General features: G+C 58.8%; 401 protein-coding genes, 15 tRNA genes, 6 rRNA genes, 2 pseudogenes and 1 riboswitch (2 of these 425 only partly in view). Of the genes and pseudogenes, 270 read left to right on the top strand and 154 right to left on the bottom strand.

Annotated elements, in window-relative coordinates:
- Positions 1-6,391: the 5' portion of a dermonecrotic toxin domain-containing protein gene (locus U6037_RS21800; protein ID WP_322844486.1), read on the bottom strand. It extends 1,415 nt beyond the left edge of the window; only the first 6,391 of its 7,806 coding nucleotides appear in the window; the start codon lies at positions 6,389-6,391; its stop codon lies off the left edge, out of view.
- 304 nt (positions 6,392-6,695) lie between these two features.
- On the opposite strand from U6037_RS21800, the gene U6037_RS21795 reads away from it, so the two are divergent.
- From U6037_RS21795 to astE, 7 genes are all read left to right on the top strand, one after another.
- Positions 6,696-7,916, top strand: a complete 1,221-nt coding sequence (locus tag U6037_RS21795) for an aspartate aminotransferase family protein (protein ID WP_008077923.1) — start codon at positions 6,696-6,698, stop codon at positions 7,914-7,916.
- A gap of 215 nt (positions 7,917-8,131) precedes the next feature.
- On the top strand, positions 8,132-9,151 hold the full coding sequence (gene aruF / locus U6037_RS21790) for an arginine/ornithine succinyltransferase subunit alpha (RefSeq protein ID WP_129395121.1): 1,020 nt from the start codon (positions 8,132-8,134) through the stop codon (positions 9,149-9,151).
- 51 nt (positions 9,152-9,202) lie between these two features.
- The gene (gene astA, locus U6037_RS21785) at positions 9,203-10,228 is read left to right on the top strand and encodes an arginine N-succinyltransferase (protein WP_322844485.1); all 1,026 of its coding nucleotides are present in this window, start codon (positions 9,203-9,205) and stop codon (positions 10,226-10,228) included.
- A complete protein-coding gene (gene astD, locus U6037_RS21780; protein ID WP_322847353.1) occupies positions 10,225-11,694 on the top strand; it encodes a succinylglutamate-semialdehyde dehydrogenase in 1,470 nt (489 codons plus the stop codon). The genes astA and astD overlap by 4 nt, the downstream gene beginning before the upstream one ends.
- 139 nt (positions 11,695-11,833) lie before the next feature.
- Positions 11,834-13,180 carry an N-succinylarginine dihydrolase gene (gene astB / locus U6037_RS21775; RefSeq protein ID WP_158833105.1) on the top strand — a complete coding sequence of 449 codons (1,347 nt, stop codon included), beginning with the start codon at positions 11,834-11,836 and terminating at the stop codon, positions 13,178-13,180.
- A 57-nt stretch (positions 13,181-13,237) separates the two neighbouring features.
- A complete protein-coding gene (locus tag U6037_RS21770) occupies positions 13,238-13,528 on the top strand; it encodes a hypothetical protein (protein WP_007919345.1) in 291 nt (96 codons plus the stop codon).
- Positions 13,529-13,540: 12 nt separating this feature from the next.
- Positions 13,541-14,551, top strand: a complete 1,011-nt coding sequence (astE, locus tag U6037_RS21765) for a succinylglutamate desuccinylase (RefSeq protein ID WP_322844484.1) — start codon at positions 13,541-13,543, stop codon at positions 14,549-14,551.
- A gap of 119 nt (positions 14,552-14,670) precedes the next feature.
- On the opposite strand, the gene U6037_RS21760 is transcribed toward astE, so the two are convergent.
- Positions 14,671-15,180 (bottom strand): 6,7-dimethyl-8-ribityllumazine synthase, encoded by a 510-nt coding sequence (locus tag U6037_RS21760; protein ID WP_322844483.1) that lies wholly within the window; start codon positions 15,178-15,180, stop codon positions 14,671-14,673.
- 101 nt (positions 15,181-15,281) lie between these two features.
- Positions 15,282-15,454, bottom strand: a riboswitch (FMN riboswitch).
- A gap of 198 nt (positions 15,455-15,652) precedes the next feature.
- Here U6037_RS21760 and ltaE point away from each other — a divergent pair.
- From ltaE to U6037_RS21720, 8 genes are all read left to right on the top strand, one after another.
- Complete coding sequence (gene ltaE, locus U6037_RS21755) at positions 15,653-16,657, top strand: low-specificity L-threonine aldolase (RefSeq protein WP_322844482.1); 1,005 nt, start codon at positions 15,653-15,655, stop codon at positions 16,655-16,657.
- A gap of 146 nt (positions 16,658-16,803) precedes the next feature.
- Positions 16,804-19,422 carry an alanine--tRNA ligase gene (alaS, locus tag U6037_RS21750; protein ID WP_150750296.1) on the top strand — a complete coding sequence of 873 codons (2,619 nt, stop codon included), beginning with the start codon at positions 16,804-16,806 and terminating at the stop codon, positions 19,420-19,422.
- A 90-nt stretch (positions 19,423-19,512) separates the two neighbouring features.
- Positions 19,513-20,754 carry an aspartate kinase gene (locus U6037_RS21745; protein ID WP_008086083.1) on the top strand — a complete coding sequence of 414 codons (1,242 nt, stop codon included), beginning with the start codon at positions 19,513-19,515 and terminating at the stop codon, positions 20,752-20,754.
- 187 nt (positions 20,755-20,941) lie between these two features.
- Positions 20,942-21,130 (top strand): carbon storage regulator CsrA, encoded by a 189-nt coding sequence (gene csrA / locus U6037_RS21740; RefSeq protein WP_002554426.1) that lies wholly within the window; start codon positions 20,942-20,944, stop codon positions 21,128-21,130.
- Between the two features lie 62 nt (positions 21,131-21,192).
- Positions 21,193-21,283: transfer RNA gene (locus tag U6037_RS21735), tRNA-Ser, on the top strand.
- A gap of 107 nt (positions 21,284-21,390) precedes the next feature.
- Positions 21,391-21,467: transfer RNA gene (locus U6037_RS21730), tRNA-Arg, on the top strand.
- A gap of 71 nt (positions 21,468-21,538) precedes the next feature.
- Positions 21,539-21,615 (top strand) — tRNA-Arg (locus U6037_RS21725).
- A 72-nt stretch (positions 21,616-21,687) separates the two neighbouring features.
- Positions 21,688-21,764 (top strand) — tRNA-Arg (locus tag U6037_RS21720).
- Positions 21,765-21,783: 19 nt separating this feature from the next.
- On the opposite strand, the gene U6037_RS21715 is transcribed toward U6037_RS21720, so the two are convergent.
- A complete protein-coding gene (locus U6037_RS21715; protein WP_322844481.1) occupies positions 21,784-22,302 on the bottom strand; it encodes a cell envelope protein SmpA in 519 nt (172 codons plus the stop codon).
- 321 nt (positions 22,303-22,623) lie between these two features.
- On the opposite strand from U6037_RS21715, the gene mgtE reads away from it, so the two are divergent.
- On the top strand, positions 22,624-24,066 hold the full coding sequence (gene mgtE, locus U6037_RS21710) for a magnesium transporter (RefSeq protein WP_034153320.1): 1,443 nt from the start codon (positions 22,624-22,626) through the stop codon (positions 24,064-24,066).
- A gap of 114 nt (positions 24,067-24,180) precedes the next feature.
- On the opposite strand, the gene U6037_RS21705 is transcribed toward mgtE, so the two are convergent.
- Positions 24,181-24,507, bottom strand: a complete 327-nt coding sequence (locus tag U6037_RS21705; RefSeq protein ID WP_003178899.1) for an Arc family DNA-binding protein — start codon at positions 24,505-24,507, stop codon at positions 24,181-24,183.
- Between the two features lie 390 nt (positions 24,508-24,897).
- Between U6037_RS21705 and phnN the strand changes: the two genes are divergently transcribed.
- Entirely contained in the window at positions 24,898-25,467 is a 570-nt protein-coding gene (phnN, locus tag U6037_RS21700) for a phosphonate metabolism protein/1,5-bisphosphokinase (PRPP-forming) PhnN (protein ID WP_322844480.1), read from the top strand.
- On the opposite strand, the gene U6037_RS21695 is transcribed toward phnN, so the two are convergent.
- Both U6037_RS21695 and U6037_RS21690 read right to left on the bottom strand, forming a co-directional pair.
- The gene (locus U6037_RS21695; protein ID WP_322844479.1) at positions 25,442-25,621 is read right to left on the bottom strand and encodes a PA3371 family protein; all 180 of its coding nucleotides are present in this window, start codon (positions 25,619-25,621) and stop codon (positions 25,442-25,444) included. The genes phnN and U6037_RS21695 overlap by 26 nt on opposite strands.
- 20 nt (positions 25,622-25,641) lie before the next feature.
- Positions 25,642-25,878 carry a hypothetical protein gene (locus U6037_RS21690; protein WP_322844478.1) on the bottom strand — a complete coding sequence of 79 codons (237 nt, stop codon included), beginning with the start codon at positions 25,876-25,878 and terminating at the stop codon, positions 25,642-25,644.
- 294 nt (positions 25,879-26,172) lie between these two features.
- Here U6037_RS21690 and U6037_RS21685 point away from each other — a divergent pair.
- From U6037_RS21685 to rrf (U6037_RS21660), 6 genes are all read left to right on the top strand, one after another.
- Positions 26,173-26,249, top strand: a tRNA-Arg gene (locus U6037_RS21685).
- A 699-nt stretch (positions 26,250-26,948) separates the two neighbouring features.
- Positions 26,949-28,485, top strand: a 16S ribosomal RNA gene (locus U6037_RS21680).
- Between the two features lie 81 nt (positions 28,486-28,566).
- Positions 28,567-28,643 (top strand) — tRNA-Ile (locus U6037_RS21675).
- Positions 28,644-28,673: 30 nt separating this feature from the next.
- A tRNA-Ala gene (locus U6037_RS21670) sits at positions 28,674-28,749 on the top strand.
- Positions 28,750-28,996: 247 nt separating this feature from the next.
- Positions 28,997-31,890, top strand: a 23S ribosomal RNA gene (locus U6037_RS21665).
- A gap of 184 nt (positions 31,891-32,074) precedes the next feature.
- Positions 32,075-32,190: ribosomal RNA gene (rrf, locus tag U6037_RS21660) — 5S ribosomal RNA — on the top strand.
- Together the 16S, 23S and 5S rRNA genes with 2 tRNA genes alongside form the textbook arrangement of a ribosomal RNA operon.
- Before the next feature lie 165 nt (positions 32,191-32,355).
- On the opposite strand, the gene U6037_RS21655 is transcribed toward rrf (U6037_RS21660), so the two are convergent.
- Positions 32,356-33,666 carry a lysozyme inhibitor LprI family protein gene (locus U6037_RS21655; protein ID WP_322844477.1) on the bottom strand — a complete coding sequence of 437 codons (1,311 nt, stop codon included), beginning with the start codon at positions 33,664-33,666 and terminating at the stop codon, positions 32,356-32,358.
- Between the two features lie 249 nt (positions 33,667-33,915).
- Here U6037_RS21655 and U6037_RS21650 point away from each other — a divergent pair, with 249 nt between their 5' ends.
- The 4 genes from U6037_RS21650 to U6037_RS21635 all read left to right on the top strand — a co-directional run bounded on the left by U6037_RS21650 (position 33,916) and on the right by U6037_RS21635 (position 39,106).
- Positions 33,916-35,520: a response regulator gene (locus tag U6037_RS21650; RefSeq protein ID WP_322844476.1), complete on the top strand. Its 1,605-nt coding sequence runs from the start codon at positions 33,916-33,918 to the stop codon at positions 35,518-35,520.
- Positions 35,517-36,209: a HAMP domain-containing sensor histidine kinase gene (locus U6037_RS21645; protein WP_322844475.1), complete on the top strand. Its 693-nt coding sequence runs from the start codon at positions 35,517-35,519 to the stop codon at positions 36,207-36,209. Before U6037_RS21650 ends, U6037_RS21645 begins: the two co-directional genes overlap by 4 nt.
- A 200-nt stretch (positions 36,210-36,409) precedes the next feature.
- Positions 36,410-37,648, top strand: coding sequence for a glutamine synthetase family protein (locus U6037_RS21640; RefSeq protein WP_322847352.1), 1,239 nt, complete (start codon positions 36,410-36,412; stop codon positions 37,646-37,648).
- Between the two features lie 69 nt (positions 37,649-37,717).
- Positions 37,718-39,106: an MFS transporter gene (locus U6037_RS21635; RefSeq protein ID WP_322844474.1), complete on the top strand. Its 1,389-nt coding sequence runs from the start codon at positions 37,718-37,720 to the stop codon at positions 39,104-39,106.
- Positions 39,107-39,179: 73 nt separating this feature from the next.
- Here the strand turns inward: U6037_RS21635 and U6037_RS21630 are convergent, their stop codons facing one another.
- From U6037_RS21630 to flgA, 4 genes are all read right to left on the bottom strand, one after another.
- Positions 39,180-39,926 (bottom strand): flagellar brake protein, encoded by a 747-nt coding sequence (locus U6037_RS21630; protein WP_077574153.1) that lies wholly within the window; start codon positions 39,924-39,926, stop codon positions 39,180-39,182.
- Positions 39,927-40,014: 88 nt separating this feature from the next.
- On the bottom strand, positions 40,015-40,482 hold the full coding sequence (locus tag U6037_RS21625) for a flagellar protein FlgN (protein WP_322844473.1): 468 nt from the start codon (positions 40,480-40,482) through the stop codon (positions 40,015-40,017).
- A 48-nt stretch (positions 40,483-40,530) separates the two neighbouring features.
- Positions 40,531-40,857, bottom strand: coding sequence for a flagellar biosynthesis anti-sigma factor FlgM (gene flgM, locus U6037_RS21620; RefSeq protein WP_077574151.1), 327 nt, complete (start codon positions 40,855-40,857; stop codon positions 40,531-40,533).
- A gap of 148 nt (positions 40,858-41,005) precedes the next feature.
- Complete coding sequence (gene flgA, locus U6037_RS21615) at positions 41,006-41,767, bottom strand: flagellar basal body P-ring formation chaperone FlgA (protein WP_322847351.1); 762 nt, start codon at positions 41,765-41,767, stop codon at positions 41,006-41,008.
- Between the two features lie 82 nt (positions 41,768-41,849).
- Between flgA and U6037_RS21610 the strand changes: the two genes are divergently transcribed.
- The 7 genes and pseudogenes from U6037_RS21610 to U6037_RS21580 form a co-directional block, all read left to right on the top strand.
- Positions 41,850-42,782, top strand: a complete 933-nt coding sequence (locus tag U6037_RS21610; RefSeq protein WP_322844472.1) for a chemotaxis protein CheV — start codon at positions 41,850-41,852, stop codon at positions 42,780-42,782.
- A 46-nt stretch (positions 42,783-42,828) separates the two neighbouring features.
- Positions 42,829-43,656, top strand: coding sequence for a protein-glutamate O-methyltransferase CheR (cheR, locus tag U6037_RS21605; protein ID WP_322844471.1), 828 nt, complete (start codon positions 42,829-42,831; stop codon positions 43,654-43,656).
- Between the two features lie 368 nt (positions 43,657-44,024).
- A complete protein-coding gene (gene flgB / locus U6037_RS21600) occupies positions 44,025-44,432 on the top strand; it encodes a flagellar basal body rod protein FlgB (protein WP_007917581.1) in 408 nt (135 codons plus the stop codon).
- A 3-nt stretch (positions 44,433-44,435) separates the two neighbouring features.
- Positions 44,436-44,879, top strand: a complete 444-nt coding sequence (flgC, locus tag U6037_RS21595) for a flagellar basal body rod protein FlgC (protein ID WP_003227217.1) — start codon at positions 44,436-44,438, stop codon at positions 44,877-44,879.
- 15 nt (positions 44,880-44,894) lie between these two features.
- The gene (flgD, locus tag U6037_RS21590; RefSeq protein WP_322844470.1) at positions 44,895-45,620 is read left to right on the top strand and encodes a flagellar hook assembly protein FlgD; all 726 of its coding nucleotides are present in this window, start codon (positions 44,895-44,897) and stop codon (positions 45,618-45,620) included.
- Between the two features lie 30 nt (positions 45,621-45,650).
- Positions 45,651-46,997, top strand: coding sequence for a flagellar hook protein FlgE (gene flgE, locus U6037_RS21585; protein ID WP_322844469.1), 1,347 nt, complete (start codon positions 45,651-45,653; stop codon positions 46,995-46,997).
- Positions 46,998-47,288: 291 nt separating this feature from the next.
- A pseudogene (locus U6037_RS21580) lies at positions 47,289-52,766 on the top strand (hypothetical protein); the annotation flags it as partial.
- Between the two features lie 173 nt (positions 52,767-52,939).
- Here the strand turns inward: U6037_RS21580 and U6037_RS21575 are convergent.
- Complete coding sequence (locus U6037_RS21575; RefSeq protein ID WP_322844467.1) at positions 52,940-55,834, bottom strand: ribonucleoside-diphosphate reductase subunit alpha; 2,895 nt, start codon at positions 55,832-55,834, stop codon at positions 52,940-52,942.
- 841 nt (positions 55,835-56,675) lie between these two features.
- Here U6037_RS21575 and U6037_RS21570 point away from each other — a divergent pair.
- A complete protein-coding gene (locus tag U6037_RS21570) occupies positions 56,676-57,398 on the top strand; it encodes a response regulator (RefSeq protein WP_007917532.1) in 723 nt (240 codons plus the stop codon).
- Positions 57,395-59,005 carry an ATP-binding protein gene (locus U6037_RS21565; protein WP_322844466.1) on the top strand — a complete coding sequence of 537 codons (1,611 nt, stop codon included), beginning with the start codon at positions 57,395-57,397 and terminating at the stop codon, positions 59,003-59,005. Before U6037_RS21570 ends, U6037_RS21565 begins: the two co-directional genes overlap by 4 nt.
- Positions 59,006-59,121: 116 nt before the next feature.
- Here the strand turns inward: U6037_RS21565 and U6037_RS21560 are convergent, their stop codons facing one another.
- Positions 59,122-59,847, bottom strand: coding sequence for a 4'-phosphopantetheinyl transferase family protein (locus U6037_RS21560; RefSeq protein WP_322844465.1), 726 nt, complete (start codon positions 59,845-59,847; stop codon positions 59,122-59,124).
- 139 nt (positions 59,848-59,986) lie between these two features.
- The gene (locus tag U6037_RS21555) at positions 59,987-60,778 is read right to left on the bottom strand and encodes a dienelactone hydrolase family protein (protein WP_322844464.1); all 792 of its coding nucleotides are present in this window, start codon (positions 60,776-60,778) and stop codon (positions 59,987-59,989) included.
- 143 nt (positions 60,779-60,921) lie between these two features.
- On the opposite strand from U6037_RS21555, the gene U6037_RS21550 reads away from it, so the two are divergent.
- The 3 genes from U6037_RS21550 to U6037_RS21540 all read left to right on the top strand — a co-directional run bounded on the left by U6037_RS21550 (position 60,922) and on the right by U6037_RS21540 (position 63,695).
- On the top strand, positions 60,922-61,524 hold the full coding sequence (locus U6037_RS21550) for a hypothetical protein (protein WP_322844463.1): 603 nt from the start codon (positions 60,922-60,924) through the stop codon (positions 61,522-61,524).
- A gap of 150 nt (positions 61,525-61,674) precedes the next feature.
- The gene (locus tag U6037_RS21545) at positions 61,675-62,352 is read left to right on the top strand and encodes a response regulator transcription factor (protein WP_016987432.1); all 678 of its coding nucleotides are present in this window, start codon (positions 61,675-61,677) and stop codon (positions 62,350-62,352) included.
- Complete coding sequence (locus U6037_RS21540) at positions 62,349-63,695, top strand: ATP-binding protein (RefSeq protein ID WP_016987433.1); 1,347 nt, start codon at positions 62,349-62,351, stop codon at positions 63,693-63,695. The genes U6037_RS21545 and U6037_RS21540 overlap by 4 nt, the downstream gene beginning before the upstream one ends.
- A 203-nt stretch (positions 63,696-63,898) precedes the next feature.
- Here the strand turns inward: U6037_RS21540 and U6037_RS21535 are convergent, their stop codons facing one another.
- Positions 63,899-64,897 (bottom strand): AraC family transcriptional regulator, encoded by a 999-nt coding sequence (locus U6037_RS21535; RefSeq protein ID WP_322844462.1) that lies wholly within the window; start codon positions 64,895-64,897, stop codon positions 63,899-63,901.
- A gap of 351 nt (positions 64,898-65,248) precedes the next feature.
- Between U6037_RS21535 and U6037_RS21530 the strand changes: the two genes are divergently transcribed.
- Both U6037_RS21530 and U6037_RS21525 read left to right on the top strand, forming a co-directional pair.
- A complete protein-coding gene (locus U6037_RS21530) occupies positions 65,249-66,583 on the top strand; it encodes a dicarboxylate/amino acid:cation symporter (protein ID WP_175553469.1) in 1,335 nt (444 codons plus the stop codon).
- 143 nt (positions 66,584-66,726) lie between these two features.
- Positions 66,727-67,908 (top strand): CaiB/BaiF CoA-transferase family protein, encoded by a 1,182-nt coding sequence (locus U6037_RS21525; RefSeq protein WP_322844461.1) that lies wholly within the window; start codon positions 66,727-66,729, stop codon positions 67,906-67,908.
- A gap of 112 nt (positions 67,909-68,020) precedes the next feature.
- Here the strand turns inward: U6037_RS21525 and U6037_RS21520 are convergent, their stop codons facing one another.
- Positions 68,021-68,515, bottom strand: a complete 495-nt coding sequence (locus U6037_RS21520; RefSeq protein ID WP_322844460.1) for a SprT family zinc-dependent metalloprotease — start codon at positions 68,513-68,515, stop codon at positions 68,021-68,023.
- 127 nt (positions 68,516-68,642) lie between these two features.
- A complete protein-coding gene (locus U6037_RS21515; protein ID WP_322844459.1) occupies positions 68,643-69,245 on the bottom strand; it encodes a Yip1 family protein in 603 nt (200 codons plus the stop codon).
- Between the two features lie 288 nt (positions 69,246-69,533).
- Here U6037_RS21515 and ttcA point away from each other — a divergent pair, with 288 nt between their 5' ends.
- Both ttcA and U6037_RS21505 read left to right on the top strand, forming a co-directional pair.
- Positions 69,534-70,358, top strand: coding sequence for a tRNA 2-thiocytidine(32) synthetase TtcA (gene ttcA, locus U6037_RS21510; RefSeq protein WP_322844458.1), 825 nt, complete (start codon positions 69,534-69,536; stop codon positions 70,356-70,358).
- 134 nt (positions 70,359-70,492) lie between these two features.
- Positions 70,493-71,167 carry a DNA-3-methyladenine glycosylase I gene (locus tag U6037_RS21505; RefSeq protein WP_322844457.1) on the top strand — a complete coding sequence of 225 codons (675 nt, stop codon included), beginning with the start codon at positions 70,493-70,495 and terminating at the stop codon, positions 71,165-71,167.
- 114 nt (positions 71,168-71,281) lie between these two features.
- Here U6037_RS21505 and U6037_RS21500 read toward each other — a convergent pair whose 3' ends face one another.
- Genes U6037_RS21500 through arsC form a run of 3 tightly spaced genes read right to left on the bottom strand, consistent with a single transcriptional unit; the run spans position 71,282 to position 72,656 of the window.
- Positions 71,282-71,707, bottom strand: coding sequence for a DUF2069 domain-containing protein (locus U6037_RS21500; RefSeq protein ID WP_322844456.1), 426 nt, complete (start codon positions 71,705-71,707; stop codon positions 71,282-71,284).
- A 2-nt stretch (positions 71,708-71,709) separates the two neighbouring features.
- The gene (wrbA, locus tag U6037_RS21495; protein ID WP_242205958.1) at positions 71,710-72,306 is read right to left on the bottom strand and encodes an NAD(P)H:quinone oxidoreductase; all 597 of its coding nucleotides are present in this window, start codon (positions 72,304-72,306) and stop codon (positions 71,710-71,712) included.
- Positions 72,303-72,656 carry an arsenate reductase (glutaredoxin) gene (gene arsC / locus U6037_RS21490; protein WP_322844455.1) on the bottom strand — a complete coding sequence of 118 codons (354 nt, stop codon included), beginning with the start codon at positions 72,654-72,656 and terminating at the stop codon, positions 72,303-72,305. The genes wrbA and arsC overlap by 4 nt, the downstream gene beginning before the upstream one ends.
- A 113-nt stretch (positions 72,657-72,769) precedes the next feature.
- Between arsC and U6037_RS21485 the strand changes: the two genes are divergently transcribed.
- Positions 72,770-73,237 (top strand): TlpA disulfide reductase family protein, encoded by a 468-nt coding sequence (locus tag U6037_RS21485; RefSeq protein WP_322844454.1) that lies wholly within the window; start codon positions 72,770-72,772, stop codon positions 73,235-73,237.
- 266 nt (positions 73,238-73,503) lie between these two features.
- Here the strand turns inward: U6037_RS21485 and U6037_RS21480 are convergent, their stop codons facing one another.
- Both U6037_RS21480 and U6037_RS21475 read right to left on the bottom strand, forming a co-directional pair.
- The gene (locus U6037_RS21480) at positions 73,504-73,908 is read right to left on the bottom strand and encodes an META domain-containing protein (protein ID WP_242205952.1); all 405 of its coding nucleotides are present in this window, start codon (positions 73,906-73,908) and stop codon (positions 73,504-73,506) included.
- Positions 73,908-74,342 carry a hypothetical protein gene (locus U6037_RS21475; protein WP_322844453.1) on the bottom strand — a complete coding sequence of 145 codons (435 nt, stop codon included), beginning with the start codon at positions 74,340-74,342 and terminating at the stop codon, positions 73,908-73,910. The genes U6037_RS21480 and U6037_RS21475 overlap by 1 nt, the downstream gene beginning before the upstream one ends.
- Positions 74,343-74,475: 133 nt before the next feature.
- Between U6037_RS21475 and U6037_RS21470 the strand changes: the two genes are divergently transcribed.
- Positions 74,476-74,928 carry a hypothetical protein gene (locus U6037_RS21470; protein ID WP_322844452.1) on the top strand — a complete coding sequence of 151 codons (453 nt, stop codon included), beginning with the start codon at positions 74,476-74,478 and terminating at the stop codon, positions 74,926-74,928.
- Positions 74,929-74,940: 12 nt separating this feature from the next.
- Here the strand turns inward: U6037_RS21470 and U6037_RS21465 are convergent, their stop codons facing one another.
- Both U6037_RS21465 and U6037_RS21460 read right to left on the bottom strand, forming a co-directional pair.
- The gene (locus tag U6037_RS21465; RefSeq protein WP_322844451.1) at positions 74,941-75,930 is read right to left on the bottom strand and encodes a 2-hydroxyacid dehydrogenase; all 990 of its coding nucleotides are present in this window, start codon (positions 75,928-75,930) and stop codon (positions 74,941-74,943) included.
- 82 nt (positions 75,931-76,012) lie between these two features.
- Entirely contained in the window at positions 76,013-78,766 is a 2,754-nt protein-coding gene (locus U6037_RS21460) for a response regulator (protein WP_322847350.1), read from the bottom strand.
- A 219-nt stretch (positions 78,767-78,985) separates the two neighbouring features.
- On the opposite strand from U6037_RS21460, the gene U6037_RS21455 reads away from it, so the two are divergent.
- The 8 genes from U6037_RS21455 to U6037_RS21420 all read left to right on the top strand — a co-directional run bounded on the left by U6037_RS21455 (position 78,986) and on the right by U6037_RS21420 (position 88,585).
- Positions 78,986-79,705, top strand: a complete 720-nt coding sequence (locus U6037_RS21455) for a response regulator transcription factor (protein WP_322844450.1) — start codon at positions 78,986-78,988, stop codon at positions 79,703-79,705.
- On the top strand, positions 79,692-81,116 hold the full coding sequence (locus U6037_RS21450) for a sensor histidine kinase (protein ID WP_322844449.1): 1,425 nt from the start codon (positions 79,692-79,694) through the stop codon (positions 81,114-81,116). The genes U6037_RS21455 and U6037_RS21450 overlap by 14 nt, the downstream gene beginning before the upstream one ends.
- A 184-nt stretch (positions 81,117-81,300) precedes the next feature.
- Positions 81,301-82,326, top strand: a complete 1,026-nt coding sequence (locus tag U6037_RS21445) for a PDDEXK nuclease domain-containing protein (RefSeq protein ID WP_322844448.1) — start codon at positions 81,301-81,303, stop codon at positions 82,324-82,326.
- A gap of 107 nt (positions 82,327-82,433) precedes the next feature.
- Positions 82,434-83,336: a cysteine synthase CysM gene (cysM, locus tag U6037_RS21440; protein WP_026000780.1), complete on the top strand. Its 903-nt coding sequence runs from the start codon at positions 82,434-82,436 to the stop codon at positions 83,334-83,336.
- On the top strand, positions 83,336-84,712 hold the full coding sequence (gene rlmD / locus U6037_RS21435; protein WP_322844447.1) for a 23S rRNA (uracil(1939)-C(5))-methyltransferase RlmD: 1,377 nt from the start codon (positions 83,336-83,338) through the stop codon (positions 84,710-84,712). The genes cysM and rlmD overlap by 1 nt, the downstream gene beginning before the upstream one ends.
- 102 nt (positions 84,713-84,814) lie before the next feature.
- Positions 84,815-87,058, top strand: a complete 2,244-nt coding sequence (gene relA / locus U6037_RS21430; RefSeq protein WP_007917476.1) for a GTP diphosphokinase — start codon at positions 84,815-84,817, stop codon at positions 87,056-87,058.
- A gap of 125 nt (positions 87,059-87,183) precedes the next feature.
- Positions 87,184-88,017: a nucleoside triphosphate pyrophosphohydrolase gene (mazG, locus tag U6037_RS21425; protein WP_322847349.1), complete on the top strand. Its 834-nt coding sequence runs from the start codon at positions 87,184-87,186 to the stop codon at positions 88,015-88,017.
- Positions 88,018-88,042: 25 nt separating this feature from the next.
- Positions 88,043-88,585: a DUF2058 domain-containing protein gene (locus tag U6037_RS21420; protein WP_016987455.1), complete on the top strand. Its 543-nt coding sequence runs from the start codon at positions 88,043-88,045 to the stop codon at positions 88,583-88,585.
- A 69-nt stretch (positions 88,586-88,654) separates the two neighbouring features.
- Here U6037_RS21420 and U6037_RS21415 read toward each other — a convergent pair whose 3' ends face one another.
- From U6037_RS21415 to U6037_RS21390, 6 genes are all read right to left on the bottom strand, one after another.
- Positions 88,655-88,843: a hypothetical protein gene (locus U6037_RS21415; protein WP_007917473.1), complete on the bottom strand. Its 189-nt coding sequence runs from the start codon at positions 88,841-88,843 to the stop codon at positions 88,655-88,657.
- Positions 88,844-89,233: 390 nt separating this feature from the next.
- On the bottom strand, positions 89,234-90,454 hold the full coding sequence (fabB, locus tag U6037_RS21410; RefSeq protein ID WP_008087472.1) for a beta-ketoacyl-ACP synthase I: 1,221 nt from the start codon (positions 90,452-90,454) through the stop codon (positions 89,234-89,236).
- 11 nt (positions 90,455-90,465) lie between these two features.
- Entirely contained in the window at positions 90,466-90,981 is a 516-nt protein-coding gene (fabA, locus tag U6037_RS21405; RefSeq protein WP_003227150.1) for a 3-hydroxyacyl-[acyl-carrier-protein] dehydratase FabA, read from the bottom strand.
- Between the two features lie 247 nt (positions 90,982-91,228).
- The gene (locus tag U6037_RS21400) at positions 91,229-93,133 is read right to left on the bottom strand and encodes an ATP-binding protein (protein ID WP_322844446.1); all 1,905 of its coding nucleotides are present in this window, start codon (positions 93,131-93,133) and stop codon (positions 91,229-91,231) included.
- A complete protein-coding gene (locus tag U6037_RS21395; protein ID WP_322844445.1) occupies positions 93,130-94,062 on the bottom strand; it encodes an ABC transporter substrate-binding protein in 933 nt (310 codons plus the stop codon). The genes U6037_RS21400 and U6037_RS21395 overlap by 4 nt, the downstream gene beginning before the upstream one ends.
- A gap of 1 nt (position 94,063) precedes the next feature.
- Entirely contained in the window at positions 94,064-96,187 is a 2,124-nt protein-coding gene (locus U6037_RS21390) for a TonB-dependent receptor plug domain-containing protein (protein WP_322844444.1), read from the bottom strand.
- 196 nt (positions 96,188-96,383) lie between these two features.
- Between U6037_RS21390 and U6037_RS21385 the strand changes: the two genes are divergently transcribed.
- The 9 genes from U6037_RS21385 (at position 96,384) to U6037_RS21345 (ending at position 104,546) form a co-directional block, all read left to right on the top strand.
- The gene (locus tag U6037_RS21385; protein ID WP_077574109.1) at positions 96,384-97,409 is read left to right on the top strand and encodes an NAD(P)H-dependent glycerol-3-phosphate dehydrogenase; all 1,026 of its coding nucleotides are present in this window, start codon (positions 96,384-96,386) and stop codon (positions 97,407-97,409) included.
- Between the two features lie 21 nt (positions 97,410-97,430).
- Positions 97,431-97,778: a DUF4389 domain-containing protein gene (locus U6037_RS21380; protein ID WP_180699726.1), complete on the top strand. Its 348-nt coding sequence runs from the start codon at positions 97,431-97,433 to the stop codon at positions 97,776-97,778.
- Entirely contained in the window at positions 97,775-98,227 is a 453-nt protein-coding gene (gene sixA, locus U6037_RS21375) for a phosphohistidine phosphatase SixA (RefSeq protein ID WP_095188633.1), read from the top strand. The genes U6037_RS21380 and sixA overlap by 4 nt, the downstream gene beginning before the upstream one ends.
- Before the next feature lie 210 nt (positions 98,228-98,437).
- Positions 98,438-100,093, top strand: a complete 1,656-nt coding sequence (locus U6037_RS21370) for an AMP-binding protein (protein ID WP_322844443.1) — start codon at positions 98,438-98,440, stop codon at positions 100,091-100,093.
- Positions 100,094-100,124: 31 nt separating this feature from the next.
- Positions 100,125-100,568, top strand: a complete 444-nt coding sequence (locus U6037_RS21365) for a hotdog fold thioesterase (RefSeq protein ID WP_322844442.1) — start codon at positions 100,125-100,127, stop codon at positions 100,566-100,568.
- Positions 100,569-100,844: 276 nt separating this feature from the next.
- Positions 100,845-101,651, top strand: coding sequence for an alpha/beta hydrolase (locus U6037_RS21360; protein WP_322844441.1), 807 nt, complete (start codon positions 100,845-100,847; stop codon positions 101,649-101,651).
- Positions 101,648-102,502, top strand: coding sequence for an alpha/beta hydrolase (locus tag U6037_RS21355; RefSeq protein WP_322844440.1), 855 nt, complete (start codon positions 101,648-101,650; stop codon positions 102,500-102,502). Before U6037_RS21360 ends, U6037_RS21355 begins: the two co-directional genes overlap by 4 nt.
- Positions 102,503-102,617: 115 nt before the next feature.
- Entirely contained in the window at positions 102,618-103,424 is an 807-nt protein-coding gene (locus U6037_RS21350; RefSeq protein WP_322844439.1) for a DUF4892 domain-containing protein, read from the top strand.
- Between the two features lie 69 nt (positions 103,425-103,493).
- On the top strand, positions 103,494-104,546 hold the full coding sequence (locus tag U6037_RS21345) for an AI-2E family transporter (protein ID WP_242205917.1): 1,053 nt from the start codon (positions 103,494-103,496) through the stop codon (positions 104,544-104,546).
- A gap of 560 nt (positions 104,547-105,106) precedes the next feature.
- Here U6037_RS21345 and xopAW read toward each other — a convergent pair.
- The 3 genes from xopAW to U6037_RS21330 form a co-directional block, all read right to left on the bottom strand.
- Positions 105,107-105,952 carry a XopAW family type III secretion system calcium-binding effector gene (xopAW, locus tag U6037_RS21340; RefSeq protein WP_322844438.1) on the bottom strand — a complete coding sequence of 282 codons (846 nt, stop codon included), beginning with the start codon at positions 105,950-105,952 and terminating at the stop codon, positions 105,107-105,109.
- 232 nt (positions 105,953-106,184) lie between these two features.
- The gene (locus tag U6037_RS21335) at positions 106,185-107,234 is read right to left on the bottom strand and encodes a sensor histidine kinase (protein ID WP_322844437.1); all 1,050 of its coding nucleotides are present in this window, start codon (positions 107,232-107,234) and stop codon (positions 106,185-106,187) included.
- Positions 107,234-107,995 carry a response regulator gene (locus U6037_RS21330; protein WP_095048649.1) on the bottom strand — a complete coding sequence of 254 codons (762 nt, stop codon included), beginning with the start codon at positions 107,993-107,995 and terminating at the stop codon, positions 107,234-107,236. Before U6037_RS21330 ends, U6037_RS21335 begins: the two co-directional genes overlap by 1 nt.
- Before the next feature lie 284 nt (positions 107,996-108,279).
- Here U6037_RS21330 and pyrF point away from each other — a divergent pair, with 284 nt between their 5' ends.
- Complete coding sequence (gene pyrF / locus U6037_RS21325; RefSeq protein ID WP_162483045.1) at positions 108,280-108,978, top strand: orotidine-5'-phosphate decarboxylase; 699 nt, start codon at positions 108,280-108,282, stop codon at positions 108,976-108,978.
- A gap of 125 nt (positions 108,979-109,103) precedes the next feature.
- Here pyrF and U6037_RS21320 read toward each other — a convergent pair whose 3' ends face one another.
- Entirely contained in the window at positions 109,104-110,108 is a 1,005-nt protein-coding gene (locus U6037_RS21320) for an NADP-dependent oxidoreductase (RefSeq protein ID WP_322844436.1), read from the bottom strand.
- Complete coding sequence (locus tag U6037_RS21315; RefSeq protein WP_322844435.1) at positions 110,105-110,260, bottom strand: hypothetical protein; 156 nt, start codon at positions 110,258-110,260, stop codon at positions 110,105-110,107. Before U6037_RS21315 ends, U6037_RS21320 begins: the two co-directional genes overlap by 4 nt.
- Before the next feature lie 77 nt (positions 110,261-110,337).
- Here U6037_RS21315 and U6037_RS21310 point away from each other — a divergent pair, with 77 nt between their 5' ends.
- The 4 genes and pseudogenes from U6037_RS21310 to U6037_RS29510 all read left to right on the top strand — a co-directional run bounded on the left by U6037_RS21310 (position 110,338) and on the right by U6037_RS29510 (position 114,767).
- Entirely contained in the window at positions 110,338-111,099 is a 762-nt protein-coding gene (locus tag U6037_RS21310; protein ID WP_322844434.1) for an SDR family oxidoreductase, read from the top strand.
- A gap of 190 nt (positions 111,100-111,289) precedes the next feature.
- A complete protein-coding gene (locus U6037_RS21305; RefSeq protein ID WP_322844433.1) occupies positions 111,290-112,690 on the top strand; it encodes a PLP-dependent aminotransferase family protein in 1,401 nt (466 codons plus the stop codon).
- A pseudogene (locus U6037_RS29515) lies at positions 112,614-113,858 on the top strand (HAMP domain-containing protein); the annotation flags it as partial. The gene U6037_RS21305 and the pseudogene U6037_RS29515, both read left to right, overlap by 77 nt.
- Positions 113,859-113,885: 27 nt before the next feature.
- Positions 113,886-114,767, top strand: coding sequence for a methyl-accepting chemotaxis protein (locus tag U6037_RS29510; protein ID WP_416221728.1), 882 nt, complete (start codon positions 113,886-113,888; stop codon positions 114,765-114,767).
- A gap of 1,015 nt (positions 114,768-115,782) precedes the next feature.
- Here the strand turns inward: U6037_RS29510 and U6037_RS21295 are convergent.
- Positions 115,783-116,541 carry a hypothetical protein gene (locus tag U6037_RS21295; RefSeq protein ID WP_174245077.1) on the bottom strand — a complete coding sequence of 253 codons (759 nt, stop codon included), beginning with the start codon at positions 116,539-116,541 and terminating at the stop codon, positions 115,783-115,785.
- 384 nt (positions 116,542-116,925) lie between these two features.
- Between U6037_RS21295 and U6037_RS21290 the strand changes: the two genes are divergently transcribed.
- From U6037_RS21290 to U6037_RS21265, 6 genes are all read left to right on the top strand, one after another.
- Positions 116,926-117,001 (top strand) — tRNA-Glu (locus tag U6037_RS21290).
- 2 nt (positions 117,002-117,003) lie between these two features.
- Positions 117,004-117,079: transfer RNA gene (locus U6037_RS21285), tRNA-Gly, on the top strand.
- Positions 117,080-117,183: 104 nt separating this feature from the next.
- Positions 117,184-117,259 (top strand) — tRNA-Glu (locus U6037_RS21280).
- Between the two features lie 3 nt (positions 117,260-117,262).
- A tRNA-Gly gene (locus U6037_RS21275) sits at positions 117,263-117,338 on the top strand.
- A 58-nt stretch (positions 117,339-117,396) separates the two neighbouring features.
- Positions 117,397-117,472, top strand: a tRNA-Glu gene (locus U6037_RS21270).
- A 2-nt stretch (positions 117,473-117,474) separates the two neighbouring features.
- Positions 117,475-117,550 (top strand) — tRNA-Gly (locus U6037_RS21265).
- Between the two features lie 127 nt (positions 117,551-117,677).
- Here the strand turns inward: U6037_RS21265 and U6037_RS21260 are convergent.
- The 3 genes from U6037_RS21260 to U6037_RS21250 form a co-directional block, all read right to left on the bottom strand.
- On the bottom strand, positions 117,678-118,316 hold the full coding sequence (locus tag U6037_RS21260; protein ID WP_322844431.1) for a LysE family translocator: 639 nt from the start codon (positions 118,314-118,316) through the stop codon (positions 117,678-117,680).
- Between the two features lies 1 nt (position 118,317).
- Complete coding sequence (locus U6037_RS21255) at positions 118,318-119,088, bottom strand: 2OG-Fe(II) oxygenase (RefSeq protein ID WP_242205899.1); 771 nt, start codon at positions 119,086-119,088, stop codon at positions 118,318-118,320.
- An 89-nt stretch (positions 119,089-119,177) separates the two neighbouring features.
- The gene (locus tag U6037_RS21250; RefSeq protein WP_322844430.1) at positions 119,178-119,804 is read right to left on the bottom strand and encodes an alanyl-tRNA editing protein; all 627 of its coding nucleotides are present in this window, start codon (positions 119,802-119,804) and stop codon (positions 119,178-119,180) included.
- 90 nt (positions 119,805-119,894) lie between these two features.
- Here U6037_RS21250 and U6037_RS21245 point away from each other — a divergent pair, with 90 nt between their 5' ends.
- Positions 119,895-120,893, top strand: coding sequence for a LysR family transcriptional regulator (locus U6037_RS21245; protein ID WP_322844429.1), 999 nt, complete (start codon positions 119,895-119,897; stop codon positions 120,891-120,893).
- A gap of 63 nt (positions 120,894-120,956) precedes the next feature.
- Here the strand turns inward: U6037_RS21245 and U6037_RS21240 are convergent, their stop codons facing one another.
- Positions 120,957-121,364: a PA2817 family protein gene (locus U6037_RS21240; RefSeq protein WP_008087850.1), complete on the bottom strand. Its 408-nt coding sequence runs from the start codon at positions 121,362-121,364 to the stop codon at positions 120,957-120,959.
- Between the two features lie 74 nt (positions 121,365-121,438).
- Entirely contained in the window at positions 121,439-123,886 is a 2,448-nt protein-coding gene (locus U6037_RS21235; protein WP_322844428.1) for an acyl-CoA dehydrogenase, read from the bottom strand.
- A 248-nt stretch (positions 123,887-124,134) separates the two neighbouring features.
- On the opposite strand from U6037_RS21235, the gene U6037_RS21230 reads away from it, so the two are divergent.
- The 4 genes from U6037_RS21230 to U6037_RS21215 all read left to right on the top strand — a co-directional run bounded on the left by U6037_RS21230 (position 124,135) and on the right by U6037_RS21215 (position 127,293).
- Complete coding sequence (locus U6037_RS21230; protein WP_322844427.1) at positions 124,135-124,794, top strand: transglutaminase family protein; 660 nt, start codon at positions 124,135-124,137, stop codon at positions 124,792-124,794.
- Between the two features lie 43 nt (positions 124,795-124,837).
- Positions 124,838-125,461 (top strand): glutathione S-transferase, encoded by a 624-nt coding sequence (locus U6037_RS21225; RefSeq protein ID WP_322844426.1) that lies wholly within the window; start codon positions 124,838-124,840, stop codon positions 125,459-125,461.
- 123 nt (positions 125,462-125,584) lie between these two features.
- The gene (locus tag U6037_RS21220; protein WP_158829190.1) at positions 125,585-126,517 is read left to right on the top strand and encodes an ABC transporter ATP-binding protein; all 933 of its coding nucleotides are present in this window, start codon (positions 125,585-125,587) and stop codon (positions 126,515-126,517) included.
- The gene (locus U6037_RS21215; RefSeq protein ID WP_322844425.1) at positions 126,514-127,293 is read left to right on the top strand and encodes an ABC transporter permease; all 780 of its coding nucleotides are present in this window, start codon (positions 126,514-126,516) and stop codon (positions 127,291-127,293) included. The genes U6037_RS21220 and U6037_RS21215 overlap by 4 nt, the downstream gene beginning before the upstream one ends.
- 78 nt (positions 127,294-127,371) lie before the next feature.
- Here the strand turns inward: U6037_RS21215 and U6037_RS21210 are convergent, their stop codons facing one another.
- Positions 127,372-127,890, bottom strand: coding sequence for a DUF2062 domain-containing protein (locus U6037_RS21210; protein ID WP_322844424.1), 519 nt, complete (start codon positions 127,888-127,890; stop codon positions 127,372-127,374).
- A gap of 136 nt (positions 127,891-128,026) precedes the next feature.
- Here U6037_RS21210 and U6037_RS21205 point away from each other — a divergent pair, with 136 nt between their 5' ends.
- From U6037_RS21205 to U6037_RS21150, 12 genes are all read left to right on the top strand, one after another.
- Positions 128,027-130,261, top strand: a complete 2,235-nt coding sequence (locus U6037_RS21205; protein WP_322844423.1) for a DNA internalization-related competence protein ComEC/Rec2 — start codon at positions 128,027-128,029, stop codon at positions 130,259-130,261.
- A gap of 101 nt (positions 130,262-130,362) precedes the next feature.
- Entirely contained in the window at positions 130,363-130,998 is a 636-nt protein-coding gene (locus U6037_RS21200; protein WP_007908216.1) for a MotA/TolQ/ExbB proton channel family protein, read from the top strand.
- Positions 130,995-131,423, top strand: a complete 429-nt coding sequence (locus U6037_RS21195; protein ID WP_007908223.1) for an ExbD/TolR family protein — start codon at positions 130,995-130,997, stop codon at positions 131,421-131,423. The genes U6037_RS21200 and U6037_RS21195 overlap by 4 nt, the downstream gene beginning before the upstream one ends.
- The gene (lpxK, locus tag U6037_RS21190) at positions 131,423-132,433 is read left to right on the top strand and encodes a tetraacyldisaccharide 4'-kinase (protein WP_322844422.1); all 1,011 of its coding nucleotides are present in this window, start codon (positions 131,423-131,425) and stop codon (positions 132,431-132,433) included. The genes U6037_RS21195 and lpxK overlap by 1 nt, the downstream gene beginning before the upstream one ends.
- A 21-nt stretch (positions 132,434-132,454) precedes the next feature.
- Positions 132,455-132,640, top strand: coding sequence for a Trm112 family protein (locus U6037_RS21185; RefSeq protein ID WP_003174668.1), 186 nt, complete (start codon positions 132,455-132,457; stop codon positions 132,638-132,640).
- Positions 132,637-133,401, top strand: coding sequence for a 3-deoxy-manno-octulosonate cytidylyltransferase (gene kdsB, locus U6037_RS21180; protein ID WP_322844421.1), 765 nt, complete (start codon positions 132,637-132,639; stop codon positions 133,399-133,401). The genes U6037_RS21185 and kdsB overlap by 4 nt, the downstream gene beginning before the upstream one ends.
- Positions 133,401-133,865, top strand: coding sequence for a low molecular weight protein-tyrosine-phosphatase (locus tag U6037_RS21175; protein WP_064391519.1), 465 nt, complete (start codon positions 133,401-133,403; stop codon positions 133,863-133,865). The genes kdsB and U6037_RS21175 overlap by 1 nt, the downstream gene beginning before the upstream one ends.
- Complete coding sequence (murB, locus tag U6037_RS21170) at positions 133,862-134,881, top strand: UDP-N-acetylmuramate dehydrogenase (protein ID WP_322844420.1); 1,020 nt, start codon at positions 133,862-133,864, stop codon at positions 134,879-134,881. The genes U6037_RS21175 and murB overlap by 4 nt, the downstream gene beginning before the upstream one ends.
- A gap of 313 nt (positions 134,882-135,194) precedes the next feature.
- Positions 135,195-135,665, top strand: coding sequence for a (2Fe-2S)-binding protein (locus tag U6037_RS21165; protein WP_016986039.1), 471 nt, complete (start codon positions 135,195-135,197; stop codon positions 135,663-135,665).
- A complete protein-coding gene (locus U6037_RS21160) occupies positions 135,662-137,983 on the top strand; it encodes a xanthine dehydrogenase family protein molybdopterin-binding subunit (protein ID WP_322844419.1) in 2,322 nt (773 codons plus the stop codon). The genes U6037_RS21165 and U6037_RS21160 overlap by 4 nt, the downstream gene beginning before the upstream one ends.
- Positions 137,983-138,963, top strand: a complete 981-nt coding sequence (locus U6037_RS21155) for an XdhC family protein (protein WP_322844418.1) — start codon at positions 137,983-137,985, stop codon at positions 138,961-138,963. Before U6037_RS21160 ends, U6037_RS21155 begins: the two co-directional genes overlap by 1 nt.
- Positions 138,960-139,556, top strand: coding sequence for a nucleotidyltransferase family protein (locus U6037_RS21150; RefSeq protein ID WP_322844417.1), 597 nt, complete (start codon positions 138,960-138,962; stop codon positions 139,554-139,556). Before U6037_RS21155 ends, U6037_RS21150 begins: the two co-directional genes overlap by 4 nt.
- Before the next feature lie 271 nt (positions 139,557-139,827).
- Here U6037_RS21150 and rne read toward each other — a convergent pair whose 3' ends face one another.
- Complete coding sequence (gene rne, locus U6037_RS21145; protein WP_322844416.1) at positions 139,828-143,067, bottom strand: ribonuclease E; 3,240 nt, start codon at positions 143,065-143,067, stop codon at positions 139,828-139,830.
- Positions 143,068-143,766: 699 nt separating this feature from the next.
- Here rne and rluC point away from each other — a divergent pair.
- Genes rluC through sppA form a run of 3 tightly spaced genes read left to right on the top strand, consistent with a single transcriptional unit; the run spans position 143,767 to position 146,389 of the window.
- Positions 143,767-144,726, top strand: a complete 960-nt coding sequence (gene rluC, locus U6037_RS21140) for a 23S rRNA pseudouridine(955/2504/2580) synthase RluC (protein WP_034155359.1) — start codon at positions 143,767-143,769, stop codon at positions 144,724-144,726.
- On the top strand, positions 144,713-145,375 hold the full coding sequence (locus tag U6037_RS21135) for an HAD-IA family hydrolase (protein WP_322844415.1): 663 nt from the start codon (positions 144,713-144,715) through the stop codon (positions 145,373-145,375). The genes rluC and U6037_RS21135 overlap by 14 nt, the downstream gene beginning before the upstream one ends.
- 24 nt (positions 145,376-145,399) lie before the next feature.
- Positions 145,400-146,389, top strand: coding sequence for a signal peptide peptidase SppA (gene sppA / locus U6037_RS21130; RefSeq protein WP_322844414.1), 990 nt, complete (start codon positions 145,400-145,402; stop codon positions 146,387-146,389).
- Positions 146,390-146,483: 94 nt separating this feature from the next.
- Here sppA and U6037_RS21125 read toward each other — a convergent pair whose 3' ends face one another.
- The gene (locus U6037_RS21125; RefSeq protein WP_322844413.1) at positions 146,484-147,062 is read right to left on the bottom strand and encodes a nucleoside triphosphate pyrophosphatase; all 579 of its coding nucleotides are present in this window, start codon (positions 147,060-147,062) and stop codon (positions 146,484-146,486) included.
- A 105-nt stretch (positions 147,063-147,167) separates the two neighbouring features.
- On the opposite strand from U6037_RS21125, the gene U6037_RS21120 reads away from it, so the two are divergent.
- The 27 genes from U6037_RS21120 to U6037_RS20990 all read left to right on the top strand — a co-directional run bounded on the left by U6037_RS21120 (position 147,168) and on the right by U6037_RS20990 (position 172,100).
- Positions 147,168-147,695 (top strand): YceD family protein, encoded by a 528-nt coding sequence (locus tag U6037_RS21120; protein WP_160059012.1) that lies wholly within the window; start codon positions 147,168-147,170, stop codon positions 147,693-147,695.
- Between the two features lie 13 nt (positions 147,696-147,708).
- Complete coding sequence (rpmF, locus tag U6037_RS21115) at positions 147,709-147,891, top strand: 50S ribosomal protein L32 (RefSeq protein WP_003179396.1); 183 nt, start codon at positions 147,709-147,711, stop codon at positions 147,889-147,891.
- Between the two features lie 4 nt (positions 147,892-147,895).
- On the top strand, positions 147,896-148,906 hold the full coding sequence (plsX, locus tag U6037_RS21110) for a phosphate acyltransferase PlsX (protein ID WP_416221688.1): 1,011 nt from the start codon (positions 147,896-147,898) through the stop codon (positions 148,904-148,906).
- 123 nt (positions 148,907-149,029) lie between these two features.
- Entirely contained in the window at positions 149,030-149,968 is a 939-nt protein-coding gene (gene fabD, locus U6037_RS21105; protein WP_016986029.1) for an ACP S-malonyltransferase, read from the top strand.
- A gap of 16 nt (positions 149,969-149,984) precedes the next feature.
- Complete coding sequence (gene fabG, locus U6037_RS21100; RefSeq protein ID WP_008086267.1) at positions 149,985-150,728, top strand: 3-oxoacyl-ACP reductase FabG; 744 nt, start codon at positions 149,985-149,987, stop codon at positions 150,726-150,728.
- 196 nt (positions 150,729-150,924) lie between these two features.
- On the top strand, positions 150,925-151,161 hold the full coding sequence (gene acpP, locus U6037_RS21095; protein ID WP_003175607.1) for an acyl carrier protein: 237 nt from the start codon (positions 150,925-150,927) through the stop codon (positions 151,159-151,161).
- Positions 151,162-151,269: 108 nt separating this feature from the next.
- Complete coding sequence (gene fabF, locus U6037_RS21090; protein WP_242205861.1) at positions 151,270-152,514, top strand: beta-ketoacyl-ACP synthase II; 1,245 nt, start codon at positions 151,270-151,272, stop codon at positions 152,512-152,514.
- Positions 152,514-153,329 carry an aminodeoxychorismate lyase gene (gene pabC / locus U6037_RS21085; RefSeq protein ID WP_322844412.1) on the top strand — a complete coding sequence of 272 codons (816 nt, stop codon included), beginning with the start codon at positions 152,514-152,516 and terminating at the stop codon, positions 153,327-153,329. The genes fabF (U6037_RS21090) and pabC overlap by 1 nt, the downstream gene beginning before the upstream one ends.
- A 3-nt stretch (positions 153,330-153,332) precedes the next feature.
- Positions 153,333-154,514: an endolytic transglycosylase MltG gene (gene mltG / locus U6037_RS21080; protein WP_242205857.1), complete on the top strand. Its 1,182-nt coding sequence runs from the start codon at positions 153,333-153,335 to the stop codon at positions 154,512-154,514.
- A 19-nt stretch (positions 154,515-154,533) separates the two neighbouring features.
- Positions 154,534-155,166, top strand: a complete 633-nt coding sequence (gene tmk / locus U6037_RS21075; RefSeq protein WP_322844411.1) for a dTMP kinase — start codon at positions 154,534-154,536, stop codon at positions 155,164-155,166.
- The gene (locus tag U6037_RS21070; protein ID WP_322844410.1) at positions 155,159-156,142 is read left to right on the top strand and encodes a DNA polymerase III subunit delta'; all 984 of its coding nucleotides are present in this window, start codon (positions 155,159-155,161) and stop codon (positions 156,140-156,142) included. The genes tmk and U6037_RS21070 overlap by 8 nt, the downstream gene beginning before the upstream one ends.
- Positions 156,143-156,184: 42 nt before the next feature.
- Positions 156,185-156,541, top strand: a complete 357-nt coding sequence (locus U6037_RS21065; protein ID WP_007950801.1) for a PilZ domain-containing protein — start codon at positions 156,185-156,187, stop codon at positions 156,539-156,541.
- 14 nt (positions 156,542-156,555) lie between these two features.
- Positions 156,556-157,347 (top strand): TatD family hydrolase, encoded by a 792-nt coding sequence (locus tag U6037_RS21060; protein WP_322844409.1) that lies wholly within the window; start codon positions 156,556-156,558, stop codon positions 157,345-157,347.
- A 351-nt stretch (positions 157,348-157,698) separates the two neighbouring features.
- Entirely contained in the window at positions 157,699-158,337 is a 639-nt protein-coding gene (locus U6037_RS21055; protein ID WP_160059005.1) for a TetR/AcrR family transcriptional regulator, read from the top strand.
- 137 nt (positions 158,338-158,474) lie between these two features.
- Positions 158,475-159,443, top strand: a complete 969-nt coding sequence (locus U6037_RS21050) for a GTP 3',8-cyclase MoaA (protein WP_322844408.1) — start codon at positions 158,475-158,477, stop codon at positions 159,441-159,443.
- Between the two features lie 169 nt (positions 159,444-159,612).
- Entirely contained in the window at positions 159,613-160,218 is a 606-nt protein-coding gene (locus U6037_RS21045; protein ID WP_007908280.1) for a DUF4823 domain-containing protein, read from the top strand.
- Between the two features lie 15 nt (positions 160,219-160,233).
- Positions 160,234-160,794, top strand: coding sequence for a DUF1285 domain-containing protein (locus tag U6037_RS21040; RefSeq protein ID WP_322844407.1), 561 nt, complete (start codon positions 160,234-160,236; stop codon positions 160,792-160,794).
- A gap of 177 nt (positions 160,795-160,971) precedes the next feature.
- Positions 160,972-161,688 (top strand): FadR/GntR family transcriptional regulator, encoded by a 717-nt coding sequence (locus U6037_RS21035; RefSeq protein WP_322844406.1) that lies wholly within the window; start codon positions 160,972-160,974, stop codon positions 161,686-161,688.
- 133 nt (positions 161,689-161,821) lie between these two features.
- Positions 161,822-162,697, top strand: coding sequence for an SMP-30/gluconolactonase/LRE family protein (locus U6037_RS21030; RefSeq protein ID WP_322844405.1), 876 nt, complete (start codon positions 161,822-161,824; stop codon positions 162,695-162,697).
- Positions 162,698-162,968: 271 nt separating this feature from the next.
- Positions 162,969-163,787 carry an SDR family oxidoreductase gene (locus U6037_RS21025; protein ID WP_322844404.1) on the top strand — a complete coding sequence of 273 codons (819 nt, stop codon included), beginning with the start codon at positions 162,969-162,971 and terminating at the stop codon, positions 163,785-163,787.
- A 136-nt stretch (positions 163,788-163,923) separates the two neighbouring features.
- Complete coding sequence (locus U6037_RS21020; RefSeq protein WP_077574064.1) at positions 163,924-164,928, top strand: substrate-binding domain-containing protein; 1,005 nt, start codon at positions 163,924-163,926, stop codon at positions 164,926-164,928.
- A gap of 53 nt (positions 164,929-164,981) precedes the next feature.
- A complete protein-coding gene (gene araG / locus U6037_RS21015; RefSeq protein WP_322844403.1) occupies positions 164,982-166,529 on the top strand; it encodes an L-arabinose ABC transporter ATP-binding protein AraG in 1,548 nt (515 codons plus the stop codon).
- 12 nt (positions 166,530-166,541) lie between these two features.
- A complete protein-coding gene (gene araH, locus U6037_RS21010) occupies positions 166,542-167,510 on the top strand; it encodes an L-arabinose ABC transporter permease AraH (protein ID WP_034155398.1) in 969 nt (322 codons plus the stop codon).
- A gap of 266 nt (positions 167,511-167,776) precedes the next feature.
- Positions 167,777-168,490 (top strand): GntR family transcriptional regulator, encoded by a 714-nt coding sequence (locus U6037_RS21005; RefSeq protein ID WP_322844402.1) that lies wholly within the window; start codon positions 167,777-167,779, stop codon positions 168,488-168,490.
- Positions 168,487-169,485: an ADP-ribosylglycohydrolase family protein gene (locus U6037_RS21000; protein WP_322844401.1), complete on the top strand. Its 999-nt coding sequence runs from the start codon at positions 168,487-168,489 to the stop codon at positions 169,483-169,485. The genes U6037_RS21005 and U6037_RS21000 overlap by 4 nt, the downstream gene beginning before the upstream one ends.
- Positions 169,486-169,711: 226 nt before the next feature.
- Positions 169,712-171,178, top strand: a complete 1,467-nt coding sequence (locus U6037_RS20995; RefSeq protein ID WP_242205838.1) for a purine-cytosine permease family protein — start codon at positions 169,712-169,714, stop codon at positions 171,176-171,178.
- Entirely contained in the window at positions 171,171-172,100 is a 930-nt protein-coding gene (locus tag U6037_RS20990) for a PfkB family carbohydrate kinase (RefSeq protein ID WP_322844400.1), read from the top strand. The genes U6037_RS20995 and U6037_RS20990 overlap by 8 nt, the downstream gene beginning before the upstream one ends.
- 54 nt (positions 172,101-172,154) lie before the next feature.
- Here the strand turns inward: U6037_RS20990 and U6037_RS20985 are convergent, their stop codons facing one another.
- The 5 genes from U6037_RS20985 to U6037_RS20965 all read right to left on the bottom strand — a co-directional run bounded on the left by U6037_RS20985 (position 172,155) and on the right by U6037_RS20965 (position 175,295).
- Complete coding sequence (locus U6037_RS20985) at positions 172,155-172,535, bottom strand: Rho termination factor N-terminal domain-containing protein (protein ID WP_322844399.1); 381 nt, start codon at positions 172,533-172,535, stop codon at positions 172,155-172,157.
- A 74-nt stretch (positions 172,536-172,609) separates the two neighbouring features.
- The gene (locus U6037_RS20980) at positions 172,610-172,867 is read right to left on the bottom strand and encodes a hypothetical protein (RefSeq protein ID WP_016986009.1); all 258 of its coding nucleotides are present in this window, start codon (positions 172,865-172,867) and stop codon (positions 172,610-172,612) included.
- 44 nt (positions 172,868-172,911) lie between these two features.
- Complete coding sequence (locus U6037_RS20975; protein WP_322844398.1) at positions 172,912-173,253, bottom strand: hypothetical protein; 342 nt, start codon at positions 173,251-173,253, stop codon at positions 172,912-172,914.
- 67 nt (positions 173,254-173,320) lie between these two features.
- On the bottom strand, positions 173,321-174,532 hold the full coding sequence (locus tag U6037_RS20970) for an MFS transporter (protein ID WP_322844397.1): 1,212 nt from the start codon (positions 174,530-174,532) through the stop codon (positions 173,321-173,323).
- Positions 174,533-174,641: 109 nt separating this feature from the next.
- A complete protein-coding gene (locus U6037_RS20965; protein WP_322844396.1) occupies positions 174,642-175,295 on the bottom strand; it encodes an HD domain-containing protein in 654 nt (217 codons plus the stop codon).
- 226 nt (positions 175,296-175,521) lie between these two features.
- Here U6037_RS20965 and U6037_RS20960 point away from each other — a divergent pair, with 226 nt between their 5' ends.
- The 10 genes from U6037_RS20960 to U6037_RS20915 all read left to right on the top strand — a co-directional run bounded on the left by U6037_RS20960 (position 175,522) and on the right by U6037_RS20915 (position 184,024).
- Positions 175,522-176,001, top strand: a complete 480-nt coding sequence (locus U6037_RS20960) for a GNAT family N-acetyltransferase (RefSeq protein WP_053122551.1) — start codon at positions 175,522-175,524, stop codon at positions 175,999-176,001.
- Positions 176,002-176,160: 159 nt separating this feature from the next.
- A complete protein-coding gene (locus U6037_RS20955) occupies positions 176,161-176,823 on the top strand; it encodes a hypothetical protein (protein ID WP_322844395.1) in 663 nt (220 codons plus the stop codon).
- Entirely contained in the window at positions 176,820-177,314 is a 495-nt protein-coding gene (locus tag U6037_RS20950) for a PAAR domain-containing protein (RefSeq protein ID WP_322844394.1), read from the top strand. The genes U6037_RS20955 and U6037_RS20950 overlap by 4 nt, the downstream gene beginning before the upstream one ends.
- 5 nt (positions 177,315-177,319) lie before the next feature.
- The gene (locus U6037_RS20945; RefSeq protein ID WP_322844393.1) at positions 177,320-178,060 is read left to right on the top strand and encodes an alpha/beta hydrolase; all 741 of its coding nucleotides are present in this window, start codon (positions 177,320-177,322) and stop codon (positions 178,058-178,060) included.
- The gene (locus U6037_RS20940; protein ID WP_322844392.1) at positions 178,053-178,547 is read left to right on the top strand and encodes a hypothetical protein; all 495 of its coding nucleotides are present in this window, start codon (positions 178,053-178,055) and stop codon (positions 178,545-178,547) included. The genes U6037_RS20945 and U6037_RS20940 overlap by 8 nt, the downstream gene beginning before the upstream one ends.
- A 292-nt stretch (positions 178,548-178,839) precedes the next feature.
- Positions 178,840-179,829, top strand: coding sequence for a 2-dehydro-3-deoxygalactonokinase (locus U6037_RS20935; protein ID WP_322844391.1), 990 nt, complete (start codon positions 178,840-178,842; stop codon positions 179,827-179,829).
- A gap of 19 nt (positions 179,830-179,848) precedes the next feature.
- Positions 179,849-180,469, top strand: coding sequence for a 2-dehydro-3-deoxy-6-phosphogalactonate aldolase (locus tag U6037_RS20930; protein ID WP_322844390.1), 621 nt, complete (start codon positions 179,849-179,851; stop codon positions 180,467-180,469).
- Positions 180,470-180,530: 61 nt separating this feature from the next.
- Complete coding sequence (gene dgoD, locus U6037_RS20925; protein WP_008085519.1) at positions 180,531-181,679, top strand: galactonate dehydratase; 1,149 nt, start codon at positions 180,531-180,533, stop codon at positions 181,677-181,679.
- A gap of 170 nt (positions 181,680-181,849) precedes the next feature.
- Positions 181,850-183,160 carry an MFS transporter gene (locus tag U6037_RS20920; protein WP_322844389.1) on the top strand — a complete coding sequence of 437 codons (1,311 nt, stop codon included), beginning with the start codon at positions 181,850-181,852 and terminating at the stop codon, positions 183,158-183,160.
- A gap of 60 nt (positions 183,161-183,220) precedes the next feature.
- A complete protein-coding gene (locus tag U6037_RS20915) occupies positions 183,221-184,024 on the top strand; it encodes an IclR family transcriptional regulator (protein ID WP_008085521.1) in 804 nt (267 codons plus the stop codon).
- Here the strand turns inward: U6037_RS20915 and U6037_RS20910 are convergent.
- The gene (locus U6037_RS20910; RefSeq protein ID WP_322844388.1) at positions 184,021-185,073 is read right to left on the bottom strand and encodes an NAD(P)-dependent alcohol dehydrogenase; all 1,053 of its coding nucleotides are present in this window, start codon (positions 185,071-185,073) and stop codon (positions 184,021-184,023) included. The genes U6037_RS20915 and U6037_RS20910 overlap by 4 nt on opposite strands.
- Before the next feature lie 192 nt (positions 185,074-185,265).
- On the opposite strand from U6037_RS20910, the gene U6037_RS20905 reads away from it, so the two are divergent.
- Complete coding sequence (locus tag U6037_RS20905; protein WP_008085522.1) at positions 185,266-186,156, top strand: AraC family transcriptional regulator; 891 nt, start codon at positions 185,266-185,268, stop codon at positions 186,154-186,156.
- Positions 186,157-186,338: 182 nt separating this feature from the next.
- Here U6037_RS20905 and U6037_RS20900 read toward each other — a convergent pair whose 3' ends face one another.
- Positions 186,339-188,003, bottom strand: a complete 1,665-nt coding sequence (locus U6037_RS20900; protein WP_322844387.1) for an electron transfer flavoprotein-ubiquinone oxidoreductase — start codon at positions 188,001-188,003, stop codon at positions 186,339-186,341.
- A 550-nt stretch (positions 188,004-188,553) separates the two neighbouring features.
- On the opposite strand from U6037_RS20900, the gene U6037_RS20895 reads away from it, so the two are divergent.
- The 10 genes from U6037_RS20895 to U6037_RS20850 all read left to right on the top strand — a co-directional run bounded on the left by U6037_RS20895 (position 188,554) and on the right by U6037_RS20850 (position 197,978).
- Positions 188,554-189,303, top strand: a complete 750-nt coding sequence (locus tag U6037_RS20895) for an electron transfer flavoprotein subunit beta/FixA family protein (protein WP_007908338.1) — start codon at positions 188,554-188,556, stop codon at positions 189,301-189,303.
- Positions 189,304-189,305: 2 nt separating this feature from the next.
- Positions 189,306-190,235, top strand: a complete 930-nt coding sequence (locus U6037_RS20890) for an electron transfer flavoprotein subunit alpha/FixB family protein (protein ID WP_322844386.1) — start codon at positions 189,306-189,308, stop codon at positions 190,233-190,235.
- An 81-nt stretch (positions 190,236-190,316) separates the two neighbouring features.
- On the top strand, positions 190,317-191,150 hold the full coding sequence (locus U6037_RS20885) for a substrate-binding periplasmic protein (protein WP_322844385.1): 834 nt from the start codon (positions 190,317-190,319) through the stop codon (positions 191,148-191,150).
- 9 nt (positions 191,151-191,159) lie between these two features.
- Positions 191,160-191,516 (top strand): DUF4398 domain-containing protein, encoded by a 357-nt coding sequence (locus U6037_RS20880; protein WP_038364424.1) that lies wholly within the window; start codon positions 191,160-191,162, stop codon positions 191,514-191,516.
- Positions 191,513-192,325, top strand: a complete 813-nt coding sequence (locus tag U6037_RS20875; protein WP_016985995.1) for an OmpA family protein — start codon at positions 191,513-191,515, stop codon at positions 192,323-192,325. Before U6037_RS20880 ends, U6037_RS20875 begins: the two co-directional genes overlap by 4 nt.
- 202 nt (positions 192,326-192,527) lie before the next feature.
- On the top strand, positions 192,528-193,967 hold the full coding sequence (locus tag U6037_RS20870) for a PLP-dependent aminotransferase family protein (protein WP_007908347.1): 1,440 nt from the start codon (positions 192,528-192,530) through the stop codon (positions 193,965-193,967).
- A 78-nt stretch (positions 193,968-194,045) separates the two neighbouring features.
- Positions 194,046-194,516, top strand: coding sequence for a translation initiation factor 2 (locus U6037_RS20865; protein WP_322844384.1), 471 nt, complete (start codon positions 194,046-194,048; stop codon positions 194,514-194,516).
- 166 nt (positions 194,517-194,682) lie between these two features.
- A complete protein-coding gene (locus U6037_RS20860; protein ID WP_007908349.1) occupies positions 194,683-194,937 on the top strand; it encodes a YkgJ family cysteine cluster protein in 255 nt (84 codons plus the stop codon).
- 41 nt (positions 194,938-194,978) lie between these two features.
- On the top strand, positions 194,979-195,584 hold the full coding sequence (locus tag U6037_RS20855) for an START domain-containing protein (protein ID WP_322844383.1): 606 nt from the start codon (positions 194,979-194,981) through the stop codon (positions 195,582-195,584).
- Between the two features lie 300 nt (positions 195,585-195,884).
- On the top strand, positions 195,885-197,978 hold the full coding sequence (locus U6037_RS20850; protein ID WP_322844382.1) for an LTA synthase family protein: 2,094 nt from the start codon (positions 195,885-195,887) through the stop codon (positions 197,976-197,978).
- A 75-nt stretch (positions 197,979-198,053) separates the two neighbouring features.
- Here the strand turns inward: U6037_RS20850 and U6037_RS20845 are convergent, their stop codons facing one another.
- Positions 198,054-198,212, bottom strand: coding sequence for a DUF3309 family protein (locus U6037_RS20845; protein ID WP_169432680.1), 159 nt, complete (start codon positions 198,210-198,212; stop codon positions 198,054-198,056).
- Positions 198,213-198,535: 323 nt separating this feature from the next.
- On the opposite strand from U6037_RS20845, the gene U6037_RS20840 reads away from it, so the two are divergent.
- The 3 genes from U6037_RS20840 to csrA (U6037_RS20830) all read left to right on the top strand — a co-directional run bounded on the left by U6037_RS20840 (position 198,536) and on the right by csrA (U6037_RS20830) (position 200,070).
- The gene (locus U6037_RS20840) at positions 198,536-199,351 is read left to right on the top strand and encodes an SDR family oxidoreductase (RefSeq protein ID WP_077574042.1); all 816 of its coding nucleotides are present in this window, start codon (positions 198,536-198,538) and stop codon (positions 199,349-199,351) included.
- Between the two features lie 63 nt (positions 199,352-199,414).
- Complete coding sequence (locus tag U6037_RS20835; RefSeq protein ID WP_008088571.1) at positions 199,415-199,747, top strand: YnfA family protein; 333 nt, start codon at positions 199,415-199,417, stop codon at positions 199,745-199,747.
- A gap of 137 nt (positions 199,748-199,884) precedes the next feature.
- On the top strand, positions 199,885-200,070 hold the full coding sequence (csrA, locus tag U6037_RS20830) for a carbon storage regulator CsrA (RefSeq protein WP_322844381.1): 186 nt from the start codon (positions 199,885-199,887) through the stop codon (positions 200,068-200,070).
- Between the two features lie 6 nt (positions 200,071-200,076).
- Here csrA (U6037_RS20830) and U6037_RS20825 read toward each other — a convergent pair whose 3' ends face one another.
- The 5 genes from U6037_RS20825 to U6037_RS20805 all read right to left on the bottom strand — a co-directional run bounded on the left by U6037_RS20825 (position 200,077) and on the right by U6037_RS20805 (position 207,246).
- Positions 200,077-200,304 carry a YheU family protein gene (locus U6037_RS20825; RefSeq protein ID WP_046071876.1) on the bottom strand — a complete coding sequence of 76 codons (228 nt, stop codon included), beginning with the start codon at positions 200,302-200,304 and terminating at the stop codon, positions 200,077-200,079.
- Between the two features lie 201 nt (positions 200,305-200,505).
- Positions 200,506-201,696, bottom strand: coding sequence for an osmoprotectant NAGGN system M42 family peptidase (locus U6037_RS20820; protein WP_122597192.1), 1,191 nt, complete (start codon positions 201,694-201,696; stop codon positions 200,506-200,508).
- A gap of 116 nt (positions 201,697-201,812) precedes the next feature.
- Positions 201,813-203,561 carry an N-acetylglutaminylglutamine synthetase gene (gene ngg, locus U6037_RS20815; RefSeq protein ID WP_322844380.1) on the bottom strand — a complete coding sequence of 583 codons (1,749 nt, stop codon included), beginning with the start codon at positions 203,559-203,561 and terminating at the stop codon, positions 201,813-201,815.
- A 3-nt stretch (positions 203,562-203,564) separates the two neighbouring features.
- The gene (locus U6037_RS20810; protein ID WP_322844379.1) at positions 203,565-205,337 is read right to left on the bottom strand and encodes an N-acetylglutaminylglutamine amidotransferase; all 1,773 of its coding nucleotides are present in this window, start codon (positions 205,335-205,337) and stop codon (positions 203,565-203,567) included.
- A 166-nt stretch (positions 205,338-205,503) separates the two neighbouring features.
- Complete coding sequence (locus U6037_RS20805; RefSeq protein WP_322844378.1) at positions 205,504-207,246, bottom strand: dermonecrotic toxin domain-containing protein; 1,743 nt, start codon at positions 207,244-207,246, stop codon at positions 205,504-205,506.
- A 340-nt stretch (positions 207,247-207,586) separates the two neighbouring features.
- Between U6037_RS20805 and U6037_RS20800 the strand changes: the two genes are divergently transcribed.
- Entirely contained in the window at positions 207,587-212,398 is a 4,812-nt protein-coding gene (locus tag U6037_RS20800; protein ID WP_322844377.1) for an NEL-type E3 ubiquitin ligase domain-containing protein, read from the top strand.
- A 3-nt stretch (positions 212,399-212,401) separates the two neighbouring features.
- On the opposite strand, the gene mnmC is transcribed toward U6037_RS20800, so the two are convergent.
- The gene (gene mnmC, locus U6037_RS20795; RefSeq protein ID WP_322844376.1) at positions 212,402-214,381 is read right to left on the bottom strand and encodes a bifunctional tRNA (5-methylaminomethyl-2-thiouridine)(34)-methyltransferase MnmD/FAD-dependent 5-carboxymethylaminomethyl-2-thiouridine(34) oxidoreductase MnmC; all 1,980 of its coding nucleotides are present in this window, start codon (positions 214,379-214,381) and stop codon (positions 212,402-212,404) included.
- A 171-nt stretch (positions 214,382-214,552) separates the two neighbouring features.
- Here mnmC and pap point away from each other — a divergent pair, with 171 nt between their 5' ends.
- Both pap and U6037_RS20785 read left to right on the top strand, forming a co-directional pair.
- Complete coding sequence (gene pap, locus U6037_RS20790; protein WP_322844375.1) at positions 214,553-216,067, top strand: polyphosphate:AMP phosphotransferase; 1,515 nt, start codon at positions 214,553-214,555, stop codon at positions 216,065-216,067.
- A gap of 102 nt (positions 216,068-216,169) precedes the next feature.
- Positions 216,170-217,354 (top strand): thiolase family protein, encoded by a 1,185-nt coding sequence (locus U6037_RS20785; protein WP_322844374.1) that lies wholly within the window; start codon positions 216,170-216,172, stop codon positions 217,352-217,354.
- 135 nt (positions 217,355-217,489) lie between these two features.
- Here the strand turns inward: U6037_RS20785 and U6037_RS20780 are convergent, their stop codons facing one another.
- Entirely contained in the window at positions 217,490-217,684 is a 195-nt protein-coding gene (locus U6037_RS20780; RefSeq protein WP_322844373.1) for a DUF6316 family protein, read from the bottom strand.
- 210 nt (positions 217,685-217,894) lie between these two features.
- On the opposite strand from U6037_RS20780, the gene U6037_RS20775 reads away from it, so the two are divergent.
- A complete protein-coding gene (locus U6037_RS20775; protein ID WP_242205785.1) occupies positions 217,895-218,854 on the top strand; it encodes a DMT family transporter in 960 nt (319 codons plus the stop codon).
- Between the two features lie 104 nt (positions 218,855-218,958).
- Here U6037_RS20775 and U6037_RS20770 read toward each other — a convergent pair whose 3' ends face one another.
- The gene (locus U6037_RS20770; RefSeq protein ID WP_007908383.1) at positions 218,959-220,353 is read right to left on the bottom strand and encodes a class II fumarate hydratase; all 1,395 of its coding nucleotides are present in this window, start codon (positions 220,351-220,353) and stop codon (positions 218,959-218,961) included.
- 193 nt (positions 220,354-220,546) lie between these two features.
- Here U6037_RS20770 and U6037_RS20765 point away from each other — a divergent pair, with 193 nt between their 5' ends.
- The 7 genes from U6037_RS20765 (at position 220,547) to U6037_RS20735 (ending at position 228,443) form a co-directional block, all read left to right on the top strand.
- Entirely contained in the window at positions 220,547-221,062 is a 516-nt protein-coding gene (locus U6037_RS20765) for a DUF2059 domain-containing protein (RefSeq protein ID WP_064391456.1), read from the top strand.
- Between the two features lie 12 nt (positions 221,063-221,074).
- A complete protein-coding gene (locus tag U6037_RS20760) occupies positions 221,075-221,380 on the top strand; it encodes a BolA family protein (RefSeq protein ID WP_322844372.1) in 306 nt (101 codons plus the stop codon).
- Positions 221,381-221,542: 162 nt separating this feature from the next.
- Positions 221,543-222,484: a rhodanese-related sulfurtransferase gene (locus U6037_RS20755; RefSeq protein ID WP_322844371.1), complete on the top strand. Its 942-nt coding sequence runs from the start codon at positions 221,543-221,545 to the stop codon at positions 222,482-222,484.
- A gap of 35 nt (positions 222,485-222,519) precedes the next feature.
- Positions 222,520-223,122: a DsbA family protein gene (locus U6037_RS20750; RefSeq protein WP_322847347.1), complete on the top strand. Its 603-nt coding sequence runs from the start codon at positions 222,520-222,522 to the stop codon at positions 223,120-223,122.
- The gene (locus tag U6037_RS20745; RefSeq protein WP_322844370.1) at positions 223,115-224,941 is read left to right on the top strand and encodes an ABC transporter ATP-binding protein; all 1,827 of its coding nucleotides are present in this window, start codon (positions 223,115-223,117) and stop codon (positions 224,939-224,941) included. Before U6037_RS20750 ends, U6037_RS20745 begins: the two co-directional genes overlap by 8 nt.
- 201 nt (positions 224,942-225,142) lie before the next feature.
- The gene (locus U6037_RS20740) at positions 225,143-227,602 is read left to right on the top strand and encodes an EAL domain-containing protein (protein WP_322844369.1); all 2,460 of its coding nucleotides are present in this window, start codon (positions 225,143-225,145) and stop codon (positions 227,600-227,602) included.
- Between the two features lie 79 nt (positions 227,603-227,681).
- On the top strand, positions 227,682-228,443 hold the full coding sequence (locus U6037_RS20735; RefSeq protein ID WP_416221687.1) for a TenA family transcriptional regulator: 762 nt from the start codon (positions 227,682-227,684) through the stop codon (positions 228,441-228,443).
- Positions 228,444-228,581: 138 nt separating this feature from the next.
- Here the strand turns inward: U6037_RS20735 and U6037_RS20730 are convergent, their stop codons facing one another.
- The 5 genes from U6037_RS20730 to U6037_RS20710 all read right to left on the bottom strand — a co-directional run bounded on the left by U6037_RS20730 (position 228,582) and on the right by U6037_RS20710 (position 233,431).
- A complete protein-coding gene (locus U6037_RS20730) occupies positions 228,582-229,508 on the bottom strand; it encodes a GGDEF domain-containing protein (protein WP_322844367.1) in 927 nt (308 codons plus the stop codon).
- A 361-nt stretch (positions 229,509-229,869) separates the two neighbouring features.
- Positions 229,870-230,610 carry a YciK family oxidoreductase gene (locus U6037_RS20725; RefSeq protein WP_025113079.1) on the bottom strand — a complete coding sequence of 247 codons (741 nt, stop codon included), beginning with the start codon at positions 230,608-230,610 and terminating at the stop codon, positions 229,870-229,872.
- Between the two features lie 53 nt (positions 230,611-230,663).
- Positions 230,664-231,335: an N-acetylmuramic acid 6-phosphate phosphatase MupP gene (gene mupP, locus U6037_RS20720; RefSeq protein WP_016986964.1), complete on the bottom strand. Its 672-nt coding sequence runs from the start codon at positions 231,333-231,335 to the stop codon at positions 230,664-230,666.
- Positions 231,336-231,339: 4 nt separating this feature from the next.
- Positions 231,340-232,038 (bottom strand): bifunctional 2-polyprenyl-6-hydroxyphenol methylase/3-demethylubiquinol 3-O-methyltransferase UbiG, encoded by a 699-nt coding sequence (gene ubiG / locus U6037_RS20715; protein WP_016986963.1) that lies wholly within the window; start codon positions 232,036-232,038, stop codon positions 231,340-231,342.
- Positions 232,039-232,096: 58 nt separating this feature from the next.
- Entirely contained in the window at positions 232,097-233,431 is a 1,335-nt protein-coding gene (locus U6037_RS20710; RefSeq protein WP_322844366.1) for a TRZ/ATZ family hydrolase, read from the bottom strand.
- Positions 233,432-233,539: 108 nt separating this feature from the next.
- Here U6037_RS20710 and mtnA point away from each other — a divergent pair, with 108 nt between their 5' ends.
- From mtnA to fabF (U6037_RS20565), 29 genes are all read left to right on the top strand, one after another.
- Complete coding sequence (mtnA, locus tag U6037_RS20705; RefSeq protein ID WP_316916893.1) at positions 233,540-234,616, top strand: S-methyl-5-thioribose-1-phosphate isomerase; 1,077 nt, start codon at positions 233,540-233,542, stop codon at positions 234,614-234,616.
- 434 nt (positions 234,617-235,050) lie between these two features.
- A complete protein-coding gene (gyrA, locus tag U6037_RS20700; RefSeq protein WP_322844365.1) occupies positions 235,051-237,825 on the top strand; it encodes a DNA gyrase subunit A in 2,775 nt (924 codons plus the stop codon).
- 231 nt (positions 237,826-238,056) lie between these two features.
- Positions 238,057-239,142, top strand: a complete 1,086-nt coding sequence (gene serC / locus U6037_RS20695; RefSeq protein ID WP_322844364.1) for a 3-phosphoserine/phosphohydroxythreonine transaminase — start codon at positions 238,057-238,059, stop codon at positions 239,140-239,142.
- Positions 239,142-240,236, top strand: a complete 1,095-nt coding sequence (gene pheA, locus U6037_RS20690; RefSeq protein WP_007908404.1) for a prephenate dehydratase — start codon at positions 239,142-239,144, stop codon at positions 240,234-240,236. The genes serC and pheA overlap by 1 nt, the downstream gene beginning before the upstream one ends.
- 13 nt (positions 240,237-240,249) lie before the next feature.
- Positions 240,250-241,362: a histidinol-phosphate transaminase gene (gene hisC, locus U6037_RS20685; protein ID WP_322844363.1), complete on the top strand. Its 1,113-nt coding sequence runs from the start codon at positions 240,250-240,252 to the stop codon at positions 241,360-241,362.
- A 28-nt stretch (positions 241,363-241,390) separates the two neighbouring features.
- Entirely contained in the window at positions 241,391-243,598 is a 2,208-nt protein-coding gene (locus tag U6037_RS20680) for a bifunctional prephenate dehydrogenase/3-phosphoshikimate 1-carboxyvinyltransferase (protein WP_322844362.1), read from the top strand.
- Positions 243,595-244,284 (top strand): (d)CMP kinase, encoded by a 690-nt coding sequence (gene cmk, locus U6037_RS20675; RefSeq protein WP_064391442.1) that lies wholly within the window; start codon positions 243,595-243,597, stop codon positions 244,282-244,284. The genes U6037_RS20680 and cmk overlap by 4 nt, the downstream gene beginning before the upstream one ends.
- Positions 244,285-244,403: 119 nt before the next feature.
- Entirely contained in the window at positions 244,404-246,092 is a 1,689-nt protein-coding gene (gene rpsA / locus U6037_RS20670) for a 30S ribosomal protein S1 (protein ID WP_122609279.1), read from the top strand.
- Positions 246,093-246,297: 205 nt separating this feature from the next.
- A complete protein-coding gene (locus U6037_RS20665) occupies positions 246,298-246,576 on the top strand; it encodes a hypothetical protein (protein WP_007908433.1) in 279 nt (92 codons plus the stop codon).
- Positions 246,577-246,728: 152 nt separating this feature from the next.
- Positions 246,729-247,025 carry an integration host factor subunit beta gene (ihfB, locus tag U6037_RS20660; protein WP_003189779.1) on the top strand — a complete coding sequence of 99 codons (297 nt, stop codon included), beginning with the start codon at positions 246,729-246,731 and terminating at the stop codon, positions 247,023-247,025.
- A 30-nt stretch (positions 247,026-247,055) separates the two neighbouring features.
- Positions 247,056-247,295, top strand: a complete 240-nt coding sequence (locus tag U6037_RS20655; RefSeq protein WP_322844361.1) for a lipopolysaccharide assembly protein LapA domain-containing protein — start codon at positions 247,056-247,058, stop codon at positions 247,293-247,295.
- Positions 247,296-247,518: 223 nt separating this feature from the next.
- Entirely contained in the window at positions 247,519-248,439 is a 921-nt protein-coding gene (locus tag U6037_RS20650) for a glycosyltransferase (protein WP_322844360.1), read from the top strand.
- A gap of 478 nt (positions 248,440-248,917) precedes the next feature.
- Positions 248,918-249,898 carry a glycosyltransferase family 2 protein gene (locus tag U6037_RS20645; RefSeq protein ID WP_322844359.1) on the top strand — a complete coding sequence of 327 codons (981 nt, stop codon included), beginning with the start codon at positions 248,918-248,920 and terminating at the stop codon, positions 249,896-249,898.
- Between the two features lie 4 nt (positions 249,899-249,902).
- The gene (gene rfbB / locus U6037_RS20640) at positions 249,903-250,961 is read left to right on the top strand and encodes a dTDP-glucose 4,6-dehydratase (protein ID WP_322844358.1); all 1,059 of its coding nucleotides are present in this window, start codon (positions 249,903-249,905) and stop codon (positions 250,959-250,961) included.
- Complete coding sequence (gene rfbD / locus U6037_RS20635; RefSeq protein ID WP_322844357.1) at positions 250,958-251,857, top strand: dTDP-4-dehydrorhamnose reductase; 900 nt, start codon at positions 250,958-250,960, stop codon at positions 251,855-251,857. The genes rfbB and rfbD overlap by 4 nt, the downstream gene beginning before the upstream one ends.
- Before the next feature lie 2 nt (positions 251,858-251,859).
- Positions 251,860-252,741, top strand: coding sequence for a glucose-1-phosphate thymidylyltransferase RfbA (gene rfbA / locus U6037_RS20630; protein WP_322844356.1), 882 nt, complete (start codon positions 251,860-251,862; stop codon positions 252,739-252,741).
- A 104-nt stretch (positions 252,742-252,845) separates the two neighbouring features.
- On the top strand, positions 252,846-253,973 hold the full coding sequence (locus U6037_RS20625; protein WP_322844355.1) for a DegT/DnrJ/EryC1/StrS family aminotransferase: 1,128 nt from the start codon (positions 252,846-252,848) through the stop codon (positions 253,971-253,973).
- Complete coding sequence (locus U6037_RS20620; protein ID WP_322844354.1) at positions 253,970-254,464, top strand: GNAT family N-acetyltransferase; 495 nt, start codon at positions 253,970-253,972, stop codon at positions 254,462-254,464. Before U6037_RS20625 ends, U6037_RS20620 begins: the two co-directional genes overlap by 4 nt.
- Complete coding sequence (locus U6037_RS20615; RefSeq protein ID WP_322844353.1) at positions 254,465-255,262, top strand: ABC transporter permease; 798 nt, start codon at positions 254,465-254,467, stop codon at positions 255,260-255,262.
- 80 nt (positions 255,263-255,342) lie between these two features.
- On the top strand, positions 255,343-256,008 hold the full coding sequence (locus U6037_RS20610; RefSeq protein ID WP_416221727.1) for an ABC transporter ATP-binding protein: 666 nt from the start codon (positions 255,343-255,345) through the stop codon (positions 256,006-256,008).
- Between the two features lie 10 nt (positions 256,009-256,018).
- On the top strand, positions 256,019-258,592 hold the full coding sequence (locus tag U6037_RS20605) for a glycosyltransferase family 2 protein (protein WP_322844351.1): 2,574 nt from the start codon (positions 256,019-256,021) through the stop codon (positions 258,590-258,592).
- A 9-nt stretch (positions 258,593-258,601) separates the two neighbouring features.
- On the top strand, positions 258,602-259,846 hold the full coding sequence (locus U6037_RS20600) for a class I SAM-dependent methyltransferase (protein ID WP_322844350.1): 1,245 nt from the start codon (positions 258,602-258,604) through the stop codon (positions 259,844-259,846).
- Complete coding sequence (locus U6037_RS20595; protein WP_322844349.1) at positions 259,836-261,035, top strand: glycosyltransferase; 1,200 nt, start codon at positions 259,836-259,838, stop codon at positions 261,033-261,035. The genes U6037_RS20600 and U6037_RS20595 overlap by 11 nt, the downstream gene beginning before the upstream one ends.
- A gap of 205 nt (positions 261,036-261,240) precedes the next feature.
- On the top strand, positions 261,241-262,209 hold the full coding sequence (locus U6037_RS20590; protein WP_322844348.1) for an SDR family oxidoreductase: 969 nt from the start codon (positions 261,241-261,243) through the stop codon (positions 262,207-262,209).
- Positions 262,206-263,234: a glycosyltransferase family 4 protein gene (locus tag U6037_RS20585; protein WP_322844347.1), complete on the top strand. Its 1,029-nt coding sequence runs from the start codon at positions 262,206-262,208 to the stop codon at positions 263,232-263,234. The genes U6037_RS20590 and U6037_RS20585 overlap by 4 nt, the downstream gene beginning before the upstream one ends.
- Before the next feature lie 106 nt (positions 263,235-263,340).
- The gene (locus tag U6037_RS20580) at positions 263,341-265,335 is read left to right on the top strand and encodes a nucleoside-diphosphate sugar epimerase/dehydratase (protein ID WP_322847346.1); all 1,995 of its coding nucleotides are present in this window, start codon (positions 263,341-263,343) and stop codon (positions 265,333-265,335) included.
- A gap of 110 nt (positions 265,336-265,445) precedes the next feature.
- Positions 265,446-265,781 carry a helix-hairpin-helix domain-containing protein gene (locus U6037_RS20575; protein WP_322844346.1) on the top strand — a complete coding sequence of 112 codons (336 nt, stop codon included), beginning with the start codon at positions 265,446-265,448 and terminating at the stop codon, positions 265,779-265,781.
- Between the two features lie 215 nt (positions 265,782-265,996).
- Complete coding sequence (locus U6037_RS20570; RefSeq protein ID WP_322844345.1) at positions 265,997-266,800, top strand: SDR family oxidoreductase; 804 nt, start codon at positions 265,997-265,999, stop codon at positions 266,798-266,800.
- Between the two features lie 22 nt (positions 266,801-266,822).
- On the top strand, positions 266,823-268,097 hold the full coding sequence (fabF, locus tag U6037_RS20565) for a beta-ketoacyl-ACP synthase II (protein WP_322844344.1): 1,275 nt from the start codon (positions 266,823-266,825) through the stop codon (positions 268,095-268,097).
- Here the strand turns inward: fabF (U6037_RS20565) and U6037_RS20560 are convergent.
- The 3 genes from U6037_RS20560 to eat all read right to left on the bottom strand — a co-directional run bounded on the left by U6037_RS20560 (position 268,094) and on the right by eat (position 270,447).
- On the bottom strand, positions 268,094-268,648 hold the full coding sequence (locus tag U6037_RS20560) for a TetR/AcrR family transcriptional regulator (protein ID WP_322844343.1): 555 nt from the start codon (positions 268,646-268,648) through the stop codon (positions 268,094-268,096). The two genes, fabF (U6037_RS20565) and U6037_RS20560, sit on opposite strands and share 4 nt — an antisense overlap.
- A gap of 137 nt (positions 268,649-268,785) precedes the next feature.
- Positions 268,786-268,953 carry a DUF2897 family protein gene (locus U6037_RS20555; protein ID WP_095120497.1) on the bottom strand — a complete coding sequence of 56 codons (168 nt, stop codon included), beginning with the start codon at positions 268,951-268,953 and terminating at the stop codon, positions 268,786-268,788.
- A gap of 129 nt (positions 268,954-269,082) precedes the next feature.
- A complete protein-coding gene (eat, locus tag U6037_RS20550) occupies positions 269,083-270,447 on the bottom strand; it encodes an ethanolamine permease (RefSeq protein ID WP_322844342.1) in 1,365 nt (454 codons plus the stop codon).
- Between the two features lie 399 nt (positions 270,448-270,846).
- Here eat and kdpF point away from each other — a divergent pair, with 399 nt between their 5' ends.
- The 6 genes from kdpF to U6037_RS20520 all read left to right on the top strand — a co-directional run bounded on the left by kdpF (position 270,847) and on the right by U6037_RS20520 (position 279,017).
- The gene (gene kdpF, locus U6037_RS20545; RefSeq protein ID WP_007899818.1) at positions 270,847-270,936 is read left to right on the top strand and encodes a K(+)-transporting ATPase subunit F; all 90 of its coding nucleotides are present in this window, start codon (positions 270,847-270,849) and stop codon (positions 270,934-270,936) included.
- An 8-nt stretch (positions 270,937-270,944) separates the two neighbouring features.
- The gene (kdpA, locus tag U6037_RS20540) at positions 270,945-272,639 is read left to right on the top strand and encodes a potassium-transporting ATPase subunit KdpA (protein WP_322844341.1); all 1,695 of its coding nucleotides are present in this window, start codon (positions 270,945-270,947) and stop codon (positions 272,637-272,639) included.
- 10 nt (positions 272,640-272,649) lie between these two features.
- On the top strand, positions 272,650-274,713 hold the full coding sequence (gene kdpB / locus U6037_RS20535; protein WP_322844340.1) for a potassium-transporting ATPase subunit KdpB: 2,064 nt from the start codon (positions 272,650-272,652) through the stop codon (positions 274,711-274,713).
- Between the two features lie 232 nt (positions 274,714-274,945).
- Positions 274,946-275,491, top strand: coding sequence for a potassium-transporting ATPase subunit KdpC (gene kdpC / locus U6037_RS20530; RefSeq protein ID WP_322844339.1), 546 nt, complete (start codon positions 274,946-274,948; stop codon positions 275,489-275,491).
- Positions 275,492-275,621: 130 nt separating this feature from the next.
- Positions 275,622-278,273: a sensor histidine kinase KdpD gene (locus U6037_RS20525; protein ID WP_322844338.1), complete on the top strand. Its 2,652-nt coding sequence runs from the start codon at positions 275,622-275,624 to the stop codon at positions 278,271-278,273.
- A gap of 48 nt (positions 278,274-278,321) precedes the next feature.
- The gene (locus tag U6037_RS20520; protein WP_322844337.1) at positions 278,322-279,017 is read left to right on the top strand and encodes a response regulator; all 696 of its coding nucleotides are present in this window, start codon (positions 278,322-278,324) and stop codon (positions 279,015-279,017) included.
- Positions 279,018-279,100: 83 nt separating this feature from the next.
- On the opposite strand, the gene U6037_RS20515 is transcribed toward U6037_RS20520, so the two are convergent.
- Positions 279,101-280,141: a patatin-like phospholipase family protein gene (locus tag U6037_RS20515; RefSeq protein ID WP_322844336.1), complete on the bottom strand. Its 1,041-nt coding sequence runs from the start codon at positions 280,139-280,141 to the stop codon at positions 279,101-279,103.
- A gap of 216 nt (positions 280,142-280,357) precedes the next feature.
- On the opposite strand from U6037_RS20515, the gene U6037_RS20510 reads away from it, so the two are divergent.
- From U6037_RS20510 to U6037_RS20500, 3 genes are all read left to right on the top strand, one after another.
- Entirely contained in the window at positions 280,358-280,636 is a 279-nt protein-coding gene (locus U6037_RS20510) for a hypothetical protein (protein ID WP_064120270.1), read from the top strand.
- A gap of 96 nt (positions 280,637-280,732) precedes the next feature.
- A complete protein-coding gene (locus tag U6037_RS20505; protein WP_322844335.1) occupies positions 280,733-281,488 on the top strand; it encodes a CHAD domain-containing protein in 756 nt (251 codons plus the stop codon).
- 241 nt (positions 281,489-281,729) lie between these two features.
- Positions 281,730-282,524: an acyl-CoA thioesterase gene (locus U6037_RS20500; RefSeq protein WP_322844334.1), complete on the top strand. Its 795-nt coding sequence runs from the start codon at positions 281,730-281,732 to the stop codon at positions 282,522-282,524.
- Position 282,525: 1 nt separating this feature from the next.
- Here U6037_RS20500 and U6037_RS20495 read toward each other — a convergent pair whose 3' ends face one another.
- The 3 genes from U6037_RS20495 to U6037_RS20485 all read right to left on the bottom strand — a co-directional run bounded on the left by U6037_RS20495 (position 282,526) and on the right by U6037_RS20485 (position 285,491).
- Entirely contained in the window at positions 282,526-282,891 is a 366-nt protein-coding gene (locus U6037_RS20495; RefSeq protein ID WP_007908547.1) for an Mpo1-like protein, read from the bottom strand.
- 187 nt (positions 282,892-283,078) lie between these two features.
- Positions 283,079-284,560 carry a methyl-accepting chemotaxis protein gene (locus U6037_RS20490; protein WP_322844333.1) on the bottom strand — a complete coding sequence of 494 codons (1,482 nt, stop codon included), beginning with the start codon at positions 284,558-284,560 and terminating at the stop codon, positions 283,079-283,081.
- Between the two features lie 124 nt (positions 284,561-284,684).
- The gene (locus tag U6037_RS20485; protein WP_322844332.1) at positions 284,685-285,491 is read right to left on the bottom strand and encodes a TatD family hydrolase; all 807 of its coding nucleotides are present in this window, start codon (positions 285,489-285,491) and stop codon (positions 284,685-284,687) included.
- A 236-nt stretch (positions 285,492-285,727) separates the two neighbouring features.
- On the opposite strand from U6037_RS20485, the gene U6037_RS20480 reads away from it, so the two are divergent.
- From U6037_RS20480 to U6037_RS20470, 3 genes are all read left to right on the top strand, one after another.
- Entirely contained in the window at positions 285,728-287,149 is a 1,422-nt protein-coding gene (locus U6037_RS20480) for a transglycosylase SLT domain-containing protein (protein ID WP_102900372.1), read from the top strand.
- Positions 287,150-287,258: 109 nt separating this feature from the next.
- Positions 287,259-287,693, top strand: a complete 435-nt coding sequence (locus tag U6037_RS20475) for a DoxX family protein (RefSeq protein ID WP_007908568.1) — start codon at positions 287,259-287,261, stop codon at positions 287,691-287,693.
- Between the two features lie 249 nt (positions 287,694-287,942).
- Positions 287,943-288,251 (top strand): class I SAM-dependent methyltransferase, encoded by a 309-nt coding sequence (locus tag U6037_RS20470; RefSeq protein ID WP_322844331.1) that lies wholly within the window; start codon positions 287,943-287,945, stop codon positions 288,249-288,251.
- A 6-nt stretch (positions 288,252-288,257) separates the two neighbouring features.
- Here U6037_RS20470 and greB read toward each other — a convergent pair whose 3' ends face one another.
- The 3 genes from greB to U6037_RS20455 are packed head-to-tail and all read right to left on the bottom strand — an operon-like array spanning position 288,258 to position 291,977.
- Complete coding sequence (gene greB, locus U6037_RS20465; protein WP_016985509.1) at positions 288,258-288,755, bottom strand: transcription elongation factor GreB; 498 nt, start codon at positions 288,753-288,755, stop codon at positions 288,258-288,260.
- 34 nt (positions 288,756-288,789) lie between these two features.
- Positions 288,790-291,294 (bottom strand): ABC transporter permease, encoded by a 2,505-nt coding sequence (locus U6037_RS20460; protein WP_322844330.1) that lies wholly within the window; start codon positions 291,292-291,294, stop codon positions 288,790-288,792.
- Positions 291,294-291,977: an ABC transporter ATP-binding protein gene (locus U6037_RS20455; protein ID WP_007908572.1), complete on the bottom strand. Its 684-nt coding sequence runs from the start codon at positions 291,975-291,977 to the stop codon at positions 291,294-291,296. The genes U6037_RS20460 and U6037_RS20455 overlap by 1 nt, the downstream gene beginning before the upstream one ends.
- Positions 291,978-291,987: 10 nt before the next feature.
- Between U6037_RS20455 and U6037_RS20450 the strand changes: the two genes are divergently transcribed.
- From U6037_RS20450 to U6037_RS20440, 3 genes are all read left to right on the top strand, one after another.
- Entirely contained in the window at positions 291,988-292,593 is a 606-nt protein-coding gene (locus U6037_RS20450; protein WP_322844329.1) for an arylesterase, read from the top strand.
- Positions 292,594-292,650: 57 nt separating this feature from the next.
- Positions 292,651-292,944, top strand: a complete 294-nt coding sequence (locus U6037_RS20445) for a hypothetical protein (RefSeq protein WP_007908575.1) — start codon at positions 292,651-292,653, stop codon at positions 292,942-292,944.
- Between the two features lie 197 nt (positions 292,945-293,141).
- Positions 293,142-294,113: a L,D-transpeptidase family protein gene (locus tag U6037_RS20440; protein WP_236427469.1), complete on the top strand. Its 972-nt coding sequence runs from the start codon at positions 293,142-293,144 to the stop codon at positions 294,111-294,113.
- A gap of 126 nt (positions 294,114-294,239) precedes the next feature.
- Here the strand turns inward: U6037_RS20440 and oprI are convergent, their stop codons facing one another.
- A complete protein-coding gene (gene oprI / locus U6037_RS20435; RefSeq protein ID WP_003199355.1) occupies positions 294,240-294,491 on the bottom strand; it encodes an outer membrane lipoprotei OprI in 252 nt (83 codons plus the stop codon).
- A 640-nt stretch (positions 294,492-295,131) separates the two neighbouring features.
- On the opposite strand from oprI, the gene U6037_RS20430 reads away from it, so the two are divergent.
- Entirely contained in the window at positions 295,132-295,413 is a 282-nt protein-coding gene (locus tag U6037_RS20430) for a GNAT family N-acetyltransferase (protein WP_003226804.1), read from the top strand.
- A gap of 60 nt (positions 295,414-295,473) precedes the next feature.
- Here U6037_RS20430 and U6037_RS20425 read toward each other — a convergent pair whose 3' ends face one another.
- Positions 295,474-296,550 (bottom strand): 3-deoxy-7-phosphoheptulonate synthase, encoded by a 1,077-nt coding sequence (locus U6037_RS20425; RefSeq protein WP_322844328.1) that lies wholly within the window; start codon positions 296,548-296,550, stop codon positions 295,474-295,476.
- Positions 296,551-296,693: 143 nt separating this feature from the next.
- Entirely contained in the window at positions 296,694-297,137 is a 444-nt protein-coding gene (locus U6037_RS20420; protein ID WP_322844327.1) for a PilZ domain-containing protein, read from the bottom strand.
- Between U6037_RS20420 and U6037_RS20415 the strand changes: the two genes are divergently transcribed.
- The 5 genes from U6037_RS20415 (at position 297,136) to cysB (ending at position 301,094) form a co-directional block, all read left to right on the top strand.
- Positions 297,136-297,522: a thioredoxin family protein gene (locus tag U6037_RS20415; RefSeq protein ID WP_322844326.1), complete on the top strand. Its 387-nt coding sequence runs from the start codon at positions 297,136-297,138 to the stop codon at positions 297,520-297,522. The genes U6037_RS20420 and U6037_RS20415 overlap by 2 nt on opposite strands.
- Complete coding sequence (locus U6037_RS20410; protein WP_322844325.1) at positions 297,519-298,475, top strand: putative 2-dehydropantoate 2-reductase; 957 nt, start codon at positions 297,519-297,521, stop codon at positions 298,473-298,475. The genes U6037_RS20415 and U6037_RS20410 overlap by 4 nt, the downstream gene beginning before the upstream one ends.
- 22 nt (positions 298,476-298,497) lie before the next feature.
- Positions 298,498-299,403 carry a 5'-nucleotidase gene (locus U6037_RS20405; protein ID WP_122844743.1) on the top strand — a complete coding sequence of 302 codons (906 nt, stop codon included), beginning with the start codon at positions 298,498-298,500 and terminating at the stop codon, positions 299,401-299,403.
- 99 nt (positions 299,404-299,502) lie between these two features.
- Positions 299,503-300,006 (top strand): universal stress protein, encoded by a 504-nt coding sequence (locus tag U6037_RS20400; protein ID WP_322844324.1) that lies wholly within the window; start codon positions 299,503-299,505, stop codon positions 300,004-300,006.
- A gap of 113 nt (positions 300,007-300,119) precedes the next feature.
- Positions 300,120-301,094, top strand: coding sequence for an HTH-type transcriptional regulator CysB (gene cysB / locus U6037_RS20395; RefSeq protein WP_003199376.1), 975 nt, complete (start codon positions 300,120-300,122; stop codon positions 301,092-301,094).
- A gap of 9 nt (positions 301,095-301,103) precedes the next feature.
- Here the strand turns inward: cysB and U6037_RS20390 are convergent, their stop codons facing one another.
- Positions 301,104-301,586, bottom strand: a complete 483-nt coding sequence (locus U6037_RS20390) for a transcription elongation factor GreAB (RefSeq protein WP_322844323.1) — start codon at positions 301,584-301,586, stop codon at positions 301,104-301,106.
- Between the two features lie 2 nt (positions 301,587-301,588).
- A complete protein-coding gene (locus U6037_RS20385; protein WP_322844322.1) occupies positions 301,589-301,999 on the bottom strand; it encodes a hypothetical protein in 411 nt (136 codons plus the stop codon).
- A gap of 124 nt (positions 302,000-302,123) precedes the next feature.
- On the opposite strand from U6037_RS20385, the gene earP reads away from it, so the two are divergent.
- A complete protein-coding gene (gene earP / locus U6037_RS20380) occupies positions 302,124-303,266 on the top strand; it encodes an elongation factor P maturation arginine rhamnosyltransferase EarP (RefSeq protein WP_322844321.1) in 1,143 nt (380 codons plus the stop codon).
- A 48-nt stretch (positions 303,267-303,314) separates the two neighbouring features.
- Entirely contained in the window at positions 303,315-303,884 is a 570-nt protein-coding gene (locus U6037_RS20375) for an elongation factor P (protein ID WP_007908599.1), read from the top strand.
- Between the two features lie 189 nt (positions 303,885-304,073).
- Here the strand turns inward: U6037_RS20375 and U6037_RS20370 are convergent, their stop codons facing one another.
- From U6037_RS20370 to U6037_RS20360, 3 genes are all read right to left on the bottom strand, one after another.
- A complete protein-coding gene (locus U6037_RS20370) occupies positions 304,074-304,493 on the bottom strand; it encodes an organic hydroperoxide resistance protein (protein ID WP_096794957.1) in 420 nt (139 codons plus the stop codon).
- A gap of 326 nt (positions 304,494-304,819) precedes the next feature.
- On the bottom strand, positions 304,820-305,275 hold the full coding sequence (locus U6037_RS20365) for a MarR family transcriptional regulator (RefSeq protein ID WP_322844320.1): 456 nt from the start codon (positions 305,273-305,275) through the stop codon (positions 304,820-304,822).
- 73 nt (positions 305,276-305,348) lie between these two features.
- Complete coding sequence (locus tag U6037_RS20360) at positions 305,349-306,305, bottom strand: LysR family transcriptional regulator (RefSeq protein ID WP_127929237.1); 957 nt, start codon at positions 306,303-306,305, stop codon at positions 305,349-305,351.
- 110 nt (positions 306,306-306,415) lie between these two features.
- On the opposite strand from U6037_RS20360, the gene U6037_RS20355 reads away from it, so the two are divergent.
- Positions 306,416-307,165 carry a sulfite exporter TauE/SafE family protein gene (locus tag U6037_RS20355; RefSeq protein ID WP_175553567.1) on the top strand — a complete coding sequence of 250 codons (750 nt, stop codon included), beginning with the start codon at positions 306,416-306,418 and terminating at the stop codon, positions 307,163-307,165.
- Here U6037_RS20355 and U6037_RS20350 read toward each other — a convergent pair.
- On the bottom strand, positions 307,155-308,009 hold the full coding sequence (locus U6037_RS20350; RefSeq protein WP_026000633.1) for a LysR substrate-binding domain-containing protein: 855 nt from the start codon (positions 308,007-308,009) through the stop codon (positions 307,155-307,157). The genes U6037_RS20355 and U6037_RS20350 overlap by 11 nt on opposite strands.
- Before the next feature lie 97 nt (positions 308,010-308,106).
- Here U6037_RS20350 and U6037_RS20345 point away from each other — a divergent pair, with 97 nt between their 5' ends.
- Both U6037_RS20345 and U6037_RS20340 read left to right on the top strand, forming a co-directional pair.
- A complete protein-coding gene (locus tag U6037_RS20345) occupies positions 308,107-308,322 on the top strand; it encodes a DUF1127 domain-containing protein (RefSeq protein WP_242205671.1) in 216 nt (71 codons plus the stop codon).
- 64 nt (positions 308,323-308,386) lie between these two features.
- The gene (locus U6037_RS20340; RefSeq protein WP_322844319.1) at positions 308,387-309,607 is read left to right on the top strand and encodes a winged helix-turn-helix domain-containing protein; all 1,221 of its coding nucleotides are present in this window, start codon (positions 308,387-308,389) and stop codon (positions 309,605-309,607) included.
- Between the two features lie 108 nt (positions 309,608-309,715).
- Here U6037_RS20340 and U6037_RS20335 read toward each other — a convergent pair whose 3' ends face one another.
- On the bottom strand, positions 309,716-311,062 hold the full coding sequence (locus tag U6037_RS20335; RefSeq protein WP_322844318.1) for a class II 3-deoxy-7-phosphoheptulonate synthase: 1,347 nt from the start codon (positions 311,060-311,062) through the stop codon (positions 309,716-309,718).
- A gap of 153 nt (positions 311,063-311,215) precedes the next feature.
- Here U6037_RS20335 and U6037_RS20330 point away from each other — a divergent pair, with 153 nt between their 5' ends.
- The gene (locus U6037_RS20330) at positions 311,216-311,971 is read left to right on the top strand and encodes a spermidine synthase (RefSeq protein ID WP_322844317.1); all 756 of its coding nucleotides are present in this window, start codon (positions 311,216-311,218) and stop codon (positions 311,969-311,971) included.
- A gap of 111 nt (positions 311,972-312,082) precedes the next feature.
- Here the strand turns inward: U6037_RS20330 and U6037_RS20325 are convergent, their stop codons facing one another.
- Positions 312,083-312,874, bottom strand: coding sequence for a crotonase/enoyl-CoA hydratase family protein (locus U6037_RS20325; RefSeq protein WP_322844316.1), 792 nt, complete (start codon positions 312,872-312,874; stop codon positions 312,083-312,085).
- A 423-nt stretch (positions 312,875-313,297) separates the two neighbouring features.
- On the opposite strand from U6037_RS20325, the gene U6037_RS20320 reads away from it, so the two are divergent.
- Positions 313,298-314,971, top strand: coding sequence for a DEAD/DEAH box helicase (locus tag U6037_RS20320; protein WP_008088238.1), 1,674 nt, complete (start codon positions 313,298-313,300; stop codon positions 314,969-314,971).
- A gap of 159 nt (positions 314,972-315,130) precedes the next feature.
- Here the strand turns inward: U6037_RS20320 and U6037_RS20315 are convergent, their stop codons facing one another.
- Positions 315,131-315,898, bottom strand: coding sequence for a class III extradiol ring-cleavage dioxygenase (locus U6037_RS20315; protein ID WP_322844315.1), 768 nt, complete (start codon positions 315,896-315,898; stop codon positions 315,131-315,133).
- Positions 315,899-316,001: 103 nt separating this feature from the next.
- Here U6037_RS20315 and U6037_RS20310 point away from each other — a divergent pair, with 103 nt between their 5' ends.
- Complete coding sequence (locus tag U6037_RS20310) at positions 316,002-316,649, top strand: thiopurine S-methyltransferase (protein ID WP_322844314.1); 648 nt, start codon at positions 316,002-316,004, stop codon at positions 316,647-316,649.
- Positions 316,650-316,847: 198 nt separating this feature from the next.
- Here U6037_RS20310 and htpX read toward each other — a convergent pair whose 3' ends face one another.
- Together htpX and U6037_RS20300 are read right to left on the bottom strand one after the other, a co-directional pair.
- Positions 316,848-317,735, bottom strand: a complete 888-nt coding sequence (htpX, locus tag U6037_RS20305) for a protease HtpX (protein WP_007908619.1) — start codon at positions 317,733-317,735, stop codon at positions 316,848-316,850.
- Between the two features lie 303 nt (positions 317,736-318,038).
- Entirely contained in the window at positions 318,039-319,250 is a 1,212-nt protein-coding gene (locus U6037_RS20300; RefSeq protein ID WP_322844313.1) for a pyridoxal phosphate-dependent aminotransferase, read from the bottom strand.
- A gap of 224 nt (positions 319,251-319,474) precedes the next feature.
- Here U6037_RS20300 and msrB point away from each other — a divergent pair, with 224 nt between their 5' ends.
- The 3 genes from msrB to U6037_RS20285 all read left to right on the top strand — a co-directional run bounded on the left by msrB (position 319,475) and on the right by U6037_RS20285 (position 320,922).
- Positions 319,475-319,870 (top strand): peptide-methionine (R)-S-oxide reductase MsrB, encoded by a 396-nt coding sequence (msrB, locus tag U6037_RS20295; protein WP_322844312.1) that lies wholly within the window; start codon positions 319,475-319,477, stop codon positions 319,868-319,870.
- Positions 319,871-319,978: 108 nt separating this feature from the next.
- Entirely contained in the window at positions 319,979-320,464 is a 486-nt protein-coding gene (locus tag U6037_RS20290) for a glutathione peroxidase (RefSeq protein WP_034155230.1), read from the top strand.
- A complete protein-coding gene (locus tag U6037_RS20285) occupies positions 320,461-320,922 on the top strand; it encodes a MarR family transcriptional regulator (RefSeq protein ID WP_322844311.1) in 462 nt (153 codons plus the stop codon). The genes U6037_RS20290 and U6037_RS20285 overlap by 4 nt, the downstream gene beginning before the upstream one ends.
- On the opposite strand, the gene U6037_RS20280 is transcribed toward U6037_RS20285, so the two are convergent.
- Positions 320,906-323,227, bottom strand: coding sequence for a hybrid sensor histidine kinase/response regulator (locus tag U6037_RS20280; protein WP_242205653.1), 2,322 nt, complete (start codon positions 323,225-323,227; stop codon positions 320,906-320,908). The two genes, U6037_RS20285 and U6037_RS20280, sit on opposite strands and share 17 nt — an antisense overlap.
- 166 nt (positions 323,228-323,393) lie before the next feature.
- Here U6037_RS20280 and U6037_RS20275 point away from each other — a divergent pair, with 166 nt between their 5' ends.
- Positions 323,394-324,284, top strand: coding sequence for an ATP-binding protein (locus U6037_RS20275; RefSeq protein ID WP_322844310.1), 891 nt, complete (start codon positions 323,394-323,396; stop codon positions 324,282-324,284).
- Complete coding sequence (locus U6037_RS20270; RefSeq protein WP_242205649.1) at positions 324,281-324,763, top strand: GAF domain-containing protein; 483 nt, start codon at positions 324,281-324,283, stop codon at positions 324,761-324,763. The genes U6037_RS20275 and U6037_RS20270 overlap by 4 nt, the downstream gene beginning before the upstream one ends.
- Here U6037_RS20270 and U6037_RS20265 read toward each other — a convergent pair whose 3' ends face one another.
- From U6037_RS20265 to U6037_RS20230, 8 genes are all read right to left on the bottom strand, one after another.
- Complete coding sequence (locus tag U6037_RS20265; RefSeq protein ID WP_322844309.1) at positions 324,764-327,709, bottom strand: HD domain-containing phosphohydrolase; 2,946 nt, start codon at positions 327,707-327,709, stop codon at positions 324,764-324,766.
- A gap of 47 nt (positions 327,710-327,756) precedes the next feature.
- Entirely contained in the window at positions 327,757-331,401 is a 3,645-nt protein-coding gene (locus U6037_RS20260; RefSeq protein WP_322844308.1) for a transporter substrate-binding domain-containing protein, read from the bottom strand.
- Positions 331,402-331,409: 8 nt separating this feature from the next.
- Positions 331,410-332,036, bottom strand: a complete 627-nt coding sequence (locus tag U6037_RS20255; RefSeq protein WP_322844307.1) for a response regulator transcription factor — start codon at positions 332,034-332,036, stop codon at positions 331,410-331,412.
- A gap of 314 nt (positions 332,037-332,350) precedes the next feature.
- Entirely contained in the window at positions 332,351-333,679 is a 1,329-nt protein-coding gene (locus U6037_RS20250) for a deoxyguanosinetriphosphate triphosphohydrolase (RefSeq protein ID WP_322844306.1), read from the bottom strand.
- Between the two features lie 76 nt (positions 333,680-333,755).
- Positions 333,756-334,919, bottom strand: a complete 1,164-nt coding sequence (locus U6037_RS20245) for an EAL domain-containing protein (protein WP_322844305.1) — start codon at positions 334,917-334,919, stop codon at positions 333,756-333,758.
- Positions 334,920-335,040: 121 nt separating this feature from the next.
- The gene (locus tag U6037_RS20240) at positions 335,041-335,379 is read right to left on the bottom strand and encodes a hypothetical protein (RefSeq protein WP_322844304.1); all 339 of its coding nucleotides are present in this window, start codon (positions 335,377-335,379) and stop codon (positions 335,041-335,043) included.
- Positions 335,376-335,762: a phage holin family protein gene (locus tag U6037_RS20235; RefSeq protein WP_016985474.1), complete on the bottom strand. Its 387-nt coding sequence runs from the start codon at positions 335,760-335,762 to the stop codon at positions 335,376-335,378. Before U6037_RS20235 ends, U6037_RS20240 begins: the two co-directional genes overlap by 4 nt.
- Before the next feature lie 2 nt (positions 335,763-335,764).
- On the bottom strand, positions 335,765-336,079 hold the full coding sequence (locus U6037_RS20230) for a DUF883 family protein (RefSeq protein ID WP_122591936.1): 315 nt from the start codon (positions 336,077-336,079) through the stop codon (positions 335,765-335,767).
- 305 nt (positions 336,080-336,384) lie between these two features.
- Here U6037_RS20230 and U6037_RS20225 point away from each other — a divergent pair, with 305 nt between their 5' ends.
- A complete protein-coding gene (locus U6037_RS20225; RefSeq protein WP_322844303.1) occupies positions 336,385-337,593 on the top strand; it encodes an ammonium transporter in 1,209 nt (402 codons plus the stop codon).
- Here the strand turns inward: U6037_RS20225 and U6037_RS20220 are convergent.
- On the bottom strand, positions 337,590-339,302 hold the full coding sequence (locus tag U6037_RS20220; protein ID WP_322844302.1) for a monovalent cation:proton antiporter-2 (CPA2) family protein: 1,713 nt from the start codon (positions 339,300-339,302) through the stop codon (positions 337,590-337,592). The genes U6037_RS20225 and U6037_RS20220 overlap by 4 nt on opposite strands.
- Positions 339,303-339,509: 207 nt before the next feature.
- Between U6037_RS20220 and U6037_RS20215 the strand changes: the two genes are divergently transcribed.
- The 3 genes from U6037_RS20215 to U6037_RS20205 all read left to right on the top strand — a co-directional run bounded on the left by U6037_RS20215 (position 339,510) and on the right by U6037_RS20205 (position 341,136).
- Positions 339,510-339,746: a glutaredoxin family protein gene (locus U6037_RS20215; RefSeq protein ID WP_322844301.1), complete on the top strand. Its 237-nt coding sequence runs from the start codon at positions 339,510-339,512 to the stop codon at positions 339,744-339,746.
- Between the two features lie 111 nt (positions 339,747-339,857).
- Complete coding sequence (locus U6037_RS20210; protein WP_093435111.1) at positions 339,858-340,175, top strand: transcriptional regulator; 318 nt, start codon at positions 339,858-339,860, stop codon at positions 340,173-340,175.
- A gap of 70 nt (positions 340,176-340,245) precedes the next feature.
- A complete protein-coding gene (locus tag U6037_RS20205) occupies positions 340,246-341,136 on the top strand; it encodes a pseudouridine synthase (RefSeq protein WP_322844300.1) in 891 nt (296 codons plus the stop codon).
- A 79-nt stretch (positions 341,137-341,215) separates the two neighbouring features.
- On the opposite strand, the gene U6037_RS20200 is transcribed toward U6037_RS20205, so the two are convergent.
- Together U6037_RS20200 and mobA are read right to left on the bottom strand one after the other, a co-directional pair.
- Positions 341,216-341,437, bottom strand: coding sequence for a YgdI/YgdR family lipoprotein (locus tag U6037_RS20200; RefSeq protein WP_007908660.1), 222 nt, complete (start codon positions 341,435-341,437; stop codon positions 341,216-341,218).
- Positions 341,438-341,514: 77 nt separating this feature from the next.
- Positions 341,515-342,117 (bottom strand): molybdenum cofactor guanylyltransferase MobA, encoded by a 603-nt coding sequence (gene mobA, locus U6037_RS20195; RefSeq protein WP_322844299.1) that lies wholly within the window; start codon positions 342,115-342,117, stop codon positions 341,515-341,517.
- A gap of 81 nt (positions 342,118-342,198) precedes the next feature.
- On the opposite strand from mobA, the gene moaB reads away from it, so the two are divergent.
- Together moaB and glp are read left to right on the top strand one after the other, a co-directional pair.
- Positions 342,199-342,738, top strand: coding sequence for a molybdenum cofactor biosynthesis protein B (gene moaB / locus U6037_RS20190; RefSeq protein ID WP_064120226.1), 540 nt, complete (start codon positions 342,199-342,201; stop codon positions 342,736-342,738).
- On the top strand, positions 342,722-343,948 hold the full coding sequence (gene glp, locus U6037_RS20185) for a gephyrin-like molybdotransferase Glp (protein WP_127929216.1): 1,227 nt from the start codon (positions 342,722-342,724) through the stop codon (positions 343,946-343,948). Before moaB ends, glp begins: the two co-directional genes overlap by 17 nt.
- A gap of 60 nt (positions 343,949-344,008) precedes the next feature.
- Here glp and U6037_RS20180 read toward each other — a convergent pair whose 3' ends face one another.
- Positions 344,009-344,317 (bottom strand): hypothetical protein, encoded by a 309-nt coding sequence (locus tag U6037_RS20180; RefSeq protein ID WP_322847345.1) that lies wholly within the window; start codon positions 344,315-344,317, stop codon positions 344,009-344,011.
- Positions 344,318-344,630: 313 nt separating this feature from the next.
- On the opposite strand from U6037_RS20180, the gene yegS reads away from it, so the two are divergent.
- Positions 344,631-345,548 (top strand): lipid kinase YegS, encoded by a 918-nt coding sequence (gene yegS, locus U6037_RS20175; protein WP_322844298.1) that lies wholly within the window; start codon positions 344,631-344,633, stop codon positions 345,546-345,548.
- Here yegS and U6037_RS20170 read toward each other — a convergent pair.
- From U6037_RS20170 to U6037_RS20160, 3 genes are all read right to left on the bottom strand, one after another.
- A complete protein-coding gene (locus U6037_RS20170) occupies positions 345,532-346,191 on the bottom strand; it encodes a response regulator transcription factor (protein WP_034155212.1) in 660 nt (219 codons plus the stop codon). The genes yegS and U6037_RS20170 overlap by 17 nt on opposite strands.
- Entirely contained in the window at positions 346,188-347,081 is an 894-nt protein-coding gene (locus tag U6037_RS20165; protein ID WP_322847344.1) for a sensor histidine kinase, read from the bottom strand. The genes U6037_RS20170 and U6037_RS20165 overlap by 4 nt, the downstream gene beginning before the upstream one ends.
- 488 nt (positions 347,082-347,569) lie before the next feature.
- Entirely contained in the window at positions 347,570-348,037 is a 468-nt protein-coding gene (locus U6037_RS20160; RefSeq protein WP_322844297.1) for a hypothetical protein, read from the bottom strand.
- Between the two features lie 454 nt (positions 348,038-348,491).
- Here U6037_RS20160 and U6037_RS20155 point away from each other — a divergent pair, with 454 nt between their 5' ends.
- Positions 348,492-349,427: a chemotaxis protein CheV gene (locus tag U6037_RS20155; protein ID WP_007908676.1), complete on the top strand. Its 936-nt coding sequence runs from the start codon at positions 348,492-348,494 to the stop codon at positions 349,425-349,427.
- A gap of 167 nt (positions 349,428-349,594) precedes the next feature.
- Positions 349,595-350,401 (top strand): MOSC domain-containing protein, encoded by an 807-nt coding sequence (locus U6037_RS20150; protein WP_322844296.1) that lies wholly within the window; start codon positions 349,595-349,597, stop codon positions 350,399-350,401.
- Between the two features lie 71 nt (positions 350,402-350,472).
- On the opposite strand, the gene U6037_RS20145 is transcribed toward U6037_RS20150, so the two are convergent.
- The 8 genes from U6037_RS20145 to U6037_RS20110 form a co-directional block, all read right to left on the bottom strand.
- Positions 350,473-350,757, bottom strand: a complete 285-nt coding sequence (locus tag U6037_RS20145; RefSeq protein WP_003226701.1) for a pyrimidine/purine nucleoside phosphorylase — start codon at positions 350,755-350,757, stop codon at positions 350,473-350,475.
- Between the two features lie 105 nt (positions 350,758-350,862).
- The gene (locus U6037_RS20140) at positions 350,863-351,405 is read right to left on the bottom strand and encodes an exonuclease domain-containing protein (RefSeq protein WP_007908678.1); all 543 of its coding nucleotides are present in this window, start codon (positions 351,403-351,405) and stop codon (positions 350,863-350,865) included.
- Positions 351,406-351,475: 70 nt separating this feature from the next.
- Entirely contained in the window at positions 351,476-353,437 is a 1,962-nt protein-coding gene (locus U6037_RS20135) for an acetyl/propionyl/methylcrotonyl-CoA carboxylase subunit alpha (RefSeq protein WP_322844295.1), read from the bottom strand.
- 111 nt (positions 353,438-353,548) lie between these two features.
- A complete protein-coding gene (locus tag U6037_RS20130) occupies positions 353,549-354,346 on the bottom strand; it encodes an enoyl-CoA hydratase/isomerase family protein (protein ID WP_322844294.1) in 798 nt (265 codons plus the stop codon).
- Positions 354,343-355,500, bottom strand: a complete 1,158-nt coding sequence (gene atuD / locus U6037_RS20125) for a citronellyl-CoA dehydrogenase (protein WP_108562891.1) — start codon at positions 355,498-355,500, stop codon at positions 354,343-354,345. Before atuD ends, U6037_RS20130 begins: the two co-directional genes overlap by 4 nt.
- 30 nt (positions 355,501-355,530) lie before the next feature.
- Positions 355,531-357,147: a geranyl-CoA carboxylase subunit beta gene (gene atuC, locus U6037_RS20120; RefSeq protein ID WP_322844293.1), complete on the bottom strand. Its 1,617-nt coding sequence runs from the start codon at positions 357,145-357,147 to the stop codon at positions 355,531-355,533.
- Positions 357,148-357,150: 3 nt separating this feature from the next.
- On the bottom strand, positions 357,151-358,020 hold the full coding sequence (locus tag U6037_RS20115) for an SDR family oxidoreductase (RefSeq protein WP_322844292.1): 870 nt from the start codon (positions 358,018-358,020) through the stop codon (positions 357,151-357,153).
- A gap of 12 nt (positions 358,021-358,032) precedes the next feature.
- Positions 358,033-359,817 (bottom strand): acyclic terpene utilization AtuA family protein, encoded by a 1,785-nt coding sequence (locus U6037_RS20110; RefSeq protein WP_322844291.1) that lies wholly within the window; start codon positions 359,815-359,817, stop codon positions 358,033-358,035.
- A 184-nt stretch (positions 359,818-360,001) separates the two neighbouring features.
- On the opposite strand from U6037_RS20110, the gene U6037_RS20105 reads away from it, so the two are divergent.
- From U6037_RS20105 to U6037_RS20095, 3 genes are all read left to right on the top strand, one after another.
- Complete coding sequence (locus U6037_RS20105; protein ID WP_322844290.1) at positions 360,002-360,625, top strand: TetR/AcrR family transcriptional regulator; 624 nt, start codon at positions 360,002-360,004, stop codon at positions 360,623-360,625.
- A gap of 92 nt (positions 360,626-360,717) precedes the next feature.
- A complete protein-coding gene (locus U6037_RS20100; RefSeq protein ID WP_322844289.1) occupies positions 360,718-361,515 on the top strand; it encodes a transporter substrate-binding domain-containing protein in 798 nt (265 codons plus the stop codon).
- A gap of 87 nt (positions 361,516-361,602) precedes the next feature.
- A complete protein-coding gene (locus tag U6037_RS20095) occupies positions 361,603-362,616 on the top strand; it encodes a GNAT family N-acetyltransferase (protein ID WP_322844288.1) in 1,014 nt (337 codons plus the stop codon).
- 133 nt (positions 362,617-362,749) lie between these two features.
- Here the strand turns inward: U6037_RS20095 and U6037_RS20090 are convergent, their stop codons facing one another.
- Positions 362,750-363,304, bottom strand: coding sequence for an RNA polymerase factor sigma-70 (locus U6037_RS20090; RefSeq protein WP_141127401.1), 555 nt, complete (start codon positions 363,302-363,304; stop codon positions 362,750-362,752).
- 370 nt (positions 363,305-363,674) lie between these two features.
- Between U6037_RS20090 and U6037_RS20085 the strand changes: the two genes are divergently transcribed.
- Entirely contained in the window at positions 363,675-376,673 is a 12,999-nt protein-coding gene (locus tag U6037_RS20085) for a non-ribosomal peptide synthetase (protein WP_322844287.1), read from the top strand.
- A 230-nt stretch (positions 376,674-376,903) separates the two neighbouring features.
- Entirely contained in the window at positions 376,904-377,719 is an 816-nt protein-coding gene (locus tag U6037_RS20080) for an alpha/beta fold hydrolase (protein WP_322844286.1), read from the top strand.
- 103 nt (positions 377,720-377,822) lie between these two features.
- On the opposite strand, the gene dsbG is transcribed toward U6037_RS20080, so the two are convergent.
- The 4 genes from dsbG to U6037_RS20060 form a co-directional block, all read right to left on the bottom strand.
- Positions 377,823-378,593, bottom strand: a complete 771-nt coding sequence (gene dsbG / locus U6037_RS20075; protein ID WP_242205593.1) for a thiol:disulfide interchange protein DsbG — start codon at positions 378,591-378,593, stop codon at positions 377,823-377,825.
- The gene (locus tag U6037_RS20070) at positions 378,569-379,450 is read right to left on the bottom strand and encodes a TlpA disulfide reductase family protein (protein ID WP_322844285.1); all 882 of its coding nucleotides are present in this window, start codon (positions 379,448-379,450) and stop codon (positions 378,569-378,571) included. Before U6037_RS20070 ends, dsbG begins: the two co-directional genes overlap by 25 nt.
- The gene (dsbD, locus tag U6037_RS20065; protein WP_322844284.1) at positions 379,450-381,183 is read right to left on the bottom strand and encodes a protein-disulfide reductase DsbD; all 1,734 of its coding nucleotides are present in this window, start codon (positions 381,181-381,183) and stop codon (positions 379,450-379,452) included. The genes U6037_RS20070 and dsbD overlap by 1 nt, the downstream gene beginning before the upstream one ends.
- A gap of 148 nt (positions 381,184-381,331) precedes the next feature.
- Positions 381,332-382,036, bottom strand: coding sequence for a hypothetical protein (locus tag U6037_RS20060; protein ID WP_322844283.1), 705 nt, complete (start codon positions 382,034-382,036; stop codon positions 381,332-381,334).
- 257 nt (positions 382,037-382,293) lie between these two features.
- On the opposite strand from U6037_RS20060, the gene U6037_RS20055 reads away from it, so the two are divergent.
- From U6037_RS20055 to U6037_RS20035, 5 genes are all read left to right on the top strand, one after another.
- The gene (locus U6037_RS20055) at positions 382,294-382,974 is read left to right on the top strand and encodes a response regulator (protein ID WP_322844282.1); all 681 of its coding nucleotides are present in this window, start codon (positions 382,294-382,296) and stop codon (positions 382,972-382,974) included.
- Positions 382,974-384,296 carry an ATP-binding protein gene (locus U6037_RS20050; protein ID WP_127929197.1) on the top strand — a complete coding sequence of 441 codons (1,323 nt, stop codon included), beginning with the start codon at positions 382,974-382,976 and terminating at the stop codon, positions 384,294-384,296. Before U6037_RS20055 ends, U6037_RS20050 begins: the two co-directional genes overlap by 1 nt.
- 208 nt (positions 384,297-384,504) lie before the next feature.
- Positions 384,505-384,990: a GNAT family N-acetyltransferase gene (locus tag U6037_RS20045; RefSeq protein ID WP_322844281.1), complete on the top strand. Its 486-nt coding sequence runs from the start codon at positions 384,505-384,507 to the stop codon at positions 384,988-384,990.
- A gap of 142 nt (positions 384,991-385,132) precedes the next feature.
- Positions 385,133-386,545 (top strand): aspartate aminotransferase family protein, encoded by a 1,413-nt coding sequence (locus U6037_RS20040; RefSeq protein WP_322844280.1) that lies wholly within the window; start codon positions 385,133-385,135, stop codon positions 386,543-386,545.
- 83 nt (positions 386,546-386,628) lie between these two features.
- Entirely contained in the window at positions 386,629-386,853 is a 225-nt protein-coding gene (locus U6037_RS20035) for an MbtH family protein (protein WP_322844279.1), read from the top strand.
- A 177-nt stretch (positions 386,854-387,030) separates the two neighbouring features.
- Here the strand turns inward: U6037_RS20035 and U6037_RS20030 are convergent, their stop codons facing one another.
- From U6037_RS20030 to U6037_RS19995, 8 genes are read right to left on the bottom strand one after another with little or no spacing between them, the layout of a single operon-like run.
- A complete protein-coding gene (locus tag U6037_RS20030; RefSeq protein ID WP_322844278.1) occupies positions 387,031-387,936 on the bottom strand; it encodes a metal ABC transporter substrate-binding protein in 906 nt (301 codons plus the stop codon).
- Complete coding sequence (locus U6037_RS20025) at positions 387,937-388,836, bottom strand: metal ABC transporter permease (protein WP_027925783.1); 900 nt, start codon at positions 388,834-388,836, stop codon at positions 387,937-387,939.
- On the bottom strand, positions 388,836-389,681 hold the full coding sequence (locus tag U6037_RS20020; RefSeq protein ID WP_322844277.1) for a metal ABC transporter ATP-binding protein: 846 nt from the start codon (positions 389,679-389,681) through the stop codon (positions 388,836-388,838). Before U6037_RS20020 ends, U6037_RS20025 begins: the two co-directional genes overlap by 1 nt.
- On the bottom strand, positions 389,678-390,607 hold the full coding sequence (locus U6037_RS20015) for a metal ABC transporter substrate-binding protein (protein WP_322844276.1): 930 nt from the start codon (positions 390,605-390,607) through the stop codon (positions 389,678-389,680). Before U6037_RS20015 ends, U6037_RS20020 begins: the two co-directional genes overlap by 4 nt.
- Before the next feature lie 35 nt (positions 390,608-390,642).
- Positions 390,643-391,218, bottom strand: a complete 576-nt coding sequence (locus U6037_RS20010) for a DUF6162 family protein (RefSeq protein WP_322844275.1) — start codon at positions 391,216-391,218, stop codon at positions 390,643-390,645.
- Entirely contained in the window at positions 391,215-391,556 is a 342-nt protein-coding gene (locus U6037_RS20005; protein ID WP_175553652.1) for a hypothetical protein, read from the bottom strand. The genes U6037_RS20010 and U6037_RS20005 overlap by 4 nt, the downstream gene beginning before the upstream one ends.
- On the bottom strand, positions 391,553-392,095 hold the full coding sequence (locus U6037_RS20000) for a thiamine pyrophosphate-binding protein (RefSeq protein WP_242205571.1): 543 nt from the start codon (positions 392,093-392,095) through the stop codon (positions 391,553-391,555). The genes U6037_RS20005 and U6037_RS20000 overlap by 4 nt, the downstream gene beginning before the upstream one ends.
- Positions 392,092-393,291, bottom strand: coding sequence for a PepSY domain-containing protein (locus U6037_RS19995; RefSeq protein WP_322844274.1), 1,200 nt, complete (start codon positions 393,289-393,291; stop codon positions 392,092-392,094). The genes U6037_RS20000 and U6037_RS19995 overlap by 4 nt, the downstream gene beginning before the upstream one ends.
- 404 nt (positions 393,292-393,695) lie before the next feature.
- Between U6037_RS19995 and leuC the strand changes: the two genes are divergently transcribed.
- Together leuC and leuD are read left to right on the top strand one after the other, a co-directional pair.
- The gene (gene leuC, locus U6037_RS19990) at positions 393,696-395,114 is read left to right on the top strand and encodes a 3-isopropylmalate dehydratase large subunit (protein WP_322844273.1); all 1,419 of its coding nucleotides are present in this window, start codon (positions 393,696-393,698) and stop codon (positions 395,112-395,114) included.
- Positions 395,111-395,725, top strand: coding sequence for a 3-isopropylmalate dehydratase small subunit (gene leuD / locus U6037_RS19985; RefSeq protein ID WP_322844272.1), 615 nt, complete (start codon positions 395,111-395,113; stop codon positions 395,723-395,725). Before leuC ends, leuD begins: the two co-directional genes overlap by 4 nt.
- 84 nt (positions 395,726-395,809) lie before the next feature.
- On the opposite strand, the gene U6037_RS19980 is transcribed toward leuD, so the two are convergent.
- The 4 genes from U6037_RS19980 to soxR all read right to left on the bottom strand — a co-directional run bounded on the left by U6037_RS19980 (position 395,810) and on the right by soxR (position 398,916).
- Positions 395,810-396,760, bottom strand: coding sequence for a LysR substrate-binding domain-containing protein (locus U6037_RS19980; RefSeq protein ID WP_322844271.1), 951 nt, complete (start codon positions 396,758-396,760; stop codon positions 395,810-395,812).
- 24 nt (positions 396,761-396,784) lie between these two features.
- Positions 396,785-397,660 carry an alpha/beta fold hydrolase gene (locus U6037_RS19975; protein WP_322844270.1) on the bottom strand — a complete coding sequence of 292 codons (876 nt, stop codon included), beginning with the start codon at positions 397,658-397,660 and terminating at the stop codon, positions 396,785-396,787.
- 240 nt (positions 397,661-397,900) lie between these two features.
- A complete protein-coding gene (locus tag U6037_RS19970) occupies positions 397,901-398,359 on the bottom strand; it encodes a VOC family protein (protein WP_322844269.1) in 459 nt (152 codons plus the stop codon).
- 104 nt (positions 398,360-398,463) lie between these two features.
- Complete coding sequence (gene soxR, locus U6037_RS19965) at positions 398,464-398,916, bottom strand: redox-sensitive transcriptional activator SoxR (RefSeq protein ID WP_322844268.1); 453 nt, start codon at positions 398,914-398,916, stop codon at positions 398,464-398,466.
- A 93-nt stretch (positions 398,917-399,009) separates the two neighbouring features.
- Here soxR and U6037_RS19960 point away from each other — a divergent pair, with 93 nt between their 5' ends.
- Positions 399,010-399,363, top strand: coding sequence for an antibiotic biosynthesis monooxygenase (locus U6037_RS19960; RefSeq protein WP_322844267.1), 354 nt, complete (start codon positions 399,010-399,012; stop codon positions 399,361-399,363).
- Here U6037_RS19960 and U6037_RS19955 read toward each other — a convergent pair.
- The 4 genes from U6037_RS19955 to msuE all read right to left on the bottom strand — a co-directional run bounded on the left by U6037_RS19955 (position 399,360) and on the right by msuE (position 403,548).
- Positions 399,360-400,460 (bottom strand): sigma-54 dependent transcriptional regulator, encoded by a 1,101-nt coding sequence (locus tag U6037_RS19955; protein WP_322844266.1) that lies wholly within the window; start codon positions 400,458-400,460, stop codon positions 399,360-399,362. The two genes, U6037_RS19960 and U6037_RS19955, sit on opposite strands and share 4 nt — an antisense overlap.
- 36 nt (positions 400,461-400,496) lie before the next feature.
- Positions 400,497-401,684, bottom strand: a complete 1,188-nt coding sequence (locus U6037_RS19950; protein WP_322844265.1) for an acyl-CoA dehydrogenase family protein — start codon at positions 401,682-401,684, stop codon at positions 400,497-400,499.
- Between the two features lie 144 nt (positions 401,685-401,828).
- Positions 401,829-402,974, bottom strand: a complete 1,146-nt coding sequence (ssuD, locus tag U6037_RS19945) for an FMNH2-dependent alkanesulfonate monooxygenase (RefSeq protein ID WP_095113068.1) — start codon at positions 402,972-402,974, stop codon at positions 401,829-401,831.
- Between the two features lie 10 nt (positions 402,975-402,984).
- Positions 402,985-403,548 carry an FMN reductase gene (gene msuE, locus U6037_RS19940; protein ID WP_016985421.1) on the bottom strand — a complete coding sequence of 188 codons (564 nt, stop codon included), beginning with the start codon at positions 403,546-403,548 and terminating at the stop codon, positions 402,985-402,987.
- A 389-nt stretch (positions 403,549-403,937) separates the two neighbouring features.
- Here msuE and U6037_RS19935 point away from each other — a divergent pair, with 389 nt between their 5' ends.
- From U6037_RS19935 to U6037_RS19920, 4 genes are all read left to right on the top strand, one after another.
- Positions 403,938-404,195, top strand: a complete 258-nt coding sequence (locus U6037_RS19935; protein ID WP_007917547.1) for a hypothetical protein — start codon at positions 403,938-403,940, stop codon at positions 404,193-404,195.
- A 101-nt stretch (positions 404,196-404,296) separates the two neighbouring features.
- Positions 404,297-404,911 carry a LysE family translocator gene (locus tag U6037_RS19930; RefSeq protein WP_034155169.1) on the top strand — a complete coding sequence of 205 codons (615 nt, stop codon included), beginning with the start codon at positions 404,297-404,299 and terminating at the stop codon, positions 404,909-404,911.
- A 204-nt stretch (positions 404,912-405,115) separates the two neighbouring features.
- Positions 405,116-406,282 (top strand): aminotransferase class V-fold PLP-dependent enzyme, encoded by a 1,167-nt coding sequence (locus U6037_RS19925; RefSeq protein WP_322844264.1) that lies wholly within the window; start codon positions 405,116-405,118, stop codon positions 406,280-406,282.
- A gap of 56 nt (positions 406,283-406,338) precedes the next feature.
- Positions 406,339-408,147, top strand: coding sequence for an aminopeptidase P family protein (locus U6037_RS19920; protein WP_322844263.1), 1,809 nt, complete (start codon positions 406,339-406,341; stop codon positions 408,145-408,147).
- 39 nt (positions 408,148-408,186) lie between these two features.
- On the opposite strand, the gene U6037_RS19915 is transcribed toward U6037_RS19920, so the two are convergent.
- Positions 408,187-408,783 (bottom strand): 2-hydroxychromene-2-carboxylate isomerase, encoded by a 597-nt coding sequence (locus tag U6037_RS19915; protein WP_322844262.1) that lies wholly within the window; start codon positions 408,781-408,783, stop codon positions 408,187-408,189.
- A 33-nt stretch (positions 408,784-408,816) separates the two neighbouring features.
- Entirely contained in the window at positions 408,817-409,545 is a 729-nt protein-coding gene (locus U6037_RS19910) for an SDR family oxidoreductase (protein ID WP_322844261.1), read from the bottom strand.
- Between the two features lie 91 nt (positions 409,546-409,636).
- On the opposite strand from U6037_RS19910, the gene U6037_RS19905 reads away from it, so the two are divergent.
- A complete protein-coding gene (locus U6037_RS19905) occupies positions 409,637-410,200 on the top strand; it encodes a TetR/AcrR family transcriptional regulator (RefSeq protein WP_322844260.1) in 564 nt (187 codons plus the stop codon).
- A gap of 1 nt (position 410,201) precedes the next feature.
- Here U6037_RS19905 and U6037_RS19900 read toward each other — a convergent pair whose 3' ends face one another.
- Positions 410,202-410,483: a hypothetical protein gene (locus U6037_RS19900; RefSeq protein WP_322844259.1), complete on the bottom strand. Its 282-nt coding sequence runs from the start codon at positions 410,481-410,483 to the stop codon at positions 410,202-410,204.
- Positions 410,484-410,651: 168 nt separating this feature from the next.
- Positions 410,652-411,539, bottom strand: a complete 888-nt coding sequence (gene rhtA / locus U6037_RS19895) for a threonine/homoserine exporter RhtA (RefSeq protein WP_242205539.1) — start codon at positions 411,537-411,539, stop codon at positions 410,652-410,654.
- Between the two features lie 614 nt (positions 411,540-412,153).
- Here rhtA and U6037_RS19890 point away from each other — a divergent pair.
- From U6037_RS19890 to mrdA, 6 genes are all read left to right on the top strand, one after another.
- Positions 412,154-413,690: ribosomal RNA gene (locus U6037_RS19890) — 16S ribosomal RNA — on the top strand.
- Positions 413,691-413,813: 123 nt separating this feature from the next.
- Positions 413,814-413,890 (top strand) — tRNA-Ile (locus U6037_RS19885).
- A 10-nt stretch (positions 413,891-413,900) separates the two neighbouring features.
- Positions 413,901-413,976: transfer RNA gene (locus U6037_RS19880), tRNA-Ala, on the top strand.
- A 234-nt stretch (positions 413,977-414,210) separates the two neighbouring features.
- Positions 414,211-417,104: ribosomal RNA gene (locus U6037_RS19875) — 23S ribosomal RNA — on the top strand.
- A 166-nt stretch (positions 417,105-417,270) separates the two neighbouring features.
- A 5S ribosomal RNA gene (gene rrf, locus U6037_RS19870) occupies positions 417,271-417,386 on the top strand.
- Positions 417,387-417,608: 222 nt separating this feature from the next.
- Entirely contained in the window at positions 417,609-419,501 is a 1,893-nt protein-coding gene (gene mrdA / locus U6037_RS19865; protein WP_322844258.1) for a penicillin-binding protein 2, read from the top strand.
- Positions 419,502-419,558: 57 nt separating this feature from the next.
- On the opposite strand, the gene U6037_RS19860 is transcribed toward mrdA, so the two are convergent.
- The 4 genes from U6037_RS19860 to U6037_RS19845 all read right to left on the bottom strand — a co-directional run bounded on the left by U6037_RS19860 (position 419,559) and on the right by U6037_RS19845 (position 422,073).
- Entirely contained in the window at positions 419,559-420,230 is a 672-nt protein-coding gene (locus U6037_RS19860) for a hypothetical protein (RefSeq protein ID WP_322844257.1), read from the bottom strand.
- Between the two features lie 84 nt (positions 420,231-420,314).
- Complete coding sequence (locus U6037_RS19855; RefSeq protein WP_007910409.1) at positions 420,315-420,521, bottom strand: helix-turn-helix domain-containing protein; 207 nt, start codon at positions 420,519-420,521, stop codon at positions 420,315-420,317.
- Between the two features lie 9 nt (positions 420,522-420,530).
- Positions 420,531-421,136 carry a hypothetical protein gene (locus U6037_RS19850; protein WP_322844256.1) on the bottom strand — a complete coding sequence of 202 codons (606 nt, stop codon included), beginning with the start codon at positions 421,134-421,136 and terminating at the stop codon, positions 420,531-420,533.
- A 298-nt stretch (positions 421,137-421,434) separates the two neighbouring features.
- Positions 421,435-422,073 carry an NAD(P)H-dependent oxidoreductase gene (locus U6037_RS19845; protein WP_322844255.1) on the bottom strand — a complete coding sequence of 213 codons (639 nt, stop codon included), beginning with the start codon at positions 422,071-422,073 and terminating at the stop codon, positions 421,435-421,437.
- Positions 422,074-422,187: 114 nt separating this feature from the next.
- On the opposite strand from U6037_RS19845, the gene U6037_RS19840 reads away from it, so the two are divergent.
- Positions 422,188-422,628 (top strand): MerR family transcriptional regulator, encoded by a 441-nt coding sequence (locus U6037_RS19840; RefSeq protein ID WP_322844254.1) that lies wholly within the window; start codon positions 422,188-422,190, stop codon positions 422,626-422,628.
- 73 nt (positions 422,629-422,701) lie between these two features.
- Here the strand turns inward: U6037_RS19840 and U6037_RS19835 are convergent, their stop codons facing one another.
- Positions 422,702-423,106, bottom strand: a complete 405-nt coding sequence (locus U6037_RS19835; RefSeq protein ID WP_322844253.1) for a lysozyme inhibitor LprI family protein — start codon at positions 423,104-423,106, stop codon at positions 422,702-422,704.
- Positions 423,107-423,157: 51 nt separating this feature from the next.
- The gene (locus U6037_RS19830; protein ID WP_322844252.1) at positions 423,158-423,451 is read right to left on the bottom strand and encodes a hypothetical protein; all 294 of its coding nucleotides are present in this window, start codon (positions 423,449-423,451) and stop codon (positions 423,158-423,160) included.
- Positions 423,452-423,593: 142 nt separating this feature from the next.
- Between U6037_RS19830 and U6037_RS19825 the strand changes: the two genes are divergently transcribed.
- Together U6037_RS19825 and U6037_RS19820 are read left to right on the top strand one after the other, a co-directional pair.
- Complete coding sequence (locus U6037_RS19825) at positions 423,594-424,082, top strand: SRPBCC family protein (RefSeq protein WP_322844251.1); 489 nt, start codon at positions 423,594-423,596, stop codon at positions 424,080-424,082.
- Positions 424,069-424,884, top strand: coding sequence for an aminoglycoside phosphotransferase family protein (locus U6037_RS19820; RefSeq protein ID WP_322844250.1), 816 nt, complete (start codon positions 424,069-424,071; stop codon positions 424,882-424,884). Before U6037_RS19825 ends, U6037_RS19820 begins: the two co-directional genes overlap by 14 nt.
- 325 nt (positions 424,885-425,209) lie before the next feature.
- On the opposite strand, the gene acnA is transcribed toward U6037_RS19820, so the two are convergent.
- The gene (gene acnA, locus U6037_RS19815; RefSeq protein ID WP_322844249.1) at positions 425,210-427,951 is read right to left on the bottom strand and encodes an aconitate hydratase AcnA; all 2,742 of its coding nucleotides are present in this window, start codon (positions 427,949-427,951) and stop codon (positions 425,210-425,212) included.
- Between the two features lie 222 nt (positions 427,952-428,173).
- Between acnA and rlmM the strand changes: the two genes are divergently transcribed.
- Positions 428,174-429,247 carry a 23S rRNA (cytidine(2498)-2'-O)-methyltransferase RlmM gene (gene rlmM / locus U6037_RS19810; protein ID WP_322844248.1) on the top strand — a complete coding sequence of 358 codons (1,074 nt, stop codon included), beginning with the start codon at positions 428,174-428,176 and terminating at the stop codon, positions 429,245-429,247.
- Positions 429,248-429,410: 163 nt separating this feature from the next.
- A complete protein-coding gene (tusA, locus tag U6037_RS19805; RefSeq protein WP_160058828.1) occupies positions 429,411-429,662 on the top strand; it encodes a sulfurtransferase TusA in 252 nt (83 codons plus the stop codon).
- A 136-nt stretch (positions 429,663-429,798) separates the two neighbouring features.
- On the opposite strand, the gene U6037_RS19800 is transcribed toward tusA, so the two are convergent.
- On the bottom strand, positions 429,799-431,208 hold the full coding sequence (locus U6037_RS19800) for an MATE family efflux transporter (protein WP_150709091.1): 1,410 nt from the start codon (positions 431,206-431,208) through the stop codon (positions 429,799-429,801).
- Between the two features lie 159 nt (positions 431,209-431,367).
- Here U6037_RS19800 and pdxB point away from each other — a divergent pair, with 159 nt between their 5' ends.
- Positions 431,368-432,510 carry a 4-phosphoerythronate dehydrogenase PdxB gene (pdxB, locus tag U6037_RS19795; protein WP_322844247.1) on the top strand — a complete coding sequence of 381 codons (1,143 nt, stop codon included), beginning with the start codon at positions 431,368-431,370 and terminating at the stop codon, positions 432,508-432,510.
- Between the two features lie 168 nt (positions 432,511-432,678).
- Here the strand turns inward: pdxB and U6037_RS19790 are convergent, their stop codons facing one another.
- Positions 432,679-432,858, bottom strand: a complete 180-nt coding sequence (locus U6037_RS19790; RefSeq protein ID WP_322844246.1) for a PA1571 family protein — start codon at positions 432,856-432,858, stop codon at positions 432,679-432,681.
- Between the two features lie 256 nt (positions 432,859-433,114).
- On the opposite strand from U6037_RS19790, the gene U6037_RS19785 reads away from it, so the two are divergent.
- Entirely contained in the window at positions 433,115-434,893 is a 1,779-nt protein-coding gene (locus U6037_RS19785) for an ABC transporter transmembrane domain-containing protein (protein WP_322844245.1), read from the top strand.
- A gap of 137 nt (positions 434,894-435,030) precedes the next feature.
- Here U6037_RS19785 and U6037_RS19780 read toward each other — a convergent pair whose 3' ends face one another.
- Complete coding sequence (locus U6037_RS19780; RefSeq protein WP_322844244.1) at positions 435,031-436,959, bottom strand: transglycosylase SLT domain-containing protein; 1,929 nt, start codon at positions 436,957-436,959, stop codon at positions 435,031-435,033.
- A 214-nt stretch (positions 436,960-437,173) separates the two neighbouring features.
- Between U6037_RS19780 and U6037_RS19775 the strand changes: the two genes are divergently transcribed.
- The gene (locus tag U6037_RS19775) at positions 437,174-439,096 is read left to right on the top strand and encodes an ATP-binding cassette domain-containing protein (protein ID WP_322844243.1); all 1,923 of its coding nucleotides are present in this window, start codon (positions 437,174-437,176) and stop codon (positions 439,094-439,096) included.
- A 59-nt stretch (positions 439,097-439,155) separates the two neighbouring features.
- Here U6037_RS19775 and U6037_RS19770 read toward each other — a convergent pair whose 3' ends face one another.
- Positions 439,156-439,593: a universal stress protein gene (locus U6037_RS19770; protein ID WP_016986753.1), complete on the bottom strand. Its 438-nt coding sequence runs from the start codon at positions 439,591-439,593 to the stop codon at positions 439,156-439,158.
- Positions 439,594-439,696: 103 nt separating this feature from the next.
- Between U6037_RS19770 and U6037_RS19765 the strand changes: the two genes are divergently transcribed.
- The 7 genes from U6037_RS19765 (at position 439,697) to U6037_RS19735 (ending at position 448,094) form a co-directional block, all read left to right on the top strand.
- Positions 439,697-440,134: a hypothetical protein gene (locus U6037_RS19765; RefSeq protein ID WP_277758626.1), complete on the top strand. Its 438-nt coding sequence runs from the start codon at positions 439,697-439,699 to the stop codon at positions 440,132-440,134.
- Between the two features lie 518 nt (positions 440,135-440,652).
- Positions 440,653-442,800, top strand: coding sequence for a fatty acid oxidation complex subunit alpha FadB (gene fadB, locus U6037_RS19760; protein WP_105705169.1), 2,148 nt, complete (start codon positions 440,653-440,655; stop codon positions 442,798-442,800).
- Positions 442,801-442,829: 29 nt separating this feature from the next.
- Positions 442,830-444,005, top strand: a complete 1,176-nt coding sequence (gene fadA / locus U6037_RS19755) for an acetyl-CoA C-acyltransferase FadA (protein ID WP_007910465.1) — start codon at positions 442,830-442,832, stop codon at positions 444,003-444,005.
- A gap of 98 nt (positions 444,006-444,103) precedes the next feature.
- Positions 444,104-444,340: a DUF1653 domain-containing protein gene (locus U6037_RS19750; protein ID WP_007910467.1), complete on the top strand. Its 237-nt coding sequence runs from the start codon at positions 444,104-444,106 to the stop codon at positions 444,338-444,340.
- 114 nt (positions 444,341-444,454) lie between these two features.
- Complete coding sequence (gene topA / locus U6037_RS19745; RefSeq protein ID WP_322844242.1) at positions 444,455-447,085, top strand: type I DNA topoisomerase; 2,631 nt, start codon at positions 444,455-444,457, stop codon at positions 447,083-447,085.
- 144 nt (positions 447,086-447,229) lie between these two features.
- On the top strand, positions 447,230-447,754 hold the full coding sequence (locus U6037_RS19740) for a DUF6586 family protein (protein ID WP_007910470.1): 525 nt from the start codon (positions 447,230-447,232) through the stop codon (positions 447,752-447,754).
- Between the two features lie 106 nt (positions 447,755-447,860).
- Entirely contained in the window at positions 447,861-448,094 is a 234-nt protein-coding gene (locus tag U6037_RS19735; RefSeq protein WP_003226592.1) for a hypothetical protein, read from the top strand.
- 94 nt (positions 448,095-448,188) lie between these two features.
- On the opposite strand, the gene sulA is transcribed toward U6037_RS19735, so the two are convergent.
- Positions 448,189-448,662: an SOS-induced cell division inhibitor SulA gene (sulA, locus tag U6037_RS19730; protein ID WP_322844241.1), complete on the bottom strand. Its 474-nt coding sequence runs from the start codon at positions 448,660-448,662 to the stop codon at positions 448,189-448,191.
- Positions 448,663-448,673: 11 nt separating this feature from the next.
- Positions 448,674-449,282 (bottom strand): transcriptional repressor LexA, encoded by a 609-nt coding sequence (gene lexA / locus U6037_RS19725; RefSeq protein ID WP_003226590.1) that lies wholly within the window; start codon positions 449,280-449,282, stop codon positions 448,674-448,676.
- Between the two features lie 229 nt (positions 449,283-449,511).
- Between lexA and U6037_RS19720 the strand changes: the two genes are divergently transcribed.
- From U6037_RS19720 to U6037_RS19705, 4 genes are all read left to right on the top strand, one after another.
- On the top strand, positions 449,512-450,219 hold the full coding sequence (locus tag U6037_RS19720) for a TetR/AcrR family transcriptional regulator (protein ID WP_007910473.1): 708 nt from the start codon (positions 449,512-449,514) through the stop codon (positions 450,217-450,219).
- Between the two features lie 158 nt (positions 450,220-450,377).
- Entirely contained in the window at positions 450,378-451,388 is a 1,011-nt protein-coding gene (gene nagZ / locus U6037_RS19715; protein WP_322844240.1) for a beta-N-acetylhexosaminidase, read from the top strand.
- Between the two features lie 12 nt (positions 451,389-451,400).
- Positions 451,401-452,138, top strand: coding sequence for an S-methyl-5'-thioinosine phosphorylase (locus U6037_RS19710; protein WP_322844239.1), 738 nt, complete (start codon positions 451,401-451,403; stop codon positions 452,136-452,138).
- 9 nt (positions 452,139-452,147) lie between these two features.
- Entirely contained in the window at positions 452,148-455,444 is a 3,297-nt protein-coding gene (locus U6037_RS19705) for a DEAD/DEAH box helicase (RefSeq protein ID WP_322844238.1), read from the top strand.
- A gap of 135 nt (positions 455,445-455,579) precedes the next feature.
- Here U6037_RS19705 and U6037_RS19700 read toward each other — a convergent pair whose 3' ends face one another.
- The 3 genes in view from U6037_RS19700 to mfd are tightly spaced (at most 11 nt apart) and all read right to left on the bottom strand, a layout consistent with a single transcriptional unit that may run on beyond the window.
- Positions 455,580-458,270: a DEAD/DEAH box helicase gene (locus tag U6037_RS19700; protein WP_322844237.1), complete on the bottom strand. Its 2,691-nt coding sequence runs from the start codon at positions 458,268-458,270 to the stop codon at positions 455,580-455,582.
- An 11-nt stretch (positions 458,271-458,281) separates the two neighbouring features.
- Positions 458,282-458,848 (bottom strand): CsiV family protein, encoded by a 567-nt coding sequence (locus U6037_RS19695; RefSeq protein ID WP_322844236.1) that lies wholly within the window; start codon positions 458,846-458,848, stop codon positions 458,282-458,284.
- Positions 458,849-458,858: 10 nt separating this feature from the next.
- On the bottom strand, positions 458,859-461,373 hold the 3' portion of the coding sequence (gene mfd / locus U6037_RS19690) for a transcription-repair coupling factor (RefSeq protein WP_322844235.1). The gene runs 935 nt beyond the window's last position; only the last 2,515 of its 3,450 coding nucleotides appear in the window; its start codon lies beyond the right edge, outside the window; the stop codon is at positions 458,859-458,861.

Raw genomic sequence — 461,373 nt, 5'->3', positions numbered from 1 at the left:
ATCCACTGAAACAGGCGAGGAAACCATCTGGGGCATTCAGGGCTTCGGTGCCCTGGAGGGTCAAATGGGTGACATGGCTGAAATCGGCAGTCAGTTCCGGTAGGTCGCCGGTGAAAGGCACATCGGCGATGAGCGTGTTGAGCCGCAGTTCGGTTTTGTCAGCGTTTCTGCCACGCCAGAACCTTTCCAGTGTCAGACTGAAATGTTTCCTGTTGGCCCGTTCCACCGCTCTTTCGACCGCGTTCCACGGTCGATCGCGCATCGGGTCGCGGATCGGCAGGCGCTCGGTCCATTCCCCGAGATCCCGGACCATCTGAGTGATTTCCACTTCCCAGCTCGCCAATTGGGCGCCACCGGCCTGCAACGTTCCGGGCAGGTGGTAGATCATGTGGCTGGCATCGTCGATGTCCAGTGATGGAAACAGTGTCTGCGCCAGGACCAGTTCACTTACATCCGGCAATACGCCAAAGTCGCGACCGCTTTCTACGTAATACGTTTTTATGCGCTCGCGTGCGGCCAGTGATAAAGGGTTGCTGGCAAGGTTGACGCCATCGGCGAGGTCCAGGTTCATGGCGAAGAATGCTTCAGGCAGGACGCTAATTCTGTTGCCATCGAGCAGGGCGTTTCTCAGGTTCAGGTGATTGGCGATTCCATCAGGCAGGGCCGAGATGCCGCTATTGGACAAGCGAATATCATGCATGGCCGGCAGGGACTGCAGGTCCGGCGCGAGCGTCAGCGGGTTGTCGCTCAGGTCCAGAAGTTCAAGATCGCTCAATGAAGCCAGCGCACTCTGACCGGCGGGCGTGAGAGTCACGTCGCAGTGGTTCAGGGTGAGTTCTTTGAGTTCCGGCATATGGGCCAAGGATTGCGGTATGTCACCCAGCGGAATTCTCTGCAGCTCCAGAACGTGCACATGGGTAAACAGATCCATGAAGGGCGCGGTGCCGGAAATGCCACTGTTACCCTTGAGTTTCAGACTTGAGACATGAGTCGTATCCATGCTCAGCCTGGGCAGATCGCCGACGAAATTCAAATCGAACTCGAAGATGTCTTCGCGCATTCCGGACTCGCTCGACCTGCGACGCCATAACCGTTCCAGCTGTTGGCCGAACTCGGATCGGGCCGCGTATTGGTCGAACAGCTCAATGGCTGTGAATATGTCGCCGGTGATCGGGTGACTGCTCGGCACCTGTGGTGCCCAAAAGGTGAGATCGGCTTTCATTTGAATCAGCTCTGCCTGCCAGCGAGCCAGCTGCTCGCGGCCATCGGCCAGAGTGCCGGGCAAGTCGTAGATCACATCACTGGCCTCCTGCTCGTCCAGTGAAGGGAATAGCTCTCGGGCAAGGGCAATTTCGGCATTGTTGGCCCGCACATCAAAATCGTGGCCGGTGCTTCGGTAGTAGGTTTTTATTTTGTCGTGAGTCGCGCCCGATAGCGGATTATCGGAAAAGTCGAAGCCGTCCGTGTGATTGACCGGTTGGTCGAAAATGGCGTCGGGGATTTCGCTGATGCGATTGCCGCTGAAAATGGCCGTGCGCACGTTGGGATGGCTGGCAAGGCCGTCGGGAACGACCGAGAGGCCAGTACTGCTCAGGTCGAGATACGTCAATTCGGGTAGCAGGTTCAAGTCGGGGAAAGTCCCCAGCGGATTGTCACTCAAGTCCAGTGTTTGCAGATTGTTGAGTGACAGTAGAGCTGCCTGATTCTCCGGGCTCAGTATCACGCCGCAGTCGTTCAGCTCCAGCGTGGTAAGTCGAGGCAGGTTGATTGCCGGCAGTGTCACCGGTTCCAGGTCAAAGCCGTGCAACTCCAGTGAGTTCAGATTCGCGAAGCGCCGTACGAACGGCAACAGGCCGGAAATGTTCTTGTTGCCTGTCAGCGTCAACCTGGAAACGTGGTCGAAGTTGGCGCTGAGTATGGGCATGTCACCCATGAAATTGACGGTTGCCAGAAGGTCGCTATTCCTGATCACGGCCGATCGGCTGCGCCAGAAACTCACAAGTGTCTGCCCGAAACTGACTCTTGCACCCAGTTCGCGCGTTTGTTCATTGATCGTTAAAGGCTCGCCGGACTCGGGATGAAAGACCGGGGCCTGGTGGGTCCATTGACGAATTTCGAGGTTCAACCGAGTCAACTCGGCTTCCCATAATGTGAGCTGGGCGCGGCCCTCCGCCAGTGTGCCCGGCAACCGATACAGCATTTGTATGGCTTGCTCTGTCTCCAGGGAGGGGAACAGCTCCATCGTGCGCAGGACATCTGCCTGCTCGGGTTGCACCTGAAAATGTTTGCCGGTGTGATTGTAGAAAGCTTTGATCTGCTCTCGAGTGGCGTTCGACAGTGGATTGTCGGCAAAGCTGTAGCCTTCACTGAGCGAGCTGGCCAGGCTGAAGAAGGCTTCCGGCACCTGCGTGAGCTGGTTGCCATCGAAGCGCCCGGTAATCAGACGAGGATGGTCCAGCAGGCCTGTGGGTACAGTGGTGATGCCGGTGTTGGCGAGGTTCAGGTAACGCAGTGATGGCAGGGTGCTGATGCCGGGAGGCTGTCCCAGGGCGTTGCCTTGCAGATCCAGCAACGAGAGTTCGGAAAGCGAATCAAGCACGGCTTGGTTGGCGGCGCTGAGCCTGATGCCGCACTTGCGCAGGACCAGTTGGCGAAGATCGCGCATTGTCGTTAGCGCGGGTGGCAGGTTGGGCAGGTTGAGGCTTTGTGCATCCAGGTACAGCAAGCGCGGGAAGCGCTGCAAAAAGGTGTCGAAGGCTCCGGTGCTGGCGCTGCCATTGATGGTCAGCATGCTGACATGGCTGAAGTCTGCCGCCAGTAGCGGCAGGTCGCCCAAGATCGGCTGCGCGACTTGCAGCAGGTAACCAGCCGGGCCGCGGGTTTGCCTGCGCCAGCAACGCAGTAGATTGTTTCGCAGCATCGCGCGGTTTTGCAGGGCCGCCCGGCGTTGAATGTTTGTCAGCCTCAGGCCGCTTTCAGGGTCGACTGCCGGAATGTCCTCTTCCCAGGTGCGCAGGTCATCACTCAGTCGGGTGTATTCATTGCGAAGCCGGGAAAGTTCGCGGGTCAGGCCCACCGGATCACCCTGAAACCGGCTAGCGAACACTCGGGTTTCCTCGGTGGAAAATCCCCGGAAGATCGTCTGTATGCGTTCTTCCGGGCTGATGATTCGCTGACCCACGGTGGTCAGGTTGTCCTGGTGCTCTATTCCCACCACGCCGAGTTCGCCGGCCTCAAAGAAATCTGCCGCTTCACGGCTTCTTGGCGCGACCGGCCGTTCATTTCTGAAACCTGACAAACGCAGCGTGTCGACGGCAGGCTCGTTTATCGCACTGCCGGCAATCACCACGCGAAGCTCGCTGCGCGGCAAAGTGCGCTCACGAATCGCCGATTTCAGCGCATTACCCTGGCCGATCTGGATGTTCAGATTCTGGCGTTCTCCATCGGGTAAAGCGTGCAACAGGCTCGCGTAGAAATCGCTAGCCGAATGTAGTGTTTGACCACGCTCATCGTACGCCTGATAGCGGCCGTCATTCTGGCGAACCAGCACTTTCTGCGCGGGTGCATTTTCGCGCCCGATGCTGTCGAGGACCGGTCCCTCATAGCTGCCGTCGCGAATCTCGAGGCGGACATCACCGCTCCAGCCGGGCAAGAGTTTAAGGCTGTGCAATGCCAGCGTATCGGTATCAGGGTTGTTCACAGAACTCAGTTGCAGCCCTTCATAAGCCCGGGTGACGCGCACTTCCTGGCTGGCCAGTCGCATGAGTTCCTGCTGGCGCGGCGGTAACTGGCCGTCATTGAGCTGAATCAGTTCGCTGCCGGTGGCGGTATCGAGCAGTTCACGAGTGACGCTGGCCGGCAAGTCGGGATCATGTCGAGTCAGTTGCTGTGCCAGCGGGTCGTCGATGCGCTGGAGCGCCTGGTAGCGAGACTCAAACAGGGCGCTTCTATGCCGTCTGGCGAGCTGGGCCAATTGCTTGCGCAACGTTTGGCTGCGCACCTCCACTGAGAATGTCGGCCCGCCGAACGGTTCTGCGAGCAAGGCTCTGCTGTGTTGCTCGTCGAGGGAATAAAGCAGCGTCTTGAGAATGTCGCCACCGATCAGGCTGCCTTGGCGAAGCTCGGTCAGCGGCAGGGTTTCATCACTGGACGACTGCCAGATCAGCTCACCCTGCTGATCGATATAACGCAGGCGTTTGGCGCGTGGCCAGCGACCATGATCTGTCAACAATTGCAGTTGCGTAACGGCATCGGCGCGCAGGTAGTGTTCCGCCACATCGCTATCGAGCTGATCGGTCAAACGCTGCAGATCCTGATCGATCTTGAAGCGCTGGATACTGTCGGCCAAAAGCGGCGGCAGTGTTTCCTGATCGGCGTGCATCTTGCGCAAGGCATCGTCGTTGACACCGCTGACCTGCAGAATCGTCTCGCGCTCGGCGGGCGAAAAGGATTCCACCGCTGGCCCGATGCGTTGCAGTGCCGTAGCGGTGTCCCACTCCAGCGGTTGTTCGAGTTCGGTGTGCCAGGCGCCGTCACCGTTGTGGCGCACCACGGGCTGGTAGGCGTCCGGGCGAGTCGGGTGTTCGATGCGGTATTGGCCGCGGATCGGGCTTTTGTTGACGGCGAAGTGTGCGTCGTCAATCGCCAGCAGTTGTTTGCCCTGATGTTGCTGCAAGCCCAGTTCGTTGGGTTTTGCACCTGCTTCGGGAATGCTCTTGTGCTGATAGCGGGCGAGATCCGGATCCCAATAGCGGGTTTGACCGTTGGCCAGTTGAACAGGCTTGAAGCGGTCAATGAACGCGACGATTTCCTTAGGCAGCACCTTGCGAAACTCACCGGCGCCAATGGCACCACCGAGGGCGAAGGCACCCAGTTGAATCAGCGACTCCACGGTGCCCATCAGGTGTTCGAACGCTTCGGTGTTGCGCCCCTGCGCCCATTCGATGATGCCTTCGAAAGCTTCGTCGAGGAATTGGTAGGCCATGTACGCCATCATCGCTTCACCCAACACAGGCACGAATGGCGCGACGATCAGCGCCGCGGTCTGCAGGATTGTGGAAACGATGTTGCTCACCGAGTCCCAGAATGCCCGGCGCGCTTTCTGATCCACCGATGCGGTGGGTACGGCAATCACTCGGGCGTCATTGAGGATCTTGTCCAACTTCGTTTGGTAGAGGTGCTGCCATACATCGTCGTGGAATGAGGCGAGTGCTGTTTGCAGGTCGGGCCGCTCGACCGGGGATTCACGCCACGTGGGCTGAGAGTTGCCGGGCTCGTAGGGATGCCACTTCATCTGGCTGAGTCGACTGTTCAGGCTGCTGAAGAAAAATCCGCGCTGATCGTGGTTCACGAATCGGCTGAAAAACTGCTGATACTCTTTCGAGCGCAACTGGCGTGTCAGTTCGACGACCATTTCGGCCGCCGAGGCGTACTCCTTGAACGGGTGCTCGGGGTCATCCGGTACATAAGCCACCACGCGCGCGGAATCTCGCGATGCATAAAGGTCAGGGGCAAACACGACGATGCCGGTGAGCGGCGCGCACATCATCGTCATGTCGTGACACAGCACGTTCACCCCGTTAACCCGCAGCCCTGGCATTCCGTCGAGAATTGCATCGACCAAACGAAAGTAACTTTGCGAGATATCGCGGTTCATCAGCGCCCATTGCAGGGCGGCTTTCATTGCGGCTTTTTGGCTGGCGTCTACTTTCAGCCTTAGCACTGACGCGACCATCGAATCGGCAAAGCCCAGATTGTCTTCGAGGTGTTTTTTGTACTGAGCGCCGATATCCAGCCGTCGGCACAGCTGGGTAAAAGCCGAGATGCCCAGTTTTGCCTTGATCGACGGCAGGGTATCGAACTGTCCGGTGGAGGAGGGGCGGGTGGTGTAGGTCGAATCGGTCTGGAAGGCGTCTTCGTAGGTTTCCTTTTCTTCGAAGTTGTGCAGCGCGGCGTCCAGCAGCGAGACGGTCCAGGCACGCGTGCCGGTGGTGATCGGGAACCCGGGCGTGTTCACCGGGATGTACAGGCGTACAAAGGTGTTTCTGACATCCAGATCCAGATCGAAGCAACGTTTCAGTTCTAGCTTGAGCAGGGGTTCGGCAAAGGTACTGGCGTCTTGCAAGTGTTCGAGTGTTTTGTCGACCTCGCTTTGCGCGGCCATGTGTGCGGCGTTGAGGGCTTTCATCGCCTCGTGTTGTGCGGAGGGGGCGGAACGTAGCTCGGCGGAGAGTCGCGGTCGAGTGTTCTTGAGTGACTGGCGTCTGGCGGGCGAAGCGTTGGCCAGCCAGTCGGGAATCGCGTTTTTCAGCGGCAGATAATGATCATCGGGATGTTGTGCGTCGTTCGTTACGGTGGGGGCTGTCGGTTGCGGTCCTTCAGACAATTGCATATGCCATTCCTTGGGCGTTGAAAGAGCACGCAGCAAATCAGGAACTGGCGAACAGTGTGCGGTACATATTTATAGCTTTGTGACGAGGCTGAGTTGGTATCCTCTCGAGCCTGCCGCAAATCGGCAGCGCCAGTTAAACTGCGCCTTTGCGACGCTATATGTCGCATTGCCGTAAACCCGGGAAAATCCGGGGTTTGCGCTATAAGAAGTTGTCGCTTGGCGACAAGGCCGGGCAGAAAACTGTCCTTACAATCCCCCCATCGCTCGCCAGTTTCAGGCGGGTGGCCCTCATCAGGAGACTCCGATGTCCGTTGAGCACGCTGCGGTACAACGCGCCGATTTCGACCAGGTAATGGTTCCCAACTACGCGCCTGCCGCTTTCATTCCGGTGCGTGGCGCCGGTTCCCGCGTCTGGGATCAGGCCGGCCGCGAGCTGATCGACTTCGCCGGCGGGATTGCCGTTAACGTATTGGGCCACGCGCACCCGGCGCTGGTCGGTGCATTGACCGAGCAAGCGAACAAGTTGTGGCACGTGTCCAACGTGTTCACCAACGAGCCAGCCCTGCGCCTGGCGCACAAGCTGATCGACGCCACGTTCGCCGAGCGCGTGTTCTTCTGCAACTCCGGCGCTGAAGCCAACGAGGCCGCTTTCAAGCTGGCCCGTCGTGTTGCGTTCGACCGTTTCGGCACTGAGAAATACGAAATCATCGCCGCGCTGAACAGCTTCCACGGTCGTACCCTGTTCACCGTCAACGTCGGTGGCCAGTCGAAGTACTCCGACGGTTTCGGCCCGAAAATCACCGGCATCACCCACGTGCCTTACAACGACCTGGCGGCGCTGAAAGCGGCGGTTTCCGACAAGACCTGCGCGGTGGTGCTGGAGCCGATCCAGGGCGAGGGCGGCGTACTGCCGGCCGAGCTGGCTTATCTGCAAGGTGCCCGCGAACTGTGCGACGCGAACAACGCGCTGCTGGTGTTTGACGAAGTGCAAACCGGCATGGGCCGCAGCGGCAAGCTGTTTGCCTACCAACATTACGGCGTGACCCCGGACATCCTCACCAGCGCCAAGAGCCTGGGCGGCGGTTTCCCGATCGCGGCGATGCTGACCACCGAAGCGCTGGCCAAACATCTGGTCGTCGGCACTCACGGCACCACTTACGGCGGCAACCCGCTGGCGTGCGCGGTCGCTGAAGCGGTGATCGACGTGATCAATACGCCAGAAGTGCTGAATGGCGTGAACGCCAAGCACGACAAGTTCAAGGCACGCCTTGAGCAGATCGGCGAGAAGTACGGCCTGTTCACTCAGGTGCGTGGCCTCGGTCTGCTGATCGGTTGCGTGCTCAGCGATGCCTGGAAAGGCAAGGCCAAAGACATCTTCAACGCCGCTGAAAAAGAAGGCCTGATGATTCTGCAAGCCGGCCCGGACGTGATCCGTTTCGCCCCGAGCCTGGTGGTGGAAGACGCTGATATCGATGCCGGTCTGGACCGCTTCGAACGCGCTGCCGCCGCACTGACGCAAGCCTGATAGACCCTTCGACGCCTGGAGTTTTCAGGCGTCGATCAAAATTTTAATGCCGGACCCGATCAACTGTAGGAGTGAGCCTGCTCGCGATTGCGGTGTGTCAGTCGACTCATTGGTTTCTGACAGACCGCAATCGCGAGCAGGCTCACTCCTACATTGATCTCTGTGTAGGCCCGGTTATTTTTTCTGTGAATTGATAAGAGAAAAGGAGTGACACCATGCTGGTGATGCGCCCCGCGCAAATGGCTGATCTGGGCGAGGTACAGCGTCTGGCTGCGGACAGCCCGATTGGTGTCACTTCCTTGCCGGATGACGTGGAACGTCTGAGCGACAAGATCGCCGCGAGCGAAGCGTCGTTCTCCGCTGAAGTGAGCTTCAACGGTGAAGAAAGTTATTTCTTCGTCCTCGAAGACTCGACCACCGGCAAGCTGGTCGGCTGCTCGGCGATTGTTGCTTCGGCCGGTTATTCGGAGCCGTTCTACAGCTTCCGCAACGAGACCTTCGTGCACGCTTCGCGCGAGCTGAAGATCCACAACAAGATCCACGTGCTTTCGCAGTGCCATGACCTGACCGGCAACAGCTTGCTGACCAGTTTCTACGTGCAGCGCGAACTGGTCGGGTCGCCATGGTCCGAACTCAATTCCCGTGGTCGTCTGTTGTTCGTTGCCAGCCACCCGGAGCGTTTCGCCGATTCGGTGGTGACCGAGATCGTCGGTTACAGCGATGAGAACGGCGACTCGCCATTCTGGGATGCCATCGGTCGTAACTTTTTCGACCTCAACTACGCCGAAGCCGAGCGTCTGTGCGGGCTGAAAAGCCGCACGTTCCTCGCCGAGCTGATGCCGCATTACCCGATCTACGTACCGTTGCTGCCGGATTCCGCCCAAGAGGCGATGGGCCAGGTGCATCCGCGTGCGCAGATCACCTTCGACATCCTGATGCGCGAAGGCTTCGAGACCGATCACTACATCGACATTTTCGACGGTGGCCCGACCCTGCATGCACGTGTTTCGGGGATCCGTTCGATCGCCCAGAGCCGTGTGGTGCCAGTGAAGATCGGCGAGCCCGTCAAAGGCGCCGGGCGCCAGTATCTGGTGGCCAACGCGCAGTTGCAGGATTACCGCGCGGTGCTGCTGGAGCTGGATTACGCGCCGGGCAAACCGGTGACTCTGGATCTGGAAGCAGCCGAAGCCTTGGGCGTCGGTGAAGGTGCCAGCGTGCGCCTGGTGGCGGTTTAACGCCTTAGCGAGTTTTACGGGTGGCGAAAGCGGCCCGTTTGAGGAGATAGCATGATTGTTCGTCCCGTACGCAGCAGCGATTTATCCGCGCTGATCGACCTGGCCCGCAGCACTGGCACCGGCCTGACCACTTTGCCGGCCAACGAAGAACGTCTGGCCCATCGGGTCGGCTGGGCCGAGAAGACCTTTCGCGGCGAAGCTGGCCGTGGCGATGCGGACTACCTGTTCGTGCTCGAAGATGATGACGGCCGCGTGGTCGGTATTTCTGCCATTGCCGGCGCTGTCGGCATGCGCGAGCCTTGGTACAACTTCCGGGTCGGCCTGACCGTCAGCGCTTCGCAAGAGCTGAACATTTATCGCGAGATTCCGACGCTGTTTCTGGCCAACGACCTGACCGGTAATTCCGAGCTGTGCTCGCTGTTCCTGCATGCCGATTACCGCAGTGGTCTGAACGGTCGCATGCTGTCCAAGGCGCGGATGCTGTTCATCGCGGAGTTCCCTGAGCTGTTCGGCAACAAGATCATCGCCGAGATGCGCGGTGTCTCCGATGACGCCGGTCGTTCGCCGTTCTGGGAAAGCCTCGGTCGGCACTTCTTCAAAATGGAATTCAGCCAGGCCGATTACCTCACCGGCGTCGGCAACAAGGCCTTCATCGCTGAGCTGATGCCGAAATTCCCGCTGTACACCTGCTTCCTCTCCGAAGGCGCGCGTAGCGTAATCGGCCAAGTTCACCCGGACACCGAGCCGGCGCTGGCCATGCTCAAGGGCGAAGGGTTTAGCTATCAGGGTTACGTCGACATCTTCGACGCCGGCCCGGCCATCGAATGTGAAACCGGCAAGATCCGCGCAGTGCGTGACAGTGAAGCGCTGGTGCTGGCTATTGGCACGCCGGGCGACGACGCGACGCCGTTCATCATCCATAACCGCAAGCGCGAAGACTGCCGTATCACCGCTGCGCCGGCGCGTCTCGCTGCCGGCACGCTGGTGGTCGATCCGCAGACCGCCAAACGTCTTCAACTCAACGCAGGCGATCAAGTGCGCGCCGTGGCGTTGTCCGCTGCACGGGAGTCGAAATAATGAATTCGCTATACATTGCAGGTGAGTGGCTGGCAGGTCAGGGCGAAGCCTTTCAATCGCTGAACCCGGTGACCCAGCAAGTGCTGTGGTCGGGTGAGGGTGCAACCACTGCTCAGGTCGAGTCGGCGGTGCAGGCTGCACGTCAGGCGTTTCCGGGTTGGGCGCGTCGCACGCTGGACGAGCGCATCACGGTGCTTGAGGCTTTCGCTGCGTCGCTGAAAAACCATGCTGACGAACTGGCTCGCACCATCGGTGAAGAGACCGGTAAACCGCTGTGGGAATCGGCGACCGAAGTGACCAGCATGGTCAACAAGATCGCGATTTCGGTGCAGAGCTACCGCGAACGTACCGGCGAGAAGAGTGGCCCGTTGGGCGACGCCACCGCCGTACTGCGTCATAAACCACACGGTGTGGTCGCGGTGTTCGGTCCTTATAACTTCCCCGGTCACCTGCCGAACGGCCACATCGTTCCGGCGCTGTTGGCCGGTAACAGCGTGCTGTTCAAGCCAAGCGAACTGACCCCGAAAGTCGCCGAGCTGACGGTCAAGTGCTGGATTGAAGCCGGTCTGCCGGCAGGCGTTTTGAACCTGCTGCAAGGCGCTCGCGAAACCGGCATCGCGCTGGCGGCGAACCCGGGCATCGACGGTCTGTTCTTCACCGGTTCGAGCCGCACCGGCAATCACCTGCACCAGCAATTCGCCGGTCGTCCGGACAAGATTCTCGCGCTGGAAATGGGCGGCAACAATCCGCTGGTGGTTGATCAGGTCGCGGATCTGGATGCAGCGGTTTATACGATTATTCAGTCGGCGTTCATCTCTGCCGGCCAGCGTTGCACCTGTGCACGCCGTCTGCTGGTGCCGCAAGGCGCGTGGGGCGACAGCCTGCTCAAGCGTCTGGTTGAAGTCAGCGCGACCATTGAAGTCGGCTCGTTCGATCAGCAACCAGCCCCATTCATGGGCTCGGTAATTTCCCTCGGCGCGGCAAAAGCGCTGATGGATGCTCAAGAACATCTGCTGGCCAATGGCGCGGTGTCGTTGCTGGCGATGACTCAGCCGCAGGCGCAAGCCGCGTTGTTGACGCCGGGTATTGTTGATGTGACGGCGGTGGCCGAGCGTCCGGACGAAGAACTGTTCGGGCCGTTACTGCAGGTGATTCGTTACGTCGATTTCGAAGCGGCGATCACTGAAGCCAACAACACCGCTTATGGCTTGGCCGCAGGTTTGCTGTCGGATTCCGAAGCGCGTTATCAGCAGTTCTGGCTGGAAAGCCGCGCCGGCATCGTTAACTGGAACAAACAGCTGACCGGTGCTGCGAGCAGCGCGCCGTTCGGCGGTGTCGGTGCTTCGGGCAACCATCGCGCCAGCGCCTATTACGCAGCGGATTACTGCGCGTATCCGGTGGCGTCGCTGGAAACCCCGAGCCTGGTGTTGCCATCTGCCCTGACGCCGGGCGTGAAAATGGCGTAACGGCCATTCGCGAGCAGGCTCGCTCCCACATTGGAATGCATTTCCCCTGTGGGAGCGAGCCTGCTCGCGAAGGCCGCACCTCGGTCTAAAAGAATAGTTACTGAAGCCTATAACAACAGATTCTCGTGGAGCCTCGCTGATGAAATCCTATGAAGTCAATTTTGACGGTCTAGTGGGGCCGACCCATAACTACGGTGGTCTGTCCTACGGCAACGTTGCCTCCCAGAGCAACAGCCAGCAGTCTTCGAACCCGAAGGAAGCCGCGCTGCAAGGTCTGGCGAAGATGAAAGCGCTGATGGAAATGGGCTTTCAGCAAGGCGTGCTGGCACCGCAAGAGCGTCCGGACGTGGCCGCTCTGCGCCGTCTGGGTTTCAGCGGTACCGATGCGCAAGTGATCGAGCGCGCCGCCAAAGAAGCCATGCCGCTGCTGGTCGCCAGTTGCTCGGCATCGAGCATGTGGGTGGCCAACGCCGCCACGGTCAGCCCGAGTGCCGACACCGCTGATGGCCGCGTGCACTTCACCGCCGCCAACCTCAACTGCAAATATCACCGCAGCATCGAGCACCCGACTACCAGCCGTGTGCTCGGTGCGATGTTCGCCAATCAGCAGCACTTCGCCCATCACGCCGCGTTGCCGGCCGTGGCGCAGTTTGGCGACGAAGGCGCGGCCAACCACACACGTTTCTGCCGTGAGTATGGCGAGGCGGGTGTCGAGTTCTTCGTGTTCGGCCGCAGTGCTTTCGACAACCGTTACCCGGCGCCGCAGAAGTACCCGGCGCGCCAGACCCTTGAAGCCTCGCAAGCTGTCGCGCGTCTGCACGGTCTGCGTGACGAAGGCGTGGTCTACGCGCAGCAGAACCCGAACGTGATCGATCAGGGCGTGTTCCACAACGACGTGATCGCCGTGGGCAATGGCGAGGTGCTGTTCTATCACGAGGACGCGTTCCTCGACACCGAGTCGATGCTGGCCGAGCTGCAAAGCAAACTGGCCAAGGTCGGTGGCAACTTCCAGTCGGTGTGTGTGCCGCGTTCGGCCGTCACCGTGGATGACGCGGTGCGTTCTTACCTGTTCAACAGCCAATTGCTGTCGCGTCCTGACGGTTCGATGCTGCTGATCGTGCCGCAAGAGTGCCAGGCCAACGAGCGCGTGTGGGCTTACCTGCAAAGCCTGACCAGCTCCGGCGGTCTGATCCGCGAAGTGAAAGTCTTCGACCTCAAGCAAAGCATGCAGAACGGCGGTGGCCCGGCGTGCCTGCGACTGCGCGTCGCGCTTAACGAAACTGAACTGGCGGCGGTCAACCCAGGGGTTATCATGACGCCACCGTTGTACGGTTCGTTGACCGCATGGGTTGAAAAGCACTACCGCGACCGCTTGAGTGAAACCGATCTGGCGGATCCGCAATTGCTGCTTGAATGCCGGACGGCACTGGATGAACTGACGCAAATCCTTAAACTGGGCGCGGTTTATCCATTCCAGATCAATTGATGGCCGGCGCGTCGCTTTAACGCGGCGCGCGGCTTGTCTCACCAAGAGAGTAAAAACATGAGCGATTCCCTGCAGCTGATCCTTGAAGACACCGACGGCACGCAACTGGAGACTTCCTGCACCCGCGTTGCGGTCATGTGGCAAGGCAAAGAGCTGTGGATCCAGCAGGACGGCCGTGGCCAACTGCTGATCGGCGTCGACGTTGAAGAAGGTGACGCCGAGTACGCCAACCTGCTGCTGCGCCCATTGGCGACTAATCTGGTAAGTCTGCAACTGGAAATGGAACCGGCTGACGTCGGCGACGACGAAGACCACGTGCACGGCCCGGATTGCAACCACGACCACTAAGGAAACCGCTCTATGCTCGCCCTCGGCAAACTGCTTGAACTGACCCTCGCCGGCCGCGAACCGGCGGAGAAGACTCAACTGACTGTCGAAGGCGTGCGCATGCGCTGGTTGAGCGAAGGTGCGCTGGAAGTCCGGCCACCGGAAGCACGCGACAATGGCCTGGACCTGCTGCTGTCGGCAGGCATCCACGGCAACGAAACAGCACCGATCGAGTTGCTTGATCGGCTGCTGCACGACATCGCACGCGGCGATCTGAAGCCGCGCGCACGCATTCTGTTCCTGTTCGGTAACCCGGAAGCGATTCGCAAAGGCGAGCGCTTCGTCGAGCAGGACGTCAATCGGCTGTTCAACGGCCGTCATGAACAAAACAGTGGTTCGGAAGCGCTGCGAGCCTGTGAGCTGGAGCGTCTGGCGGCAAGTTTCTTCAGCCTGCCGGATCGTCAGCGACTGCACTATGACCTGCATACCGCCATTCGCGGTTCGAAGATCGAACAGTTCGCGCTGTACCCGTGGAAGGAAGGTCGTCAGCATTCACGCCTTGAGCTGGCACGTCTGCGCGCTGCGGGCATGGAAGCGGTGCTGTTGCAGAACAAACCGTCGATCGTGTTCAGCTCGTACACCTACGACAAGCTCGGTGCCGAGGCTTTCACGCTGGAACTGGGCAAGGCGCGGCCGTTCGGGCAGAACGACGGGGTTAACGTCTCGCTGCTGGAAACTCGTCTGAAGCAGATCATCGAAGGTACTGAGCCGGAGATGGCGCAAGAGGGGCTGGATGGTTTGCAACTGTTCAGCGTCGCGCGGGAAATCATCAAGCACAGCGACGCGTTCCGCTTGAACCTGCCGCAGGACATTGAAAACTTTTCCGAGTTGGAGATGGGTTATGTGCTGGCTGAAGATCTGGCCAATACCCGCTGGATCATTGAGGAAGAGGGCGCGCGAATCATCTTCCCTAATCCCAAGGTCAAGAACGGCTTGCGTGCGGGCATCCTGATCGTCCCGACCACCGACGAAAACCTCGCCTGATTCACCACAAACCCATGTAGGAGTGAGCCTGCTCGCGATTGCAATGTATCAGTCACTACAGTGGTCGACTGACAGTCCGCTATCGCGAGCAGGCTCACTCCTACAGTTTTGGTTCGTGTTTACACGGCTACCGCACGCGGCTCGGTGCGACGTAACGCACGAACCTTCTGCAGCGTATCCGCGCAAGTGCGCGCCGCTTCCTGACCCTTGTGCACAAAGTGCTCAAAGAAGAACTTCTGATGCTCGTCGCCAGCATGGAAGTGGTGCGGGGTCAGCGACACCGAGAACACCGGCACTTCGGTTTCCAGCTGCACTTGCATCAGGCCGCTGACCACCGATTGGGCAACGAACTCGTGACGGTAGATGCCGCCATCCACCACCAGGGCTGCCGCGACGATGCCGGCATAACGACCGGTCTTGGCCAGCAACTTGGCGTGCAGGGGCATTTCAAAGGCGCCGCCGACTTCAAAGATATCGATGTCCGCTTCCTGATAACCCAAGGCAATCATTTCAGCGACGAAGCCTTTACGGCTCTGGTCGACGATTTCCTTGTGCCAGCAGGCCTGGATGAACGCGACGCGCTCGCCGTGTGGGTGTTTGCTTTTGCTGTCGATAGCGGTGGGTTGCATGTTCTGACTCCTGTTTGTGTGAAAAACAGGGCGTTATGAATCGAAAGGGATTCAAGGGTGCGCACACGCACAACATCGCGCGGACGGCCCTTTGGCGTTAATCCCGTTCTCTCTTCATCCGGACTATGACCGTCGGCCCCGGGATCACACCGGGTCTGCTGACCTTGCCGTCGATCACCGCTTAAAGCCGTGTTCGTCGCCAAGCGCTCGCGGGCTATGCGCATTGCGCGCAATTACCGCCGGTGGGGAATTGCACCCCGCCCTGAGAACGTTTTTGCCGCCCTTTCTCGGGCGGCGCAGCGTTTTTAACACAGATTTTGTGTCTGTGCATTGCGCCTTTTTGATGATTGCCATCGAAAATCTGAAAGCCTTGAAACGAAAAATCCTTGCGCAAGGGTTGATTAATCCGCGCCATGACCGCAGTAATTCCACTTCGTAAAGGGATTTCCCCTGCTGACCAGAGGCCAGGTTCATGAGCGTTATCGATCTTCGCAGCGACACCGTCACCCAACCGACTCCCGCCATGCTCGACGCGATGACCGCTGCGGACACCGGTGACGATGTGTACGGCGAAGACCCGACGGTCAATCGTCTGGAAGCCGAACTGGCCAAGCGTCTGGGCTTTGCCGCCGCGCTGTTCGTGCCGACCGGCACCATGAGCAACCTGCTGGGTTTGATGGCGCACTGCGAGCGCGGCGACGAATACGTTGTGGGTCAGCAGGCGCACACCTACAAATACGAAGGCGGTGGCGCGGCGGTGCTCGGTTCGATTCAGCCGCAGCCGCTGGAAGTGCAGGCCGATGGCTCGCTGGATCTGGATCAGGTCGCGGCAGCGATCAAACCGGACGACTTCCATTTCGCCCGCACTCGATTGCTGGCGCTGGAGAACACCATGCAGGGCAAAGTGCTGCCGCTGGAATATCTGGCGCGGGCGCGTAAATTCACCCAAGACCACGGCTTGCAACTGCACCTCGACGGCGCGCGGCTTTACAACGCGGCGGTCAAGCTCGGCGTTGATGCACGGGAGATCACCCAGCATTTCGATTCGGTGTCAGTCTGTTTGTCCAAAGGCCTCGGTGCGCCGGTGGGCTCGGTGTTGTGTGGTTCTGAGCAACTGATCGGCAAGGCTCGCCGTCTGCGCAAAATGGTCGGTGGCGGCATGCGTCAGGCCGGGTTGCTGGCGGCGGCGGGGCTGTATGCGCTGGATCACAATGTTGAGCGTCTGGCGGATGACCACGCCAACGCGCAGTTTTTGGCCGACGGTCTGCGTGAATCAGGTTTCAGCGTCGAACCCGTGCAAACCAATATGGTTTATGTGCAAATAGGCGACAAAGCCGAAGCGATCAAGGCGTTTGCTGCCGAACGCGGGATCAAGTTGAGCGCCGCCGCGCGTCTGCGTATGGTCACGCACATGGACGTCAGTCGCGCGCAAATCGAGCAAGTGATCGCGACATTCGTCGACTTTTCGCGCAAGTGACAGCGTTAACCGTCCAATTGACCGTTTCTATCGTATAAACACGCTGTACCCCGCGCGCAGGGCCGATATAATGCGGCCCTTTGCCGTCGCTTCGTCTGTTGACGTTTCGAACAGGCCTTTGGCCGCAGCCTCCGTGGAAGAACCTAATGAAAAGCGCAGAAATCCGTGAAGCCTTCCTTCGCTTCTTCGAAGAGCAAGGCCACACCCGTGTAGCCTCCAGCTCTTTGATTCCGGGCAACGACCCAACCCTGCTGTTCACTAACGCGGGGATGAACCAGTTCAAGGACTGCTTCCTGGGCCAGGAAAAACGTGCGTACACCCGTGCGACCAGCAGCCAGAAATGCGTGCGTGCCGGTGGCAAGAACAGTGACCTGGAAAACGTCGGTTATACCGCTCGTCACCACACGTTCTTCGAAATGCTCGGTAACTTCAGCTTCGGTGACTATTTCAAGAAGGACGCGATTACTTACGCGTGGACCTTCCTGACCGGCGTTCTGCAACTGCCGAAGGAAAAACTCTGGGTTACCGTCTACGCCTCCGACGACGAAGCGTATGACATCTGGACCAAAGAAATCGGTGTGCCGGTCGAGCGCATGATTCGCATCGGCGACAATAAAGGCGCGCCGTACGCTTCCGACAACTTCTGGACCATGGGCGATACCGGCCCGTGCGGCCCGTGCACCGAGATTTTCTACGATCACGGCGACCACATCTGGGGTGGCCCACCGGGCTCGCCGGAAGAAGATGGCGACCGTTACATCGAGATCTGGAACAACGTGTTCATGCAGTTCAACCGCACCGCCGATGGCGTGTTGCATCCGTTGCCAGCGCCGTCGGTCGACACCGGCATGGGCCTGGAGCGGATCAGTGCGGTGATGCAGCACGTCAATTCCAACTACGACATCGACCTGTTCAAAAACCTGCTGAAGGCCTCAGCTGAAGCCATCGGTTGCGAAAACGGCGATCAGTCTTCGTTGAAAGTGGTGTCCGACCATATCCGTTCGTGCGGCTTCCTGATCGCCGACGGCGTGCTGCCGTCCAACGAAGGTCGCGGTTATGTGCTGCGCCGGATCATCCGTCGCGCCTGCCGTCACGGTAACAAGCTGGGCGCCACTGGCAGCTTCTTCTACAAGATCGTTGCTGCACTGGTTGCCGAGATGGGCGAAGCCTTCCCGGAACTGAAAAAGCAGCAGAGCAACATCGAGCGCGTGCTCAAGGCTGAAGAAGAGCAGTTCTCCAAGACTCTGGAGCACGGCCTGAAGATCCTCGAGCAGGATCTGCTAGAGCTCAAAGGCACCGTGGTGCCGGGCGACGTGGTGTTCAAACTCTACGACACCTACGGTTTCCCGATGGACCTGACCGCCGACATCGCGCGTGAGCGCAGTCTGACGGTCGACGAAGCCGGTTTCGAACGTGAGATGGAAGCCCAGCGTGTTCGCGCGCGTTCGGCCAGCTCGTTCGGTCTGGACTACAACACTTTGGTCAAGGTTGATGTGGCCACTGAGTTCACCGGTTACAAAGACACCAGCGGTTCGGCAAAAATCGTCGCTATCTATAAAGATGGCCAGTCGGTCGACGTCTTGAATGAAGGCGAAGAGGCGGTGATCGTTCTGAATCAGACGCCGTTTTACGCTGAATCCGGCGGCCAGATCGGCGACTGCGGCTTCCTTCAGGCGGGCAGCGCACGTTTCGACGTACGTGACACCACCAAGACCGGCGGCGCATTCCTGCACCACGGTGTGCTGGATTCGGGCAGCCTGACCATCGGCGCGCCAGTGGAAACCCATGTGGATGCCGAGGTGCGTCACGCGACTTCGCTGAACCACTCGGCCACGCACTTGCTGCACGCGGCACTGCGCCAGGTACTCGGCGAGCACGTTCAGCAGAAAGGTTCGTTGGTCGATAGTCAGCGTCTGCGTTTCGACTTCAGTCACTTTGAAGCGATCAAGCCTGAGCAGATCAAAGCACTGGAAGACATCGTCAACGCCGAGATTCGCAAGAACTCCGCCGTTGAAACCGAAGAAACCGACATTGAAACCGCCAAGAACAAAGGCGCGATGGCGCTGTTCGGCGAGAAGTACGGTGACAACGTGCGCGTGCTGAGCATGGGCGGCGATTTCTCCGTCGAACTGTGCGGTGGTATCCACGCCAACCGTACCGGCGACATCGGCCTGCTGAAAATCATCAGCGAAGGCGGTGTAGCCTCGGGCGTACGTCGTATCGAAGCAGTGACCGGTGCTGCGGCACTGGCCTACTTGAATGCTGCAGAAGAACAACTCAAGGAAGCGGCCAGCCTGGTTAAGGGCAGCCGCGACAACCTGATCGACAAGCTGTCGGCTGTGCTGGAGCGCAATCGCCAACTGGAGAAGCAACTCGAGCAGTTGCAAGCCAAGGCTGCCAGCGCTGCGGGCGACGATCTGTCGTCCTCGGCGCTGGATGTCAAAGGCGTGAAGGTTCTGGCCGCACGTCTGGATGGTCAGGACGCCAAGGCGCTGTTGGCGCTGGTTGATCAGTTGAAGAACAAACTCGGCCGCGCAGTGATCCTGCTCGGCAGTGTCCATGAGGAAAAGGTCGTTCTGGTTGCAGGCGTAACCAAAGACCTGACTGGCCAACTCAAAGCCGGTGATTTGATGAAACAGGCTGCTGCGGCAGTGGGCGGGAAGGGCGGTGGTCGTCCGGACATGGCGCAGGGCGGCGGTGTTGATGCCGGCGCGCTGGATGGCGCATTGGCGCTGACCGTTCCATTCGTCGAGCAGGGTTTATAAGACGGTCCGCCGGGTTCGCAGTCTAGTGGTGGACCCGGCGGCTGTTCGAGTGATTATTGGGCGCCCTTCATGGGCAGAGGCGGCTTTGAAATGGCTTTGATCGTACAGAAATTTGGAGGCACCTCGGTCGGTACTGTCGAGAGAATCGAGCAGGTCGCCGACAAGGTTAAGAAATTCCGCGATGCCGGCGATGACCTGGTGGTTGTGCTGTCTGCAATGAGCGGCGAAACCAACCGTCTGATCGATCTGGCCAAGCAAATCAGTGGCGACGGCCAACCGGTTCCGCGCGAGCTGGACGTGATCGTTTCCACTGGTGAGCAGGTGACGATTGCCCTGTTGGCCATGGCGCTGATCAAGCGCGGTGTGCCGGCGGTGTCGTACACCGGTAATCAGGTGCGGATCCTGACCGACAGTGCGCACAATAAAGCGCGTATCTTGCAGATTGATGACCAGAAGATTCGTGGTGATCTGAAGGCAGGTCGCGTGGTGGTTGTCGCCGGTTTCCAGGGCGTCGACGAGCACGGCAATATCACCACCCTCGGTCGTGGCGGTTCCGACACTACCGGTGTGGCACTGGCCGCTGCGTTGAAGGCTGACGAGTGCCAGATCTACACCGACGTCGATGGTGTCTACACCACCGACCCGCGTGTGGTGCCGGTCGCTCAGCGTCTGGACAAGATCACCTTCGAAGAGATGCTGGAAATGGCCAGCCTCGGTTCCAAGGTGTTGCAGATCCGTGCGGTGGAATTCGCCGGCAAGTACAACGTTCCGCTGCGCGTACTGCACAGCTTCAAGGAGGGTCCGGGCACCCTCATTACTATTGATGAAGAGGAAACCATGGAACAGCCGATCATTTCCGGCATCGCTTTCAACCGCGATGAAGCCAAGCTGACCATCCGTGGCGTGCCAGACACCCCGGGCGTGGCGTTCAAGATTCTCGGCCCGATCAGTGCCGCGAACATCGAAGTCGACATGATCGTGCAGAACGTCGCGCACGATAACACCACCGACTTCACCTTCACCGTGCACCGCAACGACTACCAGGCCGCACAGACCGTGCTGGAAAACACCGCTCGCGAGATCGGTGCCCGTGAAGTGGTTGGCGACACCAAGATTGCCAAGGTCTCGATCGTCGGCGTCGGCATGCGTTCCCACGCAGGCGTCGCCAGCCGCATGTTCGAATCCCTGGCCAAAGAAAGTATCAACATCCAGATGATCTCGACCTCGGAAATCAAGGTTTCCGTGGTGATCGAAGAGAAGTACCTGGAACTGGCCGTGCGCGCCCTGCACACGGCTTTCGAACTGGATGCTCCTGCCCGTCAGGGCGAGTAATTCCGTTTCTTGAAGGGCGCGGTCTGACCGCGCCCTTTATTTTTTGAATGGCGCGAGCCCTGAACTGTTCTTTTGCTCGCGCTGGTCAATACTCAGGCATGTAGGGCTACGATCGCTCCGGTTGTAGGTCGGGTGCCTTTTTTTTGCAGACTGTTGTCCCTGAACTGAATTGCGTGAGGAGAAAGGTATGCTGATTCTGACTCGTCGGTGCGCAGAAAGCCTGATTATCGGTGATGGCGAAATCACCGTGACCGTGCTCGGCGTTAAAGGAAACCAAGTGCGTATCGGCGTCAACGCCCCGAAAGAGGTTGCTGTGCACCGTGAGGAAATTTACCTGCGTATAAAGAAAGAGAAGGACGAAGAACCAAGCCATTAATTTTTATCGATTTTTATGTTTGCAAACGGGGAAAAGGTTGGTTAAGATACGCCCCGTGTTGCGGAGAGCTGGCCGAGTGGCCGAAGGCGCTCCCCTGCTAAGGGAGTACACCTCAAAAGGGTGTCGGGGGTTCGAATCCCCCGTTCTCCGCCATTATTTGCTTAGTACGTCGTAATCTGGCTTTTTCTGTAAGTTGTTGAAATTAATAGAAAAAGTGGTTGGAATAGAGATTAGGCGGGCTATAATGCGGCGCAACAAATGCACTCGTAGCTCAGCTGGATAGAGTACTCGGCTACGAACCGAGCGGTCACAGGTTCGAATCCTGTCGAGTGCACCATTTAAGAGTTAGTTACAGCGATGTAAATAACTTGGCTTCAACCAGATGTGATCTGGTCTAAAAACACAAATGCACTCGTAGCTCAGCTGGATAGAGTACTCGGCTACGAACCGAGCGGTCACAGGTTCGAATCCTGTCGAGTGCACCATTTAAGAGTTAGTTGCAGCGATGCAGATAACTTGGCTTCATCCAGTTGTGGTCTGGGCTAAAAACACAAAATGCACTCGTAGCTCAGCTGGATAGAGTACTCGGCTACGAACCGAGCGGTCACAGGTTCGAATCCTGTCGAGTGCACCATATACCGAAAAGCCCGCGTTTATCGCGGGCTTTTTGCTGTCCGGGATTTGGCTTTTGCCTTCACGCATCCCCTCTCGTCAAAATCTATTTGAGCACTACGGCCTCGCTTGAGGTCGTATCGATAGCTCGTCGTCGATGTTCGAATATTCACCTTGTCTGGTTTGCCTAGCGCGCTTTCGACGTCTTGCTGGCTCATGCCGGCAATCACGCGTCGATTGATGATCGCTGCGCGACGTTGCCTGGCGTCGATCAGGTTTCCGCATTTGTCTTCAGTGTGGCCAACGATGCCCGGTTCTCGGCCTGCGGTTGTCATGCCGGAGGTTTCTTCATGGTTGTGCTCTGGCATCACGGCCACAACTGATCCGGGCGAGTAGGGGTGGACTTCCTGTGCAGAGCGACGTTCACCTTGCGCGCAGCTCATCGAGGTGAAGGTGATGCTGCCATCGGCGGCTTCGCAGCGATGGAGGGTGAGGGCGGCCCCGGTCGGCGGCAGGCAGAGCAGGCTGGTGAGTACAAAGTGGGATGGTTTCAATGGCATTCGATGTCCTCCATGACGATCTACGCTCAAGGGTAGCCGCTACATTTTCGAGTGCCGGTGTGTTTTCTTTTCAGGATGAGTCGTCGCATGTGCAGGGATCAGGGCGGTGCTCAGGTTTGTTTCGCAAGCGCTTGTTTCGACCGTGATTTTTTAACGTTTTAAACCGTCAGGCGGTGTATCATTGCGCCCGTCAGCCCCGCCGGGGCTTATGGAAAACCTCCATGGACTTACCCAGTAGTTACTCAGTAAACCGCTTTACCAATCATGAATTGACTGATTGATCCTTCCGGCGTGCCCCGCTGCTGGGAGTGGAGTTCGCCTATGTCTGAAATCGAAGTAAAGAAAACACAAGAAAGCCTGCAGGATCGTCTGGCTCAAGTCGTCGAGCTGCTGCAGCGTCAAAGGGTCGTCGAAGACCTGACTCATCGTCAGGAAGGCGCGCATCACGACCGCGTCGAAAATCTGGTTCACCGGCAAAATCTCGTCGAGCTGCAGCGCAAACTCGATGATCTGCACTCCGCCGACGTCGCCTACATTCTTGAAGCCTTGCCGCTGGACGATCGTCTGACGCTCTGGCAATTGGTCAAGGCTGACCGCGACGGCGACATTCTTCTCGAAGTATCCGACTCCGTTCGTGAAACGCTGATCGCCGACATGGACGATCACGAACTCCTGGCGGCTGCCAAGGACATGGATGCCGACGAACTTGCTGACCTGGCTTCCGAGCTGCCGCGAGACGTCGTCCATGAACTGATGGAGAGTCTGGATAACCAGCAACGTGAACGCGTTCGCTCGGCCCTGTCTTACGACGAGGAGCAGGTCGGTGCGTTGATGGACTTCGAGATGGTGACCATCCGTGAGGATGTCAGCCTCGAAGTGGTTTTGCGTTATCTGCGCCGCCTCAAAGAGCTGCCGGGCCATACCGATAAGCTGTTCGTCGTGGACTACGACGGTGTGCTCAAAGGTGTGCTGCCGATCAAGCGCCTGCTGGTCAATGATCCGGACAAGCAAGTTGCCGAGGTGATGGCCAGTGATCCGGTAAGTTTCCATCCGGACGAAGATGCCTACGACGCCGCTCAGGCGTTCGAACGTTACGACCTGATCTCGGCTCCGGTGGTCGACAAGAACGGCAAGCTGATCGGTCGTCTGACCATTGATGAAATGGTTGACCTGATTCGTGAAGAGAGTGAGAGCGAAGTTCTCAACATGGCCGGTCTGCGTGAAGAGGAAGACATTTTCGCCTCCGTCTGGAAGTCTTTACGCAACCGTTGGGCATGGCTGGCGGTCAACCTGATCACTGCGTTTGTCGCCTCTCGAGTGATCGGTCTGTTCGAAGGCTCGATCGAGAAACTGGTAGCGCTCGCAGCGCTGATGCCGATCGTGGCCGGTATTGGTGGCAACTCCGGTAACCAGACCATCACGATGATCGTTCGCGCCATGGCGCTCGACCAAGTCAGCACCGGCAATACTTCGCGCCTGATGCGCAAAGAGCTGGCGGTAGGCCTGATCAATGGCCTGGTCTGGGGTGGTGTGATTGGTGTGGTTGCTTATCTGCTCTACGGCAGTTGGTCGTTGGGCGTGGTAATGACAGCGGCTATGACGCTCAACTTGCTGCTGGCGGCATTGATGGGCGTATTGATCCCGATGACCCTGGCGAAAATGGGGCGCGACCCGGCCATGGGGGCGAGTGTGATGATTACCGCGATGACCGACAGTGGCGGCTTCTTCATCTTCCTCGGGCTGGCGACGATCTTCCTGCTCTGATCTGCTGCATCGAAAGAGCCCGCCTATATGGTGGGCTTTTTCTTGTCTGCGAAAACTCAAAATCCACGCAAAAAAAAGCCAGCGGTTAAGCTGGCTTGAGGTGTTCGGTGTGGCTCAGGACGCGTCTGCTGCCATTTCGGCGTCATGGGCGATCAAGGAAACCAGAGCGTTCTGCTGACGGTGAGAAAGCTGACGGAAACGTTGCAAGAGCTCACGCTCATGCAGCGACAGTTCCGGGCTGTCCAGGCGCATGCTCAGCTCTTCGCCCAGTGCACCTTCCTGAATAAGACTCTGCTCAAGGCGCGCAATGATCTCGGAGTTCATGCTGCGATGATGATTGCGAGCCACCTCGGCAATGCGTTCACGCATTCCGTCTGGCAGACGTACGACGAACTTGTCAGCCGTACGGCTGGAATAAATTGCCTGTTTCAATGGGCGCATATATTTAACCGGTTAGTTCAGGGGAGCGGTTCTCGGGATTGGCCGCAGGATGTGTGGTAGGACAAGCATCCGCGCCAAATGGTTCAACCTGAATTGTTAAGAGGCCCGCATCATGCCTCAAAATTGCCAGATCATTGGCGTCAATTCTGTGACAAATATTGAGCTGGGTAAAGGCGTAATGCCAGCACCAATTATCAGAAATGCGGACTGGTTGGAAATCTTCGCCTCTGTCCGCATCCTTTGCCGCTTCCTGCTGTACATCAATTGATGTCCGAAGGCATCAGAACGTGCATGCTATGCGGGTTCTGCATCCTTGTTCCTTACCTGTACAGGATAGTGGCAAATTGCCGATTTACTAGTGGCGGACACCTGCCGGAGGGCGTTTTCAGGATGGATGGCAAGCTTATTTATTTGATGGGGCCGTCCGGTTCGGGCAAGGACAGTTTGATCGAGGCTGCGCGTGAACCTCTGCAGAGAATGAACTGCGAAGTCATGCGGCGGGTTATTACTCGATCAGCCGAGTCGGTGGGCGAGGATGCGGTGGGGGTGACGCCCGAAGAATTCGAGAACCGTCAGCGCGCTCGCGAATTTTCGCTGGCTTGGCACGCTAACGGTCTTGCTTATGGAATACCGATTGAGATGGACCATTTTTTGGCGGCGGGGCGGCATGTGTTGGTAAACGGCTCTCGGGCCAACCTGCGGCAGGCGTTTGAGCGATACCCGACGCTTCTGCCTGTTCTATTGACGGTAAATGACGAGGTTTTGCGAGAGCGCCTTCTTCGGCGGGGTCGAGAGACACCTGAACAGATAGAGGCTCGACTTGGCCGCAACGCCTTGTTCAAGGACAGAAGATCAAGTGATGGGGAAGTACATTTAATCGACAATTCGGGCGACCTGGCGGACGCGGTGAGTCAGTTGCTGGATGTGATCCGGTTTAACGCAGTACCGGATCGAACTTGATTTTGCGACCGGCGACCAGTGCCAGCACAAACAATACCGAAAACACGCCGCAAGCAATCAGTGGCAGGGTGACAACGGTTTCCTCGAACAGCGAAAAATGCATAACGCCACTCATAGCGGCAAGAATCAGAAATCCCGCGGCTGACTTTGACATGCTGTACTCCTGAAGATATTTCAAAAAATCAGACGATCGATCATTTGGGATGGCAGGGCTTTCTCTTGCGCGCTCACAACCTTTGGGGCAAGGCTGTCCTTGTCGCTGAGAACTGCCAATTGGGGTTTCCTCTGCACCTGCAGATAATGCGGCATGCGTTGGGCTACCGATTTCGGCGTGGTGCTTTCAGGGATGAAGTGAAAGCTGGCCACAATCGCCAATGCAGCGGCGTTTGCAAGCAAGAGGGTCGTATTCATGAGTCGGCGCTCCGATTGTTCTTTTATGGAACAGGCGAAGCAGCCGTCGTGCCAACAGTCTAACCGCTGTTTAGTCCTTTAAAAACAAGGATTTGAGAGGTTCTTGCGATATGCCGGGCTTGCAATCTGCATTGGCGGCGTTTTAAGGGCGTGCAAAATGCACGGTAAAACTTCCCGCAGCATTGCGGTACGCATGCCTACACTTAATATGGCTACGGATGACATGACAAATCAGGACTTGGCCGTTAACATGCAGGCCGTCCGTCACGCAGCGTCTGCTCGTGACAATCCTGTGTCTCAGTAGCTCAATTGGATAGAGCATCCCCCTCCTAAGGGGAAGGTTGGCAGTTCGAACCTGCCCTGGGACACCATCTTACTGTTTGATCTCTTCTCTATTACCGATCTCGTCAGCCTCCAGCTGCTCTCTAACGCTATCGTTTCGTGCAGCCTGAAAATCCGTTTTGTGGGCGGCATGACCTGGTCTGGAGATAGTCAGCTACCTGATAGGCTTCTTTCTTCACTGTGATGCTGCATCTATATAGATAGGAAGGCGTTTACGGATGTTTGATAGAAAAGCGAAATTAACGGTTGACGGCAGATTCAGGATGTCTATAATTCGCCCCACTTCCGGCGCAGTCGAAACGGAAAACTCCTTGAGATTTAATGAGTTAAGTAGGTTTCGATAGCAGGTTGCTTCGGTTCATCGAAGCGCAGAAAGAAGTTGAAAAAGAGGTGTTGACAGCAGCGTGTAACGCTGTAGAATTCGCCTCCCGCTTCGGAGAGATCTGAAGCGCAAGTGGTTGAAGTTGTTGAAGAATTCTTCGAAAACTTCTGAAAATAATCACTTGACAGCAAATGAGGCTGCTGTAGAATGCGCGCCTCGGTTGAGACGAAAGATCTTAACCAACCGCTCTTTAACAACTGAATCAAGCAATTCGTGTGGGTGCTTGTGGAGTCAGACTGATAGTCAACAAGATTATCAGCATCACAAGTTACTCCGCGAGAAATCAAAGTTGTAACCAACGATTGCTGAGCCAAGTTTAGGGTTTCTTAAAAACCCAAAGATGTTTGAACTGAAGAGTTTGATCATGGCTCAGATTGAACGCTGGCGGCAGGCCTAACACATGCAAGTCGAGCGGATGAGAGGAGCTTGCTCCTGGATTCAGCGGCGGACGGGTGAGTAATGCCTAGGAATCTGCCTGGTAGTGGGGGACAACGTTTCGAAAGGAACGCTAATACCGCATACGTCCTACGGGAGAAAGCAGGGGACCTTCGGGCCTTGCGCTATCAGATGAGCCTAGGTCGGATTAGCTAGTTGGTGAGGTAATGGCTCACCAAGGCGACGATCCGTAACTGGTCTGAGAGGATGATCAGTCACACTGGAACTGAGACACGGTCCAGACTCCTACGGGAGGCAGCAGTGGGGAATATTGGACAATGGGCGAAAGCCTGATCCAGCCATGCCGCGTGTGTGAAGAAGGTCTTCGGATTGTAAAGCACTTTAAGTTGGGAGGAAGGGCAGTAACTTAATACGTTGCTGTTTTGACGTTACCGACAGAATAAGCACCGGCTAACTCTGTGCCAGCAGCCGCGGTAATACAGAGGGTGCAAGCGTTAATCGGAATTACTGGGCGTAAAGCGCGCGTAGGTGGTTCGTTAAGTTGGATGTGAAATCCCCGGGCTCAACCTGGGAACTGCATTCAAAACTGTCGAGCTAGAGTATGGTAGAGGGTGGTGGAATTTCCTGTGTAGCGGTGAAATGCGTAGATATAGGAAGGAACACCAGTGGCGAAGGCGACCACCTGGACTGATACTGACACTGAGGTGCGAAAGCGTGGGGAGCAAACAGGATTAGATACCCTGGTAGTCCACGCCGTAAACGATGTCAACTAGCCGTTGGGAGCCTTGAGCTCTTAGTGGCGCAGCTAACGCATTAAGTTGACCGCCTGGGGAGTACGGCCGCAAGGTTAAAACTCAAATGAATTGACGGGGGCCCGCACAAGCGGTGGAGCATGTGGTTTAATTCGAAGCAACGCGAAGAACCTTACCAGGCCTTGACATCCAATGAACTTTCCAGAGATGGATTGGTGCCTTCGGGAACATTGAGACAGGTGCTGCATGGCTGTCGTCAGCTCGTGTCGTGAGATGTTGGGTTAAGTCCCGTAACGAGCGCAACCCTTGTCCTTAGTTACCAGCACGTTATGGTGGGCACTCTAAGGAGACTGCCGGTGACAAACCGGAGGAAGGTGGGGATGACGTCAAGTCATCATGGCCCTTACGGCCTGGGCTACACACGTGCTACAATGGTCGGTACAAAGGGTTGCCAAGCCGCGAGGTGGAGCTAATCCCATAAAACCGATCGTAGTCCGGATCGCAGTCTGCAACTCGACTGCGTGAAGTCGGAATCGCTAGTAATCGTGAATCAGAATGTCACGGTGAATACGTTCCCGGGCCTTGTACACACCGCCCGTCACACCATGGGAGTGGGTTGCACCAGAAGTAGCTAGTCTAACCTTCGGGAGGACGGTTACCACGGTGTGATTCATGACTGGGGTGAAGTCGTAACAAGGTAGCCGTAGGGGAACCTGCGGCTGGATCACCTCCTTAATCGACGACATCAGCTGCTCCATAAGTTCCCACACGAATTGCTTGATTCATTGAAGAAGACGAAAGAAGCAGCCCGAAATTGGGTCTGTAGCTCAGTTGGTTAGAGCGCACCCCTGATAAGGGTGAGGTCGGCAGTTCGAATCTGCCCAGACCCACCAATTTTGTGTGGGAAACGCCTGTAGAAATACGGGGCCATAGCTCAGCTGGGAGAGCGCCTGCCTTGCACGCAGGAGGTCAACGGTTCGATCCCGTTTGGCTCCACCACTACTGCTTCTCTTGTATAAAGCTTAGAAATGAGCATTCCATCATTATGATGGTGAATGTTGATTTCTAGTCTTTTGATTAGATCGTTCTTTAAAAATTTGGGTATGTGATAGAAAGATAGACTGAACGTTACTTTCACTGGTGACGGATCAGGCTAAGGTAAAATTTGTGAGTTCTCTTAGTTGAGAAATTCGAATTTTCGGCGAATGTCGTCTTCACAGTATAACCAGATTGCTTGGGGTTATATGGTCAAGTGAAGAAGCGCATACGGTGGATGCCTTGGCAGTCAGAGGCGATGAAAGACGTGGTAGCCTGCGAAAAGCTTCGGGGAGTCGGCAAACAGACTTTGATCCGGAGATGTCTGAATGGGGGAACCCAGCCATCATAAGATGGTTATCTTGTACTGAATACATAGGTGCAAGAAGCGAACCAGGGGAACTGAAACATCTAAGTACCCTGAGGAAAAGAAATCAACCGAGATTCCCTTAGTAGTGGCGAGCGAACGGGGACTAGCCCTTAAGTGGCTTTGAGATTAGCGGAACGCTCTGGAAAGTGCGGCCATAGTGGGTGATAGCCCTGTACGCGAAAATCTCTTAGTCATGAAATCGAGTAGGACGGAGCACGAGAAACTTTGTCTGAATATGGGGGGACCATCCTCCAAGGCTAAATACTACTGACTGACCGATAGTGAACTAGTACCGTGAGGGAAAGGCGAAAAGAACCCCGGAGAGGGGAGTGAAATAGATCCTGAAACCGTATGCGTACAAGCAGTGGGAGCAGACTTTGTTCTGTGACTGCGTACCTTTTGTATAATGGGTCAGCGACTTATTTTCAGTGGCGAGCTTAACCGAATAGGGGAGGCGTAGCGAAAGCGAGTCTTAATAGGGCGTCTAGTCGCTGGGAATAGACCCGAAACCGGGCGATCTATCCATGGGCAGGTTGAAGGTTGGGTAACACTAACTGGAGGACCGAACCGACTACCGTTGAAAAGTTAGCGGATGACCTGTGGATCGGAGTGAAAGGCTAATCAAGCTCGGAGATAGCTGGTTCTCCTCGAAAGCTATTTAGGTAGCGCCTCATGTATCACTGTAGGGGGTAGAGCACTGTTTCGGCTAGGGGGTCATCCCGACTTACCAAACCGATGCAAACTCCGAATACCTACAAGTGCCGAGCATGGGAGACACACGGCGGGTGCTAACGTCCGTCGTGAAAAGGGAAACAACCCAGACCGTCAGCTAAGGTCCCAAAGTTATGGTTAAGTGGGAAACGATGTGGGAAGGCTTAGACAGCTAGGAGGTTGGCTTAGAAGCAGCCACCCTTTAAAGAAAGCGTAATAGCTCACTAGTCGAGTCGGCCTGCGCGGAAGATGTAACGGGGCTCAAACCATACACCGAAGCTACGGGTATCACCTTCGGGTGATGCGGTAGAGGAGCGTTCTGTAAGCCTGTGAAGGTGAGTTGAGAAGCTTGCTGGAGGTATCAGAAGTGCGAATGCTGACATGAGTAACGACAATGGGTGTGAAAAACACCCACGCCGAAAGACCAAGGTTTCCTGCGCAACGTTAATCGACGCAGGGTTAGTCGGTCCCTAAGGCGAGGCTGAAAAGCGTAGTCGATGGAAAACAGGTTAATATTCCTGTACTTCTGGTTATTGCGATGGAGGGACGGAGAAGGCTAGGCCAGCTTGGCGTTGGTTGTCCAAGTTTAAGGTGGTAGGCTGGAATCTTAGGTAAATCCGGGATTCTAAGGCCGAGAGCTGATGACGAGTGTTCTTTTAGAACACGAAGTGGTTGATGCCATGCTTCCAAGAAAAGCTTCTAAGCTTCAGGTAACCAGGAACCGTACCCCAAACCGACACAGGTGGTTGGGTAGAGAATACCAAGGCGCTTGAGAGAACTCGGGTGAAGGAACTAGGCAAAATGGCACCGTAACTTCGGGAGAAGGTGCGCCGGTGAGGGTGAAGGACTTGCTCCGTAAGCTCATGCCGGTCGAAGATACCAGGCCGCTGCGACTGTTTATTAAAAACACAGCACTCTGCAAACACGAAAGTGGACGTATAGGGTGTGACGCCTGCCCGGTGCCGGAAGGTTAATTGATGGGGTTAGCTAACGCGAAGCTCTTGATCGAAGCCCCGGTAAACGGCGGCCGTAACTATAACGGTCCTAAGGTAGCGAAATTCCTTGTCGGGTAAGTTCCGACCTGCACGAATGGCGTAACGATGGCGGCGCTGTCTCCACCCGAGACTCAGTGAAATTGAAATCGCTGTGAAGATGCAGTGTATCCGCGGCTAGACGGAAAGACCCCGTGAACCTTTACTATAGCTTTGCACTGGACTTTGAATTTGCTTGTGTAGGATAGGTGGGAGGCTTTGAAGCGTGGACGCCAGTTCGCGTGGAGCCATCCTTGAAATACCACCCTGGCAACTTTGAGGTTCTAACTCAGGTCCGTTATCCGGATCGAGGACAGTGTATGGTGGGTAGTTTGACTGGGGCGGTCTCCTCCTAAAGAGTAACGGAGGAGTACGAAGGTGCGCTCAGACCGGTCGGAAATCGGTCGTAGAGTATAAAGGCAAAAGCGCGCTTGACTGCGAGACAGACACGTCGAGCAGGTACGAAAGTAGGTCTTAGTGATCCGGTGGTTCTGTATGGAAGGGCCATCGCTCAACGGATAAAAGGTACTCCGGGGATAACAGGCTGATACCGCCCAAGAGTTCATATCGACGGCGGTGTTTGGCACCTCGATGTCGGCTCATCACATCCTGGGGCTGAAGCCGGTCCCAAGGGTATGGCTGTTCGCCATTTAAAGTGGTACGCGAGCTGGGTTTAGAACGTCGTGAGACAGTTCGGTCCCTATCTGCCGTGGACGTTTGAGATTTGAGAGGGGCTGCTCCTAGTACGAGAGGACCGGAGTGGACGAACCTCTGGTGTTCCGGTTGTCACGCCAGTGGCATTGCCGGGTAGCTATGTTCGGGAAAGATAACCGCTGAAAGCATCTAAGCGGGAAACTTGCCTCAAGATGAGATCTCACTGGAACCTTGAGTTCCCTGAAGGGCCGTCGAAGACTACGACGTTGATAGGTTGGGTGTGTAAGCGCTGTGAGGCGTTGAGCTAACCAATACTAATTGCCCGTGAGGCTTGACCATATAACACCCAAGCAATTTGCTTGCTTCGAGCTGAAAAGCGAAAGAGCACCAGATTGCGGTGTGTGAAGACGAAACGAACCGAAAGTTCGACTGCACCTAAAAAGGCAGCACAAGACACCGAAAACTACCACATACCCAATTTGCTGAAGCGAGACCATAAGGTCACGACTCGGTACCCGAATTTCTTGACGACCATAGAGCGTTGGAACCACCTGATCCCATCCCGAACTCAGCAGTGAAACGATGCATCGCCGATGGTAGTGTGGGGTTTCCCCATGTGAGAGTAGGTCATCGTCAAGATTAAATTCCGAAACCCCAATTGCGAAAGCAGTTGGGGTTTTGTTTTGCCCGCAGGAAAGTTTATCCGGGATAAAAGTTTGTGAAGATAATCAGGTACAAATGTAAAGCCCCGTCGCAATGGAAATTGCGACGGGGCTTTTTGCATTACCGTCAGCAGATGCGCGGCTAACCCTCGTTCAGCTCAACTTTACCTATTGAAGTGCTGACTTCGGTCATGTGTCGGCGACCGTAGACTTCGTATGTACGGCTGCCGTCATCGCTGTTCGGTTTACGCAATGCCAGTTGCGCGAACAAACCATTCTTTTCGCTGTAACTGCCGAACCAGTCGATCAAGGCGCCGATGTAACAATCATTGCCAATGAAGACCGGCAGGTCGGCGACTTTTTCAATGCTGTAATGCGCCGGGCCAAAGCTGTAGTAATCGTTTTCACCGGCGCCGGTAGCCGGAATAGGGCAGAGCGGTTCTTTTGATGGGATAGCGGCGCTTTCATTTACTTTGGCCATTGCCAGATTGAGCGCTCGGTGCAGATCGGGTTCGAGTTCAAACGTGCTGTTGCCATCATCTTTGTGTTGAAGAACGGGCACGTCGAGTTCATAGCGATAACGGATTGTCACCGTAGGCACCAGGACGTTGATTTTCAGCGGGTTGAGCAAGTAGACCCGATCAACACCGTATTCGCTGTTTCGATAAGCCGCGTAAGTCTTGCCGCGCAGGCTTATCCAGTCCACCGACTGATTGGCGCCGCGATCGTTGGTATAGAACAGCGAACTTTCGGGTTCAACAGAACGTTTGACGAACCGTTCGCCGTCGCGCCGCCAGGTTTCCACATAAGTGAACAGGCCGGTGCCGCCGGCGTAAGTATTTACAATCAGATCGCGTTGCCCGTCTTCATCCAGATCCCGCAAGGTGTAAGACGTCAGGCCGGTCTCGGCAGCGTCAGTGATCCGCGAAGCGCTCAACGCTCTCCATTCATTGGCAGTAACGTCTTTGGGCTGCGCTGTCGGAAAGTGTGTTATCGAAGAGTCATCTTCATTGGCATCGCCGTCAAAACCGCCGGCAGCTGTTTTGACGGCGAGCGCGGCGAGTGCTCGGTCCAGCGCAAATTCGGGATCATCTTTACTGGCGGCCTGAATCCGCTTTTGCAGATCGTCCAGCGCCTGTTTATCTAGATCATCCGGCTGATAGGCAACCGCTGCCTGCCACTGTGCCAGCAACGATTGCAGACGCTCGCTGTAGTTACGGTCAAGGCATGCAACGTCGTCGGCGCATTCATTACGTACTTTCAACCACAGCCGTTGAGTGTGCTTGAGTTCAGCTTGTGCGGGAACGGAGGCTTTGAATAACTCCCGATAAACCGCGCCCATCTGCGCATCCAGCTCATACAACGATGTGTTCGCGCAAACCGTGTTTTCGACGGCATTCGCCGCTTTTGTGCAGTCCATTCCCGCCGCTAATGTTTGCTGAATAAACAGCAACGCACAGACAGACGTGATGCAGCGTCCTTTGATGTACACGATGTAAGCCTTGTAGTGGGAAGTTGTACCGGCGTGCAGGGTAATCGTTGGGCGAGGAATCTTGAAGCGCCGGCTTCAGGGAACAGCACTTGTGGCCGATAACCCATTCGGTGACTTAAACGTCGCGCGAAATCGCTTGATAGCATTTGGCCGCCAGCTATCATCTGCGCGCCTGAAATTGCCCTCACTTCAATTGCCTGGAAATCTTCGATGCTGTCGTATCACCAAAAGAGTTTTCTGATCGTCGATGATTTCTCGGATTTCCGCAGTTCCGTGCGTTCGATGCTGCGTGAGCTCGGGGTCAAGGACGTCGATACCGCCGACACCGGTGAGCAGGCGCTGAAGATGTGTGCGCAGAAGTCTTACGATTTCATCCTGCAGGATTTCCATCTTGGGGACGGCAAGAAGAACGGCCAGCAGGTACTCGAAGACCTGATGCTGGAAAAGCTCATCAGCCATGAAGCGGTGTTTGTCATGGTCACGGCCGAGACCAGTCAGGCGATGGTGCTCAGTGCCCTGGAGCACGAGCCGGATGCGTACCTGACCAAACCGTTCAACCGCTCAGGCCTGGCCCAGCGCCTGGAGCGTCTGGAGCAGCGCAAGACGTTGCTCAAGCCGATTCTGCAAGCCCTCGACCGTGGCAAACCGGTCGAGGTGCTCAATGCCTGCATCGCCCTGTGCAAGCAGGACATCCGCTATTCGCCGCTGTGCCTGCGCTACCGCGCCGATGCGTTGCGCGACATGAACCAGAACGAAGCGCTGGAACGGCTTTACGACAGCATCATCGCTGACCGGCCGTTGCCATGGGCGTTTGCCGGACTGGGCAAGTTGCTGTTCAAGCGTGGGCAAGTCGCCCAGGCCAAAGGCGTCTATGAAAAGGCGCTGAAGGTGTTTCCGATGATGCCGTCGTTGTACGACGGTATGGCCGACGTGCTGGTTGCCGAGGGTGATACCAAAGGCGCGCAGCAGGTGCTGGAAGAGGCCATTCGGCTGTCGCCACTGGCGGTACGTCGCCAGGCCTTGCTCGGTAAACTTGCGATGACCAACGAAGATTTCGACACCGCCTCGCGTGCTTATCGCCAAGCGGTATCGCAAGGTGCACAGTCGCGCTTCAAAGATCCGGAAAGCAACCTCGGCTTGGCTCACGCGCTGATCAGCAAGGGCAGTGAGCGCGGTCTCGACACACGCACGCGGCTGGAGATCAACACCACGCTCAGTGCGGTGGCCAAAGAGAACCCGACCGACCCGGGCCTGCAGATTCGTGCGCGCCTGATGAAAGCCACCAGCCTGTTGCTCAACGATGCTGAAACTGCCGACAAGCTCACCGAACAAGCGCTGATGCGTCTCGACGGCATGGAGCAGTTCATGAGCCCGGAAGCCGCGCTGCTCGTCGCCAAGCAGTTGCAAATGCTCGGTCAGGCCGAGGCGGGCACCTCGATGCTCAAGAGCTGTGCGGAGATCTACGGTGATGATCCGGCGGTGATGAAAGACATCGCCAAGCTCACCGACGACCCGACTATCCTCAGCTCCAGCAACGCCGCTGCCGACCTCAACCGTCAGGGCGTGCGCGTGTACAAGACCGGCAATCTGGTGGAGGCCCGCGAGGTATTCCGCAAGGCGCTGAAGATGCAACCGAAGAACATCAGTATCGCGCTGAACATGGCCCAGTCGCTGCTGCACGGCACTGACACCAGTGCGCCGTCGGCGGAGCTGGAAGAATGTCGGGCCTGCCTGAAAATGGTTGGCCTGATGCCCGACACCGACGCGCGTTTTGCGCGTTATCAGAAGCTGAAAAGCAAGGCGTTTGGCGAATGAACCACGACAAGCAGGCTCTGGATTTTTCTACGGTGATCGCCTCCACCGTCCATGACATGAAGAACTCGCTGGCCATGCTGATGCAGGCCCACAGCCAATGGCTGGCGCGCTTGCCGCAAGAATTGCGCGAAGGCACGGAGCAGGGCGTGATCGACTTCGAGTTCGCCCACCTCAACGGCATGCTGGTGCAGTTGCTCGGGCTGTATAAGCTCGGCGTCAACCAGATGCCGCTGCAACCGGCCTATCACGAGCTCGACGACTTTATCGAGGCGCAACTGGCGGCGCATCAAGAGGTGTTTGCCAGTCGCGGGATCATCGCCACGTATGAAGTTGATCCGTTGAGTCCGCTGGGTTTCTTCGACCGTGAATTGATTGCCTCAGTGCTCGGCAACTGCATCAACAATGCGATTCGCTATGCCCGCGAGTCACTGTTGATTACTGTCAGCGACGAGGCCGGACAATTGGTGCTGAGCATCAATGACGACGGCGACGGTTACCCGGCCGAGATGCTCGAGCGCCAGGCCGATTACGTGCAAGGCATCAACCACAGCAGTGGCAGCACCGGACTCGGTTTGTATTTTGCCAATCGCATCGCAGCGCTGCATCAGCGCAACGGTGTTGAAGGTCGCACCGAAATCCGCAATGGCGGCCCACTCGGTGGCGGGGTGTTCAGCCTTTATCTGCCGTGACGCGCCTTTTTGTTTGACGCTGCTTGATATTCCGAACAGCCGAAGCCTATTTTGTACGGGTCGCCGTTCGCGGCTCGCACAATAACAAGGATTGCGTCATGACAACCGATGGCCAGCGTTCACTCGCGCAGCGATTGACGGGCATTGATGAGATTGAATGTGTCACGCCGGATTTGAACGGCGTACCACGGGGCAAGGTGATGACCGCCGAGGGTTTCCTCGAAGGGCGGCGTTTGCAGTTGGCGCGGGGTGTGCTGCTGCAATGCATCATGGGCGGTTACCCGGCCGCGCGGTTTTATGGCAGCGATGACGGCGATCTTGCGCTGATTGCCGAGCCCTCCCAGATCCATCGCCTGCAGTGGAGCGACGATCCGCGCGCCCTGGCCATTTGCGACGCCGATGAACTGAGCGGCGAAAGCTCCAATCTGTCGACCCGTGGCCAGCTCAAGAAGGTCATTGCCCGTTATGCCGCGCTTGGCTTGACGCCGGTGGTGGCGACCGAACTGGAATTCTTTGTCTTCGCGCCGAACACCGATCCGACCCAAGCGTTCCGTCCGCCAGTCGGCCTCGACGGGCGCCGCGAGGATGGTCAGTCGGCGTTCAGTGTCAGCTCCAATAACGGTCTGCGGCCGTTCTTCAACGAAGTCTATAAATGCATGGCGGCTCTCGGTTTGCCGCGCGATACCTTCATGCATGAGATGGGCGTCAGCCAGTTCGAGATCAATCTGCTGCACGGCGATCCGCTGCTGCTTGCCGACCAGACATTCCTGTTCAAGCACCTGCTCAAGGAGGTCGCGCTCAAGCATGGCCTGACCGTGGTGTGCATGGCCAAGCCACTGGCGCACACGCCGGGCAGTTCGATGCACATTCACCAAAGCATCGTCGACAGCAGCGGCAAGAATGTCTTCAGTGACGAGCAGGGTGAGCCGACGGCGATGTTCCGCCACTTCATCGGTGGTCAGCAGGCAGGCATGGCTGATTTCACCGCGCTGTTTGCACCCAATGTGAACTCCTATCAGCGTCTGTGCCATCCGTACGCATCACCGAATAACGCGTGCTGGTCCCACGACAACCGCGCGGCCGGGCTGCGCATTCCGGCCAGTTCGCCGGTCGCGCGGCGGGTCGAAAACCGTTTGCCGGGCGCCGATGCCAATCCGTATCTGGCGATCGCCGCGAGTCTGGCCGCCGGTTTGCATGGCATCGAGCATGAACTGGAACCGAGCGAAGCCATTCAGGGCGAGTTCGAGGTGCCGGACAATCTTTCGTTGCCATGTACTTTGCACGCCGCCCTCGAGCGTCTGAAACGTAGTCAATTGGCCAGGGAACTGTTCGGACAGGAGTTCATCGAAGGCTACATCGCTTCGAAGACCATGGAGTTGACCAGCTTCTTTGATGAAATCACTCCCTGGGAACGGCGTGTTCTAGCAGCCCAGGCCTGACGAACTGTCGCCACCGGGCTATCGTTTTGATAGCCCGGTCTTTACTGCAAGGAGCCGCTCGGAACGCCGATGCGCCAAATCTGGAAATCCTTTCGAGCGCTGTATTTCGCCTCGCTGATGATGTTGATCGGCTCGGGCCTTCTATCCACTTATCTGGCATTGCGTCTGGCTGCTGACAACGTCGACGGCCTCTGGGTCGGTGCGCTGATGGCGTGCAATTATTTCGGTCTGGTGTTGGGCGGCAAGATCGGCCACCGCCTGATCGCGCGGGTCGGGCATATCCGTGCCTATTCGGCGTGTGCCGGGATTGTCGGCGCGGCGGTGCTAGGCCATGGTCTGGTCGATTGGTTGCCGGCGTGGCTGGTGCTGCGGACCATCGTCGGTCTGGGCATGATGTGCCAATACATGGTGATCGAGAGCTGGCTCAACGAGCAGGCGGATGCCAATCAGCGTGGCCTGGTGTTCAGCGGTTACATGATTGCCTCGTACCTTGGTCTGGTGCTCGGCCAACTGATTCTGGTCATGCATCCGGGCTTGGGCCTGGAACTGCTGATGCTGGTCGCGCTGTGCTTCGCGCTGTGTCTGGTGCCCGTGACGTTGACCCGACGGATTCACCCTGCGCCCCTGCACCCGGCGCCGATGGAACCGCGCTTCTTTATCAAGCGCGTGCCGCAGTCGCTGAGTACGGTGCTCGGTGCCGGTTTGATCATCGGTTCGTTCTACGGCCTGGCGCCGTTGTATGCCTCGCAACAAGGGCTGACGACCGAGCAGGTCGGTCTGTTCATGGGTAGCTGCATCTTTGCCGGTTTGCTGGTGCAGTGGCCGTTGGGCTGGTTGTCCGATCGTTACGATCGGGCGCTGCTGATACGCTGCTTTGCCGGTTTCCTGGCGGTGGCGGCATTGCCGTTGGCGGTGCTGCCACAGGTCCCGCTGGAGGTGTTGTTCGGGGTTGGTTTCCTCTGTTCGCTGGTGCAGTTCTGTCTATATCCGCTGGCGGTGGCGTTCTCCAATGACCATGTGGAAGGTGATCGTCGGGTGTCGCTGACGGCGATGTTGTTGGTGACCTACGGGGTCGGCGCGAGCATCGGGCCGTTGCTCGCGGGTGTGCTGATGAAGCTGTTCGGCAGTCAGAGCCTGTACGCGTTCTTCAGCTTCTTCGCGCTGGTGCTGGTGTGGCGGATCCGGCCGAAAGCCGTGACCAATCTGCATCAGGTCGACGACGCACCGCTGCATCACGTAGCCATGCCCGACAGCATGTCCAGTTCGCCGCTGGTGGCAGCGCTTGATCCTCGAGTAGACGAGCAGGTGGTGCAGGAGCAGATGGTGCAGGACCCGGTGCAAGCGCCGACTCCCGAGCCGGAGACAGAGCCCGATGCGCAGCCAGAGCCTGCAGCAGAAGCGGAATCGGATAGCAGTAGCGACAAGCCTGCTCCGGATCTCAGCGGCGGCAGACCTTGAACTGAACAAAAAACACCGCGCATAAAAAAGGGCAGTCCCACCAGGGGCTGCCCTTTTTATTGGTCGCTGCGAATCACATATCGTCTTTATCGAAACGGCGTGCTTCACGTTGCAGCTGATAAACGAAACGCTCAACGTTGCGCGCCGCCTGACCACTGATGTTGTGAAAACGCAGGCCGGCAAAGGTGATGTTGAGTTTTTCTTCGAAGTGCAGGTAGCGCAGTTCGACAGAGGTAGGCTGGTTGCCGAACAGCGGCGGGGCGATCAGACGGTCATAGACCTGGCCCAATTGCAGGCGATCGGTGATGTCGCCTTCGAAACGCAGCTTGCAGCCGGTCGCGGAGATATCCAGCAGTTTGCCGTTGATTGGCGCCTTGAGCTTTTCGCCGCCCAGTTCAACGCTGACCAGATCAGTCAGTTTCAGCGCGGCGCGAAAAGCATTGCGGCGCTGGTGGTAGACCACTTCGGTCGGCAGCTCGCCGGTGTAGAAACGATCACCTTCGGACTCTTCGATATTCAGCGTGCCGGTGCATTCCCAGGCAATGCGCACGCCTTCATGAAAACCTTCAACCTTGAACGGCTCACCGGCCAGCAGGAAGCGTTCGCCATCACGCGGGATCATCTCGTCCAGCGCGATCGAAGCGCTGTCGCGGTCGACCTTGATCAGGTAGCTCTGGAAGCGCTGGCTGCGCTCGTGGAAGGTGATGATCAGCGGATCGTGGCTTTCTTGCAGCTGGCGCAGGTTGCTGGAGATTTCCAGTGGCGTGGTAAGCACCTTAGGGGGCTGCGGAGCATCATCCGCGCTGAGGGCGTTGGACACGGTTTATCAATCTCCAGACAAAATATGACGACTAGCCAGCATTTTGCCAGCATGTTTCGCGGGTTGATAGAGCTGGCGCATCAACGGCTCATGCCTGGCTGAGCGGACGCGGTACGGCGGGTTTGGCAAAAGTACCACTGGCGTTATACAGCGCCGGCGCTTCGCCACCCGTGAGGATCTTCAGCTGATTGGCCGTGGCGGCCTGCTGGATCTGAATCGACTGACCATTTTTGACGTTGGCAGCCTGACATTGAGCGATCAGATCGGTCAGGGCATCGCCCTGGCTGAGCAGTTGATCGCCAATGCTCGACTGGCCAGCCAGTTGCTCAAGACCTGCACGATCAGTCGGCAGGTTGAGGCTGGCGAGGATTTCACTGCGCTTGCGGCCATGCTGTTCAAGCAGAATGATCAATGCCTGTTTGTGCGCCAGAATTTCTTCCAGCAGGGGCATGTCGCGACCGTGCAACGCGAGGGATTCGGTTTGCAGCAACTCCAGCAATTGTTGAGCTGGAGCAAAGTCGTCGTTGATCAGTTGCAATAAATTAGTGTCGTGCATGGCTGGCCTTGGGTGTTAAGCGTCCAAAAGCCTCGCGCCGGCAAAGGCCTAGCGCTGGGCTTCGAAGTTGAGCAGTTTGCTGGCTACACGGTTGCTGTCGACTTTATAGCTGCCATCGGCAATCGCGGCTTTCAACTCGGCCACACGGGCTTTGTCGACAGCAGGCTGATCGCGCAGCTTGTCAGTGACCTTCTGCAACTGTTGAGCCTCATTGCTGAGGTGTACCGATTCCCCGCTTTTTGCGGTACTGGCCGGTTCGGCCTGGGTATTCAGCGGCGCGGAGGTGCCGGTTTCGGCGGTTTCCTTGGCGTTGCTGGTACGTGTACTGCCCGTAAGTGACGAGGAGCTGTTCAAACGGCTGAAATCGATGACCATGATAAAAACCTCTGGGAATTTGGACGCTTGCCATGTTTTCGGCCATCCCCTGGAAAACTTTAGGCACATTTACAATGAGCCTTGCATGCGCCGGCGCGTGTCCTGCTGCGGCACAGTTTAGGGAACAGCCGGGGTCAGCGCCAGTTTTCTACATCGCGACTTCTACTTGGCCGGGCGCGGTAACTTGCGCCTTGATGACCCGTTGCGAGTTGAGGTTTTTCACGCGGATCTGTTCTTTCAAACCGCCATTGGCCAAGGCTTCACCGGGCATGCGCACGGCAAGCGTGCCGCTGCGTGCGGTAATCACCACTTGATCACCCTTGCGAATGACTTCGGCCTGTTCCAGGTGAACCAGGGTAATGACCTGATCGGCTACCGTTGGTCGGGTCAATTTCTGCCCGATCGCTTCGTCTACCGACGTCAGAAAGCCTTGATTGATCGTACTCACGTCGCGCTCTCGCAAGGTCACGTCCTGCGGCTCGATAATCCCTGCGCGTTTCAGCGGTCGGGTGGTCGTGACAATCTCGCGAAACAGGCGGACTTGAGCGGGCACGAACACCGTCCAGGGCGAGGCGCCCTCGCAGCGGACCTTCACGGTAACCCGGCCCAATGGACGTGCCGGGCTCTCCAAAGTCGCTGTCAATTCCTTGTCGCACATAGGCATGCGCATACGGGGATCGAGCTGGTTTACTTCGATTTCGTAGCGGCCTACCGTTTGACTGGTAGCCAGATAGTCTTCTACGGTGAACTCAAGAAAGCCCTGAGTGACGCCGATAAGCATGTCAGGCAAGGTAACCGCATCAGCAATGGCAGGGCTGCCAGCGAAAAAGCAGCAAATGGCGGACACCGCGCAAAGCCCTCGGCGAAGAGAGGCGGTCAGGTGTCGGAAAAATGTCGTTTGAGCGTTCATACGAGTTAAAAAGCAAGCGCCGTGCCGTTTAGCAATGAATGTGCGTCGCAACAACACTTGGCGTTGGTGTAGGAGTCTGGGCATGGCTGGTGTAATGGATTCGGTGAACCAGCGCACGCAACTGGTGGGGCAGAATCGCCTGGAGCTGTTGTTGTTCCGTCTTGACGGTCAGCAGCTCTACGGAATCAACGTGTTCAAGGTACGGGAAGTGTTGCAGTGCCCGTCGCTGACGTTGATGCCCAAGTCCAGTCCTGTCGTGTGCGGGGTGGCAAATATCCGGGGGGCGACCATTCCGATCCTTGATCTGGCAATGGCCACCGGCTCGGGTGCGTTGAAGGACAAGAACAACCCGTTCGTGATCATCACGGAGTACAACACCAAGACCCAGGGTTTCCTGGTCCGCTCGGTGGAGCGCATCGTCAACATGAACTGGGAAGAGATTCATCCGCCGCCCAAGGGCACGGGTCGCGATCATTACCTGACCGCTGTGACTCGGGTGGACAATCAGTTAGTCGAAATCATCGACGTCGAGAAAGTGCTGGCGGAAGTTGCGCCGACGCCGGAAGCGATTTCGGTGGGCGTGGTCGATGTCGAGACCCAGACCAAGGCACTGTCGTTGCGTGTCTTGACGGTCGATGACTCATCGGTGGCGCGCAAGCAGGTCACGCGTTGCCTGCAGACGATTGGCGTCGAAGTGATCGCGCTGAACGACGGCAAGCAAGCGCTGGATTACCTGCGCAAGCTGGTCGACGAGGGCAAGAGGCCGGAAGAAGAGTTTCTGATGATGATCTCCGACATCGAGATGCCGGAGATGGACGGATACACTTTGACGGCCGAGATTCGCGCTGACCCGCGCATGCAAAAGCTTCATATCATCCTGCATACTTCGTTGTCCGGGGTATTCAATCAGGCGATGGTCAAGAAAGTCGGTGCCGATGACTTTTTGGCCAAGTTCCGTCCTGATGACCTGGCATCCCGGGTAGTCGACCGGATCAAAGCAGCAGATATCAGCTAGGAGCGCTTTGCTCCTGGCGGTCAACACGATTTAAGAGGCGGCATCATTGTCTACGGGTAATTTGGATTTCGAACAGTTCCGGGTCTTCCTGGAAAAAGCCTGTGGCATTTTGCTCGGTGAAAACAAGCAGTACCTGGTCTCGAGCCGTCTCAACAAACTGATGGAGCAGCAAGGCATCAAATCCCTGGGTGAGCTGGTTCAGCGCATCCAGACCCAGCCGCGCAGCGGTTTGCGCGAGCAGGTGGTCGATGCCATGACGACCAACGAAACCCTGTGGTTTCGTGACACCTATCCGTTTGAAGTCTTGAAGAACAAGGTGCTGCCTGAAGCGATCAAGGCCAGCCCCAACCAGCGTCTGCGGATCTGGTCGGCCGCCTGCTCGTCGGGCCAGGAACCGTACTCGCTGTCGATGTCGATCGACGAATTCGAGCGCACGAACCTTGGCCAGTTGAAGATGGGCGTGCAGATTGTCGCCACCGACCTGTCCGGTCTTATGCTGACCAACTGCAAGACCGGCGAGTACGACAGTCTGGCAATCGGTCGCGGTTTGTCGCCGGAACGTCTGCAGCGTTACTTCGACCCGAAAGGGCCGGGCCGCTGGGTGATCAAGGCGCCGATCAAGAGCCGCGTGGAGTTCCGCTCGTTCAACCTGCTCGACAGCTATGCTGCGCTGGGCAAGTTCGACATCGTGTTCTGCCGCAACGTGTTGATCTACTTCTCTGCTGAAGTGAAGAAAGACATCCTGTTGCGCATTCACAGCACGTTGAAGCCGGGCGGTTATCTGTTCCTTGGCGCTTCCGAGGCGCTGAACGGTTTGCCGGACCATTACCAGATGGTGCAGTGCAGCCCGGGGATCATTTACCAGGCGAAATGACCGCATCTGCAACACGAAAATAACGGGAGCCCCCAAAGGCCTCCCGTTTTTTTGTGCCCGAATTATTTTCTACGGACACCACACCCCTGTGGGAGCGAGCCTGCTCGCGAAAGCGGTCTGTCAGTAAAACAGTTGGCGACTGACACGCCGCCTTCGCGAGCAGGCTCGCTCCCACAGGGGATCTGCGTTGACCTGGCAAGGACGGCAAGCGGCAGAAAAGCGGCATCCGGCGGAAACCGGTTGCCGCTTTTCTGGCATTGCCGCTTTGCCGACGCCCGGCAAAGCCCCGGTTTACGGGCGTTTTTTGGTTTGGCACGGCGCTTGCTAAAGCTCAGTTACGAAAAACCGGTCACCTGAAGGTTCCCGACATGAGCATCAGCTTCGATAAAGCGCTCGGCATTCACGAAAAGGCACTGGGCTTCCGCGCCCAGCGTGCCGAAGTGCTGGCCAACAACATCGCCAACGCCGATACCCCGAACTACAAGGCGCGGGATCTGGATTTCTCCAAAGTGCTTGAAGCACAGACCCAGAAAAATGCGAACGGCACCATCGCCCTGAACATGACCAACAGCCGTCACATTGAAGCTGAAGGCCTGGGCAACGGCGACGAATCGCTGATGTATCGCACGCCGATGCAACCTTCGATCGACCAGAACACCGTGGACGCCCAACTGGAACAGTCGAACTACGCGGAAAACGCCGTCGGCTTCCAGGCCAGCTTCACCCTGCTCAACAGCAAATTCAAAGGGCTGGTGTCAGCCCTGCGCGGAGAGTAATCCATGTCCCTGTCCAGCGTTTTCAACATTGCCGGCAGCGGCATGAGCGCACAGACCACACGTCTGAACACCGTGGCGTCGAACATCGCCAACGCCGAGACCGTCTCGTCGAGCATCGACCAGACTTATCGCGCCCGTCACCCGGTATTCGCCACCATGTTCCAGGGCGGCCAGAACAGCGGCAGCAACTCGCTGTTCCAGAGCCAGGACGCGGCCGGTCAGGGCGTACAGGTGCTCGGTGTGGTCGAAGACCAGAGCAACCTCGAAGCGCGCTACGAGCCGAACCATCCGGCGGCCGACGCCAAGGGCTACGTCTACTACCCGAACGTCAACGTGGTGGAAGAAATGGCTGACATGATTTCCGCGAGCCGGTCCTTCCAGACCAACGCCGAAATGATGAACACCGCCAAAACCATGATGCAGAAGGTACTGACCCTCGGTCAGTAATAAGGGGCGACTGCCATGAGTGTTTCCGATACCACCAGCAGCTTGAGCATGAATGACATCCTGGCGAACTCGTCGAAAAAGACCAGTTCGACCACTGGTGGCATTGCTTCGGCCACGAACAGCGCCACCGGCGGCCAGGCCCTGGGCAAGGACGCGTTCCTGCAATTGCTGGTCACCCAGCTGAAAAACCAGAACCCGCTCGATCCGCAGGACAACAGCGCATTCGTTGCGCAGTTGGCGCAGTTCAGTAGCCTGGAAGGCATCACTACGCTGAACTCCACCGTGAGTGGCCTTGCTGGCAACTACAACTCGTCGCAAGCCTTGCAGGCCTCGTCGCTGGTGGGCCGCAACGTCATCGTACAGACCAACTCGGTTCAGCTCGACGATCCGAGCAAAGGCATGACCGGTTCGGTCACCGTTCCGTCGTCGATTGCCGGCGGCACCGTCAGCATCACCGACAGCAGCGGCACGGTCGTTCGCACCATCGATCTGGGCAGTCGCGCCGCAGGCGCCGCGAGCTTCACCTGGGACGGCAAGGACAAGGACGGCAATGTGGTCAAGACCGGTACCTATACCGTCAAGGCCAACGCATCGATCAATGGCACATCGACCGATATGGCGACCTACCTGCCGGCCACCGTCACCAGCGTGACGATCAGCCAGACCGGCGGCGAGCTGATGCTCAACCTGTCCGGCAAGGGCACTGTTGCCCTGTCCAAAGTACAAACCATTGGTATATAGAGCCGACTAACCGGCACAAAGGAGTGGAATATGTCTTTCAATATCGGCCTTAGCGGTCTCTATGCAGCCAACAAGCAACTGGACGTGACCGGCAACAACATCGCCAACGTCGCGACCGCCGGTTTCAAATCGTCCCGTGCAGAATTCGAAGACGTCTACTCGGCCACTCGCCTGGGTAGCGGCAGCAAAGTGATCGGCAACGGCGTGCGCCTGGCCAATGTTTCCCAGCAGTTCACCCAGGGTGACATCAACAACACCGGTAACGTGCTGGACATGGGCATCAACGGTTCGGGCTTCTTCACCATGAGCAACAACGGCTCGGTGTCCTACACCCGTGCCGGTACGTTCAAGGTCGACAACGCCGGTTACATCACCAACACCGACTACACCTCGCGCCTGCAGGGTTACGGTGTGGACGCCAATGGCAAGATCATCAACGGTGTATTGACCGACCTGAAGATCGATACCTCGAACCTGGCGCCGAAATCGAGTTCCCTGGTGACTTCGAGCATCAACTTGAACTCGACTGCGCCGGTGATCGTTGATACGGGTACCAACGCTGTCAAGTTTGATCCGACCAAACTTGAGACTTACACCAAGTCGTTCAGCACGCCGATCTATGACACGCAGGGCAACTCTCACGTCATGGATCAGTATATGGTGAAGACCGGCGAAAACACCTGGAAGGTCTACACCCTGGTTGATGGCCGTAACCCGGATGCGACCGGTAGCAACCCAAACGATCCGCTTACGCCTCCGGTTGCTTCGACACTCACCTTCGACAGTTCTGGCAATCTGTTGCAGGTCAGCACGCCTAGCACATTACCAGCTCCGGCGCCGAACCCGATCATCAGCAGCGACTTGAAGCTGACGACCTGGAAGCCGGGCACTGTGACCAACGGTAACTTTACGCCTAACGGTGCGGCTGCCAACCCGGCCGGTATTACCATTTCGATGGCCAAGACCACTCAGTACAACGCTGACACCGCGCGTTCGATTCCGACTCAGGACGGTTACGCCACTGGCCAGATCACCAACCTGACCATCGACGGCACCGGTACGCTGTTCGCCAACTTCAGCAACAACCAGAGCAAGGCCATCGGCCAGGTTGCGCTGGCCAGCTTCACCAACGAACAAGGCCTGCAGGCTATCGGTGGCACCAGTTGGAAAGAGACGTTTGCTTCGGGTATCCCGGGCTACGATGCACCCGAAACCGGTACCTTGGGTTCGATCGCTTCCAACTCGCTGGAAGAGTCCAACGTTAACCTGACCAACGAACTGGTAGACCTGATCAAGGGCCAGAGCAACTATCAGGCGAACGCCAAGACCATCTCCACTCAGAGCACCATCATGCAGACCATCATTCAGATGACTTGATGTGATCTGATAGCTGCACTGAAAACCGACGCCCGAGGGCGTCGGTTTTTTTTTGCCCGCTGTCAGGCTTTTCTCAGATACCTACCGTTCGTCGACAGCTGTGGTGCAGTAATTGCAGATGCCCCGAGCAGAGGAGGGGGTGCGTCAAACTTCCGCAGGTCATGGAGACCTCTGGTTGCAAGGCGGTTAAACGTCTCATCAATGACCACGCTCAAAAGTACTCGGCTTTATCGAGGCGATTCTGAAGCATTGCGTTGACTATCGATTCATCAAAAAGGCAAGGAAGAAACAATGGCAGTTATAAACGGAACTTCGGGTACGGACACACTGGTAGGCACGTCAGGTGCGGATGAGTTGTATGGGTTTGCGGGAAATGACTCGCTGAGTGGTGGCGAGGGCAACGACCTGTTGGATGGCGGAGCAGGTGCCGATGTCTTGAATGGCGGGAACGGTATTGATACCGCGTCCTATGCCAATTCGACGGCAGGAGTGACCGTCAATCTGACCGCTGGCACAGGCGTAGGCGCAGATGCCCAAGGCGATACCTTGACGTCTATAGAGGCCGTGATTGGTTCTGCATTTAATGACATTCTTACCGCGCAGTCATCTGGTAGCACGTTGAACGGTGGTGCTGGTAATGACATCTACTACGTCAACGGCACTTCGGTGAACGTGGTTGAGGCAGTGGGCGGCGGTGATGATGAAGTGCGCACTGTTTTGCTCAATCACACCCTGGCAACCAACGTTGAACGGCTGACCTACGTCGGTACCGGTAACTTTGTCGGTTACGGTAATGCTTCAGACAACGTCATTACCGGCGGAGTCGGTAACGATTACTTGATGGGTGGCGCAGGTGCTGACCAGTTCATCGGCGGTGCAGGCACGGATACCGTGAGTTATACCGACAGCCAAGTGGGTGTGACGATCAACACCAAAACCGGCGTGAACTCCGGGATCGCTGCCGGTGATACCTACGTCGGCATCGAGATGCTGGCGGGCTCCGGCAGCAACGACACCTTTATCAGTGGTGCTACTGCCGATCAGTTCGATGGTTTGGGCGGCACTGACACCATTGATTACTCCGGTTCGTCCAGCGGCGTGACGGTAAGTCTGGTTGGCGGTGTTCTGGGTGTCGGTGGTGATGCCCAAGGTGACAAGCTGTGGAACTTCGAAACCGTCATCGGCTCGTCTTTCAATGATGTCCTGACCGGACAAACCACGGGCAACGTCCTGAACGGCGGCGCCGGTGATGACATCTACTATGTCAACGGCACTTCGGTGAACGTGGTTGAGGCAGTGGGCGGCGGTGATGATGAAGTGCGCACTGTTTTGCTCAATCACACCCTGGCAACCAACGTTGAACGGCTGACCTACGTCGGTACCGGTAACTTTGTCGGTTACGGTAATGCTTCAGACAACGTCATTACCGGCGGAGTCGGTAACGATTACTTGATGGGTGGCGCAGGTGCTGACCAGTTCATCGGCGGTGCAGGCACGGATACCGTGAGTTATACCGACAGCCAAGTGGGTGTGACGATCAACACCAAAACCGGCGTGAACTCCGGGATCGCTGCCGGTGATACCTACGTCGGCATCGAGATGCTGGCGGGCTCCGGCAGCAACGACACCTTTATCAGTGGTGCTACTGCCGATCAGTTCGATGGTTTGGGCGGCACTGACACCATTGATTACTCCGGTTCGTCCAGCGGCGTGACGGTAAGTCTGGTTGGCGGTGTTCTGGGTGTCGGTGGTGATGCCCAAGGTGACAAGCTGTGGAACTTCGAAACCGTCATCGGCTCGTCTTTCAATGACGTCCTGACCGGGCAAACCACGGGCAACGTCCTGAACGGCGGTGCCGGTGATGACATCTACTACGTCAACGGCACTTCGGTGAACGTGGTTGAGGCAGTGGGCGGCGGTGATGATGAAGTGCGCACTGTTTTGCTCAATCACACCCTGGCAACCAACGTTGAACGGCTGACCTACGTCGGTACCGGTAACTTTGTCGGTTACGGTAATGCTTCAGACAACGTCATTACCGGCGGAGTCGGTAACGATTACTTGATGGGTGGCGCAGGTGCTGACCAGTTCATCGGCGGTGCAGGCACGGATACCGTGAGTTATACCGACAGCCAAGTGGGTGTGACGATCAACACCAAAACCGGCGTGAACTCCGGGATCGCTGCCGGTGATACCTACGTCGGCATCGAGATGCTGGCGGGCTCCGGCAGCAACGACACCTTTATCAGTGGTGCTACTGCCGATCAGTTCGATGGTTTGGGCGGCACTGACACCATTGATTACTCCGGTTCGTCCAGCGGCGTGACGGTAAGTCTGGTTGGCGGTGTTCTGGGTGTCGGTGGTGATGCCCAAGGTGACAAGCTGTGGAACTTCGAAACCGTCATCGGCTCGTCTTTCAATGACGTCCTGACCGGGCAAACCACGGGCAACGTCCTGAACGGCGGTGCCGGTGATGACATCTACTACGTCAACGGCACCTCGGTGAACGTGGTTGAGGCAGTGGGCGGCGGTGATGATGAAGTACGGACCATCCTGCTCAATCACACCCTGGCAACCAACGTCGAGCGTCTGACTTACGTCGGCACCGGTAATTTCACCGGTTACGGCAATGCCTCGGACAACGTCATTACCGGCGGAGTCGGTAACGATTACCTGATGGGCGGCGCAGGTGCTGACCAGTTCATCGGTGGCGCCGGTAACGATGTAGTTGGTTATGGCGACAGCCCTGTGGCCGTGACGATCAACACCAAAACCGGGGTTAACTCCGGTATTGCGGCAGGCGATACGTATGTCGGTATTGAAATACTGCAGGGCTCCGGCGGCAACGACACCTTTATCAGTGGTGAAGCCGCGGACCAGTTTTACGGTTCGGGCGGTAACGACACCATTGATTATTCCGACTCTGCCAGCGGCGTAACGGTGAGTCTGGTCGGCGGTGTTGCAGGCGTGGGTGGTGATGCTCAAGGCGACAAGCTGTGGGAATTTGAAACGGTCATCGGCTCGTCTTTCAATGACGTCCTGACTGGGCAAACCACGGGCAACGTCCTGAACGGCGGTGCCGGTGATGACATCTACTACGTCAACGGCACCTCGGTGAACGTGGTTGAAGCAGTGAGCGGCGGTGATGATGAAGTACGGACCATCCTGCTCAATCACACCCTGGCAACCAACGTCGAGCGTCTGACTTACGTCGGCACCGGTAATTTCACCGGTTACGGCAATGCCTCGGACAACGTCATTACCGGCGGAGTCGGTAACGATTACCTGATGGGCGGCGCAGGTGCTGACCAGTTCATCGGTGGCGCCGGTAACGATGTAGTTGGTTATGGCGACAGCCCTGTGGCCGTGACGATCAACACCAAAACCGGGGTTAACTCCGGTATTGCGGCAGGCGATACGTATGTCGGTATTGAAATACTGCAGGGCTCCGGCGGCAACGACACCTTTATCAGTGGTGAAGCCGCGGACCAGTTTTACGGTTCGGGCGGTAACGACACCATTGATTATTCCGACTCTGCCAGCGGCGTAACGGTGAGTCTGGTCGGCGGTGTTGCAGGCGTGGGTGGTGATGCTCAAGGCGACAAGCTGTGGGAATTTGAAACGGTCATCGGCTCGTCTTTCAATGACGTCCTGACTGGGCAAACCACGGGCAACGTCCTGAACGGCGGTGCCGGTGATGACATCTACTACGTCAACGGCACCTCGGTGAACGTGGTTGAAGCAGTGAGCGGCGGTGATGATGAAGTGCGGACCATCATGCTCAATCACACCCTGGCAACCAACGTTGAACGCCTGACTTACGTCGGCACCGGCAACTTCGTCGGTTACGGCAACGCGTCGGACAACATCATCACGGGCGGGGTCGGAGCGGATACCTTGTCGGGTGGGGCAGGTGCTGACCAGTTCATTGGTGGCGCCGGTAACGACATCGTGAGTTATGGCGACAGCCCTGTGGGCGTGACGATCAACACCAAAACCGGGGTGAACTCCGGGATCGCTTTCGGTGATACATACGTCGGTATTGAGTTCCTGCAAGGTTCTGGCAGCAACGACACTTTTATCAGCGGCGAAGCGGCGGATCAGTTTTTCGGTTCGGGCGGCATGGATACGATTGATTACTCCGGTTCGTCCAGCGGTGTGACGGTGAGTCTGGTGGGTGGCGTGGCTGGCGTGGGTGGCGATGCCCAGGGCGACAAGCTGTGGGAATTTGAAACGGTCATCGGCTCGTCTTTCAATGACGTGCTGACCGGGCAAACCACGGGCAACGTCCTGAACGGCGGTGCCGGTGATGACATCTACTACGTCAACGGCACCTCGGTGAACGTGGTTGAAGCAGTGAGCGGCGGTGATGATGAAGTGCGGACCATCATGCTCAATCACACCCTGGCAACCAACGTTGAACGCCTGACTTACGTCGGCACCGGCAACTTCGTCGGTTACGGCAACGCGTCGGACAATATCATCACGGGTGGGGTCGGCAACGACACTCTGATGGGCGGCGCAGGTGCTGACCAATTCTTCGGTGGTGATGGCTTTGACACGGTCAGTTACGTTGACAGCCTTACGGGCGTGACAATCAACTCCAAAACCGGTGTCAATACGGGCATCGCCGCCGGCGATACCTACAACGGTATCGAACAGATCCGGGGCTCAAGTTACGGCGATATCTTTGTCGGCAGTGCTGGCGTGGATCGTTTTGATGGTGGTGATGGCAACGACATCCTCAGCTTTGCGGGTGAAAATGCCGGCGTTACGCTGGATCTGAGTGCTGCGGTGCTTACCGGTATTGCGGCGGGAGATTTCTACACGTCGATCGAGGCATTCCAGGGGTCTGCTTATGACGACACCTTCACTGGCTCTGCTGCCTTGCGGGAGAGCTTTATTGGCGGTGCTGGTGCGGATACTTTGATTGGTGTGGGGCGTGGAGACTCTGCCTGGTACGTCAATAGCGCCGAGTCGGTGCAGGTCAATCTCCTGACAGGTTCCGGCAGTGGCGGCGATGCTCAGGGGGATGTGCTCACCAATATTGATAATCTGGTCGGCTCAGCCTTCAATGACACTCTGACCGGTAATGCCTTCGCCAACATGCTGGAAGGTGGTGACGGTAACGACGTTCTCTATGGCGGTGATGGCAACGACATTTTGTACGGTCATAGCTTCACCAACACTGGCGCCCTGGCGGTACCTTTCGCCACGGACAACCAGGCCGACACCGTCTATGGCGGTAACGGTGATGATTACATCATCGGGTATGTGCGTGATGTCGGTTCGGTTTTCTATGGCGAAGCCGGCAATGACAACATTACGGTCATTTCGGGTATCGCCGATGGGGGCGATGGCAATGACACGTTGATGGGCTTGGGTCATGGCTATGAGTTGCGCGGTGGTGCGGGTGCCGACAAGTTGTATCTGAGCGCTTCCGGTGACGGTTATGGTGGAGAGGGCAGCGATGCGTATTTCGTGTCTTCCAAAACCATGGTCGCGATTTTTGATGACGGAACCACAGGGATCGATGTGGTCACTCTGAGAAACATCCAGAGTGTCAGCGATGTCCGGATCATGCAAAACGATCAGGGCGCCTACATCTTCAACGCTGCCGATCTGCAGAGCGGCAATCTCGACTCCGGTGTGTTCCTGAAGGACTGGTACAAGGGCGGGAATACCATCGAAACGTTCTTCACCAACAATGGCGAGTCCTTCACCATTCCGGTGGTTGGACAGGCAATGTCTGAAGCATTCACGGTGTGATGATTAACTAGCGACAACAGAAAAACGGCGAAGCCTGTACTCAGGTTTCGCCGTTTTTTTTGCTTCGATTTTTATTCCAGACAAAAGAAAACCCCCGACAAACCAGAAGTCTGTCGGGGGTTTCTTTTGCCCGGAGAGTATCAGGCGTCTCGCAACGCTTGATTCAGCTCAGCTTATTGGCAAGCTTCGCAATCCGGCTCGTCGATCGCGCAAGCCTTTGGCACTGGAGCAGGACCGGCAGGAGCAGCCAGAACCGAATCGTCGCCGTGGTTGCCGCCGCTGGAAACAGCGTTCAGCTTGCCGGTGTTGATGGTCGACTTCTCGGTGCTGGTCGCGGCCAGGGCACGGAGGTAGTAAGTGGTTTTCAGACCACGGTACCAGGCCATGCGGTAGGTCACGTCGAGCTTCTTGCCCGATGCGCCGGCGATGTACAGGTTCAGCGACTGGGCCTGGTCGATCCACTTCTGACGACGGCTGGCCGCGTCAACGATCCACTTGGTGTCCACTTCGAACGCGGTCGCGTAGAGCTCTTTGAGTTCCTGCGGGATGCGCTCGATCTGCTGAACCGAACCGTCGTAGTACTTCAGGTCGTTGATCATGACCGAGTCCCACAGACCGCGAGCTTTCAGGTCGCGAACCAGGTACGGGTTGATCACGGTGAATTCGCCCGACAGGTTCGATTTCACATAGAGGTTCTGGTAGGTCGGTTCGATCGACTGCGATACGCCAGTGATGTTGGCGATGGTCGCGGTCGGTGCGATGGCCATGATGTTGGAGTTGCGAATGCCTTTCTGAACACGGGCGCGAACCGGTGCCCAGTCGAGGGTTTCGTTCAGGTCGACATCGATGTACTTCTGGCCACGTTGCTCGATCAGGATCTGTTGCGAATCCAGTGGCAGGATGCCTTTGGACCACAGCGAACCCTGGAACGTCTCGTACGCGCCGCGCTCGTCAGCCAGGTCGCAGGACGCCTGGATCGCGTAGTAGCTGACCGCTTCCATCGACTTGTCGGCGAACTCGACGGCAGCGTCGGAACCGTAAGGGATGTGCTGCAGGTACAGCGCGTCCTGGAAGCCCATGATGCCCAGACCGACCGGACGGTGCTTGAAGTTGGAGTTCTTCGCTTGCGGCACCGAGTAGTAGTTGATGTCGATAACGTTATCGAGCATGCGCACGGCGGTGTTCACGGTGCGTTCCAGCTTGGCGGTGTCCAGCTTGCCGTTGACGATGTGGTTCGGCAGGTTGATCGAGCCCAGGTTGCAAACGGCGATCTCGTCCTTGTTGGTGTTCAAGGTGATCTCGGTGCACAGGTTCGAGCTGTGAACCACGCCGACGTGCTGCTGCGGGCTGCGCAGGTTGCACGGGTCTTTGAAGGTCAGCCATGGGTGGCCGGTTTCAAACAGCATGGAGAGCATTTTGCGCCACAGGTCTTTGGCCTGGATGGTCTTGAACAGTTTGACCTTGCCTGGGTATTCGGTCAGCGCTTCGTAGTACTCGTAGCGCTCTTCGAAGGCTTTACCGGTCAGGTCGTGCAGGTCCGGCACTTCGGATGGCGAGAACAGGGTCCACTTGCCGTCATCGAAGACACGCTTCATGAACAGGTCAGGGATCCAGTTGGCGGTGTTCATGTCGTGGGTACGACGGCGGTCATCACCGGTGTTCTTGCGCAGCTCGATGAACTCTTCGATGTCCATGTGCCAGGTTTCCAGGTAGGCACACACAGCGCCTTTGCGCTTGCCACCCTGGTTAACGGCTACAGCGGTGTCGTTCACCACTTTCAGGAACGGCACAACGCCTTGCGACTTGCCGTTGGTGCCCTTGATGTACGAACCCAGAGCGCGAACAGGCGTCCAGTCGTTGCCCAGGCCACCGGCGAATTTCGACAACATGGCGTTGTCGTGGATCGCGTGGTAGATGCCCGACAGGTCATCCGGCACGGTGGTCAGGTAGCAGCTCGACAGCTGTGGTCGCAGGGTACCGGCGTTGAACAGAGTCGGGGTCGACGACATGTAGTCGAAGGACGACAGCAGGTTGTAGAACTCGATCGCACGGTCTTCTTTCTGCTTCTCTTCGATCGCCAGGCCCATGGCCACGCGCATGAAGAAGATCTGCGGCAGTTCGAAACGCACGCCATCCTTGTGGATGAAGTAACGGTCGTACAGGGTCTGCAGGCCCAGGTAGGTGAATTGCTGATCGCGCTCGTGGTTGATCGCCTTGCCCAGTTTTTCCAGGTCGAAGGAGGCCAGCACAGGGTTCAGCAGTTCGAACTCGATACCTTTGGCGATGTAGGCCGGCAGTGCCTTGGCGTACAGGTCGGCCATTTCGTGGTGAGTGGCGCTTTCGGCCACACCGAGGAAGCCCAGCCCTTCGGCACGCAGGGTGTCCATCAGCAGGCGGGCGGTCACGAACGAGTAGTTCGGCTCACGCTCGACCAGCGTACGGGCGGTCATCACCAGTGCGGTGTTGACGTCGGTCAGGGCCACGCCGTCGTACAGGTTTTTCAGGGTTTCGCGCTGGATCAGGTCGCCGTCGACTTCTTCCAGACCTTCGCACGCTTCGGTGACGATGGTGTTCAGACGGCCCATGTCCAGCGGCGCCAGGCTACCGTCAACACGGGTGATGCGGATCGACGGGTGAGCGTTGACCGCTTCTTCGGCCGGGGCGTGGGCAGCACGTTCTTTCGAACGACCGTCACGGTAGATCACGTAGTCGCGAGCGACTTTCTGCTCGCCGGCACGCATCAGGGCCAGTTCGACCTGGTCCTGGATTTCTTCGATGTGGATGGTGCCGCCCGAAGGCATGCGACGCTTGAAGGTCGCGGTGACTTGTTCGGTCAGGCGGGCAACGGTGTCGTGGATTCGCGACGAAGCGGCAGCGGTGCCGCCCTCAACTGCGAGAAACGCTTTGGTGATAGCGACGGTGATCTTGTCATCGGTGTAAGGAACGACAGTGCCATTACGCTTGATCACGCGCAGTTGACCAGGCGCGGTGGCTGCCAGATCCGAATTCGAATCGGCGGCCTGCGGCAAGGTGCCCTGCGGGTTCTCGCGAGTTGTGTCGGTTTGCATGGGTGTCTCCACGTTCTCTATGTTTGTTTGGGCACCATCACGGTGCCCACCGTTCCGTCCTGAAGCACTACAACCGGCACGCGCCGGGTATAACGACTTCGGGACAGTTCAGGAAGAGGGCCTTGTGAGCGCCGCTTCCATGCCGAAGTCTTCGGTTCACGCGATACGCGTATCACCGCATTCCTTTCGGGGAGCAGTTTCGCCACTGCAACACCCGTACCGTAAACGCCGTGATCGGCGCAAAAACGGTAGCCATCCGCAGGCGCGGTTTGGGCTTTCGAAAATACGTTTGGTTCAACCCGACAATGGCAATAAAAAGCCTTGAATTCACTGCCGGGTTTGTGTTTGGTTTTTTAGCGTCAAACCCTACATGTAGGGTTTTTTTGCGCTCGGGCTACAAGATAATGCGTTTCAGGGGGGGATTGCAACGTACTACCTGTGGATAAGCCTGTGCGTAAATTGTGTAAGAAACTTCGAAAATGCGTGTAGGCCGCGAACCTGCTGAGCTAGACCGTCCGTCACTGTTTTTTCACCGGGAAAAACGCTTCAGCGGATTTTTAAGGGCGCGAACCCTATCACAAAAAACCGCCGTGTCCGAACGCATTTACCGACTTGTGTTCTGGCTGTACGCCGTTTATACAATCGGGCCATGCGCAGGCATCTTTATCCTCCCGAAACATGACAAAAAGACGGGAGTGTTCCTGTAGGAGCTGCCGAAGGCTGCGATCTTTTGATCCTGATCTTGAACAGCAAGATCAAAAGATCGAGCTCCTACAGGGGACCGTGCCTGGCTGGGCAATCGTCTTCCTTTATCAATAACAATAGAAAGCAGAGGTCACCGGTGGAGCAACAAGCCTTTCAGGTATTGATCGTCGAGGATGACCAGCGACTGGCCGAACTGACGCGTGACTACCTGCAAGCCAATGGATTGCGCGTGGACATCGAAGGCAACGGTGCGCTGGCGGCGGCGCGGATCATCAAGGAGCAGCCGGATCTGGTGATCCTCGACCTGATGCTGCCCGGCGAAGATGGCCTGAGCATTTGCCGCAAGGTGCGCAATCAGTATGACGGGCCGATTCTGATGCTCACCGCCCGCACCGACGATGCCGATCAGATTCAGGGGCTTGACCTCGGTGCCGACGATTACGTGTGCAAACCGGTGCGGCCACGTCTGTTGCTGGCGCGCATCCAGGCGCTGCTGCGGCGTAGCGACACACCTGAACCGGTCGCCGAAAAATCCCGCCGTCTGCAGTTCGGCCCGCTGGTGGTCGACGACGCCTTGCGCGAGGCGTGGCTGAGTGACAATGGTATCGAACTGACCAGCGCCGAATTCGACCTGCTCTGGCTGTTGGTGTCCAACGCCGGGCGCATTCTGTCGCGCGAAGAAATCTTCACCGCCCTGCGCGGCATCGGCTATGACGGCCAGGACCGTTCGATCGATGTGCGCATTTCGCGCATCCGCCCGAAAATCGGCGACGACCCCGACCATCCCCGCCTGATCAAGACCATCCGCAGCAAGGGCTATCTGTTCGTTCCTGAAGCCTGCGTAGACCTGCCGCTGTGAACTCGATCTTCCTGCGGATCTACGGCGGCATGTGCGCAGCGATCATTCTGGTGGCGGTGCTCGGCGTGCTGGCGCTGAACCTGCTCAATCAGGTGCGCAGCGAGCAATATCGCGAGCGCCTGGCCCACGGCACGTTTTCGCTGATGGCGGGCAATCTGCAACCGATGAACGAAACCGAGCGCCATCGTGCGCTGCTGGTATTGGAGCGTTTGCTGGGGATTCCGCTGGCCCTGAAGAAGTTTGCCGAGACCGACCTTGATTTGTCCCAGCGCACCCGCGTGCAGCGTGGTCAGGCGCTGGTCGAGCAGACCGGGCCGCACGCAGCGAAAGTCTATCGAATGGTCAGCGACAAAGAGCAACTTGTGCTGGTAGGGGAGGTGCAGCAGATCAGTGAGCAACTGGCCCGCGCGACCATTTACCTGCTGGCCGATGAACTGGTGCGCGTGCCGGTTGGCGAGCAGCCCAAGCGTCTCGCGCAGATAAAGGAAGAGAAGGGCTTCGGTTTCGATCTGCGGCTGGTCACGGTGAACGACGCCGACATGGACGAAGATCAGAGCCGCCGCGTGGCCGAGGGCGACACGGTGATGGCATTGGGCAAGGGCGGCGACTCGATCCGCGTATTTGCCGGGATGGTCGGCACGCCATGGGTGCTGGAGATCGGGCCGCTGTATCAGATGAACCCGTATCCGCCGGAATGGCTGGTGCTGATTGCCGCGCTCGGCCTGACCCTGATCGGCCTGATTGTTTATCTGCTGGTGCGTCAGCTCGAACGCCGTTTACGCGGCCTCGAAGCAGCGGCCACGCGCATTGCCAAGGGCAGCCTGGAAACCCGTGTGCCGGCACGCGGTGCTGACTCGGTCGGGCGACTGGCGTCGGCGTTCAACGGCATGGCCGAGCACTTGCAACAGTTGCTGGCGATTCAGCGCGAACTGGTGCGCGCGGTGTCCCATGAGTTGCGCACGCCGGTGGCACGCCTGCGCTTCGGTCTGGAAATGATCGGCTCGGCGACCACCCCGCAAGCGCTGGAGAAGTACCGCGAAGGCATGGATCACGACATCGAAGACCTCGATAAACTGGTCGATGAAATGCTCACCTATGCGCGGCTGGAGCAGGGCTCGCCGGCGCTGACGTTTCAGCGCATCGATCTGGATGCGTTGGTCAATCAGGTGATCGAAGAGTTGGCGCCGTTGCGCGCCGAGGTCACGGTGCAGCGCGGCCTGTGTCTGTCGGCAGCGGACAATGACGATGCCTGGGTCGAGGCGGAGCCGCGTTATCTGCACCGGGCGTTGCAGAATCTGGTGAGCAACGCCATGCGCCACGCACGCTCGAAGGTGACGGTGAGTTATCAGGTCGGGCAATTGCGCTGCCGCGTGGACATCGAGGACGACGGGCCGGGTGTGCCGGAGGTGGCGTGGGAGCGGATTTTCACGCCGTTTCTGCGTCTGGACGACAGTCGCACACGCGCATCGGGCGGGCATGGTCTGGGCTTGTCGATTGTGCGGCGGATCATCCACTGGCATGACGGCCGGGCGATCATTGGCAAGAGCAAGAATCTGGGTGGGGCTTGCTTTAGCTTGAGTTGGCCGAGGAATCAGGAGCGCCGTTGAGATGTGTGGTGTCGGGTCTGGCCTCATCGCGAGCAGGCTCACTCCTACAGTTGAAATGCGTTCCCCTGTAGGAGTGAGCCTGCTCGCGATAGGGCCAGTGCCCACCACACAAATCTTCAGGCCTGAATGCTGACCAGACTCAACAACTGCCCATCCTGCACCCCAAACTGCGCCTCCAGTTCAGTGCCGTTGTGCCACTCGGCCGACAAGTCCGTCAACAACCGCAATCGAACCTGACCCGCCTCCGTCCACTCCAGCACTTCAGCATGCTCGAAATAAAAGCGCTTCTGCACAATCGGATACAGCGCTTTGAACAGACTTTCTTTCACCGAAAACGTCAGCGTTACCCACAACGCCAACTGATCCCGCGAGGCGGCCGTCATGCGCTGCATTTCAGGTGGCGTCAGAATCTCCCCAGCCAGGCGCTCGGCGCGTTCGGTGTTGAGCAGGTTTTCCAGATCCATGCCCAAACCGCGCCAGTGTTGCTTGTTGGCGACAATCGCTGCCGCGCGTCCGGTGCTGTGAGTGATCGAGCCGCAAATGTGTGCTGGCCAGATCGGCGCGCGATCTGCACCGATCGCCGGCACCACGCCGCTGCCCTCCAATTGCTGCAACGCCGCCCGGGCGCAGATCCGTCCGGCGAGAAACTCCGCCTGACGCTTGGCCACCGAACGCTGAATGCTCGGCGGCGCAACCACGGCACTGCGTTGAAAATCATCGCCAAGCAGTTGAGCGGGATCGAAGTGGGTGCTGAGCAGCACGGTGTCGGCCAATACCGTCGGCAACGGCCAGTGGCTGTCGAGCGCGGTGCAGCAGGCGGGGAGGGCGGGGGTGAGATTCATGGCGGGCATTTTGCCGGTTAGTCGCCGCAAGGTCGAGATTGGCGGTGAAGCTTTCGCGAGCAGGCTCACTCCTACAGGGGAACGCATTTCAATTGTAGGAGTGAGCCTGCTCGCGATGGCCGCTACTCGGTGTCTCTGATCAGCTGAAGATTTTCTGCAGGAACGCTTTCATGTCCGCCCAGGATTTTTCATCCGCTGCCTTGTTGTAACCAATGTCCGGCCCACCATGCTCGCCATGGCTCAGGCGATCGGCATCGGGATTGGTGAAGCCATGCTTGGCGCCCTCCAGACTGACGAACTTGTAGTCAGCCCCGGCCTTGTCCATTTCAGACTTGAACGCCGTGACATTGTCCGGGGTGACCATGCTGTCCAACGCGCCATGTTCGACCAGAATCTTCGCTTTCACGCTGCCGGGTGTCGCCGGGGTTTTGGTCGCCAGCGCACCGTGGAAACTCACCACGCCCGCCAATGGCTCACCTTGCCGCGCGGCGTTCAGCACCACCGCACCGCCGAAGCAGTAACCGATGGCGGCAATTTTATTCACGTCGGTCTGCGGCTGTTTCTTCAGCAAGTTCAGCCCGGCCTCGAAGCGCTTGCTGGAAGCCGCCGCATCCTGGGTCGCCGCCTGCATGAACGCCATTGCATCTTTCGGGTGCTCGGTGTTCTTGCCTTCGCCGTACATATCGATCGCCAGGGCGCTGTAGCCGAGCTCGGCGAGATCGCGAGCGCGGCGCTTGGCGTAATCGTTCAGACCCCACCATTCGTGCACCACGACGACACCCGGACGCTTGCCTTTGATGGCGTCGTCATAGGCGTAGTAGCCGATCAACTTTGTGCCATCGGCACTTTGGTAGGGAATTTCTTCAGTCTTGATCGCAGCCTGAGTGAGGCTGCTGACAGCCAGCAAAGTAAGGGCGAGGAACAGGCGCATGGTCGGGTCTCCTGACAGTAAAGGGTCAAAACAGCCTAGTTCATTTGGTTCAGGTCAGGTTCAGAGACGGTTCAGGGGCGGTACAGGGGAGGGTCAGTAACCTTGCGCCATACCCAAACAGCGCTGTGAAAGAGGAAATACCCATGACTTTTAATAAACTGTTGCTGGCATTGACCGTAATGAGCGCCAGTATCGCGGCCCAGGCCGACACCACGTCGAACTTCGCCGGCCTGAGCTTCGGCCAGACCAGTGACAAGATCAACAAATCCAATTCGCTGAACAACAACCTCGATCACCCGAACGCCACCGGCGCGATTGACGGCAACAACACCTACGGCGTCCGCCTCGGTCAGCAAAACAGCCAGGGTCGCTACTACGCCACCTACGACAACGTGTCGGGCTCGCACAATGGCATTAAACTGCGTCAGGAAAACCTGCTGGGCAGCTACGATCTGTTCTACCCGGTGGGCGGCAGCACCAAGCTGTTCGGCGGTGCGACGGCGGGTCTGACCAAGCTGACTCAGGATTCGCCAGGCTACAGCCGCGACAGTGACATCGGTTACGCCGTCGGCGGCCAGTTCGGTGTGTTGCAGCAAGTATCGCAAAACACCTCGGTCGAACTCGGTTACCGTTACCTGATGAGCAACGCCAGCACCGAGATGAAAGAGAGCGGTGGCAGCAAGCAAGGTTCGCTGGACTTGAACAGCAGCGCGCAGACTTACCTGTCGGCCAACTACAATTTCTAAGGAGTTGCCAGCAGGTTCAATGTGGGAGCGAGCCTGCTCGCGAAAGCGGTGAATCAGTCGATCAATTTATCGACTGACACACAGCATTCGCGAGCAGGCTCGCTCCCACAGGTGTGTGACTGGAGATGCTGATTTACCCGGGAGAGTGTTATGAAACTGTTGGTCGTCGAAGATGAAGCGCTGTTGCGCCATCACCTGCAAACCCGCCTCACGGAGAGCGGTCACGTGGTCGAGTCCGTGGCCAATGCCGAAGAGGCGCTGTACCAGACCGGACAGTTCAACTTTGACCTGGCGGTGATTGATCTTGGCCTGCCGGGCATGGGCGGTCTTGACCTGATTCGCCAATTGCGCGCGGGTGGCAAGACTTTCCCGATCCTGATCCTCACCGCGCGCGGCAACTGGCAGGACAAGGTCGAAGGTCTCGCCGCCGGCGCCGACGATTACGTGGTCAAGCCGTTCCAGTTCGAAGAGCTCGACGCGCGTCTGAATGCCTTGCTGCGCCGCTCCAGCGGTTTCACCCAGTCGACCATCGTCGCCGGGCCGCTGCTGCTCGACCTCAATCGCAAACAGGCGACCCTCGACGAGCAACCGCTGGCGCTGACCGCCTACGAGTACCGCATCCTCGAATACCTGATGCGTCATCATCAGCAAGTGGTGCCCAAGGATCGCTTGATGGAGCAGCTCTACCCGGACGACGACGAGCGCGATCCGAATGTCATCGAAGTGCTGGTCGGTCGCCTGCGCCGCAAACTCGAAGGCCCGGCCGGGTTCAAGCCGATCGACACCGTGCGCGGCCTCGGCTACCTGTTCAATGAGCGCTGCACTTGATTCGTTCGCTTCGCGTTCGGCTGATGCTCGCCGCCACCACGTTGGCGGTGTTGTTCATGCTCGCCTTGCTCCCGGCGATGCAGGGCGCGTTCAGCCTCGCGTTGCAGGACTCGATCGAACAACGCCTGGCCTCCGACGTCACCACGCTGATCTCTGCCGCGCGCATCGAAAACGGTCGGCTGGTGATGCCCAATCAGTTGCCGGACGAGCGTTTTAACCTCACCGATTTCCGATTGCTCGGCTACATCTACGACCGCGAAGGGCATCTGGTCTGGCGCTCGAAAGCTACCCAGGAAGAGCAGATCAACTACAAACCGCGCTACGACGGACTCGGTAACGAGTTCGCGCGGATCCGTGAAACCAACGGCCAGGAATTCTTCGTCTACGACGTCGAAGTCAAATTGCTCGGCGGCAAAAGCGCGGCGTTCAGCATCGTCGCCCTGCAACCGGTGCGCGAGTACGAAACCACCCTCGAAGGTCTGCGCGAGAATCTCTATCTGGGCTTCGGTGCGGCCTTGCTCGTGTTGCTGGCATTGTTGTGGATCGGCCTGACCTGGGGTCTCAAAGCCTTGCGCCGGCTCAGTCAGGAACTCGACGAAATCGAAGGCGGCACCCGCGAAAGCCTCACCGAGCAACATCCGCGTGAGTTGCTGCGCCTGACCGGCTCGCTCAACCGTTTGCTGCACAGCGAACGCCAGCAGCGCAGTCGTTATCGCGATTCCCTTGATGACTTGGCGCATAGCCTGAAAACCCCGTTGGCCGTGCTGCAGGGCGTCAGCGAAGACATGGCCCAGCGTCCTGAAGAACGCGATCAGGCCTGGGTGCTGCAAAGCCAGATCGAACGCATGAGCCAGCAGATCAGCTACCAACTGCAACGGGCCAGCTTGCGCAAAAGCGGACTGGTGCGGCACCAGGTGCGCCTGCAACCGGTACTGAAAAGTTTGTGCGACACGCTGGACAAGGTTTATCGCGATAAACATGTGCGCGTGGCATTCGATCTGCCTGAACACTGTTATGTGCCAATCGAACAGGGTGCGTTGCTGGAGATGATGGGCAACCTGCTGGAAAACGCCTATCGCCTTTGTCTGGGCGAAGTGCGCATCAGCGTGCGCGAAACCCTGGCGGGAATTGAACTGTGCGTCGAAGATGACGGCCCCGGCGTGCCACCGGATCAGCGCGCGCGGATTCTGGAGCGTGGCGAACGGCTGGATGCCCAGCATCCGGGGCAGGGGATCGGCTTGGCGGTGGTCAAGGACATTATTGAAAGCTACAACGCCAAACTGGCGTTGGGCGATTCCCCGATGGGCGGGGCGGCGTTCAGGATTCATTTTCCGGCGGTGTGATTGGAAGTTGCCCTCACCCTAACCCTCTCCCAGAGGTAGAGGGGACTGACCGAAGTGTCTTGCGAAAATGATCGACCTGAGCGATTTGCGTCGAATATGGATTCAGCGAGAGCTGTCAGGTCGGCGGATTTATTGAACATCCCCCCATCAGTCCCCTCTCCCCCCGGGAGAGGGTTAGGGTGAGGGGCTTTTGATGTAGCGCCTCACTGCTCCTGCGCCCGATACGCCCCCGGCGTCAGCCCCGTCCACTTCTTGAACGCCCGGTGAAACGCCGACGGTTCGGAAAACCCCAACTGCTCGGCGATCTGCTGCAACGACAGATCCGCCCGGCCCAAATGATATATGGCGATATCCCGCCGCAGCTGATCCTTCAGTTCCTGAAAACTGCTGCCTTCCTCACGCAAATGCCGACGCAGGGTCTGCGGGCTGATGTGCAAGTGCGCCGCGACCGCTTCCAGATCCGGCCAGTTCGCACTGTCGCGGCTGAGCAAACGGCGCAGGCGGCTGCTCAGGCTGTCACCGTCGTCCGGGCGTGAGAGCAGGTCGGCGGGGGAACGTTCGAGGAAGTGCTTGAGGGTGCGTTCGTCCTGCAACAGCGGCATGTGCAGATAGCGACTGTGGAACACCAGGCTGCTCTGCTCTGTGCCGAAGGTCATGGGGCAGGGGAACAGCAGATCGTATTCGGCGCCGTGCTCGGGGCGCGGATAGCTGAAGGTCGCCTGTTCAAGACGAATCCGCTGGCCGATCAGCCAACTACCGAGGCGATGCCATATCACCAGCAGGCTCTCGGTGAGAAAGTGATCCGGGTCCCACATCTGCGAATCATCGAGGCTCAAACGCACCCATTCGTCTTCGCGACTGAGGCTCAGGCGCGGGGCTTGCGGGAATAGGCTATAAAACAATAAACCCCGTTGCAGCGCTTTCTCCAGATTGCGGCAGTGGATCGAGGCGTGGCACATCATGGCGAAACTGCCGGGCTTGCTTGGGGCATTGCCGAAACCCAGGTATTCGTCGTCCAGCGCCAGCCACAAGCCTTGAATCAGCCGGGTGAATTGTTCCGGAGCAATGCGAGCGCGAGGCTCATCGAGCAATTCCGGGCTGATGCCCAGTTGCAGCAGCAAGCCCGAGTAATCGAAACCCACGCGGCGTGCGCCACCGAGGGCGGCACGGGCGAAATGACTGGCGATGGTGCGTTCGCGCATAAGCGGCAAATCCTTCCTCAGGCACCGGATGGTAGCCGGGGGCTGGACATGCCTACAAGGCGGATTTCCGCCAAATTGTAGGACGAGAAGCGGCGAGTTGGCGGAAATCCGCCACACTTGAGTAACCAAGCGGTGACATCCATGAACCTGTCATCCCTGATATCAAAAGGCTTGCAGCGATTTGCACCAAACTGGCACGAGGTTTGCGATAAGAGCGACAGAAGCGTGCGTTGATCCCGTCCGGACAGCGCCGCTCCAACAACAAATCCCTCCAGTGCAGGAGGGTTCGCAATTCAGGTTTCGCGGTCAACAGATGGATGTTGCCACGCGGGACTCTTGAGGAAACTTGCAATGACGACTCGTCAGCCACTGTACAAATCCCTGTATTTCCAGGTGATCATCGCAATCATCATCGGTATTGCGCTCGGTCACTACTACCCGCAGTTCGGTGTCGCGGTAAAGCCGCTGGGTGACGGGTTCATCAAGCTGATCAAAATGATCATCGCCCCGATCATCTTCTGCACCGTGGTCAGCGGTATCGCTGGCATGCAGAACATGAAATCGGTCGGCAAGACCGGCGGTTACGCACTCCTGTACTTCGAAATCGTTTCGACCATCGCTCTGCTGGTCGGCCTGGTCGTGGTCAACATCGTGCAACCGGGCAATGGCATGCACATCGACGTTGCCACCCTCGACGCCTCGAAAGTCGCCTCTTATGTAGCGGCTGGCGCTGACCAAAGCGTTGTCGGCTTCCTGCTCAACGTGATCCCGACCACCATCGTCGGCGCGTTCGCCACCGGTGACATCCTGCAAGTCCTGATGTTCTCGGTGATCTTCGGTTTTGCCCTGCATCGTCTGGGTGCCTACGGCAAGCCTATCCTCGATTTCATCGATCGCTTCGCTCACGTGATGTTCAACATCATCAACATGATCATGAAGCTCGCGCCAATCGGTGCCTTCGGTGCCATGGCCTTCACCATCGGTGCTTACGGTGTCGGCTCGCTGGTGCAGCTGGGTCAACTGATGATCTGCTTCTACATCACCTGCCTGCTGTTTGTGCTGATCGTGCTCGGCGGCATCGCCCGCATGCACGGTTTCAGCGTGCTGAAGATGATTCGTTACATCCGTGAAGAACTGCTGATCGTCCTCGGCACCTCGTCGTCGGAATCGGTACTGCCACGCATGCTGATCAAGATGGAGCGTCTGGGCGCGAAGAAATCGGTAGTGGGTCTGGTGATTCCGACCGGTTACTCGTTCAACCTCGACGGTACTGCGATCTACCTGACCATGGCCGCTGTGTTCATTGCCCAGGCAACCGACACGCACATGGACATCACTCACCAGATCACTCTGCTGGTGGTGTTGCTGCTGTCCTCCAAAGGCGCAGCCGGTGTGACCGGTTCGGGCTTCATCGTGCTGGCAGCGACCCTGTCGGCGGTCGGTCACCTGCCAGTGGCCGGTCTGGCGCTGATCCTCGGTATCGACCGCTTCATGTCCGAAGCCCGTGCCCTGACCAACCTGGTGGGTAACGCTGTAGCGACCATCGTGGTTGCCAAGTGGGTGAAAGAGCTGGACACCGACACGCTGCAAACCGAGCTCGCCTCGGGCGGTCGCGGTATCGCTGATACCCGTCCGGAAGATGACCTGGGTGTGGCTGAAGGCCCGACGCCTAGCAGCGTCAAGTAACCCTCGCGTCATGAAAAACCCGCTTCGGCGGGTTTTTTCTTGCCTGCTGTTTGAGCGTAACGGTCACACCCGGTGACATTTGCGGTGATTGCCGTGCGCGGCATCGCTGCCTAGGCTGAGTGCATCGCCCAAGGAGTTCGCCCATGTCCGCACCGCTGTCCTCACTGAAAATTCTCGATTTCTCGACGCTGCTGCCGGGGCCGTTCGCCTCGTTGTTGCTGGCGGACATGGGCGCTGAAGTGCTGCGCATCGAGTCGCCGACGCGCCTGGATCTGCTGCGAGTATTGCCGCCGCATGATGGTGGATTATCGGCCAGTCATGCCTACCTGAACCGTAACAAACGCAGCCTGGCGCTGGATCTGAAACAGCCCGAAGCACTGGAAGTGGTCAAGCAGTTGCTGGGCGATTACGACATCGTTCTGGAACAGTTTCGCCCCGGTGTGATGGAACGTCTGGGCCTGGGCTATGAAGCGCTGAAAGCGATCAACCCAAAGCTGATTTATGTGTCGATCACCGGTTATGGCCAGACCGGGCCGTACAAGGAACGCGCCGGGCATGACATCAACTATCTGGCGCTGGCGGGGCTGGCCAGTTACACCGGCCGCGCCGACAGCGGGCCGTTGCCGTTGGGCATGCAAGTGGCGGATGTTGCCGGTGGTTCGTTGCACGGGGTTATCGGCTTGTTGGCCGCTGTGATTGCGCGACAGCAAACGGGGCAGGGCACACATCTGGACGTGAGCATGACCGATTGCGCGTTCAGCCTGAATGCCATGGCCGGGGCTGGCTATCTGGCTTGCGGCGAAGAGCCTGAGTGGGAAGATCAGATGCTTAACGGTGGCAGCTTTTACGACTACTACCGCTCTCGCGATGGCCGCTGGATGTCGGTGGGCAGTCTGGAACCGGGCTTTATGCAGCAGTTGTGTACGGCGCTGGGGCGGCCGGAGTTGGCGGCGCAGGGCCTGTCGCCCAAGCCTGAACAGCAGCGGGCGTTGAAATACGCGCTGACGGTCGAGTTCGAAAAGCATGACTTTGCCGAACTGTGCGAGATGTTTGCCGGCATCGATGCGTGTGTCGAACCGGTGCTGAGCCTGGGTGAGGCGGTGCGCCATCCGCAGTTGCAGGCGCGGGAGGTGGTGACGCAGGTGCCGCGCGGGGATGGCACTACGCAGGCGCAGATGGCCTGTCCGTTGAAGTTTTCCGAGGCGTTGCCGGCCCCGCGGCATGTTGGCGCGGTGCTGGGGCAGCATACGGATCAGGTGTTGGGGGAGTTGGGGATTAGTGCTGAGCGGATTGCCGAATTGCGTTCTGCCAAAGTCATTCTTTAGTGCCTGTACCGGCCTCTTCGCGCTTCGTCAACGTCGTCAATCTGTAAACCCATTTCAAATGTGGGAGCGAGCCTGCTCGCGAAGGGGCCAGCCAAGGCACTGAAAATCCGGGCTATTCCACCCGCATCTCACCACTGAACACCAAGGTACTCCGGCAGCTACGACACAAATACCGCCGCCCCTGCCGCACCAGACTATGGCGCTGCGCCGAAAACGGAAAATCGCTTTCTGCGCACGGGCATTTGTAGATATAGCGGGTCACGCTGCGGCGCTTGATTGCATAGGTGTGGCAGCGATCCGGCGGCAGTTCGTAAACCCCGCGCATGATCAGTTGCCATTCCTCGCCATGGGGCTGGATACGGTCGCCGAACAAGTGATGGGCGATCAGGTGCGCGACTTCGTGGGCCACGGTCTGCTTGAGGAAGTGTTCGGCGTTTTCCCGGTACAACTGCGGGTTGAAGCGCAGCAGATTCTCGTGCAGATGCGCGACACCGGCTTTTTGCCCGCGCAGCTTGAGACTGACGACAGGGCGTGGGAAAGAACGTTTGAAAAAGGATTCAGCGAGTTGGTAACAGTCTTCGACGCGGGTATTGAGTTGCTCGGGCATGCTTGATGGATCTCCAGAGGCGTCGAGTATGCCGCAACCCTGTGGACTTGCGAATCGCCGAGCTGCCGAATGGTCATCCTCCAAACGACAAGGCCGCCTTGCGGCGGCCTGTGATCAGCCTGTCGAGTCAGTTCGTATACACAGGCCCGACGCCCAGCCCCCAGACAATCACGGTGAATGCCATGATGGCGACCAGCACCACCAGACCCACCGCCAGCACTGAGCTTGAGAACAGAAAACCTTCGTCCGACGGAATGTTCATGAACGTCGGCAGCCCCACATACAACAGATACACCGTGTAGCAGATGGCCGCCGTACCAACGATCATCCCCAGCCACATATGCGGATACAGCGCCGCCAGGCCGCCGACAAACAGCGGTGTCGCGGTGTAGGTGGCAAACGCCACGCAACGGGCCAGACTCGGGTTGGCGTCATAGGTGCGGGCCATCCAGTGCACGAAGGCACCCATGACCGCGACGCCACTGAGCATCGCCAGATACGACATGACCGTCATCCAGATCGCGCTTTCGACGGTGAGCATCACCGGTGCGCGATTGCCGATTACCCAGCCGACCTGGGTGGTGCCGATAAACGCCGAGACAGCGGGGATCGCCGCCAGAATCAGCGTGTGGGTGAGGTACATGTGGCTGATGCTTTCCTCTTGGTCGCCACGGATTTCCTTCCATTCCTGATCGGGGTGGGTAAAAAGTCCCACTACGTGATGGATCATGCCAGTCACTCCTCTTGTTATTGCCATCGCCCCCCATCGGAGCGCCTACGGGCCAAGGTGGCCGAGCAAATACAGGTCTCCAGATGTGTGCGACCTTATGTCGCAGTATAGAAAGGACTTACCCGCACAGGTATTAGGGGCTTAGAGCAAATCGCGCTGTAAACACAGGGCTTAATCGCCTTGGGGTCTGTAAAGAATGCAAACCTGGGCCACGACAACCTGTGCCCACAACTCCGGGGTTTTTGCGTAAAATGCCGGCCTTTCGTCACACCTCACGGATTTCGCGTCATGGGCACTCTTACGGTCAACCAGAACAAACTGCAAAAGCGCCTGCGCCGCCTGGCCGGCGAAGCGGTCGCCGATTTCAACATGATTGAAGACGGCGACAAGGTCATGGTCTGCCTGTCCGGGGGCAAAGACAGCTACACCATGCTCGATGTACTGCTGCACCTGCAGAAGGTTGCCCCGATCAAGTTCGAGATCGTCGCGGTGAACATGGACCAGAAGCAGCCGGGTTTCCCCGAGCATGTGCTGCCGGCTTATTTGAAAGAGCTGGGCGTCGAGTACCACATCGTCGAGAAAGACACCTATTCGGTGGTCAAGGAGCTGATCCCGGAAGGCAAGACCACTTGCTCGCTGTGCTCGCGCCTGCGTCGCGGCACGCTGTACACCTTTGCCGATGAAATCGGCGCGACCAAGATGGCCCTCGGTCATCACCGTGACGACATCGTCGAAACATTTTTCCTCAACATGTTCTTCAACGGCTCCCTCAAGGCAATGCCGCCGAAGTTGCGCGCCGACGATGGTCGCAACGTGGTGATCCGCCCGCTGGCGTACTGCAACGAGAAGGACATTCAGGCTTACTCGGATTTGAAAGAATTCCCGATCATCCCGTGCAACCTCTGCGGTTCGCAGGAAAACCTGCAGCGTCAGGTGGTCAAGGAAATGCTCGTGGACTGGGAGCGCAAGACCCCGGGCCGAACCGAAAGCATCTTCCGCAGTCTGCAGAACGTGATCCCGTCGCAACTGGCCGACCGCAACCTGTTCGACTTCACCAGCCTCAAAATCGACGAGACCGCGGGTTCGCGCTTCGTCAACGTCGTCAATCTGTAAACACCTTCAAATGTGGGAGCGAGCCTGCTCGCGAAGAGGGAGTATCAGTCAACAAATCATTTGAATGACACACCGTTTTCGCGAGCAGGCTCGCTCCCACATTGGTTTCTTCGCTTCATTCAATAGGAGAGGGCATGCGCGATTACAAGTGGCTGCACGAATACTGTCTGAACCGCTTCGGTTCGGCGGCTGCACTGGAAGCCCATCTGCCCGTTCCCAAGACTCCGGCGCAACTGCGCAAGATCAGCGACGACCGCTACCTCTCGACCATGGCCCTGCGCGTGTTCCGTGCCGGCCTCAAGCACAGTCTGGTCGACGCCAAGTGGCCGGCCTTCGAAGAAGTGTTCTTCAAGTTCGATCCGGAAAAAGTCGTGCTGATGAGTGCCGAGCACCTTGAGCGACTGATGCAGGATGCGCGGATCATTCGCCATCTCGGCAAACTGAAAAGCGTGCCGCGCAATGCGCAGTTCATTCTCGATGTGGAGAAAGACAAGGGCAGTTTCGGGGCATTGATTGCCGACTGGCCGGTGACCGATATCGTCGGTCTGTGGACCTATCTGAAAAAGCACGGTCATCAACTGGGTGGGCTATCAGCGCCACGCTTTTTGCGCATGGTCGGCAAGGATACCTTTGTGCCGAGCTACGACGTGGTTGCGGCGCTGAACGCACAGAAGATCGTCGACAAGGTGCCGACCAGTCTGCGCGATCTGGCGATCGTGCAGGATGTGTTCAACCAGTGGCATGAGCAGAGCGGCGGGCGGGCGATGAGCCAGATTTCGATGATGCTCGCGTACACCGTCAACCATTAAGACCGAGTTGCCCCAATCGCTGGCAAGCCAGCTCCCACAGGATCTCTGTTGAAACACAATTATGTGATCGACGCAAAAACCTGTGGGAGCTGGCTTGCCAGCGATGGCGATCTGTCAGGCGACGGAGATCTCGCCTTCACCCGCCAGTTTGCGATTCAACTGATACCGCCAGCGCACATACAACAGCGCCGAGCAGAACACCGCCAGGCTCGCGACCATTTCCAGCACGCCAAACAACTGCCGGTTCGGGTCATACGCCGCCAGTGCGCCTTTGATGAAATACAGATTCACCACAAAGCACATCCACGAATGCCCACGGGCGCTGCCCATGATCATCGCGGGCGCCAAGATGATCCACGGGATCAGCTCGACCAGCAGAATCACCCACGGCCGCGCGCCGTGCAGGTCAGCGAAAACCAGATAGTAGGCTGCGAGCAATCCGCCCAAGGCGAAAAAACTCAGCAGACTGATGATGCGCATTGCCTTGACGCGTGGCTCCAGCCATTCGACGGCGGGCAGGATTTTCGGCTTCTTCGCCACTGTCAGCCCTCCAGTTTCTGCGCAGTCTTGGCCAGGCGCAGACCCAGTGCGCGACACAGCGCCACTTCGTGCTGATCGAGACCTTTTTTACCGTCAGCCCCGGCGTGGTGGCTGGCGCCATAAGGCGTGCCGCCGCCCTGGGTTTCCAGTAGCGCCGATTCACTGTACGGCAGACCGGTGATGAGCATGCCGTGGTGCAGCAGCGGCAGCATCATCGACAGCAGAGTGGTTTCCTGGCCGCCGTGCAAACTGGCGGTAGAGGTGAACACGCCGGCCGGTTTGCCGACCAGCGCGCCGGTCAGCCAGAGGTTGCTGGTGCCATCGAGGAAGTACTTCAGCGGCGCCGCCATGTTGCCGAAACGCGTCGGGCTGCCCAGCGCCAGGCCGGCGCAGTTTTTCAGGTCATCGAGGGTGGCGTAGAGCGCGCCTTCGTCTGGAATGGCTGGAGCCACGGCTTCGCACTCGGTCGAGATCGCCGGCACCGTGCGTAAACGCGCTTCGAGACCGGCCTGCTCGACACCACGGGCAATCTGCCGGGCCATCTCGTTGGTCGAGCCGCTGCGGCTGTAATACAGCACCAGAATGTACGGCGCGCTCACGGCAACAACTCCAGCACATTTTCCGGTGGACGACCGATGACCGCTTTGTCGCCGACTTCAAGAATGGGCCGTTCCATCAGTTTCGGATGTTGGGCGATGGCGTCGATCAATTGCACTTCACTCAGGCTTTCGTCAGCCAGCTGAAGCATTTTGTATTCATCTTCCCCGCTGCGCAGCAACTGGCGCGCGCTGATCCCGAGCTTGCCGAGCAGGGCCTTGATTTGCGCCGCATTCAGCGGGGTTTCGAGGTAACGCACGACGTTCGGGGTCAGGCCGCGGGCTTCAAGAAGCTCCAGTGCGCCGCGGGATTTCGAGCAGCGCGGATTGTGATAAAGCGTCAGATCGGTCATGGCGGGTCGCTTCTGGCGTAAAGTGGCGGCTATTCTAACTGTGCAGCGCGCAATCCAGAACCTTCGGAGGCGATGGGTCGCAGGCGCCTTCAAATTTTCACAAGGAACACGACATGACACGGCGATTGGCAGCGGCATTGACGGTAATCGGGGCGTTGATGCTGGGGGGCTGCGGCAATGATTACGGGATCGACCAGAACGGTCAGAAGGTTGCGTCCGAGCGTTTGGACAAACAATGGGTGGTGCTGAACTACTGGGCCGAATGGTGCGGCCCGTGCCGGACCGAGATCCCGGAGCTCAACCATTTGGCTGATGAGCTCAAGAGCAAGAACGTTGGCGTGTTCGGGGTGAACTTCGACAATGTGCAGGGCGTGGAGTTGAAAGACGCCAGTGAAAAACTGGGCATCAAGTTCACTGTGCTGGCGCAGGATCCGGCGGAGCTGTTCGAGTTGCCGCGCAGTGAAGCGCTGCCGGTAACGTACATCATCGACAACAAGGGCAAGGTGCGTGAGCAATTGATGGGGGAGCAGACGGCGGCGGGGGTGATGGCCAAGCTTGAGGCTCTACAGGCGACCCAGTAACGTCAAAAGCCCCTCACCCCAGCCCTCTCCCGGGGGGAGAGGGAGCCGATCGAGGTGTCTGGCGAGGTACATCGACCTGAAAAAACCAGTCGATTATGGATTCACCAAAGCCAGATCCGCTCATTTAGGCAGTCGCCAGAGCTGGCCTCGATCGATTATGGATTCGGCGATGGCCAGTCAGGTCGGTGTACTTCTCCAATATCCCCCAATCAGTTCCCTCTCCCTCTGGGAGAGGGCTAGGGTGAGGGCTTTGGCGGCTTTGAGGCTTAGCCCTCTTCCAACCACCAACGCAACGGCTTGCCTTCAGCCGGCCAGAAACGCATCTGCTCGATCGGCGAGATGTCCCAGCGCTCGACATGCTCCAGCGCCTGCAGGAAGCGTTGCTCCTGCTCCATCAGCGCCGGTGCACAGAGTTTGCGGGTCTTGCCGATCTTGCCGAAAGTCAGCTTGTCACCGTCCAGCGTGTACGGCGCGAACCAATGGTTGCAGCCACCGTTGCCGTAGGCGCGGCCGTCATCGCCCAGGGTCACGGTCAGATGGCTGTAATCCATCAATGGCCGCTCACCGATCCACTCCAGAATGTAGCTGCGGTTCTGTTGCAGTTGCACAGGCTCCGCCGCGCAACCCACCAAACCAACACCGACCAGCGCGGTCAGGGCAAGGCGTTTCATCACGCAGGCTCCTGGCATTTCGGGCACAGATGCTTGTCGCCAACGGCTTTCCAGCCCAGCTCGGCGATGCGTGCCGTGGCAGCTGGTTTCTCGGCGTTTTTGCCAAGTTTGGCGTCTACCGCAAATTCGAAGCTCAGCTCTTTGGCGCAGCTGTCGCAGTTGACCTGCCAGGTGTGAATCGCCAGTTCGCCAAACACCGGGCCTGTAGTCATCGCGGTCCATTGGCCCGGCGGATTGATCAGGTGGCGGACGGTTTCAACGGTCAGGCGCATGGACAAGTCCTTGCTGCCTTTGAGGGTGACCAACAAGGCGTCACCGATGCGAATCGAGCCACCATTGCCGGTGACCTGATAGCGGCCCGGAACGAGGGCGCGGCATTCGGTGAGGGTGTGTTGCGGGTTCATCAGGGTATAGCGGAAATCGTGTTCGACCATGGGTCCTCCAAATATGCGCGACATGCTAGCACGGGCTTGATTGCAGAATGATGCGCGCGTGTGACCTTCGATCAGGTTCAAATGAGAGGACGCTCATGGCAAACTGCCGGCCTCGACTCTGAAGGAACGGAACATGGCGCTGATCGAATGTTATGAATGCAAGAAGAGCATCAGCTCCGAAGCCAACGCGTGCATTCATTGTGGGGCTCCAATGGCGGAGCAAACAGAACACGCGCAGACCGTAGCGGCGCCTGTTCAGGCTTCGACAATCTCGTTCGGCAGCTTGCCGCGCAACAAGTCTGTTCCCGAGGCCATCGCCCTGGCACCTGCACCGCAACCGTTGCCGAAAGTCATGCCGGCCGCTGCGCGGCGTCGGCGCCAGCAGCCCACCGAGCAACCTGTTACCGAGCAGGCCAATGCCGACGGCAGTCGGCCGGTGGAAGGCTGGCTGAAGATCATGATCTTCCTGCTGCCGATGTTTTTCGTCTGGTTCCTGCTGCGCTACGGCCATTCGATGAAACAGCGCTTTTTTGGCTTCGGCTGGTTGGCGTTGCTGGTTCTGGCATCTTCGCTTTCACCGAAATAAGCTGAAAAGCGCTCAGCCCTCGACCTGGTTCTGTGGCGTTCCCGCTGCCCAGGTCGCGATGTTGTGCAAGGTTGTCGCGGCAATTGCACCCAGTGCTTCACGCGTCAGAAAGGCTTGGTGCGCGGTGATGATCACGTTGGGAAAGGTCAGCAATCGCGCCAGCACATCGTCCTGCAAGGGCAGGTCGGAGCGATCCTCGAAAAACAGTTGCGCCTCTTCTTCATAGACATCCAGACCCAGATAGCCGAGCTGGCCGTCCTTCAAGGCGTCAATCAATGCCGGCGTATCGACCAGACCGCCGCGACCGGTATTGATCAGCATGGCGCCGGCCTGCATGTGCGCCAGTGAATCGCGGTTGATCAGGTGTTTGCTCTGCTCGTTGAGCGGGCAGTGCAGGCTGATGATTCGCGACTGCGCAAGCAGTTCGGGCAAGCTCAGATAGCGCGCACCCAACGCCAGAACATCCGGGTTCGGGAACGGATCGCAGGCCAGCAGCTCGCAGCCGAAACCGTGCATGATTTTCGCGAAGGTCGCGCCGATCTGACCGGTGCCAACAATCCCGACGGTTTTACCGACCAGGTCGAAACCGGTCAGGCCATGCAGGCTGAAATCGCCCTCGCGGGTGCGGTTATAGGCACGGTGCAGACGACGGTTGAGGGCCAGGATCAGCGCCACGGCATGTTCGGCCACTGCGTGCGGCGAGTAGGCCGGCACGCGTACCACGGCCAGTCCCAAGCGTTTCGCGGCGAGCAGATCGACATGGTTGTAACCCGCCGAACGCAGGGCTATCAGACGTGTGCCGCCAGCGGCCAGACGCTCGAGCACTGGAGCGCTGAGGTCATCATTGATGAAGGCGCAAACCACTTCATGCGCGTCGGCCAGCGCCGCCGTATCGAGGCTGAGCCGCGCTGGTTGAAACTGCAGCTCGACACCCGCCGGGCAATCGACGGCGAGGAAGCTGTCGCGGTCGTAGGTCTGGCTACTGAAAACGATCGTGCGCATGAATACCTCCTGGAACATCGACGCGGATTGAAGCACCCGGGCTCACTTTAGCGGCGCTGGCGTTGATCGACATTGCCGTGGATCAGGCACTGATCTTCGCTTGCGCCGCGAGGCGGTTGATCGCGCGCTCCAGTTCTTCCAGCGCTGCCACGGCCTTGGGGTCATCTTGCTTGAGCAGGGTTTCGCTGCGCTGACAGGCTGCACGCAATTGCGGTACGCCGCAATAACGAGTGGCACCGTGCAGGCGATGGACGCGTTCGATCAATGCATTCTGGTCGCGGTTTTCGCAAGCCGTGCGAATGGCCTCGCGGTCGGCTTCCAGTGAGGCGAGCAGCATGGCCAACATGTCTGCCGCCAAGTCAGCCTTGCCGGCAGCCAGGCGCAAGCCTTCCTCATGATCAAGCACCGGCAGTTCATTATTGCCCGCCGCACTGTCGCTGATCCGTTCCGGCCCGTGATTGCGCAAGGCCAGGCCGGTCCATTTCAGCACCACCTGCGCCAATTGCCGCTCGCTGATCGGTTTGGTCAGGTAGTCGTCCATGCCGCTTTGCAGCAGCGCGCGTTTTTCGTTGGCCATGGCGTGGGCGGTGAGGGCGACGATCGGCAGCGGCGTGCAGTGCCGCTCGCTTTCCCACTGGCGAATGGTTTCGGTGCTCTGGCGGCCGTCCATGCCGGGCATCTGCACGTCCATCAGCACCAGATCGAAAGATTCGCTCTGCACGGCTTTGACCGCCGCGTAACCGCTTTCCACTGCAAGTACCTTGGCGCCCATGTCTTCGAGCAGGGTTTGCACCAGCAGCAGGTTGGCCGGGTTGTCGTCGACACAGAGCACTTTCGGCGCGCGGCTCGACAGCGGTTCGCCTGGCTCATTGCGGGGCTGGCGCGGGTTGACCAGATCGGCCAGCGCGCGACGCAATTTACGCGTGCAGGCCGGTTTCGCTTGCAACTGGCTGTGCGGGTTCGGCACCGATAAATGAAACAGCGTCTGTTCGGTGGTCGGGCACAGCACCAGCACTTTGCAACCGAGATGTTCGAGGTCCCAGATGTGCTGGTTCAAACGCTCGGGCAGCATGTCGTTGCTGGTGATGCCAATCACCGCCAGATCAATCGCCTGATCGGTCTGGTACGCGCCGGTGACGCCGTTGGTCAAGGTTTCGAGGGTGTTGAAAGGCGTGACATCGAGGCCACAGTCCTCCAGTTGATGCTGCAAGGCCTGCCGCGCCAGCTCGTGATTTTCCAGCACTGCCACGCGGCGGCCGAGCAATGGCGCGGCCGGCAGGTCTTCGGCGTCGTCGCGGGTCTTGGGCAGACTCAGGCTGATCCAGAATTCCGAGCCTTCGCCCGGCGTGCTGTCGACGCCGATTTCGCCGCCCATCTGTTCGATCAGGCGTTTGGAAATCACCAGCCCCAGACCGGTGCCGCCCGGCTGACGCGACAGTGAGTTGTCGGCCTGACTGAACGCCTGGAACAACGCGCGCACGTCCTGGTTTGAAAGGCCGATGCCGGTGTCCTGAATGCTGATGCGCAGTTGCACGCTGTCTTCATTTTCCTCTTCAAGCATCGCCCGGGCAACGATAGTGCCTTCGCGGGTGAACTTGATCGCGTTGCTCACCAGGTTGGTGAGGATCTGTTTGAGGCGTAGCGGGTCACCAACCAGTGACAGCGGTGTGTCGCGATAGACCAGACTGACCAGCTCAAGCTGCTTGGCGTGCGCAGCGGGGGCGAGGATGGTCAGGGTGTCCTGCAGCAGGTCGCGCAGGTTGAACGGAATATGGTCGAGCACCAGTTTGCCGGCCTCGATTTTCGAGAAGTCGAGGATCTCGTTGATGATCCCCAGCAGGCTGTCGGCGGATTTTTCGATGGTGCCCAGATAATTGAGCTGGCGCGGGGTCAGTTCGCTTTTCTGCAACAGATGGGTGAAACCGAGAATGCCGTTGAGCGGCGTGCGGATCTCGTGGCTCATGTTGGCGAGGAATTCGGACTTGATCCGGCTGGCTTCCAGCGCTTCTTTGCGCGCCAGGTCCAGTTCGATGTTCTGGATCTCGATGGTTTCCAGGTTCTGGCGCACGTCTTCGGTGGCCTGATCGACACTGTGCTGCAACTCTTCGCGGGCGTTTTGCAGGGTACCGGCCATGCGGTTGATGCCCGACGCCAGTTCGTCCAGCTCCTGACTGCCGAGCGGCGGCAAACGCGTTTCCAGATGGCCGTCCTTGAGTTGCGCAACGGCTTGTTTGATCTGGCTCAGCGGGCGATTGATCGTGCGCCCCATGCGCAACGCCAGCAGTGCCGCGCCCGCCAGACCGGCGGCAATCAGCAGCAGACTGGCAAACAGACTGCGATAACCGCGCAGCAGCATGCCGTTGTGCGACAGTTCCAGTTCGACCCAGCCGAGCAAACGGTCGGACTCTTGCGGGATCAATTCGCCGGCGAGGTTGCGATGTTTGCCGAACACCGGCATCAGGTAGCGCGTCGCGTCATTGCCGCTGCGCCGTTGCAATTGCGCGCTGTCGCCGCTGGGCGCCTGATTGAGCATGGTCGGGCCAGCGTGGGCCAATGGCGAGCGGTCCGGGGCGAGGAAGGTCACCGCGCGCACATCCGGTTGTTCAAGGGACTGCGTGGCAATGCGCTCCAGCAGATCGCTGTTGCCGTGACCCATGGCGGGTGCGACCAGCGGCGCCAGCTGCTCGGCGATCATCTCGCCGCGCTGCATCAATTGGCTCTGCAAGTCGGACTGCTGCGTCCAGGTGAAATAACCACCCAGCACCAGCGCCATCAGGCTGGTCGGCAACAAGGTCAGCAACAACACGCGACCTTTGATTCCCAGTTTCTTGAGCACGCCTATCTCCTGCATCCCGCTGATCTGTTGACTCATGCGTGCATCCGGCACGCGACATGGGCGCAGTGTAGCGATTTGCTCGCAGGCAATCTTCGGAAAAATGCGCTCAGAGTGGGTCGGGGCGCCGGTGCTCGTTTGTCAGAAAGGGCAGCCGTGTGTTGCCCGCTGTCCGACAATCTTGAATAATCACTCTCAACTGAGAATTACTTGCAGATACTCATGACTCCTGTTTCCGGCCAGCCACGCATTCTTTCCATCGAAGACGATCCGGTTCTCGGCGCCTATGTCCACGAACATCTGGGCCGCAGCGGCTTTCAGGTGACCTGGTGTCAGAACGGCCAGGAAGGCCTGAGCATCGCCAGGCGCCAGCCGTTCGACGTGGTGCTGATGGACATCCTGTTGCCGGGCCTGGACGGTTTGAATGTGTTGACACAATTGCGCCAGAGCCATTCGACGCCGGTGCTGCTGATGTCGGCCCTGGGTGCCGAGGCCGATCGCATCAGTGGTTTTCGTCTCGGCGCCGACGATTATTTGCCCAAGCCGTTCAGCATGGCCGAGCTGCATGTGCGCATCGAAGCGATCCTGCGTCGGGTCGCGCTGGATCGGCGCCCGGCCGCGCTCGCAAAGCCAGTGGCGGCCGGTACGCTGCGATTCGATGACGAACAGTGCGATGTGTTTTTCCGCGAGCAAGCCGCCGGGCTGACCCGTAGCGAATACCGTTTGCTGGAAACCCTCAATCGCAATGACGAAGAAGTGCTGAGCAAAGCCTTCCTTTATCAGCACGTTCTGCAGCGTGGATACGCGGCCCATGACCGCAGTCTCGACATGCATATCAGCCAGATCCGCCGCAAGCTCAAAGCCATCGGTTACACCGAGCGTGAAGTGCGCACCGTCTGGGGCAAGGGTTACGTCTTGAGTGCTGCAGATGAAACGATCTGAACTGCCGGGGCGGCATTCGCTGTTCTGGAAACTGGCGTTTCTGCTGGTCGCGTTTTGTCTGCTGATGATCTGGCTGAGCTGGTCGTGGGGACGTTATATGGAGGAGCGCAACCAGTTCCTCTCCGACGAGGCACGCGGCACGCTTAGCCGTTACGCCGCGCAAGCCGAGCAAGCGTGGCAGCACGGCGGCCGTAGCGGGGTCGATGACTGGTTGCAGAGCATGGAGTTGCGTGAAGCCAGTTGGGTCGGTGTCATCGGCGGCAACTTGCAGTCGTTGAGCAGCGATCCGCTGAATGAACAGGAAATCCAGCACCTGACGTTCTTGCGTGGTCTCGACTGGCCAATTCACAAACAGGGTCGACCGTGGCTGCGCGTACCGTTTCCCAAAGAACCGTCTGCCGGCAGCTTGGTGATCGAATTGCCCGAGCGATTCCTGCCGGGTAAATATCGCGTGTTCTGGCGCGTCATCACCAACGGCGTGATTCCCGGTCTGTTCACGTTATTGCTGTGTGTCGGTCTTTATCGCTTGCTGGTCGTGCCACTGAACAACCTGCGCGAACAGGCCAATGCCTGGCGCGCCGATCAATTGAATGTGCGGCTGTCGAGCGGCATCACTCAGCGCCCGGACGAACTCGGCGAGCTGGCCAGGGCGTTCGACTCGATGTCCGAACGCCTGCAATCCACCGTCGCTTTGCAACAGCAACTTCTACGCGATCTGTCCCACGAATTGCGCACGCCGCTGAGCCGACTGCGCGTTGCCAGCGAAAGCGAACAGGGTTTGCCGCAATTGCGCGAACGCATCGGTCGTGAAGTCGACGGTATGCAAAGACTGGTCGAAGACACCCTGCAACTGGCCTGGCTCGACACCGATCGCACTCCGCTGCCGGATGAAGCCATTCAGATCCAGGCCTTGTGGGAAATGCTCACTGATAACGCCTGTTATGAAAGCGGCTGGCCGAGTCTGCAATTGCAGTGTGCGGTGGACGAGTCGTGCTGGGTGCGCGGCAATCTGAATACGCTGGCGCAGGCGCTGGAGAACATTTTGCGCAACGCCATTCGGCATTCGCCGGCGGGCGGGATCGTGCGTCTTGATGGACGGCGCGATGGCGATTTCTGGCATCTGTGGCTGGAAGATCAGGGCGGCGGCGTAGCGGAAGCTGATCTGGAACGGATCTTCTCACCGTTCACCCGACTCGACGGCTCGCGGCCCGGTGATGGCGGTTTTGGCTTGGGGCTGAGCATCGCGCGCAATGCCGTGCAGCGCCAGGGCGGAAGTATTTGGGCGGAGAATGGCGGGGCGGGGTTGCGGTTGAATCTGCGGTTGCTGGCGGATGATGGTGTCGCGCCGACTGACGCCTTCGCGAGCAGGCTCGCTCCTACATTGGAACTCGGTTCGCCGCAGATCGTGTGAACAACGCTGATCTCCTGTAGGAGTGAGCCTGCTCGCGATGTAGTCCATTCGGGTGGCCAATCCTCCGGTTTTGCGGGAGCGCTCGCCTTTTTTTGTACGACATTTCCCAAGTTGCATCGGCGGTCATTTCAAGCTTCCTGAAGGGGTTAGGCTCGTGCTTCACCTGATCTTCAAGGAATTGCGCATGACTGTATCCAGCGTTACTGGCAGCCCGGATGGCGAACGTTTCAACGAAGTGCTCGCGCTGATTCACAGTTCCAGACATAAGGCCATGCAAGCGGTCAATACACAGCTGATTGAGCTTTATTGGCTGGTGGGAGCGCATATCAGTCGTAAGATTGAGCAGGCGGAGTGGGGCGATTCGGTCATAACTCAACTGGCCGCACATCTGGCGTATACCCAACCGGGCTTGCGTGGTTTCACCCGACCAAATCTGTTCCGAATGCGCCAGTTTTATGAAACCTATCGGGACGATCCAATTGTCTCACCACTGGTGAGACAATTGCCGTGGACTCATAACATGATCATTTTGAGCCAGAGCAAACACCCGGAAGAGCGTGGGTTCTACCTGCGAATGGCCGTTCAGGAACAGTGGTCGAAGCGCGAACTGGAACGCCAATTCAAGTCTGCTTTGTTTGAGCGAAGCGTCACCGATCCTGCAAAAGCCTCCGCCGCACTGCAGCAATCCCACCCCGAAGCTCTCGAGATATTCCGCGATTCCTACATGGTCGAATTTCTCGACTTGCCCGGCGCTCATTCTGAAACCGATCTGCACCAAGGCCTGTTATCTCGCCTCAAGGAATTCCTGATCGAACTTGGTCGCGACTTCTGCTTTGTCGGTTCCGAATATCCGTTGCAGGTAGGCGGTCGGGATTTCTCTCTCGACCTTCTGTTCTTCCACCGAGGGCTCAACTGCCTTGTAGCCATTGAGCTCAAGGTCGGCCGTTTTGAGCCGGAATACCTCGGCAAACTGGATTTCTATCTGGAGGCGCTGGATCGCAATGTCCGAAAGCCTCACGAAAGCCCGGCCATCGGAGTCCTGCTGTGTGCAAGCAAGGAAGATGAGGTCGTCGAGTACGCACTCAATCGCAGTCTTTCGCCCGCATTGATAGCGGAATATCAAACCTGTCTGCCGGATAAGCAATTGCTGCAGGCCAAGTTGCATGAGTTTTATGCAATGGATACGGCGCCAGCAGAAAATAGCGACTAACCGCTGCTTATTCCCATAAACCATAAGCACCGCACTTTGCGTGATATGGCCTGCGCGGGTTTGCCGGTATGATAGGCGCCCCCGCACGTCTGGATTGCGAATACGCCATGACCCTGCAGTACCCAACCATCGCCGATTGCGTCGGCAACACGCCGCTGGTGCGTTTGCAGCGCCTGCCCGGTGCTACCAGCAACACCCTATTGCTCAAGCTCGAAGGGAATAACCCGGCGGGTTCGGTCAAGGACCGTCCGGCGTTGTCGATGATCACTCGCGCCGAGTTGCGCGGGCAGATCCACGCCGGCGATACGCTGATCGAAGCGACCTCGGGTAACACCGGTATTGCTCTGGCCATGGCTGCAGCGATCAAGGGTTACAAAATGATCCTGATCATGCCGGACAACTCCAGCGCCGAGCGCAAAGCGGCGATGACCGCGTACGGTGCCGAGCTGATTCTGGTCAGCCAGGAAGAAGGCATGGAAGGCGCCCGCGACCTCGCCCAGCGTATGGAAGCCGAAGGCCGTGGCAAGGTGCTCGATCAGTTCGCCAACGGCGATAATCCTGAAGCGCACTACACCACCACCGGCCCGGAAATCTGGCGTCAGACCCAGGGCACTATCACCCATTTCGTCAGTTCGATGGGCACCACCGGCACCATCATGGGCGTTTCGCGCTACTTGAAAGAACAGAGCGACAGCGTGCAGATCGTCGGTCTGCAGCCGATGGAAGGCTCGGCCATTCCGGGCATCCGTCGCTGGCCGCAGGAATACCTGCCGAAGATCTATCAGGCCGACCGCGTCGACCGTATCGTCGACATGGCGCAAAGCGAAGCCGAAGACGTCACCCGGCGTCTGGCCCGCGAAGAAGGCATCTTCTGTGGCGTGTCCTCGGGCGGTGCGGTGGCAGCGATGCTGCGCCTGTCCAAAGAAGTTGAAAACGCGGTGATCGTCGCGATCATTTGCGACCGTGGCGACCGTTACCTGTCGACCGGCATTTTCGACGCGCCCAACTGATGGCCAAGCACGAGAGAGGCCTGCGCTTCCAGCCCACGGGCGGCAGCAAGGCCGCGCAAATCCCGACCGGCAAAAAGCAGCGCTTGAGCATTGAGCGCCTGGCCAATGACGGTCGCGGTATCGCGTTTTTCGAAGGCAAAACCTGGTTCGTCCTCGGCGCCCTTGCCGGTGAAGAGGTCGAAGCGCGGGTGCTCGGCGCCCACGGCAAAGTGGTCGAGGCGCGCACTGAGCGCGTGTTCAAAGCCAGCGAACTGCGCCGCCCGACACCCTGTCAGCACGCCGGCCGTTGCGGCGGTTGCAGCGTGCAGCATTTGCCCCATGAAGAACAACTCGCCCTGAAACAGCGCATGCTCGCCGAGCAATTGTCGCGCGTTGCCGGTGTCGAACCTGAAGAGTGGGCAGAACCGCTGACCGGTCCCGAATTCGGCTATCGCCGCCGCGCCCGGATCGCCGTGCGCTGGGACATGAAGGCGAAGAAACTCGAAGTCGGTTTCCGTGCCGCTGGCAGTCAGGACATCGTCGCAATCAGCGAATGCCCGGTGCTGGTACAGCCCTTGCAGCCGATCATGACCCGTTTGCCGGAGATGCTCCGTCGTTTGAGCAAACCGCAGGCGTTGGGGCATGTCGAATTGTTCAGCGGTTCGTCACTGGCGGTATTGCTGCGGCATATGGCGCCGTTGTCCGAAGCGGACCTGACGATCCTCAAGGACTTCTGCCAGTTCCATGAAGCGCAGTTGTGGCTGCATGGCGAGGGTGAACCTCAGCCGGTCGATGCCGGTCTGAGCCTCGGTTATCGCCTGGAGACATGGAATCTGGATCTGGCGTATCGGCCAGGTGATTTCATCCAGGTCAACGCCGGCGTCAACGAAGCCATGGTCGCGCAGGCGCTGGACTGGCTGAAACCGCGTAGCGAGGAGCGCGTGCTGGATCTGTTCTGCGGCCTCGGCAATTTTGCCTTGCCACTGGCCAAAACCGTGCGCGAAGTCGTTGCGGTGGAAGGCGTTCAGACCATGGTCGATCGCGCTGAAGCCAACGCCGCCAGTAACAATTTGCATAACACAAAGTTTTTTCAAGCCGATTTATCCCAGCCTTTGAGCGATGCCCAGTGGATCGGCAACGGCTTTTCTGCGGTACTCTTGGACCCACCGCGTGACGGTGCTTTCGAGGTGGTTCGCAAGCTGGCGACCCTGGGTGCCAAACGGTTGGTGTATGTGTCGTGCAACCCTGCAACTCTGGCGCGCGATACGGTCGAATTGATCAAGCAGGGCTACCGGTTAAAACGTGCCGGGATTCTCGATATGTTTCCTCAGACGGCACATGTCGAGGCCATGGCGTTATTTGAAGCGAGCCAGGATGGCTCGTCTGAATCCGTCTGATCTGTCCGTGCAGCGCTCGCATTAGCCCCGTGAGCGCAACCGGGCAATAGAGGTCAGCGATTTTGACGCATTGAATCTGCGTCGTAGGGAAGGTAATGCAAGATGGTACAGGTGAGAGCACACCAGCCGATCAACACTGACGGCAGTATCAATCTCGAGGCTTGGCTCGATCACGCGGTCAGTGTCGATCTGGCACTGGATCGCGAAGCCTTGAAAGAAGCCTGCGAGTTCGCTCGCGAGGCCGAGCAACAGTCCAATGCCAAGAAGAATCTGTGGGCCGAAGGCTCGGGCAGTTTCAGTACGGGCCTGGAAATCGCCGAGATTCTCGCCGACCTCAAGCTCGATCAGGATTCGCTGGTCGCGGCGGTTCTGTATCGCGGCGTACGCGAAGGCCAGATCGAACTTGCGGCCGTCGGCCAGCGCTTCGGCCCGGTGGTCGCCAAGCTGATCGACGGCGTGCAGCGCATGGCGGCGATCAGTGCCAGCCTCAGTCCGCGCCAGTCGATGGTCATGGGCACGCAAGGGCAGGTGGAGAACCTGCGCAAAATGCTCGTGGCGATGGTCGACGATGTGCGCGTCGCGCTGATCAAACTCGCCGAACGTACCTGCGCCATCCGTGCGGTGAAAACCGCCGACGACGAGAAGCGTAACCGTGTTGCCCGGGAAGTCTTCGACATCTACGCGCCGCTCGCGCACCGCCTCGGCATCGGTCATATCAAATGGGAACTGGAGGATTTGTCCTTCCGTTATCTCGAGCCTGATCAATACAAGCAGATCGCCAAGTTGCTCCACGAGCGACGGCTTGATCGCGAGCGTTTCATCGCCGACGTGATGACCCAGCTCAAGGACGAATTGCAGGCCACCGGCGTCGATGCCGACATCAGCGGCCGGGCCAAACACATCTATTCGATCTGGCGCAAAATGCAGCGCAAGGGTCTGGAGTTCAGCCAGATCTACGACGTGCGTGCGGTGCGCGTGCTGGTGCCGGAGATGCGCGACTGCTACACCGCGCTCGGTATCGTCCATACCTTGTGGCGGCACATTCCGAAGGAATTCGACGACTACATCGCCAACCCGAAAGAAAACGGCTACCGCTCGCTGCACACGGCGGTGATCGGCCCTGAGGGTAAGGTGCTTGAGGTGCAGATCCGTACGCACTCGATGCACGAAGAGGCCGAACTCGGCGTCTGCGCGCACTGGCGCTACAAGGGCACCGACGTCAAATCCGGTTCGAACCACTACGAAGAGAAAATCTCCTGGCTGCGTCAGGTCCTCGAGTGGCACGAAGAGCTGGGCGATATCGGTGGTCTGGCGGAACAGCTGCGCGTCGATATCGAGCCTGATCGGGTCTACATCTTCACCCCCGACGGCCACGCCATCGACTTGCCGAAAGGCGCGACGCCGCTGGACTTCGCTTACCGCGTGCACACCGAGATCGGCCACAACTGCCGTGGCGCGAAGATCAATGGGCGCATCGTCCCGCTCAACTACAGCCTGCAGACTGGTGAACAGGTCGAGATCATCACCAGCAAGCACGGCACGCCGAGCCGCGACTGGCTGAACTCCAACCTCGGTTACGTCACCACCTCGCGGGCGCGGGCGAAGATCGTTCACTGGTTCAAATTGCAGGCGCGCGACCAGAACGTTGCCGCCGGTAAAACCCTGATCGAACGCGAACTGACGCGCCTCGGTCTGCCGGCGGTGGACTTCGACAAGCTGGCCGACAAGGCCAACATGAAAACCGCCGAAGACATGTTCGCCGCCCTCGGGGCCGGCGACCTGCGTCTGGCGCAACTGGTCAACCTCGCGCAGCAACTGGTCGAGCCGGAACGCGGCAACGAACAGCTGGAACTGATCCCGCGCAAAGCCACCGGTTACAAACCGGGAAAGCGCGGCGACATTCAGATCCAGGGCGTCGGCAACCTGATGACGCAGATGGCCGGCTGCTGCCAACCGCTGCCGGGCGATGCGATCGTCGGCTATATCACTCAGGGCCGTGGCGTGAGCATTCACCGTCAGGACTGCGCCTCGGTGCTGCAGCTGGGCGGGCGCGAGCCAGAGCGGATCATTCAGGTCAGTTGGGGCCCGGTGCCGGTGCTCACCTATCCGGTCGACATCGTCATCCGCGCCTACGACCGTTCCGGTCTGCTGCGTGATGTCTCGCAGGTGCTGCTCAACGAGCGAATCAACGTGCTGGCGGTCAACACCCGCTCGAACAAGGAAGACAACACTGCGCTGATGTCGCTGACTATCGAGATCCCGGGGCTGGATGCGCTGGGGCGATTGCTTGGGCGGATTTCGCAGTTGCCGAACATCATCGAAACGCGGCGTAACCGCACGCCCTGAAGATGACCAATGTAGGAGTGAGCCTGCTCGCGATGAGGGAGTGTCAGTCAACATTAATGGTGGCTGATACACCGCGATCGCGAGCAGGCTCACTCCTACAGGTTTTGTGGTGAGACAGAGAAATGATTTACAGCCTTGAAGACCTGCTCCACCTCATGAGCCGGCTGCGCGATCCGCAGTACGGTTGCCCGTGGGACATCAAGCAAACCTACGCGACCATCGTTCCGCACACCCTTGAAGAAGCTTACGAAGTGGCCGACGCCATCGAGCGTGGCGACTTCGATCATTTGCAGGGCGAGTTGGGCGATCTGCTGTTCCAGGTGGTGTATTACAGCCAGTTGGCCAAGGAAGAAGGGCGTTTCGAATTTGCCGGGGTGATCGACAGCATCACCCGCAAGCTGATCCGTCGTCATCCCCACGTTTTTCCAACGGGTGATCTGTACGCGCCGCTGGATGTGCCGCGACTGAGCGAAGAACAGGTCAAGCAACGCTGGGAAGAGATCAAAGCCGAAGAACGCGCCGAGAAGTCCGCCGCGCCTGAGCAACTGTCACTGCTCGACGATGTGCCGGCCACGTTGCCGGCATTGTCGCGTTCGGCCAAGTTGCAGAAACGCGCAGGGCAGGTCGGTTTCGACTGGCCAGACGCCTTGCCAGTGCTCGACAAGGTGCGCGAGGAACTCGACGAAGTCCTCGAAGCCATGGCCGAAAATGATCCCGTCGCCGTGGCTGACGAGATCGGTGACCTGCTGTTTTCCGTGGTCAATCTGGCCCGGCATCTAAAGGTCGACCCGGAAACCGCGCTGCGTGGGGCCAACGGCAAGTTCGAAAGACGTTTCCGATTTATCGAACAGGCATTGCGCGACACCCTCCGTCCCATAGAAGATTGCACCCTCGAAGAGTTGGACGCCCTGTGGGGTGAAGCCAAACGTCAGGAAAAGAATGTGCCCGGCTGCGGCTGAGCAACTGCCCAAGTGAGTAAGTCCCATGAGTATTTCCCTTCGCGACCAGTTGCTCAAAGCAGGCCTGGTCAACCAAAAGCAGGCCAAACAGGTCAGCAAGGACAAGCAGAAGCAGCAGCGTCTGGCGCATAAAGGCCAGATCGAGCTGGATGACTCGCAGCAGCGTGCGGCTCAGGAAGCCATGGCCGAGAAGGTCAAGCGCGACCAGGAGCTGAACCGTCAGCAGAAAGAAAAAGCCGAAGCCAAGGCGCGTGCGGCGCAGGTCAAGCAGTTGATTGAAGTCTCGCGTCTGCCGAAGCTGACCACTGAGGACTACTACAACTTCGTCGACGACAAGAAGGTCAAGCGCATCTCGGTCAACACGCTGATGCGCAACAAGCTCAGCAGCGGCTCGCTGGCGATCGTGCACCATGCCGGCGGCTACGAAGTGATCCCGCGTGAAGCGGCCCTGAAGATCCAGGAGCGCGATCCGCAGCGCATCGTCCAGCTCAACGTGCAGACCGAAGAAGTCAGCACCGAGGACGATCCGTACGCGGCGTATCAGATCCCTGATGATCTGATGTGGTAAATCGATAAAGCTGTAACAACGACAAACCCCGCTTTTGCGGGGTTTGTCGTTTTCAATGCTGTGGTTGAATCAGGCGGATTTCAGATCCCGTTGCTGTTCTTGCACTTCCAGTTCGGCCTTGTAGTTGTGGGCGTCGATCTCGTTGTGGAACATGCCGACCAGCAAGTCTTGTTGATGCACATCCCAGATGCGGATACCGGCGGCTACGCCTTCGTGGGACATGTGTGAATCGTCGCGTTCAGTTACTTTTACAGTCATCTGCTAGCTCCAAATCTCAAGTTATCTGCAGCAAGGCGTGTGCAGGACTCTGTTATATGATTTGTTAGCTTGCTAAGTAAACGGCTGATTTGTGCAAGGTGTTGTTGCGTTTTTTGCAACAGTGCTGCAGCCCGCTAAATCCGCGACATTCGGTCGCAGGGCGGTAAGTTTCATGACAGAAGTTTCATTTTCAGACCCATGCGAACCCTTGTGTAGGAGCTGCCGAAGGCTGCGATCTTTTGATCTTGTCTTTTAAAAATCAAAGTCAAAAGATCGCAGCCTTCGGCAGCTCCTACACAGGGGATTTGTGTCGGCCATGAGTTTTCTGCAGACGAAAAAAACGCCCCGAACCAGTCGGGGCGTTTTCATGTGTGGCTCAGCAGCGGGGAATTACTTGCCTTCCCAGCGCTTCAGCACCAGCGTGGCGTTGGTGCCGCCGAAGCCGAAGCTGTTGCTCATCACGGTGTTGATGGTGGCGTTCTCGCGGGTCTTGGTCAGCACCGGCAGATCGGCCACTTCCGGGTCCAGCTCGTCGATGTTGGCGGAACCGGCAATGAAGTTGCCTTCCATCATCAGCATGCAGTAGATCGCTTCGTGAACGCCGGCAGCGCCCAGGGAGTGACCGGACAGGCTCTTGGTCGAGCTGATCGCAGGGGCTTTGTCGCCGAACACTTCACGCACACCTTTCATTTCCGCAACGTCGCCGACCGGAGTCGAGGTGCCGTGGGTGTTCAGGTAGTCGATCGGGGTATCAACGGTGGACATCGCCATCTGCATGCAGCGGATCGCGCCTTCGCCACTCGGGGCAACCATGTCGTAGCCGTCGGACGTTGCGCCGTAGCCAACGATTTCGGCGTAGATCTTCGCGCCACGGGCCAGAGCGTGTTCCAGCTCTTCAACCACGACCATGCCGCCACCGCCAGCGATGACGAAACCGTCACGGTCTTTGTCGTAGGCACGGGAAGCTTGTTCCGGAGTGTCGTTACGCTTGCTGGACAGAGCGCCCATGGCGTCGAACAGGAACGACTGGCTCCAGTGCTCTTCTTCACCGCCACCGGCGAAGACGATGTCCTGCTTGCCCATCTGGATCTGTTCCATGGCGGTACCGATGCAGTGAGCACTGGTGGCGCAGGCAGAAGCGATGGAGTAGTTCAGGCCCTTGATCTTGAATGGCGTGGCCAGGCAAGCGGAAACGGTGCTGCTCATGGTCCGCGTTACACGGTACGGGCCAACGCGTTTCACGCCTTTCTCGCGCAGGATGTCCAGCGCTTCCATCTGGTTCAGCGTGGAAGCACCACCCGAACCAGCCACCAGACCGGTACGCGGGTTGGACACTTGCTCTTCGGTCAGGCCGGAGTCAGCAATGGCGTCTTTCATGGCCAGGTAGGCGTAAGCCGCTGCGTGGCCGACGAAGCGATAGATCTTGCGATCGATCAGCTCTTCAAGGTTGAGGTCGATGGAGCCGGAAACCTGGCTACGCAGACCCATTTCGGCATATTCCGGGTTGAACCGGATGCCAGGGCGGCTTGCACGCAGGTTAGCGGAGACGGTCTCTTTGTCATTGCCCAGGCACGAAACAATGCCCAGACCAGTGATAACGACGCGGCGCATGCGAATAACCCTTAGAAGTTGTCAGTGGAGGTGAACACGCCGACGCGAAGGCCTTCGGCGGTGTAGATTTCGCGACCGTCGACAGTCACCGAACCATCGGCAATGGCCAGGTTCAGCTTGCCCTTGAGGACGCGTTTGATATGAATGTTGTAGGTGACTTTCTTGGCGGTCGGCAGTACCTGACCGAAGAATTTCACTTCGCCCGAACCCAGCGCACGGCCACGGCCCGGCAAGCCTTGCCAGCCCAGGAAGAAGCCGACCAGTTGCCACATGGCATCCAGACCCAGGCAGCCCGGCATCACCGGATCGCCTTCGAAGTGGCACGCGAAGAACCACAGGTCAGGGTTGATATCCAGTTCGGCGACCAATTCACCTTTGCCGTACTTGCCGCCTTCTTCGCTGATCAAAGTGATGCGATCAACCATCAGCATGTTCGGGGCGGGCAGTTGCGCGTTACCTGGGCCGAACAGCTCACCGCGACTGCAGCGCAGCAGATCTTCCCGAGTAAAGGCGTTTTGTTTGGTCATGCGAGCTCCTCAATAATCCCATGCGGCAGGTGGGGCAAATCTTCCCGACCGTTCGAAGCGTTCATGCCTCGAACCGGCAGCCTACTCATAGACTATTGCGTTGTGGTGAAAGTCACAGCACCAAGGACATGAATGTACACTTGTGCACTGAAATTTTTATTCAAGCCCCTTTTGAGGCTCGTTCGGGTGCCTAAGACTGCCGCACTTTCGCTTTTCACGCCAGTCGCAGATGGTCGAAAGGCCCACACTACGACACCCAGCGCTGCAGAATCTGCTGCAGATCATTACGTTTGAACGGCTTCGCCAGATAATCGTTCATGCCCGCCGACAAACAGGTTTCGCGGTCGCCCTGCAAGGCATTGGCCGTCAGGGCGATGATCGGCACGTCGCTGCGTCCGGGCAGGCGTCGGATCTGCCGGGTGGCCTCATAGCCATCGATAATCGGCAAACGGCAATCCATCAGAATCACTTCAAAGTCGCTGCCCTCGGCACTGCGTACCGCTTGTGCGCCATCGGTGGCAACACTGACAGTAAAGCCCAGACTGCGCAGCATCGCTTCGATTACGGTCTGGTTCACCGGATTGTCTTCGACCAGCAAGACATTGCGCCCTTCGCCTTGGCCCTTGCCGTTCAGTGCACGCGGCGCGGCCAATGGCGGCAGCGCCTGCTTATAGAGTGCCAGGGGGATTTCCAGAGTGAATACCGAGCCACGACCTTCCTCGCTCTGCGCACGCAACGTGCCGCCCATGCGCTCGGCCAGCGTACGTGCGATCGGCAACCCCAGGCCAGTGCCGCCATAACGCCGTGAAATCGAGCTGTCCGCCTGCTGGAAAGCGTTGAACATCAACTCCAGACTTTCAGAAGAAATACCGATGCCACTGTCGCGCACCGAACAGGTGAACCACAGTAGTTCGTGATCCAGCGATTGCCACTGCGCTTCGATGCTGACCCGACCCTGTTCGGTGAACTTCAGTGCGTTGCCGACCAGGTTGACCAGAATCTGTCGGATCCGCGTCGGATCGCCCTGCACCTGCAAACCGCGCATGTCGTCCGGGATCCGCAGGTTCAGCGCCAGACCGCGTTGTACCGCGCTGTGCTGGAACGACTGCGCGCAGGCGCCGATCAGTTCGGCGAGATTGAACGGAATGTGCTCCAGTTCCAGCTCCGAGCGCTCGATGCGAGAGAAGTCGAGAATATCGTTGATGACTTTCAGCAAGTGCTCGGTGGACTCCGAGGCGAGGGCGGCGTATTCGACCTGCTCCTCAGTCATCTCGGTGGTTTCGAGCAATTGCAGCATGCCCAGCACGCCGTTCATGGGTGTGCGCAGTTCATGGCTCATCATCGCCAGAAAGTCGGATTTTGCGTTGTTGGCCTTTTCCGCTTCCTCACGGGTCTGGATCAGTTGTGCCATGGCTTGATGCTGCTCGCGGCTGGCCTGTTCCAGCGCCTGGGCGAGGTTGTTGATGTGCTGCGACAGCGCGCCCAGTTCGGTGTCATCGACGATCGGCAGCGGGGTTTTATAGTCGCCGTCCTGAATCGCCTTCACCGCATCACCGATATCACGGATCGGCTGCGACAGGCTGCCGGCCAGGCGCCGTGCCAACACAAAAGTGAAGAGCAGGGCGAACAACGCGAGAATCCCGGCCTTGAGCAGAATCTCCTGCTGTCGCTGGCTGAAGGCATCGTTGGACAGGCCAACAATCACCCGGCCCAGATAGTCCTCGCTGGCACCGCCATTGTTGACCTTGCCGTCCTGAAAGAAGTCATTGTGCAGGGCGATGCGCTGCAGCCGTACCGGTGCCTGGAACACCTCGACCTGATGCGGCCGACCGTGCGCCGCCGCGGGTTGTTCGACGTACACCAGAATTCGGTTGGCGCTGTCCTGTACTTCGAGAAAACGCACGTTGGGCGTGGCCAGTGTGGCTTTGAGCAGGCTTTCCAGCACTTCGTTGTTACCGGAAATCACCCCGTATTCGGTGGCCGGTGCGAGTTGGTTGGCGATCAGTTGGCCGGTGTGATTCAGCTCCTGGCGCAAATCCTGAATGCGCACGAAGGTGAAGAAGCTGATCAACAGCAAGGTCAGCAACAACGCCGGGCCCAGGCTGATCAGCTGGGTGCGGGTGTTGATGTCCCAACGGCGACGGAAACTCATGGGCGGTGTTCTCCTTCAGCCAACGTACTGGCGACAGACGCGTCATCGGGTGGTTCGATACCCAGAGAACGAGCGACTTGCGCATTACTTGAGACTTTAAAGCGTGCGGGATAGAGCGTCCGCGGCCAATTGGCCGGCGGTTGATCGAGCAATTGATCGAGGATTGCCAGCCAGTCGTTCTGGTCGCTGTAACTGCTGGCGAGGCTGCCAGCGCGGACGAAGGCGACGTTGGGACCGACCAGTGCCAATTGTCGTGAGTAGCTGCTGAGCAGCAGGTTTTTCGCGGTTTTCGGGTTGTACAGATCGGGGTCGTCGAGCCCGAGCAGCACGTCGCTGTTTCTCAGCACGGTTTGCAGGGGGCGGCTGTCGTGGGTGTTGTCCCAGCGCTGACTGACGATTTGCAGGTTCAGCGGCGCGGCGGCGAGATTCAGCTCCTTGAGGAGGAATTCGCTGTGCTCATCGAACAGCACGCCGATTCGCCGGGCCTGGGGCAGAATGCGGCGGATCAACTGCAACTGTCGGCTCAGCGGTGGATCACTCCACAGCAAACTCAGGTGCGCCGGTTGCGCGCCACCAAGGCGCTGCCGGGCTTGCAGGCGACTGATGCGCAGCACCAGCGTTGCCGGACCCTGAGGTTCTTGCAGGCGCCAGTCGAGACTCGGCAGATCGAGCAGAATCAGTCGCAGACTGGCCGGCAGTTTTCCAGGTGCGGGCAGGCTGGCCAGCGGCTGGAAACGCACGTTGTCAGTCGGGCGCAATTCGCTGAGTGCCTGGACGAACGCTTGTACGCCCGGACTTTCCTCGGCGCCGGTCAACAGAATGTCCGCTGCCTGCACCGCCACACCATGCAGCCATGCGGTCACAAACAGGCAAACCCCGGCCAGCCAGTGGCCAAGGGTTGGCATCTTCCGTGACTGCCGGCAGCGCATCCTAGAACTCCAGCTCGGCGCTGAAGTACATCACCCGGCGTTCGTCGTAATTGTTGTCGACGAAAGTGCTCGGCTCATGGTCGAGGCGTTGCTGCAGGACGCCGGCCAATTGCAGTTGCGTTTTACCCAGCGGGATGCGTTTGGCGATGCGCGTGTCGACCCGTTCGAAACGGTAACCGTTGAGCGCGTTGTCGCCGTAATAGAAGAGGGCGCTGTTCCAGCCATGGCCCCAGTCGCGCAGCCAGCCGGCCGAACCGCTGTTGCGTGAAGTGAACTGCTGATCAAGCGGATTGCTCGCCTCGGCATCAACAAAGGCATAGGTGAAACGCAAACGGTCGGCCAGGCTCACGTGCCAGTCGAGCTGGGTTTCCGTGCCACGAAAACGTGAGCTGTTGGCGTTGCTGGCGATGTACTGGTTGTTACGTAGCGGCTCGCTGATCATCCCGGTGATCTCGTCGTAGAACAGCTTCACATCCAGGGCCAGGCCCAGTTCGGCGAAATAACCGTTGTAGCCCAGCTCCCGCGAGCGCATGTGTTCCTGATCGAGATCGCCGGGGCCGCGAGTCTTGACGAAGTAGCGCGCCGAAGACTGGCCATAGGCCGAGGGGCGCAGGTTGCTGACCTGATAGCTCCAGTTCACATTGTTCTCGAACATGTCCGGCGAGCGGATCGCCTCCGAGTACACCGCGCGCAGGCCGTGGCGCGGATTGATCAGGTAATTGACGGCGAAGCGCGGGGTCAGCGAACTGCCGATCAGTCGCGTGTTTTCGAACATCGCACCGCCCTGTAGCAGCCAGTGTTCGGTGGCGCGCCATTCCAGTTGGCCGAAGGCGCGCCAGGTGGTGTCGTCCAGTGTGCCGTTGAAGTAGGTCTCGGAGTCGGCGCGGTCGTAACGATAGTTCATGCCGCTGACCAGGCGCAGGCTATCGGACAGGCTGAGAGTGTCCTGCAATTCGAGGTCGTAGCGCGATTCGCGGGCGCTCTGGTCGATGTCGCCGCACAGCGTTCGACTCGCGCCATTGCGCCATTGATTCAGCACCTGATTGGCCAGGGCCATTTCCTGCGGTGTTCCGGGCGCGGCGCCGGGGCCGGTGAACTGCGTGATGTTGCGCGCCAGGCGTTCGGTGTAATTGGGGTTGAGTTGCCACAGTTGCGTCAACTCGGGGCTGAACGACACCTCGGCATCACAGGCGCGCCAGGTTTGCTGCCGATCCCAGTGTTGCGCCGAGCCTTGTATATAGAGGCTGTGTTCGGGATTGATGTCGAGGTTCCAGCGCACCGAGCCGGCGTAATCCTTGGCGACCACGTCGGAATTGTTCCCGGCGGCGGTAATCCCGGAGAACACCGGACGGTAGGTGTAGGGCCGCTGGTTGGTGCCGTCCTTGGCGTTGACCTGCCAGTCCAGACTCTGGTTATCGCTGAGGGTGTGGCTGAGCGCCAGACTGAAGCGATTCAAGCGGCGGCTGTCACGGTAATCGGCGCCGCTGCGATCGCTGTCAAAGCCGTCATCTTCCTGACCGGACAGCGACAGGCGCAGATCGCCGCCATTCCAGCCAGTGCCCTGGCTGGCATAAAAGTCATTGATGCCACGCTGACCACGGGTGTACTTCAACCGCGTGCCGTGGCTGTCTGCCGGGTGCCGAGTGATGATGTTGACCACCGCCATCAGCGCGTTGGCGCCGTAACTGACGGTGTTCGGGCCGCGAAAGACTTCGATGCGCTCGATGTCTTCCATGGCCACCGGAATATCGCTCCAGTCCACCGTGGACAAACCGGCGCGATACACCGAGCGGCCGTCGATCAGCACTTGCATGCGTCGCGCTTCGCTGGCGTTGGTGCCGTGATAATTGACCGCCGCCTGATTGCCGCTGATGTTGCCGACCATCATCCCTGGCACCAGGCGCAGCAGCTCACTGATGTCGCGGGCGCCGCTGGCGCTGATCAATTCGCTGTCGAGTACGGTCATGCTCCCCGGCACTTCCGCCGGTGTCTGTTTCAGGCGCGTGGCTGTCAGCACCTGCGGCAGTGCTTCGTTGTCCATGAACAGGTCGTCCGCCAGCACTAGCGGGCTAAACAACAGCGCCAGCAAAAGGGACGAACGGGGAGGGGGAGGAGCGAAAAACACGACGCAGCCTTGATCGCAAAGATTTGGCGCGCATGTTAACCGAGCACCGTGACTTTTCCATTCACGTTAGTAGCATTTTCCTAGGTTTTATTGGTCTTCTTCCTACAAGTGTCGGTAATTGTTGCTGGGGCTGGCCGCGACCGGGCCGCCCCGTATAATGCCGCCATCGCCACTGGTATGGATTAACGGATTGCATATGACTGAACAGCGCCCGATTGCGGTCCTGGGAGGCGGAAGTTTTGGTACCGCCGTGGCCAATCTTTTGGCCGAGAACGGCCATCAAGTCCGGCAGTGGATGCGTGATCCCGAGCAGGCCGAGGCCATCCGGGTCAATCGCGAAAACCCGCGTTATCTCAAAGGCATCAAGATTCTGCCGGGCGTGACCGCCGTCACCGACCTGCAGGAAACCCTCGACGCCTGCGATTTGTGCTTCGTCGCGCTGCCGTCCAGCGCATTGCGCACGGTGCTTGCCGCCCACGCCGAGCGGTTGAGCGGCAAGATGCTGGTCAGTCTGACCAAAGGCATCGAAGCGCAGACTTTCAAGCTAATGAGCCAGATCCTCGAAGAGATCGCCCCGAATGCGCGCATCGGCGTGTTGTCCGGGCCGAACCTGGCGCGGGAAATTGCCGAGCACGCACTGACTGCCACGGTGGTTGCCAGCGAAGACGAAGAGCTGTGCAAAGCCGTGCAAGCCGCGCTGCATGGCCGCACCTTTCGTGTTTATGCCAGTGCCGACCGATTCGGCGTCGAGTTGGGCGGGGCGTTGAAGAACGTTTACGCAATCATCGCCGGCATGGCGGTGGCGCTGGAAATGGGCGAGAACACCAAGAGCATGCTGATCACCCGCGCACTGGCGGAAATGACTCGGTTTGCGGTGAATCAGGGCGCCAATCCCATGACCTTCCTCGGTCTGGCCGGTGTCGGCGATCTGATCGTCACCTGTTCGTCGCCGAAGAGCCGCAACTATCAAGTGGGTTTCGCACTGGGTCAGGGCCTGAGCCTCGACGAAGCGGTGTCGCGTCTTGGCGAAGTCGCCGAAGGCGTGAACACCCTCAAGGTGCTCAAGGCCAAGTCCCAGGAAGTCGGCGTGTACATGCCGCTGGTCGCCGGGTTGCACGCGATCCTGTTCGAAGGACGCACGCTGGAGCAGGTGATCGGTCTACTGATGCGAGCCGAACCGAAAACCGACGTCGATTTTATTTCCACCAGTGGTTTCAACTGAGTGAGCCGGGAGTAGCAAGCCATGAACGATCCGAAAACCGAAGCCAAGTACGAATCCATCCTCCTGCGGGTGTTGTGGATGATCGTCTACGTGCTGGTCTGGCAAGTGGCGCAGTTCATCCTCGGCGCGGTGGTGCTGGTGCAATTGATCTATCGTTTGATCTATGGCGCGCCGAGCGCCAGCCTGATGAACTTCGGCGACAGCCTGAGCCAGTTTCTCGCGCAGATCGGCCGTTTCGGCAGTTTCCACAGCGACCAGAAGCCTTGGCCGTTCGCCGACTGGCCAACGCCGCGTACCCCGGAAGGTGAAGCGCCGCACACCGTGCCGCCGACACCGCACCCGGCCCGAGATGAGGAACCCAAGCTATGAAACTCTGGGTATTGCGTCACGGTGAGGCCGTGCCTTACGGCTCGTGCCCCGATTCCGAACGGGAGCTGACCGATCACGGTCGCAAAGAAGCCTTGAGCAGCGCCGCCCGCTTGATCGGCCAGCCGCTGACCGCGATTTACGCCAGCCCTTATCTGCGCGCGCAGCAGACCGCGCAGATTGTTCGCGAAGCGCTGGGATTCGAGCCGGAGATTCGCACGGTCGAGTGGCTGACGCCGGAAGTCGATCCGGACAAGGTCACCGATCAACTGGTATCGGTGAGCAATGTGCTGCTGGTCAGCCACAACCCGCTGGTGGGCAATCTGCTGAGTTATCTGCAGCATGGCGCCGGGTATCCGCCGGAGAAGGTCAGCACTGCCGGGTTGGCTGAACTGGAAAGCCCTGAGTTGCTGATTGGCTCGATGACCCTCAACAGCCTCAAACACCCCTGAAATTGTAAACACCGACCCCTGTAGGAGTGAGCCTGCTCGCGATGAGGCCATTTCATTCGGCATCAATGCTGGCTGATACACCGCTATCGCGAGCAGGCTCACTCCTACAGGTACCGCGTACACCATGAAATTATTTGTGTGAATTTTCCAACCAAGCACTTGCTTGGTTGACTACGCTTGCTCCAGACCAAAAAAACAGGAGCGAGTCGCATGTCTGCCGCCTTCCGTTTGCCGCTGGACGTGTTCTACGAACGTGAAGCCCGACACCCGCGCCAGCGCTTTCTGGTGCAGCCCGTCGGTGGCGGCCAGGTTGAAACGCTGAGCTGGGCGGATGTCGGCCATCAGGCCCGTTGCGCCGCACATTGGTTGCGTGCGCGTGAGTTGCCGCAAGGCAGCCACATCGCCCTGATCTCGAAGAACTGCGCACACTGGATCATTGCCGATCTGGCGATCTGGATGGCCGGGCACGTTTCTGTTCCGCTGTATCCCAATCTCACCGCCGACTCCGTAGCGCAGGTGCTCAATCATTCGGAAAGCGTCCTGGCGTTCATCGGCAAACTCGATGACTGGCCGGGCATGGCCAAAGGCGTGCCGGCTGATTTGCCGACCATCAGCCTGCCGCTGCACCCACCCGGGGATTTCGATTTCAGTTGGGCGGATTTGCAACGCAGCTCACCGATTCAGGACGATCCACGCCCGGCCGCCGAGCAACTGGCGACCATCATTTATACCTCTGGCACCACTGGCCTGCCCAAAGGTGTCATGCACAGTTTTGCCAACCTCGGCTTCGCTACAACACGCGGCACACAATTGTTTGGGCTCAACGAGAACGACCGACTGCTGTCGTACTTGCCGCTGTGCCACGTCGCCGAACGGATGTTCGTTGAGCTGGCGTCGATCTACACCGGGCAGACGGTGTTTTTTGCCGAGAGCCTCGACACCTTCATCACGGATCTCAAGCGTGCGCGGCCGACCGCGATGTTTGGCGTGCCGCGCATCTGGACCAAATTCCAGATGGGCGTGTACGGCAAGATCCCGGCCAAGCGCCTGGATTTCCTCCTCGGTCTGCCATTCATTGGCAAGCGGGTCGGGCACAAAGTGCTGGCGGGGTTGGGGCTGGATGCCTTGCGTGTGGCGTTGTCCGGCGCCGCGCCAGTGCCGCAGACCTTGCTCGCCTGGTATCAGAAGCTCGGCCTTGATGTACTGGAAGTCTATGGCATGACCGAGGGCTGCGGTTACTCGCATATCTGCCTGCCCGGGCAATACAAGCAGGGCTGGATCGGCCAGCCGTGCCCGGATGTCGAAGTGCGCATCGATGAGTCGGGCGAAGTGCAGGTGCGCAGTCAGGCGAACATGCTCGGCTATTTCAAGGAGCCGCTGAAAACCGCAGAGACGATTACCGAGGATGGCTTTCTGCGCACTGGCGACAAGGGCGAACAGGATGCCGCAGGGCGTTTGCGTCTGACCGGCCGGCTCAAGGAAATCTTCAAGACCAGCAAGGGCAAATACGTCGCTCCGGCGCCGATTGAAAATCGTTTGGCCGTGCATTCGCGGATCGAACAGGTGTGCGTGGTTGGCGATGGCCTGAGTGCGCCGCTGGGTTTGTGTGTGCTGTCCACGGTCAATCAGGAAGAGGGCCGGGCAAGTCTGCATTCAAGCCTGGAAAAACTGCTGGAAGAGGTCAACGCCGTGCTCGACAAGCACGAACGCCTGCGCCGACTGGTGGTGGTCAAGGACAGTTGGGCCGTCGAAAACGGCTTCCTCACGCCGACCCTGAAGATCAAGCGCAACGTCATCGAAGACACTTACGGTGCGCGCTTCGAAGAATGGAGCGAGCGCAGCGAGGCGGTGCTGTGGCAGGATTGAGCGACCAATAAAACAACAAAGGAAGTCTGCGATGAGCTTGTGGCGTACCACTCCCGACATCGAGCAGTTGAACGCGATCCAGAAAAACACCATCGGCGAAGTACTCGACATTCGCTTCGAAGCGTTCGACGAGCAATCGCTGACCGCGAGCATGGTCATCGACCATCGCACCCATCAGCCCTACGGTTTGCTGCATGGCGGTGCATCGGTGGTGCTGGCGGAATCCGTCGGTTCGATGGCCAGTTATCTGTGCATCGATGCCAGCAAGTTCTACTGCGTGGGGCTTGAAATCAACGCCAACCATTTGCGCGGCTTGCGCAGTGGCCGGGTGACGGCGGTGGCCAAACCGATTCACATTGGCCGCACGACGCATGTCTGGGACATTCGTTTGACCAGTGATGAAGGCAAGGCCAGTTGTGTGTCGCGGCTGACCATGGCGGTGGTACCGCTGGGTGAGCAGCCGCCCTCACTCTAACCCTCTCCCAGAGGGAGAGGGGACTGACCGAGTGGTTTATTCGAAGTACATCGACCTGAGATACCGAGTCGAATACAGATTCGGAAAAGTACGGAGATCGGCTCTCTTTCCCCCTCGCCCCCCTGGGGGAGAGGGCTGGAGTGAGGGGGTAGCGATCCGACTGACTCACCATAGCCCTGAGCGGACTGTCATCATTCCTGGCAGTTACGGTCATTGCTGTCGGGCGCGGTCTTACGGACAATCAACGCCACGTTTCCTGCTCATGGATTTACCAGCATGTCGCAACCGATTTTTTTCGCCCACGCCAACGGGTTTCCCTCGGGTACCTATGGCAAGTTGTTCGCGGCGCTGGCGCCCGAGTACCGGGTTGCACATTTGGAACAGCATGCCCATGACCCGCGTTTTCCTGCGGACGACAACTGGTACAACCTCGTCGACGAGCTGATCCACCATTTGCAGCAGCAGGATCAACCGGTATGGGGCGTCGGCCATTCTTTTGGCGGTGTGTTGCATTTGCACGCGGCGCTGCGTTGTCCTGAGTTGTATCGCGGGGTGGTGATGCTTGACTCGCCGGTGCTGACCCGCACCGATCAATGGGTGATCCGTGCCGCCAAGCGTTTTGGTTTTATCGACAAGCTGACCCCGGCCGGGCGGACGCTGGGGCGCCGTGAAGAATTTGCCGATCTCGACAGTGCGCGCAGCTATTTTGCTGGCAAGACGCTGTTTCGCGGTTTCGATCCGGAATGCTTCGACGCCTACCTGCAGCACGGTTTGCACAAGGTTGGCGACAAACTGCGCCTGCGTTTCGACCCGGCCACCGAGATCAGTATCTATCGCGGCGTGCCGCACACCAGCCCCGGCCGCACTCGGCAGTTGCAGGTGCCGCTGGCGGTGGTGCGCGGGCACAAGAGCCGCGTGGTCATGCGCCATCACACCCGATTCGTTTCACGTCTGGCTCAAGGCGAGGCTCTGAGCATGCCCGGCGGACACATGTTCCCGCTTGAGCGTCCACAGGACACCGCGCGACTGTTGAAAAACCTGTTCAACCGCTGGGAAACCGGTCAGGACAAGGATTGCGCATGAACCCGACCTTCGAAGAAGTGCGCCTGAGCCTGCCGCATATCGAGCTGGCCGCGCATTTGTTCGGCCCCGAGGACGGTATGCCGGTGATCGCGCTGCATGGCTGGCTGGATAACGCCAACAGCTTTGCGCGTCTGGCACCCAAGCTCAAAGGCTTGCGCATCATCGCGCTGGACATGGCCGGGCACGGACATTCCGGGCACCGGCCGAACGGTGCCGGGTATGCGCTGTGGGATTACGCCCATGACGTGCTGCAAGTTGCTGAACAACTGGGCTGGAAGCGTTTCGGCCTGCTCGGGCATTCGATGGGCGCCATTGTCTCGATGGTGCTGGCGGGTTCGTTACCGGAACGCATCAGCCATCTGGCGCTGATTGACGGCGTGATTCCTCCTACGGACAAAGGCGAAAATGCGGCCGAGCGCATGGGCATGGCCCTGCAAGCACAACTGGATCTGCGGGAAAAACGCAAACCGGTCTACAACACCCTCGACCGTGCCATCGAAGCGCGCATGAAAGGTCTGGTCGCCGTCAGCCGTGAGGCAGCTGAGTTGTTGGCTCAGCGCGGTCTGATGCCGGTCCCCGGCGGTTATACCTGGCGCACCGACAATCGCCTGACCCTGCCATCGCCGCTGCGTCTGACCCAGGAACAGGCAATGGCTTTTGCGCTTCGGGTCAGTTGTCCGGCGCATTTGGTCGTGGCGGCTGACGGCATGCTGGCCAAACATCCAGAGCTGCTGGAGCGTCTACCCTTTAGCCGGGAACAGTTGGCGGGCGGGCACCATTTGCACTTGAACGATGAGGCCGGCGCGGATCTTGTCGCAGACTGTTTCAATCGCTTCTTCGCCATTCCTTGACTTGCTGCGGGCAACTGTCGAGGCTGGTCGGGTTGAAATGGGAGACAACCACGATGGATTTCTATACCGCTGCGACCCCGATTAGCCAAGCCATGCCGATCCGATGAGGCTGCCGATGCGGTCTTTCACGCTGTTGGCGCTGTGCTGCTTCAGTTCCTTTTCGTCCGCCGCCGATGTGCCGGGCAGTCATGACCTGCAAATCGTGCCGCGTCTGGCCGATGCGCAAATTGTCGACTATCGCCCTGCTGTTGAGCTTGAACGGATTTATCCGCTGGGTTCGATCCGCAAGATCAGTGGACAACTGCGTTTCGATGGCCAGGTCACTGCGCGTGGCCAAACCACTGCGGTGACCTATGAGTTGCCACCCGAACACTCTGCCACTGAAGCCTTCACTGCCGCTCGCGAGGCCCTGCAAAAGCAGGACGCCGAATTGCTGTTCTGGTGTCAGGCGCGTGATTGCGGCGAAAGCAGTCTCTGGGCCAACGAGGTGTTCGGCAATTCCAAGCTGTATGGTGCCGACGAGCAGCAGGCCTATCTGCTGTTGAGGCTGGCCGCGCCACGGGACAACACGCTGGTGGCGCTCTATAGCATCACCCGTGGCAATCGCAAAGCCTATCTGCATGTCGAGCAGTTCGAGGCGGTTGCGCCGCTGGGTGAGTTGCTGCAGACCTCGGCGACCCTGTTGCGTCAGCTTAAAAGCACCGGCGAACTGGATTTCCCCGATCGGGTGAGTGAGCCGGATGACACCTGGCTCCGGCTGATTTCCCGTGGACTTAACCTTGATACGACGTTGCGCGTGACGGTGTCCGGTCCCAAGGCCGAAGCCTGGCGTCAGGCGCTGATCAATCAGGGTGTGCGGGCGGCGCGCATGGAAACCGGCAGTGTCGAAGGCTCTGGCCTGCGCATCGATCTGTTGCGTTAAGCTGTTGCGGGCGAGCACGAACCGCGTGTTCGCCTACTCTTTGCCTGACTGACTTTTTCGAGACCTTACATGCTCAATAACGATCGCCTGCTGGTGCAGATCCTGCTGCTGGTGTTGTTTGGTGCCAGCCTGTGGGTGATGGCGCCGTTCTGGTCGGCGCTGTTCTGGGGCGCGGTGCTGGCGTTTGCCAGTTGGCCGCTGATGCGCCTGTTGACCCGTTGGCTCAATGGCCGTGAGTCCTTGGCTGCGGCGATTCTGACGTTGGGCTGGATGCTGCTGGTGGCGGCGCCGCTGGTGTGGCTGGGGTTCAACCTGGCCGATCATGTGCGTGATGCCACGGCGTTTATCAAGGATGTGCAGGTCGACGGTCTGCCGGAGGCGCCGGTTTGGCTGGGGACCTTGCCGTTCGTAGGGGAACGGCTGGTCGGACTGTGGAACAGCATCGATCAGCAGGGCGCCGCACTGATGGTGTCGATCAAGCCTTATCTGGGGCAGGTCGGTAACTGGTTGCTGGCGCGCAGTGCGCAGATTGGCGGCGGGATTCTCGAGCTGACGTTGAGCATCGTTTTTGTGTTCTTTTTCTATCGCGACGGGCCGCGACTGGCGGCGTTTGTGCATAGTCTGCTGGAGCGCTTGATTGGTGATCGCGCCGGGTATTACATCGAGTTGGTGGCCGGTACGGTGCAGCGGGTGGTTAACGGCGTGATCGGCACGGCGGCGGCGCAGGCGGTTCTGGCGTTGATCGGGTTTTTGATCGCCGGGGTGCCGGGGGCGTTGGTGCTCGGGATCGTGACGTTTTTGCTGAGTCTGATTCCGATGGGGCCGCCGTTGGTGTGGGTGCCGGCCACGGCCTGGCTGGCGTGGAAGGGTGAGTATGGGATGGCGGTGTTTCTCGGGATCTGGGGGACGTTCATCATCAGTGGCGTGGATAACGTGCTCAAGCCTTATCTGATCAGCCGCGGCGGGAATTTGCCGTTGGTGATTGTGTTGCTTGGGGTGTTTGGCGGGTTGATTGCGTTTGGGTTTATCGGGTTGTTTATCGGGCCTACGCTGTTGGCGGTGGCTTATAGTTTGTTGACGGATTGGAGCAAGAGTCAGGGGCGGGTTGAGGAGCGGCGCTAGCGGGTTTGGGTTTGGGTTTGGGGTTGGGTGAATATCCGTTGCTGCGGTAACGGCTGCTTAGGGTTCCGCCCTTACGGCGGGTCACCTTTTCCAAACGCCGAAAAGGTAACCCAAAAGGCTTGCTCCTGCGTGCGGCCCGCTCGCTGGGGCTCGGGGTTCCTTCGCTCCGGGATCGATCCGGGCGCAGCGCCTACGGTTTGCTTCGCTGCACCTCCTCTCGCTGTGTTTGGCTGCGCCAAACGGTCGCTGCGCTCCCACGCCCGGATCAATCCCGGAACGAAGCCTTCCGACGTCGCCCGTGGTTCAAGATCAAGAGCAGGCGAGCTGACACTCGGCCTATTGAGTGGTGAGGAGCGGGGCGCGTTCGGCTTTTGATTTGCGTTGTTGCTGCCCCTCATCGGAACGCCGCCCGCCCAGCCCTCTCCCGAGGGAGAGGGGGCCGATTGGTGAGCTTTTCAAAATTTGCGTTCGACTCGGTATTTCACGTCGGCGTAGCTCTCCCAAACACCTCGGTCAGTCCCCTCTCCCTCTGGGAGAGGGTTAGGGTGAGGGGCGTCGACTCAAGTCGCCACATTCAAATACTTGCCCACCGGCGCTGCGCTATCGAGCGAGTACTGCTTGCTCAAATTGGCAATCATGCGATTCAGCGCTTCTGTCGTGCTCCGGGTCGATGCCGTCTGTTCTTCGTCCGGTCGTTCACGCCCGGCCTGTAAAGCCGCTTTCAGTTCATCACTGCTCACGCCGCCACTGCTGTCGCTGTCGAGTACTTTGAGCAGTGCGGCGCTGGTGTCGGTGCTGGTCGATGAGGTGCCGTTGCTGGTCTGTAGAGCACTGCTTGATTCGGTGGCCGTCACGCTGCCATCGCCATCCGCATCGAGCTGACTGAACAGTTCATCGCTGTTGATTTGCGGGGGAGGAGGCGGTGGTGGGGTCAGGCTGGCGGTAAGTTCGTCCTGGCTGACGGTGCCGTCCTTGTTCTTGTCCAGGGCGGAGAAGAGTTCGTTGCTGTCGGCGGTGCTGCCGGCGCTGGTCAGGCCGCTGCTCAGTTCGTCGCTGCTGATGGCGCCGTCACCATCGGTGTCGAGGGCGCTGATCAGCGCGTCGGCGAGGTCGGTGTCCGGTGCTTGATCGTGTGGCGGGGGCGCCATGGCGGTCATTTCTTCGGCGCTGAGGCTGCCGCTGTCGTCGCTGTCCAGATCGCCGAATTGTTTGCTCAGGTTGACCAGCAGGCCGTCGTCGGACTTCTGCGACAGAGCGCTTTTCAGTTCGTCCTGATCCACCGCACCGTCGCCGTTGCTGTCGAGTTTGGCGAACAGTTCTTTTTGCAGTTGCTGGCTACGCGCGTTTTGCGTGGAGGTGCTGCTGGTGCTGGTATAGCTCGTGTAATTGCTGACGCTACCGATCATCGGACTCACTCCCTGGAATGGCAAACCGGTGGGTGTACCGGCTTATGCAGCGTCAGGGCGCAAGTTGTCGGGGATATGTGGGATTTGTACCGGTGGGTACACAGACTGAAATTTCACCTCCACCCCCTGTAGGAGTGAGCCTGCTCGCGATAGCGGTGTGCCAGTCAAAGCAACTCTCACAGATAAACCGCTATCGCGAGCAGGCTCACTCCTACAAGGGGATGTGTGTTTCTCAGGGGCGCGGCAGGCGAATGATAGCCGTGAGGCCGCCGCCGGGGGTTTCTTCAAGGTTGAGCTGTCCCCCCAAACGCTGCGCCGCCTCGCGGGCAATGGTCATTCCCAGTCCCACACCGCCGGAATTGCGATTGCGCGAGCCTTCCAGACGATAAAACGGTTCAAACACCGCTTCACGCTTGTCCTCGGCAATCCCCGGGCCGTGGTCGATCACGCGAATCAGCAGTTGCTCGCGCTGATCCTGCAATTCGATGCGTGCCTGGCCGGCATAACGCAGGGCATTGTCCATCAGGTTATTGATGCACGAACGCAGCGCCATCGGTTGTACCGGCAGCGGTGCGCAATGGCCGCTGACTTGCACGTCGGCGCCCTGGTCCTGAGCGTTTTCGCACAGCGATTCGACCAACGCCTGCACATCCATCAATTGCAAGGCTTCGCTGGTGCGTTGTTCGTGCAAGTAGGTGAGGGTGGCGTCGAGCATGCCGATCATGTCGTCCAGATCCTGACGCATCTGGCCCTGCAGCTTTTCATCGCTGATGTTTTCCAGGCGCAGTTTCAGCCGAGACAGCGGCGTGCGCAGGTCGTGGGATACGGCACCGAGCATGCGTGCGCGTTGCTGCACCTGTTCGCGAATGCGCCGCTGCATCAGGTTGAAAGTGTGCGCCGCTTGCCGTGCTTCTCGCGGGCCGGACTCATCAAGTGGCGGGCTGTCGAGGTCTTCGCTGAGGCGCTCGGCAGCATCGCTGAGGCGCTGGATCGGACGACTGAGCAGTTTGGCGCCGTACCATGCCGCGATCATCAACGTGATGAACTGAAAGGTCAGCGGCACCACCGGGCCACCGAACCATGGACGCGGGGGCCGTGGCGGGTAACGTGGGTCGTGAGGTGGCTGTTGTCCCTCGGCACCTTGGGAAAATTCCGGAGGCGGTGGTGGCGGGGGCGGGCCGTAGAGACGGAACCAGGTGAAGGCCAGCAGGTGCGCGAGGACGATCGCCACGAACAGCACGCCAAACAGGCGGCCGAACAGCGTGTCGAAGCGCGCCCGCATCAGCCGATGTCTCGCGCGTCGAACAGGTAACCCTCACCGCGCACGGTTTTGATCAACTGCGGGGCTTTCGGGTCGTCGCCGAGTTTCTGCCGCAGACGCGACACCAGCAAATCGATGCTGCGGTCGAAGGCTTCGATCGAGCGGCCACGGGCCGCGTCGAGCAATTGCTCGCGGCTGAGCACCCGGCGCGGCCTTTCGATGAAAACCCAGAGCAGGCGGAATTCGGCGTTGGATAGCGGCACCACCAGGCCGTCGTCGGCAATCAATTGGCGCAGGACACTGTTCAAGCGCCAATTGTCGAAACGGATGTTGGCGCGTTGTTCGGTGCGGTCATCGCGCACCCGACGCAGGATGGTCTGGATGCGTGCAACCAGTTCACGCGGTTCAAACGGCTTGGCCATATAGTCATCGGCGCCCAGTTCGAGGCCGATGATGCGGTCGGTCGGTTCGCAGCGAGCCGTCAGCATCAGGATCGGGATATCCGATTCGGCGCGCAGCCAGCGGCACAGCGACAAGCCGTCTTCGCCGGGCAGCATCAGGTCCAGCACGACAACGTCGAAATGCTCGGCCTGCATCGCCTGGCGCATGGCTGCACCGTCGGTGACGCCGCTGGCGTGGATGTTGAAACGCGCGAGGTAATCGATCATCAGCTCGCGGATCGGCACGTCGTCATCGACGATCAGCGCACGAATGCTCCAGCGCTTGTCGTCTTTAGGCTCATCAGTCGCGGTCATTTGGGTGTTGTGCATGAGGCTGTTCATCTGCCGGTAGGCCGCCAACCACAAAAGATGGGCTGCGAGGTGGTGGTTTCAGCATAGGCGTCCGGCCGTGAGGCGGGAAGTGCTGATGTAAGGACGTGTTGCGGCTGGCGAGGCTAGCGTGGGTGCTTGTTGCTGGCGTGTCGGCTGTGTATCGGAGTCGACACAATAGCAGCGAGCGCTATGCTGATCACGGTTGAGGCGACGATTTACCGATCATCGGGTGCCGCGCCGCCGCCGGTTCCGCTACAATGCGCGCCGATTTCGACCTGCCTGAGAGCCCATTCATGTCCGCCTGCCAGACTCCTATCATCGTCGCCCTGGATTTCCCCACCCGTGACGCCGCACTGAAGCTGGCCGACCAGTTGGACCCGAAACTGTGCCGGGTCAAAGTGGGCAAGGAACTGTTCACCAGTTGCGCCGCAGAAATTGTCGGCACCCTGCGTGACAAGGGTTTTGAAGTATTCCTCGATCTGAAATTCCATGACATTCCCAACACCACCGCGATGGCAGTGAAAGCTGCTGCCGAGATGGGTGTGTGGATGGTCAACGTGCATTGCTCCGGCGGTATGCGCATGATGGCTGCCTGCCGTGAAGAGCTGGACAAGCGCAGTGGCCCGCAACCGCTGCTGATCGGCGTGACCGTGCTGACCAGCATGGAGCGCGAAGACCTCGCCGGTATCGGCCTGGATATCGAACCGCAGGAACAAGTGCTGCGTCTGGCGGCACTGGCCGAGAAGGCCGGCATGGACGGTCTGGTGTGCTCGGCGCTGGAGGCCACGGCGCTGAAAACCGCACATCCGTCGCTGCAGCTGGTGACCCCGGGCATTCGTCCGGCGGGCAGCGCACAGGACGATCAGCGCCGCATTCTGACCCCGCGTCAGGCGCTGGATGCCGGGTCCGATTATCTGGTGATCGGCCGTCCGATCAGCCAGGCGGCTGATCCGGCACAGGCGCTGGCTTCGGTTGTCGCCGAAATCGCTTAAGCAAACACTGCAAAACCCTGTAGGAGTGAGCCTGCTCGCGATAGCGGTGTGTCAAACAACATTAATGTTGACTGACACACCGGTATCGCGAGCAGGCTCACTCCTACATTTGATTTGAGCTGGTTTTAGATTTTCAGCACCAACTTGCCAAAGTTCTCGCCGCTGAACAATTTCATCAGCGTCTCCGGGAACGTCTCCAGACCTTCTACGATATCTTCCTTGCTCTTGAGCTGCCCCTTGGTCATCCATCCGGCCATTTCCTGCGCCGCGCTGGCGTATTGCGCCGCGTAATCCATCACCACAAAACCTTCCATCCGCGCACGGTTAACCAGCAGCGACAGATAGTTGGCCGGCCCTTTGACCGCCTCTTTATTGTTGTACTGACTGATCGCGCCGCAAATGACAACGCGTGCTTTCAGATTCAAACGGCTCAGTACCGCATCGAGAATGTCACCGCCAACGTTATCGAAATACACGTCGACGCCTTTCGGGCATTCACGTTTGAGACCCGCGATCACGTCTTCGTTTTTGTAATCGATGGCGCCATCAAAGCCCAACTCGTCAATGAGGAATTTGCACTTGTCGGCACCGCCGGCAATGCCAACCACGCGGCAACCTTTGATCTTGGCGATCTGCCCGGCAATGCTGCCCACCGCGCCCGCTGCACCGGACAACACCACGGTGTCGCCAGCCTTGGGGGCGCCGACATCCAGCAGGGCGAAGTAGGCGGTCATGCCGGTCATGCCCAGCGCTGACAGGTACACCGGCAGCGGTGCCAGTTTCGGATCGACTTTGTAGAACCCTCTTGGCTCGCCGAGAAAGTAATCCTGCACGCCGATAGCACCGTTGACGTAGTCGCCGACGGCAAACCCTGGGTTGTTCGAGGCGATGACTTTGCCGACGCCCAGCGCGCGCATGACTTCGCCGATACCGACTGGCGGGATGTAGGATTTGCCTTCGTTCATCCAGCCACGCATGGCCGGGTCGAGGGACAGGTATTCGTTCTTGACCATAATCTGGTTCGCTGCCGGTTCGCCCAACGGTACTTCCTGATAGGTGAAAGTCTCGCGGTTGGCCGCTCCCACCGGGCGTTTGGCGAGCAGGAACTGGCGATTGGTCTGGTTGGTCATGGCAGGCACTCGAACGGAATGAAGCCTTGTTGATAGACCTTCGCCGGCATTGGCGCAAGGTTGGCTGATGCGGCGAATGCACGCCGATCCAGTGCAGTGATGATCACCGGGATGGTTTTATCACTGCGACGCATGGGTACATAAACAGCCATTGGATAGTGCTGACGCTCCTCATACCTCAATGGCTATGCTGCAAATCCCCTGCATCTATCCCTCCGAGGACACAACAATGAGCATGACGTTTTCCGGTGAAGTTGCCGTAGTCACTGGCGCGGCCAACGGTATTGGCCGTGCGACCGCGCAGGCGTTCGCCGCCGAAGGCCTGAAAGTGGTGGTCGCCGACCTGGACGCAGCAGGGGGCGAGGGCACGGTGGCGCTGATTCGTACAGCCGGCGGCGAAGCGACTTTCGTGCGCTGCAACGTTACCGTCGAAAGCGAAGTGAAGAATCTGATGGACGAGGTCATCAACACCTACGGCCGTCTCGACTACGCCTTCAACAATGCCGGCATCGAAATCGAGAAGGGCAAACTGGCTGAGGGCTCGATGGACGAGTTCGACGCGATCATGGGAGTCAACGTCAAAGGCGTCTGGCTGTGCATGAAGTATCAACTGCCGCTGTTGCTGGCGCAGGGCGGTGGGGCGATCGTCAATACCGCTTCGGTAGCAGGGCTTGGCGCAGCGCCGAAGATGAGCATTTACGCGGCGTCGAAGCACGCGGTGATCGGTTTGACCAAATCGGCAGCCATCGAATACGCGAAGAAAAAAATCCGCGTCAACGCGGTGTGTCCGGCGGTGATCGATACCGACATGTTCCGTCGTGCCTATGAGGCCGATCCGAAGAAGGGCGAGTTCGCCAACGCCATGCACCCGGTCGGCCGTATCGGCAAAGTCGAAGAAATCGCCAGCGCCGTGCTGTACCTGTGCAGCGACGGTGCGGCATTCACCACCGGCCACTCGCTGGCCGTGGATGGTGGTGTCACCGCATTCTGATCAGAACTCCGGAAAAACAGCCCGCATGCCTTGCGGGCTTTTTTGTGAATCACGGTCAGTTCCGTGAAGTCCCTTAAACAATGTGTATCAAACGGTTAGAACGGTCGCTTTTGGCGGCGTTGTCGCACAGCCTGTCCGGCGCGGCTGTGATTTACTGCCGCCAGCAAAACGGACAGGAGTTTGCTTGCTCATGGAATTGAGAATTGATCGACAGGCAATGGTGCCGGTCGTGCAGCAGATTGTTGACGGACTGACGGAGTGGATCCTGCAAAGTGGTGTGCCGCCGGCTACTCGTTTGCCTTCGGTTCGGCAAATTGCCCGAGGCAATCTGCTCAGCCAGTCGTGTGTGGTCGAGGCGTGTGAACGGCTGGTATCGCAGGGTGTTTTGAGCTCATGCCAAGGCACCGGGTTCATTGTCGCTGCCGCGCCAGCGATGCTGGGGGCAGAAGATGAACTGGCGCCCTTTGAGGGCCGTTATGCCTGGTGCGATGCAGTCTGCGAAGCCCCAGATGGCTTGAAACTGGGGGGCGGTGGTCTTCCGCAAAGCTGGCGCGAGCCTGACGACCTCAGCTATGCGCTGCGCGAAGTGGCTCGCACCGACATGGCCAGCCTGTTCAACTACAGCACGCCCTTGGGGCTTCCAGCACTGCGCGAGCAGATCGTCAAACGCCTCAGGCTGCTCAGTATCGAGGCCCGCAGTTCGCAGTTGTTGAGTACCTGCGGTGCCAGCCATGCGCTGGATCTGATCGTGCGCACTTTGTTCAAGGCCGGTGACTGCGTGGTGGTCGAAACCCCCGGGTATGCGCCGCTGTTCGACCTGCTGCGTCTGCATGGCGTGCGCATGCTTGAGGTGCGCCGCACCCCGACCGGGCCGGACATCGAAGCACTGGAGTGTTTGTTGCGACAGTTTCGGCCAAGTGCGGTGTTCATCAACAGTCATCATCACAACCCCACCGGCAGTTGCCTGTCGCCAAGTGTGGCGCAACGCATCCTGCAACTGAGCAAAGCCTACGATGTGCGTCTGATCGAAGACGATGTCTACGCGGACTTGCACACCGGTAACGGTACACGACTGGCGGCGCTGGATGATGAGGGGCGAGTCATCTATGTGGGCAGTTTTTCCAAGACCCTGAGCAGTTCGTTGCGGGTCGGGTTCGTCTTCGCCGACAGCGAAACTGTCAGGCGGCTGGCGCAGGTCAAGATGATCAGCGGCCTCGGCGCGTCGAGGTTTTCCGAGGCCGTGCTGGCCAGCCTGATGGGCTGTGGCGCTTACCGAAAACTGGTTCAGCGCCAGCGTCAACGTCTGAATGCCGACCGGGCTGCCGCATTGCAGGCGCTGGAGGATGCCGATTGGGAGGTTTTCGGCAAACCTGCAGGCGGGCTGTTCATCTGGGCACGTTCGCGCGTGACCGATCACTCTCGAATACTTCGGCAGGCGCAACGCTGCGGCGTGTTGCTGTCAGCGCCGGATGCGTTCAGTCCAAGTGGCGAGGCGGGCGACTGGTTGCGTATCAATGTCGCGTACGCCTGCGATCCGCGCGCCCGGCAGTTTTTCCGTAACACCGGTGCGGATCGACCTCAAGTGTTCTGAAAACGACGCGGGCGTAGCTTTTTGCCATTATTCCGACGCCAGAGACTTGTGCGGGTGGATGGCCGTTGCGACTCTTCGCTCTACTGACAATGGCAGGGGACTACGCGCAATGATTTCGGCCATGCAAGGACGTTTTGCCAACCTCGGTATGGCAAAAAAACTGGGTATCGGGTTTGTGCTGGTTTTGCTTTTGACCGCGCTGGTGGCGGCCATTGGCGTCTGGTCCCTGCAAACCATCAGTCAGCGCTTCGACGGGCTGAAACAGATGTCCTCGCTCAACAGTGGCTTGCTCAAAGTGCGCCTGCTCGAGCAGGAATATGCCTTGCGGGGCAATCCGAAGACGGCCGATGCCCTGCGTAAGGGCGTCGACGAACTGGTTGCTCTGGCTGATCAGCTCAAGGCGCAGTCGGTGGCCAATGTGCCGGTCATGAATGATGTGCAGCTGTCGCTTGGCGCTTATCGCAAGGCGTTCGACGAGTTTGTGTCGTTGACTCAGGCCAAGGACCTCGCGCTGGAAATGGCCAGTTGGTCGGTGTCCAGTGTGGCCAACAACCTTGATGTGTTGCAGGCAGGGCTAGCCGATGATGGCGCCTATACCTTGAAGGACACCGAGGGCAAGGACGGGGCGCAGTTCATCGAGCAGGCCAGTCAGGTCAACCAGGTTTCCCGATTGATGCTGCAGGCGATGAACGAAGCGCGGATTCGTCTGGATCAAAGCCGCAAGGGCGATCCTGACAGCGCCGGCAAGGGCAATATCGAACAAGCCGCGCAGGCTCAGACGCAAGCCGAAGAGCTGAAAACCACGGTCAAGGACGAGGGCTATTTGACCGTCCTCAATGAAGTGTCCGGGCATATCGCCGGTTTCAACGAAAAACTGGCTGAGTACACCGGATTGCTCGCTCAGGAAAAGACCGTCTACGAGCAATTGCACCAGCGTGCCGACCAAGTGGTCGCGCGGGTGAATCAGGCTTATGTCGCTGAAGACGGCGCGATGCAGGCGGAACTGAAGAAAAACTCGCTGCTGATCATCGGCTCATCGGCGCTGGCATTGCTGGTGGGATTACTCGCTGCGTGGCTGATCACCCGACTTATCGTCGCGCCATTGCGCAGCGTGATTCAGGTCGCGCAACAGATTGCCGCCGGCGACTTGAGTGCAACCGTGCAAGTGACCCGTCGTGACGAGATCGGCCAGTTGATGCTGGCGATGCAACAGATGGGGGCGGGGCTGAGCACGATCGTCAGCGGGTTGCAGGCGGGGATCGAGCAACTGGCCAGTTCGGCGCAATCGTTGTCGGCGGTCACCGAGCAGACCAACCTTGAGGTCAGCAGCCAGAAGGAAGAAACCGAGCAGGTCGCCACGGCGATGAACCAGATGACCGCCACCGTGCATGACGTTGCGCGCAACGCCGAAGAGGCGGCGCTGGCCGCGCAAACGGCGGACGACAAGGTCGAGAGTGGGCAGCAGGTGGTGCGCCAGAGCATGGTGCGGATCGAACAATTGGCCGACTCGGCGACGTCGGCCAGTTCCAGCATCGAAAGCCTCAGTGCGGAAATCCAGAACATCGGCACGGTACTGGGGGTGATCAAAAGCGTTGCCGAGCAGACCAACCTGTTGGCGTTGAATGCTGCGATCGAGGCGGCACGGGCCGGTGAGCAGGGCAGGGGCTTTGCGGTGGTGGCCGATGAGGTGCGTGCACTGGCTCGGCGCACGCAGCAGTCTACTGAGGAAATTGAACGGCTGGTCAGTGCGTTGCGTTCGGCAGCGCATGCTTCGGTGCAGCAGATTCAGAATAGCGGGGAGTTGGTGAAGCTGGCGGTCAGTGATGCGCTGCAGACCGAGAGTGCGCTGGGCAGTATTGCGGCGGCGGTGTCGTTGATTCAGCAGATGAATCAGCAGATTGCGGCGGCGGCCGAGGAGCAGAGTTCGGTGGCGGAGGAGATCAATCGCAGTGTGACGAGTATTCGCGCAAGTGCGGATCAGTCGTCGGTTGCGATGCGCGGGAATGCGGCTTCGAGTGTTGAGCTGGCGCAGTTGGGGAGTGAGTTGCGGGGGATGGTTGGGCATTTTCGGCTTTGACGCTTTGGGCTTGGCGGCCCATGGGCCGGCCAGGCTCTTGGGTTTTGGGGGGATATCCGTTGCTTCGGGTGTTGCTGATTAGGGTTCCGCCCTTACGGCGGGTCACTTTTGCAGACGCCCAAAAGTAACCAAAACGCTTTGCCCTGACGTTCGGCCCGCTCGCTAAAGCTCGGGGTTCCTTCGCTCCGGGATTCATCCGGGGGGCATCGCCTACGGTTTGCTTCGCTGCACCTCCTCTCGATGTGTTCGACTTCGTCGAACGGTCGCTGCGCTCCCACCCCCGGATCAATCCCTCCACTCAGCCTGCCGACGGGCCTTAAGATCAAGAGCTGCAGCCGAGCTAACGCTCATCCTGTTGAGTGGTGAGAAGCGGAAGCGGTTGTGAGGTGGGCGTTGTTTTTGCTTTTCTGTGGGAGTTAGCTTGCTCGCGAAGGCGGCCTGACAGCCGACCAATCCTCTATCGGATGTACTCAGTCCCAATGTAGGAGTGAGCCTGCTCGCGATAGCGGCCTGGCAGCCAACCCATCTCTGCCGGATGTACTCAAGCCCTGTGGGAGCGAGCCTGCTCGCGAAGGCGGCCTGACAGCCGACCAAGCTCTGTCAGATGTGCTCAATCCCATTGTAGGAGTGAGCCAGCTCGCGATCTCGGCCTGGCGGCCAACCCATCTCTGCCGGATGTACTCAAACCCTGTGGGAGCGAGCTTGCTCGCGAAAGCGGCCTGACAGCCGACCAATCTCTGTCAGATGTGCTCAATCCCATTGTAGGAGTGAGCCTGCTCGCGATCTCGGCCTGGCGGCCAACCCATCTCTGCCGGATGTACTCAAACTCTGTGGGAGCGAGCTTGCTCGCGAAAGCGGCCTGACAGCCGACCAATCTCTGCCGGATGTACTCAAACCCTGTGGGAGCGAGCCTGCTCGCGAAAGCGTTCTCACATTCACCGGGCGTCTATCGTGTTCACTCCCGCGAGCCCACAAAAAAGCCACCTCTCGGTGGCTTCTCTTTCAACTTCTGCAATCAGTCGTAAATCACTTTCTTTTTCCAGTCCGCATCGGCCTCGACATCTTTGAGGCCGGCAGTCAGTTGGTTCTCTTCACCTTCAACCGGTGCGATTTTGTCCATGACTTGGGCGTTGGCGCGGGCCAGCAGTTTTTCCAGGTATTGCAGTTGTTCTGCATACATCTGTGGATCCTGCTGTTTGCGCAGGTATTGCACGCCGCGTTCGAAGGCGAGGCGGGCCTGGCCGGGCTGGTTTTGTTGCAGGGACTGTTGGCCGAGGTTGTTGAAGAACTCGATGTGCAGTAGCACCAGAATGTGGCGGACTTCGCGAATCCAGTGTTTGGCTTCGTTAGGAGGCAGGAAGCCGTCGTGGGCGGCGCGGGTGATCTGGCCGTGGAGGGCTTCGAGCAGGAAGCGCACGTCTTTGGCTTTGGCTTCGGTCAGAATCGGCGACGGCGGGTTGTTGACCGGAATCGATTCGCCTTGGGCGACCAGGGCACTCAGTTCGGTGATGCGCGCTTTGGTGGTGGCGCTGGTTTTTTCCAGGTTCAGCAGGCGCTGGCAGACGTTCAATTCCAGGCGCGTCAGCAGCAGCTTGAGTGCCGGGGTCATGAACTGGCCCGGGAAGGTTTCGGTCAGTTCGCCGCAGCGGCGCAGGCGGTCGTTGAGTTCGACCTTGGTGCGGGCCTTCTCCAGTTTGTTGTTTTCCACCACATGGTTCATGTAGCCAATGGCGATCAGAATTGCGATCCCGGCTATGACAAGCAGGGTGATCATGAGTGGTGTCACCGGTAAGACCTCTTTATAGGGTTCGCATGCGAGTGTAGTGGCTGGGCATTTAACCGCCTAGCGCCGCTCGACTGGTTGGTTCGGCAGGTTCAATCTGTATCGGCCGCATGCTGCTTATATGAATGCTGGCGATGCATGTGCAGATTGCCATCACTGCGCGGTGGACTATAACGTCTTGGCGGGTGGCGGAATATAGGCGTCAATCGTCGGGCAACGGAAAAGCCCGATTGCTGCCGTAAAGCAGGTCGAAGTCATTGATTTAAATAAATTTATATCAAGGGGTTGACGACCTCTCAATCCATCCATAGAATGCGCGCCACTTGCAGCGTAAAGCACACAGCGAAGCGCGGCAGGGAGTGAATGTTGTAGTGTGTCCCCTTCGTCTAGTGGCCTAGGACACCGCCCTTTCACGGCGGTAACAGGGGTTCGAGTCCCCTAGGGGACGCCAATGCGGGAATAGCTCAGTTGGTAGAGCACGACCTTGCCAAGGTCGGGGTCGCGAGTTCGAGTCTCGTTTCCCGCTCCAATTTTAAACAGCACTGCTTTCGGGCGGGGCTGAGTGAAACCAGAACCAAGTCTTCGGAGGCGGATCTGGACACCGAAACACACACCATGTGTTCCGGGTAGCGTGTCCCCTTCGTCTAGTGGCCTAGGACACCGCCCTTTCACGGCGGTAACAGGGGTTCGAGTCCCCTAGGGGACGCCATTTGCGGGAATAGCTCAGTTGGTAGAGCACGACCTTGCCAAGGTCGGGGTCGCGAGTTCGAGTCTCGTTTCCCGCTCCAAATTCTAAAAACGCCGCTCAGTGAGCGGCGTTTTTATTGAGTGAAAGTTGTAGCCTGTGTCCCCTTCGTCTAGTGGCCTAGGACACCGCCCTTTCACGGCGGTAACAGGGGTTCGAGTCCCCTAGGGGACGCCATTGCGGGAATAGCTCAGTTGGTAGAGCACGACCTTGCCAAGGTCGGGGTCGCGAGTTCGAGTCTCGTTTCCCGCTCCATATTCACAAAAACGCCGCTCAACAGAGCGGCGTTTTTGTATGCGCGCGATTTGTGGCTGTACTGTCAGCGCTAAAGAAAAAGGCCCGCCGAAGTGATTCGGCGGGCCTTTTTGCGTTTTTGCGTCTGCTACCAGGACAGCATCAAGCGACCGGCAAACAGGATCAGCACCACGCCCATGGTGCGTTCAAACCAATGGCCCATGCGCATGAACAGCAGGCGTACTTTGCTGCTTGAGAAAAACAGCGCAACGATCACGAACCACAACGCGTTTACAAAGCACATCCACAAACCGTAGAACGCCTGGATTTGCAGAGGTGTTTCGGCGCTGATGATCGTGGTGAAAATGGCCAGGAAAAACAGTGTGGCTTTGGGGTTGGTCGCATTGGTCAGAAAACCGGTGCTGAAGGCTTTGAACAGCGTTTGCTCAACGACCGGTTCATCGCTGGTTTTCTCTCCTTCGATGGCAGACTTGGGTTTGCTGCGCAGCAGACTGACACCCAGATACAGGATGTAAGCACCGCCCACCACTTTGGCCACGGTCAACAACCACGGCGTGGTGTGCATCAGCGCACCGACGCCAAGCAACGTGTAGAGCACGTGTACGGAAATCCCCGCACCGATCCCCAGCGCCGTGCAGATCCCCACCAGTCGGCCGAAGCGTACGCTTTGACGAATCGTGACTGCGAAGTCCGGGCCGGGAGCAACCACGGCCAGAAAGTGAATGGTGGCCAGCGCCAGAAACTCGCCCAGATAATTCGAATACATCTCAGCTCCAGTAGGTCAGGGGTGAAGCATTGCCGCGATAGCCGACAAAAAAGGAAAGACTCAAACGCGGATCGGCCACGCCCGGGGTCACCGAGTGCATGCGCCGCGAATTGAACATGATGAAATCGCCGGGTTGCGGTCTCACTTCGAGGGCGGGAGGCCCGAGCCGCTCCGGTTCGATGCCGTAACTGTCGCCACGCATCTCGTCGAATTGGTCCGGGGTGATGTCGTCGTCCCACATTTGCAACGCGCCGCCCTCGGTCGGCATGTTCAGATAGACATTGCAGGCGAACTGCGCCTCCAGGCTGCGTGCCTGGAAGCTGTCCGGGGCATCCTTGGCGAAAATGTCGTGGTGGGCGAGGAAGCACACGCCCGGTTTCACCACTCGCGAAAGACCGACATACATTTTCCGGCCGTAAAGATTTTCCAGGTGCGCGCCGGCCGGCCAGGATTCGTCGAGCATGCAGCGCAAGGTATCGATGGGTGAGGAGTAGGGCGCACAGCGATTGCGCAGTTCAGCGATGTTGCTGGTCGCGCGTTCGAAGTAGTCCTCGATCAGCAGTGGCTGATTCTCCGCCTCGTAAAAGGCCATGCCGATACGGCCGATGCTCGGCGCATTGATGTAACCCTCGAAGCCTGGAGCGAGAATCTTGTCGCCAATCTGAATGGCCAGCGGCTCAGGCAAAAAGCCTTTGACGCGGATGGCGAGGACTTCTTCGTTGGCCAGTTTTTTTATGCACGTCTCATCGAGACGCTCGACGTCTAGCATCATGTTATTTAGGTCCATCTATCGATAGTCAACGGAACCGGCGAATGCGGTTCCCCGGCGACGGACGCTGCGTGAGGCAGCGTCCGAAATGCTCAATCCACGTTGTAGTGGACGGACAACGTGCCCTTCTTCTGCGAAAGGGCCGCGATCGTGACTGTGCCCAGATCCTTCAGGCTGCGTACATGGGTGCCGCCGCAGCCATAGGCGGGCAGGTCACCAAAACCGATTTCCCGCGCGCCTTCGCGCAGCGAGGTCAGGCGTGGCAGGTCGTGCTCGATCCACTGGCCAATGCCGTATTGAACGGTCTCTGCGTCGACTTCCTGCGCGGCATCGCCGGGTTTGAATTGCACCCGACCTTCGTCCGGCCAGTGGTGTGCCTTGATCGGCGTCCAGCCCAGTGCTTGCACGAAATGGCCGATCAGATGCCCGGCCGAATGCATGCGTGTGTTGAAGCGGCGACGCTCTTCGTCGATGCGGATGCAGGTCATGCCGAGCGCCACCGGCCGATCGACAAAATGAATGATCCGTTCCGGCTCCTGCACGACACGCAGTACCTGGCTCTCGCCGATCCAGCCGGTGTCACACGGCTGACCGCCACCTTGCGGATGAAACAATGTGGCGCGCAGCACCACGGCAAATTCGTTCTCTTGGGGCGTGCAGTCGAGGACTTCCACATTGGCCTTGAGGTCATCACTATGGAAAAAGAGGCGAAGCGTCATATTCCATGCCCTTATTAAAGTTTCTATTTTTATTATATGAATCGTGTAATAACGTGATAATCCGTTCAAACATCAAAGGACTTGTGCGCTGTGAGCATCAATCTACCGTTGCCACTGCTGGGTGAAATGGCGATTTTCGTCAAGGTGGTGGAAACCGGCAGCTTCTCTGAAGCCGCTCGCCAGTTAGGGTCTTCGCCGTCGGCAGTCAGTCGCAGTATTTCGCGCCTGGAAAAAGCCTTGGCCACACGACTGCTGCAGCGCACCACGCGCAAACTGCGTCTGAGTGACGGCGGCGAGGAGGTGTTCAAGCGCTGTCAGGAAATGGTCAGTGCAGCCAAGTCCGTCATGGAAATCAGCGGTCAGTTCACCCATGAAGCCGAAGGCCTGGTGCGGGTCAGCGTGCCGAAAGCGGTGGGGCGCTTTGTGATTCATCCGCATATGCCGGAATTTCTGCGGCGTTATCCCAAGGTCGATGTCGAGTTGCTGCTGGAAGATCGTCAGGTCGATTTGATCGACGATCATGTTGACCTGGCCATTCGCATCACAGATCGGCCACCGGCCGGGCTGGTCGGTCGACAACTACTGACCATCGACCATTTGCTCTGTGCGACGCCGCAGTATCTGGCCGAACATGGCGCACCGACTCACCCTCATGACTTGCTCAATCACAGCTGTATCTATCTGGGTGAAACCCCGAGCGACGCGCGCTGGAAATTCAAGAAAGGCAGCAAGGCTGTGACGGTGGGAGTGCGCGGACGCTATGCCGCCAACCACACTGGCGTGCGATTAGGCGCGGTGTTGCAGCACATCGGCATTGGCAGCCTGCCGTACTTCACCGCCCGCTATGCACTTGAGCAAAAGTTGATTGTGCAGGTTTTGCCTGACTGGACGTTCCTTGCGTCCTATCACGGCGGGCTGTGGTTGCTGCATTCGCCGACGCGGTATCTGCCGCCGAAGTTGCGGGTGTTTATCGATTTCCTGGTGGAGTGCCTGCAAAAGGAACCAACCCTGAGCAAACCGGGCAAGTCGGGCGAAGGGAGCAAAGTGTCGATGGAGTACGAATTGCCTGAAAGCGAAGGTCTGCTTTAACGCCCGCGCAAAGAAAAGGCCCGCAGGGATCACCATGCGGGCCTTTTCATTACCGGGCGAAAATCAGTGCTTGCTGTCTTGGGCAGACATCGCCAGCAGCTGCTTTTCCTGATTCCAGTCGAACGGTTCGTCGTTCTGTTCGGCTTCGTAGCGACGTTCTTCGAGGGCCTGATACATGTCGATCTCTTCATCGGACAGGTAGTGCAGGCAGTCGCCGGCGAAGAACCACAGCAAATCGCGCGGGATCAGGTGAGCGATTTGCGGATAACGGGTGATCACTTGAGTCAGGATGTCCTGGCCCAGGTATTGGCTTTCGATCGGATCGATCGGCAGCGATGCCAGCAGTTCGTCGAAGCGCTCCAGGAACAAGGCATGGCTTTCTTCGGGAACCTGTTCGGCCTCACCTACGGCGACCAGAATACTGCGCAGGTGGTCGAGCAAAACAAGATGGTCGGCAACGACGTTGGACACGAGATAAGTCCTCAAGAGCAAAACGGGCGCGGGAGTATAAAGCCCCTGCGCCCTCTTGGACATGCTTGTCAGGATCAGCGGACTTTGCCCTCGGCCTGTTTCAGTTCTTCTTTGTCGAAATCATCGACATCGATCACCTTGCGTCGCGCCGCTTCGGCATCACGCAGACTCTGTGCTTCCACCGGTTGCAACACACCTGCCTCAAGCGCGGCATCGATGGCGTGTTCGCCCGCCACCGGTTTGACCTGACCGCTTTTCAGCGAAGTGTGCAGTTTTTTGTGCAGCGGCTGCGCAGCATTCAGCAGATCGCTGGCGTGTTGCAAAGCACCCACTGCATCGTCTGCCGACTGCGGGCGATAGCAACCGGCAAGCAGTTCTTCCAGCGCCGGATCGCCCTTGGCGCGACCAATGACGCCAGCCACTTCGGCCCCGAGTTTGTCCGACGGGCCTTTGTGACGACGGCCAAACGGGAAGACGACGACGCGCAGCAGGCAGCCGAACACCTTGTTGGGGAAATTGCGCAGCAACTCATCCATGGCCCGTTCCGCTTGGCCAAGGCTTTCTTCCATCGCCCATCTGAACAAAGGGTCCATGTAGGCCGGCGAATCCAGATCGTGATAACGCTTGAGTGCGGCAGAGGCCAGATACAGGTTGCTCAACACATCCCCCAAGCGGGCCGACAGGCGTTCGCGACGTTTCAGTTCGCCGCCCAGCAACATCATGCTGAAGTCCGCGAGCATGGCGAACGCCGCTGCCTGACGGTTGAGTGCGCGGAAGTAACCCTGACTGATCTTGTCGCCCGGGGCGTGTTCGAAGTGGCCGAAGCCGAGGTTCAGCACCAGCGTGCTGGCCGCATTGCTCACGGCGAAACCGATGTGTTTGAGCAGCAGACCATCGAATTCTTTCAGCGCCTGATCCTTGTCTTCACGACCGGCCAGAGCCATTTCCTTGAGAACGAACGGATGGCAGCGAATCGCACCCTGACCGAAGATCATCAGGTTACGCGACAGGATGTTCGCACCTTCCACGGTGATGAAGATCGGTGCACCGTTCCAGCTGCGCCCGAGGTAGTTGTTCGGGCCCATGATGATGGCCTTGCCGCCGTGTACATCCATGGCGTGGCTGATGCATTCGCGACCGCGTTCGGTCAGGTGATACTTGAGGATCGCCGACAACACCGAGGGTTTTTCGCCGAGGTCCACCGCGTTGGCAGTGAGCATCCGCGCCGCGTCCATCATCCACGCGTTACCGCCGATACGTGCCATCGCTTCCTGAATGCCCTCGAATGCCGACAACGGCACGTTGAACTGTTCACGAATCTGCGCGTACTGGCCGGTGACCAGGCTGGTGAATTTAGCCGCGCCGGTTCCGACTGCCGGCAACGAGATTGAACGGCCTACCGACAGGCAGTTCATCAGCATCATCCAGCCCTTGCCGAGCATTTCCTGACCGCCGATGAGGAAGTCCAGCGGGATGAACACGTCCTTGCCGGAGTTCGGTCCGTTCATGAATGCCGCGCCCAGCGGCAGGTGACGACGGCCGATTTCCACGCCAGCGGTATCGGTCGGGATCAGCGCGAGACTGATGCCGAGGTCTTCTTTGTCACCGAGCAGATGCTCCGGGTCGTAGGCCTTGAAGGCGAGGCCGAGCAGGGTGGCCACGGGGCCGAGGGTGATGTAGCGCTTCTCCCAGTTCAGGCGCAGGCCAATGACTTCCTGACCTTCCCATTGGCCTTTGCAGATGATCCCGGTGTCGGGCATTGCGCCGGCATCGGAGCCGGCGAGCGGGCCGGTGAGGGCGAAACAGGGAATGTCATCGCCGCGAGCCAGCCGTGGCAAGTAGTGATTGCGTTGTTCGTCGGTGCCGTAATGCAGCAGCAGTTCGGCTGGGCCGAGGGAGTTGGGCACCATCACGGTGGAAGCGAGGTCGCCACTGCGGGTGGCGAGTTTCATCGCCACTTGCGAGTGGGCGTAGGCCGAGAAGCCTTTACCGCCAAATTCTTTCGGAATGATCAGGGCAAAAAAGCCGTGTTCCTTGATGTGCGCCCAGGCTTCGGCCGGCAGGTCCATCGACTGGCCGATCTGCCAGTCAGTGACCATCGCGCAAAGCTCTTCGGTCGGACCGTCGATGAACGCTTGCTCTTCTTCGCTCAGTTGCGCCTTGGGATAGGCCAGCAATTTGTCCCAGTCCGGACGACCGCTGAACAGCTCGCCATCCCACCACACGGTGCCGGCATCGATCGCGTCGCGTTCGGTTTGCGACATGGGTGGCAGGGTTTTCTGGAACCAGTTGAACAGCGGCGCGGTGAAGTGCTTACGGCGCAGGTCGGGCAGCAGCAACGGTGCAGCGACCACCGCCAGCAAGACCCAGAACACCAGCAACAACCAGCCCGACGCGTGGCTGAAAATCCCCATCGCCAACAGGTAGACCGCAACGATGCCCAATGCAGGCAGAGGGGAAATACGCCGGTGGGCGAGATACGCCACGCCAACGATCAAAACCAGTATCCACAACAACAGCATATTCAGTCCTCCGTGAACCAAGGCAAATCGACCCTCCAGAGCTTAGACGGCATCTGTAAAACCGGGTGGTCAGACCAAGGTGATTGAAATCGTGGGAAACCCCGGATGGTTTTCGTAGGTTCGGTGGGCAACGCGTGTGGGAAATCGTTCGACGATCCCGCGTCTTTGCGTCCAAGTTTGGCCGAAACGTCGTTATCTCTGTGCTGAAGCTGTCGCTAGACTCGGGACTCACCCAGGAGATTGTCGTCATGCGCGAGTATCTGAGTCCCGGCCGCTTCATCGATAGTGACCACCCGGCGGTGGTGGAGTTCGCCGAACAGCATCGGGGCGCCAGCCGCGATCCGCTCGCGCAGGCGATCAGTCTTTATTACGCCGTGCGTGAGGCGGTGCGCTACAACCCCTACACCTTCAGCCGTGATCCACAGACCTTGCGCGGCAGTTATGCATTGGCGACGGGGGAGAGTTATTGCGTACCAAAAGCCACGCTGCTGGCAGGTTGCGCACGGCATTGCGGAATCGCGGCGCGGATCGGGCTGGCCGACGTGAAAAATCACCTGTCGACCCCGCGTCTGCTCGAGTTATTGAAAAGCGACATGTTCGCCATGCACGGCTACACCGAGTTATTTCTCAATGATCGCTGGGTCAAGGCCACGCCGGCGTTCAACCAGAAGCTCTGCGAGCTGTTCAACGTCGCGCCGCTGGAGTTCGATGGCGTCAACGACAGCGTTTTCCACCCGTTCAACCGCGACGGTGCACAGTTGATGGAGTACTTGGTCGATCACGGCCAATTCGCCGATGTGCCGGAAACGTTCTTCTTCGAACATCTGCAAAAGTGCTATCCGCACCTGTTCACTGATCTGCAGCCGCAACTGCTGGGCGATATGCAGAGTGATTTGAGCCGCTCCTGATCCGGCGTATGCTGCCTGCCCACTCATTTGAAAAGAGGCGGTCATGCTGAAGATCTGGGGACGGAAAAACTCATCGAATGTCAGGAAACCATTGTGGGCCGCCGAGGAACTCGGTCTGGCTTACGAGGCGATCGATGCCGGTGGCGCGTTTGGCGTAGTCGACACACCTGAATACCGGGCGATGAACCCGAACGGACGGGTGCCGGTGATCGAAGACGACGGTTTTGTGCTGTGGGAATCCAACGCCATCGTTCGCTATCTGCTGGCCAGGCATGCGCCCGACAGCAACTGGTATTCGGCCGATCCGCAAGCTCGCGCCATCGCCGACAAATGGATGGACTGGACCACGTCGAGTTTTGCCGGTCACTTCCGCACGGTGTTCTGGGGCGTGTTGCGCACGCCGGCGGACAAGCAGGACTGGGCCGCGATCAACGCCGCGATCAAGGAATGCAATGGGCTGCTGAGCATGGCCGACAATGCCTTGGCCAGTCAGCCTTATCTTTCCGGAAAAGACATCGGCATGGGTGATATCCCGCTCGGCAGTTTCATTTATGCCTGGTTCGAGATGCCCATCGAGCGTGCGCCGCAACCGAATCTGCAGGCCTGGTACGAGCGCTTGAAGCAGCGTCCGGCCTACCGGAAAGCCGTCATGACCGCGTTGACTTAATACCTACTATCGACACACTTGACTGTACTTGTGCGGCGGCGGCAAGCACCATTGCGCACTTGCGCTGCGGTTCGATCTTTCGCCGCCTTCTCCTTTTTTCCTTCAATGGTGCGTAAATCAGATATGAGTTCCGCTCTGTCCATCCGGCAGCTAACCAAAACCTACGGCAACGGGTTCCAGGCCTTGAGTGGTATCGATCTGGACGTTGCCGAAGGTGACTTTTTCGCCTTGCTCGGCCCCAACGGTGCCGGCAAATCCACGACCATCGGCATTCTCTCGACGCTGGTCAACAAGACCAGCGGCACGGTGAATATCTTCGGCCATGACCTGGACAAGAATCCTGCGCAGCTCAAGCGCTCGATCGGCGTGGTGCCGCAGGAATTCAACTTCAACCAGTTTGAAAAGACCTTCGACATCGTCGTCACTCAGGCCGGTTACTACGGCATTCCGGCGAAAGTTGCCAAGGAACGTGCCGAGCAATATCTGACCCAGCTCGGCCTGTGGGACAAGCGCGATGTGCCGTCGCGTTCGTTGTCCGGCGGCATGAAGCGGCGACTGATGATTGCCCGTGCGCTGGTGCACGAACCGCGTCTGCTGATCCTCGACGAGCCGACCGCAGGCGTCGATATCGAGCTGCGCCGTTCTATGTGGACGTTCCTCACCGAACTGAACCAGAAAGGCATCACCATCATCCTCACCACGCACTATCTGGAAGAGGCTGAGCAGTTGTGCCGCAACATCGGCATCATCGACCACGGCACCATCGTCGAAAACACCAGCATGAAACAATTGCTCGGCCAGTTGCACGTGGAAACCTTCTTGCTGGACCTGAAAAACGACTTGAGCGTCGCGCCGCAACTGCTCGGTTATCCAGCCCGGTTGATTGACAGCCATACCCTGGAAGTCCAGGTCGACAAATCCATGGGCATCACGGCGTTGTTCACCCAGTTGGCGCAGCAGAACATCGAAGTATTGAGCCTGCGCAACAAAACCAATCGCCTTGAGGAGCTGTTCGTGTCCCTGGTGGAAAAAAATCTGTCGAAGGTGGCGGTATGAGTTCCGAATTCCGTCCCAACCTCGTCGCCCTGCAGACCATTGTTTACCGCGAGGTCAAACGCTTCACGCGGATCTGGCCGCAAACGCTGCTGCCGCCGGCAATCACCATGGTTCTGTACTTCGTGATCTTCGGCAACCTGATCGGCCGGCAGATCGGCGACATGGGTGGCTTCACTTACATGGAGTACATCGTGCCGGGGCTGATCATGATGTCGGTGATCACCAACTCCTATGGCAACGTGGTCTCGAGCTTCTTCGGCAGCAAGTTCCAGCGCTCCATAGAGGAGCTGATGGTGTCGCCGGTGTCGCCGCATACGATCCTGATCGGCTTCACCATCGGTGGTGTGTTGCGTGGTCTGATGGTGGGTGTGATCGTGACGCTCCTGTCGCTGTTCTTCACCGATTTGCAGGTGCATCACCTCGGTGTGACCATTCTGGTCGTGGTGCTGACGGCGACGATTTTCTCGCTGCTGGGCTTCATCAACGCCGTGTTTGCGCGCAACTTCGATGATATTTCGATCATCCCGACGTTCGTGCTGACGCCGCTGACCTATCTGGGCGGGGTGTTTTACTCGATTACCCTGCTGCCGCCGTTCTGGCAGACCGTTTCGTTGGCCAACCCGGTGCTGCACATGGTCAACGCCTTCCGTTACGGCATTCTCGGTGTGTCGGATATCAAGATCGGCATCGCGATCACCTTTATGCTCGTGGCGACGGTGGTGTTGTATCTCGGTTGTGCGCGGTTGCTGGTAAGTGGGCGCGGGATGCGTACTTGACTTAGGACCGAGTCGACTGCTCGCAAATGCAGGCGCCACAAATCAAAACGGCCTCCCACTGCGGAGGCCGTTTTGCATTCAGCGCATTCGGTTTTTCTTGCGCCGCGCCCATTGCCGCGCCACCCACCAGCGCCAATACATCATCACAATGAAGTAGGCGAGGGCGCCGAGCACCAATCCCACCACTACCGAGCCGAGCAAGAACGGCTGCCACAACGTCGACAACTCGCCGCTGATCCATTCCCAGGTCAGCTCATCCGGCAGATGCCGTGCAGGCACATCCATCAACCACGCACCCGCCTGATAAGTGCAGAAGAACACCGCCGGCATGGTGATCGGATTGGTCAGCCAGACCAGGCTGACGGCAATCGGCATGTTGCCCCGCACGGTGATCGCCAGCGCGGCCGCGACCAGCATCTGCGCCGGAATTGGCAGGAATGCGGCAAACAAACCGACCGCCATCGCCCGCGCGACCGAGTGACGATTGAGGTGCCAGAGGTTCGGGTCATGCAGCAACTTGCCGAGAAAGCGTAAGGATTTGTGTTCCCTGATGCTCGTCGGGTCGGGCATGTAACGTTTGAATAAGCGCCGGGGCATAAGGCTTCTCGGTCGGTTAAGGCGGCAAGTATGTCTGGATTCTACGAAGCGCCCATTCAGACTTTGTGACAATTGTTGACGACGGACGTGCCCGACACCCGCTATGCCTAAGTGCAGGACTCTCAAGGACGGGCTTATGCGCACAGGGATGATGGCGCTTGCGGTCGGTCTGCTGGCCCCGGTTTTTATGCCGGCATTACCGCCGGTCTGGTTGATGCTGTTGTTGCCGGTCGTGGCTTTGATGCTGCTGCCGTTTCGCAGTTATCCATTGGCGTTTTTGCTGTTTGGCTTCACGTGGACCAGTGTCGGCGCGCAGTGGGCGCTGAATGATCGTTTACCGAACGGGCTGGATGGAGAAACCCGGTGGGTTGAAGGGCGGGTCGTCGGTTTGCCGCAGAACAGCGACGGCGTGGTGCGCTTCGAATTGGCCGATGCGCACTCGCGTCACGAAAAATTGCCGGCGCTGATGCGACTCGCCTGGTACGCCGGGCCGCCGGTCAACAGTGGCGAGCGCTGGCGCTTGGCGGTCAAGCTCAAGCGTCCCGGTGGTTTACGCAACCCCGAGGCTTTCGATTATGAGGCCTGGCTGTTGGCGCAACGTATTGGAGCGACCGGTACGATCAAGGACGGCCAGCGATTGAGCGAAGCACGCTGGGCCTGGCGTGACGGTATTCGCCAGCGTTTGCTGAGCGTGGATGCGCAAGGGCGAAACGGCGCACTGGCGGCGCTGGTGCTGGGCGATGGCTCGGGGCTCAGTCGCGAGGACTGGCAGATTCTGCAGAACACCGGCACCGTTCACTTGCTGGTGATTTCCGGTCAGCACATCGGTTTGCTGGCGGCGGTGATGTATGGGCTGGTCGCAGGGTTGGCGCGATTTGGCCTGTGGCCATTGCGTTGGCCGTGGCTGCCATGGGCCTGTGGGCTGGCGTTCGCGGCGGGGTTTGGTTATGGCCTGCTCGCCGGGTTCGATGTGCCGGTGCAGCGGGCCTGCGTGATGGTCGCGCTGGTGCTGTTATGGCGTCTGCGCTTTCGCCATCTCGGGGCATGGTGGCCGCTGCTGCTGGCGTTCAATGGTGTGTTGCTGCTGGATCCGCTCGCCAGCTTGCGTCCGGGTTTGTGGCTCTCCTTTGCGGCAGTGTCCGTGCTGATTTTTACTTTTGGCGGTCGCTTGGGGGCGTGGCGCTGGTGGCAGACCTGGACGCGGGCGCAATGGCTGATTGCGATCGGTTTGTGCCCGATGTTGCTGGCATTGAACCTGCCGATCAGTCTCAGCGGGCCGCTGGCTAATCTGCTTGCAGTGCCTTGGGTCAGTCTTGTCGTGCTGCCGCCGGCGTTGCTCGGGACGCTGTTGTTGCCGGTTCCGTATGTCGGCGCAGGGCTGCTGTGGCTGGCGGGTGGTCTGATCGACGGGTTGTTTCGCACGCTGGCGATAATGGCCGGGCATTGGCCTGCATGGATCGCACCCTCGATACCCGTCTGGGTCTTGGTTGCTGGCAGCCTCGGCGCGGTGTTGTTGCTATTGCCGCGCGGCGTGCCAATGCGCCCGCTGGGCTGGCCATTGCTGTTGCTGCTGGTGGTGCCGCCACGCGAACGCCTGGATGCGGGATTGGCCGACATCTGGCAACTGGATGTCGGCCAAGGCCTGGCCATCCTGATCCGCACCCGGCATCACATGTTGCTCTATGACGCTGGGCCGCGCTTCGGTGATTTCGATCTCGGCGAGCGGGTGGTGCTGCCCGCGTTGCGCAAACTGAGAGTGGAAAAACTCGATCTGATGCTGCTCAGCCATGCGGATGCCGATCACGCGGGTGGCGCTCTGGCGATCAACCGTGGTTTGACCGTCGATCAAGTAATCAGCGGCGACCCGGCGGGACTGCCTGCGCAACTGAGCGCCGAAGCCTGCGAAAGCGGCCGGCAATGGCAGTGGGACGGGGTCGCTTTTCAACTCTGGCAGTGGCCGGACGCCCGCGACAGCAATCAGCGCTCCTGCGTCTTGCAAATCGAGGCCAATGGCGAGCGCCTGTTGCTGACCGGCGACATCGACACCCACGCCGAACGCGCGCTGCTCGACAGTCCATTGGCTGTGCCGACGCAATGGCTGCAATCACCCCATCACGGTAGCCGAAGTTCATCGTCAATGGCGCTGCTCAGGGTGTTGCAACCAGAGGCCGTGCTGATTTCCCGTGGGCAGGGCAATTCCTTCGGCCATCCGCATCCGACCGTGCTGGCGCGTTATCGCAAACTGGGCCTGCGCATTTACGACAGCGCCGAGGAGGGCGCCATTCATCTGCAACTGGGCCGCTTCAAAGCGCCGTGGACGATGCGTCAACAGCGGCGTTTCTGGCGCGATCCGCCGGCGCTTGTCCGTTGAACGGTGCCAGCATGGATGCCACATCACGGTCGTCGGGGCGGCGGGTCTTAATCGTCAATCGGTATGGTAAAGTGGCGCACTTTTTCGAGGGGACTGTCACTGTGTGGGAATTGGTCAAATCCGGCGGCTGGATGATGTTGCCGATCATTCTGAGCTCCATCGCGGCCATGGCGATCGTCGCCGAACGCCTGTGGACCCTGCGCGCCAGTCGCGTCACCCCCGAGCATCTGCTGGGCCAGGTCTGGGTCTGGATCAAGGACAAACAGCTCAATAAAGAAAAACTCAAGGAATTGCGCGCCAATTCGCCGCTGGGGGAAATCCTCGCCGCCGGCCTGGCTAACTCCAAGCATGGTCGCGAGATCATGAAAGAGTGCATTGAAGAGGCCGCCGCGCGGGTCATTCACGAACTCGAGCGCTACGTTAACGCGCTGGGCACCATCGCTGCGATGTCGCCGTTGCTCGGCCTGCTGGGCACCGTGTTAGGCATGATCGACATTTTCAGCGCCTTCACTGGCTCAGGCATGACCACCAACGCCTCGGTATTGGCCGGTGGTATCTCCAAAGCGCTGATCACCACGGCGGCGGGCCTGATGGTCGGTATTCCAGCGGTATTCTTCCACCGGTTCCTGCAACGCCGCATCGATGAACTGGTGGTGGGCATGGAACAGGAAGCGATCAAGCTGGTTGAAGTGGTGCAGGGCGACCGTGACGTCGATCTGGCCGAGGGCCGCGCGTGAAATTCCGTCGCAAGCCTCGGGAAACCATCGATATCAACCTCGCGTCGCTGATCGACGTGGTGTTCATCTTGCTGCTGTTTTTCGTCGTGACCACCACGTTTACCCGCGAAACCCAGTTGCGTGTCGATCTGCCGGAAGCGGTCAGCGGTTCGCCGGCCGAAGACCAGCAGCTCAAACAGATCGACGTGGCCATCAGCGCTGAGGGCGTGTTTTCGGTGAACAACAAGATTCTGCCGAAGAACGATCTGGCGACCCTGATGGAAGCCATGCAGAAAGAGTCCAACGGCGATACCAATATGCCGTTGTCGATCAGCGCCGACGGCAAGACTCAACACCAATCCGTGATCACCGCCATGGACGCGGCCGGCAAGCTCGGTTTCAGCCATCTGCGCATGACCACGGTCGAGGCGGCGCCCAAATCCTGATGAGCCTGTCCGATCGTTTGCTCGCTGCGTGGTATCAGGGGCACCCGGCCCTGACGCTGCTGCGGCCGCTGGAAATGCTCTATCGCCGCGTGGTGGTCGGTAAACGCCAGCGCTTTCTCGACGGTGAAGGCGAGATCTATCAGCCTCCGGTGCCGTTGATTGTGGTGGGTAACATCACCGTCGGCGGTACCGGCAAGACACCGATGATCCTCTGGTTGATCGAACACTGCCGGCGCAGCGGTTTGCGCGTCGGTGTGGTCAGTCGTGGTTATGGCGCCAAGCCGCCACAATTGCCCTGGCGCGTTGAGGCCGATCAAACCGCCGACATTGCCGGTGACGAACCGCTGCTGATCGTGCAGCGCACTGGCGTGCCGCTGATGATCGATCCCGATCGCAGCGCGGCCGTCAAAGCCTTGCTCGCCAGTGAACCGCTCGATCTGATCCTCTCCGATGACGGCATGCAGCATTATCGTCTGGCGCGTGATCTGGAACTGGTGCTGATCGACGCCGCTCGTGGCCTCGGCAACAAGCGTTGCCTGCCCGCCGGGCCTTTGCGCGAGCCGATCGAACGCCTGCAAAGCGTCGACGGTGTGCTGTTCAACGGTGCCACCGAAGATCGCGACGACGGTTTCGCTTTCCATCTGCAACCCACCGCGCTGGTCAATCTGCACAGCGGCGAGCGTAAACCGCTCGATCATTTTCCGGCGGGCCAGGCTGTGCACGCGGTCGCCGGCATCGGCAATCCGCAACGTTTCTTCAATACCCTCGAAGCGCTAGACTGGCGGGCAGTCCCCCATGCGTTTGCCGACCACGCCGAATACAGCGTGCAGGCGTTGAATTTCACACCGTCATTGCCGTTGGTGATGACCGAAAAAGACGCGGTGAAATGCCGCTCTTTTGCTGCTGCCGACTGGTGGTATCTGGCCGTAGATGCCGTGCCGTCGCCGGCCTTCGTGGCCTGGTTTGACACGCAGCTGATGCGCCTGTTGCCCGATCGGCTTTTGCCTTAACTCTTTACTCAGGGAATGTTCATGGACACCAAATTGCTCGATATCCTCGCGTGCCCGATCTGCAAAGGCCCGCTCAAGCTCAGCGCCGACAAGACCGAGTTGATCAGCAAGGGCGCCGGTCTGGCGTACCCGATCCGCGACGGCATCCCGGTGATGCTCGAAAGCGAAGCCCGCACCCTGACCACCGATGAGCGTCTGGATAAATGACCACTGCCTTCACCGTTGTCATCCCGTCGCGTTTCGCCTCGACCCGCTTGCCGGGCAAGCCGCTGCTGGACATCGCCGGCAAGCCGATGATCCAGCACGTCTGGGAGCAGGCGAGCAAAAGCAGCGCGTCCCGCGTCGTGGTCGCGACTGACGATGCGCGCATCGTCGAGGCTTGCAAGGCCTTTGGCGCCGAAGTGGTGCTGACCCGTGAAGACCATAATTCCGGCACTGATCGTCTGGCTGAAGTCGCGGCAAAACTGGGCCTTGAGCCTGACGCGATTGTGGTCAACGTGCAGGGTGACGAGCCGCTGATTCCGCCTAGCGTGATCGATCAGGTCGCCGCCAACCTCGCTGCCCACACCGAAGCGCGCATGGCCACGCTGGCCGAGCCGATCGAGGACGTGGAAACCCTGTTCAATCCGAACGTGGTCAAGGTCGTCAGCGACCTCAACGGTCTGGCGCTGACCTTCAGCCGCGCGACCCTGCCGTGGGCACGCGACGCGTTCGCCAAGAGCCGCGCGCAATTGCCTGAAGGCGTGCCGTACCGTCGTCACATTGGCATCTATGCCTACCGTGCCGGTTTCCTTCAGGACTTCGTGAGCTGGGGGCCGTGCTGGCTGGAAAACACCGAATCCCTCGAGCAGCTGCGTGCGCTCTGGCACGGCGTGCGGATTCATGTCGCCGACGCGCTGATCGCGCCACCGACCGGTGTCGACACCGTTGAAGACCTTGAGCGCGTTCGTCGCCTGCTGGGGGCCTGATGCGCGTTTTGTTTGTGTGCCTGGGCAACATTTGCCGTTCGCCCACGGCCGAAGGCGTGTTGCGCTATAAATTGCGTGAAGCAGGGCTGGCGGATCAAGTTGAAGTGGCCTCCGCCGGCACGGGTGACTGGCACGTCGGCAACCCGCCGGACAAACGCAGTCAGGCAGCGGCCAAAGTGCGCGGTTATGACTTGTCGGCACAACGTGCGCAGCAAGTCAGCCGCGCCGATTTCGCCAGTTACGACCTGATCCTGGCGATGGACAACAGCAACCTGCGCAACCTCAAGGCGCTGCAACCGTCCACCGGCAAGGCTGAACTGGATCTGTTCCTGCGCCGTTATGCCGGCTTGGTCGATGAAGTGCCGGATCCGTACTACGACGGCGATCAGGGTTTCGAGCAGGTGCTGGATCTGATCGAAGCGGCCTGTGACCAATTGTTGATCGAAGTGAAGGGCCGGTTATGAGTTTGCAGGTGCAACCGCAGGTTTCTTTGAAACCGTTCAACAGTTTCGGCGTCGATGTGCGTGCGCAACTGTTCGCCGAAGCCCATAGCGATGCCGATGTTCGTGAAGCGCTGGCGTATGCCACTGCTCACGAAGTGCCGTTGCTGGTGATTGGTGGTGGCAGCAACTTGCTGCTGACCGCTGATATTCCGGCGCTGGTGCTGCGCATGGCAACGCGCGGGATCCGCGTGATCAATGATGACGGCAACCGCGTGGTGATTGAGGCTGAAGCGGGCGAGCCGTGGCATCCGTTTGTCCAGCACACGCTGGCGCTGGGCTTTTCCGGTCTGGAAAACCTCAGCCTGATTCCCGGCACTGTCGGCGCTGCGCCGATGCAGAACATTGGCGCTTATGGCGTCGAGATCAAGGATGTGTTTGCTGGCCTCACCGCGCTGGATCGTCAGACCGGCGAGCTGCACGATTTCACGCTCGAAGAATGCAACTTCGCCTACCGCGACAGTCTGTTCAAGCAGCAGCCGGGGCGTTGGTTGATTCTGCGCGTGCGCTTCAAGCTCGATCGCGTCGCGCATCTGCATCTGGAATACGGCCCGGTGCGTCAGCGCCTGACCGAGCAAGGTATCGAGCAGCCGACGCCTGCCGACGTCAGCCGCGCGATTTGCAGCATCCGCAGTGAAAAACTGCCGGACCCGGCCGTGCTCGGCAATGCCGGCAGCTTCTTCAAGAATCCGCTGGTGTCGGCGGCCATCGTCGCGCAGATCAAAGCGCAGCACCCGGATGTGGTGGCCTACGCGCAAGCGGACGGGCAAATGAAACTGGCCGCCGGCTGGTTGATCGAGCGCGCGGGCTGGAAGGGTTTCCGGGAGGCTGATGCCGGCGTGCATAAGTTGCAGGCGCTGGTACTGGTCAACTACGGCGCGGCAACCGGCCTGCAACTGCTCGACCTCGCGCAACGCATCCAGAAAGATATTGCCGAACGTTTCCATGTCGACCTGGAGATGGAGCCCAATCGGTATTGAAGCAGCGGCGAGCTTCAAGCTTCTAGCGGCAAGCTACAATCTTGTGCGTGAGCCAGCTACTGCTTTTACTTGCAGCTTGTAGCTAAAAGCTCGTCACTGAAAAAGCCCTGTCTCAGCAGGGCTTTTTAGTTAATGTTGGGTTAACTTAGCGAGCTAACGATAACCGTCATTTGCTCCACCAAAGGCCCGGTGCAGACGTTCGCGTCGGCACAAGAGAGCCTCATTAGCCTGAGTCGATCTGCGTGAACCATCGCCGATTCAACGGCGGCAGATTGCTCGACCCCATAACCACTAAAAATATGCGGGCGTGCCCATGATTACCCTGAAACTCAACGGTCAAGACCATCCCCTCGATGTCACTGAAGACATGCCGCTGCTCTGGGCGATTCGTGATGTCGCCGGTTACAACGGCACCAAATTCGGTTGCGGCATGGGCCTGTGCGGCGCCTGCACCATTCACATCGATGGCTTGCCGGCGCGCAGTTGCATCACGCCGATTGGTTCGGTGATCGGGCAGAACGTCACCACGATCGACAATCTTCATGCTGACCCGGTCGGGCAGATCGTCCAGCAAGCCTGGCTCGATACCGCTGTCGCGCAATGCGGTTTCTGTCAGGGCGGGCAGATCATGTCGGCCACCGCGTTGCTCAAGACCAACCCGAACCCGAGCGACGAACAGATCGAAGAGGCCATGGTTGGCAATATTTGCCGCTGCGGCACCTACAACCGGATCAAAACTGCTATCCGTCAGGCTTCCACTCATTTGAAGGAGGCGAAAGCATGAGCCGTCTTCCGAATGATTTCGCCCTGAGCAATCTCAGCCGTCGTGGTTTCCTCAAAGGCGTCGGTGCCACCGGTGCACTGGTGCTGGCGGCGAGTTGGGGCTGGCAGGATGCGTTGGCTGAAGACAAGCCGAAGCAGTTCGGCGCCGATGGCATGCCCAATGGCTGGATCGATGATCCGAAGGTCTATGTCAGCATTGCTGCTGACGGCACGGTGACCGTCGTGTGCAACCGCTCGGAGATGGGGCAGGGCGTGCGCACCAGTCTGACCATGGTCGTTGCCGATGAGCTGGAGGCCGATTGGGCGCAGGTCAAAGTGCAACAGGCACCGGGTGATGAAGTGCGTTTCGGCAACCAGGACACCGACGGCTCGCGCAGCATGCGGCACTGGTATGAACCGATGCGTCGTTGTGGCGCGGCAGCCCGTACGATGCTGGAGCAGGCAGCAGCCTCGCAGTGGAAAGTCCCGGTGGGCGAATGCCACGCGCAGTTGCATAAAGTGCTTCACAAACCGTCCGGCCGAGAACTTGGTTATGGCGAACTCGCCGTCGCGGCCAGTGCGTTGCCAGTACCGCCACGCGACAGTCTGCGCCTCAAGCAGCCGGCGCAATTTCGCTATATCGGCAAGGAAGGCACCCGAGCGATCGACGGTGACGACATCGTCAACGGTCGCGCGGTATACGGCGCGGACGTGCATTTCGACGGCATGCTGTACGCGACCATCGCCCGTCCGGCGGTGTACGGCGGCAAGGTCAAATCGCTGGACGACAGCGCTGCGCTGAAAGTCCCCGGCGTGCTCAAAGTGATCCAGATCGAAAGCCGTCCGTTGCCTTCGGAGTTTCAGCCGTTAGGCGGTGTGGCCGTGGTGGCCAGCAATACCTGGGCGGCGATCAAGGGCCGCGAAGCGCTGAAAATCGAGTGGGACGATGGCCCGAACGCCAGTTATGACTCGATCGCCTATCGCAAGGAGCTCGAAGCCGCCTCGCTCAAGCCCGGCAAAGTGGTGCGCAACACCGGCGATATCGACAAGGCCCTGAGCGGCGCTGCCAGCACCCTCGAGGCGTCCTACTATTTACCGCATCTGGCACAGGCACCGATGGAGCCAATGGTTGCCATCGCTCGCTACAAGGACGGCGTTTGCGAAGCCTGGGCACCGAGTCAGGCACCCCAAGTCACCCGCGAACGCATTGCCGAGCGTCTTGGGCTGCCGTTCGACAATGTCACCTTCAATGTCACGCTGCTCGGCGGTGGTTTCGGGCGCAAATCCAAGCCGGATTTCGTCGTCGAAGCGGCGATCCTCGCCAAAGAGTTTCCCGGCAAAGCGCTGCGGGTGCAGTGGACGCGTGAAGACGACATCCACAACTCGTATTTCCACACCGTGTCCGCCGAGTACCTCAAGGCAGGCGTGGGCAAGGACGGCATGCCGTCCGGCTGGTTGCATCGCACCGTGGCGCCGAGCATCACCGCGCTGTTCGCGCCGGGCATGAACCATGAAGCGGCGTTCGAGCTGGGCATGGGTTTCACCAACATGGCCTACGCCATTCCCAATGTGCGCCTGGAAAACCCCGAAGCGACCGTGCACACGCGGGTCGGCTGGTATCGCTCGGTGTCGAACATTCCCCATGGTTTCGCGATCCAGAGTTTTGTCGATGAACTGGCGCACAAGGCCGGCGAGGATCCGCTCAAGTACCAGATCAAACTGCTCGGCCCTGATCGCCAGATTGACCCGCGCACGCTGAGTGAAGAGTGGAACTACGGTGAATCTCCCGAACGTTATCCGATCGACACCGGGCGCATGCGCACCGTGCTGGAAACCGCTGCCAAAGCCGCCGGTTGGGGGCGTAAATTGCCCAAGGGCCGTGGCTTGGGGCTGGCGGTGCATTACAGCTTCGTCACCTATGTGGCGGCGGTGATCGAAGTCGAGGTTAAAGACGACGGCACGCTGATCGTGCACAAAGCTGACATCGCCGTGGATTGCGGGCCGCAGATCAACCCTGAGCGCATTCGCTCGCAGTTCGAGGGGGCTTGCGTGATGGGCCTAGGTAACGCGGTGCTGGGTGAAATCAGCTTCAAGGACGGTAAGGTCCAGCAGGACAACTTCCATATGTATGAAGTGGCGCGCATGTCGCTGGCGCCGAAGGAGGTCGCGGTTCATTTGGTCTCGCCGCCGGGCGATGTGCCGTTGGGCGGTGTCGGCGAACCGGGCGTGCCGCCAATCGCACCGGCATTGTGTAACGCGATCTTCGCTGCCACCGGCAAGCGCATCCGCAATCTGCCGGTGCGTTACCAGTTGCAGGGCTGGCAGAAGGCTGAGGCGTAATGGACAGCGTCGACCTCAACGTCCTGCGCAGCGTCCTCGAGTGGCGCCGCGCCGGGCAGCGGGTGGTGCTGTTCAGTGTCGTGCAAACCTGGGGCACTGCGCCTCGGGCGCCTGGCGCGATGCTGGCGTTGCGCGAAGATGGCGTGGTGATCGGTTCGGTGTCGGGCGGGTGCGTCGAGGATGACTTGATTGCCCGTTTGCACGACGGGCGGATCGCCACCGATGGGCCGCTGGTGCAATTGATCACCTATGGCGTCACGCGAGAGGAGGCGGCGCGCTTTGGTTTGCCGTGTGGCGGCACGTTGCGCCTGACCGAAGAGCGGGTCGGTGATCCTGGCTGGGTTGCCGAATTACTGAGCCGTTGCGAATCTCACGAGATTGTCGCTCGCGAGTTGAACATCGAAACCGGTGAAGTGCTTCTGTCGCCGGCCAGCAAGTCCGACTCGCTGGAATTCGACGGCAAAACCCTGCGTGCGATCTACGGCCCGCGCTGGCGTCTATTGTTGATCGGCGCCGGGCAGTTGTCGCGTTACGTGGCGGATATGGCGCGATTGCTGGATTTTGAGGTGCTGATCTGCGATCCGCGCACTGAATTTGTCTACGGCTGGGAAGAGCATCACGGGCGTTTCGTCTCGGGCATGCCGGATGAGGCGGTGTTGAGCATTCAGACCGATGAGCGCACGGCGATTGTCGCGTTGACCCATGATCCGCGTCTGGATGACATGGCGTTGTTGACGGCGCTGGATTCGCCAGCCTTCTATGTGGGAGCGCTCGGCTCGCGGGTCAACAGCCAGAAGCGTCGGGAAAATCTGGCTCAGCTAGGCTTATCGGTACAGGCGATCGATCGGCTGCATGGTCCGATCGGTCTGCACATCGGTAGCCATTCGCCGGCTGAAATTGCCTTGTCCTTGCTGGCGGAAATCGTCGCGATCAAGAACGGCGTCGAGTTGAAGCAGAAGAAAACTTTGGAGGACGCATGAGTCGATCCATTGCAGTGATTGTGCTGGCAGCGGGCGAGGGCAGTCGCTTTCGCCAGGTGGCGGGCGCCGATAAGGACAAGTTGCTGGCGGACTGCACTGGTCGTGATGGCGCGGTGCGTTCGGTGATTGAGCAGGTGCTGTTGAATCTGCCGGCCAGTCTCGACAAGCGTGTGCTGGTGACGACTGAAGCGCGGCCGCAGGCAATGCGCATGGCGCAGGCTTATGGCTGTGAAGTTGTCTCGATCGAGTCGACCGGAATGGGGGACAGCATTGCCGCTGGCGTCAAGGCGTTCCCGGAGGCAGATGGCTGGTTGATTGTGTTGGGGGATATGCCGTTTATCTTGCCGTCGAGTATTGAGCGAGTTGTTGCGGCGATTGCCGACGATGCGGTGAGCGTGCCTGTGCACGGTGGCGAGTTTGGCCATCCAGTGGGGTTTGGGCGTTCGTTTGGTGCGCGGTTGCAGGCTTTGAATGGCGATCGCGGGGCTCGGCCGTTGTTCAAGCAGGGCAGGGTGGTGGAGGTTGCTGTCGATGATCCGGGCATTTTGTGGGATATCGATGTGCCTGAGGCTTTGGTTTTTGCTTCGTCTTGAGAGCTGCGTAAATTCCTAAGAGCCCCTCACCCTAGCCCTCTCCCAGAGGGAGAGGGGACTGATCCAGGTGTTCTTTCGAGGTGCATCGACCTGAAATATCCAGTTGAACTCAATATCTGAAAACCGCGCAAATCAGCTCCCTTTCCCCCCTCGCCCCCTCGGGGGAGAGGGCTGGGGTGAGGGGGTTGGATCTGGAGTCCATCACAAAAAATCGAGGCATAAAAAAGCCCCGCCTGAATAATCAGGCGGGGCTTTTTAACGGCTTTGGAAATTACACGAGAGGTTTAGGCTCGTGTTCTTTTTCCTCGGCCTCTTGGTGTTGCTCGACCGCGTCCTGAACGGAGCGTGGTGCTTCAGCAATCACCGCTTCGACAACCGCTTCTTCAGCGACCGGGGCAGGCGCTGCCTCGACCACTTCAGCCACCGGAGCAGCAGCGGCAGCCAGTTCGGCTTCCTTCTGCAGACGCTCTTCTTCACGCTTGCGACGACGTACTTCACGTGGGTCGTTTGGCGCGCGGCCGCTTGGCGTCAGGGCGCTGACCGGAGCCGGTGCATCAACCACTGGAGCTGGCGCTTCGGCAACGACAGGTGCTTCGACAACCGGTGCTGGTTCAGTAACAACCGCTGGCTCGGCAACTTTGGTCTCTTCAACCACAGGAGCTTCAACCGCAGGCGCTTCGAACACTGGCGCTTGAACAACCGGTGCTTCAACCACTGGCGCTGGCGTTTCAGCGACAACCGGCTCGGCTACCCAGTTGAAAGCGGTCTGCTCTTCACGAACTTCACGCACGGTTTCGGTTACGGTTTCAGCGACGGTTTCAACCACCGGCTCGGCGAACACAACGGGTGCTGGCTCTACCTGAGGCAGGGTTTCCTGAACCGGTGCCACTTCGACTTCCGGAGCAGCAATCACTTCTACCGGCGTGGTCGCTTCAACAACCGGCGCTTCCACCGGAGCTGTTTCCTGAACAGCGGCAGTGGCGCGTTCGGCTTGCTCGTGCGCTTGTGCTTCAGCCGGAGCGCTGATCACGCTGCTGGCAACAGCAGCAGTCACCGCCAGGCCGGCAGCCAGTTCGGCAGTGCTTGGCTCTTCAGCGTTTTCGCCGGATTCGGATTCTTCCGAACCTTCGATCACGTTGCCGTTGGCATCACGTTGACGCTCACGACGGTTGCTGCGACGACGCTGACCGCGTGAGCGACGACGTGGGCGATCGCCTTCGGCGTTCTCCGAACCGTCTTCCGGCAGTTGCTCTTCGTTGCTGTTCACTTCCTCTTCAGCGACGGCAGCAGCGGCCTGTTCGGCGCGTGGCTGACGCTCTTCACGCGGCGGACGCGGTGCGCGTTCTTCACGTGGCTGACGGGCCGGACGCTCTTCAGCGGCAACGGCTGCGGTAGCTTCAGCCACTGGCGTGGCGTCCAGAGGCTCGCGCAGTTCACGTACACGCTCTTCACGCTCGCCACGTGGCTTGCGGTCTTCACGCGGTGCACGTGGAGCACGTTCTTCACGCGGAGCACGAGGTGCGCGTTCTTCACGAGCGGCCGGAGCGGCTTCGGTACGAGCCTCACGCGGCTCACGCACTTCGCGGGCTTCACGAGGCTGACGCTCTTCGCGCGGCTCACGTGGGGCGCGCTCTTCACGCGGTGCACGTTCTTCGCGCGGCTTGCGTTCTTCATCGCGGCGACCGTTACGGTTGCGGCTCTGCTGACGACCGTTGCGACGTTCTTCGTTACGGGCCGGACGCTCGCTGGCTGGTTTTTCAACTACAACCGGAGCAGCTGGCTCTTCTTTCGTGGCGAACAGGCTGACCAGCGATTTCACCAGGCCTTTGAACAGGCTTGGTTCTGGCGCGGCAACTGGAGCCGGTGCCGGAGCGGCAGGTGCGACGGCTTCGGTCGGAACCGGAGCGTTGGCGCGGGCCGGAGCAGTCTTGACTGCGGCTTCCTGGCGAACCAGGGTGCGGGTCGCAGCGGCTGGCTGAACTTCTTCGACTTCGGCAGCGGCAGCAGCGATTTCGTAGCTGGACTGGTTGGTCGCGGCTTCCGGGCTGTCGTCACGCAGACGCTGAACTTCGAAGTGCGGCGTTTCGAGGTGATCGTTCGGCAGAATGACGATGCGGGCACGGGTGCGCAGTTCGATCTTGGTGATCGAGTTGCGTTTTTCGTTGAGCAGGAACGCGGCGACCGGGATCGGCACTTGCGCGCGCACTTCGGCAGTGCGGTCTTTCAGGGCTTCTTCTTCGATCAGGCGCAGGATCGCCAGCGACAGCGATTCAACGTCACGGATGATGCCGGTGCCGTTGCAACGTGGGCAGACGATGCCGCTGCTTTCGCCCAGGGATGGACGCAGACGCTGACGGGACATTTCCAGCAGGCCGAAGCGCGAGATGCGGCCGATCTGCACGCGAGCGCGGTCGGCTTCCAGGCATTCGCGGACTTTCTCTTCCACGGCGCGCTGGTTCTTTGCAGGAGTCATGTCGATGAAGTCGATGACGATCAGGCCGCCGATGTCGCGCAGGCGCAACTGACGGGCGATTTCTTCGGCAGCTTCAAGGTTGGTCTGCAGGGCGGTTTCTTCGATGTCGCTGCCTTTGGTGGCGCGCGCCGAGTTGATGTCGATGGACACCAGGGCTTCGGTCGGATCGATAACGATGGAGCCGCCGGAAGGCAGTTCAACGACGCGCTGGAAAGCGGTCTCGATCTGGCTTTCGATCTGGAAACGGTTGAACAGCGGCACGCTGTCTTCGTACAGCTTGATCTTGCTGGCGTACTGCGGCATCACCTGGCGGATGAAGGTCAGGGCTTCATCCTGGGCTTCAACGCTGTCGATCAGCACTTCGCCGATGTCCTGGCGCAGGTAATCGCGGATAGCGCGGATGATCACGTTGCTTTCCTGGTAGATCAGGAAAGGCGCGGAGCGATCCAGCGAGGCTTCTTTGATGGCGGTCCACAGTTGCAGCAGGTAATCGAGGTCCCACTGCATTTCTTCGCTGCTGCGGCCCAGGCCGGCAGTGCGCACGATCAGACCCATGTCGGCCGGTGCAACCAGACCGTTCAGCGCTTCACGCAGTTCGTTGCGCTCTTCGCCTTCGATGCGACGGGAGATACCGCCGGCACGCGGGTTGTTCGGCATCAGCACGAGATAACGGCCGGCCAGGCTGATGAAGGTGGTCAGGGCGGCGCCCTTGTTGCCACGTTCTTCTTTTTCGACCTGAACGATGACTTCCTGGCCTTCGCTCAGGACGTCCTTGATGTTGACGCGGCCTTCAGGGGCTTTCTTGAAGTATTCGCGGGAGATTTCTTTGAGGGGCAGGAAGCCGTGGCGCTCGGAGCCGAAATCGACAAAGGCAGCCTCAAGGCTTGGTTCGATGCGAGTGATACGGCCTTTATAGATGTTGGCCTTTTTCTGCTCGCGTGCACCGGATTCGATGTCCAGGTCGTAGAGGCGCTGGCCATCTACCAGTGCAACACGCAACTCTTCGGGTTGAGTTGCGTTAATCAGCATTCTTTTCATGTAGTACCGTCGGTTTCCGGGCTGCCGGAAACGGCGTTCGGCACACACGACTTCTCACGGTCGGTGTCAGGTGCGTCGGGAGTGGTTGGCCATTCCCGTGTCCAGCGATATGCGGCCAATTGGGCCGATATAGCGACGTACGCGTCCTGCTTGCTGTGGCTACTTAAGCACTCAGTCAGGAGGAGGAATCAACCAGCGGCTGTGGACGAGATGAAGCGTCTTGATAAAGCCTATTGCTACACAGTCCAGCGGTTGTGCATCTCCACCCTACACGTATCCCTGATAATTCGGGTGCTGCCGCGCGCAGAATCCGCAGCGGGTTGGCATTTACCGTGAGCTCCGAAAGGGGAGGTCACGCATCATGGCTAATTCAGGCGTTGTTTCCGAAGCATTCGCTCGGGGTCATCTGCAGCTGACTGCACTTTGTGAACTGGCCTTGAATGTGTGCCTGTCAGGCGAGTAAAAACTCTGCTCGACGGTGTAATTCAGGCCTCATGTCACCTGCGCTTGTTACAACTGCAAACTCCACCGTTACGTAGCGAAAGCCCCGTAGGACGGCCTCGCGTCCTGGTGAATTGCGTTGGTCAGGGCCGGTTTTTGACCGTGGTTCCTCTGTCCAGGCCGCTTTTGGCGGCGTTCGCGACTATAGCAGCAATGATTAAGTGCTTCAATTCCATAAAAATTGTTATCATCCGCGGCATGACAACTACTGCCCCTTCGACTCCAGGCGTTCAATTGCTTGAAGTCTCGCCGGAGTATGCCGGCCAACGAATCGACAATTTTCTCCTCGCCCGGCTCAAAGGCGTGCCCAAGACATTGATTTACCGCATTTTGCGTAAAGGCGAAGTGCGTGTGAACAAAGGTCGGATCAAGCCCGAATACAAGCTGCAGGCCGGTGATATCGTGCGCGTGCCGCCGGTTCGCGTGCCTGAACGTGACGAGCCGGTGCCACTCGCCCAAGGCTTGTTGCAGCGCCTGGAAGCCTCGATTGTCTTCGAAGACAAAGCCCTGATCGTGATCAACAAGCCCGCCGGCATTGCGGTTCACGGTGGCAGTGGCTTGAATTTCGGCGTGATCGAAGCCTTTCGTCAGTTGCGTCCCGATGCCAAAGAGCTGGAGCTGGTTCACCGTCTCGACCGCGACACCTCCGGCCTGCTGATGATCGCCAAGAAGCGCAGCATGTTGCGCCACTTGCACGAGCAATTGCGCGGCGATGGCGTCGACAAGCGCTACATGGCTCTGGTTCGCGGCAACTGGGCGACTTCGATCAAGAAAGTCAGCGCGCCATTGCTCAAGAGCAATCTGCGTTCCGGCGAGCGCATGGTTGAAGTCAATGACGAGGGCAAAGAAGCCCTGACGATGTTCAAGGTGCTGCGCCGCTTCGGGGATTTTGCCACCATGGTCGAGGCTAAGCCGGTGACCGGTCGTACCCACCAGATTCGCGTGCACACCTTGCATGCAGGCCATTGCATTGCTGGTGACAGCAAGTACGGCGATGAGGATTTCACTAAGGAGATCCGCGATCTGGGCGGCAAGCGCCTGTTCCTGCACGCTTACATGCTGACCGTGCCGCTGCCCGATGGCGGCAAGCTGACCTTGCAGGCACCGGTCGATGAAATGTGGGCCAAGACCGTGGAGCGATTGAGTGCGCCCATCTGATTACAAGCTGCTGATTTTCGATTGGGACGGCACGCTGGCCGATTCCATCCATCGGATCGTCGAGGCGATGCACTCGGCATCCGGGCGTTCCGGTTTCGAGTTGCGCGATGATTTCGCCGTCAAAGGCATCATCGGCCTGGGCTTGCCGGAGGCGATTCGCACGCTGTATCCCGAGATCAGCGATGCCGAGATGACCTTGTTTCGCGAGTATTACGCCGATCACTACATCGCTGCAGAGGCTGTGCCTTCGCCGTTGTTCGAAGGTGTTGTCGAGTCGATGGCGTCGTTTCGCGAGCAGGGTTATCACCTGGCTGTCGCCACCGGCAAGAATCGCCGGGGACTGGACCGAGTGCTCAAGGCCAATGGCTGGGAAGATTATTTCGATATCACCCGCGCCGCCGATGAAACTGCGAGCAAGCCTCACCCTCTGATGCTGGAGCAGATCGTTGCGCATTGTGGTGTGCGTCCCGAGCAGGCGCTGATGGTTGGCGATTCATCCTTCGATCTGCTGATGGCGCGTAACGCAGGGATGGACTCGGTCGCGGTCAGTTATGGCGCGCAATCGATCGAATCGCTGCAACAATTCGAGCCACGTCTGTCGATCGACCGTTTTTCCGAATTGCATGCCTGGCTGGGGAAGCAGGCTTAATACGTTTTTGCTGGGGTGGATGGCATGACCGACGAATGGAAAGCACCGGCCAAGGCAAGTGCCGACGGCGGTGACGAAAAAAGCTGGAAGCTGTTGGAAAAGACCCTGCTGGCTGGTGTGCAGGAACAGCGTCGTTCGCGGCGGTGGGGGATTTTCTTCAAACTGCTGACGTTTGTTTATCTGTTTGTGGCGCTGATCCTGTTCACGCCGCTGATGGACATGGAAAAAAGCGCCACGCGCGGGCCGAACTACACTGCGTTGATCGACGTCACCGGCATGATCGCCGACAAAGAGCCGGCCAGTGCCGACAACATTGTTGGCAGCCTGCGGGCGGCGTTCGAGGACAAGAAGGTCAAAGGCGTGATCCTGCGCATCAACAGTCCTGGCGGCAGTCCGGTGCAATCGGGTTATGTGTATGACGAGATCAAGCGTCTGCGCGGCCTGCATCCTGATATCAAGCTGTATGCGGTGATTTCCGATCTGGGTGCCTCCGGTGCCTATTACATTGCCAGTGCGGCAGATCAGATCTACGCCGACAAGGCGAGCCTGGTCGGTTCGATTGGTGTGACGGCGGCCGGTTACGGTTTTGTCGGCACCATGGAGAAGCTTGGCGTCGAGCGTCGTACGTACACTTCGGGCGAGCACAAGTCGTTCCTCGATCCGTTCCAGCCGCAGAAGCCGGAAGAAACGGCGTTCTGGCAGAGTGTGCTCGACACCACGCACAAGCAGTTCATCAACAGCGTCAAGCAGGGTCGCGGCGATCGCTTGAAAGACAAAGAACATCCAGAGCTGTTCTCCGGGTTGGTCTGGTCGGGCGAGCAGGCACTGCCGCTGGGCTTGATCGATGGGCTGGGCAATGCCAGTTCGGTGGCGCGGGATGTGATTGGCGAGAAGGAGTTGGTGGATTTCACCGTTCAGGAATCACCGTTCGATCGCTTCTCGAAGAAGCTGGGTGCCAGCGTGGCTGAGCAGTTGGCGATGTGGATGGGTTTCCACGGGCCTTCGTTGCGCTGATTCGTTGTAAAGATCAAAAGATCGCAGCCTGCGGCAGCTTCTACAGGGTTTTATATTCCCATGCAGGAGTTGCCGCAGGCTGCGATCTTTTGCTTCAAGGGATCTGCACACCTTCAGCCAGCAACATGTCGATCAGTCGAATCAACGGCAGGCCGATCAGGCTGGTGGCGTCAGGCCCCTCAGTGGACTGAAACAGGCTCACCCCCAATCCTTCGGCCTTGAAGCTGCCAGCGCAGTCATACGGCTGCTCGATGCGCAGATAGCGCTCAACGCGCGCTTGGTCGAGTTGGCGCATGTGCACGGTAAACGGCACGCAATCGACCTGGCATTCGCCAGTCTGGCTGTTGAGCAGCGCCAGGCCGGTCAGGAAGGTCACACTGGCGCCACTGGCCGCCATCAGCTGTTCACGGGCCTTCTCGAAGGTGTGCGGCTTGCCGATGATCTGCTCGCCGAGCACCGCCACTTGATCCGAGCCGATAATCAGATGAGCGGGGTGGCTGTCGGCCAGCGCCCGGGCTTTTTGCTCGGCAAGGCGTTTGACCAGTTCGGTGGCGGACTCGCCCGGGCAATGGCTTTCATCGATATCCGGCGAGCTGCAGGCGAACGGCAGGTGCAGGCGGGCAAGCAATTCGCGACGATAGGTCGAGCTTGAAGCGAGTAATAAAGGCAGCATTCGCGTCTCCTGAGGCAGGTGCGGATTCTAGCGGAGGCATGCAAGTGACGGACAGGGCACAATTTCCTTTGACATGGGTGGGTGCATCCCTATAATGCTGCGCCTATGTTGAATGACCCGATTCCACCTCACGTTGACCCGCGCAAATTGGCTGATCGTGGCACCACCCTCCAAGGTGAAATGCTGCTGGCCGATTTGGAGAGACTCTGCGACCCGCTTTCCGACAATGTCGGTACGGTGCAGGCGAAATTCGTTTTTGAACGAGATGAACGTAAATCTGTGGTGATCCACAGCTTTATCGACACCGAGGTCAAAATGGTTTGCCAGCGTTGTCTTGAGCTGGTCACCCTGCCGATCCACAGCGAATGCAGTTATGCTGTGGTGAAAGAGGGTGCGAATACCCAGTCGTTGCCGAAAGGTTATGACGTGCTGGAACTGGGCGAAGATCCATTGGATCTGCAGTCACTGGTCGAAGAAGAGCTTCTGCTCGCTTTGCCTATTGTGCCTGCTCATCATCCGGAAGAATGCCAGCAGCCGGCGGGTCTCGATGAGCCCGAACCGAGCGAGGACGAGTCAACGCGGTCCAACCCGTTCAGTGTATTGGCGCAGTTAAAGCGTGACCCAAACGTTTAGGAGTTAATCAATTATGGCTGTTCAGCAGAACAAAAAATCCCGCTCTGCCCGTGACATGCGCCGTTCGCACGACGCTCTCGAGGCTAGCACCCTGTCTGTAGAAAAAACCACTGGTGAAGTTCACCTGCGTCACCACGTATCGCCAGAAGGCGTATACCGTGGCCGTAAAGTGATCGACAAGGGCGCTGACGAGTAATCACTTGTCCGCTCAAGTCATCGCGATTGACGCAATGGGCGGGGACTTCGGTCCCCGCAGCATTGTTCAGGCCAGCCTTGCTTGCCTGTCTGCTACGCCCTCGCTGCACCTGACCCTCGTCGGTCAACCCTCCCTTCTTGAAGAATTGATCAACGGCCAATCGGCTGCCGATCGCGCGCGCCTGACGATTGTTGCGGCCAGCGAAGTCATCACCATGGACGAAAAACCTGCCCAGGCCCTGCGTGGCAAGCCGGATTCGTCGATGCGTGTCGCCCTTGAACTGGTACGTGACGGAAAGGCTCAAGCCTGTGTCAGTGCTGGTAATACCGGTGCGTTGATGGCGCTCTCGCGATTCGTACTGAAGACGCTGCCGGGTATCGATCGTCCGGCGATGGTTGCCGCGATTCCGACACAGAAGGGTTATTGCCAGTTGCTCGACCTTGGCGCCAACGTCGATTGCAGTGCCGAACATCTGCTGCAGTTTGCAGTGATGGGTTCTGTTGCGGCGCAAACGCTGGGCATCCATCGTCCGCGCGTCGCGCTGCTGAATATCGGCACCGAAGACATCAAGGGCAATCAGCAGGTCAAACTGGCTGCGACGCTGTTGCAGGCTGCGCGCGGCATCAACTACATCGGCTTTATCGAAGGCGACGGCTTGTATCGTGGCGAAGCTGATGTGGTGGTGTGTGATGGATTTGTTGGCAATATCCTGCTCAAGTCCAGCGAGGGCCTGGCGACAATGATTGCTGCGCGCATCGAGGCATTGTTCAAAAAGAATCTGGCCTCGCGTGCGGTGGGGGCTTTGGCGTTGCCGCTGATGAAACGCTTGCAGGCTGATCTGGCGCCGGCGCGACATAACGGCGCAAGCTTTCTCGGCTTGCAGGGCATCGTCGTGAAAAGTCATGGTTCGGCCGGGGTTCAAGGCTTTCAGAGTGCAATTTCCCGCGCGCTGATCGAGATTCAGGAGAATCTTCCCGAGCGCCTCCACGGTCGTCTGGAGGATCTGTTGTCTTAGGCGTTTTCGTCGGACAATGCTTAAATGTGACCGCCCGGTTCAAAGGGCCATCCAACTGTCAGTTTCTTGCGTCCCCAAGCGGGGCGTCATTTTCCGACGACAAGATCATTAGGGGCTTGTTACATGTCTGCTTCCCTCGCATTCGTCTTTCCAGGACAGGGTTCGCAGTCCCTCGGCATGTTGGCCGAGCTGGGCGCGGAATATCCGCTGATCCTCGAAACCTTCAAAGAAGCCTCTGAGGCTCTGGGCTATGACCTGTGGGCGTTGACCCAGCAAGGTCCGGAAGAGCTGCTCAATCAAACCGATAAAACCCAACCGGCCATTCTGACCGCTTCGATCGCCCTGTGGCGTCTGTGGCTGGCAGAAGGTGGCGCGCGTCCAGCCTTTGTTGCCGGTCACAGCCTGGGCGAATACAGCGCGCTGGTTGCCGCTGGCAGCCTGACACTGGCTGACGCAGTGAAGCTCGTTGAGCGCCGTGGTCAATTGATGCAGGAAGCGGTTCCGGCCGGGCAGGGCGGCATGGCGGCCATTCTCGGTCTGGAAGACGCCGACGTATTGGCAGCCTGTGCCGAAGCTGCGCAAGGTGATGTGGTCAGTGCCGTCAACTTCAACTCGCCAGGTCAGGTGGTGATTGCCGGTGCCAAGGCAGCTGTTGAACGTGCCATTGAAGGCTGCAAGGCCCGTGGTGCCAAGCGCGCCATGCCGTTGCCAGTGAGCGTGCCGTCGCACTGCGAGCTGATGCGCCCGGCCGCCGAGCGCTTCGCCGAATCCATTGCCGCCATCGACTGGCAGGCGCCGCAGATCCCGGTCGTACAGAACGTCAGCGCGCAAGTGCCGGCCGATCTGGAAACCCTCAAGCGTGATCTGCTCGAACAACTGTACAAGCCAGTGCGCTGGGTCGAGTCGGTACAGACTCTGGCCGCCAAGGGCGCGACCAATCTGGTCGAATGCGGCCCGGGCAAAGTCCTGGCCGGTCTGAACAAGCGTTGCGCCGAAGGCGTGGCGACTTCCAACCTCAATACCCCAGACGCTTTCGCTGCCGCTCGCGCAGCGCAAGCCTGAATCAGGAGAAACTTGCATGAGTCTGCAAGGTAAAGTTGCACTGGTCACCGGTGCAAGCCGCGGTATCGGCCAGGCTATCGCACTGGAGCTGGGTCGTCAGGGCGCCATCGTTGTTGGCACTGCGACTTCCGCTTCGGGCGCTGAGCGTATCGCTGCAACCCTGAAGGAAAACGGTATTCAGGGCACTGGCCTTGAGCTGAACGTGACCAGCGATGAATCGGTCAGCGCAGTGCTGGCGAGCATTCAGGAGCAGTTCGGTGCGCCGGTAGCGATCCTGGTCAATAATGCCGGCATCACCCGCGATAACCTGATGATGCGCATGAAAGACGATGAGTGGTACGACGTGATCGATACCAATCTGAACAGTCTATTCCGCCTGTCCAAGGGCGTTCTGCGCGGCATGACCAAGGCTCGCTGGGGTCGAATTATCAGTATTGGCTCGGTAGTGGGTGCCATGGGCAACGCTGGCCAAGTAAACTATGCAGCCGCCAAGGCCGGTCTGGAAGGTTTCAGTCGTGCAATGGCGCGTGAAGTCGGTTCGCGTTCGATTACGGTCAACTCGGTAACCCCAGGGTTTATCGACACCGATATGACCCGCGAGCTGCCTGAAGCACAGCGTGAAGCCTTGCAGACGCAGATTCCGCTGGGTCGTCTGGGACAAGCTCAAGAGATCGCGTCTGTGGTCGCTTTTCTTGCATCCGACGGTGCGGCATACGTCACTGGGGCTACAATCCCGGTGAACGGTGGGATGTACATGTAAGTAAAATGTGACGGATTGCTTCAAAAAAATGTCATACGAGCTGTCTAAAATCCGTTATAAAGCTGCAATCTATTTATAGGCAGAGGGCCGCAGGGTTTGAGGAGTGAAGCTTTCAGTTGAAAAACTGAAAAGTCTTTCTATACACTTACCCACTGGCCAGCTGCCTGAATTTGTCCATTAGGAGTGAAAACAAGGTATGAGCACCATCGAAGAGCGCGTCAAGAAAATCGTTGCCGAGCAACTGGGTGTTAAAGAAGAAGAAGTGGTCAACACCGCTTCCTTCGTAGAAGACCTGGGTGCCGACTCCCTTGACACCGTTGAGCTGGTGATGGCTCTGGAAGAGGAATTCGAGACCGAAATCCCTGACGAAGAAGCTGAGAAGATCACTACTGTACAAGCTGCAATCGACTACGTTACTAGCCACCAGGCGTAATAGTTTGTAATCGTTGTTTGCTGTCATGGAAAAACCGCACTGCCATCATGGCGTGCGGTTTTTTCTTTAGGCCTGATGCAAAATCGTCATTTGAAAAAGGAGAGTGCTGTGTCGCGTAGACGCGTCGTAGTCACCGGTATGGGTATGTTGTCGCCACTGGGCACGGATGTGCCGAGCAGTTGGCAGGGCATTCTGGCTGGCCGCAGTGGCATTGGTCTGATCGAACACACCGACCTTTCTGCCTATTCCACCCGCTTTGGCGGCTCGGTAAAGGGCTTCAATGTCGAGGAATACCTGTCGGTCAAGGAAGCACGCAAGCTTGACCTGTTCATTCAGTACGGTCTGGCGGCAGGCTTTCAAGCCGTGCGCAACGCCGGTCTGGAAGTTACCGATGCCAACCGTGAACGCATTGGCGTGGCCATGGGTTCGGGTATCGGCGGTCTGACCAACATCGAAGAAACCAGCCGTACCCTTCATGAGACGGGCCCGCGTCGAATCTCGCCATTCTTCGTGCCAGGCTCGATCATCAATATGATTTCCGGTTTCCTGTCCATCCATCTGGGGGCACAGGGACCTAACTACGCCATCGCCACCGCGTGTACCACCGGTACGCACTGCATCGGCATGGCGGCGCGCAACATCATGTACGACGAAGCCGACGTGATGATTGCCGGCGGTGCCGAAATGGCCGCGTGCGGTCTGGGCATGGGCGGCTTCGGCGCGTCCCGTGCGCTGTCGACCCGCAACGATGAGCCGACCCGCGCGAGCCGTCCATGGGACAAGGGTCGTGACGGTTTCGTATTGTCCGACGGTGCCGGCGCATTGGTTCTCGAAGAGCTGGAACACGCCAAGGCGCGCGGCGCGACCATCTATGCCGAACTCATCGGTTTCGGCACCAGCGGCGACGCGTTCCACATGACTTCGCCTCCTGCCGACGGCGCCGGTGCGGCCCGCTGCATCACCAACGCGCTGCGCGATGCGAAGATCAACGTCGATCAAGTGCAGTACATCAACGCCCACGGTACTTCGACCCCGGCCGGCGACCTCGCTGAAGCCAACGCGATCAAGTCGGTGTTCGGTGAACATGCCTACAAGCTGGCGGTCAGTTCGACCAAATCGATGACCGGTCATCTGTTGGGTGCGGCGGGCGCGGTCGAAGCGATCTTCAGCGTGCTGGCGATCAACAGTCAGGTGGCACCGCCGACCATCAACCTCGATGAGCCGGACGAAGGCTGCGATCTCGATTTCGTGGCGCACACTGCGCGCAACATGGACATCGATGTCGTGCTGTCCAACTCCTTCGGTTTTGGCGGCACCAACGGCACCCTGGCATTCCGCCGGTTTGCAGGCTGATGGACTGCTGGGTCGACGGTCAACCGGCTGACGCTCTGTCGCTGAAAGATCGCGGCCTGGCTTACGGCGATGGTCTGTTCGAGACTGTCGCCGTGCGTGGCGGCCAGCCGATCCTGCTGGATCGACACCTGACGCGATTGGCCGATGGCTGTTTGCGTCTGGCCATCGCGGCCGATATCGAGCTGATTCGCCAAGAGCTGCTGAGCTACGCCGCCGCCATGGGTGAGGGCGTGCTCAAGCTCATCCTCAGCCGTGGTGACGGTTTGCGCGGTTATGCGCCCGATCCGGCGGCGCCGGGCCGACGCATCCTGCAAGGCAATCCTCCTGCTGCTTATCCTGCTGTTCATGCCGAGCAGGGCGTGCGCCTGTTCCCGTGCAGCACGCGCCTGGCTACGCAGCCGTTGCTCGCCGGGCTCAAACACCTCAATCGCCTTGAACAGGTTCTCGCCCGTGCCGAATGGCAGGACAGCGAGCACGCCGAAGGCTTGATGCTCGATCAGGCCGGTCGAGTGATTGAGGGCGTGTTCAGCAACGTGTTTCTGGTACGCGACGGTGTGTTGATCACACCGGATCTGAAGCGCTGCGGCGTCGCCGGAGTGATGCGCGCGGAAATATTGTTTCAGGCCGAGTCATTGGCCATCCCCACCCAAGTCGCCGACATCAGCCTCGAACAGCTGCAATGGGCCGACGAAGTCTTTATCTGCAACAGCGTGTATGGCGTCTGGCCGGTACGCGCCTACGCTGCACTGAGCTGGTCGGTTGGCCCGCTCACCCGTAAACTGCAAACCATTGCCCGCGCCCTACTGGATGCCTGATTTGTGAGACGTAAACTTTTGCTGCTGCTGGAAACCGGACTGGTTCTGGCAGGGCTGTTGATGGGCGCCAGCGCCTGGAAGATTCACAGCGCACTGGAACAGCCTCTGAACATCACGCAGGAAGAACTGCTGGATGTGCCGAAAGGCTCCACCCCGACCCGTACTTTCCTTTCACTCGAAACCGATGGCGTCATCAAGGACGCGTTCTGGTTGCGGGTCTATTGGCGCTTCAACCTCGCCGGTACACCGATCCACAGCGGTGAATACCGCATGCAGCCGGGCATGACTGTCAACGGTCTGATCGACTTGTGGAAGCGTGGCGACGTGGTTCAGTACAGTCTGACGCTGGTTGAAGGCTGGAACTTCCATCAAGTGCGCGCGGCGTTGGCCAAAGACGAAAAAATCGAACAGACCCTGAACGGTTTGAGCGACAGCGACGTCATGGCGAAGATTGGTCATAAAGGGTTGTTCCCGGAAGGGCGTTTCTTCCCCGATACCTACCGCTTCGTGCGTGGCATGTCTGATGCCGAACTGCTGAAGAAAGCCTTTGATCGTCTCGACGAAGTGCTCGCCAATGAATGGGAAAAGCGTTCGGCCGATACGCCGTACACTGAGCCCTATCAAGCATTGATCATGGCGTCGCTGGTCGAGAAGGAAACCGGCGTACCCCAGGAGCGCGGGCAGATCGCCGGGGTCTTCGTGCGTCGCATGGCTCTGGGCATGCAATTGCAGACCGATCCGACCGTCATTTATGGCTTGGGCGATCGCTACACCGGCAAGTTGACCCGTGCCCATCTGAAGGAGCCGACGGCGTATAACACCTACGTGATTCCCGGCTTGCCGCCGACGCCGATTGCGATGGTCGGTCGTGAGGCGATTCACGCGGCGCTGAATCCAGTGGAAGGGACAAGTCTGTACTTCGTTGCACGTGGCGACGGCAGCCATGTCTTCTCTGATGATCTCGATGCGCATAACAATGCGGTGCGTGAGTATCAGCTCAAGCGCCGTGCGGATTACCGTTCCAGCCCCGCGCCGGCGGTAACGCCTGAAGCTGCTCCAGCGACGGAAGAAGCGATTCCAGCCGCATCACCGGATACGGCGCCGGAAGCGTTGCCGCAGGTTCCAGCTCAGGAGTCTGCGCCGACCCCGGCACCGGAAGCCGCCGCCCCACAAAACACGCAATGACTTTGAATAAGGACTGCCTGTGACTGGCTTGTTTATTACGCTGGAAGGCCCGGAAGGCGCCGGCAAAAGCACCAACCGCGAATACCTCGCCGAGCGCCTTCGCGCCGCCGGTATTGAAGTCGTGCTGACCCGCGAACCAGGCGGCACACCATTGGCCGAGCGGATTCGCGATGTGCTGCTGGCCCCGGCCGACGAAGTCATGAACCCCGACACCGAGCTGTTGCTGGTGTTCGCCGCACGCGCCCAGCATCTGGCCGAAGTGATTCGTCCGGCGCTGACCCGTGGTGCGGTGGTGCTGTGTGATCGCTTTACCGATTCGACCTACGCCTATCAGGGCGGCGGTCGCGGTTTGTCGCTGGAGCGCATCGCTGCGCTGGAAGCGTTCGTGCAAGGCGATCTGCGCCCGGATCTGACGCTGATTTTCGATCTGCCGGTGGAAATCGGTCTGGCCCGCGCCAGTGCCCGTGGTCGTCTGGATCGTTTCGAACTGGAAGGTCGGGCATTTTTCGAGGCCGTGCGTAGTGCCTTCCTCAAGCGTGCTGAAGCGGATCCCGCGCGTTATGTGCGCATCGATGCCGGTCAGTCGTTGGTCAAGGTTCAACAATCGCTGGATACCCTGATTCCGAATTTGCTGGAGCTGGCCCGTGGCTGAGGCCTACCCGTGGCAGGACAGCCTCTGGCAGCAACTGGCCGGGCGCAAGCAGCACGCGCACGCCTATCTGCTGCATGGGCCGGCGGGCATCGGCAAGCGCGCGTTGGCCGAACGCTTGATGGCCAGCCTGCTTTGCCAGCGGCCGACGCCGGACGCGTGCGGCGAGTGCAAATCCTGCCTGCTGCTCAGGGCCGGCAGTCACCCGGATAACTACATCCTCGAACCGGAAGAAGCCGACAAGGCGATCAAGGTCGATCAGGTGCGCGATCTGGTCAGTTTCGTGGTGCAGACTGCGCAGTTGGGCGGGCGCAAAGTGGTGCTGATCGAGCCGGTCGAGTCGATGAACATCAATGCCGCCAACGCCTTGCTGAAAAGCCTTGAAGAGCCGTCCGGCGATACGGTTTTGCTGTTGGTCAGCCATCAGACCAGCCGTTTGCTGCCGACTATCAAAAGCCGTTGCGTGCAGCAGGCCTGCCCGCTGCCGGGCGAGGCGATGAGTCTGCAATGGCTGGCGCAGGCGCTGCCGGACTGCTCCGAAGACGAGCGTGTCGAATTGCTGACGCTGGCCGCCGGTTCGCCGTTGATGGCGGTCAGTTTGCAATCCCAAGGCGTTCGCGAGCAACGTGCGCAAGTGGTCGAAGGCGTGAAGAAGTTGCTCAAGCAGCAGCAATCGCCGACGCAATTGGCCGAAGAGTGGAAAAGCATTCCGATGCTGCGCCTGTTCGACTGGTTCTGCGATTGGTCGAGCCTGATCCTGCGTTATCAATTGACCCAGGATGAAGCGGGTCTCGGTCTGACCGACATGCGTAAAGTCGTGCAGTACCTGGCGCAGAAAAGTGCGCAGGGCAAAGTGCTGGAGATTCAGGACTGGATTCTCGCCCAGCGCCAGAAAGTCATGAGCAAGGCCAACCTCAATCCGGCGTTGCTGCTGGAGGCGTTGTTGGTGCAATGGGCGGGATTGCCTGGTCAAAGATAAGAATGTGTACCTAGACTCTGACCATCAGCAGTGGAGGTCAACATGAATGAACCCGTCAGCCCGGGGCCACGCAACGGCATTTTGTCCCTGACCATCAAGGACAAGTCGGTGCTCTACGCCGCTTACATGCCGTTCATCAAGAACGGTGGCTTGTTCATCCCGACCAACAAGAGCTACAAGTTGGGCGACGAGGTGTTCATGCTGCTCAACCTGATGGACGAGGCCGAGAAAATTCCGGTGGCCGGCAAGGTCGCCTGGATCACGCCCAAAGGTGCGCAGGGCAATCGCGCCGCCGGTGTCGGCGTGCAGTTCAACGATGGCGACAACACCGCGCGCAGTCGCATCGAAACCCATCTGGCCGGAGCCCTGAAATCCGACCGTCCCACTCATACGATGTAAGTAGCCGTTTTTTTATGCTCGTAGATTCCCATTGTCACCTTGATCGCCTCGACCTCGCCGCCCATGACGGTTCGCTGGATGCTGCACTCGATGCAGCCCGGCAGCGCGGAGTAGGGCACTTCCTGTGCATCGGCGTCAGCGCCGACAACGCTGCCGACGTCAAAGCCCTGGCTGAGCGTTATGACGACGTTGATTGTTCGGTCGGTGTGCATCCGCTGGATGTGAAGCCGGGCGCGGCGCCTGCGCTGGACTGGCTGCTGCACGAACTCAATCACCCGAAAGTGGTGGCGATCGGTGAAACCGGCCTCGACTATCACTACGAGCCTGAAGCTGCCGAATTACAGCAGGAGTCGTTCCGCTTGCACCTGCAAGCGGCGCAGCAGACCGGCAAACCGGTGATCATCCACACCCGTGGCGCCCGTGCCGATACCCTTGAGTTGCTGCGTGATGTGGCCTTGCCGCAGGCCGGTGTACTGCATTGTTTTACCGAAGACTGGGACATGGCCAAAGCTGCACTGGACATGGGTTATTACATTTCCCTGTCGGGCATCGTCACCTTCCGTAATGCCGATGCTCTGCGTGATGTGGCGAGCAAAGTCCCGGCGGATCGTCTGCTGGTGGAAACCGATTCACCGTATCTGGCGCCGATTCCTTATCGCGGCAAGCCCAACCTGCCGCAATACGTGCGCGAGGTGGCGGAATTCCTGGCGATGTTGCGTGGTGAAAACTACGAGCGTTTTGCCGAGCAGACCACCGAGAACTTCAAGCGCCTGTTCCCGCTGGCGAGTGTTAAATCTGCCGTGTAGCCGATTGCCAAATCGCAGGCAAAAAAAACCCGGGTTCTGGGGGGTGAATCCGGGTTAAGACCATTAGGAGTAAAACAAAGGCACGCGGTCCCTTGGTACCTTTATCGGCGCGACACTTGGGGGAGATGTCGCCCGACAGTTCAAGTATTGATCAGTCTGGCGTGCAGTCCAGTGAGCCGGTCGGGGTTTTTAAACAAATTTGGAATACGTTTGCTTCAGTTGAGTTCTCATTGCGCCCAAAACGTTCTCAAAACGAACAAGAAACACAGATATGGTCGGATGATCCGTGCATTTTTGCGCAAGTTAGGCATAATACGCGGCTTCGAATTTTGACCCTTCAGACCTTTTCTTATGCACAAAGAACCTCGTAAGGTCCGTGAGTTTCGTCGCCGCGAGCAAGAAATTCTCGATACCGCGCTCAAGCTGTTCCTCGACCAGGGTGAAGACAGTGTCACCGTCGAGATGATTGCTGATGCCGTGGGTATCGGCAAAGGCACGATCTACAAGCACTTCAAATCCAAGGCCGAGATCTATCTGCGCCTGATGCTCGATTACGAGCGTGATTTGAACGAGCTGCTGCATTCGGCCGATGTCGACAAGGACAAGGAAGCGCTGTCCCGCGCCTACTTCGAATTTCGCATGCGTGACCCGCAGCGCTATCGCCTGTTCGACCGCCTCGAAGAGAAGGTGGTCAAGGGCAATCAGGTGCCGGAGATGGTCGAGGAGCTGCACAAGATCCGTGCCTCGAACTTCGAGCGCCTGACCCTGCTGATCAAGGGCCGCATCAGCGAAGGCAAGCTCGAAGACGTGCCGCCGTACTTCCACTACTGCGCAGCCTGGGCGCTGGTGCACGGCGCTGTGGCGCTGTATCACTCGCCGTTCTGGAGTAATGTGCTGGAAGATCAGGAAGGTTTCTTCCAGTTCCTGATGGACATCGGCGTGCGCATGGGCAACAAGCGCAAGCGCGATCCGGAAATCCCAAGCAGCTGAACCATTCAGTTGCCTTATTACGCCATTATTTCGCTACATGACGCAGTACCGCAGGAATATACTCAGGCATAGGGCTTGCTAAAACTTGATTTGTGAGTCAAGTTTTAGCGGCTCGAAATTCTTTCGCCGGAGTGATCATGATCGTTGACCGTCAAGGCAGGCGTTTTCGCAATTTGCGGATCAGCCTGACCTCAGCCTGCAATTACGCGTGTACCTACTGCGTGCCCAACGGCAAGCGGTTGGTGGCTGCGCAGGATGAATTGTCGGCCGAAGCCATGGCGCGTGGCGTGGCGTATCTGATCGAAGCCGCCGGCATCGAACGGCTGCGCATCACCGGCGGCGAGCCGCTGGTAAGTCCCAAACTCGAATCGTTCATGAGCGCTGTCGGCAAGATGGGGCTGGACGACATCAGCCTGACCACCAACGGTCAACTCCTCGCGAAAAAACTGCCGCTGCTGGTGGATGCCGGTCTGCGCCGGATCAACGTGTCCCTCGATACTCTCGATGCCAGCGCGTTCCGCAGCATCGCCCGAGGCGGCGACCTGGCGACTGTGCTCGATGGTATGGATCAGGCGAAAGCGGCGGGGATCAAGATCAAAGTCAATATGGTGCCGTTGCGCGGGCAGAACCTCGACCAGGTGATGCCGTTGCTCGATTACTGCCTTGAGCGCGGTTATGAACTGCGTTTCATCGAGCTGATGCGCATGGGCCATCTGGCCAAGGACAACAATGCGTTCCTGCAACAGTTCGTCAGCCTGCAGCAGTTGCTGGAGTTGATCGGCGAACGTTACGAGTACGCGCAAACCGACGCGCCCGTAGACGCTACCGCCGTGCGTTACGCGATTTCCGGTCTGGGCAACTTCGGCGTGATCGCCAACGAAAGCGTGCCGTTCTGCCGGACGTGCTCGCGCCTGCGCTTGTCGTCGACCGGTTGGCTGCATGGCTGCCTGTCGTCGAGCAACCGCCACTATGTCGGCGATCTGCTCGACAAGCCGCGCCATCAGGCATTGCCAGCGCTCCAGCGATTGCTGGTCAAGGCGTTGGGCGACAAGCAGGAAGTGGCCTTCTCGGGCGGCGCAACAGTCATGAAAATCATCGGCGGCTGAACTACCGCTTTCGCGAGCAGGCTCGCTCCTACCTTGGAATGTGTTCCCCTGTGGGAGCGAGCCTGCTCGCGAATACGATTTAACAATCAATGAAGAACCAGAGCTGGCGCAAAAGCTGCATCCAACGGCCATTCGCCGGTTTTCCGTCACCGGCCTCTGGAGGAATAGGATGCGTAGCCTGGTTTTGCTGCTGGCCGTTTTGGCACTCGGCGGCTGTATGACTGTCAGCGATATGGCCGAAGGCACTCGCTACCAGATGAGCGATGCGGGCTTGCTGGATCACAGCGACAGCCGTCGCGTAAACAACTTCCGCATTCAGCCGGACTCGTTCATCTACATCGCCCAAGGCGCCTTTGCACCACCGGGTGGTTCTTACCCGCGCCCCAACGTCGTGGCCGAAGAAGCCTTCAAAGGTTTCGTCGAATACTTCCCGATGGTTCGCCGCGCCCGTGCGCCGGAAGGTCTCGATCAGGCGATGGGCGAAGCTCGCGATGCCGGCGCCCACTATCTGCTGTACACGCGTTTCGCCAAGGCTGACGACCGCATCGGCAACTCCGATGAATGGCTTGATGAAGAGGCGGTCGATCGCCTCGGCATCGATGGCGGTGTGATTCAGATCATGTTGATCGAGACCAGCACCCAGTATTTGATTGATACTGCACGGATCAAGAGTCGTGGCGGTTTACTGACGTTCCACGACAGCAAGCCTGAAGACCTGATCGGCCCGCCGCTGGCACAGTACGCGCGCAGCCTGTTGGGAGTCGGCGACCAATAATTCAAGGAGAACGCCATGAGTGGCCCGCAAAAAGCCAATGACCTGTTGGGACAGATCCCGAAAACCAAAGGCTTGCCGCCGGTGCACTTGTGGAACCCGGACTTCTGCGGCGACATCGACATGCGTATCGCCCGCGACGGCACCTGGTACTACCTGGGCACGCCGATCGGACGCAAGCCGATGGTCAAACTGTTCTCGACGATCATGCGCCGCGATGGCGATGATTATTTCCTGATCACCCCGGTCGAGAGGGTCGGGATCAAAGTTGATGATGCGCCGTTTGTGGCGATTGCGGTCGAGGTTGAAGGCGAAGGGGAGGCGCAGTTGTTGCGCTTCACCACCAACGTTGAAGAAACCGCCGAGGCCGGGCCGGAGCATCCGATCCGCGTCGAGATCGATCCGGCGACGCAGGAGCCTGCGCCTTACGTACATGTGCGCACCAACCTTGAAGCGCTGATTCATCGCAATGTGTTCTACCAACTGGTGGAACTGGCGGTCAGCCGCGAAATCGGCGGGCAGCGCTGGCTCGGTGTGTGGAGCGGCGGCGAGTTCTTCCGCATCGGCCTCGAACCCTGAGACACACATCCCCCCTGTAGGAGTGAGCCTGCTCGCGATAGCGGTGGATCAGTCAATCCTTGTGGTGACTGACACTCCGCAATCGCGAGCAGGCTCACTCCTACAGGGGATTGTCGTTGACACTTAATCATATGATGATTAGCTTGGACACCCATCGCGATCCGCTTTGAGGTGTTCATGTCCAGCAGCTATCACGCATCCACGGTCGACTGGCTGGGCAGCTGGATCGCCGCTGGCCAGGTCAAACCGGGGCAGACCATCAAGGTCGAGGCCGATCTCGGCGAACAGCTCGGGGTCAGCCGCACGGTGATTCGCGAAGCAATCAAAACCCTCGTTGCCAAAGGCATGCTCGAAGTCGGGCCAAAAGTCGGCACCCGCGTGCTGCCGGTTCGGCGCTGGAATCTGTTTGATCCACAAGTCGTCGGTTGGCTGTCGCGTAATGGCCTGCCGGAAAACTTTGTCGATGACCTGCTCGATCTGCGCCGCACCATCGAACCGATGGCCGTGCGCTGGGCGTGCGAGCGCGCGACGCTGGAACAGATTGAAGCGGTGCAACTGGCTTACAACGCCCTCGAGCGCGCGGTCGACAGCAGCACCGATTACAACCGCGCCGATCAGTCCTTCCACGAGTGCATCCTCGCGGCGAGCCACAATCAGTTCATCGAACAAATGGTCCCGGCGCTCGGCGCGTTGCTCGCGGTGTCATTTGAAGTTTCTGCGGCCGACCCGGATGAACTGCGCCGCACTTTGCCGATCCACAAAGACATGGCGGATGCCATCGCCGCCCGCGATTCCGCCCGCGGTGTGTGGGCGTGCATGACCCTGATCGACAATGCGGATCTGGCGATCAAACGTTTCTACCCGAAAGTCATGGCCGACAGAAAAGCCAGCTGAATACACCGAGATCCCCTGTGGGAGCGAGCTTGCTCGCGAATGCGTCAAGTCAGATACATCATCATTGACTGACACGACGCATTCGCGAGCAAGCTCGCTCCCACAGTAAAACAACTACAAAGAAGGAGTTGATATGACGTGGACCGCCCTGACCCAACACCGCGCCCAGCTCGGCGAAGGCCCATTCTGGGACGCACCGACCCAGGCACTGTACTGGGTCGATATCGCCGGTAAACAGGCCCTGCGTCTGATCGGCCAGAACGTACAGATCTGGCAGATGCCCGAACATGTTTCCGCGTTCATCCCCTGCGCCAGCGGCGATGCACTGGTGACCTTGAGCGGCGGCGTGTACCGTCTCGATCTCGACTCTCCGGGCCTCGAACCACGTCTGACGCTGTTCTGCGTCGCCGACCCGCAACCGGGTAATCGCCCCAACGAAGCACGCTGCGATGGCCAAGGTCGCCTGTGGCTCGGCACCATGCAGAACAACATCGGCGAGCTGGGCGAAGATCTGCCAATCGTTCGTCGTTCCGGTGGTTTGTTCCGCGTCGATCCCGATAAGCGTGTCACACCGTTACTGCGTAATCTGGGAATTCCCAACACCTTGTTGTGGAGCGACGACGGCACCACGCTGTTGTTCGGCGACAGTCTCGACAGCACGCTCTACCGATATTTCATTCACACCGACGGCAACCTTGGCGCGGCTGAAACCTGGTACGGCCCCGACCAGCAGGGCGGCCCGGATGGGTCCGCAATGGACGCCGAAGGCTACATCTGGAATGCCCGCTGGGACGGCAGTTGCCTGCTGCGTCTGTCACCGGATGGCAAAGTCGAGCGCAAAATCGACCTGCCCGTCAGCCGCCCGACCAGTTGTGTATTCGGCGGTGAAGACCTGAAAACCCTGTTTATCACCAGCGCCAAGAGTCCGAACAACCATCCACTGGATGGCGCGGTAATGACAATGCGCGTTGATGTTGCAGGAAAACTCTGTACGCGCTTTGCGGATTGAATCCCAAAATATGGGATGCAAAATTATATATTGAGATTATTTGGCGGTCGGGTTTATAGTCGGCAACAGCAGTAACACGCACTCACACTTAAAAAGAACAAAACAGGTGAAGTGATGCAGCGAATGTCTATCGCACTCCCGTGTGGAGTCCGCGTCTCGCAACGGCCCCAAGCTGTCGGCCGCGCCTGCCTGTTTCGTTCAAACCGCCTTCCAGACCGGACATCGGCAGATGCCCGGTTTTTTTGTGCTCGCGAAACAGGAGTCCTGTTCCATGGCTGAACCTCTTTCCCTGCCGTCGGTGCCCGCACCGCCGAAGGGCGAGCGTCTGAAAAACAAGGTCGTGCTGCTGACCGGCGCCGCGCAAGGCATTGGCGAAGCCATCGTCGCTGCCTTCGCCTCGCAGCAAGCGAAACTGGTTATCAGCGATATCCAGGCTGAGAAGGTCGAGCAGGTTGCCGCGCACTGGCGTGGGCAGGGTTACGACGTGCAGGCGCTCAAGGCCGATGTCTCGCGTCAGCACGATCTGCACGCCATGGCCAAACGTGCCATTGAACTGCACGGGCGCATTGATGTGTTGGTCAACTGCGCCGGGGTCAACGTGTTCCGTGATCCGCTGCAAATGACCGAAGAGGACTGGCATCGCTGCTTCGCCATTGACCTCGATGGCGCCTGGTTCGGCTGCAAAGCGGTGCTGCCGCAGATGATCGAGCAGGGCGTCGGCAGCATCATCAACATCGCCTCGACCCATTCCAGCCACATCATTCCCGGCTGCTTCCCGTACCCGGTGGCCAAGCACGGTTTGCTCGGCCTGACCCGCGCGCTCGGCATCGAGTACGCCGCAAAGGGAATTCGCGTTAACGCCATCGCGCCTGGTTACATCGAAACGCAGTTGAACGTCGATTACTGGAACGGTTTCGCCGACCCGCACGCCGAACGTCAGCGCGCCTTCGATCTGCACCCGCCGAAGCGCATCGGTCAGCCGCTTGAAGTGGCAATGACCGCGGTATTTCTGGCCAGCGATGAGGCACCGTTCATCAATGCTTCATGCATCACCATCGATGGTGGGCGCTCGGTGATGTACCACGACTGAGCGCAGCGGCTTTCACGCGGATAGATCCGTTTGCAATCCAATCATCATACGATATGACTATTTTCAACAGGCTTTGCAGGAACACGCTTTAACGCTTTTCAAACATTGCTCAAAAAAAATAACAAGGAGTCAGCTTATGAAACGTCGTTTCGGGATTCGTACCCTGTGCAGTACCGCCCTGGCGGTCACCGCGTTCAGCCTGAGCAGTGCGCTGCTCGCTGCCGACACCGTGAAAATCGGTTTTCTGGTCAAGCAGGCTGAAGAGCCGTGGTTCCAGACCGAGTGGGCCTTTGCCGAGAAGGCCGCCAAGGACAAGGGCTTCGAACTGATCAAGATCGCCGTGCCGGATGGCGAGAAAACCCTCTCGGCCATCGACAGCCTCGCTGCCAACGGCGCCAAGGGTTTTGTGATCTGCCCGCCGGATGTCTCGCTCGGCCCGGCGATCATGGCCAAAGCCAAGCTTAATGACTTGAAAGTGATTGCCGTCGACGACCGTTTTGTCGACGCCAACGGCAAGTTCATGGAAGACGTGCCATACCTCGGCATGGCCGCGTTCGAAGTCGGCCAGAAGCAAGGCAATGCCATGGTCGCCGAAGCGAAAAAGCGCAACTGGGACTGGAAAGACACTTACGCCGTGGTCAACACCTACAACGAACTCGACACCGGCAAGAAGCGCACCGACGGCTCGGTGAAATCCCTTGAAGACGCCGGCATGCCGAAAGACCACATCCTCTTCGCCGCGCTGAAAACCCTCGACGTGCCAGGCAGCATGGACGCCACCAACTCGGCGCTGGTGAAACTGCCGAGCGCGGCGAAAAACCTGATCATTGGCGGCATGAACGACAACACCGTGCTTGGCGGCGTGCGCGCCACTGAAGCGGCCGGTTTTGCCGCGACCAACGTGATCGGCATCGGCATCAACGGCACCGACGCCATCGGCGAACTGAAAAAGCCCAACAGCGGCTTCTTCGGTTCGATGCTGCCAAGCCCGCACATCGAAGGCTACAAGACCGCCGAGATGATGTACGAGTGGGTCACCACCGGCAAAGAACCGCCGAAGTACACCGCGATGGACGACGTCACCCTGATCACCCGCGAGAACTTCAAGCAAGAGCTGGAAAAAATCGGCCTGTGGAACTGATGCCGCGACGGCCCGGGCAGCCGGGCCGTTTTTCGGTGTGAAGAGGTGGCTTTATGCACGCGCAAGTACAGACACAAGCACAACACAGCTCAAGCGGCAGTCTGCGTTTCAACGGGATCGGTAAATCCTTTCCTGGGGTGAAAGCGCTGGACGCGATCAGCTTCGTCGCGCATCCGGGCCAGGTTCATGCCTTGATGGGCGAGAACGGCGCCGGCAAATCGACCCTGCTGAAAATCCTCGGCGGTGCTTACATCCCGAGCAGCGGCGAGTTGCAGATCGGCGAGCAGACCATGGCGTTCAAGTCGACCGCCGACAGCATCGGCAGCGGTGTCGCGGTGATTCACCAGGAGCTGCATCTGGTGCCGGAGATGACCGTCGCCGAAAACCTGTTTCTCGGCCATCTGCCGGCCAGTTTCGGCTTGATCAATCGCAGCACGCTGCGCCAGCAAGCGTTGAATTGCCTGAAAGGCCTGGCCGACGAAATCGACCCGCAAACCAAGGTAGGACGCCTGTCCCTCGGCCAGCGGCAACTGGTGGAAATCGCCAAAGCGCTGTCGCGTGGCGCCCATGTCATCGCTTTCGACGAACCGACCAGTAGCCTCTCGGCGCGCGAGATCGACCGCTTGATGGCGATCATCGGCCGCCTGCGCGACGAAGGCAAAGTCGTGCTCTATGTCTCCCATCGCATGGAAGAAGTGTTCCGCATCTGCGACGCGGTGACGGTGTTCAAGGACGGTCGCTACGTGCGCACCTTCGACGACATGAGCCAGTTGAGCCACGATCAACTGGTGACCTGCATGGTCGGTCGCGACATTCAGGACATCTACGATTATCGCCATCGTCCACGCGGCGCCGTCGCGCTGAAAGTCGACGGTTTGCTCGGCCCGGGTCTGCGTGAGCCGATCAGCTTCGAGGCGCACAAAGGTGAAATCCTCGGTTTGTTCGGGCTGGTCGGGGCAGGGCGCACCGAGCTGTTTCGCCTGCTCAGCGGTCTTGAACGCAATACCGCTGGACGCCTCGAACTGCGCGGTCATGAGCTGAAACTGCGCTCACCGCGCGACGCGATTGCCGCCGGGATTTTGCTGTGCCCGGAAGATCGCAAGAAGGAAGGCATCATCCCGCTGGCCAGCGTTGCCGAAAACATCAACATCAGTGCGCGCGGGGCCAACTCTGGCCTTGGTTGTCTGATTCGCGGTTTGTGGGAAAAGGGCAACGCCGACAAACAGATCAAAGCATTGAAAGTGAAAACCCCGCACGCCGGTCAGCAAATCAAGTTCCTTTCCGGCGGCAACCAACAGAAGGCCATTCTCGGCCGCTGGCTGTCGATGCCGATGAAGGTTTTGCTGCTCGATGAGCCGACGCGTGGCATCGACATCGGCGCCAAGGCTGAGATCTACCAGATCATCCATAACCTCGCCGCCGACGGCATTTCGGTGATCGTGGTGTCCAGCGACCTGATGGAAGTGATGGGCATTTCCGACCGCATTCTGGTGCTCTGCGAAGGCGCCCTGCGCGGCGAAATCAGCCGCGACCAGGCCAATGAATCCAACCTGCTGCAACTGGCTTTGCCGCGCCACCGCGCTGACGGCGTGGCGAACTGAGAGGTGACTATGATGACAACCCAAAACGAAACCCTGCCGACCGCGCGCAAACCCTTGGACATGCGCCGTTTCCTTGATGACTGGGTCATGTTGCTGGCGGCGATCGGCATCTTCATCGCTTGCACACTGCTGATCGATAACTTCCTCTCGCCGCTGAACATGCGTGGCCTGGGCCTGGCGATTTCCACCACCGGGATCGCCGCGTGCACGATGTTGTACTGCCTGGCGTCGGGCCACTTCGACTTGTCGGTGGGCTCGGTGATTGCCTGCGCCGGCGTGGTCGCGGCGGTGGTGATGCGCGACACCAACAGCGTGTTTCTGGGTGTCAGTGCGGCGTTGGTGATGGGCCTGATTGTCGGGCTGATCAACGGGATTGTGATCGCCAAGTTGCGCGTCAATGCGTTGATCACCACGTTGGCGACCATGCAGATTGTTCGCGGTCTGGCTTACATTTTTGCCAATGGCAAAGCGGTGGGCGTGTCGCAGGAATCGTTCTTCGTCTTCGGCAACGGCCAGTTGTTTGGTGTGCCGGTGCCGATTCTGATCACCATCGTCTGCTTTCTGTTCTTTGGCTGGTTGCTGAATTACACCACCTACGGGCGCAACACCATGGCCATTGGTGGCAACCAGGAGGCGGCGCTGCTCGCGGGCGTGAACGTTGACCGGACCAAGATCATTATCTTTGCCGTGCATGGCGTGATTGGTGCACTGGCCGGGGTGATTCTGGCGTCGCGGATGACCTCCGGACAGCCGATGATTGGTCAGGGTTTTGAGCTGACGGTGATCTCTGCTTGTGTGTTGGGCGGGGTGTCGTTGAGCGGCGGGATCGGCATGATCCGGCATGTGATTGCCGGGGTGTTGATTCTGGCGATTATTGAGAATGCGATGAACCTGAAGAATATTGATACCTTCTACCAATACGTTATCCGTGGTTCGATCCTGCTGTTGGCCGTCGTGATTGACCGTCTGAAGCAGCGCTAAGATCAAGAGCCCCTCACCCCAGCCCTCTCCCGGAGGGAGAGGGGGCCGACCGAGGTGTCTGGCGTGATATATCGACCTGAAAGATTGTGTCGATTATGGATTCAGCAAGGCGCTTTCAGGTCGGCGAACCTCCTGAGCATCCCCCATTCAGTCCCCTCTCCCTCCGGGAGAGGGCTAGGGTGAGGGGCTATTGATTTTCCCGCCTTTCGTCACTACCCCTAAATTTACCTTGCTCGACCGCACCCGTTTCGGTTATCAATTTGTACATGATTAGACAGGTACGATTTGACAAGAAACAACGGGTGGTCGACGAACTCGTCCGGCGCATCGAAAGCGGCCTCATGGAGGACGGCTTTCTGTTGCCCGGCGAACATCAGTTGGCTCAAGAATTCAAAGTCAGCCGAGGTACGCTGCGCGAAGCGCTGGCCGAACTGAAACGGCGCAATTACATCGCCACGCAAAGCGGCGTCGGCTCCATCGTCACCTTCGACGGTGTTGCCCTCGACCAGCGCAGCGGCTGGGCGCAGGCCTTGGCCGACAGCGGGGCGATGATCAATACCGAAGTGTTGCGTCTGGAAGCCGTGACCCGGCCCGATCTGCTGGCGCGTTTTGGCACCGATCAATTCATCACCCTCGACCGTCGCCGCCGCTCCAATGAAGGCACGTTGGTGTCCCTCGAGCGCTCCTTGATGCCGGCCAGTGGCGGCCTGGAAAGCTTGCCGCGTGTCGGTCTGATCGACAATTCCCTGACCATCACCCTGGCCGCTTACGGCTACATCGGCGAGCGTGGCGATCAATGGATCGGCGCCGAACCGTTGAATGCCGAAGACGCCGAACTGCTCGGGCGCCCGACCGGCACCGTTTTCCTCAAGGCGCTGCGCACCACCTATGACCGCCAGAACCGTTTCATGGAGCAGGTCGAAAGCCTGCTCGACCCGGTGCATTTCCGTCTGCACCTGCAATTTGGAGAATCGAAATGACCGCGCTCAACCGTGCCCTCGGCGCTTTCTATGGCCTGGCCCTCGGTGATGCGCTGGGCATGCCGACCCAATCGCTGAACCGCGAAACCATCAAGACTCGTTTCGGCCAGATCACCGACCTGCAGGACGCCGGCCCCCTGCAACCGATCGCCGCGAACATGCCCAAAGGCTCGATCACCGACGACACCGAACAGGCGATTCTGGTCGGTGAGTTGCTGGTCGAAGGCAAGGGTCGCATCGAACCGGCGATCCTCGCGCAACGTTTGATCGAGTGGGAAGCCGCGATGCAGGCCAAGGGCTCGCAGGATTTGCTCGGGCCGTCGACCAAACGCGCCATCGAAATGATCCTCGCCGGCCACTCGCCGGAAGAGGCCGGGCGTTACGGCACCACCAACGGCGCGGCGATGCGCATTACGCCGGTGGGGATTGCAGCGGATGTTGCCGACCCTGAACAGTTCATCGCGGCGGTGGTGCAAGCCTGTCAGGTGACTCACAACACCACGCTGGGGATTTCCAGCGCGGCGGCGGTGGCGGCGGTGGTGTCTGCCGGCATCAACGGCATGGACCTGGGCGAGGCGTTGAACCTCGGTCAGCACATCGCGCAGCAAGCCGAGGCGCACGGGCACTGGGTCGCCGGTGGGCGCATTGCTTCACGTATCAGTTGGGCGCGCACCATCAGTGTCGATAGCGACAAGGCGTTACTGGCTGATCTGCTCTACGACGTGATCGGTACTTCGGTGGCGTCGCAGGAGTCGGTGGTGGTTTCGTTCGCGCTGGCGCAGCAAGTCGCGGTCGGTGAGATGAGCGCGTTTGATGCGCTGTGCATGGCCGCCAGCCTTGGTGGTGACACCGATACCATTGCGGCGATTCTCGGTGCCATGCTCGGGGCCTGCCTGGGCCTTGAGAGTTGGCCGGTGCCGATGGTCGACACAGTGAAAGCGGTCAATCATCTGGAGCTTGAACCGTTGGTGCAGGGGCTGTTGGCTTTGCGCTGATTGAACTGATGCCATCGCTGGCAAGCCAGCTTCCACAGGTTTTTGCTGTGAACACACATTTGTGTACACCCTGATCCCTGTGGGAGCTGGCTTGCCAGCGATAGGCGCACCGCATAATCGAATATTCACCCGCAATGGATCGCGCAGACAGGCCGAGGACGGCCGCGATGTCTTGTCGTTTTGCATCATTGCCACAACCACAAAGAAGGCAAACAGGAGCACCTTCATGAGTTCATCAAACGCCGGGCAAAGCGCCGGGCAACTGGAAACCCGCGGCATCGAACCGGTGCCGGAAGCCGAGTGCAACGGCCATCCGCTGCAACTGTTCTGGGTCTGGTTCGCCGCCAACATTTCCATCCTCGGTCTGCCGCTGGGCGCCACGCTGGTGGCGTTTCGCGGGCTGGCGATCTGGCAGGCGATCATCGTTGCAATCATCGGTGCTGCCGGTTCGTTTGCGGTGGTCGGGATCATCTCGATTGCCGGGCGCCGTGGCCGCGCGCCGAGCCTGACCTTGTCGCGAGCGATCTTCGGTGTGCGCGGCAATATCGGCCCGACGCTGGTCTCGCTGATGTCGCGTCTCGGTTGGGAAACCGTCAACACCACCACCGCCGCCTTCGTGCTGCTGTCGCTGTGCTCGATTCTGTTCGGCTCACCGGTTGAGGCGAAAAGCGCACCGGTACTGACGCTGATCTTCATCGCCATTTTCGTCCTGCTGACCTTGTCGGTTTCTGGCCTCGGCCACGCGACCTTGCTGGTGATCCAGAAGTGGGCGACCTACGTGTTCGGCGCGCTGAATCTTCTGGTCGGCGGTTTCCTCTGCGCGACCATCGACTGGAGCGCGGTGTTCAACGCCACGCCAGCGCCGATGAGCGCAATGATCATCGGTATCGGCACCATGGCTGCCGGCACCGGGATTGGCTGGGCCAACGCGGGTGCCGACATGTCGCGCTACCAGCATCGCAGCGTCAAGGCTGTGCGTCTGGTCGCGTCTGCGGCGTTTGGTGCGGGGATTCCACTGGTGCTGTTGATCACCCTCGGCGGCTTGCTGTCGGTGGGTAACAACGACCTCGCCTCGGCGACTGACCCGATCGTGGCGATCCGCGACATGTTGCCAACGTGGATGGCGGTGCCGTACCTGATCACTGCATTCGGTGGCCTGTTGCTGTCGAACAACCTGTCGGTGTATTCCGCTGGTTTGACCACGCTGACCCTCGGCCTCAAGGTCAAACGCGTCTACGCGGTGGTGGTCGATATCGTCGCGATCTTCGCCGGTTCGATTTACTTCATGCTGATCGCCGACAGCTTCTACGGCCCGTTCATCACGTTCATTTCCCTGCTGGCAGTGCCGATCACCGCGTGGGTCGGGATCTTCGTCGTTGACCTGATCCACCGTCACTACTACAGCCCCAAAGACCTGCTCGACGTCAGCCCGAGCAGCGCCTACTGGTATCGTGGCGGCATCGAGTGGCGTGCGTTTGGTGCGTGGGCGATTGCCATCGTCCTTGGTTTCAGCTTCACCACCATCGGCACCACTGCCGAAAACGTCTGGTTCAAGGGCTTCCTGTCCGATTCGTGGCTGGGCCACAACGGCCTCGGCTGGATCGTGACCTTCGTCGTCGCCGGTGGCATTTACTTCGTCCTCGGTGGGGCGAAAGATCGCCGCGCCGCGCAAACCGAGAATGCTCATGCCTAAGATGTTGCACACCGGCCAGGTCATCATCGACCTGGTCATGGCCGTGGATAAACTGCCGCAGATTGGCGGTGACGTACTGGCGCAGTCGGCCGGTTTCGAAGCCGGTGGCGGGTTCAATGTGATGGCGGCAGCGGTGCGTAATGGCCTGCCGGTGGTGTATCTCGGTCGCCATGGCAGCGGGCGTTTCGGCGATCTCGCGCGTCAGGCGATGAACATTGAAGGCATTCAGATTGGCATCCGCGAGCCTGCGCAGCGTGACACCGGTTTGTGTGTGGCGCTGACCGATGCGTCGGCCGAGCGCAGTTTTATTTCCTATATCGGCGCTGAAGGCGAGGTGACGGAAGCGGACCTGAACAGCGTCGCGGCCGAGGCCAGCGATTATGTTTATCTCAGCGGCTACAGCCTGCTCCACGAAGGCAAGGCGCAGGCGTTGCTCGACTGGACGCTGGCACTGCCGGATTCGATCAACGTGGTATTCGATCCGGGCCCGCTGGTGGAATCGCCGGAGTCGCCGATGATGCGGGCGTTGCTGCCGCGCATCGATGTGTGGACCAGCAACAGTGTCGAGGCGCTGCGGTTTACCGGGGCTGAGGATATTGGCGTGGCGCTGGATCGTCTCGCCGAACACTTGCCCGAAGACGTGTTGATGGTGGTGCGGGATGGGCCACAGGGTTGCTGGATTCAACAGGCCGGTGAGCGTCGGCATGTGCCGGGGTTTGCCGTGAATGCGGTAGACAGCAATGGCGCCGGTGATGCCCATGCCGGGGTGTTCGTTGCCGGGTTGGCGCAGGGTTTGACTGCACACGAAGCGGCGCGACGGGCAAATGCGGCGGCGGCTTTGGCGGTAACCCGCTGGGGACCGGCGACTTCACCGGGTGCGGCTGAGGTGGATGCGTTTATCCGCGAGTCCGGCGGCGCTTGATCAACCGCTATCGCTGGCAAGCCAGCGATGGGGCCATCAGCCTCATTACACAAATCAGCTGGCTTTACGCAACGCCTCGATCAACTCCTGCTTGCGCATCGAAGAGCGCCCCGGAATCTGCTTCGCCCGGGCCTCTTTCATCAAACTATCAACCGTCTGGGTATCGCGCGAGGTCTTGCTGTTACGCGAATGTCCCTCACGAGAGGCCACCGCGCGCCGCGATGACTCTTTGCGATCTTCAGACTTGGCACTCGCCGGTTTATGGCGTCCGGAACCGCCGGCCTTTTCGCCGCCGCCCGATTGCTTGTTCACCGTCGCCCAAGCGCGCGCTTCGGCTTCATTTTTCGACAGACCCTTGTTCTCATAGCTGTCTTCGATGTGCTCGGCCTTGCGTTTCTGTTCGGCGGTGTATTTGTCTTTGCTTCCACGAGGCATGGGAGTTCTCCTCTCGTGTGCAGTTTGTGTGCAGATCAGGCCGCTCGCCACACAGGCAGCGAGCGGCCACAGGACTACTGCAGATCCAGCTTGCGCGCCGCCTCAACGCCAGCGGCACTGAGCTTGATCGGCAGGTTCAACGAATGTTCGCCAGCCTCGTTGCAGGTCACATGCCCATGGTGAATCAGTCCACGATCCTGCAAAGCGGCGAGGGCGCTGGCCACGACTTTCTCGCCCCGGTAATTGTCCAGCACCTCCTTGCCCAGACCACTCGGGTGGGCGTGCAACAGGCGGGTGAGGACTTCTTTTTCCAGGTTTTTATCGACGTTCATGGTTACCTCTTCATTGGGTTGAACAGGACGCTCGCGTCGGCGAACTACTGACCGGAGCCTTCGGAGCCCGAGCCACCGGTGGTGGTTTTCGAGCCGATGCCGGGGCCGGCATTATCGGGAGCAGCAGGGGAGTCGGGCGTGTTCATGCCCCCTTGGCGGCCGGGGTCACTGCCTTGCGTGCGTGGATCCGTACCAGTGGCAGGGGGCTGGTTGATCAACGGCACGCCCGAGCCATCGGTATTCATACCGGGAGCACTGTTGATGGCGGGGGCGCGTGGCGGGGTCGGGTCGGTAGGGCCGGTGCCCGCAGCGGTGGCGGATGCGGCGAAAACCGCAGGGCAGAGCAGGGCGCTGAATACGAAAGCGGTCAACCTTGACGGGATCATAGGGCGTCTCCAGTGATTGGAATCCTTACCTGTCGTTGGTCTGCCCTCTGATCGGATTGGTGCCTGATCAGCGACGAACGGTCTGGATTGCCTGCGCCGATTTCAGACTGATCCGTCGCCAGAGCAAGCGGCCCAGGGTAATCAACCAGTTGGCCAACGCGACGATCAAAACCGTCAACAGCAGCGTGCTCATGCCGTGTTCGACGATGATTTTCCCGGCCATCAACGGGAAGCCAAACACACCGACGAAGTAAGAAAGGCTGAACAGCAACAACGCCTGCGATGTCGTGCCGGCCGGTGCTTCGTTGGCGGCCTGGCCATTGATCACCGAATACGTCAGGCCATAACCGACGCCGAGCATCACGGCTGCCAGCAGGTAAGTGAGTCCGCTGTGCACGCCGAACGCGAACAGCACAATTGAACCCAACATCAGCCCCGACAGCAGGCACGACGCCCGCAGCGGATCACGTTTGACCACCACGCCTGCGATCAACATCCGACTGCTGATGGCCGCGCTCATGAAACCAAGAAAGAACAGCGAATAGTCCAGCGAGCGGGCAGCGGCGTAGCTTGTCTGAAAACTCGACAGACCACCGAACACGCAACCGCCGAGACCGACCATGATGATCGCAAACACGGCGCGAGAACCGAGCACTTGAGTCGTTGCCTGCCAGGTGATGCTCGCCGCTGCGGGAGCTTGCGTCCCTTTCAGTCGAGCGCCGAGACGCCAGAACAGCAGCACACCAATCAAACTTGCCGACGCCGCCAGATAGAACGCCGAAGTCACCGGCAAACCCAGCGCACTCGCCGCGCGCCCCAGCAGCGGGCCGCTGCCGATCCCGGTCATCATGCTGCCCGACAGCAGCGCAAAGTACTTTGCCCGCTGCGCCGGCGTGACCAGACTGGCAACGATGATCGGCCCCAAGGTGTAAAAAACGCCCCAGCCCAAACCCAGCAACAAACCGAACAACAGCAGCAGGTGACCAAAGCCCGGTGTCAGCGCAAAACCCAGACTTGCCGCCACCAGCAACAGCCCGAACAGGGCAATCGAACGTGCCGCACCCAGCCAGTCCGACAAATGTCCGGATACCAGCACCGCGACAAACGTACTGAGCATCGCCGCCGAAATCACACTGCCGGCGTCGTGTTCATTACCGCCGCGAGAACCGATCAACAACGACAGTAAAAACGTCGAGCCGTAGGACAGCGACAGCAGGTAACTGGCGAGGCAGAACAGGCCGAACAACTTGCCTGAAACCTTGGGTGTTGCTTGCGACATGACGCGGTTCCTTGACCGGAAAAATTGAGCGTCATCTGTTTAACACGGCAGGCTGGCGGATTAGGTCTGAGCTTGGCGAAGTCAGGATCACTGCACGCCGGAGTAATGCTCAAGCGATGCCGATCTCTTCTTTGAATTGCTCCATGAAACCCTTCAGACGCTGATGGCGGATCTGCGCCAGGCGCTGGCCGGTGGCGGTCTGGAAACCGTCAGCGAGGTGCAGCAGTTTGGTCTGGAAATGATCCAGGCAAAAACGCTTGTCGTCATAATCACGCGCTTTCGCTTCGGGATCCTGCGGGTCGTACAACGCCGAGCCCATGCGCCCGGCGATATAGAACGTACGGGCGACGCCGAGCATGCCCAAAGAGTCGAGGCGGTCGGCGTCCTGGACGATTTTCGCTTCGCGGGTGCGTGGGGTGATGTTGGCGGAGAAACTGTGGGCTTCGATGGCGTGGGCGACTTCACTGGTTTTTGCTGTCGGCCAATTCATTCCGGCTAGCACTGCAGAAGCTTTTTCCGCCGCAAGACGCGAAGCCTGCGAACGCAGCGGTGAATTTTTCTCGATCGCCACGCAATCGTGCAGCAGGACGGCGGCAAGCAACACCTCCAGATCGCCGCCTTCTTCGTCATGCAGCGTACGCACGTTGTGCCAGACCCGTTGCAGGTGGGCGAGGTCGTGGGCGCCGTCGTCGGACGGTTCCAGAGCGTGCGGCAGTAGCTCTGCTGCCAGTGCCGCCACGGGTGTAAAAAACTCAAGGTTCATAAGCATCCTTTCAGATTGTCGAAGTTCCTGTGGGAGCGAGCCTGCTCGCGAAGGCGTCCTTCCAGTCACCGGCATTGTTGAATGACAGAATGTATTCGCGAGCAGGCTCGCTCCCACAGGGGCAGCAGTTTTTGTAACAGTGCGCAGGGTAGTGTGTGTTTTGCCATGTGACGAGCGCCGCCCACGGCCTTAGTATGGCGTTTTCCTTTTCCGACAAGGCCCGTCCATGACGATCGAAATCCGCCCGGCGACCCCCAGCGATGCCCCGCAAATCCTCGCCTTCATCACTGAACTCGCCGATTTCGAAAAGGCCCGCCACGAAGTCATCGCCAGCGTTGCCGACATCGAACGCAGCCTGTTCGGCGAAGGCGCCACCGCCCACGGCCTGATCTGCCTGCGCGATGGTCTGCCGATCGGTTTCGCGGTGTTCTTCTTCAGCTATTCGACCTGGCTGGGCAGCAACTGCCTGTACCTCGAAGACCTCTACATTACCCCCGAACAACGCGGCGGCGGTGCTGGCAAAACCTTGTTGCGTCACTTGGCGAAAATCGCCTGCGACAACGACTGCGGCCGCTTCGAATGGAGCGTGCTGGACTGGAACACGCCGGCCATCGATTTCTACAAGTCCCTCGGCGCGCAACCGCAGGAAGAATGGGTGCGCTACCGCATGGATGGCAAAGTCTTGCGTGAGTTTGCCGAGGGCTGAGCACGATGATGGCAATCCGGCAGTAATTCGATTGTCGCCAGCGCTCTAGTCCGGCATTCTACGCGCCATTTTTGCGCGCTCACGGACGACACCTGCAATGCCTCTGGCACCACTTCTCCACGCCCGTGGAGCCTTCGCTGCGTCAACGAGTGACCGGCGATGAGCGGACTACGGGCGTCAATGCGTCTGTATGGCCTGGTGAAAAATTCAGGCTCGACCGACCACCTCCAACGTCAATCGGTAGACATTCTCTGCACCGTCAATCGTACGGGCGGCGAAGCCATCCGCGCGTTCGTGTCACGCCTTGATGCCGAGTTGATGACCCGCAGCGCCGGGCTCGCCGAGTACCGCGTGATACCGCTGCGCACCTTCGATCCGACGGCGTTTATCGACGCCCATCAAGGCTGGCTGATGCTGCACATTTGCTGTGGTTTCGTCGCCCCTGCCGGGCATTCGCTGCTCAAGGACGGCGGGTTGATGCCGATGGGCTGGTACGTCTATTCCGAGATCGGCCAGTGGACGGCCCAGCATCATCTCGACCTCGGCGCACAAATGGCCGAACTGCTGCAATCGACTTACGAGCGTAATCACCTGCGCCACTACAACGCTTGGCTCAACGAGCTGGACGATGCGACGCCTGCCGAGCTGGCATGGCAGATCGACGAAGCCTGGCAGCATCTGCAATTCGCTACACCCCCCGACAGCCGTGAGCATTGCCACGCCCTGTTCGACCCCGTCGACAACCGCTGGCGCTTCGCCGCGACCGACATCGATATTCATCAGCCGCACCTGGAACTTCTGAAGCAAGGAGCTTTGAATTGAGTGGTAAACCCGCTGCACGCGTCACCGACCCGACCGCCTGCCCATTGCCAGGCCATGGCATCAACCCGATCGTCTCCGGTTCACCTGACGTCTTCTTCGACGGCCTCGCCGCCGCGCGCATGACCGATAAATCGGCGTGTGGCAGCCCGATTACCGGCGCCGTTTCCGGCACCGTATTCATCAACGGCCTGAACGCGGCCACGCTCGATAGCACCGGAGGCCACGGCAATGTCGTGGTGGGTGGTTCGGGGACGGTGATCATTGGACAGAGTGGTGGAGGGGCGGCGTTTAGCGGGTTGTTGCCGATGCCGGTGCATTTCAATGATCGGATGCAGGTAGTCAACGAGATAACGGGAGAACCCATGCCCAATCATCCTTACGCAATTCAACGCGGCGACGGACGTGTCGAGCACGGCATTACAAATGATGCGGGTTTCACTCATACGGTGAGCTCGCACATACCCGAATCCATCAAGTTGTTCGTGGAGTAGGTTCGATGACTGCTGAAAACCCTGATTTGAAAGGATGCCAAAGGCTGGTCGTGACCCATGACTTGACCTGTAAAACCGATGGAACGGTTAAGCAGGCTACGGTTACTCCGAAAAAGATTGCGCTGTTTTTTGTGGGTGGAGCGGGCGATAAAGAAAGTTATTACGGAACCGGGCCTAACAATAACGTTGCCGAAGCACTGAAAATATTTGTGAAGAATATGGATGCGGAGGGGCTCTGCGCGGATACGTACGACGCACACCATATTGGCTATAACGCGTTTGTCAGTGAAGACGGGCTCAAGGCAAGCGTACTGGATAAAATTTCAGACCTTACGACACCGGTCTACATTATCGGACACAGTCTGGGAGGGTGGAACGGGGCTCACTTGTCAAAAGTCCTGGCCGACAAGGGGTACCGAATTCCGGTTCTGGTGACTCTTGATCCGGTCGGAGAAGGACAGATTGTATGGGGTATTTCCAATATCTATCAGAAAGAACCTACGCCTAAAGCTGAATATTGGGTTAATGCAAGAGCCGACGCCAAGGACTGGAATTTTTCTGACCTTGTGGCAGATTTCGGAGAGCAGTGGGATATGAAAAACGGTCCGAACATGAATGGCAGAGTTGACGTGAACCATGCGGATGCCTGGGCAATTTATATTGCCGATCTTGGGGCGGGGATGTCAGCCAGAGATGTTTTGATGGAATCGGTGGTGTTGCATTTTAAAGGGAGGAAATGTGCGTAATTTAATTTTGTTTTTGATGTTTTCGCTGTGTGCTTCATGTGCGATCAGCCACGGAAAACCTACTGCCAAAATCGAATATCTGGGAGTCGAGCGATACTTGGACCGAAACATCTATCAAGTCAGATTTTCATCCGATGTCGATGTCGACAAACTATTCAAGTCAAAAATAAGCCAGTCTTTGCTCTGCTCTTTGGGTGAGGGGATGGATTTCTCGCAACCGCGCAATCTGAATCAGTATGGTGAGGGCTGGATTGAACCCGTTGCGCCTGCTGACGGAACAGCCTTCAAAGCGGATCTGATGTTTCGCAGAGTGAAAGACTCATCGAGTGACACGCTGATGAGCAGCGAGGATTTACGCACTGTGTTAGCGGGCCGACAGTCAATCGCGTGCAAAGTCAGAATCAACTCCTACTCTTACAAAATTTACTATTCAGACGTGATGAACATTCCTGTTGCTGATCTGCTAAAGGAAATCAACAAGTACTAAGTAGGGGCTTCCTGCCTGATCGCAGGAAGCCTTGATCCGGTTTAATACTCTTCTGTCGTTCCCAGTTGCCACTGAGCAACCCATCAAGCGCCTTTCGCACGGAAACCTTGAAAGCTCCGGTCTTCTTTTCATCGAAGGCCGCTTTCCAGCAGGCGTAACCCTGACTGAAATCCGCCATCTGCTCTTTCTTGTTAGTCCCATAATGTGGGATTGATATTTATATATTGAGATATGGCAGCTCGTGGGTTTATAGTCCAACGCACTCACTGCCAAAAACAAAACAGGTGAAGCGATGCTGGCGCAATTGATCGCGCTCGATTGGGGGACGACCTCATTACGTGCTTACAAACTCGCGGCGGACGGTGTGGTGCTGGAGCAGCGCGCGCTGTCGTCCGGGATCATGCAGTTGCCCAAGACCCCGCGAATCATCAACGGTCGCGAATGTGCCGACGGTTTTGAATTGGCCTTCGATGAGGCCTGCGGCGACTGGCTCGATGCGCAGCCGGATCTGCCGGTGATTGCCTGCGGCATGGTCGGCAGTGCGCAGGGCTGGCGTGAAGCGGCCTACTGCGAGACGCCGGCGAACGTCGCCAATCTCGGAAAATCCCTACAAACAGTGATCAGTCTGCGCGGCACCCGGGTGCATATCGTGCCGGGCGTGATTCAGCGTTCGCGTCTGCCGAACGTGATGCGCGGTGAAGAAACCCAGGTCCTTGGCGTCCTGCAGAATCTGCCGGTCGAGGCGGGCGCTGATCTGTTGATCGGCCTGCCGGGCAGTCACTCGAAATGGGTGGACGTGGTCGATGGCTGCATCACGCATTTCGACACGTTCATGACCGGCGAAGTGTTCGCCGTGCTCAGTGAACACAGCATTCTCGGCCGCACCCAGCAGCAAGTCGCGACGTTCGATGCTCTGGCGTTTGACCGTGGCGTGCAGGTTGCGCAGTCGGCAGACGGCGAGCTGGGCGTGCTGTCGACGTTGTTCAGTGCCCGTACCTTGGGTCTGACCGGCGAACTCAGCCCGACCGCGCAGGCGGATTATCTGTCCGGCCTGATGATCGGCCATGAACTGGCGGCACTCGCCACGGTTCAGCGGCGTCGCCGCGACAAGCCGGATCTCCCTTCGATCATCCTCATTGGCAATGCACAACTCTGTGCGCGCTACAGCCGCGCGCTCGATGCCTGTGGTTTCGCCAACGTGACACTGGCCGAGCAGGCCACCGAGCGTGGCTTGTGGCAACTGGCGCTGGCCGCCGGACTGATTGATTCCTCATCCCGTTAACCCTGACTGGAGGCTTGACATGCTCAAGCAAGCATTGGCGCAAAACGGTCTGATCGCGATTCTGCGTGGCCTGCATCCGCAGGAAGCCGGCGCTGTCGGAGAAGTCCTGTATGCGGCTGGATTTCGCGTCATCGAAGTACCGCTCAATTCCCCTTCGCCGTACGAAAGTATCCGCATCCTGCGCAAGACATTGCCCGCCGATTGCCTGATCGGTGCGGGCACGGTGCTGACGCCGGAGCAGGTCGAGTTGGTGAAAGAGGCCGGCGGCCAGGTGATCGTCATGCCGCACAGCGATGCCAAGGTCTTGCGCGCCGCAAAAGCGGCGGGGCTGTTTCTGTCGCCGGGTGTTGCGACGCCGACAGAAGCGTTCGCGGCGCTGGAGGAGGGCGCGGACATTCTCAAGCTGTTCCCGGCCGAGCAGATGGGCCCGGCCGTCGTCAAAGCCTGGCTCGCGGTGTTGCCATCCGGGACGGTGCTGGCGCCGGTCGGCGGCATCACGCCGGACAACATGCAGGCGTTTATCGACGCTGGCGTGAAAGGCTTCGGCCTCGGCTCCGGCCTGTTCAAACCGGGCATGACGCCGGAGCAAGTGGCGGTGAATGCCCAGGCCTACGTGGCCGCGTGGAAGGCGCTTCGCTAAGACTTTTTGGCGCTGCGTGCGCTATCCAGATAAGAGCTGCATTTACAAAAAGAGAGCAGAGATGAAAATCACCAAACTCACCACCTTCATCGTTCCGCCGCGCTGGTGCTTCCTCAAGGTCGAAACCGACGAGGGCGTGACCGGTTGGGGCGAGCCTGTGGTCGAAGGCCGCGCGCATACCGTCGCGGCTGCCGTTGAAGAATTGTCCGACTACCTGATCGGCAAAGACCCACGCAACATCGAAGACATCTGGACCGTGCTCTATCGCGGCGGTTTCTACCGTGGCGGTGCGATTCACATGAGCGCATTGGCCGGTATCGATCAGGCGCTGTGGGACATCAAGGGCAAGGCGCTCGGGGTGTCGGTCAGCGATCTGCTCGGGGGCCAGGTGCGTGACAAGATTCGCGTGTATTCGTGGATCGGCGGTGACCGTCCGGCGGACACCGCGCGTGCGGCGAAAGAGGCGGTGAGCCGTGGTTTCACTGCGGTGAAAATGAACGGCACCGAAGAACTGCAGTTCCTCGACACCTTCGAAAAAGTCGATCTGGCGCTGGCCAACGTCGCCGCCGTGCGGGATGCGGTCGGGCCGAACGTCGGCATCGGTGTCGACTTCCATGGCCGCGTGCACAAGCCGATGGCCAAGGTACTGATGAAGGAACTCGATCCGTACAAGCTGATGTTTATCGAAGAGCCGGTGCTCAGTGAAAACTACGAAGCCTTGAAAGAACTGGCGCCGTTGACCAGCACGCCGATTGCACTCGGTGAGCGACTGTTCTCGCGTTGGGACTTTAAACGCGTGTTGAGCGAAGGCTACGTCGACATCATCCAGCCGGATGCTTCCCACGCCGGCGGCATCACCGAAACCCGCAAGATCGCCAACATGGCTGAAGCCTACGATGTCGCGCTGGCGTTGCATTGCCCGCTGGGGCCGATTGCACTGGCGGCGTGTTTGCAACTGGACGCGGTTTGTTACAACGCGTTTATCCAGGAGCAAAGCCTGGGCATCCATTACAACGAGAGCAACGACTTGCTCGACTACGTGAAGGATCCACGGGTGTTCGATTACGACAAAGGTTTCGTGAAGATCCCGAACGGCCCGGGGTTGGGCATCGAGATCAACGAGGAATACGTGATCGAGCGCGCGGCGGTCGGGCACCGCTGGCGCAACCCGATCTGGCGCCATGCCGATGGCAGTTTTGCCGAGTGGTGATTCCCTTCTGATTCACCACAGTTCAAATGTAGGAGTGAGCCTGCTCGCGATTCGATGTGACATCGAGCATTGATGTTACAGACAAGACGCTATCGCGAGCAGGCTCACTCCTACAGGGATTTGTGCAGGCCTCAGGCCGACCTCAATAAACATAAAAAGAGGCTCTCCCCATGCAACCGCAAACCCTCACCGGGCAGGCGTCTTTAGTCACGCCTAGCCGTAAGCGGTTTTTTATCATGGTGTTGCTGTTTATCACCGTGGTCATCAACTACCTCGACCGCAGCAACCTGTCGATTGCCGCGCCGGCGCTGACCAGTGAGCTGGGCATCGATCCCATTCACGTCGGCCTGATTTTCTCCGCGTTCGGCTGGACCTACGCCGCCATGCAGATCCCCGGCGGCTGGCTGGTCGATCGTGTGCCGCCGCGCATTCTTTATAGCGTTGCGTTGTTGTTGTGGTCTGTGGCCACTGTAATGCTTGGTTTCGCAGCCAGTTTCATCGCGTTGTTCGTCTTGCGCATGGCGGTCGGTGCACTGGAAGCCCCGGCGTATCCAATCAATAGCCGCGTAGTCACTACCTGGTTCCCCGAGCGTGAACGCGCCACGGCCATCGGTTTCTACACCTCGGGTCAGTTCGTCGGTCTGGCATTCCTGACGCCGGTGCTGGCCTGGTTGCAACACGAATTCGGCTGGCACATGGTGTTCGTCGCGACCGGCGCGGTGGGCATCATCTGGGCGGCGATCTGGTACGCGGTCTATCGCGAGCCACGAGATTTCAAAGGCGCCAACGAAGCGGAAATCGACTTGATCCGCGAGGGCGGTGGTCTGGTGGATATTCAACAAGAGTCCGCCAAGGTCAAAGCCAAATTCAGCTGGACCGACTTGGGCATCGTGCTCACCAAACGCAAGTTGTGGGGCATCTACCTCGGCCAGTTTTGCCTGAACTCGACGCTGTGGTTTTTCCTGACGTGGTTCCCGACTTATCTGGTGAAGTATCGCGGCATGGACTTCATCAAGTCAGGCCTGCTGGCGTCGCTGCCGTTTCTCGCCGCGTTCGTCGGTGTGCTGTGTTCGGGGTTCTTCTCAGACTTCCTGATTCGGCGCGGCTACACAGTCGGTTTTGCGCGCAAGTTGCCGATCATTGGCGGACTGCTGATTTCCACCTCGATCATCGGCGCCAACTTCGTCGAGTCGACGCCGCTGGTGATTGCCTTCCTGGCGCTGGCATTTTTCGGTAACGGCCTGGCTTCGATTACCTGGTCGCTGGTCTCGACGTTGGCGCCGGCACGGCTGCTCGGCCTGACGGGCGGGGTGTTCAATTTCATCGGCAACCTGTCGGCGATTGCCACGCCGATCGTGATCGGTTTCCTTGCCAGCGGCGATTCGTTCGCGCCGGCGATTACCTACATCGCGGTTCTCGCCTTGATCGGTGCTCTTTCTTACGTGCTGCTGGTCGGCAAGGTCGAGCGTATCGAGTTGTAGTGATCCGCGTCGGGCGACCATAATGCCGCCCGTTCCCTCGCTCAACGGTAAAGGCTGGATATGCAGGAAGACGCTCCGGAAAAAACCAAGGACGCCGCGCCCACCGGCACCCAGACGCTGTTACGTGGCTTGGGTGTGGTGCAAGCGGTGGCCAGCGGCGCCCGTGATCTCAAGGAGATCGCCCGGCTGATCGGCACCACGCGCAGCACCACCCATCGTCTGGCCAGTTGTCTGGTTGATGAGCGCTACCTGCGCGTGGTGCCGCAAGTCGGTTATTTGCTCGGGCCGAAGCTGATCGAACTGGGTTTCCAGGCACGCGAAGAATTGCCGCTGGTGACTCTGGCCGCACCCTATCTGGACGAGTTGTCGGCGTTGACCGGCGACACCGTGCACTTGGGCATTCGTGAAGGCGATGAAGTGCTGTATCTGCTGAAGAATCCGGGGCGCAATGGCCCGGAAATGCGTTCGCGGGTCGGCCATCGCATGCCGTTGGCACGCACCGGGATCGGTAAGGCGTTGATGCTCGATGATTCGCCGAAAGATTGGCAGCGTCTGTACGACATCAGCCTGCCGGCGGGTGGGAAAAGTCAGTTCTGGCCGCAGCATCCCCAGCAGTCGTGGGAACAGCTCGAGCAGCGCATGACCGAGTACGTCGCCGGTGGCTACGCCTTCGATCTGGAGGACAACGAACCGTCGATCCGCTGCGTGGCGGCGCCGATTCGTGATGCGAGCAAGGGCATTGTCGCGGCGATCAGTATCGCCAGCACCGTGCCGTACATGCCGCTGGAAAAAATGGCCGAGCTGATTCCCCTGATCAAAGGGGTTACAGCCCGGCTCTCGGCAGAGCTAGGCCTGAAGGTTTAAACCTTGAGCGTTGCCATGTCGATCACGAAACGGTACTTCACGTCGCCAGCGATCATGCGCGCGTAAGCTTCGTTGATCTGGCGGATGTCGAGCATTTCGATGTCGCAGGTGATGTTGTGCTCGGCGCAGAAATCCAGCACTTCCTGGGTTTCAGCGACGCCACCGATCAACGAACCGGCCAATACGCGACGGCTCATCACCAGTTTGCCGGCGTGTACCGGTGGATCAATCGGCTCGATCAGACCGACCAGAATGTGCACGCCGTCGAAGCGCAGGGTGTCGAGGTACGGGTTGAGATCATGCTGCACCGGAATGGTATCGAGCAGGAAGTCGAAGTAACCGGCAGCCGCTTTCATCTGCTCGGCGTCGGTGGAAACGATCACGTGATCGGCACCCTGACGACGACCTTCTTCAGCCTTGCTCGCCGAGCGGGTGAACAGCGTGACTTCAGCGCCCATGGCCTTGGCGAACTTGATGCCCATGTGGCCGAGGCCGCCCATGCCGAGAATCCCGACTTTGTCGCCCGCTTTCACACCGTAGTGCTTGAGCGGCGAGTAGGTGGTGATGCCGGCGCAGAGGATTGGCGCGGCGCTGGCCAATGCGAGTTTTTCCGGAATGCGTACGACGAAATGCTCGCTGACGACGATGCTGTCCGAGTAACCGCCCATGGTGTTGCTGCCATCGACCCGGTCCGGAGTGGCGTAGGTCATGGTCGGGCCTTCGAGGCAATATTGCTCAAGGTTCGACTGGCAGGCTTCACAGGTGCGGCAAGAGTCGACCATGCAGCCGATACCGACCAGATCGCCGACTTTGTGCTGAGTGACATTCGCACCGATCGCGGTGACTTTTCCGACGATCTCGTGGCCGGGCATCAACGGGTAAACGGCGATGCCCCATTCGTTGCGCGCCTGGTGGATGTCGGAGTGGCAGACGCCGCAGTAGAGAATTTCGATCGCCACGTCGTCGGCGCGCGGGCTGCGACGTTCGAATTTCATCGGGGCGAGGGGCGTGGTGGCCGATTGGGCGGCATAACCGATGGCGGTGTACATGTGAAACCTCGCAAAAGCAGGAACAAGTGAGGCGGCGCATTCTGGGCGCCGACTGTCGGTCCGGCCATGACGATTCCTCCGGGTCTCATGCCTAATCCTCCGGCATGCGGGTTTGATCGGTCGCATTGGCAAAAGGATCTGCGATGATGTTTTCATCCCCTTTTTCCGTGATTTTTTGTGAAGAGCAATTCGATGCAATTGACCCGTCATCTTGATGCCAATGCCCGGCTGGTTTCGCTGATCGAACCGCTGGCGCTGCGCGACGGTTATTCCCCGACCGGGTTGCCCGGTGTGCAAGTGTTGCGCGCCAGTTGCGACGTCGCCCGTGGCCCGCACATCTATGAGCCGAGCCTGATGATCATCGCCCAGGGCAGCAAACTGGCGTTTCTCGGGCCGCGCACCATGGAATACGGTGCCGGGCATTACCTGATTCAGGCGCTGCCGGTGCCGTTCGAATGCGAGACGTTTGCCTTGCCGGATGCGCCGTTGCTCGGGGTGTCCGTGGCGATTGATCGGGTATTGCTTGGTGAGCTGGTGCTGGCCATGGGGCTGGCGCCAGGTCGGCATATTCCGGCACAGACACCGGAGTCGATGACCTCGGTGGTGCTCGACGATGACATGCGTGGCTGTGTCGAACGTTTGCTCAGTTGCCTGCACGATCCGCTGGAATGCCAGATTCTCGGGCCGGCGCGGGTGCGTGAGTTGTTGTTCGTGGCGTTGCGTGGGCCGCAGGCCGACGTGTTGCGGGCACTGGTTGAGCAGCAAGGGCAGTTCGCCCGGGTGGCGGCGTCGATCAGTCATCTGCATGCGCATTACACCGAGCCGTTGAATGTCGAGACCCTGGCCGGTTGCGCGAACATGAGCGTGTCGACGTTTCATGAGCATTTCAAGCGCAGCACGTTGTTGTCGCCGGTGCAGTATTTGAAGCGTTTGCGCTTGTTGAAGGCGCAGACGTTGTTGGTCGCCGAAGGCCTGGGTGTGGCGCAGGTGGCGCATCGGGTGGGGTATCAGAGCACGTCGCAGTTCAGTCGCGAATACAAGCGCTACTTCGAACGCAGCCCGGGTGACGAGCGCGCTGCCTGAGCCTGCACAGATCCCCTGTAGGAGTGAGCCTGCTCGCGATAGCGGTGTGTCTATGACGATGATGTCGAATGACACACCGCTATCGCGAGCAGGCTCACTCCTACAGTTGTTTTGTGGTGTTAGAGGAATTTTGGGCAACAAAAAGGCCCCGATTCAGGAGCCTTGTTGTTCAGCGGTTCGACTTACATGTTCGGATAAGTCGGGCCGCCAGCGCCTTCCGGCGTGACCCAGGTGATGTTCTGCGAAGGGTCCTTGATGTCACAGGTCTTGCAGTGCACGCAGTTTTGGGCATTGATCTGGAAGCGCTTCTCGCCGTCTTCCTTGGTGATCACTTCGTACACGCCGGCCGGGCAGTAGCGCTGCGCCGGCTCGTCGTATAGCGGCAGGTTCTTGCTGATCGGGATGCTCGGGTCGGTCAGCTTCAGGTGGCACGGCTGTTCTTCTTCATGGTTGGTACCGGAGATGAACACCGAGCTGAGTTTGTCGAAGCTGAGTTTGCCGTCCGGCTTCGGATAGTCGATCTTCTTGCAGTCGGCCGCGAGCTTGAGGCAAGCGTAATCCGGCTTGGTGTCGTGCAGGGTGAACGGCAGTTTGCCGCCGAAGATGTTCTGATCCAGCCAGTTGAAACCGCCGCCAACGATGGCGCCGAACTTGTGGATCGCCGGGCCGAAGTTGCGGCTGGCGAACAGTTCGTCGTAGAGCCAGCTCTTCTTGAACGCGTCCACATAAGTGGTCAGTTCTTCAGTGCCGTCCTTTTCCGCGAACAATGCATCAGCCACCGATTCAGCGGCGAGCATGCCCGACTTCATCGCGGTGTGGCTGCCTTTGATCTTGGCGAAGTTCAGGGTGCCGAGATCGCAACCGATCAGCGCGCCGCCCTTGAAGACCATTTTCGGCAGCGAGTTCAGGCCACCTTTGCAGATCGCGCGAGCGCCGTAGCTGATGCGCTTGCCGCCTTCAAGGTACTGAGCCAGCACCGGGTGATGCTTGAGGCGCTGAAACTCGTCGAACGGCGACAGGTAGGTGTTGCTGTAGGACAGGTCGACGATCAGACCGACCACCACCTGGTTGTTTTCCAGGTGATAGAGGAACGAACCACCGGTGTTTTCGGTGCCCATGATGTCCAGCGGCCAGCCGGCGGTGTGGACGACCAAACCTGGCTGGTGTTTGGCCGGGTCGATTTCCCAGATTTCTTTCAGGCCGATGCCGTAGTGCTGGGCGTCGGCATCGCTGTCGAGGTTGTAGCGCTTGATCAATTGCTTACCAATGTGGCCACGGCAGCCTTCGGCGAACAGCGTGTATTTGCCTCGCAGCTCCATGCCCGGGGTGTACAGGCCTTCTTTCGGATTGCCTTCACGGTCGACGCCGAGATCACCGGTGATGATCCCGCGAACCACGCCTTGTTCGTCGATCAGCGCTTCCTGAGCGGCGAAGCCTGGGTAGATTTCTACGCCGAGGTTCTCCGCCTGTTGGGCCAGCCAGCGGCACAGGTTGCCGAGGGAGATGATGTAGTTGCCTTCGTTGTGCATGGTCTTGGGCACAAAGAGGTCTGGAATTTTCTGCGCGTTTTCGGCGTTTTTCAGCACGAAAATATCGTCGCGGGTGACTGGCGTGTTCAGCGGGGCGCCGAGTTCTTTCCAGTCCGGGAACAATTCGTTCAGAGCGCGTGGTTCGAACACGGCACCGGACAGGATGTGTGCGCCGACTTCGGAGCCTTTTTCGACCACGCAGACGCTGATTTCCTTACCGGCTTCGGCGGCCTTCTGCTTCAGACGGCAGGCGGCGGACAGGCCAGCGGGGCCGGCACCGACGATGACCACGTCGAATTCCATGTATTCGCGTTCCACAGGCTATCTCCTACTCAAGGCTCAACAGTTTTTTTTCTAATTTGGAGGTTTGATGTCGCATCCGCTATTCCTTTACGTTAACGTCAAGGGGAATATTGGAGAACTGACCTTTCTCTCTAGGCGGCGCATTATATCTACACCACTCCTAGCGTCCAATACAAACGTTTGTTTGAATTGGCTCCAGCCCAGAGAAATCAAAGAAGCGCGGCTTATGAATGGTCATTTTGCTGTATTGACCGGAATAGGCGTTCCGGTCAAGATACGGGCGGTTTTGCGCTCGTCGTAGGCAGACTGGCGGTTTCAAGAGCACGTCTAAAGACAGGGCACAGGCAGTAGAAGGTGATGCGCAGCGCAGTCTGGCGCGCAGTTTACACCGCGTGAAGATCAATGACCCGTCGGTCACCCCTGACGAACGGTCGCAGGTCCCCACAGCGTGTAGCGACCTGACACCCGAGTCGGCGTTTTTAGAGGTGCCCTTTTAGCCTGATGAGCATCAACCGCCAGGTTCGCCTAGGCGACTTTCTTTTCACCGGAGAGTAACGAGGAATCCATGAAGGTTCTTGTAGCTGTCAAACGCGTTGTGGATTACAACGTCAAGGTTCGCGTCAAGGCGGACAATTCCGGCGTCGATCTCGCCAACGTCAAGATGTCGATGAACCCGTTCTGCGAAATCGCAGTGGAAGAAGCCGTACGCCTGAAAGAGAAAGGTGTTGCGACTGAAATCGTCGTCGTCTCCATCGGCCCGACCACCGCTCAGGAGCAACTGCGTACCGCACTGGCTCTGGGTGCCGACCGTGCCATCCTCGTCGAATCCGCTGAAGATCTGACCTCGCTCGCCGTGGCCAAGCTGCTCAAGGCTGTGGTCGACAAGGAACAGCCGCAGCTGGTGATCCTCGGCAAACAGGCCATCGACAGCGACAACAACCAGACCGGCCAGATGCTCGCGGCACTGAGCGGCTACGGTCAGGGCACGTTCGCCTCGAAAGTCGAAGTCTCTGGCGACAGCGTTGCCGTGACTCGCGAAATCGACGGCGGCGCGCAGACTGTTTCGCTGAAACTGCCGGCAATCGTCACCACCGACCTGCGTTTGAATGAGCCGCGCTATGCGTCTCTGCCAAACATCATGAAAGCCAAGAAGAAGCCTCTTGAAGTGCTGACTCCGGACGCTTTGGGCGTTTCCACCGCCTCCACCAACAAGACCCTGAAAGTCGAAGCGCCGGCTGCACGCAGCGCTGGCATCAAGGTCAAGTCGGTGGCTGAACTGGTCGAGAAACTGAAAAACGAAGCGAAGGTAATCTAATCATGACTATCTTGGTAATCGCTGAACACGACAACAAAGTGCTGGCCCCGGCCACACTGAACACCGTGGCTGCTGCGGCCAAAATCGGCGGCGACATCCACGTTCTGGTTGCAGGTCAGGGCGCTGGCGCCGTGGCTGAAGCCGCTGCGAAAATCGCTGGCGTGAGCAAAGTTCTCAACGCTGACAATGCCGCTTACGCGCATCAGCTGCCGGAAAACGTTGCTCCGCTGGTTGCAGAGCTGGGCGCTGGCTACAGCCACATCCTGGCTGCCGCCACTTCCAACGGCAAAAACATCCTGCCGCGCGTTGCCGCTCAGCTGGACGTTGACCAGATCTCCGAGATCATCTCGGTCGAAAGCGCTGACACTTTCAAGCGTCCGATCTACGCCGGTAACGCCATCGCAACCGTACAGTCGACCGCGCCAATCAAAGTGATCACCGTGCGTGCCACCGGTTTCGACCCGGTTGCTGCTGAAGGTGGTTCGGCTGCTGTTGAAGCTGTTGGCGCTGCGCACGACGCTGGCACCTCGAGCTTCGTTGGTGAAGAGCTGGCCAAGTCCGACCGTCCAGAGCTGACCGCTGCCAAGATCGTCGTTTCCGGCGGCCGCGGCATGCAGAACGGCGACAACTTCAAACACCTGTACGCTCTGGCCGACAAGCTGGGCGCTGCTGTGGGTGCATCGCGCGCCGCGGTCGACGCTGGTTTCGTACCGAACGATATGCAGGTGGGTCAGACCGGCAAGATCGTTGCGCCACAGCTGTACATCGCCGTCGGTATCTCCGGCGCGATCCAGCACCTGGCCGGCATGAAAGACTCCAAAGTGATCGTTGCGATCAACAAGGACGAAGAAGCGCCGATCTTCCAGGTGGCCGATTACGGTCTCGTGGCGGATCTGTTCGAAGCCGTACCTGAGCTGGAGAAGCTGGTCTAATCCAGCGGCTTCACTTATAAAGAGCCCGGCCTGTTGGTCGGGCTTTTTTTTGTCTCGGATTTGAGTGGGGAGCGTTTTGCCATGGATCTGCGCTGCGGATTGCGTTACTCGGTATTGCTGGGATTGGCCCTGCTGCCAGGTTTGGCCACAGCCGCCGGCAAGTGCGAGCGCCTCGTCGTGACCGGCAGCCCGGATGCGCCGCCGTATCTGTGGCAGGACCCGCAAAATCCCAAACAGTTGATCGGTGCCAGTGCCGACCTGTTGCAACAAGTGGCCAAGGAACTCGGCATAAAAGTCGAATTACTCTATGCCGGAAAGCGCTCGCAAGCCCTCGACGAGGTACGCAGCGGGCGCATGGACATGCTCGCCGACGCGCCGCTGTCCTTCAATGAACTGGAAAACCTCGACTACATCCATCCGCCGCTGCTGGAAAACGACTATCTGGTGTGGACGCGCAAAGGCTCGACATTGGTCTACAGCGAAGCCAAGGACCTGCACGGCCACGCCGGAGCATTGTCGGAAAAGTCTCGAATGACCCAGGCATTTGGCGCTTTCGCCGAGCAGAATCTGACCCTGACCAAGACAGCCAACCTCACTCAGGCCCTGCAGAAATTGCTTCTCGGTGAAGTGGAATTTGTACTCGCCGGGCGTTACTCAGGCATGGCCGCCGCGCAGGCGTTGGGTATGGCCAATGACCTGCTGGCGTTTGAACAACCCGTCGACCGGCCGGGGCTGTTTCTTGCTGTTTCTCACAACTCGGCCTGCAACGATCCGTGGTTGCGCGGACAGCTAGCCAAAAAGATGACAGAATTGCCCGCGTCCGGACTGACGGAAGCCGCGCTGCAACGCAATATCGAACGCTGGAAGGCGCAGCAGCAACAGCCGCAACAACCTGTCAGTGCCCCAAAACAGTAGGGATTCTTAGTGAGTATTCGACCTCTTTTCGCGGCTGTGGCCGTTCTGGCTCTGGCCGGTTGCGCAACCGATCCGGCACCCATCGAACAAATGCGCCTGACCGAGCAAGCCATCACCCAGGCCAAGGCTGTTGGCGCTACTGCCGACGAAGTGCCGGAAATGAAACTGGCCGAAACCAAATACAACCGCGCCAAAGGCAACATGGCTGACGAGTCCTACCGGAATGCACGCATGCGCTCCGAGCAGGCGGAACTGGATGCACGTCTGGCTGAAGCCAAAGTGCTGACGCAAAAAAGTGAAGAGCAGGTGAATGTGCTCAATACCCGCATCGTCCGACTGCGCAAGCAACTGGGAGATGCCCAATGAGCCTCAAGTCGAAAATTCTCGGCGGTCTGATCCTCGCTGGTTGCGCCAGCCTCTACGGTTGCGCTGGTCAACACAGCGAATCCGCGCTGCAAGAAGCCAGCGCTGACTTCCAGAAGGTCAAGGAAGACTCCAACGTGCTGCGCATCGCGCCGAAAGACGTGATCCGTGCCGGTGAGTCGCTGGCCCGTGCCGATCGTCTGTCGACCTACTGGGGCAGCGGATCAGACGTAGTGCATTACGCCTACTTGAGCCAGCGCTACAGTGAAATCGCCCGCGAGCACACCAATCAGGTGCTTAACGAAGAACGCGCGGCCAAACTCGAACTGGAGCGTCAGCGTCTGCAACTGGCCCTGCGTGAGTCGAAGCTACTGAGCGTGCAGCAGCAGGGTAAATGGCTCGAAGAGCAGATCGTCGCACTGGCCACCACGCAGACCGACCGTGGCCTGGTGATGACCCTCGGCGACGTGCTGTTCGATACCGGTGAAGCGGAGCTGAAAAACTCGGCCAACCGCGTGGTGCTGAAAATCGTGCAGTTCCTGCAACTGAACCCGAAACGCGTGGTGCGCATTGAGGGTTACACCGACAGCACTGGCGGCAAACAGGAAAACCTCAAACTGTCTCGCGATCGCGCACAATCGGTAGCGGACGTGCTGATGGACCTGGGCATCGACGACAAACGCATTCAGGTCGAAGGCTACGGTGACGAATACCCGGTGGACGCCAACGCTTCCGAGCGCGGGCGGGCACAGAACCGTCGGGTGGAAATTGTCTTCTCCGACGAAAAAGGCCAGCTCGGCGCTGCCCGTTAAGGGTTGCGTCTCTGGAAAGCCCGGGCTGTCATGCAGTGCCGGGCTTTTTTACGTCTGTCGAATGGCTCGCAAATCAGTACAGTCAGGGGCAGACACCGCACTGTATGGTCGAGTAATGTGGCAACTGTCCCAGTACACTTCTAAACTGTTCCGGTATTGTTTCACACAAGAATAAAATGCCCGTGAAATCGAGTGCTGCGTCATGACCAATCTCTTGCTCTACCAACGTATTGCTCAGCAACTGGCCGAAGACATCCGCCGTGGTGTCTATCAACCGGGGGAGCGCGTGCCTTCGGTGCGCAAGATGAGTTCGCAGCTCAACGTCAGCCATGCGACGGTGTTGCAGGCTTATGCCAATCTTGAAGATCAGGGCTTGATTCGGGCGCGTCCGCAGTCCGGTTATTACGTACACCAGACACCTGCGCTGACTGCGCCGACGCCGGACATCGCACGGGTCGAGCGACCGGGTCTGGTCACGCGCAGCAGCATCATTCAACAGGTTCTGGTCGAATCGCGCCGCGAAGGCGTGTTCCCGCTCGGTGCCGCCGTACCGAGTGTCGATTACTTGCCGGTGCGCGCACTGCATCAGCAACTGGCCAAGGTCACCCGGTTCCATAGCCCGCGTGCCTTCAGCTATATGTTCAGCCCCGGTTTTGAACCGCTGCGCCGGCAGGTGGCGATCCGTATGCGCGATGCCGGCGTGGTGGTCGATCCGTCGGAAGTGGTGATCACCCACGGTTGTGTCGACGCCTTGCAGATGTCGTTGCGCGTGCTGACCCGGCCGGGCGATCTGATCGCCGCTGAATCACCGACTTATTACGGGCTGCTGCAGCTGGCCGATCTGCTCGGCCTGAAAGTCATCGAGATCCCCAGCGATCCTGCCACCGGCATGAGCCTCGAAGCCCTGCAACTGGCCGCCAACCAATGGTCGATCAAAGCGCTGGTGCTGACCACTCGCCTGAGCAATCCACTGGGCGGCACCATGCCCGAAGAGCGGCAGAAACAGTTGCTGCGCCTGGCCTCGGACTTCGATATCCAGATCGTCGAAGATGACATCTATGGCGAACTGATGTTCGAGCAAGGCAAAACCAAAGCGCTCAAGGCTTATGACCGGCTGGATCGGGTGATCTACTGTTCGAGCTTCTCCAAAACCTTGTCACCCGGTGTACGCATCGGCTGGATGATCGCCGGCAAGTACCAGCAGGAAATCCAGCGCTTGCAGACTTTCAGTACCCATTCGGCGTGCAGCGTGACGCAGATGGCGATTGCCGCTTATCTGGAAAACGGCGGTTATGACCGGCATTTACGGTACATCCGCCAGGAATACCGAAAAAACCTCAGCGCCTTCCAGCTGGCGGTGCAGCAGTACTTCCCCGAAGGCACGCAAATGACCCGGCCCACGGGCGGTTTCATCCTCTGGGTGAGCTTGCCGGGGAGGGTGAATACCCAGGAATTGCATGTTCGCGCCTTGCAGCAAGGCATCAGTATTGCACCGGGGCTGATCTTCAGTAATACCGAGCAGTTCAACCACTGTATCCGTCTGAACTGCGGGATTCCGTGGAATCGCGAGGCGGAGCGGGCGTTGATGACGCTGGGGATGCTGGCGACTCAACTGTGCCAGGAAACCGCTGGCGGATTCTGAACGAGCGGCGGCTGATGCTTGTCTTGTGGCGCCCAACAAGCGAGCATATGGCCCTCTGCAGTTAGTGTCGTTGGGTCCATGAAAGCGATTTTTCCTGCCGCTTGGGTTTTGTTGGGTTTGCTGATGATTGGTCATGCGCCTGGCGCCGTGGCCGCTGCGGTTCAGGAAAAACCGGCCGCGACGAGCGCCGCTAAAAAAACCACGCCTGCGCCAAAAGTTGCTCCCGCGAAGAAAACCCAGCAGAAAGTCATCAAGAAGCGCAAACCAGTCGCCTCCAAATCGAAACCCGCCAGCGAAGTGGTGAAAACCAAACTGCCGCCGGCCAGACTCGATTTGAGCCTGCCCAAGGACATGGTCCAGGAACTGAAACCCAAGGGCACGGTTGAGTTGCCGAAACGCGAGCCGATCCTGCCGCAGATGTTTGGCGAGAAAAACACCGGGTTCCAGCTCAACGGTCGTTTGCTCAGTAACGAAATGCAGTTGCAACTGCGTAACGAAGAGCGCCGCGAAGTCGAAGGCGCAGCGCTGGATTTCGAATTCAAGCAGTAAATCCAGACACTCTGTGACCCGCAGAACAGACGCTTTGTCGGAGACCGGTCAGTCACATTCAGTTATCGCTGAAAACCCCGGTTCCGGGAATTTGAAACAGCCGTTTTAGCGGTTACTCTGTTCCGCGTCCCTTTTACACATCGCCCGTCGCGAGGAATTGTTCGTCATGAAATGCCGTGAAGGCTGTGGCGCTTGCTGCATTGCCCCTTCCATCAGTTCGCCGATACCCGGCATGCCTGATGGCAAACCTGCCGGCGAACGTTGCGTGCAACTCTCGGTCGAAAACCTGTGCAGCATTTTCGGCCGCCCGGAGCGCCCGGCAGTCTGTTCCGGCTTCGCGGCTGATGTCGAAGTCTGTGGCAGCAGCTCGGAAGAAGCGATCAGGCTGATTGGCTGGTGGGAGCAAATGACGGCGGCGTGATGTGTCAAACGAACGGAACTTCAACAATAAGGAATAAGACTATGGGTTCGCTGCATCGTATTGCTGTGTTGTGTGGTTTGACCGCTGTGCTGGCCACGTCCGTCGCTCAGGCTGAAGACTGGAAAGTCGCCAAGAACGAGGACGGCATCAAGATTTCCCTGAGTGAAGTGCCGGGTTCGGACTACAAGTCCTACCAAGGCGTCGCGCTGATGAAGACCACCGTCGCCAAATTGCGCGCATTGCAGGAAGACGTTTCCGGCGCCTGCGCCTGGATTCACGAGTGCAAGACCCAGAAACTGCTCAAGCACGAAGGCGACAAGAGCTGGACCTACACCCAGTTCAACACGCCTTGGCCAGTCACCCCGCGTGATTCGGTGATCGAAGTCACCACCGTCGAAGGCGCCGACGGCAGCTTGACCCGCAACCTCAAAGGTCTGCCGACGTACGTTCCTGAAGAAAAAGGCTTTGTCCGCGTACAGCAGGTCAGAGGCTTCTGGAAGTTCGTACCAAAGGGCGACCAGGTTGAAGTCACTTATCAAGTGCACACCGAACCAGGTGGCAGCGTGCCGGCGATGGTTGCCAACAAGTTCGTCGTCGATGCTCCGTTCAACACCCTCAAAGCTTTGAAAGAACGCGCCGAGAAGTAATCGGCCCGCGTTCAGCGAAACGCCCCGAACAAGTCGGGGCGTTTTGTTTTGTATCTATATTGTGTTTCCAGATATGCGTTGCACGAAATTTTCACAAAGTGTTCCCGACAATTCGCCCGCGCTGTTTGCCCTCTGCCATAAATGAAAGTGTCTGGCGGCGGGGCAGTAATCAATGGCAATGGTGCGGGTGATCGTGCAACATTTGCGCACTGCGCAAGCCCCGGGGTCTGGAATGACCAATAGAGGGCATGGCGCCGCTGTATTTTTGCAACTTCAACTTCCAATGGGTCCTAAAACGACATGGCAAACCCGGACGCCCTGAATCAGCAGCGATCTTCTGCTCGCCTGCTGCAACCGACCGTCAAATCGCATCTGGCCTACACGCTGCTGTGTGCACTGGTCATGATGGTGATGTTTTCCGTGCTGCGCCTCGCGCTGCTGGTCTACAACCGCGAGATGATCCTCGACACTCCGGCTTCGACCTTCCTCGAAGCCTTCGCCAACGGCCTGCGTTTCGACCTGCGCCTGGTGGTTTACCTGTGCATTCCGCTGGTGCTGGCACTGTTCAGTGCCCGCGCCATGGCCGCACGCGGTTTCTTCCGTCTGTGGCTGACGATCGCATCGAGCATCGCGCTGTTCCTCGGCCTGATGGAGATGGACTTCTACCGCGAGTTCCACCAGCGCCTCAACGGTCTGGTGTTTCAGTACGTGAAGGAAGACCCGAAAACCGTGATGAGCATGCTCTGGTACGGTTTTCCGGTGGTGCGTTACCTGCTGGCGTGGGTCATCGGCACTGTCATTCTGACCCTCGCGTTCAAAGGTGCCGATCGTGCCACGCGTCCGCGCGGGCCTTTCAGCGGCGGTAGCGTCAGCAGCCGTCAGGTCGCGCCGTGGTACACCCGTCTGGCGGTGTTCGTGGTCTGCCTGCTGATCTGTGTGGTCGCCGCCCGTGGCACCCTGCGTCAGGGCCCGCCAATGCGTTGGGGGGACGTGTACACCACCGATTCCAACTTCGCCAACCAGCTCGGCCTCAACGCCACGCTGTCACTGATCGAGGCCGCCAAGTCGCGCATGGGCGAAGATCGCGACAACATCTGGAAAGCCACGTTGCCGCAAGAGCAGGCGCAGAAAGTCGTGCGCGACATGCTGCTGATGCCAGACGACAAACTGGTCGATGCCGATATTGCCGCCGTGCGCCGTGATTACACGCCGCCGGCCGACAAGACCCTGCCGATCAAGAACGTTGTGGTGATCCTGATGGAAAGCATGGCCGGTCACTCGGTCGGTGCATTGGGCGCGCCAGGCAACATCACGCCATACCTCGACAAACTGTCCAAGGAAGGCCTGCTGTTCGACCGCTTCTTCTCCAACGGTACGCACACCCACCAGGGCATGTTCGCGACCATGGCCTGCTTCCCCAACCTGCCAGGTTTCGAATACCTGATGCAGACCCCGGAAGGCAGCCACAAGCTGTCCGGCCTGCCGCAGGTGCTCAGCGCCCGAGACTACGACGACGTGTATGTCTACAACGGCGACTTCGCCTGGGACAACCAGTCGGGCTTCTTCAGCAACCAGGGCATGACCAACTTCGTTGGCCGTAATGACTTCGTCAACCCGGTGTTCTCCGATCCGACCTGGGGCGTGTCCGACCAGGACATGTTCGACCGTGGCCTGCAGGAGCTGAAAGCGCGCGAAAACGGCAAGCCGTTCTATGCGCTGCTGCAAACTCTGTCCAACCACACGCCATACGCCTTGCCGACACCATTGCCAGTCGAGCGCGTGACCGATCGTGGCAGCCTCAATGAACACTTGACCGCCATGCGCTACTCCGACTGGGCGCTGGGTCAGTTCTTCGAGAAGGCGCGCAAAGAGCCGTACTTCAAGGAAACCCTGTTCGTCATCGTCGGCGACCACGGCTTCGGCAACGAGCGCCAGATCACCGAAATGGACCTGGGCCGTTTCAACGTACCAATGCTGATGATCGCTCCGGGCATTCAGGAGAAGTTCGGTACCCGCGACCACACCGTGGGCACGCAGATCGACATCGTGCCGACCATCATGGGCCGTCTGGGCAGCGAAGTGCGCCATCAGTGCTGGGGCCGCGACTTGCTCAACCTGCCGGAAGGCGACACCGGTTTCGGTGTGATCAAGCCATCGGGCAGTGAGCAGACCACCGCTATTGTCACGGCCGACCAGATTCTGGTGTTGCCGAGAGACAAGGACATGGGTCCGAAAATGTGGCAGTACCAGCTGGGTGCGAATCCTCACGCCGAAGTCGTTCCGAATGCACCGCGCACGGCCGAGTTGAAGCTCAAACTCGAAGCGTTCCTGCAAACGGCAACCAAGAGCCTGATGGATAACACCGCTGGTGTGATTCACGGCAAGCCGGATTGATCGCTTGCCGACAGTAAAATCGGCGCAATAAAAAAGAGGCCCTGAACAGGGCCTCTTTTTTTTGCGCTTGAATCGTTATATCCGACCGAGTAACAGCAGGACCAACAGCACCACCAACACCACGCCGATAATGCCTGAAGGACCATAACCCCAACTTCTGGAGTGCGGGAAGACCGGCAGACCACCGATCAGCAACAGGATCAGGATAATGATTAGAATTGTGCCCATGTCGATTTCCTTGTTGATAGCGTGCGAGAAGTCTTGTGTTCAGGGGGCGACTGGAGACTAAGTAATTCCAGCCGGCTTACAAGTTCCGACTGGCGCGCATGAAAGAAAATTCAATGTTTTTTTAATGTATTTGGATTGCTCGTTTATTTCCTTTGCAGCGAAAAGATCGCAGCCTCGTTTCACTCGACAGCTCCTACACGAATCCATGTAGGAGCTGCCGAAGGCTGCGATCTTTTGATCTTGCATTCAGCAACTTGATGGAGCGTGGGCGCGCGCCGATCCTTCGCTACACTCCGCGCATCTTCCCCGGAACAACAAGGCTGTCTGCTATGCAAAATCGCATGATGATCACTGGTGCGGGCTCGGGCCTGGGTCGCGAAATCGCGCTGCGCTGGGCGCGTGAAGGCTGGCAACTGGCCTTGTCCGACGTCAGCGAACCCGGTCTGCAGGAAACCCTGAAAATGGTCCGCGAGGCGGGCGGTGACGGTTTTGTTCAGCGCTGCGATGTGCGTGATTACAGCCAGCTCACCGCATTCGCTCAGGCCTGCGAAGAGAAACTCGGCGGTATCGACATCATCGTCAACAATGCCGGTGTCGCGTCGGGCGGGTTCTTCAGCGAACTGTCGCTGGAAGACTGGGACTGGCAGATCGCGATCAACCTGATGGGCGTGGTCAAGGGCTGCAAGGCGTTCCTGCCGCTGCTCGAACAAAGCAAAGGCAAGATCATCAACATCGCCTCCATGGCCGCACTGATGCAGGGGCCGGCGATGAGTAATTACAACGTGGCAAAGGCCGGTGTGGTTGCACTTTCGGAAAGCCTGCTGATCGAACTGGCGCAACAGGAAGTCGGCGTGCATGTGGTTTGCCCGTCGTTCTTCCAGACCAACTTGCTCGACTCGTTCCGTGGCCCGACCCCGGCGATGAAAGCGCAGGTCGGCAAGTTGCTGGAAAGTTCGCCGATTACGGCGGCGGACATCGCCGACTACATTTATCAGCAAGTGGCGGCTGGCGAATTCATGATTCTGCCCCACGAGCAGGGTCGTATGGCCTGGGCGATCAAGCAGAAGAACCCGCAACTGCTCTATAACGAAATGACTTCCATGGCCGAGAAAATGCGCGCCAAAGCCAAGCAGAACAACGGCTGACCTTGCCCGTTGCAGGCGGCGTCGTTAGGGTGGCCGCATCGGTCACCCTGTCGAGACGCGTCAATGCTCAATTACTTGTGGTTTTTCCTCGCTGCGCTGTTTGAAATCGCCGGTTGTTTCGCCTTCTTCATGTGGCTGCGCCAAGGCAAAAGTGCCTTGTGGGTGATTCCTGCGCTGCTCAGTCTGACCTTGTTCGCGCTGTTGCTGACCCGTGTCGAAGCCAACTACGCCGGTCGTGCCTATGCCGCTTACGGCGGGATTTACATCGTCGCTTCGATAGGCTGGCTGATGGTGGTCGAGCGCGTTCGTCCATTGGGTTCGGACTGGATCGGCGTAGCGTTGTGTGTGATCGGCGCCAGCGTGATTCTGTTCGGGCCGCGGTTCTCCGCTGCCTGAATGGCTTATTTGTGGGAAACGTCTTACGGCTTGGTGTCAGTGGGTCTGTAAGGCAAAACTGATTTGCCCGCCGCGCATTGTAGAGCCGCCTCAAGCCGCGCATCTTCAGGGTTCGCTAACCCTGAAGGACGAATCTCATGCTTGTACTCAGCCGTGTCGTTGGTGAGTTGATTTCAATCGGTGACGACATTTCCCTGCGCGTGCTGTCGGTAAACGGTTCCAGCGTGCGCTTTGGCGTCGAAGCGCCGCAAAAGGTCAATGTGCATCGCGCAGAAGTCTATGACCGGATCAAGCGCAAACAGGCCACCGAGAAGGTCCGCTGAGGATATTCAGTCGAACAGATGCTTGGGCACATCGTGCTTGAGCATCAACTGGCACTGCTCGCTGTCCGGGTCGAAGACAATCAGCGCCTGACCTTTGGTCAATGCCTGACGCACTCGTAATACGCGGGTTTCCAGCGGTGTGTCATCGCCGTTGTCGGTACCGTCACGGGTGACGAAGTCTTCGATGAGGCGGGTGAGAGTGTCGACTTCAAGAGCATCGTGGGGAATGAGCATGGGCACCTCGGTCAAATCAATGTCGGGATGCTACGGCGATTGCGGTTTGCCTGCCAGTCTTGTGTTGACCGTGCTTGCCCCATCGCTGGCAAGCCAGCTCCCACAGGGTTTGAGGGTGTTCAAAAATAGGTGATTCACCGCGAAAACTGTGGGAGCTGGCTTGCCAGCGATGAGGCCAGTCCGGTCATCACAAAAACCGGATCAGCTGTCGGAACGTTGCCCCACCAGGCTGTCCACCGACGGCACCCGCGTATCACTCTCCATCTGCGTGTCATGTTCGATCTGATGACTGAAGCGATCCAGCGAAGCATTTGCCGGCGCCGCATCGCTGGCGAACACCGGTGGGCTCAGAATATAAGCGCCCAACAACCGGCTCAACGCCGCCAGACTGTCGATGTGCGTGCGCTCATAACCATGCGTCGCATCACAACCAAAAGCGAGCAGGGCAGTGCGGATATCGTGGCCGGCCGTCACTGCCGAATGCGCATCGCTGAAGTAATAGCGGAACAGGTCGCGGCGCACCGGCAACTCGTTTTCACCCGCCAGACGCAACAAATGCCGCGACAGGTGATAGTCGTACGGTCCGCCGGAATCCTGCATTGCCACACTCACCGCGTGTTCGCTGGAATGCTGCCCCGGTGCGACCGGCGCGATGTCGATGCCGACAAATTCACTGACGTCCCAAGGCAATGCCGCCGCCGCACCGCTACCGGTTTCCTCGGTGATGGTGAACAGCGGATGGCAGTCGATCATCAGTTCCTGACCGCTGTCGACAATGGCTTTGAGTGATGCCAGCAGCGCGGCGACACCGGCCTTGTCATCCAGGTGACGAGCGCTGATATGGCCGCTTTCGGTGAACTCCGGCAGCGGATCGAAGGCCACCACGTCACCGACGCTGATGCCCAGCGAATCGCAATCAGCCTTGGTCGCGCAATAAGCGTCCAGACGTAGCTCGACGTGATCCCAACTGATCGGCATTTCATCGACTGCAGTGTTGAAGGCATGCCCGGACGCCATCAGCGGCAAGACACTGCCGCGAATCACGCCGTTGTCGGTAAACAGGCTGACGCGACTGCCCTCGGCGAAACGGCTCGACCAGCAGCCGACCGGGGCGAGGGTCAGGCGACCGTTGTCTTTGATCGCGCGAACGGCGGCGCCGATGGTGTCCAGATGCGCTGAGACTGCGCGGTCAGGGCTGTTCTTTTTGCCCTTGAGCGTGGCGCGAATAGTACCGCGCCGGGTCATTTCAAACGGAATGCCAAGTTCCTCCAGACGCTCGGCGACGTAACGCACGATGGTGTCGGTAAACCCGGTGGGACTGGGAATGGCGAGCATTTCCAGGAGGACTTTTTGCAGGTAGTTGAGATCCGGTTCGGGGATTTGCGTGGTCATGGAAACTCCTGATGGGTTGAGCACACCGATGGTTTCGATGAGAGAAAGTTTTGTGTTGCCTGATCGGGCCTCATCGCTGGCTTGCCAGCGATGGCGTCAGCCCAGTCGCTGAAGAATCAAGAGACAGCCGGCTGACTGTGCGGAAACAACAAATCGACAAAGCGCTCGGCCGTCGGCTGCGGCTCATGGTTGGCCAGCCCGGCACGCTCGTTGGCCTCGATAAACACGTACTCCGGTTGATCCGCCGCCGGCACCATCAAGTCGAGCCCGACCATCGGAATATCCAGTGCCCGCGCGGCTCGCACAGCAGCGTCGACCAGGGTTGGGTGCAGAATCGCGGTGACATCTTCCAGCGTGCCGCCGGTGTGCAGATTGGCCGTACGGCGCACAAACAGATGCTCGCCAGCCGGCAGAACGCTGCTGTAGTCATAACCCGCCGCATGCAGGGTGCGTTGGGTTTCGTGATCCAGTGGAATCTTGCTTTCGCCGCTGGTGGCCGCTTGCCGACGCCGACTCTGCGCCTCGATCAACGCGCCGACCGAATGCTGACCATCGCCGACCACTTCCGCCGGTTTGCGAATCGCTGCTGCAACCACTTCAAAGCCAATCACCACAATCCGCAGATCAAGCCCTTCATGGAAGCTTTCCAACAGCACACGGCTGTCGAATTGCCTGGCCGTTTCGATGGCCTGCTGCACCTCTTCGATGCTCTGCAAATCCACCGCCACGCCCTGGCCCTGTTCTCCGTCGAGCGGCTTGACCACCACCCGTTGATGCTCATCGAGAAAGGCCAGATTGTCGTCGGCATTGCCCGCCAGTTGCTGCGACGGCAGATTCAGACCGGCGGCTTTCAGCACCTTGTGCGTCAGGCTTTTGTCCTGGCACAGGCTCATGCTGATCGCGCTGGTCAGGTCGCTCAGCGATTCACGGCAACGCACGCGCCGGCCACCATGGCTGAGGGTGAACAGCCCGGCATCGGCGTCATCCACCTGCACATCGATGCCGCGCCGATGCGCTTCTTCAACAATGATCCGCGCATACGGATTGAACTGCGCCTCCGGCCCAGGGCCGAGAAACAGCGGCTGGTTGATGCCGTTCTTGCGCTTGATGGCAAAGGTCGACAGGTTGCGGAAACCGAGCTTGGCGTAGAGGTTTTTCGCCTGACGATTGTCGTGCAGCACCGACAGGTCGAGGTAACTCAAACCGCGACTCATGAAGTGTTCGATCAGGTGTCGCACCAGCACTTCGCCGACACCCGGTCGGGAGCACTGCGGATCAACCGCCAGACACCAGAGGCTGCTGCCGTTCTCCGGGTCATTGAATGCCTTGTGGTGATTAAGGCCCATGACGCTGCCGATCACCGCGCCGCTGTCTTCATCTTCGGCCAGCCAGTACACCGGGCCGCCCTGATGATGCGGAGTGAGCCGGGTGGCGTCGATCGGCAACATGCCGCGCGCCGAATACAACTGGTTGATCGCCTGCCAGTCCGCTTCACTCTGCGCGCGACGAATGCGAAAGCCGCGAAACACTCGGGTGGCCTGACGATAATCGCTGAACCACAGGCGTAAAGTGTCGGACGGGTCGAGAAACAGTTGCGTCGGCTCCAGACCGAGAATCTGCTGCGGCGCAGCGACGTACAGCGCGATGTCGCGCTCACCGGGTTGCTCTTTCAGCAACTCTTGAGCCAGCGACGCCGGGTCGGGAAACGTGTGGCCGATCAGCAACCGGCCCCAGCCGCAATGCAGCGCAATCGGGTCAGCGACCCGTGCGCTGCCGTCTTCGGCCAGACGTGCCTGCAAGCGTTCATAGGACGGTGTCTGACCGCGTAGCAGCCGTTGGTTGATGGCCGTGGCGTGGGGTTTCATCGATCAGATTCCTTGTTCACTGAGCCACAGATTCAGAGCTGCCAGTTGCCACAGCTTCGAACCGCGCAACGGCGTTAACTGGCCTTGCGGATCGGTCAGCAATTTGTCGAGCATGGCCGGGTTGAACAGGCCGCGATCCTGACTCGGGTCGAGCAGGAGTTCGCGTACCCAGTTCAGCGTGTCGCCCTGCAAGTGCTTGAGGCCGGGCACCGGGAAGTAGCCTTTTTTACGGTCGATCACTTCACTTGGGATAACCCGGCGCGCCGCTTCTTTGAGGACTTGTTTACCGCCATCCGGCAGCTTGAATTTACCCGGCACACGGGCCGACAGTTCGACCAGTCGATAGTCAAGAAACGGCGTGCGCGCTTCCAGGCCCCAGGCCATGGTCATGTTGTCGACGCGTTTGACCGGGTCGTCGACCAGCATCACCGTGCTGTCCAGCCGCAGGGCTTTATCCACCGCCGCATCGGCGCCGGGCTGGGCGAAATGTTCTTTCACAAAGTCGCCGGCTGCATCGTTCGCGGTCAGCCATTTGGGCTGCACGGTGGCGGCATAGTCGTCGTAACTGCGGTCGAAAAACGCGTTGCGATAGGCCGCATACGGATCGGCCGCGCCGTCGACTTGCGGATACCAGTGATAACCGGCGAACAACTCGTCCGCGCCCTGGCCGCTCTGTACAACCTTGCAATGTTTGGCCACTTCACGGGACAGCAGATAGAAGGCGATGCAGTCATGGCTGACCATTGGCTCGCTCATCGCGCGGAACGCGGCGGGCAATTGCTCGATGATTTCTTTCTCGTCGATACGCAATTGATGATGTTGGGTGCCGTAGTGTTTGGCGATCAGGTCGGAATATTGAAACTCGTCACCGCGCTCACCGCCGGCATCCTGAAAGCCGATGGAGAAGGTCGACAGATTCTCGACGCCGACGTCACGCAACAGGCCAACCAACATGCTCGAATCGACACCGCCGGACAGCAGCACGCCGACATCCACCGCCGCACGTTGACGAATCGCTACCGCTTCGCGGGTGCTGTCGAGCACGCGGTCGACCCAGTCTTCCAGCTTCAGGTTTTTCTCGTCGTCGTGCGGACCGTAAGGCAGGGTCCACCAGGTTTTCTGCTCGGTGCTGCCATCGGCCTCAACGCGCATCCAGGTCGCCGGTGGCAGTTTTTCGATGCCCGCCAGCAAAGTGCGCGGTGCCGGGACCACGGCATGAAAATTCAGGTAGTGATTGAGCGCCACCGGGTCGAGGATCGGGTTGATGTCACCGCCCTTGAGCAATGCCGGCAATGCCGAGGCAAAGCGCAGGCGCTGGCCGGTACGCGACAGGTACAACGGCTTCACGCCGAGACGGTCGCGGGCGATGAACAGGCGTTTGGCGTCGCGTTCCCAAATGGCAAACGCGAACATGCCGTTGAGCTTCGGCAGCAGTGCCTCGCCCCAGGCGTGATAGCCCTTGAGCAGCACTTCGGTGTCGCCACCGGAATAGAAGGCATAACCCAGCGCTTCGAGCTCGGCGCGCAGTTCCGGGAAGTTGTAGATCGCGCCGTTGAAGGCCAGGGATAGGCCCAGTTGGCTGTCGATCATCGGCTGCGCCGAGCCGTCCGACAGGTCCATGATTTTCAGGCGACGATGGCCCAGGGCAATCGGCCCTTGGGCATGGAAGCCCCACGCGTCGGGGCCGCGAGGGGCCAGGTGATGGGTGATTCTCTCGATCGCTGCAAGGTCTGCAGGTTGTTGATCAAAACGTAACTCGCCAGCTAATCCGCACATAAAATCCTTACCGGTTTTTCCGTTGGGGAGGGGTCAAGCCGTACCTCGCCAGAAGGGCGGGTACTCAGAAACTGACCCGCCCCGGTAAGTGGAGTTTTAGAACGATAAGTTATAAGGAATCTATAGCGCCGGCTCTGAAGGATTGTCTGCGTAGCGTTTGCATTTTTCAGGGGGCTGAGCGGTCGGACACGACAGTGTCTTTGAGTTGTACGCTCCAGCCGCTTTCAGCGTCGTACTGCACCGCCAGGCGAGTGGCTTCGGCGTTCGACGGATGTCGGATCCGCCAGGCAGACGGATCGGGCTCTACCTCATAAATGCGCTTGTCGAACTGGATGTAATGTCGCCCGTTCCAGCTGAGCAGCCCATGTTCGTCGTCATCGAATTTTTTCTGCAGCAGCACCTTCTCGGCGATTTCGCTGCTTTGCTCATACGCCGCCAAGGCAGGCTTTTGCAGCCGATCGGCCGATTGCCCGGGTAAATCTTTCTGCACCTCGAACGGCCCGAAGTAGTCGTCAGCCAGTGCGCTGTTTATCTGAGCACCGGGTTTACCGGTGTCTGTGGTGGACAAGCGCTTTTTCAGATTTACCAGTCGAGACAGCCCGTCGTGTTTTTCGATGGCTGTCCAGCGGTCGAGGCTGGCGAAGACGAGGGCGAGCAATTCGTCCGTGGCATAGACACGCAAGTGCCTGCTGAAATCCTCGTTCGCGTTGTTGAGATGCGCAGTCTCTGTGCGTAGCGCCTGAGTGTGTCGTCGATTGGCGTAGGCGGGCTCGTTGACATTGGCAACCGCGACGGCAAGTTCCCCGGCATCTGCAATCAACTTGTCGAGATGGCGATCGAAAAGATGTTTGTACAGGCCTGTCTTCAGCGGGGTGAACGCGATGTCGTCCACAAACGAAATGCTTTGCAGATTCAATGCCCGGAATTCACGTTGTTCGCGGTGAGTCAGTTGCGAAATCAACAGTTCCTGCAGTTCTTTACTTGCAACGAGGTTGACGGCCAGGCGATACCTGCACTGCTCTTCACTGTCATCCTGATAAAAGCTGTCGCCAGTATCATTGGGGATGTAGGCGTAATAACTGTCTTTCGTCGAGTGATCGGTCTGGCGACAGGTGATCAATACGGCATCTGTCATGTATTTGCCAAAAAGCTGTATCGACTGCAACTTGATACTGGAGTTGTTGAAAAGTTCGCCATGAAAGATGTCTTCGTTGCCTTTGGCAAGATTCAACAGGGTGATCAGTCGATGAAGCGGGAAGTTCGGTTTGCTGAAATACTTTGCGTAGGCGGAAAGTTTCATGTTTGTTTTGTGCATTCGCAGACTGATCAATTCGAGGCTTGAAACTCTGAACGTTCTGGAAACATGTATCTGGTAATTGCCGCCGAGATCAAGCTGGCGGCTCAACAGGGCAAACGCTTGTGCGGTTATTTGAGTGGGGATTGAGCCGTCGGCCGATTTTTTGTCGACTCTGGACAGGGTCTTGCTGTCGTCCGAGAAGTAACCGGCAGCCGCTTCCTGTTCCGTAAAATTAAGCATTGCCGCCTGCAACAAAGTGTAGGTGTGGGCACCGTCATCAACGGCCGTCGCGGGTTTGAGCTTGATGCTGTCGCTGACGCGGAACCGCCTTCCATAGTGTTGCTGCAGGGCCTGTCGCAGCTTTCGCTTGCAGAAATCCTCCAGTGTTTCCAGTTTGCTCAGCAATTGATCCATGTAGTTCTGGTAGGGCAGCGCCTCATCGAGTAATGCGCGGAATTCGCCCAGCCTGACCGGATCGGCTTTGAGCAATCCGTCATTGATGAAATGGGCCACGACGTTTGCCTTGTCCTGGTCACCCAATTCATTGAGCAGTTTTTTTAGCGTGGCTTCTTTTGCCAAAGCGCTCGCTTGTTGTTGGGGCTGGGTAATCATGTGGAAGTCTCGTGTTGAATAAGAGACTTGATCCTAGGCCGTCAAGACGAGAAATAATAACGTGTTTAGTTGATCGCTCGAGCCATGAAGCGAACGGTATTTTGATTGAAAGATATACATATCTATCGCCACGGAAAGGTCTGGGTGTGTAGGCGGCATTTGCATGAAAAATGACGATCCGGGCAGTCTGTAGGTGTCGGGGAAGTGGTGGTAGATATCTATGTTGTTGATGAAAAATACTGTTGCTTTGTGCATGCCTGAGCATCGGATTTTGTATTGTTAATTGTGTTGCGCTTTCTATATGTTCAATGCTCCAGCTCGCAATAAAGGACTATTGCCGATGGCAACCAAAGTAAAGACGCAACAAGCAATCCTCAGCACCTTGCTCGATGCCACAGAGGATCTCGATACCGCCCGGGTTTTGCAAAAAAGCCTGCCGGCGCATTTATTGAAAGCGCCGGTGGCCGCTTTGTCCGCCCTTGATCAGACAAGCCGTGATCTGCACAGGATTCAGTCGACCGTGGCGGCGGACCTGCTTGCGATAAAGCCGTTGCAGGCGTTCTGCATCAGTGAACTGAGCGAGGCCTTGAAGCGCAAATGGTCGGTAACCTTTGATGTCGAAAAGGACTTTCTGAGTTTGCCGGGCGTTGATTGCGGTTGCCCCGCGATTTCAACCGATGAGAACGGTATTCAGACCTTCCCGCACGCTACATCGACGCTGTTGCAAGCGGCGATGCAGAACTTCAGCAAGGACGAAGCGGCTGACAGCTTTCCGCAAGGCAGTTTCATTCGAGTGCACAGTGCCCCGGACGGGGTCGCCGGGCTGACCCCGGCCACGTTCGCCGCTTTTTGCCGAACGCTGGATCTGGGCAAACGCTATCAAGAGCATTTTCAGCAGGTGTTTGGCCTGCTCGACAGCGATGGCGAGGTGATCGTCACCAGTACCATGACCGCTGATATCGCGAGCATGAAAAAGCTGCTGTTGCAGTTTGACGTGCACCAGGCCGCGCTCAAAAGTCATATCACTCTGGCAGGTCAGCGCATGCTGCAGAAGCTGATCGACGAAGATGGCGTGGCGTCAGCGCAAACGCTGCGCTACGGCAACCGAACGCTGATCATGCAAGGCATCCGGATTTTCGACAGTTGTGTCTGGGGCGTGGTGGCGTTTTCTGCCCGTTCGGTGGAGTTGTACCCGGATGAGTGGTGCCTGGTGTACATGGCCGGTGAGCCCGAGCGCCCCCTGTACGAGTACTCCAGTTTCACCGCGTTCAAGCAGTACCTGACACAGCAATTGAAGCTAAAAAGTTACAAGGATTACCTCGCCAACAGCATCGATGATGATGACAAGGCCGACTTCTTCAAGTCCGTCGCCGATAGCGCTGATCTGGGCCACATCAAGCAGGTGCCGATCACCGTGGCGCTCTTTGAGTTCATGGTGCAAAGCCACGTCGGCAAGTTGCAACTCGACGCGCGCAAGCTGGCCGTGCCGACCGCCGATGTCGATGAGGAGGTGCGCAAGAAGCGCCTGCTGGATTTTCTGCAGTTGGGCGTGACCATCGTCTCCGTGGCGGGCTTCATCGTGCCAGTGCTGGGGCAGTTGATGATGGGCGTTGCAGTCGGGCAGTTGCTCGGCGAGGTGTATGAAGGTGTCGAGGACTGGCGCCGTGGCGATCATGAGCAAGCGCTGTCGCATCTGTTGAGCGTGGCGGAAAATATCGCCCTGATGGGCGCCTTTGCCGGCGGGCAAAAAGCTTTGGGAGCACTGGGTAAAAAGCTGCTGCGCTCACACCCGGAGTTCTTCGGTGAGTTTGCCGCGGTGCTCAATAGCGCCGGCAAACCGCGTCTGTGGAAACCCGATCTCTCGCGCTATGAGCATTCCCTTCCGGCAGGCGTGACCGTCGCGCCGGGTTCCAGGGATTTTTATCAGATCGGCGGGAAAACCATCGCCCGCGTCGAACATCGGTTTTTCGCCGGCCCCTACGATTCCACCGCGAAAGTCTGGCGTCTGGAACATGCCGAACGTGCACGCGCTTATGTTCCAGAGCTTGTCCGGCACGTCGAATGCGGCTGGCGGCTGCCCGCAGAAGAACCACAGCAATGGAGCAGTGCGGCCTACACGCTCAAGCGTATCGATCCGCAGTTGAGTGAATTCGTCGATACCGATCTGGACATGCTGTGCCGCGTCAGCGACACCCCTCACGATGCCTTGCAACAGGCCTTTACCGACAATCTGAGCCTGCCTGTGCGCTTGCGGGAAACCGTCGAGCGCGCGCGGATCGTGCGCCAGCTGCGGCAATTGACCCTCGAACTGCAAAGCGGCGAAACCCATTCCGGCCAGCCTGTCGAGGAGCAGTTGCAGGCCTTGCCGACGATGTCCGGCTGGCCAACCGACCGCTACATCGAGGTGACCGACGCCGAAGGCAGCGTGACGGCGACCTATCCCCTGACCAAGGTCCTCAATGAGTCGCTGGGTGTGGTAGTCAGCGAACAGCAACTGGCGCGCGGGCAGTTGTTGCAAACCGTGGTTGATGGCCTGTACCAGAAAGAGGTCGACGCCTTGCTGGGCAGCAAAGTCGCGAAAAGCGTCGAAGAATCGACCCTGGCAAAGAAACTGGGCGCGGCGCTCAAGGCAGATCATCGCGCGGCTTTCGAGCGCATGTATCAGCGCTACGATCAGAGTGACATTGATGATGTTCTGAAGCTGCGCCAGGTATTTGCCGACATTCCGGCGCGCTATGCGAAAGCGCTCATCGAACGTGCGCCGAGTGCGCAGCGCCTGCATTTGCGTTCGACCGGGCGAGTGCCGCTGAGGCTCGGGCAGCAAGTCAGGGAGGCCATCGCCCAGGTGCGTCTGGACCGCGCACTGGCGGGGTTTCACTGGCCGCGTCTGGCCAATGCCGACACCGACAATCTGGCGATTCAGTTGTTGCCTCGGCTGAGCGGCTGGGATTCTCGACTGCGTCTGGAACTACGTGACAAGGCGCTCACCGGGCCGATTCTGCAAGCCGTTGGCGAAACGTCGGCGACCCCCGTCAATACCTGCTCGCTGGTCAAAACCGCCGAAGGCTATGAAGCGTTTGGCGGCGATGGCAAAACCCTGGGCAAGGTTGCTTCCGGCCCTGACGCCCTGTACGCCGCCATCCTCAAGGCACTACCGCCACGCCAGCGAATAGCCGTCGGATATGCCGATCCACTGCCGGCCGACAGCCCACGGCTGCGCAAACAGTTGCTCGACACTGCGCTGGAGCAGCGCGAGGCCACAGCCCGCACGCTGGCCCGGGGCACATACGAACCGCGGGTGGTCGAGCCTGCCTGTATGCAAGGCGACCATCCACCGCAGGTGAAGCATCCGCCAGCGCTGATGCGCAAAGTCCGCAAGCTCTATCCGCGCCTGAGTGAAGCGCAGGCCAGTGAGTTCATTGAGGGGCTGGGAGAAGACCTGCTGACCCGTGCAACACGGGTCAATGAGTTGCGCCGGGATCTGCAAAGCCTGCGTGAAGCGCTGTTTCTCTGGAGCGAGGATACGACCGCCATGAGTAAGCTGGGAGGTGATCTGGCGGAGGTGCGGCACAGTCGTCAGACCATGGCCGAGCTGATCGAAAAAGGCTTTCGCCGGTTCTACTCGGTCAATAACGAAGCTGGAAAATCGGTCGGCGTGTTGAAACTTGATGGCATGCGCGTCGGCAAGCTGCCGACCCTGCCACCGGGGATCAGTTTCGAGCACATCCAGCAATTGTTCATGAATGACATGGCGCTGGATGATGACGTCGCACACTTCCTCAAGTCGTTCAAAAAGCTTGAGTCGCTGGAACTCGACAAGAACGCCATCACTCGTCTGCCTGAAGTGCTGTCGCATATGCCCGATCTGAGCCGCTTGAGCCTGGCGCGCAACAAGCTCCAGTTGACCGAGCAGACGCTGGCCAAACTCAACGGTTTACGTTCGCTGCACCATCTGAACCTCAACGAAAATCCTCTGGGTGCCACGCCGGATGTCAGCCAGATGTTCAATCTGCGCCGGCTGCTGCTGGAAGATACCGGCCTCACGGAAATGCCCAAGGGGCTGGAGCGTCTGCTGTATCTGGACTGGACAGACTTGAGCCGCAACCAGATCAAAAACCTGCCTGACTGGCTGTTCAAGACACCGCGACGTTTCAGCCAGACGCTGAACCTGAGGCTCAATCCTCTGGTCGATCCGAGCAAAACGTATCTGGAGACCTATCGCGACAATTTCGGCGTCGGCATGGGCTATCTGGAAAACGACATCGCTCGACTCAACGAACAACAGGCACGCTCGCTGTGGCTTTCTGAGGAGACGGGTGAGGTCGGGGCCAGGCGTGAACGGATCTGGAACGCATTCAAGGATGATTCACGCGCCGACGGCCTGTTTCATCTGCTTGCCGAACTGGGCGATACCGCCGATTCGGAGAAGGTCAAAAAGGACATGCAGCGGCGGGTCTGGGCCGTGCTGGAAGCAGCCGAATCCGATAGCGTGCTGTGTGATCAGATATTGAACGTGGCCGCCACCCCGATCAATTGCACTGACAGTGCGGCGATGAATTTCAGTTATCTGGAGGTTGCTGTGGAAGTCGATCGGGTCACCCGGCTCGCCGGAGAGCGAATCACCAGCGCCAGACCGCTGCTGGAACTGGGGCGTGGTCTGTTCCGGCTTGAGCAACTGAACGACATCGCCCTGGCACATGCCGCCAAGGTCCCGGCGGCTGATCCGCTGGAAGTGAGTCTCGCCTATCGCATCGGCCTTGCCGAGGCGCTGGATTTGCCCGGCCAGCCACGCAACATGCTTTTTGGCACATTAAGCACGGTTACCGAAGCCGATCTGGAAGTGGCGAAAAACCAAGTCGCTACGGCCGAACTCTCGCCCAAATGGCTGAAGTTCATGAGTGAGCGGTCATTCTGGAGAGCCTACCTGCAACGCACATTTGCGCGAAAGTTTTCCCCTCTCGATGACGTGTACATGCCGCGCATGAGTGCCTTGGACGCGCAGAAGGACAAGTTGTCCGATGCCGACTATTTAAGCCAGGCAGAGGTCATCAAGGCCGAACGGCAAAGCGCCATAGACGATGTGGTGACGCTTCTGACCACCGATGCGCTGCGCACTGCGGACCTGGGTCTTTGCACCCTGAACGACGTATGAGCACTACTTGCCACGAATCAGTTGGCGCAACACGAAACGGTTGGGATGACAGGCTTCGGCGACGCTTCTGGGCAGCGGCAGTGGTTCGTTGTCCAGCCAGGCAGCCAGCAGTTCGCCCGATAGCGGCGCGGTGATCAGTCCTCGCGAACCATGGCCGCTGTTGATGTACAGACCGTCGAGCCACGGGCAGACGATGTCCGGCACCTGACGGGCGTCTTTGCTCAGCGCCGCATAAGCGTCGAGGAACGCTTGGCGATCGGCCAGCGGGCCGACAATCGGCAAATAGTCAGGGCTGGTGCAGCGAAAGGCTGCGCGGCCCTGCAGGTTTTCGACAGGCTGTTCGCTGATTTGCAGGCGGGCGACGAGGTCAGTGGAAATCTCTTCGAGCATCGCCAGATTGCCAGCGTGTTCGGCGGTGGTCGGCGTCAGGTCATCGCTGGTGAAATCGAAACTGGCGCCGAGGGTGTGTTCGCCCAAACGGGCAGGCGCGACGTAGCCTTCGGCACAGACCACTGTGGCCAGCGTCTGACTTGCCGCGGTTTCGGCCAGACGCGTGATCTGCCCGCGAATGCGTTTGAGCGGCAACTCGGCACTCTGGGCGAAGCGTTTGATCTCGGCAGCACCGGCCAGCACCACGACCGGTGCGCTGGCGAGCAAACGGTCACCGTCCAGCGCTTGCCACTGACCATCGACTTTACGCAGTTGCAGCGCTTCGCAATGGTTGAGCAGTTCGATGTTCGGCTGCGCCGCTTGCGCCTGACACAGCGCCGGCGGATGCACCCAGCCACCTTCGGGATAGTACAAGCCGCCATGGGCCACACCGACACCGGCGCGGGCCTGCGCCTCGGGTTGCTCCAGCCACTGCAACAGATCTTCCGGGAAGGCTTGCGCCAATTGCGCGTGGCGCTCGGCTTCCTTGGCATTGAACTCCAGTTGCAGCACACCGCAAGCGTCCCAGTCGCTGCCGCGTTGCAGGGACTCCAGCAGGCGCCGGGTGTAACCGAAACCGCTGACGATCAGTTGCGACAACGCCGTACCGTGAGCGGACAACTTCAGGTACAGCACGCCCTGCGGGTTGCCCGAGGCTTCTTGCGCCACGGCGTCGTGGCGTTCGAGCAAACTGACTTGCCAGCCGCGAGCAGCCAGACTCGACGCTGTGGCACAGCCGGCCAGACCGGCGCCGATCACCAGCGCGCGCCGTTCAGCGGTTACCGGAGCAGGGCGAGCGAACCAGGGTTTTTGCGGCGTGGGCGGCGTTACTTCCGCTGGCCAGCCGAGAAATTCGCCACGGAGGATTTCCCATTTGTGGCCGATCCCCGGCGTGCGTTTCATTTTGAACCCGGCAGCGTTGAGCAAACGCCGTACCCAACCGGTGCTGGTAAAGGTACTGATGGTCGAGCCGGGCGCTGCGAGACGTGCGAGTTCGACAAACAGTTCAGCGGTCCACATGTCGGGGTTTTTCGCCGGGGCGAAGCCGTCGAGAAACCATGCATCGATCTGCGCATCGAGCTGCGGCAGTTGTTCCAGTGCATCGCCGATCAACAGTGTCAACGTCACGCGGCCGTTGGCCAAAGTGATGCGCTGAAAACCCTGATGGATCGCCACGTAGTGCGTCAGCAACTGATCGGACAGTGGCTTGAGTTCAGGCCACAAGGCCAAGGCCCGTTGCAAATCCGATGGGCTCAATGGGTACTTTTCAACACTGACGAAATGCAGCCGCGCCCCTGCCATGGCGTGCTGTTCGAACAGCTGCCAGGCGCAGAGAAAATTCAGCCCGGTGCCGAACCCGGTTTCGCCGATGACCAGCCGTCCGTGTGCCGGCAACGCGGCAAAGCGCTCGGCCAGACGGTTTTGTTCGAGGAACACATAACGGGTTTCTTCCAGCCCCGACTGGTCGGAAAAATACACGTCATCGAACACCCGCGAACGCGGGCGTCCCTGATCATCCCAATCGAGTTGGGCATGGGGCATTACAGGTTTCATGGCAGGCTCGGCAACGACAAGGCCGCCATTCTAGCTGATCGTGCAGGCGTTGCTTGATCCATGGCAAGGCTTGCCACCGCGACTGACGGACAATCTGCTACCTGCGGGAATTTCTGCGCCGCTGCTGTGCCCAATCCGCTAGTCTTGCTGAATCCTGGAAGGAGCCGTCCCATGTTTGAATCCGCTGAAATCGGTCACGCCATCGACAAAGACACCTTCGATGCGGCCGTGCCTGCGCTGCGTGAAGCACTGCTGGAAGCGCAGTTCGAGTTGCAGCAGCAGAAGCGTTTCCCGGTGATCATCCTGATCAACGGCATCGAAGGCGCGGGCAAGGGCGAGACGGTCAAGCTGCTCAATGAGTGGATGGACCCGCGCCTGATCGAGGTGCGCACCTTCGATCAGCAGACCGATGAAGAGCTGTCGCGGCCACCGGCCTGGCGTTACTGGCGGATGCTCCCGGCCAAGGGGCGCATGGGGATTTTCTTCGGCAACTGGTACAGCCAGATGCTGCAGGGCAGGGTGCATGGCTTGTTCAAGGATCCGCGTCTGGACCAGGCGATTGCCGGCGCCGAGCGTCTGGAAAAGATGCTCTGCGATGAAGGCGCGCTGATCTTCAAGTTCTGGTTTCACCTGTCCAAGAAACAGATGAAGGCGCGACTCAAGGCGCTGGCCGATGACCCGTTGCACAGCTGGCGCATCAGCCCGCTGGACTGGCAGCAATCGCAAACCTACGACAAGTTCGTCAAATACGGCGAGCGCGTGCTGCGCCGTACCAGTCGTGACTACGCGCCATGGCATGTGATCGAAGGCGCCGACGCCAACTACCGCAGCCTGGCGGTGGGCAAGATACTCCTCGAAGGTTTGCAGAGCGCGCTGAAACGCCCGGACGTGCACCCGCACGATGTCAGCGCCGCGCCGTTGGGCACGCCGGTCGATCAGTTGAACCTGCTCGACAGCCTCGACCTGACCCAGCGCCTGGAGAAGAAAGACTACGAAGAACAACTGATCACCGAGCAGGCGCGCCTGTCCGGGTTGATGCGCGACAAACGCATGCGCCGCCACGCGCTGATCGCGGTATTCGAAGGCAACGACGCGGCAGGCAAGGGCGGGGCGATCCGTCGGGTGGCGGCGGCGCTCGATCCACGTCAATACAACATTGTGCCGATTGCTGCGCCGACCGAAGAAGAAAGAGCGCAGCCGTACTTGTGGCGTTTCTGGCGGCACATTCCGGCGCGCGGCAAGTTCACCGTGTTCGACCGTTCCTGGTATGGCCGAGTGTTGGTCGAGCGCATCGAAGGCTTTTGCACACCCGCCGACTGGCTGCGCGCCTATGGCGAGATCAATGATTTCGAAGAGCAACTGGCGGACGCCGGGGTGATCGTCGTCAAGTTCTGGCTGGCCATCGACAAGGACACGCAGATGGAGCGTTTCCAGGCCCGCGAAGAAATCCCCTTCAAGCGCTTCAAGATCACCGAAGACGACTGGCGCAACCGCGACAAGTGGGATGACTACCGCGCCGCCGTGGGCGATATGGTCGACCGCACCAGCTCGGAAATCGCCCCGTGGACGCTGGTCGAAGCGAATGACAAGCGCTGGGCCCGCGTGAAGGTGTTGCGCACGATCAACCGCGCACTCGAAGACGCCTTCGAGAAATCCGACAAGCACGCGAAGAAGCACAAGGACTGAACCGATGAACACGCATACGCGGGGTGAATGATTGTCGCGGTGGTTGATGCGGTGGACTTATGCTCGGTCCACTCTCAACCGACCACAACAATGAGGTATGCCATGCGTGAAGTGGTGATCGTCGACAGCGTACGGACTGGCCTGGCCAAATCCTTTCGCGGCAAGTTCAACCAGACCCGTCCCGATGACATGGCGGCTCATTGCGTCAACGCCCTGCTTGAGCGCCACGACATCGACCCGGCCAGTGTCGAGGATTGCATCGTCGGCGCCGGCTCCAATGAAGGCGCGCAGGGCTACAACATCGGCCGTAACGTCGCAGTGCTCTCGCGTCTGGGCACCGGCACCGCCGGCATGACCCTCAATCGTTTCTGTTCGTCGGGTTTGCAGGCGATTGCGATTGCCGCCAACCAGATCGCCTCGGGTTGCAGCGACATCATCGTTGCCGGCGGCGTTGAGTCGATCAGCCTGACGATGAAAAGCGTCAACACCGATCACCTGATCAACCCGTTGCTCAAGCAACAGTCGCCGGGCATCTATTACACGATGGGCCAGACCGCCGAAATCGTGGCGCGGCGTTATGGCGTCAGCCGTGAAGCGCAGGACCGGTATTCGCTGCAAAGTCAGATCCGTACTGCGCAGGCGCAGGCGGCCGGGTTGTTCAACGATGAAATCGTGCCGATGGCGGTGAAATACCGCGTCGAGGACAAGAACACTGGCGAGGTGCAGATTCTCGACGGCGTGGTCGATCGCGACGACTGCAACCGCCCGGACACCACTTATGAAAGCCTTGCTGGATTGAAACCGGTGTTCGCCGAAGACGGCTCGGTGACGGCGGGCAACTCGTCGCAGCTGTCCGACGGTGCCTCGATGACCTTGGTGATGAGCCTGGAAAAAGCCCTGCAACTGGGGCTCAAGCCGAAAGCGTTTTTCCGTGGTTTCACCGTCGCCGGATGCGAACCTGACGAGATGGGCATCGGCCCGGTGTTTTCGGTGCCGAGGCTGCTCAAGGCCAAGGGCTTGCAGGTGGCGGATATCGATTTGTGGGAGCTGAACGAGGCGTTTGCTTCCCAGTGCCTGTACAGCCGTGATCGGCTGGAGATCGACAACGAAAAGTACAACGTCAACGGCGGCTCGATTTCGATTGGGCACCCGTTTGGCATGACCGGATCGCGGCAGGTCGGGCATCTGGTGCGGGAGTTGCAGCGGCGTAATTTGCGTTATGGGATCGTCACGATGTGCGTGGGCGGCGGGATGGGGGCGACCGGGTTGTTTGAGGCAGTACGCTGAGCCAGAGCATTTTTGTTGTCTGTTCCATTGCTATCGCTGGCAAGCCAGCTCCCACAGGTTTCATAACGGTCGCACAAATTGTGTACACCACTAATCCTGTGGGAGCTGGCTTGCCAGCGATTGGATCACCACCGCTTAACGACTGGAATCCAGTCCTTGCATCCGCGCGATGTAAGCCTGGATTTCCTTCTCAATCTGCTCGGCACTGTCAAACGGCCCCTCAAGGGTATTTTCCCGAGTGCTGAAAAACAGTTCGCCATTGACCCGGCACACCCGGTCGCTGCGAAAGTGCGTGGCGGGGGCGCTGTCCTGCGCGCGCATTGCTAACATGATCGGTCTCCTTGGCTGGTGCGCTGAAAGGGATCCAATGAGCTTATGCCTGAAGCACTTGACGCGCCCGGCCAGCCGATCAACGGCGCCGTGTCAATTTAATGCTGCGACCTGCACAGTTTCATTCGCGTCCTGAGCGCAACTGTCCCTGTGTCGCGATCAGTGGCAGGCCTAGAATGAGCGCACTTGTCAGCAGGCTTTGGGGTTTCCATGCACATTTCATCCGGTCGCTGGGTCTACGGCTTGTTCCTGGCGCTGCTGACCGCTTTTTTGTGGGGCATCCTGCCGATCAAACTCAAACAGGTGCTGCTGGTGATGGACCCGGTCACGGTGACCTGGTTTCGTCTGTTGGTTTCCGGTGGTTGTCTGTTCATCTATCTGAGCGCAGTGAAACGCCTGCCCAGCCGTAAAGTGCTCGGGCCGAAGGGTGGCTGGCTGGTGCTGATGGCGGTGCTCGGACTGGTCGGCAACTATGTGTTGTACCTGATGGGCCTCAATCTGCTCAGCCCCGGCACCGCGCAACTGGTGGTGCAAATGGGCCCGATCATGTTGCTGATCGCCAGTCTGTTTGTGTTCAAGGAGCGTTTCAGTATTGGCCAGGGCATTGGCTTGGCGGTGCTGTTGATCGGTTTTGTGCTGTTCTTCAATCAGCGCCTGGCGGAGCTGCTGACCTCGCTGTCGGATTACACCGCAGGTGTGCTGCTGGTGCTGTTGGCGTCGACGGTGTGGACCTTCTATGCGCTGGGCCAGAAGCAATTGCTGACGGTGTGGAACTCACTGCAAGTGATGATGGTGATTTATCTGTTCTGCGCACTGTTGCTGACGCCGTGGGTGCATCCGCTGGAAGCGCTGAATTTGAGTCCATTGCAGGGCTGGTTGCTGTTGGCGTGCTGCATGAACACGCTGATTGCCTATGGCGCGTTTGCGGAAGCGCTGGCGCACTGGGAAGCGTCCCGGGTCAGTGCGACATTGGCGATTACGCCGTTGGTGACGTTCGGCGCGGTGGCGATTGCGGCCGGGATCTGGCCCGAATATGTGCATGCCGAACAGATCAACGGACTTGGGTATGGCGGCGCGGTGCTGGTGGTGCTGGGGTCGGCGCTGGTGGCGTTGGGGCCTTCGTTGATTGCCGGGCTCAAAGCACGACGGATGAAGATGGCTGCCAGTTAGACCGCGTCGCTCCCATTCGCGAGCAAGCTCGCTCCCACAGGGAAGTGCATTCCAATGTGGGAGCGAGCCTGCTCGCGAAGACGGACTTTCAGGCGCTAGAAAACTTAACCCTTGGCGCCAGCCTCGATCATGTTTTCCGGCCGCACCCACGCATCAAACTCTTCATCCGTCAGATACCCCAGCGCCAATGCCGCCTCACGCAAGGTCAGGCCTTCGCTGTAAGCCTTCTTGGCGATTTCCGCCGACTTGTCATAGCCGATATGCGGGTTCAGCGCCGTCACCAGCATCAACCCACGTTCCAGATGGCGGGCCATGACTTCGGCATCCGGCTCCAGCCCGGCGATGCAGTGCTGCTGGAAGTTGCTGCAGCCATCGGCCAGCAGACGAATCGATTGCAGCAGGTTGTGAATGATCACCGGTTTGAACACGTTCAATTGCAAGTGACCCTGACTGGCGGCAATGCCGATCGTCACGTCATTGCCCAGCACCTGACAGGCGAGCATCGACAACGCTTCGCACTGGGTCGGATTGACCTTGCCCGGCATGATCGAACTGCCCGGCTCATTCGCCGGCAGGCGTACTTCGGCAAAACCTGCGCGTGGCCCGGAGCCGAGCAGACGCAGGTCGTTGGCGATTTTCATCAGCGCCACGGCGAGGGTTTTCAGCGCGCCGGAGAGGCTGGTCAGCGGTTCGTGGCCGGCGAGGGCGGCGAACTTGTTCGGCGCGGTGACGAACGGCAGGCCTGAGAGCGCCGCCAGTTCTGCGGCAATCGCTTCACCAAAACCGTGTGGCGAATTCAAACCGGTGCCGACGGCGGTGCCACCCTGGGCCAGCTCACATACCGCCGGTAGCGCGGCGCGAATGGCCCGTTCGGCGTAATCCAGTTGCGCTATAAACCCGGACAGTTCCTGACCGAAGGTAATCGGCGTCGCGTCCATCATGTGCGTGCGCCCGGTCTTCACCAGTTTCATGTGCCGCGCGGCGAGTTCGGCGAGGCCACCGGACAGCTCGGCAATCGCCGGCAGCAGTTGTTCCTGCACGGCTTGCGCGGTGGCGATGCTCATCGCGGTGGGGAAGCAGTCGTTGGAGCTTTGCGAGCGGTTGACGTGATCGTTCGGGTGCACCGGCGTCTTGCCGCCGCGCGGGTTACCGGCCAGTTCATTGGCGCGACCGGCGATCACCTCGTTGACGTTCATGTTGCTCTGGGTGCCGCTGCCGGTCTGCCAGACCACCAGCGGGAACTGGTCGTCGTGCTGGCCATCGAGCACTTCATCGGCAGCCTGCTCGATCAGGCGGGCAATGTCGGCGGGCAGGTCACCGTTGCGGTCGTTGACCCGGGCGGCGGCTTTCTTGATCAGGGCCAGGGCGTGCAGCACCGGCAGCGGCATGCGTTCCTGACCAATGGCGAAGTTGATCAGCGAGCGTTGCGTCTGAGCACCCCAGTAAGCGTCGTCCGGGACTTCGATCTGGCCCAGGCTGTCGGTTTCGATACGGCTCATCGTGCACACTCCTGTTGGTCTGTTTGCGCAGTTTAGGCCGGCATCGGCCGTGGTGGTTCCATCGAACCGATTGTTGACCGGTAAAACCCGGGCAATCAAGCGCGGCAAGGCTCGGGGGTTGAGCGACAAGGTTTTTTAGGCGCAGAATGGTCGCCCTTGGGGTTTTACCTCGCCTAGCTGAAAAGGAAACTCGATGACTCGTCTTCGTGCCATCTGCACCGCGGTTGCACTGGTTTGCGCCAGCGGCCAGGTGCTTGCCGATACCGCCAGCCACAACGCCAGTGCTGAAGCTTTCTTGACCCTGGCGCACGCTGACAAGCTGGGCACTCCGGTGTACATGCAAGTGCAGCAAATGTTCGCTCAGCGTTTTGAACAGACCAAAGCCCCGGAAGCCAAGAAAGCCGTCCTGGAAACCTACCAGGCCAAGGCCAACGCCGCGCTGGACCAGGCCATTGGCTGGAACAAGCTGAAGCCGGACATGGTCAAGCTCTACACCACTAACTTCAGCGAATCCGAGCTGAAAGACCTGGTCGCGTTCTACCAGTCGCCACTGGGCAAGAAAGTCCTGGAAAAAATGCCGCAGCTGACTCAGCAATCGGCCCAGATGACCCAGGCCAAACTGGAAAGCGCCGTACCGGTCGTCAACAAGCTGCTCGACGACATGACCAAAGAGCTGGCTCCTGCAGCTGCACCGGCCAAGAAGAAGTAAGCGGAGTTCGTGATGACCATGCAACAACGCATCGAATCGACGCTGGCGCTGCTTCAGCCCGAACATCTGCAAGTGCTGGATGAAAGCCACATGCACAGTCGCGGGTTGCAGACGCACTACAAGGCCGTGGTGGTCAGCGCGCAGTTTGACGGCCTGAACCGGGTCAAGCGCCACCAGAAAGTCTACGGCACGCTCGGCGAGCTGATGGGCGAGTTCCATGCGTTGGCGCTGCACACCTACACCCCGCAGGAATGGGCAGAGATCGGCGCCGCTCCGGCGTCGCCAACCTGTGCCGGAGGACGGCAGCCGCAAGCTTGAAGCGGCAAGCTGCAAGCTAAAGGCGAGTGTTCCTGGCTTGTCGCTTGAAGCTCGCCGCTTGAAGCTGCTTTTTTGCTAGAATCCGCAACGCGCCGCTAACCCGGCGCGTTTTTTTTCAATCCGGTTCACCCTTTGCGAGGGTAGCCACCTGGAGAAATACCCATGACACAACCGATTGTCGTGGCGGCACTGTATAAGTTCGTCACCCTCGAAGATTACGTCAACCTGCGCGAGCCGCTACTGCAAGCGATGGTCGACAACCAGATCAAAGGCACCCTGCTGATCGCCGAAGAAGGCATCAATGGCACGGTGTCCGGCAGCCGCGAAGGCATCGACGGACTGCTCGCCTGGCTCAAGAACGACCCACGCATGATCGACATCGATCACAAAGAGTCGTACTGCGACGAGCAGCCGTTCTATCGCACCAAGGTCAAACTGAAGAAAGAGATCGTCACCCTCGGTGTCGAAGGCGTCGACCCGAACAAGAAGGTCGGCACCTACGTTGATCCGCAAGACTGGAACGCGTTGATCAGCGACCCGGAAGTGCTGTTGATCGACACCCGTAACGATTACGAAGTGTCGATCGGTACCTTCGAAGGCGCCATCGATCCGAAAACCACCAGTTTTCGCGAATTCCCTGACTACATCAAAGAACACTTCAATCCGGCCGTGCACAAGAAGGTCGCGATGTTCTGCACCGGTGGCATTCGCTGCGAGAAAGCTTCGAGCTACATGCTCAGCGAAGGCTATGAAGAGGTTTACCACCTCAAGGGTGGCATCCTGAAGTACCTTGAAGAAGTGCCGCAGGAAGAAACCAAATGGCAGGGCGACTGCTTTGTGTTCGACAACCGCGTGACCGTGCGTCACGACCTCAGCGAAGGCGACTACGATCAATGTCATGCCTGCCGCACACCGGTCAGCGTTGAGGATCGCGCCTCCGAGCATTACGTCGCCGGCATCAGCTGCCCGCATTGCTGGGACAAACTGAGCGAAAAGACCCGGCGCAGTGCCATCGATCGGCAGAAGCAGATCGAGCTGGCCAAGGCGCGCAACATGCCGCATCCGATCGGCTACAACTACAAGCAAGCATCCACCGAGGCTTAACCATGTCTGCACGCCTGCTCTATGTGATGGACCCGATGTGTTCGTGGTGCTGGGGTTTCGCTCCGGTGGCCAAGGCATTGGTCGAGCAGGCGCAGGCAGCCGGAGTCGAGCTGCATCTGGTGGTCGGTGGTTTGCGCACCGGCAGTGGCGCGGCGCTGGAGCCGACCACGCGTCGCTACATTCTTGAACACTGGCAAGCGGTCACCGAGGCCACCGGTCAGCCGTTCAAGTTTGATGGCGCGTTGCCCGACGGTTTTGTCTACGACACCGAACCGGCCTGCCGGGCGATCGTTACTGCGCGCAGTCTGGCGCCGGATTGCGCGTGGACACTGGTCGGACTGATCCAGCAGGCGTTTTACGCTGAAGGTCGCGATGTCACCCAGGCCAGCGTGCTGGTGGAACTGGCCGAGCAGGCCGGTGTGCCGCGTATCGAATTCGCGGCGTTGTTCGATCATGCCGATCAGCACAAAGCGACTCAGGCCGATTTCAGCTGGGTGCAGGATCTCGGCATCGCCGGTTTCCCGACCCTGCTGGCCGAACGCAACGGCCAACTGGCGCTGCTGACCAACGGCTATCAACCGCTCAGCGAGCTATCGCCATTGCTCGGCCGCTGGCTGGAACGCGCGGCCTGTGTCTGATCTGGCCGATGACACGCCAGCCGTAAAGCGTGTCGACCGGCTGAGCTGGGCAGAAGTCCGGCGCCTGGCACTTCATCACAAAAAATCCCTGTGGATCGCCAACGGCGTGGCCGTTCTGGCGACGCTGTGCAGCGTACCGATTCCGTTGTTGCTGCCGTTGCTGGTGGACGAGGTTCTGCTCGGCCACGGTGATTCGGCGCTGAAAGTCATGAATCACGTGCTGCCGGGTATGTGGCAACAAGCGGCGGGCTACATCGGCCTGATGCTCGTGGTCACCCTGACGTTGCGTTGCAGTGCCTTGTGTTTTGGCGTATTGCAGGCGCGGCTGTTTGCGCGGCTGGCCAAGGACATCGTTTACCGCATCCGTGTGCGCCTGATTGAGCGGCTCAAGCGGATATCCCTCGGCGAATACGAAAGCCTCGGTAGCGGCACGGTGACCACGCACCTGGTCACCGATCTCGATACCCTCGACAAATTTGTCGGTGAAACCCTCAGTCGTTTTCTGGTGGCGATGCTGACGCTGGTCGGCACCGCGAGCATCCTGATGTGGATGCACTGGAAACTGGCGCTGCTGATTCTGCTGTTCAACCCGTTGGTGATCTACGCCACGGTGCAGTTGGGCAAACGGGTCAAACACCTGAAGAAACTCGAGAACGACAGCACCGCGCGCTTCACTCAGGCGCTGAGCGAAACCCTCGATGCGATTCAGGAAATCCGCGCCGGCAACCGTCAGGGCTTTTTCCTTGGCAGGCTTGGTCTGCGTGCGCAGGAAGTGCGCAATTACGCGGTCAACTCGCAGTGGAAAACCGACGCCTCCAACCGCGCCAGTGGTTTGCTGTTCCAGTTCGGCATCGACATCTTCCGTGCGGCAGCGATGCTCACGGTATTGTTTTCCGATCTGTCGATCGGCCAGATGCTCGCGGTGTTCAGTTACCTGTGGTTCATGATCGGCCCGGTCGAGCAACTGCTGAACCTGCAATACGCCTACTACGCGGCGGGCGGGGCGCTGGCGCGGATCAACGAACTGCTGGCGCGCGCCGACGAGCCGCAGTATCCGGGTGGTGTCGACCCGTTCAAGGGGCGTGAGACCGTCGGCATTCAGGTGCAAGGCCTGAGCTTCGGCTATGGCGATGAACTGGTGCTGGACCAACTGAATCTGTCGATCGCCCCCGGGGAAAAAGTTGCGATTGTCGGCGCCAGCGGTGGCGGTAAAAGCACCCTCGTGCAGTTGCTGCTCGGGCTGTATACACCGCTGTCCGGCACCATCCGCTTCGGCGGCTCGAGCCAGCAGGAGATCGGTCTGGAAACGGTTCGCGAAAACGTCGCCGTGGTGCTGCAGCACCCGGCGCTGTTCAACGACACCGTGCGCGCCAACCTGACCATGGGCCGCACCCGCAGTGACGAAGCCTGCTGGCAGGCGCTGGAAATCGCTCAGCTCGAAGCGACCATCCGTGCCTTGCCCAGTGGTCTGGACAGTATCGTTGGCCGCTCGGGCGTGCGCCTCTCCGGCGGCCAGCGCCAGCGCCTGGCAATTGCGCGGATGATCCTTGCCGAGCCGAAAGTGGTGATCCTCGACGAAGCCACCTCGGCCCTCGACGCCGCCACCGAGTACAACCTGCATCAGGCGATGGCGCGATTCCTCAATGGCCGCACTACGCTGATCATTGCTCACCGACTGTCAGCGGTGAAGCAGGCTGATCGCGTGCTGGTGTTCGACGGTGGTCAGGTCGCCGAAGACGGTGATCATCAGCAGTTGATTGCCGACGGTGGCCTGTATGCCAAGCTCTATGGCCACTTGCAGCAGATCCAGCGCCCTTGAGTTTCGTCCCGGTTTCTGTGCTTAGTGCTTGAATTGCATTGAATAAAATCACCTGAAGCGCTTCAGCAGGCCAGCCACTTGCACAATCGACCTAGAGGACGGCAGAGCTGTCCCTTTGATATGTCGAAAATTAGCCTAGGCTGAGCTGTCAGGAGCGGGATTTTCCGGTGTTCATCTGGCAGTGCTTGCGCAAGGGATCTCATGAAGCAAAAGCGGACTCTCGGAACGCCACGGTTGTTGGGCATCGTCTGGCCATTTATTGCCGTCGTGTTGTTTCAAGCGTTATTGGGTGGCGTGAGTCTCTACGTGCTGTCAGCCGTTCGCGGTTACGTCGCCGGCGAAAGCCTTTGGTCCAAAGGCCAGAAAGACGCGATCTACTACCTCAATCTGTACGCCGACAGCCGTGACGAGGTCATTTACCACAAGTATCAAAGCGCAATCAGCGTGCCGCAGGGTGGGCATCAATTGCGTCTGGCGCTTGATCGGCAACCGCCCGATCTGCAAGCCGCACGTGAGGGTATCCTCAAGGGTGGCAACCATCCGGACGATGTCTCAAGCCTGATCTGGCTGTATCTGAACTTTCGCCATTTCAGCTACCTGGAAACCGCCATCGACCGCTGGACAGTCGGTGATGCCTACCTGGTGCAACTCGATGACGTGGCCCGGGAGATGCAACAGCGCATCTCTGACAACGAGGCCACACTGGTTGATATCCAGCGCTGGAAAGGTGAGATTCTCGCCATCAACGAAGGCGTGACGCCTGCGGCCAAGGCGTTCAGTGATGCGCTCGGCGAGGGGTCGCGGATGATTCTGCGACTCTTGTTGTTCACCAATATCGCCACCGCACTGGGTTTGATCCTGTTGGCGCTGTTGCGTACACACAAACTGCTCAAGCAGCGCCACGCCTTTGCCGAAGCCCTGCAGCTGGAAAAGGATCGGGCGCACGTCACCTTGCATTCGATCGGTGATGGCGTCATCACCACCGATGTCAGCGGCGCCATCGATTACATGAACCCTGCCGCTGAAGCCATGACCCACTGGAAGGCTGAACAAGCCGCCGGCCTGCCGCTGGCCGCGCTGTTCAATTTGCTCGACGACAACGCTCAGGCCGAAGGCCTGACGCTGATCGAGCACATTCTCAGCGGCAAACTCAGTGGCGGCAGCGAACATTCGAAACTGATCCAGCGTCTGGATGGCACGACATTGTCGGTGACGCTGGTCGGTGCGCCGATCCGCAACGCCGGCAAGGTCAGTGGCACGGTGCTGGTGCTGCATGACATGACTCAGGAGCGGCAATACATCGCCAATCTGTCGTGGCAGGCTACCCATGACGCGTTGACCGGGCTTGCCAACCGTCGCGAGTTCGAATATCGCCTGGAGCAGGCGTTGCACAACCTCACGCGCCATGCCGGACGACATGCGCTGATGTTCCTCGACCTCGATCAATTCAAACTGGTCAACGACACTTGTGGTCACGCTGCGGGCGATGAACTGTTGCGGCACATCTGCACGCTGCTGCAATCGGGACTGCGCGAGGGCGATACGCTGGCGCGGCTTGGCGGTGATGAGTTCGGCATTCTGCTGGAGAACTGCGCACCGGAGGCGGCGGAGAAAATCGCCGAAGCACTGCGCCAGACTGTGCAGAATCTGCATTTTGTCTGGAAAGGGCGGCCATTCCTGACCACGGTGAGTATTGGTCTGGTACATGTTGCGCAGACCCCGACGACCCTTGAGGCCTCACTGCGCGCTGCCGACATGGCCTGCTACATGGCCAAGGAAAAGGGCCGTAACCGCGTACAGGTTTACCACGCCGACGATTCCGAGCTGTCGCTGCGCTTCGGTGAAATGGCTTGGGTACAGCGTCTGCACATGGCGCTGGAAGAAGACCGCTTTTGTCTGTACGCCCAGGAAATCGCGCCCCTCAAGCCGAGTGACAGCAAGGGCGGGCACATCGAAATTCTCTTGCGTCTGCACGACGAAGCCGGGCGAATGATTCTGCCTGACAGTTTCATTCCTGCTGCTGAACGTTATGGGTTGATGAGTCAGCTGGACCGCTGGGTAGTTCAGAACGTGTTCAAGGTTATTGCTCAATGTATTGCGCAAGAACATGAAGGTCCTTTAGCAATGTGTGCGATTAATCTGTCAGGCATTACTATAGGAGATGACGCGTTTTTGCACTTTCTACGCGAGCAGTTTGTTAACTACGCAATACCGCCTGAAATGATTTGTTTTGAAATTACAGAAACCAGTGCAATTGCAAATCTGGGCAGCGCAATAAGATTTATTAATGAACTCAAAGGCTTAGGTTGCTACTTTTCGTTAGATGATTTTTGCGCCGGAATGTCTTCATTCGCTTATCTGAAACATTTGCCTGTAGACTTCCTGAAGATCGACGGGAGTTTCGTAAAGGATATGCTGGACGACCCGATTAACCGCGCAATGGTCGAAGTGATCAATCACATCGGGCATGTCATGGGTAAGCAGACAATTGCCGAGTTTGTTGAAACAACCCAGATCGAGCAGGCATTGCTTGAAATTGGTGTGGATTACGCTCAAGGGTATGTTATAGAACGCCCACAGTTGTTTACCTGTGACAGTTTGCAAAGTCGGCCCGCCAGACCGCAACCGCTGTTATTCAAAGCGCCTGGCACGTTCCGTTGAAGTCTCTTGCCGATCCTTACAATCACAAATCAAAAGGAGCCGAACAGTGATCGACACATTCAACCGAACCGGACCACTCATGGAAGCTGCAAGTTATCCAGGCTGGGCACAACAGCTCATTCAGGACTGCAGCGAGAGCAAGCGCCGGGTTGTCGAACATGAACTTTATCTGCGCATGCGTGATAACAAGCTCAGCGCCAGAACCATGCGTCAGTACCTGATCGGGGGCTGGCCGGTGGTTGAGCAATTCGCGTTGTACATGGCGCAGAATCTCACCAAAACCAGGTTTGCCCGACACCCGGGCGAAGACATGGCGCGGCGCTGGCTGATGCGCAATATCCGCGTTGAGCTCAATCACGCCGATTACTGGGTGCATTGGAGTCGCGCACATGGCGTCAGTCTCGAAGACCTTCAGGCCCAGCAAGTGCCTCCGGAACTGCATGCCTTGAGTCATTGGTGCTGGCACACCAGTTCAGCCGATTCACTGATTGTGGCCATCGCGGCCACTAACTATGCGATCGAGGGCGCGACCGGGGAGTGGTCGGCGGTCGTCTGTTCGACCGGTGTTTACGCCGCCGCGTTTCCGGAAGAAGACCGCAAGCGGGCGATGAAGTGGCTGAAGATGCATGCCCAGTATGACGACGCCCATCCGTGGGAAGCGCTGGAAATCATCTGCACCCTGGCCGGGATGAACCCGAGCAAAGCCTTGCAGGCTGAGTTGCGACAAGCAATCTGCAAGAGCTACGACTACATGTATCTGTTTCTGGAGCGCTGCATGCAGTTGGAGACTTCCGAGCGCTTGCTGGTCAACCGGGAGCGCAGGGCGGTAGTCGAGAGCTGATTGACCGATTCACCGCGTAAAAATGCAGGAGTGAGCCTGCTCGCGATAGCGGACTGTCAGTCAACATCAGTGTTGAATGGCAGATCGTCATCGCGAGCAGGCTCACTCCTACAGTGGTTTTGGGGTGTCTGAAAGGCCTTAGCCTGCCATCGCCAAGCGATTGCGACCTTCACGCTTGGCCACATACAACGCACTGTCGGCCCGACGCAGCAAGCTGTCGGCCGATTCGCCCGGCAACAACGTCGAGCATCCCAGACTCACGGTCAGCTCGATCAACTGCCCATCGGCGTAATACTCGGCCGCCTGAGCTGCATAACGCAGACGTTCGCCGACCATGGCCGCCGCTTCGCGGCTGGTGTTGGACAGCAGGATCAAAAACTCTTCCCCGCCATAACGAAACACCATGTCGACATTGCGCAACTGGGCCTTGATCGTCGCCGCGATCGCTTTGAGTACGTCATCGCCGGCGCTGTGGCCGTGGCTGTCGTTGACCCGTTTGAAGTGGTCGATATCGAGCATCAGCAGCGACAGCGGTTGCAGGTGCCGACGGGACATCTCGATTTCCCGTTGCAGGGTCTGCTCCATGGCAATGCGGTTACCGGCGCCGGTCAGCGGATCGCGCAGAGCGCTCTGCGTCGCCTCGCGATAGAGCAGGGCGTTGCGCATCGGGTACAGCAAGGATGACAGCAGTGATTCGAGCTGGCCTTGTTCCTTGTCGTTGAAGCGCTGATTGCGACGGAACACCAGTTCGCCCATGTGCTCACCTTCGTGGCTCAGGCTGTAGCTGATCGAATGGTGGCCGCGGCTGCCGAACTCCAGGCGCAAATCGCTACCCTGATGCACGTAGCTGAGCGCGTCCAGCGGCACGAGGCGCTGAACTTCGCGGAAAAACAGACCGAGGATGCGTTGCGGTTCAAGGCTGGTTTGCAGTTGCAGGCTCATTTGCTGGCGCAATTGCGCAAGACTGGCCGGTCGCTCCAGAAGGGGAGGCAGTTGACCAAAGCCCAGGCGTTGCAATTTGGCACTGTCAAAGTCAATTGCATTGGTCTGGGAGGGTGATTTCATATGGCGTGAACCCTTAGCGGTAAGTCTGTCTTACAGGCTGGGTGAGAGCGGCTATGGGCTGCGCGTCATACTGATCCATCAGTCCCGTAGGACGTTTGGCGTAAGTCTAGTCTGCCGGATGACGATTAGTCAGCTATCGAAATCGGCCTCGCCCCATTGCCTTCACGCGGCTTGTTTTGAGGAAATTTAGAGCGAAAGTCGTGCCATTCAGTTCGGTTTTATTTAAACCGTTTGGAATCAATGGCTTGGCTTGGAAGGCAAGAAGTGGGTGCTGGAAAATTGACTGGATTGTGACGCTCTCGAGCGGCAAATGCCTGCCGCGACAGGAATCTGCCGCGGCAACAAATGCGACGTATGGCAGTTATTGCGCGTTGAATGCCTGGCCATTGATCCCGGTACTGTCCGGGCCCATCAGGTACAGGTAGACCGGCATGATCTCCTCGGGCGTCGGATTGTTCAGCGGGTTTTCCCCCGGATAGGCCTGCGCGCGCATGCTGGTGCGTGTGCCGCCCGGGTTGATGCTGTTGGAGCGTACCGGCGCTACGCCGTCGACTTCATCGGCCAGGGTTTGCATCAAGCCTTCAGTGGCGAATTTCGACACGCCATAAGCGCCCCAGTAAGCACGGCCCTTACGCCCGACGCTGCTGGAAGTGAACACCACCGACGCATCCTGAGACAGCTTGAGCAGCGGCAGCAGGGTACTGGTCAGCATGAACATGGCGTTGACGTTGACCTGCATGACGCGCATGAAGTTCTCGCCAGACAACTGCTCGATCGGCGTGCGCGGACCAATAATCGAGGCGTTGTGCAGCAAGCCGTCGAGGTGGCCAAACTCGGTTTCGATCATTGCCGCAAGCTCATCGTATTGATGGGGCAGGGCGGTTTCGAGGTTGAACGGAATCACCGCCGGTTGTGGGTGGCCAGCCGCCTCGATCTCGTCATAGACCTGAGTCAGATTGGCTTCGGTCTTGCCCAGCAGCAGCACGGTAGCGCCATGGGCGGCGTAGGTTTTCGCCGCCGCCGCACCGATGCCACGACCGGCGCCGGTGACCAGAATGACCCGATCCTTGAGCAATTCGGGCCGAGCGGAATAATCAAACATAAAAACCTCACAATCCATTCATGAAGACCTGCTTCACCCTGAGTCGAGTCAGATCAGCAACTGCAAAGCGCGCTATCGAGCACCTTGCGCAACTCCGACGGGTGATCCACCACCACATCCGCGCCCCAATGCCGCGGATTGTCGTCCGGGTGGATATAGCCAAACGTCACCGCCGCGGTTTTCGTACCGGCATCGCGGCCCGATTCGATATCACGCAGATCATCGCCGACAAACAGAACTGTCGCCGGATCCAGATCAAGCATCTTGCACGCAAGGATCAACGGCTCCGGATCCGGCTTGCTGTTCTTCACATGATCCGGGCAGATCAGCAGTGCCGAGCGCTCGGCCAGCCCCAGCTGTTGCATGATCGGCTCAGCGAAACGCAACGGCTTGTTGGTGACCACGCCCCAGATCAGGTTGGCCTTCTCGATGTCGGCGAGCAATTCGCCCATGCCGTCGAACAACTTGCTGTGCACCGCGCAGCCGACCAGATAGCGCTCAAGGAACTCCAGACGCAGTTCCTCGAAACCCGGCGATTCCGGGTCCATCGAAAACGTCACCGCGACCATGGCTTTGGCGCCACCGGAGATCTCGTCGCGAATGTGCTTGTCGTTGATCGGCGGCAGGCCGCGATCGGCGCGCATTGCCTGGCAAATGGCGATAAAGTCCGGCGCCGTGTCGAGCAGGGTGCCGTCCATGTCGAAGAGAACTGCTCTGATGGCCATCGGCTTATTCCTCGCGCAGGGTCTGGATCATGTAGTTGACGTCAACGTCGTTGGCCAGCTTGTAGTGCTTGGTCAGCGGGTTGTAGGTCAGGCCGATGATGTCCTTGACGGTCAGGCCGGCCATGCGGCTCCAGGCACCGAGCTCGGACGGGCGGATGAATTTCTTGAAGTCGTGGGTGCCGCGCGGCAACAGCTTCATGATGTATTCAGCGCCGATGATGGCGAACAGGTACGCCTTCGGGTTGCGGTTGATGGTCGAGAAGAATACCTGGCCGCCGGGCTTGACCATGCGGAAGCAGGCGCGAATGACTGACGATGGATCAGGCACGTGCTCGAGCATCTCGAGGCAGGTCACTACGTCGAACTGCTCAGGCATTTCTTCAGCGAGGTCTTCGGCGGTGATTTGGCGGTATTCGACGTTGACGCCGGATTCCAGCTGATGCAATTGCGCGACCGCCAGCGGCGCTTCGCCCATGTCGATGCCCATCACAGTGGCGCCGCGTTGCGCCATGGCTTCGCTGAGAATGCCGCCGCCGCAACCGACGTCGAGGACCTTCTTGCCGGCCAGATTGACCCGTTCGTCAATCCAGTTGACCCGCAGCGGGTTGATGTCGTGCAGCGGTTTGAATTCGCTTTCGCGGTCCCACCAGCGATGGGCCAAGGCTTCGAATTTGGCGATTTCGGCGTGGTCGACGTTACTCATGGTCAATTCCTCTAAAACTTGAAAAAGGGCTGTAGCCACGGAGTCTGCTCCGGGGTGTTTACGATTCGGTGTGGCCGCTGATGCGCTGGCCCCAGGCCCGGGCGGTGGCGCCCAATTGTTCTTCGTCGAGTCGGGTCAGACGCCGGTCGTCGAGCAGTTGTTTTCCGGCAACCCACAGGTGTTTCACGCAATCGCGACCGGTGGCGTATATAAGCTGCGAAACCGGGTCATACACCGGTTGCTGGGCCAGGCCAGACAGATCGAAAGCGACGATGTCGGCAGCTTTGCCGATTTCCAGCGAGCCGACTTGAGATTCGATCCCTAGCGCCCGCGCGCCATTGAGCGTGGCCATGCGCAGTGCGCGGTGGGCGTCCAGCGCCGTGGCCGAGCCGGCGACGGCTTTGGCCAGCAGGGCGGCAGTGCGGGTTTCGCCGAGCAGATCCAGATCGTTATTGCTGGCGGCGCCATCGGTGCCGACCGCGACATTCACGCCAGCCTGCCACAAACGCTCGACCGGGCAGAAACCGCTGGCCAGTTTGAGGTTCGATTCCGGGCAATGGATCACGCTGGTGTTGCTTTCTACCAGCAACGCCAGGTCGTCATCGCTGATCTGGGTCATGTGCACGGCCTGGAAGCGCGGGCCGAGCAGGCCCAGGCGACCGAGGCGAGCGAGCGGGCGTTCGCCATGTTGCTCCAGCGCTTGCTGGACTTCGAACGCCGTTTCGTGGACATGCATGTGGATCGCCGCGTCCAGTTCCTCGGCAATCACGCGGATTTTCTCGAGGTTCTCGTCGCCGACGGTGTACGGTGCATGAGGGCCGAACGTGATCTTGATGCGATCGTGATGCTTCAGGTCGCCGAACAGCTCGACGCCCTGACGAATGGCTTCATCGGCGTTCGCGGCGCCTGGAATCGGGAAATCGAGGATCGGAATCGCGATCTGCGCGCGAATGCCGCTGTTGTGCACGCGTTCACTGGCGACTTTCGGGAAGAAATACATGTCCGAAAAACAGGTGATGCCACCCTTGATCTGCTCGGCAATGGCCAGATCGGTGCCGTCACGCACGAAATCTTCGCTGACCCATTTCGCTTCGGCCGGCCAGATGTGGTTTTCCAGCCAGGTCATCAGCGGCAGATCATCGGCCAGACCACGGAACAGCGTCATCGCCGCGTGGCCATGAGCGTTGATCAGGCCCGGAGCAAGCAACACATCCGGCAATTCGCGCACTTCAGTGGCGTTACACTTCAATGCTTCGGCGCGCGGGCCGATAAACACGATGCGACCGTCGCGGATGCCCAGACCGTGCTCCTTGAGCACAACGCCTGCAGGTTCGACGGGTACCAGCCAGGTCGGCAGCAATAATAAGTCGAGCGCAATGGCAGGTTTCGGCATCGAGGGTCGGTTCCAGTGCTTTTGTAAAGGATGGCGAAGTATACCCGAGCGTCTTCGCGGGGGGATCGCTATAATCGGCGGCTTTTGTTCATGAGTGCGGGGTGTGGGATGCGCGATCGACTGTTGGCTGCGGAAAAAGTGAAGGCCATCGATTGGCGTGACGGCGCGCTGCACCTGCTGGATCAGCGTATTTTGCCGTTCGAGGAAACCTGGATCGCCTACACCAGCGCCGCTGGCGTGGCTGAAGCGATTCGCTCGATGGTGGTGCGCGGCGCGCCGGCCATTGGCATCAGTGCGGCGTATGGCATTGTCCTCGCGGCCCGTGCGCGGATCGCCGAAGGTGGCGACTGGTATGCGGCACTGGAAGAGGATTTCGCCTTGCTGGCCGATTCCCGTCCGACGGCGGTCAATCTGTTCTGGGCGCTCGGCCGTATGCACGATCGCCTCGATCGCTTGAAAGAGAATGCCGATCCGCTGGCGGCACTGGAAGCAGAAGCCATCGCCATCCACGAAAGCGATCGTGAAGCCAACCTGACCATGGCCCAGCTCGGCGTTGATCTGATCCGCAAGCATCAGGGCAATGCCCAGGCAATTCTGACCCATTGCAATACCGGCGCGCTGGCCACCGGCGGATTCGGCACCGCACTGGGGGTGATTCGTGCGGCGTTTATTGAAGGTATGGTCGAGCGCGTTTACGCCGACGAAACCCGTCCGTGGCTGCAAGGCTCGCGTCTGACCGCGTGGGAGTTGGCCAACGAAGGCATCCCGGTAACGCTCAATGCTGACTCCGCCGCCGCGCACATCATGAAAACCAAAGGCGTGACCTGGGTGATCGTCGGTGCAGACCGAATCACCGCCAACGGCGACGTGGCGAACAAGATCGGCACCTATCAACTGGCGGTCAACGCCATGCACCACGGCGTGCGCTTCATGGTGGTGGCGCCAAGTTCGACCATCGACATGAACCTGGCCAGCGGTGACGATATCCCGATCGAAGAGCGTGACGGCGCCGAGCTGCTCGAAGTCGGCGGCAAGCGCGTTGGTGCGGATGTTGATGCGTTCAACCCGGTGTTTGACGTGACCCCGGCGGATCTGATCGACGCGATCGTCACCGAAAAGGGTATCGTCGAGCGCCCGGACACCGCGAAAATGGCCCAGTTGATGTGCCGCAAGCGCCTGCATTGATGCGGTGATACTCAATGTAGGAGCTGCCGAAGGCTGCGATCTTTTGATCTTGCTTTTTAGAGGCCAGGATCAAAAGATCCCAGCCTTCGGCAGCTCCTACAGGTGTTTGTACCCCTAAATGTCAATAAACATCCGCAAATCAGCCCTCAAATCTGCATTCAAAGAAGCTCTGAGCCTCTCTCGTCCCCGTTAAGCCTGTCACCGGTCAACTAACTATGCTCCATGCGCATCAGGGGGATAGGTGCGTGGCGGCCTTTGTGATAACATCCGGCGTTTTCCGAGGCAGCTCCACGGAGCTGTCTTTACTGCGCAAATCCACGATCCAGTGTTGATTTGTCGTAAGTCGGCGCATGGCACTCGGCCTGCATCGACGAGCTTCGTTGCTCCCACATGGATATGACGAAGTTTCACCAGAAAAAGGAATCAGGCTTCTCATGGGCGAACTGGCCAAAGAAATCCTCCCGGTCAATATCGAAGACGAGCTGAAACAGTCCTACCTCGACTACGCGATGAGCGTGATCGTCGGCCGTGCACTGCCGGATGCGCGCGATGGCCTCAAGCCCGTGCACCGTCGCGTACTGTTCGCGATGAGCGAGCTGGGCAACGACTTCAACAAGCCGTACAAGAAATCTGCCCGTGTTGTCGGCGACGTGATCGGTAAGTATCACCCGCACGGTGATACTGCGGTGTACGACACCATCGTTCGTATGGCCCAGCCTTTCTCCCTGCGCTACCTGCTGGTAGACGGTCAGGGCAACTTCGGTTCGGTCGACGGCGACAACGCTGCGGCGATGCGATACACCGAAGTGCGCATGACCAAGCTGGCGCACGAGCTGCTGGCTGACCTGCACAAGGAAACCGTGGACTGGGTGCCGAACTACGACGGCACCGAAATGATCCCGGCGGTCATGCCGACGCGCATCCCGAACCTGCTGGTCAACGGCTCCAGCGGTATCGCCGTGGGCATGGCGACCAACATCCCGCCGCACAACCTCGGTGAAGTCATCGACGGTTGCCTGGCGCTCATCGACAACCCTGAGCTGACCGTCGATGAACTGATGCAATACATCCCCGGTCCGGACTTCCCGACCGCTGCGATCATCAACGGTCGTGCCGGCATCATCGAAGCCTACCGCACCGGTCGCGGCCGTATTTACATGCGTGCCCGCTCGATCATCGAAGACATCGACAAGGTCGGTGGCCGTCAGCAGATCGTTATTACCGAGCTCCCTTACCAGTTGAACAAGGCGCGTCTGATCGAGAAGATCGCCGAGCTGGTCAAAGAGAAGAAGCTGGAAGGCATCACCGAACTGCGCGACGAGTCCGACAAGGACGGTATGCGCGTCGTGATCGAACTGCGTCGCGGCGAAGTGCCTGAGGTGATCCTCAACAACCTCTACGCCCAGACCCAGTTGCAATCGGTATTCGGCATCAACATCGTTGCGCTGATCGACGGCCGTCCACGCATCCTGAACCTCAAGGATCTGCTGGAAGCTTTCGTCCGTCACCGTCGCGAAGTGGTTACCCGTCGTACTGTGTTCGAACTGCGCAAGGCGCGTGAGCGTGGTCACATCCTTGAAGGCCAGGCCGTTGCCCTGTCGAACATCGACCCGGTTATCGCGCTGATCAAGGCCTCGCCGACGCCGTCGGAAGCAAAAGAAGCGCTGGTCAGCACGCCGTGGGAATCTTCGGCGGTGGTGGCGATGGTGGAGCGTGCCGGTGCCGATTCGTGCCGTCCGGAAAACCTCGATCCACAATACGGTCTGCGCGAAGGCAAGTACTTCCTGTCGCCAGAACAGGCGCAAGCCATTCTGGAACTGCGTCTGCACCGTCTGACCGGTCTGGAACACGAAAAGCTGCTGGCCGAGTATCAAGAGATTCTCAACCAGATCGGCGAGCTGATCCGCATCCTCAACAGCGCCGTGCGCCTGATGGAAGTGATCCGCGAAGAGCTGGAAGTGATCCGCGCCGAATACGGCGACCAGCGTCGCACCGAGATTCTCGATGCCCGTCTCGATCTGACCCTGGGTGACATGATCCCGGAAGAAGAGCGCGTCGTGACCATCTCCCACGGTGGCTACGCCAAGACCCAGCCATTGGCTGCGTACCAGGCTCAGCGTCGTGGCGGTAAAGGCAAATCGGCTACTGGCGTCAAGGATGAGGACTACATCGCTCACCTGCTGGTTGCCAACAGCCACACCACGCTGCTGCTGTTCTCCAGCAAGGGCAAGGTGTACTGGCTCAAGACCTACGAGATTCCGGAAGCGTCCCGCGCTGCCCGTGGTCGTCCGCTGGTCAACCTGCTGCCGTTGAGCGAAGGCGAATACATCACCACCATGCTGCCGGTCGATCTCGAAGCCATGAAGCGTCAGGCTGACGAAGAAGAAGCCGAAGGCGTCGAGGCAGATGTAGAAGACATCGAAAACAGCAACGAGACCGACGAAGAGCGTCGTGCCCGTATCAAGGCTGCTGACCGCAAGAAAGCCCCGTTCATCTTCATGTCGACCGCCAACGGTACTGTGAAGAAGACTCCGCTGGTGGCCTTCAGCCGTCAGCGCAGCGTCGGTCTGATCGCGCTGGAGCTGGACGAAGGCGACATCCTGATCTCCGCCGCCATCACTGATGGCGAGCAGGAAATCATGCTGTTCTCCGACGGCGGCAAAGTGACACGCTTCAAGGAATCCGAAGTTCGCGCCATGGGCCGTACCGCCCGCGGTGTGCGTGGTATGCGTCTGCCGGAAGGGCAGAAACTGATTTCCATGCTGATTCCGGAAGAAGGCAGCGAGATCCTCACGGCCTCCGAACGCGGCTACGGCAAGCGTACGGCGATCACCGAGTTCCCTGAATACAAGCGTGGCGGTCAGGGCGTTATCGCCATGGTCAGCAACGAGCGTAACGGCCGTCTGGTCGGCGCGGTTCAGGTGCAGGACGGTGAAGAAATCATGCTGATCTCCGATCAGGGCACTCTGGTGCGTACCCGTGTCGACGAAGTGTCGAGCCTGGGCCGTAACACTCAAGGTGTCACGCTGATCAAGCTGGCCAAGGATGAAACCCTGGTCGGGCTGGAGCGGGTTCAGGAGCCTTCGGAAATTGAAGGTGAAGAGCTCGAAGGTGAGGAGGGCGAGGAATTCGAAGGCAGCGTCGTGATCGACGACGCTGGCGAAGACCAGCAACTCGACGCCGCAGCAGACGAAGAACCGCAAGAATAAGCGGGCAAACGAGGGGGCGGATGAGAATTCGCCCCCTTGTTATTTGTCCGGTATGAAATTTCGACATCATGGAGATCCCCTGTGGGAGCGAGCCTGTTCGCGAATGCAGGCGCTGCGGTACCTCTGACGCACCGCGGTGATGCATTCGCGAGCAGGCTCGCTCCCTCAGGGCCGTGTTGATCGGTAATGTGATTTATTGCGTGATACCACCAAATCAGAGCGAGATTGGATGTGAGCAAGCGAGCCTATAACTTCTGCGCCGGTCCTGCGGCGCTTCCTGAAGCTGTCCTGCAGCGCGCCCAGGGTGAACTCCTTGATTGGCACGGCAAGGGTCTGTCGGTCATGGAAATGAGCCATCGCAGTGATGAGTTCGTGTCCATCGCCACCCAGGCCGAGCAGGATCTGCGTGACCTGCTGAATATCCCGTCGAACTACAAAGTGCTGTTTCTGCAAGGTGGCGCCAGCCAGCAGTTCGCGCAGATCCCACTGAACCTGCTGCCTGAAGGCGGTTCTGCCGACTATATCGACACCGGTATCTGGTCGCAGAAAGCCATTGAAGAAGCTTCGCGCTACGGTCACGTCAACGTTGCCGCCACCGCCAAGCCTTACGACTATTTCGCCATTCCTGGCCAGAACGAGTGGAAGCTGTCGAAAGACGCCGCTTACGTGCACTACGCGCCGAACGAAACCATCGGTGGTCTGGAATTCCAGTGGATTCCGGAAGTCGGTGATGTGCCGCTGGTAGCTGACATGTCTTCGGACATCCTCTCGCGTCCGGTCGACATCTCGCGTTTCGGCATGATCTACGCCGGCGCGCAGAAAAACATCGGCCCGAGCGGTATTGTCGTCAACATCATTCGTGAAGACCTGCTCGGCAAGGCGCGCTCGCTGTGCCCGACCATGCTCGATTACAAGGTCGCAGCCGATAACGGTTCGATGTACAACACCCCGCCGACTTTGGCCTGGTACTTGTCCGGTCTGGTATTCCAGTGGCTGAAAGAGCAGGGCGGCGTTGAAGCGATCGCCAAGCTCAACGACGTCAAGCAGCGCACGCTGTACGACTTCATTGATGCCAGCGGCCTCTACAGCAACCCGATCAACAAATCGGATCGCTCGTGGATGAACGTGCCGTTCCGTCTGGCTGACGATCGTCTGGACAAGCCTTTCCTGGTCGGTGCCGAAGAGCGCGGTCTGCTCAACCTCAAGGGCCACCGCTCCGTGGGCGGCATGCGCGCTTCCATCTACAACGCCGTCGACATCACTGCGGTCAACGCGCTGGTGGCCTACATGGCTGAATTCGAGAAGGAACACGGCTGATGTCCGAGCAAGAACTCAAGGCACTGCGCGTTCGCATTGACGCTCTGGACACCAAAGTCATGGAGCTGATCAGTGAGCGTGCGCGTTGCGCTCAGGAAGTCGCGCGAGTAAAGATGGCCTCGCTGGCCGAAGGCGAAGTGCCGGTGTTCTATCGTCCCGAGCGTGAAGCTCAGGTGCTCAAGCGTGTCATGGAGCGCAATCAGGGGCCGCTGGGCAACGAAGAGATGGCGCGGTTGTTCCGCGAAATCATGTCGTCGTGCCTGGCGCTGGAGCAGCCGCTGAAAGTAGCTTACCTCGGCCCTGAGGGCACCTTCACCCAAGCCGCAGCGATGAAGCACTTCGGCCACGCCGTCATCAGCAAGCCGATGGCGGCGATCGACGAAGTGTTCCGTGAAGTGGCAGCCGGTGCGGTGAATTTTGGCGTGGTGCCGGTGGAAAACTCCACCGAAGGCGCGGTCAACCACACGCTGGACAGCTTCCTCGAACACGACATGGTCATCTGTGGCGAAGTCGAGCTGCGCATTCACCATCACCTGTTGGTCGGTGAAAACACCAAGACCGACAGCATCAGCCGTATCTATTCCCACGCGCAGTCGCTGGCCCAGTGCCGCAAGTGGCTGGACGCGCATTACCCGAATGTCGAGCGCGTGGCGGTGTCGAGCAACGCCGAAGCGGCCAAGCGGGTTAAAGGTGAGTGGAACTCGGCGGCGATTGCCGGCGACATGGCGGCCGGTCTGTATGGCCTGACGCGTCTGGCGGAGAAAATCGAAGACCGTCCGGACAACTCGACGCGCTTCCTGATGATCGGTAACCAGGAAGTGCCGCCGACCGGCGACGACAAGACCTCGATCATCGTGTCGATGAGCAACAAACCCGGCGCGCTCCACGAGCTGCTGGTGCCGTTCCACGACAACGGGATCGACCTGACCCGTATCGAAACCCGTCCGTCGCGCAGCGGCAAATGGACGTATGTGTTTTTCATCGACTTCGTCGGCCATCACCGTGATCCGTTGATCAAAGGTGTATTGGAAAAGATCAGTCAGGAAGCAGTAGCACTCAAAGTGCTGGGTTCCTACCCGAAAGCAGTTCTCTAAGGGGCGGTAGCAAATGAGTGGCAACTTCCTCGCTCTGGCACAGCCGGGCGTGCAACAACTTTCGCCGTACGTTCCGGGCAAGCCTGTGGACGAACTGGCGCGCGAGCTGGATCTGGATCCGGCAAAAATCGTCAAGCTGGCGAGCAACGAAAACCCGTTGGGCGCCAGTCCGAAAGCCTTGGCGGCGATCCGCGAAGAGCTGGCCGAGCTGACCCGTTATCCGGATGGCAATGGTTTCGCGCTGAAATCCCTGCTCGCCGAGCAGTGCCGCGTCGAGCTGAATCAGGTCACGCTGGGCAATGGTTCCAACGACATTCTTGAGCTGGTCGCGCGTGCCTATCTGGCGCCGGGCCTCAATGCGGTTTTCAGCGAGCACGCGTTCGCGGTGTATCCGATTGCTACTCAGGCGGTCGGTGCGCAAGCCAAGGTCGTGCCGGCCAAGGATTGGGGGCATGACTTGCCTGCAATGCTCGCCGCCATCGATGCCAACACCCGCGTGGTATTCATCGCCAACCCGAACAACCCGACCGGCACCTGGTTCGGCGCTGAAGCGCTGGACGAGTTCCTGCAGGATGTTCCTGAGCACGTGCTGGTGGTGCTCGACGAAGCTTATATCGAGTACGCCGAAGGCAGCGATCTGCCGGACGGTCTGGATTTCCTCGCCGCTTACCCGAATCTGCTGGTATCGCGCACCTTCTCCAAGGCCTACGGTCTGGCGGCGTTGCGCGTTGGTTACGGTCTGTCGACTCCGGTTGTTGCTGATGTGCTGAATCGTGTTCGCCAGCCGTTCAACGTCAACAGCCTGGCCCTCGCGGCAGCTTGCGCAGCGTTGAAGGATCATGAGTATCTGGCGCAAAGCCGTCAGCTCAACGAGTCGGGTATGCAGCAGTTGCAGGCCGGTTTCCGTGAGCTGGGCCTGAGCTGGATCGAATCCAAAGGCAACTTTATCTGCGTCGATCTCGCTCAGGTCGCGGCCCCGATTTTCCAGGGCTTGCTGCGCGAAGGCGTGATCGTGCGTCCGGTGGCCAACTACGGTATGCCGAACCATCTGCGGGTGACCATCGGTCTGCCGGCGGAAAACAGCCGCTTCCTTGAAGCGCTGCGCAAGGTTCTGGCTCGTGGGTGATGTCACTGCTCTGCAATCTGCTGCACCTATGATCGGTCGCCTTGTGGTGGTCGGTCTGGGGTTGATCGGTGGTTCGTTTGCCAAAGGCTTGCGTGAAAGCGGTGTGTGTCGCGAAGTGGTCGGGGTCGATCTCGATCCACAATCGCGCAAGCTGGCGGTCGAGTTGGGTGTGGTCGATCGTTGTGAAGACGACTTGGCGACTGCCTGTCAGGGCGCTGATGTGATTCAGTTGGCGGTGCCGATTCTGGCCATGGAAAAAGTCCTCGCACGGTTGGCGAGCATGGATCTGGGCTCGGCGATTCTGACCGATGTCGGCAGCGCCAAAGGCAATGTGGTGCGCGCGGCAACCGAAGCGTTTGGCGGTATGCCGGCGCGCTTTGTGCCGGGCCATCCGATCGCCGGTTCCGAGCAGAGTGGGGTGGAAGCCTCGAATGCCGAACTGTTCCGTCGTCACAAGGTGATTCTCACGCCGCTCGAACAAACCGACCCGGCGGCTTTGGCTGTGGTCGATCGTCTGTGGCGCGCCTTGGGCGCCGATGTCGAGCACATGCAGGTCGAACGACACGATGAGGTGCTGGCCGCGACCAGTCATCTACCGCACCTGCTGGCCTTCGGTCTGGTCGATTCGTTGGCCAAGCGCAATGAAAATCTTGAGATCTTCCGTTACGCTGCGGGCGGTTTCCGCGATTTCACAAGAATCGCCGGAAGCGACCCGTTGATGTGGCACGACATCTTCCTCGCCAACCGCGAGGCTGTCCTGCGCACACTCGATACATTTCGCAGCGACCTCGACGCCTTGCGCGACGCGGTCGATGCAGGGGATGGGCACCAATTGTTGGGCGTTTTCACTCGCGCCCGGGTTGCCCGCGAGCATTTCAGTAAAATCCTGGCCCGCAGGGCCTATGTGGACGCTATGAATTCCAACGATCTGATCTTCCTGGCTCAACCTGGTGGCCGCCTGTCCGGTCGGATTCGCGTACCGGGTGACAAATCCATTTCCCACCGTTCGATCATGCTCGGCTCGCTGGCCGAAGGCGTCACCGAAGTCGAAGGCTTCCTTGAGGGCGAAGACGCTCTGGCGACCTTGCAGGCGTTTCGCGACATGGGTGTGGTCATCGAAGGCCCGCACCACGGCCGCGTGACCATCCATGGTGTCGGCCTGCATGGCCTGAAACCGGCGCCGGGCCCGATCTATCTGGGCAACTCCGGTACGTCGATGCGTCTGCTGTCCGGCCTGTTGGCCGCGCAGAACTTCGACAGCACGCTGACTGGCGATGCGTCGCTGTCCAAGCGTCCGATGAATCGCGTGGCCAATCCACTGCGTGAAATGGGCGCCGTGATCGAAACTGCTGCCGAAGGTCGTCCGCCGATGACCATTCGCGGCGGCCACAAGCTCAAAGGCCTGACTTACACCATGCCGATGGCCAGTGCTCAGGTGAAATCCTGCCTGCTGCTCGCCGGTCTGTACGCTGAAGGCAAGACCACCGTGACCGAGCCGGCTCCGACTCGCGACCACACCGAACGCATGCTGCGTGGCTTCGGCTACCCGGTCAGCGTTGAAGGCGCTACGGCTTCGGTTGAATCCGGCGGCAAACTGACCGCAACTCACATTGAAGTGCCGGGCGACATCTCGTCGTCGGCGTTCTTCCTCGTCGCGGCCTCGATCGCTGAAGGGTCGGAGCTGGTGCTTGAGCACGTCGGCATCAACCCGACCCGCACCGGCGTCATCGATATCCTGCGCCTGATGGGCGCTGATATCACTCTGGAAAACCAGCGTGAAGTCGGCGGCGAGCCGGTGGCTGATCTGCGCGTGCGAGCAGCTAAACTCAAAGGTATCGAGATTCCGGAAGAACTGGTTCCGCTGGCTATCGACGAATTCCCGGTGCTGTTTGTGGCCGCTGCCTGTGCTGAAGGGCGTACCGTACTGACGGGAGCCGAAGAGCTGCGGGTCAAGGAGTCGGATCGTATCCAGGTGATGGCGGACGGCTTGCTGGCGCTGGGCGTCAAATGCCAGCCGACCCCGGACGGCATCATCATCGACGGCGGCCAGATTGGCGGCGGCGAAGTGCATGGTCATGGCGATCACCGTATCGCGATGGCTTTCAGCGTTGCCTCGTTGCGCGCCACTGCACCGATCCGCATCCATGATTGCGCCAACGTCGCGACGTCGTTCCCGAACTTCCTCGCGCTGTGCGGGCAGGTCGGTATTCGTGTAGCGCAAGAGGCTCAGTCGTGAAAAACATTGCACCGGTCATCACCATTGATGGGCCAAGCGGCTCGGGCAAAGGCACCGTAGCCGGAATTCTGGCCAAGCGTCTGGGCTGGAACCTGCTGGATTCCGGTGCGCTTTACCGCTTGCTGGCATTTGCTGCGCACAACCACGGTGTGGATCTGACCAATGAAGAGCTGCTGAAGAAACTCGCCGCTCATCTGGATGTTCAGTTCATTGCGGCGACCGAAGGTCAGTTGCAGCGAATCATTCTGGAAGGCGACGAAGTCAGCGATGTCATCCGCACCGAAAGCGTCGGCTCCGGCGCTTCGCAAGTGGCTGCATTGCCCGCCGTGCGCGAGGCGCTGCTGCAGCGCCAGCGTGCTTTTCAGGAAGCACCGGGCCTGGTAGCCGATGGTCGCGACATGGGAACGGTGGTTTTTCCTGATGCGCCGCTGAAGATTTTCCTGACCGCCAGTGCCGAGGAGAGGGCGCGCCGTCGATATTTGCAGTTGAAGGGCAAAGTCGAGGGTGTTAGTCTGTCGAGTCTGCTAGATGAGATCCGTGCACGCGACGAGCGTGACACCCAGCGAGCGGTAGCCCCGCTTAAGCCGGCGGCTGACGCCATACAGCTGGATTCCACGGAGTTGTCCATTGATCAGGTGCTTGAACGCATCATGAGCGAGATCGCCATTCGCGATATCGCCGGGTGACCAAGAAGGTTGCAGGGGACCAGTCATAGTCCTGCGGCGCTTCTTCTATATGAAACTAACCCACACCGTCTGGGGTGTGGAGATGGGCGTATCCTTCGCCCTCATTTACAGGAATTAAAATGAGCGAAAGCTTTGCGGAACTCTTTGAAGAAAGCCTAAAAACCCTGAACCTTCAGGCAGGCTCCATCATCACCGGTGTTATCGTTGATATCGATTACCAGGCTCGCTGGGTAACCGTTCACGCTGGCCTGAAGTCTGAAGCACTCATCCCGCTTGAGCAGTTCTACAACGACGCTGGCGATCTGACTATCAATGTCGGTGACGAAGTTCACGTTGCTCTGGACTCGGTTGAAGACGGTTTCGGTGAAACCAAGCTGTCCCGTGAAAAAGCCAAGCGCGCTGAGTGCTGGATCGTTCTGGAAGCAGCCTTCGCAGCTGAGGAAGTGGTCAAGGGCGTTATCAACGGTAAGGTTAAAGGCGGCTTCACTGTCGACGTTAACGGCATCCGTGCGTTCCTGCCAGGTTCCCTGGTTGACGTCCGTCCAGTGCGCGACACCACGCACCTGGAAGGCAAAGAGCTGGAATTCAAGGTCATCAAGCTGGACCAGAAGCGCAACAACGTTGTCGTTTCCCGTCGCAGCGTCCTGGAAGCCGAGAACTCCGCCGAGCGTGAAGCTCTGCTGGAATCCCTGCAGGAAGGCCAGCAAGTCAAAGGTATCGTCAAAAACCTCACCGATTACGGCGCATTCGTCGATCTGGGTGGCGTGGACGGCCTGCTGCACATCACCGACATGGCCTGGAAGCGCATCAAGCATCCTTCCGAGATCGTCAACGTTGGTGACGAAATCGACGTCAAGGTTCTGAAATACGATCGCGAACGCAACCGTGTTTCCCTGGGCCTGAAGCAACTGGGCGAAGATCCGTGGGTTGCTATCAAAGCCCGTTACCCAGAAAGCACTCGCGTTACCGCTCGTGTAACCAACCTGACCGACTACGGCTGCTTCGCTGAGCTGGAAGAAGGCGTTGAAGGTCTGGTACACGTTTCGGAAATGGACTGGACCAACAAGAACATCCACCCTTCGAAAGTCGTACAAGTCGGCGACGAAGTGGAAGTTATGGTTCTGGACATCGACGAAGAGCGTCGTCGTATCTCCCTGGGCATCAAGCAGTGCAAATCTAACCCATGGGAAGATTTCTCTGGCCAGTTCAACAAGGGCGATAAAATCTCCGGCACCATCAAGTCGATCACCGATTTCGGTATCTTCATTGGTCTGGACGGCGGCATCGACGGTCTGGTTCACCTGTCCGACATCTCCTGGAACGAAGTTGGCGAAGAAGCTGTTCGTCGTTTCAAGAAGGGCGACGAGCTGGACACCGTTATCCTGTCGGTTGACCCAGAGCGCGAGCGTATCTCCCTGGGTATCAAGCAACTGGAAAGCGATCCGTTCTCCGAGTACGTCTCGGTTAACGACAAAGGCGCAATCGTTACTGGCACCGTGAAAGAAGTTGACGCCAAAGGCGCCATCATCGTTCTGGCCGACGATATCGAAGCGACTCTGAAAGCCTCCGAAATCAGCCGTGACCGCGTTGAAGACGCGCGCAACGTTCTGAAAGAAGGCCAGGAAGTAGAAGCCAAGATCATCAGCGTTGATCGTAAGAGCCGCGTGATCCAACTCTCCATCAAGTCGAAAGATGATGCTGAAGAGAAAGAAGCTATCCAGAGCCTGAAATCGGCTCCGGAAGGTGAAGCAGCTGACACCACCATGGCTGGCCTGCTGCGCCAGGCAATGGCGGCCAAACAGAACTAAGTTCTGATTGGGCAATAAAAAGGGCGACTTCGGTCGCCCTTTTTTGTGCCTGCGATTTAGTGTTTCGAGTCATGCATGAAGGTTTCAGTGAAACCAATCCCGCTTCTGGGCGGTCTGTTTCTTTAATCGGATCAATCGTCTATTCACGTCTAAGCTTGCTCTTAAGCGTGTAGTCGTCGGGCAGTTGCCTGGCATAAGGAAGTGGATGAACAAGTTTATTGTCCTCATGGCTGTACTGGTTCTGGCTGGCTGTACGACCAGTGCCAAGACCCATGCGGTGCGTGGTGTCAGCGGTATAGAGGTCGACTGCTCCGGGTTGGGCTCTGGCTGGGAGAAATGCCAGAAGCGCGCGGCGAAGGAGTGCAAGGGCGCCGGGTACAAAGTGATCACGCGATCGGATGATGCCAAGGATGAAGATGAGTTTCCTTTTGGCTTCAATCCGGCGGGCTACGTGACGCGCACCATGCTGGTGATCTGTCGATAAGCATGTATTGCTGAGTTTGTTGCTTTGATGCCCTGAAAACGGGCGTTTCGACGCGGAGGAAGATATGTCAATCCCTGGGCTGTTCAAAATCTTCCGGGCGTGCTAAAACCTTTCAAGCGCTGATCTAGCTGCTTGAAAAAGAAGGGAAAAATATGACGAAGTCGGAGTTGATCGAACGAATTGTCACCCATCAAGGGCTGCTCTCATCCAAGGATGTGGAGTTGGCCATCAAGACCATGCTTGAACAAATGTCCCAGTGTCTGGCCACCGGGGATCGTATCGAGATCCGTGGGTTTGGCAGCTTCTCCCTGCACTACCGTGCGCCTCGCGTTGGTCGTAATCCCAAGACCGGCCAGTCCGTCAGTCTGGACGGTAAGTTCGTGCCGCATTTCAAGCCGGGTAAAGAGCTGCGCGATCGGGTGAATGAGGAAGAGGAGGAGGGGGTTTGATCCACGCTACTTATTATCAGGGAGGCGCAAATGCGTAACCTCAAGCGCGTGCTTCTTGGTGTTGTCGTCCTTTTGCTGGTGTTAGTGATTTTGGCCTTCGTGCTGGAGAATCAGCAGTCAGTGTCTTTGTTGTTTCTGGGGTGGTCGATGCCTCAGCTACCGGTTTCGCTAGTCGTGGTCCTGGCGTTGCTGATCGGAATGCTTGTCGGTCCCGTGCTTGGCTGGTTTCTCGGGCGTTTTTCCCGGCGGTCGCGTAAACATATTGTTTGATTGTTGCTCTGTGGTAGAAGGCTGCCATGTACAGCGTGCCGCTGGCTATTTCCAGGGGGGGCATGGTGTTGCTTAAGAGTTAAAGCATTTCATTTGTAGAGCTGTGTCACTCGATCTAAACGGGCCGTTTCTGGCGGGTTAAGGCAGGCAGGCTGTAGGTCCTCTCGGTTGACTGCAGTTTAATTTTTTTGGTTTCCGAGCTGAACGCTACAAGTGGGATGGCATGACTGTGAAATTACCAAAAGTTGCGGTTTTGCTAGCAGCTTATAATGGAATGCGGTGGATCGAGGATCAGGTGGCTTCGATTCTTGAGCAGTCTGGGGTTGAAGTTACTATATATATCAGTGTGGATACCTCGACAGACGGAACTGAAGCATGGTGTGCGAGGCTTGCAACTAACCTATCTAATGTCATCCTGTTGCCGTCCGTAGGGCGATTTGGTGGTGCATCTCGCAATTTCTTTCGATTGATACGCGATGTTGATGTCGGCAATTTTGAGTTTTTTGCTTTCGCTGATCAGGATGATATCTGGTACGCGGATAAGCTTCAGCGTGCGGTGTCTCTGCTTGAGCAGCAGCGGTCTGATGCATACTCCAGTAATGTCACGGCCTTCTGGCTGGATGGTAAGACAAGGTTGCTGGATAAGGCGCAACCCCAAGTTGCATGGGATTATCTGTTTGAAGCGGCTGGCCCGGGTTGTACTTATGTTTTGACCCGTCGATTGTTAGAATCGATTAAGCTGTCGGTACTGACCAATTGGGATGCCTTGCAAGGCGTAAGTCTGCATGATTGGTTTTTCTACGCGTATGCGCGTAGTCATGGATATCGATGGTTCATTGATCCGATACCTTCCATGGATTATCGTCAACATGATAGTAATCAGGTAGGCGCCAATACCGGATTGCGCTCTTTGGTGGTTCGTTATAAAACTATTAATAATGGCTGGTGGTTTGGTCAAGTGCAGTTAATCGCCCGGTTAATTGGGCGCGATGCTAGTCCCTTTGTATCAAGTTGGTTTTCGTTGAGCCGCTCGCAATTGTTTAAGCTTTCTTTTAGTGCGTGGCATTGTCGACGTCGTGTTCGCGATAAAGTGTTATTTTTCATTGTTTGTTGGGTAATGATGTTGGTGATGAGTAAAGCCTGATAGTTTGTTCTATCATTGCTGTTGACGATCGGGGCCTGTTCTATTTTGCCTTGTGCAGCACATTTGTGCAGGTGTGGGCTCTTCTGTTTTAGGGCTTTTCAAAGGGCGCAGTGATGACGCGGTTTTAGCTACTCGGTAGTCGTTTGTGCTCATCGTGCCAGTAGCTCTGTTTTCCTTGATGATGGCTATATGGCATCTATGGGGTGTCTTTTTCTCGCAGATAACCCGTTTCTTCACCTGGGGAATCCTGCGCTGTCATCATGTCTCCATCTTCCGTTTTACATCTCTTGGATGCAGTTATGCCTAGCTCGGCGACAGGCTAGAGCAGCCGTGGCTGTCGTCGCTTTTTTGGGTGTGAGGCGCGTCAATTGATGTAGAATGCGCAATCGGACGGTAAGAGCAAAAGCAAAGATCTGGTGTTTTTTTTATTAGTGATGGGCGCCTTCTTGGGGCGACGGTTCGTGCAAAGAGGGATTTTGTGACGGTTTCCAGCCAGTGTTTTGGTACAGATAATGCCGTCCAGGTAGCTGGCGAGCACATTGCGAATGTCGCAATTCTTATGTGTACATACAACGGTGCATCATTTCTTGCTGAGCAACTCGACTCACTTGAACGTCAAACTTATCGCAACTGGACGCTTTATGTTTCCGACGACGGCTCTCAAGACCAAACTCTAGAAATTTTGGAAACATTTCGTACTGAAATGGGGGCGGATCGCGTCCAGGTATCGAAAGGTCCCAAGAGAGGGTTTGTAGCCAATTTCCTGTCCTTGGCCAGTCGAGCTGATATCGAGGCAGATTTTTTTGCCTGGTCGGATCAGGACGATATATGGAAGGATGCAAAGCTCGAGAAGGCGCTTGCGTGGTTACAGGGAGTACCCGATCAGGTCCCGGCTCTCTACTGTGGTCGTACCGAGCTGATTGGCGAGTCGGGTGTCTCGTGCGGGTATTCACCACGTTTTAGTCTTCCTCCCCATTTCTCAAATGCGCTGGTTCAGAGTATTGGTGGCGGCAACACCATGGTCTTTAACCGGGCTGCGCGCGACCTGTTGCTAGAGGCGGGTGATCGCGTCGATGTTCCATGCCACGATTGGTGGGCTTACCTTCTTGTTTCCGGAGCGGGTGGCGAGGTTCATTACGATCCTGAGCCCATGCTCCTTTATCGCCAGCATGAGGAAAACCTGATTGGTGGGAACTCAGGTTGGTCTGCGCGCCTCAAGCGTTTGCCACTGATTTTTCAAGGCCTATTCTGCAGGTGGAATGATCAGATCATCAATGCGCTAGAAGCGATGTATCATCGCTTGAGTCCTGAGCATCAGGTGACTCTTACTCAATTCAAAAAAGCACGTACTCAGAAACTCTTTTCAAGAATCCTGGGTTTTCAGCGGGCCGGTATATACCGGCAGACGTTTTTTGGAAACCTGGGGCTTATTCTCGTGGTTCTACTGAAAAAGATCTAAATTTATGACCATCTTAGTCACCGGCGGTGCCGGTTTTATCGGGGCGAACTTTGTACTGGACTGGCTGGCGCAGTCGGATGAACAGGTAATCAACCTGGACAAGCTGACCTACGCCGGGAACCTGGAAAGCCTGGCAAGTCTGGACGGGGATGCGCGGCATGTATTTGTGCAGGGCGATATCGGTGATAGTGCGCTGGTAACACGCTTGCTAAATGAGCACCAGCCTCGTGCGATCCTCAATTTCGCCGCTGAATCCCACGTCGACCGGTCAATTCACGGTCCGGAAGATTTCATCGAAACCAATATTGTCGGGACGTTCCGACTATTGGAAGCAGTGCGCGCTTATTGGGGGGGGCTCGAACAGGGCGCCAAAGAGGCGTTCCGCTTCCTGCATGTTTCCACCGATGAGGTTTATGGGTCGCTGGCAAAAGATGATCCCGCGTTCACCGAGACCCATCAGTACGAACCGAACAGTCCCTATTCGGCGAGCAAGGCTGCAAGTGACCACTTGGTGCGTGCTTACCACCACACCTATGGCTTGCCTGTTCTGACGACCAACTGCTCGAACAACTACGGTCCGTACCATTTTCCGGAAAAGCTTATTCCGTTGATCATCGTCAACGCCCTTGCCGGTAAGTCTCTGCCGGTATATGGCGACGGCCAGCAAATTCGCGATTGGCTCTACGTCAAAGACCACTGCAGTGCTATTCGCCGCGTACTTGAAGCTGGTTTGCTCGGAGAGACCTACAACGTAGGCGGCTGGAACGAGAAGCCTAATCTCGACATCGTTCACACCGTTTGCGGTTTGCTCGACGAGTTGCGCCCCCGCGATGATGGCCAACCTTACCACCAGCAGATCGCTTATGTTACCGATCGCCCGGGTCACGATCGTCGTTATGCCATTGATGCTCGGAAACTTGAGCGTGAGTTGGGTTGGAAACCGGCGGAAACATTCGAGACCGGTATCCGGAAGACTGTCGAGTGGTATCTCGATAATCAGGTGTGGGTAGGTAATGTCACTAGCGGAGCTTATCGTGATTGGGTAAGCAGGCAGTACACATGAAGAAAATTGTTTTATTTGGAAGTTACGGACAAGTAGGCTGGGAGTTGCAGCGTTCCCTGCCTTTGCTTGGGAACGTTGTGGCTAGCGATCGAAGTAAACTTGACCTGGCTGATTTAGATGCTGTGTCGGACTATCTTCGTCAAGAACGCCCCGACGTTATTGTCAATGCGGCTGCCTATAACGCCGTTGAGCTGGCAGAGACCTGCGAAGATGACGCGCAGGCAATTAACTTTCATTTGGTGAAAGTGCTGGCTGACTACGCGGCGGAGAATAATGCGTGGCTTGTACATTATTCAACCGATTATGTTTTTAACGGCGCCTCCGAACTTCCCTACAGAGAGACTGATGCCCCTGATCCGTTGAATGCATATGGTAGGTCCAAAGCATTGGGCGAGGGTGCGGTTGTTAGTAGTGGCTGCAATCATCTTTTACTTAGAACCAGCTGGGTTTATTCCACGCGGGGGCGAAATTTTGCAAAAACAATATTGAACCTCGCGGCAACCAAGTCAGAATTCTCGGTCGTGGATGATCAAGCCGGTGCGCCGACGAGTGCTTCGCTCGTTGCGGATGCTACCGTGCTTTGCCTATATCGAATTCTGAATGGTACGGGGGCCGAGGCTCTTAGTGGTACGTACCATTTGGTTTCTTCGGGGTATGCGAGCTGGTATGAGTATGCCCGCTATTTGGTTTCAGAGGCATTAAATCTAGGGATTCCTCTTAACTGTACAGAGCACGATATACGTGCTGTGAGTGGTTCTGAGTATCCTACGAAAGCAGTCCGGCCGAAAAGCTCAAGACTGGACAATAGTAAAATTCAAAATGCGTTCAATATAAATATTCCGGATTGGAAGACTTATGTAAAAAGAACGCTTTCTGATATGGCCAGGCAGGGATGATTATGTATCGTAAAGGTATAATTCTAGCGGGTGGTTCTGGTACGCGTCTGCATCCAGCAACACTCGCAATATCGAAGCAGTTGCTTCCGGTTTTTGATAAGCCGATGATTTATTATCCTCTCAGCACATTAATGCTGGCAGGGATCAGAGATATATTGATTATCTCCACGCCACAGGATACCCCTCGCTTCGAGCAGCTTTTGGGTGACGGTGCCAAGTGGGGAATCAATCTGAGTTATGCGGTTCAGCCGTCACCGGATGGCTTAGCCCAGGCATTTATTATTGGCGAGGAATTTCTCGACGGTAATGCGTGTGCTTTGGTGCTGGGCGACAACATCTATCATGGACACGACTTCCAGGAACTTTTGGCAAATGCCATGCAGCGTGACAGCGGTGCAAGTGTCTTTGCATATCACGTGAATGACCCTGAGCGCTATGGCGTGGTTGAGTTTGACAAGTCGGGCAAAGCTATCAGTCTGGAAGAAAAACCGGCAGAGCCTAAATCCAGCTACGCCGTGACCGGCCTTTATTTTTACGATGCAAATGTCGTCGAAATTGCCAAAAGTATCAAACCCTCTGAGCGTGGCGAGTTGGAAATCACGGATGTGAACCGAGTCTATCTGGAGCGTAACAACCTCTCGGTAGAAATCATGGGAAGGGGATATGCCTGGCTGGATACAGGGACTCATGAGTCTCTGCTAGAGGCGAGTCATTTCATTGCGACCCTGGAAAACCGGCAAGGCCTTAAGGTCGCATGCCCTGAAGAGTTGGCATGGCGAAAGGGATGGATATCGGACGAGCAGTTGCTCGCGTTAGCCATGCCATTAATCAAAAACGGCTACGGAAAGTATCTCAAGCGCCTCTTGGAACACGAGAGTCATTGATTTTGCCCGCAGTTGGCCAGGTTAACTCCGGGCCTTTCTGCAAAAAAAGATGTAATTGGATAAAAATTTAAACCGCACAGCACTTGTGATTCGAGGCTAAATACATGTCAATTCAACTGTTTGTACCTAAATTTCGTGTCGACGAATGCCTTGAAGGTATTCGTGAATGTCTTGAGAAAGGCTGGACTGGGTTAGGTTTTAAAACTGTTGAGATGGAAGAAGCATGGAAGTCCTATACCGGGCTGCCGCACGCACATTTTCTTTCGTCGAACACCGTAGGTCTGGAACTGGCTTTCCGCTTGCTCAAGACAAAAAATGGATGGGGCGATGATGCAGAAGTCATTACGACTCCACTGACTTTCGTATCGACCAACCACGCCATTCTCTGCGCAGGCCTGACACCAGTATTCGCAGATGTTGACGAGTCGCTGTGTCTGGACCCTGTCAGCGTAGAGCAGCGCATCACCGACAAGACCAAGGCGCTGATTTTCGTAGGTATTGGTGGCAACGTCGGTCAATACTCGAAAATCCTGGAAATTTGCAAAGCACGTAACATTGCTTTGATTCTAGACGCTGCCCACATGTCGGGTACTCGCATCAATGGGCGTCATGTATGCCCAGAAGCGGACGTAGTGGTGTTCAGCTTCCAGGCTGTAAAAAACCTGGCAACAGCCGATTCGGGCATGATCTGCTTCAAAAATGCGGAAGATGACGAGCGCGTACGCAAGATGAGCTGGTTAGGTATCAACAAGGATACTTACGCTCGTACTGCCGCTCAGGGCGCGTACAAGTGGATGTACGATGTTGAAGAAGTCGGCTTCAAATACCACGGCAACTCGATCATGGCTGTCATGGGCCTGGTTGCATTGAAGTACCTGGATCGTGATAACGCTTACCGTCGCCAGCTCGCCAAGTGGTATCGCGAAAACCTGGAAGGTAACGATAAAGTACGCTTTATTGAAATTAATCCAGAATGTGAGTCGTCGACTCACCTTGTGCAAATTCGTGTCAAAAACCGTGAAGAGCTGATGCTGGCCCTCAATGAACACCAGGTATACCCAGGCGTACATTACCGTGATAACACGGAGTATCGTATGTATGCGCATGGTAATGGCACCTGCCCTAAGGCAGCATTGGCATCCCAGGAAATTATCTCGCTCCCGGTACACATGGGCCTCAGTAAGGCCGATGTAGACACCGTATCTCAATTGGTAGCCAAGTACGCAAAATGAAACCTACCCTCCACTCAACATCTGATGAAGTCGTCGAGATCCGTCTACTGGAGGTGGCTGATTTACAGTCGACCCTGGACTGGCGAAACCGAGACGAAAACCGCCGGTGGTTTATTAACTCAAACATCATTGAATGGGACAGTCACGTAAAGTGGTTCGAGTCCTATTCAAAAAAGTCTGATGATTTTGTGTTCGTCATCGCGGCAGATGGTGAGTTGGTTGGGCAATGCGCTGTTTATGGCGTGGATCTGCAGAGAAAGCGCGCCGAAGTCGGGCGCTTTCTTGCAGCGCCAGACAACGCGGGTAAAGGTTATATCAAGCGAGGCTGCCAACTGTTGATTGAAACGTGTTGGCAGCAGCTTGCGCTTGAGAGCGTATTTCTAGAAGTTCTGGAAGAAAACGTCAGGGCGATTAAGTTATACGAAAAGCTGGGCTTCAACGAAGTTTCCCGTAACGGTAAATTAATAGTGCTTGAGCTAAATAGGCTTTAGATGATCAGTCAGAATAGTTTTTTACCCAATGCATTAAAGTCGCTTCTTGAGTGGCGTGTATGGCTATACCTAGGGCTGCAGGACGTCAAAGCTCGCTTCCGCAGGTCTGCTATCGGACCACTATGGATACTTATAAACCTTGCAATGATGGTTTTAGGCGCAGGGGTGGTTTATGGAGTACTGCTTAAGCAACCGATGGCAGAGTTTCTTCCCTATCTCACGTGCGGCTTGATAGTTTGGGGATTCTTGGTTTCCTCCTTCGTCGAAGGCGGATATGCGTTTGTAGGTTCCGAAGGTTACATCAAACAATTTTCTTTCCCGAAGCAAATATATCTGTTTCGGGTGCTGGTTTCTCTGTTTGCAGTAATGTTGGTTGGTGTTGTAGCTTTGGCAGGGACTTTGTTGTTCTTTGATCGCTTTAATCCCATGGGGTGGCTGTACGCATTGCCCGGAGTTGGAATACTTCTTATAGCTGGATTGGGGCACATCACACTTAGCGCATATCTCTCTGCTCGTTTTAGAGATTTGCCCCATGCCTTGACGGGAATTTTCCAGGTACTGTTTTTTGTAACGCCTATCATGTTCCCCGTTACGATGCTCAAGGATCGTGGTCTGGACTTTGTCTATAAATATAATCCATTGTATTACCTGGTAGATGTAATTAGATTTCCGATTCTGGAAGGGACATTTGCAGTGAAACAGGATTATATGTTTTGCGCTGTTTATCTATCAGTTCTGTGGCTTGTTTGCTTGGTGCTTGCATCTAAAATGGATAAGAAAGTGGTTTATATGCTATGAGCGATATTTCTGTAGTTTTACGAGATGCTAGCGTCGTATTTACCGGGCGAACTGACTTGGTAGGCAGAATAAGGAATACTATTCTACGCCGCCCAGCTGCGACTAATACTCAAGAATACACAATTAACGCGCTTTCCAATGTTAATCTTTCAATTACTCGGGGCGAGCGAGTCGGCCTGATCGGGTTGAACGGCGCTGGTAAAAGTACTCTACTGAAAGTTATGGCTCGCATTTATCCTACGACTTCCGGTAGCGCGCAAACATCTGGGCATGTCTGTCCTATGTTTGAGTTTGCGACAGGTTTCGAAATGAATCAGTCGGGTTGGGATAACATAAAGATTCGTGCGCTCTTGTTGGGGCTGAAGCCGCGAGAGATTAAAGACAAAATGCAGGAGATCGCGGAGTTTTCGGAACTGGGTGAATTCTTGAATTATCCTGTGCGGACTTATTCTGCCGGTATGTTCATTCGCTTGGCATTCTCTGTATCTACCGCGATAAATCCTGAAGTTCTTTTGTTAGATGAGGTTATGGGGGCGGGGGACATAAATTTCGCTCACAAAGCTCAGGAACGTATGAAAAAATTTATGACTCAAGGGAAGATACTGGTCTTCTCGAGTCACTCACCAGATTTGGTAAGTGATTTCTGTGAGCGCACAATTTGGCTTGAAAAAGGAAAAATCCGTATGGATGGCAAAACAGACCAAGTGTTAAAGGCGTACTCAGAAAATTATTCGGCAAGTGTCTAAGGCCTAGAACATGAAAGTCAAAGATCTCATTCGCGAAACTCTATGGTTGCCTGGCAGTTCCTATGGCAACGGTTCACTTCCGATAGTGTCCGTTTTGCTGCCTACTTTTAGGCGGGCAAAGAGTGGTAAGTTTCGTAAGGCAATCGAATCAGTTCTGAGCCAGACTCTAACCGAGCTTGAACTGATAATTGTCGACGACGCAAGTACCGACGGCAGTGCTGATATTATTGCGGAGTTCATGGAGAAAGACGGCCGGGTGAGCTGCCTTCGACATCCGAAAAACATCGGCCTTCCTGCGGTTTCTGAATATGAGGCATATTCCAAGTCTCGCGGTCGCTACATAGCGTTTGCGTTTGATGATGACGTGTTCTTTCCTGATGCATTGCATGATCTATACACCGAAGCGCAGAAGACGCCTGATCAGTTGATTTACGGCTCTGTTGAAATGAGAGTTGTCGAGTTTGGATCCGGTGGCGAGCAAGTCGTGCACCTAGGTGCAAGCTTATCAAATAACAATATAAATTCCGGGAACTACATCGCAAATAACTCGGTGCTGGTCCCGCGTTTTATTCTTGAAGACATCGGCCTGTACGATCCACACATCCTCATGACCCGTGTGTGTGATTGGGACTTATGGCGAAGGATTTCACGTAAGTATATTCTCCGCTACGTAGATATTTCTGTTGGCGAGGTTGGCGGCCCTGCGACCAATGACAGTCTCGGTAAAACATACGCATTAGATAGTTGGGCCTCGGAAGAAAGAATCAGGCAGGAGCGTGATATTTCTCTCAGGCCTTCAAACTTTGAAGAATATGACGTTTTCAGTCTGCCGCAGACAACAACCCATTGCACTGTCGTTGCAGCTAAAGAGATGGCGTTCGCCCATGCTCGTAGCAGAAATAATTTTGATATCGCCAGTTCATTAATCGACTCCGATGAAAAAAGAAAAATATTGGTCTTGACTGCGCACCCGAGCGCTAGCACGACCGTTACATTTGACTTTTTGCCTGAAGAGTGGAAAAGCCGGGTACGCGTAATTGTCCCAGGGCATTGGCCATTGTCAGAAATTGCACATGCGAGTTGTGTTATTTTTGTCAGGCAGTTGGATCCATTTTTTGAGTGGATTGATGCGGCACATAAGCTGCAAATTCCCTGCTATTACTTTACCGATGACAACTTGACACTTCTTCAAGAAACCAAGGAAATGAGTGGTTTCGAGGATTTCAGTAAAAAGACGCTGAGACATAAACTCAAAGATTTTTCTGGTGTTCTTACGAGCACTTTACCTTTGCTCGAGTATTTCAAAGAGCATTTGCTTCACTCGAACGTTGAGTGGTTTCCGCCGACATTTCGAGACATGAAAATAAGTACTGATGAAGTTTCTACTGCGCGCGAACAGTTGGTTATCGCGTTTGCAGGTGGTAGTCATCGATTGTCTGCGCTACTGGATGTCATGCTACCAGCATTTCTCAAATATGTTGAGTCAGGTAGAAGTATTCAACTTGTTGTTGGAGGCGCTAATACAGAGTTTTTTGAAGACTTTAAGCAGCATGATCGACTAGAGTTGATAACGATGCCGTTTGAGCTAAATTGGGAAACTGCACTTTTGCAAATTTCTAAATATAGCCCGGATATTCTTATACACGCGCCAAGTGAGTCGATCAATAATTTGTACAAGACTACAAACGTAGCTATGTCTGCGAATGTACTGAACGCAGTGTTGGTGGTTCCTGATTACTTTCCATATTCCGAATTAAAACAGTTGGAAGTTGGTTATGTTGTCTCTTCACCGTTTAGTGCTCGTTCTTGGTCTGATATGTTGGAGAGTTTGGATTTTTCTAAGTTCTCTATGTTTAAAAAGAACAATAGAGCGTACTGTGAAGAGAAGTTCTCCGGCGTAATCAGTTGTGATGTGTTGCGCTCGATATCCAGTTCTACTACCTTTAATGGATTTACTACCGTTGAAAGTAGGCTTAAGCTTATTTCTCGAAGTAATGGTGGAAATATCGCTGTTGCGGGTAATGATTCAATAAAAAATCCGCAAAAACTGATTGAAAGTCTGGCGGAACTGGCCCGGTTACGACAGGCAACCTCGAATTCCAAGCGTTTAGGCTTCATGTCTCGTAAGCACGATTTGTGGGACAGCTTAATGCCACAGTTCGGCCGCATGAAAGAGTTTTTACTAGACGTCAAGCGTAATAATGTTGGTGCTGTTTTAGAATTATCCAAATCGCTACATGATGTACCATATATCGAATATGAGTTGAGCATTGCGACTAATATCAGATCTTTTTTGATTGCATTTACTACGGACGGTCTCCAGGACGGACTGGTTGGTATCGAACTTATTGGGCCATCCGGGTCTATTATTCTTAATAGGGTTGTAGCGTTGAACGGAGTGGACTTGTCTTTGCCGGTCGAGTTTGCTGTGGATCACGTCCTAGCTTCCTCTTCAACGGTATACAGGCTTCGTGTGTTTGCACGGGCGGCTCACCCTGTATACATGTTTGAGTTTGTTAAGTATCGTTATGCGGGTTTGAAACGTATCCCTGTATCTCCTTTTGCGGAAGTATTAGCTATATAGGTGTTGGCTATGAAACTGGACATCGGTTGTGGACCTAAGTGTCTTCCTGGATTTATTGGTGTCGACCGATTTCCATTGCCAGGTGTCCAAGTGGTAGCGGATCTTGACAGGCCGCTACCTTTTGGAGAGAGTTCCGTTGAGCTTGTTCATGCATCTCACAGCCTGGAGCATGTGTCCGATCTGATATTTACAATGAAAGAGCTTTATCGAGTTTGTAAGCATAAAGCTCAGATTTGTATTGTCGTACCTTATTACGAGCAGAAACTAAACTTAGCCAATCCATACCATCTTCAAGTGTTTAACGAACATACGCCAAGGTTCTGGTCGAGTTGTTCTTGGGCACCTATTGACAAAAGAGAGTACTACCATCCTCATGCAGTTAGCTGGGGCTTGTCGCAATCCGATAACTCAAACCCAGGATTGGAAATTCGATTGCTACGGATGGAGTTTTTTTATTTTCCGAAATTCAATCGAATTGATCCTTCCTGTCAAAGAGAGTTGCGTCAACATTTAACCGATGTTTGCCATCAAATTGTTTATCATCTCGTTGTTTGGAAAGAAGATGATGAGAATGGTTACTTGGAGCTGGCAAAGAATTTGGATGGTTACCCATTTCTGGATACTCCCGCGTTGCAAGAGTCCAGAGCCGCGGCCAAAGCTTATAGCGCAGAAGGTTTCTCCACTGTGTCATACGCAGAGGAGTTGTTAGGTAAGCGACTAAAAGAGCAACGTGACTATGTTGCAGAGTGCGAAGCAAAACTGCTTAGACATGAAAGGCTGATTGGATTGCTAACCGTGGGTCCTGATCTGCCTGATGTAGACCTGAAACGCATGGACGATTATTTTGAGGCAAATTATCGTTCTCGTAAACCAAGGGATTATCGGCTTAGCAAAGAGGTGCCGATCGAAGGGTATATTGAATATCAAATTCAAGGCTCCGGTCCGTGCAATTCTATTTTTGTATATGTGTACCTGTCTGCTGATACCAAAGGCGCGCAACTTGGCATAGAGTTGGTTGGTAAAAGTAGTGACATTATATGGAATTCGACGACGGTATTGTCTGGCGTTGATACCATCGGGCTCGTCCGTTTCTCTCTCGGAAATTTGCTACAGCAAGAAGAAGTGGCATTCATTCGTTTCTTTGGTCGAGAATCTGGTGCTTGCGTCAAAATTGTAGAGTGTTCGATGGTATCGCGTTGGCCTTTGCGTCCCAATAAACTAGTTCCGTGCGCATATTTTTCATATGATGAGTGATTTAGGTTTAAGCGTTAATATATTATTGATTGTCGAGGCGGATATCGCGACAACTCAGTTGACTGAGCAGTTGCTTTCGGAATGTTCTGGTCTCGGTGTTACATATAAAAAAGTATATCTTTCCCAGATAGATGAGCAGCTTCTATCGAACTCAGAACTTCCATTGTTTGTTCGGACTGCAGATCCTGTTGCGATTTTCTGGATGGAGTCGTTGAAACGCAGTAATATTCCATATTTTTATTATATTGATGACAATTTTTGGTTGATTGAAGGGGAGACTGCTTTAGCGAAGTACTATAAACATCCGATTATTCGGCGCTCTCTAAAGTATGCGGTGGAGAAAGCGCATACTGTTATTACCAATTCGGTAGCTCTTAGAGAGTACATACTTCCGAAAAATCGCAATACGGTGCTGTTGCCTGCTTTTTTTGATTTTTCATTACTTTCTGGGTGCGAAGTAAGTACAGACTCGGAATACCGTATCGGATTTGCCGGCAGCCCATCGCGTGATGCGGATCTGGATATTCTCAAGGACGTGATTCCTCATATACTCGCGAAAAGAAGCAATGTTGTTTTTGAATTTATCGGCTGCATGCCCAGCTGGTTGGAGCAGGGGGCCAGAGTAAGGTTTTTCGGGCATATGAATAGCTATGCTGAATATATAGCCTTTCAAGTACAGCGCGGTTGGAAAATAGGTCTCGCGCCACTTGATAACAAAAATTCTAATAAGTATAAAACGAACAACAAATATCGTGAGTACGCTGCATTTCGATGTGCTGGAATTTATACACAATCTGAAAGTTATGTAGGTTCTGTAGTTGATGGTGTAACTGGGTTGTTGATGGAATCTAACACTGCTGCATGCTGGATCGCTGCTATTGAACGTTATTTAGATGATGAGGTGAGCAGGGCTACCATTGCTGACAACGCATACAATGATGTGCTTCGCCGGTTTGATATCGCCACTGTAGCGGCGCAATGGACCGCTCTTTTTCAAGTGGGCGGAAGGTTAATGAATAGCAGTACGATACAGCCTGTTCGTATTTCCACCTGGGGCGGATTCGTCAGGCGCTTGTCCCATTACTGGTTGTTGGTTGAAATTTCCATGTATGAGGGCGGTTTCAAGTTGACCTTTTCCAGAGTTCTTAATAAATTTTTGCGCTATTTTCATTTAAAAGGGCCGCGCTAAGCTGGCTGGTACACTTTTCGGGGGTATATTTCGATGAGGTTCGAGTTGTAGACTTACTCGTTTTTTTGCATCTTCGCAACTCCGGAAAATCCAAATCAGGGTCTACCGTATCGGGTTGCGAGAATGTTCTGAGAGATTGCTCAGTAATTTCTCCTGCACGCTTTTCGTGATAAATTGAGCCCCTGCTCTCTCCGAATCGGTTAAAATGCCAAAAAAAATACTTGTCACCGGTGCGACAGGATTTCTTGGAAGGTCCTTGGTTCAGCATTTTTGCAATTTTCCAGATAATTCCGTCGTGGCCCCATTACGGAGTGTACGAGGGAAGTTACCAGAGGAAATGACTGTAACTCGTATATCGGATATTAATGAAGATACCGACTGGCGCGAGTCTTTAACTGGTGTGGATGTTGTTGTACATGCTGCGGCGCGAGTGCATGTCATGCAAGAAGACTCGGCAAAATCCATTGAAGAGTTTCGCGCGGTTAATGTCAAAGGAACACTTTGTCTGGCACGGCAGGCCGTTGCGGCCGGTGCCAAAAGGTTCATTTATATAAGTTCTATCAAGGTTAATGGCGAAGCTACTCTGCTCGGCCATGCCTTTAGTGCCAGCGACACTCCGCTCCCGTCTGATGCTTATGGGATCTCCAAATACGAAGCAGAGCAACAACTAATGCAGCTTGCCCAGACAGGCGCAATAGAAGTTGTAATCATCCGCCCGGTACTAATTTATGGTCCAGGTGTAGGTGCGAACTTTCGTCAAATGATGCACTGGCTCACGAAGGGCATTCCAATGCCTTTCGGATCTGTTCACAACCTGCGAAGTCTCGTTTCACTGGATAACGTCGTTGATTTGGTCAGTACGTGTGTCGATCATCCTCGTGCCGCAAACCAGGTGTTTCTGGTCAGTGATGATGAAGATGTTTCTACAACCCAATTGATGCAACGTCTTCTGATTTTTTTGGGTAGAAAAACCTGGCTCGTCCCCGTTCCTGTTTCGCTACTGAAGTTCTTCGCTCGCCTGGTGGGGCGAGGTGCAGTCGCTCAGCGGCTTTTCGGCTCGCTACAGGTCGATATCAAGAAGAATCGAGAGTTGTTAGGCTGGCGTCCGCCCTTCACCCTGGATGAGGGCTTGAAGGCGACGGCTGAGCATTTTCTGGAGTCTCGCAAAAGATGAGTTACGGATATTTCATTCCATTGGTTTTCGGAATTGCTTTTTTGCTGACTGCTGTTTTGCGCCGGTATGCGATATCTCGAAGTCTGATGGATGTTCCTAATGCACGCAGCTCTCATGTTGTGGCTACGCCACGCGGTGGCGGCATAGCGATTGTTGCGGCATTTATCTTGTCCCTGGGCTTTCTGTTTTTCACGGATTTGATTTCCGTCCGGTTTTTTGTCGCGATGGCAGGGGGCGGTGGTGCCATTGCCTTGATTGGATTCATGGATGATCACGGGCATATCGCCGCGCGATGGCGATTGTTGGGTCATTTTGCTTCAGCTTTGTGGTTATTGGGCTGGATGGGGGGCATACCACCCGTTGAGTTGTTCGGTACTTCGATCGAACTGGGTTGGCTGGGTTTTGTGCTGGGCGCTTTTTATCTTGTGTGGCTACTCAATCTTTACAACTTCATGGACGGCATTGACGGAATCGCCAGTGTAGAAGCGATTTGTGCCTGCGTCGGTGCTTGTCTGCTTTACTGGTTGTCGGGATTGGAGAATCTGATCTGGGCGCCTTTGTTGCTCGCTGCTGCCGTTGGCGGTTTTCTATATTGGAACTTCCCACCGGCACGGATATTCATGGGCGACGCTGGCAGTGGATTTCTGGGCATCGTCCTTGGCGGATTGTCTCTGCAGGCTGCCTGGGTGAGCGCACCGATGCTCTGGGCCTGGATGATTTTGCTTGGTGTGTTCATTGTCGACGCTACGTACACGCTGTTTCATCGCATGCTGAGAGGAGAAAAGATCTATGAAGCACACCGTAGTCATGCCTATCAGTTCGCTTCACGTCGCTTTGGCAAACACTTGCCGGTCACTGTTGCGGTCGGCGTGATCAATCTGTTCTGGCTGTTGCCCATTGCCTTTTGTGTCACGCGCCTCGGTTTGGACGGTGCTTTGGGTGTGCTTTTGGCTTACATTCCATTGATCGTACTGGCAATAAAGTTTCACGCCGGAGATCTCGAGATTCCGGTGGTCAAGAACTAAGCAGTAATTGCCAGGTCATTTAGGTTTAGAGTGATCACGAAACGCCATTGAGCCGGCACGATGGCGAGTGCTGCTCAAAGGAGTGATCAAGGTAATTGAAGGGTTTATGGATAAAATCAGAGAGTACCTGTTAGGCCTTCCCCGGCGCCGCAAGAGACTGCTTCAGGTTGCCACAGACATCGTGCTCGTCTGGGCCGCTTTGTGGCTGGCCTTTATCGTTCGCCTGGGTCTGGACGATATGTACAACCCTTTCAAGGTGCATTTCTGGCTTTTCGTATGCGCGCCTGTTGTCGCGATTCCCTTGTTCATTCGTTTTGGCATGTACCGTGCGGTAATGCGCTATTTTGGCAACGATGCGCTGGTCGCTATTATCAAAGCGGTCAGTCTGTCCGCATTGATTCTGGCGCTGGTTGTCTATTGGTATAGCAACCACGAGGCGGTAGTCCCGCGTTCGATTGTCTTCAACTATTGGTGGCTGAGCCTTGTCATCATCGGCGGCTTGCGGTTGTGCATGCGTCAGTATTTCATGGGGGACTGGTTCGCTGGCGCTCAGCACGTACCCTTTTCCAGCCGTGACGATAGCCTTATCAAAGTTGCAGTCTATGGGGCTGGAGTCGCGGGTAATCAATTGGTTGCCGCATTACGCATGGGCCGAACCATGCGCCCGGTGGCATTTATTGATGACGACCCGAGCATTGCTGATCGGGTAATTGCCGGGCTGCAGGTTTACAAACCCAAGCACATTCAACAGATGATCGATGAAACAGGTGCGCAGGAAATTCTTTTAGCGCTGCCGTCGTCGACACGTGCACGTCGCCGGGAGATTCTCACGCTTCTGGAGAGTTTTCCGCTACATATCCGCAGCGTTCCAAATTTCACTGACCTTGCCAGTGGCCGAGTCAAGGTCGAGGATATTCAGGAAGTGGATATCGCTGATCTGTTGGGGCGTGATTCGGTGCCTGCACAACCGGATCTGCTTGAGCGCTGTATCAAGGGCAAGACGGTGATGGTTACTGGCGCTGGCGGTTCCATTGGCTCTGAGCTTTGCCGACAGATCTACTCGCTTGGCCCCACCAGGCTATTGTTGTTTGACCACAGCGAGTTCAACCTTTACAGCATACTTTCGGAGTTGGAGCAAAGGGGAACCCGGGAGTCGACTTCGGTCAAGCTCTTGCCGATACTCGGATCCATCCGACATCCGCATAAACTGCTGGATGTCATGAATACCTGGGACGTTGAAACTGTTTACCATGCGGCCGCGTATAAGCACGTGCCCATGGTTGAACACAACATTGCAGAAGGGGTGCTCAATAACGTCATCGGGACGCTTAATACTGCCCAGGCTGCCTTGCAATCGGGGGTGTCCAACTTCGTATTGATTTCCACAGACAAGGCGGTTCGCCCTACTAACGTGATGGGCAGTACCAAGCGTCTTGCCGAGTTGACGCTTCAGGCCTTGAGTCGAGAAATCGCCCCTGTTCTGTTCGGCGACAAATCCAATGTGTCTCGAGTCAACAAGACTCGTTTTACGATGGTCCGCTTCGGCAATGTGCTGGGTTCTTCCGGTTCGGTTATTCCCTTGTTCCACAGTCAGATCAAATCAGGTGGGCCATTGACGGTGACCCACCCCAAGATTACCCGTTACTTCATGACTATCCCTGAAGCCGCGCAACTAGTGATTCAGGCCGGTTCCATGGGGCAGGGGGGCGATGTGTTCGTACTCGATATGGGGGAACCGGTAAGAATTGTCGAACTGGCGAAGAAGATGATTCATTTGTCCGGTTTGAGCGTGCGTTCGGAGAAAAATCTGCAAGGTGACATTTCGATCGAATTCACCGGATTACGCCCCGGCGAGAAGCTTTATGAAGAGTTGTTGATTGGCGATAACGTATTGGCGACTGAACACCCGATGATCATGAGTGCTAGCGAAGATCATTTGCCATGGGACTTGCTCAAGCTTCGTTTGGCGGATTTGCTGGCTGCCGTCGAGGAAGATGATTATTCGCGCGTTCGCCAGTTGCTGCGAGACACCGTCTCCGGCTACACCCCCGATGGCGAAATTGTCGACTGGATCTATCAGCAACGCCGTCTCGAGCCCTGATTGTTTCACATTCTGTAACGCTCGCATTTTTGACATACACCCATCATGACCTACGTTTGGAGAGCAGCTTCGGAAAAGCTGCTTTCTCAAACGATGATGGAGCGTCAAAAATGCGTACCGGTTACTTCTGTTCTCTGATTTTTGCTTTCCTCACCAGCGCCTCGATCGCCGCTATTGCTGCACCTGTTGCCCCAGTGGAGTCACCCAAAGCGCCGTTGGTGATGGATACAGCGGCAGCTTCCCAAAGTGCAAAAGTCGATCTCAACGATGCCGACGCGGCGACGCTGCAAAAGGAACTGGCTGGGGTAGGTGAGGCCAAAGCGAAAGCGATTGTTGCGTATCGTGAAACAAACGGGCCGTTTTCATCGGTGGATGAGTTGCTGGAAGTGAAGGGGATTGGCAAGGCGATCCTGGATCGCAATCGCGACAAGCTGGAAGTCAACTAAGCTGAGTGTTCAAAGCCAAGAGGCCGGTCATTGACCGGCCTTTTTTACTTGCGCAGTGCATGGCCGCTGGTAGCGGTGGAGAGGGCACCCGTCGGACGATTTAAAATTATGGCTATCATATTGCCTTTAGATTATGCCTATAATAATTTGCCGGGGCGTCGAGCCGACACGTCTCATCGGCAACTTCCTTCATCAAGTATTCCAGGAGCACTCTCATGAATTCCGCACACTCCCAAGGTACTGCTCTCGTCACCGGCGCATCGTCGGGTATCGGTGCGATTTATGCTCAGCGCCTGGCGGCGCGTGGTTTTGATCTGCTGTTGGTAGCCCGTGACAAGGACCGTCTGGAAAGTGCTGCTAGCCAGTTGCGTGAAGCCCATGGCGTTCAGGTTGAAGTGCTCAAGGCCGATCTGACACAGAAGGATGACGTGCTCAAACTCGAACAACGCCTGCGCAGCGATTCCAGCATAAGCTTGCTGGTCAATAACGCCGGTGTGGCGGCGGACGGATTGCTGGCCAATGCCGATATGGACCGGTTGGAGCGACTGATCCAGTTGAACATCACCGCCGTCACGCGTCTGGCCTCGGCGGCAGCCGCCAGTTTCGCCAAGGCCGGTCGTGGCACGATCATTAATATCGCCTCGGTGGTGGCGTTGTTCCCGGAACGCTTCAACGCTACCTACAGCGCCAGCAAAGCTTATGTACTGAGCCTGACCCAGTCGTTGAACACTGAACTTGAAGGCACCGGCGCGCAGATCCAGGCTGTGCTGCCCGGCGTAACCCGCACCGAAATCTGGGAGCGCTCCGGTATCGATGCCAGTGGCATTCCGGCAGAAATGGTCATGGACGCGGGCGAGATGGTCGATGCGGCGCTGGCCGGTCTGGATCAGGGCGAGTTGATCACCATTCCTTCACTGCCTGATGCAGGCGAATGGCACGCATTTGTTGCGGCTCGTCATGTCATGGCGCCGAACCTTTCTCGCAGTGTCGCAGCCCAACGCTACAAGTCCGGCAATTGAATTGATCAGAGGTCACCACAGTATGGATTCGCGTCGAATAGTCGTCACGGGCATGGGCCTGGTTTCACCCTTGGGCAGCGATCTTGAAGTCGTATGGCAGCGTTTGCTGGCAGGGCGTTCTGGTTTGCGTAACTTGCCTGAGGCAACGGTCGCTGATTTACCCACGCGAGTCGGCGGCGCGGTGCCGACGCTGGAAGAGGACGCTGAAGCAGGTTTCGATCCGGATCGCGCTACGCCACCGAAGGAGCAGAAGAAGATGGACCGCTTCATTCTGTTCGCCATGGAGGCTGCCCGTCAGGCGCTGGAACAGGCTGACTGGCATCCTTCAGAAAGCAAAAGCCAGGAGCGTAGCGCAACGATCATCGGTTCCGGTGTCGGTGGTTTCGGCGCGATTGCCGACGCCGTGCGCACCACCGACAGTCGCGGTCCTCGGCGTTTGTCACCGTTTACCATTCCGTCGTTTCTGGTCAATCTCGCGGCAGGTCACGTGTCCATTCAACACGGCCTCAAGGGGCCTTTGGGTGCGCCGGTGACGGCGTGCGCTGCGGGTGTTCAAGCGATTGGCGATGCGGCGCGCTTGATCCGCGCCGGCGAAGCGGATATTGCCGTGTGTGGCGGTGCGGAAGCCTGCATCGACCGCGTCAGTCTGGCCGGTTTCGCGGCAGCGCGGGCACTGTCGAGCGGTTACAACGACACCCCGCAGCGCGCCTCGCGGCCGTTCGACAGCGGGCGCGACGGTTTCGTGATGGGCGAGGGCGCCGGGCTTTTGGTGATCGAATCCCTCGAGCATGCGTTGGCGCGTGGCGCGACGCCGCTGGCGGAGCTGGTCGGCTATGGCACCAGCGCCGACGCCTATCACCTGACGGCCGGGCCTGAAGATGGCAGTGGGGCTCGGCGGGCGATGACGCTGGCACTGGCGCAGGCGGGTATCGAGCCGGATCAGGTGCAGCATCTCAATGCGCATGCGACCTCGACGCCAGTGGGCGATCTGGGTGAGTTGGCCGCGATCAAAGCGTTGTTCGGCACGCAGAATAAAATCGCCGTGACGTCGACCAAGTCAGCCACCGGTCATTTGCTCGGCGCTGCCGGCGGGCTTGAAGCGATCTTCACGCTGCTGGCAATTCGTGATCAGGTGGTACCGCCGACGCTGAATTTCGACAATCCCGATCCGGCGAGCGCAGGGGTGGACATCGTCCATGGCCAGGCGCGGCCGATGTCGATCGAATATGCACTGTCCAATGGTTTCGGGTTTGGCGGGGTCAATGCCAGCGTGCTGTTCAAGCGCTGGCAGGCTTAGTCGCGGTTCTTGAGGTGATCGCGGGTGACATCGAGGATGCGTTGCGCAAACCCGGCATCCGCGACACTGCGCGACAGCAGCAGTGCACCGACCAGGGTCGACATGATGACGATGGCGCGGTCAGCGCTGTTTTCGCCTTCGAGGCTGTTTTCGATCTGCTCCAGCCGTGCGTTGAGGACCACGTCACTGGTGGGACTCGGCTGGCCACGCAGGCCCAGCTCCGAAGAAATGGTCAGCAACGGGCAGCCTTCATGGGGCGACGTTTGATGCCATTCGGACAGGTACGTCTCGATAAAGGCATCAAGCGGGTTGTCCTTGGAAAAAATCTCGGCACATAACCCGTCGACCTGGTTGCCGGCCTCTTGCAAGGCCTTCTCGACCAACTCGTCCTTGGATTTGAAATGTGAATAGAAACCGCCATGGGTCAAACCCAGCGCCTTCATCAGGGGCTGCAGACCTGTAGCGCCGATTCCGTCCTTGCGAAAGCGTGCCGAAGCCTCCTTGATGATGCGCTGATGGGTCTGGGCTTTATGGTCATGCGAATAACGCATCTGGAACTCTCCGCAACAATGTCCCCATCTTAACCAAGGAAAATTAGATGGTGACTGTACTTCTACTTCTTAAAAGCGTGCGGATAGGTCCAATGGCTATAAAAAGCACAAACCCCGCCGATCTGGCGGGGTTGTGTTCAGCGGTCTTGGGCGTCTTTGGCGTCCGCTTCGGCATTGCGTTGGGCAACGCGCTTGCGTTCTTCATCGGTCAGATCGACCTTGTTGGCGGTGTCGCGCAACATCATCAATCCCCCTACGATCGAGCCGATTGCAACGACCAGAATCAACCAGGCATACCAAGGCATAACGGCTCTCCTTAATGGCAGGTCGACGGACGAGGAGTTCGCCGTGCAACGCTGCATACCACTTTTGAGCGAAGTGAACTCGCAGTGGTTCCATTCTAGGCCGCTTGTACCCGGTACACCCGAAATCCCTCAATTGCCCGTCAGCATTGCATCGGCCGGTGCGTCGGCACGCAGTTGTCCGGTCAGCAGGAAGTAGCCGAAACCGACCGCCATGAAGCCAAGGAAGATCAAGCCGATCAACGCGTTGAACCAGGCCATCGCCACCAGACAAACCACCGCCAGCACCAATGCAATCATTGGAATCAACGGATAGCACGGCGCGCGGAAAGTGCGTTCCAGATTCGGTTCCGATTTACGCAGTTTGAACAGGCTGAGCATGCTCATGATGTACATCACGATCGCGCCGAACACGGCCATGGTGATCATCGCGGCGGTCAGGGTCATGCCGCCGAGATTGATCAAGCCGTCGCTGTAAATCGCCGCGATGCCGATGATGCCGCCGACAATGATTGCGCGGTGCGGGGTCTGGAAACGCGAGAGTTTCGCCAGCGAAGCTGGGAGATACCCGGCGCGGGCGAGGGCGAAGAACTGCCGCGAGTAGCCGAGGATGATCCCGTGGAAACTGGCGACCAGACCGAACAGACCGATCCATACCAGCATGTGCAGCCAGCCAGAGTTGTCGCCGACCACGGTTTTCATCGCCTGCGGCAATGGGTCATTGATGTTGGCCAAGGTGCGCCAGTCACCGACACCGCCGGCAAAGAACATCACACCCATCGCCAGCAGCACCAGAGTCAGAATGCCGCTGATGTAAGCCTTGGGGATCGTGCGTTTCGGGTCCTTGGCTTCTTCGGCGGCCATGGCGGCGCCTTCGATGGCGAGGAAGAACCAGATCGCAAACGGAATGGCCGCGAACATCCCGGCAATCGCTGGCGCACCAAATACATCCGACCCCGCCCAGCCATTGAGCGCGAAGTTGCTGAAACTGAACGCCGGCGCGACCACCCCCATGAACACCAGCAATTCGGCGACGGCCAGTACGCAGACGATCAATTCGAAAGTCGCCGCAAGCTTCACGCCCAGAATATTCAAACCCATAAAGACGATATAGGCGCCGACCGCTGCGTGTTTCGGATCGAGTGCCGGAAACTGCACATTCAGGTAAGCGCCGATGGCCAGGGCAATGGCCGGTGGCGCGAAGACAAACTCGATCAGCGTCGCCAGGCCAGCAATCAATCCTCCTTTTTCACCGAAGGCGCGTCGGCTGTAGGCAAACGGCCCGCCCGCATGGGGAATCGCGGTGGTCAGTTCGGTGAAACTGAAGATAAAGCAGGTGTACATGGTCGCGACCATGAACGAGGTCACCAGAAACCCCAGCGTCCCAGCCACGCCCCAGCCATAACTCCAGCCGAAGTATTCCCCGGAAATCACCAGCCCCACGGCGATGCCCCACAGGTGCAAGGTGCCCAGCGTGGGTTTGAGTTGTGTGTTCATGCGTTTGCTCCCTGAACGGTTTGGAAAGCTCAGGGGAGGGCGTTTGCAGTGCGCGTGCCATTGCGCTGAAACAAGTCGTAATGAGTTGAAAGCTGTCGTATCGGGGATGTTCGCCGGGGGATAGCTGCTTTTTGTGCGCCAGTTGGGTGCGATGTTGCTTGTTATGCCGTCTTCGCGAGCAGGCTCGCTCCCACATTTTGAAATGCATTCCCCTGTGGGAGCGAGCTTGCTCGCGAAGGCGCCAGCCCAAACACCACAAAGCTCAGCTGTAACGCCCGCATAAACCCACTCTTTACGCTTTCTTTATGGCCAGCCAATCCCCTCGCTCTCGTTCCTTTACAGCCTCCTTTCCGACAATGCCTGCACACACGGCAATACGCCGTAACACGGAGATCTTCCATGAGCGTTCTGGACGGGGTGTCACTGCTGTTGGCAGTGGGGCTGTTCATTTATCTGTTGGTTGCGCTGTTGCGCGCGGATCGGAACTAGGAGCGGCTATGCACAGTTATGACTATTGGCTGATCCTCGCGTTCTTTGCGTTGGTCTTGCTGCCGGCGCCGTTCCTCGGGCGCTTCTACTACAAAGTAATGGAAGGCCAGCGCACCTGGCTGACGCCGGTTCTCGGCCCGGTCGAGCGCGGTTGCTACCGTATCGCCGGGGTCGATCCGCAGACTGAACAGAGCTGGCAGAAATACACGCTGGCTCTGCTGGCGTTCAACCTTGCCGGTTTTCTGCTGTTGTTTGCGATCCTGTTGTTCCAGGATCACCTGCCGCTGAACCCGCAGAACCTGCCGGGCCAGGAGTGGACGCAAGCGTTCAACACCGCCGTCAGTTTCATGACCAACACCAACTGGCAGTCCTACAGCGGCGAGGCGACCCTCAGCTATCTGAGCCAGATGGTCGGTCTCACCGTACAGAACTTCGTCAGCGCCGCCACCGGCCTGGCCGTGCTGGTTGCGCTGTGCCGTGGCATCGGTCGCAAGTCGACCAAGACTCTCGGCAACTTCTGGGTCGACATGACCCGCGCCACCCTCTACGGCTTGTTGCCACTGTGCCTGTTGCTGGCGTTGTATCTGGTCTGGCAGGGCGTGCCGCAAACCTTCGCGCAGTATGTGAATGCGGTGACGATGCAGGGTGTCGATCAAGTGATCCCGCTCGGCCCGGCCGCCAGCCAAATTGCGATCAAGCAACTGGGCACCAACGGTGGCGGGTTCTTCGGCGTCAACTCGGCGCATCCATTCGAGAACCCGACCGCGTGGAGCAACTTGTTCGAAGTCGCTTCGATCATTCTGATCCCGGTGGCGCTGGTGTTCACCTTCGGCCATTACGTCAAGGACCTGCGTCAGAGCCGCGCGATCATCGCCTGCATGCTGGCGCTGTTCCTGATCGGCGGCGCGACCTCGCTGTGGGCGGAGTATCAACCGAACCCGACGCTGAGCAACGGTGCCGTCGAACAGACCGCACCGCTGGAAGGTAAAGAAGCGCGCTTTGGCACCACCGCCACGGTGCTGTGGTCGGTGACGACGACGGCGGCTTCGAACGGCTCGGTCAACGGCATGCACGATAGCCTCAACCCGCTCAGCGGCATGGTCGCGCTGGTCAACATGATGGTCGGCGAAGTGATCTTCGGCGGCGTCGGTGCCGGGCTCTACGGCATGTTGCTCAACGTGCTGATCGCGGTGTTCCTTGCCGGTTTGATGATCGGACGTACACCGGAATACCTCGGCAAGAAACTCCAGGCGCGCGAAGTGCAATTGCTGGTCGTCACTCTGTTGGTGATGCCGGTTGGCGTGCTGGTGCTCGGTGCGATTGCCGCAGCGGTTCCCAGTGCTGCGGCGACCATCAGCAACCCCGGACCGCACGGTTTCAGTCAGTTGCTTTATGCCTACACCTCGGCAAGCGCCAACAACGGCTCGGCGTTCGGTGGCCTGAGCGCGAACACGCCGTTTCATAACCTGATGCTCGGCCTGGGCATGTTGATCGGCCGCTTCGGTTACATCCTTCCCGTGCTGGCGCTGGCTGGCAGTCTGGCGATGAAGAAAACCGCACCGATCGGCCAGAACAGCTTCCCGACTCATGGCCCGCTGTTCGTGACCCTGTTGACCGTGACCATTTTGCTGGTGGGCGGCCTGACCTTTCTGCCGACTCTGGCGCTCGGCCCAATTGCCGAACATTTAAGTATGGGCTTCTAAGGAATCCATCATGAATATGCACGTTCCTGCAAAACCTGCAGAGCCGACCAAGTCGGCAGAAGCACCGAAAACCGCGATCTCGGCCCTGTGGCGGCCGGCGCTGGTGCAAGCCTTCGTCAAGCTCGACCCTCGGCAACTGAAGCGCTCGCCGGTGATGCTGGTGGTCGAACTGACCGCGATTTTCACCACCGTGCTGTGCTTCATTCCTGACGCGGATGTGCCGACCTTCGTGGCTGCGCAAATCGCTCTGTGGCTGTGGTTCACCGTGCTGTTCGCCAACTTCGCCGAAGCCCTGGCCGAAGGTCGCGGCAAGGCCCGTGCCGACAGCCTCAAGGCTGGCAGCGAAGGCCTCAGCGCCCGGCGCAAACTGGCCAACGGCGGCTTTCAGGTGGTACCGGCAGCGAGTCTGCGCAAGGGCGATGTGGTGCGCGTCGAAGCGGGGGAGATGATCCCCGGCGACGGCGAAGTCATCGAAGGTATCGCGGCAGTCAACGAGGCGGCGATCACCGGTGAATCGGCGCCGGTGATTCGCGAATCCGGCGGCGACCGTTCGGCCGTCACCGGCAACACGCGACTGGTCTCCGACTGGTTGCTGGTGCAGATCACCGCCAACCCGGGCGAGTCGACCCTTGACCGCATGATCGCACTGGTCGAAGGCGCCAAGCGGCAGAAAACCCCGAACGAAGTGGCGCTGGACATTCTGCTGATCGGCCTGACCCTGATCTTCCTGCTGGTCGTCGTGACGCTGCAACCGTTCGCGCATTTCGCCAACGGCAGCCTGCCGCTGGTGTTTCTGGTGGCACTGCTGGTCACGCTGATTCCGACCACCATTGGCGGTCTGTTGTCGGCGATCGGTATCGCCGGGATGGATCGTCTGGTGCGTCTGAATGTGATCGCCAAATCCGGTCGCGCCGTGGAAGCGGCGGGCGACGTGCATGTGTTGCTGCTCGACAAGACTGGCACCATCACTTTCGGTAACCGTCGCTGCAGTGCGGTGTATGCCGCGCCAGGTGTGACGGGGCGCGAGCTGGCTGAGGGCGCGCTGTTCGCCTCGCTGGCCGACGAAACCGCTGAAGGTAAATCCATCGTTGAGTACTTGCGCGGTCTGCATCCGCAGCCTGAGCCGGCGCTGGAAACCCTGACCGCTGTGCCGTTCAGCGCTGAAACCCGTTTGTCCGGCGTCGACTATCAGGGCCGTGTCTACCGCAAAGGCGCGGTGGATTCGCTGCTGAGTTTTCTCGGCCAGAAACGCTCGGACCTGGCCCCGGCGCTGTCGCGGGAAATCGACAAGATCGCGCAGAGCGGCGGTACGCCATTGCTGGTCTGTGCCGACGGCAAATTGCTCGGCGCGATTCACCTCAAGGACGTGGTCAAACCGGGCATTCGCGAACGTTTCGCCGAACTGCGCAAACTCGGCATTCGTACTGTGATGGTCACTGGCGACAACCCGCTGACCGCTGCTGCCATCGCCGCTGAAGCGGGTGTCGATGATGTCCTCGCCGAGGCTACGCCGGAGAAAAAACTCGCGCGTATTCGTCACGAGCAGAACGACGGTCGTCTGGTCGCAATGTGCGGCGACGGCGCCAACGATGCCCCGGCGCTGGCCCAGGCTGACGTTGGCATGGCGATGAACGACGGCACGCAAGCAGCACGCGAAGCGGCGAACATGGTCGACCTCGACAGCGACCCGACCAAGCTGTTGGACGTTGTGCAGATCGGCAAGGAATTGCTGGTGACCCGTGGTGCGCTGACGACTTTTTCCATTGCCAACGACGTGGCCAAGTACTTCGCGATTCTGCCGGCGCTGTTTGCCTCGATTTATCCGCAACTGGGCGTCCTCAACATCATGCAACTGACCAGTCCGCAGAGTGCGATTCTCTCGGCCATCGTCTTCAACGCCTTGATCATCGTTGTGCTGATTCCGCTGGCGCTGCGCGGTGTGCGCGTGCAAGCAGCGAGTGCGGCGGCGTTGTTGCGGCGCAATTTGTTGATCTACGGACTGGGTGGGATTCTGGTGCCGTTTGTGGGGATCAAGGCGATCGACATGTTGCTCACGGCGCTGCATCTGGTGTGAGGCTGACATCGCAGCCCCTCACCCTAGCCCTCTCCCGGAGGGAGAGGGGACTGACCGAGGTGTTTACGAGAGGTGCATCGACCTGAGATATCGAGCCGAACTCAGATCTTGAAAAGCATACAAATCGGCTCCCTTTCCCCCTCGCCCCTTTGGGGGAGAGGGCTGGGGTGAGGGGGAAAAGATCTCTCTGACGCCCCACCAAAGTTGGCCCAACGAATTCGAGGATTATGAAATGTCCACAATGATACGTCCCGCCCTCAGCCTGCTGGTGCTGATGACCCTGGTCACCGGCGTCGCCTATCCACTGGTGGTGACCGGTGTCGCGCAAGTCGCGTTCCCCGCTCAGGCCAACGGCAGCCTGGTGCACGATGCCGACGGCAAAGTCCGTGGCTCGTCGCTGATCGCTCAGGATTTCGTCGGCGATGCGTGGTTCCATCCACGGCCATCCGCCGGTGCGTTTGCGACGGTTTCCAGCAGCGCCAGCAACCTCGCGCCGAGTAATCCGGCACTCGCCACGCGGGTGATCGATGACGCCAACAAGTTGCAGGTTCCGGGGCAAGGTCCGGTGCCATTGGCCTTGCTGACCACCTCCGGCAGCGGCCTCGATCCACACTTGCCACCGGCAGCAATTGCCTATCAACTGGCGCGTGTCGCAGCGGCGCGAAATCTGCCGGTATCGACTGTAAAGCAATTGCTCGATGCGCACATCGAACAGCCGCTGGTGGGGCCGCCGGTGGTGAATGTGCTGGCGCTGAACATGGCATTGGAAAAATTGTAGATCGGCGGCGCGGCCATTCGCGAGCAGGCTCGCTCCCACAGGGATATGCGTTCCAAATGTGGGAGCGAGCCTGCTCGCGAAGAGGGCCGAAAGAACACCGCATAACTATCAGCAAGAGAGAACATCAAGCATGAGCGACTCCGGCCGCGCCGACGCGCTGTTAGCAGACCTGCCCCGTGACGGCCGTGGCCGCCTGAAGGTTTTCCTCGGCGCCGCCCCCGGTGTCGGCAAAACCTACGCCATGCTCCAGGCCGCCCACACGCAGCTTCGCCAAGGCGTGAAAGTCCTCGCCGGCGTGGTCGAAACCCACGGTCGCGCCGAAACCGAAGCGCTGCTCGGTGGCTTGCCGCAGCAAGCGCTGGTGCGCTCGGAATACCGTGGCGTGATGCTTGAAGAAATGGACCTCGACGGCATTCTCACGGCCAAACCGAAGCTTGTGCTTGTCGATGAACTGGCCCACAGCAACGCGCCCGGCAGCCGCCACGCGAAACGCTGGCAAGACATTCAGGAACTGCTCGCCGCCGGTATCGATGTGTTCACCACGGTCAACGTCCAGCACCTCGAAAGTCTCAATGACCAAGTGCGCGGCATCACCGGTGTGCAGGTCCGCGAAACCCTGCCGGACTGGGTGTTGCAAGAAGCCTATGAACTGCTGCTGATCGACCTGCCGCCGCGTGAATTGCTTGAGCGTCTGCGCGAAGGCAAGGTCTACGTCCCGGAGCAGGCGCGCGCGGCCATCGATGCGTTTTTCACCCAGACCAACCTCACTGCATTGCGCGAACTGGCGATGCAAACCGCCGCCGCGCAGGTCGATAACGATCTCGCCCAGGGCTATCGCCAACTCGGTCAGGCCGCGCCGGCGGTGCGTGGCCGATTGCTGGTCGGCGTTGATGGCGATGCGCAGTCCGAACGCCTGGTTCGGCATGCCAGTCGTGTCGCTCAGCGCCGGCATCTGCCGTGGAGTCTGGTGCACGTCGATAACGGCGCGGTGCGCGACGAGCAATCACGTCTGCGTCTGCAAAGTGCTCAGCAACTGGCGGAGCGCCTCGGTGGTGAAGTGGTTTTATTGCGCGCCGGTGAAGTGGCGAAAACCTTGGTCCAGCATGCTGCCGAGCGCCGTGCGAGTCTGGTGCTGGTCGGCCAGTCCCGGCCGAGTTGGCGGCGTCGACTGTTCGGTGGTGGCTTGGCCGCGCGTCTGTTGCGTCAGGCCCATGGCCTGGAAATCAACGTCCTCGACAATGATCATGAACGCCCGCAATCGCGGCCGCGCAACCCGCTGACACTGGTGTGGTTCGACTATGCGCTGGCGCTGGTCGCCACGGTGTTGGCCAGTGCTCTGGCGTGGGCAGTGTCGAGTGTGTTGCCGCTGCCGAATATCTCGCTGGTGTTTCTCGCGGCGGTGTTGCTGGTGGCCGTGCGCAGCAGTCTCGGCCCGGCGCTGGCCTGTGCGGCGCTGTCGTTTCTGACCTATGACTTTCTGTTCATTCCGCCGAATTTCTCTTTCAGCATTCAGCGCGAAGAAGACGTGCTGACCCTGCTGTTTTTCCTGTTGATGGCGGCACTCACCGGCAACCTCGCGGCGCGTCAGCGTCGGCAATTGCAGGCGTTGCGCGACACCCAGCAAGAGACCAGCGAGCTGCTCGACCTGTCACGCAAACTCACCGCCGCCACCGACCGCCAGGCCGTGGTCAGCGCCGCCGCGCAACACCTCAATGGCTGGAGCGATCTGCAACTGTGCCTGCTCAATCGCGACGGCCAGGGCGGCTGGAAAGTCGAGACCGGCGGGCCGTTGCAATTCAGCGAGTCCGAGCGCGCCGCGGCCGATTGGGCCTGGCAACACGATCAACCGGCGGGCATGGGCACCGGCACGTTGCCGTTCGGGCGTTGGTGGTGGTGGCCGCTGTCAGTCGAAGACGGGCCGCTGGCGCTGCTCGGTGTCTGCGCCAAAGAAGGCCAGACCTTGAGTGGCCAGCGTCGCCGCTTGCTCACCGCATTGAGTCAGCCGCTCGCCCAAGCGCTGGCCCGCGCGCAACTGGCTGACGATCTCGAAGCCGCGCGTCTGCATGGCGAAACCGAACAACTGCGCAGTGCGTTGCTGGCCTCGGTGTCCCACGACTTGCGTACGCCGCTGACCGCGATGCGCGGCAGCATCGACAGCCTGTTGGCCCTCGGCGAAGCGATCCCGCTGGAAGACCGTCGCGAACTGCTCGAAGGCACTCGCGATGAAGCCGAACGCCTCGACCGCTACATCCAGAATCTGCTCGACATGACCCGCCTCGGCCATGGCGCGCTGAAGCTGGCGCGGGACTGGGTGTCGCCCGCCGACATCGTCGGCAGTTCGCTCAATCGTCTGCGCGCAGTGCTGGCGCCACTGCAAGTCAGCACCGACGTACCGGCGGAGTTACCGCTGTTGTTCGTGCATGCCGCGCTGATCGAGCAGGCGCTGGTCAACGTGATGGAAAACGCCGCACGGTTCTCGCCGCCTCACGGTCGTCTGGAATTGCGCGCTGGCGCCGATGACCAAGAGATTTTCTTCTCGGTCAGCGACGAGGGGCCAGGGATTCCCGAGGACGAGCGGGCGAAGATTTTCGACATGTTCTACACCGCTGCCCGGGGTGATCGCGGCGGTCAGGGCACCGGCCTCGGGCTGGCAATCTGTCAGGGCATGGTCGGCGCGCACGGCGGTCGCATCAGCGTCGCCGACGGCATCGACGGACGCGGCACCTGCATCACCTTGCACTTGCCCTTGCAGACGCAACCGGGGATGGACGATGAAGCCTGATGGCGACTGCGCTACTCTCTTGCCACTTCTTTGTGTTGATGTGAATTCATGAGCCAGACCGCGACCATTTTGGTCATCGACGACGAACCGCAGATCCGCAAGTTCCTGCGCATCAGCCTCGCATCTCAAGGCTACAAAGTACTTGAAGCCGGCACCGGTGCCGAAGGGCTGGCGCAGGCGGCGCTGAACAAACCGGACTTGCTGGTGCTCGACCTCGGCTTGCCGGACATGGACGGCCAGCAAGTGCTGCGCGAGTTTCGCGAATGGGCCACGGCGCCGGTACTGGTGCTGTCGGTGCGCGCCAGCGAGGGGCAGAAGGTCGAGGCGCTGGATGGCGGCGCCAATGACTACGTGACCAAGCCGTTCGGTATTCAGGAATTTCTCGCGCGGGTTCGCGCCTTGTTGCGTCAGGCACCGGCGGGGGAGGCCCAGCAAGCCGCATTGAGTTTCGGTCCGTTGACGGTGGATCTGGCCTATCGGCGAGTGTTGCTCGACGGCGTCGAAGTGGCGCTGACCCGTAAGGAATACGCAGTGCTGGCGCAACTGGCGAGGCATCCCGGGCGGGTGATTACCCAGCAGCAATTGCTCAAGGATATCTGGGGGCCGACGCACACCGAGGACAGCCATTATTTGCGGATTGTGGTGGGGCATTTGCGGCAGAAACTGGCGGATGATCCGACGCGGCCGCGGTTTATTGTCACTGAAGCCGGGGTCGGTTATCGGCTGTTGGAATCTGCGGGATAGCTGAAAGATCGCAGCCTTCGGCAGCTCCTACATTGGAATGCGTTCCCCTGTAGGAGCTGCCGAAGGCTGCGATCTTTTGATCTTTATTGCTGCTGCTCACTGTCATACCGATCCAGCGTATCCCGCGCAATCTCGCGTCCCAACGCGATCAACTCCGGCGCCTTGTAGAACTCGAAAAACCTGCACACCCGCTTCGGCACGTTGATCAGGATATCCGGCGGATACCCGGCAATCTTGTACTGCGCCAACGAGGTCTGCATCACCTCGAAACTCTGGTTGATCAAGTCCAGCAGCGACGCCGGCCCGACGTTATCGATGATGAACGATCCGGTCGCTGATTTCGGCGCGCCTTCACGCTCAGGCGCGGCGGCCGGTTGCTGGCTTTCCGGCTCAGCGCCTTCCAGCCATGGGTTGATATCCGCCGCTTCGGCGCGCAGTGCTTCCTGTTCCAGCTTCAACAGCTGCTCAGCCTGTTTGCGGCGGAACGGCATCTTCGACCCCAACGAATTGATCAGGCTGTCGAAGCGTGAGCGGAACGCCGGCGGGCGCTGAATCACCGGCAGTTTGTAATGGCGCTGGTTGGTCGAGTTGAGATTGACCGCAATGATCAGATCACAGTGGCTCGACACCACCGGCACGATCGGCAGCGGGTTGAGAATACCGCCGTCGACCAGCATGCGATTGCCTTGCATCACCGGGGTGAACAGGCTGGGAATCGCCGCCGAGGCGCGCATCGCCTGATGCAGGCAGCCTTCCTGAAACCAGATTTCCTGTTGATTGGTGAGGTCGGCGGCGACGGCGGTGTAGGGGATGCGCAAGTCTTCGATGTTGACCTCGCCGACGATCTTGCGAATCTGCCCGAAGACCTTTTCGCCGCGAATCGCGCCGAGACGAAAACTCACGTCGACCAGCCGCAGCACATCCAGATAGTCGAGACTTTCGATCCAGTTCTTGTATACGTCGAGTTTGCCGGCGGCATAGATCCCGCCGACCACCGCGCCCATCGAACACCCGGCGATGCAGGCGATTTCGTAACCGCGTTTCTCGATCTCTTCGATGACCCCGATATGGGCATAGCCCCGGGCGCCACCGGAGCCCAGTACCAGCGCGACACGTTTTTTCATCCAGAGTCCTCCCGACAAGGTTGCACAATGCACCCATCGCCGGGCTGGCTCAATCGTCGAGGTCGTTGAGTGCGCCGGTGACGTCGTTTTTTCGATACTGCATGACTCTTCGGCGCTATCCTTCTCAGTTGCTCGGTTTCACCCGCCGGCAAGGCACTTTTTCGCAGCCTTACCGTCTTACCTGCACGACTGTTGACCTATTTTGAGGTGTGAGTGATGAAAGCCTGGATCTGTGTGCCGTTGATGGCTCTGGCATTGGCCGGTTGCGCCGGTAAAACCGCTTACCGCGACAGCTGCGGCAGCCAGCTCGACGCGGCCTGGCATGAGCTCGATCTGGCCAAGGCCGAAGGCTTTGCCGGCACGGTCAGTTATTCCAAAGCCCTGTCGTTGCTGACCGCTGCCAAGACTCAGCAGCAATTCGAGGGCTTTGAAGGTTGCAGCAACAAAGCCGAGAAGGCGCGCTTCTACATTCGCGAATCCCGCGCTGGCCGATAAAAGCAGCGGCAAGATTTCAGCTACAAGCTACAAGTAGTAGGCGCTCACACTTGGAGCTTGCAGCTTGCAGCTTCTAACTGTTTACGGAGTAAACCCATGATTGACCGGTTGGTGGCTCATGTCCTGAGTCTGGAGGTGCGGCTGTTAGCCTGTCAGGCGCGATTGACGGCACGTACCGACCCCGAGGCGCTGCACGATCTGCGCACTACGGTGCGGCGCTTGCGCAGCCTGTTGCGGCCATTGCGTGGCTTGCCCGGTGTCGAGCAACTGGAAGACGCCGCTTCGGCAGTCGGCCAATTGACCACGCCATGGCGCGATCGCGAAGTGTTGGCGGCGTACTTGCTTCAGCATGATCAGCCTGAAGCCGCGCAGCGGCGCATGGCGCAGATGGCAGAGGCCTATCCGGCGCTGGCGGCGAGTGCCGAGGTGGCTTCGCTGCTGATGATTCTCGACGCTTTCCCGCGTTTCCTGCGTGCTTCCCAGCGTCAGGGCTTGCTCAAGGGCTTGGCCAAACGCATCGAAAAACGCCTTGGCAAGCAATGGCAGAAACTTGACGAGGCGCTGCACGATCCCGCTCACGACCGTCATCGCTTGCGCTTGCTGATCAAACGCGTGCGCTACGGCATCGAAGCCTATCCCGAACTCGACCGCTTGCCCGAGGCGGCGCTGGCGCGGTTGAAGTCGGCCCAAGGCGCGTTGGGCGACTGGCACGATTGCTGGCAGTGGCTGGCGAAGGCTGAGCTTGAGACGGATCTGCAGCCCTGTGTCGCCACTTGGCAGGCGACCATGATCAAAGCCGAAACCAAGGCTGATCGAGTACTGGAAAAACTCAGTTCAGCCTGCTTCAAATAATCCTGAATCACCACCAATCCCCTGTAGGAGTGAGCCTGCTCGCGATAGCGGTCAGACATTCAACAAATGTGTTGGCTGTCAGACCGCTATCGCGAGCAGGCTCACTCCTACAAGGGATCTTCAATGTGGCGGATATAGGTTTAAGGCCTTTCTGTCAGTCTCTTTGACCGGTATAGACGCTGCGACGCTGTGCAGGTCTGGTTAAGATCGCTGCATTCCTTTCTCGTTTTCTGAGGTTGCCATGCGCTTTAGCGATCTGCTCGATGCGGTCCGCCGCCAACCGGAACTGACCATTCCTGCCGAATGGGGCCAGGGCCGTGCCAGTTTCGGTGGCCTGGTTGCCGCGCTGCAATACGAGGCCATGCGCGCGAAAGTCCCGGCGGATCGCCCGGTGCGTTCGCTGGCGATCACCTTTGTCGGCCCTGTCGAACCTGAAGTCCCGGTGAGTTTCGAAGTGGATGTGTTGCGTGAAGGCAAAGCCGTCAGCCAGGTCATGGGCCGGGCGATGCAGAATGGCCAGGTGGTGACAATCGTCCAAGGCAGTTTTGGCGCTTCGCGGCCATCGGAGGTGGCAGTCGAGGCGTATCCGGCGCCGTCAATGAAACACTGGGACGAATGCCAGGAGTTGCCTTATATCAAAGGCGTGACCCCGGAATTCATGCGTCATCTGGCAATGCGCTGGAGTGTCGGTGGGATGCCGTTCACCGGCACGCAATCGCGGCTGATGGGCGGCTGGGTGCGCTTGCGTGGGGATGTCAAAGAAGAACCGGTCAACGAGGCGCATCTGCTGGCCCTGGTGGACGCGTGGCCGCCCGCGCTGTTGCCATATCTGAAGAAGCCGGCACCGGGTAGCACGCTGACCTGGACCATCGAATTCGTTCAGCCGCTACACGATTTGAGCACGCTGGACTGGTGCCAATACTTGGCCGACATCGAGTACGCCGCTGACGGCTACGGCCATGTCGCCGCCAAGCTGTGGAGCGCGCAAGGGGAGTTGATTGCGATGAGTCGCCAGACCGTCACGATCTTCGCCTGAATCAGTGCCGACGGTGGCGCTCACGCCAGGCGCGCCACCAGCCGCCACTGAGAAAGAAGCGCGGAAAGGTCAGAAACTGCTCGACCAATAAGCGCGACACAGCATCTTTACGATCACTGAACGGCTCGGAGGCTTGCGCCTCAAGGCTGTGGCCATGGCGCTGCAAACCCAGCGCCGCAACGATACCGATCACGCCGATGGCGACGCTGGCCAGACTCAGGCTGAACACCCCGGAGACAATCAGCAGAAACGCGACGATGAACAGCGGCACGGCGATCAGGTGCAACACCAGATTGGTCGGGTGCTGATGATTGCCCGGGTACGCGCGCCATTGCCACGCGGGAAGGTTGGGGTGACGTTTGCCCATGTTTTCTACTCCTCGATCCATGTTGAACTCATGGTTGAAGAATAGGCCCGGGCGTGGAGGGCGGCGAATCAAGGTTGGCTATTGGCATCATAGTAATGATGGACAAAAAAGATCGCAGCCTTCGGCAGCTCCTACATTGAAATGCGTACACCTGTAGGAGCTGCCGAAGGCTGCGATCTTTTGATCTTCAGAGCTTCAACTGACCGATCGCCTTGCTCAACTCCCCAGCCAACGTCGCCAGCTCATTACTGGTCGTCGCCGAATCCACCGTCTGCTGCACGGTGTTCTCGGTCACATCACGAATACTCACCACCGCCCGGTTCATCTCTTCGGCGACCTGGCTTTGCTGCTCCGCCGCCACGGCAATCTGCGTATTGCTTTCACGCATCTGCGCCACCGCCCCGGTGATTTCCGCCAGCGCCGCGCCAGCCTCCTGCGCCTGCTGCACGCAATCGTCGGCCTTGTACGAACTCTCCTGCATGAAATCCACCGCGTCGCGGGTGCCAGCCTGCAACGCCGAAACCATCGTGGTGATCTCGTCGGTCGAGGTCTGCACGCGTTTGGCCAGATTGCGCACCTCATCGGCGACCACGGCAAACCCCCGGCCCATTTCACCGGCGCGAGCCGCTTCGATGGCGGCGTTCAAGGCGAGCAAGTTGGTCTGCTCGGCAATGCTGTGAATCACGCTGACCACGCCGTTGATCTTCTGACTGTCCTCGGCCAGCCGTTGAATCATCTCGGCCGTCTGCTGCACGCCGCTGGACAGCCCGGCAATCGAGTGCTGCACCCGCGCGACCACTTGCTGACCACTGCCGGCGAGGCCATCGGCGGTCTGCGATAAGTCGCGGGTGGCGCCGGCGTGCTGGGCGATGTGATAGACCGTGGCGGTCATTTCGTTGATCGCGGTGGCGGCCTGATCGGTTTCGCTCTGTTGACCGAGCATGCCGTGGCGCACTTCGTTCATGCTCGACGCCAGCCGCGCCGCGCCGACATCCAGTTGCCGTGCGGTGTTGGCGACGGTCGTTACAACGCGCTGGTAACCGGCCTGCATCGCGTTGAACGCATTGGCCATCTGCCCGACTTCATCTTTGCCGGCCAGTGGCACGCGGGCCGATAGATCGCCGCTTTTTTCAACGTGCAGCATCACGTCTTTCAAGGTGTTGAGCTGGCTGAGCAGGAAACGGATCAGCAGTTGCGAGGCACACAGCATGGCGAACATCAGAATGAACACCGCCACCGCATAGTTGGCGAAACGTTCGCTGAACACTTGGCTCAGGCTCGGACCATAGGCAATCACCGCGACCTGCTGACCATCGGCGCGGCCAAACACCTCAGCACCCATCAACGGATTGTCGCCGAACAGCGGCAGGTGATTGATCTCGTTCCAGCCGTTGCTGTCAGTGATTTCCAGCAAGGGTTGATCATTCAGGCGCGGTGCTTCGCCGCGTTTGAAGGTCAACACCTGATTGGCTTTGGGCAATGGCTGACCGACCGGCCAGGCTTTGAGCAGTTGTGCCTGGGCTTGCGCCGAGGCCTGTGATGCGTGACTGCGCGCCTGTTGTTCCAGTTGCACGGCGTACAGCACCAACAGCAGGGTGGTGACGAAGGCGACCGCGTTGACCGCCCAGAATTTGTATTTCAGCGAGATATTGCTAAGCCAGGCACCCATGGAGGTCTTCTCTGATAGCGGAAACAGTTTTGGCAAGGTGCCATTATTGTGCCGCTATGCAGGTCTGCGGATCTTGATACACATCAAAAGAACACATTGCTCCCACAAGGAAATTGGGGGTGTGTCAGGAGAGGGTGGGGAGGTTGTAGAACGCCCGGGCACACGCGGTGGTATGCGCCGCCAGATCTTCCTCGGTTTCGCCACGATGCAACGCCACTTCACGCAGCACTTCAGTCAGATACGCCGGCTCATTGCGGCCGTTCTTCGGCTTCGGTCGAAGAGTGCGCGGCAGCAAATAAGGTGCATCGCTTTCCAGCATCAAGCGTCCGCGCTTGATCTCTTTGACCAGTGGATGCAAATGCGTGCCACGGCGCTCATCGCAGATCCAGCCAGTAATGCCGATGTGCAGGTCCAGATCAAGGTAGCTGAATAACGCCTTTTGCTCGCCGGTAAAGCAGTGCACCACGGCGGCGGGCAGTTGATCACGGAAATCCTTGAGGATTTCCAAAAGGCGCGGGCTGGCATCACGTTCATGCAGGAACACCGGCAATTGCAGTTCAACGGCCAGGGCCAGATGTTCTTCGAGGACTTTTTCCTGCTGTGGGCGCGGCGAGAAATCACGGTTGAAATCCAGCCCGCATTCACCCACGGCGACGACGCTTTTCTCTTGCAGCAGGCTGCGCAAACGACGCGCACTGTCAGCGTTCCAGTCACTGGCCGAATGCGGGTGAATACCGGCGGTGGCGAACAGCCGCTGGCCACTGTCATCGAGTTGCTGGCACAGCTCCAGGGCTTGCTCGCTGCCCTCGACGCTGGTGCCGGTCAGCACCAGTTGGCAGACCCCGGCGGCATAGGCGCGATCAAGCACGGCCTGGTGTTTGTCGGCGAAACTTGGGTTGGTCAGGTTGACGCCGATATCGATGAGTTGCATGGTTGCTACCTCGGACCGAAGGCCGGAAAGCATACCAGAGCTGTAGATTCATAAGAAAAGCCAAGAACTACAACGAGTTATAGCTGTCTCTTGATGCCGCGACGCAGCCCGGTTTGGCAGAGGTGCCATTACTGTGCCAGTCTCTCGCACTTTGCCAGCGCTCCAGGCGCTCTGTTTTCGTCGGTGATTTCGACTTCGTAGAGATGAAATCGCCCCGTATTCTTTTCGGAGAGTGGATGGTTCGTCCCTCGGTTTTGCTGCTGTTGTGTGGATCGTTGCTGCTGCCGATGACGGCGGTTGCGCGCCTGCCCGGGCCGCTGCAAGCCGTGCCGGCGGCCAAGGTGCGAGACTTGTCCGAGATTCGCAGCAGTCGCGTGTTGCGCGTACTGGTCAATCAGAGCCGCAACAGCTCCGGCGAAGTTCAGGGTCAGGCCATCGGCGTCGAATACCATCGTCTGCGCGCCTTCGAGCAATACCTCAACGGCCATGCCCGCGACGGCCAGCAACTTACCCTCAAAATCATTCCCAAAGCCAAGGATCAACTGCTCGGCGCCTTGCAGCGTGGCGAAGGTGATCTGGTCGCACCGGGTGAATTGCTCGATCTGCAACCTGGTTATGCCGTGGCCAGCAGCGAACCGATCGCCAGCAACATACCGCTGGTGCTGGTCGGGATCAAAGGTGAGCGGCGCTACACCAAAGTCGAGCAGCTCTCCGGCAAAACCCTGGCGTTGCCGACCGGCAGTGCGGCGGGGGAGGCGGTCAGTCAGCTCAATCAGAAACTGGCGTTGCACAAACTGGCGCCGATCAAGATCGAATGGGTCGATCCGACCCTGGCGGTCGAGGATGTGCTGGAGATGGTTCAGGGCGGGATTTTTCACCTGACCATCGTTGAGCAGCCGATTGCCGAACGCTGGGGCAAGATCCTGCCGAAGCTGCGCTTTGACCGGCAACTGATGATCAGCGAGCCGGGCGAGGAATACTGGTTTGTACGCCGCGATGCTGCGATGTTGCGCGCGAGCATTGATCGCTTCCTCGGTGGTTACAAGAAACCGTCCAACGAAGATGCCGCGTTTCTGCGCATCTATCGGCGTCTCTATCAAGTCCACTATCCATTGGCCAAGGCTGATCGCCAGCGTCTGGAAAAACTGCGCCCGACCCTGCAGAAGCATGCCCAGGCGCAGAACATGGATTGGCTGAATCTGGCCGCACTGGCGTTCAAGGAATCACGCCTGCAACCCAACGCGCGCAGCGGCAGTGGCCCGACCGGGCTGATGCAGATCACGCCGTCCGCCGCCCAGCGTGTCGGCGTGAGCAATATTCAGAATCTCGATGCAAACGTGCAGGCCGGAGCCAAGTACCTGGCGATGATTCGCCGCAAGTTCTTCAACAGCCCCAAGCTCAATGAACGCGAGCGCATGGCCTTCACGCTGGCGGCCTACAACATTGGCCCCGAACGCGTGCAGGGCATGCGCGCCGAGGCCCGGCGGCGTGGGCTGAATCCCAACCAGTGGTTCTTCCAGGTCGAGCGTATTGCCATGGAGCAGGTAGGAATGGGGCCTGTCAGCTATGTTAATAGCGTGAACAAGTATTACTTGGCGTTCGACCGCGAGCGGGAGTCGTTGGAGCCCGGGGCGCAAAAAGTCGTCTCACGGAAATGATCTAATAAATTGATTGTTATGGCGAAATATTTGCGCTTTTAACATGAAATTTACTGATTAATATAGCGGCCAACCAACACACAACTTCTCGCAAAACAAGGAACGCCCCATGAGCTCTCTGATCAACAAAGTACTGTTCACCCGCGCTGGCTACGGTCTGACCATCCTGCGCATTGCGGTCGGCGTAATCTTCGCTGCGCACGGTTCGCAAAAGCTTTTCGGTCTGTTCGGTGGTTATGGTCTGGCGGGCACGGCGCAGTACATGGACAGCATTGGTCTGCACCCAGGCTACCTGATGGCGACCCTGGCTGGCGGCACTGAGTTCTTCGCCGGCCTGGCCTTGATCATCGGCCTGCTGGTGCGTCCGGCGGCGTTGGGTCTGACCTTTCTGTCGCTGGTGGCGATCTTCACCGTACACATCAGCAACGGTTTGTTTATGGCCAACAACGGTTACGAGTTCGCTCTGGCCCTGCTCGGTGGCAGCCTTGCCGTACTGATCGAAGGTGCCGGCAAGCTCTCGGTGGACCGCGCCATCGCCGGTTAACCGCTCTGGCTCAAGGAATAGGCCCGCATTGTGCGGGCCTTTTTTGTTGCCGCTGATTCTTGACACTGATCGGTCACGTTCTCTAGGATGTTGCCCATGCGCCGATTTAAACAGCTACTTGCGGGGCGCCAGGTGACTTTCAACAGTTGCCGTCAGAAGCCGGAACAGGGCTTCGAAATACCGCTAAAGCGCTGGTTCGGTGTTGCCTCTCACCTGCCATGCAGACTTTTGAGGCAGAGACACGACACGATGAATGCACTACGCCCTCCAGCACGTCCCGCGCCGATCACTGCGCATATCACTCAACGCAACCCGAAAATTCTCCTTGGCGGCAAACATCAGCCGACGCTGTTGCGTTATCTCGATGGCTGGCCACGTCGCAGCGGCGGTCCTGCCGCGTTCCTGATCCAGTTTGTCGAAGACGGCGAGTCGCTGGCGCGTTTTGTCAGTGACAGTTTTGATCTGGCAGTTATTCAAGCGCCAAGCGCGGAAGATGCGCCAGAGATGATCAAGCAACTGGTCCGCGTTGCGCGGCAGGGCTTGATCACCCGTCGCTGATAGGCTTTACGGATAGTCGATGGCGACGATGTAAACGAACTGTTCACCAGTCGGAGTCTGCACCCGCACCTCTGCATCCAGCGCCTTGCCGATCAACGCGCGGGCCAGGGGGGAGTCGATGCTGATCAAACCCAGTTTCAGATCCAGTTCATCCGGGCCGACGATGCGGTAGCGCGATTGCTTGCCGTCTTCGTCTTCGATGGTCACCCAGGCACCGAAGTAGACCTTGTTCGGATCACTGGGTTTTTCACTGACGACTTTCAACGCTTCCAGGCGTTTGGTGAGAAAGCGCACGCGACTGTCGATCTCGCGCAGCATTTTCTTGCCGTAGGTGTACTCGGCGTTCTCCGAACGATCGCCCTGAGCCGCCGCTTCGCTGACCGATTGCGTCACCTGCGGGCGGCGCACATGCCACAGCTCATGAAATTCGGCGCGCATCCGCGCTTCACCTTCGGGGGTGATCAGCGCGGTGCCGGCGGGGCGTGGAGGGCGATAACGGCTCATGGCAACTTCTTGTGATTAAGACCGCTTGAGTCTATCAACCCTCACGCAACACTGTCAGTGGACTTGCGTTGAGCGCCCGACGCGTACCGAACACGCCGGCACCACCAATCAGCGCCGCGCCAATCAACGGCAGCACCAGCAACCACGGATGCGGGTGCCACGGCAGATCGAACGCGTAGCGATACAACACCAGACTCACCACTTCCGAACCGATCGCCGCAAGCAGGCCGCTGACGGCACCGAGCAAACCGAACTCGATGCGCCGTGCCTTGATCAGCAACTGCCGCTCCGCCCCCAGCGCACGCAACAGCGCACCTTGGCGGATACGTTCATCCAGCGTCGACTGCAAACCGGAGAACAGCACGGCCATGCCCGCTGCCAAAACAAACAACAACACGTATTCCACCGCCAGGGTGACCTGGGCGAGGATGCTGCGCAGTTGTTCAAGCAGTGCTTCGACCTGAAGAATGGTCACCGCCGGGAAGGTCCGCGACAGTTCGACGATCTGCTGATCATGACCCGGCGCCAGATAGAAGCTGGTCAGATACGTCGCCGGTAGATCCTTTAACGTACCGGGCTGGAAAATCATGAAAAAATTCGGCTGGAAGTTGTCCCAGTTGATTTCGCGCAGGCTGGTGACCTTCGCTTCACGATTGACTCCGCCGACACTGAACACCATGTGATCGCCGAGTTTGAGCTTGAGGCTTTCGGCGACTTTGCCTTCCACCGAGACACCGGGAACACCGTCGGTTGGCTGATCCTTCCACCATTCACCCGCCGTGAGCTTGTTGCCCGCCGGTAAGTCAGCAGCCCAGGTCAAACTCAAATCTCTTTGAACCGCGCGGTCGCCCGCCGAATCCTTGCTGACGATTTGCTGCACCGCTTCGCCGTTGATGCTGATCAGTCGGCCGGGCACTACCGGATACAGTGGCGCCGCTTGTGCGGAGACCTTGATCAGGTGATCGGTGAAGGCCTGTTTGTCTGCCGGCAGAATATTCAGGGCAAAGTAGTTCGGCGCGTTTTTCGGCAACTGGTTCTGCCAGGTGTCGAGCAGTTCGCCACGCAGCAGGGCGATCAAAGCCATCGACAGCAGAATCAGGCCGAATGCCAGCGACTGACCGGCCGCTGCCAACGGATGACGCAGCAACTGGCCCAGACCCAGGCGCCATGGCAGCGAAGCGCGGGCGAGCATCCGCCGCAGGCTTTGCAGTAGCAACAACAGCAAGCCGCCCAGTACCAGTGCGGCGACCACGCCACCGCCGAGCAAGGCAAAGGTCAGCAGCAGATCCAGACTCAGGCGCCACATGATCAGGCCCAGCGCTCCGAGTGCTGCGCCGTAAACCATCCAGGTACTCGACGGAATCGGCAGCATGTCGCGGCGCAGCACGCGCAGCGGCGGCACGCGACCCAGCGCAGCGAGCGGCGGCAAGGCGAAACCGGCCAATGCGACCAGCCCGGTGCCGATCCCGGCGATGGCTGGAAACAAACCGCCCGGTGGCACATCGCTAGGCAACAAATCATGCAGCAGCGCGAACAAGCCCAGTTGTGCCAGCCAGCCGAGCAGCGCTCCGCTGAGTGCGGCGAGCAGGCCGAGCACGGTCAACTGCAAACTGAACAGCAGCATGGTTTCCCGGCGCGAAAGACCGAGGCAACGCAACAACGCACTGGCATCGAAGCGGCGGCTGGCAAAACGGTTCGCCGACAACGCCACTGCCACGCCGGCCAACAGGACGGCGACCAGACTGGCCATGTTCAGATAGCGTTCGGCCTTGCCCAGCGCACCGCCAATCTGCCGGTTGCCATCGCGGGCATCCTGAATCCGCTGGTTGGCGGCGAGCCCGGGTTTGATCAGTTGCCGATAGGTTTCCAGCGCCTGCGGTTCACCGCGCCACAGTTCGCGGTAACTCACGCGGCTGCCGGGTTGCACCACACCGGTGGCGGCGAGGTCGTCGAGGTTGATCATGACGCGCGGCGTGAGGCTGTAGAAATTGCCGGCGCGATCCGGTTCATAGGTCAGCACACGGGCCAGCTTCAAGGTCTTCATGCCGACATCGATGCTGTCGCCGATCTTCAGATCCAGTGCGGTCAGCAGGCGTGCCTCGACCCAGGCTTCACCCGGTTGCGGTTCGCCGCCGGTTTCTTCGGTGGCGAACGGGGCAGGTGCGCTCTTCAGTTCACCGCGCAATGGATAGGCGCGGTCGACGGCTTTGATGCTCGACAACTGAATACCATTGTCTGTAGCGATGACGCTGGAGAACTCCACCACTTGCGCATGATTCAGGCGCAGCTCAGTACCACTCCTGATCTGTTCTTCACGGGCCGGGGAACTGCCTTCGAGAACCAGATCAGCGCCGAGAAATTCAGTCGCGCGCAGCATCATCGCGCCGTTCAGGCGAGCGCCGAAGTAACCGATGGCGGTACTCGCCGCTACCGCAACGACCAAGGCGAAAAACAACACGCGCAATTCGCCGGCGCGGGCATCGCGCAGGAGTTGACGTATAGCGAGACTGAACAGACGCAACAGCGGCAAACGTGCCATCAAGGCTCCAGAGGGGCGACCAGCAGCCCGGCTTCAAGACGGATCAGGCGCCGGCAACGATGGGCCAGACGTTCGTCGTGGGTCACCAGCACCAGGGTGGTGCCGCGCTCCTTGTTCAATTCGAAGAGCAAATCGCTGATGCGCTCACCGGTATGGCTGTCGAGGTTGCCGGTGGGTTCATCGGCAAACAGCACGTCAGGCTCGGCAGCAAACGCTCGGGCAATTGCCACGCGCTGTTGTTCGCCACCCGAGAGCTGGCGCGGCGAATGGGTCAGGCGCTGGCCGAGGCCGACGCGCTGGAGCAGTTCGGTCGCACGCTCACGCGCATCTTTGCGGCCGTCGAGCTCCAGCGGCAGCATGACGTTTTCCAGCGCATTGAGACTGTCGAGCAGCTGGAACGACTGAAAGACGAAACCGACATGCTCGGCACGAATGCGTGCACGCTGGTCTTCATCGAGATTGCTCAAGCCTTGGCCGGCGAGGATGACCTCGCCGCTGCTTGGCAGGTCGAGGCCGGCGAGCAGGCCGAGGAGGGTGGATTTGCCGGAACCGGACGCGCCGACGATGGCCAGGCTGTCGCCCTTGTTCAGTTCCAGGCTGAGTTCGTGCAGGATAGTCAGTTCACCTTCCGCGCTGGGAACCACTTTGCTGAGGTTCTTCGCGGTGAGAATGCTTGCGCCCATGGAGAATCCGATGCGTGTGTGGTTTTTGAGTACTGGCCTGGCCGTTATGTGCATGGCCCAGAACGCAGCGGCGGGTACTGTCCTGATCGTTGGCGATAGTATCAGCGCCGGTTTCGGACTGGATACCCGCTTGGGGTGGGTGTCGTTGCTCGAACAACGGCTCAAACAGGAGGGTTTCGACGACAAAGTGATCAATGCCTCGATCAGCGGCGACACCAGTGCCGGAGGCCAGGCGCGGCTGCCGGCGCTGCTTGCAGAGCATAAGCCGGAACTGGTGATCCTCGAACTGGGCGGCAACGATGGCTTGCGCGGAATGCCGCCAACTCAATTGCAACAAAATCTTGCCTCGATGATCGACAGCTCCCGCCAGAGCGGTGCCAAGGTGCTGTTGCTCGGCATGCAATTGCCGCCCAACTACGGCAAGCGCTACACCGATGCTTTTGCCGAGGTCTACGGCAAGCTCGCTGACGATAAAAAGATCCCGCTGGTGCCGTTTTTTCTCGACGGCGTGGGCGGTCATCCAGACTTGATGCAGGCCGATGGTCTGCACCCGGCGGCCGGCGCTCAGGGCAAGTTGCTGGAAAATGTCTGGCCGACGCTAAAACCGCTGTTATGAGGCTTTTCTAAGGGCAGGCTTTCGGCTAATGTGGCGCCCCCTTATTTGGAGCCCCCGATGTCGCGTTCTGCCTGGTCCCTGTTTGCCTACCAACTGATCGAGCCTGACGAGCAGCTGGATCTGTTCGCCTGCCAGGAAGTGCGGGTGCATCTGGTGACCCGTCAACTCGAACTCGGTGGTTCGGCCGATCGCACCCTGTGCGGCAGCCTGTTGCCGGCGCAACCACGCTGGTCGAGCGTCGATCGCCGGGTGTTTCAGGATCAGCGCCTGTGTTCGCTGTGCCGGGCGATTCTGGAGTCGCAGAAGCGCGGGACTTCGCCGATCTGGCCGGAGTTGCGGTTCGAGCTCTGATTCTGTGGGAGCCGAGCTTGCTCGCGAAAAGGCCATGTCAGTAACATTTTTGGCGACTGACCCACCGCTTTCGCGAGCAAGCTCGCTCCCACCTGGAACACCTTGTCGCCTGCAATGGGGTGATCTCCCCGAATATTCAAAGTGCGGTGTACAATCGCGCTCTTATACCCTTGTTGATCATGCGAAGGATTTTCCGGATGTTGCCGCGCTTTCCTGCCGTCACCCGCTGCCTGTCACTTGCCGCCCTGTGTGTGGCCGGTCCCGTTGCTGCATTGGAGTTTCCCCTGCCACCACCCGGTGAAGACATCATCGGCCAGGTCCAGGTGATCAAAGCCAAGTACGAAGACACCTTCGCCGATCTGGGCACGAAGTACGATCTTGGCTACTCGGAGATGGTTGCAGCCAACCCGGGCGTCGATGCCTGGTTGCCGGGCGCCGGCACCGAAATCGTCTTGCCGACCCGATTCATTCTGCCGCCGGGTCCGCGTGAAGGCATTGTTATCAACCTCGCCGAATACCGCCTCTATTACTTCCCGAAAGGCAAGAACGTGGTTTACACGTTCCCGCTGGGTATCGGGCGTGAGGGTTGGGGTTCGCCAATCGCGCACACCTCGATCACCGCCAAGACACCAAACCCGACCTGGACGCCTCCAGCGTCGATCAAGGCTGAGCACGCTGCTGATGGCGATCCACTGCCAAACGTAGTGCCGGCCGGCCCTGACAATCCGTTGGGCCCGTTCAAGTTCACTCTGGGCACGCCGGGCTACCTGATCCACGGTTCGAACAAGAAGTTCGGGATCGGCATGCGCACCAGCCACGGCTGCTTCCGCATGTTCAACAACAATGTGCTGGAAATGGCCAGCATGGTTCCGGTAGGAACGTCGGTGCGCATTCTCAACGATGCCTACAAGTTCGGCAGCAGTGGCGGCAAGGTTTATCTGGAAGCGCACACGCCGATCGACGACAAGGGCAACCCGTCGGTGGTCGACAAGCACACCGCAGTGATCAACGCGATGCTCAAGCGTGAAGATGTCACCAGTAACCTGCGTGTGAACTGGGATGTGGTGCGGGATGTGGTCGCGGCGGAAGATGGCTTGCCTACGGAAATCGGTACACCGAATACTTCGGCACCGATTGTTGCCAATACACCGATCGACCTGCAGCAGTAAGTCGTACCCCGGAACCCGTCGATGCGTGAAGCGTCGGCGGGTTTTTTATTGCCTGAACAAAACGATGGGCAATAAAAAAGCCGACCCGATAAATCGGGTCGGCTCGATAACAATCCCGAGGGATTATTACTTGCGGCTAGCTTTGTCCAGCATGCGCAGAGCACGCTCGTTAGCTTCGTCAGCAGTCTGTTGTGCTTTTTGAGCAGCAGCCAGAGCTTCATCAGCTTTACGGTAAGCTTCGTCTGCACGAGCCTGGGAGCGAGCAGCTGCGTCTTCAGTAGCGGTCAGACGTGCTTCGGTTTCTTTCGATGCGCTGCTGCAACCGGTAGCCAGAACTGCGGCCAGAGCCAGAGCAGAGAATTTCAGAACGTTGTTCATCGTGTTCCCCTTCAAGGACTTTCAAATTAAGTGGCTGTCTCCTCACGATTGAGGAAATAGCCGGCGTACATACTACCCATTACTTGTAGTAAGTAAACTGACGTAAGGCAAGAAGCAAAAAAAATTGTAGGCGCTGATTCTTTTTCGAGCAACTTTTAACTGCGCTGTATAAAAAATACCCAGCTGCAAGCCCCGTGCAGAGCGAGTTATTGAGAAAAAGTTCCCGTTACGGCGTGCTGTTTTTGCGGTCTTGGCTAAAGTCTTTCTAGATGAATTCGTCCACACTTTTGTTCTGATTTTGCGCGCTGCTTCGCTTATCTTTGTCCATGTTGAGGTGACTTTAAAAAAGGCCGCACGTCTTAAGTCTCAACATCCGGCAATGTTCAGGTGAGCGGACCGCGAAGAACCTCTCGCAAGCTCACCCTGCGTCCATCGGAGCTACCTCCCGCCTACTCGCTTGATGACGAGCGCACCTTGAGCATTTTTGCCAATGGTGCCTACTATTTATCAGGTGCCAGGTTGCGCGAGATCGGTGTGGCTCTTCTCGGTGTCCATCAGGCACGGGGTGGCGTAGTTGTTCCTTCGCCGGAAAAACATCGGTAAGGTAGGGGTCAGAATCCAAGACCCGCGAGGAGTAGTGATGAGCGAGGCGTTGTCCATCCACCATGACCAGGCTGGTCATCAGTTCGAGACCAATGTGGACGGTCATCGTGCCTACCTGACCTATATGGATCTGGGGAAACAGACCCTGGATATCTATCGCACGTTCGTGCCCAACGCCCTGCGTGGCCGTGGCATTGCTGCAGCGCTGACCGAGAGCGCGTTGCAGTACGCCGAAGAAATGGGCTACACGGTGATTCCGTCGTGCTCCTACGTCGAGCGCTACATGGAACGTCATCAGCGCCGCGCCGCCAAGATCTGAACCGCACACACAAAAACGCCGGGCAATGCCCGGCGTTTTTTTATGCCTGCAAAACGCCTGTCAGTCGCGCTGGCGTTTCGGCAGAACATCCTTGAGCTTGGCGTGCATGCTGCGCAGGGTGTTCTCGGTGGCAGACCAGTCGATGCAGGCATCGGTGATCGACACGCCGTATTGCAGGTCGGCGAGGTCTTTGGGAATCGCCTGGCAACCCCAGTTCAAATGACTCTCGACCATCAGGCCGATGATCGACTGGTTGCCTTCGAGGATCTGGTTGGCAACGTTCTCCATCACCAGCGGTTGCAGGGCCGGGTCTTTGTTGGAGTTGGCGTGGCTGCAATCGACCATGATGTTCGGCTTGATCTTCGCTTTGTTCAGCGCCTGCTCGCACAGGGCAACGCTGACCGAATCGTAGTTCGGCTTGCCATTACCACCGCGCAGCACCACGTGACCGTAGGCGTTGCCTTTGGTAGTGACGATCGACACGCCACCTTCCTGGTTGATGCCGAGGAAGCGATGCGGGCTGGAGACTGACTGCAAGGCGTTGATCGCCACCGTCAGGCCGCCGTCAGTGCCGTTCTTGAAGCCGACCGCCGAGGACAGGCCGGAAGCCATTTCCCGGTGCGTCTGCGATTCGGTGGTACGCGCGCCGATCGCCGACCAGCTGATCAGGTCCTGCAGATACTGCGGGGAGATCGGGTCGAGGGCTTCGGTGGCGGTTGGCAGGCCTTTTTCAGCCAGATCCAGCAGCAACTGGCGACCGATGTGCAGGCCGTCCTGAATCTTGAACGAGTCGTCCAGGTACGGATCGTTGATCAGGCCTTTCCAGCCGACGGTGGTGCGCGGCTTCTCGAAATACACGCGCATGACCAGATACAGGGTGTCGGAGACTTCCTCCGCCAGCACCTTCAGGCGATCGGCATATTCGTGGGCAGCCTTGATGTCGTGGATCGAGCACGGGCCGATCACTACGAACAGACGGTGGTCGGTGCCATCAAGAATGTTGCGAATGACTTCGCGGCCCTTGGTGACGGTGCGCAGGGCGGCGTCGCTCAGAGGGATATCACGCTTGAGCTGATCAGGAGTGATCAGGGTCTCGTTAGAGGCGACGTTTAGGTCGTTGATCGGTAAATCAGCCATCGTTTACTCGTCAGGTCACGGGTGCCGGCCGCCAGCGATCCCCGCGCGGCGGAGCACAGCAGATTTAAGCGCGTCGGGGAGCGGAACCTTAGCGCGTAAAGCGCCTGCTCGACAATGGGCATGTAACTGTTTGGAGAAGACGGTCAGTCCAGCACTGGCTGGGCGAAAGCCTTGCGCATGCTGTCGTGGGAGAACTCGTCGGCGTGTTGCTCGACCCATTGCAGGGCCAGCGCCTGAATATCCTGCAAGTCTTCGTGGCTGTCGTGCATGCGGCAGTAGCGCTCGATCTGACACACCTGCTCACCCATTCGCGCGCTGAACAGCGTCTGCTCATCGGTAAACGCGATGCCCACCAGATAGCCTTTTTTGCGTCGCAGGCACCACGCGACATAGCCCGGATAACAGATGTCGGCATTGAGTGTCGGCATGCGTACTTGCAGGGCGGTGCCATGGCGCCAGGCACGGTGGTAATTGCAAGCAATGCCGCCGAGGCTGATAGTGTGCAGCTGTTGCCTGGAAATACACTCAGGCTTGAGCAAGGTTAATTCAACCGGCACCTCGTCCGGATGAGGAATGAAACGTCCCATGAGCACAGACTCCCTGTGTCGGCCATTTGACATTGTTTCCCCCAGTATAGTGGTCGAATCCGAACTGACCGATTTCGACGCCGACCAACGGCTGCTGGCGATGAGCGGCGTTTCGCTGGTGATTTTCACCAGTGTCGGTTGCGCCAGTTGCCGTTATGCCCGTGAGGTGTTGCCGGGGCTCGAACTGGCCATCGATCGCCTGTGCTGGATTGATGCCGGCGCCAACGGCGGGTTGGTGGAGCGTTATCAGGTCTTTCATTTGCCGGCGCTGTTTGTGGTGCGCGACGGCGAGTTCTTTGGGGCATTGCACACACGCCTGACAGCCGATGCGCTGAATGCAGCGCTGGCGCAGGCACTGGGTCGAATTGCAGAGGAGTTGCCATGATGGGGGCAGTGAATAAACCGGTCGTAGGGATTATCGGCACCGGCGCGATTGGTGGTTTTTACGGGGTGATGCTGGCGCGTGCCGGTTTCGATGTGCACTTTCTGCTGCGCAGCGAGTTTTCGGCAGTGGCTGAGCGCGGCTTGCAGGTGAACAGCGCGGTGCATGGCCCGCTGACGTTGCATCCGGCGCAGGCCTATTCGTCGGCCGAAGACATGCCCAAATGCGACTGGCTGTTGGTGGGTGCCAAAACCACCAGCAACGCCGGCCTGGCCCCGTCGATCATCCAAGCGGCCAAGCCCGATGCGAAAGTGCTGGTCCTGCAAAACGGTCTCGACGTCGAAGACAGCTTGCGTGAGCTGCTCCCTGACTCCTTGCACTTGCTGGGCGGCTTGTGCCTGATTTGCGTACACCGCGAAGGCCCCGGACAAGTCACCCATCAAGCTCTGGGCGCGGTCAATGTTGGTTATCACAGCGGCCCGGCCATTGATGATGTCGCGCGCATGGCAATTGTCGAGGAAGGCTCCGGTCTGTTCCGCGCTGCCGGTCTCGACTCCCAGGCCATGCCCAATCTGCAGCAGGCGCGCTGGCAGAAACTGGTGTGGAATATTCCCTACAACGGACTTTCGGTGTTGCTCGGTGCGAGCACCACACCGCTGATGGCCGATGCCGACAGCCGCGCATTGATTCAGGCGTTGATGGCCGAAGTGGTGCAGGGCGCTAAGGCCTGCGGCCACGACGTGCCGCCGGGATACGCCGACTATCTGTTCATGATGACCGAGAAAATGCCCGACTACTGGCCGAGCATGCACCACGACTTTTTACATAAGCGACCGCTGGAGCTGGAGGCGATCTACGCTCGGCCATTGGCCGCAGCGAAAGCGGCGGGCTGTGAGTTGCCACGCATCGAAGCGCTGTATCGCAATTTAGGTTTTATCGACCGGCGCAACGTTTAAGCCGGTCGCTCTGGGGGAAGGCATGGCCAAAAACATCGATGACAAACTGGTGCTGGCGATTTCGTCGCGCGCCTTGTTCGACCTGAGTGAGAGCCACAAGGTTTACCTGTCGAGTGGCGTCGAAGCCTACCGGCAATATCAGATCGAGCACGAAGACGAAATTCTTGCGCCCGGCGATGCCTTCCCGTTGGTGGAAAAACTCCTCAGCCTGAACAGCCGCCTCGGCCGTGCGCGGGTCGAGGTCATTCTGGTTTCGCGCAATAGCGCCGACACCGGATTGCGCGTATTCAACTCGATTCATCATTATGGTCTGGCGATTTCCCGCGCGGCGTTTGTCGGCGGGCGCAGTCCGTATCCGTATCTGAAAGCTTTTGGTTGCGACCTGTTTCTGTCGACGCATGCCGAAGACGTGCGCGCGGCGCTGGACGCCGGTTTCGCCGCAGCAACGATTCTGTCCGGTGGTGCCAGTCGCGCGGCCAGCGACGAATTGCGCATTGCTTTCGACGGTGACGCGGTGATTTTTTCCGACGAGTCGGAGCGCGTTTATCAGTCGGGTGGGCTGGAAGCATTTCAGGCCAAGGAACGCGAATCAGCACGCGAGCCCCTGCGCGGAGGGCCTTTCAAGGGCTTTCTGGCGGCGCTCAATCTGTTGCAGCGCGAGTTTCCCGATGATGACTGCCCGATCCGCACGGCACTGGTCACCGCGCGTTCGGCGCCGGCCCATGAGCGGGTAATCCGTACCTTGCGCGAGTGGGATATTCGTCTCGACGAATCGCTGTTCCTCGGCGGCCTGACCAAATCGGCGTTTCTTGAAGCCTTCGCTGCCGACGTGTTTTTCGACGATCAGGCCGGCCACTGCGAACTCGCCCGCGAAGTCGTTGCCACCGGCCATGTCCCTCACGGAATCAGCAACGAACCGTCGGTCTAAAGCCTACGTGCTTCAAGACGTTGCGTCGCACGTCGTACTCGCCAAGGCACTGCTAAGCTGAATCAAATCTCCGCCATTGTTGGCTTGCGAGGAGGTCATATGATTCGTTCGATGCTGTATGCCACTGACCTCGGTCTGTACGCACCGTTAGTGATGCAGCATGCCCTGGCGCTGGCGCGGACGTTCAATGCCGATCTGTACGTGGTGCACGCGGTGGAGCCGATGGGGCTGTTTGCCGAATCGGTGTTGCAGAGTTACCTCGACGAACAGGCATTGAACGAATTTCACAGTCAAGGTCTGAAAACTGTCATTGCCAATATCGAGCAGCGGGTGCTGGACAGCTTTCGCGAAGAACTCGGCGATGAAGGCGAGCAGGATCTGCAGCGCATCCGCGCCGTGCGTGTGCTGCAGGGTGATCCGTCGCAGGTGATTCTCGACCAGGTGCAGAAGCTCTCTGTCGATCTGCTGATCGTAGGCAGTCACAGCCACGGCGTGGGTGCGGAAACGCCGTTGGGGCGCACGGCAGCGCGGCTCCTGCAGTTGGCCAAAGTGCCAGTTTACATGGTGCCGCTAGTAGAGCGGCGGCGACGGGGGGATCGCTGAAGCACGAATAATGGCGCTTTGATAAAAAAGTTCTAGATTTATTATTCAAACCATTAATATAGTTATATACCGTCGCTGATGCCCGTGGCGTCTACCTGCTTTGAGGGATTCATATGAAGCTTCAACAATTGCGCTACATCTGGGAAGTGGCGCACCACGACCTCAACGTTTCCGCTACAGCCCAAAGCCTTTACACCTCGCAACCGGGCATCAGTAAGCAAATCCGTCTGCTGGAAGACGAACTCGGCGTTGAAGTGTTTGCCCGCAGCGGCAAGCACCTGACCCGCGTCACCCCGGCCGGCGAGCGCATCATCACCACCGCCGGTGAGATCCTGCGCAAGGTCGAAAGCATCAAGCAGATCGCCCAGGAATTCTCCAACGAGAAAAAAGGCACCCTGTCGATCGCCACCACGCACACCCAGGCACGTTATGCACTGCCGCCGGTGATCAGCAATTTCATCAAGCAATACCCCGATGTTGCGCTGCACATGCACCAGGGCTCGCCGATGCAGATCGCCGAAATGGCCGCTGACGGCACCGTCGATTTCGCCATTGCCACCGAAGCGCTGGAGCTGTTCGGCGATCTGGTGATGATGCCGTGCTACCGCTGGAACCGCTGCGTGGTCGTGCCGCAGGGCCACCCGCTGACCAAGCTGCCGAAGCTGACCCTCGAAGCCCTGGCCGAATACCCGATCGTGACTTACGTGTTCGGTTTCACCGGCCGTTCGAAACTCGACGAAGCGTTCAGCCATCGCGGCCTGACGCCGAAAGTGGTGTTCACCGCCGCCGACGCCGACGTGATCAAAACCTATGTGCGACTGGGTCTGGGCGTGGGCATCGTCGCTAAAATGGCGGTCGACACCAAACTCGACAGCGATCTGGTGGTGCTGGATGCCAGCGAACTGTTCGAGTCGAGCGTGACCAAGATCGGTTTCCGTCGCGGCACCTTCCTGCGTGGTTTCATGTGCGACTTCATCGAGAAGTTCGCCCCGCACCTGACCCGCGAAGTGATGGCCAAAGCCATCCAGTGCCACAACAAGCAGGAACTGGAAGAACTGTTCGACGGCGTCGAACTGCCGGTTCACTGATCAGTTGTTTCAGAGCACCTCGGTGACAGCGAACTGTTGCCGGGTGCCCGCCACCAGAATCTCCACCTCATCGCCTTCGCACTTGCCCAGCAGACCTTTGCCCAGCGGCGAGCGCGGGGTGATGACGGTAATCGGCTGACCGACCACATCGACTTTCAGGCCTGCCGCATCCGGCGCCAGAAACAGCCATTGCTCACGTCCCTTTTCGTCTTCCAGGCCGAGCAGGGCGCCGACTTCGATACCGCGATTCTCGTCATAGGCCCGCAGCGTCAGATTCTGGCACAGCGCCAGTGACTGACGGATTTCCTCGACCCTTTTTGCCTGACCCGCTGCCAGATACGACGCTTCCAGACCCAGCGTGTCGTACTTGTTTTCGGCGATGTTTTCTTCGTGGGTCGCGGTTTCGTAAGCGGTTTGCGCAGCGCGTTCGGCAATGTCGAGGTCGATACGCAATTTGTCGAGAATCAGTTGGTGAACCGTGTGTTTATTCATGATCAATCGCAAAATTGCAGAACGTTGGCGCGGCTCTTTTCGCTCGGCGCGGTTTGATCCTGTTGCAGCCAGAACTGACACTTCGGATTCGACAGATTACGCGTGCTGCCACGCGCCTGATCCAGCCGTGCCTGCTGCTCGTTCTTGCGCAGATTTTCCTCGTATTGCTGGAACAACGGGCTCTGCGGTGGAATATCCCCCTGGACCTGAACGGCCGCCGGCGGATTGGCCAGTTGCTGCACCGCTTGGGCAACCGGGGCCAGCTGTTCCTTGAACAGAAAATGCGACAGCAGCCAGCAGGTCAGCGCAATGGCAAGGAAGCCCAGCCACATACCCAAGGCAATGCTGCCGGTCAGATGCAGCGCGCTAAGCTGTACAGGCAACGGGCGGCGCGGGTTGGGGCGATAGGGCATGGCTGCCTCCTGGCGGTTGATTGCGGGCAAGTGGCGATTGTCGCACGAAGATTAATCGCCGTCGGCTCTTCTGCGCGAGGTCATTTATGCGGACAATCGACGCTTTTGCCAACGGGAGTCTTGAATGCCGCAATTGAAAACCCGGTGGGATATTTTCTGCACCGTCGTCGACAACTTTGGTGACATCGGTGTGACCTGGCGCCTGGCCCGGCAACTGGCGGCCGAACATGGTCTGGCAGTGCGCCTGTGGGTCGATGATCTGCGCGCATTCGAGCGTATTTGCCCCGAGATCGATAGCAACGCGGCACAGCAATGCCAGCAGGCTGTCGAAGTGCGCCACTGGCCGGTCGAGTGGTCGCACACCGACGCCGCCGATGTGGTGATCGCCGCGTTTGCCTGTCAGTTGCCCACAGATTATATGGAGGCGATGGCCGCGCGCGAACAGCCGCCGCTGTGGATGAACCTCGACTATCTCAGCGCTGAAGACTGGGTGATTGGCTGTCACGGGTTGCCGTCGGTCAAATACAAAAACGTGCAGAAAATCTTCTTCTTTCCAGGCTTTCAGCCGGGTACTGGCGGGCTGTTGCGTGAGCGCGGATTACTCGAGCAGCGTCGACAGTTTCAGCAGGATGCCGAGGCTCAGCAGCGGTTTCTGCAAGGTCTGGGGGTCGATCGTGCAGCGGATGCGCAGCTGATTTCGCTGTTTGCCTACGAAAATGCCGGGCTGGCGAGTTGGCTTGATGTGCTGGCGGCCGATGCAGCGCCGACCCATCTGCTGGTGCCGGAAGGGCGGATTCTTGGCGATGTCGCACGCTGGCTCGGCGTGGAGACACTGGCGGTCGGCGCGATACATGAACGCCAGTCGCTGACCGTGCAGGTATTGCCGTTCGTCCGTCAGGATCAATATGACCACTTGCTCTGGTGCTGTGATTTCAATGCCGTGCGCGGTGAAGACTCGTTCGTTCGCGCGCAATGGGCTGGGCGGCCGATGCTGTGGCACATCTATCAGCAGGACGAAGATATTCATCTGGACAAGCTCGACGCCTTCCTTGCGCTCTACACGAAAAGCCTGTCGCCGGCTGCTGCCGAGGCGATGAACGGTCTCTGGCGGGCCTGGAGTGCCGGTCAGCCCATCGGCGAACACTGGCTCGCGGCCCGCAATCATTGGCCAGAACTGCAGGAAAACGCCGAAGCGTGGTGTCTGGAACAAGGCTTGCAGGCCGATCTTGCCGCAGCGCTGGTACAGTTTTACCTAAATTGGATATGATACGCGGCCTAGATTTTTGTAAATCCCATCCAAATTCGGATATTCGCAATGAAAACTGGTAAAGAACTGAAACCCGGTACCGTGATCCGTCTCGAGAACGATCCTTGGCTGGTTCAGAAAGCTGAATTCACCAAGTCGGGCCGTAACAGCGCGATCATGAAGACCAAGCTGAAAAACCTGCTGACCGGTTACAAGACCGAGATCGTTTACAGCGCTGACGACAAACTGGACGACGTAATCCTCGACCGCAAAGAAGCGACCCTGTCCTTCATCAGCGGCGACACCTACACGTTCATGGACACCACTGACTACACCATGTACGAGCTGAACGCTGAAGACATCGAAGCCGTTCTGCCTTTCGTTGAAGAAGGCATGACCGATGTTTGCGAAGCGATCTTCTTCGAAGAGCGTCTGGTTTCCGTAGAGCTGCCGACCACCATCGTGCGCGTAGTTGACTACACCGAAGGTTCGGCTCGTGGCGACACTTCCGGCAAAGTCATGAAGCCAGCCAAGCTGGCCAACGGTACTGAGCTGCAAGTTGCTGACTTCATCGAAATCGGTGACAAGATCGAAATCGACACCCGCGAAGGCGGTTCCTACAAAGGCCGTGCGAAATAAGCACTGCTTTTTGCGGAAAGAAAAAGCCCGACCATTGAGTCGGGCTTTTTTGTGCCTGCGTTTTGTGTCACGCCGCAGACCCTTGTAGGAGTGAGCCTGCTCGCGATGGCATCAGTACAGTCGACATCTCATTGACTGATCGATCGCTTTCGCAAGCAGGCTCGCTCCCACTGGGGATTTTGTAGGGTTTCAGACGGAGGTGTGCAGACGCACATCAACATTGCCACGGGTTGCATTGGAGTACGGGCAGACCTGGTGAGCCGCTTCGACCAGCGATTGTGCATCGGCTTGTTCCAGGCCCGGCAGGCTGATGTGCAGGTCGATGTCCAGACCGAAACCGCCGGGGATCTGGCCGATACCGACGTGGGCGGTGATCGAGGCGTCGTCAGGGATTTTGCGTTTGGTCTGGCTGGCGACGAATTTCAGTGCGCCGATGAAGCAGGCCGAGTAGCCGGCAGCGAACAACTGCTCAGGGTTGGTCGCCGCGCCGCCGGCACCGCCGAGTTCTTTCGGCGTAGCGAGTTTGACGTCGAGGATGTTGTCGCTGGAGATCGCACGACCATCACGGCCGCCGGTGGAGGTTGCGATTGCGGTGTAGAGAGTTTGCATGGTGCGAGCCTCATAGGGTGTGTTTGTGTGCGCTAATTGTTTGCGCGCTAAGTAAGTGCGAGATGAATGTATCGCGTGAATATTTAGTGCGCAATATAAATTTTTGAAAAAGCTGCGTTTCGACGCAGAGATGGTTATTGGAGGCGGGCTGTAAGGCTTGATTTAGAGCGGATTGCGCGGGAGGCAGGGGTTGGAAAATATTTTACCGGGGATTGAAATCAATGTGGGAGCGAGCCTGCTCGCGAATTTTTCTCATGCAACAAATCAGTTGGCTGACAGACCGCATTCGCGAGCAGGCTCGCTCCAACAGGAGGACAGTATTGGCTTTAGCTCAGGCTGTTCTGCAGATGGCTGCGCAGCGCCTGCAACTCTGATTGCAGCTTTTGCAGGCGTTCCAGGGTGAAGCCGCTGGCGCCGAGGATGCATTGCGGAATGGTCTGCGCTTTGTCACGTAGCGCACGGCCCTGTTCGGTCAGTTCAACAATCACCACCCGCTCATCCTCACGACTGCGTGTGCGGCTGAGCAACCCTTCGCCTTCGAGGCGTTTGAGCAGCGGAGTCAGCGAGCCGGGATCGGTCAGCAACCGCGAGCTGATTTCTCCGACGGTCAAACCGTCCTTCTCCCACAACACCATCATCGCCAGGTACTGCGGATAGGTCAGATTCAAGGCTTGCAGCAGAGGTTTGTAGACCTTGGTCATCATCAGTGAAGTGGAATGCAGGGCGAAGCACGCCTGGTTATCCAGCAGCAGGTCGTCGCAGGTGTCGCATTCGGAAGTCATGTCAAACGCCTTGTTCGGTAATGGGCATGAATCTAGCGCTCGAATCTTTAATGCGCCAGATAATTTTCCAGCGCTAGTGCCGACCCAGATCTCGCTGTAGCGCCAGATCCCACGGTGGCACCGGACTGAAGCGGGTCTTGAGATATTCGAGCAACAAGCGGCTGCGCGAATTGGTTTGTTGTTCCATGCGCAAGGCGTAAATGCCGGTGGACTCCGGGCTTGGCAGGCCGTTTTCGCAGAACAACGGCAGCAGTTCGCCACGCAGCAGGTATTCGCTGGCCAGCCATGTCGGCAGATGCGCGATGCCCAAGCCAGCCAAGGCACCGCAGACCAGCGCCTCGGCATTGTTGGCGCTCATGCGGATGCGCGCCGGGCGGTGCAATTGCATCTGGCCGTCCTGCTCGAAGCGCCAGGCGAACGGCGGTGCGAGGCCGTCCCAGTCGAGGCCGTCATGCTCGCTCAGTTGCGCCGGACTGCCAGGCACGCCACGGCGCTTGAGGTAGTCCGGACTGGCGCAGGCAATACGCACCATGCTCGCCAATGGTGTGGCCACCAATCGGGTATCAGCCATTTGTCCGGCGCGCAGCACCAGATCGACTTTGCCCAGGTTCGAACCTCCCATGTCGACGAAGCTGTCGATCAGGTGCAGTTGCACATCCAGGCCCGGATACAGAACGAGAAAGTCTGCGATCACGGGTGCCAGATGCCGGCGCCCGAAAGCGGCCGGCGCATCGATGCGGATCAAACCCTCGGGCGCACTGCTCAGGGACACCGCTTCCGCGCGGGCCAGTTGCAACTCGGCAACAATCCGGCGCGCGCGTTCGGCAAACGCCAGACCCGCTGGGGTTGCGCGCACAGCGTGAGTGCTGCGGACGAACAACTGGCTGCCAACGGCGCTTTCCAGGCTGTCGATCCGTCGGGCGACGGCCGAAGGTGTCAGTGGATGACGACGCGAAGCGGCGGAAAAACTGCCACTCTCCAGTACATCGAGAAACAGCCCGAGTTGGTCGGTCAATTGATTGGGATTCATGGGCAGCAAACGCCTGTGCGAAATCGGCATAGCCATTGTGCGTTGCTGTGCGTTTCCCCGCCAGCCGCGACTGCGTAGGATGATTCGCCTGACGTGAGAGGAATTCGGCTGTGATGGAGTTTTTGTTGTACCTGTTGTTCGGCGCCGCCCTTGGCACACTGGGCGGCATTTTCGGCATCGGCGGCGGCTTGATCGCCATTCCGTTGCTCGGCGTGTGGTTTGGCCTTGATCAGCAGATCGCCCAAGGCACGGCGCTGGTCATGGTGGTGCCGAACGTAATGCTGGCGCTGTGGCGATATCACCAGCGCAATCGCATCGAGCTACGGCATGCGCTGCCCTTGGCGGTGATGGGTTTCTGCTTTGCGTGGATCGGTTCGATCTGGGCGGTGGGCATTGATGCGCAAACCATGCGCATCGGTTTTGTCGCATTTCTGGTGGTGCTCTCGGCCTACAACCTGTTGAAGATGTTCGGCAAGCAACCCGCTGCGACTTCCGAAATGCGCTATTCCTGGCCTTGGCTCGGCGTACTCGGCGCGGCGTCCGGGACTATGGGTGGCTTGTTCGGTGTCGGCGGGGCGGTGGTGGCAACGCCGGTGCTGACGAGCCTGTTCGGCACCACGCAAGTGGTTGCTCAAGGTTTGTCGCTGGCGCTGGCCTTGCCAAGCACCGGCGTGACTCTGGTGACTTACGCGGTACACCACGAAGTCGACTGGATGATCGGTCTGCCACTGGCGATCGGCGGTCTGGCAAGCATCAGTTGGGGGGTGAAAGTCGCCCACGCCATGCCGGAAAAACTCCTGCGTGGGCTGTTCTGCGGTTTTCTGGTGCTGTGTGCGGTGATGCTCGCGTTTAAAGTTTGAAGCCTTCGACGATGTGCTCGGCCAGGCATTCGGTGATCGGCGACGGATTGTTCAGGTTGCGGATCAGCATGATGCTGGCCTCAGGCAACAGCGGCAGATCTTCGGCGGCGCCAAGAATGCGCATGTCCGGGGTGATCAGGCTTTCCAGTTGCGCGGTGATCGCCAGACCCGCGCTAACCACGGCCATCAGCGCCGACAGACTGGTGCTGTTGTAAGCGATGCGGTAATCGCGGCCCATCGCATCCAGCGCATTGCACGCCCACAAGCGGCAGAAACAATCACTGTTGAACATCGCCAGCGGCAGCGGCGTTTGTTCGTGGGCACTGAAATTCTGCGCTTCGGCCCAGACGAAACGCTCCTTGCGCAGCAACTGGCCGATCTCGTTGCCCGGCTCGCGGGTAACGATCGACAAGTCGAGATCGGTGCGCTGCAACAGCTGTTTGGTCGATTCGCAATGTACTTCGATCTGGATCAGCGGATAGAACTGCGCGAACCGCGACAGGATTCCCGGCAGAAAGCGCATCACGTAATCGTCCGGCGTACCGATGCGCACTGTACCGACCATGTGCGGCTCGCGCAGGGTGTTGAACACTTCGCTGTGCAGTTTGAGGATGCGCCGCGCGTAGCCGAGCAGTACCTGGCCTTCAGCAGTCAGGCGCACCTGACGGCCGTCGCGCTCGAATAACTGGCGCTGCAACACGTCTTCTTCCAGACGCTTCATCTGCATGCTTACTGCCGATTGCGTGCGGTTGACCATTTCGCCGGCACGAGTAAAACCGCCCTGATCAGCGATGGCGACAAAGGTGCGCAGGACATCGGTATCGATACTGGGGTAGGCCGACAATTGATGAATCTCCGTGATGCATGCCATCAGAAACATTCGTTGGATTGATCTTAGCGCTGGCGCGAGACTTGAGCCATCCCACAAGGAGGGCGATGCGATGAAAGGTCAAAAAGCTTATGTAAATGATGAAAACGTGCCGGTTCATCTTATTTCCGATCTGCTGCACAAGTTTAGCCGCTGGTATGAACTGCACCGTGAACGAGAACTGCTCGCCAGTCTGAGCGACGAAGCGTTGAAGGACATTGGGGTCAGTCGTGCCGACGTTGAGCACGAAGCCGTGCGGCCGTTCTGGGATGATCCGATGCATAAATGATGAGCGGAGCGCTACACAAACCAACTTCAAGTGAGGTAGGTTGCGAGCAGACAAGGAGATGCTCATGCCCGCGACTCTGGCCTTTTCCCTTAAACAGGCGCGACGACTGGCGCTGGCGGCCCAAGGGTTCAACGGGCGCCAGCCGCCGACTGTCAAAGCCGCTCACGTCAACCGGCTGATCGAACGGCTTGGGCTGCTGCAAATCGACTCCGTCAACGCCGTGGTGCGCTCGCACTACCTGCCGCTGTTTTCCCGTCTCGGTGCCTACTCTTCTGATTTGCTCGACCAGGCTGCCTGGAGTTCGGGGCGACGTCGCACGTTGTTTGAATATTGGGGCCATGAGGCGTCGTTGCTGCCGCTGTCGATGTATCCGCTGATGGCGTGGCGCATGCAGCGCGCCAGGCGTGGTGAGGATATCTATCAGCAACTGGCGAAATTCGGTCGCGAGCAGCAGGACGTGGTTCGCCGGGTGTTGAGTTCGGTTGAAGAACAGGGCGCATTGGGCGCCGGCAGTCTGTCGACCCGCGAAGACAAGGCCGGGCCATGGTGGGACTGGAGCGCGGAAAAGCATGCGCTGGAGTGGTTGTTCGCCGCCGGTGAAGTCACGGTGGCGGGGCGTCGTGGTTTTGAGCGTTTGTACGATTTGCCGGAACGGGTGATTCCTGCATCGATTCTGCAACAAGCGTTGCCTGATGAAGCCGAAGCGCAGCGCGGGCTGTTGTTGCATGCGGTGCAGGCACTGGGCGTCGGCACTGAAAAAGACCTGCGCGATTACTTTCGCCTGAACCCGGCGGATGCGCGTCCGCGTCTCGCAGAACTGGTCGAAGCAGGGCAGTTGCAAATGTGCGAAGTCGCCGGTTGGCGGCAAATCGCCTATTGCCTGCCGGAGCCGAAAGTCCCGCGCAAGGGGGCGGCCAGTGCGTTGTTGTCGCCCTTCGATTCGTTGATCTGGGAACGCAGCCGGACTGAGCGCTTGTTCGATTTTCGCTATCGGCTGGAGATTTATACGCCGCAGGACAAGCGGGTCTACGGCTATTACGTGTTGCCGTTTCTGCACAACGAGCGGATTGCAGCGCGGGTTGATCTGCGTGCCGAGCGGGCGGCAGGGCAGTTGGCGGTGCATGCGGTGCACGAGGAAGAGCCGGGGCTGGATGAGGAGGGGATGTTGGCGCTGGCCGTGAATTTGCGCCAGATGGCAGATTGGCTGGGGCTTGATCGGGTGCAGCTCAACTGTCTGCGTGAGAGTGCGGCGCGGTTGCGGGTGGCATTGGCCCAACTGGACTGATCCCTGTAGGAGCTGCCGAAGGCTGCGATCTTTTGATGTTGATCTTATAAAAAACAAGATCAAAAGATCGCAGCCTTCGGCAGCTCCTACAAGTTTGCGGGACGCGGTCTAGCGGCGAACCTGCTTCAGGGTTTCAGCGATCAAGAACGCCAACTCCAGCGACTGATCGGCATTCATCCGCGGATCACAATGGGTGTGATAGCGATCCGACAAGCCATCTTCAGTAATCGGCCGCGCGCCACCAATGCACTCGGTGACATTTTGCCCCGTCATCTCGATGTGAATGCCGCCGGCATAACTGCCTTCGGCTTCGTGCACCTGGAAGAACTGTTTAACCTCACCGAGGATTTGCGCGAAGTCGCGGGTCTTGTAACCGCTGCTGGCCTTAATGGTGTTGCCGTGCATCGGGTCGGAACTCCACAGCACCTGCTTGCCTTCACGTTGCACCGCGCGGATCAGCGCCGGCAAGTGATCGCCGACCTTGTTCGCACCCATCCGTGCGATCAGGTTCAGGCGCCCCGGATCGTTGTCCGGGTTGAGCACGTCGATCAGACGGATCAGATCATCCGGGTCCATGCTCGGGCCGACCTTGACGCCGATCGGGTTGTTCACGCCACGGAGGAACTCGACATGCGCGCCGTCGAGTTGGCGGGTGCGGTCGCCGATCCACAGCATGTGCGCCGAGCAATCGTAGTAATCGTTGGTCAGGCTGTCGCGACGCACGAAGGCTTCTTCGTAGTTCAGCAGCAGCGCTTCGTGGGCGGTAAAGAAGCTGGTTTCGCGCAGTTGCGGCGAGCTGTCCATGCCGCAGGCGCGCATGAACGCCAGGGTTTCATCGATGCGGTCGGCGAGGTGGCTGTACTTTTCGGCCAGCGCCGAGTTGGCGATGAAGTCGAGGTTCCACTTGTGTACTTGGTGCAGGTCGGCAAAACCGCCCTGAGCAAACGCGCGCAGCAGGTTCAGCGTCGCGGTGGACTGGTGATAGGACTGCAGCAGACGCTCCGGATCCGGTACGCGGCTCTTCTCATCGAAACCGATGCCGTTGACGATGTCACCGCGATAAGCCGGCAACGTCACGCCGTCGATGGTCTCGTCGTTGGCCGAGCGCGGTTTGGCAAACTGACCGGCCATGCGCCCGACCTTGACCACCGGGCAACCGGCGGCGAAGGTCATGACGATCGCCATTTGCAGCAACACTTTAAAGGTGTCGCGAATCTTCGCTGCGGAGAACTCGGCGAAACTTTCCGCGCAATCGCCGCCCTGCAGCAGGAAGGCCCGGCCCTGGGTGACTTCGGCGAACTGACGGCGCAGTTCGCGTGCTTCGCCGGCAAACACCAGTGGCGGATAGCTGGCCAGGGTTTGCTCGACCTGGCTCAGGTGCGCGGCGTCGGGGTATTGCGGTTGCTGCTGGATCGGCAGGGCGCGCCAGCTGTCAGGGCTCCACGGTTGGCTCATCACGGTCTCTAATTGGTTCTACGCACGGGAAGCCCATGGTAGCAGCAATTAGTGCGTGACCTGCTCCCGCCCCATCACCGACAATCGCCGCTTTGCCACGGCGCCACAGCGGTGCCATCGCGTCACCGCGCCCGGTGACCATCAGGAGACGAAATGACTGAGGAGCGCGTCGAGCATCTGCTCGCCGAAGTACAGGATGAGTTCGGCGTGATTCGCGTGCTGGAAGTGGCTGATTACCGCTTTCTCGAGTTCGGCGATGCGATCGAGCAAAGCTGCGTGTTCACCGCTGATCCGAGCTGGCTGGAATACGACTACACCCGGGCGATGCTGATTGGTGCGTTGTGCCATGAACAGCCGGAGAGTGCGCTGTTTCTGGGGCTCGGTGCCGGTACGCTGACTCAGGCTTGCCTCAAGTTTCTGCCGCTGGAAGATGTCGAAGCGATTGAATTGCGCCCGGATGTGCCGCGTCTGGCCATCGAATACCTTGGCCTGGATGATGATCCGCGGCTGTACATTCGCGTCGGTGACGCCCTCGAACTGCTGCCGACGGCTGAGCCGGCGGACCTGATTTTTGTGGACCTGTACACCGATGTCGGGCCGGGTGTCGGCCATCTGGCCTGGAGCTTTCTCGGCGACTGTCAGAAGCGGCTGAATCCGGGCGGTTGGCTGGTGATCAACCAGTGGGCCACAGACGATGGCAAACCGTTGGGTGCGGCGTTGTTGCGCGGGCTGTACCACCGGCATTATTGGGAGCTGCCGGTGAAGGAGGGCAATGTGATTCTGCTGGTGCCGGCGGATCTCGATCAGGAACTGGACATGCAGGCACTGACGGTCCGGGCTGAAGCGCTGGCACCGAGGTTGGGGTATTCGTTGCAGTCGTTGATCAACAGTATTCGCCCAGCCACCTGAGGCATCTGGCCTTGCTGGCCCTATCGCGAGCAGGCTCACTCCTACATTGAAATGCGTTCCCTTGTAGGAGTGAGCCTGCTCGCGATGGCGTCATGGCAGGCGCCAAATTTTTCAGATCCCCTTGAAGACTCCAGGTCGCCGCTCTACCAACGAGCGCACCCCCTCCTTGGCATCCTCACTGGCCAACAACTTCTTTACCAGCGCCGGTAACCCCTGCGCCGCCGCTGTCTCACCCTCATAACGTGCCTGCCGCGCCGACATCAACGTCGCCTGCACGCCCAAAGGCGCCTGCCGGGCAATCCGTTCTGCCAACTCAATCGCCCGCGGCAACAGGTCTTCACTGGCCATCACTTCCTGCACCAATCCCAAATGCAACGCCTCGTGCGCATCGAACTCATCGCCGGTGAGCAACCAGCGCATCGCATTGCCCCATCCGGCCACCTGATGAAAACGTAAAGTCGCGCCACCAAAAGGAAAAATTCCACGCTGCACTTCCATTTGTGCGAAGCGGGTATTGCTCGCACAGAGATTGATATCTGCCGCCAGCATCAGCTCGATGCCAATGGTCAGGCAGTAACCCTGCGCGGCGACAATCACCGGTTTGCTCACCCGTGGCCCGACGAAAACGCCCCACGGATCGCAACCGCCGGTCGGAACCTGCCAGCCTTGCGCCAAAGCCGAGCTGGCATTCACCAGATCCAGACCGGCGGTAAAGTGTTCGCCATGACCGAACACCACGGCTACCCGCGCCTCGCTGTCGGCCTCGAACTCGCCATAGGCCAGGCTAAGCTCGTTGAGCAGGTCGAGGTCGAAAGCATTGCGTTTGGCCGTTCGATCGAGGCCAATCAGATGGACGTGACCACGACGTTCACGGCTGACGCGGCCGGGGCAGGGCTGATTCATGGCGAAATCCTCGGGCGGGAAGGGCGGGTGCAGCGACGGTATGCCGCACATCGATGAATCGTTTAAGCGTCATCGCCCGCAGGGCCGGGCCTTTGAAAAATAGACCTTGGCGCGATTATCCGCAAAACCCCATTACACAGCGGTGACACACGCATTCAGACGATAAAAAAAGCTCCCTTTTTGGGCAAAATCCGGTATAGTGCGCGCCGGCCTTTAACCGGGCCGCGTTTAGGTAGCGCAATTTCCCGAAGTCAGCTTCGGCTGCACGTCCGCATTGCGGGCTCTTCCCGGACGATTCTTTTTTTCATTCATTCGTTTTCGCAAATCCCCGCCGACAAAGCTGCCAGGGCGACTCTTGAGTCTCAACACGGCATGCGCAGCTTTGGAGCATGGGTCTTTGCGGATGCACTTAGAGGCAGACCCATGACCCAGGAAACCGGCGGATTCGCCGCTTTTAATCTTAACCCGAATATTCTTGCAGCCGTCGCAGCGACCGGCTACGAAGAGCCTTCGGCGATTCAGCAGCAATCGATCCCGATCATCATGGCCGGCCAGGACATGATTGGCCAGGCGCAAACCGGTACCGGTAAAACCGCCGCGTTCGCACTGCCTATCCTGCACCGCATCGATCCTGCCAAGCGCGAACCGCAAGCCCTGATCCTGGCGCCAACTCGTGAGTTGGCGCTGCAAGTAGCAACCGCTTTCGAAACCTACGCCAAGCAAATGCCGGGCGTTACTGTTGTGGCCGTTTACGGCGGCGCGCCGATGGGCCCGCAACTGAAAGCAATCCGTAATGGCGCACAGATCGTTGTCGCCACTCCGGGCCGTCTGTGCGACCACCTGCGTCGTGACGAAAAAGTGCTGTCGACCGTGAACCACCTGGTTCTCGACGAAGCTGACGAAATGTTGAAACTGGGCTTCATGGATGACCTGGAAGTCATCTTCAAGGCGCTGCCAGCGACCCGTCAGACCGTTTTGTTCTCGGCTACCCTGCCGCAGTCGATCCGCGCCATTGCCGAACGCCATCTGCGCGATCCGCAACACGTGAAGATCCAGACCAAGACCCAGACCGTTACCGCGATCGAACAGGCTCACCTGTTGGTTCACGCTGACCAGAAGACTTCGGCCGTTCTCAGCTTGCTGGAAGTGGAAGATTTCGACGCTCTGATCATGTTCGTGCGCACCAAGCAAGCGACCCTGGACCTGGCCAGTGCCCTCGACGCCAAAGGCTACAAAGCCGCGGCGCTGAACGGTGACATCGCCCAGAACCAGCGTGAGCGCGTTATTGACTCGCTGAAAGATGGCCGTCTGGACATCGTTGTCGCGACCGACGTTGCTGCTCGTGGTCTGGACGTTCCGCGCATCACTCACGTGTTCAACGTTGACATGCCGTACGATCCAGAGTCCTACGTTCACCGTATCGGCCGTACTGGCCGTGCCGGTCGCGAAGGTCGTGCACTGCTGCTGGTGACTCCACGTGAGCGCCGCATGCTGCAGGTGATCGAGCGTGTAACCGGTCAGAAAGTCGCTGAAGTACGCCTGCCGGACGCTCAAGCTGTTCTCGATGCACGCATCAAGAAACTGACCAACAGCCTGTCGCCGCTGGTTGCTGATGCCGAGTCGACTCACGGTGAGCTGCTCGATCGTCTAACTGCAGACATCGGTTGCACCCCGCGTGCTCTGGCTGCTGCGCTGCTGCGCAAAGCCACCAACGGTCAAGCGCTGAACCTGGCCGCGATCGAGAAGGAACGTCCACTGGTGCCGAATAACGCACCGCGTGGCGACCGTCCTGAGCGCACCGGTGATCGTCCTGATCGTGGTGACCGCGAGCGTCGCGCGCCAATGCCTTTGGGCGAAGGCCGTGCTCGTTGCCGTACCGCGCTGGGTGCGCGTGACGGTATCGCTGCGAAGAACCTGCTGGGCGCCATCCTCAACGAAGGCGGTCTGGCCCGTGAAGCGATCGGTCGCATCCAGGTGCGTGACAGCTTCAGCCTCGTCGAGCTGCCGGAAGATGGTCTGGACAAACTCCTGACCAAACTGAAGGACACTCGCGTTGCCGGTAAGCAGCTGAAACTGCGTCGCTATCGCGAAGATTGATCCGCCCTTGGGCTGATTGATCGAACATAAAAAATCCCCGACTGGTTCGGGGATTTTTTTTGCCTGCCTGAAAGATCAAAAGATCGCAGCCTTCGGCAGCTCCTACAGGGGGAACGCATTCCAAATGTAGGAGCTGCCGAAGGCTGCGATCTTTTGCTTTTAACCGAAGCGATAGATGTCCATGCCCAGTGCGCCCATCGTGAATCCTTTGTGCGCCACGCTGAACTCACCGCCCGCACCCCGGGCAAAATACAGCGGCAACAAATGCTCATCGCTCGGATGGCTGCGCACCGCATGCGGCGCCTGCTGGCGATAATCATGCAGCGCCGCCTCATCGTCGGCCGCCAACTTCTCGATCACCCAGTCACGGAAATCCCGCGCCCACGGCTCGACACTTTCCGGGCCAGCATGCCAGTCCAGTTCGCGCAGGTTGTGGGTGATGCTGCCGGAGCCGATCAGCAAAATGCCCTGATCACGCAGGCCCGCCAACGCTCGGCCGACCCGGGTTTGCAGTGCCGGGCCAGCGCGGCTCGGCAGCGAGACTTGCACCACGGGAATATCCGCCTGCGGGTACATCAGCGACAACGGCACCCAGACACCATGATCGAACGGGCGTTGCGGGTCGAGGCGTGCGGGCAGGTTGTTGGCATTCAGCAGATCGGCCACCTCAGCGGCCAACTGTGGATTACCCGGCGCCGGGTACTGCACTTCAAACAGTGCGCGGGGAAAGCCGCCGAAGTCATGCCAGGTTTCCGGTTGCGCATGGCTGCTGACCAGCAGTTCGTGGCTCTCCCAGTGGGCGGAGACGATCACGATGGCTTTGGGTTTCGCTAATTCAGCGGCCAGACGCGCCAGCGCCGGGCCACTGGCACCGGGTTCCAGCGCGAGCATGGGGGAGCCGTGGGAAATAAACAGGCTGGGAAACATGATGGGTTCCTGAGCGTTAAGATGAGCTCATCTTCAGTCAGATCATTGATCTAAATCTAATATAAGTTTTAACGCTTTTTGATCGAATTATTGGGAGTGATGCATGCAGCCTGAGTTTTGGCACAAGAAGTGGGCGTCCGGTCAGATCGGTTTTCACCTGCCGGAGGTGAATCCGTATTTGCAGCGGCACTGGGCGGTCCCGGCATCGGCGCGGGTGCTCGTACCTTTGTGTGGGAAAAGTATGGATCTGGCGTGGCTTGCTGAGCGCGGTCATTCGGTGCTCGGGATCGAACTGTCGGAAAAGGCGATCGAAGACTTCTTCACCGAGCATCAGATTCAGCCGCAGATTAGTCAGAAGGGCGCGTTCAAGGTCTATCGCGGTGATGCCATCGAGTTGTGGTGTGGTGACTTCTTCGCGTTGACGGCGAACGATGTGGCCGACTGCACGGCGCTGTACGACCGGGCGGCACTGATCGCCTTGCCGCCGCCGATGCGTGAGCGTTATGCGGCGCATCTTCAGCAGATCCTTGCGCAAGGGGTGCAGGGACTGTTGATTACGCTGGATTACGATCAGGCGCAGATGCCGGGGCCGCCATTTGCGGTGGCGGATAAAGAGGTGCAGCGGTTGCTGGAAGATGTCTGGCAGGTGCAGATGCTGGAAGAGCAAGATGTGCTGGGCGAGAGCTGGAAGTTCTTGCAGGCGGGGGTGACGCGTCTGGAGGAGCGGGTGTACCGGATTTCCAGCCAATAGTTCTGCGCCAGTAGGGCTGGCCCCATCGCTGGCAAGCCAGCTCCCACAGGGTTTCGGGTGTTCATCAAAATCTTCAGCGCCCACAAATCATTGTGGGAGCTGGCTTGCCAGCGATGAGGCCATTGGGAGCAACCCATTTGTCAGGCAACAAAAAAAGGCCCGCATCACTGCGGGCCTTTTGTTTTTACGCCAATCTGATCAGCCGCGACGACGCAGTGCGTCAATACGCTCTTCCAGCGGCGGGTGGCTCATGAACATGCGGGCGAAGCCCTGTTTGATGCCACCGTTGATGCCAAAGGCGTTCAGGGTGTCGGGCATATGCACCGGCAGGCCCTGTTCGGCGCGCAGGCGTTGCAGTGCACCGATCATCGCGCTGGTGCCGGCCAGACGTGCGCCGGCTTCGTCGGCACGGAATTCGCGCTTGCGCGAGAACCACATGACGATCGCACTGGCGAGAATGCCCAGTACCAGTTCGGCGAAGATGGTCGCCACGTAGTAAGCGATGCCCTGGCCTTCTTCGTTCTTGAAGATCACTTTGTCGACGAAGTTGCCGATGATCCGCGCAAAGAACATCACGAAGGTGTTTACCACGCCCTGGATCAGCGCCAGCGTGACCATGTCGCCGTTGGCCACGTGACCGATTTCGTGGGCCAGTACAGCTTTCACTTCATCGGGCGAGAAACGCTCGAGCAAGCCCTGGCTGACCGCGACCAGCGCGTCGTTCTTGTTCCAGCCAGTGGCGAAGGCGTTTGCTTCGTAGGCCGGGAAAATGCCGACTTCGGGCATCTTGATCCCGGCTTCGCGGGACAGTTGCTCGACGGTTTGCAGCAGCCATTGCTCATGCCGGGTGCGTGGCTGGCTGATGATCTGGGTACCGGTGCTCATCTTCGCCATCCACTTGGAGATGAACAGCGAGAACAGCGAACCGGCGAAACCAAAGACTGCACAGAAAACCAGCAGCTGACTAAGGTCGAGATCAACCCCGTTGGCCGCCATGAACCCGTTGAAGCCGAACAGGCTCAGGGTGATGCTGGCTATCAGCACGACCGCCAGGTTAGTGGCCAAAAACAGCAGGATGCGCATCATGGTTGTAGAAATCTCCTCAAGCTAAAGATGTAGCGTACTGCGGGGTATATAAGGTGCTGCACCGGGCTATTCAACTGAGTGACTATTTCAAACTGTGTCCTACAGTGGATTCTTCGGTGCTTGGCACATTTCCCACGACAGATACCGATAGGGATGACAGCCAGCCGCGACCCGTCGCCATTACCTCAGGCGCAGGTGACTGATACGAATCGCAAGTGTAGAAGGCGTACGCAGAGCTGGAACGCAGAAGTGTTGCTGAATCAGACAGTGCGCAACGTTTGGCCGTTGCGCACTGCTGGCCAGTTACTGGCGGTACGACTTGAGGAAGTTGCCGATGCGGCCGATGGCCATTTCCAGATCGTCGACGCGGGGCAGGGTGACCACGCGGAAGTGATCCGGCCACGGCCAGTTGAACGCCGTGCCCTGTACCACCAGCAGCTTCTCGGACAGCAGCAGGTCGAGGACGAATTTCTCGTCGTTGTGGATCGGGCAGACCTTCGGATCGATTTTCGGGAACGCGTACAGCGCGCCCATCGGCTTGACGCAGCTCACCCCTGGAATGTCGTTGAGCAACTCCCAGGTGCGGTTGCGCTGCTCCAGCAAACGACCCTGCGGCAGCACCAGATCATTGATGCTCTGATAGCCACCCAGTGCGGTCTGGATCGCATGCTGGCTCGGCACGTTGGCGCACAGGCGCATGTTGGCCAGCATGTCGATGCCTTCGATGTAGCTCTGCGCGTTGTGTTTCGGCCCGGAGATGGCGATCCAGCCAGAACGGAAGCCGGCCACGCGGTAGGACTTCGACAGACCGTTGAAGGTCAGGCACAGCAGATCCGGCGCCAGCGAAGCCGTGCAGATGTGCACGGCATCGTCATACAGAATCTTGTCGTAGATCTCGTCGGAGAACACCACCAGGTTGTGCGCGCGGGCGATTTCCAGCATGCCCAGCAACACTTCCCTGGAATACACCGCGCCGGTCGGGTTGTTCGGGTTGATGATCACCATGGCTTTGGTGTTCGGGGTGATCTTGGCCTTGATGTCGGCCAGATCCGGGAACCAGTCGGCGCCTTCGTCGCACAGATAATGCACGGCGTTACCGCCAGCGAGGCTGACGGCGGCGGTCCACAGCGGATAGTCCGGGGCCGGCACCAGCACTTCGTCGCCGTTGTTGAGCAGCGCCTGCAGCGACATCACGATCAGCTCGGACACGCCGTTGCCCAGGTAGATGTCTTCGATGCCGACACCTTCGACATTCTTTTGCTGGTAGTACTGCATCACCGCTTTGCGCGCGCTGAACAGGCCTTTGGAATCGCTGTAGCCTTGCGCGGTCGGCAGGTTGCGGATCACATCCTGAAGAATTTCGTCCGGCGCTTCGAAACCAAACGGCGCCGGGTTGCCGATATTCAGCTTGAGGATGCGCTGGCCTTCCTCTTCCAGTCGTTTGGCGTGCTTGAGCACCGGGCCGCGAATGTCGTAGCAGACGTTGGCGAGCTTGTTCGATTTGCTGAACTGCATGGCGATGTGATCCCGAAAATGAACGATCCAGGCGGCGAATGGACAACCGTGCTGGGATTCCTGTGTTTTCACACAGGCGGACGTCTTGAGCCGTGGCTCCCATAATCCGTTTGAATGCGCCCGGTCTGGCTGCCAGACTGGTGCGTGACGAGGCGCAATCATACGTGCCGCCCGATCCGTGGAAAAGGTACAGATCGGGCTTTTTCAGCCGCTGAGGTGTGATGATGGAAAAGTTGGAAAAAACCCTGGAAGAATGGCGTGAGATGCTCGACCCCGAGCAATACAACGTTTGCCGTCTCAGTGCGACCGAGCGACCGTTCTCCGGCAAATACAACGACACCAAGACCGACGGTGTCTATCACTGCGTTTGCTGCAATGAAGCGCTGTTCGACTCCAAGACCAAATTCGATTCCGGCTGCGGCTGGCCGAGCTTCTACGCGCCGATTGGCGAAAGCGCGATGACCGAAATTCGTGATATCAGCCACGGCATGATCCGCACTGAGGTGAAGTGCGCGCGCTGCGATGCGCACCTGGGTCATGTGTTCCCCGATGGCCCACCACCAACCGGCCTGCGCTATTGCATCAACTCGGTGTGCCTGGACCTGGTACCACGGGAATAAGCGAATAAAGGCGACTTCCGGGTCGCCTTGTTTTTGAATAATTAAATTGCACGCAATTTAATTGCTCGCTATGTTTGGTCTTTCCCGACAGTCTGCGGAGCCCGCCCCATGAGCGACAACCTGCTGAACATCCCCTGCACCACGATCAAAGGTGAACAAAAGACCCTGGCCGATTTCGCCGGCAAAGCGGTATTGGTGGTCAACACCGCGAGCAAGTGCGGCTTCACCCCGCAGTACAAAGGCCTTGAAGAGCTGTGGCAGACCTACAAGGATCAGGGCCTGGTGGTCTTGGGCTTTCCCTGCAATCAGTTCGGCAAGCAGGAGCCGGGCAACGAGGGTGCGATCAGCGAATTCTGCGAGCTGAACTTCGGTGTCAGCTTCCCGCTGTTCAAGAAGATCGAAGTCAACGGCGCCGGCGCTCATCCGCTGTTCGTGCAGTTGAAGAAACGTGCGCCGGGCGTACTGGGTTCCCAAGGCATCAAGTGGAACTTCACCAAGTTCCTCATCGGCAAGGATGGCCAGTTGGTCAAGCGCTTCGCCCCGGCCACCAAGCCGCAGGACCTGAGCCGCGAGATCGAAGCCCTGCTCAAATGAACAGCCTGCCGGTCGATTCGCTGAAGCTCGACAGCCAGTTGTGCTTCAAGTTGTACGCCGCCTCCCGGGCGGTGATTCGCGCCTACAAGCCGATGCTCGATCAGCTCGGCCTGACGTACCCGCAGTATCTGGCAATGCTGGTGTTGTGGGAATGGCAGGACAGCGCGCCGGAGCAACCGACCGTCAAGGCGTTGGGTGAGCGCCTGGCGCTCGACTCGGGCACGCTGACGCCGTTGCTCAAGCGTCTGGAGCAATTGCAGTGGGTGCAGCGCCAGCGTTCGACGCGCGACGAGCGCGAAGTTCACCTGAGCCTGACGCCGGCCGGGCAAGCCTTGCGTGAGCAGGTCAGTCCGCTCAAGGCCCGGCTGCTGTGCGACAGCGGGGTGGATCTGGACCGCCTCAATGACTTGCGCGACGGTCTCGATCACTTGCTGGGGCAGATCAAGGCGCTGTCGTAGTCGGAATCCATTGATCGAGCAGTGCCGCCAGTTCTTCACGGCGGAACGGCTTGGCCAGATAGTCGCTCATGCCTGCCGCGCGGCAGCGTTCGCGTTCCTCGGACATCGCGTTGGCGGTCAGGGCGACGATGGGCAGGTTCGGCCAGCGTCCGCTCTGGCGGATCTGCCGGCTGGCCTCGTAACCGTCCATGACGGGCATGTTGCAGTCCATCAGTACCAGATCGAATTCGTGATATTCCAGTTGATCCAGCGCTTCGGCACCATGGGCGGCGACGATGACCTCGCAGCCCAGTTTGCCGAGCATGCCTTTGGCCACCAGTTGATTGACCGGGTTGTCCTCGACCAGCAACACCCGTCCGCGTCGCACCGAGGGAGAGGTTTCGAGCTGCGCATCGTTGATCGCAACCACGTCCGGTTGCAGGGTGCGCCGCAGGTTCTGGTAGAGCGCATTGCGCGCCAACGGTCGCGCCTGCTGCTGCAGCGGAGCCAGGGCGGCCGCTTCTTCGCTCGGCAGGAAACTGCCGTAGGCGGTCACCAGCAAAATCGGCGCAACGAGCGTCGGGCGCAGGCCGAACAGGCACTCCGGACAATCGGTGATCACCACGTCCGGGGTCAGGCCCAGCAGCGAGTCATCAATGGTGCGCTGTTCATACGCAAGTCCCCAGACCGGCAGCAGGCTCTGCAACAGCTCTGCCAGACCACTGCTGGCGGCGGTGATGGCGAGTATCTTGCCGTGCAGCGGCGCCGGTGCCAGTGCGCGGGTATGGCAGGGCAGCGGCAGCTCGGCACAGAACTGACTGCCGAAGCCGGTCTCGGAGCTGATGGTCAGGCGGCCCTGCATGGCTTCGCAGAGGTTGTACGTCAGCGCCAGTCCCAGCCCGGTGCCGCCATACTGACGGGTGATCCCGGCGCCCGCCTGGGTGAACGGCTGGAAGATTTTCAGCTGCGCGTCCTGGGCGATGCCGATGCCGGTGTCGCAGACCTCGATGCGCACGCCATCCCTTGAGGTCGACAAGCGCACATCCACCCGGCCGAACCGGGTGAATTTCAGCGCGTTGGACAGCAGGTTGCTGACGATCTGCCGGACCCGGGTCGGATCGCCCAGCACCAGGGCGGGGAAGTGCGGGTCGATCAGGCAGGTCAGCTCGACGCTCGGCGCGGCATTTTGCGAGAGCAGGTTGGCGGTGTCTTCGATCAATGAGCCAAGATCGAACGGAATGTGCTCGAGCTCCAGCTGCCCGGCATCGAATTTCGACAGGTCGAGAATATCGTTGAGCAACTCCACCAGCACCTTGCCCGAATCGTGGGCGATCGACAGCTGTTGCTGCTGCTCGGCGTTCAACGGGCCGTCGAGTGACAGCGCGATCATCCCCAGCAGGCCGTTGAGCGGCGTGCGGATCTCATGGCTCATGTTGGCGAGGAAGGCCGAGCGGGCCTCGGCCATTTCCAGCGCGGTGCTGCGGGCCACTTCGAGTTCCTGATTGGACTGGCTGAGCCGCGCATTGATTGCCTTGAGTTCGGCGGTGCGCGCCGAGACGATATTTTCCAGTTGTCCGAGATAGTCGGTCAGGCGGTTTTCGGCGTTGCGCCGCTGCTGGATTTCTGTGGCGATGTTCTCGAACTGTTGATTGGCGACTTTGACCAGTACGCCGATTTCATCGTTGGCGTGGCCGGCCGGACATTCCAGCGTGGTCGGTTCGGCACTGCGCGGGTCGCGTCCACTGAGTTCGCGGATCACCCGCACCAGTGGTTTGGTCAGCATCACGTAGAACAGCGCCAGCAGGATGCCGGTCAGAATCAGGCTGCGGGCGAAGCCATTGAGCAGGGTCACCTCGGCCCGGCGCAGGAAGCGGCTGCCAAAGGCGAAAGTATCGACCTCGAGACTCAACACGCCCAGCGATTCGTTGGGCAGATGGTCCAGGTACAGACGATCCTCGAACTGGCGCTTGGCACCAAACAGGAAGTCGCTGATTACCCGATACCCGCTTTGCAGTTCCGGGCGTTTGACGCTGGCCAGCACTGTGCTGTTGTTGTCGATCAGTTGCGCAGAAATGATCGCCGGTGAGCGCAACAGCCCCAGGGTCAGTTCCTGCGCCAGCTCGGCGTCGATGTTGTAGGCGATACGTGACGCCGGGTTATGGCTGATTTCCAGTAAAGACAGGATTTCACGGTTGATAGAGGCGTCTTCACTGGCATAATCGATGCCGATTTGCAGCAGGCTGAGCAGCGTGCCCAGAATGAACCCGACCAGCACGGTAAGCCTGGCTTGCTTGTAAGACAGCCGGTGGGTGAATTTGATATCCATGGGGTGTTGAACCACTTCCGTTTCCCTTCGCTGCTCAAGCATAGTCGATCATGTATGGATACCGAGGTTCCCGAATCGCCTTGTAACAAGGCTTGGTAGGTGAATTTTGATCTGTGCGTCGTCGCTGGATCGTCATCATCACTGTGAACGTGCCCGAGGAGAAGACGTGGATTCCCGATTGAATGCTTTTCTTGAACGCGCCGAGTCGGTTCTGGCGCGGATCGAACCGTTGTTGCCGGCAACACGGCCGGTGATCGACTGGGATACTTGTCTGGCTGCGCGCTGGCAGCGCGACGGGCGCAGCGGCTATCTGCTGCCGCTGGAAGTCAGCCTCGACATGCGCCTGTCCGACCTGATCGGTGTCGACCGTCAACTGGAGCAACTGGGGCGCAATACCCAGCAATTTCTCGATGGCATGCCGGCCAACCATGCATTGCTCTGGGGCTCGCGCGGTACCGGCAAGTCGTCGCTGGTGCGGGCCTTGCTCGCGGAACACGCCGCCGCCGGCCTGCGCCTGATCGAAATCGAGCGTGATCATCTGGCGGATCTGCCACGAGTGGTCGAGCAGATCGGCAAGCTGCCACAACGTTTCGTGCTGTTTTGCGATGACTTGTCGTTCGAATCCGGTGAAGGTGATTATCGCGTGCTCAAAAGCGTGCTCGACGGCTCGCTGGAGCAGGCCCCGGATAACGTTTTGCTGTACGCCACTTCCAACCGCCGCCACTTGGTGCCGGAGAAGGAAAGCGACAACGAAAACTGGAAACGCGTCGACGGCGAACTGCATCCCAGCGAAGCCGTTGAAGACAAGATCGCGCTGTCGGACCGTTTCGGTCTGTGGCTGTCGTTTTATCCGTTTACCCAAGAACACTTCCTTAACGTCGTCGAACACTGGATCGGCCAGTTGGCGGCCAAGGCTGGCCTGAGCTGGCAACGCGACGAAGAGCTGGACATCCTTGCCGTGCGTTGGGCCACCGGCCGCGGTAATCGCAACGGACGTTGCGCGTACCAATTCGCCCGTTACTGGGTGGGACTGAAATTGTTGGAGCACAAGGCATGATTGATTTGCAACAAAGCGGCCAGGGCCTCGAAGGCTATGGCATGTTGGCCGCGCAACTGGAATCGCTGCTGGCGGATGAGCGCGATTTCATCGCCAACGCCGCGCAGTTTTCGGCGTTCCTGTTCAACCAGCTCGATGATCTGAACTGGGCGGGTTTTTACCTCAACCGCAACGAAGAGCTGGTGCTGGGTCCGTTCCAGGGCCAGATCGCCTGTGTGCGCATTCCGTTCGGCCGTGGTGTGTGTGGCGCGGCGGCGGCCAGTCAGCAAACCCAACGCGTCGAAGACGTGCATGCGTTCCCCGGTCATATCGCCTGCGACAGCGCTTCGAACAGTGAGCTGGTCGTGCCCTTGGTCAAGGACGGACGCCTGATCGGTGTGCTCGACCTCGACAGCCCGAAACTGGCGCGTTTCGGCGCGCAGGATCAGGCGGGTATCGAGCAACTGGCGGCGATTTTCCTGCGTCTGACTGACTGCTGATCATGCGGTGAGGCCAGCTTTGTGCAGCAGGCTGGCCGGATCGACGCTGTCGATCTGCGCGGAATCGAGAAAGCGCACGGCGTACTGCATGTAAACGCCCTCATTGATGAACAATCCAAACAGTTGCGCATCGATATGTGCTTCGCGACACATGGTCGCCATAATTGCCAACGCTTCATTCAAGGTTTTGGCTTTCTTGTACGGGCGATCGGCTGCTGTCAGCGCCTCGAAGATATCGGCAATCGCCATCATTCGCGCGGGCAGGCTCATGTCTTCACGCTTCAGGCGTTTCGGGTAGCCGGTGCCGTCCATCTTTTCATGATGACCGCCGGCGATTTCGGCAATGCTGTCGAGATGGCCGGGGAAGGGCAGGTGACTGAGCATCATGATGGTCTGGACCATGTGGTGATTGATCACGTAACGTTCTTCGCGGGTCAGGGTGCCACGGCTGATACTCAGGTTGTACAGCTCGCCGCGATTGTATTTGTAGCGCGGCACATCCAGTTTGAAGCCCCACGGATTGTCTTCAGGAATCAACTCGTTCGGGTCGCGTTCGAGCAAGTGTTCGGGCTTGTCTGCCAGTAGCTTCTCACCGACCGGCAAACTCGGTGCCGGCGTGCGCGACTGGCGTCGATTCTCTTCCCAGGACACACCCAGACGGTCATCGAGGGTACGCAACCAGGTGCGTCGAGCCAGATGATCAAGGCGTTGCAGATCCGCTTCGGCCATGGCCTCACTGCCCAGATTACAGCGCGCGACAAACGCAAAGTCGTCGTCCAGCGCTGTCAGTGCCGTGTCACGCAGCTCGGCCAGTGCGGTCTCATCACCGCCCAGCGCCCGCGCCTGCCAATAGCTGATCCAGGCATCACGCTTGAGCACTTCGAAGCGGGTGCGGATCTCATGAATACGGTCGTTGATGGTTTCCAGCTTGGTCGCCTTGTCGACCACGTACTCCGGCGTCGTGACCTTGCCGCAATCGTGCAGCCACGCGGCAATGTGCAAGGCTTCCCACTCGTCTTCGCTGGGTTGATAGGCGCTGAAGGCCGGCGCCTGACTGGCTGCCGCTGCCTGGGCAAGCATCAGCGTCAGCTCCGGCACGCGCTGACAATGTCCGCCGGTATAAGGGCTCTTGGCGTCGATGGCACCGGCAAGTAATTGAATGAAGGCGTCGAGCAACTGCTTTTGGCGGGCTTGCAGGCGCTGGCTCTCGATACTCACTGCCGCCGCGCCGGACACAGCCTGGAGGAATGCGATGCGGTCGGGACGCAGTTTTTCCAGGTCGGCCGCCGTGCCGCTGTCGTTTACCAGTAGGATCAGCAGGCCGATGGTTTCGTCGTGGCGATTGTGCAGGCGGATGCCGATCAGATGGATGCGTGGCGATTGCATCGCCAGCAGGACTTTTTGCAGATCGCCAGCCTGATCGACGCCAAAGTTGCTCACCACATTGTTGGCGTTGACCAATTGCTCGAACCACGCCGGACCCTGATTGTGTTGCAGATCATGGCCCTGAATGTCGAACGCCTCCAGGGGCTGAGGCGTGCCGTCGATGACCAGTCCGTAAGGCTCCATGCGACTGCTGTCGCTTTCACGCAGATAGATCAGCCCCGCCTGCGCCTGAGCAATCTGCACCGTTTCGAACAGCACCCGTTGCAGCAGGGGGGCGAAGCGGGTTTCGGCACCGAGGGTGTCGGTAATGCGGAAGAAGCTCGCCAGGGTGTCCTTCATCCGCGCCATCGACACACTCAACTGGTCGACTTCCAGCACCGGCGAGCGCCGGGCCAGCGGAAAGTTGAAATCGAAACTGCGGATGGCGTCGGCTTCCTTGACCAGCGCGTGCAACGGCTTGACCAGAATTCGCGAAATCACCCAGCCCAGTGGCAGGCACAGCAGCAAGGTCGCCAGGGTGATCAGCGCACCTTGCCAGCGCAAGCGGTAGGCATCGACCAACAACTCGTCTTCCGGTACCAGTAGCGCCAGTTGCAAACCTTTCGGGCCGCCCTCCTGAATGCTGCTGCGGGCGACGATCCATTGCCGCCCATCCGCCTCCAGGCGATTGCCGGAATGCGCACCGGACAGCAGCGCGTGCAGACCTGGACTCAGGTCTGCGGCTTTTGCCAGGTGAGCGGTAGTGCCATCGACGATCAGCTTCTGGCTGTCGGGGTAGGCCACAGCGTTGCCGTCAGCATCGAACAAGGCAATTTCGGTGGACGCGGTGACCACGTGTTTGCTCAGAGCGGCAGACAGTGCGACCAGCGTCAGGTCAGCGCCAATCACGGCGTTCGCGCCGCTGCGTCGGGCCAGCGTGGTGCCGACATTGTGCGTGGAGAAAAACACGTAGGGCTCGGTGGTGATCTGCTCGCTTTGCTCGCGGGCATCGGTGAACCACGCACGACTGCGCGGATCGTAACGGTCTTCGGGGTTGTCCTGACGGCCTGCCGGCGTCAGTGCCTGATCGAAAAACAGTGACTGTGAGTGCATGGCGCCTTGCGCGTCATGCTCGATGCTCCAGACCTGATATGCCGCCGCTTCAGGGGCGTTGAGCAGTGTTTTCAGCGCGGCGCTGCGCAGCGGGCGCACCATGAAAAAATCGCCATTGGCATAACCCAGATACAGCGAAGCCAGATTCGGGTTGTCGGTGAGCGACTGGCTGAACGGTCTGAGCAAGGGCAAGCGCTGTTCAAGGCGCTCGGCCTGAGTGGCGGGGTTGTCCGCCAGCAGGCTCAGCAGATGCCGGATCGGCTGATAGGTGGCGGACATGTCCAGGCGCACGTCCTGTTCGATCCGCTCGAACAGCTTCTCGCTGCTCGAAAGGATGATCTGCGTGGTCTGGCGGTAATTGAACAATCCCAGCACGACCCCGGTGAGCAGCAGCAGGAAGGTGAACATGACGCTGATGTGCACATGCAGCGGGAACCGGCGTTGTTCCGGGCGCAGTGGGCTGGGCATTTCTGGCTCTCCATGATGGTTAACTCACTGCTCAGCGCCAAGCATAGTTAAGGCACGCTCATTGTGCCTCGATCCGACAACGTCAATTGTCGCTGAAGGGCCTGCTCCAGTTCGAGCATGGCGCGGTTGCTGGCCTCGCAATGGCGGGCGATCTCAGGCGTCGTCAGCGCCTCGGCACAGGCCTGCTCGAGGGCATCGCAACATTCGATCACGCGCGTGGCCTGAGCAATGCGCGCGGCACCCTTGATCTTGTGTGCGACCACTGCCAGCGCGCCGCGATCATGTTCGGGCGACAGCGCGAGTAATTCCTGGCGGTCGAGACGGCTGCTTTTGAGTAATTCGGCCAGCAGTCGGCGAGCCTGCGCCGGGTTGCCACCGGTGAGCATATTCATGTTTTGCAGATTGAATGCCGGAGGAGTTGAAGCCGGCGTGATGCCATCGACCCACTGGCTGAGCAGGCTCAGGCTCAGGGGCTTGAACAGACAGTCGTTCATGCCGGCCTGTTTGCAACGCTGGATTTCCTCGGGTTGCGCATTGGCTGTAAAGCCCAGCACGGTGCACGGCGGGCAGCGTGTCTGCAGTTCATGCTGACGAATGGCGCGAGTCAGTTCATAACCATTCATCAAGGGCATGTTGCAGTCGACGATGACCAGATCGAAATGGCCAGCCTTCCACAGTTCCAGACCGCTGCAGCCGTTCTCGGCAATGCTGAAGTGATGGCCGAGAAACTCCAGTTGCTGGCACATCAACAGGCGATTGGCCGGGTGGTCGTCTACCACCAGCACAAGCAGGGGCGAGCTTGATGTTTTGATTGCAGGTTCACTTTTGGCGGTATTCACCTGTATCGGCAATGTTTCCAGCGCCAGCGAGAGACAGACCTGGGTGCCGATGCCCGGCTGGCTGCTCAATTGCAGTTGTCCGCCCATCATTTCGCACAGATTGCGACTGATCACCAGCCCCAGTCCGGCACCGCTTCTGCCTTGCTGACTGCTGTTTTCGGTCTGGGCAAACGGTTCGAACAAGCGTTGTTGATCCTCCGCCCTGATGCCGACACCGCTGTCCTGCACGGTCAGTTGTAGCAGGGCGCGCGCCGGCACCTCGGTATTCATCAGATCGAGGGTAATGCGCACATGGCCTTGTTCGGTGAATTTGATCGCATTGCTGACCAGATTCGACAGCACCTGTTTGAAACGCAAAGGGTCCAGATACACATCGACGGCCAGATCCGGCGGATTGAAGATGACTTGCAGGGAGAGATTCTTCTGTCGTGCAAGACCGTCGAAGATCCTCGCTACTGACGTCACGGTGTCGACCAGATTGACCCGTTCCGGGCAAAGACTCAGGCGTCCGGATTCGATCCGCGCGATATCGAGAATGTCACCGATCAAACCCAGCAGATCCTTGGCTGAATGATAGGCCGTGTCGATTGACGGGCGATCCGGATGCTGTTGATCCATGCGTCTGAGTGTCAGCTCGAGCATGCCGATCACGGCATTCATCGGCGTGCGGATTTCATGACTCATGGTCGCCAGAAAGGTGCTTTTCGCCCGGTTGGCCTCATCCGCCCGCTCTTTGGCCGTGCGCAGCTCCTCGAACAGCTGCCGACGTTCGCTGATGTCGATCCAGCCGCCGATGATGCCTTTCACGTCGCCGCTGGAGTCGCGGTACGGCAGGATCCAGTGATAGATGGTCAGGCGCCGGTTGCCGATGTGCAGAGGCCGGTCTACGACCATCGGCGTGCCCTCGGCAACGACGCGCTGGTAATCGGCCTGAAAGGCCTGGGCTTCGAACGCGTTGCTCAGGGTGCCCTCGATGACGCTTTTGCCAATGACGTCTTCACGCCTGGCATTGAAGGCTTCGAGGTAGCTTTCGTTGCAACTTTGCAGCAGACCCTGGCGGTCGCGAACATAAATCGGGTGCGGCGTGCCATCGACCAGTGAGCGCATGAATTCGAACTGGTCGTTCAGTGCGCGCTCGGCGGCCTGGCGTTGTTTGATCTGGTGGCGCATGTAGGCGTTCCAGGCCAGGAGCAACAGCAATACCAGGCAGGCGCCGATAATCACTTGATAAAACAGGCGCTGGTAGTTGTGCCAGATGTTTTGAGACGCCGTGGAGTAACCGCGCCAGCGGCCATTGATCACACCCAGTTCATCGGGTGCGATGCTCAACAACGCCTTGTTGATGATCGAGGTCAATTCCGTATTGTCCCGCGCGGTCGCCAGTGAAAAGGCCGCCTGACCGGTGCCGATGGTGGTGGTGATCTGCAATGGCTGGTTAAAGATCCGCGAGGAAATGAAGTAGTTGGCAATGACCAGCGAGTTCACAGCTCCGTCGACCTGGCCTTCAGCGAGCAGCGAGACCGCGCTGAACGTGTCTGGTGTTTCAATCAGATGGATGCGCGGATAATCCCGGCGCAAGTACTCGACCATCGGGTTGCCTTGGGCAATCGCCAGTTGTTTGCCTTTGAGCTGGCCCAGATTGGTCGGGCCATCGGCGCTCTTGCGGGTCAGCAGAACGTAGGAGTTTTCCAGGTAAGGACGACTGAAGTTGAGCGTTTTTTCACGTTCCGCCGACGGTAGCAGGGCGGCGATCAGGTCGGCTTGATGACGGTCGATCTGCTGGATCATTTCCGCGTCGTTACGGCTGCGGCGGATCTCGAAACGCAGGCCGGTGCGCAGGCGAATCAGCTCGAGCAAGTCGGCGCTGATGCCACGGAAATTGCCGTCGTTGTCAAAAAACGTCAGGGGTGCGAATGCCTCATTCACGACCACGCTGACCACCGGATGCTGTTTGAGCCACGCTTCTTCGCGCTGGGTCAGTTGCAGTTTCTGATCGGTGAGCAGCAGATCGCTGCCGGCGCTCCAGCGTTTGGCGATGTTGTCACGCTCACTGGCCGGTACGGCCTTGATCACGCTGTCGATGATCGCCAGCAGTTGCGGGTTGTTGCGGCGTACGGCGAAGCTGAATCCCTGGGCTTCCTGTTTGCCGAAGTTGGCCATGCGCACGTTGTTCAGGTAGCCCTTGTTGATCATGTAGTGAGTTGAAAGGGTGTCGCCGAGGAACACATCGGCCTGATCAAACGCTACGGCATTGATCGCATTCTGGTAGGAGGGGTAGCAGGTAATGAGCGCTTTGGGGTACAGCGCCTTGACTTCGGGTAGCGGCAAATAGTGATAGACCATGCTCAGCCGCAAGCCGGCCAGGCCTTCGGTGAGAGAGCGGGTTTCGTCTTCGCGGGTGACCAGCACAGGCTGATCAACGGCATAGGGGGTTGATAACGCGAGGTTGGCATTGCTCGCTTCGAAGCCGTTCGCGGTACCGAGCAGATCGACCTGGCCGTCGACCAATGCGCGAATGGCAGCATCCCGAGAGGCAAAGCGCTGCACCCTGATCGGCAAACCGGTGGCCTGGCCGAGGAGCCCGGCGTAGTCGGCCGTGAGGCCTTCGTAGTCCTTGCCGCTGACGGTCATGTCAAAAGGCGGGTAGTCGGGCGCCGAGGTGCCCAGAACCAGTTCGCTACGTGCATGCAGCCATTGCCGTTGGGACTGTTCGAGCGTGACCTGCACCGGTTCGTTCGCCGACCGGCTGAGCAGGGCATAGTCCGGTGAAGTGCCGGGCATGGCGAATACGTTGGTGCTCAGGCACAGGCCTGCACTCAACGCCATTAAATAGTCCTTTAAACGGCTGGGCATGCGGGCTCTCACACGAGTGCGTTTCGTTTGGCCATCTCGATAAGTTCTACAAGGGATCTGGCTTTGAGTTTTTGCATCAGGCGTTTTTTGTAGGTGCTGACAGTCTTGTTGCTCAGAAACATGCCCTTGGCTATTTCCTTGTTAGTGCGACCTTGGGCAAACAGTTGCAATACCATCAATTCGCGGTCGTTGACGGATTTGAACAGTTCCAGTTCGGCAAAACGAACGTCGTCGCTGCGAACAGGATTCAATGCCTGACTGGGGAAATAGTTGTAACCGGAAAGTACCGCTTTGATCGCACTGACCAGTTCGCTCAAGTCTTCCTGTTTACAGACATAACCCGATGCGCCGGATTGCATGCAACGAATGCCGAAGAGGGTCGGACACTGTGCCGTCAGAATCAGGATTTTCAACGGAGAGCCCATGGCATTGAAGCGGGCGAGGACTTCGAGGCCGTCCAGCTTGGGGATGCTCACATCGAGAATCACCAGATCGGGCATGCATTCGCGCACCATTTGCATGGCATCGACCCCGTTATCGGTTTCACCGACGACCTTGTAACCTTCATGCTCCAGCAGCATTCGAACGGCGAGACGGATGACCGGGTGATCGTCGACAATAAAAACGGAGTTCATAATCAAATCCCATGCAAGCACGAATAAAGCGCGCACCTTAGCTCAGTTGAATGAGCGCTCGCATGAAGTGACATGGCTCTAGTCACGTTATCGGATTGTTCCTACAACTAATGAGGAAACGGACTACGGTCAAACTAGGTTTGACGTAAGGAAGTGCAGGATTTGAACAGGCTTATAGTTTGACTTGAATGATTTGCAAGTGCTGGCTGTAAATGGTTTTTTATAGCTGTTTAAAGTTGCTGAGTGATCAGTTGGCGGCAGTACGTGCGATGCCTGCGGGCTGCCAGTATCAATGGCCGCCCGCGTGCAATGGATCAGTGACTGGAGCGACCGGTCATTTCCAGCGCCATGTCACTGGCGTAGCTGTCGGTCATGCCGGCAATGAAGTCGATCATGCGCAGAAACGAGGTGTGTAACGAACCGTGCGGATCCGGTGCGTTACTGCCCAGCAGATCGAGAATGCGCCGGCTCTTGAACGACGGCGTGCGACCGTTGTGTTGTTCCAGCGCCGCGCCGCAGAACGAGTTGAGCAGGATCTCCAGCGTGGTATAGGCGCCGATCTCATGCAGGGTTTTGCGTTTGTCCTGAAAGATTTTCTTGCGGGCGATGTCCTTGGCATTCAACACGCAACGCTTGGCCGGACCGTGCATGTGTTCGACCAGATCGCCGTGCAGCGTGCCCGCAAGCAGTGCGTCCTGTTGCTCGACAAAGGCTCGCGCGGCGGCGTTGGTCAAATGCTCGATGGCCTTGCCGCGCAGAATCGCCAGTTTGCGTCGACGCGAATCCTGCGGGCCGAGCTGACGATAGGTTTCCGGCAGATCATCGCCCACCAGCCCGAGCAGCAGCGATTCGACTTCGGCATAGTCCAGCAGCTCCATTTCCAGGCCGTCTTCGAGATCGATCAGCGCGTAGCAGATGTCGTCGGCGGCTTCCATCAGGTACACCAACGGGTGACGCGCCCAGCGTTGATCCTCGATCTGTGGCAGGCCCAGTTTGTGGGCGATCTGCTCGAGTAGCGGCAGCTCGCTCTGATAACAGCCGAATTTGTGTTTCTTGTAGCCCAGGGAGTCGGCGTGGCGCGCGGTCCACGGGTATTTCAAGTAAGTGCCGAGAGTGGCGTAAGTCAGCCGTGTGCCGCCGTCGAACTGGTGGTACTCCAGCTGAGTCAGTACGCGAAAGCCTTGGGCATTGCCTTCGAAGTTGAGGAAGTCAGCGCGTTCGGCTTCGCTCATGCCGTCGAGCCAGCCACGCCCGGCCGCCTGCTGGAACCAGTGGCGAATGGCATCTTCACCGGAATGGCCGAACGGCGGATTGCCAATGTCGTGGGCCAGACACGCCGACTGCACGACCATACCGAGGTCGGCCGGATCGCACCATTCGGGCAGGGCACTGCGCAGGGTTTCGCCCACCCGCATGCCTAGCGAACGGCCGACGCAACTGACTTCCAGCGAGTGGGTCAGGCGCGTGTGGATGTGGTCGTTGCTGGTGACCGGATGCACTTGGGTCTTGCGTCCGAGGCGGCGGAAGGCACCGGAGAAAATGATGCGGTCGTGGTCTTTGTGGAAAGGGCTGCGGCCAAGTTCTTGCGGGCTGTGCAGCGGCTTGCCGAGGCGTTCGCGGTTGAGCAGGGTTTGCCAATCCAAGGCTGATTCTCTCCGTCAGATGACTGGGGGCGTTGACCCCTAGCTTCCCGGTTCACACCCGGCCCTGCAAGCGGAACTACAGTCCGGCGGCGTCAATGTCGATCAACAGCAAACGCTCACCGTTGTCGAAAAACTGCCCGGCTGTCAGGCAGTACTGGTTGCTGGTGGCATCGCGGTAGGTATTGGAAAGCGTCAAACGCCGCTCCTCCCAACCTTCGGCGAGCAAATGATAGAAGTACGGACGCCACGACCAGTTGTGCCCCAGATAACGATTGTCGGCGACCCAAGCGTGCTGGCGCCATTCGAGGTTGGGCGTCAGCTGTGTACCGTGGCGATCGCATTGATAAAAGCGCAGCAACCAGGGGAAGGCGTCCAGTTGTGGCAATGCGCTCAACGGTGCGTGCGCCTGAGCCCAGGCTTGCAGGATCGACATCAGTTCAGCGAGTTGCTGACGCATTTGCATCAGCCGACCGCGTTCCGCAAGTTTTTGCCGAACATATCGCTGGCGCAGCTCGGCGAAGCGCTGGACGAACGCATCGGTGTCAAAGAACGCCTCCTGTGCCCGCGCGAACAGGAATCCCTGCACATAGCGCGATCCGCATTCCAAGGCGAAATTCAGCTGTGCTTCGGTTTCGACGCCTTCGGCAATGATCCAGCAGCCGGTCTTCTCGGCCATCTGTGCGAGAGCCTTGACCACATCACTGCTTGGCCCGCCCAGTGCCGCAGCCTGGAACAGACGCATGTCGAGTTTGAGAATGTCCGGTTGCAGTGCCAGCACCCGATCCAGTTGCGAGTAGCCGGCGCCAAAGTCGTCGATGGCGATTCTTGCGCCCGCCTCGCGGTAACGCGCGACCACTTCGGCCAGGCGTTGACCATTGCCGCCCAGCTCGGTGATTTCGAAAACAATACGTTGCGGATCGATGTTGTAGCGTGCCAATTGCTTGAGGCTGGGCAGGGCTTGATCGGCGCGCAGGCGACTGATCCAGCGCGGCGACATGTTCAGACTGAGAAACCAGTCAGCCGGCGCTTCGTGCAAGCGGCTCAAGGCGTTATCGCGGATTTGCCGGTCGAGACGGCGCAAGGCAATGGCGGGTGTACGCGAGTCGGCGAACAACGGCCCGACCGAAGTCAGTTGACCGTCGGCCTGACGCAGGCGACCCAATGCTTCGACGCCGGCAATACGTCCCGTGGCGGTATCGATGAAAGGCTGAAAGCAGGCGAGCGGTTGCCCGTCGATCACGGGGCCTCCTTGGTTCTTGTTTTGGTTGAACCCCGCCAGCCGGGTAGGCTTACGGGATTGAACCTCCGGATAAAGAGGTTCATCCCGCCGCTATTGCAAGAATGTAGCCAGATAGATCTGCTTAGCGTTTTGCCGAACTCTGCATCACCAGTTTGATCAGCGGTCCGAGACTGGTGCCGAGGCGGATCAAGCGAGTCAATCCGCCAACGCCGCCGCTTTTCGCGCCTTTGCCGGTGATAAAGCCCAATAGCGTAACGGCAGCCACGCCCCACAAAGGCGCGTGTTTGATGCCGAAACCGCCTTGCAGATTCTGCGTCATGCCGCGCATGCGCTGCAGTGGTTGCAGGACTTGCCCGGCTTCATGGCGGATTTCCTGGCGATGCATTTCCATGCGCAGGCGGATCAACGCCTTGCGCATTTCCCGGCGCGAGCTGTTGTGTGGCAGTTCAGGCAGGCTCATGGCAGCAGGCGCTCCCGGTCGTTGGCCAGCTCTTCGAGCGTGCCGTGGAAAGGCGAGGACTCATCGAAGATCGCCGCCTTGAGGCGCAGTCCGCAGAAAATCGAGGCCAGGGTATAGAAAACGCACAGGCCAATGATCGCCGCCAGGCGGTAAGTGTCCCAGAACACGATCATCACCAATGTCGACAATCCCACCAGCAACAACAGGGCAAAAACCAGGGCCAGGCCGGCGAACAGCAACAGGCTGACGGTACGGGATTTCTGCTCCTGCAATTCGATGCCGAACAATTCGACATGGCTGTGCAGCAGACCAAGAACGGCGGCGCCCAAGCGTCGCGTGGAGGAGGCGGTGCCCGCAGTCGGGCCGGATTCACCGATCGACATAATCAGCGCCGAGTGGCTAGCAGGCCGATCAGGAAGCCGACACCGGCGGCAATGCCGACCGACTGCCACGGATTGGCCGAGACGTAATCTTCAGTGGCGGTCACCGCTGCCTGACCACGTTCGCGCAGGGTGTCTTCGGTCAGTTTCAGGGTTTCGCGGGCGCGCAGCAGGCTGTCGTGAATCTGCTCGCGCAGCTCATCAGCCTGATCGCCGGCCAGGGTGGCGGTGTGCTCGAGCAACCGTTCGGTGTCGGCGACCAAAGTCTGGAAGTCGTTCATGAGGATTTCTTGAGCAGTCTTTGCCTTGATGCTGGCCATGGGTGGATCTCCGTAAGTGACGTCTGAAGCGTTCGAGTATGAGCCTTGCGCGAAGGTTCAGTACAAATGACTGGTACAACTTTTGCTGTGTCGTGGTGCGTCGCCCGGCCGTTGTGCGCTGTTGCCGGGCGTGCGCCTCGAGAAACCTTATCCCAAACAAGCCCGGTTCGTGTCAGGACATCGACCTTGTGCGCCAAAGCAGTTCGCCGCATCTGCGGATCAGTGACTGCGCGGTCGCAACTTGGTGCATGAAATGTGCGCATGAACCGCTTTGGTGCCTTTTTCGCCTTTAGGTCTGCCTGCTTATGGAAAATCTGCAAAGCGCTGTGGACACGCTGGTTCACAGCTCCAATACCTTGTTCATTCTGATCGGTGCGGTGATGGTGCTGGCGATGCACGCCGGTTTCGCCTTTCTGGAAGTCGGTACGGTGCGCCAGAAAAACCAGGTCAATGCGCTGTCGAAAATTCTCAGTGACTTCGCCGTCTCGACCCTGGCCTATTTCTTTATAGGCTATTGGATCTCCTATGGCGTGACCTTCATGCAGCCAGCTGCGGTGCTGAGTGCCGATCACGGTTATGGACTGGTGAAGTTTTTCTTCCTGCTGACCTTCGCAGCCGCGATCCCGGCGATCATTTCCGGTGGCATCGCCGAGCGCGCGCGTTTCGTGCCGCAGTTGTGCGCCACGGCATTGATCGTCGCGTTCATCTATCCGTTCTTCGAAGGCATGATCTGGAACGGCAACTACGGTCTGCAAGCGTGGCTGACGGCGCAGTTCGGTGCCGCTTTCCATGATTTCGCCGGGTCCGTCGTGGTGCATGCCATGGGCGGTTGGCTGGCACTGGCGGCGGTGCTGTTGCTGGGGCCGCGCAATGGTCGTTACCGCGACGGTCGCCTGGTCGCGTTCGCACCGTCGAGCATTCCCTTTCTGGCGCTGGGCTCGTGGATTCTGATTGTCGGCTGGTTTGGTTTCAACGTGATGAGCGCACAAACGCTGCAAGGCGTCAGCGGTCTGGTGGCGGTCAATTCGTTGATGGCCATGGTCGGCGGCACCATGGCGGCACTGCTCGTCGGGCGCAATGACCCGGGCTTTCTGCACAATGGGCCACTGGCCGGGCTGGTGGCGATCTGTGCCGGCTCCGATCTGATGCATCCGGTCGGTGCACTGGTGACCGGCGCGATCGCTGGCGCGATGTTTGTCTGGTGCTTTACCGCCGCGCAGGTGAAATGGCGCATCGACGATGTCTTGGGTGTCTGGCCATTGCACGGTTTGTGCGGTGTTTGGGGCGGGATTGCCTGCGGGATTTTCGGCCAGACCGCGCTTGGCGGGATCGGCGGCGTCAGCCTGATAAGCCAGTTGATCGGCACCGCACTGGGCGTTGCGGTGGCGCTGATCGGTGGCTTCGTCGTCTACGGCGTGATCAAGGCGCTGCACGGGCTGCGCCTGAGTCAGGAACAAGAGTATTACGGCGCCGATCTGTCGTTGCACAAGATCGGCGCGGTAAGTCAGGACTAGGTTTCGGCATCGTCGGTACCGGGATAAAAACCGTGAAGCAGGCGATAGCGGTCGATGCGCACCTGATCGACCTGTTCCTGCACCTGATGCGCCGGCAAACCGAGCATGATCAAGGCGTGAGAGGCGAGCATCAGGCTCGACTCCAACAGTTCCGGCACCACTTCGGTGGCGCCGGCGGCTTTCAGTTCGGCCCATTGGCTGTCGTCGCGGGTGCGTACCAGAATCGGCACGTGGGCGTTGAGCCGACGCGCTTCCTTGAGGATGCGCAGGGCAATCTCGCTCTGATCCACGGCAACCACCAGCAGTCTGGCGCGCAGCAGGCCGACGGCGTTCAGCAGGTCGCCGCGCGACGAGTCGCCGTAATGCACGTCGCTTTCTCCGCTGGCGGCTTCCTGTACCCGGACCGGGTCATTGTCCAGCGCGATATAAGACTGTCTGGCATTGCGCATGAACCGCCCGATGGATTGGCCGACGCGGCCGTAGCCACAAATCACCACGTGCTGGTTGAGGTCGGCGTTGAGCGCGCTGATCTCTTCGATCTGTGCCTCCTGATTGGGTTTGCGGTGCAGCACTGCCGCGATGCGTGGCGCTGCGCGCAGCAACAGTGGCGTCAGCAGCATCGAGCAGAATGTTGCGGCGAGCAGCAGGTCACCCAGTGCCTCGGGCATCATGCTGTTCTGCTGCATCTGCGCCATCAATGCAAAGCAGAACTCGCCGCCCTGAGCCAACGCCAGGCCACTGCGCCACGCCGTTTCGCTGTCACTGCCGCGCCACTTCACCAGCAAGGCCACGACGATGCCTTTGATTACCATCAAACCGACGGTGAGTCCGACGATCAGCAGGCTGTGACTGACGAACAGTTGCAGGTCGATGAGCATGCCGATGCTGACGAAAAACACCCCGAGCAGGATGTCGCGAAAGGGGCGGATGTCGGCCTCGATCTGGTGTCGATAGTGGCTTTCACCGAGCAACATGCCGGCCAGAAACGCACCGAGGGCAGGGGACAGGCCCAGCAGGTGAGTCAGCCACGCGGTCAACAACACAATCACTAGCGCCAGCAACACGAACAACTCTGCCGAGCGTGACGCGGCCACTTCGTGGAACAGCCTCGGCAGTAACCAGCGACTGGCCAGCAGCAGACCGACAAACAGCACCACGGTCTTCGCCAGCGTCAGTGGCAGCGCCCAGTACCAGGCTTGCTCGCTGCTGCCGGCGAACACAGGCACCAACGTCAGCAGTAATACAGCGACAACGTCCTGAAACAGCAAAACGCCAACGGCATTCTGCCCATGGCTGCTGAACACCTCGCCGAGGCTGCCCAATTCCTTTGTCACAATTGCCGTCGATGACAGCGAAAGCCCGGCGCCGAGCAACAGCGCTGGTGTCATCGGCATGCCCAGCAGCATCAGCAACAAACCGAGCAGCGCGGTGCTGATCAGCACCTGCTGACTGCCCAGACGGAACACCACCTGGCGCAGGGCAATCATCTTCGACAGAGAGAATTCCAGACCCAGCGAAAACAACAGAAACACCACGCCCAGTTCCGCTACGTCAGGCAGGTGTTCGCTCTCGTTGACCCAGTCGAAGGCACTCGGCCCGACCAGCAGTCCCACGCACAGATAACCCAGAACCGGCGGCAACCGCAGGCGACGGAACAGGGCAATCACCACGAGGGACGAGGCGAGGATGATCAACAGATTGGCAAACACTGGACACTCCGATGGCAGATCAGGCTTTTCAAGCGTAGAGGCAAAAAGACCGGGAGGATCGCGTAATTGGTTTTTCTGCGGACTGATTTGCGTCAGGGTTTTGCCTGTGGACCCTGTCTTCGGCGCTGGAGCCTTCGGGCGGCGTTGGCTCGACGGGTTTTGTGGTGCGGCCTAGAATAGGCCCACTCATTTTTTGGTTGAGCAATCATGCCTCCTGAATGTCAGCTGTTCGGCACCCTTGGTTGCCATTTGTGTGAATTCGCCGAGGCCGAGCTGATGCCTCTTGTCGAGCATGGCCTGCTGGTTGAACTGGTCGATATTGCTGACGACGAATCCTGGTATACGGCCTACAGCTTGCGGATTCCGGTGTTGCGCCGGGTTGATACCGGGGCCGAACTGGGCTGGCCATTCAGCGCTGATGAAGTCGTTGCGTTTCTGCGTTAATCCGCTTTTCTGGTTCATCCCGCCGATCGCCGCTGCCATCCATTCCTTGGCATTATGCGGTTTGTTCGGTTACTGTATGTTCATACAGTAAATGCGTCAGAGGGATGAACCGTGGTCAATGTCGAACAGTTGAAGAACAGCGTGAACCGGATGTCGGTTGACGTGGTGCGCGAGGCGGTTCTCGAATTGCGCCTGGACGGGTTGGTCACGGAAGGCAAGACGCCGTTCAACAAGCTGCATTTCAACACGTGCTTTGCCGAGATCGAGGCCTTGTTTCAGCGTGCCGGCTATCACAAGCAACTGGATGTGGTCGGTTATCAGGGTTTGCTCTACGCCTTGTACGACCCGGGTCGATGGGAGGCGGTCGATGTGCTGCGCTGGCTCAAGGAATTCACTGACGCAGCAGCGCTCAAAACGATCCCGGCCTGAGCATTCTGCGCTAGGCTGGTTTCCCTCAGTGCTGGATAATGCCGCCCTGTATTGAGGGTTCGATTTCCGTATGTCCACATCAACATTTTCTGCTGCGCAGAAACAGGCGAGCACGCTTTATCTGCCACCGGGTGCCTGGCTGACCGTGCTCGATTGCCTGTGCGAGCATTTCCATGCCATTGATCGCGAGCAATGGCTGGACCGGATCGCCCGGGGGCGGGTGCTGGATGGTCATGGTCAGCCGATTCCGGTGGATTTGCCCTACAAGGAAGGCTTGCGAATTCATTATTTTCGCGAAGTGCCGGACGAGAAGCCGATCCCGGTGGTCGAGTCGATCCTGTATGCCGACGAACATCTGGTAGTGGCTGACAAACCGCATTTTTTGCCGGTGACGCCCGCCGGCGAATACGTTGAGCAAACCTTGTTGCGCAGGCTGATTCGCCGCCTGGACAATCCCCACCTGGTGCCTTTGCACCGCATCGATCGGCATACAGCGGGTCTGGTGATTTTCTCGGCCAATCCGCAAACCCGTTCGGCTTATCAGTCGCTATTCCCCACGCGGCAGATCGACAAACGCTATGAAGCCATCGCCCCAGCGCTGCCGGATCTGAGTTTTCCCTTGGTGCACAAAAGCCGTCTGGTGGATGGCGAACCGTTTTTCCGCATGCAGGAAGGCGAAGGTGCGAGCAATACCGAAACGGCGGTGGAGGTTCGGGAAAAACATGGCGATCTGTGGCGCTATGGATTGTTTCCGGTGACCGGCAAGAAACATCAACTGCGCGTCCACATGACTGCGCTGGGCGCGAGCATCTGCAACGATCCGTTTTATCCGCAGGTGTTGAAAGACGTCGAGGACGATTACGCCAATCCGCTGAAGTTGTTGGCGCAAGGTTTGCGGTTTATCGACCCGGTGACCGGTGAAGAACGCGAATTCGAGAGCCGGATTACGCTGCAGTGGTAATACCGACTTCACTTTTCGAGCGCCCATAAAAAAGCCCGCAATCAATGCGGGCTTTCTGTATCCGGTGTCGAACCAGAGCTTACAGCTCTTTAACGGTACGAACCTGATCCTTGTTGATGCGGGTTTCTTTGCCGTCCAGCTGTTTGAACTCGTAGAAGCCCGAATCATCATCGTATTTCGGGGTGTCGACGGCCTGGATTTCGCGACCGTCATTCAAGGTGATCACTGTAGGCGAGGAGCAACCGGCGAGGGTGGCAAGGCCCAGTGCGAGCATGAAAGTGGCGAGGGTCCGTTGAGTCATGGTGTGTCTCCGAATGGAAATTCTTTTGGTTACTGAGCTTGAGACGTATACAAGGCGTGAGAGTTCCTTGAATAGTGTCAGTCTGACACAGTGTTGTGCGAATTTAACAGTTCGGGGGTATTGAGGTTGGCCAGGCGCGGGTCGTTGTCCGGGCATTGCAGGGCAGTGGCACCGAGACTGCGCATGACTCGGCCGGGGCTGCGCTCACCGGCGTTCCAGGCGTTTTCGAAGGCGTCTAGCAAGGCCACCGGAATCACGCACAGCAACGGTTCCCAATGCTCGTCATGGCGCAACATTAAAGGTTTTTCAGGATTCAGATTGGCAGTCTCACGCATGCTTTGCAGCAGTGCTGCGTCAATTCGCGGCACATCACAGGGCAAGACCAACAGGTGCGTGTGGCGCGCAGCTTTCAGGCCGGCGCGAATGCCGGCCAGTGGCCCGGGGAAATCGCTCTGGTCATCGACCACCAATTGATCGGCGAAGGGGGCGTAACGCTCGCGATTGCGGTTGCAGGAAATGATCAGGTCGTCAGTCATTGCACGAACCTTGCGTTGCAAATGTGCAATCAACGGCTCACCCAGCCACTCGACCAATCCTTTGTCCTGACCGCCCATGCGTTGGCCGCGTCCGCCTGCCAGGAGCAGAATGGAGCAGGGTGGCAATTGCGTATTCAGGGGCATGGCAGCTCTCCAGAGGGGCGGCGAAAAAATGAGGCGCTGTGATATAACACCGGGCTGTTTCTCCTACAACTGGACGAGCCTATGAAAGCCAAGGCTGATGTACCTTTCGTGCCGCTCAATATTGCGGTGCTGACAGTCAGTGACACCCGAACTCTGGAAACCGACACCTCAGGTCAGGTCTTTGTCGACCGCTTGACGGCGGCGGGCCACCATCTGGCAGAGCGGGTCTTGCTCAAAGATGACCTCTACAAAATTCGCGCGCAAGTCGCCAACTGGATTGCCGACGATGTCGTGCAGGTAGTGCTGATCACTGGCGGCACCGGATTCACTGGCCGTGATAGCACACCCGAAGCGGTCGCCTGTCTGCTCGACAAACAGGTCGACGGGTTTGGTGAGTTGTTCCGGCAGATTTCGGTAGCCGATATCGGCACTTCGACGGTGCAGTCCCGTGCATTGGCCGGCCTGGCCAATGGCACGCTGGTTTGCTGTTTGCCGGGTTCGACCAATGCCGTACGCACTGGCTGGGACGGCATCCTTGGTGAGCAACTGGACGCTCGGCACCGCCCGTGCAATTTCGTCACCCATTTGAAACAGGCGGCGCCTTGTGAATCCCGTGGGTAAGCCGGGCAAAACGGGGGCGCTGATGCCGGTCGAGGTGGCGCTGGCGCGTCTGCTCGAAATGGCTGAAACGTCGGCAATTGTCGAGCATGAGTATTTGCCGCTGGCACAGGTTCAGGGGCGGGTGCTGAGCGAGGACCTGATTTCGGCGCTGGATCTGCCACCCTGGCCTAACAGCGCCATGGACGGTTATGCGTTGAATCTGGCCGACTGGAATGGCCAACCGGTGCCGGTCAGTCAGAAAGTGTTTGCCGGGCAATCCCCCGAACCGCTGAAGCCCGGCACTTGTGCGCGGATTTTCACCGGGGCTCCGGTGCCGGCGGGTGCTGACTGTGTAGAAATGCAGGAAAACGCTGAGGTTCAAGCCGACGCAATGGTGCGTTTCCTGGAACCGATGAAAGCCGGGCAGAACATCCGCCCGCAAGGCCAGGAAACTACCGTCGGTGAGCTGATTCTGCCTGCCGGCACTCGATTGGGTCCGATTGAGCAGGGATTGGCTGCATCGTTGGGCTGCGCCGGACTGAAGGTGGTGCGCAAGGTGAGAGTCGCGGTGATTTCCACCGGCGATGAGTTGGTCGAACCAGGCCAGGCACTGGGGCCGGGTCAGATATACAACAGCAATCGGGTGTTGCTGTGCAGTTGGTTGCAACGTCTGGGCTGTGAGGTAGTCGACGCCGGCATTCTCCCGGATGATCTGGCCACTACCCGTGCCCGTCTGGGTGAGTTGCAGGATGTTGATCTGATTCTTTCCACGGGTGGCGTCTCGGTGGGTGAGGCGGATTTTCTGGGTATTGCCTTGCGCGAAGAGGGTGAGCTGGCCCTCTGGAAGCTGGCGATCAAGCCCGGAAAGCCGTTGACGTTTGGGCATTTCCGCGGCGTGCCGGTCATTGGTTTGCCCGGGAATCCGGCGTCAACATTGGTGACCTTCGCGCTGCTCACTCGGCCTTACCTGTTACGCCGTCAGGGTGTGCGGGACGTCGAGCCGCTGAAGTTCACTGTCCCGGCTGGTTTTGTCTGGCCGGTGGCAGGCAATCGGCGCGAATATCTGCGTGGTCGTCTGGAGCAAGGACGGGCGACTGTTTACCGCAACCAGAGCTCAGGCGTACTGCGTAGCGCTGCGTGGGCAGATGGATTGGTCGAAGTGCTGGAAGGTCGCACATTGAGCGAAGGAGACGAAGTTGCCTTCATTCCGCTGAGTGACCTGCTGGACTGATCGCGGTCCCGCAAATGCAGGCGTCGGCTGACTCAGGCGGCGCCTGCGATGACTCATTCGTCAGTTGCTGATCAATGCCACAAGCTGGTCGAATCGGCTGTTGGCCACCCAACCCAGCAACCCCAGAACTACTGCCGTTGCGCCCGCCGAGTAGGCAAGCCGGTGTTTGATCGTTCTGACATCACCGCGGACTTCGTCCATGTCCCGTCGTAGATATTTGAGATGGGTTTCCAGCTCGGTTACTCGAGGTTCCATATCAACTTCTCCGGTAGCTCTGGCGCTGCTTTTGAATTCGGACTTGTGATTCGCGCGACTTTCGACGAGAGGACCGACCGGGCTCACTGGCATTCTTGCTTCATGGCTTGGCATGGAAGCATCCACCGGTTGCTTCGAATGTTCGCTTGCGACCTGTTCCAGCTCTTGAGCTGACAAGAGCATTGGGGGTGTATCCGCTCATTACATGCACGTCCTTGTGTATTGGGTTGAAGATTGATATCGCCAGCACACGGTGACCCAATGCTCGGTCCGGGTCAATTAAGCCGTTTCCGCATGTTTTGTAAGAAAAAATACCGCTGTGTAGGACGTCCGCGCCAGAAGGTTGAATTAATTGTGATTTCCACGGCTTTTTTGTCTGCAGTAGCGGTCAAGATGTTTCAACCGATTCGATTTGTGGAGTGACGTAATGACTGAACGCCGAGCGCTATTGATTCTGCATGGCAAGCAGGCTCTCAACGAGACGGTTAGAACTGCCGTCGAGGACAAGCGTAAACAGGGCTGGGAACTGGCCGTACGCCTGACCTGGGAGGCAGGGGATGCTCAGCGTTGGGTCGAACAGGCATTGGCGGACGGCTACACAAAGATCATTGCCGGTGGTGGAGATGGCACGTTGCGCGATATTGCCGAAGCGCTCGCGGCACATCCGGGCAAAGCCAGCCTGGTGCTTTTACCCTTGGGTACCGCCAACGACTTTTCCCGCGCGGCCGGTGTGCCACTGGAGCTCGCCGAGGCACTCGAACTGCTTGATGTACCGCCGCGCAATATCGATCTGGGAGAAGTGGGCGGGCAGATTTTCCTCAACATGGCCACCGGAGGTTTCGGCAGCCAGGTTACGGCCAATACCTCCGAGGACCTGAAAAAGGTGCTGGGCGGTGCTGCCTATCTGTTCACCGGTTTGTCACGGTTCAGCGAGCTGCATGCCGCTTACGGTGAACTTCAGGGCCCGGACTTTCACTGGCGTGGCGAGTTGCTGGCGCTGGGCATCGGCAATGGTCGTCAGGCCGGTGGCGGGCACGTATTGTGTCCAGAGGCGCTGGCCGATGATGGTTTGCTTGATATCAGTATCCTGCCGGCACCACAGGAGCTGGTGGGCACGTTGAAGACGCTGCTCAGCGATGGTTTCGGGATCGACAACATGTTTGTGCGAACCCGTTTGCCATGGGTCGAAATCAAGGTCGCCGAGGGGCTCTGCATCAATCTTGATGGCGAACCGCTGGAGGGCGACAACATGCGATTTGAAGCGCGTCCGGCAGCGTTGCGCGTGCATTTGCCGGAGCATTCTCCATTGTTGGGCGGCGCCGGATTGGTCAGTCGTCCAGGCTGATGATCTGTTCGCGCACGGCGAACAGCACCAGGCCGGCCACGTCGTAGATTTGCAGGCGTTTCATGATCTGTGAGCGATGGGTCTCGACCGTCTTGATGCTCAGTCCCAGGCCATTGGCGATTTCCCGGGTGGATTTTCCGCGCACGATCAAGCGCAGGATTTCCAGTTGTCGGGCGGTCAGATTGTGCGAGTCGGCGATTTCCGGCTGCTGCTTCTGATTGCGTGTCAGAGCCTGATTGATCACGGTGTGGGCAATGGCCGGGCTCAAATAGCGCTCGTTGTTGCGCAAGGCTTCCAGCGCATGTTCGAGTTCGGTGGCCGTCGTGTCCTTGAGCAAGTAACCATGGGCGCCGGATTCCAGGGCCTGCATGATCAGCGCTGGATCGGTATGCATCGAGAGGATCAGCACCTTGCTCTGCGGACGCACTCGCTTGAGTCGTTGCAGGGCTTCCAGGCCACCGGTTTCTTTCATCGAGATATCCAGCAAGACGATGTCCGGACTCAATTGCTCGACCATTTCGAGCAGTTGCGAACCGTCATTGGCCTCGCCAATCACCGCGTAACCGGGAATATCCAGTACCAGAGCGCGCACGCCGGCCCTGATCAGCGAGTGGTCATCCACCAGAAGTAAGTTGCAAGTCAACGCATAACCTTATTCGTACTGGCCCGCTCGAGTGCGCGAGGCGCCCAGGGGAAGAGTGCTTCGATTTGAGTGCCTTTGCCCGGTTCGCTGATGACGTTCAGGGTGCCACCCAGTTGCTCGATTCGTTCGGCCATCCCGGCCATGCCTCGTTGTCCTTCACGACCCGGATTGGCGGCCGGGGCGAATCCCAGGCCGTCATCGCTGATCAGCAACGTCAGGCCTTCCGGCAGACGTTGCACGCGTATCACCAGGTTTTTCGCCTGTGCGTGACGCAGGATATTGGTAACAGCCTCCTGGGTGATGCGAAAGGCGGCCACCGCCATTTCTTCCGGGATACCGTTAAGGCGCTGCTGGCAATCAAGGCTCCAGTGCACGCTGCTGTTGGTCAGTGTCTTGAGCAGGTGCGCACGCAGGCTGGCTTCCAGTCCCAGGCTGGTCAATTGACGTGGGTTGAGAATGGCCGAGACGTCGCGCACTTTGTTGAGGGTTTCTTCCAGGGTGTCGCACAACGCCGTGCATTGTTCCTGCAAGTCAGCCGGCATGCGGCGCTTGAGCCACTCGCTCTGCAGTTTGGCGGCCGTCAGCAACTGGCCGATATCGTCGTGCAGTTCGCGGCTGAGGCGATGGCGTTCGTTTTCCTGGACTTCCAGCAGACGGTCAGCGAGCTCCTGCGGCTGAAATTTGATCGATTTGCGCGACAGGCGATATTGCACCCAGACACACGCGGTAGCCGCAATGTCGAGCAACAGCAGTCCAAGGCAAAGTGGAGTTGAAAGACCGTAGGTCAGCAGGCTGCCAAGCGTTGCCGCGACACACAGTATGAGTGTGAACCGGCGTGCATTTTCCCGGGAGGGTGGCCATGTAGTGATTGACTTGAGGCTGGCGTACATAACGGATGGAGCCAATGGATGTTCGCTGCGGGCAGACCGGCCGGAGGCTGACGGGTCTCTGTCTGAAAATGCTGTCGATTATGTTATTGATTTCAACGCGGTTCAGTGAACGGATTGATCGCCTACTTCGGCAGATAGCGCTATTTGAAGTCACTGTGCCATTAATTTGAAAGCAACTAGTGCGCGGCATAATACCACTTAAGATACCGTTGGTCGCGTTTGCTATATATGTCCATTGAGTCAGGAAACAGGTGATATTGGACTCAAGTTCCATAATGGAAAAAAGCCGGATTTATTGTGTGCGAGAGATGTCGGTGTTGCCTGAAAGTGTGCTTGTTTACACACAGGCAAACCCTGAGGCCGGCAGAAAAAATTCGAGTCTGTCAAAGCTGATAATTTAATTTCACTTGTCGCTGGCAGGTATGAACTATCCAATTACGACATCAACGTTTCAGTTCAAAATTCCTGCGCGGTGTACAAGGGGCAATTCAGGCTTGTCCCGAATAGGGCAGTTGAGGCAAACGTTTGCCCGACAGCGGTGGCTGCCGCTGGCTCTGACCGACCTGGAAGGCGAATGCTTCGATCAGCGAAGTCTGTTCGCTTTCATCAAGGCTCAGTAGCCCGGTCTTCTGATCGACCAGTTCAAGCTGCCAGGCCATCAGCGTGAAGCAGTCCTGCAACGCTTGCAGGGCTTGTTCGTGAAGGTCGACGTGATCCTGGCTCAGATTGAGCAGGCTGTAAATGTGCAGGGAAAACTCGGAAATCGCCTCCAGCGCCAGGGCTTCAGCGCGGCGTGCGAGCTTGAGGAGGGTATTGAGCATGCACTCGATGGCGTCCTTGTCATTGCTGATCAGTTGCAGATGGCTGAGGCATTCTTCGGACTTGGCCAGGAGTTGTTCGGCCTCGACCAGGAATTCGGGGAAGCGTTGTACCCACTCTTTGCGGTCCATTGGCATGCTTATCTCCACCACGTCATGTCTGATGAGGGAATGCCGTGTGTGGCGACGATCATGAATCGTCGGGAGATCGCGCCCAGACGTGCAGGTGCACAGGCTGAGGGGTTCCAGAGGGGTTGTTTCCACTGAACTGCGATCGCACACAATAGCCTGACTCCGTTCATGCAATGAGAATGGCGTCACATTAATGGCTATTGGATATTGCGAATATCAGGTTGGGCCTGATTGTTACTAGGGGAATCCCTTAGACACGGGAACCTATCGTGCAAACCGAGGTCGCGCCGCAGAGAATGTAGCAGATGAAAATCACTGCGCCAGTAAAGCATGATGTTAATGTGACATCAATGCCTGAGCATGGCATTTTTGAGCGGGTCTGGCATGGCAATCAAGAACCGCCATTTGCCGCCGATAACCTCACATAGTGAATTCATCAGAACAAGCCCAGGAGTCATTGATGGCCGGCATTCTCGACACGGTAGACCAACGCACGCAACTGGTGGGTGAGAATCGCCTGGAAATTCTCATGTTTCGACTGGCCGGGCGTCAGTTGTTCGCAATCAACGTGTTCAAGGTTCAGGAGGTGCTGCAACTGCCGAAGCTGACCTTGATGCCCCAGCGTCACCCGTTTGTCTGCGGTGTGGTCAATCTGCGCGGTCAGACCTTGCCGGTGATCGATCTGTCGCAAGCGATCGGCATGCGCCCATTGGTGCCGGGGCCGAACAGCACGATCATCGTCACCGAGTACAACCGCTCGGTGCAAGCCTTCCTCGTCGGCGGTGTGGACCGCATCGTCAACATGAACTGGGAAGCCATTCTGCCGCCCCCGACCAGCGCCGGGCGCCAGCATTATCTGACCGCGATCAGCAAAGTCGATGATCAACTGGTGGAAATCATCGACGTCGAAAAAGTTCTCGCTGAAATCGTCCCTTACAACGCCAAGGTCTCGCGGGAAAAGCTCGAAGACCCGGTGCTGGAACGCGCCCGTGGCCGCGAAGTGCTGTTGGTGGACGACTCCAACGTCGCGCTTTCGCAATTGCGTGACACCCTCGGCCAGCTCGGCGTGAAAATGCACATTGCCAGCGATGGCCTGAAGGCGCTGAACATGCTCAAGGCCTGGGCCGATACCGGTGTCAACATGACCGACAAACTGCTGATGATTTTCACTGATGCGGAAATGCCGGAAATGGATGGCTATCGCCTGACCACCGAAATTCGCAACGACCCGCGTCTGCGTGGCCTGTACGTGGTGCTGCATACCTCGTTGTCCGGCAGTTTCAACGATTCGATGGTGAAGAAGGTCGGTTGCGACAACTTCCTCTCCAAGTTCCAGCCGGACAAACTGGTCGACGTGGTTCGCCAGCGTCTGATGCTCGACGAAGTTCCGGCCTGATCACACACCCATTGCAGGAGTGAGCCAGCTCGCGATAGCGGTGTGTCAGCCCCGAATCATTACCTGACACACCGCTATCGCGAGCAGGCTCACACCTACAGTTATTGCTCTTTGATTCCTGCTCAAGCTCGTATAGGGTGGCGTTTTTATCCTCCAGGGAGCTGGCCATGCTGCGTCTGAGCGCGCTTTATCGTTACCCGTTGAAATCCGGCAAAGTCGATGTGCTGCAACACGTCGACCTCGACAAGCTGGGCCTTGATGGCGACCGACGCTGGATGCTCGTGGACGAAGCGAGCGGCCGCTTCCTGACCCAGCGCGCCGAAGCAAAGATGAGTCAGTTGTCCGCCCTGTGGAATGCGCAGGGCGGTCTGACCCTGAGTGCCCCGCAACAGTCTTCCATCGACATCGCCTTGCCGGGCAACGATGCGGAACTGCGCGGCGTGACGATCTGGCGCGATACCTTGCGTGTGCCGGATGCCGGTGATGAAGCGGCCCGTTGGGTCAGCGATTTCATCGGCAAACCGACCCGTCTGGTGCAGGTGCCTCTGGATCGGGCGCGCACCACGCAAGCGGGCTATGGCGACGATGACGATCAGGTCGCCTTCGCCGACGGATTTCCTCTGCTGTTGATCGGCGAAGCCTCCTTGCGGGATCTCTCGCAAAAGGTTGGGCGACCGTTGGAAATGTTGCGCTTTCGGCCGAACCTGGTGATCGAGGGCAGTGAGGCCTATGCCGAAGACAGTTGGAAGCGGATTCGCATTGGCGACGTCGAGTTTCGCGTGGTCAAGCCATGCTCACGCTGCATACTCACCACCATCGACCCGCAAACCGGCGAGCGCAGTGCCGATCGTGAACCGCTGGCAACCCTGCAAAAATACCGCGCTGAAGCCGATGGCGCGATGTTCGGCCAGAACCTGGTGAATGACAGCAATGGTCGACTCGAGGTTGGCATGCCGGTGGAGATTCTCGAGTAATCCGCCACCGTAACGAAAAATGCCCGTGTCCTTGGACGCGGGCATTTTTTTGGTGCAGTGAAACCGCTGCTTTAGCCGCGGTATTCGCACAGGTAGGCGGTGTCGACCGCCACCTTCAACTGAAATTTGCTGTTGGCCGGAACGTTGAACTGGCTGCCGGCGGCGAAGGTTTCCCAGTCGCTGCTGTCAGGCAGTTTGACGGTCAGCGCGCCAGACACCACGTGCATGATTTCACGCTGAGCGGTGCCGAATTCGTATTCGCCCGGGGCCATGACGCCGATGGTCGCCGGACCTTCAGCGGTGCCAAAGGCGATCGACTTGACGGTGCCGTCGAAGTACTCGTTGACTTTAAACATGGGCGATTCCTCAAAAGGGGCTGAAAAAGGGAGGCGGCCAGTATGCACAAGGCGTTCAACGCCGTCACCTGCCCGGCGTCTGTCCAGTGAGTTCTCGAATTGACCCTAGAGTGGCAATACCAGTGGCAACAATCGCGCGGTGTTGCGCGCATCCTCCAGCGCCCGATGCTGTTGACCGCTGAACTGCATGCCGGCCAATTGCAGTGCGCCGTTAAGGCCCAGCGGCCGTTCGAGGCGCCGAGCCTTGGCGAAGCGTTGTTTGAGGTTCATGTGCGGCACTTTGCTCAAGCCACTGTCGATTTGCAGACGCTGCCACTCCTGCAACAACTGCTTGCGGTCGTAATCACCCCAACTGGCCCAGCCTTCGAGGCGCGTCTGATGCTGAGCGAGCCAGCGTTCGAACGCCGGCCAGACTTCGGTCAACGGCTGCGCCGTGTCGATATTGGCTTGGGTGATATGCGTGAGTTCACGACAAAAAGGCGTCAGCAATGGCCGCCGCGTCGGTTTGACGAAGCGCTGGAAGTGATCCTGCTCGCGCCCGGCGCGATCGACCAACGTGGCGCCGATCTCGATAATTTCCATTTCGGTGACCGGCCAGCCACCCTCGTCGGTGGTGGCTTCCAGATCTATGACCAGCCAGTGGGGCATCGCAGGGTTCCTGATTTCCGCGTTCTGATAACTCAGAGCGTAGTCAAAACCCGCATGCGTGTGTGGGCGACTACTCGACCTGCAACAGAACCTGACGATTTTTTACCTGATCGCCGACCTTGACCTGCACCCGCTTGAGCACGCCGTCGATGCCGGCCTTGAGCGGGTGCTCCATTTTCATTGCCTCCAGTACCACCAGCAACTGACCTTTGCTGACCGGGCTGCCTTCGCTGACCAATACGTCGACGATGGCGCCGTCCATCGGTGCTTTCAAGGTGCCGGAACTGACGCTGGTCTGACTGTCGATCACGGCGTGAGTTCGATCCTCCAGGCGCAGGCTGCCGGGATGGGTGAACAGCCAGAGCTGCTCGCCAACCTGGCGAAAGGCATGGCACTTGCGCAGACCGTCGATTTCCACTGTCAGCAAATGTGCGTTGTGATCGATGATTTTCAACTCGATCGAGCGTTCAGCGACCTGAACCTTGAACGCACCTTGCGGCTTGGCGAGCAGTTGCACTGTCCAGTTTTGATCGTCGAGGCCGAGGCGATAGTGCAGCGGCACACTGGCGTTGTTGCGCCAGCCAGTGAGCGGAGCGCGGTGGGAGAGGGCGCTGGTTTGATAGAACAGCACCGTTGCAATCGCCAGTTGCTCGGCATCGGGAATGTAACGGTGCAGGCAGGGATGATCGCTGAAATGCTGCGCAATGAAGGCGGTACTGAATTCACCGCTGATGAACTGCGGATGTTGCAACAGGCTGGCGAGCAGGCGCTGATTGCTTTGCATGCCCAATAAAACCGTGTCCTGTACCGCGCGCAACAGTTTGCGCCGAGCCTCTTCGCGGGTCGCGCCAAAGGCGATCAGTTTACCCAGCATCGGGTCGTAGAACGGGCTGACCGTTTGCCCTTCGAACAAACCGTGATCGATGCGCGCACCTTGCTGCAGCGCCGGCTGCCAGGCTTCGATACGGCCGGTTTGTGGCAGGAAGTCTTGCGTGGGATCTTCGGCATAGAGTCGCACTTCCATTGCATGCCCGTTGAGCTGAACCTGATCCTGGGTCAGCGGCAGTGGCTGCCCCTCGGCAACCAGCAATTGCCACGCCACCAGATCCAGTCCGGTGATCAATTCAGTCACCGGATGCTCGACTTGCAGGCGTGTATTCATCTCCAGAAAGTAGAATTGTCCGCGCGCATCGAGCAAGAACTCCACTGTGCCGGCACCGACGTAATTCACCGAACGGCCGGCCTTGACCGCTGCTTCACCCATGGCTTGGCGCAGTTCGGCGGTCATCACCGGGCAGGGCGCCTCCTCGATGACTTTCTGGTGGCGACGCTGGATCGAACAATCGCGTTCGCCCAGATAGATCAGGTTGCCGTGTTGGTCGCCAAACAGTTGAATTTCGACGTGCCGTGGTTCGATCAATGCCTGTTCGAGGATCAATTCGTCGCTGCCGAAACCGTTCAGTGCTTCAGAGCGCGCGGTGCGCAGTTGCGCCGGCAGATCAGCGGCATCGTGCACCAGACGCATGCCGCGTCCGCCGCCGCCGGCGCTGGCCTTGATCATCAGTGGATAACCGATGCGTTCGGCTTCGCGCAGCAACGTTGCATCGTCCTGTTCAGCCCCCTGATAACCGGCGATGCACGGCACGCCGGCTTCGAGCATGGCGATTTTTGACTGGCGTTTGCTGCCCATCAACTCGATGGCTTCGACGCTCGGGCCGATGAAGATCAGTCCGGCCTGTTTGCAGGCGCGGGCAAATTCGGCGTTCTCCGAGAGAAAGCCGTAGCCGGGGTGAATGGCATTGGCGCCGCTGAGACGAGCAGCGTCGAGGATCGCCGCGATGTTCAGGTAGGACTGCTGCACGGGCGCGGGGCCGATGTGAACGGCTTGATCGGCCATTTTCACGTGCAGGGCATCGGCGTCGGCGTCGCTGAAGACGGCGACGGTGCGATAGCCCAAAGCCTGGGCGGTACGCTGGATGCGGCAGGCGATTTCACCGCGGTTGGCGATCAGGATTTTGTGGATGGCGGGCATGGTGATCTTCCTGAATATTTGGCGGTGAATGTGATGGCCTCATCGCGAGCAGGCTCACTCCTACATTTGGAATGCATTTCCCCTTTAGGAGTGAGCCTGCTCGCGATGCTTTTAAGTGGCCCACTGAGGTTTCCGCTTTTGCACAAAAGCCATGGTGCCCTCGATTCCTTCGTCGCCTGTCACCGCTTCGCTAAACCACTGCGCCGCCTCATCAAGCAATTCACTCGAAGGCTGCCCGGCACTCGCCAACAATAATTTCTTGGTCATCGCATTCGCCTCCGGCGCACAGCACAGCACATGCTGCAGCACCTCATCCAAGCGCTCGGCCAGCGCCTGCGGATCCTGCTCGACAAAGTGCACCAGCCCCAGACGCCGTGCCTGATGCCCATCGAAACGCGCAGCCGTCAGCGCCAATCGGCGGGTTTCGGTCAGACCGATGCGTTGCACCACAAACGGTGCGATCTGCGCCGGCAGTAAACCGAGGCTGGTTTCCGGCAGACCGAATTGCGCCTGATGGTCGGCAATCGCGATATCGCTGACACATGCCAGACCGAAACCGCCACCAAGCACCGCGCCTTGCAGTACCGTGATCAGCACTTGCGGCGCGTGCTGTGCCTCCTCCAGCAGGGCGCCGAACGCGCGATTCAAATCGCGGTAAGCCTCGGAACCCTGAGCACGAGCGCTGGCCATGTCCTTGATATCGCCGCCGGCACAAAAATGCCCGCCGCTGCCGCTGAGTACCAACGCCCGAACCGCACGGTCATCGCGCACGGCCGCCAACATCGCGCGCAACTCGCTGACCATTTGCAGACTCATCGCATTACGGCTGTCCGGCCGATTGAGGGTGATGTGCAGCACCCCGCCATGCAATTCCAGCAATAGCGTCTGGCATTGCGGCAGGCTGCTCATTTCTTTTTCCCCGGCAGAATGCCCATCAGTTTGCAGATAATCCCCAGCATGATTTCGTCGGCGCCACCACCAATCGAGACCAGCCGCACATCTCGATAGGCACGGGCTACCGGGTTATCCCACATAAAGCCCATGCCGCCCCAATATTGCAGGCAGCTGTCGCTGACTTCGCGGCCCAGGCGTCCGGCCTTGAGCTTGGCCATCGACGCCAGTCGTGTCACATCCTGACCTTTCACGTATTGCTCGGTGGCCTGATAAACCAGCGCACGCAAGCATTCGATTTCGGTCTGCAATTCGGCGAGGCGGAAGTGGATCACCTGGTTGTCGATCAGTGCATTGCCGAAGGTCTTGCGCTCCTTGCAGTACTCGATGGTGCTGTCGACGCAGTATTCCAGGCCTTTGATCATGTTCGCCGCACCGAACAGGCGTTCTTCCTGAAACTGCAACATCTGCATCATGAACCCGGCGCCTTCATGGCCGATGCGGTTGCGCTGCGGCACCCGCACGTTGTCGAAAAACACCTGGGCGGTTTCCGAACTGCGCATGCCGAGCTTGTCCAGGTGCGAGCTGAGGCTGATCCCTGGTGTGTTCATTGGCACCATGATCAGCGATTTGTTGATGTGCGGTTTGTCGTCCGAGGTATTGGCCAGCAGGCAGATGAAGTCAGCGCTCGGCGAGTTGGTGATCCACATCTTGCTGCCGTTGATCACATAGTCATCGCCGTCCTTGCGCGCGGTGGTTTTCAGCCCGGCCACATCAGATCCGGCGCCGACTTCGGAGACACCGATGCAGCCGACCTGCTCGCCGGTGATCGCCGGGCGCAGGAACTCTTCACGCAGTTCATCGGAACCGAAGCGGGCGAGGGCCGGTGTGCACATGTCGGTCTGCACGCCGATCGACATCGGAATGCCGCCGCAATGAATGGTGCCGAACTCTTCGGCGGCGACAATCGAATAGCTGTAGTCGAGGCCCATGCCACCGAATTTTTCCGGTTTGGAAATACCCAGCAAACCGAGATCGCCAGCCTTGCGGAAAATCTCGTGGATGGGAAAGCGGCCGGCCTTTTCCCATTCTTCGACGTGCGGATTGATCTCGTGTTCGACAAACTGGCGGACGGTGCGGCGCAGGGCTTCGTGTTCCGGGGTGAAGATCATTGTTCTTGTTCTCCGTAGAATCCGTGGCGGTCAGAACCGGCTGACGCCGAAGCTGTTGGGTTGCAGCGTGCGAATCTCGGCTTCGTGGCAGATGTCCAGCAGATAGCCGAGCAGGGTGCGCGTGTCGCGCGGATCGATCAGCCCGTCATCCCACAGGTTGGCGCTGCCGTAGAGCGCGGTGGACTGGCTGTCGAGTTTCTGCGCGGCGACCTGTTCGAGCATGTCGAGCATCTTCGGGTCCGGCGTCAGGCCGTCCTTGAGCTGCTTGGCTTCGGTGACGATGCGCAAGACTTTGCCCGCCTGGGCGCCGCCCATCACCGCCGTGCGACTGTTCGGCCAGGCAAAGATAAAGCGCGGATCGAGGCCGCGTCCGCACATCGCATAGTTGCCAGCGCCATAGGAACCGCCGACGACCATCGTCAGTTTAGGCACCCGCGCATTCGCCACCGCTTGAATCAGTTTCGAGCCGTGTTTGATCACGCCTTGCTGTTCCGATTCGGTGCCGACCATGAAGCCGGTGGTGTTGTGGAAGAACAGCAGTGGCGTCTGGCTCTGATCGCACAACTGGATGAACTGCGCAGCCTTGCTTGCTCCGTTCGGGGTGATCGGGCCGTTGTTGCCGATAAAGCCGCAGGCACGGCCCTGAATTTTCAATTGGCCGCAGATGGTTTGCTGATCGAACTCGCCTTTGAACTCGACGAAGTTCGATTCGTCGGCAATGCGCGCGATGATTTCGCGCACGTCATAGGGCTTTTTCGGATCGTCCGGAATCAGCCCGAGCAATTCATCGATGGGGTAGAGCGGTTCTTTGTATTGTGGCTCCGGCAACCACGGCAGTTGCTCGTTCCACGGCAGCATACGCAGAATGTCGCGGACCTGACGCACACCGTCGGCATCGTTTTCCGCGAGGTATTCGGCGGTCCCGGCAACCTGCGCATGCATCTCGGCGCCACCGAGTTCTTCATCGGTGGCGACTTCGCCGGTGGCGGCTTTCAGCAGTGGCGGACCAGCGAGAAACAGCTTGGCCTTGCCGCGTACGACCACCACGTAATCCGACAGTCCCGGCTGATAAGCGCCGCCCGCCGTGGCCGAGCCGTGCACCACGGTGATCTGTGGCAAACCCATGGCGGACATTCGCGCCTGATTGGCAAAACTGCGCGCGCCTTCGACGAAAATCTCGGCGGCATAGTTGAGGTTGGCGCCACCGCTTTCGGCGAGGGTGATCACCGGGAGTTTGTTTTCCTGGGCGATCTGTTGCAGGCGCAGGGATTTTTTCAAACCGCTTGGCGAGATGGTGCCGCCCTTGATCGCGCTGTTGTTCGCCACCACCATCGCGCGGATGCCGCAGACATAACCAATGCCGGCGATCAATCCGCCACCGGCTGAGCTGCCGTCTTTGTCATCGTGCAATTTGTAGCCGGTGAGGCTGGCCAGTTCGAGAAATGGCGCGCCGGGATCCAGCAGCAGGTTCAGGCGTTCGCGCGGCAGCAATTGCCCGCGCTTGTCGAACTTCTCCTTCGCTTCGGCTGCTTTATTCAGCAGGTTTTGTTCGAGTTGTTGCACTTGCTCAATGGCCGCGAGCATTGCCGAACGATTGCGGGCGAAGGTTTCACTGTGAGGGTCGAGTTGAGACTGGATCTGCGCCATGACCTACTCCTTGTCCTTCAGGACATCTGGCAGGTAGGCCCGGTGAAAACCATTGAACGACTCGCTGTGAGTCGCCTTGTGCAACGGCCATGCACGGCTGCCAAGGCTGGCCGCACCGTCGATCTTCAACGTGCTGCCGCTGATGAAAGCTGCTGCCGGGCTAAGCAGAAATACAATCGCCGCGCTGACTTCCGATTCGGTGCCGATGCGCTTGAGCGGCACATGTTCGCGCAGGGTTGGAATCACCGCTTTGAACGCGCCTTCATAGGTGTCCATGCCGCTGGAGGCGATCCAGCCCGGCGCGACCGCGTTGACCCGCACTCCGGCATAGCCCCATTCAAACGCGGCAGTCTTGGTGAAGTTATCCATGCCCGAACGCGCCGCGCCCGAGTGGCCCATGCCGGGCATGCCGCCCCACATGTCGGCAAGCATGTTGACGATGTTGCCGCCGTGTTTGCTCATCGACTGGTTGAACACTTCCCGGGCCATCAGGAAACCGCCGACGAGGTTGGTGCGCAGCACGGTTTCGAAGCCTTTCTGATTGATCGAAGCCAGCGGCGACGGGTATTGGCCGCCGGCATTGTTGACCAGTCCATGGATCGGCCCGTGCTCGGCGATCAGCTCTTTGACCAATTGCTTCACCGCTTCTTCATCGCGGATATCGCAGGCCTGCCAGTGGGCACGGCCACCGTCCTCGGCGATTTCAGCGGCGACCTTTTCCAGCTTTTCCGGCTTGCGCCCGACCAGCAGCACATTGGCGCCGAGGGCTGCCAGTTCATGGGCGGTGCAGCGCCCGATACCGCTGCCGCCACCGGTAACGATGATGGTCTGGCCGTTGAACAGATCGGCGTGGAAAATCGACGCGTAAGCCATACAAACCATCCTCTAGTCGAGCTGCTCGGCGATGCTTTGTGGCACCGGGATCTGGATTTCCAACAGTTGCTGGGCGAAGGCTTTGCCTTGCGGATCAATGCGCAGGCTGGCCACACCACCACCGCCGAGGGCGTTTTCCAATAGAAAATTCAGGCTGTGGGTGCCCGGCAGATACCAGCGCTCGACCCGGCCGTGGATCGGATCGAGTACATGGCTCATCCAGTCGACGATCACGGCCGGGGTCAGCGCTTCGGCGATCCATGGCAGGTATTCGGGTTGGCGCGGCAGCACGCCGATGTTGCTGTGATTGCCTTTGTCTCCGGAGCGTGCCACGGCCAGTTTCACCAGCGCGACGCTGGCATCGGCGCGACCTTGAGGTTTGGCTGGCTGGTGGGCAATCGGCAAATCGTCACTGTCGAGTGCAACCAGTGAGGGCAGGGGGCAAGGATGGCTTTTACCGGCCATGGCGATTTGCAGGGTGCAGGCACTTTTATCGATCAGGAACGAGAACAGCCGAATCAGCGGATACACCGTGGGCCGCCCGCCGACGATACCGGTCAACCCCGGCGCCATACCGGTCGCGGCCTGGGCAATTTCCCGGGAAAACAGGATCAGTGCCTGTTTGTTCGGGTGACGCACGGCGAGTTTGATCACCACCTCCCGGCTGTCGTGACGCTGACCGTGGGGGCCATAGGTGGCTTCGCTGCCGAGCAGTTCGATGTCGGTTTCGCTGTAGGGCGCCCAGCCACGCTGACTGAACATCTCCGCCGTTTTGGCGATGATCGCCTGACTGACACGCCGTGCCTTGTCCACCGCATCGATGCCGGCAATCAGGCAACTGGCGGTGCAGCGAAAACCGTCCGGGTAAGTGGCGCTGACCTTGTATTTGTCGCTCGGCGGCAGGCCTTTGGCGCCGTGCACGTGCACCGCGTTTTTGCCTTGCTGCTGAAGTTTGACCTCGCTGAAATCGCAAACCACGTCGGGCAACAGATAAGCCTGAGGATCACCGATTTCGTAAAGCATTTGCTCGCCAACGGTCAACGGCGTGATCAGTCCGCCGGAGCCTTCAGGCTTGCTGACGATGAATTGGCCGTCGGCGCTGACTTCCACGATCGGAAAGCCGATGTGTTCGTAGTCCGGCACCTCGCGCCAATCGGTGAAATTGCCGCCGGTGCATTGCGCGCCGCATTCGATAATGTGCCCGGCCAGCGCGGCCTGGGCGAGTTTGTCGTAGTCGTGCCACGACCAGCCGAATTCGTGCACCAGGGCGGCACTGACCACGGCGCTGTCGACCACGCGACCGGTGATGACGATGTCGGCGCCCAGGCGCAAGGCTTCGACGATGCCCGGTGCGCCAAGGTAGGCGTTGGTCGACACGCACATCGGTGGCAGCGGGGCGCCGCTGAACATCTCGGTGATGCCGCTTGACTGTTTGAGTTGTGGTTGCAGGTCATCGCCGAGCAACACAGCGATTTTCAGTGGGATGCCGGCCTTGTCACACGCCGCTTGCAGGGCGGCGGCGCAGGCTTGCGGATTGACCCCACCGGCGTTGCTGATCACGCGGATGTTCTGCTCGGCCAATTGCGGCAGCAGGGGTGTGAGGATTTCGATGAAGTCACTGGCGAAGCCCGCCTGCGGGTCCTTCATGCGTGCGCCGGCCATGATCGACAGGGTGATCTCGGCGAGGTAATCGAACACCAGATAGTCCAGCTTGCCGCCCTCCACCAGCTGCGCGGCGGCGGTGGACGTATCTCCCCAGAATGCACTGGCGCATCCGATGCGAACGGTGGTGGGCATTTTTATCTCCGACTCAGCAACCTGCGACAGAAGTGTCTGGAGGCTACCAAGCAAGCGCTTGGTTTGTAAACAGTTGAAACTATCTTCTGCCCAAGCGCTTGCTTGGTTGCCGCTGGCGGCTTAAATTGCGCGCAACCCTGCGGTTTCAGGGGGCAACAGACTGATCGACTGTAGGAGAGAACGGGTGGACGAGCAAAAAGCCCTGAGGGTCATGCGCGATTTGGTCGACGAAGGCCAGTTGACTGACCCCGACAGCGCCCGTGGCAAATTGCTGCAAGTGGCGGCTCACCTGTTTCGCAACAAAGGCTACGAGCGCACCACGGTGCGCGATCTGGCCGGCGCCGTCGGCATCCAGTCCGGGAGCATATTTCATCACTTCAAAAGCAAGGATGAAATCCTCCGCGCGGTGATGGAAGAAACCATCCGCTACAACACGGCACTGATGCGCGCGGCGCTGGCCGACGCCGCTGATGTGCGCGAACGCGTACTGGCGCTGATTCGCTGCGAATTGCAATCGATCATGGGCGGCAGCGGTGAAGCCATGGCGGTGCTGGTCTATGAGTGGCGTTCGCTGTCCGAAGAGGGTCAGGCCAAAGTGCTGGCGCTGCGCGATGTTTACGAAGAGATCTGGCTGCAAGTGCTGGGTGAGGCCAAGGACGCCGGATTTATCCGTGGCGATGTATTTATTACTCGACGTTTCCTCACTGGCGCACTGTCATGGACGACCACATGGTTCCGTGCCGGCGGCAGTTTGAGCCTTGATCAACTGGCCGACGAGGCGTTGATTCTGGTCCTCGAAGAACGTTGAAGCACTTTCTATCCAGCCGGGAAACTGGCTAACTGGGCGAAACCGCCTAGCTTGAATGCATTGATCGGTATTTTTTCGGGGAGTGGGGTGTTTTGAAGTCTTTGCCAATTCGGACGGCCGCGGGGTTGATGCTCGCAGCGCTGGCTGCATTCTGGGTATTGCCCGCTCAGGCAGCGCAATTGGTTCGGGTCGGCGCGGCGCATTTTCCGCCTTACACCATTCGCCCGGAAAGCGGTGCCGACACCGGCCTCTTGCCGCAACTGGTCGAGGCCCTCAATCGCCTGCAAAGCGACTATCAGTTCGTCCTTGTGCCCACTTCGATACCCCGGCGTTTCGGCGACTTCAAGCAGGGCCGGATCGACATGGCGATTTTCGAGAATCCCGATTGGGGCTGGAAAGACATCCCGCACACCGACGTCGACATGGGTCTTGAAGACGCGGAAATTTTCGTCGCGCAACGCGAAGACGGTCGTCAGCAGAACTACTTTGCCGACCTCACCGGCAAGCGCCTGGCGCTGTTCAGCGGTTATCACTATGAATTCGCCAACTTCAACGCCGACCCCAAGTATCTGGCTCAGCATTACAAAGCCACGCTGACCTATTCCCACGACAGCAATCTGCTGATGGTCCTGCGTTCGCGAGCGGATATCGCCCTGGTAACGCGTTCGTATCTGTTCGATTACCTGCTGCGTAACGAAAAGGTGCGCGATGAGTTGCTGGTGTCGCAGCGCATCGATCAGGTCTATCACCACTACGCGATTCTTCGCCCGACGGCGCCGATTACCGGCGCAGCGTTTGGCAAGCTGCTGCAAGGGCTGCGCGACAATGGTGAAATGCTGAAAATATTCGATCCGTACAAGATTGCGGTGGTACCGGTGCCTCATCACTGAGGCGCTGATTTCTCGGTAAAGCCTAAATTTCCTTTCTCGGCTCACGTCCCATCGTTGAACTGTCGACGATTATCGTGAGCCCGACCCATGTCCAATCTGAATGAACTGACTGCCCTGGCCTTGCCTTCGGGCAGTCAACTGATCGCTGATGCCACTGAAAGCCGTCTGAGCCTGAGCCTGGACGGGCAACCGCTGATTCGCTTGCGCCTTGACCGGGAGGCCAGGGGGCCGATCCAGCTCGATGAGCGCTTTGCACTGCCGCCCGGGCAGGCGTTTTGGGCAGCCTGTTACTGGCTGTTTGCGCGGGATCCGGCATGCCAGCAATTGACCTGGCAACTGGATCAGCCGCCGACCGAAGCCTTGCGCAGTGGCTTGCTGGTGAGCACCGAAGTGGCTGGCGAATATCGCTGCGAACGCACGCTGTTCTGGCAACTGCCACAACCTTGGCTTGGCACTTCATTGACTGGCAGCTATCCGCAGCAAATGGTCATCAGCCAGGGCAAACGTCATCCACTGCGACCGGTGAAGCCGCGCGGAGAGGTCTATCGGCGTTTCGATGCACGTCTTGGCGCGTGGATTTCCCTGCGCACCGTCGAAATCGAAGAAGACCTGCCACGCTTCAATCGCTGGCAGAACAGTCCGCGCGTGGCCAGTTTCTGGGAGGAAGAGGGCAGCATCGAAAAACACCGCGACTACCTGAGCAAACTCGATGCTGATCCGCATACGCTGACTTTGATCGGCTGTTTCGATGATCAGCCTTTTGCCTACTTTGAAGCTTACTGGGCCAAGGAAGATCGCATTGCGCCGTTCTACGATGCCGACAATTATGATCGTGGCATTCACATGCTGGTCGGCGAGGAAGATCATCGCGGCCCACACAAAGTGGCGAGCTGGTTATCGGCGCTGGTGCATTACCTGTTTCTGGATGATCCGCGCACGCAACGCGTGGTCGCTGAACCTAGGGCCGACAACGCGAAGATGATTGGCCATATGCAGAATCAGTGCTTTCACTGTGAGAAAGAGTTCGACTTTCCGCACAAGCGCGCGGCGCTGATGATTCTGGGGCGTGAGCGGTTTTTTGATCGGTGCAGGTTGGCGTGATGATCTGGCTTCAGGATTTCTGTGATCTTGAGGCCGCCTTCACGAGCAGGCTCGCTCCCACATGGGTTCTGCGTACACAGATCCAATGTGGGAGCGAGCCTGCTCGCGAATGGCTTGACGCAAAATCTGAATCTTAACGACGACCCGCAATCACCGCATCCCGACGACTGCCCGAGACCTTGCGGCAGTGCACCAGTGCATCACGAATCATGAAGTTGACCAGGGTCGGCGAAACGCCGAGTTCCTTGGCGATATCCTTTTGCGGCACGCCGTGCAGGCGGTACATCTCGAACGCATAACGGGTGCGGCTAGGCAGCTCGGTCAATGCGTCGGCGATGTTTTCCAGGGTCGAAAAGTTGATGTGCGAGGTTTCCGGCGAAGCACCTTGAATAACCACGTTCAGCCCTTCCTCTTCAGGGCCGGAGTACTTCTGCTCAAGCGCCTGCTTGCGGTAGTGATCGATGGCGAGGTTGCGCACGATCTGGAACAGATAGCTCAGTTGCGCCTTGATCGACGATGTGATCGGTGGCGCTGATTGCAGTCGGAAAAATGCATCCTGCACCACATCTTCGGCGCGTGACCGGCAGCCGGTAATGCGGGCTGCAATCTTGACCAGAATCAGTCGATTGTCGACGAATGCCTGAAGTAGCGGTGAATCGCACTTGCTTGTGGATACTTGTTCCGTCATGGAAATCACCTTGCTGCCAAATAGGTTAGTGGGACGCCTTCGGGGACGGGGCCGTCCTACACATCGAGCGACAAATTATGTTGAATGATAATGATTGTCAATTGAGAAAGAGAACTAATGATCCAAATCGGTGCAATGTGAGAACTGCGACACGCCGCCACACCCCAGCCCCGTTGGCGATCCAGCCTGCCGACTAATTATTTCAAGACGTCATCCGTTCTCATTGGTGAATGGTTCCGGGTGCAGAGCCCGACCAAGCCACATTCCGCAGCCTTGCGCGGTCGGCACAGACCGCGCCCTGCATGCCCTTTGAGGGGCGTGACGCAGCAACCCGATTCCACTAGCAAGCCGAATTCAGGCAGGAAACCTCATGACCGACGCGTTCGAACTCCCCAGCACCCTGGTCCAGGCCCTTCAGCGCCGTGCGGCCCTGACGCCGGATCAACTGGCCTTGCGTTTTCTTGCCGAAAACCCAGAGCAGGCTGTGGTGCTCAGCTATCGCGAACTGGATGAGCGCGCGCGCACCATCGCCGCCGCATTGCAGGCTGGCGCAGAATTCGGTGATCGCGCGGTACTGCTGTTTCCAAGCGGTCCGGATTACGTCGCGGCGTTTTTTGGCTGCCTTTACGCAGGGGTGATCGCGGTGCCGGCCTATCCGCCGGAATCCGCGCGTCGTCACCATCAGGAGCGTTTGCTGTCGATCATCGCCGACGCCGAACCGCGTCTGCTGCTGACCAGCGCCGACCTGTGCGACGCCTTGCAGCAGATCGAAGGCGCGCCGCCGTTGCTGTGTGTCGACAGCCTCGACAGCGCCCTGGCGCAAAACTGGGTTGAGCCGAACCTGCCGCCGGACCACATCGCCTTCCTGCAATACACCTCCGGCTCCACCGCGTTGCCCAAAGGCGTGCAGGTCAGCCATGGCAACCTGGTCGCCAACGAACTGCTGATCCGCCACGGTTTTGGCATCGATGTGAACCCCGATGACGTGATCGTCAGCTGGTTGCCGCTGTACCACGACATGGGTTTGATCGGCGGTCTGCTACAGCCGATTTTCAGCGGCGTGCCGTGCATTCTGATGTCACCGGCGTACTTCCTCGGCCGGCCATTGCGCTGGCTCGAAGCGATCAGCCAATACGGCGGCACCATCAGCGGCGGGCCGGACTTCGCTTATCGCTTGTGCAGCGAACGGGTCAGTGAGTCGGCCCTCGAACGTCTCGATCTGAGTCATTGGCGCGTGGCGTACTCCGGCTCCGAACCGATCCGTCTCGACACCCTTGAACGCTTCGCCGAGAAGTTCACCGCGAGCGGTTTCAGCGCAGACAGCTTCATGGCCTCATACGGTCTGGCCGAGGCCACGCTGTTTGTCGCCGGCACCCCGCGCGGCACCGGGATTCCTGCGTTGCGCGTCGACGATCAGGCTTTGGCACAGAATCGCGCCGAGCCGGGCGAAGGCAGCCCGATCATGAGTTGCGGCATCAGCCAACCGGAACACGCGGTGCTGATCGTCGAGCCGAGCAGCCTCGATGAACTGGCCGACAACGCTGTCGGTGAAGTCTGGGCCGCCGGTCCGAGCATCGCCCACGGTTACTGGCGCAACCCCGAAGCCAGTGCCAAGACTTTCGTTCAGCACGCCGGCCGTACCTGGTTGCGCACTGGCGATTTGGGGTTTATGCGCAGCGGTGAGCTATTCATCACCGGTCGCCTGAAAGACATGCTGATCGTGCGTGGCCACAACCTCTACCCGCAGGACATCGAGAAGACCGTCGAGAACGAAGTGGAAGTGGTGCGCAAGGGCCGCGTCGCTGCATTCGCCGTCAGTCAGAATGGCGAAGAGGGCATCGGCATCGCGGCGGAAATCAGCCGTAGCGTGCAGAAAATCCTGCCGCCGGAAGCGTTGATCAAAGCCATCCGCCAAGCGGTGGCCGAGGCTTATCAAGAGGCCCCAAGCGTGGTGGTGCTGCTCCATCCAGGCGCGCTGCCGAAAACCTCCAGTGGCAAATTGCAGCGTTCGGCATGCCGCAATCGCCTGGCCGATGGCAGCCTCGACAGTTACGCGGTGTTTCCGTCGAACACGTCCGAAACCCACGGTGCAACAGCCAGCACATCCGAACTCGAAGCACTGATCGGTAAAATCTGGGCCGAGCAACTCGGCGTCAAACAGGTCAACGCCGACGATCACTTCTTCCTGCTCGGCGGCAACTCGATCGCCGCCGCCCAAGTCATCGCCCGAGTCCGCGAAGAACTCGCCCTTGAGCTGAACCTGCGCCTGCTGTTCGAAGCGCCGACGCTGGCCGCGTTCGCCGCTGCCGTGGCGCAACAGCAACAGGACGGCGGTAGCGCTCAAGGCGCAATCACCGCGTTGTCGCGCTCCGAACCAATGCCGCAATCGCTGGCACAAAACCGTTTGTGGATCACTTGGCAACTCGACCCACAGAGCAGCGCCTACAACATTCCCGGTGCCCTGCGTTTGCGCGGCGAACTGGACGAAGACGCCTTGCGCGCCAGTTTCCAGCAACTGATCGAGCGCCATGAATCCCTGCGCACCCGCTTCTTCGAGCGCGACGGCGTGGCCCTGCAGCAAGTCGATGCCGCCGCCGAACTCAATTTGCAACTGATCGACATCAGCGATCTGCCGGCGCATGAGCGTGAAGCCCGCGCGCAGCAAATCCGCGAAGACGAAGCACGCACTCAGTTCGATCTGGAAAAAGGCCCGCTGCTGTGGGTGACGCTGGTGCGTCTCGACGATGAAGATCATCAACTGCTGGTGACCCTGCACCACATCATCGCCGACGGCTGGTCGCTGAACGTGTTGATCGACGAGTTCTCGCGCCTGTACGCCGCCGCTACGCAAGGCGCAACAGCGACCCTTGCGCCGCTGCCAACCCAGTACGCCGACTACGGCAGCTGGCAGCGCCAATGGCTGGCGCAAGGCGAGGGCGAGCGGCAACTGGCGTACTGGAAAGCGCAGTTGGGCGACGAGCATCCGACCCTCGAGCTGGCCACTGACTCTGCGCGTTCGGCACAGCATGTTCATAGTGCCGAGCGTCACACCGTGCGGCTGGACGCCAGCCTCAGCGAGGCGATCCGCAACACGGCTCAGGCGCATCAATCGACGCCATTCATGTTGCTGCTCTCGGCATTCCAGAGCTTGCTGCATCGCTACAGCGGTCAGCGCGACATCCGCATCGGCGTGCCGAATGCCAACCGTCCGCGTCTGGAAACTCAAGGCCTGATCGGCTTCTTCATCAACACCCAGGTGCTGCGCGCCGAGATCGATTCGCGCCTGCCGTTTGTTGAGCTGTTAGCCCAGACACGCCAAGCCGCACTCGGTGCACAAGCGAATCAGGATCTGCCCTTTGAACAGCTGCTCGAAGCCTTCCCGCAGGCCCGCGAACAAGGCCTGTTCCAGGTCATGTTCAACCACCAGCAGCGCGATCTGAGCTCGCTCAAGCGCCTGCCGGGACTGCTCGCCGAAGAGCTGCCGTGGCATAGCCGCGAAGCCAAGTTCGACCTGCAACTGCACAGCGAAGAAGACCGCAATGGGCGGCTGACCTTGTCGTTCGACTATGCCAGCGAACTGTTCAATGCCACGACCATTGCGCGTCTGGCCGAGCACTTCAGCAACCTGTTGCGCGAAGTCTGCGAACGTCCGGAGCAAGCCATCGGCGATCTGCAATTGCTCACCGTCAGCGAGCACGCTCAGCAAAAAAACTGGGGCGTTGCACCCTGCACCCCGGCGCAACAATGGCTGCCGGAACTGCTCAACGAGCAGGCGCGGCAGACCCCGGAGCGCACCGCGCTGGTATGGGACGGCGGCAGTCTCGACTTCGCCGAACTGCACACCCAGGCCAACCGCCTCGCCCATTATCTGCGCGACAAAGGCGTCGGCCCGGATGTCTGCGTGGCCATTGCCGCCGAGCGTTCGCCACAACTGTTGATCGGCCTGTTGGCGATCATCAAGGCCGGCGGCGCTTATGTGCCGCTCGACCCGGATTACCCGGCCGATCGACTGGCTTACATGCTCAGCGACAGCGGCGTCGAATTGCTCCTGACGCAAACTGAGTTGCTTGAGCGCTTGCCGGCCAGCGACGGCGTCAGCGTGATCGCCATGGACGCTTTGCACCTGGAAAACTGGCCGAGCCAGGCACCAGGCCTGCACTTGCACGGCGACAACCTCGCTTACGTGATTTACACCTCGGGTTCCACCGGTCAACCGAAAGGCGTCGGCAACACCCACGCGGCACTGGCCGAACGTCTGCAATGGATGCAGAACGCATACGCTCTCAATGAAACCGATGTGCTGATGCAAAAGGCCCCGATCAGTTTCGACGTGTCGGTGTGGGAATGCTTCTGGCCGTTGATCACTGGTGCTCGTCTGCTGATCGCCGGTCCCGGTGAACACCGCGATCCGCATCGCATCGCGCAGCTTGTTCAAGAGCATGGCGTGACCACGCTGCACTTTGTGCCGCCGCTGCTCTCGCTGTTCATCGACGAACCGCTGAGCGCCGAATGCACCAGCCTGCGCCGGGTCTTCTCCGGTGGTGAAGCTCTACCGGCCGAACTGCGTAACCGTGTACTCGCGCAACTGCCCGCCGTGCAACTGCACAACCGTTATGGCCCGACCGAAACCGCGATCAACGTCACCCATTGGCATTGCACCACGGCCGATGGCGAGCGCTCACCGATTGGTCGTCCGCTGGGCAATGTGATTTGCCGCGTGCTCGATGCCGAGCTGAATCCATTGCCGGCCGGTGTGCCGGGTGAACTGTGCATCAGCGGCGTTGGTCTGGCCCGTGGTTACCTCGGCCGTCCATCGTTGACCGCTGAACGCTTTGTGGTCGATCCATTGGGCGAGCAGGGCGCGCGTTTGTACCGCACTGGCGACCGCGCGCGCTGGACCGCCGATGGCGTCATCGAATACCTCGGCCGCCTCGATCAACAGGTCAAGCTGCGTGGTTTCCGCGTCGAACCGGAAGAGATCGAAGCGCGCCTGCTCGCCCAGCACGGCGTCGCCCAAGCCGTGGTGCTGGTACGCGAAACCGCTGCCGGCGCACAGCTGATCGGCTACTTCACCGCGACCGATATCAACGAAGATCACGACGGGCAAATCACTCGCCTGAAAACTGCTCTGGCCGCCGAGCTGCCCGAATACATGGTCCCGGCGCAACTGATGCGTCTGGACGCAATGCCCCTCAGCCCAAGCGGCAAACTCGACCGCCGCGCCTTGCCTGAACCCCAATGGCAAGTGCGTGAACATGTCGAGCCGGTCACTGAACTGGAACAGCAGATCGCCGCGATCTGGCGCGAAGTGCTCGGCCTGACCCAAGTCGGCCTTCGCGACGATTTCTTCGCCCTCGGCGGTCACTCGCTGCTGGCCACGCAAATCATCTCGCGCAGCCGTCAGGCCTGTGACGTCGAACTGCCGTTGCGTGCGTTGTTCGAGCACAGTGAACTCGGTGATTTCGCCGAACAGATCCGGTTGATCCAGGCCAGCGGCCGCACCAACAAACAGCCGCCGATCGACAAGGTCGACCGCAGCCAACCGGTGCCGTTGTCATACTCGCAACAGCGCATGTGGTTCCTCTGGCAAATGGAGCCGGACAGCCCGGCGTACAACGTTGGCGGCATGGCGCGCCTGCGTGGCGTGTTGCATGTCGAGCGTTTCGAGTCGGCGTTGCAAGCGCTGATCCTGCGCCATGAAACCCTGCGCACCACGTTCCCGAGCGTCGACGGCGTTGCCCGTCAGCAGGTGCATGCCGAAACCGGCGTGCGCATGGGCTGGAAGGATTTCTCAAAACTTGCCGCCGATGTGCGTGAGCAAAAGGTTCAGCAACTGGCCGACGAAGAAGCGCATCTGCCGTTCGATCTGGAAACCGGTCCGCTGCTGCGCGCCTGTCTGGTCAAGACTGCCGAACACGAGCATTACTTCGTGCTGACGCTGCATCACATCGTCACCGAAGGCTGGGCGATGGACATTTTCGCCCGCGAACTCAGCGCGCTTTACGAAGCGTTTGTCGATGATCGCGATTCACCGCTGGAACCGTTGCCGGTGCAGTACCTCGACTACAGCGTCTGGCAGCGCAACTGGCTGGAGTCTGGCGAGCGTCAGCGTCAACTCGACTACTGGACCGCGCAACTCGGCCGTGAACATCCGTTGCTGGAATTGCCGGGTGATCGTCCGCGTCCGCCAGTGCAAAGCCATCAGGGCGAATTGTTCCGCTTCGACCTGAGCGATGACCTCGCCGCACGGGTTCGTGCGTTCAATGCGCAAAACGGTCTGACCCTGTTCATGACCATGACCGCCGCGCTCGCCACGCTGCTTTACCGCTACAGCGGCCAGACCGATCTGCGCATCGGCGCGCCGGTGGCCAACCGCATCCGCCCGGAAAGCGAAGGGCTGATCGGCGCGTTCCTCAACACACAGGTGCTGCGTTGCCAGCTCGACGGCATGATGTCGGTCGGCGAATTGTTCGAACAGGTGCGCCACACCGTGATCGAAGGCCAGTCGCACCAGGACCTGCCGTTCGATCATCTGGTTGAAGCCTTGCAACCGCCGCGCAGCGCCGCGTACAACCCGCTGTTCCAGGTGATGTGCAACGTGCAGCGCTGGGAATTCCAGCAGAGCCGCATGCTCGCCGGCATGACCGTCGAGTACCTGGCCAACGATGCGCGGGCGACCAAGTTCGACCTCAACCTGGAAGTCACCGACCTCGACCATCGCCTCGGTTGCTGCCTGACCTACAGCACTGATCTGTTCGATGAGCCGACCATCGCGCGCATGGCCAAACATTGGCGCAATCTGCTTGAAGCGCTGATCGCCGATCCGCAACAGCGCCTCAGCGAATTGCCGCTGCTCGATCAACCGGAGCAACAGCAGCTGCTCGACAGCCTCGGCATCGAGCCAGGCGAGCATCGTCTCGATCAGTGCATTCATCACCTGTTCGCCGAACAGGCGCTGGCGCGCAAAGACGCGCCGGCCCTGACCTTCGCCGGGCAGACCCTGAGCTACGCCGAACTCGATGCCCGCGCCAATCGTCTGGCCTGGGCCCTGCGAGAGCGCGGCGTCGGTCCGCAAGTGCGCGTTGGTCTGGCACTGGAGCGTTCACTGGAAATGGTCATCGGCCTGCTGGCGATTCTCAAGGCTGGCGGCGCGTACGTGCCGCTGGACCCGGAATACCCGCTCGACCGTCTGCATTACATGATCGAAGACAGCCGCATTGGTTTGCTGCTCAGTGATCGCGCGATGTTCAACGCCCTCGGCGATCTGCCGCCAAATGTGGCGCGTTGGTGCCTGGAGGAGGACAGCGCAGCGCTGGCCGCTCACCCGGCCAGCGAGTTGCCGTTTATCAGCCTGCCACAGCATCAGGCGTACCTGATTTACACCTCGGGTTCGACCGGCAAGCCGAAAGGCGTGGTGGTCTCCCACGGCGAAATCGCCATGCACTGCCAAGCGGTGATCGAGCGTTTCGGTATGCGCCCCGACGACTGCGAACTGCACTTCTATTCGATCAACTTCGATGCCGCGACCGAGCGTCTGTTGGTGCCGCTGCTCAGCGGTGCGCAGGTGGTGTTGCGTGCACAAGGTCAGTGGGACGCGGAAGAAATCTGCGGTCTGATCCGTGCGCATAAAATCAACGTGCTCGGCTTCACCCCGAGCTATGGCAGCCAGTTGGCGCAGTTCCTCTCGACGCAAAACGAAATTTTGCCGGTGCGCATGATCATCACCGGTGGCGAAGCGCTGACCGGCGAGCATCTGCAACGGATTCGCGCAGCGTTCAAACCGTCGATGTTTTTCAACGCTTACGGCCCGACGGAAACCGTGGTCATGCCGCTGGCCAGTCTGGCGCCAGAGGTGCTGGAAGAGGGCGCCGGCAGTGTGCCAATCGGCAGCGTGATCGGTGCGCGTGTGGCGTACATTCTCGACGCCGATCTGGCGTTGGTGCCGCAAGGCGCGACGGGTGAACTGTTCGTCGGCGGTGCCGGTCTGGCCCAGGCCTATCACGACCGTCCGGGCATCACCGCCGAGCGTTTTGTCGCTGACCCGTTCGTCACCGATGGCGGGCGCATGTACCGCACCGGCGACCTGGTGCGCCAACGTGCCAATGGCCTGGTGGAATACCTTGGGCGGATCGACCATCAGGTGAAAATCCGCGGTTTCCGCATCGAACTGGGCGAAATCGAAACGCGCCTGCTCGATCACGACTCGATCCGCGAAGCCGTGGTGCTCGCCCTCGATGCGCCAAGCGGCAAACAATTGGTGGGTTACCTCGTCACTGAGGTCGCTGAACAAAGCGAAGCCAAACAGGCTGAACTGCGCGAAGCCGTGAAATCGCACCTCAAGGCGCAACTGCCGGATTACATGGTGCCGACGCACCTGATCCTGCTGGCGAGCATGCCGCTGACCGCCAATGGCAAACTCGACCGTCGCGCCTTGCCAGCGCCGGATCCTGAGCTCAATCGTCAGGACTACGTCGCCCCGAGCAACGAGCTGGAAATCACCCTGGCGCAGATCTGGTGCGAAGTGCTCAACGTCGAACAAGTCGGTCTCAACGACAACTTCTTTGAACTGGGTGGCGACTCGATTCTGTCGATTCAAGTGGTCAGCCGTGCACGCCAGCAGGGCATTCATTTCAGCCCGCGTGATCTGTTCCAGCATCAGACCGTGCAAACCCTCGCCGCCGTGGCCAGCCGCACCGAACAAGTGACGGCCGAGCAAGGTCTGGTGACCGGTGAAACGCGTCTGACGCCGATTCAGCATTGGTTTTTCGACACGGAAATCCCTGAACGCCAGCACTGGAACCAGGGGCTGTTGCTGGAACCGACCGTGCCGCTGGAACCGCATCGTCTGGAGCAGGCGCTGCTGGCGGTGATCGAGCAGCATGACGCCTTGCGCCTGCGCTTCAGCGAGGCCGACGGCCAATGGCAAGCGACGCATCAACCGGTTTCCGATGCGGTGGTGTTGTGGCAAGTGCGCGTCACTTCGATGGACAAGTGCGAAGCGCTGTTCGCTGATGCCCAGCGCAGTCTCGATCTTGAACAAGGGCCTTTGGTGCGTGCCGTGCTGGTCGATGGCCCGCAAGGTCAGCAACGCCTGTTTATCGCGATTCATCACTTGGTCGTCGACGGCGTGTCGTGGCGCGTTCTGCTCGACGATCTGCAAACCGTCTATCGCCAACTCGACGCCGGGCAAACGGTCAAATTGCCGGCGAAAACCAGTGCCTTCAAGGACTGGACGGCACGCTTGCAGTCTTACGCCGGCAGCGAATCCCTGCGCGAAGAGCTCGACTGGTGGCAGACCCAACTGGCTGGTCAGAATGCCGATCTGCCGTGCGAAAACCCGCAGGGCGGCCAGCAGAATCGTCACGCACAAACCGTCAGCGTGCGCCTCGATGCCGAGCACACCAAACAATTGCTGCAACAGGCTCCGGCGGCTTACCGCACGCAGGTCAACGACTTGCTGCTGACCGCACTGGCCCGCGTGTTGTGCCGCTGGAGCGGGCAGCCGTCGGCGCTGGTTCAGCTGGAAGGCCACGGCCGCGAAACCCTGTTCGACGAGATCGACCTGACCCGCACTGTCGGCTGGTTCACCAGCGCTTACCCGCTGCGCCTGACTCCGCAGAATATCGAAGAGGCCGCCGGGCAGGGCGCTTCGATCAAGGCGATCAAAGAGCAACTGCGCGCCGTGCCGCATAAAGGTCTGGGTTATGGCGTGCTGCGTTATCTGGCTGATGACCTCAGCCAGCGCAGTATGGCCGCGCTGCCGCAGGCGCCGGTGACCTTCAACTACCTCGGTCAGTTCGATCAGAGCTTTGGCAGCGATGCGCTGTTCCGTCCACTGGATGAGTCGGTCGGTGCCGCGCACGATCCCCAGGCGCCATTGCCGAACGAGTTGAGCGTCGACAGTCAGGTCTATGGCGGTGAACTGCTGCTGCGCTGGACCTTCAGCGCCGAGCGATACGACACGCAGACCATCAACGATCTGGCCGATGCCTACATCGGCGAGCTGCAAAGCCTGATCGCCCACTGCCTGCAAGACGACGCCGGTGGCCTGACGCCGTCGGACTTCCCGCTGGCCAGGCTGACTCAGGCGCAACTCGATGCCCTGCCGGTGCCGGCCGCGCGCATCGAAGACGTCTATCCGCTGACGCCGATGCAGGAAGGCATGTTGCTGCACACCTTGCTCGAACCGGGCACCGGTCTGTACTACATGCAGGATCGCTACCGCATCAACAGCGAACTCGACGCCGAGCGTTTCGCCCAGGCCTGGCAAGCGGTGATCGCCCGTCACGAAGCGCTGCGCGCGTCGTTCTGCTGGAATGTCGGCGAAGACATGCTGCAAGTGATTCACACACCGGGTCGCACACCAATCGAGTATCTGGACTGGAGCGCCATTGCCGAAACCGAGCAGGAACCAAAGCTGCAAGCGCTCCTGAAAAGCGAGCGCGAGGCCGGGTTCGATCTGCTCAATCAGGCGCCGTTCCACCTGCGCCTGATCAAGGTCGGCGCGGCACGTTACTGGTTCATGATGAGCAATCACCACATCCTCATCGATGCCTGGTGCCGCTCGTTGCTGATGAACGATTTCTTCGAGATCTACACCGCGATGGGCGAGGGTCGTGAAGCGCAACTTGCCGTGCCGCCACGTTATCGCGATTACATCGGCTGGCTGCAACGCCAGAGCCTGGCCGAAGCGCGGCAGTGGTGGCAGCAGAACCTGCAAGGCTTCGAACGCACCACGCCGATCCCGAGTGACCGTCCGTTCCTGCGTGAACATGCCGGTGAAAGCGGCGGGATGATCGTCGGCGACCGCTACACCCGCCTCAATGTCGAGGACGGCGCGCGTTTGCGTGAACTGGCGCAGGCCCATCAGTTGACCATCAACACCTTCGCCCAAGCGGCGTGGGCCTTGGTGCTGCGACGCCTGAGTGGTGATCGCGACGTGCTCTTCGGCGTGACCGTGGCCGGGCGTCCGGTGGAAATGCCGGAGATGCAGCGCACGGTCGGTCTGTTCATCAACAGCATCGCGCTGCGGGTGAAAATGCCTGAGGACGATCAGCGCAGCAGCGTGCGCCAGTGGCTCAGTGGTTTGCTCGACAGCAACATGCAACTGCGCGAGTACGAATACCTGCCGCTGGTGAACATTCAGGAACAGAGTGAATTGCCGAAAGGCCAGCCTCTGTTCGACAGCCTGTTCGTCTTCGAAAACGCTCCGGTGGAAGTCTCGGTTCTGGACCGCGCGCAGAGCCTGAATGCGACCTCGGATTCCGGTCGTACGCACACCAATTTCCCGCTGACGGCGGTGTGCTATCCGGGCGATGACCTCGGTCTGCACCTGTCGTATGACCAGCGTTATTTCGACGAATCGAGCATCGAGCGCATGCTCGGCGAGTTCAAGCGTCTGCTGCTGGCACTGGTCGACGGCTTCCATGGCGACATGGCCGATCTGCCGCTGCTGGGCGCGCAAGAGCAGGACTTTCTGCTCCATGGTTGCAACCAGAGTGCCCACGATTATCCGCTGGAGCAGAGCTACGTTGCGCTGTTCGAAGCGCAGGTTGCCGCGCATCCGCAGCGCATCGCCGCGACGTACCTTGATCAGCAACAGAGCTACGCCGAGCTGAACCACAACGCCAACCGTCTCGGCCATGCACTGGTCGCGGCCGGGGTGCAGATGGATCAACCGGTGGCCTTGCTCGGCGAACGTAATCTCGATCTGCTTGGCATGATCATTGGCAGCTTCAAGGCTGGCGCGGGTTATCTGCCGCTGGATCCGGGCCTGCCGAGTCAGCGTCTGCAACGCATCATCGAGCTGAGCCGCACGCCGGTGCTGGTCTGCTCTAAAGCCTGCTTTGAACAGGCGCAGACCTTGCTGGATGAATTCAGCTGCGCCAATCGCCCGCGCTTGCTGGTGTGGGAAGAGATTCAAGCGGCGGCCACGTCGGCGCAGGATCCGGGGATTTACAGCGGCCCGGACAACCTCGCCTACGTGATCTACACCTCGGGCTCCACCGGCCTGCCGAAAGGCGTGATGGTCGAGCAGCGCGGCATGCTCAATAACCAGTTGAGCAAGGTGCCTTACCTGAATCTGAGTGACGCCGACGTGATCGCCCAGACCGCTTCGCAGAGCTTCGATATTTCGGTCTGGCAGTTCCTCGCCGCGCCGCTGTTCGGTGCGCGGGTGGACATCGTGCCGAACACCATCGCCCACGATCCGCAAGGTTTGTTGGTGCACGTGCAAGCGCAGGGCATCACCGTGCTGGAGAGCGTGCCGTCGCTGATTCAGGGCATGCTCGCCTCGGACCGTCTGAGTCTGGATGGCTTGCGCTGGATGTTGCCGACCGGTGAGGCGATGCCGCCGGAGCTGGCGCACCAATGGCTGCTGCGTTACCCGGACATCGGTCTGGTCAACGCTTATGGCCCGGCGGAATGCTCGGACGACGTGGCGTTCTTCCGTGTCGACATGGCGTCGACGCGCGGCAGTTACTTGCCGATCGGCACGCCGACCGACAACAACTTGCTGTACCTGGTCGATGGCGCGCTGGACCTGGTGCCGTTGGGCGCGGTGGGTGAGTTGTGCGTGGCGGGGACGGGCGTTGGTCGCGGTTATGTCAGCGATCCGTTGCGCACCGCGCCGGTTTTTGTGCCGAACCCGTTCGGTGCGCCGGGCGAACGCTTGTACCGCACCGGTGACCTGGCGCGGCGTCGCAGCGACGGAGTGCTGGAGTACGTGGGCCGCGTCGACCATCAAGTGAAGATTCGCGGTTACCGCATCGAGTTGGGTGAGATCGAAGCGCGTCTGCATGAACAGCCGGAAGTGCGCGATGGCGCGGTGGGTGTGCAGGAAGGCGTCAACGGTAAACACTTGGTCGGTTATCTGGTGGCTGCTGATAGCGCGCTGAATCCGAGTGAACGCCTGGAGCGGATCAAACAGCGCCTGCGCGCCGAACTGCCGGAATACATGGTGCCGCTGCACTGGCTGTGGCTCGATCAACTGCCGCTGAATGCCAACGGCAAACTCGACCGCAAAGCCTTGCCGGCGCTGGAGATCGGTCAGTTGCAGAGCCAGGACTATCTGGCGCCGCGCAATGATCTTGAGCAGACGCTGGCTGATATTTGGGCTGAGGTGCTGAAGGTCGAGCAGGTTGGTGTGCGCGACAACTTCTTCGAACTGGGCGGGCATTCGTTGCTGGCCACGCAGATTGCCTCGCGGGTGCAGAAAACCCTGCAACGTGACGTGCCGCTGCGGGCGATGTTCGAGTGCAGCACGGTGGAGGAGCTGGCCGAGTACATTGATGGATTGGCGGCGAGTGATATCACCGAGGAGAAGGTCGATCGGTTGAATGATCTGATGGCGGAGCTGGAGGGTCTGTAGTTTTTTCGGTGTCTGTACCGGCCTCATCGCTGGCAAGCCAGCTCCCACAGTAATCGAACATGATCACAAATTCTGTGTTCACTCTAGAACCTGTGGGAGCTGGCTTGCCAGCGATGGCGTCAGTGCATTCAACACATTCAACAGGAACATTTTCAGACATTTGCCCGATTGACGATCAGCAACCAGCAGCTCAGTCTGCCGGTTCTCTTTTTTTGTCGCGGGGGTGGTCGATGCCTTTTTTCACGGTTGACGGACAAGCGCTGCATTACATTGATCAAGGCACTGGTCCGGCGGTGTTGCTGGCCGGCAGCTATCTGTGGGACCAGGCCATGTGGGCGCCGCAGATTGCCGCGTTATCGCCGCATTATCGGGTGATTGCACTGGATCTGTGGGGCCATGGCGAGTCGGGGCGGTTACCCGAGGGCACGACTTCACTGGACGACATTGCCCGTCAGGCGCAGGCCCTGCTCGATCATCTGGACATCGATCAGGTCACCCTCGTCGGGCTGTCGGTTGGCGGCATGTGGGGCGTGCGCCTGGCGTTGTCGGCACCGCAACGGCTCAACGGTCTGGTGCTGATGGACACGTATGTTGGTGTCGAGCCTGAGCCGACTCGTCAGTACTACTTCTCGCTGTTTAAACAGATCGAAGAAACCGGCGAAATTTCCGAGCAATTGCTTGATATCGTCGTGCCGATCTTCTTCCGCCCGGGTATTGATCCGCAGTCGGCGCTGTATCAGGATTTTCGCGCGAAACTGGCGGCGTACTCGTCCGATCGTTTACGCGAAAGCATCGTACCGATGGGGCGTATCACCTTTGGTCGCGATGATTTGTTGCCACGTCTGCGCGAGTTGAATGCGCCGACCACGCTGGTCATGTGCGGCGATCAGGACAAACCACGACCACCGTCGGAAGCAAAGGAAATGGCCGAGTTGATCGGTTGCCCGTGGGTGCTGGTGCCGGAGGCGGGGCATATCTCCAATCTGGAGAATCCGGAGTTTGTGACCGAGGTGTTGTTTACTTTCCTCAGCGAGCGCAACCGTTAGACCGAGTGATCTTCAATCGCGAGCAGGCTCACTCCTACATTTGGAATGCATTCCCCTGTAGGAGTGAGCCTGCTCGCGATGGGGCCAGTCCAGGCACCGAAAATTATTTAGGCCCCAGAATCTTCGCCAACTTGTCCGGCGAAGGCGCACCTTGCTGCTGTTGCAGCTCGCCCTTGTCATCCATATAGAAGATCGCCGGCGTCGCCTGCAGATCGAGGTCTTCCATCAACTGCATGTTTGCCGCCAGTTTGGTCTGCACGGCCGCCGGAATATCCTTCAGCGCCTTCAGTGAGCTGCCCTTGCCAGCCTTTTCGTGATCTTCCAGGGCCTTGGCCGGATCTTTCGCCGCCAGCAACGCCGCCGATTTGCCCGGGCTGTCCTCGCGGATGATGCCGACCATAATGTGCCGCAGTTGCACCTTGCCGGATTTGACCCATGGTCGTGCCTGTTCCCAGAACATGTTGCAGTACGGGCAGTTCGGATCGCTGAACAGGTACACGGTGCGCGGTGCATCCTTGTTGCCGTCCTGAATCCAGTTGCTCGCCTCGAACTTGGCCCAGACTTCCTTGGCCATCGGCGCGTAAACCAGTTTTTGCAGGGGCTCGCTGCTCAAGTCCTTACCGTCGGCGTCGTACAGATTACCGAGCAAAACGTGTTTGCCATCCGGGGTCAGGTACAGCGCCATGCCACGGTTCTGATATTGCGCCGCATAACCGCGCAAGCCATCGGGGGCGTCGAACTGGCCGACGATTTTCGCGCCTTTGGCTTCGATCTGTTTGATCGCCGCAGGCAACTCTTCAGCAGCCTGCACCGACGGCAAGTGCAGCAGGGCGCTGCCCAGAGTCAGCGTCAGCAGGTGGCGGAGGCGGGGCATGGCAGTTTCCTTGCAGAAGTGGCCGGTGCAGTGGCCGGGTTCGAATTCGGGGGCGGGGTGTCGAAGTTTTCCAGCGCGCGCGCCAGGCTGGCGTTGGATAACTCGCCCAGGTGGCTGCTCAGCAACCGACCGTCAGGGCTATAGAACAGCGTAGTCGGCAATGCCATGGAACCCACGGCCTGACCGAGGCGACCGCTGCGGTCAAACAGCACGTTGTTGAGGCTCAAGCCCTGGGTTTCCAGAAATGTCGCCACGCTTTGCATGCTTTCGGCCTGATTGACGAACAGGAAGGTCAGGTCCGGGCGCTGTCGCTGAGCGTTTTCCAGCACCGGCATCTCGCGTCGGCACGGTGGACACCAGGTCGCCCACAGATTGATCACCAGCGGGCCACCCTGATAGTCGCTGAGCTGGATGGTTTCTCCGGCGGCATTGCGCAGGGAGATGTCCGGCAATCGGGTGCCTTGTTCATAGATGTTCAACGACAGCGTCGCCAACAGCCAGAACGCTACACCGCTGGCCACCCCAAAACCCAGCGGGCGGCGCAAGCCCGGACGGCGCCAGCCGCGATACAGCGCCACCAGCAGCAACACAATCACCCCCGGCCAGGCGAGGAAGCCACCGTCACGCAAATCGATGATCTGCCACGGATCATTGCGATAGTGCGACCAGTACAGCAGCACAAAGGCAACACGCGCTGCGAGCATGCCCAGCAGAAACAGGCTGAACAACGCCGACTCGGGGTTATCGCCGCCACGCTTGGCCACCCGCCAGCCGACAAAGGTCGCCAGCGCCAGGGCACTGATCAGCAGCAGGTGATTAAGCGCAATGGCAAAGGTGCCGAGGGTGAAAGTCAGCATTAATTGGCTTCCCGGGTGGTAGCCCAGCGTTGCAGGAATGTCTCGGCATCGACTTCGCCGGTGATGCGCTGGCTGCGGCGTTCTTCGCCATCCGTGCCGATCCAGACGAAACTCGGGGGCCCCGGCACTTTGTAGCGGCTGAGCAATTCACGGCTGGCCGCGTTGTCAGCGGTGACATCGAGCCGCAGCAGGCGCACGTCGCTCAACGCCTGCATGACCTTGTCCTTGCCGAATACCTGTTTCTCCATGACTTTGCACGACACGCACCAGTCGGCGTAGTAGTCGAGCAGTACCCACTGCCCCTTGGCTTTGGCGGCATCGAGTTCACTTTGCAGTGCCGCCGGATCCTTGATCGTGATGAATGCGTCATGAGCCGAAGGCGCCGCAGTACCGACACGACCGGCACTGTAGACATGCAACGGTTGATACGGATCATCGCTGCCGCCCGCCGCGCCAATCACCAGCAGACTGCCCCACAGGCCGAGCAACAACGAACTGGCGCCGAACAACTGGGCGACGCGGCCAAAACCTTCGGACTGTTTCCACGCGCAGAACGCGGCGATCAACAGCAGTGCACCGCACAGACCCAGCCATAGCGAAGCATCCAGCACCGGGCGCAACATCAACAGCGCGGTGGCGAGAAAGAGGAAGCCGAACACGCCTTTGAGCAGGTTCATCCACGCGCCGGGCTTGGGCAGGAAGCGATTGCCCACGGTCACCAGCAACAACAACGGCACACCGATGCCGATGCCCAGTGAAAACAGAATCAGGCCACCATGCAATGCATTGCCGCTCTGCGCGATATACAGCAACGCACCGGCCAGCGGCGCGGTCATGCACGGGCCGACCAACAGACCGGACAATGCTCCGAGTACCCCGGCGCCGATCAGGCTGCCACCGCTGCGACTGCGCGAAGCGTGTTCGAGGCGGTCGCGCAGGGCCACCGGCAATTGCAGTTCAAAGAAACCGAACATCGGCAAGGCCAGCACCACGAAGATCGCGGCGAAGGTGCCGAGCAGCCACGGATTCTGCAACCACGCCTGCAGATTCGCACCAAGCAGCGCAGCAATCACGCCCATCGCCGCATACACCAGCGCCATGCAGATCACATAGCTGCCGGCCAGCGCGAAACCGCGACGCGGGGTGGCACCACTGCCGACCACCATGCCGGCCAGAATCGGCAGCATCGGCAACGTGCAAGGCGTGAACGCCAGCAACAGACCGAGGCCGAAGAACACCAGCAAGCTCCAGCCCAGCGCCCGTTGTTGCAGGCTGCTGGCCAAGGCCTGATCCGGCGCTTCGGCGCTTGCAGCCACTGCGGATTTGCCGCCCAGATCAATGACCCGGGTTTGCGGCGGATAACACAGACCGGCGTCGGCGCAGCCCTGATAACTGACCTTGATCTGACCGCTGGCCGAGGCCGGGATTTTCACTTCCAGCCCTTGGCGATAGACCGGTTGTTCACCGAAAAACTCGTCGCTATGCGACTCGCCTTGAGGCAGCGCCGGCTGTTGCTCCGCGCTCAGTCCGTCGAATTTCAAACGCTTCTGATACAGGTAATAACCGTCGGTTATTTGCCAGAACAGCTGGGTTTCACCGGATTCCAGACGTTCGGAAGTGAGCACGAATGCCTGGTCGACCGGCAGAAACTCCGGTTTTGTCTCGAATGGATTGTTCCCGGCCTGGGCCAGGCTGGAAATCAGCAGAGCAAACAAAAGAAAAAAATGACGCATGGAGGAGCCTTGTCCCTGTGCAAGTGGGGGGCAGAATGGGCGGCGGCGATTAACCGATAATTAACCGTATCCTACAAGGCCCCCCTCGATTGTCCAATCAGTCGTCCGGCAGCTCCGGCACGCGTGCAAATACGCCTGATTTGTGGGTTCAATCCTGGGAGGCGCCTCGCAACAGGCCCGGCCAATTAGTGTCATTGATGGTGTGCGGGCCCGAGATCAGCCGGTCTGTCTGAATGTTGTAGATCAGGTACTGGTTGTTGGTCAGAAAGATGTACCAGTAGCTGTCGGCAAGCGTCCGGTCGTTTTGGGCGGCGGTGATGATCCGGTCCTTGTAAGGTTTCAGCACGCCGAGTTGATATTCGCCGAAAGGTTTGCGGGTCAGTGTCTTTGCCTTGGCGTTGAACGACAGATAATGACCGTCATCAAGTATGAAGCGGAACAGAAACGGTTGGCCGGTCAGTTGAAACCATGTGCCGGTAATGATCCGCTCAAAGTACGGCAATATCGGCTTCCAGATCGAGTCGGCGACTTTCTGGAAACTGGCGACCTTGTCCTTGTCCTGATCGTACTTGCACACCATGGGGGTTGTTCCCTGGTAGAAGAACAACCAGGCAATATCTTCGTCCGAGCCGGCATTGAAGCCGAATGAGGTGGTCGTCAGGCCGAAGCGCAGGTCTTTGGTAAACGGATCAAACGAGTCCCAACTGCCGGCGGTCGAGGCAGGATAGTTGTCCGTAACAGTGCGCGCTCCCAGATCGAACCGGGAATAGGTGTCGCTGTTCTTGAAGAAGAAATAAATCCGGTCAGGGCCTGCACGCCAGTCGAGGGCAACAAAGTTTTCAAGTTGTGGCATGTTGATAAATCCTTTTAGAGAATCCTTGTGAAGTTGCCAGTTCAACGCTAAATGACGGCAGACCTGCGATATAGGCGAGAATTGTTTCTGTGTCGGTTTTTATATTGGCGAAAGTTTCAGGCAGGCAGCGCGCCTTGCTTGTCGGCCCGAATATCGAGGTCGGGTTTTTGTCCCGGCTTCCCGATAACGCCAGTGGCGGCCATAATTACGCCTTAATCCTCGCCTGATTCACTCGCCTTTTTATTTGCGGAGCACCCATGCACGTACTGGTTTGCGAAGACGATGAGCTGATCGCCAGCGGTATCGTTGCCGGTCTCACGGCTCAGGGTTTGACCGTTGAACACGTCAACACCGCGTCGAAAGCGCGGGCGATGCTCAAGGTTGCCGAATTCGACGTAATGGTGCTCGATCTCGGTCTGCCCGACGAAGATGGCCTCAAGCTGCTGCAACAGCTGCGTCAGAGCGGCCTGGAAATTCCGGTGCTGATTCTGACCGCGCGCGACTCGGTCACTGACCGTGTTGATGGCTTGCAGGCCGGGGCGGACGATTACCTGCTCAAGCCATTCGATCTGCGTGAACTGTTCGCCCGCCTGCAAACCTTGTTGCGCCGCGTCGCCGGGCGCAGCGTCAATCTGATCGAGCATGGCGCGCTGACGTACGATCCGAGCAGCCGCGAAACCACCCTGGCCGGGCGCCCGGTGGACTTGTCGCGCCGCGAGCAATCGCTGTTGCAGGCGCTGCTGCACAATCGCGGCCGGGTGCTGTCCACCGAGCAGTTGAAGGACAGCGTCTACGGCTTCAACGATGAGCTGGAAAGCAACGCGCTGAACGTGCACATTCATCACCTGCGCAGCAAACTGGGCAAAGGCATCGTCGAAACCGTGCGCGGTCTGGGCTATCGTCTCGGGCCGGCTGACGGTGGAGATCAAGGCAAGTGATGAGTCTGCGACTGCGCCTGAGCCTGACCCTCGGCGCCGCGTTTGCGCTGATCTGGGCGCTGGCGGCGGCCTGGATGCTCAGTGATCTGCGCAATCAGATGATGTTTTCCCTCGACCAGCGTCTGGTGGCCTCGGCGCGCATGGTGGCCGGGCTGCTGGAACAGTTGCCGACCTTGCCGAGCAAAGGCGAGGGCACGCATTTCAGTGCCGAACAACTGAATATCCCCGGTGGCATGGCCTGTCAGGTCAGCTCCTTGCGCGGGGAAATTCTCGCGCGCAGCCACAACAATCCCGAACAGGCGCTGGAAGCCGAGAAAATGGGCTTCCACGACCAGATGATCGACGGCGCGCCGTGGCGCAGTTTCACCCTCGCCCGGGGCGATGTACGCATTACCACCGCCGATCGGCAGATCGAGCGCGAAGCCCTGAACATGTCGATTCTGCTGGCGGCGTCGGTGCCGGTAGGCGTGGCGTTGCTCGGTTGCCTGTGCCTGCTGTGGCTAGGCATCGGCCAGGGTTTGGCGCCGCTCAACCGCCTGCGTGAAGCGCTGATGCGGCGCAATGCCGACTCACTTGAGCCGTTGCAGATCCAGACCTTCCCCAGCGAATTGAAACCGCTGCTCGAAACACAGAATCAACTGTTCCAGCGCATCGGCAAGACCATCGAGCGTGAGCGACGCCTGACCGGTGACGCAGCGCATGAACTGCGCAGCCCGCTGACGGCGATCAAGACGCACCTGCAAGTCGCGCGCATGACTGAAGGCAATGCCCGCGATCAGTCGCTGGCGCGGGCCGAAGAGGGCGCCGACCGTCTGCATCGCACCCTCGAACAACTGCTGTTGCTGGCGCGGGTCGAGGGCAGTCTGTCGTTCGATGACGGCTCGCAATGCAGCGCCGAACAAGTGGCACGCCTGGCGATTCAGGACGCCACGGGGGGCGAGCGCCTGCGCATCAAATTGCAACTGCCGACCGGACTTTCCGTTGCACCGCTGCAAATGCCGGCCGTGCTGTCGATTGCGGCGCTGCGCAATCTGCTCGACAACGCCCTGCGCCATACGCCCGAAGACTGCGCGGTTGAGCTGAGCCTGGAAACCATTGGCAACCGCGTGCGTTTTGTCGTGCGCGACCATGGCCCGGGGATTGCGCCGGATGATCTGCAACACCTGACCCAACGCTTCTGGCGCAACGGCCAGAGCACCGGATGTGGCCTCGGCCTGGCAATTGTTCAGGCGATCGTTCAGCGCTGCGACTGTGCCCTGCATTTCGACAGCCGCCCGGATGGCCTGCGGGTCGAGCTGACCATGCCGTTGCAGCCTGTCTGATTTCAGCACAGCCTGTGTAGGAGCTGCCGAAGGCTGCGATCTTTTGATTTTGTTTTTCAAGATCAAGATCAAAAGATCGCAGCCTTCGGCAGCTCCCGCAGGAAATCGCGCCAGACACATCAAATGTAACTTCTCGGCGTTCGCTATCCGGCAGGGGGAGGGGTAAGGTCAACGCAGCTTTGACTCAATGGATTGAGGGAACCGCGCCATGGAAGCACCCATCTGCATTCGTCCGGCCATCCTGGCCGACGCCGGTATCATCAGCCGCATCATCGAACGTTCGATTCGCATCGGTTGTGCGCTCGACCACCGTAATGATCCGCTACTCGTCAGCCAATGGATCGGCCGGCAATGCGCCGATTTCATCAGCGCTCGACTTGCCGATCCTCACTTCTATCTATGTATTGCTTTGTGGGCGGACAGACCGGTTGGTGTCGGCATGGCCGAGGTCAGTGGCGATATTTCGCTGTGTTACGTGCAGCCAGAGTCATTTCGCCGGGGCGTCGGGCGAGCGTTGATCCAGGATCTGGAAGGCTGGTTACGGATTTGCGGCGCTTCTCATGCTGACCTCAACAGCACGCGTACCGGTCGTGCGTTTTATCGGCGTCTGGGCTATCGCGAATCAGCGCCGCCCCTCGAATACCAAGGCTTGCAGACCCTGCCCATGCACAAGTCGCTGGCAGCGCCGGTCTGACAATTCGGTCACAGGCTAAATCCTCAGGCTCCTTAAGCGTTTCCAGAACAGGAAAACCTGCAAGTGCGCCCCGCAATCGGAATGCGCACCTGTCCGGTGTGCTGTTTTGGTCACTATCCATAGCCAATTGAGGGGTCGAGAGATGTCAGTCGCCACCAGCCTTATCGAAGAGTCGTCGGCCCGGGTCAGCTCGGCGCCGGCCGAAACGCTGTACCAGTTCAATGAGTCGCCATTGCTGGCCCGCCAGGCCCGGCAGGAATCCAACGCTCGCAGCTATCCGCGGCGTATTCCTCTGGCGCTCAAGCGTGCCAAAGGCCTGTATGTCGAAGACGTCGAAGGCCGCACCTTCATCGACTGCCTGGCCGGTGCCGGTACGCTGGCGCTGGGGCATAACCACCCGGTGGTGATCGAAGCGATCCAGCAGGTACTGGCCGATGAATTGCCGCTGCACACCCTCGACCTGACCACGCCGGTCAAGGATCAGTTCGTCCAGGATCTGTTTGGCCTGCTGCCATCGGCCCTCGCGGCTGAAGCGAAAATCCAGTTCTGCGGCCCGACCGGCACCGATGCCGTGGAAGCGGCGCTGAAGCTGGTACGCACGGCGACCGGGCGCAGCACCGTGCTGTCGTTTTCCGGCGGTTACCACGGCATGAGCCAGGGCGCGCTGAGCCTGATGGGCAGCCTGGGGCCGAAAAAGCCGCTGGGCGCCTTGCTCAGCAGTGGCGTGCAGTTCATGCCGTTCCCGTATGACTACCGTTGCCCGTTCGGCCTCGGCGGCGCGGCGGGCGTCAAGGCCAACCTGAGCTATCTGGAAAACCTGCTCAACGACCCTGAAGCCGGCGTGCAACTGCCCGCAGCGGTGATCGTCGAAGCGGTGCAGGGTGAGGGCGGCGTGATTCCGGCGGACATCGAGTGGCTGCGCGGCTTGCGCCGGCTCACCGAGAAAGCCGGTGTGGCGCTGATCGTCGACGAGATCCAGAGCGGTTTTGCCCGCACCGGCAAGATGTTTGCCTTCGAACACGCCGGCATCACCCCGGATGTGGTGGTGTTGTCCAAAGCCATCGGCGGCAGCCTGCCGTTGGCCGTGGTGGTCTACCGTGACTGGCTCGACACTTGGCAACCGGGGGCGCACGCCGGCACTTTCCGTGGCAATCAGATGGCCATGGCGGCAGGTTCGGCGGTGATGCGCTATCTGGTTGAACACAAGGTCTGCGAACACGCCGCTGCCATGGGCGAGCGCCTGAGCGAACACCTGCGCATCCTGCAGCGCGACTTTCCGCAACTCGGCGACATTCGCGGTCGTGGCCTGATGCTCGGCGTCGAGCTGGTCGAGCCGAACGGTACGCGGGATGCGCTCGGCCACCCGCCGGCGTTTGCACGACTGGCGCCGCTGGTACAGCGCGAATGCCTCAAGCGTGGGCTGATTCTGGAGCTGGGCGGTCGCCATGGCGCGGTGGTGCGTTTCCTGCCACCACTGGTGATCACTGCCGCCGAAATCGACCGCGTTGCGCAAATCTTCGGTCGCGCTTTGGCCGCTGCCACGGCGGCGCTGTAAATTATTCGCTGCGCCGAACGTTCTTTCTACATACCCGGCTGCACCCCTCGTGCAGCCCACCCTTACAGCGATGGAGAACCAGCATGACGTCAGTATTCGACCGCGAGGACATCCTCTTTCAGGTCGTGGTCAACCACGAAGAGCAATACTCGATCTGGCCGGATTACAAAGCCGTGCCAGAAGGCTGGCGCACTGTAGGCAAGAGCGGCCTGAAAAAGGAATGCCTGGCCTACATTGAAGAGATCTGGACTGACATGCGTCCGCTGAGCCTGCGCCAGAAGATGGAAGGGCAGGCCGCCGCGCAATAAGCGGCCGGGCAAAAACAAACCCGCTGGACTGGAAACAGTCAGCGGGTTTTTTCATGCCCTTGATTTGTGTTGGCTGGTCTGGCCTCATCGCGAGCAGGCTCACTCCTATATGGAGAACGCATTCCAAATGTAGGAGTGAGCCTGCTCGCGATGAACGATAATGCGGTCTGCCTGAAACTAAGCCCCGCTCAAACCCTTCAGCAGCAAATCCACATTGCCTTCCAGCTCCGACACCGGATCCGCCGCATCCGTACTCAACACCACCAGACGACTCCCCGACTCGGCAATTGCCGCTTTCACCGCCTCTGACGGCTGCCGATGATGCAGTACCACCGCCACCTCATTGTCCTTCAACGTTGCCGTGAGTTTTTTCAGATCCTCAGCCGTCCACTCCGCATCCGGCCGTGGATCCTCGCCGATCAGCTCCAGATTGAGGCTGCCGATCAGGTAGCCAAAATGATCGCTCAGACTCATCACACTCAGATTGTCAGCGCTGGCCAGACGCGCTTCGCTGTCGGCGCTGAGCTTCAGCAAGCGTTGCTTCAACGTCGCCAGATTCGCCTCGATCGCAGCCTTGGCACTCGGTGCCAGGCGGACCAGGTCCGCCGCCAGCACATCCGCCATGCGTCCCATGTTGTTGCTGGCCAGCCATGGCTGACTGTTCAAACCATCGACCTTCAGGCCCGGTTGCACGGCAATGCCGGGCAGGGCGCCGTCGACCGGGCGCGCTGCATCGACTTCAACGATGCGGATATTGCTGCGGCGGGCAATCGGGTACAGCTGATCATCCGGCCACAGCGAGCGCACGCCAATCACGGCATCGGCAGCGGTGGCCAGTTTGCTCAATGCCGGAGCGCCACGTCCCGTGAAGTAGGCGCTCTGACGACTGCCCGGCAGGTTCGCCGGCGCCGCCCGTTCAAGATTGACGTCGGTGCCTTTGAGCAGCGCTTCAGCCAAGCCAAAGGTGATGGGCAAGGAGGCCAGCACCCGCAGCGGTCTGGTGTTTTCGGCAGCCATCAACGGCGTGCAGATCACGCCGCACAGGGTCATGGCCAGGGTCAGTTTGCGCAGTGAAAAAGTCATTTATCCAAGATTCCCTTTCAGGCTCGGGACAACCCCGCGCGCGATGGCGGAGAGGGCGAAAGCGATACCGGCGACCAGAATGATCGCGGCGCCGGACGGAATCGGCAGATCGAACACGATGGGCGCCAGAATCCCGCACAGCGTGCTGACCGTGGCGATCAGTACCGAGCACCAGAAGAAGCCCTTGAGCGACTGGCTGAGCAAACGCGCCGCCGCTGCAGGAATCACCAGCAGTGCGCCGACCAGAATCGCGCCAATGACTTTTACCGCCGCCACGGTGATCAGCGTCACCAGAATCACGAACAGATAATCCAGGGTCTTCACCGCCACCCCGCGCACCGCCGCCAGCTGCGGGTTGAAGCTGGCGAGCATGATGCGGTTGTACAGCGGCAAGGCGAGAGCCATGACCAGCGAACCGACAATGGCCAGCACCGCCAGATCGTTGCCATTGACCGTCAGCACTGAGCCGAACAACACGTTCTCGAGAATGTGCACATTGATCTTGCCCGCCAGAATCAGCAGCAGACTCGCGCCCAGTGCCAGCGATACCGACAGAAACACGCCAATCAAGGTGTCCGGTGCCAGACCGGTGCGGTTGCGCAAATAATTGAGCAGAATGCCGAACAGCAGGCAGTAACCGAACAGGCTGCCATAGGGGCCGGTGTAAGGTTCGCCGAGCAGGATGCCGATGGCTACGCCGGTGAGTGCTGCGTGGCCCACCGCTTCGGAAAAAAATGCGAAGCGCTTGACCACCACCAGCGTACCGAGGCCGCCGAGTACCGGGCCGATCAGCAGCCCGGCAAGTAGCGCATTGACCACAAAACCGTAGGCCAGCGCTTCTGGCAGATAGCCGGACGAGGCCCAGCCCTGCACCATCAAACGAAAGGCTTCGTAACTCATCAGGCAGCGCTCCGTGGATGGGTCGAGAACAGGGTCAGCAGGCGTTCCGGGGTCAGCGCCTGTTGTGGCGTGGCGTCGAACAGCACACGGCGGTTGAGGCCGGTAACGCGACTGGCCAGACGCCCGACCGCTTCCAGATCGTGCTCGATCCACAGCACCGTGATGCCCGCCGCGCGCCAGTCGCCGAGCAGGCGTTCGAACACCTGAATTCCGGCTTCATCAAGGGCCGACATCGGCTCATCCAGCACCAGCAGTTGCGGCGCCGGAATCAAACCTTGTGCGAGCAGAACGCGCTGCCGCTCACCGCCGGACAACGCGCCCATGCGCCGCTTGCGTTTGTCCTGCATGCCGACGCGCTCCAGTGCTTCGCCGATGGCGCCCGCGTAACGTTTGCTCAATCCGAGAAATGCGGGACGGCGTTGACACATGGCGGCCATGAAATCGTCGACGGTCATCGGCAGACCGCGATCGAATTCCAGCGCTTGCGGCACATAACCGATGATGCCGGGCTCGCCGGGCCATTGCAGACTGAGCTGCCCCTGATGTGGCATCTGTCCGAGCAGGGTCTTGATCAGCGAACTCTTGCCGCCACCGTTTGGGCCGACCAGAGCGTGCACGCTGCCGGGCTGCACCTGGAAGGTGACGTTGTCGAGAATCGTCGTGCGGCCCAGCGTCAGACAAACCGACGCAAAATCCAGCGTCGGTCCCAATCCTTGTGGGAGCGAGCCTGCTCGCGAATGCGGTGTGTCATTCGATAAAGATGTTGGCTGATCCGGCGCCTTCGCGAGCAGGCTCGCTCCCACAGGGGACTGGAGTTCGGTCGAGATCGTTTCTCTGGAAGTCATGCGCCTGACTCCTGAATCGCCCGCACTACGGTGTTGAGGTTGCCGGTCATTTCCTTTTCGTACTTGTCGGCGGTGTATTCACCGTAGGAAATGTGCGACAGCGGGTACAGCTTCACGCCGGACTCACGCTGAATCGTTTCGACGTAGGTGGAGGGGAAATCCATCTCCGAAAAGATCACTTTCACATCGAGTTCGCGCAGTTGATCGATGGTTTTTTTCAACTGACTCGGGCTCGGCTCAATGCCGTGCGCCGGTTCGACCACAGCGGTCACTTCCAGGCCGAACTCACGCAACAGATAGTCGTAAGCCGCGTGTACCGTGGCCACGCGCAGTTCGGCGTTCGGCGCTTGAGTCAGTTTGGCCAGAGCATCGGCGCGCATCTGCCGCAGGCGTTTGCCGTAGGCGCGGGCGTTCTGTGTATAGGTCTTGGCGTTGTCCGGATCGAGCTTGCCCAGTTCGCGGGCAATGTTGTTGACCTGGGCGATGGAGGCGCTGATCGACAGGAATGTGTGCGGATTGACCACTTTGCCGGCGCCGCGTGCGGCGACCCCGGTGGCGGCCAGCAGCGGTACGTTTTCGTTGGCTTCGATGGTCTTGATGTTCGGCGTTTCGCTGGCGGCGATCATGCGGTCGGCGAAGTCGTCATGGCCGACACCGTTGAGCACGATCACATCCAGCCCGCTGATACGTTTGATGTCCTCGGCGCGCGGCTCGTAGGCGTGCGGGTTGAAACCGGCAGGAATCAGCGGCACCACCTCGGCCTTGTCGCCGACGATGTTCGCCACATAGCTGTAATAGGGGTGCAAGGTAATGCCGATGCGCAGGCGCTTGGCCTGATCGGCGCTGGCCAGCGGACTCAGCAGGCAGGCACAGAGGCCGACCAGAAACCAACGTAACAATGGACGGCGCGGTGATGAAATAGACATGGGCAAGCGGTCTTCTCTCGGATGAGGGCGAGGAATCAATGGCGATGTTCGCGGGTAACCCCGGCATCGTATTGCGCGACGATCTGTTTCCAGCCGGCGGCGGACAGGGCGGCTTCGGTCAATTCGGTGGGCGCTTGCAGGCTGGCATCGCGGTTGAGCCAGATGTCCACAGCGGCCTTGTCATCGTTGCTCAACAGCATGACGAACGAGCCGGCGATGGCCGGGCTTTGGCTAAGGCCGAAATAGGCCGTGTTCGCCAGTAGCTGCCAGGCATGACCACCACGGCTGACCGAACTCGCGTCCTGGGCAAACGGCGCGAAGCCTTCGTCGGCCAGATTCTGCGGTGTCGGCAGGGCTTGCTGTTCTTCGCGCAGCAAGCGGATTTCGTCGAAGGTCACCCGCAGGTCGGCGTAGATGCCTTGCTCGGCAGCGCTGAGGTCGCGGCGCGCGTCGAACTGGTGACTGGCGACGGGCTCCGGTTCATGGGAAACCCCACGCCACGCGACGACAGAACCAGCGACCGCGAGGATCAACAGGCACAACAGCAGGACATTGAGGGTTTCATGGCCGGCACCGGCCGGGCGCACGATTTGTGTGGTGGGCGTGCTCATGGGGATTCGATATCCGCTTGGTCGATTTCGACAACGTGGCCTGGGCCTGCGTCGAACAGCACATAGAACTCGGCGCCAGGCTTCTTGAACGTCAGGGTCGAGTCGCTGCCAAGCTTGCCCGGCACCAGAATGGTTTCGTCGTAGCCGATCACATCGAGGGTCACCCCCGGCGCACCGCTGCCGTCGGAAAAGCCACCGGTGCATTTTATCTGCTCGGCATCGATGGCTTTGCATTCGCACATCGGGTTGTGGGCGAGGGCGCCGGCGCTGAAGCCGGCGCTCAGCACCAGCAGCGCAGCACTCAGGTGCAGGCGCAAAGGGCGGTGAGAGCGGGTCATGGTTTGGCTCCTTGTTTGTTCAGCCAGGCGATGGTGGCGGGGGAGGCTTGGCTCAGGGGAATCGAGGCCTGATGCATGCTGCCGTCCCAGCCTTCCATGGTGATCCACAGTTCGGCGTCGGCCGGGGTTTTTACCGGGACCGGCAGTTGCGTGCCCATGCGGTAAGGCGTACCGAAGAAAATCACCCCGGCGGCGCGCAGGCTGCGCGGTTTGCCGATACGCAGGTAAGTTGCCTTGACCGGTTCGACGCAGGCGGTGCACAGCGCGGCGCTGAAGGCTTTCAGGTAACCGGCGGGACCGTCGGAGCGTGGCGCTTCATTGCGCAGTTCGGCCAGGCGCAGGCTCCACGGGCCGACCTGTATTTCACCGATTTCACGCTCGCCCAGGCCGGCGTCGCCGCGAAACAGCGCTGCGTCGGCGAAGTATTTGGGCATGAACCCCAGCGGGATCAGCAGCAACAGAACGTTGATGTGAAAGCGCCATTTGTGCCAGAACAGGCTCAGTCGTGAAGGCTGAGGGGCGGTGGTGATCTTGCTCACAGGCTGGCCTCCGACGGTTCACGGTTGACGAGTGGTTGCGCATTGGCGCGTTGCTTCTTGTTCTCGCGCTTGAGCGCGTTGGCGGTGGCCAGGGCGGTGCGTTTGGTCCAGATCAACAAACCGCTGAGCACCATCATGCTCAGGATCAATCCGAAGAAGAACCAGATCAGCTTGATCCACAGTCCACCAAAATCACCGGTGTGCAGCGGGCGCATGGATTCGGTGACAAATTCCAGCGAGGAGCGGTCGGACAGCACTCGAGAAGACGCCACATCGCCGCTGTAGGGATTGAGTGTTGCACTCTGGAACATCAGGGGATACCAGCCGCGACCGCGGATATCGAGGTGGCTGTAGGCATTGAACGGCATGTTGATGTCACTGGCTTCCAGCCCGGGGATTTTTTGCTGGGCGATTTCGATGGCGCGGTCCAGGTTGATCCGGGCGGGTGGCAGACCATCGGCGGTCAATGGCACGCTGTCACGGGCCATGGCTGGAATGATCGTTTCGCTGGAAATGGAAATGTGGTTATCGGACAGCACCGCTTCAATCAGAAACCAGGTGCTGGTGATGGAGATCACCGCGATGAACCAGATCGACCAGATACCGCTCAGGCGATGGAAGTCACCCCAGAAAATCCGCGCACCGTGACGAAAACGCAGCGTGGGGCTGAAAAAGCCTTTCCAGAACCGTTTATAGACCACCAGCCCGGTAATCAGCGATGCCAGCAGCGGAAAGCTCAGGGCCGATACCAGATACCAGCCCCAGCTATAACCGTTGGTGAAAGGCACCAGCCACCAGCCATGCAGGGCGCGGGTGAATGCCTGGAAATTGAATTGCGGTGCCGTACCCTGAATAACACCCGTATACGGGTTGACGTAGGTCACCAACGATCGCCCGTCCGGATAGCTGAGCGTGACATCAAGAGCGAAATGGGATTCGTCCGGGCGGCTGATGCGTTGTACCAGTGCCAGCGGTTCTGCGGTTTTGATGGCCGTTATGATTTCCTCATAACCGAGTCGTGGCGCATCGTCCGCTGGCTGGCTGGCGCGCATCTGCGGGTTGGCCAGCCAGACGATCTCCTGACTGACCACCGCCAGGGTGCCGGTGACACAGACGATCAGGACAAAGAACCAGATCGGTAATGCCAGCCAGCTATGAACGAGGAACCACAGTTTGGAGCGGGATTTCTTCGACATGATTGCGCGTCTTGATAGCGGTGAAAGGGCGCGTAGCTACGGGCTTCGCAGCACGGGCGTCCCCGGAAGACCGGACGTGGCTTTTGCCTACGCGAACGGCCTGCATCTCTATAGGACGGATGAGCGAGGTAAATCCCGAAAGGTGATATGAAAGCAAATGTTTCCCAATTCCCCGATCACCACAAATCCCCTTGTGGGAGCGAGCTTGCTCGCGAAGGCGCCAGGTCAGTCACTTCATTCGTTGCCTGATCCAGCGCTTTCGCGAGCAAGCTCGCACACAGGGTTTTGCTGCGTGCATGGGATCAAACACGATTCATGATCCACGCCATCACTGTCAGGCAATTGATGGTGGCTGCGCGCTGCCTATGATGGAAATCACCCTGATTGCCTGAGTGAGCGCCTTGATGACCGCCAGAACCCTCTACGACAAACACATCGATTCGCACACGGTGTGCCGCCTCGACGATCAGGGCCATGTCCTGTTGTACATTGATCGCCAGGTGATCAACGAATACACCAGCCCGCAGGCCTTCAGCGGTTTGCGCGCGGCCGGGCGCGAGGTCTGGCGGCCGGGCACGGCGCTGGCGGTGGTTGATCACGTCAACCCGACCACGCCAGTGCGCGTCGCTGCAATGCCCGATGCGGGGGGCGCCCGGCAAGTCTCGTATCTGGCGGAGAACTGCCGGGACTTCGGCATCGAATTGCTGGACATTCTCGATAAACGTCAGGGCATCGAACATGTGATCGCGCCGGAGCAGGGGTTCATTCTGCCGGGCATGGTCATCGCTGCTGGCGACAGCCATACCACCACCTATGGCGCGCTCGGCGCCTTCGGGTTCGGCATCGGCACGTCCGAGATCGAGCATTTGCTGGCCTCGCAGACGCTGGTCTACAAATGTCTGAAAAGCATGCGTGTAACCGTCGATGGCGACCTGGCGCCGGGCCTGACCTCGAAAGACGTGATCATGGCCCTGATCGGCCACATCGGCGCTTCCGGCGCCAGCGGTTACGCCATTGAATTCTGCGGCTCCACCATCGATGCCTTGAGCGTTGAAGCGCGCATGACCATCTGCAACATGGCCGTCGAAGCCGGCGCGCGCGGCGCATTCATGGCGCCGGATGAAAAGGTCTTCGCCTATCTCAAGGGCAAGCCACGCGCGCCGCAAGGTGAGCTTTGGGAGCGGGGCGTGAAGAAGTGGCGCGAACTGCGCAGTGATCCGGGCGCGGTGTTTGACCGCGAGATTCATCTGGATGCCAGCGTGCTGGAACCGATGGTCACGTGGGGTACCAGCCCCGATCAGGCCGCCGCAATTGGGGCGCGGGTGCCGGATCCGCAAGCGATCAGCGACCCGATCCTGCGTCAGGACATGCGTCGTGCCCTCAATTACATGGGGCTCGAAGCGGGCATGGCGCTCAGCGATATCGTCATCAGCCACGCCTTTATCGGCTCGTGCACTAACGCGCGGATCGAAGACCTGCGCGATGCCGCCAGCGTCGTGCGCGGTCAGCAAGTCGCCGAACATGTACGGGCGATGATCGTTCCCGGTTCCAGCGAAGTGCGCGCGCAGGCCGAAGCCGAAGGGTTGGCGCAGATCTTTATCGACGCCGGTTTCGAATGGCGGCAGTCCGGCTGCTCGATGTGCCTGGCGATGAACGACGACGTGCTCGCGCCCGGCGACCGCTGCGCATCCAGCACCAACCGCAACTTCGAAGGCCGGCAAGGCGCCGGCGCCCGCACCCATTTGATGAGCCCGGCAATGGTCGCCGCGGCGGCCATCAGTGGTCGACTCACCGATATCCGCCACTTTGGAGAACGCCCATGAGCCTGCAACCTTTCACTCAAGTCAGCGGTCAGGCCGCGCCGTTATTGGCGGCCAATGTCGACACTGACGTAATCATGCCCAAGCAGTTTCTCAAGGGCATTGATCGCCAGGGACTCGATCGCGGCGTGTTTTTCGATCTGCGGTTTCTGCGCGATGGCCAGCCCGACCCCGACTTTGTGTTGAACCAACCGGCGTGGCAGGGGGCGAATTTTCTGGTGGTCGGGCCGAATTTTGGCTGCGGTTCCAGTCGCGAACATGCGGTTTGGGGTTTGCAGCAGATGGGTATCCGCGCGTTGATCGGCAGCCGTTTCGCCGGGATCTTTTACGACAACTGCCAGCGTAATGGTGTGTTGTTGATAACGCTGGAAGAGGCGCAGGTGCAGCGCATCGGACGGCTGGTCGGTGAGCCTGAAACGGCACGGATCAGTGTTGATCTGGAGGCGCAGCAGATTGGTTTGGCGGATGGCAGCGTGATCGATTTCCAGATCGACACCCTGCGCAAAACCTCGTTGCTGCTCGGCCTGGACGCCATCGGCAGTACCTTGCAACGTCGCGAACAGATCAAGGCCTTCGAACGCCAACACCTGGCCAACAACCCTTGGCTCTCCTGACAAAAAAGATCGCAGCCTGCGGCAGCTCCTACATGGAACACATTGCCCTGTAGGAGCTGCCGCAGGCTGCGATCTTTTGATCTTCTAAACAGACAATCCTTTGAAATGCGCCTGCAAAAACTCCACACACGCGCGCAACTTCCCCGAATGCGCCAGCCGTGTCGGGTACACCGCCCAGACATTGGCGCTCTGGCTGTAATTGTCCAGCACCTGCACCAATCTTCCTTGCTCCAGTAGCGGCTTCACATCCCACAACGACCGCAACAAAACCCCACGCCCGTCCAGCGCCCATTGCAAAACAATCTCGCCGTTGTTGGACGACAACGGCCCGCTGACCCGCACGTTCTCTTGGCCGCCATCGCGATCCAGATTCCAGATACCGAAGGCGTTGTCGCGCTCCTTGATCACCAGGCAATCGTGCTGTTGCAGGTCGTCCAGCGTTTGCGGCGTGCCACGACGTTGCAGATAGCTGGGCGCCGCGCACAGCACGCGCCGATTGCTGACCAGACGCCGGCCGATGTGCTGGCCGGGAATGTCATCGCCGACGCGGATCTCCAGGTCGAAACCTTCGTTGATGATGTCCACCACCCGGTCAAACAGGTCGAGGCGAATCTCCAGTTCTGGATAACGTTCGGCCAGTAACGACACCGCCGGCGCGACGTGATTGCGCCCGAAACCGAAACTGCTGCAGAGGTGCAAACGCCCGCGCGGGCTGTCGTGGGCGTCGCAGAGTTCATCGTGCAGTTGCTGGAAGTCATCGAGAATGCGCAATGCCCAGCGCTGCACGCGTTCGCCGTCCTCGGTCAGCGAGACGCGGCGGCTGGTGCGGTGCAACAGGCGAGTACCGAGGGTGGTTTCAAGAATCTGGATGCGTTTGCTGACGTAGGCCGGTGACAGGCCCAGTTCATCCGCAGCGGCGGCAAAGCCGTTCTTGCGGATCACGGTGAGCAGTACGCGCAGGTCTTCGGGCAGAGGCACGGTGTCTTTCTTCTGGGACATGTCAACACGAACACTGGCGGCAGAAGCCGCCAGCATAGCACCGAGGTCCAGTGGTTCCGTTCAGCGCAGAAAGGCCAGGGCTTCGGCGAGCAACAGTTCGGGGACTTCTTCGGCAATGTAATGGCCGGCGGGCAATGCCTGACCGCTGACGTTGGCCGCCACTTGCTGCCATTCCTTGAGCGGATCAAAGCAGCGCCCGACCGTGCCTTCGGCGCCCCACAACACGCGCAGTGGCAGATTCAGGTGGTGCCCGGCGGCGATGTCGGCGCGGTCGTGGTCAAGATCGATGCCGGCGCTGGCGCGATAGTCTTCGCAGATGGCACGGGCGCTGCCGGGTTGGCGCAGGCAGCGCAGGTATTCGCCGAAGGCTTCATCGGTAAACGGCTTGAGTCCGGCGCTGCGGCTGCCCATCACGCTGCGCAGATAACTTTCGGGATCGGCTTCGAGCAAGGTTTCCGGCAGAGGCGCCGGGCGGATCAGGAAGAACCAGTGCCAGTAGGCGCGCGCGAAGGCTTCGTTGGTCTGCGCATACATCGACAGGGTCGGCGCGATGTCCAGCAGCATCATGCGCTGCACGGCGGCGGGGTGGTCGAGCGCGAGGCGATGGGCGACTCGTGCGCCACGGTCGTGGGCGAGGATCGAAAACTGCGCGAAGCCCAGCGACTGCATCAGTTCGACATTGTCGCGGGCCATTTCGCGTTTGGAGTAATTGGCGTGCAGCTCATCGGCGGCCGGCCGGCTACTGTCGCCATAACCGCGCAGGTCGGCGGCGACCACGGTGAAGTGTTCGGCCAGTTGTTCGGCAATCTTGTGCCAGATCACGTGGGTCTGCGGGTGGCCGTGCAACAGCAACAGGCCCGGCCCGCTGCCGCCGAGGCGGTAGGCGATGTCGACGCCGTTGACGTGACGCTGGTCTTTGAGGAATCCGGCAAACATCGGGCTGATCCTTTTTCAGGGTTCTTGTTGGATGCATCCTGAAATTGTCCGGCGTTCGCGGCAAGGGGCAAAGCGTGGTGAGCAGGTTCATGAAGTGTGATGGGTGTTGGCAGTTCCGGCCCTATCGCGGGCAAGCCCGCTCCCACAGTGATCTTCGGTGTGGTCACGATCCATGTCCAACCACAAGACCCTGTGGGAGCGGGCTTGCTCGCGAAGAGGCCAGTCCAGACACTGAAATGCTCAACCCTGCTGAAACATCTCCATCGCCCGCTGCTTGATCTGCTCTTCAGTCAGATCCTCCTTGCGCGTGGCCAGAAACCACAGATGCCCATACGGATCCTTCAACGTCCCGCTGCGATCACCGTAAAACTGATCCTTGACCTCGGACACCGAGGTCGCCCCGGCATCCAGTGCTCGTTGAAATGACTTGTCGACATCGGTCACATACAGATGCAATCCAACTGATACGGCTTTATCAGGATTGCTCAACGGCCCTTGATCGCACGGCGAACCGAGCATGATCGCGCTGTCGCCAATGCGCAGCTCGGCGTGACCGATGCCGCCGTCAGGCATGGCCAGGCGCATGACTTCGGTGGCGCCGAAGGCTTTTTTATAGAAATCGATGGCTTCGGCGGCTTTGTGGATGCCGAGATACGGGGTAATGCTGTGATACCCCTCGGGAATGGGTTTTACGCTCATGACGTTCTCCCTGACTTTTTGTTCTATGAGATGTGGCTCCACCGGATTTGTGGAAGATTCACTATAGAGCTGTCCTCGCCGTGCAGATTTTTGCCCGACGAGCGTCAGTCTTCGGGAAAGTGCGGCCCCGGTCCCTGTTCCCCCAGCACATCGCCCTGATTGCGCAGCGGGCAAGCCTCCATCGACAAACACCCGCAACCAATGCAGCCATTGAGCCGGTCGCGCAGTAGCGTCAACTGCTCGATCCGTTCGTCCAGTTCCTGTCGCCATTGCTCCGAGAGGATTTTCCAGTCTGCTGCCGTCGGTGCGCGATCGTCCGGGAGAATTTTCAGCGCCTCGCCAATTTCCGCCAGTGGAATCCCCAACCGCTGAGCAACCTTGATCAAGGCCACCCGGCGCAGCACTTCGCGCGGATAGCGCCGCTGGTTGCCGGCGTTGCGCTGGCTCTTGATCAGGCCTTTGGATTCATAAAAGTGCAGAGCAGTAACGGCCACGCCACTGCGTGCGGCGACTTCACCGACGGTGAGTTGCTTGTGCACGGTTTCCTTGGTGATCATTGCAAAAATGCCCTTGACCTTGACTTAACTAGAGGTTTTACCCTGCAGGCCTTCGAGTCGCAAGGCTCGTCTTACGATGAGTGGGGGCTTTCCATGAACAACCGCAGTTTTACCCAATTGATCGAATTTGAAATCGAACCACGCCAACAACCTGCGTTGGTGACCGCGTTGTCGAGGCAGACCGAGCGCCTGGCTCAGCGCTACGACGGTTTTGTCAGCGCCAGCGTGCAGGCCAGCGATGACGGCCGGCGCGTGTTGAGTTTTCTGCAATGGCAGTCCCGCGAGGCGGGGGAGGCGGCATTTCGCAGTTTCGAGAGTGGCGAACAGGATTTCTGGCAACTGATCCACACCCATCAGGCGAAAACCGTGACCTTCAATTCGTTCCAGGTGCTAAGCAGCATCGCCCGCAGTCACGACGATGCGTTGCACTGCAACCTGGTCGGCTAGATCGATAACTGGATCAGCCGCTCGCCTTGCAGGTTTTCCGTGAGTCGCCGCTTGTTCACTGCCAGTTCGCCGATCTTGATCAGTCGTGTGCGGGTGACGTTGCGACTCAGACCGAGCAATGCCGCGGTGTGCACCTGGTTGTAATGGCAAAAGCGATACGCCGCGCGCAGCAAAGCGTCTTCGACTTTCTCGTGCAAAGCGCCGGCTTGTTGCGCAAACAGTTTTTGAAAGGCCTGTTCCAGCAACGCCTCCGGTGAATCGTCGGCGCCGGCATGATCGTCGGGGCGTTCGATGCGCAGGTTCGACAGGCGCAGATCGTCGCGTTCGATCACGCCGTTGCGGCAGATCAACAGAGTGTGATGGATGACGTTTTCCAGCTCACGAATATTGCCCGGCCAACCGTAAGCGCGCAGCTTGTGCTCGGCGCCGGGACTGATACTCACGCGTCCATAGCCGAGGCGCTGACTGTACGCTTCGATGAAGTGACGAGTGAGCGGGAGGATATCGCCGGGACGCTCGCGCAACGGACTCAATTCCAGATTGACCACGTTGAGGCGGTAATACAGATCCTCACGGAAGTTGCCGGCATTGATGGCTTTTTCCAGCTGCACGTTGGTTGCCGCCAGTACCCGTACGTCGATGGGTATGCTTTTGCGCGAGCCAAGCCGCACTACTTCACGTTCCTGCAAAACCCGCAGCAATTTCACCTGAATCGCCATCGGCAGGTCGCCGATTTCATCGAGAAACAACGTGCCGCCGTCCGCTTCCTCGAACCATCCGGCCTTGGCGCTCAGCGCGCCGGTGAACGCGCCTTTTTCATGGCCGAACAATTCCGCTTCCACCAACGATTCGGAAAACGCCCCGCAATTGACTGCGATAAATGGCCGGTGGCGACGGTTGCTGAGGTTATGAATATGCCGCGCCACCAGCTCTTTGCCGGTGCCGGTCTCGCCGATGATCAGCACGCTCGCTTCACTCGGCGCGACCTGTTGCAAATGCGCGAGCAGGGCCTGGGACTTCGGGTCTTCGAACACCTGCGCGGTGGCGCGGATCGACGTGGCGAGCGCGGGGGAGGGCGGTAGGGTCAGCAGTTGCATGGGCTCGTCCTTCTTTTTAGTTCAAATGCAGGCAGGTCAGGAATAGAAGGTCGGCACCGGCAGCGACTGATTCAGCGCCCAGTCGCCCAACTCATGGAGTTTGTAATCCAGCGGGTCGTGCAAAGTTTGCGTGCGCAGGTTGCGCCAGTGGCGGTCGAGGCGCAGGGAGGCGTGGGTCGAACGCGCGCCGGTCACTTCGAACAAACGGCTGCAAATTTCCAGGCCCTGACGGCTGGCGGCGACTTTGGCGGTGGCAATCGCGGTGGCGACATGGCCGCGCTCTTCGGCGCTGAGATTCGCACCTTTAGCCCAGGCCTCATCGAGCAATGCCGCCGCGCGTTCGACCAACAGGCGAATGCCTTCCAGCGCCACCCAGAACTCGCCGTAATGCGCGAGCACGTACGGATCTTCACGCACGTCGCACGCCGAGGATTTGTGCCAGAGCCGGGTTTCACTGAGGGTGTACTGCCGCGCCTCTTCGAAAGCGCCTTCGGCAATCCCGAGAAACATATGCGTGAACGTCAGTTGCGCGATCAATGGTCGCAAGCAGGCGAACGGCGTGCTCAACGGGCCGGGATCGAGGAGCAATTCCGATTCTTCGACGCGCACCCGTTCAAACGTGGCGCTGCCGCTGTCGGTCTGACGCTGGCCGATGTTGTTCCAGTCGTTGTGCAGGGTGATGCCACTGCGTCCGCTGGGAATTGCCGCGATCAGCAACTTGCCGCCGGCGCTTTCATCGACCGCCGAGGCGATCAGCATCTGTGAATCGCTGGCGCCGGAACAGAAGCTTTTCTTCCCGGAAAACTCGCGCCAGCCACCGAGATTCTTGACCACGGTGCGGGTGTCGAGCGGGTTGAGCGCGTTGCCCCAGAACCAGTTCTGCCGCGCGGTCTGTTCGAACCACGGCTGCCATTGTTCCGGTCGCGAGAACAGGCGCACGGTGGCGAGCATCAAATGATGAAAGCCGAAAACGTGAGCGATCGAGCTGTCGACCTTGGCGAACTCGCGGACGACTTGCAGGGTTTCACTCCAGCTCGCGCCAAGTCCGCCGTAGCGGGTCGGAATACTCAAAGCCAGCAGGCCGCTGTCGCGCAGGGCATCGCGCTCGACTTTCGGCGTGCCGCCACGTTCGTCACGTTCGACGGCGGTCAGGGCAAACTCGGCGGCCAGATCGCGGGCGGTTTGCAACGGGGATAACAAAGTACTTTGCGGTTTGGCTGTCACACGGTGTTCCTCGAAATCGACGCATTCCCTGTAGGAGTGAGCCTGCTCGCGATGAGGTCGGCACAATCGACATCATCGTTGGCTGACCCACCGCATACGTCGGAGCGCTGCCCGGAGCAGGCTTGCTCCCACAAAGGATTTGGTTCAGGCAGTGGCTTTGGTGGGCAGCACATCATTGGCAATCATTTCGCCAAACGGCCCGGTCAGATTGGTCACGCCACGCCCGGCCAGACTCGCGTAAGGCTCGGGCAGCAGCGGGAACACCAACTCGGCAAAGCGGTAAGCCTCTTCGAGATGCGGATAGCCGGAGAAGATGAAGCTTTCGATGCCCAGATCCGCGTATTCCTTGATCCGCGCCGCGACTTGCTGCGGATCGCCGACCAGCGCCGTACCGGCACCGCCACGCACCAGACCGACACCGGCCCACAGGTTGGGGGCAATTTCGAGGTTGTCGCGACGGCCATCGTGCAAGGCTGCCATACGCCGCTGGCCTTCGGAGTCGAACCGCGAGAAGGATTTCTGCGCCGCTTCAATGGTCTCGTCGCTGATGTGTTCGATCAGTTTGTCCGCGGCTTTCCAGGCTTCTTCGGCGGTCTCGCGCACGATCACATGCAGGCGAATGCCGAACTTGACCTTGCGGCCATGCCGCGCCGCGCGTTCGCGCACATCGGCGAGTTTTTCCGCGACGGCGGCCGGTGGTTCGCCCCAGGTCAGATAGACATCGACCTGTTCGGCGGCCAGATCATGCGCTGCGTCGGATGAGCCACCAAAGTACAGTGGCGGATAAGGTTTTTGCACCGGCGGATACAGCGCTTTGGCGTTCTGCACCTTCAGATGCTTGCCGTCGAAATCCACTGCCTCGCCCTGCAATACGCGACGCCAGATCTTCAGGAATTCATCGGTCACTTCATAGCGCTCGGCGTGGCTGAGGAAACTGCCGTCGCCACGGTTTTCATCCGGATCGCCGCCAGTCACCACGTTGATCAACAAGCGCCCGTTGGACAGTCGATCAAGGGTTGCGGCCATGCGCGCCGACACCGTCGGCGAAATGATCCCCGGACGGATCGCCACCAGATAACGCAGACGCTCGGTCAACGGCACTAGTGCCGAGGCGATGACCCAAGAGTCTTCGCAGGAGCGCCCGGTGGGAATCAGTACGCCGTGGTAGCCGAGGCTGTCAGCCGCTTGGGCGACTTGTTTCAAATAGTTGAGCGTGACCGGGCGTGCGCCTTGGGTGGTGCCCAGATAATGGCCGTCGCCGTGGGTCGGCAGGAACCAGAAAACATCCATGAGCGGCTCCTTAAGCGATCTTCAGCAAGGGTTTGATTTGCGTGGCGAACAGCGGCGCGGCGCGTTCGGCGGCCAGACGGATGCGCGCCTTCAACAGTTCGCTGGTGATCTGGTAATCGGCGAAGTCGGCTTCAGTGGCGTACACGCCGATCGGCAAGGTCATGGCCTGGAAGAAGCTGAACAGCGGCCGCAGTTGGTGATCGAGCACCAGCGCATGGCGTTCGCTGCCGCCAGTGGCGGCCAACAGCACCGGAGTGTCGATCAGTGCGTTGAGGTCGATCAGGTCGAACAAATGCTTGAGCAGGCCTGGGTAGGAACCGCGATAAACCGGCGCGGCAACGATCAGCAGATCGGCTTGTTCGATGGCCTGCAGTTCGGCTTCAACCTCGGCACTGAGTTCCTGACGCGACAGCGCGCCGCCGAGCGGGCGAGCGATATCACCGAGTTCGATCAAATGGCTTTCGATGGTCAGGTGCCCGGCCAGTTCGGCGAGCAGGGCCTGGGTCAGCACCAGAGTGCGGGACGGACGCCAGGTGCCGCCGGAGAGGGCGACGACTTTCAGGGGACGCGACATGATCAGTTCCTTTTTCAACAGTTGCTCAGTGAGCAGTGAGTAAGTCACCGGGTCTGAGCAAGCGCTGTACCAATTCCTGCAAGCCCCGTATTACAAGGCGTTGAGTGTTAGCGTGGCGGTCGCCCCTGTGAGTAACGAGGCGCTTTGTTGAATCGGTGTTGGCTGAGCAACAGTTGCTGGAGCAACAGTGGTCAGTGCATGGATGAAGTTATAAAGGCTGTTTGTTATTCCGTAAAAGAACGTTAATCGATATTTATAGATCGTTAGGAGATATACGCCGACGCGTGTCGATTTCCTGATAGCCACTATTGAGAGCGTTGATTTCTGCGCAAGCGTGCCCGGGGGTAGCCTTTGTCCATCGACTCCCCATTGTTCGCCAGGACGCTCCCATGAATCGTTTACTGACTGTTTCCCTGTTGCTCGCTGTCTCCGTACTCGCCGGTTGTGCCGGACACGTTTCACCGGAACTGCGTCCTTACACCGATGAAGAATCCCGCGAATTGGCGATGGAAGCACTGAACCGAAGCGGCTTGTCCTTCGACGAATACCACGCAAAAAAAGCGCAATTGCTCGGTCAGACTCAGTTCGACAAGAAAGCTGAAATGAGCGCCGAACGTGCCGTACAGCTGCACGGACGCCCAAGCTGAAAACAAACTGTACTGCTGGAAGTTTTACCCAACTGTCCGTGGGCTTGCCGGGCGGCGTGGGATAGGGTCAACACCTGAATGACCCTGATGGAATGCCTGCCATGAACCTCTCGCTTGACCTGCTGTTGGGCTTTGCCCTGTTTGCCCTTGTCACCTCGATTACGCCGGGGCCGAACAACACCATGTTGCTGGCATCGGGAGTGAATTTCGGCTTCAACCGCACCATCCCGCACATGCTCGGAATTACTTGCGGCTTCTTCGTTCTGGTCGTGGCCGTGGGTTTTGGCCTGGGCGCGGTATTTCAGACCTACCCAATTCTCTATACGGTTCTGCGCTATGTCGGCGCGGCGTATCTGCTGTATCTGGCGTGGAAAATCGCTCACTCGGGACCTGTCGGCGACAGCGCCGAAGGCGAGGCCAAGCCGATCAGCTATCTCGGCGCCGCCGCGTTTCAATGGGTCAATCCCAAAGCCTGGATCATGGCCATCGGCGCCATCAGCACGTACACGCCGATGCAGGGCTATTTCACCAATGTCGTGGTGATTGCTGCGGTGTTCGCCATCATCAACCTGCCGAGCGTTGGCGTCTGGGCCGCCTGCGGGACGTTGTTGCGCAATGTGCTGAAGGATCCGCGCTGGTTGCGCGTGTTCAACTGGGGCATGGCGGCGCTGTTGGTGATTTCGCTGTACCCGTTACTTCTCGAAAGCTTTAGCTGACGCATCGCTTCAACCGCAGGCCGGATGCCTGTTAAGCTCGACTTCAGGAGCGTTCCTACGCACTTTGAATGAAGTTGTTCTTCTTTAACGGCATCCGATCAGGTATTGATGACGCTCTCGAACCGACGCGCAGCTCACAAGGCTGCGCCGTGCCGTTTGCAGACACGAGCCTCCTGATCCCGGAACACGCTCTGCGAGTCTTTTATGAACACACGTCCGTTGTATTTCGATTACGCCGCCACCACCCCGGTTGACGAGCGGGTCATCCAGGTGATGATCGAGTGTCTGGGGTTTCACGGTAACTTTGGCAACCCGGCGTCCAGCTCCCATGCGTTTGGCCAGCAGGCCCGGCACACGGTCGAGCAGGCCCGCGGGCAGGTCGCCGAACTGGTGGGCGCGCAAGCCCGGCAGATTGTCTGGACCTCCGGTGCCACCGAGTCCAATAACCTCGCCCTCAAAGGCGTAGCCCAGGCGCGCGGGGTTTCCGGCGGCCACATCATCACTAGCCAGATTGAACACAAAGCCATCCTCGATACCGCCCGCCAATTGCAGGACGCCGGCATTGCCGTGACCTATCTGGTGCCGGACGCCGATGGCCTGATCACCCCGCAAGCCGTCAGCGAAGCCATGCGCGACGACACCTTTCTGGTGTCACTGATGCTGGTCAACAACGAGTTGGGCACCGTCAACGATGTTCAAGCGATTGGCGCCGTTGTGCGCAGTCGTGAGGCGTTGTTCCATGTGGATGCGGCACAGGGCGCCGGCAAAGTGGCAATCGATCTGGGGCAATGGCCGGTGGATCTGATGTCCTTCTCCGCACACAAACTCTACGGCCCCAAAGGCATTGGCGCGTTGTATGTCGGCCCACGGGCGCAGCAGCGGTTACAGGCGCAGATTCACGGCGGCGGACACGAAGGTGGATTGCGCTCCGGGACGTTGGCGACGCACCAGATTGCCGGCATGGGCGCAGCGTTCGCGCTGGCCGCCGAGACGTTCGATGATGAGAAAAAAACTATCGTCGCGTTGCGCGAACGCTTGCTCGAACAACTGCTCAGCCTGCCGGGCGTACGCCTCAATGGCTGCGCCACTCAACGCATCCCGCACACCTTGAGCCTGACCTTCAGTGAGGGCGAATTCAACAGCGCGGCGCTGAGTCATTCGATTGCATTTTCTGCGACCTCAGCCTGCAACTCGGCGAGTAACACGCCATCCCACGTGCTGTTGGCGCTGGGACATGACGCGCATCTGGCAGGTCGCACCATTCGCTTGAGTCTCGGCCGCTTCACCACCGCCGAAGATATCGACAAGGCTGTTCAACTGATCAAGACCGCCTGCGCCAGTGCTCCGGCATTCTGGGCGACAGGGCTTTAAACGAGCCGACCTCACGGCTACGAACAATAACGATGAAGTGATTAGCAGGAGACATGATGAGTACCCAGACCTCGACCGAAGGATCGGTGCCCCAGCGCCTGGCGCACACCCGCGAACTGATGCGCCGCGAAGGCATTCACGCACTGTTGGTGCCGTCCGCCGACCCGCACTTGTCGGAATATCTGCCGGGTTACTGGCAGGGCCGGCAGTGGTTGTCGGGCTTCCATGGTTCGGTCGGGACGTTGATCGTTACCGCTGATTTTGCTGGCGTCTGGGCCGACAGCCGTTATTGGGAACAAGCGAGCAAGGAACTCAAGGGCAGCGGCATCGAACTGGTCAAACTGCAGCCGGGTCAGCCGAGCCCGCTGGACTGGCTGGCCGAGCAGACACCGGAAGGTGGTGTGGTCGCGGTTGACGGTGCGGTGATGGCCGTGGCATCGGCGCGTACCCTGAGCAGCAAACTGGAAGCACGCGGTGCACGTCTGCGGACCGACATCGACCTGCTCCAGGAAGTCTGGAGCGATCGCCCGAGCCTGCCGAATGCACCGATCTATCAGCATCTGCCACCGCAAGCGACGGTCAGCCGTGGCGAGAAACTCGCCAAACTGCGCGAAACCCTGAAAGAGCGCGGTGCCGACTGGCATTTCATCGCCACCCTCGATGACATTGCCTGGCTGTTCAATCTGCGCGGCGGCGATGTGTCGTTCAACCCGGTGTTTGTTTCGTTTGCGTTGATCGATCAACAGCAAGCCACGCTGTTTGTGGCGCTGAGCAAGGTGGATGCTCAATTGCGCGCTGTGCTGGAGGAGGACGGCGTGACGCTGCGTGATTACAGCGAAGTCGCTGATGCCCTGCGTGCCGTGCCAAATGGCGCGAGCCTGCTGGTGGATCCGGCGCGGGTGACCAGTGGTTTGCTGGATAACCTCGACAGCGGTGTGAAACTGGTCGAAGGCTTGAACCCGACCACGCTGGCCAAATCGCAGAAAAGCGAAGCCGACGCTCAGCACATCCGCAAAGCGATGGAGCAGGACGGCGCGGCGCTGTGCGAGTTTTTTGCCTGGCTGGAATCGGCCTGGGGCCGCGAGCGCATTACCGAACTGACCATCGACGAGAAGCTCACGGCTGCTCGCGAGCGGCGTCCGGATTATGTCTCGCTGAGTTTCAATACCATCGCCGCGTTCAACGCCAACGGCGCCATGCCGCATTACCACGCCACCGAAGAAGAGCATGCGGTGATCGAAGGTGATGGCTTGCTGCTGATCGACTCGGGCGGCCAATACCTGGGCGGCACCACGGATATCACGCGGATGGTGCCGGTCGGTACACCGACCGAGGAGCAGAAACGCGATTGCACGCGGGTGTTGAAGGGCGTGATTGCCCTGTCGCGAGCGCAGTTCCCGAAAGGCATTCTCTCGCCGCTGCTGGACGCAATTGCCCGTGCGCCGATCTGGGCTGACAGCGTGGATTACGGTCATGGCACCGGTCACGGTGTTGGCTACTTCCTCAACGTTCACGAGGGGCCACAGGTCATTGCCTACCAGGCCGCGCCTGCGCCGCAAACGGCGATGCAACCGGGGATGATTACTTCGATCGAGCCAGGCACCTACCGTCCGGGTCGTTGGGGCGTGCGGATCGAAAACCTGGCGATGAACCGCGAGGCGGGGAGCAGCGAGTTCGGTGACTTCCTCAAGTTTGAAACCTTGACGCTGTGCCCGATTGACACGCGTTGCCTGCTGCCGGCGCTGCTGTCGGAGGAAGAGAAACAGTGGTTCAACGACTACCACGCGCAAGTGCGTGAGCGCTTGAGTCCTTTGCTTGAAGGTGCTGCACTGGACTGGCTGAACACCCGCACTGCCGCCATCTGATCCGGCAATTCAGGCGCTGTTATCAGCGCCTGAATGATCTTAGCCTTGGCGCAAGGACTCCTCAACGAAGTCGAGCCGATCCTGGCCGAAGAACAGTTGATTGCCGATGAACATGCTGGGTGCCCCGAATACGCCGCGTTTAACTGCGGTTTCGGTGTTGTCCTTGAGCTTTGCTTTGATGGATTCGTCATTGCTCAGCGCTAATACTTCCTGCGGATCGAAGCCGTGTTCGCTCAGCACGGCGGCGACGGTGGCGGGCTCGTCCAGGCTGCATCCTTCAACCCATAGCGCCGTAAACAGACAATCGATAAACGCCTGGAAGCGTTCTGGCTGACGCAACTGGATGCCGGTAACCGCGCGCATCAACATCAATGTGTTGATCGGGAAATGCGGATTGAATTTCAGCGGCACCCCGTAGCGTTTCGCGTAGCGATCCAGATCCTCAAACATATACCGACCCTTCGCCGGAATCATTGCCGGTGATGCGTTGCCGGTCGCCTTGAATACACCACCGAGCAACATTGGAACGTAGATCAGCTCACTGTTCGTCGCGGCGCAGATCTTTGGTAATTGGGTGTAGGCCAGGTAGGTGGCAGGGCTCCCAAGGTCGAAATAGAACTCCACGGTTTTCGTCATTTTCGCGTCTCTGTCGTTATTGTTATGGAGGGGTTACCAGCGTTCGTTCCAGGGACGCAGATCCAGCTCGAACGTCCAGGCATCCCGTGGCTGACTGTGCAGATACCAGTAGTTCTCGGCGATGTGCTCGGGATTGAGGATGCCATCCTGATCTTTGGTGGCGTACTTCTCGGGGAAACTGTTGCGAATGAAGTCGGTGTCGATCGCGCCGTCGACCACCACATGGGCAACGTGGATGTTCATTGGCCCCAGTTCCCGCGCCATGCTTTGCGCCAGAGCGCGAATACCGTGCTTGGCGCCGGCGAATGCGGCGAATCCGGAAGCGCCGCGAAGTCCGGCGGTGGCACCGGTGAAGAGAATCGTGCCGCGTTGACGAGTGACCATGCGTTTGGCCACTTCACGGGCATTGAGGAAACCTGAGAAGCAGGCCATCTCCCAGATCTTGAAATACTTGCGCGCGGTTTCTTCAAGAATGCTGCACGGCACGTTGGCGCCGATATTGAACACAAAGGCTTCGATCGGGCCGACGCGGGTTTCGATGTCTTCAATCAGCGCGATGACATCTTCCTCCTTGCGCGCATCGCAGGCAAAACCGTGGGCTTCGCCGCCTTCAGCGTTGATTGCATCCACCAGTGGCTGCAATTTGTCGGCGCTGCGACGGGTGACGCAGGCGATGAATCCTTCTTTGGCAAAACGCTTGGCGATCGCGCCGCCGGTGGCATCGCCAGCGCCGACAACCAATACGACCTTCTTGTTATTCATGGGGGAGTCCCTTTATTAAACGATCGTTAAGTGAACGAACGTTATGCTAGGATCCAGGCAACGTCAAGGCAGTCGATTCGAGGGCAAACACATGCGTTACTCCGCCAGTCACAAGCTGGAAACGCGGGAAAAACTACTGCAGAGCAGCGCGCTGTCAGCAAAGCGCTGCGGTTTTTCCACGGTAGGCGTCGATGGTTTGATGAAGGCTATCGGGCTGAGTGGTGCGGCGTTCTACAGCCATTTTTCGTCAAAGGATGCGTTGTTCACCGCCATCGTCGAACGAGAGTTGGGTCAAAGCCTTGAGCGATTGGGGGGCGAGGGTGCGCAGGATCGTGAACGACTGGAGCGCTGTCTCAAGCATTATCTGAGCATGGCCCACGTAGAACAACCTGAGGCCGGTTGTGCAATACCCGCACTGGGCGCAGAGATCGCCCGATCAGATATTCAGGTGCGCGAGCAGGCCGAGGTGTGGATCTGCCGGCTTCAGGAGCGTTGGGCTCAGATACTTGAGAGCGACAGTCTGGCGTGGTCAGTGTTGTCGCAATGTGTCGGGGCGTTGGTAGTGGCGCGCATGCTGGCCACGCCGGACGTTCAGCAAGCAGTGCTGAAGTCCAGCCATGAAGAGATTGGCCGGCAGATCGCCGGGCAGCGCTGATCTATTTACAGATGACGATCATGCTGCGACTGGTGTAACCCGCTGGATTGAGTCCGAACGGATAATCACCTGGTTCTTCCACGGCGTCACCGGATTTGGCGATGACCTTGTAGCCTTTCGGCAAGCAGGCACTGGCGGCGCTGGCGTAGCACTTGTCCCAGGAGGACGATAGCCCTGAGCAGTTGATGTGCAGCCCTTTTTTTCCGCGTTTTACCTGCGTTTCCGAAGTCGCCGCACAACCCGCAACTGCCAGTATGGCGATCAGTATCAAAAATCGTTTCATTCCCGTCCTTATAGCGGCCACGAGTCTGATGCTCGGGTTTGCCTGTGTTCGCGTGCGCTCTAAGCGTTTTGAAGTCCCTGTCCGAAAAAATCCATGTCTGGCATTGGGTTACAGGCCTAAACATGGCCTAAATGCGCGCCAATTGCCAGACCTTCGTCAAATCCTCTTTCAATCAGCCGCGATGGCGGGTTTCGCAGCACTGCCCATAGTCATGGTTGCGCCGACGGACGCCAGAATAATGCACAGGATCGCCATCCATTGTGACAGCGTGAGGAATTCATGCAGAAACAATAGTCCTGATAACGCGCCGAAGGCCGGTTCGATACTCATCAATGTGCCAAAGGTGCGCGCCGGCATGCGGGTGAGGGCGACCATTTCCAGTGTGTAGGGCAGGGCGGTGGACAGAATGGCGACACCAATGGCAATCGGGATCAACGAGGGGGTCAAAAGGGCTGCACCGGCATGCACGATGCCGATCGGCGCGACGAACAACGCCGCAATCATGACCCCCAACGCTGCAGTGGTGACGCCGTTATCGGCGCCGGCCTTTTGACCGAACAGGATGTATAGCGCCCAGCAGACACCGGCACCCAGCGCATATCCGGCGCCCACCAAGTCGATTCCAGCACTGGTCGCGCCCGTTGGAATCAGCAGCAGGAGGCCGGTGATAGCCAGAGCAATCCAGAGGAAGTCGATAGCGCGACGTGATGCATAGATGGCGACGGCCAGTGGCCCGGTAAATTCGAGGGCAACGGCAATCCCTAGCGGTACAGTGCGGAGTGACATATAGAAGAGGAAATTCATGCCGCCCAGCGCCATGCCGTAGACGATGACAGTGCGCAAGGATTTGGCGGTCAGCTTTGCTCGCCAGGGGCGCAGTATCAACAGCATGATTACGCTGGCGAAAATCAAACGCAGCGTAGTGGTTCCCTGAGCGCCAACGATGGGGAACATGCTTTTGGCCAGAGAGGCGCCGGACTGGATCGATGCCATGGCTATTAATAGCAGGCCAACCGGGAACAGCATTGAGGCAAGAGATCGTGGCTGGTCATTCATTTGCGTGGCATCGTCCGAGGTGAGAGCAGGGCATTATTGTTGGTGTTGGGCAATATACTGCGCATTCGCTAGGGTTACGTCTATATAGAGGAAGCCTTTTTCCCGATATCGATAGAAAGATGAAATTAACGGTTGACGGCAGATTCAGGATGTCTATAATTCGCCCCACTTCCGGCGCAGTCGAAACGTAAAACTCCTTGAGATTCAATGAGTTAAGTAGGTTTCGATAGCAGGTTGCTTCAGTTCATCGAAGCGCAGAAAGAAGTTGAAAAAGAGGTGTTGACAGCAGCGTGTAACGCTGTAGAATTCGCCTCCCGCTGACGAGAGATCTGAAGCGCAAGTGGTTGAAGTTGTTGAAGAATTCTTCGAAAGCTTCTGAAAATAATCACTTGACAGCAAATGAGGCTGCTGTAGAATGCGCGCCTCGGTTGAGACGAAAGATCTTAACCAACCGCTCTTTAACAACTGAATCAAGCAATTCGTGTGGGTGCTTGTGGAGTCAGACTGATAGTCAACAAGATTATCAGCATCACAAGTTACTCCGCGAGAAATCAAAGATGTAACCAACGATTGCTGAGCCAAGTTTAGGGTTTCTTAAAAACCCAAAGATGTTTGAACTGAAGAGTTTGATCATGGCTCAGATTGAACGCTGGCGGCAGGCCTAACACATGCAAGTCGAGCGGATGAGAGGAGCTTGCTCCTGGATTCAGCGGCGGACGGGTGAGTAATGCCTAGGAATCTGCCTGGTAGTGGGGGACAACGTTTCGAAAGGAACGCTAATACCGCATACGTCCTACGGGAGAAAGCAGGGGACCTTCGGGCCTTGCGCTATCAGATGAGCCTAGGTCGGATTAGCTAGTTGGTGAGGTAATGGCTCACCAAGGCGACGATCCGTAACTGGTCTGAGAGGATGATCAGTCACACTGGAACTGAGACACGGTCCAGACTCCTACGGGAGGCAGCAGTGGGGAATATTGGACAATGGGCGAAAGCCTGATCCAGCCATGCCGCGTGTGTGAAGAAGGTCTTCGGATTGTAAAGCACTTTAAGTTGGGAGGAAGGGCAGTAAATTAATACTTTGCTGTTTTGACGTTACCGACAGAATAAGCACCGGCTAACTCTGTGCCAGCAGCCGCGGTAATACAGAGGGTGCAAGCGTTAATCGGAATTACTGGGCGTAAAGCGCGCGTAGGTGGTTCGTTAAGTTGGATGTGAAATCCCCGGGCTCAACCTGGGAACTGCATTCAAAACTGTCGAGCTAGAGTATGGTAGAGGGTGGTGGAATTTCCTGTGTAGCGGTGAAATGCGTAGATATAGGAAGGAACACCAGTGGCGAAGGCGACCACCTGGACTGATACTGACACTGAGGTGCGAAAGCGTGGGGAGCAAACAGGATTAGATACCCTGGTAGTCCACGCCGTAAACGATGTCAACTAGCCGTTGGGAGCCTTGAGCTTTTAGTGGCGCAGCTAACGCATTAAGTTGACCGCCTGGGGAGTACGGCCGCAAGGTTAAAACTCAAATGAATTGACGGGGGCCCGCACAAGCGGTGGAGCATGTGGTTTAATTCGAAGCAACGCGAAGAACCTTACCAGGCCTTGACATCCAATGAACTTTCCAGAGATGGATTGGTGCCTTCGGGAACATTGAGACAGGTGCTGCATGGCTGTCGTCAGCTCGTGTCGTGAGATGTTGGGTTAAGTCCCGTAACGAGCGCAACCCTTGTCCTTAGTTACCAGCACGTAATGGTGGGCACTCTAAGGAGACTGCCGGTGACAAACCGGAGGAAGGTGGGGATGACGTCAAGTCATCATGGCCCTTACGGCCTGGGCTACACACGTGCTACAATGGTCGGTACAAAGGGTTGCCAAGCCGCGAGGTGGAGCTAATCCCATAAAACCGATCGTAGTCCGGATCGCAGTCTGCAACTCGACTGCGTGAAGTCGGAATCGCTAGTAATCGTGAATCAGAATGTCACGGTGAATACGTTCCCGGGCCTTGTACACACCGCCCGTCACACCATGGGAGTGGGTTGCACCAGAAGTAGCTAGTCTAACCTTCGGGAGGACGGTTACCACGGTGTGATTCATGACTGGGGTGAAGTCGTAACAAGGTAGCCGTAGGGGAACCTGCGGCTGGATCACCTCCTTAATCGACGACATCAGCTGCTCCATGAGCTCCCACACGAATTGCTTGATTCATTGAAGAAGACGATAGAAGCAGCTTTAAGCTCCAAGCTGATAGCTCCAAGCTAACAGTTGCGCGCTCGAAATTGGGTCTGTAGCTCAGTTGGTTAGAGCGCACCCCTGATAAGGGTGAGGTCGGCAGTTCGAATCTGCCCAGACCCACCAATTTTGTTATGGGGCCATAGCTCAGCTGGGAGAGCGCCTGCCTTGCACGCAGGAGGTCAGCGGTTCGATCCCGCTTGGCTCCACCATATAACTGCTTCTGAAAGCTTAGAAATGAGTATTCCACTGAGAATATTGATTTCTAGTCTTTTGATTAGATCGTTCTTTAAAAATTTGGGTATGTGATAGAAAGATAGACTGAACGTTACTTTCACTGGTGACGGATCAGGCTAAGGTAAAATTTGTGAGTTCTCTTAGTTGAGAAATTCGAATTTTCGGCGAATGTCGTCTTCACAGTATAACCAGATTGCTTGGGGTTATATGGTCAAGTGAAGAAGCGCATACGGTGGATGCCTTGGCAGTCAGAGGCGATGAAAGACGTGGTAGCCTGCGAAAAGCTTCGGGGAGTCGGCAAACAGACTTTGATCCGGAGATGTCTGAATGGGGGAACCCAGCCATCATAAGATGGTTATCTTGTACTGAATACATAGGTGCAAGAAGCGAACCAGGGGAACTGAAACATCTAAGTACCCTGAGGAAAAGAAATCAACCGAGATTCCCTTAGTAGTGGCGAGCGAACGGGGACTAGCCCTTAAGTGGCTTTGAGATTAGCGGAACGCTCTGGAAAGTGCGGCCATAGTGGGTGATAGCCCTGTACGCGAAAATCTCTTAGTCATGAAATCGAGTAGGACGGAGCACGAGAAACTTTGTCTGAATATGGGGGGACCATCCTCCAAGGCTAAATACTACTGACTGACCGATAGTGAACTAGTACCGTGAGGGAAAGGCGAAAAGAACCCCGGAGAGGGGAGTGAAATAGATCCTGAAACCGTATGCGTACAAGCAGTGGGAGCAGACTTTGTTCTGTGACTGCGTACCTTTTGTATAATGGGTCAGCGACTTATTTTCAGTGGCGAGCTTAACCGAATAGGGGAGGCGTAGCGAAAGCGAGTCTTAATAGGGCGTCTAGTCGCTGGGAATAGACCCGAAACCGGGCGATCTATCCATGGGCAGGTTGAAGGTTGGGTAACACTAACTGGAGGACCGAACCGACTACCGTTGAAAAGTTAGCGGATGACCTGTGGATCGGAGTGAAAGGCTAATCAAGCTCGGAGATAGCTGGTTCTCCTCGAAAGCTATTTAGGTAGCGCCTCATGTATCACTGTAGGGGGTAGAGCACTGTTTCGGCTAGGGGGTCATCCCGACTTACCAAACCGATGCAAACTCCGAATACCTACAAGTGCCGAGCATGGGAGACACACGGCGGGTGCTAACGTCCGTCGTGAAAAGGGAAACAACCCAGACCGTCAGCTAAGGTCCCAAAGTTATGGTTAAGTGGGAAACGATGTGGGAAGGCTTAGACAGCTAGGAGGTTGGCTTAGAAGCAGCCACCCTTTAAAGAAAGCGTAATAGCTCACTAGTCGAGTCGGCCTGCGCGGAAGATGTAACGGGGCTCAAACCATACACCGAAGCTACGGGTATCACCTTCGGGTGATGCGGTAGAGGAGCGTTCTGTAAGCCTGTGAAGGTGAGTTGAGAAGCTTGCTGGAGGTATCAGAAGTGCGAATGCTGACATGAGTAACGACAATGGGTGTGAAAAACACCCACGCCGAAAGACCAAGGTTTCCTGCGCAACGTTAATCGACGCAGGGTTAGTCGGTCCCTAAGGCGAGGCTGAAAAGCGTAGTCGATGGAAAACAGGTTAATATTCCTGTACTTCTGGTTATTGCGATGGAGGGACGGAGAAGGCTAGGCCAGCTTGGCGTTGGTTGTCCAAGTTTAAGGTGGTAGGCTGGAATCTTAGGTAAATCCGGGATTCTAAGGCCGAGAGCTGATGACGAGTGTTCTTTTAGAACACGAAGTGGTTGATGCCATGCTTCCAAGAAAAGCTTCTAAGCTTCAGGTAACCAGGAACCGTACCCCAAACCGACACAGGTGGTTGGGTAGAGAATACCAAGGCGCTTGAGAGAACTCGGGTGAAGGAACTAGGCAAAATGGCACCGTAACTTCGGGAGAAGGTGCGCCGGTGAGGGTGAAGGACTTGCTCCGTAAGCTCATGCCGGTCGAAGATACCAGGCCGCTGCGACTGTTTATTAAAAACACAGCACTCTGCAAACACGAAAGTGGACGTATAGGGTGTGACGCCTGCCCGGTGCCGGAAGGTTAATTGATGGGGTTAGCTAACGCGAAGCTCTTGATCGAAGCCCCGGTAAACGGCGGCCGTAACTATAACGGTCCTAAGGTAGCGAAATTCCTTGTCGGGTAAGTTCCGACCTGCACGAATGGCGTAACGATGGCGGCGCTGTCTCCACCCGAGACTCAGTGAAATTGAAATCGCTGTGAAGATGCAGTGTATCCGCGGCTAGACGGAAAGACCCCGTGAACCTTTACTATAGCTTTGCACTGGACTTTGAATTTGCTTGTGTAGGATAGGTGGGAGGCTTTGAAGCGTGGACGCCAGTTCGCGTGGAGCCATCCTTGAAATACCACCCTGGCAACTTTGAGGTTCTAACTCAGGTCCGTTATCCGGATCGAGGACAGTGTATGGTGGGTAGTTTGACTGGGGCGGTCTCCTCCTAAAGAGTAACGGAGGAGTACGAAGGTGCGCTCAGACCGGTCGGAAATCGGTCGTAGAGTATAAAGGCAAAAGCGCGCTTGACTGCGAGACAGACACGTCGAGCAGGTACGAAAGTAGGTCTTAGTGATCCGGTGGTTCTGTATGGAAGGGCCATCGCTCAACGGATAAAAGGTACTCCGGGGATAACAGGCTGATACCGCCCAAGAGTTCATATCGACGGCGGTGTTTGGCACCTCGATGTCGGCTCATCACATCCTGGGGCTGAAGCCGGTCCCAAGGGTATGGCTGTTCGCCATTTAAAGTGGTACGCGAGCTGGGTTTAGAACGTCGTGAGACAGTTCGGTCCCTATCTGCCGTGGACGTTTGAGATTTGAGAGGGGCTGCTCCTAGTACGAGAGGACCGGAGTGGACGAACCTCTGGTGTTCCGGTTGTCACGCCAGTGGCATTGCCGGGTAGCTATGTTCGGGAAAGATAACCGCTGAAAGCATCTAAGCGGGAAACTTGCCTCAAGATGAGATCTCACTGGAACCTTGAGTTCCCTGAAGGGCCGTCGAAGACTACGACGTTGATAGGTTGGGTGTGTAAGCGCTGTGAGGCGTTGAGCTAACCAATACTAATTGCCCGTGAGGCTTGACCATATAACACCCAAGCAATTTGCGTCGAAGAGACCAGATTGCGGTGTGTGAAGACGAAACGAACCGAAAGTTCGACTGCACCTAAAAAGGCAGCACAAAACACCGAAAACTATCACGTACCCAATTTGCTGAAGCGAGACCATAAGGTCACGACTCGGTACCCGAATTTCTTGACGACCATAGAGCGTTGGAACCACCTGATCCCATCCCGAACTCAGCAGTGAAACGATGCATCGCCGATGGTAGTGTGGGGTTTCCCCATGTGAGAGTAGGTCATCGTCAAGATTAAATTCCGAAACCCCAATTGCGAAAGCAGTTGGGGTTTTGTTTTGCCCGCAGGAAAGTTTTCGCGGGACAACGCTGTCCCAGCCGTCGCAAGCAATGGCCATTGGGGAAATTCCTTCTGAACTGACCGGGCAGTTTTTGGTATGGTGCAGCTCGTTTTTTAACGGACTGATGTCATGCCCACGGATCGGCACTCATTTATGTCAAAGAGTTGCTGTAGAAATGCCTGAACCCATCCCGATCAAGGATCACGAAAAAGAGACGCGACTGGTCAACAAGCGGTTGATCGCCTGCGCCTTGTTTGTCTTCGCCGTCAGCTGTGCCCTGGTGGTGCGTCTGTACATCCTGCAAGTGGTGGAGTTCGACTACCACTCGACCATCTCCGAAAACAATCGCGTCCACGTCTTGCCGATCCCGCCAACACGCGGCTTGATCTACGATCGCAATGGCGTGTTGCTCGCCGATAACCGCCCCAGTTTCAATCTGACCATCACCCGCGAACGCGCCACCGACGTCAATCAAGAACTGGACGAAGTCATCAACCTTCTCCACCTGCCAGCAGAAGATCGCACCGTCTTCGACAAGGCCATGAAGCAATCCCGCCACCCGTTCACGCCGGTGACGCTGTTCTATGAGCTGACGGAAGAGCAAATTGCCGTACTGGCCGTCAACGAGTTCCGTCTTCCCGGCCTCGATGTCGAGCCGCAGTTCGTCCGCCACTACCCACTCGGCGCACACTTTGCCCACTCGATCGGTTACGTTGGCCGGATCAACGAGAAAGAATCCAAGAGCCTCGATTCGGTCGAGTACCGTGGTACCCAATCCATCGGTAAAACCGGTATCGAGCGTTTCTACGAAGCTCAGTTACATGGCCATGTCGGTTACGAAGAGGTGGAAACCAACGCTCAAGGTCGCGTACTCCGTGTTTTGAAACACACCGACCCGGTGCCCGGTCAGAACATCGTCCTGAGCCTCGACATCAAGCTGCAGGAAGCTGCCGAAGCCGCTCTGGGTGATCGCCGTGGTTCGGTGGTTGCGCTCGATCCGTCGACCGGTGAAGTGTTGGCCATGGTCAGCAATCCGAGCTTTGATCCAAATCTGTTCGTCACTGGCATCAGCTCCAAGGAATACTCGGCACTGAGGGATTCGATCGACCGGCCGTTGTTTAACCGCGTACTGCGCGGACTTTACGCGCCAGGCTCGACGATCAAACCAGAAGTAGCCATCGCAGGCCTCGACGCCGGTGTCGTGACGCCGCAGACCCGCGTCTTCGATCCCGGTTATTACCAACTCCCGGACTTCGATCACAAGTACCGCAACTGGAACCACAGCGGCGACGGCTGGGTGGACATGGACGCGGCGATCATGCGCTCCAACGACACCTACTTCTATGACTTGGCGCACAAGCTCGGTATCGACCGTCTGCACGATTACATGGCGATGTTCGGCCTTGGCGAGAAAGTCTCGCTGGACATGTTTGAGGAGTCGCCCGGTCTGATGCCATCGCAAGCTTGGAAGCGCGCGACGCGCCGCCAGGCGTGGTTCCCGGGGGAAACGGTCATCCTCGGCATTGGCCAGGGCTATATGCAGGTCACGCCGTTGCAACTGGCGCAAGCCACGGCGTTGATTGCCAACAAAGGCGTATGGAATCGTCCGCACCTGGCCAAGACCGTCGATGGTGTCGCTCCGGTCGACGAGCATCCGATGCCGAACATTCTGCTCAAGGATCCGCGTGACTGGGAGCAGGTCAACCACGGCATGCAGATGGTGATGCACGATGCCCGAGGCATCGCCCGCGCGGCAGCGGCCGGTGCGCAATACCGCATCGCTGGCAAGAGCGGTACGGCGCAAGTGGTGGCGATCAAGCAGGGCGAACGCTACAACCGTGAGAAAACCCTCGAACGGCACCGCGATAACGCCTTGTTTGTCGGTTTTGCCCCGGCCGAACATCCGAAGATCGCGATTTCGGTGATGATCGAAAACGGTGAGGCTGGTGGTCGTGTCGCCGGTCCCGTGGTGCGGCAAATCATGGACGCCTGGTTACTCGACCAGGACGGCCATCTCAAGCCGCAATACGCGGCACCGACCAAGGCGCCGGGTGATCCGCACGTTTAACGGTCCACAACCACGGCTCATGCTATTTGAGCCGTGGTTGTGAGTGGTCTGCAAAGCCTATTTGCAGCTGTAACCCTCGGGCATCGTGACGCTGTAATTGCGCTGTACACGCTCCTCAAAGCTCAGGTTCTGCAAACCTTGCTCCACCAGAAACGCTTCGACTTTGGCGGACTGGCAGTCATCGTTATAGGACGAGGCCCGAAGCAGGTAGACCGTGCGTTTGCTGGCTTCATCCCGGGCAGTGGCATTGAACGTAGTGAGCGTGGTGTAACCGGTTCGCTCTGAGGTGCCTATCGGGCCATAAGTCGTGTTGGGTGTACTCGTGCAGGTCAGCCGATCGTCTTTTTTCTTGCTGTTCTTGCACACGGTAGAGGTGCTGGTCGGCACCTGCCCATACTCGGTGGCGGTATAGCGGTAAGTCACCTGCCGACTGCCAATGTCGAGGCTGACCGTCATGTTTATCGGCGCATGGTTCTTTGGCAAGCTGGCGTCGGTGTAGACCTCCCGGTAGCCCCGGTCTTTCAGCGCGTTAACCATGTCGCGAAGATAGTAGCGGGCATTCAGGGCGTTTTCGTCGCTACCGCCTGCTGATGTCACAAGAACAGTTGCCTTTCGATCAAATTGATAGTCCGGATCAGGTGTCGCATTTAGCGCTACGTCCATTTGTGTAGCGCAGCCGCTGATCAACACTGTCAGTGACAACAGCGCGCAAAGTAAAAACCGGGTCATGACAACGTCGCCTTACAAACAAGGATTGAATAAAAGTTAAACGGTGGGGACTGGCGACAATTAACTCGCGTTTATGCGCAAGGCTCAGTCTTTCTGGTATTCCAGCAGATCGCCTGGCTGGCAATCGAGTGCGGCGCAGAGTTTGTCGAGGGTGGCCATCTTCACGCCCTTGACCTTGCCATTTTTCAGTAATGACAGGTTGGCCTCGGTAATGCCCAGCAGGCTGGCCAGCTCTTTCGAGCGAATTTTTTGCGTGGCCATGACAACGTCAAGGCGGACGATAATGGTCATTGTGTTGTTCTATATGTATTGACTTTGCTCATCGCTGAGTACTTTTGCATCGCGCATGATAATTGAAAATAAACACAGCAAAACCCCTTTGATAATCTCGTAGGCCGATGAGGACGACAGGCCGATCGAGAACTGAAAAATGCGATCCCCGGGCGGCAGATCGATAGACAGTGTCAAACCTTGCAAGGTCTCTACCAGTGGGTAGGTTGCAGGAGAAATGATGCACAGAATCCCCACTCGCCAAAGAACCCTGATATTTCGGTCGGTCCAGGTCTCACCGCGGGACAAGCGCAGGAAAAACAGGCCGGTCAGCCAGAGCACGTAGGTCGAGAGCAGTACGGGCAGGAAGTCCAGCACCACGAGCAGCGCGGTGACCAATGGCGATAGCCAAGTGTCGGGAGCAAGTAGTGCGCCTTCGACAAACGGGTCAAGTAATTGCGGTGAGTTTTCGGCGAAGGCGTAGAGCAAAGCTGCGAGCATTTCATCCGTTTTAAAGAACCAGATCGAAGCGTTGCCCCCGACCTCGGTCACCCCTAAAACCCAGACAAGAATCGCTGCCAGTAGTCCGACCCAATGCATGCGCTGCAGTGCCAATCCGTTGTTACGAGTACTCATGGAAAATCCTTGCGGTGTCATTGGGAATGACTAATTCTCGATGTTAAATTATCGAATGGCAATAATAAATTGTTCTTGTTTTGTGAAGGAGCACCATCGGTGTCGGGAAGCCAAGCCGCAGAATGAACCTGCGTTCAACTGATTCGAGGGGATTTCAGTGTCGATATGCTCTCCAATTCAAAGCAAGTCGAGAGCAGGGGAGGGACGCGATCCATTCGGTGGCCGCTGGTATTCAGGAATTGGTTAGAGCGGGGACACACGCCGCTGGCATGCTTCAGTCGGCCCGCTCTCGTAGGGCTTACTTGATCTCGGTAATGAAGTTTTCCCGCGAGCGGCGAACCTTTTTCAAGTTGACCAACCAGTCTCCTTCAGTGGCTCGATGGCCCAGCGGCAGAATTACCACACTGCGCAAGTTGCGGGCCGCGAGCCCGAGAATTTCATCGATGGCTGCCGGGTCGAAACCTTCCATCGGTGTCGCGTCGACTTCTTCAAATGCCGCAGCAATCAGCGCCGAGCCCAGGCCGATATAAGCCTGTCGCGCAGCCGCTTGATAATTAGCTTCCTTGCCACGTTCAGCAACAATGCCCAAGAGCATCTGACGGTAATTTTCCCATCCTTCGTTAACGGTCCCGCGTACTTCGTTAGTCAGGTCAAACATCATGTTGACCCGCTCCGCCGTGATGTCGTCCCACGCAGCAAACACCAACAAATGAGAACAGTCGGTAACCTGCTGCTGATTCCAGCTGACGGCTTTGATCTTTTCGCGAACCTCTGCATTGGTCACTACGAGCAATTCAAAAGGCTGCAGTCCACTTGATGTCGGCGTTAACCGCACCGCTTCCAGAATGCGCTCGATTTTTTCATCGGACACAGTCCGGGATGGGTCGTACTTTTTCGTTGCGTAGCGCCATTTCAGCAGGTCTGTCAGTGTGCTCATCATCAAATTCCATAAAGGTGAAAGATGTTCAGGTGGGTCAATAACGACTGGCTGTCGTGCTGAGCCTGGGCTTATGCTAACGATTAAAGCCAACTTGAAGGTCAAGCAGTTTTTATGAAGATTGGAGAAGTTTCCAAGCGCACCGGTGTTGCCGCTTCGGCCATTCGCTATTACGAGGAGCAAGGTTTGCTGGAGCCTTCTACCCGTGACGCCAATGGATATCGCCATTACGCAGAGGCGGCTGTTGCCCGATTAATATTGGTGCGCGACGCGCAGCGGCTCGGTTTTTCTCTCGACACCATTCGCGGTCTGTTCCTGCAGGATGGCAGTTGTTCGAAATCGCTGACCATCGAGCAAATCGATATCCGTATGGATGAGATACGACAGATCGAGGCCAACCTGGCAATGCAACGTGAGGGATTGTTACGGCTACGGCATGTGCTGGAGGAGAGTCTGCGTAGTGGTGCACCTGTCGTGTGCGCGACTGTGCACAGGGCCGATTCGCACAGGTCTGAGCAAAACATGATCGTGCGCAACGCATTGCAAGGGCGTTGACCCACATTTGAAAAGCGTTCCAATGTGGGAGCGAGCCTGCTCGCGAAAGATCCCTCAATACCGCCGCAAAAAATCAGGCCCCAGGCACCGGGCAGCTCATGTCACCTTCTTCACACTTCAAATACTGTTTCAGCGACTCAACCCGCAGCTTGGTCACCCCCGTCAGACAACTGCTGTAAACCCACGGATAAACGCTCCCGCCAGTAACTCCCGATGATGAAAACTTGCACTCGGCATCCCGAAATCCGAGCCACGCCCGCTGCGCGCTGACCAATAGCTTCTTGCCATCCGGGTTGTCCTTCAAACGCCCGGTGATCTGTTGGTACACGTTGTTCAAATCCTTGTCCGCCGCTTTGAAGTCCTGCCCGGCGCACTGATTCATCGTCGCTTGATCGCTGGCATTGGCGCAGTCGACGGCGGCGTGGGCGAGGGGAGTGAACAGAAAGGGGGTCAGGGCCAGAAGCAGGCGTGGGGACATCGGAGTTCTCGCTGTAGATATCAGAAATAGCAGGCATTGTAGCGATGAGATTCAACTGCCGCTGTAGCCGCGCAGACGCATGCAATCATTGGTCAGTTCGATTTGTTTCTCGGCCACCACGATGCCATCACCCACGCCGGCGCCGACAGCGGCCTCCATGCTTTTATTCGAAGGTGTGCTGCTGTAACTGGCCGTTGCTGATTTGGCCTGGTACTGACACTCAGCCTTGTCGTGGTCAATCGCCGTCTGGGTCGCGCCCGCTTTGCTCCAGTGATCGACGGAGGTGACGCAAGCGCAAAGCGTCAGCAGCAACGTGCATAGGCTGATGAATCGCAAAAACTGCATGGTGTGTTCCGCCACGTGGGGAAATAACTAATCAGTGTAGACACTGCGGTGCACCTTCGATGTCTACCAAATAGCCGCTTGATACAACTTCACATTGGACATGTGGTCATACAGTCCTAGTGTTCAGAACAGGAGGTGACGTATGAAACCAGTACCCAATAGTTTCGAACGCAAGATTTCGCTGAAGGCGCCGCGTTCCCATGTCTGGCGTGCATTGGTCGATGCCGAGGCGTTTGGCCAGTGGTTTGGCGTGGCGCTGGAGGGCAGGCGGTTTATTGCCGGCGAATGGACGCAAGGGCAGGTCACGTATCCGGGTTATGAACATGTGCTATGGAATGTGCTGATCGAGCGGGTCGAGCCGCAGCAGTTGTTTTCCTTTCGTTGGCATCCGTATGCGGTGAACCCGAAAATCGACTATTCCCAGGAGCCGACCACGCTGGTCAAATTCGAGCTGCAGGATTACGAGGACGGCACACTTCTCAAGGTTTCCGAGTCGGGTTTCGCGCATATTCCCGATGTTCGCCAGAAAGAGGCCTATTTCATGGACAGCCGTGGCTGGGAAGAGCAGTTGAGCCGGCTCGAACAGTTTCTTGCCGAGAGCGCCAAGGTCCGCGAGCGTGACGGTGGCTGATATTTTCGAACCCTGGCTGAAGCGCTGGGCACTGGTGCCGGATGGCGCGCCGATCATCACGCCCGGCAGCCGTCTGTTGCCGGTACGCCTGAACGACACACCGGCGATGCTCAAGGTGGCGCTGGATGTCGACGAGAAGTACGGCAATCGGCTGATGACCTGGTGGGACGGTGACGGTGCTGCGCAAGTCTTGGCTCATCATGAGGATGGCCTGCTGATGGAACGCGCTATGGGCCGGCGCTCGCTGATGCACATGGCAATGCATGGCGAAGATGACGAGGCGAGCCGGATTCTCTGTTCGGCGCTGGCGCGATTGCATGCACCGCGTGAAACGCCGCCTCCGCCGCTGGTGGAGTTGGGGCCATGGTTTGCTTCGCTGCGCATCGCGGCTGCACAACATGGCGGTCTCTACGCTCTGAGCCTGCAAGCCGCTGAAAACTTGCTCGCTAACCCACAGGATGTCGTGGTGCTGCACGGCGACATGCATCACGACAATGTGCTGGATTTCCAATCGCGTGGCTGGCTGGCCATCGATCCGAAACGGGTCAAGGGCGAGCGCGGCTTTGATTACGCCAATCTGATTTGCAACCCGGACTTGCCGACAGCCACCGATCCCCAGCGTTTTCGCCGGCAGCTGGATGTGATTGTCGAGGCTGCCGGGCTTGATCGACGCAGGCTGCTGCAATGGGTGCTGGCGTTCGCCGGTTTGTCCGCAGCCTGGTTTTTGGAGGATGACGCGCTGGAACAGGCCTCGGGGCAACTGAAAGTCGCGCAGATCGCGGCATCCATGCTTGATGCCTGACACGGCTAGGGGTTTTCGGAAGGGTTGCTATGGCGAATGTCTTACACGCGCTGGTAGCTTTTACGACTATTGCTGATTGGATCCACTGCGTAATCTACACACATCAACTGAGACACAGGGAGTGTTTCAGGATCACGGATGATCGACCATTTGCAAGGATCGCTGCCGACAGGGAGTCGATAATGGTCTTGGGAAAAACCCGCTTCGGCGGGTTTTTTTTTCGCCTGTATGTAGGAGCTGCCGCAGGCTGCGATCTTTTGACTTTGGCTTTAAAAGCAAGATCAAAAGATCGCAGCCTGCGGCAGCTCCTACTTTGGTTTGTGCGTTACGAGGCGATCAACTGGCGCAGAACGTAATGCAGGATCCCGCCCGACTTGAAGTACTCCACCTCATTCAACGTATCGATCCGGCACAACACCTCGATCTTCTCTTGGCGTCCGTCCTCACGGGTAATCACCAGCGGCAAATTCATTCGCGGTGTCAGCTCGACACCGGTCAATCCCTGAATCTCGAAAGTCTCTTTGCCCGTCAGGTTGAGGCTCTTGCGGTTCTGATCAAGCTTGAATTGCAACGGCAACACACCCATGCCCACCAGGTTGGAACGGTGAATTCGCTCGAAGCTTTCGGCGATCACTGCTTTGACACCCAGCAGATTGGTGCCCTTGGCCGCCCAGTCACGACTGGAGCCGGTGCCGTATTCTTGCCCGGCAATCACCACCAGCGGCGTGCCGGAAGCCTGATACTTCATCGCTGCATCGTAGATCGCCAGTTTCTCGCCGGTTGGAATGTAGATCGTGTTGCCACCTTCTTCACCGCCGAGCATTTCATTGCGAATACGGATGTTGGCGAAGGTGCCGCGCATCATCACTTCATGATTGCCACGACGTGAGCCGTAAGAGTTGAAGTCCCGTGGTTCCACGCCTTTTTCGCGCAGATAACGCCCGGCCGGGCTGTCGGCCTTGATGTTGCCGGCGGGGGAGATGTGGTCGGTGGTCACCGAGTCGCCGAGCAGGGCCAACACCCGCGCACCTTTGACGTCCCTGATTTCCGGCAGCGGTCCGGAAATATCGTCGAAGAACGGTGGATGCTGAATGTAGGTGGAATCGTCCTGCCAAACATAGGTCGCGGCTTGCGGCACTTCGATGGCCTGCCATTGTTCATCACCGGCGAACACCTCGGCGTATTCCTTGTGGAACATCGCCGTGTTGACCTGACTCACCGCATCGGCGATCTCTTTACTCGATGGCCAGATATCGCGCAGATACACCGGGTTACCTTGCTGATCCTCGCCCAGCGGTTCGCTGCTGATGTCGCTGCGCACGCTACCGGCCAAGGCATAGGCGACCACCAGCGGCGGTGAGGCCAGCCAGTTGGTTTTCACCAGCGGATGCACGCGGCCTTCAAAGTTGCGGTTGCCGGAGAGCACCGAAGCGACAGTGAGATCGGCCTTCTGGATGGCTTTTTCGATTGGCTCGGGCAGCGGTCCGGAGTTGCCGATGCAGGTGGTGCAGCCATAACCGACCAGCGAAAAGCCGAGCTGGTCGAGATATTGCGTCAGCCCCGCGGCCTTGTAGTAGTCGGTGACCACTTTCGAGCCGGGTGCCAGCGAACTCTTCACCCACGGTTTGCGGGTCAGGCCTTTCTCAACCGCCTTTTTCGCCAACAGCCCGGCGGCCATCATCACGCTCGGGTTAGAGGTGTTGGTGCAGGAGGTGATCGCGGCGATGACCACCGCGCCGTTTTTCAGGCGGTAGGTGTGGCCCTCGTATTCATATTCGGTTTCACCGACCAGATCGGCATTGCCCACCGCGACGCCGCCACCGCCCTCACTTTCCAGGCGTCCTTCTTCTTTACTGGTAGGTTTGAATTGCAGATCCATGAAGTCACTGAACGCTTGGGCGACATTCGGCAGCGACACGCGATCCTGTGGGCGTTTCGGCCCGGCGAGGCTGGCTTCGACGCTGCCCATGTCCAGCGCCAGGCTGTCGGTGAACACCGGCTCCTGACCGGGCAGACGCCACAGGCCTTGAGCCTTGGTATAGGCCTCCACCAGCTTCACCACCTCAGGTGGCCGGCCGGACAGGCGCAGATATTCCAGCGTCACGTCATCGACCGGGAAGAAGCCGCACGTCGCGCCGTATTCCGGGGCCATGTTGGCGATGGTCGCGCGGTCGGCCAGCGGCAGGTCGGCAAGGCCGTCACCGTAGAACTCGACGAATTTGCCGACCACGCCTTTCTTGCGCAGCATTTGCGTGACGGTCAGCACCAGGTCGGTGGCGGTGATGCCTTCCTTGAGTTTGCCGGTCAGTTTGAAGCCGATCACTTCCGGAATCAGCATCGACACCGGCTGCCCAAGCATCGCCGCTTCGGCTTCGATTCCGCCGACGCCCCAGCCGAGTACGCCGAGGCCGTTGATCATCGTTGTGTGCGAGTCGGTGCCGACCAGCGTGTCGGGGAAGGCGTAGGTGCGGCCGTCCTCATCCTTGGTCCACACGGTGCGGCCAAGGTATTCGAGGTTGACCTGGTGGCAGATACCAGTGCCCGGTGGCACCACGCTAAAGTTATCGAAGGCGCTCTGGCCCCAACGCAGGAACGCATAACGTTCGCCGTTGCGCTGCATTTCGATGTCGACGTTCTGCTCGAACGCGCTGGCGGTGGCGAATTTGTCGACCATCACCGAGTGGTCGATCACCAGATCCATCGGCGATAGCGGATTGATTCGCTGCGGATCGCCGCCGGCCTTGGCCATCGCCGCACGCATCGCGGCGAGGTCGACCACGGCGGGGACGCCGGTAAAATCCTGCATCAACACGCGGGCAGGGCGGTATTGAATCTCGCGGTCGGAGCGGCGCTCCTTGAGCCACGCGGCAATCGCCTTGAGGTCGGCGCCGGTGACGGTTTTTTCATCTTCCCAGCGCAGCAGGTTTTCCAGCAGGACTTTCAGCGACATTGGCAGCTTGTCGAGGTCGCCCAGGCTTTTGGCGGCATCCGGCAGGCTGAAATAATGGTAGGTCTTTTGGTCGATCTGCAGTGTTTTGAGGGTCTTCAGACTATCGAGGGACGGCATTACGATCACTCCTTTGAATCCGCACGGCTACGGATTGAGGGGACGGGCAGAGCTATCAACGTAGCCCTGTTTTCATTAGCTGGCTAATAACTGGACTCTATGAGCGGAACCAAGGTTCCGACATCGGCTATCATGCGCCGGTTTTCGTGACAGGCTTTGCTGCAACGCAAGGCCTGAGCATCGCGCAGCGGCCGAATTACCGCCCGCTGCCCAGGAGTAAGAATGAACACCCTATTCATGCATTGCCGGCCAGGCTTCGAAGGCGAAGTCTGTTCGGAGATTTCCGACCTCGCCGCGCAACTCAACGTGGCCGGCTACGCCAAGGCCAAAGCCGCCACAGCCTGCGCCGAGTTTGTCTGCACCGAAGAAGACGGCGCCGAGCGCCTGATGCGCGGGCAGCGCTTTGCCGAACTGATCTTCCCGCGCCAATGGGCGCGCGGGGTTTTCATCGATCTGCCGGAAAACGATCGCATCAGCGTGATCCTCGCGCACATGGCCGATTTCCCGGTGTGTGGCAGCCTGTGGCTGGAAGTCGTTGATACCAATGACGGCAAAGAACTGTCGAACTTCTGCAAAAAATTCGAAGGTCCGCTGCGCAAAGCGCTGACCGGCGCCGGCAAACTGGTGGAGGACGCGAACAAGCCACGCCTTTTGCTGACTTTCAAAAGTGGTCGTGAAGTGTTTCTCGGTATGGCCGATGCCGGTAACTCGGCGATGTGGCCCATGGGCATTCCGCGCCTGAAGTTCCCGCGTGAAGCGCCGAGCCGTTCGACGCTGAAGCTGGAAGAAGCGTGGCACCACTTCATCCCGCGTGATCAGTGGGAAGATCGTCTGCACAGCGACATGACCGGCGTCGACCTCGGTGCCGCGCCGGGCGGCTGGACCTGGCAACTGGTCAACCGCGGCATGCTGGTGACCGCCATCGACAACGGCCCGATGGCTGAGAGCCTGATGGACACTGGTCTGGTCCAGCATTTGATGGCCGACGGTTTCACCTTCAAGCCCAAGCAACCGGTGGACTGGATGGTCTGCGACATCGTCGAGAAACCGGCGCGCAACGCCGCGATGCTTGAGGAGTGGATCGGCGAGGGGCATTGCCGCGAAGCAGTGGTCAACCTGAAGCTGCCGATGAAACAGCGTTACGCCGAAGTGAAGCGCCTGCTCGAACGCATTGCCGATGGCTTCAAAGCACGCGGGATCAAGGTCGATATCGGCTGCAAGCAGCTCTATCACGATCGCGAGGAAGTGACCTGCCACCTGCGCCGTCACGATACCAAGAAAGCCAAATCCCGCTGAAACAACACAAAACCCTGTAGGAGCTGCCGCAGGCTGCGATCTTTTGATCTTGAAAAGCAAAGATCGCAGCCTGCTGCAGCTCCTACAGGGGTGTGGCGTAACGCCACAGATGACCGAATACCCGGCAATGCGCGACAATGCCGGCCAGTTTCAGGAGTGAATCATGAGTGAAATGATCGATACCCCGGTCGACGGCACCCTCGATGCCACCGGCCTCAATTGCCCGGAGCCGGTAATGATGCTGCACCAGCACATCCGTGACCTGGTGCCCGGCGGCCTGCTCAAGGTGATCGCCACCGATCCATCGACCAAACGCGATATCCCCAAATTCTGCGTGTTTCTCGACCATGAACTGGTGGGCCAGCACGAAGAGGCCGGTACCTACCTGTACTGGATTCGCAAGAAACACGCCTGAACCCCAGGCGAACGCAAAACCAAATGTGGGAGCGAGCCTGCTCGCGAAAGCGGTATCTCAGTCACTGTTGATGGCGACTGACACACCGCATTCGCCAGCAGGCTGGCTCCCACATTTTTTTGTCCTGCGTCAGGGTTTAGCCCGCCGAACGACTGATCCGAATACGTTTGCGCGCGCTACGCGTCAACCGAATCGACAGCATCAACGCCGCACAGCTCAAGCCAACGATCAGACCCTGCCACAAACCGCTCGGGCCGCGTGGTTCGCCGAGCCAGTCGGTCAGACCGAGGGCATAGCCCACCGGCAAACCAATGCCCCAATAGGCGAAAAGGGTCAGGATCATCGTCACCCGAGTGTCCTGATAGCCACGCAGTGCGCCGGCGGCGGTTACCTGAATCGCGTCGGAAAACTGGAACAGCGCCGAATACACGATCAGCATCGCCGCGATGTGAATCACCGTCGGGTCAGCGGTGTAGATCGCCGCAATCGGTTCGCGCAGCAACAGCATCATGCTCGCCGACAGGCAAGCGTAAGCCAGCGCAGTGCCCATGCCGACGCCGGCAGCAAACCGTGCCTCGCGTGGTTCTTCGCGGCCCAGCGCCTGACCGACGCGCACGGTCACGGCCATGCCCAACGAATATGGAATCATGAACACCAGCGAGCTGACGTTCAGCGCAATCTGGTGCCCGGCGACCACGGTGGCACCGAGGCTGCCGATCAACAGCGCAATCACGGCAAAAATGCTCGACTCGGCAAACACCGCGATACCGATCGGCAGACCAATCCCCAGCAGACGCTTGATCACTGCCCATTGCGGCCAGTCGAAACGGCTGAAAATTTCGCTGGAACGATAGGCCGGCGCCCAGCGCTCATACCCGGCCAGCCCCAATGCCATTACCCACATCACGATCGCCGTGGCCCAGCCGCAACCAACACCGCCCATCGCCGGCACACCGAAGTGGCCATAAATGAAGATGTAGTTCAGCGGAATGTTCAGTGCCAGACCGCACAGGCCCAGCACCATTGCCGGGCGGGTACGGCCGATGCCGTCACTGGTGCAGCGCAGCACATGATAGAAGGCCACTGCCGGCAGACCACTGGCAATGCCGTGCAGGTATTGCATGCACGGACCGATCAGCTCGGGATCGACTTTCATCAAATGCAGCACCGGCTCGGCGGCCACCAGCATTGCGGTCGCGATCAGTCCGACCACCAGCGCGAGCCACAGCGCCTGACGCACGAGCGGGCCGATCTCGCTGTGGGTGCCGGCGCCGAAACGCTGGGCGACTTTCGGCGTGGTCGCCAGCAGGGTGCCGGTCATCAGCAGAAACACAGGGACCCAGATCGAGTTACCCAGCGCCACGGCCGCCAAATCCTTGGGCCCGACGCGGCCAGCCATCACCGCATCGACGAAGCCCATGGCCGTGGTTGCCAGTTGCGCGATGATGATCGGCAACGCCAGGGCGAGCAGGTTCTTGAACTCCAGGCGAATACGCGCGGGGCGGGTGAGGGAGACGGCGACAGGCTGATCAGTAACAGAATTCACGGGCAAAGCGTCCACAGGTGTTGATGCGCAAGGCGCCGCATTCTACGCCGCTGACGCCTTGGTCAGGAAAAATCCTCTGTTGCGGATTTGTAAGCGCAAAGCCTGCTGGCCCGGCGACCGATCTGCACCTAAACTGCCGATCCGCCAAAGGAGCCCGCCATGCTGATTGTTGCCGACGAAAATATCCCGCTGCTCGACGCCTTTTTTGCCGGTTTCGGCGAGATCCGCCGGGTGCCAGGCCGTTCCATCGACCGTGCGACGGTCGAGCAGGCCGACGTGTTGCTGGTGCGCTCGGTGACCAACGTCAACCGTGCGTTGCTTGAAGGCAGCAAGGTGCGTTTTGTCGGCACCTGCACCATCGGTACGGATCATCTGGATCTCGAGTACTTCAGTGAGGCCGGCATTACCTGGTCGAGTGCGCCTGGCTGTAACGCTCGGGGCGTGGTCGATTACGTGCTGGGCAGTCTGATGACGCTTGCCGAAATCGAAGGTGTCGATCTCACTCAACGGACTTACGGTGTCGTTGGTGCCGGCGAGGTAGGCGGGCGCCTGATCAAGGTCCTGAAGGGCCTGGGCTGGAACGTCAAAGTCTGCGATCCGCCGCGTCAGGCTGCCGAAGGGGGCGATTATGTCAGCCTGGAGCAGATCATCGAGCAGTGCGACGTGATCAGTCTGCACACGCCGCTGACTCGCAGTGGCGACGGCGCGACCTGGCATTTGTTCGAACAGTTGCGTTTGCAGCAACTCAAGCCCGGTGCTTGGTTGATCAATGCGGCGCGTGGCCCGGTGGTAGATAACGCCGCACTGCGCAACGTGCTGCTGGATCGTGAAGACCTGCAAGCCGTTCTCGATGTCTGGGAAGCCGAGCCCGAAGTTGACGTGGCGTTGGCCGAGCTTTGCGTATTGGCCACGCCGCACATTGCCGGTTACAGCCTTGATGGCAAGCAGCGCGGCACGGCGCAGATTTATCAGGCGTACTGCGAATTCATCGCTCAACCGGCGCGCATCCAGCTTGCTGATCTGTTGCCGTCACCGTGGTTGTCGCAAGTCACCTTGCATGCTGACAGCGATCCGGCGTGGGCGCTGGCGATGCTCTGCCGTGGCGTGTACGACCCGCGCCGCGATGACGCGGATTTTCGCCGCAGCCTTGTAGGTAATGTCGGCGAGCAGCGCGCGGCGTTCGATGTGTTGCGCAAGCAATATCCCGTGCGGCGTGAGATTGAAGGGCTGAAGGTGCGGATTGAAGGGGCGTCGCCAGAGTTGGCGAGGATCGTGGCGGCGCTGGGGGCGGTGGCTGTCTAGAAACCGGGTCGGCCCATTCGCGAGCAGGCTCGCTCCCACATGGATCTCACATTCACCGAAGAACTCCTGTGGGAGCGAGCCTGCTCGCGAAGGCCGCGCCACAAATGCCGGATCTGCAGACAGAAAAAACCCGGCCAAAGGGGCCGGGTCAGGAAGACAGTGGCTATATCACTCTTGTTCGGCAGGCTTGACCAATCGCTTCTCCAGTTCGCGGCACGCGTCCTGGATCATTTCTTCAGTGATCGGTACTTCACGCCCATCCTTATCCAGTATCGAGCAACCCAGAGATTGGCCGGGCTTGGTGCGGATCACTTCAATTTTGTCTTCGCTGCTGTGTTGCAAGGACATGGCCTGTCTCCTCATCAGGTTGTGCGCCTAGGGTAAAACCGCCACGTGACCAGGCTGTGACAGCGCCTTTCGATCCGTCATGAGCGGCCATTCCAGTCCAACAGAAATGACCGTTCGTCTCAACCGCGACGTTAGACCGATAGCAACTATGGCCTAGTCTTTGGGGGCATATTTAACCTGACTCATTGTGATTTACAGAGTTCCACCCCAAAGAAGGTTTACGCTAGCCCTTTCATCAACACGGATGCGTACCTGAATGACCCCGAAGCTTTCTTCCAGGCACCGGCGCGCCCTGCGTCTGACCAGCCGATTTCTGGCCCCTTACCGCTGGCAAGTCATCGGCGCGTTGCTGGCGTTGATCGTCACCGCTGCCGTCACGCTGTCGATGGGGCAGGGGATCAAATTGTTGGTCGACCGCGGCTTCATGACTCAGTCGCCGCATCAGCTCAACCAGAGCATCGGCATCTTCATGCTGATGGTGCTGGGGCTGGCGGTCGGCACGTTCGCGCGGTTTTACTGGGTGTCGTGGATCGGCGAGCGTTGCGTGGCCGATATTCGCCGCGAGGTGTTCAACCATCTGGTTTATCTGCACCCCGGCTTCTATGAGAACAACCGCAGTTCGGAGATCCAGTCGCGGCTGACCGCCGATACAACGCTGCTGCAGTCGGTGATCGGCTCATCGCTGTCGATGTTCCTGCGCAACCTGCTGATGGTCATTGGCGGTGTCATCCTGTTGTTCGTGACCAACGCGAAACTCACCAGCATTGTGGTGATTGCCTTGCCGTTCGTGGTTGCACCGATCCTGATTTTCGGCCGGCGCGTGCGCAATCTGTCGCGATTGAGCCAGGACCGGGTGGCCGATATCGGCAGCTATGTGTCGGAAACTCTCGGCCAGATCAAAACCGTGCAGGCCTACAACCACCAGGTCCAGGACGAGCGGCGTTTTGCGACAACGGTTGAGGACGCCTTCGACACAGCGCGCAAACGCATCTTTCAGCGCTCGTGGATGATCACCATGGTGATCGTGCTGGTGCTCGGCGCGGTGGCGGTGATGTTGTGGGTCGGCGGCATGGACGTGATTGCCGGGCGCATCACTGGAGGCGAACTGGCCGCGTTTGTGTTTTACAGCCTGATTGTTGGCAGCGCCATTGGCACGTTGAGTGAGGTGATCGGTGAGTTGCAACGTGCGGCAGGTGCCGCCGAACGAATCGCTGAGCTGCTGGGTTCGGAAAATATCATCCAGCCGCCCACTACCGGGCTGGTGACCCTGCCGCAGCGCGTGCGGGGCGAACTGCAACTGCAGGACGTGCGCTTTTCCTACCCCTCGCGCCCTGAAAGCTACGCAGTCAATGGCTTGAATCTGACCATCCGGGCCGGTGAGACGCTGGCGCTGGTCGGGCCGTCCGGCGCCGGCAAGTCCACGGTGTACGATTTGCTATTGCGCTTTTATGACCCCGTGGAAGGGCGGATCCTGATTGATGGCGTGCCGCTGACCAGCCTTGATCCGCTGGATCTGCGCCGTCACTTCGCTTTGGTATCGCAGTCGCCGGCGTTATTTTTCGGCAGCGTTGAAGAGAACATTCGGTACGGCAATCCGGGGGCGACGCTGGAGCAAGTCAAGGAAGCGGCAAGAATTGCTCACGCTCACGACTTCATCGAGAAAATGCCCAACGGTTACCAGACTCATCTCGGCGATGGTGGCCTCGGCCTCTCTGGTGGCCAGCGTCAGCGTCTGGCGATCGCCCGGGCGTTACTGGTCGACGCGCCGATTCTGCTGCTGGACGAAGCCACCAGCGCCCTCGATGCGCAGAGTGAGCATTTGATTCAGGAAGCGCTGCCGAGCCTGATGCAGAACCGCACCACGCTGGTGATCGCGCATCGACTGGCCACGGTGAAAAACGCTGACCGGATTGCGGTGATGGATCAGGGCAAGCTTGTGGCCATAGGTACTCATCAGGAACTGATTGCCAGCAATCCGCTGTATGCGCGGTTGGCGGCGTTGCAGTTCAATGATGGTCATGCGGTAGCTGTGTAGGAGCTGCCGGAGGCTGCGATATTTTGATGTAAAAATGCCCGCATGAAAATGCGGGCATTTTTGTTTGAATCAGAATCAAAAGATCGTCCGAACGCGGCCCGAACCTTCGGCAGCTCCTACGTAACCGGCATTACCGGCTACTGATCATCAAAATACCGCTCATGCCAATCCACCAGCGGCTGTGGCGAGTTGAGCTTCTGGCCGTAGATCACCGAGTACGACAACACGTTCTGCACGTACTGACGGGTCTCATCGAAAGGAATGCTTTCCACCCAGACGTCAAAGCTCAGGTGATCAGCACCGCGCAGCCATTGGCGCACACGACCGGGGCCGGCGTTGTAGGCGGCGGAGGCGAGGACGCGGTTGCCGTTGAACTGGCTGTGCACCTGACTCAGGTAAGCGGCGCCGAGTTGAATGTTCTTGTCTGGATCGAGCACTTGCTGCGGCGAGGCCAGTGGGATGCTGAACTTGCGCGCGGTTTCCTTGGCGGTGCCGGGCATCAACTGCATCAGGCCGCTGGCGCCAACGCCGGAGCGCGCGTCGTCCATGAAAGCGCTTTCCTGACGGGTGATGGCAAACACCCAGCTCGAATGCAGACCACGTACCTTGGCTTCACGCACGAGGGTTTCGCGGTGGGCCATCGGGAAGCGGATATCCAGATCGTCCCAGTACTGCGCCTGGCTGATGGTGCGGATCGCCGGAAAGTACCATTTCAAGTCATAGGCGAGTTTTGCCTGGGCAACCATTTCATCGCGATTGAAATGGCGGCTGACGTGGTACCACTCGCGACGCCCGTCGACGATCTGTCCGCGGGCGTGGAATTCCAGCGCGCGGCGTACGCCTGGAGTGTTGCGCACCTTGTTGATCAGCGCTTGGCTGAGGACCAACGGCTTGTTGTTCAGCGAGTACGGCGATTGCGAACGGTCGGCGGCGAGGAAACCGTAGAAGTCACGTTCGCGCGCAAGGTTTTTGTACAGCGTCTGCGCTTCCGGGTTTTGCGGCTGGGCCAGTTCCAGACTGCGCGCCTGCCAGTAGCGCCAGCGGTTGGTGGTGGCCAGATCCTGCGGCAGACGGCGGGTCAACTGATAGGCGTCGTCCCAGCGGGCCAGACGCAGCAGCAGGCGCAGACGCCATTCCGAAACCGTGTTGTCGCGCAGTTCCGGGTCGTATTTGGTCATCACATCCAGCGCGCGACTGTCGAAACGCCGAGCGAGCGTCAGGCCGATCTCCCGGGCGATCGCAACTTTTTCATCGCGGGAGAAATGCATGCTGCTGGCGTAACCGTCGAGCAGGGCCATGGCCTTGTCCGGGTCCTGACGCGCCAAACGGCGCAGGCCGAGGCTGACCACGTCGGACATCGGCTCATCGGCCGGGGTGAAACGCGAAGGCTGATTGAGCAGCTCGGGTTTCTGCGCGACATCGACCAGCAAACGACCGCGCGGGGCGAGGGTGGTCAAGCCGTTGACCAGGCTGTTGGCCAGTGGATAGTTGCGGGCCTGAGCGGCAAGCTTGGTGCGCTCCCAGCGTTTCTGTTCAGTGAGCTGGCCATCGGCTGCCCAGATGCCGAACAGCGCGTCACACGCGGCGGGTTGGGATTTGCCGGTCAGCCAGAGCTTTTCAGCATTGGCGTACCCCTCGGCCTTATGGTTGCTGCTGATCTGGTACTGCGCGTTGAGGCAGTCCAGTTCAGTGAAGTTGAGTTTCGGGTCGTAATACTTGACGAAGGTCGCCCAGTCGCCACGGTCGGCGAGCCAGCGCAACCAGCGCAGTTTCATCCAGTTGGCCTGGGGCAGGTCACCGTGTTCGGCGAGGAACTTCTCGATTTCCGCGTTGCTCGCGGTTTTCAGGCGCGCGGTCAGTTCGTCGTAGGCCAGATACGGTTCCAGCGGATAATCGGCCAGCGCCTGGCTGTAACGGAAATACGGGCCGGTATCGCCCTTGGCCAGCGCGCGCTTGGCTTCATCGTAATACTGGCGTTGGGTGGACAGGTCCACCGCCTGGGCGGATTGAACGGCAGCGGCGGTAAGTAGCAAACAGGACAAGACACTGAAAAGGCGACTGCGCATGAGACATCCGGGCAGAGAAATCATGACAAGTGCCGACCTCGGCCAGCACTGAATTGTCTGTAGCTTAGCCTTTTGCCAGCAAGCGGCGAAAGCTTTGCCGACCTCGCAGCACAAGTTCGCAACAAATGTTGTGCAGAGTGCTTCGACAGACAAATTGCCGGCCTGCTGAAGCCCTAACTCAGGTAGAATGCGCGCCCGGTTTTTGGAGAAGCTCATGACCCTGCTCAAATTCAGCGATGTGTCCCTTGCGTTCGGCGCTATGCCGTTGTTGGACAAGGTGTCCTGGCAGATCGCCCGTGGTGAGCGGGTGTGCATCATCGGCCGCAACGGCACTGGCAAGTCCAGCATGATGAAACTGGTCAAGGGCGACCAGAAGCCCGATGACGGCTCGGTGTGGCGTGCCCCCGGTCTGAAAATCGGCGAATTGCCGCAAGAATTGCCGGTGGCCGATGATCGGACGGTATTCGACGTGGTCGCTGAAGGCCTTGATGGCGTGGGTGCGTTGCTCGCCGAATACCATCACCTCGCGCAAAACTGCGTCACTGAAGAAGACCTGAACAAGCTGATGCACGTTCAGCAAGACCTCGAAGCCCGTGATGGCTGGCGTTTGCAGACTCTGGTCGAAAGCACCTTGAGCCGTCTGCAACTGCCGGCCGACAAGACCCTCGCCCAGTTGTCCGGCGGCTGGCGTCGTCGCGTGCTGCTGGCGCAGGCACTGGTGTCCGAGCCGGATCTGCTGCTGCTCGACGAACCAACCAACCACCTGGACATCGGTGCGATTGCCTGGCTCGAAGAAGCGCTGAAAGATTTCCAGGGCGCCGTGCTGTTCATCACGCACGACCGTTCCTTCCTGCAAAACCTCGCCACGCGCATCCTCGAACTGGATCGCGGTGGCCTGATCGACTGGAACGGCGACTACGCCAGTTTCCTTGTGCACAAAGAAGCCGCGCTGGCAGCTGAAGAAACCGCCAACGCGCTGTTCGACAAGAAACTGGCCCAGGAAGAAGTCTGGATCCGCCAGGGCATCAAGGCGCGTCGCACCCGTAACGAAGGCCGCGTCCGCGCCCTGAAAGCGTTGCGCGTCGAGCGTAGCGAACGTCGTGAACGTACTGGCAAGGCCAACATTCAGCTGGACACTGCCGACAAGTCCGGCAAGCAGGTGATGGTCCTCGAGAATGTGAGTTTCGCTCACCCGGGCGGCCCGTTCCTGATCAAGGATTTCTCGATGGTCCTGACACGCGGCGACCGTATCGGTCTGCTTGGCGCCAACGGCACTGGCAAGACCACCCTGCTGAAACTGATGCTCAGCGGTCTGCAACCGACCAGTGGCAAAGTGGAAGAGGGCACGCGGATCGACGTGGCCTACTTCGACCAGTTGCGCCATCAGCTGGATCTGGAAAAAACCGTGATCGACAACGTCGCCGAAGGTCGCGACTTCATCGATATCGACGGTCAGAGCCGTCACGTGCTGAGCTACCTCGGCGACTTCCTGTTCAGCCCGCAGCGAGCCCGCACGCCGGTCAAGGCGCTGTCGGGTGGCGAACGTGCGCGTCTGTTGCTGGCCAAACTGTTCAGCAAACCGGCGAATTTGCTGGTGCTCGACGAACCGACCAACGACCTCGACGTGGAAACCCTCGAGCTGCTCGAAGAAGTGCTGCTGACCTTTAATGGCACCGTGCTGATGGTCAGCCACGACCGGGCATTCCTCGACAACGTGGTCACCAGTACCCTGGTCTTCGAAGGTGAAGGCAAGGTGCGTGAATACGTCGGTGGTTATCAGGACTGGATCCGTCAGGGCGGTTCGCCGCGTCTGCTGGGCGTAACCGAAAGCAAATCCGGCAAGGCTGACCTGAATTCGGCGGTGGTCACTGCCGAACCTGCTGTAGTGGCAGCCCCTTCGACAGCTGCCCCGGCCGCCAAGAAGAAGCTCAGCTACAAGCTGCAACGCGAGCTGGAAGCGTTGCCGGGCGATATCGACGCCAAGGAACTGCAGATTGCTGCCGTGGAAGCTGAAATGGCTGAAGCCGGTTTCTATCAGCGTCCTGCGGCTGAAACGGCCAAGGTGATTGCTTCGCTGGAGCAGTTGCAGGCTGAGCTGGATGCGTTGCTGGAGCGTTGGGCCGAGCTGGATGCCTGATTGATCCGGTAACAAAAAAGCCCGGCCTCATTTGCGTGAGGCCGGGCTTTTTGTACGGGTTAACGTTTGACCAGGTGTACCGCTAATACATCGCATGGTGCGCCGTGCAGCACGTCATTGGCGGTCGAGCCGAGCAATAGCGCCAGACCATGTCGGCCATGACTGCCGACCACGATCAGATCGCACGTTTGTTCCTTGGCGAAATGATGGATTTCCTGACGCGGCTGGCCGTAGGTCAAATGGCAGTTGGCGCCTTCGAGTTCGGAGTACTTGAGTTTCAGACGCTCCAGGCGCTCTTTGGCCTGATCGAACTGCTGTTGTTGCAGTTGTGACAGATCCATCGGCACGTCGCCACCGAACGCCATGGCCATCGGCTCGACAATATGCACCAGCGACAGCTTGGCGTTATTGCTCACCGACAGCTCGCGGGCGCGGTGAATCACAGGGTCGCACTCTTCGGTCAGATCTACGGCGACCAGGATGTGGTGGTAGGGCATGAGGTGCTCCTCGTGAGGTTTCAATATTGTTAAGTATGGCTGGTTTCAAGCGCATTGGTTCCAAAGTGACACAATGCGCTCACCAAGAATTGGGAATAGAGATATGACGGTCTGGTTAGTGGTGTCAATCCTGTTGGTGGTTTTGAGTCCGCTGGCGTGGTTGCGTCCTTCGCGCGCGCAAAGCGGTCGCATCGCCCTGCGCATGGAGGCGCGGCGCATCGGTCTGGCCATGCAGCTGGCGCCTCAGGAATGGCCGCACTGGCTGGCGCAAGAGCCGCCAAATCCTTGTGCGCAGTATCATCGCCCACGTCGCAGCAAGCAGCCTGTCTGCTGGACTTACTGGCAGAAATCGCCGGGCGTGTGGGTCAATCAGTGGCAGGAAGTCTGCGAGGATCGAGCGCTGCTCAATCATTTCGAAAAGTTGCCGGGCAATGTTTTCAAAGTCGAGGCGGACAAGCAGATGATCGCCTTGTATTGGGGCGAGAAGGGCGAAGCCTCGGTTTTGCAGGATATCGACGCCACTCTGAAAGCGCTGGCGTGATGCGCGGACTTTTCCCACTGCAACGGTGGGGAACGTCCGGCAGACGCGTAATAAAAAGCCCGACATGATTCATCGGGCGGGGTTGGCCAGGCAGGCCGGAAACTCTTTTGATGTTGATTCGGTCAGTGACATCTCCGTGTAGTCCCTCCAGCGTAGCCCTTTAAACAATGGCTGCGGCGAATTAGGGCGACTTTTCTAACTATTGATTCTATGAATGACTTCACATGCAGATGCGTGTTGCGGGTCTTCGTCTTACAGAAATGACCGCAAAGTCGCTTTTCAACCCGTATTTTGGGCGATTGACAATTGTCGGAAATTCCGTGAAGGTGACGTACCCAAATCAAACGGGCGTATGAATTGAGCGTTTGTCTTGCAGACTGCTCCTACAGAATCCCGACTATCGCGTTGGCGGGTGTGCCGGGTGGATTGGCGTTAGCATCGACGAAAAAGCGTCCTGCCGAGCCATTCGCCTGCGTCCGACGTGTACTGTTCAGCTTCCATATCGTGGAGATCAGTTGATGATTTACGAAGGTAAAGCCATCACGGTTAAAGCTCTTGAAAGTGGCATCGTCGAATTGAAATTCGACCTCAAGGGTGAGTCCGTCAACAAGTTCAACCGTCTAACCCTGAACGAACTGCGTCAGGCCGTAGACACCATCAAGGCAGATGCTTCGATCAAGGGCGTGATCGTCAGCAGTGGCAAGGACGTGTTCATCGTCGGCGCCGACATCACCGAATTTGTCGAGAACTTCAAGCTGCCGGATGCGGAGCTGGTTGCTGGCAATCTCGAAGCCAACAAGATCTTCAGCGATTTCGAAGACCTCAACGTTCCGACCGTAGCGGCCATCAATGGCATCGCCCTGGGCGGCGGTCTGGAAATGTGCCTGGCAGCTGACTATCGCGTCATGTCCACCAAGGCCAAGATCGGTCTGCCGGAAGTCAAACTGGGCATCTACCCGGGCTTCGGCGGCACCGTGCGTCTGCCGCGCCTGATCGGTGTCGACAACGCCATCGAGTGGATTGCCGCTGGCAAGGAAAACCGCCCAGAAGACGCCCTGAAAGTCAGCGCCGTCGACGCCGTGGTTGCTCCAGAGAAGCTGCAGGAAGCTGCGCTTGAACTGATCAAGCGCGCCATCTCCGGCGAGTTCGACTTCAAAGCCAAGCGTCAGCCGAAACTTGAAAAACTCAAGTTGAACGCCATTGAACAAATGATGGCTTTCGAAACCGCCAAAGGTTTCGTCGCAGGGCAAGCTGGCCCGAACTACCCGGCGCCGGTTGAAGCGATCAAGACCATCCAGAAAGCCGCGAACTTCGGTCGTGACAAGGCGCTGGAAGTCGAAGCCGCCGGTTTCGTCAAACTGGCCAAGACCTCTGCCGCGCAGAGCTTGATCGGTCTGTTCCTGAACGATCAGGAACTGAAGAAAAAGGCCAAGGCCTACGACGAAATCGCCAAAGACGTGAAGCAGGCCGCTGTACTGGGCGCCGGCATCATGGGTGGCGGTATCGCCTATCAGTCGGCCTCCAAAGGCACGCCGATCCTGATGAAGGACATCAACGAGCACGGTATCGAGCAAGGTCTGGCCGAAGCCGCCAAGCTGCTGGTTGGCCGCGTTGATAAAGGCCGCATGACCGCAGCGAAAATGGCTGAAGTGCTCAACGCCATTCGTCCGACCCTGTCCTACGGCGACTTCGGTCACGTCGATCTGGTTGTCGAAGCTGTGGTCGAGAACCCGAAGGTCAAGCAAGCCGTACTGGCTGAAGTCGAAGGTCAGGTCAAAGAGGACACCATCCTCGCGTCCAACACCTCGACAATTTCCATCAGCCTGCTGGCCAAGGCCCTCAAGCGTCCGGAAAACTTCGTCGGCATGCACTTCTTCAACCCGGTGCACATGATGCCGCTGGTGGAAGTGATTCGTGGCGAGAAGTCGAGTGAGCTGGCAGTTGCCACCACCGTTGCCTACGCCAAGAAAATGGGCAAGAACCCGATCGTCGTCAACGACTGCCCGGGTTTCCTCGTTAACCGCGTACTGTTCCCGTACTTCGGCGGTTTCGCCAAGCTGGTCAGCGCCGGCGTGGACTTCGTCCGTATCGACAAGGTCATGGAAAAATTCGGCTGGCCGATGGGCCCGGCGTACCTGATGGACGTGGTCGGCATCGACACCGGTCACCATGGTCGTGACGTAATGGCTGAAGGCTTCCCGGATCGCATGAAGGATGACCGTCGTTCGGCCATCGACGTGCTTTACGAAGCCAAGCGCCTCGGCCAGAAGAACGGCAAGGGCTTCTACGCTTACGAGGCCGACAAGAAAGGCAAGCAGAAGAAAGTTGCCGATCCGTCGGTACTGGAAGTGCTCAAACCGATCGTTTACGAGCAGCGTGAAGTCACTGACGAAGACATCATCAACTGGATGATGATCCCGCTGTGCCTGGAAACCGTGCGTTGCCTGGAAGACGGCATCGTTGAAACTGCCGCCGAAGCCGACATGGGTCTGGTCTACGGTATCGGTTTCCCTCCATTCCGTGGTGGTGCGCTGCGCTACATCGATTCGATCGGTGTTGCCGAGTTCGTTGCCCTGGCTGACCAGTACGCTGATTTGGGCGCGCTGTACCACCCGACCGCGAAGCTGCGCGAAATGGCCAAAAACGGCCAGAGCTTCTTCGGTTAAGCGCCCCCAACTAGAGTGAGAGTGAACTTATGAGCTTGAATCCTAGAGACGTCGTGATTGTCGACTTCGGTCGTACTCCGATGGGCCGCTCCAAGGGCGGCATGCACCGCAACACCCGCGCCGAAGACATGTCGGCGCACCTGATCAGCAAACTGCTGGAACGCAACGCCAAGGTCGATCCTGCTGAAGTCGAGGACGTGATCTGGGGCTGCGTCAACCAGACCCTGGAGCAGGGCTGGAACATCGCGCGCATGGCGTCGCTGATGACCCAGATCCCGCACACCTCGGCCGGCCAGACCGTCAGCCGCCTGTGTGGTTCGTCGATGAGCGCGCTGCACACCGCTGCACAAGCGATCATGACCGGCAACGGTGACGTGTTCGTGGTTGGCGGCGTCGAGCATATGGGCCACGTGAGCATGATGCACGGTGTCGATCCGAACCCGCACATGTCGCTGTATGCGGCAAAAGCCTCGGGCATGATGGGCCTGACCGCGGAAATGCTCGGCAAAATGCACGGCATCACTCGCGAACAACAGGACGCTTTCGGCGTGCGCTCCCACCAGTTGGCCCACAAGGCAACCGTGGAAGGCAAGTTCAAAGACGAAATCATCCCGATGCAGGGCTACGACGAGAACGGTTTCCTGAAACTGTTCGACTACGACGAAACCATTCGTCCGGAAACCACCCTGGAAAGTCTGGCGGCCCTCAAGCCTGCCTTCAACCCAAAGGGCGGCACCGTGACCGCCGGTACTTCGTCGCAGATCACTGACGGTGCTTCGTGCATGATCGTGATGTCGGCGCAACGTGCACAGGATCTGGGTATCCAGCCAATGGCGGTTATCCGTTCGATGGCAGTGGCAGGTGTGGATCCGGCGATCATGGGCTATGGTCCAGTTCCGGCGACACAGAAAGCCCTGAAGCGCGCAGGCCTTGGTATCAACGATATCGACTTCTTCGAGCTCAACGAAGCTTTCGCTGCACAGGCTCTGCCAGTGTTGAAAGATCTGAAAGTGCTCGACAAGATGAACGAGAAGGTTAACCTGCACGGCGGCGCGATCGCCCTGGGTCACCCGTTCGGTTGCTCCGGTGCCCGTATTTCCGGCACCTTGCTGAACGTGATGAAGCAGAATAGCGGCACCTTCGGGGTGGCCACTATGTGCATTGGTCTCGGCCAAGGCATCTCCACCGTCTTCGAACGCGTCTAAGCGTCTCGTTGATGGAAGCCGGGGCCAAGTGCCCCGGTTTTTGTTTTTGTGGATTTATTTTGTTTTTATTTTGAAAAAATTTGAGTGAGGGCCAACACATGCCGATACAACCTGGGCTCTACCAACATTACAAAGGTCCGCAGTACCGCGTATTCAGTGTTGCGCGGCATTCCGAGACTGAAGAAGAAGTGGTCTTTTACCAAGCCCTGTATGGCGATTACGGCTTCTGGGTGCGCCCTCTGAGCATGTTTCTCGAGTCAGTCGAGGTTGACGGCGAGCAGGTGCCACGCTTTGCTTTGGTGCAAGCCGAACCAAGCCTTTTTTCCAAGGCATAAGGCGGGTGCGCACAGAACCCTGTGCTTGACCTCACCTTGTATCAACTATATATAGCGGTGCCGCGTCAGGCGCCAATCGCCTTTCACTTCTAGAATTCAGGAATTTTCTGATCCATGGGCAAATCGCTGGTCATTGTGGAATCCCCGGCTAAGGCCAAGACCATCAACAAGTATCTGGGTAACCAATACGTGGTGAAGTCGAGTATCGGCCATATCCGAGACCTGCCCACCAGCGGTTCGGCTAGCGCCAGCAAAGAGCCCGCCGCCAAGCGCGGCAAGGCTGCTGCGGGCGAAGGTCCGGTGCTCTCGCCGAAAGAGAAAGCGCGCAAGCAGCTGGTCTCGCGTATGGGTGTCGATCCCGATCATGGCTGGAAAGCCAAGTACGAGATCCTCCCGGGTAAAGAGAAGGTCATCGAAGAGCTGCGCCGGCTCGCCAAAGATGCTGACACCATCTATCTCGCAACCGACTTGGATCGCGAGGGGGAAGCCATTGCCTGGCACCTGCGCGAAGCCATCGGTGGTGACGACAGCCGCTACAAGCGCGTGGTGTTCAACGAAATCACCAAGAAGGCGATTCAGGAAGCCTTCTCGGAGCCGGGCGAGCTGGACATCGATCGTGTCAACGCACAGCAGGCGCGTCGTTTCCTTGACCGCGTTGTGGGTTACATGGTCTCGCCGCTGCTGTGGGCGAAGATCGCCCGTGGCTTGTCCGCCGGTCGTGTGCAATCGGTAGCCGTGAAACTGGTGGTTGAGCGTGAGCGCGAAATTCGTGCGTTCAACCCGGAAGAGTACTGGGAAGTGCATGCCGATCTCGGCACCACCAAAGGCTCGACCGTGCGTTTCGAAGTGGCTCGCGAGAAAGGCGAAGCCTTCAAGCCGCTCAACGAAGCCCAGGCCATGGCCGCGCTGGAGAAGCTCAAGTCTTCCAGCTACAGCATCGTCAAGCGCGAAGACAAGCCGACCAGCAGCAAGCCTTCGGCGCCATTCATCACGTCGACCCTGCAACAGGCTGCGAGTAACCGCCTGGGCTTCGGCGTGAAGAAAACCATGATGATGGCCCAGCGTCTGTACGAAGCCGGCTACATCACTTATATGCGTACCGACTCGACCAACCTCTCGGTTGACGCCGTGGCGATGGCGCGCACTTACATCGAAGACGAGTTCGGCAAGAAGTACCTGCCGGAAACGCCGAACGTCTACAGCAGCAAGGAAGGCGCACAAGAGGCTCACGAAGCGATTCGTCCGTCCGACGCCAACACCATTCCGAGCAAGCTGACCGGCATGGAGCGTGACGCTGAGCGTCTCTACGAGTTGATCTGGCGCCAGTTCCTCGCTTGCCAGATGCTGCCGGCACAATATCTGTCGACCACCGTCAGCGTAGGCGCTGGCGACTTCGAGCTGCGCGCCAAGGGCCGTATCCTCAAGTTCGACGGTTATACCCGTGTCATGCCGCAGATTGCCAAGCCAGGCGATGACGACGTTCTGCCTGATATGGCGCAGGGCGACGTGATGAAGCTGATCAAGCTCGATCCGTCCCAGCACTTCACCAAGCCACCGGCGCGTTACTCGGAAGCCAGTCTGGTGAAGGAAATGGAAAAACGCGGCATCGGTCGTCCTTCGACTTACGCTGCGATCATTTCGACCATTCAGGATCGTGGCTACGTGACCCTGCACAACCGTCGTTTCTACTCGGAAAAGATGGGCGACATCGTCACCGAGCGTCTGTCGGAAAGCTTCTCCAACCTCATGGACTACGGCTTCACCGCCGGCATGGAAGAGAACCTCGATGATGTGGCGCAGGGCGAGCGCGACTGGAAAAGCGTGCTCGACGAGTTCTACGGCGATTTCAAAAAGAAACTCGAAGTAGCCGAAAACCCTGAAAGCGGCATGCGCGCCAACCAGCCGGTCATGACCGACATTCCGTGCACGACCTGTGGTCGTCCGATGCAGATTCGTACTGCTTCGACGGGCGTTTTCCTCGGTTGCTCGGGCTACAACCTGCCGCCGAAAGAGCGCTGCAAGGCGACCGTCAACCTGGTGCCGGGCGACGAAATCGCTGCGGACGACGAGGGTGAGTCGGAATCGCTGGTACTGCGCGGCAAGCATCGCTGCCCGATCTGCAGCACGGCCATGGACGCTTACCTGCTCGACGAGAAGCGCAAGCTGCACATCTGCGGTAACAACCCGGATTGCGCCGGCTACGAAATCGAAGAAGGCAGCTATCGCATCAAGGGCTATGAAGGTCCGAGCCTTGAATGCGACAAGTGTGGCAGCGAGATGCAGCTCAAGACTGGCCGTTTCGGCAAGTTCTTCGGTTGCACCAACCCTGAGTGCAAGAACACCCGCAAACTGCTGAAAAGCGGTGATGCAGCGCCGCCGAAGATGGATCCGGTGAAGATGCCTGAGCTCAAATGCGAAAAGGTCAACGACACCTATATCCTGCGTGATGGTGCGTCTGGTCTGTTCCTGGCGGCCAGTCAGTTCCCGAAAAACCGCGAGACCCGTGCTCCGTTGGTGATCGAGATTCTGCCGCACAAGGATGAGATCGATCCGAAGTATCACTTCCTGTGTGAAGCGCCGCAGAAGGACCCTGACGGTCTGCCAGCGGTGATTCGCTACAGCCGCAAGACCAAGGAGCAATACGTGCAGACCGAAGTCGACGGCAAGCCTACCGGTTGGAAGGCCTACTACGACGGCGGCAAGTGGACGGTTGAAGACAAGCGTACGAAGGCCAAGGCTGAGTAAGCGTTAGTCCGTCACTGCAAAGGCCGCATGAGAACCCTTGGGTTTTCATGCGGCCTTTTTGTTTTGTGCTTGCGGTTGGATCGGCTGATCCATGACACTGTCCGGCCTGTGTGAAGCAATTATTTCGTTGTGGAGAGCGCCGTCATGGCTCACGAACTCTATACCCGTACCAATCAGAAGATCTATTTCGCCGGCCTGTCGCTGGAAGCTCTGGCTCGCGCTGAAGAAGGCCGGGCGATGAATTCTCTGGCGCTGATTCAGGCTGGTCGTGAATCGGCTTTGTTCCATCTCTACGGTGCCTTGCTGGGCCTTTGTCATGAGATCGCTGGCTTCTATCGTCTGCCGCAGGCGAATGCGCCACGGGCAGAGATGCTGTTGACGCGTGAAGTCCTGGAGTCGATTGCTATCCCTGAGCTGGCTGAGATGGTTGAGCTGGCGGGTAACTCCGAGACATGGCTGGCTAAATTGCTGGCTGCGCATTCGGCACTGTTTCAACCGCCACGTGTGCCACACAAGCCCAAGGGAGATGTGACACAGCCGTTGATTCAAGCGATCAATCTGGATGAAGAAGAAGCGCCAGAAGAGTTGAGTCGAGAGGAGCTGGAGAGCTGGCGGCAGAATCTGAAAGGCTTGGCCATTCGTTTTCGCGAAGGCTTGAACGAGTGCTGAGAACAATTGACACGGTGGCAATCTGAAACATGCTGCTGGTCAAGATCCCGAGCGAAGCCTGAATGATGTCTATATAATCCCTGCCTTTCGTGGAGAACAGACCTATATGCCAACGTCCTTTCTAGAAATTGTCGAGTTACCCGACGGCCGAATCGAGCTGCGCAGGGCCGAGGACGAGGGTTCTCTGGTGACGCTGGATTTCTCCGAGGATGCCAAGGCGTTCCTGCAAGGTCAGCATGTGGAAATCGCCAAGGCGATGTTAAGCGTCGGTGTGCAGATGGCTGGACGTATGGTCGAAGGCGAGTTCGATAAGGAAGAGGGGCCGCGGGTTCTTCATTGATCCCCGTCTTTTTTCATTTAGACGTTACCGCTTCAGATCGGCTTCTCTGTCCTTGGAGAAGCCCTGCGCTTCACACAGCGCGTATTGCCAACAATTAACCTAAACGAATGTTCAGACTCTGAGCATCGCCTGTGCGTGCGGCGCTGATCAGTTGTTGCCGCGCGTTCGTGTTCAGCGGGTTGAGCCAGGTGACGACGGTGTGACTGCGACCCAATCTTAGAGCTTCGCATGCCAGTTGCTGAGCGCTTTGAGTGCCTCGTGGTTGCAGCAGCAGAATGCGTTCGCGGTTCAGGCCGGCATCCCGCAGCCATGTTTGGGTCAGGCTGGCAGGCGGTGCGATCAGTGTCAGCCAGCGCGCGTCCTGATCTTCACTGAGTTCGCGAAGGATCGGGGCGAGCAGGTTCAGGCAGTTCCCGGCCGCACCACGCAGTGACAGCTCACTGAATACTTCGGGTTCGGCATTCCATGGGCGCTCGACGACCTCTTTGAGGATCGGCGCCATCGGTTGCGCCAGAAACGCTTCGAATAAAGGCAGTTGTGTTTGCTGAGGTGTGTGTGGGAACTGCATAAAGCCTCCTTTTAGCGGCGGATTACGCCGACACTCAAGCCTTCGATCACCAGTTCCTGATCTTTCAGGTCGACTTCGATAGGGGCGAACTCAGGGTTTTCGGCAATCAGCCAGACCTTGCTGCCTTCACGCTTGAAGCGTTTGACGGTCACTTCATCGCCGATGCGGGCGACGACGACCTGGCCATTACGCGCCTCGCGGGTGGTGTGCACGGCAAGGAGGTCACCGTCGAAAATGCCGATGTCCTTCATGCTCATGCCGTGCACGCGCAACAGATAGTCGGCGCGCGGATGGAAGAAGGCCGGGTTGATATTGCAGGATTCTTCGATGTGCTGTTGGGCGAGGATTGGTGCGCCGGCAGCGACCCGGCCAATGATCGGCAGGGTAGAGTCGTCGGCTTTGGCTTCGAAGCCGGGTATGCGAATACCGCGAGAAGCGCCAGGGGTCATCTCGATAGCGCCTTTTCGGGCCAGCGCCTTGAGATGTTCTTCAGCCGCGTTCGGTGACTTGAAACCCAGTTCCTGAGCGATTTCCGCACGGGTTGGCGGATAACCGTTGTCTTCGAGGCAACGTTTGATAAAGGCCAGAATCTCGGCTTGGCGTGGCGTCAGCTTTAGCATATTGATCGCTCTGTCTTTTTATACAGTGACTGGGATTATATACAGTGAAACGGTCTTGGCAATGCCCGTTTTTTTGCCTGCCGCCGGACGGTCGGCAGTGCTGCTGATAAAAGCGCCGGGCTTGTGTGGTTAAATAGCTGACCGACCATTCCCAAAACGAACTGGCAGGCTTGACAAGGCACAGGCTGAAACGTATGTTTCAAACAAGTGTTTGTCAGGCGGAGTAGCCATGGCCCAGTCGGAAACCGTTGAACGCATTCTTGATGCTGCCGAGCAGTTGTTCGCGGAGAAAGGTTTCGCTGAAACCTCATTGCGTTTGATCACCAGCAAGGCTGGCGTCAACCTGGCAGCAGTGAACTACCACTTCGGCTCGAAAAAAGCGCTGATTCAGGCGGTGTTTTCGCGCTTCCTCGGGCCGTTCTGCATCAGTCTCGATAAAGAGCTGGAGCGCCGTCAGGCAAAGCCTGAAAACAAGCCGACTCTTGAAGAGCTTTTGGAAATCCTCGTCGAGCAAGCCCTCGTGGTTCAACCACGCAGCGGCAACGATTTGTCGATTTTCATGCGCCTGCTCGGCCTCGCGTTCAGCCAGAGCCAAGGCCACTTGCGGCGTTATCTGGAAGATATGTACGGCAAGGTGTTCCGTCGCTACATGTTGCTGGTCAACGAAGCTGCGCCACGCATTCCGCCAATCGAGCTGTTCTGGCGCGTGCACTTCATGCTCGGTGCTGCCGCGTTCAGCATGTCCGGTATCAAGGCTTTGCGCGCGATCGCCGAGACCGATTTCGGCGTCAATACCTCCATCGAGCAAGTGATGCGCCTGATGGTGCCGTTCCTCGCAGCAGGCATGCGTGCCGAAACCGGTGTCACCGACGCGGCAATGGCCACTGCACAGCTGCGTCCACGCAGCAAATCAACGCCGGTCGCCGCCAAGGTTTAACCGCGCACGGGTGGGCGCGGCAGCTTGTATCCGCTAAGCTAGCCGCCCATGCCAACTCTCGTTTTGAACCCGATCCTCATAGAAATTGCTGACCTGCCGAGCGTTGCTCACGGTAGCGATTTGCTGCGGATCGGGTTTTTCGTTTTCAAGGAATCTCTATGACTGCTGGCCTGCAAGGCTCGTTGATGGTGGACGTCGCCGGTACCTGGCTGACGGCCGAAGATCGCCAATTGTTGCGTCAGCCCGAAGTGGGCGGCCTGATCATTTTCGCGCGCAACATCGAGCATCCGCGTCAGGTGCGTGAGCTCAGCGCGGCGATTCGTGCGATTCGTCCGGATCTGCTGCTGGCGGTGGATCAAGAGGGCGGTCGTGTGCAGCGTCTGCGCCAAGGCTTCGTGCGCCTGCCGGCCATGCGTGCCATCGCCGATAACCCGAACGCCGAATACCTCGCCGAACAATGCGGCTGGATCATGGCGACTGAAGTGCTGGCGGTCGGGCTCGACTTGAGTTTCGCCCCTGTACTCGATCTGGATTACCAGCGTAGCGCCGTGGTTGGCACCCGTTCCTTCGAAGGTGATCCCGAGCGTGCTGCGGTGCTCGCCGGTGCATTCATTCGCGGTATGAACAGCGCCGGGATGGCCGCCACCGGCAAGCATTTCCCTGGCCACGGATGGGCGGAAGCGGATTCCCACGTAGCGATCCCGAATGACGAACGCAGTCTCGACGAGATCCGCGCCAACGACCTCGTGCCGTTCGCCAAACTCAGCAAACAACTGGCCGCGATCATGCCGGCGCACGTCATCTATCCGCAGGTGGATTCGCAGCCAGCCGGTTTCTCCCGCCGCTGGTTGCAGGACATCCTGCGTGGCGAGTTGCAGTTCGACGGCGTGATCTTCAGCGACGACCTGTCGATGGCCGGCGCCCATGTGGTCGGCGATGCCGCCAGCCGCATCGAAGCCGCTTTGACTGCCGGTTGCGACATGGGCCTGGTGTGCAATGACCGCGCCGCTGCCGAACTGGCCCTGAGCGCCGCGCAGCGCATGAAGGTTAAGCCGTGCGCGCGCATCGCCCGCATGCGCGGTCAGGCGATTGCCAGCACCGAATATCGCCAGGATCCGCGCTGGCTCACCGCCATCGGCGCGCTCAAAGACGCTCAACTGATCGATTAAGGATTTTTCGCTATGACGGTTTACGCAATCATCGGTGGCACCGGCCTGACCCAACTCGAAGGCTTGACCATTCGCCAATCGCTGGCGGTGGACACGCCCTACGGCGCGCCGTCGGCCGACGTGCAAATTGGCGAATACGCCGGCAAGGAAGTGCTGTTCCTCGCCCGTCATGGCCACCCGCATCGTTTTCCGCCGCACAAGGTCAACTACCGCGCCAACCTGTGGGCGTTGAAGCAGGCCGGCGCCGAAGCGATCATCGCGGTGAACGCCGTGGGCGGGATTCATCCGGCGATGGGCACCGGGCATTTCTGCGTGCCGCATCAGATCGTCGACTACACCAGCGGGCGCGAGCACACCTTTTTCGCCGATGATCTGGAGCACGTCACCCATATCGACTTCAGCTTTCCCTACAGCGAGCCGTTGCGCCAGCAATTGATCGCCGCTGTGGCCGCCGAAGGTTGCGAGTACAGCGATCAGGGTGTGTATGCCTGCACCCAGGGCCCGCGTCTGGAAACGGTCGCCGAGATCGTGCGCCTGGAACGGGATGGCTGCGACATCGTCGGCATGACCGGCATGCCGGAAGCCGCGCTGGCGCGTGAACTGGATCTGGATTACGCCTGTCTGGCACTGGTGGTCAACCCGGCGGCGGGCAAGACCACCGACGTGATCACCATGGCCGAGATCGAGCAGGCATTGCACGATGGCATGGGCAAGGTGAAGTCGACGTTGGCACGGGTGTTGGCCGGCTAAGGGCTGCTCATGAGCATTTTCATCGAGCGGCTCAAGTCGTTGGCCTGGACTCAGGCATTCAGTAGCAAGGCGCTGGCCAAGGCTCGCGCTTATGCCGCCGATGACCGGGTAGAGATCATCGAGATCAATGACAAAAAGATCGAGGCGTTCTGCGTCGGTTCGGAAAATCAGGCGTATGAACAAACCATTTACCTGTCCGAAGATCGCCTGGGTTCCGTCAACTTGCGTTGCCTGTGCAGCTGTCCTGTCGTAATCGACTGCAAGCACTGCGCTGCGGTGCTCTATCACCTGCAGGGCGGTGCTGATGATGCGTCTGAGAGTGACGCACAGATCCAGTTGGGTCGGGCGCTGGAACATTGGCTTTCGACCATCCCCGTGCCGTCCAAGCCTGCCGAAGACGGCGCGCAAACCGCAGGCACGCGCCTGTTTTACAAGCTCAAGCCAACGCCTGTGAGCGGCAAGTGGCTGCTCGATATTTTCAAGGTTTCCCAGCTCAAGAGCGGCGAGTTACGCGAAGTCAAACCGATGTATTCGCAGGCGGAAATGCTCATGCGGCAGCCCGGCTACCTGTCCGAGCTGGATCTGCGCGTTGCCAGGCTGCTGGTTGCCATGCACTCTCACCACGCCTATTACAGCGGCTATCCGCTGGAAGGCAGCAGCGGCGCCGAACTGCTGGAAATGCTCTTGCGCACCTCGCGGCTGTTCCTCGATTTCGAGAATCTGCAACCGTTGATGTCTGGCGCGAAACGCATCGGCCAGTTCGCCTGGGCCGAGCAGGCCGACGGCGGGTTCCGCGCGCAGTGGAGCAGCGCCGAGGCGGCGCAGGAAACCGTGCTGGCGCTGGAGCCGCTTTATTACCTGGATCGTGAACAGCGGCAGATTGGCCCTCTGTTCAATGAGCTGGAAGAAAAACTGGCCAGTCATTTGACTCTGGCGCCGGACATTCCGGCGCGTCAGGCCATGCAGTTCAGCCATCGCATGAGCGCTGCGACGAGAATCCCGCCGCCCCATCAACTGACCGAACGAGTCATCGACGACGTACTACCGCAGCCACAACTGACCCTCGTCAGCGGTCGGGAGCGGTCGCGCTGGGAATACGTTCTGGAGCACCGTGCCGCTCTGGTGTTTACCTACAACGGCCAGCCGACGGTGGATCGCAACCCGGAAGTAATGATCCTCAACGGCACCGAAACCCAGCGCATTCAACGCCAGCCTGCGGTGGAAAAGCGGCTGCGCCAGATCCTGCAAAAGCACGGCTTCAAGAAGGCCACGCGCAAGAGTTCGCTGGATCGTCCCGGCGAGATGTTCACGTTGCCGGATGATTCCGCCTGGCTCGGGTTTATGCACGAAGGGCTTGCCACGTTGCGCGCCTCGAACTGGGAAGTGGAGATGAGTCCCGGCTTTCATTTCAATGTGCAACCGGTTGAGCATTGGTACGCCGAGGTCGAAGAAGAGGCTGGGCATCAGTGGTTTGATTTGCAGTTGGGTATCGTCGTCAATGGTCAGCGCTATAGTTTGCTACCAATCCTTCTGCACCTGTTGCGCACGCAGCCGCGCTTGCTTGACCCGGTCAATCTGGCACAGCGCAGCGATGACGAAAAACTCCTGATCGAACTGAAGCCCAGCGGCTTTGGTGACTCTTCGGGCGCCAAGGTCGCGCTGCCGCTGAGTCGGGTCAAGCCGCTGATGGCCACGCTGGGCGAGTTGCACCTGGGCGGTCATCAGGGCGATGCACTGCGCTTGAGTGTCCCGGATGCCGCGCGCTTGAGTATGCTCGATGGCGTGCCGCTGGATTGGCAGGGGGGAGAGCGGCTACGCACCTTCGCCAAGCGCTTGCAGAATTCCATTCACACCCAGGTCGTTGCGCCGGCCGGCCTTAACGCGCAACTGCGCCCCTATCAGCTCGAAGGCCTGAACTGGATGCAGACCCTGCGCGAGCTTGAGGTCGGCGGCATTCTGGGCGATGACATGGGGCTGGGCAAAACACTGCAGACCTTGGCGCATCTGCTCACGGAAAAACACGCCGGTCGCCTTGATTGTCCGGCTCTGGCGGTGATGCCGACCAGCCTGATTCCCAACTGGCTCGACGAGGCCGAGCGTTTCACTCCCCAGTTGAAAGTATTGGCGCTGCACGGCTCTGGTCGGCAAAAGGATTTCGTTGATCTGGCCGAGTACGATCTGGTGCTGACCACTTACGCGTTGCTGCCCAGGGATCTGGAGACCTTGCAGCCACAGACGTGGAGCGTGCTGATTCTCGACGAAGCGCAGAACATCAAGAACCCGCTCAGCAAAGCCGCGCAGGCCGCACGCGATTTGCAGGCCCGCCAGCGCTTGTGCCTGAGCGGTACGCCATTGGAAAACCACTTGGGCGAGCTTTGGTCGCAGTTTCATTTCCTCATGCCCGGTTGGCTCGGCGACAGCAAGTCCTTCAATCGTGATTACCGCACTCCAATCGAGAAGCACGGCAATGTTCAGCGCATGCAGCACCTGACAGCGCGCATCAAGCCGTTTTTGCTGCGCCGCAAAAAGGACCAGGTCGCCACCGAGTTGCCACCGAAAACCGAAATCGTGCATTGGGTGGATCTCAGCGACGGCCAGCGCGATGTCTATGAAACGGTTCGCGTGGCGATGGACAAAAAAGTGCGCGACGAAATTGCCCGCAGTGGCGTGGCGCGCAGTCAGATCATCATTCTTGATGCATTACTCAAGCTGCGGCAGGTCTGTTGCGACTTGCGCTTGATCAACATGCCGCTGACAGCGAAGGCGCTACGCTCCGGCAGTGGCAAGTTGGTCAGTTTGATGGAGATGCTCGAGGAGTTGCTGGGCGAAGGTCGCAGGATTCTGCTGTTCTCGCAGTTCACCTCGATGCTCGCGTTGATCGAGGAAGAATTGCAGCAACGTGACATTGCCTATTCGCTGCTGACCGGTGACACCACGGATCGACGCACGCCGGTGAAGGATTTTCAGGGCGGCAAGGTGCCATTGTTTCTGATCAGCCTGAAGGCCGGTGGGACCGGTTTGAACCTGACCGCTGCGGACACGGTGATCCATTTCGACCCTTGGTGGAACCCGGCAGTGGAGAGTCAGGCCACCGATCGTGCGTATCGAATCGGGCAAAACAACCCGGTATTCGTTTACAAGCTGATCGCTCGCGGCACGGTAGAGGAAAAAATACAGGCGCTGCAGCAGGAGAAGGCGGCGCTGGCCGGGGCGGTGCTTGAAGGCGGGACGACGGGTGGCTGGAAGCTGGAGCAGACTGACATCGAGGCGCTGTTTGCGCCGTTGCCTGTTTCCAGGGAAGTCTGAGGCTATTATCTGATGGCCCCATCGCTGGCAAGCCAGCTCCCACAGGTATCGAGTTGAATCACAATTTTGTGTACAGCTCATAACCCTGTGGGAGCTGGCTTGCCAGCGATAGCTATTTAACAGGCGACGAAGATCTCAACGCTTGTCGAGCTTGTCCGGCAACGGCGCAAACAACGCCTCAATATCATCACTCTGCAGCTTCCAGTCCCCGGCCTTGCGCCCATCCAGCACGCCCGCCGCCAAGTCGGACTTTTCCTTCTGCAGGTGCTGAATCTTCTCTTCCACCGTGCCCCGGGCAATCATCTTGTAGACGAATACCGGCTTCTCCTGGCCGATTCGATACGCGCGGTCGGTCGCCTGATTCTCGGTTGCCGGGTTCCACCACGGATCGTAGTGAATCACCGTATCAGCCTCAGTCAGGTTCAAGCCGACGCCACCAGCCTTCAGGCTGATGAGAAAAATCTGACGCTTGCCGCTCTGGAATTCCTTCACCGGCGTGCGCCGATCACGGGTCTGGCCGGTCAGTAGCGCGTAGGACACGTTACGTTTTTTCAGCTCATCCTCGATCAACGACAGCATCGAGGTGAACTGCGAGAACAGCAGAATCCGCCGTCCTTCTTCGAACAATTCCTCAAGCATTTCCATCAGGCTGTCAAGCTTGCCCGAGGTGCTGCCGCGAGCGGGCGGGGTGACGTCATTGACCAGGCGCAGATCGCAGCAAACCTGACGCAGTTTGAGCAACGCCTCAAGAATGATGATCTGGCTGCGCGCCACGCCTTTGCGGGTGATCTCGTCGCGGACTTTCTTGTCCATCGCCAGGCGCATGGTTTCGTACACGTCGCGCTGCGCTTCGTTGAGATCGACCCAGTGGATGATCTCGGTTTTTGGTGGCAGCTCGGTGGCGACCTGTTCTTTGGTGCGACGCAGCAAGAATGGTTTTATCCGACCGTTCAGGTGCTGAAGTCTGACTTCACTGCCGCGCTTTTCAATCGGCACCCGGTAATCGGCATTGAAGCTTTTCACGTCGCCGAGCCAGCCCGGCAGCAGGAAGTGGAACAGCGACCACAGCTCGCCCAGGTGGTTTTCCAGCGGCGTACCACTGAGGCACAAGCGCTGGCGTGCATTAAGCTCGCGCGCGGCTTGAGCGGCTTTGCTGTTGGGGTTCTTGATGTACTGCGCTTCGTCCAGCACCAACACGTGCAGCGGTTGCTTGGCCAGACGTTCGACGTCCTTGGGCAGCAGCGCGTAGGTGGTGAGGATCAGGTCGAAATCTGCCAGATTGTCGAAGTGCTTTTTGCGAGTGGCACCGTACAGCGCGACCACTTTCAGCTGCGGCGTGAAGTGCGCCGCCTCATCCAGCCAGTTCGGAATCAGGCTGGTCGGCATCACCACCATGCACGGGCGATCGAGGCGACCGGCGATTTTCTCACTGAGAATATGCGCCAGGGTCTGTAGGGTTTTACCCAGCCCCATGTCATCCGCGAGAATCCCGCCAACCTCCAGTTGCCGCAGCGATTGCATCCAGCTCAAACCCTCGAGCTGATAAGGACGCAGTGTCGCGTTCAAGCCCTGCGGCGCTTCAGCGCTGAAGTCACGAATATCACGCAGGCGCTGAGCAAAGGTGCGGATCTGCTCGCCGCCCTCCCACAGCAGCGGCAAGCCTTCCAGTGAGTTGAGCCGCGTCGCATCCGCCTTGCTCAAGCGCAGGGTGGTTTCGCCCGGCTCCTGCAGATAAAACTCGCCGAGCGTCATCAGCACCGGCTTCAATCGACCCAGCGGCAGCGCTACCTGCAACGGCCCGTGCTCGCTGTTGCGCTGCGGAATATTCACCAGGATCAGCTCGTCATCGCGACGGCGCGCAAGGCGTTCAGGATTGAGGATTTCCGCGTGCGAGCGCATCAGGTTGAGCAGGATCGGCAGCAGGCTCAGGCGCTCACCGTTGACGATGATCCCCAGTTCCAGATCAAACCAGTCGCGCTCCGGCACCTGTTCGACGGTGGCGTACCAGTCATCCACGGCAGTCAGATCGAAGCCGAATTCCTCATCGATCTGCAATTCCCAGCCTTGAGTGCGCAGCTTCGGCAAGTCGTTGAGGGTGAAGGTCAGCCAGGCGCTGTCATTGACCATCTCGTACAGTTCGCCCGCGCTTTCCGGCAGCGCCTTGCTCTGGCGCGTGGCGATGCGAAAACCGAGGATTCTTAACTGTTCGCGGTAGGACTGTTCGACTTCGGGGTGACGTTTTATCCGCAGCGTCTGAGTTTCCTGACGAATCAGGATGTCGCTGTTCTTTTGCCCGCTGACGTATTCGTCGAGATAGCTGAACGACAACGCCGCGCGATGCTGAATGTAGCGCTGCATCTTGCCGTTGCGCGGTTCGAAAGCGCTGAACTCGACACTGGCCAGCCACAGGCGCGGCAAGGGTTGAACGTTGTCGACCAACACTTGCGGAGGGGCTTTCGGGCTGCGGTTTTCCAGCACCGCTTGCAGTTTTTCCAACAGCTCGGCGTCTTTGGCGGCGGCGGGGTAATCGAGGGTTTCCTGCACTTTTAGCAACACCGCTGCGCAGTGTTTGCAGTTGCTGCGCACCGGGCAGGTGCAGCCAGCGTCCACCAGCAACAAAGTGCCTTTGGCTGACTCGCGCAGATGAATCGTCTGACGGTAAACGTTACCGCCAGAGCCTTCGCAACTGGCGGTAATCGTTGCGTCGCCGACCTGGGCGATACGTACCCGGTTTTCCACGGCGTAGCGGCGGCCACGCTCCAGGCTCTGTTCCTTGAATCGGCTGACCCAAGAGGGCGCCAACGGTTTACTCAGCGGCGGGTTCATAAGGACTTCGATCAGTCCGGAATCGCTTCAGGCGCTTCCCGTGGCGCAGGCGCGGTCAGGGAAGTGATCTTGATCAGCAGGGCCAGATGGCCGTTGTCGAGATAGTTGAGCTGGCCGTTCTTGGTGTGGCTGTCCTGTTTCAGGCGCTCGCTGGCAGTGACCAGGCCATTGGCGTCGATCTGATTGACCCAGAAGTCGGCAGTCACGTCGGTGAAGCGTCCGAGCTTCATCTCCAGGGTGCCCTCGATCGGGAATTGGCCGTACTGTTCCTGACCGTCGCTGACCGCGACTTTCGCCGGCGCTTCACCGAGGGTTTGCTGCCAAGCCTTGTGCATCAAGACTGTGTAGTCGCCACTGGCGGTGAGTTTAGTCACCACGTCATTCAACGCAGGCGTGCGCTTGCTGTCGTCGCCCAAGCGCTGGGCACCAGCGGCCCAGTCTTCCGGCGCAGCACGGCTGACAATGGCCGGCACAGCGTTCTGGCGCACCAGAATCATTTCGACCTGATACAGGTCGTCGGCGAAAACCGAGGGTGCTACCAAGGTGAGCAGCAAAGTCAGCGAACGAAACAGGCGCATTGGGCGTCCTTCAAACAGATTTCGGGAGGAGGCGCTCAAACAGCGCCTCTACAGTATTAAAGCGCTCTTCCGGGCGTTCCATCGGCACTTGGAACTTGAACATTGTGGCGCCTTCGAATTTGTAGCGTTTTGGCTGGCTCTGAATCAGCTTGATCAGCGTCATCGGATCGACCGGCGTCTGCGCTTCAAACTCGATGCGTCCACCTTGCGGGCCGCCATCGACCTTCTTGATGCCCAACTGCTCAGCCTGCAACTTCAGCGCTGTGATGCGCACCAGATTCTTCGTCGGTTCCGGTAACAAGCCGAAACGGTCGATCATCTCGACTTGCAGATCCTTCAGGCCTTCCTCATCGGTGGCCGAAGCAATGCGCTTGTACAGAATCAGGCGTGCGTGAACGTCCGGCAGATAGTCTTCCGGAATCAGCGCCGGCACGCGCAGGTTGACTTCCGGGCCACCGCCCAGCGGCTGATCGAGGTTCGGTTGCTCGCCCTTGCGGATCGACTTCACCGCGCGCTCGAGCATTTCCATGTACAGCGTGAAGCCCACAGCCTGAATCTGTCCGCTTTGACCATCGCCAAGCAGTTCGCCAGCGCCACGGATTTCCAGGTCGTTGGTCGCCAGTACGAAACCGGCGCCGAGATCCTGAGTGTTGGCGATCGCCTCCAGACGCTTTTCCGCGTCCGAAGTGATTTGCTGGCGCGGCGGCGTCAGCAGGTACGCATATGCCTGGTGGTGACTACGGCCGACTCGGCCACGCAACTGGTGCAGTTGCGCCAGACCGAACTTGTCAGCGCGTTCGATGATGATGGTGTTGGCGCTCGGCACGTCGATGCCGGTCTCGATGATGGTCGAGGCGATCAGCACGTTGAAGCGCTTGTGATAAAAGTCGCTCATCACCTGTTCGAGTTCGCGTTCGCGCATCTGTCCGTGACCGATACCGATACGCGCTTCCGGCACCAGTTCGGCGAGATCGGCAGCGCACTTCTCGATGGTTTTCACATCGTTGTGCAGGTAGTACACCTGACCGCCGCGCAGCAGTTCGCGCAGCAGGGCCTCTTTGACCGTGCTCTTGTTCTGCTCCATGACGAAGGTGCGCACCGACAGGCGTCGCGCCGGCGGCGTGGCGATGATCGACAGGTCGCGCATGCCCGACACCGCCATGTTCAGCGTGCGCGGAATGGGCGTGGCGGTCAGCGTGAGAATGTCGACTTCACTGCGCAGGGCTTTGAGCTGCTCTTTCTGACGGACACCGAAACGGTGCTCTTCGTCGATGATCACCAGCCCGAGGTTCTTGATTTTGACGTCGTCGGACAGCAGCTTGTGCGTGCCGATGACGATGTCGATCTTGCCTTCGGCCAGATCGGCAATCGCCGCATTCACTTCCTTGGCCGATTTGAAGCGGCTCATCACCTCCACGGTCACCGGCCAGTCGGCGAAGCGGTCGCGGAAGCTGTTGTAATGCTGCTGGGCGAGCAGGGTGGTCGGCACCAGAATCGCCACTTGGCGACCGCCGTGCACGGCGATGAACGCCGCGCGCATGGCCACTTCGGTCTTGCCGAAACCGACGTCGCCGCAGACCAGGCGATCCATCGGTTTCGGCGCGAGCATGTCTTCGCGCACAGCTTCGATGGTCGATTGTTGATCCGGGGTTTCTTCGAACGGGAAACCAGCGCTGAATGTGGCGTAATCGGCTTTCGGGTCAGCGAATGCATAACCTTCGCGAGCCGCACGACGGGCATAGATGTCGAGCAGTTCGGCGGCGACATCGCGCACTTGCTCGGCGGCTTTGCGCTTGGCTTTCTGCCAGGTCTCGGAGCCGAGGCGGTGCAGCGGGGCCAGCGAATCGTCGCTGCCGGTGTAGCGCGCGATCAAGTGCAGGTTGGCCACCGGCACATAAAGCTTGGCGTTCTCGGCGTATTCGAGGGTGAGGAACTCGGCGGCCTGGTTGTCGATTTCCAGAATCGTCAGGCCCAGATAGCGGCCGACGCCGTGGTCAATGTGCACCACCGGCGCACCTTCGCGCAGCTCGGTGAGGTTCTTGATCACCGCGTCATTGCTGACGTCGCTGCGTTTCTCGCGACGCCGACGTTGCATCACGCGTTGGCCGAACAGCGGACTTTCCGCGACCAGCGCCAGTGCCGGGTCATCCAGCATCAGACCTTCGTCGAGCGGGGCAATGGTGATCGCCAGGCGATCCTTGCTCGCGACGAAGTCCGGCCAGCTGTCGACGGTTTTCGGTCGCAGCTTCAGGCGCTCAAGCAACTCCAGCAGGACTTCGCGACGGCCGGCGGATTCAGCGGTGAACAGCACGCGGCCGGGGAATTCATCAAGAAATGCCGACAGCGCCGCCAGCGGTTGCGTGGCTTTGGCTTCGATCGCCAGATTCGGCAGAGCCTGCGCGGGGAAGCGCTCGCGGCCGACGCCGGTTTCCACGTCCTGTTGACTGGCAACGACACGTGGCCAGCTCTTCAAGCGAGCGAAACAATCTTCCACCGGCAGGAACAGTTCCGCTGGTGGCAATAAA

Origin of the sequence: Pseudomonas sp. B33.4 (genome assembly GCF_034555375.1) — a bacterium.
GTDB lineage: Bacteria > Pseudomonadota > Gammaproteobacteria > Pseudomonadales > Pseudomonadaceae > Aquipseudomonas.
The sequence above is the reverse complement of the archived record's forward strand: the minus strand, read 5'-3'. Positions and strand labels throughout refer to the sequence as shown.

What these genes read in the sequence shown, in the direction of transcription:
- yegS (WP_322844298.1), top strand. Translation starts at nt 344,631, where the DNA reads ATGACTGAACGCCGAGCGCTATTGATTCTGCATGGCAAGCAGGCTCTC.
- U6037_RS20320 (WP_008088238.1), top strand. Translation starts at nt 313,298, where the DNA reads ATGACCCAGGAAACCGGCGGATTCGCCGCTTTTAATCTTAACCCGAAT.
- U6037_RS20875 (WP_016985995.1), top strand. Translation starts at nt 191,513, where the DNA reads ATGAGCCTCAAGTCGAAAATTCTCGGCGGTCTGATCCTCGCTGGTTGC.
- U6037_RS20265 (WP_322844309.1), bottom strand. Translation starts at nt 327,709, where the DNA reads ATGCCCAGCCCACTGCGCCCGGAACAACGCCGGTTCCCGCTGCATGTG.
- aruF (WP_129395121.1), top strand. Translation starts at nt 8,132, where the DNA reads ATGCTGGTGATGCGCCCCGCGCAAATGGCTGATCTGGGCGAGGTACAG.
- mrdA (WP_322844258.1), top strand. Translation starts at nt 417,609, where the DNA reads ATGCCTGAACCCATCCCGATCAAGGATCACGAAAAAGAGACGCGACTG.
- U6037_RS20665 (WP_007908433.1), top strand. Translation starts at nt 246,298, where the DNA reads ATGAACAAGTTTATTGTCCTCATGGCTGTACTGGTTCTGGCTGGCTGT.
- U6037_RS20525 (WP_322844338.1), top strand. Translation starts at nt 275,622, where the DNA reads ATGAGCGACTCCGGCCGCGCCGACGCGCTGTTAGCAGACCTGCCCCGT.
- U6037_RS20810 (WP_322844379.1), bottom strand. Translation starts at nt 205,337, where the DNA reads ATGTGCGGATTAGCTGGCGAGTTACGTTTTGATCAACAACCTGCAGAC.
- U6037_RS19785 (WP_322844245.1), top strand. Translation starts at nt 433,115, where the DNA reads ATGACCCCGAAGCTTTCTTCCAGGCACCGGCGCGCCCTGCGTCTGACC.
- U6037_RS20770 (WP_007908383.1), bottom strand. Translation starts at nt 220,353, where the DNA reads ATGAGCCGTATCGAAACCGACAGCCTGGGCCAGATCGAAGTCCCGGAC.
- U6037_RS20865 (WP_322844384.1), top strand. Translation starts at nt 194,046, where the DNA reads ATGAAAGCGATTTTTCCTGCCGCTTGGGTTTTGTTGGGTTTGCTGATG.
- U6037_RS19840 (WP_322844254.1), top strand. Translation starts at nt 422,188, where the DNA reads ATGAAGATTGGAGAAGTTTCCAAGCGCACCGGTGTTGCCGCTTCGGCC.
- U6037_RS20025 (WP_027925783.1), bottom strand. Translation starts at nt 388,836, where the DNA reads ATGAGTTACGAAGCCTTTCGTTTGATGGTGCAGGGCTGGGCCTCGTCC.
- pdxB (WP_322844247.1), top strand. Translation starts at nt 431,368, where the DNA reads ATGCTGATTGTTGCCGACGAAAATATCCCGCTGCTCGACGCCTTTTTT.
- mtnA (WP_316916893.1), top strand. Translation starts at nt 233,540, where the DNA reads ATGCGCGATCGACTGTTGGCTGCGGAAAAAGTGAAGGCCATCGATTGG.
- atuC (WP_322844293.1), bottom strand. Translation starts at nt 357,147, where the DNA reads ATGGCGCAGATCCAGTCTCAACTCGACCCTCACAGTGAAACCTTCGCC.
- fabD (WP_016986029.1), top strand. Translation starts at nt 149,030, where the DNA reads ATGTCTGCTTCCCTCGCATTCGTCTTTCCAGGACAGGGTTCGCAGTCC.
- kdpF (WP_007899818.1), top strand. Translation starts at nt 270,847, where the DNA reads ATGAGCGTTCTGGACGGGGTGTCACTGCTGTTGGCAGTGGGGCTGTTC.
- U6037_RS20930 (WP_322844390.1), top strand. Translation starts at nt 179,849, where the DNA reads ATGCTCAAGCAAGCATTGGCGCAAAACGGTCTGATCGCGATTCTGCGT.
- acnA (WP_322844249.1), bottom strand. Translation starts at nt 427,951, where the DNA reads ATGCCGTCCCTCGATAGTCTGAAGACCCTCAAAACACTGCAGATCGAC.
- U6037_RS19915 (WP_322844262.1), bottom strand. Translation starts at nt 408,783, where the DNA reads ATGACGAAAACCGTGGAGTTCTATTTCGACCTTGGGAGCCCTGCCACC.
- U6037_RS20405 (WP_122844743.1), top strand. Translation starts at nt 298,498, where the DNA reads ATGGCCAAAAACATCGATGACAAACTGGTGCTGGCGATTTCGTCGCGC.
- U6037_RS20425 (WP_322844328.1), bottom strand. Translation starts at nt 296,550, where the DNA reads ATGGCTGATTTACCGATCAACGACCTAAACGTCGCCTCTAACGAGACC.
- U6037_RS19910 (WP_322844261.1), bottom strand. Translation starts at nt 409,545, where the DNA reads ATGAATAACAAGAAGGTCGTATTGGTTGTCGGCGCTGGCGATGCCACC.
- U6037_RS21000 (WP_322844401.1), top strand. Translation starts at nt 168,487, where the DNA reads ATGACCGCGCTCAACCGTGCCCTCGGCGCTTTCTATGGCCTGGCCCTC.
- U6037_RS20995 (WP_242205838.1), top strand. Translation starts at nt 169,712, where the DNA reads ATGAGTTCATCAAACGCCGGGCAAAGCGCCGGGCAACTGGAAACCCGC.
- U6037_RS21320 (WP_322844436.1), bottom strand. Translation starts at nt 110,108, where the DNA reads ATGACCAACCAGACCAATCGCCAGTTCCTGCTCGCCAAACGCCCGGTG.
- U6037_RS20955 (WP_322844395.1), top strand. Translation starts at nt 176,161, where the DNA reads ATGAGCGGACTACGGGCGTCAATGCGTCTGTATGGCCTGGTGAAAAAT.
- U6037_RS21125 (WP_322844413.1), bottom strand. Translation starts at nt 147,062, where the DNA reads ATGCTGCCTTTATTACTCGCTTCAAGCTCGACCTATCGTCGCGAATTG.
- U6037_RS21385 (WP_077574109.1), top strand. Translation starts at nt 96,384, where the DNA reads ATGACTGAACAGCGCCCGATTGCGGTCCTGGGAGGCGGAAGTTTTGGT.
- U6037_RS20505 (WP_322844335.1), top strand. Translation starts at nt 280,733, where the DNA reads ATGATTGACCGGTTGGTGGCTCATGTCCTGAGTCTGGAGGTGCGGCTG.
- U6037_RS21455 (WP_322844450.1), top strand. Translation starts at nt 78,986, where the DNA reads ATGACTCCTGTTTCCGGCCAGCCACGCATTCTTTCCATCGAAGACGAT.
- U6037_RS20050 (WP_127929197.1), top strand. Translation starts at nt 382,974, where the DNA reads ATGAGTCTGCGACTGCGCCTGAGCCTGACCCTCGGCGCCGCGTTTGCG.
- U6037_RS21065 (WP_007950801.1), top strand. Translation starts at nt 156,185, where the DNA reads ATGAATGAACCCGTCAGCCCGGGGCCACGCAACGGCATTTTGTCCCTG.
- U6037_RS20490 (WP_322844333.1), bottom strand. Translation starts at nt 284,560, where the DNA reads ATGGGTGCCTGGCTTAGCAATATCTCGCTGAAATACAAATTCTGGGCG.
- U6037_RS21650 (WP_322844476.1), top strand. Translation starts at nt 33,916, where the DNA reads ATGCTGTCGTATCACCAAAAGAGTTTTCTGATCGTCGATGATTTCTCG.
- U6037_RS21185 (WP_003174668.1), top strand. Translation starts at nt 132,455, where the DNA reads ATGGACACCAAATTGCTCGATATCCTCGCGTGCCCGATCTGCAAAGGC.
- U6037_RS20970 (WP_322844397.1), bottom strand. Translation starts at nt 174,532, where the DNA reads ATGTCGCAAGCAACACCCAAGGTTTCAGGCAAGTTGTTCGGCCTGTTC.
- U6037_RS20840 (WP_077574042.1), top strand. Translation starts at nt 198,536, where the DNA reads ATGCAAAATCGCATGATGATCACTGGTGCGGGCTCGGGCCTGGGTCGC.
- ihfB (WP_003189779.1), top strand. Translation starts at nt 246,729, where the DNA reads ATGACGAAGTCGGAGTTGATCGAACGAATTGTCACCCATCAAGGGCTG.
- U6037_RS21505 (WP_322844457.1), top strand. Translation starts at nt 70,493, where the DNA reads ATGCGCGATTACAAGTGGCTGCACGAATACTGTCTGAACCGCTTCGGT.
- U6037_RS21645 (WP_322844475.1), top strand. Translation starts at nt 35,517, where the DNA reads ATGAACCACGACAAGCAGGCTCTGGATTTTTCTACGGTGATCGCCTCC.
- U6037_RS20835 (WP_008088571.1), top strand. Translation starts at nt 199,415, where the DNA reads ATGCTCAATTACTTGTGGTTTTTCCTCGCTGCGCTGTTTGAAATCGCC.
- U6037_RS21360 (WP_322844441.1), top strand. Translation starts at nt 100,845, where the DNA reads ATGTCGCAACCGATTTTTTTCGCCCACGCCAACGGGTTTCCCTCGGGT.
- U6037_RS19970 (WP_322844269.1), bottom strand. Translation starts at nt 398,359, where the DNA reads ATGAGCGTAAAACCCATTCCCGAGGGGTATCACAGCATTACCCCGTAT.
- U6037_RS20410 (WP_322844325.1), top strand. Translation starts at nt 297,519, where the DNA reads ATGATGGGGGCAGTGAATAAACCGGTCGTAGGGATTATCGGCACCGGC.
- U6037_RS20520 (WP_322844337.1), top strand. Translation starts at nt 278,322, where the DNA reads ATGAGCCAGACCGCGACCATTTTGGTCATCGACGACGAACCGCAGATC.
- U6037_RS20740 (WP_322844369.1), top strand. Translation starts at nt 225,143, where the DNA reads ATGAAGCAAAAGCGGACTCTCGGAACGCCACGGTTGTTGGGCATCGTC.
- U6037_RS20140 (WP_007908678.1), bottom strand. Translation starts at nt 351,405, where the DNA reads ATGCCCCACTGGCTGGTCATAGATCTGGAAGCCACCACCGACGAGGGT.
- U6037_RS21225 (WP_322844426.1), top strand. Translation starts at nt 124,838, where the DNA reads ATGCTGAAGATCTGGGGACGGAAAAACTCATCGAATGTCAGGAAACCA.
- mupP (WP_016986964.1), bottom strand. Translation starts at nt 231,335, where the DNA reads ATGGCCATCAGAGCAGTTCTCTTCGACATGGACGGCACCCTGCTCGAC.
- fabA (WP_003227150.1), bottom strand. Translation starts at nt 90,981, where the DNA reads ATGACCAAACAAAACGCCTTTACTCGGGAAGATCTGCTGCGCTGCAGT.
- U6037_RS21175 (WP_064391519.1), top strand. Translation starts at nt 133,401, where the DNA reads ATGCGCGTTTTGTTTGTGTGCCTGGGCAACATTTGCCGTTCGCCCACG.
- flgA (WP_322847351.1), bottom strand. Translation starts at nt 41,767, where the DNA reads ATGAACGCTCAAACGACATTTTTCCGACACCTGACCGCCTCTCTTCGC.
- U6037_RS20580 (WP_322847346.1), top strand. Translation starts at nt 263,341, where the DNA reads ATGGATAAAATCAGAGAGTACCTGTTAGGCCTTCCCCGGCGCCGCAAG.
- U6037_RS19700 (WP_322844237.1), bottom strand. Translation starts at nt 458,270, where the DNA reads ATGAACCCGCCGCTGAGTAAACCGTTGGCGCCCTCTTGGGTCAGCCGA.
- U6037_RS21715 (WP_322844481.1), bottom strand. Translation starts at nt 22,302, where the DNA reads ATGCCATTGAAACCATCCCACTTTGTACTCACCAGCCTGCTCTGCCTG.
- U6037_RS21345 (WP_242205917.1), top strand. Translation starts at nt 103,494, where the DNA reads ATGCTCAATAACGATCGCCTGCTGGTGCAGATCCTGCTGCTGGTGTTG.
- U6037_RS19780 (WP_322844244.1), bottom strand. Translation starts at nt 436,959, where the DNA reads ATGCGCAGTCGCCTTTTCAGTGTCTTGTCCTGTTTGCTACTTACCGCC.
- U6037_RS20030 (WP_322844278.1), bottom strand. Translation starts at nt 387,936, where the DNA reads ATGACTTTTTCACTGCGCAAACTGACCCTGGCCATGACCCTGTGCGGC.
- U6037_RS21310 (WP_322844434.1), top strand. Translation starts at nt 110,338, where the DNA reads ATGAGCATGACGTTTTCCGGTGAAGTTGCCGTAGTCACTGGCGCGGCC.
- U6037_RS20920 (WP_322844389.1), top strand. Translation starts at nt 181,850, where the DNA reads ATGCAACCGCAAACCCTCACCGGGCAGGCGTCTTTAGTCACGCCTAGC.
- csrA (WP_002554426.1), top strand. Translation starts at nt 20,942, where the DNA reads ATGCTGATTCTGACTCGTCGGTGCGCAGAAAGCCTGATTATCGGTGAT.
- U6037_RS20975 (WP_322844398.1), bottom strand. Translation starts at nt 173,253, where the DNA reads ATGATCCCGTCAAGGTTGACCGCTTTCGTATTCAGCGCCCTGCTCTGC.
- sulA (WP_322844241.1), bottom strand. Translation starts at nt 448,662, where the DNA reads ATGCAGTTCCCACACACACCTCAGCAAACACAACTGCCTTTATTCGAA.
- atuD (WP_108562891.1), bottom strand. Translation starts at nt 355,500, where the DNA reads ATGATCTTCACCCCGGAACACGAAGCCCTGCGCCGCACCGTCCGCCAG.
- U6037_RS20870 (WP_007908347.1), top strand. Translation starts at nt 192,528, where the DNA reads ATGACCAATCTCTTGCTCTACCAACGTATTGCTCAGCAACTGGCCGAA.
- soxR (WP_322844268.1), bottom strand. Translation starts at nt 398,916, where the DNA reads ATGATCACCAAGGAAACCGTGCACAAGCAACTCACCGTCGGTGAAGTC.
- alaS (WP_150750296.1), top strand. Translation starts at nt 16,804, where the DNA reads ATGAAAAGCGCAGAAATCCGTGAAGCCTTCCTTCGCTTCTTCGAAGAG.
- U6037_RS21160 (WP_322844419.1), top strand. Translation starts at nt 135,662, where the DNA reads ATGAGCCGTCTTCCGAATGATTTCGCCCTGAGCAATCTCAGCCGTCGT.
- U6037_RS20555 (WP_095120497.1), bottom strand. Translation starts at nt 268,953, where the DNA reads ATGCCTTGGTATGCCTGGTTGATTCTGGTCGTTGCAATCGGCTCGATC.
- U6037_RS20485 (WP_322844332.1), bottom strand. Translation starts at nt 285,491, where the DNA reads ATGCAACTCATCGATATCGGCGTCAACCTGACCAACCCAAGTTTCGCC.
- U6037_RS20400 (WP_322844324.1), top strand. Translation starts at nt 299,503, where the DNA reads ATGATTCGTTCGATGCTGTATGCCACTGACCTCGGTCTGTACGCACCG.
- U6037_RS20500 (WP_322844334.1), top strand. Translation starts at nt 281,730, where the DNA reads ATGCGCTTTAGCGATCTGCTCGATGCGGTCCGCCGCCAACCGGAACTG.
- U6037_RS21330 (WP_095048649.1), bottom strand. Translation starts at nt 107,995, where the DNA reads ATGAACAGCCTCATGCACAACACCCAAATGACCGCGACTGATGAGCCT.
- U6037_RS20115 (WP_322844292.1), bottom strand. Translation starts at nt 358,020, where the DNA reads ATGGCTTACGCGTCGATTTTCCACGCCGATCTGTTCAACGGCCAGACC.
- U6037_RS20515 (WP_322844336.1), bottom strand. Translation starts at nt 280,141, where the DNA reads ATGAAAAAACGTGTCGCGCTGGTACTGGGCTCCGGTGGCGCCCGGGGC.
- U6037_RS21550 (WP_322844463.1), top strand. Translation starts at nt 60,922, where the DNA reads ATGACTTTTAATAAACTGTTGCTGGCATTGACCGTAATGAGCGCCAGT.
- flgE (WP_322844469.1), top strand. Translation starts at nt 45,651, where the DNA reads ATGTCTTTCAATATCGGCCTTAGCGGTCTCTATGCAGCCAACAAGCAA.
- U6037_RS29510 (WP_416221728.1), top strand. Translation starts at nt 113,886, where the DNA reads ATGCTGGCGATGCAACAGATGGGGGCGGGGCTGAGCACGATCGTCAGC.
- U6037_RS19740 (WP_007910470.1), top strand. Translation starts at nt 447,230, where the DNA reads ATGGCTCACGAACTCTATACCCGTACCAATCAGAAGATCTATTTCGCC.
- U6037_RS21315 (WP_322844435.1), bottom strand. Translation starts at nt 110,260, where the DNA reads ATGGCTGTTTATGTACCCATGCGTCGCAGTGATAAAACCATCCCGGTG.
- U6037_RS20035 (WP_322844279.1), top strand. Translation starts at nt 386,629, where the DNA reads ATGACGTCAGTATTCGACCGCGAGGACATCCTCTTTCAGGTCGTGGTC.
- U6037_RS19845 (WP_322844255.1), bottom strand. Translation starts at nt 422,073, where the DNA reads ATGAGCACACTGACAGACCTGCTGAAATGGCGCTACGCAACGAAAAAG.
- U6037_RS20045 (WP_322844281.1), top strand. Translation starts at nt 384,505, where the DNA reads ATGGAAGCACCCATCTGCATTCGTCCGGCCATCCTGGCCGACGCCGGT.
- U6037_RS20570 (WP_322844345.1), top strand. Translation starts at nt 265,997, where the DNA reads ATGAATTCCGCACACTCCCAAGGTACTGCTCTCGTCACCGGCGCATCG.
- csrA (WP_322844381.1), top strand. Translation starts at nt 199,885, where the DNA reads ATGCTTGTACTCAGCCGTGTCGTTGGTGAGTTGATTTCAATCGGTGAC.
- U6037_RS21445 (WP_322844448.1), top strand. Translation starts at nt 81,301, where the DNA reads ATGACTGTATCCAGCGTTACTGGCAGCCCGGATGGCGAACGTTTCAAC.
- ubiG (WP_016986963.1), bottom strand. Translation starts at nt 232,038, where the DNA reads ATGAGTAACGTCGACCACGCCGAAATCGCCAAATTCGAAGCCTTGGCC.
- U6037_RS20915 (WP_008085521.1), top strand. Translation starts at nt 183,221, where the DNA reads ATGCAGGAAGACGCTCCGGAAAAAACCAAGGACGCCGCGCCCACCGGC.
- U6037_RS20205 (WP_322844300.1), top strand. Translation starts at nt 340,246, where the DNA reads ATGTCCACATCAACATTTTCTGCTGCGCAGAAACAGGCGAGCACGCTT.
- U6037_RS21030 (WP_322844405.1), top strand. Translation starts at nt 161,822, where the DNA reads ATGACGTGGACCGCCCTGACCCAACACCGCGCCCAGCTCGGCGAAGGC.
- U6037_RS21640 (WP_322847352.1), top strand. Translation starts at nt 36,410, where the DNA reads ATGACCGCCGAGGGTTTCCTCGAAGGGCGGCGTTTGCAGTTGGCGCGG.
- U6037_RS20965 (WP_322844396.1), bottom strand. Translation starts at nt 175,295, where the DNA reads ATGAACCTTGAGTTTTTTACACCCGTGGCGGCACTGGCAGCAGAGCTA.
- U6037_RS20985 (WP_322844399.1), bottom strand. Translation starts at nt 172,535, where the DNA reads ATGCCTCGTGGAAGCAAAGACAAATACACCGCCGAACAGAAACGCAAG.
- U6037_RS21625 (WP_322844473.1), bottom strand. Translation starts at nt 40,482, where the DNA reads ATGCACGACACTAATTTATTGCAACTGATCAACGACGACTTTGCTCCA.
- U6037_RS21380 (WP_180699726.1), top strand. Translation starts at nt 97,431, where the DNA reads ATGAACGATCCGAAAACCGAAGCCAAGTACGAATCCATCCTCCTGCGG.
- U6037_RS21695 (WP_322844479.1), bottom strand. Translation starts at nt 25,621, where the DNA reads ATGTCAAAGTCAGCCGCGGGATTTCTGATTCTTGCCGCTATGAGTGGC.
- U6037_RS21745 (WP_008086083.1), top strand. Translation starts at nt 19,513, where the DNA reads ATGGCTTTGATCGTACAGAAATTTGGAGGCACCTCGGTCGGTACTGTC.
- U6037_RS21560 (WP_322844465.1), bottom strand. Translation starts at nt 59,847, where the DNA reads ATGAATCTCACCCCCGCCCTCCCCGCCTGCTGCACCGCGCTCGACAGC.
- U6037_RS20130 (WP_322844294.1), bottom strand. Translation starts at nt 354,346, where the DNA reads ATGAGCAGCCTGCCGCAATGCCAGACGCTATTGCTGGAATTGCATGGC.
- dgoD (WP_008085519.1), top strand. Translation starts at nt 180,531, where the DNA reads ATGAAAATCACCAAACTCACCACCTTCATCGTTCCGCCGCGCTGGTGC.
- U6037_RS20230 (WP_122591936.1), bottom strand. Translation starts at nt 336,079, where the DNA reads ATGGCCAGCATCAAGGCAAAGACTGCTCAAGAAATCCTCATGAACGAC.
- U6037_RS20820 (WP_122597192.1), bottom strand. Translation starts at nt 201,696, where the DNA reads ATGACCACGCAAATCCCCGAACCGGATCTCAACTACCTGCAAAAAGTC.
- U6037_RS20825 (WP_046071876.1), bottom strand. Translation starts at nt 200,304, where the DNA reads ATGCTCATTCCCCACGATGCTCTTGAAGTCGACACTCTCACCCGCCTC.
- U6037_RS21220 (WP_158829190.1), top strand. Translation starts at nt 125,585, where the DNA reads ATGAGTTCCGCTCTGTCCATCCGGCAGCTAACCAAAACCTACGGCAAC.
- U6037_RS21415 (WP_007917473.1), bottom strand. Translation starts at nt 88,843, where the DNA reads ATGACTGTAAAAGTAACTGAACGCGACGATTCACACATGTCCCACGAA.
- U6037_RS21635 (WP_322844474.1), top strand. Translation starts at nt 37,718, where the DNA reads ATGCGCCAAATCTGGAAATCCTTTCGAGCGCTGTATTTCGCCTCGCTG.
- U6037_RS21555 (WP_322844464.1), bottom strand. Translation starts at nt 60,778, where the DNA reads ATGCGCCTGTTCCTCGCCCTTACTTTGCTGGCTGTCAGCAGCCTCACT.
- U6037_RS21040 (WP_322844407.1), top strand. Translation starts at nt 160,234, where the DNA reads ATGAGTGGCCCGCAAAAAGCCAATGACCTGTTGGGACAGATCCCGAAA.
- U6037_RS19775 (WP_322844243.1), top strand. Translation starts at nt 437,174, where the DNA reads ATGACCCTGCTCAAATTCAGCGATGTGTCCCTTGCGTTCGGCGCTATG.
- U6037_RS21150 (WP_322844417.1), top strand. Translation starts at nt 138,960, where the DNA reads ATGAGTCGATCCATTGCAGTGATTGTGCTGGCAGCGGGCGAGGGCAGT.
- U6037_RS20290 (WP_034155230.1), top strand. Translation starts at nt 319,979, where the DNA reads ATGAGCGACAACCTGCTGAACATCCCCTGCACCACGATCAAAGGTGAA.
- U6037_RS20285 (WP_322844311.1), top strand. Translation starts at nt 320,461, where the DNA reads ATGAACAGCCTGCCGGTCGATTCGCTGAAGCTCGACAGCCAGTTGTGC.
- U6037_RS20725 (WP_025113079.1), bottom strand. Translation starts at nt 230,610, where the DNA reads ATGTTTGATTATTCCGCTCGGCCCGAATTGCTCAAGGATCGGGTCATT.
- U6037_RS20280 (WP_242205653.1), bottom strand. Translation starts at nt 323,227, where the DNA reads ATGGATATCAAATTCACCCACCGGCTGTCTTACAAGCAAGCCAGGCTT.
- xopAW (WP_322844438.1), bottom strand. Translation starts at nt 105,952, where the DNA reads ATGATCGGTAGCGTCAGCAATTACACGAGCTATACCAGCACCAGCAGC.
- rlmD (WP_322844447.1), top strand. Translation starts at nt 83,336, where the DNA reads ATGGCCAAGCACGAGAGAGGCCTGCGCTTCCAGCCCACGGGCGGCAGC.
- U6037_RS20885 (WP_322844385.1), top strand. Translation starts at nt 190,317, where the DNA reads ATGGATCTGCGCTGCGGATTGCGTTACTCGGTATTGCTGGGATTGGCC.
- rlmM (WP_322844248.1), top strand. Translation starts at nt 428,174, where the DNA reads ATGAACACCCTATTCATGCATTGCCGGCCAGGCTTCGAAGGCGAAGTC.
- U6037_RS19695 (WP_322844236.1), bottom strand. Translation starts at nt 458,848, where the DNA reads ATGCGCCTGTTTCGTTCGCTGACTTTGCTGCTCACCTTGGTAGCACCC.
- greB (WP_016985509.1), bottom strand. Translation starts at nt 288,755, where the DNA reads ATGAGCCGTTATCGCCCTCCACGCCCCGCCGGCACCGCGCTGATCACC.
- U6037_RS20605 (WP_322844351.1), top strand. Translation starts at nt 256,019, where the DNA reads ATGAAAGTCAAAGATCTCATTCGCGAAACTCTATGGTTGCCTGGCAGT.
- kdpC (WP_322844339.1), top strand. Translation starts at nt 274,946, where the DNA reads ATGTCCACAATGATACGTCCCGCCCTCAGCCTGCTGGTGCTGATGACC.
- U6037_RS20360 (WP_127929237.1), bottom strand. Translation starts at nt 306,305, where the DNA reads ATGAATCCCAATCAATTGACCGACCAACTCGGGCTGTTTCTCGATGTA.
- U6037_RS20200 (WP_007908660.1), bottom strand. Translation starts at nt 341,437, where the DNA reads ATGACTCAACGGACCCTCGCCACTTTCATGCTCGCACTGGGCCTTGCC.
- U6037_RS20155 (WP_007908676.1), top strand. Translation starts at nt 348,492, where the DNA reads ATGGCCGGCATTCTCGACACGGTAGACCAACGCACGCAACTGGTGGGT.
- acpP (WP_003175607.1), top strand. Translation starts at nt 150,925, where the DNA reads ATGAGCACCATCGAAGAGCGCGTCAAGAAAATCGTTGCCGAGCAACTG.
- U6037_RS21395 (WP_322844445.1), bottom strand. Translation starts at nt 94,062, where the DNA reads ATGCGCTGCCGGCAGTCACGGAAGATGCCAACCCTTGGCCACTGGCTG.
- U6037_RS21575 (WP_322844467.1), bottom strand. Translation starts at nt 55,834, where the DNA reads ATGCAAACCGACACAACTCGCGAGAACCCGCAGGGCACCTTGCCGCAG.
- U6037_RS20165 (WP_322847344.1), bottom strand. Translation starts at nt 347,081, where the DNA reads ATGTACGCCAGCCTCAAGTCAATCACTACATGGCCACCCTCCCGGGAA.
- U6037_RS21120 (WP_160059012.1), top strand. Translation starts at nt 147,168, where the DNA reads ATGTTGAATGACCCGATTCCACCTCACGTTGACCCGCGCAAATTGGCT.
- U6037_RS20145 (WP_003226701.1), bottom strand. Translation starts at nt 350,757, where the DNA reads ATGTTTAAAGTCAACGAGTACTTCGACGGCACCGTCAAGTCGATCGCC.
- U6037_RS21465 (WP_322844451.1), bottom strand. Translation starts at nt 75,930, where the DNA reads ATGCGCACGATCGTTTTCAGTAGCCAGACCTACGACCGCGACAGCTTC.
- rne (WP_322844416.1), bottom strand. Translation starts at nt 143,067, where the DNA reads ATGAAAAGAATGCTGATTAACGCAACTCAACCCGAAGAGTTGCGTGTT.
- U6037_RS20215 (WP_322844301.1), top strand. Translation starts at nt 339,510, where the DNA reads ATGCCTCCTGAATGTCAGCTGTTCGGCACCCTTGGTTGCCATTTGTGT.
- msrB (WP_322844312.1), top strand. Translation starts at nt 319,475, where the DNA reads ATGGAAAAGTTGGAAAAAACCCTGGAAGAATGGCGTGAGATGCTCGAC.
- U6037_RS20460 (WP_322844330.1), bottom strand. Translation starts at nt 291,294, where the DNA reads ATGGCACGTTTGCCGCTGTTGCGTCTGTTCAGTCTCGCTATACGTCAA.
- U6037_RS20330 (WP_322844317.1), top strand. Translation starts at nt 311,216, where the DNA reads ATGACTGAGGAGCGCGTCGAGCATCTGCTCGCCGAAGTACAGGATGAG.
- murB (WP_322844420.1), top strand. Translation starts at nt 133,862, where the DNA reads ATGAGTTTGCAGGTGCAACCGCAGGTTTCTTTGAAACCGTTCAACAGT.
- U6037_RS20905 (WP_008085522.1), top strand. Translation starts at nt 185,266, where the DNA reads ATGCAATTGACCCGTCATCTTGATGCCAATGCCCGGCTGGTTTCGCTG.
- U6037_RS20780 (WP_322844373.1), bottom strand. Translation starts at nt 217,684, where the DNA reads ATGTTAGCAATGCGCGCGCAGGACAGCGCCCCCGCCACGCACTTTCGC.
- rhtA (WP_242205539.1), bottom strand. Translation starts at nt 411,539, where the DNA reads ATGAATGACCAGCCACGATCTCTTGCCTCAATGCTGTTCCCGGTTGGC.
- U6037_RS20750 (WP_322847347.1), top strand. Translation starts at nt 222,520, where the DNA reads ATGTGTTCGTGGTGCTGGGGTTTCGCTCCGGTGGCCAAGGCATTGGTC.
- U6037_RS19935 (WP_007917547.1), top strand. Translation starts at nt 403,938, where the DNA reads ATGAATCGTTTACTGACTGTTTCCCTGTTGCTCGCTGTCTCCGTACTC.
- U6037_RS20805 (WP_322844378.1), bottom strand. Translation starts at nt 207,246, where the DNA reads ATGATTACCCAGCCCCAACAACAAGCGAGCGCTTTGGCAAAAGAAGCC.
- astE (WP_322844484.1), top strand. Translation starts at nt 13,541, where the DNA reads ATGCTCGCCCTCGGCAAACTGCTTGAACTGACCCTCGCCGGCCGCGAA.
- U6037_RS21005 (WP_322844402.1), top strand. Translation starts at nt 167,777, where the DNA reads ATGATTAGACAGGTACGATTTGACAAGAAACAACGGGTGGTCGACGAA.
- U6037_RS20150 (WP_322844296.1), top strand. Translation starts at nt 349,595, where the DNA reads ATGCTGCGTCTGAGCGCGCTTTATCGTTACCCGTTGAAATCCGGCAAA.
- astA (WP_322844485.1), top strand. Translation starts at nt 9,203, where the DNA reads ATGATTGTTCGTCCCGTACGCAGCAGCGATTTATCCGCGCTGATCGAC.
- U6037_RS21230 (WP_322844427.1), top strand. Translation starts at nt 124,135, where the DNA reads ATGCGCGAGTATCTGAGTCCCGGCCGCTTCATCGATAGTGACCACCCG.
- U6037_RS20710 (WP_322844366.1), bottom strand. Translation starts at nt 233,431, where the DNA reads ATGCCGAAACCTGCCATTGCGCTCGACTTATTATTGCTGCCGACCTGG.
- nagZ (WP_322844240.1), top strand. Translation starts at nt 450,378, where the DNA reads ATGACTGCTGGCCTGCAAGGCTCGTTGATGGTGGACGTCGCCGGTACC.
- U6037_RS20080 (WP_322844286.1), top strand. Translation starts at nt 376,904, where the DNA reads ATGCCTTTTTTCACGGTTGACGGACAAGCGCTGCATTACATTGATCAA.
- U6037_RS21535 (WP_322844462.1), bottom strand. Translation starts at nt 64,897, where the DNA reads ATGCGCGAACGCACCATCGCCAGTCATTTCGCCCGTGCCGCCCTCGGT.
- U6037_RS20585 (WP_322844347.1), top strand. Translation starts at nt 262,206, where the DNA reads ATGAGTTACGGATATTTCATTCCATTGGTTTTCGGAATTGCTTTTTTG.
- U6037_RS19770 (WP_016986753.1), bottom strand. Translation starts at nt 439,593, where the DNA reads ATGCCCTACCACCACATCCTGGTCGCCGTAGATCTGACCGAAGAGTGC.
- U6037_RS20775 (WP_242205785.1), top strand. Translation starts at nt 217,895, where the DNA reads ATGCACATTTCATCCGGTCGCTGGGTCTACGGCTTGTTCCTGGCGCTG.
- U6037_RS21250 (WP_322844430.1), bottom strand. Translation starts at nt 119,804, where the DNA reads ATGACGCTTCGCCTCTTTTTCCATAGTGATGACCTCAAGGCCAATGTG.
- U6037_RS20785 (WP_322844374.1), top strand. Translation starts at nt 216,170, where the DNA reads ATGCGTGAAGTGGTGATCGTCGACAGCGTACGGACTGGCCTGGCCAAA.
- U6037_RS20765 (WP_064391456.1), top strand. Translation starts at nt 220,547, where the DNA reads ATGACTCGTCTTCGTGCCATCTGCACCGCGGTTGCACTGGTTTGCGCC.
- astB (WP_158833105.1), top strand. Translation starts at nt 11,834, where the DNA reads ATGAAATCCTATGAAGTCAATTTTGACGGTCTAGTGGGGCCGACCCAT.
- U6037_RS20680 (WP_322844362.1), top strand. Translation starts at nt 241,391, where the DNA reads ATGATCGGTCGCCTTGTGGTGGTCGGTCTGGGGTTGATCGGTGGTTCG.
- U6037_RS20430 (WP_003226804.1), top strand. Translation starts at nt 295,132, where the DNA reads ATGAGCGAGGCGTTGTCCATCCACCATGACCAGGCTGGTCATCAGTTC.
- kdsB (WP_322844421.1), top strand. Translation starts at nt 132,637, where the DNA reads ATGACCACTGCCTTCACCGTTGTCATCCCGTCGCGTTTCGCCTCGACC.
- U6037_RS21045 (WP_007908280.1), top strand. Translation starts at nt 159,613, where the DNA reads ATGCGTAGCCTGGTTTTGCTGCTGGCCGTTTTGGCACTCGGCGGCTGT.
- U6037_RS20560 (WP_322844343.1), bottom strand. Translation starts at nt 268,648, where the DNA reads ATGCGTTATTCGCATGACCATAAAGCCCAGACCCATCAGCGCATCATC.
- mobA (WP_322844299.1), bottom strand. Translation starts at nt 342,117, where the DNA reads ATGCCCCTGAATACGCAATTGCCACCCTGCTCCATTCTGCTCCTGGCA.
- fabB (WP_008087472.1), bottom strand. Translation starts at nt 90,454, where the DNA reads ATGCGCCGCGTCGTTATCACTGGTCTGGGCATTGTTTCGTGCCTGGGC.
- pap (WP_322844375.1), top strand. Translation starts at nt 214,553, where the DNA reads ATGTTTGAATCCGCTGAAATCGGTCACGCCATCGACAAAGACACCTTC.
- U6037_RS20600 (WP_322844350.1), top strand. Translation starts at nt 258,602, where the DNA reads ATGAAACTGGACATCGGTTGTGGACCTAAGTGTCTTCCTGGATTTATT.
- kdpB (WP_322844340.1), top strand. Translation starts at nt 272,650, where the DNA reads ATGAATATGCACGTTCCTGCAAAACCTGCAGAGCCGACCAAGTCGGCA.
- rpsA (WP_122609279.1), top strand. Translation starts at nt 244,404, where the DNA reads ATGAGCGAAAGCTTTGCGGAACTCTTTGAAGAAAGCCTAAAAACCCTG.
- fadA (WP_007910465.1), top strand. Translation starts at nt 442,830, where the DNA reads ATGAGCTTGAATCCTAGAGACGTCGTGATTGTCGACTTCGGTCGTACT.
- dsbD (WP_322844284.1), bottom strand. Translation starts at nt 381,183, where the DNA reads ATGCGTCATTTTTTTCTTTTGTTTGCTCTGCTGATTTCCAGCCTGGCC.
- ssuD (WP_095113068.1), bottom strand. Translation starts at nt 402,974, where the DNA reads ATGGATGTTTTCTGGTTCCTGCCGACCCACGGCGACGGCCATTATCTG.
- cysM (WP_026000780.1), top strand. Translation starts at nt 82,434, where the DNA reads ATGACCCTGCAGTACCCAACCATCGCCGATTGCGTCGGCAACACGCCG.
- U6037_RS21305 (WP_322844433.1), top strand. Translation starts at nt 111,290, where the DNA reads ATGGAATTGAGAATTGATCGACAGGCAATGGTGCCGGTCGTGCAGCAG.
- U6037_RS21525 (WP_322844461.1), top strand. Translation starts at nt 66,727, where the DNA reads ATGTCCGCACCGCTGTCCTCACTGAAAATTCTCGATTTCTCGACGCTG.
- moaB (WP_064120226.1), top strand. Translation starts at nt 342,199, where the DNA reads ATGAAAGCCAAGGCTGATGTACCTTTCGTGCCGCTCAATATTGCGGTG.
- oprI (WP_003199355.1), bottom strand. Translation starts at nt 294,491, where the DNA reads ATGAACAACGTTCTGAAATTCTCTGCTCTGGCTCTGGCCGCAGTTCTG.
- U6037_RS19930 (WP_034155169.1), top strand. Translation starts at nt 404,297, where the DNA reads ATGAACCTCTCGCTTGACCTGCTGTTGGGCTTTGCCCTGTTTGCCCTT.
- U6037_RS20445 (WP_007908575.1), top strand. Translation starts at nt 292,651, where the DNA reads ATGTCGCGTTCTGCCTGGTCCCTGTTTGCCTACCAACTGATCGAGCCT.
- U6037_RS19850 (WP_322844256.1), bottom strand. Translation starts at nt 421,136, where the DNA reads ATGAGTACTCGTAACAACGGATTGGCACTGCAGCGCATGCATTGGGTC.
- U6037_RS20240 (WP_322844304.1), bottom strand. Translation starts at nt 335,379, where the DNA reads ATGAGCCTGCCTGAACTGCCACACAACAGCTCGCGCCGGGAAATGCGC.
- U6037_RS21215 (WP_322844425.1), top strand. Translation starts at nt 126,514, where the DNA reads ATGAGTTCCGAATTCCGTCCCAACCTCGTCGCCCTGCAGACCATTGTT.
- pabC (WP_322844412.1), top strand. Translation starts at nt 152,514, where the DNA reads ATGGACTGCTGGGTCGACGGTCAACCGGCTGACGCTCTGTCGCTGAAA.
- kdpA (WP_322844341.1), top strand. Translation starts at nt 270,945, where the DNA reads ATGCACAGTTATGACTATTGGCTGATCCTCGCGTTCTTTGCGTTGGTC.
- hisC (WP_322844363.1), top strand. Translation starts at nt 240,250, where the DNA reads ATGAGTGGCAACTTCCTCGCTCTGGCACAGCCGGGCGTGCAACAACTT.
- U6037_RS20590 (WP_322844348.1), top strand. Translation starts at nt 261,241, where the DNA reads ATGCCAAAAAAAATACTTGTCACCGGTGCGACAGGATTTCTTGGAAGG.
- U6037_RS21365 (WP_322844442.1), top strand. Translation starts at nt 100,125, where the DNA reads ATGAGCTTGTGGCGTACCACTCCCGACATCGAGCAGTTGAACGCGATC.
- U6037_RS20415 (WP_322844326.1), top strand. Translation starts at nt 297,136, where the DNA reads ATGAGCACAGACTCCCTGTGTCGGCCATTTGACATTGTTTCCCCCAGT.
- U6037_RS19835 (WP_322844253.1), bottom strand. Translation starts at nt 423,106, where the DNA reads ATGTCCCCACGCCTGCTTCTGGCCCTGACCCCCTTTCTGTTCACTCCC.
- U6037_RS20945 (WP_322844393.1), top strand. Translation starts at nt 177,320, where the DNA reads ATGACTGCTGAAAACCCTGATTTGAAAGGATGCCAAAGGCTGGTCGTG.
- htpX (WP_007908619.1), bottom strand. Translation starts at nt 317,735, where the DNA reads ATGATGCGCATCCTGCTGTTTTTGGCCACTAACCTGGCGGTCGTGCTG.
- U6037_RS21020 (WP_077574064.1), top strand. Translation starts at nt 163,924, where the DNA reads ATGAAACGTCGTTTCGGGATTCGTACCCTGTGCAGTACCGCCCTGGCG.
- earP (WP_322844321.1), top strand. Translation starts at nt 302,124, where the DNA reads ATGCCGCAATTGAAAACCCGGTGGGATATTTTCTGCACCGTCGTCGAC.
- U6037_RS21530 (WP_175553469.1), top strand. Translation starts at nt 65,249, where the DNA reads ATGACGACTCGTCAGCCACTGTACAAATCCCTGTATTTCCAGGTGATC.
- U6037_RS20160 (WP_322844297.1), bottom strand. Translation starts at nt 348,037, where the DNA reads ATGCCAATGGACCGCAAAGAGTGGGTACAACGCTTCCCCGAATTCCTG.
- rfbD (WP_322844357.1), top strand. Translation starts at nt 250,958, where the DNA reads ATGAAGAAAATTGTTTTATTTGGAAGTTACGGACAAGTAGGCTGGGAG.
- U6037_RS20335 (WP_322844318.1), bottom strand. Translation starts at nt 311,062, where the DNA reads ATGAGCCAACCGTGGAGCCCTGACAGCTGGCGCGCCCTGCCGATCCAG.
- U6037_RS19920 (WP_322844263.1), top strand. Translation starts at nt 406,339, where the DNA reads ATGAGTACCCAGACCTCGACCGAAGGATCGGTGCCCCAGCGCCTGGCG.
- rpmF (WP_003179396.1), top strand. Translation starts at nt 147,709, where the DNA reads ATGGCTGTTCAGCAGAACAAAAAATCCCGCTCTGCCCGTGACATGCGC.
- U6037_RS20420 (WP_322844327.1), bottom strand. Translation starts at nt 297,137, where the DNA reads ATGGGACGTTTCATTCCTCATCCGGACGAGGTGCCGGTTGAATTAACC.
- U6037_RS21480 (WP_242205952.1), bottom strand. Translation starts at nt 73,908, where the DNA reads ATGAAACGCCTTGCCCTGACCGCGCTGGTCGGTGTTGGTTTGGTGGGT.
- U6037_RS20760 (WP_322844372.1), top strand. Translation starts at nt 221,075, where the DNA reads ATGACCATGCAACAACGCATCGAATCGACGCTGGCGCTGCTTCAGCCC.
- U6037_RS21050 (WP_322844408.1), top strand. Translation starts at nt 158,475, where the DNA reads ATGATCGTTGACCGTCAAGGCAGGCGTTTTCGCAATTTGCGGATCAGC.
- U6037_RS21420 (WP_016987455.1), top strand. Translation starts at nt 88,043, where the DNA reads ATGAGTATTTCCCTTCGCGACCAGTTGCTCAAAGCAGGCCTGGTCAAC.
- U6037_RS21355 (WP_322844440.1), top strand. Translation starts at nt 101,648, where the DNA reads ATGAACCCGACCTTCGAAGAAGTGCGCCTGAGCCTGCCGCATATCGAG.
- U6037_RS20455 (WP_007908572.1), bottom strand. Translation starts at nt 291,977, where the DNA reads ATGGGCGCAAGCATTCTCACCGCGAAGAACCTCAGCAAAGTGGTTCCC.
- U6037_RS20990 (WP_322844400.1), top strand. Translation starts at nt 171,171, where the DNA reads ATGCCTAAGATGTTGCACACCGGCCAGGTCATCATCGACCTGGTCATG.
- U6037_RS20385 (WP_322844322.1), bottom strand. Translation starts at nt 301,999, where the DNA reads ATGCCCTATCGCCCCAACCCGCGCCGCCCGTTGCCTGTACAGCTTAGC.
- U6037_RS19980 (WP_322844271.1), bottom strand. Translation starts at nt 396,760, where the DNA reads ATGCTGGCGGCTTCTGCCGCCAGTGTTCGTGTTGACATGTCCCAGAAG.
- U6037_RS20340 (WP_322844319.1), top strand. Translation starts at nt 308,387, where the DNA reads ATGCCCGCGACTCTGGCCTTTTCCCTTAAACAGGCGCGACGACTGGCG.
- ngg (WP_322844380.1), bottom strand. Translation starts at nt 203,561, where the DNA reads ATGAAACCCCACGCCACGGCCATCAACCAACGGCTGCTACGCGGTCAG.
- fadB (WP_105705169.1), top strand. Translation starts at nt 440,653, where the DNA reads ATGATTTACGAAGGTAAAGCCATCACGGTTAAAGCTCTTGAAAGTGGC.
- flgM (WP_077574151.1), bottom strand. Translation starts at nt 40,857, where the DNA reads ATGGTCATCGATTTCAGCCGTTTGAACAGCTCCTCGTCACTTACGGGC.
- U6037_RS21475 (WP_322844453.1), bottom strand. Translation starts at nt 74,342, where the DNA reads ATGGTCGAACACGATTTCCGCTATACCCTGATGAACCCGCAACACACC.
- U6037_RS20225 (WP_322844303.1), top strand. Translation starts at nt 336,385, where the DNA reads ATGGAAAATCTGCAAAGCGCTGTGGACACGCTGGTTCACAGCTCCAAT.
- U6037_RS20450 (WP_322844329.1), top strand. Translation starts at nt 291,988, where the DNA reads ATGCGTGTGTGGTTTTTGAGTACTGGCCTGGCCGTTATGTGCATGGCC.
- U6037_RS19955 (WP_322844266.1), bottom strand. Translation starts at nt 400,460, where the DNA reads ATGCAACTGCTGACCCTACCGCCCTCCCCCGCGCTCGCCACGTCGATC.
- U6037_RS21760 (WP_322844483.1), bottom strand. Translation starts at nt 15,180, where the DNA reads ATGCAACCCACCGCTATCGACAGCAAAAGCAAACACCCACACGGCGAG.
- U6037_RS21035 (WP_322844406.1), top strand. Translation starts at nt 160,972, where the DNA reads ATGTCCAGCAGCTATCACGCATCCACGGTCGACTGGCTGGGCAGCTGG.
- rluC (WP_034155359.1), top strand. Translation starts at nt 143,767, where the DNA reads ATGACAACTACTGCCCCTTCGACTCCAGGCGTTCAATTGCTTGAAGTC.
- U6037_RS20255 (WP_322844307.1), bottom strand. Translation starts at nt 332,036, where the DNA reads ATGAACTCCGTTTTTATTGTCGACGATCACCCGGTCATCCGTCTCGCC.
- U6037_RS20730 (WP_322844367.1), bottom strand. Translation starts at nt 229,508, where the DNA reads ATGAAATCACCCTCCCAGACCAATGCAATTGACTTTGACAGTGCCAAA.
- U6037_RS20110 (WP_322844291.1), bottom strand. Translation starts at nt 359,817, where the DNA reads ATGCCCACCACCGTTCGCATCGGATGCGCCAGTGCATTCTGGGGAGAT.
- U6037_RS20260 (WP_322844308.1), bottom strand. Translation starts at nt 331,401, where the DNA reads ATGCCCAGCCGTTTAAAGGACTATTTAATGGCGTTGAGTGCAGGCCTG.
- U6037_RS21470 (WP_322844452.1), top strand. Translation starts at nt 74,476, where the DNA reads ATGGCGCTGATCGAATGTTATGAATGCAAGAAGAGCATCAGCTCCGAA.
- U6037_RS19720 (WP_007910473.1), top strand. Translation starts at nt 449,512, where the DNA reads ATGGCCCAGTCGGAAACCGTTGAACGCATTCTTGATGCTGCCGAGCAG.
- topA (WP_322844242.1), top strand. Translation starts at nt 444,455, where the DNA reads ATGGGCAAATCGCTGGTCATTGTGGAATCCCCGGCTAAGGCCAAGACC.
- U6037_RS20015 (WP_322844276.1), bottom strand. Translation starts at nt 390,607, where the DNA reads ATGTCTATTTCATCACCGCGCCGTCCATTGTTACGTTGGTTTCTGGTC.
- leuD (WP_322844272.1), top strand. Translation starts at nt 395,111, where the DNA reads ATGAGCCTGCAACCTTTCACTCAAGTCAGCGGTCAGGCCGCGCCGTTA.
- U6037_RS20085 (WP_322844287.1), top strand. Translation starts at nt 363,675, where the DNA reads ATGACCGACGCGTTCGAACTCCCCAGCACCCTGGTCCAGGCCCTTCAG.
- U6037_RS19855 (WP_007910409.1), bottom strand. Translation starts at nt 420,521, where the DNA reads ATGACCATTATCGTCCGCCTTGACGTTGTCATGGCCACGCAAAAAATT.
- U6037_RS19925 (WP_322844264.1), top strand. Translation starts at nt 405,116, where the DNA reads ATGAACACACGTCCGTTGTATTTCGATTACGCCGCCACCACCCCGGTT.
- U6037_RS21295 (WP_174245077.1), bottom strand. Translation starts at nt 116,541, where the DNA reads ATGATCACCCTGCTTGTCATAGCCGGGATCGCAATTCTGATCGCCATT.
- sixA (WP_095188633.1), top strand. Translation starts at nt 97,775, where the DNA reads ATGAAACTCTGGGTATTGCGTCACGGTGAGGCCGTGCCTTACGGCTCG.
- U6037_RS21060 (WP_322844409.1), top strand. Translation starts at nt 156,556, where the DNA reads ATGCTCGTAGATTCCCATTGTCACCTTGATCGCCTCGACCTCGCCGCC.
- lpxK (WP_322844422.1), top strand. Translation starts at nt 131,423, where the DNA reads ATGAGCCTGTCCGATCGTTTGCTCGCTGCGTGGTATCAGGGGCACCCG.
- mnmC (WP_322844376.1), bottom strand. Translation starts at nt 214,381, where the DNA reads ATGAAACCTGTAATGCCCCATGCCCAACTCGATTGGGATGATCAGGGA.
- flgD (WP_322844470.1), top strand. Translation starts at nt 44,895, where the DNA reads ATGAGTGTTTCCGATACCACCAGCAGCTTGAGCATGAATGACATCCTG.
- U6037_RS19830 (WP_322844252.1), bottom strand. Translation starts at nt 423,451, where the DNA reads ATGCAGTTTTTGCGATTCATCAGCCTATGCACGTTGCTGCTGACGCTT.
- U6037_RS21520 (WP_322844460.1), bottom strand. Translation starts at nt 68,515, where the DNA reads ATGCCCGAGCAACTCAATACCCGCGTCGAAGACTGTTACCAACTCGCT.
- U6037_RS19900 (WP_322844259.1), bottom strand. Translation starts at nt 410,483, where the DNA reads ATGAAACGATTTTTGATACTGATCGCCATACTGGCAGTTGCGGGTTGT.
- U6037_RS20325 (WP_322844316.1), bottom strand. Translation starts at nt 312,874, where the DNA reads ATGAATCAGCCCTGCCCCGGCCGCGTCAGCCGTGAACGTCGTGGTCAC.
- U6037_RS20235 (WP_016985474.1), bottom strand. Translation starts at nt 335,762, where the DNA reads ATGTCGATCGGTGAATCCGGCCCGACTGCGGGCACCGCCTCCTCCACG.
- U6037_RS20315 (WP_322844315.1), bottom strand. Translation starts at nt 315,898, where the DNA reads ATGTTTCCCAGCCTGTTTATTTCCCACGGCTCCCCCATGCTCGCGCTG.
- U6037_RS20960 (WP_053122551.1), top strand. Translation starts at nt 175,522, where the DNA reads ATGACGATCGAAATCCGCCCGGCGACCCCCAGCGATGCCCCGCAAATC.
- U6037_RS20055 (WP_322844282.1), top strand. Translation starts at nt 382,294, where the DNA reads ATGCACGTACTGGTTTGCGAAGACGATGAGCTGATCGCCAGCGGTATC.
- flgB (WP_007917581.1), top strand. Translation starts at nt 44,025, where the DNA reads ATGAGCATCAGCTTCGATAAAGCGCTCGGCATTCACGAAAAGGCACTG.
- cysB (WP_003199376.1), top strand. Translation starts at nt 300,120, where the DNA reads ATGAAGCTTCAACAATTGCGCTACATCTGGGAAGTGGCGCACCACGAC.
- U6037_RS20270 (WP_242205649.1), top strand. Translation starts at nt 324,281, where the DNA reads ATGATTGATTTGCAACAAAGCGGCCAGGGCCTCGAAGGCTATGGCATG.
- U6037_RS19975 (WP_322844270.1), bottom strand. Translation starts at nt 397,660, where the DNA reads ATGTTTGCCGGATTCCTCAAAGACCAGCGTCACGTCAACGGCGTCGAC.
- U6037_RS21210 (WP_322844424.1), bottom strand. Translation starts at nt 127,890, where the DNA reads ATGCCCCGGCGCTTATTCAAACGTTACATGCCCGACCCGACGAGCATC.
- U6037_RS21610 (WP_322844472.1), top strand. Translation starts at nt 41,850, where the DNA reads ATGGCTGGTGTAATGGATTCGGTGAACCAGCGCACGCAACTGGTGGGG.
- U6037_RS20935 (WP_322844391.1), top strand. Translation starts at nt 178,840, where the DNA reads ATGCTGGCGCAATTGATCGCGCTCGATTGGGGGACGACCTCATTACGT.
- U6037_RS20310 (WP_322844314.1), top strand. Translation starts at nt 316,002, where the DNA reads ATGCAGCCTGAGTTTTGGCACAAGAAGTGGGCGTCCGGTCAGATCGGT.
- U6037_RS19995 (WP_322844274.1), bottom strand. Translation starts at nt 393,291, where the DNA reads ATGTCGAAGAAATCCCGCTCCAAACTGTGGTTCCTCGTTCATAGCTGG.
- U6037_RS20615 (WP_322844353.1), top strand. Translation starts at nt 254,465, where the DNA reads ATGATCAGTCAGAATAGTTTTTTACCCAATGCATTAAAGTCGCTTCTT.
- U6037_RS19735 (WP_003226592.1), top strand. Translation starts at nt 447,861, where the DNA reads ATGCCAACGTCCTTTCTAGAAATTGTCGAGTTACCCGACGGCCGAATC.
- flgC (WP_003227217.1), top strand. Translation starts at nt 44,436, where the DNA reads ATGTCCCTGTCCAGCGTTTTCAACATTGCCGGCAGCGGCATGAGCGCA.
- U6037_RS20060 (WP_322844283.1), bottom strand. Translation starts at nt 382,036, where the DNA reads ATGCCACAACTTGAAAACTTTGTTGCCCTCGACTGGCGTGCAGGCCCT.
- U6037_RS19960 (WP_322844267.1), top strand. Translation starts at nt 399,010, where the DNA reads ATGAACAACCGCAGTTTTACCCAATTGATCGAATTTGAAATCGAACCA.
- U6037_RS20855 (WP_322844383.1), top strand. Translation starts at nt 194,979, where the DNA reads ATGGGTTCGCTGCATCGTATTGCTGTGTTGTGTGGTTTGACCGCTGTG.
- U6037_RS20860 (WP_007908349.1), top strand. Translation starts at nt 194,683, where the DNA reads ATGAAATGCCGTGAAGGCTGTGGCGCTTGCTGCATTGCCCCTTCCATC.
- U6037_RS21335 (WP_322844437.1), bottom strand. Translation starts at nt 107,234, where the DNA reads ATGCGGGCGCGCTTCGACACGCTGTTCGGCCGCCTGTTTGGCGTGCTG.
- leuC (WP_322844273.1), top strand. Translation starts at nt 393,696, where the DNA reads ATGACCGCCAGAACCCTCTACGACAAACACATCGATTCGCACACGGTG.
- U6037_RS21450 (WP_322844449.1), top strand. Translation starts at nt 79,692, where the DNA reads ATGAAACGATCTGAACTGCCGGGGCGGCATTCGCTGTTCTGGAAACTG.
- U6037_RS20040 (WP_322844280.1), top strand. Translation starts at nt 385,133, where the DNA reads ATGTCAGTCGCCACCAGCCTTATCGAAGAGTCGTCGGCCCGGGTCAGC.
- pyrF (WP_162483045.1), top strand. Translation starts at nt 108,280, where the DNA reads ATGTCCGCCTGCCAGACTCCTATCATCGTCGCCCTGGATTTCCCCACC.
- U6037_RS20890 (WP_322844386.1), top strand. Translation starts at nt 189,306, where the DNA reads ATGACTATCTTGGTAATCGCTGAACACGACAACAAAGTGCTGGCCCCG.
- U6037_RS20390 (WP_322844323.1), bottom strand. Translation starts at nt 301,586, where the DNA reads ATGAATAAACACACGGTTCACCAACTGATTCTCGACAAATTGCGTATC.
- U6037_RS20755 (WP_322844371.1), top strand. Translation starts at nt 221,543, where the DNA reads ATGACACAACCGATTGTCGTGGCGGCACTGTATAAGTTCGTCACCCTC.
- U6037_RS20440 (WP_236427469.1), top strand. Translation starts at nt 293,142, where the DNA reads ATGTTGCCGCGCTTTCCTGCCGTCACCCGCTGCCTGTCACTTGCCGCC.
- U6037_RS20070 (WP_322844285.1), bottom strand. Translation starts at nt 379,450, where the DNA reads ATGCTGACTTTCACCCTCGGCACCTTTGCCATTGCGCTTAATCACCTG.
- msuE (WP_016985421.1), bottom strand. Translation starts at nt 403,548, where the DNA reads ATGTCGCGTCCCCTGAAAGTCGTCGCCCTCTCCGGCGGCACCTGGCGT.
- araG (WP_322844403.1), top strand. Translation starts at nt 164,982, where the DNA reads ATGCACGCGCAAGTACAGACACAAGCACAACACAGCTCAAGCGGCAGT.
- U6037_RS20510 (WP_064120270.1), top strand. Translation starts at nt 280,358, where the DNA reads ATGAAAGCCTGGATCTGTGTGCCGTTGATGGCTCTGGCATTGGCCGGT.
- ltaE (WP_322844482.1), top strand. Translation starts at nt 15,653, where the DNA reads ATGAGCGTTATCGATCTTCGCAGCGACACCGTCACCCAACCGACTCCC.
- U6037_RS20475 (WP_007908568.1), top strand. Translation starts at nt 287,259, where the DNA reads ATGAGCTCTCTGATCAACAAAGTACTGTTCACCCGCGCTGGCTACGGT.
- eat (WP_322844342.1), bottom strand. Translation starts at nt 270,447, where the DNA reads ATGAACACACAACTCAAACCCACGCTGGGCACCTTGCACCTGTGGGGC.
- U6037_RS19750 (WP_007910467.1), top strand. Translation starts at nt 444,104, where the DNA reads ATGCCGATACAACCTGGGCTCTACCAACATTACAAAGGTCCGCAGTAC.
- U6037_RS19710 (WP_322844239.1), top strand. Translation starts at nt 451,401, where the DNA reads ATGACGGTTTACGCAATCATCGGTGGCACCGGCCTGACCCAACTCGAA.
- U6037_RS20135 (WP_322844295.1), bottom strand. Translation starts at nt 353,437, where the DNA reads ATGCCCGCCATCCACAAAATCCTGATCGCCAACCGCGGTGAAATCGCC.
- U6037_RS20980 (WP_016986009.1), bottom strand. Translation starts at nt 172,867, where the DNA reads ATGAACGTCGATAAAAACCTGGAAAAAGAAGTCCTCACCCGCCTGTTG.
- U6037_RS21515 (WP_322844459.1), bottom strand. Translation starts at nt 69,245, where the DNA reads ATGATCCATCACGTAGTGGGACTTTTTACCCACCCCGATCAGGAATGG.
- U6037_RS20300 (WP_322844313.1), bottom strand. Translation starts at nt 319,250, where the DNA reads ATGCAGTTCAGCAAATCGAACAAGCTCGCCAACGTCTGCTACGACATT.
- U6037_RS20575 (WP_322844346.1), top strand. Translation starts at nt 265,446, where the DNA reads ATGCGTACCGGTTACTTCTGTTCTCTGATTTTTGCTTTCCTCACCAGC.
- gyrA (WP_322844365.1), top strand. Translation starts at nt 235,051, where the DNA reads ATGGGCGAACTGGCCAAAGAAATCCTCCCGGTCAATATCGAAGACGAG.
- U6037_RS20850 (WP_322844382.1), top strand. Translation starts at nt 195,885, where the DNA reads ATGGCAAACCCGGACGCCCTGAATCAGCAGCGATCTTCTGCTCGCCTG.
- U6037_RS20005 (WP_175553652.1), bottom strand. Translation starts at nt 391,556, where the DNA reads ATGACCCGCTCTCACCGCCCTTTGCGCCTGCACCTGAGTGCTGCGCTG.
- U6037_RS20800 (WP_322844377.1), top strand. Translation starts at nt 207,587, where the DNA reads ATGGCAACCAAAGTAAAGACGCAACAAGCAATCCTCAGCACCTTGCTC.
- mgtE (WP_034153320.1), top strand. Translation starts at nt 22,624, where the DNA reads ATGTCTGAAATCGAAGTAAAGAAAACACAAGAAAGCCTGCAGGATCGT.
- U6037_RS20020 (WP_322844277.1), bottom strand. Translation starts at nt 389,681, where the DNA reads ATGACTTCCAGAGAAACGATCTCGACCGAACTCCAGTCCCCTGTGGGA.
- rfbA (WP_322844356.1), top strand. Translation starts at nt 251,860, where the DNA reads ATGTATCGTAAAGGTATAATTCTAGCGGGTGGTTCTGGTACGCGTCTG.
- U6037_RS20620 (WP_322844354.1), top strand. Translation starts at nt 253,970, where the DNA reads ATGAAACCTACCCTCCACTCAACATCTGATGAAGTCGTCGAGATCCGT.
- U6037_RS20495 (WP_007908547.1), bottom strand. Translation starts at nt 282,891, where the DNA reads ATGGGCAAACGTCACCCCAACCTTCCCGCGTGGCAATGGCGCGCGTAC.
- relA (WP_007917476.1), top strand. Translation starts at nt 84,815, where the DNA reads ATGGTACAGGTGAGAGCACACCAGCCGATCAACACTGACGGCAGTATC.
- lexA (WP_003226590.1), bottom strand. Translation starts at nt 449,282, where the DNA reads ATGCTAAAGCTGACGCCACGCCAAGCCGAGATTCTGGCCTTTATCAAA.
- U6037_RS20595 (WP_322844349.1), top strand. Translation starts at nt 259,836, where the DNA reads ATGATGAGTGATTTAGGTTTAAGCGTTAATATATTATTGATTGTCGAG.
- tusA (WP_160058828.1), top strand. Translation starts at nt 429,411, where the DNA reads ATGAGTGAAATGATCGATACCCCGGTCGACGGCACCCTCGATGCCACC.
- U6037_RS20735 (WP_416221687.1), top strand. Translation starts at nt 227,682, where the DNA reads ATGGAAGCTGCAAGTTATCCAGGCTGGGCACAACAGCTCATTCAGGAC.
- U6037_RS21795 (WP_008077923.1), top strand. Translation starts at nt 6,696, where the DNA reads ATGTCCGTTGAGCACGCTGCGGTACAACGCGCCGATTTCGACCAGGTA.
- U6037_RS21485 (WP_322844454.1), top strand. Translation starts at nt 72,770, where the DNA reads ATGACACGGCGATTGGCAGCGGCATTGACGGTAATCGGGGCGTTGATG.
- U6037_RS21400 (WP_322844446.1), bottom strand. Translation starts at nt 93,133, where the DNA reads ATGAGTTTCCGTCGCCGTTGGGACATCAACACCCGCACCCAGCTGATC.
- phnN (WP_322844480.1), top strand. Translation starts at nt 24,898, where the DNA reads ATGGATGGCAAGCTTATTTATTTGATGGGGCCGTCCGGTTCGGGCAAG.
- U6037_RS21370 (WP_322844443.1), top strand. Translation starts at nt 98,438, where the DNA reads ATGTCTGCCGCCTTCCGTTTGCCGCTGGACGTGTTCTACGAACGTGAA.
- U6037_RS20010 (WP_322844275.1), bottom strand. Translation starts at nt 391,218, where the DNA reads ATGAGCACGCCCACCACACAAATCGTGCGCCCGGCCGGTGCCGGCCAT.
- U6037_RS21770 (WP_007919345.1), top strand. Translation starts at nt 13,238, where the DNA reads ATGAGCGATTCCCTGCAGCTGATCCTTGAAGACACCGACGGCACGCAA.
- U6037_RS20625 (WP_322844355.1), top strand. Translation starts at nt 252,846, where the DNA reads ATGTCAATTCAACTGTTTGTACCTAAATTTCGTGTCGACGAATGCCTT.
- U6037_RS20090 (WP_141127401.1), bottom strand. Translation starts at nt 363,304, where the DNA reads ATGACGGAACAAGTATCCACAAGCAAGTGCGATTCACCGCTACTTCAG.
- U6037_RS20095 (WP_322844288.1), top strand. Translation starts at nt 361,603, where the DNA reads ATGTCCAATCTGAATGAACTGACTGCCCTGGCCTTGCCTTCGGGCAGT.
- ttcA (WP_322844458.1), top strand. Translation starts at nt 69,534, where the DNA reads ATGGGCACTCTTACGGTCAACCAGAACAAACTGCAAAAGCGCCTGCGC.
- U6037_RS19765 (WP_277758626.1), top strand. Translation starts at nt 439,697, where the DNA reads ATGACGGTCTGGTTAGTGGTGTCAATCCTGTTGGTGGTTTTGAGTCCG.
- rfbB (WP_322844358.1), top strand. Translation starts at nt 249,903, where the DNA reads ATGACCATCTTAGTCACCGGCGGTGCCGGTTTTATCGGGGCGAACTTT.
- U6037_RS20375 (WP_007908599.1), top strand. Translation starts at nt 303,315, where the DNA reads ATGAAAACTGGTAAAGAACTGAAACCCGGTACCGTGATCCGTCTCGAG.
- U6037_RS20365 (WP_322844320.1), bottom strand. Translation starts at nt 305,275, where the DNA reads ATGACTTCCGAATGCGACACCTGCGACGACCTGCTGCTGGATAACCAG.
- U6037_RS21165 (WP_016986039.1), top strand. Translation starts at nt 135,195, where the DNA reads ATGATTACCCTGAAACTCAACGGTCAAGACCATCCCCTCGATGTCACT.
- U6037_RS19790 (WP_322844246.1), bottom strand. Translation starts at nt 432,858, where the DNA reads ATGTCCTTGCAACACAGCAGCGAAGACAAAATTGAAGTGATCCGCACC.
- fabG (WP_008086267.1), top strand. Translation starts at nt 149,985, where the DNA reads ATGAGTCTGCAAGGTAAAGTTGCACTGGTCACCGGTGCAAGCCGCGGT.
- U6037_RS21055 (WP_160059005.1), top strand. Translation starts at nt 157,699, where the DNA reads ATGCACAAAGAACCTCGTAAGGTCCGTGAGTTTCGTCGCCGCGAGCAA.
- U6037_RS20370 (WP_096794957.1), bottom strand. Translation starts at nt 304,493, where the DNA reads ATGCAAACTCTCTACACCGCAATCGCAACCTCCACCGGCGGCCGTGAT.
- U6037_RS20180 (WP_322847345.1), bottom strand. Translation starts at nt 344,317, where the DNA reads ATGCCAAGCCATGAAGCAAGAATGCCAGTGAGCCCGGTCGGTCCTCTC.
- U6037_RS19825 (WP_322844251.1), top strand. Translation starts at nt 423,594, where the DNA reads ATGAAACCAGTACCCAATAGTTTCGAACGCAAGATTTCGCTGAAGGCG.
- U6037_RS21690 (WP_322844478.1), bottom strand. Translation starts at nt 25,878, where the DNA reads ATGAATACGACCCTCTTGCTTGCAAACGCCGCTGCATTGGCGATTGTG.
- U6037_RS21025 (WP_322844404.1), top strand. Translation starts at nt 162,969, where the DNA reads ATGGCTGAACCTCTTTCCCTGCCGTCGGTGCCCGCACCGCCGAAGGGC.
- pheA (WP_007908404.1), top strand. Translation starts at nt 239,142, where the DNA reads ATGTCCGAGCAAGAACTCAAGGCACTGCGCGTTCGCATTGACGCTCTG.
- U6037_RS20910 (WP_322844388.1), bottom strand. Translation starts at nt 185,073, where the DNA reads ATGTACACCGCCATCGGTTATGCCGCCCAATCGGCCACCACGCCCCTC.
- dsbG (WP_242205593.1), bottom strand. Translation starts at nt 378,593, where the DNA reads ATGCCCCGCCTCCGCCACCTGCTGACGCTGACTCTGGGCAGCGCCCTG.
- U6037_RS20650 (WP_322844360.1), top strand. Translation starts at nt 247,519, where the DNA reads ATGACTGTGAAATTACCAAAAGTTGCGGTTTTGCTAGCAGCTTATAAT.
- U6037_RS21705 (WP_003178899.1), bottom strand. Translation starts at nt 24,507, where the DNA reads ATGCGCCCATTGAAACAGGCAATTTATTCCAGCCGTACGGCTGACAAG.
- sppA (WP_322844414.1), top strand. Translation starts at nt 145,400, where the DNA reads ATGACCGACGAATGGAAAGCACCGGCCAAGGCAAGTGCCGACGGCGGT.
- U6037_RS21155 (WP_322844418.1), top strand. Translation starts at nt 137,983, where the DNA reads ATGGACAGCGTCGACCTCAACGTCCTGCGCAGCGTCCTCGAGTGGCGC.
- U6037_RS20345 (WP_242205671.1), top strand. Translation starts at nt 308,107, where the DNA reads ATGAAAGGTCAAAAAGCTTATGTAAATGATGAAAACGTGCCGGTTCAT.
- U6037_RS21545 (WP_016987432.1), top strand. Translation starts at nt 61,675, where the DNA reads ATGAAACTGTTGGTCGTCGAAGATGAAGCGCTGTTGCGCCATCACCTG.
- U6037_RS21205 (WP_322844423.1), top strand. Translation starts at nt 128,027, where the DNA reads ATGCGCACAGGGATGATGGCGCTTGCGGTCGGTCTGCTGGCCCCGGTT.
- U6037_RS19705 (WP_322844238.1), top strand. Translation starts at nt 452,148, where the DNA reads ATGAGCATTTTCATCGAGCGGCTCAAGTCGTTGGCCTGGACTCAGGCA.
- arsC (WP_322844455.1), bottom strand. Translation starts at nt 72,656, where the DNA reads ATGACCGATCTGACGCTTTATCACAATCCGCGCTGCTCGAAATCCCGC.
- U6037_RS20655 (WP_322844361.1), top strand. Translation starts at nt 247,056, where the DNA reads ATGCGTAACCTCAAGCGCGTGCTTCTTGGTGTTGTCGTCCTTTTGCTG.
- U6037_RS19860 (WP_322844257.1), bottom strand. Translation starts at nt 420,230, where the DNA reads ATGACCCGGTTTTTACTTTGCGCGCTGTTGTCACTGACAGTGTTGATC.
- fabF (WP_322844344.1), top strand. Translation starts at nt 266,823, where the DNA reads ATGGATTCGCGTCGAATAGTCGTCACGGGCATGGGCCTGGTTTCACCC.
- U6037_RS20480 (WP_102900372.1), top strand. Translation starts at nt 285,728, where the DNA reads ATGGTTCGTCCCTCGGTTTTGCTGCTGTTGTGTGGATCGTTGCTGCTG.
- U6037_RS21350 (WP_322844439.1), top strand. Translation starts at nt 102,618, where the DNA reads ATGCGGTCTTTCACGCTGTTGGCGCTGTGCTGCTTCAGTTCCTTTTCG.
- araH (WP_034155398.1), top strand. Translation starts at nt 166,542, where the DNA reads ATGACAACCCAAAACGAAACCCTGCCGACCGCGCGCAAACCCTTGGAC.
- U6037_RS21260 (WP_322844431.1), bottom strand. Translation starts at nt 118,316, where the DNA reads ATGTATTCGAATTATCTGGGCGAGTTTCTGGCGCTGGCCACCATTCAC.
- U6037_RS19905 (WP_322844260.1), top strand. Translation starts at nt 409,637, where the DNA reads ATGCGTTACTCCGCCAGTCACAAGCTGGAAACGCGGGAAAAACTACTG.
- U6037_RS20470 (WP_322844331.1), top strand. Translation starts at nt 287,943, where the DNA reads ATGAATGCACTACGCCCTCCAGCACGTCCCGCGCCGATCACTGCGCAT.
- U6037_RS20895 (WP_007908338.1), top strand. Translation starts at nt 188,554, where the DNA reads ATGAAGGTTCTTGTAGCTGTCAAACGCGTTGTGGATTACAACGTCAAG.
- U6037_RS21235 (WP_322844428.1), bottom strand. Translation starts at nt 123,886, where the DNA reads ATGCTGTTGTTGTGGATACTGGTTTTGATCGTTGGCGTGGCGTATCTC.
- U6037_RS21255 (WP_242205899.1), bottom strand. Translation starts at nt 119,088, where the DNA reads ATGATGCTAGACGTCGAGCGTCTCGATGAGACGTGCATAAAAAAACTG.